The 461373-nt window shown below is 43.4% G+C and carries 427 protein-coding genes, 22 tRNA genes, 1 other RNA gene and 1 pseudogene (2 of these 451 running past the window's edge); 149 read left to right on the forward strand and 302 right to left on the reverse strand.

Annotation, left to right across the window (positions count from 1 at the left end):
* Positions 1–902: the 5' portion of a zinc-binding dehydrogenase gene (locus tag JJQ94_RS16325; protein WP_236596496.1), read on the reverse strand. Its footprint begins 79 nt before the window's first position; only the first 902 of its 981 coding nucleotides appear in the window; the start codon lies at positions 900–902; its stop codon lies off the left edge, out of view.
* A gap of 155 nt (positions 903–1057) precedes the next feature.
* Between JJQ94_RS16325 and JJQ94_RS16330 the strand changes: the two genes are divergently transcribed.
* Positions 1058–2029 carry a LysR substrate-binding domain-containing protein gene (locus tag JJQ94_RS16330; RefSeq protein ID WP_099028787.1) on the forward strand — a complete coding sequence of 324 codons (972 nt, stop codon included), beginning with the start codon at positions 1058–1060 and terminating at the stop codon, positions 2027–2029.
* Between the two features lie 61 nt (positions 2030–2090).
* On the opposite strand, the gene JJQ94_RS16335 is transcribed toward JJQ94_RS16330, so the two are convergent.
* Both JJQ94_RS16335 and JJQ94_RS16340 read right to left on the reverse strand, forming a co-directional pair.
* Positions 2091–3593, reverse strand: coding sequence for a putative bifunctional diguanylate cyclase/phosphodiesterase (locus tag JJQ94_RS16335; RefSeq protein WP_236596497.1), 1503 nt, complete (start codon positions 3591–3593; stop codon positions 2091–2093).
* 252 nt (positions 3594–3845) lie between these two features.
* Complete coding sequence (locus tag JJQ94_RS16340) at positions 3846–4088, reverse strand: YdcH family protein (protein WP_010373888.1); 243 nt, start codon at positions 4086–4088, stop codon at positions 3846–3848.
* A 386-nt stretch (positions 4089–4474) separates the two neighbouring features.
* Between JJQ94_RS16340 and purM the strand changes: the two genes are divergently transcribed.
* From purM to JJQ94_RS16355, 3 genes are read left to right on the forward strand one after another with little or no spacing between them, the layout of a single operon-like run.
* The gene (gene purM / locus JJQ94_RS16345; RefSeq protein WP_099028789.1) at positions 4475–5527 is read left to right on the forward strand and encodes a phosphoribosylformylglycinamidine cyclo-ligase; all 1053 of its coding nucleotides are present in this window, start codon (positions 4475–4477) and stop codon (positions 5525–5527) included.
* A complete protein-coding gene (purN, locus tag JJQ94_RS16350) occupies positions 5527–6177 on the forward strand; it encodes a phosphoribosylglycinamide formyltransferase (RefSeq protein WP_099028790.1) in 651 nt (216 codons plus the stop codon). The genes purM and purN overlap by 1 nt, the downstream gene beginning before the upstream one ends.
* 13 nt (positions 6178–6190) lie before the next feature.
* Positions 6191–6886, forward strand: coding sequence for a DUF3108 domain-containing protein (locus JJQ94_RS16355; RefSeq protein ID WP_099028791.1), 696 nt, complete (start codon positions 6191–6193; stop codon positions 6884–6886).
* 75 nt (positions 6887–6961) lie between these two features.
* Here the strand turns inward: JJQ94_RS16355 and JJQ94_RS16360 are convergent, their stop codons facing one another.
* From JJQ94_RS16360 to JJQ94_RS16375, 4 genes are all read right to left on the reverse strand, one after another.
* Positions 6962–7726 (reverse strand): class II glutamine amidotransferase, encoded by a 765-nt coding sequence (locus JJQ94_RS16360; protein ID WP_010605063.1) that lies wholly within the window; start codon positions 7724–7726, stop codon positions 6962–6964.
* A gap of 330 nt (positions 7727–8056) precedes the next feature.
* Positions 8057–8539, reverse strand: coding sequence for a YbaK/EbsC family protein (locus tag JJQ94_RS16365; RefSeq protein ID WP_099028792.1), 483 nt, complete (start codon positions 8537–8539; stop codon positions 8057–8059).
* 198 nt (positions 8540–8737) lie between these two features.
* Positions 8738–9022 carry a hypothetical protein gene (locus tag JJQ94_RS16370; protein WP_010373877.1) on the reverse strand — a complete coding sequence of 95 codons (285 nt, stop codon included), beginning with the start codon at positions 9020–9022 and terminating at the stop codon, positions 8738–8740.
* Between the two features lie 119 nt (positions 9023–9141).
* Positions 9142–10029, reverse strand: coding sequence for a LysR family transcriptional regulator (locus JJQ94_RS16375; RefSeq protein ID WP_099028793.1), 888 nt, complete (start codon positions 10027–10029; stop codon positions 9142–9144).
* Positions 10030–10176: 147 nt separating this feature from the next.
* Between JJQ94_RS16375 and JJQ94_RS16380 the strand changes: the two genes are divergently transcribed.
* Together JJQ94_RS16380 and JJQ94_RS16385 are read left to right on the forward strand one after the other, a co-directional pair.
* The gene (locus tag JJQ94_RS16380) at positions 10177–10893 is read left to right on the forward strand and encodes a haloacid dehalogenase type II (RefSeq protein ID WP_099028917.1); all 717 of its coding nucleotides are present in this window, start codon (positions 10177–10179) and stop codon (positions 10891–10893) included.
* Positions 10894–11040: 147 nt separating this feature from the next.
* Positions 11041–11253, forward strand: a complete 213-nt coding sequence (locus tag JJQ94_RS16385) for a hypothetical protein (protein ID WP_236596498.1) — start codon at positions 11041–11043, stop codon at positions 11251–11253.
* 62 nt (positions 11254–11315) lie between these two features.
* Here the strand turns inward: JJQ94_RS16385 and exaC are convergent, their stop codons facing one another.
* On the reverse strand, positions 11316–12836 hold the full coding sequence (exaC, locus tag JJQ94_RS16390; RefSeq protein WP_099028794.1) for an acetaldehyde dehydrogenase ExaC: 1521 nt from the start codon (positions 12834–12836) through the stop codon (positions 11316–11318).
* A gap of 158 nt (positions 12837–12994) precedes the next feature.
* Here exaC and JJQ94_RS16395 point away from each other — a divergent pair, with 158 nt between their 5' ends.
* Positions 12995–13906, forward strand: a complete 912-nt coding sequence (locus JJQ94_RS16395; RefSeq protein ID WP_099028795.1) for a helix-turn-helix transcriptional regulator — start codon at positions 12995–12997, stop codon at positions 13904–13906.
* On the opposite strand, the gene JJQ94_RS16400 is transcribed toward JJQ94_RS16395, so the two are convergent.
* From JJQ94_RS16400 to JJQ94_RS16410, 3 genes are all read right to left on the reverse strand, one after another.
* Complete coding sequence (locus JJQ94_RS16400) at positions 13842–15359, reverse strand: trehalase family glycosidase (protein WP_099028796.1); 1518 nt, start codon at positions 15357–15359, stop codon at positions 13842–13844. The two genes, JJQ94_RS16395 and JJQ94_RS16400, sit on opposite strands and share 65 nt — an antisense overlap.
* 8 nt (positions 15360–15367) lie before the next feature.
* Entirely contained in the window at positions 15368–16630 is a 1263-nt protein-coding gene (locus JJQ94_RS16405) for an MFS transporter (protein ID WP_099028797.1), read from the reverse strand.
* 129 nt (positions 16631–16759) lie between these two features.
* The gene (locus JJQ94_RS16410) at positions 16760–17761 is read right to left on the reverse strand and encodes a LacI family DNA-binding transcriptional regulator (protein ID WP_099028798.1); all 1002 of its coding nucleotides are present in this window, start codon (positions 17759–17761) and stop codon (positions 16760–16762) included.
* Between the two features lie 253 nt (positions 17762–18014).
* On the opposite strand from JJQ94_RS16410, the gene JJQ94_RS16415 reads away from it, so the two are divergent.
* Complete coding sequence (locus JJQ94_RS16415) at positions 18015–20267, forward strand: TonB-dependent receptor (protein WP_099028799.1); 2253 nt, start codon at positions 18015–18017, stop codon at positions 20265–20267.
* A 123-nt stretch (positions 20268–20390) separates the two neighbouring features.
* On the opposite strand, the gene JJQ94_RS16420 is transcribed toward JJQ94_RS16415, so the two are convergent.
* The 9 genes from JJQ94_RS16420 to rlmE form a co-directional block, all read right to left on the reverse strand.
* Entirely contained in the window at positions 20391–20795 is a 405-nt protein-coding gene (locus JJQ94_RS16420) for a PaaI family thioesterase (RefSeq protein ID WP_236596499.1), read from the reverse strand.
* Positions 20796–21445: 650 nt separating this feature from the next.
* Complete coding sequence (locus JJQ94_RS16425; RefSeq protein WP_099028801.1) at positions 21446–23689, reverse strand: TonB-dependent receptor; 2244 nt, start codon at positions 23687–23689, stop codon at positions 21446–21448.
* A gap of 550 nt (positions 23690–24239) precedes the next feature.
* Positions 24240–24324, reverse strand: a tRNA-Leu gene (locus JJQ94_RS16430).
* Positions 24325–24347: 23 nt separating this feature from the next.
* Positions 24348–24695: a preprotein translocase subunit SecG gene (secG, locus tag JJQ94_RS16435; protein WP_099028802.1), complete on the reverse strand. Its 348-nt coding sequence runs from the start codon at positions 24693–24695 to the stop codon at positions 24348–24350.
* 4 nt (positions 24696–24699) lie between these two features.
* The gene (tpiA, locus tag JJQ94_RS16440; RefSeq protein ID WP_099028803.1) at positions 24700–25440 is read right to left on the reverse strand and encodes a triose-phosphate isomerase; all 741 of its coding nucleotides are present in this window, start codon (positions 25438–25440) and stop codon (positions 24700–24702) included.
* Between the two features lie 79 nt (positions 25441–25519).
* Positions 25520–26860: a phosphoglucosamine mutase gene (gene glmM / locus JJQ94_RS16445; protein ID WP_099028804.1), complete on the reverse strand. Its 1341-nt coding sequence runs from the start codon at positions 26858–26860 to the stop codon at positions 25520–25522.
* Positions 26857–27702, reverse strand: coding sequence for a dihydropteroate synthase (gene folP, locus JJQ94_RS16450; RefSeq protein WP_099028805.1), 846 nt, complete (start codon positions 27700–27702; stop codon positions 26857–26859). The genes glmM and folP overlap by 4 nt, the downstream gene beginning before the upstream one ends.
* A 148-nt stretch (positions 27703–27850) precedes the next feature.
* Positions 27851–29803 carry an ATP-dependent zinc metalloprotease FtsH gene (gene ftsH / locus JJQ94_RS16455; protein ID WP_099028806.1) on the reverse strand — a complete coding sequence of 651 codons (1953 nt, stop codon included), beginning with the start codon at positions 29801–29803 and terminating at the stop codon, positions 27851–27853.
* Between the two features lie 67 nt (positions 29804–29870).
* On the reverse strand, positions 29871–30500 hold the full coding sequence (gene rlmE / locus JJQ94_RS16460) for a 23S rRNA (uridine(2552)-2'-O)-methyltransferase RlmE (protein WP_099028807.1): 630 nt from the start codon (positions 30498–30500) through the stop codon (positions 29871–29873).
* Positions 30501–30586: 86 nt separating this feature from the next.
* On the opposite strand from rlmE, the gene yhbY reads away from it, so the two are divergent.
* Positions 30587–30883 (forward strand): ribosome assembly RNA-binding protein YhbY, encoded by a 297-nt coding sequence (gene yhbY / locus JJQ94_RS16465; RefSeq protein WP_099028808.1) that lies wholly within the window; start codon positions 30587–30589, stop codon positions 30881–30883.
* Here yhbY and JJQ94_RS16470 read toward each other — a convergent pair.
* Complete coding sequence (locus tag JJQ94_RS16470; RefSeq protein WP_099028809.1) at positions 30880–32127, reverse strand: serine hydrolase domain-containing protein; 1248 nt, start codon at positions 32125–32127, stop codon at positions 30880–30882. The two genes, yhbY and JJQ94_RS16470, sit on opposite strands and share 4 nt — an antisense overlap.
* Before the next feature lie 98 nt (positions 32128–32225).
* Here JJQ94_RS16470 and JJQ94_RS16475 point away from each other — a divergent pair, with 98 nt between their 5' ends.
* From JJQ94_RS16475 to JJQ94_RS16490, 4 genes are all read left to right on the forward strand, one after another.
* Positions 32226–33029 (forward strand): hypothetical protein, encoded by an 804-nt coding sequence (locus JJQ94_RS16475; RefSeq protein WP_010605083.1) that lies wholly within the window; start codon positions 32226–32228, stop codon positions 33027–33029.
* A 119-nt stretch (positions 33030–33148) separates the two neighbouring features.
* Complete coding sequence (locus JJQ94_RS16480; RefSeq protein WP_039497374.1) at positions 33149–33856, forward strand: response regulator; 708 nt, start codon at positions 33149–33151, stop codon at positions 33854–33856.
* Positions 33857–33877: 21 nt separating this feature from the next.
* A complete protein-coding gene (locus JJQ94_RS16485) occupies positions 33878–35164 on the forward strand; it encodes a sensor histidine kinase (protein ID WP_099028810.1) in 1287 nt (428 codons plus the stop codon).
* A 222-nt stretch (positions 35165–35386) separates the two neighbouring features.
* On the forward strand, positions 35387–36733 hold the full coding sequence (locus JJQ94_RS16490; protein WP_099028811.1) for a sodium-dependent transporter: 1347 nt from the start codon (positions 35387–35389) through the stop codon (positions 36731–36733).
* 35 nt (positions 36734–36768) lie between these two features.
* Here JJQ94_RS16490 and JJQ94_RS16495 read toward each other — a convergent pair whose 3' ends face one another.
* Together JJQ94_RS16495 and JJQ94_RS16500 are read right to left on the reverse strand one after the other, a co-directional pair.
* A complete protein-coding gene (locus JJQ94_RS16495) occupies positions 36769–37215 on the reverse strand; it encodes a GNAT family N-acetyltransferase (protein ID WP_099028812.1) in 447 nt (148 codons plus the stop codon).
* Positions 37216–37288: 73 nt separating this feature from the next.
* Complete coding sequence (locus JJQ94_RS16500; RefSeq protein WP_010605088.1) at positions 37289–38032, reverse strand: sporulation protein; 744 nt, start codon at positions 38030–38032, stop codon at positions 37289–37291.
* A 131-nt stretch (positions 38033–38163) separates the two neighbouring features.
* On the opposite strand from JJQ94_RS16500, the gene JJQ94_RS16505 reads away from it, so the two are divergent.
* Positions 38164–39735, forward strand: a complete 1572-nt coding sequence (locus JJQ94_RS16505; RefSeq protein ID WP_099028813.1) for a cation:proton antiporter family protein — start codon at positions 38164–38166, stop codon at positions 39733–39735.
* Between the two features lie 277 nt (positions 39736–40012).
* On the forward strand, positions 40013–40300 hold the full coding sequence (locus JJQ94_RS16510) for a hypothetical protein (protein WP_010373837.1): 288 nt from the start codon (positions 40013–40015) through the stop codon (positions 40298–40300).
* 189 nt (positions 40301–40489) lie between these two features.
* Here the strand turns inward: JJQ94_RS16510 and JJQ94_RS16515 are convergent, their stop codons facing one another.
* The 6 genes from JJQ94_RS16515 to ilvY form a co-directional block, all read right to left on the reverse strand.
* Positions 40490–41476, reverse strand: coding sequence for a sterol desaturase family protein (locus JJQ94_RS16515; protein WP_099028814.1), 987 nt, complete (start codon positions 41474–41476; stop codon positions 40490–40492).
* A 115-nt stretch (positions 41477–41591) separates the two neighbouring features.
* Positions 41592–43799, reverse strand: coding sequence for a TonB-dependent receptor family protein (locus JJQ94_RS16520; RefSeq protein ID WP_099028815.1), 2208 nt, complete (start codon positions 43797–43799; stop codon positions 41592–41594).
* A complete protein-coding gene (locus tag JJQ94_RS16525) occupies positions 43792–45060 on the reverse strand; it encodes an imelysin family protein (protein WP_099028816.1) in 1269 nt (422 codons plus the stop codon). The genes JJQ94_RS16520 and JJQ94_RS16525 overlap by 8 nt, the downstream gene beginning before the upstream one ends.
* Positions 45061–45142: 82 nt before the next feature.
* Entirely contained in the window at positions 45143–46969 is a 1827-nt protein-coding gene (locus tag JJQ94_RS16530; RefSeq protein WP_099028817.1) for an Ig-like domain-containing protein, read from the reverse strand.
* 309 nt (positions 46970–47278) lie between these two features.
* Complete coding sequence (locus tag JJQ94_RS16535) at positions 47279–47974, reverse strand: response regulator transcription factor (RefSeq protein ID WP_010373828.1); 696 nt, start codon at positions 47972–47974, stop codon at positions 47279–47281.
* Between the two features lie 63 nt (positions 47975–48037).
* A complete protein-coding gene (gene ilvY / locus JJQ94_RS16540; RefSeq protein WP_010605095.1) occupies positions 48038–48931 on the reverse strand; it encodes an HTH-type transcriptional activator IlvY in 894 nt (297 codons plus the stop codon).
* 105 nt (positions 48932–49036) lie between these two features.
* Between ilvY and ilvC the strand changes: the two genes are divergently transcribed.
* From ilvC to JJQ94_RS16560, 4 genes are all read left to right on the forward strand, one after another.
* The gene (ilvC, locus tag JJQ94_RS16545; protein WP_039497351.1) at positions 49037–50509 is read left to right on the forward strand and encodes a ketol-acid reductoisomerase; all 1473 of its coding nucleotides are present in this window, start codon (positions 49037–49039) and stop codon (positions 50507–50509) included.
* Between the two features lie 270 nt (positions 50510–50779).
* Positions 50780–52681: a methyl-accepting chemotaxis protein gene (locus JJQ94_RS16550; RefSeq protein WP_099028818.1), complete on the forward strand. Its 1902-nt coding sequence runs from the start codon at positions 50780–50782 to the stop codon at positions 52679–52681.
* Positions 52682–52878: 197 nt separating this feature from the next.
* The gene (locus tag JJQ94_RS16555; RefSeq protein WP_099028819.1) at positions 52879–54078 is read left to right on the forward strand and encodes a tetratricopeptide repeat protein; all 1200 of its coding nucleotides are present in this window, start codon (positions 52879–52881) and stop codon (positions 54076–54078) included.
* An 8-nt stretch (positions 54079–54086) separates the two neighbouring features.
* A complete protein-coding gene (locus JJQ94_RS16560) occupies positions 54087–55022 on the forward strand; it encodes a M20/M25/M40 family metallo-hydrolase (protein WP_099028820.1) in 936 nt (311 codons plus the stop codon).
* On the opposite strand, the gene JJQ94_RS16565 is transcribed toward JJQ94_RS16560, so the two are convergent.
* Positions 54950–55282 (reverse strand): GIY-YIG nuclease family protein, encoded by a 333-nt coding sequence (locus tag JJQ94_RS16565; RefSeq protein ID WP_099028821.1) that lies wholly within the window; start codon positions 55280–55282, stop codon positions 54950–54952. The two genes, JJQ94_RS16560 and JJQ94_RS16565, sit on opposite strands and share 73 nt — an antisense overlap.
* 181 nt (positions 55283–55463) lie before the next feature.
* Between JJQ94_RS16565 and JJQ94_RS16570 the strand changes: the two genes are divergently transcribed.
* Positions 55464–55823 (forward strand): outer membrane protein assembly factor BamE, encoded by a 360-nt coding sequence (locus tag JJQ94_RS16570; RefSeq protein WP_010373815.1) that lies wholly within the window; start codon positions 55464–55466, stop codon positions 55821–55823.
* A gap of 58 nt (positions 55824–55881) precedes the next feature.
* On the opposite strand, the gene JJQ94_RS16575 is transcribed toward JJQ94_RS16570, so the two are convergent.
* Together JJQ94_RS16575 and JJQ94_RS16580 are read right to left on the reverse strand one after the other, a co-directional pair.
* A complete protein-coding gene (locus tag JJQ94_RS16575) occupies positions 55882–56217 on the reverse strand; it encodes an RnfH family protein (protein WP_010379113.1) in 336 nt (111 codons plus the stop codon).
* Positions 56217–56651 (reverse strand): type II toxin-antitoxin system RatA family toxin, encoded by a 435-nt coding sequence (locus JJQ94_RS16580; protein WP_099028822.1) that lies wholly within the window; start codon positions 56649–56651, stop codon positions 56217–56219. The genes JJQ94_RS16575 and JJQ94_RS16580 overlap by 1 nt, the downstream gene beginning before the upstream one ends.
* A gap of 141 nt (positions 56652–56792) precedes the next feature.
* On the opposite strand from JJQ94_RS16580, the gene smpB reads away from it, so the two are divergent.
* Positions 56793–57275 (forward strand): SsrA-binding protein SmpB, encoded by a 483-nt coding sequence (gene smpB, locus JJQ94_RS16585; RefSeq protein ID WP_010379116.1) that lies wholly within the window; start codon positions 56793–56795, stop codon positions 57273–57275.
* Positions 57276–57357: 82 nt separating this feature from the next.
* Here the strand turns inward: smpB and fabB are convergent, their stop codons facing one another.
* Positions 57358–58572 (reverse strand): beta-ketoacyl-ACP synthase I, encoded by a 1215-nt coding sequence (gene fabB, locus JJQ94_RS16590; protein WP_010379118.1) that lies wholly within the window; start codon positions 58570–58572, stop codon positions 57358–57360.
* 176 nt (positions 58573–58748) lie between these two features.
* Here fabB and mnmC point away from each other — a divergent pair, with 176 nt between their 5' ends.
* The gene (mnmC, locus tag JJQ94_RS16595) at positions 58749–60734 is read left to right on the forward strand and encodes a bifunctional tRNA (5-methylaminomethyl-2-thiouridine)(34)-methyltransferase MnmD/FAD-dependent 5-carboxymethylaminomethyl-2-thiouridine(34) oxidoreductase MnmC (protein WP_099028823.1); all 1986 of its coding nucleotides are present in this window, start codon (positions 58749–58751) and stop codon (positions 60732–60734) included.
* Between the two features lie 185 nt (positions 60735–60919).
* Here the strand turns inward: mnmC and JJQ94_RS16600 are convergent, their stop codons facing one another.
* Positions 60920–62416, reverse strand: a complete 1497-nt coding sequence (locus JJQ94_RS16600) for a DUF3612 domain-containing protein (RefSeq protein WP_099028824.1) — start codon at positions 62414–62416, stop codon at positions 60920–60922.
* Between the two features lie 145 nt (positions 62417–62561).
* Between JJQ94_RS16600 and JJQ94_RS16605 the strand changes: the two genes are divergently transcribed.
* From JJQ94_RS16605 to JJQ94_RS16615, 3 genes are all read left to right on the forward strand, one after another.
* On the forward strand, positions 62562–63050 hold the full coding sequence (locus JJQ94_RS16605) for a malate synthase (protein ID WP_010379126.1): 489 nt from the start codon (positions 62562–62564) through the stop codon (positions 63048–63050).
* A gap of 94 nt (positions 63051–63144) precedes the next feature.
* Positions 63145–65331, forward strand: coding sequence for a cation:dicarboxylate symporter family transporter (locus tag JJQ94_RS16610; RefSeq protein ID WP_099028825.1), 2187 nt, complete (start codon positions 63145–63147; stop codon positions 65329–65331).
* Between the two features lie 268 nt (positions 65332–65599).
* Positions 65600–66127, forward strand: a complete 528-nt coding sequence (locus JJQ94_RS16615; protein WP_099028826.1) for a hypothetical protein — start codon at positions 65600–65602, stop codon at positions 66125–66127.
* 88 nt (positions 66128–66215) lie between these two features.
* On the opposite strand, the gene recD is transcribed toward JJQ94_RS16615, so the two are convergent.
* From recD to JJQ94_RS16640, 5 genes are all read right to left on the reverse strand, one after another.
* Entirely contained in the window at positions 66216–68099 is a 1884-nt protein-coding gene (gene recD / locus JJQ94_RS16620; RefSeq protein WP_099028827.1) for an exodeoxyribonuclease V subunit alpha, read from the reverse strand.
* Positions 68096–71632: an exodeoxyribonuclease V subunit beta gene (gene recB, locus JJQ94_RS16625; protein ID WP_099028828.1), complete on the reverse strand. Its 3537-nt coding sequence runs from the start codon at positions 71630–71632 to the stop codon at positions 68096–68098. Before recB ends, recD begins: the two co-directional genes overlap by 4 nt.
* Positions 71619–74876 (reverse strand): exodeoxyribonuclease V subunit gamma, encoded by a 3258-nt coding sequence (gene recC, locus JJQ94_RS16630; RefSeq protein ID WP_236596500.1) that lies wholly within the window; start codon positions 74874–74876, stop codon positions 71619–71621. Before recC ends, recB begins: the two co-directional genes overlap by 14 nt.
* Positions 74877–75002: 126 nt before the next feature.
* Complete coding sequence (locus JJQ94_RS16635; protein WP_099028830.1) at positions 75003–76028, reverse strand: GGDEF domain-containing protein; 1026 nt, start codon at positions 76026–76028, stop codon at positions 75003–75005.
* A 305-nt stretch (positions 76029–76333) separates the two neighbouring features.
* The gene (locus JJQ94_RS16640; RefSeq protein ID WP_099028831.1) at positions 76334–77374 is read right to left on the reverse strand and encodes an alkene reductase; all 1041 of its coding nucleotides are present in this window, start codon (positions 77372–77374) and stop codon (positions 76334–76336) included.
* A 156-nt stretch (positions 77375–77530) separates the two neighbouring features.
* Here JJQ94_RS16640 and JJQ94_RS16645 point away from each other — a divergent pair, with 156 nt between their 5' ends.
* Positions 77531–78109: a TetR/AcrR family transcriptional regulator gene (locus tag JJQ94_RS16645; RefSeq protein WP_099028832.1), complete on the forward strand. Its 579-nt coding sequence runs from the start codon at positions 77531–77533 to the stop codon at positions 78107–78109.
* Here JJQ94_RS16645 and JJQ94_RS16650 read toward each other — a convergent pair.
* The 23 genes from JJQ94_RS16650 to JJQ94_RS16760 all read right to left on the reverse strand — a co-directional run bounded on the left by JJQ94_RS16650 (position 78106) and on the right by JJQ94_RS16760 (position 91358).
* The gene (locus tag JJQ94_RS16650) at positions 78106–78921 is read right to left on the reverse strand and encodes a hypothetical protein (RefSeq protein ID WP_099028833.1); all 816 of its coding nucleotides are present in this window, start codon (positions 78919–78921) and stop codon (positions 78106–78108) included. The genes JJQ94_RS16645 and JJQ94_RS16650 overlap by 4 nt on opposite strands.
* Before the next feature lie 135 nt (positions 78922–79056).
* Entirely contained in the window at positions 79057–79458 is a 402-nt protein-coding gene (locus JJQ94_RS16655) for a hypothetical protein (protein WP_099028834.1), read from the reverse strand.
* A gap of 82 nt (positions 79459–79540) precedes the next feature.
* Positions 79541–80014, reverse strand: coding sequence for a hypothetical protein (locus JJQ94_RS16660; RefSeq protein WP_099028835.1), 474 nt, complete (start codon positions 80012–80014; stop codon positions 79541–79543).
* A 436-nt stretch (positions 80015–80450) separates the two neighbouring features.
* A complete protein-coding gene (locus JJQ94_RS16665; RefSeq protein ID WP_172439882.1) occupies positions 80451–80606 on the reverse strand; it encodes a hypothetical protein in 156 nt (51 codons plus the stop codon).
* Positions 80600–80761 (reverse strand): hypothetical protein, encoded by a 162-nt coding sequence (locus tag JJQ94_RS16670; RefSeq protein WP_172439883.1) that lies wholly within the window; start codon positions 80759–80761, stop codon positions 80600–80602. The genes JJQ94_RS16665 and JJQ94_RS16670 overlap by 7 nt, the downstream gene beginning before the upstream one ends.
* Before the next feature lie 2 nt (positions 80762–80763).
* Positions 80764–81144, reverse strand: a complete 381-nt coding sequence (locus tag JJQ94_RS16675; protein WP_099028836.1) for a hypothetical protein — start codon at positions 81142–81144, stop codon at positions 80764–80766.
* A complete protein-coding gene (locus JJQ94_RS16680) occupies positions 81137–81601 on the reverse strand; it encodes a virion protein (protein ID WP_099028837.1) in 465 nt (154 codons plus the stop codon). The genes JJQ94_RS16675 and JJQ94_RS16680 overlap by 8 nt, the downstream gene beginning before the upstream one ends.
* Positions 81601–82644, reverse strand: a complete 1044-nt coding sequence (locus JJQ94_RS16685; RefSeq protein ID WP_099028838.1) for a hypothetical protein — start codon at positions 82642–82644, stop codon at positions 81601–81603. The genes JJQ94_RS16680 and JJQ94_RS16685 overlap by 1 nt, the downstream gene beginning before the upstream one ends.
* Entirely contained in the window at positions 82644–83468 is an 825-nt protein-coding gene (locus tag JJQ94_RS16690) for a hypothetical protein (protein ID WP_099028839.1), read from the reverse strand. The genes JJQ94_RS16685 and JJQ94_RS16690 overlap by 1 nt, the downstream gene beginning before the upstream one ends.
* On the reverse strand, positions 83461–83814 hold the full coding sequence (locus JJQ94_RS16695; RefSeq protein WP_099028840.1) for a hypothetical protein: 354 nt from the start codon (positions 83812–83814) through the stop codon (positions 83461–83463). Before JJQ94_RS16695 ends, JJQ94_RS16690 begins: the two co-directional genes overlap by 8 nt.
* A 9-nt stretch (positions 83815–83823) precedes the next feature.
* Entirely contained in the window at positions 83824–84039 is a 216-nt protein-coding gene (locus JJQ94_RS16700) for a hypothetical protein (RefSeq protein WP_099028841.1), read from the reverse strand.
* 115 nt (positions 84040–84154) lie between these two features.
* On the reverse strand, positions 84155–84481 hold the full coding sequence (locus JJQ94_RS16705) for a hypothetical protein (RefSeq protein ID WP_099028842.1): 327 nt from the start codon (positions 84479–84481) through the stop codon (positions 84155–84157).
* A 12-nt stretch (positions 84482–84493) separates the two neighbouring features.
* Positions 84494–85303, reverse strand: a complete 810-nt coding sequence (locus JJQ94_RS16710; RefSeq protein ID WP_099028843.1) for a major capsid protein P2 — start codon at positions 85301–85303, stop codon at positions 84494–84496.
* Positions 85304–85538: 235 nt separating this feature from the next.
* Positions 85539–85886, reverse strand: a complete 348-nt coding sequence (locus tag JJQ94_RS16715; RefSeq protein WP_099028844.1) for a hypothetical protein — start codon at positions 85884–85886, stop codon at positions 85539–85541.
* Positions 85886–86674, reverse strand: coding sequence for a hypothetical protein (locus JJQ94_RS16720; protein ID WP_236596501.1), 789 nt, complete (start codon positions 86672–86674; stop codon positions 85886–85888). The genes JJQ94_RS16715 and JJQ94_RS16720 overlap by 1 nt, the downstream gene beginning before the upstream one ends.
* Positions 86664–87188 (reverse strand): hypothetical protein, encoded by a 525-nt coding sequence (locus JJQ94_RS16725; RefSeq protein ID WP_141557588.1) that lies wholly within the window; start codon positions 87186–87188, stop codon positions 86664–86666. Before JJQ94_RS16725 ends, JJQ94_RS16720 begins: the two co-directional genes overlap by 11 nt.
* Positions 87189–87481: 293 nt before the next feature.
* Positions 87482–87664, reverse strand: a complete 183-nt coding sequence (locus JJQ94_RS16730) for a hypothetical protein (RefSeq protein WP_099028847.1) — start codon at positions 87662–87664, stop codon at positions 87482–87484.
* 2 nt (positions 87665–87666) lie between these two features.
* Positions 87667–87870 carry a hypothetical protein gene (locus JJQ94_RS16735; protein WP_099028848.1) on the reverse strand — a complete coding sequence of 68 codons (204 nt, stop codon included), beginning with the start codon at positions 87868–87870 and terminating at the stop codon, positions 87667–87669.
* A complete protein-coding gene (locus JJQ94_RS16740) occupies positions 87863–89797 on the reverse strand; it encodes a replication endonuclease (protein WP_201435430.1) in 1935 nt (644 codons plus the stop codon). Before JJQ94_RS16740 ends, JJQ94_RS16735 begins: the two co-directional genes overlap by 8 nt.
* Before the next feature lie 244 nt (positions 89798–90041).
* Positions 90042–90650 carry a hypothetical protein gene (locus JJQ94_RS16745; RefSeq protein WP_099028850.1) on the reverse strand — a complete coding sequence of 203 codons (609 nt, stop codon included), beginning with the start codon at positions 90648–90650 and terminating at the stop codon, positions 90042–90044.
* Positions 90647–90868 carry a hypothetical protein gene (locus tag JJQ94_RS16750; RefSeq protein ID WP_099028851.1) on the reverse strand — a complete coding sequence of 74 codons (222 nt, stop codon included), beginning with the start codon at positions 90866–90868 and terminating at the stop codon, positions 90647–90649. Before JJQ94_RS16750 ends, JJQ94_RS16745 begins: the two co-directional genes overlap by 4 nt.
* A complete protein-coding gene (locus tag JJQ94_RS16755; RefSeq protein ID WP_099028852.1) occupies positions 90865–91116 on the reverse strand; it encodes a hypothetical protein in 252 nt (83 codons plus the stop codon). The genes JJQ94_RS16750 and JJQ94_RS16755 overlap by 4 nt, the downstream gene beginning before the upstream one ends.
* Entirely contained in the window at positions 91113–91358 is a 246-nt protein-coding gene (locus JJQ94_RS16760) for a hypothetical protein (protein WP_141557589.1), read from the reverse strand. Before JJQ94_RS16760 ends, JJQ94_RS16755 begins: the two co-directional genes overlap by 4 nt.
* A gap of 142 nt (positions 91359–91500) precedes the next feature.
* Here JJQ94_RS16760 and JJQ94_RS16765 point away from each other — a divergent pair, with 142 nt between their 5' ends.
* Positions 91501–91878: a helix-turn-helix domain-containing protein gene (locus JJQ94_RS16765; RefSeq protein WP_099028854.1), complete on the forward strand. Its 378-nt coding sequence runs from the start codon at positions 91501–91503 to the stop codon at positions 91876–91878.
* 33 nt (positions 91879–91911) lie between these two features.
* Here JJQ94_RS16765 and JJQ94_RS16770 read toward each other — a convergent pair whose 3' ends face one another.
* The 3 genes from JJQ94_RS16770 to JJQ94_RS16780 all read right to left on the reverse strand — a co-directional run bounded on the left by JJQ94_RS16770 (position 91912) and on the right by JJQ94_RS16780 (position 93115).
* Positions 91912–92070: a hypothetical protein gene (locus JJQ94_RS16770; protein WP_172439884.1), complete on the reverse strand. Its 159-nt coding sequence runs from the start codon at positions 92068–92070 to the stop codon at positions 91912–91914.
* Positions 92071–92083: 13 nt separating this feature from the next.
* On the reverse strand, positions 92084–92398 hold the full coding sequence (locus JJQ94_RS16775; RefSeq protein ID WP_099028855.1) for a hypothetical protein: 315 nt from the start codon (positions 92396–92398) through the stop codon (positions 92084–92086).
* Positions 92399–92953: 555 nt separating this feature from the next.
* Positions 92954–93115 (reverse strand): hypothetical protein, encoded by a 162-nt coding sequence (locus JJQ94_RS16780; RefSeq protein ID WP_172439885.1) that lies wholly within the window; start codon positions 93113–93115, stop codon positions 92954–92956.
* Between the two features lie 162 nt (positions 93116–93277).
* Here JJQ94_RS16780 and JJQ94_RS16785 point away from each other — a divergent pair, with 162 nt between their 5' ends.
* Positions 93278–93472: an excisionase gene (locus JJQ94_RS16785; RefSeq protein ID WP_099028856.1), complete on the forward strand. Its 195-nt coding sequence runs from the start codon at positions 93278–93280 to the stop codon at positions 93470–93472.
* Positions 93472–94731 carry an Arm DNA-binding domain-containing protein gene (locus tag JJQ94_RS16790; protein WP_099028857.1) on the forward strand — a complete coding sequence of 420 codons (1260 nt, stop codon included), beginning with the start codon at positions 93472–93474 and terminating at the stop codon, positions 94729–94731. Before JJQ94_RS16785 ends, JJQ94_RS16790 begins: the two co-directional genes overlap by 1 nt.
* A 41-nt stretch (positions 94732–94772) precedes the next feature.
* Here JJQ94_RS16790 and JJQ94_RS16795 read toward each other — a convergent pair.
* From JJQ94_RS16795 to aspS, 20 genes are all read right to left on the reverse strand, one after another.
* Positions 94773–94863: transfer RNA gene (locus tag JJQ94_RS16795), tRNA-Ser, on the reverse strand.
* 89 nt (positions 94864–94952) lie between these two features.
* Entirely contained in the window at positions 94953–95996 is a 1044-nt protein-coding gene (nadA, locus tag JJQ94_RS16800) for a quinolinate synthase NadA (protein ID WP_026000839.1), read from the reverse strand.
* Between the two features lie 133 nt (positions 95997–96129).
* Positions 96130–96205: transfer RNA gene (locus tag JJQ94_RS16805), tRNA-Lys, on the reverse strand.
* Between the two features lie 154 nt (positions 96206–96359).
* A tRNA-Lys gene (locus JJQ94_RS16810) sits at positions 96360–96435 on the reverse strand.
* Between the two features lie 154 nt (positions 96436–96589).
* Positions 96590–96665, reverse strand: a tRNA-Lys gene (locus JJQ94_RS16815).
* 154 nt (positions 96666–96819) lie between these two features.
* Positions 96820–96895 (reverse strand) — tRNA-Lys (locus tag JJQ94_RS16820).
* Positions 96896–96924: 29 nt separating this feature from the next.
* Positions 96925–97000 (reverse strand) — tRNA-Lys (locus tag JJQ94_RS16825).
* Positions 97001–97154: 154 nt separating this feature from the next.
* A tRNA-Lys gene (locus JJQ94_RS16830) sits at positions 97155–97230 on the reverse strand.
* 30 nt (positions 97231–97260) lie between these two features.
* Positions 97261–97336, reverse strand: a tRNA-Lys gene (locus tag JJQ94_RS16835).
* Between the two features lie 30 nt (positions 97337–97366).
* Positions 97367–97442 (reverse strand) — tRNA-Lys (locus JJQ94_RS16840).
* A 149-nt stretch (positions 97443–97591) separates the two neighbouring features.
* Positions 97592–98347 (reverse strand): tol-pal system protein YbgF, encoded by a 756-nt coding sequence (ybgF, locus tag JJQ94_RS16845; RefSeq protein ID WP_010377599.1) that lies wholly within the window; start codon positions 98345–98347, stop codon positions 97592–97594.
* A gap of 12 nt (positions 98348–98359) precedes the next feature.
* Positions 98360–98893: a peptidoglycan-associated lipoprotein Pal gene (pal, locus tag JJQ94_RS16850; protein WP_099028858.1), complete on the reverse strand. Its 534-nt coding sequence runs from the start codon at positions 98891–98893 to the stop codon at positions 98360–98362.
* A gap of 40 nt (positions 98894–98933) precedes the next feature.
* Complete coding sequence (gene tolB / locus JJQ94_RS16855) at positions 98934–100292, reverse strand: Tol-Pal system beta propeller repeat protein TolB (protein ID WP_099028859.1); 1359 nt, start codon at positions 100290–100292, stop codon at positions 98934–98936.
* A 9-nt stretch (positions 100293–100301) separates the two neighbouring features.
* Positions 100302–101243, reverse strand: a complete 942-nt coding sequence (gene tolA, locus JJQ94_RS16860; protein WP_010605124.1) for a cell envelope integrity protein TolA — start codon at positions 101241–101243, stop codon at positions 100302–100304.
* Entirely contained in the window at positions 101243–101671 is a 429-nt protein-coding gene (gene tolR, locus JJQ94_RS16865; protein WP_010377593.1) for a protein TolR, read from the reverse strand. Before tolR ends, tolA begins: the two co-directional genes overlap by 1 nt.
* Positions 101658–102362: a protein TolQ gene (tolQ, locus tag JJQ94_RS16870; RefSeq protein ID WP_099028920.1), complete on the reverse strand. Its 705-nt coding sequence runs from the start codon at positions 102360–102362 to the stop codon at positions 101658–101660. The genes tolR and tolQ overlap by 14 nt, the downstream gene beginning before the upstream one ends.
* Positions 102363–103333: 971 nt before the next feature.
* The gene (ruvB, locus tag JJQ94_RS16875) at positions 103334–104338 is read right to left on the reverse strand and encodes a Holliday junction branch migration DNA helicase RuvB (protein WP_010377587.1); all 1005 of its coding nucleotides are present in this window, start codon (positions 104336–104338) and stop codon (positions 103334–103336) included.
* 2 nt (positions 104339–104340) lie between these two features.
* A complete protein-coding gene (gene ruvA / locus JJQ94_RS16880) occupies positions 104341–104958 on the reverse strand; it encodes a Holliday junction branch migration protein RuvA (RefSeq protein WP_099028860.1) in 618 nt (205 codons plus the stop codon).
* A 2-nt stretch (positions 104959–104960) separates the two neighbouring features.
* Positions 104961–105482: a crossover junction endodeoxyribonuclease RuvC gene (gene ruvC, locus JJQ94_RS16885; RefSeq protein ID WP_010605128.1), complete on the reverse strand. Its 522-nt coding sequence runs from the start codon at positions 105480–105482 to the stop codon at positions 104961–104963.
* Positions 105483–105605: 123 nt separating this feature from the next.
* A complete protein-coding gene (gene aspS / locus JJQ94_RS16890; protein ID WP_045989768.1) occupies positions 105606–107390 on the reverse strand; it encodes an aspartate--tRNA ligase in 1785 nt (594 codons plus the stop codon).
* Between the two features lie 275 nt (positions 107391–107665).
* Between aspS and JJQ94_RS16895 the strand changes: the two genes are divergently transcribed.
* Complete coding sequence (locus tag JJQ94_RS16895) at positions 107666–108433, forward strand: DUF72 domain-containing protein (protein ID WP_099028861.1); 768 nt, start codon at positions 107666–107668, stop codon at positions 108431–108433.
* Positions 108433–108939, forward strand: a complete 507-nt coding sequence (locus tag JJQ94_RS16900) for a M48 metallopeptidase family protein (RefSeq protein WP_045989770.1) — start codon at positions 108433–108435, stop codon at positions 108937–108939. Before JJQ94_RS16895 ends, JJQ94_RS16900 begins: the two co-directional genes overlap by 1 nt.
* A gap of 27 nt (positions 108940–108966) precedes the next feature.
* Here the strand turns inward: JJQ94_RS16900 and JJQ94_RS16905 are convergent, their stop codons facing one another.
* On the reverse strand, positions 108967–109764 hold the full coding sequence (locus JJQ94_RS16905) for a M48 family metallopeptidase (RefSeq protein ID WP_010377574.1): 798 nt from the start codon (positions 109762–109764) through the stop codon (positions 108967–108969).
* 231 nt (positions 109765–109995) lie between these two features.
* Between JJQ94_RS16905 and JJQ94_RS16910 the strand changes: the two genes are divergently transcribed.
* Positions 109996–111201, forward strand: a complete 1206-nt coding sequence (locus tag JJQ94_RS16910; protein WP_099028862.1) for a Bcr/CflA family multidrug efflux MFS transporter — start codon at positions 109996–109998, stop codon at positions 111199–111201.
* 55 nt (positions 111202–111256) lie between these two features.
* On the opposite strand, the gene JJQ94_RS16915 is transcribed toward JJQ94_RS16910, so the two are convergent.
* From JJQ94_RS16915 to JJQ94_RS16935, 5 genes are all read right to left on the reverse strand, one after another.
* Complete coding sequence (locus tag JJQ94_RS16915) at positions 111257–111820, reverse strand: YSC84-related protein (protein WP_099028863.1); 564 nt, start codon at positions 111818–111820, stop codon at positions 111257–111259.
* Positions 111821–111894: 74 nt separating this feature from the next.
* Positions 111895–113007 (reverse strand): aminotransferase class I/II-fold pyridoxal phosphate-dependent enzyme, encoded by a 1113-nt coding sequence (locus tag JJQ94_RS16920; protein WP_099028864.1) that lies wholly within the window; start codon positions 113005–113007, stop codon positions 111895–111897.
* Positions 113008–113059: 52 nt separating this feature from the next.
* Positions 113060–115165: a 5-histidylcysteine sulfoxide synthase gene (gene ovoA, locus JJQ94_RS16925; RefSeq protein ID WP_099028865.1), complete on the reverse strand. Its 2106-nt coding sequence runs from the start codon at positions 115163–115165 to the stop codon at positions 113060–113062.
* A 298-nt stretch (positions 115166–115463) separates the two neighbouring features.
* Complete coding sequence (locus JJQ94_RS16930) at positions 115464–116327, reverse strand: DUF417 family protein (RefSeq protein ID WP_099028866.1); 864 nt, start codon at positions 116325–116327, stop codon at positions 115464–115466.
* 118 nt (positions 116328–116445) lie between these two features.
* Entirely contained in the window at positions 116446–117315 is an 870-nt protein-coding gene (locus JJQ94_RS16935) for a LysR family transcriptional regulator (RefSeq protein WP_099028867.1), read from the reverse strand.
* A gap of 103 nt (positions 117316–117418) precedes the next feature.
* Here JJQ94_RS16935 and JJQ94_RS16940 point away from each other — a divergent pair, with 103 nt between their 5' ends.
* The 5 genes from JJQ94_RS16940 to JJQ94_RS16960 all read left to right on the forward strand — a co-directional run bounded on the left by JJQ94_RS16940 (position 117419) and on the right by JJQ94_RS16960 (position 121726).
* Positions 117419–118390 carry a TDT family transporter gene (locus JJQ94_RS16940; protein WP_172439887.1) on the forward strand — a complete coding sequence of 324 codons (972 nt, stop codon included), beginning with the start codon at positions 117419–117421 and terminating at the stop codon, positions 118388–118390.
* 98 nt (positions 118391–118488) lie between these two features.
* The gene (locus JJQ94_RS16945; RefSeq protein ID WP_099028869.1) at positions 118489–118974 is read left to right on the forward strand and encodes a MarR family transcriptional regulator; all 486 of its coding nucleotides are present in this window, start codon (positions 118489–118491) and stop codon (positions 118972–118974) included.
* A complete protein-coding gene (locus tag JJQ94_RS16950; RefSeq protein WP_099028870.1) occupies positions 118967–120031 on the forward strand; it encodes an HlyD family secretion protein in 1065 nt (354 codons plus the stop codon). Before JJQ94_RS16945 ends, JJQ94_RS16950 begins: the two co-directional genes overlap by 8 nt.
* Position 120032: 1 nt before the next feature.
* On the forward strand, positions 120033–121064 hold the full coding sequence (locus JJQ94_RS16955) for a DUF2955 domain-containing protein (protein WP_099028871.1): 1032 nt from the start codon (positions 120033–120035) through the stop codon (positions 121062–121064).
* Positions 121065–121078: 14 nt separating this feature from the next.
* Entirely contained in the window at positions 121079–121726 is a 648-nt protein-coding gene (locus JJQ94_RS16960) for a tRNA (adenine(22)-N(1))-methyltransferase TrmK (RefSeq protein WP_099028872.1), read from the forward strand.
* Here the strand turns inward: JJQ94_RS16960 and JJQ94_RS16965 are convergent.
* The 4 genes from JJQ94_RS16965 to JJQ94_RS16980 all read right to left on the reverse strand — a co-directional run bounded on the left by JJQ94_RS16965 (position 121716) and on the right by JJQ94_RS16980 (position 125315).
* Positions 121716–122309 carry a DUF998 domain-containing protein gene (locus tag JJQ94_RS16965; RefSeq protein ID WP_099028873.1) on the reverse strand — a complete coding sequence of 198 codons (594 nt, stop codon included), beginning with the start codon at positions 122307–122309 and terminating at the stop codon, positions 121716–121718. The two genes, JJQ94_RS16960 and JJQ94_RS16965, sit on opposite strands and share 11 nt — an antisense overlap.
* Before the next feature lie 85 nt (positions 122310–122394).
* Positions 122395–123144 (reverse strand): substrate-binding periplasmic protein, encoded by a 750-nt coding sequence (locus JJQ94_RS16970; protein WP_236596502.1) that lies wholly within the window; start codon positions 123142–123144, stop codon positions 122395–122397.
* A 155-nt stretch (positions 123145–123299) separates the two neighbouring features.
* Positions 123300–123881, reverse strand: a complete 582-nt coding sequence (locus JJQ94_RS16975; protein WP_099028874.1) for a nucleoside deaminase — start codon at positions 123879–123881, stop codon at positions 123300–123302.
* A 39-nt stretch (positions 123882–123920) separates the two neighbouring features.
* Positions 123921–125315, reverse strand: coding sequence for an aminotransferase-like domain-containing protein (locus JJQ94_RS16980; RefSeq protein ID WP_099028875.1), 1395 nt, complete (start codon positions 125313–125315; stop codon positions 123921–123923).
* A gap of 95 nt (positions 125316–125410) precedes the next feature.
* Between JJQ94_RS16980 and JJQ94_RS16985 the strand changes: the two genes are divergently transcribed.
* Positions 125411–126793, forward strand: coding sequence for a pyridoxal phosphate-dependent decarboxylase family protein (locus tag JJQ94_RS16985; protein ID WP_099028876.1), 1383 nt, complete (start codon positions 125411–125413; stop codon positions 126791–126793).
* 17 nt (positions 126794–126810) lie between these two features.
* On the opposite strand, the gene JJQ94_RS16990 is transcribed toward JJQ94_RS16985, so the two are convergent.
* The 5 genes from JJQ94_RS16990 to JJQ94_RS17010 all read right to left on the reverse strand — a co-directional run bounded on the left by JJQ94_RS16990 (position 126811) and on the right by JJQ94_RS17010 (position 129765).
* Entirely contained in the window at positions 126811–127653 is an 843-nt protein-coding gene (locus JJQ94_RS16990; protein WP_099028877.1) for a hypothetical protein, read from the reverse strand.
* Between the two features lie 15 nt (positions 127654–127668).
* On the reverse strand, positions 127669–128490 hold the full coding sequence (locus JJQ94_RS16995) for a hypothetical protein (RefSeq protein WP_099028878.1): 822 nt from the start codon (positions 128488–128490) through the stop codon (positions 127669–127671).
* 129 nt (positions 128491–128619) lie between these two features.
* A complete protein-coding gene (locus tag JJQ94_RS17000) occupies positions 128620–129072 on the reverse strand; it encodes a GNAT family N-acetyltransferase (RefSeq protein ID WP_099028879.1) in 453 nt (150 codons plus the stop codon).
* Between the two features lie 15 nt (positions 129073–129087).
* Positions 129088–129375, reverse strand: coding sequence for a hypothetical protein (locus tag JJQ94_RS17005; protein WP_099028880.1), 288 nt, complete (start codon positions 129373–129375; stop codon positions 129088–129090).
* The gene (locus JJQ94_RS17010; protein ID WP_099028881.1) at positions 129376–129765 is read right to left on the reverse strand and encodes an HIT family protein; all 390 of its coding nucleotides are present in this window, start codon (positions 129763–129765) and stop codon (positions 129376–129378) included. It abuts the gene before it with no gap.
* Positions 129766–129941: 176 nt separating this feature from the next.
* Here JJQ94_RS17010 and JJQ94_RS17015 point away from each other — a divergent pair, with 176 nt between their 5' ends.
* The 10 genes from JJQ94_RS17015 (at position 129942) to hisC (ending at position 143003) form a co-directional block, all read left to right on the forward strand.
* Complete coding sequence (locus JJQ94_RS17015; protein WP_099028882.1) at positions 129942–131015, forward strand: SGNH/GDSL hydrolase family protein; 1074 nt, start codon at positions 129942–129944, stop codon at positions 131013–131015.
* 402 nt (positions 131016–131417) lie between these two features.
* Entirely contained in the window at positions 131418–133523 is a 2106-nt protein-coding gene (locus tag JJQ94_RS17020; RefSeq protein ID WP_099028883.1) for a TonB-dependent siderophore receptor, read from the forward strand.
* 9 nt (positions 133524–133532) lie between these two features.
* Positions 133533–134252: an ABC transporter ATP-binding protein gene (locus JJQ94_RS17025; protein ID WP_099028884.1), complete on the forward strand. Its 720-nt coding sequence runs from the start codon at positions 133533–133535 to the stop codon at positions 134250–134252.
* Positions 134252–135652, forward strand: a complete 1401-nt coding sequence (locus tag JJQ94_RS17030) for a DUF3526 domain-containing protein (RefSeq protein ID WP_099028885.1) — start codon at positions 134252–134254, stop codon at positions 135650–135652. The genes JJQ94_RS17025 and JJQ94_RS17030 overlap by 1 nt, the downstream gene beginning before the upstream one ends.
* Positions 135649–137118: a DUF3526 domain-containing protein gene (locus JJQ94_RS17035; RefSeq protein ID WP_099028886.1), complete on the forward strand. Its 1470-nt coding sequence runs from the start codon at positions 135649–135651 to the stop codon at positions 137116–137118. Before JJQ94_RS17030 ends, JJQ94_RS17035 begins: the two co-directional genes overlap by 4 nt.
* Complete coding sequence (locus JJQ94_RS17040) at positions 137115–138449, forward strand: alanine racemase (protein ID WP_099028887.1); 1335 nt, start codon at positions 137115–137117, stop codon at positions 138447–138449. The genes JJQ94_RS17035 and JJQ94_RS17040 overlap by 4 nt, the downstream gene beginning before the upstream one ends.
* Positions 138450–138485: 36 nt before the next feature.
* Positions 138486–139544 (forward strand): cysteine synthase family protein, encoded by a 1059-nt coding sequence (locus tag JJQ94_RS17045; RefSeq protein ID WP_099028888.1) that lies wholly within the window; start codon positions 138486–138488, stop codon positions 139542–139544.
* Positions 139545–139546: 2 nt separating this feature from the next.
* Positions 139547–140530, forward strand: a complete 984-nt coding sequence (locus tag JJQ94_RS17050) for an ornithine cyclodeaminase (protein WP_099028889.1) — start codon at positions 139547–139549, stop codon at positions 140528–140530.
* On the forward strand, positions 140524–141900 hold the full coding sequence (locus tag JJQ94_RS17055; RefSeq protein WP_099028890.1) for an MATE family efflux transporter: 1377 nt from the start codon (positions 140524–140526) through the stop codon (positions 141898–141900). Before JJQ94_RS17050 ends, JJQ94_RS17055 begins: the two co-directional genes overlap by 7 nt.
* Positions 141897–143003, forward strand: coding sequence for a histidinol-phosphate transaminase (gene hisC / locus JJQ94_RS17060; protein WP_099028891.1), 1107 nt, complete (start codon positions 141897–141899; stop codon positions 143001–143003). Before JJQ94_RS17055 ends, hisC begins: the two co-directional genes overlap by 4 nt.
* Before the next feature lie 22 nt (positions 143004–143025).
* Here the strand turns inward: hisC and JJQ94_RS17065 are convergent, their stop codons facing one another.
* The 4 genes from JJQ94_RS17065 to JJQ94_RS17080 all read right to left on the reverse strand — a co-directional run bounded on the left by JJQ94_RS17065 (position 143026) and on the right by JJQ94_RS17080 (position 146280).
* Positions 143026–143916: a DUF1015 family protein gene (locus JJQ94_RS17065; protein ID WP_099028892.1), complete on the reverse strand. Its 891-nt coding sequence runs from the start codon at positions 143914–143916 to the stop codon at positions 143026–143028.
* 236 nt (positions 143917–144152) lie between these two features.
* Positions 144153–144950 carry a trypsin-like serine protease gene (locus JJQ94_RS17070; protein WP_099028893.1) on the reverse strand — a complete coding sequence of 266 codons (798 nt, stop codon included), beginning with the start codon at positions 144948–144950 and terminating at the stop codon, positions 144153–144155.
* Positions 144951–145093: 143 nt separating this feature from the next.
* The gene (locus JJQ94_RS17075) at positions 145094–145681 is read right to left on the reverse strand and encodes a helix-turn-helix transcriptional regulator (protein WP_099028894.1); all 588 of its coding nucleotides are present in this window, start codon (positions 145679–145681) and stop codon (positions 145094–145096) included.
* Positions 145682–145809: 128 nt separating this feature from the next.
* Positions 145810–146280: a GNAT family N-acetyltransferase gene (locus JJQ94_RS17080; protein WP_099028895.1), complete on the reverse strand. Its 471-nt coding sequence runs from the start codon at positions 146278–146280 to the stop codon at positions 145810–145812.
* A gap of 63 nt (positions 146281–146343) precedes the next feature.
* Here JJQ94_RS17080 and JJQ94_RS17085 point away from each other — a divergent pair, with 63 nt between their 5' ends.
* Positions 146344–147150 (forward strand): hypothetical protein, encoded by an 807-nt coding sequence (locus JJQ94_RS17085; protein ID WP_236596503.1) that lies wholly within the window; start codon positions 146344–146346, stop codon positions 147148–147150.
* 12 nt (positions 147151–147162) lie between these two features.
* On the opposite strand, the gene JJQ94_RS17090 is transcribed toward JJQ94_RS17085, so the two are convergent.
* The 20 genes from JJQ94_RS17090 to JJQ94_RS24240 all read right to left on the reverse strand — a co-directional run bounded on the left by JJQ94_RS17090 (position 147163) and on the right by JJQ94_RS24240 (position 163420).
* Complete coding sequence (locus JJQ94_RS17090) at positions 147163–148509, reverse strand: DUF2254 domain-containing protein (protein WP_099028897.1); 1347 nt, start codon at positions 148507–148509, stop codon at positions 147163–147165.
* Positions 148510–148642: 133 nt separating this feature from the next.
* Positions 148643–150025 carry a Na+/H+ antiporter NhaC family protein gene (locus JJQ94_RS17095; protein WP_099028898.1) on the reverse strand — a complete coding sequence of 461 codons (1383 nt, stop codon included), beginning with the start codon at positions 150023–150025 and terminating at the stop codon, positions 148643–148645.
* A 228-nt stretch (positions 150026–150253) separates the two neighbouring features.
* Complete coding sequence (locus JJQ94_RS17100; protein ID WP_010605173.1) at positions 150254–150673, reverse strand: hypothetical protein; 420 nt, start codon at positions 150671–150673, stop codon at positions 150254–150256.
* A gap of 52 nt (positions 150674–150725) precedes the next feature.
* Positions 150726–151202: a GNAT family N-acetyltransferase gene (locus JJQ94_RS17105; RefSeq protein ID WP_099028899.1), complete on the reverse strand. Its 477-nt coding sequence runs from the start codon at positions 151200–151202 to the stop codon at positions 150726–150728.
* Between the two features lie 25 nt (positions 151203–151227).
* Entirely contained in the window at positions 151228–151608 is a 381-nt protein-coding gene (locus JJQ94_RS17110; protein WP_099028900.1) for a GFA family protein, read from the reverse strand.
* Positions 151609–151748: 140 nt separating this feature from the next.
* A complete protein-coding gene (locus JJQ94_RS17115; RefSeq protein ID WP_099028901.1) occupies positions 151749–152216 on the reverse strand; it encodes a DUF4265 domain-containing protein in 468 nt (155 codons plus the stop codon).
* Positions 152217–152432: 216 nt separating this feature from the next.
* Positions 152433–154691: a hypothetical protein gene (locus JJQ94_RS17120; RefSeq protein ID WP_099028902.1), complete on the reverse strand. Its 2259-nt coding sequence runs from the start codon at positions 154689–154691 to the stop codon at positions 152433–152435.
* 64 nt (positions 154692–154755) lie between these two features.
* Entirely contained in the window at positions 154756–155076 is a 321-nt protein-coding gene (locus JJQ94_RS17125; RefSeq protein WP_017216036.1) for a DMT family transporter, read from the reverse strand.
* A 116-nt stretch (positions 155077–155192) separates the two neighbouring features.
* A complete protein-coding gene (locus JJQ94_RS17130) occupies positions 155193–155372 on the reverse strand; it encodes a hypothetical protein (protein WP_099028903.1) in 180 nt (59 codons plus the stop codon).
* 219 nt (positions 155373–155591) lie between these two features.
* Positions 155592–156107, reverse strand: coding sequence for an adenylate kinase (locus JJQ94_RS17135; RefSeq protein ID WP_099028904.1), 516 nt, complete (start codon positions 156105–156107; stop codon positions 155592–155594).
* Positions 156108–156625: 518 nt separating this feature from the next.
* Positions 156626–157240 (reverse strand): LysE family translocator, encoded by a 615-nt coding sequence (locus JJQ94_RS17140; RefSeq protein ID WP_099028906.1) that lies wholly within the window; start codon positions 157238–157240, stop codon positions 156626–156628.
* Positions 157241–157265: 25 nt separating this feature from the next.
* Positions 157266–157820 carry a GNAT family N-acetyltransferase gene (locus JJQ94_RS17145; protein ID WP_099028907.1) on the reverse strand — a complete coding sequence of 185 codons (555 nt, stop codon included), beginning with the start codon at positions 157818–157820 and terminating at the stop codon, positions 157266–157268.
* Between the two features lie 74 nt (positions 157821–157894).
* Positions 157895–158521 carry an SMI1/KNR4 family protein gene (locus JJQ94_RS17150; RefSeq protein ID WP_099028908.1) on the reverse strand — a complete coding sequence of 209 codons (627 nt, stop codon included), beginning with the start codon at positions 158519–158521 and terminating at the stop codon, positions 157895–157897.
* A 78-nt stretch (positions 158522–158599) separates the two neighbouring features.
* Positions 158600–159124 (reverse strand): DUF4303 domain-containing protein, encoded by a 525-nt coding sequence (locus tag JJQ94_RS17155; protein ID WP_099028909.1) that lies wholly within the window; start codon positions 159122–159124, stop codon positions 158600–158602.
* A 54-nt stretch (positions 159125–159178) separates the two neighbouring features.
* Positions 159179–159739 (reverse strand): hypothetical protein, encoded by a 561-nt coding sequence (locus JJQ94_RS17160; RefSeq protein WP_099028910.1) that lies wholly within the window; start codon positions 159737–159739, stop codon positions 159179–159181.
* A 436-nt stretch (positions 159740–160175) separates the two neighbouring features.
* On the reverse strand, positions 160176–161003 hold the full coding sequence (locus JJQ94_RS17165; RefSeq protein WP_099028911.1) for a PD40 domain-containing protein: 828 nt from the start codon (positions 161001–161003) through the stop codon (positions 160176–160178).
* Positions 161004–161095: 92 nt separating this feature from the next.
* Entirely contained in the window at positions 161096–161335 is a 240-nt protein-coding gene (locus JJQ94_RS17170) for a hypothetical protein (RefSeq protein ID WP_088530261.1), read from the reverse strand.
* A gap of 86 nt (positions 161336–161421) precedes the next feature.
* Positions 161422–161724 carry a hypothetical protein gene (locus tag JJQ94_RS17175; RefSeq protein ID WP_099028912.1) on the reverse strand — a complete coding sequence of 101 codons (303 nt, stop codon included), beginning with the start codon at positions 161722–161724 and terminating at the stop codon, positions 161422–161424.
* Positions 161725–161812: 88 nt separating this feature from the next.
* Positions 161813–162931, reverse strand: a complete 1119-nt coding sequence (locus tag JJQ94_RS17180) for a serine hydrolase domain-containing protein (protein WP_236596504.1) — start codon at positions 162929–162931, stop codon at positions 161813–161815.
* Positions 162932–163219: 288 nt separating this feature from the next.
* On the reverse strand, positions 163220–163420 hold the full coding sequence (locus JJQ94_RS24240; RefSeq protein WP_236596505.1) for a hypothetical protein: 201 nt from the start codon (positions 163418–163420) through the stop codon (positions 163220–163222).
* A 659-nt stretch (positions 163421–164079) separates the two neighbouring features.
* On the opposite strand from JJQ94_RS24240, the gene JJQ94_RS17190 reads away from it, so the two are divergent.
* Positions 164080–165288 carry a porin gene (locus JJQ94_RS17190; protein ID WP_099028913.1) on the forward strand — a complete coding sequence of 403 codons (1209 nt, stop codon included), beginning with the start codon at positions 164080–164082 and terminating at the stop codon, positions 165286–165288.
* 132 nt (positions 165289–165420) lie between these two features.
* Here JJQ94_RS17190 and JJQ94_RS17195 read toward each other — a convergent pair whose 3' ends face one another.
* Positions 165421–169863 carry a di-heme oxidoredictase family protein gene (locus tag JJQ94_RS17195; protein ID WP_099028914.1) on the reverse strand — a complete coding sequence of 1481 codons (4443 nt, stop codon included), beginning with the start codon at positions 169861–169863 and terminating at the stop codon, positions 165421–165423.
* 699 nt (positions 169864–170562) lie between these two features.
* Here JJQ94_RS17195 and JJQ94_RS17200 point away from each other — a divergent pair.
* Positions 170563–170841 (forward strand): hypothetical protein, encoded by a 279-nt coding sequence (locus tag JJQ94_RS17200; protein ID WP_099028915.1) that lies wholly within the window; start codon positions 170563–170565, stop codon positions 170839–170841.
* An 83-nt stretch (positions 170842–170924) separates the two neighbouring features.
* On the opposite strand, the gene JJQ94_RS24445 is transcribed toward JJQ94_RS17200, so the two are convergent.
* A complete protein-coding gene (locus JJQ94_RS24445; protein ID WP_201435431.1) occupies positions 170925–171098 on the reverse strand; it encodes an acetone carboxylase subunit gamma in 174 nt (57 codons plus the stop codon).
* Between the two features lie 107 nt (positions 171099–171205).
* On the opposite strand from JJQ94_RS24445, the gene JJQ94_RS17210 reads away from it, so the two are divergent.
* Positions 171206–172303: an ISAs1 family transposase gene (locus JJQ94_RS17210; protein WP_201435408.1), complete on the forward strand. Its 1098-nt coding sequence runs from the start codon at positions 171206–171208 to the stop codon at positions 172301–172303.
* A 6-nt stretch (positions 172304–172309) separates the two neighbouring features.
* Here JJQ94_RS17210 and JJQ94_RS17215 read toward each other — a convergent pair whose 3' ends face one another.
* The 5 genes from JJQ94_RS17215 to JJQ94_RS17235 all read right to left on the reverse strand — a co-directional run bounded on the left by JJQ94_RS17215 (position 172310) and on the right by JJQ94_RS17235 (position 180659).
* Complete coding sequence (locus JJQ94_RS17215; protein ID WP_099032030.1) at positions 172310–172657, reverse strand: acetone carboxylase subunit gamma; 348 nt, start codon at positions 172655–172657, stop codon at positions 172310–172312.
* 49 nt (positions 172658–172706) lie between these two features.
* On the reverse strand, positions 172707–175040 hold the full coding sequence (locus tag JJQ94_RS17220) for a hydantoinase B/oxoprolinase family protein (RefSeq protein WP_099032031.1): 2334 nt from the start codon (positions 175038–175040) through the stop codon (positions 172707–172709).
* 31 nt (positions 175041–175071) lie between these two features.
* Positions 175072–177210, reverse strand: a complete 2139-nt coding sequence (locus tag JJQ94_RS17225; protein WP_099032032.1) for a hydantoinase/oxoprolinase family protein — start codon at positions 177208–177210, stop codon at positions 175072–175074.
* Positions 177211–177590: 380 nt separating this feature from the next.
* Positions 177591–179576, reverse strand: a complete 1986-nt coding sequence (locus JJQ94_RS17230; RefSeq protein WP_099032033.1) for a sigma-54-dependent Fis family transcriptional regulator — start codon at positions 179574–179576, stop codon at positions 177591–177593.
* Between the two features lie 195 nt (positions 179577–179771).
* On the reverse strand, positions 179772–180659 hold the full coding sequence (locus JJQ94_RS17235; protein WP_099032034.1) for a LysR family transcriptional regulator: 888 nt from the start codon (positions 180657–180659) through the stop codon (positions 179772–179774).
* Positions 180660–180764: 105 nt separating this feature from the next.
* Between JJQ94_RS17235 and JJQ94_RS17240 the strand changes: the two genes are divergently transcribed.
* Both JJQ94_RS17240 and JJQ94_RS17245 read left to right on the forward strand, forming a co-directional pair.
* Positions 180765–181631 (forward strand): MBL fold metallo-hydrolase, encoded by an 867-nt coding sequence (locus JJQ94_RS17240; protein ID WP_099032035.1) that lies wholly within the window; start codon positions 180765–180767, stop codon positions 181629–181631.
* A complete protein-coding gene (locus JJQ94_RS17245; protein ID WP_099032036.1) occupies positions 181625–182248 on the forward strand; it encodes a DsbA family protein in 624 nt (207 codons plus the stop codon). The genes JJQ94_RS17240 and JJQ94_RS17245 overlap by 7 nt, the downstream gene beginning before the upstream one ends.
* Positions 182249–182451: 203 nt before the next feature.
* Here the strand turns inward: JJQ94_RS17245 and JJQ94_RS17250 are convergent, their stop codons facing one another.
* Positions 182452–183138: a hypothetical protein gene (locus JJQ94_RS17250; protein WP_099032037.1), complete on the reverse strand. Its 687-nt coding sequence runs from the start codon at positions 183136–183138 to the stop codon at positions 182452–182454.
* A 175-nt stretch (positions 183139–183313) separates the two neighbouring features.
* Here JJQ94_RS17250 and JJQ94_RS17255 point away from each other — a divergent pair, with 175 nt between their 5' ends.
* On the forward strand, positions 183314–184783 hold the full coding sequence (locus JJQ94_RS17255) for a hypothetical protein (RefSeq protein WP_099032038.1): 1470 nt from the start codon (positions 183314–183316) through the stop codon (positions 184781–184783).
* Positions 184784–184969: 186 nt separating this feature from the next.
* Here JJQ94_RS17255 and JJQ94_RS17260 read toward each other — a convergent pair whose 3' ends face one another.
* The 4 genes from JJQ94_RS17260 to JJQ94_RS17275 form a co-directional block, all read right to left on the reverse strand.
* The gene (locus JJQ94_RS17260; RefSeq protein ID WP_236596506.1) at positions 184970–185560 is read right to left on the reverse strand and encodes a hypothetical protein; all 591 of its coding nucleotides are present in this window, start codon (positions 185558–185560) and stop codon (positions 184970–184972) included.
* Positions 185508–186688 (reverse strand): IS3 family transposase gene (locus JJQ94_RS17265; RefSeq protein WP_201435417.1). Its coding sequence is split into 2 segments (ribosomal slippage): positions 185508–186430 and positions 186430–186688, totalling 1182 coding nucleotides; the frame shifts between segments, so codons are not numbered across the junction. The genes JJQ94_RS17260 and JJQ94_RS17265 overlap by 53 nt, the downstream gene beginning before the upstream one ends.
* 71 nt (positions 186689–186759) lie before the next feature.
* Positions 186760–188259 (reverse strand): AAA family ATPase, encoded by a 1500-nt coding sequence (locus JJQ94_RS17270; protein ID WP_099032019.1) that lies wholly within the window; start codon positions 188257–188259, stop codon positions 186760–186762.
* 18 nt (positions 188260–188277) lie between these two features.
* The gene (locus JJQ94_RS17275; protein WP_099032020.1) at positions 188278–188580 is read right to left on the reverse strand and encodes a helix-turn-helix domain-containing protein; all 303 of its coding nucleotides are present in this window, start codon (positions 188578–188580) and stop codon (positions 188278–188280) included.
* Positions 188581–188878: 298 nt separating this feature from the next.
* Between JJQ94_RS17275 and JJQ94_RS17280 the strand changes: the two genes are divergently transcribed.
* Positions 188879–191146 carry an ATP-binding protein gene (locus JJQ94_RS17280; protein WP_099032021.1) on the forward strand — a complete coding sequence of 756 codons (2268 nt, stop codon included), beginning with the start codon at positions 188879–188881 and terminating at the stop codon, positions 191144–191146.
* A gap of 18 nt (positions 191147–191164) precedes the next feature.
* Here the strand turns inward: JJQ94_RS17280 and JJQ94_RS17285 are convergent, their stop codons facing one another.
* From JJQ94_RS17285 to JJQ94_RS17310, 6 genes are all read right to left on the reverse strand, one after another.
* Complete coding sequence (locus JJQ94_RS17285; RefSeq protein ID WP_099032022.1) at positions 191165–193501, reverse strand: AAA family ATPase; 2337 nt, start codon at positions 193499–193501, stop codon at positions 191165–191167.
* Between the two features lie 171 nt (positions 193502–193672).
* The gene (locus JJQ94_RS17290) at positions 193673–194686 is read right to left on the reverse strand and encodes a TniB family NTP-binding protein (RefSeq protein ID WP_099032023.1); all 1014 of its coding nucleotides are present in this window, start codon (positions 194684–194686) and stop codon (positions 193673–193675) included.
* A gap of 2 nt (positions 194687–194688) precedes the next feature.
* Positions 194689–196530, reverse strand: a complete 1842-nt coding sequence (locus JJQ94_RS17295) for a Mu transposase C-terminal domain-containing protein (RefSeq protein ID WP_099032024.1) — start codon at positions 196528–196530, stop codon at positions 194689–194691.
* Entirely contained in the window at positions 196520–197149 is a 630-nt protein-coding gene (locus JJQ94_RS17300) for a TnsA endonuclease N-terminal domain-containing protein (protein WP_099032025.1), read from the reverse strand. The genes JJQ94_RS17295 and JJQ94_RS17300 overlap by 11 nt, the downstream gene beginning before the upstream one ends.
* A 132-nt stretch (positions 197150–197281) precedes the next feature.
* Positions 197282–197378: signal recognition particle sRNA small type (ffs, locus tag JJQ94_RS17305), an RNA gene on the reverse strand.
* A 146-nt stretch (positions 197379–197524) separates the two neighbouring features.
* Entirely contained in the window at positions 197525–198403 is an 879-nt protein-coding gene (locus JJQ94_RS17310) for a DUF3014 domain-containing protein (RefSeq protein ID WP_099032026.1), read from the reverse strand.
* Positions 198404–198943: 540 nt separating this feature from the next.
* Between JJQ94_RS17310 and JJQ94_RS17315 the strand changes: the two genes are divergently transcribed.
* Genes JJQ94_RS17315 through JJQ94_RS17325 form a run of 3 tightly spaced genes read left to right on the forward strand, consistent with a single transcriptional unit; the run spans position 198944 to position 201595 of the window.
* Positions 198944–200083: a patatin-like phospholipase family protein gene (locus JJQ94_RS17315; protein ID WP_099032027.1), complete on the forward strand. Its 1140-nt coding sequence runs from the start codon at positions 198944–198946 to the stop codon at positions 200081–200083.
* Between the two features lie 30 nt (positions 200084–200113).
* On the forward strand, positions 200114–201007 hold the full coding sequence (locus JJQ94_RS17320) for a beta-propeller fold lactonase family protein (RefSeq protein ID WP_099032028.1): 894 nt from the start codon (positions 200114–200116) through the stop codon (positions 201005–201007).
* A 6-nt stretch (positions 201008–201013) separates the two neighbouring features.
* On the forward strand, positions 201014–201595 hold the full coding sequence (locus JJQ94_RS17325; protein WP_099032029.1) for a GNAT family N-acetyltransferase: 582 nt from the start codon (positions 201014–201016) through the stop codon (positions 201593–201595).
* Between the two features lie 324 nt (positions 201596–201919).
* Here the strand turns inward: JJQ94_RS17325 and JJQ94_RS17330 are convergent, their stop codons facing one another.
* Both JJQ94_RS17330 and JJQ94_RS17335 read right to left on the reverse strand, forming a co-directional pair.
* A complete protein-coding gene (locus tag JJQ94_RS17330; protein ID WP_201435420.1) occupies positions 201920–202951 on the reverse strand; it encodes an IS110 family transposase in 1032 nt (343 codons plus the stop codon).
* Positions 202952–203103: 152 nt separating this feature from the next.
* A complete protein-coding gene (locus JJQ94_RS17335; protein WP_099029274.1) occupies positions 203104–205074 on the reverse strand; it encodes a monovalent cation:proton antiporter-2 (CPA2) family protein in 1971 nt (656 codons plus the stop codon).
* A gap of 152 nt (positions 205075–205226) precedes the next feature.
* On the opposite strand from JJQ94_RS17335, the gene JJQ94_RS17340 reads away from it, so the two are divergent.
* Positions 205227–206123 carry a GGDEF domain-containing protein gene (locus tag JJQ94_RS17340; RefSeq protein ID WP_099029275.1) on the forward strand — a complete coding sequence of 299 codons (897 nt, stop codon included), beginning with the start codon at positions 205227–205229 and terminating at the stop codon, positions 206121–206123.
* A 33-nt stretch (positions 206124–206156) separates the two neighbouring features.
* Here JJQ94_RS17340 and JJQ94_RS17345 read toward each other — a convergent pair whose 3' ends face one another.
* The 19 genes from JJQ94_RS17345 to rpsB all read right to left on the reverse strand — a co-directional run bounded on the left by JJQ94_RS17345 (position 206157) and on the right by rpsB (position 227305).
* The gene (locus JJQ94_RS17345) at positions 206157–206504 is read right to left on the reverse strand and encodes a hypothetical protein (protein ID WP_099029276.1); all 348 of its coding nucleotides are present in this window, start codon (positions 206502–206504) and stop codon (positions 206157–206159) included.
* The gene (gene tilS, locus JJQ94_RS17350) at positions 206497–207804 is read right to left on the reverse strand and encodes a tRNA lysidine(34) synthetase TilS (protein WP_099029277.1); all 1308 of its coding nucleotides are present in this window, start codon (positions 207802–207804) and stop codon (positions 206497–206499) included. Before tilS ends, JJQ94_RS17345 begins: the two co-directional genes overlap by 8 nt.
* Before the next feature lie 86 nt (positions 207805–207890).
* Entirely contained in the window at positions 207891–208847 is a 957-nt protein-coding gene (gene accA, locus JJQ94_RS17355) for an acetyl-CoA carboxylase carboxyl transferase subunit alpha (RefSeq protein ID WP_099029278.1), read from the reverse strand.
* 16 nt (positions 208848–208863) lie between these two features.
* Positions 208864–212355, reverse strand: a complete 3492-nt coding sequence (dnaE, locus tag JJQ94_RS17360; protein ID WP_099029279.1) for a DNA polymerase III subunit alpha — start codon at positions 212353–212355, stop codon at positions 208864–208866.
* A gap of 2 nt (positions 212356–212357) precedes the next feature.
* Positions 212358–212951 carry a ribonuclease HII gene (rnhB, locus tag JJQ94_RS17365; RefSeq protein WP_099029280.1) on the reverse strand — a complete coding sequence of 198 codons (594 nt, stop codon included), beginning with the start codon at positions 212949–212951 and terminating at the stop codon, positions 212358–212360.
* Positions 212941–214095 carry a lipid-A-disaccharide synthase gene (gene lpxB / locus JJQ94_RS17370; protein ID WP_099029281.1) on the reverse strand — a complete coding sequence of 385 codons (1155 nt, stop codon included), beginning with the start codon at positions 214093–214095 and terminating at the stop codon, positions 212941–212943. The genes rnhB and lpxB overlap by 11 nt, the downstream gene beginning before the upstream one ends.
* A gap of 71 nt (positions 214096–214166) precedes the next feature.
* The gene (gene lpxA, locus JJQ94_RS17375; RefSeq protein ID WP_017216085.1) at positions 214167–214940 is read right to left on the reverse strand and encodes an acyl-ACP--UDP-N-acetylglucosamine O-acyltransferase; all 774 of its coding nucleotides are present in this window, start codon (positions 214938–214940) and stop codon (positions 214167–214169) included.
* Positions 214940–215392: a 3-hydroxyacyl-ACP dehydratase FabZ gene (gene fabZ, locus JJQ94_RS17380; RefSeq protein WP_099029282.1), complete on the reverse strand. Its 453-nt coding sequence runs from the start codon at positions 215390–215392 to the stop codon at positions 214940–214942. The genes lpxA and fabZ overlap by 1 nt, the downstream gene beginning before the upstream one ends.
* A 10-nt stretch (positions 215393–215402) precedes the next feature.
* Entirely contained in the window at positions 215403–216446 is a 1044-nt protein-coding gene (gene lpxD, locus JJQ94_RS17385) for a UDP-3-O-(3-hydroxymyristoyl)glucosamine N-acyltransferase (RefSeq protein WP_039497143.1), read from the reverse strand.
* Positions 216446–216964 carry an OmpH family outer membrane protein gene (locus JJQ94_RS17390; protein ID WP_010371344.1) on the reverse strand — a complete coding sequence of 173 codons (519 nt, stop codon included), beginning with the start codon at positions 216962–216964 and terminating at the stop codon, positions 216446–216448. Before JJQ94_RS17390 ends, lpxD begins: the two co-directional genes overlap by 1 nt.
* Before the next feature lie 11 nt (positions 216965–216975).
* A complete protein-coding gene (bamA, locus tag JJQ94_RS17395) occupies positions 216976–219447 on the reverse strand; it encodes an outer membrane protein assembly factor BamA (RefSeq protein WP_099029283.1) in 2472 nt (823 codons plus the stop codon).
* Between the two features lie 166 nt (positions 219448–219613).
* The gene (rseP, locus tag JJQ94_RS17400) at positions 219614–220966 is read right to left on the reverse strand and encodes a sigma E protease regulator RseP (RefSeq protein ID WP_099029284.1); all 1353 of its coding nucleotides are present in this window, start codon (positions 220964–220966) and stop codon (positions 219614–219616) included.
* Between the two features lie 2 nt (positions 220967–220968).
* Positions 220969–222159, reverse strand: a complete 1191-nt coding sequence (ispC, locus tag JJQ94_RS17405; RefSeq protein ID WP_099029285.1) for a 1-deoxy-D-xylulose-5-phosphate reductoisomerase — start codon at positions 222157–222159, stop codon at positions 220969–220971.
* Entirely contained in the window at positions 222156–223022 is an 867-nt protein-coding gene (locus tag JJQ94_RS17410) for a phosphatidate cytidylyltransferase (protein ID WP_017216091.1), read from the reverse strand. Before JJQ94_RS17410 ends, ispC begins: the two co-directional genes overlap by 4 nt.
* 10 nt (positions 223023–223032) lie before the next feature.
* On the reverse strand, positions 223033–223806 hold the full coding sequence (locus JJQ94_RS17415; RefSeq protein WP_099029286.1) for an isoprenyl transferase: 774 nt from the start codon (positions 223804–223806) through the stop codon (positions 223033–223035).
* Positions 223807–223977: 171 nt separating this feature from the next.
* The gene (gene frr, locus JJQ94_RS17420; protein WP_010371327.1) at positions 223978–224535 is read right to left on the reverse strand and encodes a ribosome recycling factor; all 558 of its coding nucleotides are present in this window, start codon (positions 224533–224535) and stop codon (positions 223978–223980) included.
* Between the two features lie 92 nt (positions 224536–224627).
* On the reverse strand, positions 224628–225365 hold the full coding sequence (pyrH, locus tag JJQ94_RS17425; RefSeq protein ID WP_010371324.1) for a UMP kinase: 738 nt from the start codon (positions 225363–225365) through the stop codon (positions 224628–224630).
* Positions 225366–225504: 139 nt separating this feature from the next.
* Positions 225505–226356, reverse strand: a complete 852-nt coding sequence (gene tsf, locus JJQ94_RS17430; RefSeq protein WP_099029287.1) for a translation elongation factor Ts — start codon at positions 226354–226356, stop codon at positions 225505–225507.
* 220 nt (positions 226357–226576) lie between these two features.
* Positions 226577–227305: a 30S ribosomal protein S2 gene (gene rpsB, locus JJQ94_RS17435; protein WP_010371318.1), complete on the reverse strand. Its 729-nt coding sequence runs from the start codon at positions 227303–227305 to the stop codon at positions 226577–226579.
* A 279-nt stretch (positions 227306–227584) separates the two neighbouring features.
* On the opposite strand from rpsB, the gene map (JJQ94_RS17440) reads away from it, so the two are divergent.
* The 3 genes from map (JJQ94_RS17440) (at position 227585) to dapD (ending at position 232050) form a co-directional block, all read left to right on the forward strand.
* Positions 227585–228376 carry a type I methionyl aminopeptidase gene (gene map / locus JJQ94_RS17440; protein ID WP_099029288.1) on the forward strand — a complete coding sequence of 264 codons (792 nt, stop codon included), beginning with the start codon at positions 227585–227587 and terminating at the stop codon, positions 228374–228376.
* Positions 228377–228593: 217 nt separating this feature from the next.
* Positions 228594–231212, forward strand: a complete 2619-nt coding sequence (gene glnD / locus JJQ94_RS17445; protein ID WP_099029289.1) for a [protein-PII] uridylyltransferase — start codon at positions 228594–228596, stop codon at positions 231210–231212.
* A 10-nt stretch (positions 231213–231222) separates the two neighbouring features.
* Positions 231223–232050 carry a 2,3,4,5-tetrahydropyridine-2,6-dicarboxylate N-succinyltransferase gene (gene dapD / locus JJQ94_RS17450; protein WP_010606766.1) on the forward strand — a complete coding sequence of 276 codons (828 nt, stop codon included), beginning with the start codon at positions 231223–231225 and terminating at the stop codon, positions 232048–232050.
* A 47-nt stretch (positions 232051–232097) separates the two neighbouring features.
* On the opposite strand, the gene JJQ94_RS17455 is transcribed toward dapD, so the two are convergent.
* The 11 genes from JJQ94_RS17455 to rpoE all read right to left on the reverse strand — a co-directional run bounded on the left by JJQ94_RS17455 (position 232098) and on the right by rpoE (position 242718).
* Positions 232098–234152, reverse strand: coding sequence for a TonB-dependent receptor (locus JJQ94_RS17455; RefSeq protein WP_099029290.1), 2055 nt, complete (start codon positions 234150–234152; stop codon positions 232098–232100).
* 80 nt (positions 234153–234232) lie between these two features.
* Positions 234233–234967, reverse strand: coding sequence for a pyridoxine 5'-phosphate synthase (pdxJ, locus tag JJQ94_RS17460; RefSeq protein ID WP_039497125.1), 735 nt, complete (start codon positions 234965–234967; stop codon positions 234233–234235).
* A gap of 93 nt (positions 234968–235060) precedes the next feature.
* Positions 235061–235753 (reverse strand): DNA repair protein RecO, encoded by a 693-nt coding sequence (gene recO / locus JJQ94_RS17465; protein WP_099029291.1) that lies wholly within the window; start codon positions 235751–235753, stop codon positions 235061–235063.
* Positions 235754–236653 carry a GTPase Era gene (gene era / locus JJQ94_RS17470; protein WP_045989845.1) on the reverse strand — a complete coding sequence of 300 codons (900 nt, stop codon included), beginning with the start codon at positions 236651–236653 and terminating at the stop codon, positions 235754–235756.
* Positions 236643–237320, reverse strand: a complete 678-nt coding sequence (gene rnc / locus JJQ94_RS17475; RefSeq protein ID WP_010371291.1) for a ribonuclease III — start codon at positions 237318–237320, stop codon at positions 236643–236645. Before rnc ends, era begins: the two co-directional genes overlap by 11 nt.
* Before the next feature lie 2 nt (positions 237321–237322).
* Positions 237323–238258 (reverse strand): signal peptidase I, encoded by a 936-nt coding sequence (gene lepB / locus JJQ94_RS17480; RefSeq protein WP_010371286.1) that lies wholly within the window; start codon positions 238256–238258, stop codon positions 237323–237325.
* 12 nt (positions 238259–238270) lie between these two features.
* Positions 238271–240058: a translation elongation factor 4 gene (lepA, locus tag JJQ94_RS17485; protein ID WP_099029292.1), complete on the reverse strand. Its 1788-nt coding sequence runs from the start codon at positions 240056–240058 to the stop codon at positions 238271–238273.
* A gap of 59 nt (positions 240059–240117) precedes the next feature.
* Complete coding sequence (locus JJQ94_RS17490) at positions 240118–240576, reverse strand: SoxR reducing system RseC family protein (RefSeq protein ID WP_099029293.1); 459 nt, start codon at positions 240574–240576, stop codon at positions 240118–240120.
* Positions 240573–241523, reverse strand: a complete 951-nt coding sequence (locus JJQ94_RS17495) for a MucB/RseB C-terminal domain-containing protein (protein WP_010371273.1) — start codon at positions 241521–241523, stop codon at positions 240573–240575. The genes JJQ94_RS17490 and JJQ94_RS17495 overlap by 4 nt, the downstream gene beginning before the upstream one ends.
* Positions 241524–242135, reverse strand: coding sequence for a sigma-E factor negative regulatory protein (locus JJQ94_RS17500; RefSeq protein ID WP_099029294.1), 612 nt, complete (start codon positions 242133–242135; stop codon positions 241524–241526).
* Position 242136: 1 nt separating this feature from the next.
* Entirely contained in the window at positions 242137–242718 is a 582-nt protein-coding gene (rpoE, locus tag JJQ94_RS17505; RefSeq protein ID WP_010371267.1) for an RNA polymerase sigma factor RpoE, read from the reverse strand.
* A gap of 296 nt (positions 242719–243014) precedes the next feature.
* Between rpoE and nadB the strand changes: the two genes are divergently transcribed.
* Positions 243015–244616 (forward strand): L-aspartate oxidase, encoded by a 1602-nt coding sequence (gene nadB / locus JJQ94_RS17510; protein WP_099029295.1) that lies wholly within the window; start codon positions 243015–243017, stop codon positions 244614–244616.
* A gap of 57 nt (positions 244617–244673) precedes the next feature.
* Here the strand turns inward: nadB and JJQ94_RS24380 are convergent, their stop codons facing one another.
* Together JJQ94_RS24380 and JJQ94_RS17520 are read right to left on the reverse strand one after the other, a co-directional pair.
* A complete protein-coding gene (locus JJQ94_RS24380) occupies positions 244674–245027 on the reverse strand; it encodes a protein YgfX (protein WP_330873158.1) in 354 nt (117 codons plus the stop codon).
* Between the two features lie 40 nt (positions 245028–245067).
* Entirely contained in the window at positions 245068–245319 is a 252-nt protein-coding gene (locus tag JJQ94_RS17520) for an FAD assembly factor SdhE (protein WP_010371260.1), read from the reverse strand.
* A 160-nt stretch (positions 245320–245479) separates the two neighbouring features.
* On the opposite strand from JJQ94_RS17520, the gene ygfZ reads away from it, so the two are divergent.
* Both ygfZ and JJQ94_RS17530 read left to right on the forward strand, forming a co-directional pair.
* Positions 245480–246391 (forward strand): tRNA-modifying protein YgfZ, encoded by a 912-nt coding sequence (gene ygfZ / locus JJQ94_RS17525; protein WP_099029297.1) that lies wholly within the window; start codon positions 245480–245482, stop codon positions 246389–246391.
* Between the two features lie 11 nt (positions 246392–246402).
* Positions 246403–246888 carry an FKBP-type peptidyl-prolyl cis-trans isomerase gene (locus tag JJQ94_RS17530; RefSeq protein WP_010371256.1) on the forward strand — a complete coding sequence of 162 codons (486 nt, stop codon included), beginning with the start codon at positions 246403–246405 and terminating at the stop codon, positions 246886–246888.
* A gap of 31 nt (positions 246889–246919) precedes the next feature.
* On the opposite strand, the gene JJQ94_RS17535 is transcribed toward JJQ94_RS17530, so the two are convergent.
* From JJQ94_RS17535 to JJQ94_RS17545, 3 genes are read right to left on the reverse strand one after another with little or no spacing between them, the layout of a single operon-like run.
* Positions 246920–247369, reverse strand: a complete 450-nt coding sequence (locus JJQ94_RS17535; RefSeq protein WP_099029298.1) for a hypothetical protein — start codon at positions 247367–247369, stop codon at positions 246920–246922.
* A gap of 11 nt (positions 247370–247380) precedes the next feature.
* Positions 247381–248208 carry a DUF481 domain-containing protein gene (locus JJQ94_RS17540; RefSeq protein ID WP_099029299.1) on the reverse strand — a complete coding sequence of 276 codons (828 nt, stop codon included), beginning with the start codon at positions 248206–248208 and terminating at the stop codon, positions 247381–247383.
* Positions 248209–248225: 17 nt separating this feature from the next.
* Positions 248226–248543, reverse strand: coding sequence for a DUF440 family protein (locus JJQ94_RS17545; protein WP_010371248.1), 318 nt, complete (start codon positions 248541–248543; stop codon positions 248226–248228).
* 192 nt (positions 248544–248735) lie between these two features.
* Between JJQ94_RS17545 and JJQ94_RS17550 the strand changes: the two genes are divergently transcribed.
* From JJQ94_RS17550 to JJQ94_RS17565, 4 genes are all read left to right on the forward strand, one after another.
* Positions 248736–249533, forward strand: coding sequence for a crotonase/enoyl-CoA hydratase family protein (locus JJQ94_RS17550; protein ID WP_099029300.1), 798 nt, complete (start codon positions 248736–248738; stop codon positions 249531–249533).
* Between the two features lie 111 nt (positions 249534–249644).
* The gene (locus JJQ94_RS17555) at positions 249645–250013 is read left to right on the forward strand and encodes a CidA/LrgA family protein (RefSeq protein ID WP_099029301.1); all 369 of its coding nucleotides are present in this window, start codon (positions 249645–249647) and stop codon (positions 250011–250013) included.
* On the forward strand, positions 250006–250695 hold the full coding sequence (locus JJQ94_RS17560) for an LrgB family protein (RefSeq protein ID WP_099029302.1): 690 nt from the start codon (positions 250006–250008) through the stop codon (positions 250693–250695). Before JJQ94_RS17555 ends, JJQ94_RS17560 begins: the two co-directional genes overlap by 8 nt.
* 17 nt (positions 250696–250712) lie before the next feature.
* Complete coding sequence (locus JJQ94_RS17565) at positions 250713–251534, forward strand: mechanosensitive ion channel family protein (protein ID WP_099029303.1); 822 nt, start codon at positions 250713–250715, stop codon at positions 251532–251534.
* A gap of 42 nt (positions 251535–251576) precedes the next feature.
* On the opposite strand, the gene JJQ94_RS17570 is transcribed toward JJQ94_RS17565, so the two are convergent.
* Positions 251577–252473, reverse strand: coding sequence for a mechanosensitive ion channel family protein (locus tag JJQ94_RS17570; protein ID WP_099029304.1), 897 nt, complete (start codon positions 252471–252473; stop codon positions 251577–251579).
* 180 nt (positions 252474–252653) lie between these two features.
* On the opposite strand from JJQ94_RS17570, the gene JJQ94_RS17575 reads away from it, so the two are divergent.
* Positions 252654–254177 (forward strand): amidase, encoded by a 1524-nt coding sequence (locus JJQ94_RS17575; protein WP_099029305.1) that lies wholly within the window; start codon positions 252654–252656, stop codon positions 254175–254177.
* 89 nt (positions 254178–254266) lie between these two features.
* Here JJQ94_RS17575 and cysS read toward each other — a convergent pair whose 3' ends face one another.
* Positions 254267–255646 carry a cysteine--tRNA ligase gene (gene cysS, locus JJQ94_RS17580; protein ID WP_099029306.1) on the reverse strand — a complete coding sequence of 460 codons (1380 nt, stop codon included), beginning with the start codon at positions 255644–255646 and terminating at the stop codon, positions 254267–254269.
* Positions 255647–255845: 199 nt separating this feature from the next.
* Between cysS and JJQ94_RS17585 the strand changes: the two genes are divergently transcribed.
* Positions 255846–256340, forward strand: coding sequence for a peptidylprolyl isomerase (locus tag JJQ94_RS17585; RefSeq protein ID WP_095727440.1), 495 nt, complete (start codon positions 255846–255848; stop codon positions 256338–256340).
* 58 nt (positions 256341–256398) lie between these two features.
* Positions 256399–257124, forward strand: coding sequence for a UDP-2,3-diacylglucosamine diphosphatase (locus JJQ94_RS17590; protein WP_099029307.1), 726 nt, complete (start codon positions 256399–256401; stop codon positions 257122–257124).
* 9 nt (positions 257125–257133) lie between these two features.
* On the opposite strand, the gene miaE is transcribed toward JJQ94_RS17590, so the two are convergent.
* Positions 257134–257916, reverse strand: a complete 783-nt coding sequence (gene miaE / locus JJQ94_RS17595; RefSeq protein WP_099029308.1) for a tRNA isopentenyl-2-thiomethyl-A-37 hydroxylase MiaE — start codon at positions 257914–257916, stop codon at positions 257134–257136.
* 209 nt (positions 257917–258125) lie between these two features.
* On the opposite strand from miaE, the gene JJQ94_RS17600 reads away from it, so the two are divergent.
* Positions 258126–258725 (forward strand): Yip1 family protein, encoded by a 600-nt coding sequence (locus JJQ94_RS17600; RefSeq protein ID WP_099029309.1) that lies wholly within the window; start codon positions 258126–258128, stop codon positions 258723–258725.
* A 214-nt stretch (positions 258726–258939) separates the two neighbouring features.
* On the opposite strand, the gene JJQ94_RS17605 is transcribed toward JJQ94_RS17600, so the two are convergent.
* From JJQ94_RS17605 to pspA, 8 genes are all read right to left on the reverse strand, one after another.
* Positions 258940–259284 carry a 4a-hydroxytetrahydrobiopterin dehydratase gene (locus JJQ94_RS17605; RefSeq protein ID WP_099029310.1) on the reverse strand — a complete coding sequence of 115 codons (345 nt, stop codon included), beginning with the start codon at positions 259282–259284 and terminating at the stop codon, positions 258940–258942.
* 10 nt (positions 259285–259294) lie between these two features.
* Positions 259295–260092 (reverse strand): phenylalanine 4-monooxygenase, encoded by a 798-nt coding sequence (phhA, locus tag JJQ94_RS17610; protein ID WP_099029311.1) that lies wholly within the window; start codon positions 260090–260092, stop codon positions 259295–259297.
* Positions 260093–260347: 255 nt separating this feature from the next.
* Positions 260348–261526: a trans-sulfuration enzyme family protein gene (locus tag JJQ94_RS17615; protein ID WP_099029312.1), complete on the reverse strand. Its 1179-nt coding sequence runs from the start codon at positions 261524–261526 to the stop codon at positions 260348–260350.
* Positions 261527–261716: 190 nt separating this feature from the next.
* Positions 261717–262742, reverse strand: a complete 1026-nt coding sequence (locus JJQ94_RS17620; protein WP_099029313.1) for a TIGR01620 family protein — start codon at positions 262740–262742, stop codon at positions 261717–261719.
* Positions 262739–264151 (reverse strand): YcjX family protein, encoded by a 1413-nt coding sequence (locus JJQ94_RS17625; RefSeq protein WP_099029314.1) that lies wholly within the window; start codon positions 264149–264151, stop codon positions 262739–262741. The genes JJQ94_RS17620 and JJQ94_RS17625 overlap by 4 nt, the downstream gene beginning before the upstream one ends.
* A 48-nt stretch (positions 264152–264199) precedes the next feature.
* Positions 264200–264601: an envelope stress response membrane protein PspC gene (gene pspC, locus JJQ94_RS17630; RefSeq protein ID WP_010371193.1), complete on the reverse strand. Its 402-nt coding sequence runs from the start codon at positions 264599–264601 to the stop codon at positions 264200–264202.
* Positions 264598–264831, reverse strand: coding sequence for an envelope stress response membrane protein PspB (gene pspB, locus JJQ94_RS17635; RefSeq protein ID WP_010371190.1), 234 nt, complete (start codon positions 264829–264831; stop codon positions 264598–264600). The genes pspC and pspB overlap by 4 nt, the downstream gene beginning before the upstream one ends.
* A gap of 77 nt (positions 264832–264908) precedes the next feature.
* Positions 264909–265568, reverse strand: coding sequence for a phage shock protein PspA (gene pspA / locus JJQ94_RS17640; protein ID WP_099029315.1), 660 nt, complete (start codon positions 265566–265568; stop codon positions 264909–264911).
* Positions 265569–265750: 182 nt separating this feature from the next.
* Here pspA and pspF point away from each other — a divergent pair, with 182 nt between their 5' ends.
* From pspF to JJQ94_RS17680, 8 genes are all read left to right on the forward strand, one after another.
* Positions 265751–266842 (forward strand): phage shock protein operon transcriptional activator, encoded by a 1092-nt coding sequence (gene pspF, locus JJQ94_RS17645; RefSeq protein ID WP_099029316.1) that lies wholly within the window; start codon positions 265751–265753, stop codon positions 266840–266842.
* Between the two features lie 2 nt (positions 266843–266844).
* Positions 266845–268452, forward strand: coding sequence for an ABC transporter substrate-binding protein (locus tag JJQ94_RS17650; RefSeq protein WP_442960327.1), 1608 nt, complete (start codon positions 266845–266847; stop codon positions 268450–268452).
* Between the two features lies 1 nt (position 268453).
* Positions 268454–269488, forward strand: a complete 1035-nt coding sequence (locus tag JJQ94_RS17655) for an ABC transporter permease (RefSeq protein WP_099029318.1) — start codon at positions 268454–268456, stop codon at positions 269486–269488.
* Positions 269475–270368, forward strand: a complete 894-nt coding sequence (locus tag JJQ94_RS17660; RefSeq protein ID WP_039497078.1) for an ABC transporter permease subunit — start codon at positions 269475–269477, stop codon at positions 270366–270368. Before JJQ94_RS17655 ends, JJQ94_RS17660 begins: the two co-directional genes overlap by 14 nt.
* Positions 270368–271375 (forward strand): peptide ABC transporter ATP-binding protein, encoded by a 1008-nt coding sequence (locus JJQ94_RS17665; RefSeq protein WP_099029319.1) that lies wholly within the window; start codon positions 270368–270370, stop codon positions 271373–271375. The genes JJQ94_RS17660 and JJQ94_RS17665 overlap by 1 nt, the downstream gene beginning before the upstream one ends.
* Positions 271360–272121, forward strand: a complete 762-nt coding sequence (locus tag JJQ94_RS17670) for an ATP-binding cassette domain-containing protein (RefSeq protein ID WP_039497076.1) — start codon at positions 271360–271362, stop codon at positions 272119–272121. Before JJQ94_RS17665 ends, JJQ94_RS17670 begins: the two co-directional genes overlap by 16 nt.
* A gap of 18 nt (positions 272122–272139) precedes the next feature.
* Entirely contained in the window at positions 272140–273168 is a 1029-nt protein-coding gene (locus tag JJQ94_RS17675; RefSeq protein ID WP_099029320.1) for a helix-turn-helix domain-containing protein, read from the forward strand.
* Between the two features lie 69 nt (positions 273169–273237).
* Positions 273238–274362 carry a nuclear transport factor 2 family protein gene (locus JJQ94_RS17680; protein WP_099029321.1) on the forward strand — a complete coding sequence of 375 codons (1125 nt, stop codon included), beginning with the start codon at positions 273238–273240 and terminating at the stop codon, positions 274360–274362.
* A 206-nt stretch (positions 274363–274568) separates the two neighbouring features.
* Here the strand turns inward: JJQ94_RS17680 and JJQ94_RS17685 are convergent, their stop codons facing one another.
* From JJQ94_RS17685 to JJQ94_RS17740, 12 genes are all read right to left on the reverse strand, one after another.
* Positions 274569–275870, reverse strand: coding sequence for a polysaccharide deacetylase family protein (locus tag JJQ94_RS17685; RefSeq protein ID WP_099029322.1), 1302 nt, complete (start codon positions 275868–275870; stop codon positions 274569–274571).
* 245 nt (positions 275871–276115) lie between these two features.
* Positions 276116–278026 (reverse strand): SurA N-terminal domain-containing protein, encoded by a 1911-nt coding sequence (locus JJQ94_RS17690; RefSeq protein ID WP_099029323.1) that lies wholly within the window; start codon positions 278024–278026, stop codon positions 276116–276118.
* 173 nt (positions 278027–278199) lie between these two features.
* Positions 278200–278472 carry a nucleoid-associated protein HU-beta gene (hupB, locus tag JJQ94_RS17695; RefSeq protein WP_010371157.1) on the reverse strand — a complete coding sequence of 91 codons (273 nt, stop codon included), beginning with the start codon at positions 278470–278472 and terminating at the stop codon, positions 278200–278202.
* Positions 278473–278688: 216 nt separating this feature from the next.
* Positions 278689–281046 (reverse strand): endopeptidase La, encoded by a 2358-nt coding sequence (lon, locus tag JJQ94_RS17700; RefSeq protein ID WP_099029324.1) that lies wholly within the window; start codon positions 281044–281046, stop codon positions 278689–278691.
* Between the two features lie 293 nt (positions 281047–281339).
* On the reverse strand, positions 281340–282623 hold the full coding sequence (gene clpX, locus JJQ94_RS17705; RefSeq protein ID WP_010606725.1) for an ATP-dependent protease ATP-binding subunit ClpX: 1284 nt from the start codon (positions 282621–282623) through the stop codon (positions 281340–281342).
* Between the two features lie 122 nt (positions 282624–282745).
* Entirely contained in the window at positions 282746–283363 is a 618-nt protein-coding gene (gene clpP / locus JJQ94_RS17710; RefSeq protein ID WP_095727423.1) for an ATP-dependent Clp endopeptidase proteolytic subunit ClpP, read from the reverse strand.
* Positions 283364–283696: 333 nt separating this feature from the next.
* Complete coding sequence (tig, locus tag JJQ94_RS17715; RefSeq protein ID WP_017216126.1) at positions 283697–285001, reverse strand: trigger factor; 1305 nt, start codon at positions 284999–285001, stop codon at positions 283697–283699.
* Between the two features lie 277 nt (positions 285002–285278).
* Positions 285279–285355 (reverse strand) — tRNA-Pro (locus tag JJQ94_RS17720).
* Between the two features lie 21 nt (positions 285356–285376).
* Positions 285377–285453, reverse strand: a tRNA-Pro gene (locus JJQ94_RS17725).
* Positions 285454–285472: 19 nt separating this feature from the next.
* Positions 285473–285548, reverse strand: a tRNA-His gene (locus JJQ94_RS17730).
* 24 nt (positions 285549–285572) lie between these two features.
* Positions 285573–285649, reverse strand: a tRNA-Arg gene (locus JJQ94_RS17735).
* A gap of 41 nt (positions 285650–285690) precedes the next feature.
* Positions 285691–285767, reverse strand: a tRNA-Pro gene (locus JJQ94_RS17740).
* A 420-nt stretch (positions 285768–286187) separates the two neighbouring features.
* On the opposite strand from JJQ94_RS17740, the gene folD reads away from it, so the two are divergent.
* Entirely contained in the window at positions 286188–287042 is an 855-nt protein-coding gene (folD, locus tag JJQ94_RS17745; RefSeq protein ID WP_099029325.1) for a bifunctional methylenetetrahydrofolate dehydrogenase/methenyltetrahydrofolate cyclohydrolase FolD, read from the forward strand.
* 62 nt (positions 287043–287104) lie between these two features.
* Here folD and JJQ94_RS17750 read toward each other — a convergent pair whose 3' ends face one another.
* From JJQ94_RS17750 to prmB, 3 genes are all read right to left on the reverse strand, one after another.
* Positions 287105–287536, reverse strand: coding sequence for a hypothetical protein (locus tag JJQ94_RS17750; RefSeq protein ID WP_099029326.1), 432 nt, complete (start codon positions 287534–287536; stop codon positions 287105–287107).
* Positions 287537–287602: 66 nt separating this feature from the next.
* The gene (gene aroC, locus JJQ94_RS17755; RefSeq protein ID WP_099029327.1) at positions 287603–288700 is read right to left on the reverse strand and encodes a chorismate synthase; all 1098 of its coding nucleotides are present in this window, start codon (positions 288698–288700) and stop codon (positions 287603–287605) included.
* A gap of 47 nt (positions 288701–288747) precedes the next feature.
* On the reverse strand, positions 288748–289683 hold the full coding sequence (gene prmB / locus JJQ94_RS17760) for a 50S ribosomal protein L3 N(5)-glutamine methyltransferase (RefSeq protein ID WP_141557600.1): 936 nt from the start codon (positions 289681–289683) through the stop codon (positions 288748–288750).
* Positions 289684–289779: 96 nt separating this feature from the next.
* Here prmB and smrB point away from each other — a divergent pair, with 96 nt between their 5' ends.
* Both smrB and JJQ94_RS17770 read left to right on the forward strand, forming a co-directional pair.
* Positions 289780–290331, forward strand: a complete 552-nt coding sequence (gene smrB / locus JJQ94_RS17765; RefSeq protein WP_010371129.1) for an endonuclease SmrB — start codon at positions 289780–289782, stop codon at positions 290329–290331.
* A gap of 236 nt (positions 290332–290567) precedes the next feature.
* Positions 290568–290810, forward strand: a complete 243-nt coding sequence (locus tag JJQ94_RS17770; protein ID WP_099029329.1) for a hypothetical protein — start codon at positions 290568–290570, stop codon at positions 290808–290810.
* A 257-nt stretch (positions 290811–291067) separates the two neighbouring features.
* Here JJQ94_RS17770 and JJQ94_RS17775 read toward each other — a convergent pair whose 3' ends face one another.
* The 5 genes from JJQ94_RS17775 to JJQ94_RS17795 form a co-directional block, all read right to left on the reverse strand.
* Complete coding sequence (locus JJQ94_RS17775; protein ID WP_010371125.1) at positions 291068–291673, reverse strand: peroxiredoxin; 606 nt, start codon at positions 291671–291673, stop codon at positions 291068–291070.
* 319 nt (positions 291674–291992) lie between these two features.
* On the reverse strand, positions 291993–292706 hold the full coding sequence (fadR, locus tag JJQ94_RS17780) for a fatty acid metabolism transcriptional regulator FadR (protein ID WP_010371123.1): 714 nt from the start codon (positions 292704–292706) through the stop codon (positions 291993–291995).
* Positions 292707–292910: 204 nt separating this feature from the next.
* Positions 292911–293582 (reverse strand): hypothetical protein, encoded by a 672-nt coding sequence (locus JJQ94_RS17785; protein ID WP_236596508.1) that lies wholly within the window; start codon positions 293580–293582, stop codon positions 292911–292913.
* Positions 293583–293748: 166 nt separating this feature from the next.
* Positions 293749–294690 carry a restriction endonuclease gene (locus JJQ94_RS17790; RefSeq protein ID WP_236596509.1) on the reverse strand — a complete coding sequence of 314 codons (942 nt, stop codon included), beginning with the start codon at positions 294688–294690 and terminating at the stop codon, positions 293749–293751.
* A gap of 233 nt (positions 294691–294923) precedes the next feature.
* Positions 294924–296681, reverse strand: coding sequence for a winged helix-turn-helix domain-containing protein (locus JJQ94_RS17795; RefSeq protein ID WP_099029332.1), 1758 nt, complete (start codon positions 296679–296681; stop codon positions 294924–294926).
* Between the two features lie 145 nt (positions 296682–296826).
* Between JJQ94_RS17795 and JJQ94_RS17800 the strand changes: the two genes are divergently transcribed.
* The 3 genes from JJQ94_RS17800 to JJQ94_RS17810 all read left to right on the forward strand — a co-directional run bounded on the left by JJQ94_RS17800 (position 296827) and on the right by JJQ94_RS17810 (position 299353).
* A complete protein-coding gene (locus JJQ94_RS17800; protein ID WP_099029333.1) occupies positions 296827–298326 on the forward strand; it encodes an amidohydrolase family protein in 1500 nt (499 codons plus the stop codon).
* 199 nt (positions 298327–298525) lie between these two features.
* Entirely contained in the window at positions 298526–299035 is a 510-nt protein-coding gene (dsbB, locus tag JJQ94_RS17805) for a disulfide bond formation protein DsbB (RefSeq protein ID WP_099029334.1), read from the forward strand.
* Positions 299036–299047: 12 nt separating this feature from the next.
* On the forward strand, positions 299048–299353 hold the full coding sequence (locus JJQ94_RS17810; protein ID WP_017216140.1) for a hypothetical protein: 306 nt from the start codon (positions 299048–299050) through the stop codon (positions 299351–299353).
* A 51-nt stretch (positions 299354–299404) separates the two neighbouring features.
* On the opposite strand, the gene JJQ94_RS17815 is transcribed toward JJQ94_RS17810, so the two are convergent.
* The gene (locus JJQ94_RS17815) at positions 299405–299713 is read right to left on the reverse strand and encodes a ComEA family DNA-binding protein (protein ID WP_010371108.1); all 309 of its coding nucleotides are present in this window, start codon (positions 299711–299713) and stop codon (positions 299405–299407) included.
* A 271-nt stretch (positions 299714–299984) separates the two neighbouring features.
* On the opposite strand from JJQ94_RS17815, the gene JJQ94_RS17820 reads away from it, so the two are divergent.
* The gene (locus JJQ94_RS17820) at positions 299985–300299 is read left to right on the forward strand and encodes a YebG family protein (RefSeq protein WP_039497042.1); all 315 of its coding nucleotides are present in this window, start codon (positions 299985–299987) and stop codon (positions 300297–300299) included.
* A 94-nt stretch (positions 300300–300393) separates the two neighbouring features.
* Here the strand turns inward: JJQ94_RS17820 and JJQ94_RS17825 are convergent, their stop codons facing one another.
* The 4 genes from JJQ94_RS17825 to JJQ94_RS17840 all read right to left on the reverse strand — a co-directional run bounded on the left by JJQ94_RS17825 (position 300394) and on the right by JJQ94_RS17840 (position 304544).
* The gene (locus JJQ94_RS17825) at positions 300394–301584 is read right to left on the reverse strand and encodes an amino acid aminotransferase (protein WP_010371103.1); all 1191 of its coding nucleotides are present in this window, start codon (positions 301582–301584) and stop codon (positions 300394–300396) included.
* 180 nt (positions 301585–301764) lie between these two features.
* Complete coding sequence (locus tag JJQ94_RS17830) at positions 301765–302430, reverse strand: GAF domain-containing protein (protein ID WP_099029336.1); 666 nt, start codon at positions 302428–302430, stop codon at positions 301765–301767.
* Positions 302431–302558: 128 nt separating this feature from the next.
* Entirely contained in the window at positions 302559–304217 is a 1659-nt protein-coding gene (locus tag JJQ94_RS17835) for a SpoIIE family protein phosphatase (protein WP_099029337.1), read from the reverse strand.
* 21 nt (positions 304218–304238) lie between these two features.
* The gene (locus JJQ94_RS17840) at positions 304239–304544 is read right to left on the reverse strand and encodes an STAS domain-containing protein (protein WP_010371095.1); all 306 of its coding nucleotides are present in this window, start codon (positions 304542–304544) and stop codon (positions 304239–304241) included.
* Between the two features lie 143 nt (positions 304545–304687).
* On the opposite strand from JJQ94_RS17840, the gene JJQ94_RS17845 reads away from it, so the two are divergent.
* A complete protein-coding gene (locus JJQ94_RS17845) occupies positions 304688–305017 on the forward strand; it encodes a stress response translation initiation inhibitor YciH (RefSeq protein ID WP_099029338.1) in 330 nt (109 codons plus the stop codon).
* Positions 305018–305057: 40 nt separating this feature from the next.
* Here JJQ94_RS17845 and JJQ94_RS17850 read toward each other — a convergent pair whose 3' ends face one another.
* The gene (locus tag JJQ94_RS17850; protein WP_099029339.1) at positions 305058–308021 is read right to left on the reverse strand and encodes a bifunctional diguanylate cyclase/phosphodiesterase; all 2964 of its coding nucleotides are present in this window, start codon (positions 308019–308021) and stop codon (positions 305058–305060) included.
* 371 nt (positions 308022–308392) lie between these two features.
* Here JJQ94_RS17850 and pheA point away from each other — a divergent pair, with 371 nt between their 5' ends.
* Positions 308393–309547 carry a prephenate dehydratase gene (gene pheA / locus JJQ94_RS17855; protein ID WP_099029340.1) on the forward strand — a complete coding sequence of 385 codons (1155 nt, stop codon included), beginning with the start codon at positions 308393–308395 and terminating at the stop codon, positions 309545–309547.
* A 94-nt stretch (positions 309548–309641) separates the two neighbouring features.
* On the opposite strand, the gene JJQ94_RS17860 is transcribed toward pheA, so the two are convergent.
* Together JJQ94_RS17860 and JJQ94_RS17865 are read right to left on the reverse strand one after the other, a co-directional pair.
* Entirely contained in the window at positions 309642–312482 is a 2841-nt protein-coding gene (locus JJQ94_RS17860) for a discoidin domain-containing protein (protein ID WP_099029341.1), read from the reverse strand.
* Positions 312483–312626: 144 nt separating this feature from the next.
* A complete protein-coding gene (locus JJQ94_RS17865) occupies positions 312627–315611 on the reverse strand; it encodes a TonB-dependent receptor (protein WP_099029342.1) in 2985 nt (994 codons plus the stop codon).
* A gap of 384 nt (positions 315612–315995) precedes the next feature.
* On the opposite strand from JJQ94_RS17865, the gene JJQ94_RS17870 reads away from it, so the two are divergent.
* Entirely contained in the window at positions 315996–316742 is a 747-nt protein-coding gene (locus tag JJQ94_RS17870; protein ID WP_099029343.1) for a copper homeostasis protein CutC, read from the forward strand.
* On the forward strand, positions 316739–317599 hold the full coding sequence (locus JJQ94_RS17875) for a BadF/BadG/BcrA/BcrD ATPase family protein (protein WP_099029344.1): 861 nt from the start codon (positions 316739–316741) through the stop codon (positions 317597–317599). The genes JJQ94_RS17870 and JJQ94_RS17875 overlap by 4 nt, the downstream gene beginning before the upstream one ends.
* Here JJQ94_RS17875 and JJQ94_RS17880 read toward each other — a convergent pair.
* The gene (locus JJQ94_RS17880) at positions 317579–318313 is read right to left on the reverse strand and encodes an AraC family transcriptional regulator (protein WP_069018568.1); all 735 of its coding nucleotides are present in this window, start codon (positions 318311–318313) and stop codon (positions 317579–317581) included. The genes JJQ94_RS17875 and JJQ94_RS17880 overlap by 21 nt on opposite strands.
* 157 nt (positions 318314–318470) lie before the next feature.
* Here JJQ94_RS17880 and JJQ94_RS17885 point away from each other — a divergent pair, with 157 nt between their 5' ends.
* The 7 genes from JJQ94_RS17885 to JJQ94_RS17915 all read left to right on the forward strand — a co-directional run bounded on the left by JJQ94_RS17885 (position 318471) and on the right by JJQ94_RS17915 (position 326043).
* Positions 318471–319631 carry a Gfo/Idh/MocA family protein gene (locus JJQ94_RS17885; protein WP_099029345.1) on the forward strand — a complete coding sequence of 387 codons (1161 nt, stop codon included), beginning with the start codon at positions 318471–318473 and terminating at the stop codon, positions 319629–319631.
* 7 nt (positions 319632–319638) lie between these two features.
* A complete protein-coding gene (locus JJQ94_RS17890; RefSeq protein WP_010606700.1) occupies positions 319639–320694 on the forward strand; it encodes a sugar phosphate isomerase/epimerase family protein in 1056 nt (351 codons plus the stop codon).
* 14 nt (positions 320695–320708) lie between these two features.
* Entirely contained in the window at positions 320709–321926 is a 1218-nt protein-coding gene (locus tag JJQ94_RS17895) for an MFS transporter (RefSeq protein ID WP_010371078.1), read from the forward strand.
* A 57-nt stretch (positions 321927–321983) separates the two neighbouring features.
* Positions 321984–322679 (forward strand): 3-keto-disaccharide hydrolase, encoded by a 696-nt coding sequence (locus JJQ94_RS17900; RefSeq protein WP_099029346.1) that lies wholly within the window; start codon positions 321984–321986, stop codon positions 322677–322679.
* 2 nt (positions 322680–322681) lie between these two features.
* Positions 322682–324361 (forward strand): GMC family oxidoreductase, encoded by a 1680-nt coding sequence (locus JJQ94_RS17905; RefSeq protein ID WP_099029347.1) that lies wholly within the window; start codon positions 322682–322684, stop codon positions 324359–324361.
* On the forward strand, positions 324361–325110 hold the full coding sequence (locus JJQ94_RS17910) for a gluconate 2-dehydrogenase subunit 3 family protein (RefSeq protein ID WP_099029348.1): 750 nt from the start codon (positions 324361–324363) through the stop codon (positions 325108–325110). Before JJQ94_RS17905 ends, JJQ94_RS17910 begins: the two co-directional genes overlap by 1 nt.
* Before the next feature lie 75 nt (positions 325111–325185).
* The gene (locus tag JJQ94_RS17915) at positions 325186–326043 is read left to right on the forward strand and encodes a sugar phosphate isomerase/epimerase family protein (RefSeq protein ID WP_099029349.1); all 858 of its coding nucleotides are present in this window, start codon (positions 325186–325188) and stop codon (positions 326041–326043) included.
* Positions 326044–326071: 28 nt separating this feature from the next.
* Here JJQ94_RS17915 and JJQ94_RS17920 read toward each other — a convergent pair whose 3' ends face one another.
* The 9 genes from JJQ94_RS17920 to rpsP all read right to left on the reverse strand — a co-directional run bounded on the left by JJQ94_RS17920 (position 326072) and on the right by rpsP (position 331643).
* A complete protein-coding gene (locus JJQ94_RS17920) occupies positions 326072–326656 on the reverse strand; it encodes a hypothetical protein (RefSeq protein WP_099029350.1) in 585 nt (194 codons plus the stop codon).
* 107 nt (positions 326657–326763) lie between these two features.
* On the reverse strand, positions 326764–327105 hold the full coding sequence (locus JJQ94_RS17925; protein WP_099029351.1) for a hypothetical protein: 342 nt from the start codon (positions 327103–327105) through the stop codon (positions 326764–326766).
* 428 nt (positions 327106–327533) lie between these two features.
* The gene (locus tag JJQ94_RS17930; protein ID WP_172439899.1) at positions 327534–327794 is read right to left on the reverse strand and encodes a Txe/YoeB family addiction module toxin; all 261 of its coding nucleotides are present in this window, start codon (positions 327792–327794) and stop codon (positions 327534–327536) included.
* Entirely contained in the window at positions 327787–328041 is a 255-nt protein-coding gene (locus tag JJQ94_RS17935) for a type II toxin-antitoxin system Phd/YefM family antitoxin (protein WP_010371061.1), read from the reverse strand. Before JJQ94_RS17935 ends, JJQ94_RS17930 begins: the two co-directional genes overlap by 8 nt.
* 281 nt (positions 328042–328322) lie before the next feature.
* Positions 328323–329471: a bifunctional chorismate mutase/prephenate dehydrogenase gene (gene tyrA / locus JJQ94_RS17940; protein ID WP_099029353.1), complete on the reverse strand. Its 1149-nt coding sequence runs from the start codon at positions 329469–329471 to the stop codon at positions 328323–328325.
* A 212-nt stretch (positions 329472–329683) separates the two neighbouring features.
* A complete protein-coding gene (rplS, locus tag JJQ94_RS17945; protein WP_010371056.1) occupies positions 329684–330043 on the reverse strand; it encodes a 50S ribosomal protein L19 in 360 nt (119 codons plus the stop codon).
* 33 nt (positions 330044–330076) lie between these two features.
* Positions 330077–330844: a tRNA (guanosine(37)-N1)-methyltransferase TrmD gene (trmD, locus tag JJQ94_RS17950; protein WP_010371055.1), complete on the reverse strand. Its 768-nt coding sequence runs from the start codon at positions 330842–330844 to the stop codon at positions 330077–330079.
* The gene (rimM, locus tag JJQ94_RS17955; protein ID WP_010606688.1) at positions 330844–331377 is read right to left on the reverse strand and encodes a ribosome maturation factor RimM; all 534 of its coding nucleotides are present in this window, start codon (positions 331375–331377) and stop codon (positions 330844–330846) included. The genes trmD and rimM overlap by 1 nt, the downstream gene beginning before the upstream one ends.
* A gap of 17 nt (positions 331378–331394) precedes the next feature.
* The gene (gene rpsP, locus JJQ94_RS17960) at positions 331395–331643 is read right to left on the reverse strand and encodes a 30S ribosomal protein S16 (protein ID WP_010371051.1); all 249 of its coding nucleotides are present in this window, start codon (positions 331641–331643) and stop codon (positions 331395–331397) included.
* Positions 331644–331899: 256 nt separating this feature from the next.
* Between rpsP and JJQ94_RS17965 the strand changes: the two genes are divergently transcribed.
* Complete coding sequence (locus JJQ94_RS17965) at positions 331900–333558, forward strand: tannase/feruloyl esterase family alpha/beta hydrolase (RefSeq protein WP_099029354.1); 1659 nt, start codon at positions 331900–331902, stop codon at positions 333556–333558.
* A 59-nt stretch (positions 333559–333617) separates the two neighbouring features.
* Here the strand turns inward: JJQ94_RS17965 and ffh are convergent, their stop codons facing one another.
* Positions 333618–334997 (reverse strand): signal recognition particle protein, encoded by a 1380-nt coding sequence (gene ffh / locus JJQ94_RS17970; protein ID WP_010371045.1) that lies wholly within the window; start codon positions 334995–334997, stop codon positions 333618–333620.
* 207 nt (positions 334998–335204) lie between these two features.
* Here ffh and JJQ94_RS17975 point away from each other — a divergent pair, with 207 nt between their 5' ends.
* Both JJQ94_RS17975 and JJQ94_RS17980 read left to right on the forward strand, forming a co-directional pair.
* Positions 335205–336011, forward strand: a complete 807-nt coding sequence (locus JJQ94_RS17975; RefSeq protein ID WP_099029355.1) for a cytochrome C assembly family protein — start codon at positions 335205–335207, stop codon at positions 336009–336011.
* Between the two features lie 68 nt (positions 336012–336079).
* On the forward strand, positions 336080–337342 hold the full coding sequence (locus JJQ94_RS17980) for an HlyC/CorC family transporter (RefSeq protein ID WP_010606684.1): 1263 nt from the start codon (positions 336080–336082) through the stop codon (positions 337340–337342).
* A 212-nt stretch (positions 337343–337554) separates the two neighbouring features.
* Here the strand turns inward: JJQ94_RS17980 and JJQ94_RS17985 are convergent, their stop codons facing one another.
* The 6 genes from JJQ94_RS17985 to rluD all read right to left on the reverse strand — a co-directional run bounded on the left by JJQ94_RS17985 (position 337555) and on the right by rluD (position 345423).
* On the reverse strand, positions 337555–338163 hold the full coding sequence (locus JJQ94_RS17985; protein WP_010606683.1) for a transglycosylase SLT domain-containing protein: 609 nt from the start codon (positions 338161–338163) through the stop codon (positions 337555–337557).
* 130 nt (positions 338164–338293) lie between these two features.
* Positions 338294–339871: a glutamate--cysteine ligase gene (gene gshA / locus JJQ94_RS17990; protein ID WP_010371034.1), complete on the reverse strand. Its 1578-nt coding sequence runs from the start codon at positions 339869–339871 to the stop codon at positions 338294–338296.
* A 128-nt stretch (positions 339872–339999) separates the two neighbouring features.
* Entirely contained in the window at positions 340000–340935 is a 936-nt protein-coding gene (locus JJQ94_RS17995; protein WP_099029356.1) for an NADP-dependent oxidoreductase, read from the reverse strand.
* Positions 340936–341063: 128 nt separating this feature from the next.
* Positions 341064–343637, reverse strand: a complete 2574-nt coding sequence (gene clpB / locus JJQ94_RS18000) for an ATP-dependent chaperone ClpB (protein WP_010606680.1) — start codon at positions 343635–343637, stop codon at positions 341064–341066.
* 90 nt (positions 343638–343727) lie between these two features.
* Complete coding sequence (gene pgeF / locus JJQ94_RS18005; RefSeq protein WP_099029357.1) at positions 343728–344444, reverse strand: peptidoglycan editing factor PgeF; 717 nt, start codon at positions 344442–344444, stop codon at positions 343728–343730.
* 1 nt (position 344445) lies between these two features.
* Entirely contained in the window at positions 344446–345423 is a 978-nt protein-coding gene (gene rluD, locus JJQ94_RS18010; RefSeq protein ID WP_010371027.1) for a 23S rRNA pseudouridine(1911/1915/1917) synthase RluD, read from the reverse strand.
* A 123-nt stretch (positions 345424–345546) separates the two neighbouring features.
* Between rluD and JJQ94_RS18015 the strand changes: the two genes are divergently transcribed.
* Entirely contained in the window at positions 345547–346311 is a 765-nt protein-coding gene (locus JJQ94_RS18015) for an outer membrane protein assembly factor BamD (protein ID WP_010371025.1), read from the forward strand.
* 219 nt (positions 346312–346530) lie between these two features.
* Here JJQ94_RS18015 and glnB read toward each other — a convergent pair whose 3' ends face one another.
* Positions 346531–346869 (reverse strand): nitrogen regulatory protein P-II, encoded by a 339-nt coding sequence (glnB, locus tag JJQ94_RS18020; protein WP_010371023.1) that lies wholly within the window; start codon positions 346867–346869, stop codon positions 346531–346533.
* 137 nt (positions 346870–347006) lie between these two features.
* Between glnB and JJQ94_RS18025 the strand changes: the two genes are divergently transcribed.
* Positions 347007–347543, forward strand: a complete 537-nt coding sequence (locus tag JJQ94_RS18025) for a GspH/FimT family pseudopilin (RefSeq protein WP_236596510.1) — start codon at positions 347007–347009, stop codon at positions 347541–347543.
* 99 nt (positions 347544–347642) lie between these two features.
* The gene (locus JJQ94_RS18030; protein WP_236596511.1) at positions 347643–348146 is read left to right on the forward strand and encodes a GspH/FimT family pseudopilin; all 504 of its coding nucleotides are present in this window, start codon (positions 347643–347645) and stop codon (positions 348144–348146) included.
* A 55-nt stretch (positions 348147–348201) separates the two neighbouring features.
* Here the strand turns inward: JJQ94_RS18030 and JJQ94_RS18035 are convergent, their stop codons facing one another.
* The 13 genes from JJQ94_RS18035 to murJ form a co-directional block, all read right to left on the reverse strand.
* Positions 348202–348639 (reverse strand): type IV pilin protein, encoded by a 438-nt coding sequence (locus JJQ94_RS18035; protein WP_099029360.1) that lies wholly within the window; start codon positions 348637–348639, stop codon positions 348202–348204.
* The gene (locus JJQ94_RS18040) at positions 348626–351709 is read right to left on the reverse strand and encodes a pilus assembly protein (RefSeq protein WP_099029361.1); all 3084 of its coding nucleotides are present in this window, start codon (positions 351707–351709) and stop codon (positions 348626–348628) included. Before JJQ94_RS18040 ends, JJQ94_RS18035 begins: the two co-directional genes overlap by 14 nt.
* A 22-nt stretch (positions 351710–351731) precedes the next feature.
* A complete protein-coding gene (locus JJQ94_RS18045; RefSeq protein WP_099029362.1) occupies positions 351732–352193 on the reverse strand; it encodes a pilus assembly protein PilX in 462 nt (153 codons plus the stop codon).
* The gene (locus JJQ94_RS18050) at positions 352181–353188 is read right to left on the reverse strand and encodes a PilW family protein (RefSeq protein ID WP_099029363.1); all 1008 of its coding nucleotides are present in this window, start codon (positions 353186–353188) and stop codon (positions 352181–352183) included. The genes JJQ94_RS18045 and JJQ94_RS18050 overlap by 13 nt, the downstream gene beginning before the upstream one ends.
* Complete coding sequence (gene pilV / locus JJQ94_RS18055) at positions 353185–353742, reverse strand: type IV pilus modification protein PilV (RefSeq protein ID WP_099029364.1); 558 nt, start codon at positions 353740–353742, stop codon at positions 353185–353187. The genes JJQ94_RS18050 and pilV overlap by 4 nt, the downstream gene beginning before the upstream one ends.
* Before the next feature lie 117 nt (positions 353743–353859).
* A complete protein-coding gene (locus JJQ94_RS18060; RefSeq protein ID WP_099029365.1) occupies positions 353860–354546 on the reverse strand; it encodes a LytR/AlgR family response regulator transcription factor in 687 nt (228 codons plus the stop codon).
* The gene (locus tag JJQ94_RS18065; RefSeq protein WP_099029366.1) at positions 354543–355547 is read right to left on the reverse strand and encodes a sensor histidine kinase; all 1005 of its coding nucleotides are present in this window, start codon (positions 355545–355547) and stop codon (positions 354543–354545) included. Before JJQ94_RS18065 ends, JJQ94_RS18060 begins: the two co-directional genes overlap by 4 nt.
* Positions 355548–355560: 13 nt before the next feature.
* Complete coding sequence (gene ispH, locus JJQ94_RS18070) at positions 355561–356490, reverse strand: 4-hydroxy-3-methylbut-2-enyl diphosphate reductase (protein WP_099029367.1); 930 nt, start codon at positions 356488–356490, stop codon at positions 355561–355563.
* A complete protein-coding gene (fkpB, locus tag JJQ94_RS18075; RefSeq protein ID WP_010370993.1) occupies positions 356490–356930 on the reverse strand; it encodes an FKBP-type peptidyl-prolyl cis-trans isomerase in 441 nt (146 codons plus the stop codon). Before fkpB ends, ispH begins: the two co-directional genes overlap by 1 nt.
* The gene (gene lspA / locus JJQ94_RS18080; protein WP_010370991.1) at positions 356927–357430 is read right to left on the reverse strand and encodes a signal peptidase II; all 504 of its coding nucleotides are present in this window, start codon (positions 357428–357430) and stop codon (positions 356927–356929) included. Before lspA ends, fkpB begins: the two co-directional genes overlap by 4 nt.
* Positions 357431–357439: 9 nt before the next feature.
* Entirely contained in the window at positions 357440–360268 is a 2829-nt protein-coding gene (gene ileS / locus JJQ94_RS18085) for an isoleucine--tRNA ligase (RefSeq protein ID WP_099029368.1), read from the reverse strand.
* Positions 360269–360289: 21 nt separating this feature from the next.
* On the reverse strand, positions 360290–361216 hold the full coding sequence (ribF, locus tag JJQ94_RS18090; RefSeq protein WP_010370985.1) for a bifunctional riboflavin kinase/FAD synthetase: 927 nt from the start codon (positions 361214–361216) through the stop codon (positions 360290–360292).
* A 67-nt stretch (positions 361217–361283) separates the two neighbouring features.
* Positions 361284–362846, reverse strand: a complete 1563-nt coding sequence (gene murJ / locus JJQ94_RS18095; RefSeq protein ID WP_099029369.1) for a murein biosynthesis integral membrane protein MurJ — start codon at positions 362844–362846, stop codon at positions 361284–361286.
* 427 nt (positions 362847–363273) lie between these two features.
* Between murJ and rpsT the strand changes: the two genes are divergently transcribed.
* Positions 363274–363534 carry a 30S ribosomal protein S20 gene (rpsT, locus tag JJQ94_RS18100; RefSeq protein ID WP_010370978.1) on the forward strand — a complete coding sequence of 87 codons (261 nt, stop codon included), beginning with the start codon at positions 363274–363276 and terminating at the stop codon, positions 363532–363534.
* Positions 363535–363627: 93 nt separating this feature from the next.
* Here the strand turns inward: rpsT and JJQ94_RS18105 are convergent, their stop codons facing one another.
* Positions 363628–364011, reverse strand: coding sequence for a response regulator (locus tag JJQ94_RS18105; protein ID WP_010370975.1), 384 nt, complete (start codon positions 364009–364011; stop codon positions 363628–363630).
* A gap of 92 nt (positions 364012–364103) precedes the next feature.
* Between JJQ94_RS18105 and JJQ94_RS18110 the strand changes: the two genes are divergently transcribed.
* Positions 364104–364574 (forward strand): hypothetical protein, encoded by a 471-nt coding sequence (locus JJQ94_RS18110; protein WP_099029370.1) that lies wholly within the window; start codon positions 364104–364106, stop codon positions 364572–364574.
* A gap of 118 nt (positions 364575–364692) precedes the next feature.
* Here JJQ94_RS18110 and JJQ94_RS18115 read toward each other — a convergent pair whose 3' ends face one another.
* From JJQ94_RS18115 to dnaQ, 12 genes are all read right to left on the reverse strand, one after another.
* The gene (locus JJQ94_RS18115) at positions 364693–367770 is read right to left on the reverse strand and encodes an error-prone DNA polymerase (RefSeq protein ID WP_099029371.1); all 3078 of its coding nucleotides are present in this window, start codon (positions 367768–367770) and stop codon (positions 364693–364695) included.
* Positions 367770–369167: a Y-family DNA polymerase gene (locus tag JJQ94_RS18120; RefSeq protein WP_099029372.1), complete on the reverse strand. Its 1398-nt coding sequence runs from the start codon at positions 369165–369167 to the stop codon at positions 367770–367772. The genes JJQ94_RS18115 and JJQ94_RS18120 overlap by 1 nt, the downstream gene beginning before the upstream one ends.
* A 2-nt stretch (positions 369168–369169) precedes the next feature.
* Positions 369170–369856 carry a translesion DNA synthesis-associated protein ImuA gene (gene imuA / locus JJQ94_RS18125; protein WP_099029373.1) on the reverse strand — a complete coding sequence of 229 codons (687 nt, stop codon included), beginning with the start codon at positions 369854–369856 and terminating at the stop codon, positions 369170–369172.
* Between the two features lie 776 nt (positions 369857–370632).
* Positions 370633–370709: transfer RNA gene (locus JJQ94_RS18130), tRNA-Asp, on the reverse strand.
* Positions 370710–370738: 29 nt separating this feature from the next.
* Positions 370739–370815, reverse strand: a tRNA-Asp gene (locus JJQ94_RS18135).
* Positions 370816–370856: 41 nt separating this feature from the next.
* Positions 370857–370933, reverse strand: a tRNA-Asp gene (locus JJQ94_RS18140).
* A 49-nt stretch (positions 370934–370982) separates the two neighbouring features.
* Positions 370983–371059: transfer RNA gene (locus JJQ94_RS18145), tRNA-Asp, on the reverse strand.
* A gap of 32 nt (positions 371060–371091) precedes the next feature.
* A tRNA-Asp gene (locus JJQ94_RS18150) sits at positions 371092–371168 on the reverse strand.
* Between the two features lie 32 nt (positions 371169–371200).
* Positions 371201–371277, reverse strand: a tRNA-Asp gene (locus JJQ94_RS18155).
* Positions 371278–371307: 30 nt separating this feature from the next.
* Positions 371308–371384, reverse strand: a tRNA-Asp gene (locus JJQ94_RS18160).
* A 110-nt stretch (positions 371385–371494) separates the two neighbouring features.
* Positions 371495–372865 (reverse strand): TIGR03503 family protein, encoded by a 1371-nt coding sequence (locus tag JJQ94_RS18165; RefSeq protein ID WP_099029374.1) that lies wholly within the window; start codon positions 372863–372865, stop codon positions 371495–371497.
* 87 nt (positions 372866–372952) lie between these two features.
* The gene (gene dnaQ, locus JJQ94_RS18170; RefSeq protein ID WP_039496935.1) at positions 372953–373663 is read right to left on the reverse strand and encodes a DNA polymerase III subunit epsilon; all 711 of its coding nucleotides are present in this window, start codon (positions 373661–373663) and stop codon (positions 372953–372955) included.
* A 69-nt stretch (positions 373664–373732) separates the two neighbouring features.
* Between dnaQ and rnhA the strand changes: the two genes are divergently transcribed.
* Positions 373733–374203 (forward strand): ribonuclease HI, encoded by a 471-nt coding sequence (gene rnhA / locus JJQ94_RS18175; RefSeq protein WP_099029375.1) that lies wholly within the window; start codon positions 373733–373735, stop codon positions 374201–374203.
* Between the two features lie 72 nt (positions 374204–374275).
* Here the strand turns inward: rnhA and JJQ94_RS18180 are convergent, their stop codons facing one another.
* On the reverse strand, positions 374276–375025 hold the full coding sequence (locus JJQ94_RS18180; RefSeq protein ID WP_010370946.1) for a class I SAM-dependent methyltransferase: 750 nt from the start codon (positions 375023–375025) through the stop codon (positions 374276–374278).
* Positions 375026–375077: 52 nt separating this feature from the next.
* On the opposite strand from JJQ94_RS18180, the gene gloB reads away from it, so the two are divergent.
* The gene (gene gloB, locus JJQ94_RS18185) at positions 375078–375845 is read left to right on the forward strand and encodes a hydroxyacylglutathione hydrolase (RefSeq protein WP_099029376.1); all 768 of its coding nucleotides are present in this window, start codon (positions 375078–375080) and stop codon (positions 375843–375845) included.
* 227 nt (positions 375846–376072) lie between these two features.
* Complete coding sequence (locus JJQ94_RS18190; RefSeq protein WP_099029377.1) at positions 376073–377647, forward strand: lytic transglycosylase; 1575 nt, start codon at positions 376073–376075, stop codon at positions 377645–377647.
* 220 nt (positions 377648–377867) lie between these two features.
* Here JJQ94_RS18190 and JJQ94_RS18195 read toward each other — a convergent pair whose 3' ends face one another.
* The 4 genes from JJQ94_RS18195 to JJQ94_RS18210 form a co-directional block, all read right to left on the reverse strand.
* Entirely contained in the window at positions 377868–378068 is a 201-nt protein-coding gene (locus JJQ94_RS18195; protein ID WP_039496929.1) for a hypothetical protein, read from the reverse strand.
* A 204-nt stretch (positions 378069–378272) separates the two neighbouring features.
* A complete protein-coding gene (locus JJQ94_RS18200; protein WP_099029378.1) occupies positions 378273–378716 on the reverse strand; it encodes a flavodoxin in 444 nt (147 codons plus the stop codon).
* Complete coding sequence (gene truC / locus JJQ94_RS18205; RefSeq protein WP_099029379.1) at positions 378716–379450, reverse strand: tRNA pseudouridine(65) synthase TruC; 735 nt, start codon at positions 379448–379450, stop codon at positions 378716–378718. Before truC ends, JJQ94_RS18200 begins: the two co-directional genes overlap by 1 nt.
* Positions 379450–379767, reverse strand: a complete 318-nt coding sequence (locus tag JJQ94_RS18210) for a YqcC family protein (protein WP_099029380.1) — start codon at positions 379765–379767, stop codon at positions 379450–379452. Before JJQ94_RS18210 ends, truC begins: the two co-directional genes overlap by 1 nt.
* Before the next feature lie 158 nt (positions 379768–379925).
* On the opposite strand from JJQ94_RS18210, the gene JJQ94_RS18215 reads away from it, so the two are divergent.
* A complete protein-coding gene (locus JJQ94_RS18215; protein ID WP_099029381.1) occupies positions 379926–380954 on the forward strand; it encodes a DUF3549 family protein in 1029 nt (342 codons plus the stop codon).
* Positions 380955–381260 carry a DUF3301 domain-containing protein gene (locus JJQ94_RS18220; protein ID WP_039496919.1) on the forward strand — a complete coding sequence of 102 codons (306 nt, stop codon included), beginning with the start codon at positions 380955–380957 and terminating at the stop codon, positions 381258–381260.
* Positions 381261–381335: 75 nt separating this feature from the next.
* Here JJQ94_RS18220 and JJQ94_RS18225 read toward each other — a convergent pair whose 3' ends face one another.
* A complete protein-coding gene (locus JJQ94_RS18225) occupies positions 381336–381683 on the reverse strand; it encodes a DUF805 domain-containing protein (protein WP_017216202.1) in 348 nt (115 codons plus the stop codon).
* 912 nt (positions 381684–382595) lie between these two features.
* On the reverse strand, positions 382596–383228 hold the full coding sequence (locus tag JJQ94_RS18230) for a GNAT family N-acetyltransferase (RefSeq protein WP_099029382.1): 633 nt from the start codon (positions 383226–383228) through the stop codon (positions 382596–382598).
* A gap of 276 nt (positions 383229–383504) precedes the next feature.
* On the opposite strand from JJQ94_RS18230, the gene JJQ94_RS18235 reads away from it, so the two are divergent.
* From JJQ94_RS18235 to JJQ94_RS18245, 3 genes are all read left to right on the forward strand, one after another.
* Positions 383505–383732 (forward strand): DUF2789 domain-containing protein, encoded by a 228-nt coding sequence (locus JJQ94_RS18235; RefSeq protein ID WP_010370914.1) that lies wholly within the window; start codon positions 383505–383507, stop codon positions 383730–383732.
* Between the two features lie 71 nt (positions 383733–383803).
* Positions 383804–384064, forward strand: coding sequence for a hypothetical protein (locus JJQ94_RS18240; RefSeq protein ID WP_099029383.1), 261 nt, complete (start codon positions 383804–383806; stop codon positions 384062–384064).
* Positions 384064–384837: a Zn-ribbon-containing protein gene (locus JJQ94_RS18245; RefSeq protein WP_099029384.1), complete on the forward strand. Its 774-nt coding sequence runs from the start codon at positions 384064–384066 to the stop codon at positions 384835–384837. Before JJQ94_RS18240 ends, JJQ94_RS18245 begins: the two co-directional genes overlap by 1 nt.
* 28 nt (positions 384838–384865) lie before the next feature.
* Here the strand turns inward: JJQ94_RS18245 and syd are convergent, their stop codons facing one another.
* Complete coding sequence (gene syd, locus JJQ94_RS18250; protein WP_099029385.1) at positions 384866–385417, reverse strand: SecY-interacting protein; 552 nt, start codon at positions 385415–385417, stop codon at positions 384866–384868.
* A 127-nt stretch (positions 385418–385544) separates the two neighbouring features.
* Between syd and queF the strand changes: the two genes are divergently transcribed.
* Positions 385545–386390: an NADPH-dependent 7-cyano-7-deazaguanine reductase QueF gene (gene queF, locus JJQ94_RS18255; RefSeq protein ID WP_099029386.1), complete on the forward strand. Its 846-nt coding sequence runs from the start codon at positions 385545–385547 to the stop codon at positions 386388–386390.
* Between the two features lie 35 nt (positions 386391–386425).
* Here the strand turns inward: queF and JJQ94_RS18260 are convergent, their stop codons facing one another.
* The 4 genes from JJQ94_RS18260 to JJQ94_RS18275 are packed head-to-tail and all read right to left on the reverse strand — an operon-like array spanning position 386426 to position 393511.
* On the reverse strand, positions 386426–387295 hold the full coding sequence (locus tag JJQ94_RS18260; RefSeq protein WP_099029387.1) for a peptidylprolyl isomerase: 870 nt from the start codon (positions 387293–387295) through the stop codon (positions 386426–386428).
* A gap of 2 nt (positions 387296–387297) precedes the next feature.
* Positions 387298–388119 (reverse strand): transporter substrate-binding domain-containing protein, encoded by an 822-nt coding sequence (locus tag JJQ94_RS18265; protein WP_099029388.1) that lies wholly within the window; start codon positions 388117–388119, stop codon positions 387298–387300.
* Complete coding sequence (gene tamB / locus JJQ94_RS18270) at positions 388116–391775, reverse strand: autotransporter assembly complex protein TamB (RefSeq protein ID WP_099029389.1); 3660 nt, start codon at positions 391773–391775, stop codon at positions 388116–388118. Before tamB ends, JJQ94_RS18265 begins: the two co-directional genes overlap by 4 nt.
* Complete coding sequence (locus JJQ94_RS18275; RefSeq protein WP_099029390.1) at positions 391775–393511, reverse strand: autotransporter assembly complex protein TamA; 1737 nt, start codon at positions 393509–393511, stop codon at positions 391775–391777. The genes tamB and JJQ94_RS18275 overlap by 1 nt, the downstream gene beginning before the upstream one ends.
* A 239-nt stretch (positions 393512–393750) precedes the next feature.
* Here JJQ94_RS18275 and JJQ94_RS18280 point away from each other — a divergent pair, with 239 nt between their 5' ends.
* Positions 393751–394083 (forward strand): ribonuclease E inhibitor RraB, encoded by a 333-nt coding sequence (locus JJQ94_RS18280; protein ID WP_099029391.1) that lies wholly within the window; start codon positions 393751–393753, stop codon positions 394081–394083.
* Between the two features lie 34 nt (positions 394084–394117).
* Here JJQ94_RS18280 and JJQ94_RS18285 read toward each other — a convergent pair whose 3' ends face one another.
* The 3 genes from JJQ94_RS18285 to pyrC all read right to left on the reverse strand — a co-directional run bounded on the left by JJQ94_RS18285 (position 394118) and on the right by pyrC (position 397482).
* On the reverse strand, positions 394118–395860 hold the full coding sequence (locus JJQ94_RS18285; protein ID WP_099029392.1) for a DEAD/DEAH box helicase family protein: 1743 nt from the start codon (positions 395858–395860) through the stop codon (positions 394118–394120).
* A 111-nt stretch (positions 395861–395971) separates the two neighbouring features.
* Positions 395972–396277: an H-NS histone family protein gene (locus JJQ94_RS18290; RefSeq protein WP_010370885.1), complete on the reverse strand. Its 306-nt coding sequence runs from the start codon at positions 396275–396277 to the stop codon at positions 395972–395974.
* 167 nt (positions 396278–396444) lie between these two features.
* On the reverse strand, positions 396445–397482 hold the full coding sequence (gene pyrC, locus JJQ94_RS18295; RefSeq protein WP_017216213.1) for a dihydroorotase: 1038 nt from the start codon (positions 397480–397482) through the stop codon (positions 396445–396447).
* 185 nt (positions 397483–397667) lie between these two features.
* Between pyrC and JJQ94_RS18300 the strand changes: the two genes are divergently transcribed.
* Complete coding sequence (locus tag JJQ94_RS18300; protein WP_099029393.1) at positions 397668–400028, forward strand: bifunctional diguanylate cyclase/phosphodiesterase; 2361 nt, start codon at positions 397668–397670, stop codon at positions 400026–400028.
* A gap of 58 nt (positions 400029–400086) precedes the next feature.
* Here JJQ94_RS18300 and metE read toward each other — a convergent pair whose 3' ends face one another.
* Entirely contained in the window at positions 400087–402363 is a 2277-nt protein-coding gene (metE, locus tag JJQ94_RS18305; RefSeq protein WP_099029394.1) for a 5-methyltetrahydropteroyltriglutamate--homocysteine S-methyltransferase, read from the reverse strand.
* A gap of 290 nt (positions 402364–402653) precedes the next feature.
* Here metE and JJQ94_RS18310 point away from each other — a divergent pair, with 290 nt between their 5' ends.
* The 3 genes from JJQ94_RS18310 (at position 402654) to JJQ94_RS18320 (ending at position 404926) form a co-directional block, all read left to right on the forward strand.
* Positions 402654–403541, forward strand: a complete 888-nt coding sequence (locus JJQ94_RS18310) for a LysR substrate-binding domain-containing protein (protein ID WP_010370874.1) — start codon at positions 402654–402656, stop codon at positions 403539–403541.
* A gap of 103 nt (positions 403542–403644) precedes the next feature.
* A complete protein-coding gene (locus JJQ94_RS18315) occupies positions 403645–404409 on the forward strand; it encodes a YdcF family protein (RefSeq protein WP_099029395.1) in 765 nt (254 codons plus the stop codon).
* Between the two features lie 145 nt (positions 404410–404554).
* Complete coding sequence (locus JJQ94_RS18320; RefSeq protein ID WP_010370869.1) at positions 404555–404926, forward strand: hypothetical protein; 372 nt, start codon at positions 404555–404557, stop codon at positions 404924–404926.
* A 127-nt stretch (positions 404927–405053) separates the two neighbouring features.
* On the opposite strand, the gene JJQ94_RS18325 is transcribed toward JJQ94_RS18320, so the two are convergent.
* The 5 genes from JJQ94_RS18325 to JJQ94_RS18345 all read right to left on the reverse strand — a co-directional run bounded on the left by JJQ94_RS18325 (position 405054) and on the right by JJQ94_RS18345 (position 408805).
* Positions 405054–406622 carry a methyl-accepting chemotaxis protein gene (locus JJQ94_RS18325; protein ID WP_236596512.1) on the reverse strand — a complete coding sequence of 523 codons (1569 nt, stop codon included), beginning with the start codon at positions 406620–406622 and terminating at the stop codon, positions 405054–405056.
* Between the two features lie 276 nt (positions 406623–406898).
* A complete protein-coding gene (locus tag JJQ94_RS18330; protein ID WP_010378936.1) occupies positions 406899–407090 on the reverse strand; it encodes a hypothetical protein in 192 nt (63 codons plus the stop codon).
* Between the two features lie 40 nt (positions 407091–407130).
* Positions 407131–407298 carry a DUF1328 domain-containing protein gene (locus JJQ94_RS18335; protein ID WP_010378934.1) on the reverse strand — a complete coding sequence of 56 codons (168 nt, stop codon included), beginning with the start codon at positions 407296–407298 and terminating at the stop codon, positions 407131–407133.
* Positions 407299–407308: 10 nt separating this feature from the next.
* Positions 407309–407755, reverse strand: a complete 447-nt coding sequence (locus tag JJQ94_RS18340) for a PA2169 family four-helix-bundle protein (RefSeq protein WP_010378930.1) — start codon at positions 407753–407755, stop codon at positions 407309–407311.
* Between the two features lie 165 nt (positions 407756–407920).
* Entirely contained in the window at positions 407921–408805 is an 885-nt protein-coding gene (locus JJQ94_RS18345; protein ID WP_099029397.1) for a mechanosensitive ion channel family protein, read from the reverse strand.
* A 236-nt stretch (positions 408806–409041) separates the two neighbouring features.
* Between JJQ94_RS18345 and JJQ94_RS18350 the strand changes: the two genes are divergently transcribed.
* The 5 genes from JJQ94_RS18350 to JJQ94_RS18370 all read left to right on the forward strand — a co-directional run bounded on the left by JJQ94_RS18350 (position 409042) and on the right by JJQ94_RS18370 (position 411663).
* A complete protein-coding gene (locus JJQ94_RS18350) occupies positions 409042–409605 on the forward strand; it encodes a BON domain-containing protein (protein WP_010378923.1) in 564 nt (187 codons plus the stop codon).
* A gap of 60 nt (positions 409606–409665) precedes the next feature.
* Positions 409666–410241, forward strand: coding sequence for an outer membrane beta-barrel protein (locus tag JJQ94_RS18355; RefSeq protein ID WP_099029398.1), 576 nt, complete (start codon positions 409666–409668; stop codon positions 410239–410241).
* A gap of 414 nt (positions 410242–410655) precedes the next feature.
* Positions 410656–410985, forward strand: coding sequence for a hypothetical protein (locus JJQ94_RS18360; RefSeq protein WP_099029399.1), 330 nt, complete (start codon positions 410656–410658; stop codon positions 410983–410985).
* A gap of 2 nt (positions 410986–410987) precedes the next feature.
* The gene (locus JJQ94_RS18365) at positions 410988–411425 is read left to right on the forward strand and encodes a phage holin family protein (protein WP_017216223.1); all 438 of its coding nucleotides are present in this window, start codon (positions 410988–410990) and stop codon (positions 411423–411425) included.
* Entirely contained in the window at positions 411409–411663 is a 255-nt protein-coding gene (locus JJQ94_RS18370; protein ID WP_010378914.1) for a hypothetical protein, read from the forward strand. The genes JJQ94_RS18365 and JJQ94_RS18370 overlap by 17 nt, the downstream gene beginning before the upstream one ends.
* Positions 411664–411690: 27 nt before the next feature.
* Here JJQ94_RS18370 and JJQ94_RS18375 read toward each other — a convergent pair whose 3' ends face one another.
* From JJQ94_RS18375 to JJQ94_RS18400, 6 genes are all read right to left on the reverse strand, one after another.
* Positions 411691–413643, reverse strand: coding sequence for a response regulator (locus JJQ94_RS18375; protein ID WP_099029400.1), 1953 nt, complete (start codon positions 413641–413643; stop codon positions 411691–411693).
* Positions 413644–413756: 113 nt separating this feature from the next.
* Positions 413757–414206: a response regulator gene (locus tag JJQ94_RS18380; RefSeq protein ID WP_010378908.1), complete on the reverse strand. Its 450-nt coding sequence runs from the start codon at positions 414204–414206 to the stop codon at positions 413757–413759.
* A complete protein-coding gene (locus JJQ94_RS18385; protein ID WP_236596513.1) occupies positions 414196–415650 on the reverse strand; it encodes a sensor histidine kinase in 1455 nt (484 codons plus the stop codon). The genes JJQ94_RS18380 and JJQ94_RS18385 overlap by 11 nt, the downstream gene beginning before the upstream one ends.
* 26 nt (positions 415651–415676) lie before the next feature.
* The gene (locus tag JJQ94_RS18390; protein WP_099029402.1) at positions 415677–415892 is read right to left on the reverse strand and encodes a histidine kinase; all 216 of its coding nucleotides are present in this window, start codon (positions 415890–415892) and stop codon (positions 415677–415679) included.
* A 15-nt stretch (positions 415893–415907) separates the two neighbouring features.
* Entirely contained in the window at positions 415908–417311 is a 1404-nt protein-coding gene (locus JJQ94_RS18395; RefSeq protein ID WP_099029403.1) for a sigma-54-dependent transcriptional regulator, read from the reverse strand.
* An 80-nt stretch (positions 417312–417391) separates the two neighbouring features.
* Positions 417392–419002 (reverse strand): diacylglycerol kinase family protein, encoded by a 1611-nt coding sequence (locus JJQ94_RS18400; RefSeq protein ID WP_099029404.1) that lies wholly within the window; start codon positions 419000–419002, stop codon positions 417392–417394.
* A gap of 360 nt (positions 419003–419362) precedes the next feature.
* Between JJQ94_RS18400 and JJQ94_RS18405 the strand changes: the two genes are divergently transcribed.
* Positions 419363–419602 (forward strand): hypothetical protein, encoded by a 240-nt coding sequence (locus JJQ94_RS18405; RefSeq protein ID WP_010378899.1) that lies wholly within the window; start codon positions 419363–419365, stop codon positions 419600–419602.
* Positions 419603–419693: 91 nt separating this feature from the next.
* The gene (smrA, locus tag JJQ94_RS18410) at positions 419694–420275 is read left to right on the forward strand and encodes a DNA endonuclease SmrA (protein WP_010606588.1); all 582 of its coding nucleotides are present in this window, start codon (positions 419694–419696) and stop codon (positions 420273–420275) included.
* Positions 420276–420303: 28 nt separating this feature from the next.
* On the opposite strand, the gene JJQ94_RS24315 is transcribed toward smrA, so the two are convergent.
* Together JJQ94_RS24315 and JJQ94_RS18415 are read right to left on the reverse strand one after the other, a co-directional pair.
* The gene (locus JJQ94_RS24315) at positions 420304–420438 is read right to left on the reverse strand and encodes a hypothetical protein (RefSeq protein WP_010378895.1); all 135 of its coding nucleotides are present in this window, start codon (positions 420436–420438) and stop codon (positions 420304–420306) included.
* 136 nt (positions 420439–420574) lie between these two features.
* Positions 420575–421501: a 2-hydroxyacid dehydrogenase gene (locus JJQ94_RS18415; RefSeq protein WP_099029405.1), complete on the reverse strand. Its 927-nt coding sequence runs from the start codon at positions 421499–421501 to the stop codon at positions 420575–420577.
* Positions 421502–421617: 116 nt separating this feature from the next.
* Between JJQ94_RS18415 and JJQ94_RS18420 the strand changes: the two genes are divergently transcribed.
* The 6 genes from JJQ94_RS18420 (at position 421618) to JJQ94_RS18445 (ending at position 428731) form a co-directional block, all read left to right on the forward strand.
* Entirely contained in the window at positions 421618–423339 is a 1722-nt protein-coding gene (locus tag JJQ94_RS18420; RefSeq protein ID WP_099029406.1) for a GNAT family N-acyltransferase, read from the forward strand.
* Positions 423340–423422: 83 nt separating this feature from the next.
* Entirely contained in the window at positions 423423–423905 is a 483-nt protein-coding gene (locus tag JJQ94_RS18425) for a TlpA family protein disulfide reductase (RefSeq protein ID WP_099029407.1), read from the forward strand.
* Between the two features lie 109 nt (positions 423906–424014).
* On the forward strand, positions 424015–426078 hold the full coding sequence (locus JJQ94_RS18430; protein ID WP_099029408.1) for a TonB-dependent receptor plug domain-containing protein: 2064 nt from the start codon (positions 424015–424017) through the stop codon (positions 426076–426078).
* 60 nt (positions 426079–426138) lie between these two features.
* Entirely contained in the window at positions 426139–426417 is a 279-nt protein-coding gene (locus tag JJQ94_RS18435; RefSeq protein WP_099029409.1) for a peptidylprolyl isomerase, read from the forward strand.
* A 93-nt stretch (positions 426418–426510) separates the two neighbouring features.
* The gene (locus JJQ94_RS18440) at positions 426511–426774 is read left to right on the forward strand and encodes a GrxA family glutaredoxin (protein WP_099029410.1); all 264 of its coding nucleotides are present in this window, start codon (positions 426511–426513) and stop codon (positions 426772–426774) included.
* 130 nt (positions 426775–426904) lie between these two features.
* On the forward strand, positions 426905–428731 hold the full coding sequence (locus tag JJQ94_RS18445; RefSeq protein WP_099029411.1) for a DEAD/DEAH box helicase: 1827 nt from the start codon (positions 426905–426907) through the stop codon (positions 428729–428731).
* A gap of 65 nt (positions 428732–428796) precedes the next feature.
* On the opposite strand, the pseudogene JJQ94_RS18450 reads toward JJQ94_RS18445, so the two are convergent.
* Positions 428797–429000: pseudogene (locus tag JJQ94_RS18450) on the reverse strand (zinc-dependent peptidase); the annotation flags it as partial.
* 199 nt (positions 429001–429199) lie between these two features.
* Between JJQ94_RS18450 and JJQ94_RS18455 the strand changes: the two are divergent.
* Positions 429200–431536: a helicase-related protein gene (locus JJQ94_RS18455; protein WP_099029412.1), complete on the forward strand. Its 2337-nt coding sequence runs from the start codon at positions 429200–429202 to the stop codon at positions 431534–431536.
* 109 nt (positions 431537–431645) lie between these two features.
* Here the strand turns inward: JJQ94_RS18455 and JJQ94_RS18460 are convergent, their stop codons facing one another.
* From JJQ94_RS18460 to JJQ94_RS18470, 3 genes are all read right to left on the reverse strand, one after another.
* Complete coding sequence (locus JJQ94_RS18460; RefSeq protein ID WP_099029413.1) at positions 431646–434570, reverse strand: TonB-dependent receptor domain-containing protein; 2925 nt, start codon at positions 434568–434570, stop codon at positions 431646–431648.
* Positions 434571–435065: 495 nt separating this feature from the next.
* Positions 435066–437933, reverse strand: coding sequence for a TonB-dependent receptor plug domain-containing protein (locus JJQ94_RS18465; protein WP_045989197.1), 2868 nt, complete (start codon positions 437931–437933; stop codon positions 435066–435068).
* A 380-nt stretch (positions 437934–438313) separates the two neighbouring features.
* On the reverse strand, positions 438314–440650 hold the full coding sequence (locus tag JJQ94_RS18470) for a DNA polymerase II (RefSeq protein WP_099029428.1): 2337 nt from the start codon (positions 440648–440650) through the stop codon (positions 438314–438316).
* Between the two features lie 167 nt (positions 440651–440817).
* On the opposite strand from JJQ94_RS18470, the gene dinG reads away from it, so the two are divergent.
* From dinG to JJQ94_RS18505, 7 genes are all read left to right on the forward strand, one after another.
* On the forward strand, positions 440818–442887 hold the full coding sequence (gene dinG / locus JJQ94_RS18475; protein WP_099029414.1) for an ATP-dependent DNA helicase DinG: 2070 nt from the start codon (positions 440818–440820) through the stop codon (positions 442885–442887).
* 2 nt (positions 442888–442889) lie between these two features.
* Complete coding sequence (locus tag JJQ94_RS18480; RefSeq protein WP_010606576.1) at positions 442890–443669, forward strand: TSUP family transporter; 780 nt, start codon at positions 442890–442892, stop codon at positions 443667–443669.
* Positions 443666–444265 carry a primosomal replication protein gene (locus JJQ94_RS18485; RefSeq protein ID WP_039496840.1) on the forward strand — a complete coding sequence of 200 codons (600 nt, stop codon included), beginning with the start codon at positions 443666–443668 and terminating at the stop codon, positions 444263–444265. Before JJQ94_RS18480 ends, JJQ94_RS18485 begins: the two co-directional genes overlap by 4 nt.
* Positions 444265–445170 (forward strand): histone deacetylase family protein, encoded by a 906-nt coding sequence (locus JJQ94_RS18490; RefSeq protein ID WP_099029415.1) that lies wholly within the window; start codon positions 444265–444267, stop codon positions 445168–445170. The genes JJQ94_RS18485 and JJQ94_RS18490 overlap by 1 nt, the downstream gene beginning before the upstream one ends.
* Before the next feature lie 27 nt (positions 445171–445197).
* Positions 445198–445470 (forward strand): late competence development ComFB family protein, encoded by a 273-nt coding sequence (locus JJQ94_RS18495; protein WP_010375804.1) that lies wholly within the window; start codon positions 445198–445200, stop codon positions 445468–445470.
* Entirely contained in the window at positions 445467–445628 is a 162-nt protein-coding gene (locus tag JJQ94_RS18500; RefSeq protein WP_099029416.1) for a DUF2496 domain-containing protein, read from the forward strand. Before JJQ94_RS18495 ends, JJQ94_RS18500 begins: the two co-directional genes overlap by 4 nt.
* Positions 445629–445728: 100 nt before the next feature.
* Positions 445729–446373, forward strand: a complete 645-nt coding sequence (locus JJQ94_RS18505; RefSeq protein ID WP_236596514.1) for an NPP1 family protein — start codon at positions 445729–445731, stop codon at positions 446371–446373.
* Between the two features lie 213 nt (positions 446374–446586).
* Here JJQ94_RS18505 and JJQ94_RS18510 read toward each other — a convergent pair whose 3' ends face one another.
* Positions 446587–447051 (reverse strand): hypothetical protein, encoded by a 465-nt coding sequence (locus tag JJQ94_RS18510; protein ID WP_099029417.1) that lies wholly within the window; start codon positions 447049–447051, stop codon positions 446587–446589.
* 285 nt (positions 447052–447336) lie between these two features.
* Between JJQ94_RS18510 and JJQ94_RS18515 the strand changes: the two genes are divergently transcribed.
* Both JJQ94_RS18515 and JJQ94_RS18520 read left to right on the forward strand, forming a co-directional pair.
* Entirely contained in the window at positions 447337–450447 is a 3111-nt protein-coding gene (locus JJQ94_RS18515) for an efflux RND transporter permease subunit (protein ID WP_099029418.1), read from the forward strand.
* A gap of 14 nt (positions 450448–450461) precedes the next feature.
* On the forward strand, positions 450462–451535 hold the full coding sequence (locus JJQ94_RS18520) for an efflux RND transporter periplasmic adaptor subunit (RefSeq protein ID WP_099029419.1): 1074 nt from the start codon (positions 450462–450464) through the stop codon (positions 451533–451535).
* A gap of 86 nt (positions 451536–451621) precedes the next feature.
* Here JJQ94_RS18520 and JJQ94_RS18525 read toward each other — a convergent pair whose 3' ends face one another.
* Complete coding sequence (locus JJQ94_RS18525; RefSeq protein WP_099029420.1) at positions 451622–453655, reverse strand: tetratricopeptide repeat-containing sensor histidine kinase; 2034 nt, start codon at positions 453653–453655, stop codon at positions 451622–451624.
* A gap of 190 nt (positions 453656–453845) precedes the next feature.
* Between JJQ94_RS18525 and JJQ94_RS18530 the strand changes: the two genes are divergently transcribed.
* Together JJQ94_RS18530 and JJQ94_RS18535 are read left to right on the forward strand one after the other, a co-directional pair.
* Positions 453846–454601: a Nif3-like dinuclear metal center hexameric protein gene (locus tag JJQ94_RS18530; protein ID WP_099029421.1), complete on the forward strand. Its 756-nt coding sequence runs from the start codon at positions 453846–453848 to the stop codon at positions 454599–454601.
* Between the two features lie 31 nt (positions 454602–454632).
* Positions 454633–455436: a methyltransferase domain-containing protein gene (locus tag JJQ94_RS18535; RefSeq protein ID WP_099029422.1), complete on the forward strand. Its 804-nt coding sequence runs from the start codon at positions 454633–454635 to the stop codon at positions 455434–455436.
* 12 nt (positions 455437–455448) lie between these two features.
* On the opposite strand, the gene map (JJQ94_RS18540) is transcribed toward JJQ94_RS18535, so the two are convergent.
* The 4 genes from map (JJQ94_RS18540) to JJQ94_RS18555 all read right to left on the reverse strand — a co-directional run bounded on the left by map (JJQ94_RS18540) (position 455449) and on the right by JJQ94_RS18555 (position 459444).
* Entirely contained in the window at positions 455449–456219 is a 771-nt protein-coding gene (gene map, locus JJQ94_RS18540) for a type I methionyl aminopeptidase (protein WP_099029423.1), read from the reverse strand.
* 1 nt (position 456220) lies between these two features.
* Positions 456221–456421, reverse strand: a complete 201-nt coding sequence (locus tag JJQ94_RS18545) for a ParD-like family protein (protein ID WP_099029424.1) — start codon at positions 456419–456421, stop codon at positions 456221–456223.
* A gap of 177 nt (positions 456422–456598) precedes the next feature.
* Positions 456599–458872, reverse strand: a complete 2274-nt coding sequence (locus JJQ94_RS18550) for a TonB-dependent siderophore receptor (protein WP_099029425.1) — start codon at positions 458870–458872, stop codon at positions 456599–456601.
* A 197-nt stretch (positions 458873–459069) separates the two neighbouring features.
* On the reverse strand, positions 459070–459444 hold the full coding sequence (locus JJQ94_RS18555; RefSeq protein ID WP_099029426.1) for a rhodanese-like domain-containing protein: 375 nt from the start codon (positions 459442–459444) through the stop codon (positions 459070–459072).
* 269 nt (positions 459445–459713) lie between these two features.
* Between JJQ94_RS18555 and JJQ94_RS18560 the strand changes: the two genes are divergently transcribed.
* Entirely contained in the window at positions 459714–460232 is a 519-nt protein-coding gene (locus JJQ94_RS18560; protein WP_099029427.1) for a hypothetical protein, read from the forward strand.
* A gap of 465 nt (positions 460233–460697) precedes the next feature.
* Complete coding sequence (locus JJQ94_RS18565) at positions 460698–461045, forward strand: MCP four helix bundle domain-containing protein (RefSeq protein WP_236596515.1); 348 nt, start codon at positions 460698–460700, stop codon at positions 461043–461045.
* 6 nt (positions 461046–461051) lie between these two features.
* Here JJQ94_RS18565 and JJQ94_RS18570 read toward each other — a convergent pair whose 3' ends face one another.
* Positions 461052–461373 carry the end of an ISAs1 family transposase gene (locus JJQ94_RS18570; RefSeq protein ID WP_201435432.1) on the reverse strand. 776 nt of this gene lie beyond the right edge of the window, so only the last 322 of its 1098 coding nucleotides appear in the window; the start codon falls outside the window, past its right edge; it ends in the stop codon at positions 461052–461054.

Here is a 461373-nt window from a genome sequence, read left to right on the forward strand (position 1 = left end):
TGCCGTGGTGAGATAGATTCAAGTTGCTGCAAAGTAATTTCATTTTTTTCAAGCTTTTCAGCCAGGGTATTGCCAATGAATGCCATTCTCTGCTGCGCACAAACACTATTGGAAAGCCAACTGCCACACAAAGAAACGATGCCTATGTTTGGCGCTTTCTTCATTAAGATGTGTTGCTCAATAGCAGGTAATCCCGCTAAGCAGCTTACTCGACCACAAAATATCAAATGCGAAATCAATTGTTGGGTATGTGTACCTGTTAAATCTAGTGCGCCTTGCACCTCTGCTGCACCAAAATGAAGCTGCAGGGCATCGGCTAAACCGGCAAAATCAGACTGGGTATACACGAGATCCGCACCTAGCTTTTCAAGCAGCTTTTTATATTTGGACTCGGAACATACCGCCACCCCAAGCCCCACCTGTTTGGCAAATTGTATTGCCATTTGACCAACCGGATGATGGGCAGATTCGATTAAAACCGTATCACCAGCATTTAACTGAAGCTTAAATAGCGCAATCAATGCACACATAGCAGGTGCGATTGCCGCTGAGGCGAGCTTACCATCAACATTTTCTGGCAGTACAGTAAGTGCGTGACTTGGCACTAAGGCAAATTCACTCATCGTGCCTTGCTCTCGAATGTCACCATGCCAAAAAACCCGTGTACCAGGCTCGGGGAATCCCGTTTTACATGCTTTTTCCACAACACCCACAGCGTCAACACCAAACACTCTATTCGGTGTTTCTTCACAGGGACAATTGGCCACTTTGGTATCGATAAAGCTTAAACCAACGTATTCAACTTTGACCAAGACTTGATCATCGGTTGCCTCAGGTAAGTTAATTTGTCCCTGCTCGAAGGTAAGTCCATTTGTGTGATTGAATCGGACTGCTTTCATCATATGCCTTTGCGTTATGTTAAAAATAAAGTAGTGAGACTAAATTCATTAAACCATTGTTAGCATTTTGCCACAACTTTATTAGTGTAAATATGCCCCTCGCAATTCCAATTGTTTAGTGTCACAATGGCATCAGTCTTAGTGAACTTTCTCGCATTATGGATATTAGCAGCAGATTATTAATCTTTTTAGACGTTGTGGAACGTGGTTCCTTTGCCAGTGCTGCACAACTGAGAAATATCGATCGCTCTGTCATTTCTAAGCAGATGACCAAGCTGGAAGAAGAACTCGGTGTAAGATTAATGAATCGTACAACTCGTTCTTTCTCGCTCACCTCTGCAGGTTCCGAGATGGTAAAAAAAGCAGAAGAGCTAAGGCTGCTACTAAACGACACTCAGCGCATCGCACAGAATTATCACACCGAACCTAAAGGTTTACTTAAAATTGCCAGCTCTACTGTGGTGGGTCGACGTTATGTGCAACCTGTTATCAATGACTTTCAGAAACGTTTCCCCCACGTCGAGGTTGAGCTTAGGCTTGAAGACAGACTCGTGGACTTAGTGGGTGAAGGCTTTGATTTAGCTTTTCGTGTCGGCGAGCCTAAAGATTCATCGCTTATCGCCCGCAGAATTGCACGCAATCGATTGCTCATATTAGCAAGCCCAACGTTCTTAAAAACCCATGGCACGCCAAGTTCGCTTGAGGCGCTCAGCGAATTACCTGCGGCAACCTACGCAAGCGATGCATTAAGGTTTACCAGTATCACCTATCAAGACGAGCAAGGCATCGAACAACAAATGCCTGTAAAGAGTATCTTCAGAACCAACGACGGAGATACATTGATGGAAAGTGTACTGTCTGGTACTTGTTATATTGTTGCACCAGCCTTTTTAGTCGGTAAAGAAATTACTGAAGGCAAATTACAACCCATTTTAACTAATACAAAACTAGTCGATTTTGCAGCGATGTATGCGCTCTACCCTCATCGTGATTTACCGGTCAGGACAAGGCTGTTTCTTGATGCATTCAGGACGTATATCGGTGAAGAAACACCAATTTGGGAAACAGAGATCCCTGGGTTCGAAAAAATGTATGGCTTCATCCCACCTAAACCCATGTTAACCTTCTAGTCGACAACAATTTATTCGTATGTATGGGCAGCAAGTTTTTTGCGTAAGGAGGTTATTAGCCTTAACCGTCTAACCTTTTCATCGCACCTTTCACCATATTCTGGGAATTAATCCACTTTACGCATTCGCTTAGCGAGAGTGGTTCACATATCTGAAAGCCCTGAATATACGGACAATTCAAGCTATACAAATACTGCAAACAGGCATCGCTTTCAACACCCTCAGCAACAATACTGCAGTTCAATTTACGTGCTAAAAACATACTGGTTTCTACTATGGCTTGATCTTTTTCACTTTCATGACTCAGTCGTACAAACGACCCGTCTATTTTGATCTGTGAAATTGGTAACTCTTTTAGGATAGAAAATGAAGAAAAACCAGTACCAAAATCATCAATACTCACTGCAAATCCCATATCTATCAATGTTTCAATTAGGCCTCTCGCTTTTTCCACTTCTTCCATCACGGTACTTTCTGTAAGCTCAAATACTATATGAGTTGGGTCGACTCGATGAGTATCCAGTAGCATGGCAAGGGTATTAATTAGATTCTGTTCAGCAAAATCTTGGCAGGAAAGATTGATATGCACAACCAACTTGCCATCTATTTCAATCAATATTGCGAGGTCTTGGAATACACGGTTAATCACAAATGCACTCAGTTGCCTGATCAAATTATTACGTTCCGCTAACTCAATAAACTGATCTGGCATTATCATTGTGCCGTCGGACTGAGGCCACCTTAATAGCGCTTCTACTCCATGAATATCACCGCTTTGAGAACACACTATCGGTTGATAATAGAGCGTCAGTTCACCTCGAGCGAGCGCAACTTTGAGGTTAGCCAACAGTTGGAATTCAGCCTCAATTCCCTCATGGAGCTCTTCATCGAAGATGACGATGCTTTGACGGCTATGTTTGGCCGAATACATGGCAATATCGGCTTGCTTCAAAAGGTCAAACACATCAAGTTGGCGCGATTTAGTCCATAAGCTTGCTCCTGCGCTATACGTCACATCCAACTGCAACTCTTCAATTTCTATACCTGACTTTAATTCGCTCAGCAGTGCATTATTTTGAGAGTAAATACAATTTACGTCTGTCACATCCATCAGGATGATAAACTCATCGCCGCCCATGCGATATAACTTGCTACGAGGAAGCAGTGCTGCACGCATTTTGTGGGCAAGTTCCACCAGCAATTTATCACCAAAGAAGTGCCCTTTTGCATCATTGATCTGTTTAAAATTATTCAAATCAACCAAGATAACACTAAAGTCGAGCTGCTGATGTTTACGTTCATTAATGGCATCAATGCAGCGCTGACGATTCTCCAAATCCGTTAAAAAATCATGTTCGGCGTTATATTTGGCCTGCGTTGCAATTTCATTTAATTCTTGCAGGCTAGTTAGACTTAAACAATTCACCACAAAAACAAATATGGAGCCAAGAAACAGGATTAAACTTAAGCCTTGCTCAATAAAACTAGCGCTATTGTGATCGTACAGGAAGTAGGCAAAGCTCAAGTATCCGAGTTCAAACAGAGCCATAAGAATTAACAACACTCGCCACCCGACCGAAGACGTTAATCGACATATTTTAAAGGCCGGAGAAAAAGCTAATCCCATGATAAAGCTGCCAGCTAATACTAATATAAGTGCAATCAAAGGAGTCGTCGTGCATGGAATACAATGGTTAGAGTATAGATTATAAATCTGCCCTTGCTCGGGACAGGCAAAATTATTCAACAATTAGCGGGGAATATAGTAGCGGACTTGGCAGCCCGCTCACATAGACCGGTTGGCCTTGATTAACAGCTAGTCTGCACTTTTTAGAATTCGATAAAGTTGATCTTTTAACCACAGTCTCTTTTTCTTCAGTGATTCAAGATACTCATCACTTGAGTGCTCTACACCGTCTTCGATTCGAATAACTTCATTGTCTACTTCATGGTAATCTTTAAAAAGTTTTGAGAAATGTCCATCAGACAGTTTTAATTCATGAATTCTGTCTTTAAACTCTGGCAGTTCTTTAGCTAGGCTGTGGCGTTCAATATTCATCGTTTTATTCCCATAATTAGCTAGGTAATCTGAGTTTGGGTACAAACCTCAGGTTAAGGCTGAAAATGCATTTGAGTTTAGGGTAGACCCAATCAATGCGCCGTTAGTGACAGTGATTTCGAATACATTTTTTGAAGTTACTGTCTGATTGGGTCTGTTTCCATAGTACGTTGCTACCTTCCTTGAGTATTGATCTAACGCAAATCACATTCAGTTATAAACAATCAAAGTTTTTGTCGTTTCTTTATACTGTTCGAGATACAAAATCGAGGACCTTTGACCACATTCTTAGGGTTTCTCGCAAAGTCGCTAGCCGCCTAGATGCAATTGTTGTAAAATGTCGGCGTTTCTAAGCAAATCTATCTAGCAACTTTTGAGGAAAACCTGTGAGCGAACAAAAACAGTCTCTTAGTTATAAAGACGCTGGCGTTGACATCGATGCGGGCAACGCATTGGTCGAAAGAATTAAAGGCGTAGTGAAAAAAACTCGTCGCCCTGAAGTAATGGGTGGCATTGGTGGTTTTGGTGCACTATGCGAACTCCCAACCGGATATAAAGAGCCTGTTTTGGTTGCTGGCACTGACGGTGTTGGTACTAAGCTACGCTTAGCTATCGATTTGAAAAAGCACGACACAGTAGGTATTGACCTAGTTGCTATGTGTGTTAACGATCTTATTGTCCAAGGCGCTGAACCCCTATTTTTCTTGGACTACTATGCTACAGGCAAGTTAGACGTTGATGTTGCGGCGGACGTAGTATCTGGTATTGGTAAAGGCTGTGAACTATCTGGTTGTGCGCTTATCGGTGGTGAAACGGCTGAAATGCCAGGCATGTACGAAGGCGATGACTACGATATGGCTGGCTTTTGTACTGGTGTGGTAGAAAAGTCTAAAATCATTGATGGCACTAAAGTTGCAGCTGGCGATCAGCTAATTGCACTAGGTTCAAGCGGTCCGCACTCAAACGGCTACTCTCTAATCCGTAAAGTACTAGAAGTATCTGGTGCAGATACTAACGCAGAGTTCGAAGGCAAAACACTCGGCGAGCACCTGCTAGAGCCAACCCGTATCTACGTAAAGCAAATCTTAGCGCTATTAAAAGAAGTTGATGTTCACGCACTTTCTCACATCACTGGCGGTGGATTCTGGGAAAACATTCCTCGCGTGCTACCTGAGTCTGCAAAAGCGGTGATCAAAGGTGATAGCTGGCAATGGCCTGCAATCTTCAACTGGTTACAAGAAAACGGTAACATTGCAACTCACGAGATGTACCGCACATTCAACTGTGGTGTTGGCATGATCTTAGTTGTTCCTGCTGACAAGCTTGAGCAAAGCCTTGACATCCTGAAAGCACAAGGCGAGAACGCTTGGCACATTGGTGAAATTCAAGACGCTCAGGCTGGTGAAGAGCAAGTTGAGATCTTAGATGGTGCCGAGTAATGGCACCCACTCGCCTTGTTGTTCTGATTTCTGGTAGTGGTTCAAATTTGCAAGCAATCATTGATGCTTGCAAAACTGGCTATATTCTAGGTGAAATTGCTGCCGTTATTAGTAATAAAGCGGACGCATACGGCCTAACCAGAGCGCAAGAGGCTGGTATAGCAACATCTGTTTTAGACCATAAGCAATATGCTTCTCGTGAAGAGTATGACGTTGCGCTTGGTCAACTAATTGATAGCTTTACACCAGATTTGGTTGTATTAGCTGGATTTATGCGTATTCTAACTCCAAACTTGGTGCAAAAATTTAGAGGAAAAATGTTGAACATTCATCCTTCTTTGTTGCCTAAGTATCAAGGGCTGAACACCCACCAAAGAGCAATCGATGCAAACGATGCAGAACATGGTGCTAGCGTTCACTTTGTCACAGAGGAGTTAGATGGTGGTCCTGTGGTCTGTCAGGCCAAGGTCGCTGTTCTTCCAGATGATACGGCAGAGTCACTGGCGCAACGTGTGCATAAGCAAGAACACATTCTTTATCCTTTGGTGGTCAAATGGTTCAGCGAACAAAGACTAACAATGGAAGCAGACTATGCTGTTTTTGATAACAAAACCTTACCAGTTCAAGGTGCGCCGTACCCAGAAAAATAAAAAATGGAGCGCTGTGCTAATTGGTATTAGCGCTCTACTTTCCACTTCGACATTCGCAAACTCACTCACTGAATATCACGCCGAATACCAAGTTTCACGCAAAGGTAAGGTTCATGGTAGTGCCACGCGAGACCTCACAAAAATAGCGGACGCAACATATGCTGTTCGTTACAAAAGCGATATCGAATGGATGATTTTTTCAGACGTAAGAACTGAAGAATCATTGTTTAAAGTCGCTGAACATACCGTCAGCCCACTACATTACAGTATGACCCGTGAAGGAACTGGCCCAGATAAAAGCTACAAAATTAAGTTTGATCATCAAAACCAAGCAATTACGTCCAGTGAAGAAAAGTATCCACTGAAAGTGAAGTGGCTTGAGAATCAGCAAGATTTAATTAGTTATCAAGTACAGCTGCGAGAGGATTTAAAGGCGGGAAAGACCAAGTTTAGCTATCCTATCATAGACAAAAAAGGCGACCAGCGAAGCTATGATTTTGAGGTGGCCGGCGAGGAAATGATCACTCTACCTTTTGGCAACGTCAAAACCATCAAAGTTAAACGCATTTATGATGATAGTGATCGTCAGGCCATTGCTTGGTTTGCACCTAGTTATGATTATATGCTGGTGAGAATGTACAAAGGCAAAGATGGTATGGAGCAGTTTCAGATAGAGCTTAAAACCTACCAACCCAAATCAGAGAGTTGATAGCAACATCGTTGATTGATTATATTCACTAACAGGCGGCTCAACTAAGCCGCCTTTGCTTACAAAAACTAAGTACTACACCTTCTCACCTAATTTGAATAAAGCAAACTCGCCGGGCTCAAGCTTCTGCCACTGTTCATCGTTGGTCAGCGGTCGAGTTGCAATAACAGTGACAACATCATCTGGTGTGGTTTCTTTTTGGAAATCTACCACCATATCCGCATCAATTAAGGTAGCCTTACCAAATGGGGCTCTACGGGTTATCCAATGCAGGTTATTGGTACAATACGCCAACACATAAATGCCATCGGTGATCAACATGTTGAATACCCCTTTGTCTCTCAATGTGTGCGCTAGCTTTGCGATATACCTGAAAACTGAGACCATGTTTGACGGACGACTTGGGTATTTTTCTCGTACTTTGTCCAAAATCCAACAAAAGGCAAGTTCACTGTCTGTATTCCCAACAGGTCGATAGAAGTCAGTTTTTAAATCTTTATAGTCCGAAAGCTGACCATTGTGAGCGTAAGTGATCTCCCTACCCCATAATTCCCGAGTGAATGGGTGGGTATTTTCAAGACAAGTTCGCCCCCTATTTCCCTGCCGAATATGACTTATTACGGACACGCTTTTAATCGGATATGCTTTGACCAGTTTAGCAATTTCAGACTGACAACTAGGCTCAGGATCTTTAAATGTTCTACATCCTTTCCCCTCGTAAAAGGTGATACCCCAACCATCTTTATGAGGACCCGTATTGCCACCGCGCTCCAACAAACCAGAAAAGCTAAAACAAATATCCGTCGGTACGTTCGCCGACATCCCCAAAAGCTCACACATAAATCACTTAAACCCTAAATATCATAAAGTTATGATTAAAATAAAAATTACAAATATCAAAAGGTCACACGTTTGGTCACACTTATGACTAGTAGCTCGATTATCGTAGATAGTCATACTACTGAATTATTGGGGGTAAGTTTATCATGCATCTCTGTGTCTTTACTTTTTAAATTCAGCTACGTTGATAGACGTATTAATACGCTATTTTGAATGACTATCGGGCTCTTCTCATCTAGAAAGTACTTTATTGGTTGAAAACCTGAATGACCACACCAAGTTGATTAATAGATGGATCACTTAGACACAAGGTCGATTACGAACTGAGGGTTACTTCGCAATATCTAACCAAGTGCCACCCGTAAGCGTATCTAAATCATGCGCTTTTAATTCAAAAACCGAGTTGGGCGTGCCTGCAGCAGCCCAAATACGATCATATTGCTTTAAATCTTTATCAATTATCGTCAACACGGAGTCAGTGTGCGCCACAGGAGGCACACCGCCAATGGCAAACCCGGTTTTTTCCCGCACAAAGTTTGCGTTCGCTTTTTCAAGCTTTACATTAATTGCGGCTTCCACTTTTTTCACGGACACTTGGTTGCTACCAGAAGCAATTATCAAGACCGCCTTTTCAGTATTGCTATCTTTAAATATCAGAGACTTAGCGATTTGAGACTCAGTGCAACCAATCGCATTTGCAGCATCTTTCGCCGTACGAGTAGAGTCTGCAAGCTCTGTAACGGTGAAGTTATGCCCATGACTGGCTAGGAACTCTTGAACACGTATTGATGAGGATTTTAACGGCTGTGACATTCAATTGCTCTTCCATGCTGTGGTAGTTAAAACCAATCTAACAGCTAGTGAGCAAATTTAAAATATCCAATATGTTTTATATTATTTGTGTTATGAGGTTAACCCTATCGCGGGATAGCATTGAAAAATATCCGAGTATCCCATTAATAGAAACTCGGATTATGGCTGCATTTAAACACTAAAGATATTAAGTAAAGTCTATATTGTTACCACATGCCATTGGTACGCAAGGCTAGCTCCAGCCAATGAGCATGCTAATAAAAAGTTCATTACCTCTTTTGAGCTAAGTGAACGAGACTCCCGAGAAAAATGCTTAGCATGTAATCTCATACCTAGTGGTTGCAATTCCTTTTCATGTTTTGGCAATGCAATTAATCCAGCAAGTAGCATCACTAAACAAAGCATATAACTACCTTGCACGATAAAGAATAGAGTAAGTGAAAATGCGGTGATAGAAAAAATCCAAGAAATGAATTTGAACATAGCAGCTCCGTTTGCTATCAGTGTTACCAGCTTGATTTTACAATCATCACGCTGGCTAGTTTCTAATTTTAATACGGAGTTTAGAGTTATTAGTTTAAAAGCACAAGCAGACTAAAGTATTAGCCCTTATTTTCGAATAATGCCTTCATAAACTCATAGAATGCCTCTGCCTTGCGTGTCTTCAGCGAGTGCTGAGGCCTGACAAACCAAATAGGTGCGTCGTCACTTTCGAGACAACCTGGAATAATAGGCACTAACTCACCTCTTTTTAGGTTATCTCTGATGGCGATGTGAGATTTAACTGCAATACCATGCCCAGCTAAGGCGGCAGAAGTCATGTTGTCTGAGTTTGAAATCGTAAAACGAGTTTTTGCGTTAAAGTGTACAATTCCACCATTTGGTTCTTTTAATTTAAATTCTCTTTGCCAAGGTAAGCATACAAAAAAGTGGTTTTGTAATTCGCTGATATTATCAGGCATGCCATAGCGGTCAATATAGCTCGGCGCTGCACATAATATCCTGTGGTTATCGCATAGCTTTCTCGCCAACAACCCAGAATCAGCCAATTGTCCAACGCGTATCGCTACATCTTGAGCACCTTCAACTATGTTTACAAACTGGTCGTTGATCAGGAAATCGAGTGCTAATTGCGGGTGCGCTTGCTCAAATTGACTTAGGTTTGGCATCACAAATTGTGAAAACACCCAAGGCGGCATAGTGACACGAAGTAACCCGCTCACCGCTGAGCCCCTTGCACCTATTTCGTGCTCAGCATCATAAAGCGCCTCTAATATATGCTCCACCCTCTCTCTAAAAGTACTTCCGGCTGGGGACAATGTTAGCGTACGACTATCTCTAAACAGCAAAGTCGTGCCTAAATGTTGCTCTAACTTATTAAGACGATGACTAACTGTCGCAGGCGAGAGTCTCAATTGCTTCGCAGCATTAACCACTCCTTGATGTTTAATAATAGCTAAGAATGTTTCGAGTTCGGCGATTGAATACATGTCGATTTAATTTTTTCGAATCTTGCTTTCGAATATGCACGCTTTGTTTAAATTTATCAAATAAATATACTGCTTCTCATCGCAACTAAATTGGAATTATCAATGAAACGCACCTTAATTGGTCTATTCGTTATGTTAGGAGGTCTAATGCCGAATATTAGCCAAGCCAACTCAAAGGTTGAGCGCCCGGAAGTTATTTTCTTCGATGTCAATGAAACCTTACTTAATTTAGAGTCAATGAATAAACCAGTTAGCCAAGTTTTGGGTGGCGATGAGTCCCTATTACCTCTTTGGTTTTCCACTATGCTACATCACTCGTTAGTGACTACGGTAAGTGGTGATTATCAAGATTTTGGCAAGATAGGCGTTGCCGCGCTACAGATGGTTGCAAAGAACAAAGGCCTAACGATAACTGACTCACAAGCTAAACAAGCAATCGTGCCCGCCCTGCTCTCTTTGCCCCCGCATAAAGACGTCATTCCGGCGCTAAAACGGCTCAAGCAAGCTGGGTTTAAACTCGTAAGTTTAACCAATTCGTCGAATGCGGGGGTTAAAGCGCAATTTGAAAATGCCGGTCTAATTACCTATTTTGACCAACGCTTGAGTATTGAAGACATCAAAGTGTATAAGCCCGACCTTAGAGCCTATGAATGGGCGTTACAGCAACTAAATATTCGTCCAGACCAAGCGCTAATGGTGGCGGCTCACGGCTGGGATGTTGCCGGCGCTAAAGCCGCGGGCATGCACACTGCATTTATTGCAAGACCACAAAAGCAACTCTATCCACTGGCAGAAGCACCAGATTACGTGCTACCTGACTTAACAAGTTTGGCTGACGAGCTCACCACGTCTGGAAACGAGTAACATTGAAAAATATCAGCTGGCACCTTGATACCAGCTGATAAAAATGCTCGACATGTTTTCTACTCAGCAGTTGCGTTTTTTATTACGCTGATACTGTTGTTTTTTTAAAAGCACATTGAGCTTATTTATAAAGACAATGGTAAAGGCATGTCGGGACTTGAATTAAATCGGCTGTGTGAACCGTCTTACACCACCACAAGAGGAAGTGGCGGTTTGGGACTTGGTGCTTATATTATCTATAACTTGGTGACTCAAGGGCTAGATGGAGATGTACACACCGTCAGCGAGTCCGGCAAAGGACTCGAATATAGGATAGCATTTGCTAGTAAAAAAGCGATGCCATTAAAAGTCGTTTCTTAATCGGACGACTGATTGAGTACTGCCACAATGGTCAGTACTCGTTATTTCTGTAAATGATAAGATTAGAAAAACCCTAAAGGACTGGTGCTATAGCTTACCAAGAGGTTTTTGGTTTGTTGGTAATGATCCAGCGCCTTTTTGTGAGTTTCTCTGCCAATGCCTGATTTTTTATAACCGCCAAATGCCGCGTGCGCAGGATACATATGATAGCAATTGGTCCAAACACGACCCGCTTCGATTTGACGACCAAATTGATATGCGCGATTCATATCTCTAGTCCACACCCCAGCACCTAAACCGAATTCAGAACTATTCGCCAATTCCAAAGCCTCCGCTTCGTCTTTAAAAGTGCATAAAGAGATCACTGGGCCAAAAATTTCCTCTTGGAATACCCGCATTTGGTTATGCCCTTTTAACAGCGTCGGCTGAATATAAAAGCCTTTGTGATAACCCTCGCCAAGCTCTGCTACTTCGCCACCGATTAACACTTCAGCCCCTTCTTTCTTACCAATATCAATATAACTAAGAATTTTATCAAATTGGGCTTGTGAGGCTTGTGCACCAACCATGGTCTCTGTATCAAGCGGATTGCCGCGCTTTATCGCCTTGGTGCGTTCAATGACTTTGGCTATAAAGTCATCGTATATATCTTCTTGTACGAGCAATCGCGATGGACAAGTACATACTTCGCCTTGGTTAAAGTAGGCCAGTACCGCTCCTTCAATACACTTACTTAGGTAATCATCGTCAGCTTGCATAACATCGCTAAAGTAGATATTGGGCGACTTACCACCTAGTTCCACCGTTGAAGGAATGATGTTTTCAGCAGCACATTTTAGAATGTGAGAACCCACAGGGGTCGAGCCTGTAAATGCAATTTTTGCGATACGTGTACTCGTAGCAAGCGCTTCACCTGCCTCTTTCCCGAAACCATTTACAACATTAACCACGCCATTTGGTAATAAATCAGCGATAAGTTCCATCAACAACAAAATAGACGCAGGCGTTTGCTCCGCAGGCTTTAGCACTACGCAGTTTCCAGCAGCGAGAGCGGGTGCAAGTTTCCAAGCGGCCATAAGTAATGGGAAGTTCCATGGGATGATCTGTCCCACAACGCCCAGAGGTTCATGAAAATGATAAGCCACGGTTGACTCATCAATTTCACCAATGGATCCTTCTTGAGCACGAATGCAACCTGCAAAATAGCGGAAATGATCGGCAGCAAGCGGAACATCAGCAGCTAGCGTTTCACGTACTGCTTTACCATTATCCCATGTTTCGGCTACCGCTAGGTATTCAAGGTTTGCTTCTATTCGGTCTGCGATTTTGAGTAATATATTGCTTCGCTCAGTGACCGAAGTTTTACCCCACGCCGCCTTTGCTGCATGGGCGGCGTCAAGTGCCAGCTCGATGTCTGCATTATTTGAACGCGGGATCTGACAAAACACTTCGCCATTAACAGGACTAATATTTTCGAAGTACTGGCCGTCAACAGGTGGCGTCCACTTACCGCCAATAAAGTTTTGATATTGCGACTTAAAGCTGACGACTGCACCTTCAGTGTTTGGATTTGCGTATATCATTTTTACCTCTGCAACTTGTGTTATTTATTTGGGCTTCATTCGTCCCAGTTTTGTTTTTACTAATATTTGACATTAGCCAAATTCACCTTTAAAAACTTAACTTAGGGTCTCGAAATGTATACGCACAGTCCAAAAATAACCGAGAAGGAGTGCATTGTTTGCAGATCTCTAAACATCGCAGCCGTGTCGAACGCTTAGTTGAAAACAAAATAAGTTTTGCCGCCAATCACGTAGAGCTGAGCGTCTATGACACATACGAAAGTACCAATAGAGTCAAACTCGCCTCTAATGAAGTGTTGTTTTGTGCGATGATCACTGGTAAAAAAGTGATGCACGTAGACAGTTGCGACTATCACCAGCCCTTTTTACCTCATCAAAGCTTCGTATTGGCACCAGAACAAACCGTATTTATAGACTTTCCCGACGCCAGCTTATCCGCTCCCACCACCTGTTTAGCAATTGAGATCAGTCGAGAGAAAATTAATACCGTGAGCGAGAAGTTAGCGCTTTCGCTTCCCAGTGATTTTAATTATCAAAAGCAGTTGGTGCACACCGAGCATAACTGGCAAACCCAGCACTGCTTGGGGCGATTGCTCCATCTGTTCAGTGAGAATGAGGCCGAGCGGGGGTACTTTATCGATTTGGCAATGGACGAACTAATTGCAAGATTACTACAGCAACAAAGCCGAGATCTGCTGTTAGGCGCAGTAAAACAAGCACCAGATCATAACGGTTTGTATCAAGCGATGCATTATTTGGAGACTCATTTAGACGAGCCACTAGATGTAGAGAAGCTTTGTAAACTTAGCTGCATGAGTAGAAGTCGCTTTTTCAATCAATTTAAAAAGTCATTTGCGACGACGCCACAACAGTGGCTCCAAGCACGGAGACTAACTGAAGCAAAGGCAAAACTAAAAGCAGGAATTCAGATCACCGCAATTAGTTTTGCACTCGGCTTTAAGCATCCAAGTCAATTCAGCCGCGCGTTTAAACAAGCCTTTAATATCACGCCGAAGGACTATCAACTTCAGGCACTAAAAGCCGATAAAAACGACTGGTTACTCCGTTAGTCCAGCCAAAGCCCTGTTGCACCACGTATTCTCCGCCACTTGCCTGCTTATCCGGTTCAACCACATTATACTTCTCAAGCAAACAGCCTATTTGCTCAAAACCGGTTTCAACAGCATAAAGCCATGCTTGCATAATCTTCTTCGCGAGTTGATTTTGACCATATGCCCTTAAGCCTGACACCGCAAACCACTGCAGTGGTGCCCAGCCATTAGGACTGTCCCACTGCTGTGAAGTAGTGACTAAGGTACTAACCAATCCGCCTTGCTGCAAAAACTCTGCCTCGAGTTTTTTGCCAATATGCTCTGCCTGCTCAGGTGTAACCAGCTCTGCAAACATAGGCACAACGCCAGCTAGAGATTCAATGGAGGTACGCGCATAATCATTAAGGTTCACATCGAAAAACCAGCCTTTTTTATCGCACCAACAATATTTCTGTATCAGTGCACTGCGATTTGACGCTAAATTGGCATAGTACTGAGCTTGCGTTAGCTCGTTTAATTTCTCAAAACAACGTGCGATTTGCGACTCAAGCAATACTAGTAGTGCATTTAAATCCACAGGAATAATGTCTGTTGTACGAATGCTCGCTAAATCGTCAGCGTTTGCTAACCAACGGCTACTAAAGTCCCACCCCGACTCACAAGCCGCACGAATGTGCTGATAAAAGGTTTCGCTGTCTGTAACCGCTGTGGCTAATTCTATATCCTCAATAAAAGACTCTGGGCGCGGCGCTGCAAGCGGATCCCAGTAGCGATTCAGTGTGCCCCCACATGGCATGTAGACGACTCGGTAATGTGCTTTTTGATCCGTGCAACTCAAATTCTGTCCAGTCTGCCAAAACTGATGCTCTTTCAGTAATGCCTGAGTAACTCGCGACAGCCACTGCTTATCGTGGGATTTTTCATGCCACAGTAAATCAACCATTAATGCTGTTACAGGTGGTTGGGAACGGCTTTGGTAATAATCTCGATTACCGTTAGGTACATGTCCAATGCGCTCAATAAGACTCACAAAGTTATCTAACATTCCCTCAACGAGATCGCTTCTGTTCGCATCCAAAAGCCCAAGTGCCGTAAAATAGCTATCCCAGTAATAAATCTCGTTAAAACGTCCACCCGGTACAACATAAGGATGGGGTAAAGGTAACAAGGAGCCTTTTGCAACGGTGCTCGGCTTTCTAGATAAACGCGACCACAGCGCACTGATATACTGCTGCGCACTAGTAAAGTCAGGTAAGGCGTCTAACTCTTTGTTGGCAACAAAGTCAAAATGCGCGTGAACAAATCTAAGTAACGCCTCTCCTGTCGGCTTTTGCATCACATACTGGTTTTCTATCTCTGCGAGCGGAATTTTTGCGATGGCATCTGCAAAAACTTTACTGTCTGAAAACAGGCCAGCGCTTTGCACCGCCTTAAAAATCTCTGTGGAATAAAAGTTTGATTGGTACTGCATGTAAAACCTCAGCTCACCTTTTGTTGACTTGGCGTGTGAGCATGATTTGACTGGCTAGACTCACTCATTGATTTAAAGAAATATAAACACACAGCGATCACCAGCATGGGAATAAGTGCCCCATAAAACGCTTGTTGACCACCAAAATGTTGAAATACCAAACCTGTGATCATTGAGCCCGTGCTACCACCCAGCGCTGAAAATACAACGATTAGCCCTGTCATCGAAGCGTGCTGTGTAGTGGGTAAACTACTTAGCATTACCGAATTAATCACCGGATAAATAGGCGCCATAAAAAGACCGATCAGCGGCATGAGAAAAGCCACAAGGGGTGCATCAAATAACGAAGAAATAAGCGTTTTCTCAATGCCCTCAGTCATCGGTAACGTTAAAATTACTAATCCTGCCATAGCGGCAAGACAAACATTTAACACCACATACCAATGTACTTTGGTGAGCACAACGCCGGCACCTAGCCGACCGAGTGCCAAGCAGGCAGCAAAAACACTGGTAATTTGCACGCTAATGTTTACCGGTAATGACAGGATCTCATTATTAAAAGTAGGCAGCCAAGTGCCTATACTCTGCTCTATCAAGACGTATAAAAATGCGGAAATCACAAATACCAGTACAAGCGGCTTAGCTACAAGCTTTAGCATCGCCATAAATGCAGAGACACTAGATTCGGTAGCTTGCGTTGGCTCTGGCTTTGCAATTGGGGAGATCCAAACAATAAATGCGGTGAAAGCACTCAGCACAGCTAACACGAAATAGACGTTCAACCAGCCAAGAGAATTATCGCCGCCGTCAATAAACGCCGCAAAAATCCAATAACCGCCGAGGACCCCCAACATAAACACGCCCTCAATAAAATTAAGCAGGCTTGAATGTTGATTGCTACCTTCAGTGATTTGGCCAACGAGCGCATAAACCGACACTTTGACCACCGCAAATGCCGCACCCACGCAAGCAAATACTAATTTCAGAATCCAAAACTCAGCGACCATAGGAGTGATACTGCAAATCAATGCTACGCCGGCGAGCACTGCGGTCAGAGCGATTTTAAATCCGACCCTAGGGATAACCGACGCAACTAGAAATGAAACGATAGCGATGGGAAGATCTTTAAATGCCTCTAAGGTGGCGGCCTGCGCTTTTGTAATACCAAAGCTATGGATGGACTGCAAGATGACCGTCCCTACACTATTGAGCAAAATAGCAAATAGGAAGTAACTAACGGCCATGGCAAGTATGATACGTGCTCGATTCATTGTTATTCTCGTTAAAACACTGTGATTCCTTTTTAGTCTAGACAGACTTTTTTACTTTTGCAATCGTTTGCATTTCAAATCGCATCAAAACAATTTAAGCTAATGATTGTTATCGCATATTGTGCTGCTTTAACTAGACTGTCTGATCACCAGTGAGGACGGCACCTCTTGAGAAGCACATGTCTCACCACTTAGCTGAGAGAGCAGCTTTTCCACCAATAACTGTGCTGCCGCATTGGTGTCTTGTTTAATCGTAGATAGCGCAGGGAAGCTGATCTGTGCCATGGCGATATCGTCAAATCCGACTATTCGTACGTCATTCGGCACGCTAACGTAACGCTCTTTTAGCGCTTTTAGTGCCCCAAGCGCAACCATATCGCTACACGCGAAGATCCCATCAAAGGTTAATCCTTGTGCTCGCAACAAAGCGTTTATACTCGCGTAAGCAGCCTCTGAAGTAATATCGATTTTAACCATTTGCGCTTCTACCTTGGCTTCTTTCACCGCATGGCAAAATCCGCGATAGCGCTCACCAAGTTCGGCATGACCCGGATCGCCCATAAACAGAAGTTTAGACGCTCCCTTAGCAATTAAGTGTTCCGTTGCGCTAAGGCCACCAATAAAATTGTCACTACCAACGATAGGATAATTTGCAGAAGTTTTAGGGTCGCCCCATACCACGATCGGCGTGCCAGCTCTTGCAGCGCGCTCAATTCGTGCTTGCTCCTTGCCTTGCCCGACGACGATGACTCCATCGGCTCGACGGCCAGAAATAAAATAACCATGCCAGTCTTCCCCCGCCATATAAGAGTTGGAGAGCAATAACTCGTACCCTTTTCGGTTCACTGCACGATTAATATCGCTCACTACTTTAAGTAAAAATGGGTCGTCGACGGATTGTTTGGTTTCGGCTTCGAGATTGATAATAACGGCAATGACTTTGGTTTTTTGCATCCGTAAGCGACTAGCCGCCGCGTTAATACTAAAGTGATGCTCTTTTGCAAGCGCCTGAATGCGTTCTCGAGTTTCCTTTTTTATCAGTGGGTTATCATTGAGTGCACGGGAAGCTGTGGAGGTAGAGACTCCTGCTAGCCTTGCTAGATCCGATAGCTTTAATTGTGTTGTTCCCATCGCAAACCCCTTCTTAGCACACGTTATTACATCGCTATTCTTACAATTTTTTGATACTTAAACCATAACTAATTGAATCTCCTACCCTAACCAAGCAGAAAAGATAACCAATCACTGTAAATTTGTAACGCCTTCCTTCATTTTATGACAAATTTTTAAACAACATCATTGCAAACGTTTGCATTAAGATCTATTTTAAAAAATAGACAGTCGTTAAATACCAGTCTATGACAACAACAAGAGGGCTTTAGCCGTGATAAAAACTAACTCCTTAAGCTTGATCGCTGCTGCTATAACGCTTGCGTTAAGCGCATCAGCTCAGGCTGAACAACAACCGAACAATAACAAAGAAAAAGTAGAAACCATCATTGTCTCAGGTACACCTGGTGGCGCAGGGATCAGAAAAATTGATGCAAGCTTTGCTGTGACTAATATCGATGCTGTGCAAATTGATAAGCTCGCCCCCAAAAGTACCGCTGACTTGCTTAAAGCGGTGCCTGGGATCTGGGTTGAAAGTTCAGGAGGAGAATCCGGTGCCAACGTTTTTGTTCGCGGCTTTCCAGGCGGTGGTGATGCACCATTCTTAACGGTTAGTTTGCAAGGTAGTCCTATTTATCCCGCGCCAACGCTCTCATTTTTAGAAAACACCTCGATTTTCAGGCTTGATGAAACCATCAGTATGATGGAGGGCCTGCGTGGTGGACCAAACCCTGTGGTGTCTAATGGTCAGCCGGGCTTAACAACTAACTTTCAACTTAAACGTGGCCAAGCTGACACCGAAGGTACGTTTAAATACACCACCACAGACTATGGTCTAAAACGCATTGACGGCGTGTTAAGTGGTGAGTTCTCCAATGATCTTTACTACATGGTTGGCGGTTATATCAAACGCTCTTCTGGGATCCGTGATGCGGGCTTTACCTCAGAAAAAGGCCATCAATTTACCATAAACCTAACCAAAGAGTTTGCTGACGGTGAGTTTAACCTTTATACCCGTCAAACTGATGACAGAGGTGCATGGTACCTGCCAACCCCACTTAATGTGGAGGGTGTGGATGCGGGCTTTACTCAGCTGGGAACGAATAATCGCAAAGCTATTATTTATGTCGGTGATGAAAATGCACCGATGAGCGTCGATATGGGTGATGGTCGCGGCTGGAAAGGCCATGTTTCTGGAGGTAGCTTAAAAGTAGAATTCAAAAACGGCTGGCAGTTAAATGACCGCTTTAGCTTAACGCAAGGCGATGCAAATACACTAGGCCTTGTGCCTGCTGGCAGTGCGATGCGTTTAAGTGAAGTGGCGGACAATGGTGAAACCGCAACAGGTAGCGTCACGGGCGATGAATACGCGGGCGATACCATGGTACAACAATATGGTCGCTGGGTTGTATTAAAAGATATCGAAGCTTTCACCAATGACTTAGCCTTAAGCAAAACCTTTGGTGATTGGTCAAGTGCCTTTGGTATTTATACAGCAACCACTTCTGCAAAAGACTGGTGGAGCTTAGGTAATACCGCCTACCACGTGTTGGAGCAAGGTGGTGAAGCATTGAGTGGTATCGCGTGCAATAGCGATGTTGCAGGTTGTGCCTTCAACTACGACATTAACAGTTCTGGTGATGCGACAACGTGGGCTATCTACACTACACAAAGTTACCAAGCAACGGCAGCCCTTAAGTTAGATTTAGGCTTACGTAGCGAGCAACACGAGGTTGAGTATTCGGTCGACGAAGGTTTAGATGGGGCGATCACCAAAGCGGTTGACTATGATGAACGTAAGACTTCATGGACCTTAGGTGCTGACTATAGTTTGAGCTTAGATTCAGGTGTTTTTGTGCGTATGAACAAAGGCTACAAAATGCCTTATTTCGACGACTTTAGAGATAACTATAGCACCTATGAATCGGGCGAGTCGCTGATTAAAGAAGTCACACAAGCAGAGCTTGGCTATAAATATATGGGTGAAACCGGCGATCTGTTTGTTACTTTATTTACCAACGAAGTAAAAGGCGACACGTTTGTAAGACGCCCAGGTGTACCTGCGGAAATTCTAACCAACGAAGCAACTGGTGTAGAACTTGATTACAGTTACAACCATGAGTCGGGCCTATCGGTAAACTTGAATGCCACATGGCAAGACACAGAAATTACTGAAAGCCCGACAAATGAAGGGAATAAAGCACAGCGCCAACCTGACTGGATGCTGCGTATTACACCGAGCTATGACTTTGAAATGTCGGGCATGTACGCCACCTTGTATGGCACACTCTCAGCTGTAGATGACCGTTTTGGCGATAATGAAAATAGCGTCGTGTTAGAGGGCTATGAAAAGCTTGATGTTGGCCTTATTGTAGAGCCGACAGAGGGCGTAAAATTACAACTGGCGGTAGATAACCTTACTGACAAGCAAGGGATCACCGAGGGGGATCCACGTAACCCAGATTCACCTAACGGCCGCTATATCATGCCAAGGAGTGTGAAGTTTAGCGTTGCGTATACGTTCTAGTTGCTGTAACTAAGCGTTTAACATAGCGCTGCCTGCTTATATCAAATGCCTGAGGCAGGTAGCGCTAAAAAGACCTAACACGTTTATTGTGTGCAAATGCACTTCAGAATGTCGTCTTCTACCCTAAACCTTAGTTATTGTGCCAAGAGAAACCGCCACTAACTTTTCTTCATCACCGCTTGTCGCATATACCTTACATTCGCATGTCGCCTGACGTTTACCCGAATACAACACGGTTGACTTCGCGGTTAGCTTATCACCAATAGCGGGTCTAACATAGTTCATTTTATATTCTGAGGTAACACAGCTACCAAGCACGGATGCACCAGCAAAAGTAATACAATTATCAGCTAGATAGCTAACCACGCCGCCATGTGCAAAACCATAGTTTTGTTTAAGATCATCTCGAATAGCGAGGCTTAACTCAGCAGCGCCAACTTCAAACACCTCCAACTCAGCGCCTAACAACAAACTAAAAGACTGCTGTGCTAGGATCTCCTTTCCTTCTTCTAACATAGTATTGCTCAACTTCTTCTCCTAAGTAATATTTTGTTCAAATCGACTCTGCGTCGCGAATGGTCTTCACGTTTATAGGTAAAGAACATGATTCACTAAAACCACGATATGATTAGTTAAACACGACTAAAACAAAATTACAGCTTAAGACGGCAGACATTGCTACTAGGTTATACTTTCTAAATTGGATATAGGTCTTAACTTTATTGTCGGATACCGTCGAGAAAAAACCAGTTTTAAGCGACTCACTCACGGTAGCATTTAACAGTGACCATTGCGATGTGCCAAGGGTGTGCTTTGTTAGTTTATGCCATTATTCTGGATACAATCTTGCCAAGTATTTACACAAATTCTTATGCATTTTAATTTGTATGAACAGCAGTATGGTAATCAAGGTTATGGGGATAAGTTCTTCCATGTGCTAAAGACCTTTTATAAGTGCAAAAAACAGCTCCATCTAAATATACGATTCAAAACTGGAATCGAGATATTGCCTATCACTAGATTCCCATAGGTTAACCACAATGTAAACAAGCACTTATATCTATCGCTTTTCGTTATGCTGAATGAGTTTCAATATAATTTAGGACGAGAGACTTAAAACAAAAAAAGCCGCCTAGCAAGAAACTAAGCGGCTTTTCTATATTCAAACTAGAGCTGGATTAATCTAACCAGAACTCTTTTTTGAACTTTATACCAAACTCACTGCGGTCATTGCTGCGCATGACACCAACAAAGCCACTTTGCTGTAGACGACCTACATCGTACACTTCGTTTAGCACGTTTTCACCGTATAGCGTTACTTCCATATCACCTTCAGCGTTGGTGTATGAGATGTTAAAGCCTAACAATTCGCGAGAATCAATATACTCGCTTGCACGTGTGACAGACTGACCTTGCATGTCTGAGCGATACGAGTAGCTTGCGTTAACTGCAATCGTTGCACCATGCTCTAAGTCATGGAAGTAAGATGGTGCCACCATCACAGTCCATCGTGGCGTGAGTGCTGGCGCATCGCCTTTACCAATACCAATAACACCTTCATCAACATGGGTAATTTCGGAGTCTAGGTAGCCGATTGAGCTGCGTACTGAGAAATCATCAGTAATTGCGATCGTCGTTTCAAGTTCAATACCTTGTGCTTTCGACTCACCTGCATTTTCCACGATAGTGACGAAACCACCGCCAGCAGTCGGGTCGTTGAAAGGTAACGCCAGATCGGTGTAATCCGTTACAAATGCAGCAACCATCATAGATACGTTTTCATGCACTTGGCCTTTGAAGCCGATTTCGTAGTTAATCGCTTTAGTTTCATCAAACGCAGCGAATTGATCTGGGCCACCAAATGGACGTGGTGGGAAGCCGCCACTTTGGTATCCTTTTTGGACCTGCGCGTAAACATTGATGTCACGAGTTAACTGGTATGACGCATTCATGTCCCACGTCACTTCGTCAAAGTCTGCGCTTACATATTTACGAGCACCAAAGCTTGGGAATAGTGCGTTTGCCTCTTTTTTGTCTTCAGAGTAACGTAAACCACCACCAATGCTGAACAGCTCAGTCACGTCAAAGCTTGCATTGATGTAAGCCGCATAGGCATCAGTTTCTTGGTTGATATCAAAGTAACCGTAGCCACCAAAAGAAGCAGTCTGACCATCGTTTAATAAGCCATTTGGCGTGTTCCACGGGCTAAATACGAACGGAACAGAGCTGGTAAAACCATCTTCGTTAAAGTAATAAAGACCCGATACAAAATCCCAAGCGTCATAAGTACCATTTAGTTGTAGTTCAAATGAGTACTGATCTGCACCACCCTCTTCTGGGAATTCAGATAGATTAAGTGCTACCGCATCGTCATCTAGGCCGCCGGTATATTCAGAGCTACGCTTGCTTGCGATAAATTTAACAGAGTAAACATCACTTGCTTGCCAATCAGCAGTCACTGAGCCGCCCCAACCAGAGTAATCTGTGCTTTCAATGCCAGCAACCGTTGTTGCCAAATCATCAGGATTGTTTGGCAGCATGGACTCATCTAGCAATGGGAAGTCACCATTGAAAGGGTCATTTGAGTCAAGTGGATCTGTTAACTCGATAGTATATGGCGATTGACCAGACTCGTTCTCAACGCCGTCAAATGCAGCGGTGACAATAAAATCATTCGTTGCTTGCCATCTAAGTGCTAAGCGACCACTAAACTCTTGCTCTTCGCCAATTTCTTTTTCTGGATTTGCTAAGTTGATTGCTTTACCTACACCATCGCGCTCTTTATAAGAAGCACTTGCAGAAAAGCTTAGTGTGTCTGTTAACGTTTGGCTTGTATACAGATCAGTCGCTAAACGACCGCGAGAACCTATTTTAGCTTCAACGCGTGCAACTTCTTCAGCGCCAGGTTGTTTAGTGATCACATTTACCGCACCGCCTAATGTGTTACGGCCGTACAGTGTACCTTGTGGACCACGTAGTACTTCAACGCGTTCAACGTTGGGCAGTGAAAGATTAGAACCCATCTGACGGCCAAGGTATACACCATCAACGTAAACACCAACACCTGGGTCTGTCGTGATCACATGATCTTGTAGACCAATACCACGGATAAATACAGAAGCATGCGCAGCGTTACCTACACCATAGCGAGTAATATTTAAGTTTGGAACGAACTTACCAATATCGTCTAGATTGCTGATATTGGCTTTATCAATATCGCTAGCACCGATAGAAGTAATCGCAGTAGGCGTTTCGAACAAACTTTCAGTACGTTTACGAGCAGTCACTTCTATTTTTTCAAAAACTTGTTTTTCTTGCTCTACATTCGCTTGTTCAGCCAATGCTGTACTAGGAAGGGTTACTGCTGCTAACACTGCAGCTGAAATCGCAGATAAACCAAGGCGAGGTAAAACTGTAATCATATAATCTCCAAAGGAATCACCGTGTGTGCTAGTTGCGAGAGGTCGCAAACTAGAGAAGTAACAAGCTAAGTCTTATTACTTCTTGCCCGTATCCGTTAAATCTAAATAGATTTGAACACTACAAATTTTAGGCATAAAAAAAGATGCACTAGGGGCATCTCTTTCCTCTGGAGGGGCATTATAGTCACAACAGGGATAAATTGAAATAATTATTTAATAAAAATTACTTTTTGGGTTTTTGTAACCATAATAAAACCAATATCAGGAAATTAATTTTTATAAAAAAGCGTTATGGAACAAATAATTATACTAGATAGCAGGATGATATGTTACTAAAGTGAAACTTCTGCCTAGGTTTTTGCCGTGGTGCTAGGTTCGTTTGAAATTTTGAGGCGAGAAAATCTTGTCGATAACAGCGCTACCGCATTCTGCTATTGCCGAGGTACCTATATCCATTTAGGCAAGGCGAAAATTCTGCTATTTAGTTGTTCTATAGGCTTAGTGGCAAACGGTAGACGAAAAAAAACCAGCATAAGCTGGTTTTTTTATTTGGTGCGAATGGGGGGACTTGAACCCCCACGGCCGAAGCCACCACCCCCTCAAGATGGCGTGTCTACCAATTCCACCACATTCGCAAATTCGGTGTATTTCCTAACGATTAATTAGGTACGTCAGAAGCTGGATTTTCTTCTGTCGCTGGCACTTCCTTTGTTGCTGGAACTGTTGTTGCAGCAGCTGGTGCCTCTAGATTTTCCCACTCGTTAGTCTTTTTAATCTGACCTGTAGTTAGGTTACCTAGAACAATGCTTAGCACAAAGAATACAGTTGCTAAGATTGTTGTTGTCTTGGTCATAAAGTTGCCTGCGCCTGATGAGCCGAAAACTGTCGCTGATGCACCTGCACCAAACGAAGAGCCCATATCTGCGCCTTTACCTTGTTGAATCAACACCATACCAATTAGTGCTAACGCCACAATTAAGTAAACAACCATTAGAATTTCGTACATTTACTTATCCTTTTGCACTTCTACATATTGCGGCGAAACTCTCAGGTTTTAGGCTTGCGCCACCGATAAGTCCACCGTCTATATCGTCTTGTGCGAATAACAATTCACTGTTCTGTTCATTAACACTGCCACCGTAAAGAAGCTGCAGTGATTGTGCGATTTGCTTGTCATTTTCTGAAAGCAAATCACGTATAAATTTGTGTACTGCTTGCGCTTGCTCTGGAGATGCTGTTTTACCAGTACCAATAGCCCAAACAGGTTCGTATGCTATCACAGAGTTAGTTAGCGCTGCCACACCTAATTTGGCAATAACAGCGTTTATTTGCCTAGCAACTACTTGCTCTGTCTGCCCATTTTCTCTTTCTTCTTCGGTCTCACCAACACATAAAATTGGAGTCAAACCTTGTTCTTGAGCATGTGCAAATTTATTAGCAACATCTTCATCGCTTTCGCCATAAATAGCTCGACGTTCTGAATGACCAACTAAGGTATATGTTGCACCTAGCGATTTTGCTAGGGACGCCTGAATTTCTCCAGTGTATGCGCCTTCTTTATATTCCGAAACAGTTTGTGTTCCGACAGTAAGCCCTTTACTTGCTGCTTGCTCAATGAGCATGGCAGGAGGAAAAACAATTACATCTGCTTGAAATGCTTGATTGCTTACTGCTTCTGATATTTGGTCAACGAGGGCCTTTGAGCCGTTCATTTTCCAGTTACCAGCAACAATTTGCTTTCTAGTTGTCATACGATACTCCGCAGTAGAAAGCGGGTGAGATACTAACTCTACTCACCCGAAGTTACAAGAAATAAATTTAATTTTTGGTTTAATTGCTCACAGATTCAACAACTTCAGCGATTTTTTGGGCAAAATCGATAACTTGCTTCTGTTGCTGAGCTTCAACCATGACGCGAACCACTGGCTCTGTACCAGATTTACGCAATAGCACTCTGCCCTTTCCGGCAAGTTGAGTTTCAACTTCAGCGACGACTGCTTTAACAGCGTCTTGCTCGGTTGGATCATTTTTAGTGCTATAGCGCACGTTAATCATCTTCATTGGGTATTTGCTAAAACCTTCCCCCAAATCTTTTAATGTTTTATTCTGCGCAACCATAGCTGCAAGCACTTGTAAGCTAGAAACAATGCCATCACCGGTGCTGATCAGATCCAGATTTAAAACGTGACCTGAGCTTTCGCCGCCGATTTTCCAGCCTTTCTCACCAAGTAGCTCCATTACATAGCGGTCACCGACCTTACTGCGCTCAAAAGCAATTCCGCGTGATTTAAGGGCGTTTTCGAGCCCCATGTTAGACATAACCGTACCCACAACGCCGCCACCTAATGTGCCATCGGCATGAGCTTGGCATGCAATAATATAGACGATGTCATCACCATCAAATACATGACCGTCGTGATCGACCATCATGACTCGGTCACCATCACCATCATAAGCAATACCAACATCCGCTTGATGTTCAAGCACGGCTTTTTTCAATGCTTCGACATGCGTTGCACCGCATTTTTCGTTGATGTTGACACCATTAGGTTCACACGCGGTTGTGATCACGTCCGCACCAAGTTCACGCATGACACTTGGCGCAATGTGATAAGTCGCGCCATTTGCGCAGTCCAACACCACTTTCAACCCTTCAAGCGATAGCTCTTTAGGAAACTGGCCTTTACAAAATTCGATATAGCGACCATCCGCACTCTCTAGACGCTTAGCTTTACCGAGTTTTTCAGACGCTACACACGTCATCGGTTCATCCAGCTTTGCTTCTATTGCAAGTTCCACCTCGTCAGGGAGCTTTTTACCATCGCCACCAAAAAACTTGATGCCATTATCATGGTATGGATTATGAGATGCACTGATCACAATACCAGCCTCAGCTCTGAACGTTTGCGTCAAGTAAGCAACAGCAGGTGTCGGCATAGGCCCTAATAAAATCACATTGATCCCAGCGGCAATTAACCCAGCCTCTAACGCGGTTTCAAGAAGGTAGCCAGAAATGCGGGTATCTTTGCCAATAATTACCTTTTTGGTACCACGCTCAGACAGCACTTTTCCAGCCGCCCAGCCTAGTTTCATTGCAAATTCAGGCGTAATTGGGAACTCGCCCACCATGCCCCTTACACCATCCGTACCGAAGTACTTTCTTGTTGTCATTGAGTAACTCCATTGACCGACGCCAGCCATACATTAAGCGCGTCGCTTGTTTCTTTTACGTCATGAACACGAATTATGTGCGCGCCTTTCTGCGCACATATCAGTGCACCGGCTAGACTCGCAGCTACGCGCTCATGCGTTTCCCGAGTGAGTAGTTGTCCAAACATGGACTTTCTAGAGAGGCCTGTCAGAATAGGTAAATTGAAAGCGTGAAACTTGTCCAACCCACCTAATATCTGAAAGTTATGCTCTAGAGATTTACCGAAGCCAAAACCAGGATCTAAAATCAGCCGATTGGTATCAATCCCAGCTTGCTTGCACGCACTGGTCCTAGCTTCGAAAAACTGACTGATGTCTGAAAATAAGTCATCATAGTGAGGGTTATTTTGCATTGAGCGAGGTTGACCTTGCATGTGCATTAAACAAATTGGTACATCACTGTATTGAGCTGCGACTTCAAGCGCACCAGGTTCTTGTAACGCTCTAACATCATTAATGATATCAGCGCCAGCCTCTATTGCTTGTTTCATCACCTCGGCTTTACTGGTATCTACCGAAATCACACAGCTAGAGTGTGTGCGAATTGCTTTAATAATCGGTATTACGCGCTGTAATTCTTCTTCTAATTGTACGTCTGGCGCACCAGGGCGGGTGGACTCTCCACCTATGTCTAAAATGGTAGCACCTTGTGAAAGCATTAAATTTGCTTGCTCGATTGCACTATCAAGGTGAGTAAAATGTCCACCGTCAGAAAATGAGTCGGGAGTAACATTTAAAATCCCCATTACCTGAGGCTTATCTAAACTAAGGGTGCGCTCTTTGGGTAAACGTAACTCGTACATTCTATACCTATTTTCTGTCGTCTAAGTTTGGTGATAACGAAAGGCTTATAGCAGTTGATTTAAGTTCTCGCGTTGAGTGCTAATAAAACTTATATCAACTGATACAAAAAAGCCCCGATTGCTCGGGGCTGTCGTATTCTACCTAATCTTACGATTTGTCATCAAGTTCTGAATTTGATGATGTATCGTTTGACTGCTCTTCTGCTGGTTTTTCAGCTTTAGGCTCAGGTTTTATTTCTGTTACTTTCGCAGATTCTGCTTTTTTCTCTGGCTTATTGTCATGCGCATCCCTTGGTGGACGAACGTCACGACGCTCCATTAGATCATCAATCTGCAATGCATCAATCGTTTCGTATTTCATCAACGCGTCTTTCATCGTGTGAAGAATATCCATATTATCTTTTAGGATTTGCTCCGCACGTTTGTAGTTGCGATCGATGAAATCTTTAATTTCAGCATCAATAAGCTTAGCGGTTTCATCTGACATACCTGACATGCGGTGAGAACCACCCCCCATGTACATCTCGCCTTGCTCTTCTAAATACATCTGTGGACCAAGTTTCGGACTTAACCCCCATTGAGTAACCATTTTCTTAGCAATATCGGTTGCGCGCTCAATATCGTTGCTCGCGCCTGTCGTTACTTTGTCATCGCCGTAAATCAGCGCTTCAGCGATACGACCACCGTATAAACTCGAAAGCATAGATTCTAGGTGTTGCTTAGAGTGGCTTACACGGTCTTGCTCTGGTAAGTACATTGTTACACCTAATGCGCGACCACGTGGAATAATCGACACTTTATATACTGGATCATGCTCAGGCACTAAACGACCAACAATCGCGTGACCGGCTTCGTGATAAGCCGTCATTTCCTTCTCTTGCTCGCTCATCACCATGGACTTACGCTCAGCACCCATCATGATTTTATCTTTCGCGGCGTCAAATTCCGCCATACTTACCTTACGCTTATTACCACGAGCGGCAAACAGTGCAGCTTCATTCACAAGGTTAGCTAAGTCAGCACCAGAAAAGCCCGGCGTACCACGTGCAATCACAGACGCTTCAACATTATCGTCTAATGGCACTTTACGCATGTGCACGTTTAAGATTTGTTCACGGCCACGAATATCCGGAAGACCGACCACGACTTGGCGATCGAAACGACCAGGACGTAACAGTGCAGGGTCTAGTACATCAGGACGGTTAGTAGCAGCAATAACGATAATACCTTCGTTACCCTCAAAGCCATCCATTTCTACAAGCATTTGGTTAAGTGTTTGCTCACGCTCGTCGTGACCACCGCCCATACCAGCGCCACGTTTACGACCTACTGCGTCGATTTCATCGATAAAAATAATACAAGGCGCTGCTTTCTTTGCCTGTTCAAACATATCACGAACACGAGATGCACCAACACCAACAAACATTTCTACGAAGTCAGAACCAGAAATGGTAAAGAATGGTACTTTTGCTTCACCAGCAACGGCCTTGGCAAGTAGGGTTTTACCCGTACCTGGAGGACCAACCATCAACACGCCTTTCGGAATGCTACCGCCCAACTTTTGGAACTTTGACGGGTCACGCAAGAAATCTACTAGCTCAGTAACGTCTTCTTTCGCTTCGTCACAACCAGCAACGTCCGCAAATGTTGTCTTAACTTGGTCTTCGCTCATTAATCGAGCTTTACTTTTACCAAACGACATTGCGCCTTTGCCGCCACCGCCTTGCATTTGGCGCATGAAGAAAATCCACACCCCGATAAGCAGTAGCATTGGGAACCAAGAAATAAAGATGTTCGCTAGGAAAGATTGCTCTTCCGGTGCAACACCCTTGATATTCACGTCATTCTTAAGTAAATCATTAACGAGATCTAAATCAGTTAATGGGATCACTGTTTGGAAACGATCTCCGCTAGAACGAACGCCACTAATCATGCCCGTTTGACGGTCAATACTGACTTCTCTTACAGAGCCATTGCGCACATCCTTTACAAATTGTGTGTAACTCGTTTGGCGATCATATTGTTCGCCACCGTTAAAGCTCTGGAACACAGTCATTAGCACTACTGCAATCACTAACCAGAGTATTAGATTTTTAGCCATATCGCTCAAGGAGTTAACCTCTTGTATCCAAAAAAATTCAAATTCAACTTGATGCTTTCCAACTGTACTACAGTTTGTAGCCCGTCGCCACTACATATACTTCGCGTGAACGAGGACGAGACGCTTTTGGTTTACGGATCTTTACGACCTTAAAACAATTACGTACCTCTTGTACAAATTGATCAAAGCCTTCTCCTTGGAAAACTTTAACCGCAAATGCACCGTTTGGTTTTAGCACTTGATGGCACATATCTAATGCTAGCTCGACCAGATACATACTGCCAGATTGATCGGTTGACATATTTCCGCTCATATTTGGTGCCATATCAGAAAAAACCACATCAACATTCTTGCCGTTTATTCTATCCAGTAATGCATTTAATACCGCTTCTTCTCTGAAGTCCCCCTGAAGGAAATCGACACCCGCTAATGAGTCCATCGGTAAAATATCACAAGCAATAACTTGTCCGTCAATATCTACCTGCTCTGCGAGATACTGTGACCAGCTCCCCGGAGCGGCCCCTAAATCAACTACCGTCATTCCTTTACGGATCAATTTATCCTTTTGCTGGATTTCTTCGAGCTTAAAAACCGCTCGTGAACGATAGCCACGTTTTTGGGCTTCATGTACGTACGGGTCTTCTACGTGTTCTTTTAACCAACGTTTCGAACTGGCGGAATGTTTTTTATTTGCCATATTAACTACAACTCATTAGTAATATTGTCTAGATGGCGTTAGAATATCGATAATTCAAGCCTTTTAATAAATAAGATTGTATCAATATGACCTTATCAAATAAACAAAAGCAGTTCCTAAAAGGGCTAGCTCATTCTTTAAACCCAGTTGTTCTTCTAGGCGCAAACGGCCTAACCGAAGGCGTCATGGCTGAAATTGAGCAAAACCTGAACATTCACGAACTCATCAAGGTAAAAGTACCAACTAACGACCGTGATACTAAGAAGCTGATTTTTGAAGCAATTGTTCGTGAAACAAATGCACACAAAGTACAAACCATTGGCCATATCATTGTGTTGTACCGCCAAAGCGAAGACAAAAAGATCCAGTTACCTCGTAACTAATCTTTGTTGTCTGCGACGTTTTCATCTGAAGACGTCGCAATCTCTTGTAATAAACTCGCTTCTTCTGCTTTTACTTTCTTAATTTCCTGCTCACTCACCTGAGGCAGTAATTTCTTCTCAAGCGCCAATGCGTCAACAATAAAGTCGTTCGTTAACTGATTAATGATACCACTCTCTGCATTTAACAGTAGGCTAAACCCAATTCCAAGCTCTGGAATAATCACCACATCGGTACGATAACCTTGCACCCAGCCGCTATGGTAATAGAGTAGTTTACCGTCGTAGCGATAAATTCGCCATCCAAGTCCATAGTAAGCTTCTTCTACATGACCACGCCAAACGCGTCTGCGCAGCTCACGTTTCGTCAACGTATACGGCACTGATTGCTTACTCAGAGCATCTGGTGATAAAACACTTGGATACATACCTAATTGTGCTTTTAACCACTGCGCCATATCAGCAGCACTGGCGTTTACACCTGCAGCCGGAAGCACTTTATAATAATGCGGCTTTAATTTTGCGGTATGCCAACGCTTTCGTCCTCTTACATGCGGCCACGCAAAATTATCGTTTTTTGTCATTTGCTCGTAGCCAAGACCGGCGTCATGCATATTGAGTGGCGCAAATACAAATTCTTCCATCCAGGTTTTGTAACTGATGTTCGTCGCTTGCTCGATAACGTCTCCAATCAAGCTAAACATGACGTTTTGATAACCGTAACACTCGCCGGGCTGACACAGTGCTTTAACCTGCAGTAAACGCTCAACAATTTGCGGGTAGTCCATGCGCGACTCGATTAGATTATCGTAAGCATTCGGCACTAAGCCACTCGAATGGCTTAACAGATGATAGAGCTTAAGTTGACTATAATCACCTTTGGCGACTTGCGGCAAGTAGCTACCCACTCTATCGTCAATATTAAAATACCCTTCGCTCGCCAATTTAGCCGTTAGGCTTCCTGCAAACGTTTTCGAAACCGATGCCAAGCGAAAGCGAGTTTGTTCGTTGACCACACTTCCTTGTCGACTTTTTGTCCTGCCAAAACCTTCTGCGTAGCTGCCGTGCTCGGCATGCACGACGGATAAAGCAGCACCGGGCACCGATTTTTCTTTTAGTTTGCGCTCGACTTGCTTAGAATAGCTCTTTAAAAATTGTGACCATTGCTGGTTTGGGGTTTTTGCAATCGTTATTTTTGGATAACTAATGCAAAAAAAACAAACTAATGTGAGAATTAGCGACTTCATAATGACTCATTTCATTAACACTCGCCCGCCATACTAACATGATGAATTGGCGGAACTCACTAAATATAAGAAAATAACTGTTTAATTGAGGTATTTTAATGCGTTTAGTGCTAGCAGCTCTATGTACAAGTCTACTTTTTGGATGTGTCACCACAGCGCCATTAGCGCCAAAGTTAGATGTACCTAAGAAGCCACTACTAAAAAAGTCTGTTTATCAAATCAGCTATAGTACCGAACTTAATTCCGCACGAATTAAATCAGTGCAATTGCCCGCTCACCCACTTGCTCAAGGTGACACAGTCTACATCAATGCCGATAAGGTAAGCTTGACTGATACACTGAGAAAGCAGATTGTTGCTTTGCTTGAGAAAAAAGGCCTGAAAGTTGTTGCAGCTAAGAACGCAAATTACACGCTAACTATTCATCAACTTGATTTGGAATTTGCAGCTAATAAGACGTACGCACTGGATAGGCCAAGAAATCCACATCCACATATTGCTGAGCTTGCGCAAAATTCGCCAGCATTTCAATGTACTAATATTGTGGCTTCAGTCAGTATGCGTTTAGCACACCAAGCTTCCTCCGATGTTGTCTGGTTTGCTAAATCTTCAGTAGATAGCGCGGGCTTCCAAGGTATCCCTTTACAATTTACCTTTACAGAGGTGGAGAAAATAGAAAACGAACACGATGTACTGTCGTTTATCGTTGCACAAAATACCGACGAGGCACGCCGTCAACGTGGCGAGAAGCCCGTTGATATTCCTCCTTACAAGGTAACTAAAACGGTTTCACCGCTTGAGAAAACCGCAGGTGCATGTACCCAAACGGAAGTGTCAGCGTTAACAGCGGATATGCAAAAACACTTGGCCGAGAGTCTAATTGAAAAGCTAAACGTTAAGTAGCATAAGTACTCGCCAGTTTGACAGAGGTCAACTGCAAGCTGGCGCTACACTTATTTACAGACAATAACGCTTTTAGGATTATACTCGACGCAGAAAAATAAAAAGTTCGGAGTAAAGACATGGAGCAATACGGCACAATCTTATTGGTTGAAGATGATACTTCATTGGCGCAATGGGTCGCTGAATATCTTGATAACCAAGGCTATAAAACACATTGCTGCTATCGCGGTGATGAAGTTATTGAACGTGTTAAGTCACTAGACCCCGACCTTGTTTTACTTGATCTTATGCTCCCAGGTAAGGACGGTATCAGCGTATGCCGCGACTTACGTCAGTTTTATAACAAGCCTGTTATTATGCTCACTGCCAAAGATGAAGAAATGGATGAAGTCATCGGTTTGGAAGTCGGTGCTAGCGATTACGTTATCAAGCCCGTTCGTCCTCGTGCCTTACTCGCTCGGATCAAAGCAAATGTGCGCGCTGCGCAGGAAAAACCGCAAGATCATCACGCAGCCAATCACGAACTCGTAGTTGGACAGTTATGTATCGACACTCAAGCTCGCAAAGTCAGTGTTGCTGGCCAAGAAGTCATCGTTTCTAGTGCCGAATATCTACTACTGCAATTTTTAGCCAGTCACGCTGGTGAAGTTGTCTCTCGCGATGCGGTATTTAAAGCGACAAAAGGGAGAGAATATGACGGCCTCGACAGAAGCGTTGATGTGCTCATTTCTGCCTTGCGTAAAAAGTTTAATGATGATCCTCAAAACCCAGAAAAAATTAAAACGGTGTGGGGTAAAGGATATCTACTCGTACCATCAGCTTGGTAATGAAGGTCGCAAGCTAATATCGTGAAGAAACTCTACATCTACTTACTCGCTGGTGCATTGATTTCGATCTTTGCACTGGGTTGGGTGATCGACACCTATAATCAGCAAACCGCTCCCTTAGAAGATAGTTTTGAGTGGCAAAGCAAACTAATTACCGGCCTTGCCAAGCAAGTTGCAAATATTGAGCAGGAAAAGCGCGAAAGTGCAACGGCCTTAATTGCCCAACAATTCGACATCAACATTCGTTATAAAGATGGCGATACTTTAGCCATGCCGCTCGAATTAAAACAACAGATGTTACTACCTGATGGGTTAGTGATAGAAAACGAGAATGTATATCTGCTAAAAACAACCCCTGAAATGGCGCCTGATTACGTTGAACTTGAATGGGAGCCTCAAATTGAACAGGCAGATTACGACGTATTGCTGACGTTATTTTTCTACGGTGGCATTTGCGCAATATTATGGTTTATTCTCTCTCCGTTAGTTAAACGCTTGATCGTTCTCAACACTGCAGCAAAGCACTTTGCCAGCGGTAATCTAAGCGCGCGCATCGCCCCCAATCATTTCACTTACATCCGTGACTTAGAAAATACCTTTAATCGAATGGCAAGCCAAATAGAGAAGTTGATGGCTGAGAATAAGCTAATGGCCTCCAGTCTTTCTCATGACATTCGAACACCTGTTGCGTGTTTAAGATTTGGCCTAGATGCAGCTTTAGATGAAAGCGACATCAATGCCATTCACGATTATTTAGCGCGCATGGAAAAAGATCTAGATCAAATGGAAGATATGCTCTCGAGCTACCTATCTTTTGCGACGCTTGAACAAAAGTCTCATTTACTCAAACATGAAGTAACGCCCCTATCTCGCTATGGTCAAGACCTGATGCAGCAAATGCAACCAAAGCTGCAAAAGAACCAGTTGTCTGGTCGTGTAGAAATTCCTGAACACTTAATGATCCATGGTGACTTACATTGGCTTGCAAGAGCAATAAGTAATTTGATCAGCAATGCCTGTGATTTTGCCACTGCCAGTGTGTTATTAAGTGCACACCGCACTGAGCATTGGCTCATTATTACCGTTGAAGACGATGGCCCTGGGATCGCGAGACAAAATTGGGATAAAGTCTTTAGCCCTTTCTTTCAAGAGCAAACTCATCGCAACCGTGCAGGCAAAAGCTATGGCTTAGGCCTTGCAATCGTTGCAAAAGTCATGGATTGGCATCATGGTACAGCCACCGTTAGCCAGTCAGAACGATTAGGTGGCGCAAAATTTGTGCTTTCGCTACCCTGTAAAGAAAAATAATTATTGTAAATAAGTCGCTACATGGCGATTTATCTCATATATAAATAATCGTGAAAACATTAGCTTATAAGCTAAGCTTTGCTTTTTGAGTGCAACAACTTAATTACGGCTAAATATCAGGCTAAAACTTGCGCTAAATCAAGGTAATTTACTCTTTTTATTTCTTTTTAATTACAGTAGATTGTCAGCGCCGTTAGAAATTTTTAGAGAAGTATAATAATTATGAGCAATGTCCGAGGAGAGTTCAGCTCTCGCTTTGGTTTTATTATGGCTGCCGCAGGGTCGGCGGTAGGTTTGGGAAACATTTGGGGGTTTCCAACACAAACGGCATCCAATGGTGGTGCTGCGTTTGTTTTAGTTTATCTGGTTTTGGCTTTTTGTCTTGCCTATCCAGCACTAATGGCAGAACTCGTTATTGGTCGTCACGGCCAAGCAAATGCCGTATCCTCACTGCGCAAACTGACAAATACAGCATGGCAAAGTAAGCTTGCTTTTGTTGTCGGATTCGGCGGTATCATTTGTGCGGGTCTTATTTTAAGTTTCTATGCAATCGTGGCGGGTTGGATGTTTAGTGCAACACTTGAACCCATCACGGAGGTTGCATCAATGACTCAAGCGCAATCTTGGCTTGCTGATCCGTCTATGTCGCGCAACATCGTCTTTACAGCCGCCTTTATTGCACTCACCGTGCTTATAATTAGTAAAGGCGTAGAAAACGGGATTGAAAAGTGGTCAAAGCGTTTGATGCCCGCACTTATCGGTATTTTATTCTCGTTAATTGCGTATGTATTAACCCAAGAAGGTGCTGTTGAAGGTCTTAAGGTGTATCTTGTTCCTGACTTTTCTTCTGTGCTTAATCCGCAGTTACTCGTTGATGCCCTAGGACAAGCATTTTTCTCGCTTTCGCTTGGTACCAGCGTGATGATCATTTACGGCTCATACATTAGTAAAAAAGAGAATTTAGTTTCACTTGGCGCAATGGTTACCTTAATCGACGTCTTTATCGCATTCATTGCCGGCTTACTTATCATTCCCGCCATGTATGTCGCGCAAGCGCAAGGCGTAGAGATTTTTGCAGCTGACGGCTCACTGCTAAATGAAGACACCTTAGTGTTTCAAGTATTGCCAGCATTGTTTGATAGCATGGGTAGTATTGGCCTTTTGGTAAGCTTCGCTTTCTTTGCTCTGATGAGTATTGCCGCACTCACCTCATCTATTTCGATGCTAGAAGCGCCCGTCTCCTATGCTGTTGAACGTTTTGCACTGGGCAGAGTACAGGCCACCTGGATCATCGGTACCTTGGTAACAGCCGTGAGCTTCACCATTTTGGTAAACATCGAAACCCTGTTCGGCTTTACTGTTAGCCTAACAACGAAGTTTGGTCAGCCACTACTTGGCATGCTGTGCTGTGTATTTGTCGGTTGGATTTGGCACAGAGCAAAACTGCTTAAAGAAATTGAATCAGGATGCCCGGAAGTTGGCAGTAGTTTCTTCTGGAAAGTATGGCCTTGGTACATCCGCTTCGTTTGTCCAATTGCCATTGCTGCGGTATTTTTAAATTCACTATAATTTCGCTCATAAAAAGAGGCTACGCATAGCCTCTTTTACTTTTTCACAAATAGCATATCCTGATGCGGGATCCCATCTTCTAGATAATCTTCACCTTGCTTCACAAAGCCGAGCCCCGTATAAAATTTGTCTAAATAACACTGCGCAGAGATAACTAAAGCCTCATGAGTAATATCCGTATCACAACAAGCAATCGCGCGATGCATAAGGTCGTGTGCAACGCCCTGTCCTCGAAGTATTGACGAAACAATAACACGGCCAATGGATGCGGTAGTTACGGATTTTCTATAACAACGAGCATACGCTAAAATTTGTTCGCCTTTAACCAAAAACAGATGTCGAGTTTCAGGCGCTCTATCGATATCATCAATTTCTGGATAGGGACATGCTTGTTCCACAACGAATACATCTACCCTTAGCTTTAAAATCTCAAAAAGCTCATCTTTTGTAAGTGCATCATAACTTTTAATTTGCCAATTCATTTTCTTCTCTGTCATTTCTGCTTGAAATAAAAACGCCCAGACAAAGCTGGGCGTTTTGGAGTAAATTGAGTGATTATGAGAACAGTCGCTCCAACTGATCGCATAGCTGAGAGATATTTACGTGATCGTGCTCAATCGTTAGATCGACGTAACCATCCCCTCGAAACGCTCTGTCCAACTCTATCAGTACATGAGTTCGATGCGCTTCAGGTACAAACGAAAGCTCAACTTCTTGTAGTCCAAATAATGCTCGTGAGTTTGGTCGGTATTCTAGTTCTTGATAGCAACCAGAAACAGACTGAAACTCAGACGCTCGTAAATAGCCCTTTTCTACATCCGCTTTCACTAAATGGAAGCCTAATCGCTCCATCGCTGTCATACATGCTTTCACTGCTTCATTTGGATAAATGTGTAAAGCATCTTTATCTGATGGATCGATTGCTAAATCAATGTCTAAGCCAGTCTCAATCCAAACATGACAACGGTTGAAGCCCGCATTGATTTCTGTGATTGGTGTTTCTGAATGAAGTCGAGCTTCAAAAGGAATAACTTTTTCTTCGCCTGGGCCTATCGTGAAATTATTACCTACACGCCAACGGTCAATAACATGATTACTAAAATATTCTCCGTCTTCCCCTTCAACTTTAACTCTTGTCATTAGCGCAAGCTCTAAACCTGTTACTTCTTGGCTAACGTCACCGCCTTTTACTACAATTTGCGCTTGAAATTTCTGTCCCGGGTGCAAATGCTCTGTTTCCAATACAGTATCTACTTTTGCCGCACCGATACCGACAGATGCTAGGATCTTCTTAAACATTACGTCTCCTGTCCGGTATGTCCTTACCTGCATCATAACCATATTTTTTCCAACTTGTCAGCGAAAATTTATAATTTATATATCAGGAGGTTTTGGTACACTGCTCATATCTTGGATAAAAATTTAAAGTTATGGAACTGCTCTATTTTGCTGTCGCATTTGCATGCGGATTTTCTGTTTATCAATTAAAGCTTCCTCCTTTGATTGGTTTTTTGATGGCAGGCTTTGTCTTAAACCTACTTGGCCATAAAACCACAGACTTACTTACCCAACTGGCAGATCTTGGCGTAACGCTGCTGCTTTTCAGCATAGGTTTAAAATTACGAGTTGGTAACCTCATAAAGCCTCAGGTTTGGGCGCCAGCGAGTATGCACATCGTTACCAGTACTGCGTTTTTTGCTAGCCTTTTGTTGATGCTAGGGGCGATGAGCATGCCTTTATTTACCGACCTAGATTGGCAAAGCGCTCTATTGGTTGGTTTCGCATTTAGCTTTTCCAGTACCGTTTTTGCGGTAAAAGTGCTAGAAGAGCGCGGCGAAATGGCAAGTCTTCACGGTAAAATATCAATCGGTATTTTGGTTATGCAAGATATCTTTGCGGTTATCTTTCTCGCCGTCAGTACGGGCAAAGTACCCAATATGTGGGCACTTGCACTGCTGGTGATGCTACCGCTTGTACGTCCGGTTATGTTTTGGGTATTAAGCCGTTCAAAACATGGTGAGTTACTCCCTCTTTTTGGCTTCTTTTTTGCGCTAGTCTCAGGTTATCATGCCTTTGAATTTGCGGGTCTCAAAGGTGATCTCGGTGCGCTGATCATGGGTATGATTTTCGCCCCACATAAAAAAGCGGGTGAATTATCAAAATCACTACTGAATGTAAAAGACATCTTGCTTGTTGGGTTTTTCTTGAATATTGGTTTGAATGCCACGATTACACTGGACGCACTTTTGATAGCGATTCTACTGGTAATTGTTCTACCGATTAAAGTCTCACTTTATTATCTCTTCACCAATATGTTCAAATTGCGTGCTCGTACATCGCTATTGAGCGCTTTTACCCTAACAAACTATAGCGAGTTTGGTCTTATTGTGTGTGCCGTTGCATCTGCTTCTGGTGCGGTTGCTCCTGACTGGTTAGCGGTCGTGGCTATTGCTGTTTCTATCACTTTTGTGATTGCGTCTCCACTAAACAAACGCTCGAACGAGATCTACGTTAAATTAGAGCCTTGGTTATTAAAGTTTGAGAGCCAAGACCGCTTAGAAGAAGAGCTACCCGTAAACTTAACCGATACCAAAATCGTAATATTTGGCATGGGACGAATTGGAACGGGTGCTTATGAAACGATACAAGCCAGCTTCCCAAATACTGTTGCTGGTGTAGATATTAAGCCTGAGGTGGTTGAAAAACATGTTTCCAGAGGACGCAGAGTATTGACTGCCGATGCAACCGACCCTGATTTTTGGCAACGTGTAAATCATTCTGAAGTAGAAATGGTTATGCTCGCGATGCCAAAGCATATGCAGAATATTTACGCACTAGAGCAGCTAAAAGCATCAGGTTACAACGGCCAAGTTACCGCCATTGCGAACTACCCTGATCAACAGAAGGAATTAGAAGAAATGGGCGTGAATTCTACCTATAACTTCTACCTTGAAGCAGGTAGTGGTTTTGCAGAACACGTAAAAGAGAAATTATTTACTTAAATTAGATACTGGTTCTCAGTATCATAATTGGTACTGAGAACTATTTTCATATTCAGATCATTGTGTTACGTCTAGACGTCTATTTTTATTGTTTCATTCCTCTCATTATTCGATTTACAAAGCTTTACATCCAAGATGGTAATTTGCCCCCACTTCAGAGTAAACTGACCACATCGGACATGGCGTAAGTATCTATTTTATGAACATAAATTGATACCGAATGCCTTTTGAACATCGTGTCACTGGATTGTGAACAGGCTATACCTTTGGGGGTTTTATGATTAAGAATAAATCTAATGGTCAATTTTCTGCAGTAGTGGATGACGTCAAGGCTGCGCCTTTTTCAGACCTCCAAGAAAGACTAGACGCAATTCAGGACAGCGGCATGACAGCGCTGGCAATTCGCAACATCCTATTTCATAAAATGCTCGATATGCATGCGGTACCAAACGATCATTATTTAAGAGATGAAGAAACACCGAGCCGTTTAGACGATCCAAAACTAATTGAAAAGTTAAATGAGCTGGGCTTTTTCCGCAGCAAGCCATCATCGCAACTACACTAGTAAAGATTTAGGGAGCCTACTCTCCCACATAGGCTGACAATGCCCGTCGTCAGCCTATTTTCCTCTTCTAACGACAAGCCTTCTCCTTTTACACAAGCATTCTTATTCACAGTAATAAAAAACGTAAGCTATTACGGTGATCTGCAACAGCAATTTTTCCCTTACAAAGATGTGGAGCTGAATACGAAGTCAGTCACCCTGCGGAGATTTGAGTGGTGGGTTATTTTTCTTTTTCGGTAATAACGTTTTCCAAGCCAGCTTGAATGGCTTCAAGTAAATCGCGGTCAGTGAATCATGCCCTGCATCATATTGTCCAACTCCAATGGTGATTTTACCCGCGCTCGAGGCCTTAATAAGCGAGCCATATATACGATCCCAAATGGCTAGTGCTGAGCCTAAATTGGTATCAAAATGGATTGGATTGTCACTGTGATGCACTTGGTGTTGTGCCGGACTAATAAACCAATTCTCTAGCCTATCACCCCAACTCAGCCAGATATGTGAATGCCTTAAATTGGCCCCAAAGATATTAAATAAAAAGACAAACGCATTCGCACCAAGAATATCGTACATGCTCAAGCTACTACCAAATACGTAATACCCTACTCCAACCACAATTCCTTGGGTTAATGCCATACGACAGGCGTACAGGTAGCTTTCAACGGGATGTGAGCGATAAATGGTAAAGGGAGTTAGGACTTTTGCAGAATGGTGCACCTTGTGAAACTCCCAAAAGAATGGGATTTTATGTAGCATCAAGTGCAGTAAGAACCGAGTGAGGTCATCGACTATAAATAAAAACAACGTAAATAGCCCAATCACCACCCATTCTGGTGCTTCAAGATGTAACGCTGGACCAAAAAGCACTTCAAGCCCACCTGATAACCCCAACGCCACCGGTACCATAGTCAACACGATAGGTGTGAACGTCGCTGCCTTTATTAAACGATTTGTGATCAATAAACAGTAATCGAGCTTGGCGCTTTTACACCACCACACTTGCTTAGGAAACAGGAACTTTAAAAAACCTTTACCAGAGCGCGCTTTTTCTGTGGCGATATAAACAGGAACAGCCATCAAAATGGCACTAAACAAGTATGGCAAATACACTCTTTTATTGGCATCGAACAAGTAGCCAGGGAGTTCAGTAATGCTTTGCCATAATTGCTCTAACATATTCATTTCCATCAAAAAGAAATAATGAGTTCATATATCTTTGGAATAACTCCATGGGCCCACGACAGAAGCCATGAAGCTGCGGCTCTTATTTAAGAGCCGCATAGACAATCAATTAAAACTGGTATTTATAACCTAAACTAAATTGTCTTGGTTTGCCTGGGCGCGCTCCATACGGGCGACGACTGACAATTTCTGCTTCGTCGAACAAGTTGTCGATTTTAGCATAGATTTGACCATACTGACCTAGCTCGTAACTTGCGGATACATCAACGATGGTTGTGTTTGGCACCTTTTCGCCTTCAAGTACAAGCTCAAAGTCGTCAGTGCTTCTGCCAGCAGCTTCGCTCATCTCACTGATGTATTTGATGGCTACGTTAACTTTCCAGTCACTTGCTGCAAGGCCAATATTAAAAGTGGCTTGATGAGACGGTAAATAAGGAAGCTCATCACCGTTTTTAATATAACCCCATTGTGCGAACGTTGTGGCACGCTCATTTTGGAATTCACCTTTAGTATAGGTGTAAGTCAGGCTGTAAGGGATATCCAGTTGAAGATTCAAAGGATAACGTTGTGCAAACTGCATTTCGAGACCGTAAACATCCACCTCACCGCCACTGAACTGCTGGTCTTGTTGGTCATTGACACCACAGTTAGACTGACCACAGCTTTCGTTCAGATTCTCATAATCGTTGAAAAAGCTCACAATCTCAAACTGAGTCACACCATCATTAAAGCGCCCACCAAATTCGTAGTTAACACTCTTCTCAAGCTCTATATCAGGATCTTGTTGTGGTGAAGAAGGCACAAAACCTTGGTGCACACCGAATAAAAGACCGGCATCATCAGAAAGCTGATAGAAACCACTTAGGCTAGGTAGCCAAATACGGGTGGTTTTATCAATCCAAACATCGGCATCTTTATTATCTTGGTAAGACATGTCCATCAGCTCGCCACGAAGACCAAGGCCGAGTGTCAACGCATCAAGTTGTACTTTGTCTTCTAGATATACCGACCACGCTTTGGTATTTTCAGTATTCAGTGATGTAAACTGCTTTGAACCCTCTAGCAACACAGGTGAACCACCTTCCATTGCATATGCTTGCTCAAAATGTTTGCGCTCAATTTCATCTTCATGGAAACGCACGCCAACAGCAATATCATGGGTTAAGTTAAACAGACTAAAACTCGTATTGGCATCGACTTGAAGACCTTGAGAGAAATACTCACGGTCATTAGTCCCCATATTCAAAAAGATATTTGAACCTGCAACGACAGAGTCCCTTGCCCCTGTGATCACGCCGTACTCATTTGCAAAAGTCTCTGGGTTTGCCATGATTTTTGACAGTGATGGTCCACTTTTGCTCCCCACACTATTGAGCTTAAGCCAAGCTCGCTCATAGTCATTACGGTACAGTCTTGTTGTAACGTTAAAGTCTTTGCCATCAAGCACATGGGATAACATTACCTGAGTATGCTTGGTATCCATCTCTGCAGGCTGAGACGCTGCGTATCGACGATACGGGTTTTCAGCAAAATCTGCATCCGTTAAACCAAGGTAAGTTTCATCGGACAACTCGTCGGCATAGCTGAGTTTTAAGCCAAACGTATGGTTTAGTTCACCTTGAGAAAGTTTATAATTAAACTTGGCTAAGATATCGTTCTTCTCAAACCCCGTATCACCACCACCATCAAGCTCTTTAAAACCATCGGCTTGTAGATTTACCGCTTCGAATAAGAAGCCAACATTATTTACTACTGAACCATAGTAACCGTGTGCTTTGGAATAACCATCGCTGCCAGCCGCAACATCGATACCGCCTTCTGTAAATTCTGGAACTTGGCGAGTTACTAAGTTAAGCGCACCAGCAACTGTTTGCGGACCATGCTTGATAGCCGCAGGTCCTTTAAACACCTCAACCGCAGTCATACGAGTCGTAACCGGAAAATAATAAGCAGCCGGCGCAGAATAAGGTGCGGGGCCAATGAGCACACCGTCTTCCATTATGGTGATTTTTTTGCTTCGCTCAGGTGTTACACCACGAAAGCCAATGTTTGGTCGCAGGCCATAACCATCTTCTTCACGAATATTAACGCCAGGCACATTGGAAAGAATACGGTGAATATCATCATATTCGTATTCTGCCAACTGCGCTTCTGACAACAAAGTTGCAGAGCCGGCTTCTTTTCGCAATTTATCGTGGTGGCTGATAATAGAGATATGCTCAATATCTTGATTGTCATCCGCAGCTTGCGCTTGCGGTAGTGCAAAAATTACCGCTACCGCTAATAAAGATTTCTTCATGTTCATGCGCTTAGTCATTGTCACCTGCCGAAGTTTGTGGAAGTTCTAGGGCGAGCTTTTCGATAAACTCGGTCTTTAAATCATCCGTCACTTTTTTAACGTCTGTATGCGTTTGCGTCACTTGCTCTGTAGAACCTGCAAGCTCAGCTTTAAGGCTCGCATTCATCGCAAGCAGTGTAGCTTCTGCATCCGCTAGCCCTGCAAGCATGCGCTCTTTTACATCACTACCATTCTCAGCATCTAAAAAGTCGTCAAAGCCCAATGTATTCTCAGCATCTTGGCCATTACCAGTGAAGATGTTTCTAAATGCTCTGATGTTAGCAAGTAAATTCTCTTTAGAATGTTCTGCAATTGGCGACTCCACCGCTTCAGGGCAAGCCTCTAAACCACACGCATTCGGAAAACCTAGGCCTAACGGCGTCGCTATTTTGCCGTCTTTTAGCTCTTCGGTCATGTAAAATAACGCCTTTGATATTTCATTAAGCGCTAAGTGGGGCGTGTCAAACGGCGAGCCTGGTTGTCCTGCATTAACAAGTTTAGCTGCGTAGCCATTTTCTCCAGTCCATTGAGACAAGAGTATATTGCTCTGTGCTTCAATGTCTTTAGCCACTTCCGTCGCAAACTCACAACGCGCAATCACTCTTTCCTGAGTTGAACGGCTATTCCATGGTGCCAAAGCATCATTCACTGACGAGCAGTTATGGTCAAGATTGCTATTGAATAGAAGGTGCTCTAAGGCAGTTAAACCTTTGCGGTTTGCTGTACGCTCAGAGATATTATAAGGATTACTAGCATTACCATTAATAACGCCATCTTCAAAATACACTACATCCAAGTCGATATCACATAAAGAGCCTGTAGCGGGCCAAACATAAATGTTATTTTTAAGCTCTTTACTATTGGCAGTAAGTGGACCCATTTGCATCAATTCAACATACTGCCACCCAACCATAGCGCTGCGCCAGCTTTGTTGAGCACTCAGCCTTAACGCGGCGGTATTTTCTGCCAGTGCTTTTTCAGCACTACAATAACTCGTAACTTCAAGTTGTTGTGTTACAGCGAGTTCATTGAATTGCTCAATGGCAGGGGTAAGCACATTATTCACTAGGTTACTTACCAAGGCTGCTTCATCAAATTGCGTGGGTAAAGTTGGGTTATCCGTTCCCGAGTTATTATCCTTCACTCCAGGTCCTTGGCTGCTTGAAGTACTTTCACCACAACCCGACAATACCAAAGCCACAGCGACGGCAGCAGCACTTAAACGTTTAGATACTCTCATTTGTATTCTCTATTATCTATATACAACAAAAGGTTAGCGGAATTAACGGCTAACCTTTTAACGTTATAAACGAAAATTTAGATTACCAGTTGGCAACATTCTCAGCATCGAAATCATATGCAGTTGCAATGATTTCTCGCGCTTCCAATAAAGCAGTCTTGTAAGCTTCCACTTTATCTGCCGCGAATTCAGGCTTATCACCCATCAATTCATGGATTTTAACAAAATCTGCATCTGTGACAGGAGAAAACGGATTAAACTGGAAGTTTAATGCGAAGCCTTTCATTTCAGACCAGTGCTTTGCTACTGCATAGAATTGATCGGCATCAAAATCACCTGATGCGATATCGTCTAAATCACCATCATCATTTGAGATTGTATCATTGATATAATGCACAACGGTTGCAGCGATCGACTTTTCCCATGCTAACAACGCTTGATTACGCAATGCTTCTAAGCGTGCTTTGTCTTCGTCTGACCACTGCGCAACGTCATTACCAACATTCGCATTGATAAGTTTACGTGCTTCAATAAATGCCAACTGGGCTTGGGCAGTTAAGTCCGTTGGATTCGCATTAGATTTAGTACCACGGTCACGTTTTGCTGCATTAGTTGAGTTACCAAAGTTAAACTCTGACAGTAAATCAATTTTCCCGTCTTTATTTAAGTCATGATAACCACTGGCATAAGCTTCGCGGCCACCTTTTGCAGATAGTTCATCATCTGAATAATCTAAGTAGTCTATCGCGGCACCAAAATAACCATAGCCTTCGTCAAACTTGTGCTCGAGCTCTGTATAACTTTTACCTTCAGCTAGCGCAGAGTTGTCTGCCGATTTTGCTCCGATAAGTAAATCATCAAGGTAATCATCCGCAGCCTGAGACAGCGATACGGCACCATTTAGATGTTTTTGCACCAATTGAGCCAAATCTAAGCCTTCAGGTGTAACATACAATTTATTCAACGTTACTGCTGTACCATTATGCTCTGCTTTGATAGCCGAACCATTTTCAAATTGGGTAAGCTGGGCTTTTAATAAGTCTAAATAATGTAAAACTAGGCCTTCAGGTGTTTTTGACTGTGTACCAAAATCAGTCCAACCAATCATGACCCCATCCTCTTCCCATGCTTTATGCATATAAGAAGTGTCACGCCCGGCTATTTTACCACCTTCGCCAGCGACGTTTTTAAGCGAGCTTGAAATATCTCCTAACGTGGTTTGTGTAGCGTTTGCCGCAACAGCGAAATCTAGAGGTTCATCCAACACCACTGTATCTGTCGGCATCAAGAACATTTTGATCTCTGCGATTGCTGCTTCAGCTGTTTTTTGGCCAGAGGCGTTACCCACAGTTTCATTATTAAGCTTACCCATTAAGCTTTTGATATGAACCATAGCCGCGTGACGTGCGATTTGGCCAGAATAAGACACTGAAGATTCGCCTTGGGCGTTCTTAAAGTCATAGCGGTTTACACCCGCTTTGTTTTCTTCAGCAATTTGCTGAACAGCAATTTCAGCTTCAACTTCTGTTTTTTCGCCTTTGCTGTCAGTTGCAGTAATAGTTACCGATACTTTACCGCCTTCAACCTGTTCAAAGTTTAGTGCGTTTGCGGCTTTGAGCTTAACCGCACCGTCAACGATTTCAAAACGGTTGTCAGAGATGGTTAGTGTCAGTGCACTTACTTCATCGCTATCGTCAGAAAAAGAGATATTTGCAACCGCAGCACCTAGCGTATCTTCAGATACTGATGCACTGTCTACGGTAATAGTAGGTGCAGCATTGGTGGCTGGAGGTGGTGTTGTGTTGTTATCATCGTTGTCATTTGAGTTGCTGCTAGAGCCACCACATGCGGTGAGGCCTAAAGTTGCAGCGAGAATAGCAGTCGTTAACAGAGACTTTTTAAGTGCCATTGAATTGTTCCTTTGAGACTAATTATGTTTATATTTTCATAACTAGGCGTAAAGTATACACACACCTAAATAGCAATCAATATTATTTGCATTGTATAAATAACAATTTTTTTAAAAATGCTACGTAACAGCTAACTACTCTGGCGCTATCACTCGTCAAAAAGAATATGGATACTCCCTATAAAACAAAAGGATAACTCCATAAAGATGGCGTTATCCTTTTGTGTCAGAAACCTGTTTCACAAATTTCTCCGAATTGAGCATTCGAAAAATTCGAAGTATCTTTGCGTTAAATCAAATTGTTACTTTTTAGTTCCAAACGTCGGTAACAAATAAGTAACCCTGACGCCAAATCGTTTTGATCTTCTCTGGACGACTCGGATTATCGTGTAGCTTTTTACGCAAGCGAGAGATCCGGACGTCTATTGTTCGCGTATCTGGGCGATAGTATTTGCCAAGGATCTGCTCGTATACAAAGTCACGTTTCACTACTTTGCCGCCATTGCTCGCAAGTAACCATAGCAACTCAAACTCATGGGTTGTGAGGTCAATGCGCTCCTGCCCATAACTCACGCGCCTAGTGTTTTTGTCGATATGCAGTTGGCCAAAGGTTAATTGCTCTGGCTCATCGTCAAACTGCGAGTTTGCAGCTTGCCTTCTTAAAACTGCATCGAGTCGAGCTCGCCATAATCTAGGCTTTGCATCTTTAGAAATAACTTCGTCAGCACCGAGCTCTAAAAACAGGCTGTGAACATCCTCGTCATCGCTGTCAAGACTGACGATCACGGGAGCTTTGAATCTTTGTCTAAATTGGCTGATTGAATCGCAGGTTGGTACGGATGCGATAGCTTGATCAAGCACGATACCGTTAATAGATTTCCCTGAAAAACCGTTCAATTGACCTAATTCCCTCAACAACTCAACAGTATAGCCTTGCTCTTCAAGCATTTTTTGTTGTGATGTCAATATATTGTTATTGCTTTGTGCAACCAAGATAGTGGACACGGACGCACCTCATTCATTCAACATGGATGAACACAGTGTAGTCACGCAACCTGAATGGATGCTTTACAGCGTAAATAATCCTTTTGCCGTATCCCAAAGTGCTTTAACAACTGGGTCATATAACCGTTTATTCTTAGTTACAAGTCCAATTTCAATTTCATCCGATCTAAGCTGTAAAAGCTGAACTTGATTCTTAAATGGACTTTGACTAATTACTATCTCGGGGACACACGCAATACCAAACCCTAAGCTCGCGAGCGCAACCATAGCTTCATGACCCGAAACATGCGCATAAACTTTAGGAACAAAATTGTGTTTTTTGCAAAAGTTATCAATTCGATCTTTTAACACACCTTGCTCTGGCATAATAAAAGACAGCCTCTGCCACGGCATTTCACTATGACTATATTCATCAATAATAGACTTAAGCGGACAGTCCATCGTTGGGCCAATAAACACCAATCTCGAACGGCCGATTGGCAAGTACTCTATACCGTTCGGTAGATGTTTTGGCTTCACTGCTACCGCGACATCTTCCTTACCACTGGCAACTTCTGCTATTGAATGCGCGGGGTCGCCGGTAATAAGATTTAACTCTACTTGCGGGTACAAATGGCGAAACTTGGAAAAAAGATCATAAATAAAACTGTACGTCGCAGTCACTGAACAAAATAAACTCAGCTCACCGGTCAAAGGCTTATCATCGTCAACGCATTCGCTCTTAAACTGCCGCCAGCTTGCCAACGTCGCTTGCGCGTAATGAACAAACGCTTTGCCTTGCTGAGTCAGCTCAACGGTGCGATTATCTCGTAGGAATAAAGGTGCGCCGACTTCCTCTTCTAACTGTTTGATTTGACGACTTAATGTCGGAGGACTTACAAAACAGCGTTCACTCGCCCGAGAAAAATGTAGTGTATCTGCAAGTGCCAAAAAATATTTTAGTTGTTTGTGATTCATAGTATTTCACCTTTTGAAACACTATAGTTCAAATATATCATTTTACGCAATCAAAAGTTCGCCCTACTCTGACTTCAATCTATTTCTACAGAATCAGGAAATATCATGTCGAATTACTTTAATACGTTATCTTTACGTGAGCAATTAGCTCAGCTTTCTCAATGTGAATTCATGGATCCAAAAGAATTCGAACAAGGTGTCGACGTTCTGATTGGTAAAAAACTGGTCATCGTTGGTTGTGGCGCACAAGGTTTGAACCAAGGTCTAAACTTAAGAGATTCTGGCTTGAACGTCAGTTACGCACTACGTCCTTCAGCAATTGAAGAAAAACGTCAATCGTTTCTTAATGCATCTGAAAACGGCTTTATTGTTGGCACCTATGAAGAACTCATTCCTGAAGCAGATTTGGTTCTAAACTTAACGCCTGACAAACAACATACTTCTGTTGTAAACGCAGTAATGCCGTTAATGAAAAAAGGCGCGACACTTGCCTATTCTCACGGCTTCAATATCGTAGAAGAAGGTATGCAAGTGCGTGAAGATATCACCGTAATCATGGTTGCACCAAAATGTCCTGGCACAGAAGTACGTGAAGAGTACAAACGCGGCTTTGGTGTACCTACGCTGATCGCAGTTCACCCTGAAAACGACCCTGAGGGAAAAGGCCTCGCCCAAGCTAAGGCATATGCGGCAGGTACCGGTGGTCATCGTGCTGGCGTATTGCAGTCATCCTTTATTGCTGAGGTAAAATCAGATCTAATGGGTGAACAAACCATCCTATGCGGCATGTTGCAAACTGGTTCATTACTATGCTTTGACAAAATGGTAGAAGAAGGCATTGAACCTGGATATGCATCAAAGCTTGTACAATATGGCTGGGAGATCATCACCGAAGCGCTAAAACACGGTGGTATCACCAATATGATGGATAGACTGTCTAACCCCGCCAAGTTGCGTGCATTTGAACTGAGTGAGCAACTAAAAGACATCATGCGCCCGCTTTACAACAAGCATATGGACGACATCATCAGTGGTGAATTTTCAGAAGGTATGATGGCTGATTGGGCTGAAAACGATAATAAATTGCTTACATGGCGTGCAGAAACGGCACAAACCGCGTTTGAAAAGCAAGCGAATACTGATGCTGAAATTTCAGAGCAGACTTTCTTCGACCAAGGTATTTTGATGGTTGCTATGGTTAAAGCCGGTGTAGAGCTAGCGTTCGAAACCATGACAGCGGCTGGCATTATTGATGAATCAGCGTACTACGAATCACTACACGAAACGCCGCTAATCGCGAATACCATTGCGCGCAAAAAGCTGTTCGAGATGAACCGTACTATTTCTGATACCGCAGAATATGGTTGCTACCTGTATAATCACGCATGTCTACCACTATTGAAGCCATTTATGGAATCAATCACAAAACGTGAGATTGGTGAAGGCTTGTTAGACAGTGACAATTATGCTGACAACCAAAAGCTCATCGCTGTAAACCGTGCGATCCGCAACCATCCGGTAGAAAAAATCGGTGAAATCCTTCGCGGTTACATGTCAGATATGAAAAAGATTGTTTAGTAAGTAGAAATAAATTTGCGTCAATAATATAGCAAACTAGTTCGCTTGTTAGTAACCAAGGCCACTTTCCACCCTGAGATTGTGGCCTTTTATCTCTGTTTCTCAACATAACCTCCCATTTAACTCAAATACAGTTAACACTAAATACTGAGATTAACTTTATTTTATAAACCAAAATTATTTTTTTGTGACTTGGATTGTTACTTGTTCCGAGCTGGTTATTTACTATGCTAGAATAATCGGTTCCACGGGATTACACACACAAATCGAATGCAAAACACAGGTTTAACAATTACTCAAAGAATTACCCTTTTGGGTAGTCTCATTGCGATTGCTGTCGCTTGTTTAATCGGGTTTACCTCGCTTTACAGCGCCAAAACGCTCATTAATGAACGCATGATGCAATCTGAATTGCCAAGCAAGATAGAAAGTATCAATAAATCATTAAGCAAGCAGATAGACACGTTGAAAAATGCAGCCGAGCAGCTTTCAAGCAATTTATTAATCACCCAAAGTGCCAAGCAAAATACTTTGGACGAAAAACTTCTTGTCAACGAACTCAAGCGTATTGCGGCGCAGTATGACTTAGTTACGGCTTCTTGGGCTAACCGCGAAACCAATCAATATTGGAATCAAAACGGCTTTCTGCGAGTACTAAATAGAGAGCAGGATGGTTGGTTTTTCGGCTTTACCACTAGTGGCTCGGCATACTCTATTAGTATCTATCAAGAAGCGCCGGGCGATGTGAAAATGTTTGTAAACCATCAACAACTAAGCGGTGTTGGTTTAGCTGGACTTGCGAAAAGTATTGATGATATGCAGGCGATGCTTGCTAATATGAAAATCGAGAAAAGTGGCTTTGTTTTCGTCATTAATAGGCAAGGTACGGTGCAATTGCACCCAGATGCAAGCAAAGTCGCCAAGTCCTCAATTGAAGATTTTTACGGCCAGCACAGTCGTGATTTTACCTCCACACGTGGATTTATTGTTAAAGAGTTGGAAGTGGATGGCGAAACCAATTTAGTTGCAGCGAGCCCAATTCCAAACACAGATTTGCTTGTTATTGCCCAAGTGCCAACCAGTGAAATCAATAGTGGGATCACTTCCCTGCAGTGGCAAATCATTGGTTTTTCGCTAGTGATTGCGCTAGTGGCGAGCTTTTTTAGTATGCTACTGGCTAAGAACTTAAGCGCGCCACTTAAAAAGATGGCAGATTTATTCGAACAGCTTGGCAGCGGCGACGCAAAACTCAATTATCGTTTACCAGACTCAGCACAACCTGAACTTCATGCTTTGGCTGGCGGCTTCAACCAGTTTATGGCTAAGATCGAAGAAGCTATCCACATGGTTGCGGAAGAAAGCCGTTCAATTCGCGTGACGAGCGAAGCCGTGTTTAAACAGAGCCAGCAAAACTCTCAATCTCTGGATGAACAAAAGTCCCAAACTATGTCTGTTGCCGCGGCAATCAATGAGATGGGCGCGACAGTACAAGAGATAGCGAGCAGCGCGACCAACACTGCAAAATTAACAGAAGAAAGTAAAGCGTCAACTAAGCGCAGCCGTCAAGGAGTACAAGAAAGCCAAGAAACACTTCACTTACTTGCTGGTGACATCGAAAATATGGCAGGTCAAGTCGCTACGTTGGCCGAAAAAACACAGTCCATTGCCAACATCGTTGATGTGATCAGAGGCATATCTGAGCAAACCAACTTGCTTGCACTCAATGCCGCGATTGAGTCTGCGCGTGCGGGTGAGCATGGTCGTGGGTTTGCCGTCGTTGCAGATGAGGTGAGAGCACTTGCGAGCCGTACATCACAATCTACCGACGAGATCCAAGCAACGATATCTGAATTAACTCAGGTGTCTGGCGCTGTCGTAAACCAAATCCAACAATCTAGTGAACAAGCAGAGCAAAGTGTTCAAACGATGCAATCGTCAGTGGAATTAATGTTGGAAATCTCGGAAACCGCAAATCAAATAAATGACATGACTGCGCTTATCGCAACAGCGACAGAAGAGCAAAGTAATGTCGTCGCGGACGTCGGCCGCAACATCGAGCAAATTAGCGAAATAAGCGATGCCGTGATGAACGAGCAACTTGACACGGAACAAGCAATTCAGCGTCTTGCTGCATCAGCAAAAGCGCTTGATGATCTCGTCGCGAGCTTTTAACCTCTGTTCAACTCTAAAGTAAGCCTGCACGTTTCGTATCGTAGGCTTACCCTTTCACATTGTCTCTTTGTTACATGGTGTAACAATCACACCGCGCAAATTTTGCAATTATAGTCTAGATTCAATAATAGTAAGGGTCAAAGGTCAGCAATTAAGCCATAACTAAAAGTCAGCCGAATGCCCAATCTGGAGGTTGTATGAAGATAGTAATTCAGTTCTCTATTATTGTGCTTAGTGTTTTACTTAGTGCCTGTAATAGCACTCCCAAAGCGACGATAGACACGTCAATTCTCAATTCAAAGCATCAATTTAATATCCAGCCTGTAGAGTCATACTCAGAGGTATTTCAGCTAAACAATCAAATTAAAGCAAAACTCGCTCAATATTTTCATAACGACGAAATTGGCGTTAAACGCGCAAAAATGTTGATGGCGTTTTTGGTCAATAGTGGCGACGATTCAATGTCATATTTATCTGGCGCTAATCTCACTGCCAACCAAGCTTTTAGTAATATGAATGCCAATTGTCTTTCTCTCTCAATTTTAACCCATGCTATCGCGAGGCAGGTGGGTTTGAGAACACAATTTCAACGTGTACACATACCCGAATATTGGGACGAGAGCCAAGGCTACAGCTTGCTCACAGGGCACGTAAACATAAAAATCTTTGAAGTGGATAATACCCAAGATTCTGTAAAGACACTGTATGTCAAACCCGCTTCCGTTACCGTAGACTTTGACCCTAATAGCAGAGCACAACATTTTAGTACATCGGCAATAGATACAAACACTATCTTATCCATGTTTTATAACAACAAAGGTGCCATGGAAATGATTAATGGCGACCTTGACATGGCCTACAGTTACTACAAAGCAGCGGTAGAGAGCGATCCCTATCACGATGGTGCATGGGGAAATCTTGGGATCCTATATCGCCTAACTCAACAGTACGAGCTTGCTGAACGCGCATATAACCAAGCACTTGCCATCAATCATGACAATCGAAACGCACTAGGCAATCTTGCAAAACTTTACCATCTCACAGAGCGTGACCGCGAAGCAAAAGTGATCGAAGCCAATATTCACAACTTAAGAAAGAGCAATCCCTATTACATGCTAGTGTTGGGTAATGAAGCGTTTAAGCATGGAAATTTAAGTCGCGCTAAGCATTTTTATCAAAAAGCTTATCAACTCGACCATAGTATTCATGGCAGTTTCTTTGGATTAGCAAAAGTCGCATTTGAAGAAGGGAATAGAGAAAAAGCGGAGTATTACCTCAATAAAGCATACAAAGCATCTGTCTTCGAGCACGACAAAGCACGCTACGAAGGCAAATTAGCCTTATTGAGAGGTGTTGCAAGCAACCAGTTAAATTCCACAGACAACGATGAGAGATAACAATAACAATGAAGAAGCTCCCTTTCAAACTACTCGGCATAATGCTGACCGCGATAGGTACCACGAATGCAGTAGCGCAGGCGCAACATCCAAGTATTGCTAATATTGATAATATATTGGTGCAAGATTTACAAACACTTACGAGCATTAATCACCAAGGCCGTAAAAGTGGTGCTCAGTCTCCCAATATCAGTGCACAATATATTTTTGCTGCTTTTGAGCAATTAGGTGGAAATCCGAGCTATCAGCACTTTACCTTTAGAGCCGGTATTTTTAGTAAAGACGCAGGTCACAACATTACAGCGACTTTGCCTTGCACCCAACCTCGCTGTGACAAGGCCATTGTTATCAGTGCGCATTACGACCATTTAGGAACCACAGGACAGAGACATTATCCAGGCGCCAATGATAATGCATCTGGCGTAGCTGCGATGTTACACATGGCTAGGCAACTCAGTAAAACAAATCGCGCTCGCGATATATTGTTTGTCGCAACCGATGCTGAAGAGCGCGGCTTACATGGTGCAAAATATTATGCCAAACACCTTACTCAGGAAGTTGAACTCAATATCAACCTCGATATGTTAGGGATAAATAACAACAACCGTTTATTTGCGTTGTTTTCACCGGGTTTTAAGGAATATAAAACAGAGCTCCAGAACAAGGCGCAATCTCAAATCAAATTGACTATAGTATCGTCACAACGACAAATTGAACGTTATACAAATAATCCAAGAATTGATTGGCACAAAGCAAGCGATCACTACGCCTTTTATCGCCAAGGGATCCCCTATATTTATTTCGGTATGGGTGAAGATAAACATCATCACACGACAAGAGATACATTAGATAATATGGATTTAAATAAGTATCAGGCAGGGGTAAATCTCATCAATGACTTTATTTTGTCATTAACTCGTTCACCACTTGACTCTACAAGCTGAATTTTTTGTGCTTTTGTAAGCCGCTTAACATGCCACTCAAGTTTTGCAGCTTGGGACTTAGTACCGACTCGATATTGGTATTTTAACGTTAAGGGCCCTTTACCTTTTAAATTTTTTGCCCCTTTCCCAGCCTGATGCTGCTCTATGCGCCGCTCCACATTGGTTGTTATTCCTGTGTACCAATGACCAAAGCGCGTTTCTAGGATATATAAGCTCCAAGTAGCTTGGTGTTCCGTTTTATTGGACTCGCTAAGTAACATCTTTCCTAGCACTTAGTGGTTCTCCTCAAGATTTTATCAACGATTTGTGTTGCACATGATGACTATTGCAACTTATGTACGAACTTTTTACACTTAGTGCAGTCCAATTCCGCTAAGAGACTTTACCTTCTCTGTGCAATCGGTATCATGCAAACAACTGATAATAAGGATACACAATTTCATGCTGTCTAATAAAACCCTTTCTGTTTGGCTCAGTGCTGTAGTTATGACGGTGTTTATGTCTGGCTGTTCAAGCTGGATTTATCGCATCAACGTGCCACAAGGTAATTTCTTAGAGCAGTCAGATGTAGATAAGCTTCGCGTCCAAATGACCAGAGAGCAAGTGCTATATGTACTAGGTACACCACTTGCAAAAGACACTTTTAATAACAATGTCTGGCATTACCAATACGTATTTAATATTGACAGAGACTCTGAGGTCCGAAAGTCATTTAGCGTTTATTTCGAGAATGACAAACTAGTTCGCGTGAGCGGCGACTTCGAAGAGCCAGAAGAATTTAACACCCCTTTAGACTCATAGAGTCAAAGGGCACACATTATTTCGTAGTCAAAGGGGAAAGGTATTTCCCCTTTTTTAATTATTCCTTATCTCCTAAAGAGACAGGTCGCCCACCGGTAACTTTGCTTGCACGACCTTCTTCTTTTGCTTTTTCCGCACGGCGCCTGCGCGCTTCTTTCGGGTCAGCAATTAACGGACGATAGATTTCGATTCTGTCACCATCGCTGACTACTTGCTGTAATTTTACCGTTCGGTTCCAGATCCCGAGCGTCAAATCATTCGCATCTATCTCTGGGCATTTTTCTAAAATCCCTGACTGTAATACTGCTTGCTCAGCAGACGTCCCTTCAGGCACATCAACCGACAATGACGTCGCGCTGTCTGGCAATGCAAATACCACTTCAACCTTTATCATCATCTCGCTCCGTAAACAACTTTGGCTCGCTGGGTAAACGCAGACACCATATTCTTGGCCACTTCATTGAATAGCTTGCCAAACGCCATCTCAATTAATTTGCTCGCGAATTCAAACTCTAATTTTAAACTCACCTTACAAGCCTGTTCATCAAGCGCGGTAAATTCCCAATAACCATTTAAAGACTTAAATGGTCCATCTACTAGGCACATTTTTACTCGATTGCCGTCAAATTCATTTTTTGTGGTAAACCACTTTTTTAGGCCGGCTTTCGAAATTTCTAGACTCGCGGTCATCCCTTGTTCATCATTGCTGATAACTTTTGCATCTGAGCAATGCGGTAGAAATGCGGGATAAGCGTCAACATCATTGACCAATTCAAACATTTCCTTGGTGCTATACATCACCAAAGCACTTTTTTCTATCTGTGGCATAGACACTCCAAATCTTAATACGAGGATTTTACCAAGGTTTTGCAGATTTATCTTGTTTGCAGCCACTGACTAAGTAAAAATACGTCACATTAATGAAAAAGCGCTGTCTTAAAACAGGATTTATAGGTAGACTAAGCCATTATGGCAAAGAAAAATTCAAGTAAATCAAATAGCAATACCATAGCGCTAAATAAAAAAGCGCGTCATGAGTATTCACTACATGAAAAGTTCGAAGCAGGTATCGAATTACAAGGCTGGGAAGTAAAAAGTATCCGCGCCGGCAAAGTCAATATCTCAGATACTTACATCCATATCAAAAACGGCGAAGCCTATTTGTTGGCCAGTCAAATTCAGCCGTTAAATAGTGCTTCTACACATGTGATATGCGATCCGCTTCGTTATCGTAAACTGCTACTAAATAAACGTGAAATCTCACGTCTTATCGGTGCAACCGAGCGTGATGGTTATTCTCTGATTGCCACAGCAATGTACTGGAAAAAGTGCTGGGTAAAACTCGAGTTCTATCTTGCGAAGGGTAAAAAGCAACATGATAAGCGTGCTGATATTAAAGACCGTGACTGGTCACGTGATAAAGAACGTTTGATGAAACACAATGTACGTTAATTTATTTTAAGATACGAACAGAACGAAAAAAGCAGGCTTAGCCTGCTTTTTTGTGTTTGATATAAGGTTAAGCGTAAAGCGCTTAACCTTTGTACTTTTGCATCACAAGTGTGGCGTTAGTACCACCAAAGCCAAAGCTGTTGGACATAACGGTATTAAGCGGCCCATCACGGCGCTCGGTTACAATGTCTAGGCCTTGTGCTTGCTCATCTAGTTCATCAATGTTGATCGATGGTGCGATAAAGTCATTATCTAGCATCAGCAAAGAGTAAATCGCTTCATGCACGCCAGCCGCACCGAGTGCGTGGCCTGTCATCGCTTTAGTTGCACTGATAGCCGGAGAATTATCGCCAAACAACTCTTGAATAGCGCCTAACTCTTTCACGTCACCAACTGGTGTTGAAGTACCGTGCGTGTTTAGGTAGTCAATCGGTGCATCAAGACCTTGCATCGCTTGTTTCATACAGCGCACCGCGCCTTCTCCAGATGGTGCTACCATGTCGTAACCATCTGACGTTGCACCGTAACCAACGATTTCAGCATAAATGTGCGCGCCGCGAGCAAGTGCGTGTTCTAGCTCCTCAACTACCACAATACCGCCACCGCCAGAGATTACGAAACCATCACGATTTGCATCATACGTACGTGATGCGCGCTCAGGCGTTTCATTATACTTGGTTGACAACGCACCCATGGCATCGAATTCCATCGCGAGCGTCCAGTGGAGCTCTTCACCACCACCAGCAAAAATAACATCTTGTTTGCCTAGTTGAATTTGTTCAACAGCGTTGCCAATACAGTGTGCTGATGTTGCACATGCAGAGCTGATTGAGTAGTTCACACCTTTAATTTTAAAAGGTGTCGCCAAACACGCAGAAGTCGTGCTTGCCATGGTACGTGGAACCATATAAGGCCCTACACGCTTTACGCCTTTTTCGCGCAGAATATCAGCAGCTTCAACTTGGTATTTAGACGAACCACCACCAGAACCTACAATAAGGCCTGTGCGTTCGTTTGATACTTGCTCTTCTGATAGTCCTGAATCTTCAATTGCTTGTGCCATCGAGATATAAGAAAACGCTGCCGCGTCCCCCATAAAGCGATGTGCCTTACGGTCAACGAGAGATTTTACGTCGATATCTATTTTACCAGACACTTGGCTACGTAGGTTGTAGTCTGCAAATTCTTGGTTAAAAGCAATACCGCTCTTACCTGCTTTTAATGACTCTAAAACTTCTTGCTTGTTGTTGCCGATGCTCGAAACAACACCGATCCCCGTAATAACGGCTCTTCTCATGGGTTTATTCCCTTCGATATTACAAATTATGCGTAGTATACGCTGAATTTTAGCGCCAAGTGGTCAGCTTTCCAGCGTACACATGTACTCTGAACCTAAATAACTAAAAATGCAACCAGACTATTGAGTCGAAAGACAGTAAAATAGTTCCCAAATAGTCGAACATAGAGTCTTTCATGATAAAAAACGCTCAAATACACTTCAACGATGCTGGTACCCCTGTTGCCGATAGTTTTGACGATGTCTATTTTTCCAACGATGATGGGTTAGCTGAGTCACATTACGTCTTTTATACTCAGAACCATATCGACGAGCGGTTACAAAATCATGGCAAAGACCGATTTGTCATCGCAGAAACTGGTTTTGGTACTGGATTAAACTTTCTCAACGCTTGGTATCACTTCAACCAGCGTAGCAAAGACGCAAGCGTTAACCAACTCCACTTTGTCTCATTTGAGAAATACCCAATCCATATTGATGATTTAGTTAAAGCGCTACAAGCTTGGCCTACGCTTGCCCCGCTCGCCAAAAAACTCTGCCAACAATACCCGATGGCCCTTGAAGGATGCCATCGCCTAGAGTTTGACAATGGTCAAGTGACTTTAGATTTATGGTTTGGTGATATTCACGATAATTTACCACAACTAAGTTTTGAACAAACCGGATTTGTCGATGCTTGGTTTTTAGATGGTTTTGCACCGAGTAAAAACCCAGATATGTGGCAACAATGCTTATTTGATGCCATGGCCAATATGAGCCGAGACAGCGCTACTTTAGCTACATTTACCGCAGCGGGTTTTGTCCGCAGGGGACTACAAGACGCTGGCTTTGCGTGCAAAAAAGTCAAAGGGTTTGGTCGCAAACGCGAAATGGTGGTCGGAACGCTGAGCCGTGCCAATAAAAATTCCAATACTCCAGCGTATTACAGCACCACACCACGCAAACTAGAGAATATCGCTATTATTGGCGGCGGTATTGCCTCAAGTTGTTTGTTGTATCACCTTAGTAAACGTAATCTAGGCGCAACACTTTTTTGCCAAGACGACGCCTTAGCCAAAGGTGCTTCTCACAATCGTCAAGGCGCACTATATCCAAACCTGCAAGCAGATCACACGCCATCGAGCGAGCTATACGCCCACAGCTTTTTATATGCAAAGCGCCTTTATCAGCATATTGCAAATGCGGGCTACCACTTCGCACACGATTGGTGTGGCGTACTCTTGCAGTCCGTTAGTGAGGCCAAACGAGCGCAGCATCAAAACTTAGCTGAAAAAGCAACTTGGCCGCATGACTTAATTCATGCCGTTGATGCCAAGCAGGCTTCAGTTATCGCAAATACAACACTGTCCTACGGTGGACTTTATATTCCAGAGGCTGGCTGGCTAAACCCGGCAGAGGTAACGCAAGCAGTGTTTGATGCAGCTCACGCATTCAAAGCGGTTTCGACTCATTTTAATACTGATATACAAAAGCTTGAAAAAACTGAGAGTGGCTGGCTGTTACACAGTGAAGATAATACATTTGGGCCGTTTTCAGATGTTTTTGTCTGTGGCGGTGAGCACTCTGACCGATTCGAGCAAACCAAACATATTCCTATACACGGCGTTCGCGGTCAGGTCTCTCATGTTGATGCTGGAGAAGAATCACAAAAACTCAATACTGTACTTTGCCATAAAGGGTACTTCACTCCCGCAATGAATGGGCAACATTGTATGGGCGCAACATTTGAAAAAAATAGCAAAAGCCGAGAGGTAAAAGCCGAAGATGATGCAGTTAACCGCGCCCAGCTTGAACGCTTTTATAAAGACACGGATTTAGCCGCGAGTCTTGGCGAGATTACCTCTGCAAAAGCCGCTGTACGTTGCTGTTTTAACGATCATTTGCCTATGCTTGGTCAAGTCCAGCATAACGATGAGTTTTGCTCGGCCTTTGCCAATTTAAGAAAGGGAAAACACTACGGTTTTGGGAAGCCAGCACTACCCTATGAAGGAATTCATATCGTTACCGGTTTTGGCGCACGAGGACTGTGCAGTGCTCCACTTGCTACTGAGCACTTAGTTGCAACTCTACTTGGCGAAGCAAGACCTTTAAGCGAACGAGTACATCAGGCAATCCACCCAGCAAGATTGCTCGTCAGAGATTTAATTAGAAGTAAAATCTAATAATGGCTAAGGCATAACATCACCTAGATATTATGTCTTAATCGATATACACCCATTACACGGTAAAGACCTGTCTATTTACGACACCCCAATAGTCGTCTTGATATTGAGATTCGCTGTAGTCGATACCGTTTAATGTCAATGTTTTGCGCTTTAAACGGTTTAACTAACTGAGATTATGAAGACTACTCAAGGTTACTAGCTGAAGAAAGCACATAACACCCCGGCTTTCTTGGGCAGCTTTTTCCTCGAGTACAAATCACCCGAACTGAGCCCTCAAGCCCTCTTTCAATCCACTGGATATTTAAAATCTTGGCGACACGGAGTAATTGGGTTTTCATATGATAGGGCACCACGCTCGCCCCACCGTGGCTAATACAAGCTTGTTGCAATTCTCCAATCAAGGCATCGGCATCAATCCCTTGTGCATTAATAGCAGGATTGAGATCGAGACCTGCGCACAACACCCTTGGACGATTCGCAACATCAACGATTTTTACTGACTCACAGCAATACAAACGCGGTTTACCATTGACGTTCAGGATCGAAAGCTGAGCACTGGCACTATTACTATCATCATGAAATTTACGAAATACGGCCCAGTGCTGACACGGATCGGCAACGCTACGCATATTGCCCCAAGGTAAAGGAATGCCATTGCCCCGATACACCGCCTTTAGTTTACCTGCTTGATAAGCATCAAAATAATGCCAATGTGGATAAGGTGAAACCGATGTCATTCTGCGCATTGCGACGGAAGCAGAAATACCAAGTTGCTCATGGACGCGCACATCGTAACCTCGGCTTTCGAGTAACTGCCGAAATGGTGTACGGGGACACAATAAAGCCCCTGCGAAGAAGCTCGATTCAAAATCTTGCCACGCGCTCAAAATATCTTGGGCATTTGGGGTATCGTGATCTGGATTATCACTACTCTTTCGGCTTTCTCCAGTCGTGAGTACACATTCTAAACCCTCACTATTGTGAAGCACGGCATGGCCAATATGAACGGCTAAATCGTATTTCATTCTCGCGGGATGTGCGTGCAACGCGCGATTTATAAACACCATGTTTGGCTCTTTGAAATAAGAAGTGATCATCCCCTCTCCGTCAGGCGAAGATTGCTCAAACCACTCCACTTTTCGACCTTTTGCTATCAAGATTGCCATGAGGTCATCACAGCTGAGATAGAGATTTTTACCTCCCACTTCATCGGCTGCTCGCTCTAAATCAGGAAAGTGGTTTTGATGGTGTTCTTGGTGGGCGCGGATCAAAAGGTGCGCAAACTGCCTACCACTGATCCCCGCTTGGGACAGCATTTCTGGGATCGCAATTTGTAATATCTCTTTGGCAAATAGAAAGTTGGGCTCTAAAGCCATCCCCATTATCCCACCGAAATTGCCTTTATCTGGCGCTATCTCCGGTGCTTCTGGTTGACTGTCTAAAAACCACTCAATCGGCTTTTGAAATACAGTAGAGAAGTTTTCGAGCATCGCTTCGCTTGGCGTACGCTGGCCTCTTTCAATCATTGATAGGTAGGAAACGGAGGGCGCACTGGCCGGATCTTGCTTAACACATCGAGCCGATAAGTCTTCTAAAGTCAGATGGTTACGCTTTCTTAGATTTCTTATTTTAGTGCCCAAAAAGTGAGACTTTCTAATTAAGCTTGCAACTTTTGCCATGATTTCACACCCCATTTTTGTGAAATTCACACTGTGAAATTCTTTTTGTGAAATTATTTGAATATTTAACTTACACTCAAAATGTACACGAAACAACCAGAATATATTTCCCAATTTATGACAACATGAACAAGTGAGGTGGATCATGGCAGCGCAATTACAACCGCATACAGAGCAACCAATTGACGATACGAAAGCGCAACAGTCAATGCTGGCAAAACAGTATCTTGATGAACAATGTCCTTTAGAATTTGGCTCACACATGGAGGTGACAGACTATGTGGTTTACTACAATCACCTGCTTGCGTTTTTTGCCAACGGTACCCATTGTGGTTTAAAAAATTGTAGCCAATTCGTCGCGCTTTGCGGTCACCGTGAAACGCCAGAGGCTATTTTGTTAAAACAGGACGATGGCTTACATATTGAAATTACCTTCAATCGCACCGGAATGCTCGGCCAATTTGATAGCGCCCATATCGAAGATATTATCGTCGAAACACCACTGGCGTCTGTGGTTGGTAAAAAGACTAAAACCCAGCTACAAAAACTGTGGATGAGCTTTTATCACGGAGTGCAACAACCGGCAGGAAAAGCCTGTTATCGTGCCAAAAATGGGGATGATTATGAACTTTGAGTAAACACTCGATAATTTGTAATCAAATCGCTCAAACATTCAGTAAGTTTTAAGCTAAGCTAATTAAAATACCGCTCTTTTTTCGAATGAGCACATGACTAAATTGCTTAATTTTCTAAAAAACATTAACTGGATGCTTTGGGCGCTCATACTTGGCATTTTTGCTGGTTTAGTTTTCGGTGAACGGTTATCATTTTTAAAACCTATCGGTACAGGTTTTGTAAATCTGATGCAAATCACCATTCTCCCTTATATTGTCGTCAGCCTTATCGTGGGTTTGGGGAAATTTAATCCCGAACAAGTTAAAAGCATTCTTGCAAAAGCGGCGTTAGTCATGATCTCCATTTGGGTGGTAGGTCTTGCTGTGATCTGGTGCTTTATTATGACATTACCAGCGCATGATGCCGGGACCTTTTTCTCCCCAGCACTGGTCGCCGCAGCTCCCGAAGTAGACTTCGTTAAACATTATATTCCCTCTAATCCCTTTGCTTCTATGGCAGAAGGTAATGTACCTGCCTTAGTCATATTTTGTATTGCGCTAGGTATGGCGCTTATTTCTAATCAAAAGAAAAACCGTTTGCTCGATGTGTTAGAAGTTGTCGGTCAAGGTCTGTCGGTTATTTCCAAGAAGATCATTGCCATCTTCCCTATCGGCATTTTTGCGATGACAGCAAGCACCGCAGGCACCATGAGCGCAGAAGAGCTATCTGAATTGCAAGTGTACTGGGTTGTCGTGTTATGTGTCGGCGTGTATTTGATGTTAGTACTACTACCTATGCTTGTTGCTGCACTCACCCCAGTTAAGTACCGCGACCTTATAATGGTTATGCGCAATGCGTGGATCACCGCATTTAGTACCGGAAACGTTTTTATTGTATTGCCAGTGATCACCGAGGGGATCAAAGAGCATTTACGCAAAATTAAGCAAAGCGACGAAAGCTCTGATCACATCGCTGAGGTGTTAGTGCCAATCGCTTATACCTTCCCGAGTTTAGGAAAGCTTACGACCCTCATTTTTGTCTCTTTTGCAGCATGGCTTACAGGCAACCAAATCGGCATCGAACAAATTCCTAATGTGTCTTTGTCGGCGATGCTAAGTTACTTTGCTAACGTACATATCGCTATTCCCTATTTGCTCGATACCTTGCGTGTCCCGGCTGATACTTATCAGTTATATCTATCGATGTCAGTACTCACCGCAAAAGTGGTTTCACCGACCACTGTGGTGTATATCTTCGCATTTGTATTTTTATGTATTTTCATCAACCGCAGACAATTACACCTAAAACGCGTGCGCTCGGTTTATTATTTAACGCTACTATCTGCATTACTCCCAGCATTTATGTTGTTGAGTTTTACAGCAAATAATTACCTTGGTAAACAAACTAAATCGGCCGATGAGGCCATTGCTAATATGGTGATTTCAGATACCGTCCCTGCTCATGTGCTTAGCTATGTCCCTAAAGCATACCAAAGTGGTGAGTTGTCTTTGACAAATATCGATGTGATTAAAAAACGTAACTTGCTGCGTGTTGGATATCTTATCGATAATGTGCCGTTTAGTTACTTTAATCAAAAAGACCAGTTAGTTGGTTTTGATGTCAGCCTCGCACATGGGCTCGCATCCGACCTTGGGGTTAAAATCGAGTTTATTCCTTTCAAAAAGCCACAACTGGCAGAGTATCTCAACAAAGGATATTTCGACATTGCAATGTCTGGCCTTGAAATTAATATTGCCGACTTACAAAGCGTGCGCTTTAGTGACAAGGTGTTGGAACTGCAACTGGCGCTCTTGGCCAAAGATCATGATTTAAAGAAGTTTGCTGACAAGTCAGCCCTACTTACGCTTGATAAGCTGAATTTAGCTCACGTTGAGTATGCTCCGCTACTCAAACAATTGGCGCAGCAAAACCCTAAGGTAAAAGTATCCGGTATTAACAATCTGCAAAGCTATTTTAAGCACCCAGAAAAATATGACGCCTTAGTGATCAGCGCAGAGGCGGGCTTTGCATGGAGCATGTTCTACCCTAAATTTGGTGTTGTAGTGCCGGAAGGGGCGAGTTTGAAATACCCCGTTGGATTTGCTGTCGCCAAGCGCAATCAAGATTTACTGAGTTATGTAAATGCTTGGCTGACTATCCAGCATACCAATGGCCGTATTGAAAAAACCTATGATTACTGGATCTTAGGAAAAGGTAGTGTACAAAAGCAAACTCGCTGGTCGTTAATGGATGAACTTGAAATCGACCCAAACACACTTATTGATAAACTGAAGTTCTAATACCAACGGAATAAAAAAACGCCGTCAGTTAACACGTTAACTGACGGCAAGTCTACTCACTGGGCGAGCTAGCTTTCAAGCTCACTTTAACCTTAGCTAAACCACAAAATAAAACAAGTTTTTAACAAAAAATTAATTTAAATATACTTTCTTGTTTTCCTTCTAATTTACTTCCCTCCTAAGTACGCATATTGATTGTTCAGCTTTATCTAGTATGCTAGCTTTATTTTTGGACCTATTTTGGATCACTCAAATAAGGATTAAATTTATGAGGAAATCTTATCCAAATTTAATTTTAGCTTTGCTTGTGATTTCCACATCATTTGCAGCAAGTGCTTCCGCATCGATTGAAAATAAGTATAAAGAACCTATAGAACGTATTGAAGTATACGGTGAGAAGCCGAGATATATTTTAAAGTTCGAGATGGAAGATGCTAAAAAGGACTTTTATGATTTGTACAACAAATTAACTGAAGACGATTCATTTAAAACAAAATGTGAGAAGAAAGCGCGGCTTGGCAGCAAAATTAAATCTTTCGGTTGTGAAACGCGTTTCACAAAAAGTAGCTTTCATAACATCACCAAACAGCACATACAATTAAATACAGATCTTAAATATCCTGCTGCCGCCTTGCGATACCTCTCAATGCCAGACATATCCGATGTTTATTCTGTCACCAATACGAAGAGAAAGGCACATAAAGAAGACATCTTTAAGCAAATCAACGAAAACCCAGAGTTAAAAGAGGCTTTCATTCATTTTGCAAAGAAATATACAGCCTATGAAAGTAAATAACCACATTTAGAAAATGTACTAAGCTTCAAGCTCGCCTATGTTCTAGCATCATATTATTCTGAGGTTAGAACATAGGATTAGCATGTTTTTAGTTCTTAAACGCAAGCCTATCTCTAAGTCCACTACTGCGACTTACACTTCGATTCATACCCTGCACTAATACCTTATATTGCGCCACCAATTCAAACTGCTGTTTAGCTCGGGTGATCCCTGTATAAATAAGCTGGCGATTTATGCCCTGCTGCGCACGTTGAATCGGTGGTAGTATCATTGCCGTGTAAGCAAACTCAGAGCCTTGCGATTTGTGGATAGTCATTACATACACTCTATCAAAGCTCGGCAATCTGGCAGGATAAAAGCGCCTAACACTTCCCTGTTCATCAATAAATGATGCCTGTAGCTCACCCTGTTCGTCGCGTAAAATAATCCCGATATCGCCGTTAAACAATTTTAACTGGTAATCATTTTGGGTGATCATAATAGGCATACCAACGTAAAAGCGCCCTGTCGGTTGCACTAATCCCATTTGACTAAGCTTGAGCTCTACTCTGCGATTTAATTCGTTCACACCGTAAGGCCCTTCTCGCACGGCCGCAAGTAATTGATAGCTGGCAAACTCGCTATGAATTATGGCCTCACTCTCACCATGATGAATGGCAAGAAGGTATCGCTGATATTGCTCCGCCGCTCTAGCAATTAAGGCATTATAGGTTTCACTATTTAATTCATGATGCTGTATATCACTATAACCTTGCCCCAGTACACTGTCTAATCGCCGCTTGTTGTTGCTATTTACGGCAAATGCTAACTGACCAATCCCACTTCGACTATCAAAACGGTGACTTTTTTGTAAAAACGCCAGATTATCTTCCAACATAAAGTCAGCGCTGCTATCACTCGACTCAGGCAGGTTTTGTTTACTCAACTCAGCTAGCTTTGCTTTCAGTGCCTGACTGTAATGTGGTGCTTGTCCAAGCGTTAAGTTTTCACATAGATCGCTGAGTACATTACCGGTATCTACAGATGCGAGCTGATCTTTATCGCCGAGCAAAATAAGCCGTGCATGTTTTGGTAGTGCATCCACCAGCTTTGCCATAAGCGATAAGTCCACCATGGATGCTTCGTCGACAATCAGCACATCAACATGCAGCGGGTTATCTTGATTGTGACGATAGTGAACGCTATTAGGAATAACGCCTAACAAGCGATGAATAGTTTGCGCCTGCTCCGGCAGTAAATCTGCAAGTGCTGGCGGCAGATTTAACCTCGCTTTCGCACCGATAATTGACTCACTGAGCCTGGCAGCCGCTTTGCCGGTTGGCGCAACTAGCTTGATGGTCAACGGCGCACTGTTATAAAGCGATTGTAAAATCGCAAGCAGTTTTGTGACCGTCGTGGTTTTTCCCGTACCGGGACCGCCCGTGATGACACAAAATCGCTTAATGATAGCAAGCGTACAAGCCACTTTTTGCCAATCAATGTCTTCTTCACTGGCCGGAAAAAACGACGCCAACAGGGCACTCAGTTTAGCTTCGTCCAGCGTAACATCGGCTTTCGCCAACATTTCAAAGTGTCCTGCAAGCCTTGCTTCATAATTTGCTAATCTCGCCAAGTAGAGCTTATTACCGTATAGCCGAAGCGGCTTATCTTCACCGATCGCAGGATGCTGTGCGAGCGCAGCAACAGCTATGCCCGTGCTTGAAAATGGCGACAACTCTACAGATTCATCCGCAACCGCGTAGCTGAGCTCAAACGGATCCTGATAATCAATACTGTCTAACTCTAAACAACTATGCTGACGTCCATGAGCGATTAATAATAGTAAAAATACATAGAAGTGGTCGTCGTAGCCTTGCTGATTCAATAACTTGGCTAACGCGATATCGGCTTTACCAACTCGTTTGTGTTCAAGCAATAGCGCCGTGAAACCGTGATGGTCAAATGCCTCAAAGTCCATACTTAACTGGCTCATACAGACTCCTCAAATAATGCATCTAATTCTAACACCTGCTCTACGCTTAACTGATTGAAGAAAATCCCCTGATTGTCCGGTAATGCACGTAAGAACAAATAGTAGTTTCCACCTAAATGCTGCTCAGGGTTATAGTCCGCAAGGCGCTGCTTTAACAAGCGGTGAAGTGCCACGGTATAAATCATATACTGTAAATGATACTGATGAGACGACATCGCGGCATTGAGGTTATCGTAGTGATAATCTTCTGGGCTATCGCCAAGGTAGTTGGACTTGTAATCGAGCACAAAAAACTGTCCTTGCCACTTGAAAATTAAGTCGATAAACCCTTTCAGCATGCCTGTCACATCGTCAAAGTTTAAAAACGACTTTTGCCCAGTGATATCGCTGAGGATCTTGTTCAGCTTAACCGCACTGAGTGGTTTCAGTGGTAAATAAAACTCCATTTCAACAATGCAGTCGTCCGGTGGCAACACACCAAGTTGTAAATGAGGATGTGGCGCAAGCGGCGCTGCCAAACAGCTTGTTATCCAACGCTCTGCTGTTTCTTGCCATTCAGTCGCAATACCAAACTTATCCAAAGACTTAGTGACCGCTTCGGTCAGCGTAAACTTATCTTCGTTTTTGGGGGAATGCGGTGCAGTAAAATCTATAAGCTCAAAGATTTCGTGCAAACAGCTACCCGGCTTGGCACCCTTAGGAAAAGTATAAGAGGTTTTTTCCCGCTCTTGACGCTGCTCAGGTAAGTCCAGTAAATGGTTTTCGTCCACTGCCCCGGCTGGTTTATCACCATGATGCGTGTGATAGCTTAGCTGGCTAAAGCTTGTGGTACGCCAGTGGCGTTCAATCTGACCGGTAAAGGTTTTCGCAGACAAAGCTAGAGGCTTGTCTTCAAACGTTGTTTTTATCGCTTGCTGTGACGCGGTGATTCCATCTAATCTTACATATTCCATTGCCGCATGTGCTTTACATAACTGGCTTAAGGCACTTTGCCAAGCCTCGGCACTGTCGAAAGTTTCCGTGCCAAACAAGGCAAATCCTAAAGCTGTTTTGTGCAGCGCAGACTTTTTACTGCGCCCTTGTTGAATGTCGTAAAGCCCAAGCTCGCAATAATGCACCGCACGCGTCAGCGCAACGTAAAGTAAGCGAATATCCTCAGCCAGTCGTTCTTGCTCTGCTTTTTCTTTAGCGTCATCACTGGCTTCTAGGTCGACAACTAACTTATCCCCTTGGTGATAAACTAGCGTATCAGGCTCACGAAACCCAAGCGCAAATGGCATAAAAACAATCGGATACTCCAAACCTTTTGATGCGTGCATGGTCACAATTTTCACCAGATTGGCATCACTCTCTAAGCGAATTTGGCTGCTGTCACTCTGGGCGTTATTTAGCTGCGATAAAAACCAACGTAACACACGACCCGTGCCATCAAGCTCTAATTGCTTATGCTGTAAAAGCTCGGCCAAATGACGGAAGTCAGTAAGCCAACGCTCCACTTCCATTCCCTGTTGCTGCCAAATCACTGGCAGCTCACAAGTTATCAATAAGTGTTCCAGCATCGCCATTGCACCAGAGCGATACCACAGCTGTGTTAACTCACTAAATAGCTGCAAATAACCTTGCCACTGCTGCTCATTAAACTGCAAGTCGTACAGCGCTTGGTTGTTTAAATAAAATAATGGTCCCGCAAGCACGCCTCTGAGCGCTGCTTCATCATATCTCCCGTGCAGCACATCAAGCAGTTGATACAACGCGATTGCTAGTGGCTGCCTAAATACACTATCTCTGGCAAGGTACACACTGGCAATATCGAGTTGATTTAAGGCTCGCTTTATCAAGCTCGCTTCTATGCGGTCGCGGACTAAAACACAGATATCCGCTGGGACAACTGGGTTTTCGCCAATCTTCGCAATCCCCGACTGCCCTTGCTCGATAAGCGCCGCAACTCGACCGGCGAACGCCTGGCTTAGCCGCGCTTGCGCGGCGCTTTTGTTAAGCGCTTCATCCTCATTTGGTAATACACTAAAGCGTAGAGCTGATGACTTTTTAGACGCGATAGTAAATTGCGCATCCTCGGCTTTACCTTGCGCGGTCACCTCAATGAAAGGGATATCTTTGTTGTATATAAAACTATTGGGATGACGAGTAAATATCGTATTCACTGCGGCAACCACGTCACTATCGGAGCGATAATTGGTTGCAAGTGTATACTGTCTGTCTTGCGCAACTCCTTGCTTTGCGCCGATATAAGTAAAAATATCCGCTCCGCGAAAGCCGTAAATGGCTTGTTTTGGGTCGCCTATCAAGGTTAATGCCGTATTTTCCTTTGCATAAACTCGGCTGAAGATCCCATATTGAATGGGATCGGTATCCTGAAACTCATCTATCATGGCAACCGGATATTGCAGTGCAATTTTTTCGGCTAAGCGCTCGCCACTATCGCCCATCAGCGCTTGATACAGCTGCTTAAGTAAATCGTCGGGAGAGATCAAGCCATATTCTTCTTTGTGGGCGTGAAGTAAAGCTCTTACCTCAGTCACCGCTTGTTGCACTAATGCAATTTTAAGCCCACTTCCGACCAATTGGTGGAGCTCTGCCAAGGTATCAAAGTGACGAATGAGCTCATGCTCCAGCGGCGTTGTATTCTTTTTATAGTGAGCAACATCGGCGAGGCTTTCGCTGCCCCAAAGTCCAAAGGAATGATTACTGCTACCAAACTCAAACCACCACTGCTCACTGTTGACATAATCCTCCAGAGCTCGAAGATTAGCTTTTCGCCCTGGTGCCCGATTGCCTGCCAACCCCGCTTTTTTCAACACATTGATGTAGTCAGCTTTGACCATTTCAGCCTTTAGCCACAGTGCTAATGTTTGGTATTTTTCGCGAGCTGCAAATACTGCATCTAAGGAAACTGAGGGTTTAATTTCGGCATTTTCTCTTGCTAATAACGGTCTAACTTGCTTCGCCAGTGCATATGGCGTGGCAAATTGCTCTATCACAGCCTGTGTTTTTTCTGTATCTAGCGGATAGACAAAACGTCGCCAATGATCTGCCATCGCGGCGTCAATCAACTCGCTCTCGTCGAGAATAAACTCGAGATTAAATGCCACCTTAGACTCAAAAGCATGTTGCTTCAGCATTCTTTGGCAAAAGCCGTGAATGGTGAATATCGCGGCCTCATCCATTGACTTAGCGGCAGCATCAAGGAGATCAAAAGCGCGCTTTTTATCTTCAACTTGCGCCAAAATGGCATTGATCAGTTCATCTTTACAGACTTCACCTAGTAATACGTCTCGAGCTTGAATAATGCGTTTTCTCACTCGGTCTTTGATCTCTTGTGTTGCCGCTTCTGTGAAGGTTACCACTAAGATTTGTTCAACGCTTAACGGCTCATGTTGCTGATCAGAAGTACGCAAGCCAAGTAAATAGCGCAGATATAAACCAGTGATGGTGTAGGTTTTCCCCGTACCTGCACTGGCTTCAATTAGGTTTTGGCCACTTAGAGGCATAGTAATGGGATTAAGCATCTCCATGGCGTACCTCCTCAGCGGTATCAAGAATAGGTGTTAACAAAGTAAGGCTAAGTGCACAAAAACGCGCTTCATGAGCTAACAAATCGCTAAAGCATAGTTGAACGTAAGGATCTTCCCCTTCTCCTCGACCAACATATTGCGGCTTAAATTTATTTACGGCCTTTTTAATATCCTGTGTCTTGGCGTATTCCATGCTAGAACTTGGAAAAAATGCCACCGGTTCGCTCAGTGCTTGCTTATAAAAAGCCAGCCACTGCTCCAAATATTGCTGTGCTTGTGGCTGTGAAATAGCGGCAAAGTGCACGCTTTGATCTAGCCCAACAATATATGTAGTGACTTCATGCCCCATTACACAGGCCGCGCAGTGATGTAAAAACCCTTTAATAAAATCTTTGGCTTTAATACTGGCGCTACGATAGTAAACTTGCCTGTTGTCATACACACAATCAAGCCAACCAACCAGTATATGCTCTGCAACACCAAGTTTTAGCTCTAGAGGCTCCTTTGGTTCATTAAGCAATGGGGTCAGTACGTTAACCATAGGTTCAACGCGGCTGAGCAGCCCCTCTAGCTGTAGTTTGCCAATGTTTGCTTGTGGCAGCGAGCCTCGTTGTAATATCTGTTCAAGATTTAAGGGCTGTTGTTGTAGCTGAGCATCCAGCACTTCATCTAAATATTGATAGCGCTCCAAAGCATCTAATGCAAAAGGCTCTTCATCAAGTGTTAATGCTTCTATTGGCTTGAGTTTAATGCCCAGCGCTTGCTGATAAAATAACTTTTGCGGCTCGCAAACGCCTCGCAGCAGATCGCTAAACTCAATTTCTGCGTCTAAAACTGGTGCTAACGGTTTTATCTCATCAGCTTGCGCTGCTCTATGCTGCCAAAGCCAAGTACGATTGTAGCTCTGTAGTGAACCCACTTTAAAATGTTCGGGATTAAAAGGTTGTAATGGCAGCCGTGAAGTTAATCGAGTAACAAGCGACTGCTTTGACATATCTTCAAAATAAAAGCTGCGATCTAGGTATTCTGTCAATTCGCTGACTAGAACAGATGGCACTTGGGCTTCGTTGTTAAAGCAAGAGCGGCCAATATAACTGATATACAAGTTTTCTCGAGCACTGAGTAACGCTTCTAAGAACAAGTATCTGTCATCTAGTTTTCGTGAACGGTCGCCTTTACGTCTCGTGGAGTGTGCGACTAAATCAAAACCGATAGGCTGCACGGTACGAGGATAGTCCGCGTCATTTAGGCCAAGCATACACACCACTTTAAATGGAATAGCACGCATCGGCATCAGCGTACAAAAGTTTACCGCTCCGGCTAAAAAGCGCTGCCCAACCCCTTTTTCTCTGACGCCTTGCTTGACCAAATACGCTAATATTTTTGCTGAGACTGGCGCTTGAATATCGCCATTTTCATGGTGTTTTTCGATATTCTCTATAATCTGCTCAAGCTTAAGTAAATCCCAACTCTGTTCAGACTCTGACGAGTAAAATAGCGCCATGGCTTCACGTAGAATTGCTGCGAAACTCGTTAAGGTCTTTTCGCTGCTGAGTTGTCGTTTTAACCAAATCAGCGCATCAACAAAGCCGATAAGCTTGTTAAGTACCGCCACCGACATACCTTCGACTTCATCAGCAGGATAAATAGATGCGAACGGCGTCTGTTCGTCGTTTGTTGCAACCCCTAAGAGCAAACGGTTGAGTCCATGCTGCCACGTATTTAGTGGTATTTTTGGCAAGCCATATTCGCTTTTATGGCTGTCATTTAAGCCCCATTTAACACTGACCTGATCAAGCCAATAGCGAATTAAGTCAAACTCATGACTTTCAAGGTTAAACTGTTCGGCTATCGGCAAAACGCCCAACAAATCGAGAATATCCGACACGCAAAAACGGTTATTGGGTAAGTCTGCCAGTGTCACAAAAGACGTTAAAATAGGCCGCTCTTGCTCAATTGCAAGATCGGAAATCGCATAGGGGATCCGCAAGTTGTCTTCACTGCTGTCAAACACCGCTTTAATAAATGGCGAATAGGTGCCCACATCAGGCATCATGACAATAATGTCTTTAGGCGTCAGGCTTGGATTTTGTTCAAACAGATTGAGTAAATAATCATGGAGCCGCTCGACCTCACGCAGTGGCGTGTGGCAATCCTGAAAAACGATACTGGTATCATCGGCCATAATGGGTAACTTGCCCTGCTGCGAAACAAACCAATTTGGATCCGCGGTTAACGACTCTCCTTTAAATGCCAACTGATAGATCTCTTGCTGTACCTGGCCAAGCAAGCTGTCATCAAACGCGTCATCAAATCCATCAATCCAACTGGCATCAAGCTGCAATAATTGCTCAAAATAGTCACGCCCGAGCTTTCCCCATGAAGAGAGGAGTGGATTGCCAATGTAATAATACTCGCCATCTTTCGCTTCAAGCTCAGGCATTTTGGCGTATTTTGCAGCGACTTTAGCTTGAGTCTTCTCATCGACTAAATCTCCCCAGTAGTGTTCACTGGGGTTAAAAAAGAATAAAAATACATTCGTTTTTTGGCCAAGCGCTTGAAAAATATCAAGCTGACTGGTCGATATGGCTGACAGTCCAAATATACAGATCCGCTCGGGAAGCTTGCCGTCTGGTGCATTGGCCAGCCCTTGCAGCAATTTCTCGTGCATGTTTGCGCGGTGATATGGACTTTGTTCAAGCGCTTCAACATGGTGGACTAAACGACGCCAGAGATCAGGCTGCCAAGGGGCGATGGCTTCAACGTCCACATCTATGAGCGTATCTTGGCCCTGATCCCAAAGTTCAATCCACTGGGGGCGGTACATTAAATATTGATCGAAAACGTCGGCAATTTTTTCACACAGGGCAAAGAGTTTAATTCCTGACGGGTCGTCACCTAAATAGTGCTTAAGCGCAATATATTGAGGCTTATCAATGCAGTCTGGTAATAGCGTAAATAGCTTCCAAGTCATATTGTCTTTATTAAAAGCGGATTCCTTGGGAACATCATCAATGAAATTTTGGTATAGCTTCCAAATGAAGCTAGATGGTAATGGAAAGTCGACCTGTGCACTTATTCCTAAGTGTTGACTCATGCCTAGTTTGAGCCATTCAGACATACCAGGAGATTGTACTAACACTACTTCTTTTGCAAAAGGGTTAGCGAGCGGTGCTGATTTTATGAGTGTGCAGAGTTGCGCCTGCAAGATTTCCATTCGATTCGATTGGATGATGTGTAACATGTTGTCTGCCATGCAGTTTAACGCTGTGTTAAGTGTATCTGAATCTTCCTATAAGCGGTAGTTATTGAAGTTAAAGCGAGTGCGCTTGAATAGAAAAGCGACAACCGTCGCTTCTTAGATAAACTGTTAGAACAAATCTATATCAGAGCTCTCTTCCGGCGCTTCAATTTTATGCTCAGACAGCAACGCTTCGTAAAAGCAAAGCATATCGCGACCGTTATCTTTTGCGTAATAAAGCGCTTTGTCGGCGTTTTCAAGCACAGTGATGGGGAAATCATATGGGCTAATGCGAGACATTCCGACACTGACGGTGAGCTTTTTTACGAATGGGAAGTGGGTATTTCGTACCAGCTCCATAAACTCGTCCATCTTAGCTTTTATTGAATCGTAATCGGTTGGCTCAAAGACCAGTACAAATTCTTCACCACCGAAGCGAAACAATAAGTCTGTAGAGCGAAAAAACTGGCGCATACGCTGTGCTAATAACAGTAAAACCTCATCTCCGCATACATGTCCGTAGTTATCGTTTACTTTTTTAAAGTGATCGATATCCATGATCGCAAGCCATGAGGTTGAACCTTTATGCACCGAGCGCACATCACCATGCCAAACCGTTTTATGTTGTTTGATAACTTGCTTTTCAATCAGTTGTTTTAAGCGCTTCTCAAACGTTTGACGATTCAGTAGTCCGGTGAGTTTATCGCGCTCGTTTTCGTGAAGAATAGTGAGGTAATTTTCAAAAATGCGGCAAAATGCATTAAGTAGTACTTGATCTGCACTCGACAACCCAGTGCTGATAACCGCTATCGCACCAACAGGCTTTTCCTGAAGGCTAATTGGCACCCAACGATGCTCAATACCGTCCTTAGCTTGCACGGTGATAATGCAAGCTGATTGTAAACAAGAGATCAACTCTTTATCGGGCTCTTTAACTAGGCTTCGCTCTTCCCAATCAAATTCCTTATCGGACAGTTTTCTTAGCAACAAGCTTCTCTCTATCGCGATCTCTCCAGGAACGAGCAGATCCTTATAAACAGCGACTTCTTTACAGCCTATGAACTCTTGAATAGTAGACACTAAGCTGTATTCGAGAGAGTCAACGTCTCTCGTTTTTGTTATTTTGATAACGGAATTTAGTAAATCTTCTTGCATGTTCGACGCACTCACAACTGCATTGCTGGCATATTATTACACACTTAGCGAACAAATAAACTCCAAAGTACTCCTTTATTCCTATCAATGTTAAAAAATAAGCTACAATCCAGTTGATTATTAATTAGCAAATACTTGAGGGTTAAACACTTAACTGCTCTCAAGCTTAATTGATAAAGATGACAACTTTTGCATCAAAAGTTTTCGCTTTACCACTGACGCCTGCTTTAAGCTTATGCAATGTACAAAAAAATGCCAAACTTAAGTGTTTGGCATTTCTCTAAATTCATACTTATGGGTTGGTTTTAGTCTAATGTTGCGAGCATAGACTCATCATACTCTTTCACGGCTTGACCGGCTTTCACCTTCTCCACATAATCAGGATTGGCAATGAACGGTCTACCAATCGCCAATAAATCAAATTGTTGATTTTGAATCGCTTCTGCACCTGACGCTGCAGTGTAGCTCCCCACACCAACTAACGTTCCTTTATAGATGCTACGCAAATAAGCCGAGGCACTGCCGCCCAAATACTCAAACTCCATCGCGTCATCAAAGATACCCACGTGCAGATAGGCTAAGTTGCGACTGTTTAATGCCGAGATTAAGAAATCAAATACCGCTCTGTCTCTTTGGTCACCATCCATGTTGAAGTAAGCACCGGGTGACACTCTCAGACCCACTCTGTCGGCACCAATACGATCGGCGACAGCATCGGTGACTTCCAAAGCAAATCGACTCATATTTTCTGGTGTTTGACCATACTCATCGGTACGCTGATTCGCGGCGTGATGTAAAAACTGGTCAATTAAATAACCATTGGCACCGTGAATTTCCACTCCATCAAAGCCTGCTTCAATCGCGTTTGCTGCTGCTTGGGCATAATCGGCAACAAGTTGTGTGATTTCTTCCTGAGTTACCGCTTTAGGGATTTGATAGGTGAGTTCACGCATTCTTGGAACCGTACCCTCAACTCCAATAGCCGATGGTGCTAAGACTTCTCCGTCAAAGAAGTACGGGTGCGCAACACGCCCAACATGCCACAACTGTGCAAACATCTTGCCGCCTTCGGCATGTACAGCATCTGTTACTTTTTTCCACCCTGCAATTTGTGCTTGTGTAAACAAACCTGGGGTATTCGGGTAGCCTTGCCCATCAGGGCGAATAATCGTCGCTTCACTAATGATTAATCCTGCTTTGGCTCGCTTAGCGTAGTACTTCATCATGTCATCGGTAGGCACTAAATCGTCGTCTGCCATACAGCGCGTCAATGGCGCCATCAAGATGCGATTATTGAGTGATATCGTGTTATTTAGCTTAACATTTTCAAAAAGTACCTGTGGCATGCGTGTCTCTCCATATTTGAATATACATTCAAGATAGGGATTCTTGAATCATTATTCAAGTTAAACCTTTACATTTTTTTCATTGTTATCAAAAATAGGGGTGAAGTATTGGTATAATGGCTACGTTTAAACACATTTGGTGCACTTAGGAAATCGATGAGAACAGCAGAGTTTGATAGAGAAACCGTACTGAGAAATGCCATGCAAGCATTTATGACTTATGGCTACAACAAAACCAGTATGCCCAAACTGACCGAAGTAACCGGACTCCATCCAGGTTCAATTTACTGTGCATTCAAAAATAAAAAAGGATTGCTATTAGCTGCGATAGAACAATACCAGGCAGACAGACGAGTCCACTATCAACAGCTGTTTGAGAATAGCACCAGCCTTCGCTGTGCGCTTGAACGCTTTTTACAAGACCTGATCGGGGAATGTATGGGCGACGAGTCAAAAAAAGTGTGTTTGCTAACCAAGACTCTAAATGAGATTGGTGAGCAAGACATAGAAATTCAAACTACGTTGAGCGCGAATTTACAACAATTTGAATCACTGATCAGACAACAGTTTTTAATTGCTTGGCCCGATAGTGAAGCATTAAGTGAAGATGAAGCCACAAAGAGAGCGCGTTTTTTTATTATGTCTGTCTTCGGTATTCGGACCTATGCTGCGACTCAGTGCGATAACTCACACCTAGATGCACTCGCAGAGAGGTTATTGGAAGTTTCTGTTTAAAGGCGAGGGCTTTGTGCTTGGCTAAATTGCTGTTTAAACGTTTCGTGTAAACTTTTATCTATGTATTCGAGATGCCAGTCAATAAAACGCTCGTCCACCGTCAAGCCCGCCAATACAGAATTAACCGCCGCTAAAAACCTGCGTGTAACGGGTGTATCCCGACAAGCAATATGCCCAGTAATAAATGGAGCAAAACCACTAACCGCAATTGGTACGGGTTTTTCTGATGCATCTTGCGCGTGGTATGCAATAACCGAGGGATATTCAAGCAGCAACTCAAAACGCTCGCTCATCAACATAGAATACATTTGTGCTTCATTTTCGCTGCCTTCTTTCACGTAGAGCTGATCTGCTGGCGTCTGCTGTATCATGGCATCGGCAATATCACCATATGAGCGCTCTTTTTCTACGCCCAACAACCATTTGGGATGACTCGTTAACAATGCCTCTAGGTTTTGCTCGGTTTGTGTAGACAACAATTGCACGGAGGGTGCAGCAAAAACTTGTAACCCCAAAAAGTAAGTGGTCGGCTCTGAAAATAGCAATGTTTTACTGCGCGCTTTATTCACAACTAAGTTTCTAACGCACTCCCCTTCACCACCTGCAATATTTTTAAGCGCACGGTCAACACTGGCATCAGACTGTGTAATCTCAAATTGAGTTAATTGGCTTTGCAGATAGGAAAATACACGGCTTTCGGTTTGAACACCTTGAGAAGGGTTATTGTAAATTGTGATTGCTTGCGGCTGGGGCTGAGCGATTGAATAGTAGCAACAAAATAACAAACCAATTAGTATGACAAGTCTATTCATTGATACATCCTTTTATTTCCCGTTGAAACGTGCCACACGCCGTTTGATATATAATGCAGAGTATACAACGAGAACAAGCCCAAGATAAATGAATCACCGAAATTGATATCTATGGATACTTTTCACACAACACTGTTACTTTCGATATTTTTCATACAGAGAGTCAATTGAATATTCAAATAGCGCTTTTATATGATTTTTAGCCTCTGGAATTGAGACAAGCTCAAAATCGACGGAAACGGATTTACCACCAAAGAGTCCAAAAGTGGCTGGCTTAGACACAACATCCAAAGTCAGTAATCCGCTGTTATTTTCTATTGGTGTCAATTGGTAAGAGGCGCACTTACCGCCTTCATCGCCAAGTATAAAAAAGAACCCGCCACCTTCCCCAAGTGCCTCAAACAATTCCAATTCTTTGTCCCAAGGGTAATGATCAATAACATCCCAAGCCTCACGATAAGATTGTAATTCTTTTTCATAATTGATGAGCTCAGTGCCACCGTCACGATGTTGGTAATTGACTTTAACTCGCCTCATTAAACTTTCCTTATCCACTAACATCACATTTTTTGAGAATTTGCTGCCGTAGAAAAGCCTTCAGCAGCTTAGTTGACATACTCTACATTTGCGTTGCAAATACGTCATGTATTTTCTCTGGCGTTAGCTGGTTGAAATCACCGTCATGATAGCTTTCGACATATTCAATAAAGGCGCTTGGAGTGGTAGTAATAGCTGACAGAAGCCAGCTCGAACCGTCATCTTCATCATTATTAAATTCTACTGCTCCTTGAGACCAAGTCGCTTCATTATCAAGTCGCCAAATGCAAAATGTGACCTCTTCTATTTCGAAAGCCTCGTCATTCAGTACTTCCAACAGCTCTGTTGGCACTCCCTCGTACATCCCCGGCCATACATCGTACTCTTCTTGAGCATGAGGGCTAACTTCCGATTCATGATCGAACCCCTTGATAAGGATCGACTCGTCTTTGATCACGACAACAATATTGTCGCCGCCCCCCATTTTCGTAAGTCGCGATATCAATACCAGCAACCCAATTTTCGGTATAAGTAAAACAGCGCAAATACTCGTCATCAGAGATTTCAAGATCTTAAGTTTTACAATTGTTCTAAATAAGGCACATGTGGCAGGGTAAATCGCTTACCACCTACCTCAAATTCGTTTGGCTGTGCTGTCTGCAACTCTAACCGATAATCTAAGGCTAAATTGCACAAGCAAAGATATTTTAAATAAAAATGACGTAAACCAGAATGGCTTTTGAAGATGCGATGTATTTAGGAAATAAAAACGAAGTTTAGGGTTTCCATAGCCCCAGAATGTCCCCAAAAGTACAATCAGCTTTTAGTAGGTGATTGATTTGAATAAAGAAGGAATGGCGGAGAGAGAGGGAGTCGAACCCCAAAAACCAATATAAACACCCCTACATACCGCGCCATATCTACGTTTTAGATTTTAGCAGTGGATATGTTGGGGTATGTTTTTCTCTGAGATAGCCCCAAAATGTCCCCAATTATTTCAGTGCGTCATCCAGCGCCGAAACCAGCTCGTCATCCAGCTTATTTGTTGACTTGCTTGCCAAGTGCTTGGCGGTCGATAGGCACACTCGTTTGATAAATGCCTCGGTTGCCAGTTTAGTCAGCAGATACTTCCCGATTGATGTTAACACTTTCTGTCCTCCAGCTTGGTTAGTCGCTCTTTGATTGATTTCAACTCTTCCTTGAATGTGTCTTTAATCCATTTCACATCCGTTTTGATGGTGGCAATAGTGGCAATGCCCACCCCTGCCTGAATTAATATGCCTAGTAATGCGCTATCGGTCATGATTACCTCGCTTGCACGGTTGCTACGGTTTGTGGTGAGACCCCACCGTCTAACAACACCTGATACTCAGGCCGCAGCCTCATTTCAGCATCAAAAATGGTGTCCACCAATGCCTGATTTTTAGGGTTCAGCTTGATAACCGCTTCCAGCCACAGCTCATCTTTGACCTTGTAACTAAAATCCAGTTTTGATTTATCAAGGAAAAAGCCCGCCCATGCTCGTTCAATATCATGCGAGCCGTTCGCCTGAAATTGCAGTTTGGCCAGCAGATTCCCGAGCGGTTCGGTAAATGATTTTGAGCCGCTATTGATGTATTGGTAAATGTAGTAAACACCCCCAATAGTGAGCAACAGACTCAGGTTTTTGCTAATGAAGTTACCCATAGAATCCCCACTGAAAACCGCGCTGAATTTCACCCATAGAGTACGGCTGCTCACCGTTTTCCATTTGAATCATAGCCTCAATCACCCGCGGGTATTCGCTATCATCCAGTGTTTTGTTGCTGTCCACATTGGCTCTGCTCGACACGAACGCGATATATCCTGCCGTGTCATTCTCATTGGGTGGAGCCCATCTGCTAATAATGTCGCTGACATTTCGAATATCGTATTTATGCGCATAGGTTCGCAGAATGCGAGCAGCGGCACGAATACCATGCTCAGCGGTTTCAAAAATGGCAAAACGGCCATCACTGCCCACTAACCCAACCCAATTTTCACCCGCTTCAATATTCAGCGGATTGTTGTTGCGGATACCCCGCGCAGCTTGTTGCGTTGTCATATATACCCCTATTCCCAAAACGATTAATGCGGTGATGATGTGTGTAGTGTCGAGTCGCATTAAGCCCGCTCCTCAAGAATTTGCACATCACCCAACGAAAGCAGCGCATCTTGATTGGTGAACACCGATTCAAAATACATCACCGATGGTGTGAAATTGGCGTGGCCGTTTTCAATTGCGGTCGTTTTTGGTGGTGATACACAGGCCATAAATAGCCGATGCCACCCCTTAGATAACGTGACACTTAACGTTTTATCGCCATAAGGCCAGTTCGTATCCCCCTCAGGTGTTGGCGCTTTCGAGGTGTTTACACTTCGGTCATATTTGAACAGCGTCAGCGTCTCCGTGTTAATATCTCCAACCGTTGCCCAAATCCCAGCTTCGTACACCCCACTCCCAGCCTCCGTCCACGGATAGGTTTTAACCGTGTCATCTATCTTCAAGTCAAACGGTGTGTTGTCCAGCTCATCAGGAATAAACACATCGAAGTAAGGTACGCTTTCGCCCTCTAACTGTGAGCGTGTATATGGCCTGTCATTGTTATGACTTAACCATTTCGAGACATAGGGAAGTTGAATGCTTTGGGATTGAAACACGCGCTTGTTTTCGGCTGAGATAAAATAGTAAATATCACCGAAGTTTGTGAGCTCAATCTCAGAACCACCTTTGAATAGCCGCCCATTTTTTACTGAACCATAATCCCCCGTCATATCATCACCGCCAATCCAAATGTCAAAGGGCGCTTGTAGCATAGCGCGCAGCCGTGGCGGGTCAAAATCCATGAGCTTGTTTACTCCTGGTCTTGTTGGTACGGTATACGATGATATTACGGATGCACGCTCAGGCTGTGGAGTGTATCCATACTTATACTTTCCAACCCATACTGTCACCCGCATATCTCGCTCAGCATACAAATATAGCGATGCGTAATGTATGTCGGCTAGGTTAATCCCTTGTACAACATCACTATCCAAAACAGCCTCGCCGCTCTTATTGAACATTTTCACTCTTAACCCAAGCGACGAGCGAACAACAGCAAACGCACTACCCTCATTGTTGATTTCCCATACATCCCCCGCCTTTAACACGTTATTCATCAACATCAATTAGCCCTCATCATTGCTACGGCCATACCCATGCCACCTAAACCCAACATGACGTACATCATGGTTTTGTTGGTGCTGATTGCGAGTTGTTGACCATCCGAGCGCGTGGAGTGGTCTGCGAACTGCAATGCCTGTTTATGCGCCAAAATAGTTTGGTCGCTGGCGTCTTTGTATGCGTCCTGCGTTGCTGTAATTACCTGCGCCCCCAAATCCTTTGCTAAGTTTGAAGCGTTATCCATGGAATACACAGCAACGTCTGTCATGCGTGCATTTGCATTGTCGGCGGCATCAATTGATAGGCCAGCGAGTTGCGCCGAGTTATCCATTGCGTAACTGGCAACGTCAGTAATTCGTGCGTTTGCATCCCCTATCGCACCAATCGTTGTATTTAGCGTGTCACCAGCAAAACCAATAACATCGCTATTGATACCAGCAGACAGCCCCAACATCTCACGCGCTAAATCGCCATTTTCTGCGATCGCATCTCGCGTTAGTGAGTTTTGTGCGTTGATACTGTCACCCGCAATGTTTCGGGTCATTGACAGTGCATCGCCCGCGAAATCTAGTGAGTCGCGATTTACATTCCCTGCAAAATCAAACCCGTCTCGGGTCATATTGCCTGCAGCATCAAAACCCGCGATATTTGCATCAACCAACCCCGCACCTAGTGACTCAATTGCGCTAACTAAGCCGCCGTCAGTCATGTTGTACGTGTTGCCGCTGCCGTTTGTGATAAAGCCGTTATTGTCACCCTGAACACCAATACTCGTACTGGTGTTATTGGTGGTTTGGCGTGATGTACTTCTGGATTTACTACCCATTTAGCGTCATCCTATAAATTGCATAGCCGTCTTCGTCCGTCGACTCGTACACAAATTGATAGGCCGACAATAAACGTTTTAACGCCTTGCGTTTTGTGTGGTAAACAATGGAGGGGGCTGAAATGCGGCGAGCTAACGACACCACTTTTGGTGCAATCGCCAGCAGGTTTTTACCTGCTGCGCACACCACACACAACCCGTCACGGTCTACACGCAACACGCAATAGCACCCCTCAAACTCAACCAGTACCGCCGAACCATGCGCCACTTCATTTTTTACGGTTTCATAGTCTGCCGCTGCCGCTGATTTAATTTGATGAATTTCACTAATGTGCGCCACGCGCATACCGCCCCCCTATTTTTTCAACAGAAATAAAGCAGCAATCGCCACAGCGCCAATAATCAAAAACTGGTTGTTAGTGCCGCCACCGAAATTGATATTTCCACCCTGAAAACCAATTCGCTGCATTTGGTCGCCTGTGCCAGATGTTGCGCCTGAACTAATGGGACTCCCAGCCCCATTAGTCATACCGGGTATCGCACCCGTTGCACCTAGCATTGCGCCAAACATTACGACTGCCCCGCAGGTTTGCGCATCCAATCACGTACATAGTCAGCCAAAATTGCACCCGCGACCGAGATAGCCACGCCATACGCAAAATATTTCAAGTTCTTCGGATTACCTTTCATTTCATTGCCTTCATAATTAGTGCTACAGCCAACAACCCACCAAATCCGTACAACACGGTTGATTGTGGTAAACCAAACACCATTGGTTCAGTAGGTTGCGCGGTTTGGGTTTTTGGTGCGTCCACAAGTACCGCCGCGCCATTGTCTAGCTCTGCGGTGTTCATGTGTTCGTTTTGGGTGATGCCGTTTGATGACTTGATGGCCTTAACCTTCTCAATATCACCCCACATTTTCAGCGCGTTACCCAAAAATGAGTTCGCGCCATCCCACCAACCGCCGCCCGTTGTAGTTGCCGCCATTGTTGGCGCTCCCTCTGGTTGCATTGGTCAACCCCCTTAGAATGTTGATTTTGCGTAGTCGTCAAAATAGTGCACAACCACCTCGGCGCTACCCGCTTCAGACGCTTCAACACGTAAACGCATGTCATTGATGGTGTTATCCAGCGCTAGCGCACTAAACACATCCCCTGCCAAAAACAGGTCAATTGCGTGTGTATTGGTTCGTGGTGAACGGCCGCGCTGCTTTAGGTGGTGCGTGTGTAGTGGTGCAGGAATGTGGTCACGCCATTTCACGTTGTTCACCAGAAATTCGGCAGACGTAACGCCCGATTTTTTAATTTCAATTAGCGCGATTTTTGCACCTAATGGGCGCGGTAGATTTTCAATTTCGTTGATACCAACCGCAAAGTTGTAGCGGAACGAACGACGCTTGAACAACCAACCAGGAGCACTCCCAGAAGATTTTTCGGCAAACGCTTTAATCACTGGCGCAGTTGCATCCGTTGCGATATCAAATTTGATTTGTGCGATAGACAGGCCAGTTGTACCCAACGCAAAAAAGCGTTGCTCAACCAACGATGGATTTAATACACCCTCAATCTCAGGACGCACAAAGTACAGCGTTGCAATACCGTCAACCTGCTCACGTTTAAAATATGCATTTTCGTCAAGCAGGTCTTGCAGCGTGCCGTACTCTGTTAGCGTTCGGCCTTGCAGCTCAACTTTTAGATTTTTGATTTGTGCAGGTGTTACGCCTGAATATTCAAAATGAATTTTTTCGTATGTGCGGCCAACTGGCAGCGTTAACGAAACACTGCCGCCAGCAGCAACACCAGTTAGGTTATTTAGTGGAGAAACTTCTAACATTGCGCCCCCTTAACCTACGATTGTGCGTTTGATTGAACGAAGCGCACGAACGTTATTAAGAACGGCCAGCACACCCAACGTGACGCCAACGGCAGTCAGAGTAGATTTATTTAACATGCGATGATTACCTTGTTTGGTTTTAAAATCGCTAAGTAATAAATCAGGCGTTTCGCTCTTGAGGGAAACGGTTTTCGCTATAGGGGGAGCGAAAAGAGCGAAATTTTCGCTCTTTTGACTAATAAAATTTATAGATTTCCTCTATCAACTCCTCTCTACTCACTTCTTTGTAGTGGCGCTTCTCATTCTTTTTGAGAAAAACACGATTAAATTTCGGTTTGCTTTCGACGAAATAAAACAACCCCGAGTTAAACACCAGCATGATATTCATAGGTGGTTTTTGGGCATGAGGCACTTTTAAATGAAAAGTTAAACTCTCTCTCATGACACCATTTAACCATTCATGATTGGAGTTATATAAGCTATCAAATCCAATCACTACTTTTTCAGCAGACTGACGAGCCGCATCAAAAGGCTGCACCTCCTTACTCCCCAGCCCCTTTAGGGACTCAAGCAAACTTAACATTACGCCACCCTCAATTGGTCAAATGTCAGATTTTCGGCTTTACCCGTTTTTAAATGGATTACTTTTGGCTCAATGTTGCCGATTCCCCCTTTGCTTTTTACCAAATAATAAAGGCGCTCATCTTCATAGAGGGCATTCAATTTACTGATTAGGTAAATGTCTTGTAGGTCAGCATCCAATTCTACGGAAACCCGCTTTGCATCTGCTTGCGCTTCTTGCGCCCCGAGTACCTTGCGTGGCGAATTGTTCCAGATGGTTTTTGGCACTTCCTGCGAACGCTGAAAAACCGTGTGCAAAATAACACCGAATTTTCGCCCGCCCGTAGCCAGCTCACCAATGATAGAGTCATCCTTGCCAGCGGTGTCGCTGAGCTTGGCAAGTTCCTCAATCACTACGTGCAACTCTCGGTTGCCGTCTGCGGCTTCCCACATCAATTGACCAAACCAATAAAGCTCGGTTTGCTTGGCTTTTTTCAGTTGCTCACCCTTGAGGGATTTCGGAAACTCTGGACTATAGGCAACAACAAATTTCTTGCCCGAACGCCACGCTTCCACAAACGCCTGAGCAAATTGCTTGCGGTTTGTGTAGTGATACACCGCACGGCCACCCAAACCATTAAAATGACCGCGCTTACGGCCATCGTATTTATAATCGCCGTATAAATCGAAAATCGCGCACTGATCACCCACCATATCCAGCAACTTAACGGCGGTAGTTTTACCGCCGCCAGTTCCCGCCAAATAACATACATGCTTTGCTTTTAAAGCATTGTTAGAGTTAATGGCCACTAACAACCTCCGTATTTTCGCTATTTAATTCGCCCTTGGTGTTCTCTTTTTCGTATGCCTTAATTTGCTTAAAGACCGAAATCGCAGCAGTGCCGAGTACCAACCCTAGTTCGATTTCTTCTTTCCATTTCACCATCCACGAGGGCATCCCGCCCTTGCAGTATTTACGCACCACAGGCGCGGCTTTTTCTGCAATCACTTCACGCGTTTCATTATCAATGGTTACTGGCGCTTCAATGGTGGACTCGATAAAGTCAGCCAGCGAAGAAACGCCATACCCAGCCAGCGCACTAATGTCGCTTTCGGTCATTTCTTCCGATTCAGCAACTTCCCCCACTTGCTCATCCTGAACAGCCGTGAATTTATCTAGATGGCTGTATTCGTCCACCGGTGGCGATTGCTGCAACTCCGATTGCGCCGATTGCGAGCCACCCCCAAAAGTTAAATCCTCCATCGCCGTCGCTATCGCTGTTTTCTGTAGTTCCGCTGGTAAGTCGTTCGCCTGATTCTGCATGTTCGTTTGCTCCTAGTTCGCTAATTTGTTCTGTTTGTGGCACCCATTCATCAGGTGCGGGATTGTGTAAAACCACCTGCGTTTGCATTTCGCTATTTTCGCTCTGCAAAGCTTGCGGTTGCTGGGATTGTTTATTTACCGCTTTCGCCCATTTCGCTTGAACATAGTCCCCGCTTCTTTGGTCCATTCCGCAATTGGAACAGTGCAAGTAAAAAAGTTTTTTGCCGTTTTTTCGGCGCTTGATGCTGGCGAACGTGCCGCAGCCGTCACACTCAATTACGCCTAGTTCCTCGTTAGTCGATTTCGCCATCTTGCATCCCCTCTAACATTTCTATTCGGCTCGCCATTTCTGACATTAGCGACACCGTGTCATCAAGCGCGGCCTCTGCCAGTCTAATTTTTTTACCTACCTGAATGGCTGGTAGCTTTTTCGCCTCATTAATTTTCCCAGCGATTTTTACGATTTTTTGCTGCACTTTTAATTCTCCTCAGATTCCCAATGCTCATACCTTTTCACCCACTTCACGCGCTCGACTGTGCATGTGATTTTGATGCCCGATTGCTCTAAACCACCATTGATACATTCGTCCAGCATCCCCTCAAATACATATTCTTTTAACGCTCCATGGAACATGAATAACAGGCATATCACCCCCGTTGCCACTTTGTACCCTTTACGCATAACTCATTGACTCCTGCATTAGATTCCCGCCGCGAACCCAGTAATGAGTCACGGTTTGGTTGATTTCATCATCTTCTTGGTAAGTTGCTCCCCGCATGACTGCATTGCGATGCTCAGGGGGTATTAAATGAATGGGGTTTACCTTTTCCCCGTGCCCAATCTGCCAATCATTGGCTGGGGTATTACAGTTATTTCCAGTGCTCCAAGGAGAGTCGCTGTCGCTCCTCTTTAAAAGCCATTGCGTAACCCGAGTGACATAGGTAAACCCGCGCGATGCGATACCTATGGTGCGCTGTTTTGGCTCTCCGTATGCGTTAGCACCGTTTTCTTCCTTGGCTAGCTCTACTGGCCTTGATTGCTCACCCAATGCGCCGCCGAGCAACTCAATAAACTCAGCAAAACGACTGTTATCTGCGGCCTCGAATATCTCTTTTGCGATTTCAGACAATTTTTCGACTGACTCTTTAGGCACACGGCGAAACTCGCGCCAAATACCAACAGGCGCCCCACCGATAAATTGAAATTGCCGAATACGCCAACGGCTAGCCCATGCCGCTACATTCATCACAATGCCGTTTTCAGGCTCAATAGGTAGCCCCGTTTCGTCATCAAACATATCGCCCATGTGCGCGCCGTTTATGTTCTTGGAAATGTATTTGATGATGTACGACACGGCATCGCCTTTGCTTTTATCTTCCGGCGTGGCATCAAAACGGTTTTTCGCAGCCCCATCTTCGTCACCATCGTGTTGCAAGGCATAGCGGCGCAGGGTGTTGGTTACTGTGGCTTCGTCACTTGGCTTCATAAATAGCACCATGTGCCAGTGCGGGGTTGCATCAGCATGAGGTTCAACAATACGCAAACCAAATACCCCAATTTTGGCCTTGGATAACTCAGCGCGAACCTTTGCCCACTGCTTTACCAAATACTCTTGGGTTTCACGTGGCGATGCGTTGTTATATTTATCACTGTTTGCGTGGTACTTAGACGGCGCAGTAACGGTGTAGAACATGCACGCCATGCCTTTTTCCTCTGCCCATTCTTTATAGCCACGAATGCGAACTATCATTTCAATGCGCCTAATTTCGGGGTTAGAAATGGAATGGTCAAAAACGTGTTTCAGGTCGATGGTTTCGCCGTCCTTGCTTTCAAGCTGCATGGACTCAACCCATTCACGTTGTGACTTTTTGCTGTGGCGGAACTCTTGAACTGCATCTTTGCTGGCATACGGGGAGACCCCTTTTTTAACCAAACCCATAGTGATATTTAAATGCTCAAGTGTGGTGTCGCGTAAACGGTTTAGTTTGCGCAACCACCATTTATCACATTGCATGCGACGTATTCCGCGCTCTAATCGGTCTGCTAGCAAATTGGTATCGCAACGTTCCCAAGTACCGTCTACCTTTTTTGACTTGGCGGCGTTAAAAGTGGCTTGATAAGGCGGTGTCACCCCTTGCGACATCGTGAAGTCATGCATTGCAATGTAACTGGCAAAAACCAGCTGCTCTGCATCTTCAAGAGTCGTACTTTCATCAAACTCAACAATACCCATTTGCTGGCAAATCGTGGTGATCTGCTTAGCTTTATCTTTACGGGCTTTTTTGCTGTTTAATTCGCGGATGGTAAGTGGCGAACGGTCAACAATTTCAGTGACTCGCTCAATGGTTTTTCGCAGGTAAATATTGGCTGAGCGCTCTGGGTTTTTCGCTGTCTCTGAGTTAAAGCGTTTCGCATACCCATGCGCAGCAATGCGGCGTAAGCGGTTAGTGGGTATTAGCGCTAAGCGTGATTTAACTTGCTCTGCAACCTTATCAAACCCGAACTTACCCCAACAATGCGGAGCAGCCCTAGTAATGGTAATGGGCTGCATCTTTTCGCTATTGCCGACAAGCTCCCAGCAAATGGGAAGTGAACGCGAATCAATCATTTACTAACTCATACGTCATTAGCCAAAAAAACCACATTGGCGCGGTTGATTTTTTGAATTCGACAGCTAACACCTTGACCTTGCAAAACAGTTGGCCGCTATGGTGGTCGCACAAATTCACTACGTCACCAACAGCGTACAGGGCGTTATCGGTCGTCGTAATAACTGTTCTCACACATAACCCAGCCTTATCAAACTTATAACTTTTGGGGCAGGTTAGGAGCTTTTTAAGACTGTTCATTAATCACACCCCATCTACTTTACGAATAACCGAACCAGGAGCGCCGTTTTCTTCAAAGTATTGAATGCAGTCACTACATAACCACCAATCAACCACCTCACCAGTTGGGGAGTTTTGCGTTACTAAACCAACGACCTCACGACCACCGCTCTGACACATTTCACATTCCAATAACTCGTCAAAAAGCGCTTCCAAAGCATCGCCGATATCAGTGAAACCACTTTCTTTTATACTGGCAATCTCGCATTGAACTGATTCAAGATATTGGCTAGCCCCATCCAACTCACCCCGTACAGCACCAGCCACTAACTGCTTTTCTTCAAGCGTTAAATTTTGGTACTTTTCAACAAGCTTCCAGTAGTAATCAATACGCTCTTGGGTAATTTCATCTAGTGGCGCTACCCCGTACTTTTCTACGTGCTGATAAATCACATCATCTAATTTGTGCGCGAAGCGATTAGCACCTGCCAGATACAGTTCATCAACAGCATCTAGCGCTGACTCAACACCTGCGCGGGTTAAGCGATTGCCTCTCGCTGGTAGCTCTTGATTAATGTAAAGGCATTGCCTAATAGCGTTTCTGACAGCAAACATGCGCTGATTTGATTTCATTTCTCTACCCCGCACTTTTCAACCACATTGCAAACGGCTTCATCCACTTTATGTGCAATGTGGTGCATGCCGCACTCGTGAAAGCTATCTACAGTGTCCAACCACAAATCGACAGATGACTGACCAACTGGGTGCGTTGTCCCCTTTGTCAAAAATGACAACGTTAAACAAATCCGAATTCCTGCATTAAGATTGCAGTAATATGCGTTTGATTTCATAACACCACCCTTTTGCTTGCGCTCATGCGGTTGCGTGCTGCCATCGCCAAAGCGGATTTAAGTAATTGGTTGCTGCGTTCGCCGTTGCGTTGGGCTCGCGTCTCTTGCTCAATGCGTTGCTGCTCGGCTTCGCGCTGTGCTTTGTGTGATTTGATTTGAGCGCGTAATTGGCGGATTTTCATTAGCTGAATATCCCAATGTGATGGCTCGGTGATTAACTCGTCGATTTCTACGATTGAATGACTCATGCAACCCCCTTATCACCAAAAGCCATTCTCCGACTTTTTTCTGCAATAGCTAAATCACTCAAAAGCACCTTGTTTTTTGAAAGAGTGCAAATATCTAGAGCGTAACCAAAAGGAACTGGTCTAGCTCCTGTTAGGTAAGAGCGAGCTGTGTGAATACTGCTTGATGTCAAAGCAGCCAGCTCCTCTTTAACACGACCTTTTTCTTGCTTACTTAACGTGGAATACCACCTTTGCAAATTCATAAAGATAACCTCTGTATACTTAACGATACTGAGAGTATACACAAAGCAATTGATAGTCAACTTCTCCATGTTAAAAAATTTGCTGTCTTTAGATACAACCAGTATCCTACTGATTAGTTGCTTTATTTTTATGAGTTAAGTTATGGAACCGCACTGGGTATCAACAGCAAAAAGAAGAATGAAAACCCTCGGCATCACTCAAAGTGACCTCTTGGATGTTTTTGGGGTTACAACTAGGGGCGCTGTGGGTCACTACTTTTCAGGAAGACAATCAATAAATGTCGAACAACTCGAAGCACTATCAGAAAGGCTCGGTATGAGAATTGACTATTATGAGGTTGATAAAGGTGATTTCTCTATCAAAGATATTGAGCGAGTGCTCGACTCATGGCTACCGAGACTATCTCAAGTAGGGCTTGTTGAGTACAAGGCAGACCCATCAGCAATTAAGAAACTTCTCCTTTCATCATTCATAGATGAATCCAATGGCGAAACCAGAGACGCCGCCAAAGAGGCATAAAAAAAGAGCTAGAAAGCTCTTTTTTTTAATCTCTTATTTAGGGTCAAGCCCACTCCCGCTTGTTCGAGCTTGCAACTCTGGAGGCTCAACACCATTCCCACCAGTTCGAACCTGTAACTCAGGAGGCTCAACGCCATTCCCGCTTGTTCCACCACGAACGGTGTGACAATCAGATTTAATTAGCTTAATCACTTATTAACTCTCCTTAACTAGCCTTTTTAAGAGCTGCTTTTCTCACATCCAGAAAACTAACATTACCGTTAACATCAACATTGATTGTTTCCTCGTGCTCCTCAATAGCTAAAATCAAGCCCTCTTCGAACTCTTTTAGCTTTTTGAGTTTTACATCAATATCAAGCTCGGACATAGCATCCTTGTATTGATAACCAAGCCTCAAAAATCTAGCCTCATTTGGTCTTTTCTTTGAATATGAGCGCTTTGAAACCTTGAAGTAAAATGAGATTGCTACCCCAAATGAAACAACAACGGTTGCAAATGTAAAAAAAGCAAACCAATCCATTAAACAATCATCTCCCTTGGTCTTATATAGACTAACGCATAAATCGCCATTGCGATTGACACGGAAAACGTTACAACAGTAACCACCAACGAATAACAATTATCTAACAAACCTGAACTAAATACAACTTTATCTAACAATCTAAGAAGATGCCAAAAAGCCATAAAAATAGATGCGGTGCATATCACCTTTGTTAGTTTTGAATGACTAATCAAACTCCTATGGTGCAATAAGCAGATACACAGCACCAAAGAGATTTCTAAAGCTATCTTTTGAAAATACACAAATAACTCATAGGCGACTTGCGACAAACCACCCCTAAGCTCAAACAAAATGTACTCAAGAAATATGCTTAACAGAAACACAGCCACAACACACAGGTATGAAATAAAACTACTAATTTCCTCCTGAAAGTAATGATTATACCTCCTACCCAACAACTCCGTAGGTGAGCATCGTGTCCTTATAAAAATAGCAACACAGCCAATAACCGTTGAAATCAAACTCAAATAGTAACCAGCTGTATAAAAGCCATGTAACGAAAAATTGGACAATTTACCCCCCCATTTCACTCACATTATTAGCCACTAGGCCAGAGGTTGCTTCGGGTTTGGACTCCTCCTCACCTTTCTTTGGGTCAAAAGGGCTAGTACCAATACCACCAAAAACTTTAACCAAACTTTCTTTTGGCAACTCACACTGTACTTTAATTCTCATAATACAACCACCGTATTTAAAATAACAAAAAAGATAATATATGTTGACAACGAACAAATCAATCACCAAAATGATACTTACAGTATCACTTTGACACTTTCAAATATATCATAGTGGCACCTGTTTATCATCGAATTTACTAAACACTAGAGAGATTTAACAATGGAAACATATGTACAGCTAGGTTGGGTATTACCACCAGTATTTGAGCGATTAAAAGGGATTAAAAAAGATATGCTGGATTGTCGCCGCAAAGATGGAAAGATCCCTGAGGGGCATATATGGCGAAAAGCACCAGACGGGCGCGTTTATTACCATTTCGAGCGTTGGAATGAATACGTAGAGAACACGCTGTAATGAGTGATTTAAAGGACTATGCCGACCAGTTCGAAGGCATTGAGATACACGGCAAATGGATTCGTATTTTTTTTAGGTTTCGCGGTGTACGTTGCCGCGAAGCACTAAAAGGCTTAAAGGTTACTAGGTCAAACATTAAGTTTGCCGTTAATAAACGCGCGGCAATTCTCCACGAAATTGCCACCAACACATTTGACTATGCCAGGCACTTTCCTGATTCACAGCGCGCGCACATTTGGAGTGCGCCACAAAATGAAATTCCCACCGTTCGTGATGCGTTGGAAGTTTGGTTAAGCGTTAAAAAAACCCAAATTGCACACAGCACGCATCGTTCTTACGACAATAAAATCAAAAATCACATCCTGCCTAAGTGGGGAGCGCATAGGCTCAACCAAATAAAACAGAGTGATTTAAAGGTTTGGATTAGCGTTGACTTGGCTAACCTGAGCAATAAGACCATCAATGAGTTATTGATACCGTTTCGTGGTGTGTTTCATGATGCAAAGGCGGATAGGCTATTAGAGTTCAGCCCATTTGACTACATTGACAATTTAAAGGTGGTTAGGGATGAGCCAGACCCATTTACAAGGGAGGAAATAAACACGTTTGCAAACACACCTACAAGCCGCCCACAGGAAGTGAATGCGTTTGTATTTTGTTGCTGGACGGGTTTGCGCCTGTCTGAGTTATTGGCGCTAGCGTGGGAAGATGTAGACCTAGACAAAGGCACTATCAAAGTGCAGCGCGCTATTGTGCTTGGGCGCTATAAAGTACCCAAGACGCGCGGCAGTGTGCGAACGGTGCATTTGCTTGCGCCAGCACTTGAAATAATACGCAAGCAATTGGCACTTAGCGCAATGTTAGCGCCGAGGAAAATCACGGTGACGCAGCAGGATAATAAAACGGCTAAATCGGAGAGTGTACGTTTTGTGTTTGTGAACTCACTTTCTCACGACGAACTAAAAGGCGAAGCCCCCTACCGTGACCGCTTTTTTAAAACCCATCTTAAAAAGGCCAAAATTCGTTATCGTGGTCCAAGTCAAGCAAGGCACACTTTTGCCAGTCAATTGCTAACTGCGGGTGTTAACGAACGTTGGATTGCAAATCAAATGGGGCATACATCAACCAAGATGATTGAGCAGCATTATGGAAAATGGATGGAACAAGAAGTGCCAGATATGGCTAGTAGAGCAAGCAAATATTTAGGATTTGAAGACACTAAAATCACTCCGCGTATCCCCAAAATGTCCCCAAAATAACAAGCGAGCGTGATAAGTGATTGATTTTAAAGAGGAAAAAATGGCGGAGAGAGAGGGAGTCGAACCCTCGATACGCTATAAACGTATACACGAGTTCCAGTCGTGCGCCTTAAGCCACTCAGCCATCTCTCCGCACTGAATTGCGGGGCTAATACTATGAAAAGCCTCGCACTTTATCAAGCAGTTTTTTGCTTTTAGGATCTATTTGTCTATTAATCCTACTATTTCTGCAAGGATGCAGAAAAATCTAGCATGCGATTTAGCGAACGTAGTGCGCCTTCACGCAACTCCATATCAACGAAGACTTCTTTGCCTTGTGGGCTGATAAGCGCTTCTTCAATTGCCTGTAGGCCGTTCATTGCCATCCAAGGGCAATGGGCACAGCTACGACATGTAGCGCCTTCACCAGCGGTTGGTGCTTCGAAGAACTCTTTCTCAGGGCAAAGTTGCTGCATTTTGTAGAAGATACCGCGATCGGTGGCAACGATAAACTTCTGATTATCCATTTCTTGCGCAGCTTTAATTAACTGACTCGTTGAGCCTACTGCATCCGCTAAGTCTACGATTTCCGCAGGAGACTCAGGGTGAACCAGTACCGCAGCGTCAGGATGTAGCTGCTTCATGTCTTTAAGGGCTTTGGTTTTAAATTCATCATGAACGATACACGCACCGTTCCACATGATCATATCGGCGCCCGTTTTCTTTTGGATATAAGAACCCAAGTGCTTATCCGGACCCCAGATGATTTTTTCGCCTTGCTCATCAAGGTGCTCAACAATCTCAAGCGCGCAAGAAGAGGTGACGATCCAATCCGCTCTGGCCTTTACCGCAGTTGAGGTATTGGCGTATACCACCACTTTTCTGTCTGGATGTTGATCGCAAAACGCAGAAAACTCGTCTATGGGGCAGCCTACGTCCAACGAGCAAGTTGCTTCGAGTGTTGGCATCACAACGGTTTTGTGCGGTGTTAATATTTTTGCCGTTTCGCCCATAAAGCGCACGCCCGCGACGATGATCATGTCTTTGTCTTCTTGCTTAGCGCCAAACCGTGCCATTTCTAATGAATCAGCAACACAACCGCCAGTTTCTTCAGCAAGTGCTTGGATCTCAGGATCAGTATAATAATGGGCAACCAGTACCGCATTTTTTTCAACTAATAGCGCTTTGATACGCGCTTTATACTCTGCTTTTTCTTCAACGGTAAGAGGGGCAGGTTTTGGAGGGAAGATATAATCTTCCGGCATAATACGTTCAGCTAGACTCATTTCTCGACCACTAGTCCACATTGCATAATTAGGTAGAATTATACGAAAAATACAGGGGTAATCCTAGCGAATGTTTAGCTCAAAATGGCGAGTTTAAGAAAGTATTTTGAATAATATATGAAGAATAAGAGGATGGTGGGTCATGATGGACTCGAACCATCGACCAATGGATTAAAAGTCCACTGCTCTACCAACTGAGCTAATGACCCGCTCAAGCATTAAAAGTGCCATTAATTCATCCTGAAGAGGTGTTCCGGCTCGTCGTCCCGACTCGCGTTCAAAAAGCTGTGAAGCCTTGCTTCGGTCTTTTTTCACCCAACTGAGCTAATGACTTGCTCAAAATTGAATTCGTATGCTTGTAAGTGGTGGGTCATGATGGACTCGAACCATCGACCAATGGATTAAAAGTCCACTGCTCTACCAACTGAGCTAATGACCCGCTCAAACATTAAAAGTGCCATTAATTCATCCTGAAGAGGTGTTCCGGCTTGTCGTCCTGACTCGCGTTCAAAAAGCTGCGAAGCGTTGCTTCGGTCTTTTTTCACCCAACTGAGCTAATGACTTGCTCAAAATTGAATTCGTATGCTTGTAAGTGGTGGGTCATGATGGACTCGAACCATCGACCAATGGATTAAAAGTCCACTGCTCTACCAACTGAGCTAATGACCCGCTCAAACATTAAAAGTGCCATTAATTCATCCTGAAGAGGTGTTCCGGCTCGTCGTCCTGACCCGCGTTCAAAAAGCTGCGAAGCGTTGCTTCGGTCTTTTTTCACCCAACTGAGCTAATGACCTGCTCAAAATCGAATTCGCAAGCTTATAAGTGGTGGGTCATGATGGACTCGAACCATCGACCAATGGATTAAAAGTCCACTGCTCTACCAACTGAGCTAATGACCCGCTCAAAATCGAATTCATATGCTTGTAAGTGGTGGGTCATGATGGACTCGAACCATCGACCAATGGATTAAAAGTCCACTGCTCTACCAACTGAGCTAATGACCCGCTCAAGCATTAAAAGTGCCATTGATTCATCCTGAAGAGGTGTTCCGGCTCGTCGTCCCGACTCGCGTTCAAAAAGCTGTGAAGCCTTGCTTCGGTCTTTTTTCACCCAACTGAGCTAATGACTTGCTCAAAATTGAATCCGTATGCTTGTAAGTGGTGGGTCATGATGGACTCGAACCATCGACCAATGGATTAAAAGTCCACTGCTCTACCAACTGAGCTAATGACCCGCTCAAAATCGAATTCGCAAGCTTATAAAGTGGTGGGTCATGATGGACTCGAACCATCGACCAATGGATTAAAAGTCCACTGCTCTACCAACTGAGCTAATGACCCGCTCAAATATGAATTCTAAAGCTTGTAAAGTGGTGGGTCATGATGGACTCGAACCATCGACCAATGGATTAAAAGTCCACTGCTCTACCAACTGAGCTAATGACCCACTTAACGCAGCAGTTTTTTGTTACCAATCGCCTGCTGCGGGCGCTTATAATACTTATTTAAATTTTGAGTGCAACTGAAATAGCTAGTTTTTTTCACTTTTTATGACTAAGCGCCTAATTTTAAGGCACTCAGCTCAAAAAGTGATAATTACATCTTCGCTAAACGCTCTGTTGCCAATTTTGCAGGAGTCGTACTTGGATACTCTTTAATCAATTTATTAAGGAGCGTCTTCGCTTCAGCGGCTTGTCCCTGTTTATGTAAAATAGTACCCAGCTTTAACATCGCTTCTGGACGTTTATTCGATTCAGGGAAATTATCAACAACGGTTGCAAAATGAGACTTGGCTTTACCATCGTCAGATTTTATCAAGAATAGCTGACCCAACCAGTAATGCGCGTTCGGCACATATACTGAGTTTGGATACTGCTGTAAGAAACTTTGAAACTCAGGGATCGCCGCATCGTAGCGCTTATCCTTCATTATCATGTTTACTGTACGGTCGTACGCTTCATTCTCAGACAGATTACTACTGAATGCTTGCTCTGGTGTAACATCAGGCGTTACCGCGGCTGCGGTGGATTGTGACTGGTCATAAGCTTGACTGACGCGATTTTCAATCTCTTGATACAACTCACGTTGACGTTGTAGCACTTTTTCAAGCTTATAGCTCTGCTCTTCTGTCACACCGCGCACTTGGCTTACTTCTTCTTGCAAAAGATTAAGCTGTTGCTGTAACTCAGCCTGTAGCAAATTGCGGGTTCTCATCATACTCTCAAGTTGAGAGACACGTTCTTCTAGTGTTTGATTTGAATTTGCAGCTTCTGAAACAGGAGCGGGAGCAGCCCAAACTTGGGCGCTCCCGCTCATGAGTAAGAATGCTGCCAAAATAGTATTCGGCTTCATAATAACTCTTTCTTAGTACACTAATACCGCGCGGCGGTTCTTAGCGAACGCTTCTTCTGTACGTGACTTAATCATTGGTTTTTCTTCACCATAACTCACTACAGAGATTTGGCTGTCAGAAACACCAAGGCTTTGAAGGTATTTAGCCACTGATTTACCACGGCTCTCACCTAGTGCGATGTTGTACTCTGGCGTACCACGCTCATCAGCGTGACCTTCTACAAGTACTTTCACACTTGGGTTTTTCACTAGGAAATCAGCGTGCGCTTGAAGTAGTTCAGTATACTTGCTCTGAATAGTAGATTTATCGAAATCGAAGTAAACGATCTGTTCTTGACGTAGGGCTTCGTATTTCTCACGTAGTTTTTCTTCAGCAGATTTCTCGCGAGACATAGTGTTTACGTCAACAGTGTTGTCTTGTGTGGTTGCCGCTTGATTGCTTTCGCTAGCCGCGCCCTCATCAACACTTGAAGATGAGCTACATGCTGCAAGTGTCATCACTGGCAACGCGACCATTAAGGCTTTTAGAGTTTTGTTAAGTTGCATCGAGTATATTCCTATATCTTTATAAATCTAACCAGCAAAATTACTGTAAAAACGGCGACCAGGCTGGTGCCTTAACTTGACCGTCCAAGACAGGTAACCTTGCCTTGAAACGACCATCCATAGACACCAATGCCAATACCTGCTTATTATTGTGCAAGGTGCTGTATATTATCATCGAACCATTTGGTGCAATACTCGGAGACTCATCTAGTCTCGTACGAGTTAGCACTTGAAACAGCCCGGAATCTAATTCTTTTTTCGCAATGTGGTAACGGCCAAGCGTGCGGTTAACCATAATCAAACGTTTACCATCTGGAGTGATCGAACCTGCTAAGTTCATGTCGCCGTCGAACGTCACTCGCTTAGACCTACCAGTTTTTAAATTTAACTTATAAATCTGAGCATTACCACCCCTTTCAGATGTATACACAATTTCTTGACCGTTTGGATGCCAAGAAGGCTCAGTATCTATACTACGGTGACGAGTCAAGCGTGTTTCTTGACGAGTTTTCAGGTCGATTAGATATACTTCTGTCGCTCCACCTGCATCCTTAGAGAGTACTGCAAGTAATTTAGTTCCATCAGGAGAAAACTGTGGTGCGCCATTAATACCAGGGTGACTCGTGATCAGTTCTCGTTTCCCAGTGTAAATGTCTTGAATGTATATTTGCGATTGGCGATTTTCAAAAGTCACGTACGCAAGTTTGTTTGCATCCGGCGACCATGCAGGAGACATTAACGGCTCTTTTGAGCGTAATAACACCTGTTCGTTGTAACCGTCATAATCGGCAACAACCAATTGGTATGGCTTATCTTGGCCGTCACGTACGATGACGTAGGCAATCTTAGTTCTAAATGCGCCTCTTTCACCTGTTAAAGCTTCATATACTACATCACTGATTTGGTGCGCATAGTTTCTAAAGCCAGTACTGCTGACAATACTTTGGCGTCCTTCAAGTACATGATCGTCGCTTTGCATTAAGCGACCATTTGACATAATGCGGGTTTCACCACCAGTAAGCTGCGCTCTGATCACGTCAATCAGCTCATACTTTACTAAGTAGCGTCCTGCAGATTGCTGGGTCACAGTACCTACAACTACCGCTTCAACCCCCGCATCGACCCATGCAGCGTAGTCGATTTCCGAGTCAGTGGTTGGTAATTGAGGCATGTCAGCCTCAGCAACCGGCTTAAATTTACCGCTGCGCATCAAGTCTGCAGAAATAACTTCACTTAAACTCGACGGCATTTCACCAGTGCCATTATATTTAAATGGTACAATTGCGATGGGTCTAGCACTGTCTACCCCTTCTGTTATCACAATTTCAAGTGCGGCTTGCGCAAACTGTGATACACCCAGAGTAAAAACCAGCAATAAGGTTGTGAACTTCTTTAGCATGTTCGTCCTTTAAAAATTGGGTTTAATTGTTAAATTGATATTCTTAAGCTGCTCAAACACGTCTTTATCTTTAGAAACAGGTAAAGTATCTGCCATTTTCACAGCACGGATAGCAGCTTCACAAACTAGCTTGTCGCCGCCCAATGACTCTACATGCGTCACAAGGCCGTTAAAGGCTAGACGAATGTTTACTCGGCATTGTTTACCTTTCATTGTTTCATCAATAAGCAAGTTGGCTTGAATGCGTTGCATGATAAGTGCTTTAAACTTATCCACTTCGCTCAACACTTGCTGTTGACGGATCTTCGCTCTTGCTGCCTGCTCCTTAGCAAGCTGGTCACGCAGCATTTGTTCTTCAAGTGCCTTTTGACGTTGACGCTCCGCTTCTTCCGCTTTTCGTTTTTCCTCAGCTTCGCGACGTTTCCTCGCCTCTTCGGCCTTTCTTAAGCGATCTTCCTCAGCTTGACGCTGAGCTGCAGCCTTTTTAGCAGCTTCTTCCGCAGCGGCTTTTTCAGCTCTCGCTTTGTCAGCCTGCTCACGTTGCTTTTTCTCAATTTCGCGAGCGCGTTTAGCTTGCGCCTCAGCTTGGCGAGTCTCTTCCAGCTTAGCTTGACGCTCTTGCTCCAGCTTTTTAATGCGCCGCGCTTCGGCTTCACGGTCTTTTCTGGCTTGCTGCGCACGCTGTTCAAGATCGCGAATACGGCGATCTTCAGCAGCTTGCTTTTCTTCTTCACGCTTTTTTAAATCAGCAATCTTTTTCTCAACCGCTTGCTGATCAACCGACACCGCAGAAACCGCCCTTTCAGGCTTTTGATCTTTTTGCTGTGGATTTAAGGTGACTTCCATCACAGTAGGTGTTTCAACTTGAAAATTTGCCGTAGCAAATAGCAGACCGCCAATCGCGCCATGAAGCAATACTGACTTAACTACGCTGCTAGATAATGAACTCATTACTCATCCTCAAATGATTTAGTCATTAGGCCAACAGAAGGAACACCCGCTTTTTTCAAGAAATCCATTAAATAAAGTACTTCTTGATACGACACTCTGCCTGAACCTTTAATCATTACAGGGGTATCTGGATTTTGTTCTAACTTAAGTTTAATCACCGCAGCTACTTCTACGGCATCCATTGGTGCTTCAGGATCGGTGCCAACAGTCACAAAATAGCGACCTTCAGCATCAATGGTGGCAATAATCGGTGGCGAGTCTTTGGTTTCAACCAATTCAGACTCTTCCATCTGAGGTAAGTCTACTTTTACACCGTGCTGGATAAGTGGAGCCGTTGCCATAAAGATGATCAACAGCACCAACATAACATCAATATAAGGAACGACGTTGATCTCCGCGACGGGACGACGTCTCTTACGCTGATACATTTTGTTTTGCCTCTACTTGTGTTGCAGCCTGACGATAAAGGATATTAGCGAACTCTTCCATAAAGTTAATGTAATGAGTTTCTAGCTTTTCTACATTTTTAGCAAATCGGTTATACGCCATAACCGCTGGAATTGCCGCAAACAGACCCATAGCTGTTGCAATCAAAGCCTCAGCAATACCTGGTGCAACCATTTGCAGTGTCGCTTGTTTCACTTCACCGAGCGCGATGAAAGCATTCATGATCCCCCAAACGGTACCAAATAGACCGATATAAGGACTGATAGAGCCAACTGTTGCTAAAAAAGAAAGGCTTGATTCTAACTTTTCAATTTCACGAGAAAGCGCGACACGCATTGAACGGTGTGTACCTTCAACAACAATTGAAGGAGATTGGATATTGCCTTTTTTATGCTTTGCAAACTCTTTAAAGCCGGATACAAATAACGCTTCTAGTCCTGACGCACTACCAGTCCTTGCAGCTATTTCATTATAGAGTTTGCTAAGATCCATACCGGACCAAAATTTTTGCTCGAAATTCTTTGATTGGCTTTGGGCTTGAGAAATGACAGTTTTACGTTGAAAAATAATTGCCCAAGAAGCAATAGACAATCCCACCAGGGTCAACATAACAAGTTGTACCAAAAAACTGGCTTTTAAAATTAGATCGACAAAATTTAGTCCCGATTCCACGTTATTATACTCCCAAAAGTGTTTCGGCAATGGTAGCCATTTATATTCTTGCGCTCTACCGAGCAATATCTAGAGATAGACTAGATTTACTACCAAAAGGTTCAGCTAGTTTAACCACACTATAAATACCTTACAATCTCAATACTGCGAATTCATTGTATTTGACGATAAATAGAGCAAAACAGTGTAACTCCCTTTGCTTTACCCAAACTTAAGCAAATTCGACAATCTCCATCACAGCCTCTAAATATGACCCAAAACTGCATAAAATAGGAGTTTTATGCACAAATAGAGAATAAAACCTCAGAAAACAGATTGGTCTTACCAATTAACAACAGATTATCTAATATTTACATTTTGCGCATTTAACATACAAGCCTATACTTTACATAAACTTACATAAATACATCACCACATTTAAGCTCACTTTTTAACCTTAACAAAAATTTTGATATTAGTTTTTTTTATCTGAAAAAAGAATTTTTCTAGTTTGATGAAAAACCAAAACCTCTTTAATATACACCCTGTACTGAGCGAGCAGCTGAAGTTTCAGCAAAGCACAGTTACTTGCAATAGGATTCTGATTTTTCGTATTGCTTAGATGATGCATTTTGTGGATAAAACCCAAAGTAACTCATCTTGTTCCCTGGATTACTTCCTTCAACTTGTTGTTTTGCCCGCATTATTTGCGGGCTTTTTTTGCTTGAAATTTGTCGCTAGTTCCTTATTACGCTCCACGCATTCTTTAGCGCTTGGTTTTAAGGACGAGGCAATCTACAAATAGTTTAAGCAACGTATAACCCACACAGGTCGAGATAAATTACTTCAGCGGTCATGAATCTTGCTTGAATTGAGCTGATACAAAATGATGGATTTATGCACACGTAATTTGCAATACGCAAGTGTAGAAATGAAATAGCCGAGTGAATACTCGGCTATGAAGAATAAAGGTGTTCGTTACCCTGCTTGGATTATTCTGGCTTGCTTAGCTCAAAATGCATATAGGCTTTGTCAGAGACAATACGTCCTCTTGGCGTGCGTTGAATAAAGCCTTGTTGGATCAAAAATGGTTCTATCACATCTTCGATGGTTTCTTTTTCTTCTCCAATTGCCGCAGCAAGGTTATCCAGACCAACCGGGCCACCGGTAAACTTTTCTATGATTGCCAGCAGATATTTGCGGTCCATATAATCGAAGCCACATTTATCAACATCGACCATATCCAGCGCTAAGTGTGCAATCTCTTCAGTGATAGAGCCATCGCCCTTCACTTCAGCAAAGTCTCTTACCCTGCGCAGTAAACGGTTTGCTATTCGTGGTGTACCGCGCGCTCGACGCGCCACTTCGGTTGCGCCCGACTCGCTGATCTCTAGATTTAAATGATACGCTGAGCGAGTCACAATCGAAGATAAGTCCGCAACCGAGTAAAACTCCAAGCGCTGCACAATACCAAAACGATCCCTTAATGGTGAGGTTAACGAACCGGCACGTGTCGTTGCGCCAACCAAAGTAAAAGGCGGTAAATCCAGTTTAATCGAACGTGCTGCTGGGCCTTCACCAATCATGATGTCCAATTGGTAGTCTTCCATCGCGGGATAAAGAATTTCTTCCACCTGAGGACTTAAACGATGGATCTCATCAATAAATAGCACATCCCCTTCTTCAAGGTTAGTGAGCAATGCGGCTAAATCCCCTGCTTTTTCAAGCACAGGTCCCGAGGTGGTTTTTATATTCACCTCAAGCTCGTTTGCGACAATGTTCGCAAGCGTGGTTTTACCTAAACCCGGCGGACCAAATATCAGCAAGTGATCTAAGGCTTCCTGTCTTGACCGCGCTGCCGCTATAAAAATTTCCATCTGCTTTTTGACATGCGGCTGACCGGTATAATCATTTAGTAATTTAGGTCTAATCGCCCTATCAACTAAATCTTCATTACCTTGGATCTCAGGTTCAATTAATCTATCTGCTTCAATCATAGTTACATCATCGATTTAAGAGCGTCTTTAATGATACTCTCGGTCGTCATGCCTTCTCTGTTTACGGCTTTTACCGCTTTTTGTGCTTGAACTTGTTTATACCCTAATGCCATTAAGGCTGCAATCGCTTCATCTGCAGGGGTATCACTTACCGTAGGATGCTCTTGCGGCGCAAGTATAGCGGCATCGCTAAACGGTGTGAGTAAGTCATTGCCAAAGTCTTTTAGCTTATCTTTCATTTCAAGCACTAGGCGCTCAGCGGTCTTTTTACCAACTCCAGGGATCTTAACCAAAGTCGTTGCATCGCCATGATTCACGCAGCTAACAAATTGCTCTGCAGACATGCCCGATAAAATTGCAAGTCCGAGCTTTGGACCGACTCCGTTCGCTTTAATTAACGTTCTAAACAATGCACGTGCGATCTTGGTATTAAAACCAAACAATAACTGCGCATCTTCACGTACCACAAAGTGAGTAAATACTGAAACCGGCTCGCCCACGCTCGGTAATTCATAAAAACAAGTCATAGGCATTTGTACTTCATAACCTACACCTGCAACATCAATTAATATCTCTGGTGGCTGCTTTTCTAACAGTGTTCCGCTTAATTTTCCTATCATGGTTATCTCAACCTTCCTCTTACGGTTTTACGCGCTGCGCCTGCCATTTTTATTAAGTTTTGCCTTGAGTGCGCGTGACAAATCGCCACCGCCAACGCATCTGCTGCATCAGCTTGGGGTGTACCAGGCAATTTTAATATGCGCTTTACCATTTCCTGTACTTGGGCTTTGTCTGCACCACCGGTACCCGCAACGGCTTGTTTAACTTGCCTTGCCGAATATTCACTCACAACCACTGACTGCATGGTCGCGGCAACAATGGCCGCACCTCGCGCTTGACCAAGTTTTAAGGCTGAACTTGGATTATGCGCAACAAACACTTGCTCAATCGCAAAGTCGCTCGGCGAAAACTGCTCTATGAGCTGTGTGATCCCTTGATAGATCATTTTTAATCGAGTGGGAAAGTCATGTTCACCAACTTTAATGCAACCGCTCCCTAGATATTGGAACTTTGCACCTTGGTGAGCAATCACACCATAGCCTGTAAATCTTGACCCCGGATCAATTCCTAAAATGACAGCCAAACGCATCGTCTCTTGGTTTTTTGGTTATAATGCCAAAATACTGTATAGATTACCAGTTATAAGCTAGTTCATCTGATCAAAAAAGGCGACCTAAGTCGCCTCTTTTACATCAGGTTGACGAACTTACTCGCCTTCACCTTGCTCTGCTAGCTGCTTTTCTATTGAGATAGCAAGCTCTTTTAGCGCATCTGGGTTTGCTGGGCTTGGCGCATCCGTCATCAAGCACGACGCTTGCGTTGTTTTCGGGAACGCAATAACGTCACGGATGTTGTCAGTGCCACACAGTAGCATCACCAAACGGTCAAGACCGAATGCCAAACCTGCGTGCGGAGGCGTGCCATACTTCAGAGCATCGAGTAAGAAACCAAACTTCTCTTGCTGCTCAGACTCTTCAATGCCTAAGATCCTGAACGCTGCCTGTTGCATTTCGTTGTTGTGAATACGAACCGAACCGCCACCGACTTCGTAGCCGTTAAGTACCATATCGTATGCATCAGAAAGTGTACCTGCTGGATTTGCTTCAAGGTCTGCAGCACTTACGCCCTTAGGCGCAGTAAACGGGTGATGTACCGCGTGTAGGTTACCTTCGTCGTCTTCTTCGAACATCGGGAAGTCAACAACCCAAAGTGGTGCCCACTTGGTAAGATCAGTGATTTCTAAATCGAGACCAATCTTAAGACGTAGCGCGCCCATCGCTTCGTTTACTGTATTACGCTTGTCTGCGCCGAATAGAATAATGTCACCTGTGTTTGCGCCTGTGCGCTCAAGCAGTGCATTGATCACTTCTTCATTCAAGAACTTAGCGATTGGCGACTGTACGCCTTCGATACCAGCATCACGGTCGTTCACTTTCATCCAGGCAAGGCCTTTCGCACCGTAAATACCTACAAACTTAGTGTATTCATCGATTTGCTTACGTGAAAGTTGTGCGCCACCAGGTACTGACAGTACTGCAACACGACCTTTTTCGTCGTTAGCAGGGCCGCTTAGTACTTTAAATTCAACATCTTTTACGATGTCTGCAACGTCGATAAGCTCAAGCGGGTTACGTAGGTCTGGTTTATCCGAACCATATTTGCTCATCGCTTCGCTGTATGGCATCACAGGGAACTCACCCAAATCAACGTCTAGGAAAGACTGCCACATTTCACGGATCATTTTTTCTGTCACGCCACGAACTTGATCTGAGCTCATAAATGACGTTTCGATATCTATCTGAGTAAACTCAGGCTGGCGATCGGCACGTAAGTCTTCATCACGGAAACATTTTACGATTTGATAGTAGCGGTCAAAACCAGACATCATTAGTAGCTGCTTAAATAGCTGCGGCGACTGCGGTAGCGCATAGAAACTGCCTTTGTGAACACGACTTGGTACTAGATAGTCGCGTGCACCTTCAGGTGTCGCTTTAGTTAGTACTGGCGTTTCAATGTCTAAGAATGCATTTTCATCTAAGAAACGACGCACGAAGCTGCTCGCTTTAGCACGCATCTTAATGCGATCGCTCATTTCTAGACGACGTAGGTCTAAATAACGGTACTTAAGACGACGCTCTTCAGAGTTTTGCTGATTAAAGTCAAGCGGTAATGGTTCTGAACGGTTGATAATGGTTAAGCCAGTACCTAAGATCTCAACTTCACCCGTTGCCATGTCTTTGTTAACTTGGCTTTCAGGACGCGCACGGACAACACCTTTGATCTGAACACAGAACTCTTGGCGCAACGTATTCGCTTTATCCATTAAGCCTTCTACTTCAGGATCGAATACCACTTGCACAAGCCCTTCTCTATCTCTTAAATCGACAAAGATTAGGCCGCCAAGGTCACGACGTTTATTGATCCAACCACATAGTTCAACTTCCTGATCTACATGGCTCTTATTTAGTTTTCCGCAGTATATAGAGCGCATAAAATTCCTGTCAGTCCAGTTTGCTCTTACGACTAATCACTTCTCACCACACAATATGAATTCACAGTATTGGTAAGCCAGTCGCTAAGACTCATTTTCAATAACCGCCAATTATATAAAAATACGCTGCATTGTCATCCTCAATCTAAGGATCTGATACACTATTCACACATTTAATCGTTGTTTTGATCACTATGTTGTATCTGGGTTGCCCACAATGGAGTAGCGCACACTGGAAAGGTCGAGTATTTTCCAGCCATTGTAGTGCCACAAATATGCTCAAAGAGTATGGCCAAATTTTTAATAGCGTTGAAGGCAATACGACTTTTTATGCCGATCCAAATCCGCAGACCGTATTAAAATGGCTAGAACAAGTGCCCGATGACTTTCGCTTTACGTTTAAAATTCCTAAGCGTTTTAGTCATGAAATGGCACTTAGCCACTGCCAAGATGAATTATTGGCTTGGTGTAAAAACATGGCGCCGCTGTTTCCTAAATTAGGCGTGTTAATGCTGCAATTACCTGCGCAGTTTGCGCCTGAACATATAAATAAAATGCGACAATTTCTATCTTGGTTGCCCAAAGCGCTAACTGTTGGTGTTGAAGTACGGCATTGGGACTTTTATCGCAAAGGCGATGCTGAGCGCAGATACAACCAATATTTAATCGAAAATAACTACAACCGCATCGTGATGGATACTCGCGCACTCTTTAGCGAGCCTGCCAGTACCTCTGCGATAGTAGATGCACAGCAAAAAAAGCCGCGATTACCTGTGCATGCAATTGCCACTGGAGATAGGCCTATTCTGCGATTTGTTGGTTGCTCTCAGCTTGAGCCTAATAGAGACTTTTATCAACCTTGGTTAACTAAACTCAATCAATGGCTCAGCGAAGGTAAATCACCTTATGTGTTTTTCCATACCGCAGACAATTTTGATGCACCATTTTTAGCAAGACAATTTATCGCTGATTTAGAGATACATCATCAAGTAAGCAATCCATTCCCCGCTGAAAAAGAAGCAAAGCAAGAGGCACTGTTTTAATGTCCCATCCCTATTTTTTAAACTACTCAGAGCAAGTCCAGACTCAAGTCACTCAATTAATAGAGAGCAAGCGACTCAGTGCTTTTTTCAAAAGCCGCTATCCTGAACCGCATCAAATAAAAAGCGATAAGCTACTTTACGAATATGTGGAAGGATTAAGACAGCAGTACTTAAAAAATACCCCGCGGGTATCGCAGGCCAAGTTTGAGAAGCGCAACAATATGGTATTGAATGCGTTAGGAACCCATACGTTCAAAACCACACGGCACGGGCAAAAACAAAAAACGTCGCATCAAATACACATCGCAGCACAGTTAAAACACGCTCCCGAGGCGGTGCTACGAGCATTGGTTGTACACGAGCTAGCGCACTTTAAAGAAAAAGACCATAACAAGGCGTTTTACAAGCTTTGTCAGCATATGGAACCCCACTATCATCAACTTGAGCTAGAGTTACGGCTATTTATGCTGATGTGTGAAACGGAAGGCAACACCAATTACCCTTAACTTAAGGGTAATTGGTGTTTTGAGAAATTAGCGTTTACAGCTTGGTGCAAAACCACCCGTACGCGCTTTGTTAGCGGTTGCTTGGGCAGTTGTCATGTTTGCTTGTAATTGCTTAATTCGATTTTCAGGCGCAGGGTGCGTCGACATAAATTCTGGTGGACGCTGTTCGCTCATTTTCGCCATATTTTGCCAAAGCGCAACCGAGCCTTCAGGATTAAAGCCAGCCTTAGCCATTAGGTCTAAGCCGATAACATCCGCTTCGCTTTCATGAGAACGGCTAAATGGCAGTGCCACACCATACTGCGCACCAAGACCTAACCCCTGCATAATGGCATTGCGATATTCGATATTATTCATTTCAAGCACCGCCGCACCTGCTTGCAAGCCAAACTGCAGCACACTGTTTTGCGACACACGCTCATTAGCGTGTTCAGCAATAACATGCCCTACTTCATGGCCCATCACCGCCGCAAGTTGATCTTGGTTTTCTGCAACTTTGAGAATCCCCGTATGAACCCCGATTTTACCGCCGGGCAGCGCAAATGCATTGGCAGAGTCATCTTCAAATACCACAACTTCCCATTGTTGGTTTGCATAGTTTGCAGGGAGTTGTGCTATTAAGGCATTTGCAATACACTTAACATAGCGATTGGTTTTAGCATCAGTATCGACTTTTTGCTCTTGCTTCATTTGTTCAAAGCTTGCAACACCCATTTGGTCCATTTGCTGCTCTGAATAGAGTGCTAACTGAGTGCGTCCGGTAGGCGATGTTTTGCAGCCAGCAAGCGTTGCTGCTACAGCTATCGCGAGAACCAGTTTTTTCATAACTTGTTCCTTTTCTTATTTTATAACTTAAGTTTCTCTAAGTTTACCGCAATTTCGTCACTTAACGAGACTAACTTAGTACAATATAAAAAATTTTTCATGAACTTCTGCTGATCAGAACGCCGTCTTTTCGTTGCTCTACTCTAGTGCACCGAGTTCCATCTCCATATCAAGCGTCTCTGATTGGTGTATATATTCTGCTTAACATTAACAAGGTAACAATACCAACATATGAAGTCATCAACACTCCCCGCAATACTATTGCCATTATTGGCTAGTATTGTCGCGATAACGCCCTTGGCCATTGACCTCTATCTCCCCGCTATGCTTGCGATTGCAGACAGTTTGAATAGCCCGCTTGAGCAAGTACAGGTTTCTCTTAGTAGCTACTTGGCAGGCTACGCAGTCGGTATGATGGTGTTTGGCCCCCTTGCAGATAAATTTTCAAGACAGACTTTAGCTATTTTGGGCTTAGTCGGGTTTACCGCATCGTCAATTGGGCTTGCAGTGACAAATGACATCGATATGTTTTGCTTCTTACGTGTCGTTCAAGCATTTTGTGGTGCCGCAGCGACTGTCGTTGTACCTGGCGTGATCCGCTATTACTACAAAGAGCACACAGCCAAAGGAATGTCTTATGTCTCGATGATCATGATGATCGCGCCGCTTATCGCCCCTTCTCTTGGTGCATTGATCTTGTTGTACTTTGATTGGCACGCCATTTTTTGGTTTTTAGCGGTTTATGCGGTGCTAGTTATCATCGCATTACAGTTTTTCTGTATCGCAATTCCGACCAAAGCCGATGTACCGGTTAGCTTATCGTTTTTCTTAAAAAACTACCGCATTGTATTAACACAAAAGAAGGCCCGCTACGATATTCTTTCGTCGATGCTGGTATCGTTTGCATTCTTTTGCTTTTTAACCTCAGTTTCATTTATTTATCTTGAATATTATGGCGTGTCGGAGCAACTTTTTGGGGTGTTATTCGCCATGAATGTGATTGCATTGATGCTCGGTAACTTTGCCAACACGCGTTTAGTGCCAAGGCTTGGTTCTAGGAAAATGCTCAATATCGGTCTCGCGGTTGGTGTCGTCTGCTCCACGATCTTAGTCATACTCAGTAGCCAATCAGTCTCGGTTTGGGTGCTTGCATCTGCCATTGCGCCATTGATGATGAGTTTGGGGATCATTGCCAGCAACGCTGATGCGCTGATATTACTGAGCTTTGAACATCAAACCGGTACTGCTACCGCGGTAATAGGTACGCTACGATTTGGTAGCGGCGCTTTAGTCGGCCCTTTACTTGCACTCGCGGTTCCTGAGTCACCCATGCCGTTCTCAAGCTTTATGTTCGCCGCCATTGTGCTGACTATCGTCTGCCAGTTGTTAAATAGGCGTTTTGAGAAAAGTCTCAACGCCACAGAAATCAAAGAGTAATATACAAAAAGCCCCGACTTGCGGGGCTTTTTTATAAAGTCGTTATTACATCAGGTTAATTTAGTTCTTTATCTTTCCAGAACTTAGTGCCTTTTACTGTAGCTTGCAGTGCCAAACCACTCTCTGTAAAGGTGTACACAGTAACATCACCATAATAAGCCTCGCCTTCTACCGACGCTCCTTTTTTAGCGGCTTTCGCTGCAACATCTGCATTTCCGCCAAACGTCCAACCTGAAGTCACAAACTTATTCATCGCTTCAGGAGTATGGAATACCATCACAATGCGATAATCCTTTACACCTAGACCTAGACCTATACCACCTTCAGCCATATTCATATAGGTATTACTTCCTACCGCATTATCGTGTACGACACCGTAACCTGTTCCAGCTGCGACAAATAGCAGATTAATATTGGCATTAGAAAAAACAGCATAGCCTGGCGCTGCAGCAATTTGCGAACGCGTATCTGGCTTTTTGCTGTAAAGCTGAGTAAGTACATCGTTTTTCATATCTAGGATGGCACGTTGCTTTTCAACCTTGTCACCATCGCCCATTGAAGCACATGCACTAAGCATGACGGCCAAAAAGCCAGCCATTAAATGTTTAACGTTTACCATAGGTTTTTTCTTTCCTGCATTAATTGAAAATAACACTACCTATCATAGACGCTTAGTTTGAATGCTGGATTAATTTATTGTCTGAGGTGTGTTTCTAGCCTTGCCAAACCATCGGCAAAGTTACGCTTACCCGTTCCTAAACGAAAGTGGCACTCGCTTTCCAATAGAAATAACGTTGCGGGTAACAATAGAGTGTTCGAGGCCTCTGCAAATTGACGTGACCAATTGTATGAGTCCATTACTGCATTTATCTTCAGCAAAGACAACACTCCTCCACCGGGCTCAACCCAAGTTACTTTTTGCGAGTATAAACTGGCAAATTCACGCATCAATTGGACGTTGTTTGCAATGATTTTTGCATTATACGCTAAGATAGTTTCACTATGCAGTAATGCGGTCGTCGCCAATAAATCATCCACTTTACTGCCACAAATGCTTAAGTAGCTTTTACCGGCCAGCAGCGAATCTGCTAGTGCTTTCGAACCGCAAATTGCCCACCCTACTCGGATGCCAGGCAAGCCCATACTTTTGGATAATACGCCTAACGTAATCGACCGCGGATAAGCTAAAAATCGCCCACTTACGGCGCGGTCATCGCCATGGCTCTGTGCTGATACTTCATCACTTAAAATGTAAGCGCCGCACTGCTCTGCCAGTTGTTGTATTTGTCCAATTTCTTTGTCAGTCAAGCCTGTGCCCGTTGGATTATGAGGGGCATTGACGATAATGAGTTTGGTTTTTGTCGTCACTGCGTTTTTGAGTCTTTCTATATCAAACTGCCAGTTGTCCTCTTCTCGCAATGGTACCGTGTTGACGATAGCGCCAAACTGCTTGGGGAGTTTCGCTAGCGACGGATAGCTTGGTGTACAGACCACCACCTCATCTTGTGGGTCTAGTAATTGCGCCATCGTAGTGAAAATAGCTTCTTGAGCACCGCTAAACGTCACGATTTGATTAAGATCCACACATGCAGTCGTCGGCAGATGATAAGCTTTAATCGCCGCTTTTAGCCCTTCACTGCCCGCAATCGGATTGTAACCCAGTTCAATGTCTGGCATTTCGCCGCCACCAAGCTCAATAAGTTCACCAAGCGTGATGCCTTGAGCACAGGAATCACTCAAATTGATATCGATGGGAGCAGCCAAGCTTTGACTAAACTTAATGTGATCGGGTAATACTAATTCCATTCTTTAACCTAAAAAATCATGCCAGCACTTTGGCTGGCATGTGTATCAACGACTATTTAAGACGCCATAGCGTAAGTTGGCATCGCTCTAGTTCAACTTTACGTGCGTTTTTGCTTATGGCGGACATTACTTCATCTTCAGCCAACAGTTCAAAATCTCGTCCCAGTAAAATTTCTAAACCATCACGGCCCGTGACATTCTCACCACTGACCTTATAACCGCCCAACCAGTTTTGTGCTTGGGTTAGCGCTTTGTCCCACTGATAGGCTGAGCTTATCGCAAGGATCCCGCCTGCATTCAAGCGCGATTTAATTTGGTTTAAAAAGGTTTTTGGTGAATATAAGTATTCCACAACGCGATGACACAAGATTAAGTCATACTCTGCAAATTGTGGTTTAAGGTTATGACCATCTCCTTGGCAGAAATGGATACGCTCACTGAGTTCATTAAAACCTAATTGCGAAGTAGACACTTCGTGGAAGTCCACAATTTCACCTTCAATCTCGGTGGCAAAACGTACTAGCGTGCCTTCTTTTAAGGCCAACGCGTGTTGAATATTGCGCGCAGTAAAATCAATGCCATCTACTTGTGCAAAGTATTTAGCTAATTCAAAACTTGCACGACCGACCGAGCACCCCAAATCCAGCGCTTTATTTGTCTTACCTTGATAATGCATCATTAGCTGTGAAACAACACTTTGCAATGGATTGTCAAAATGCATGACAGGCTTGCCATAGTGGCTATGTAGCGCATTGGCAACGTCCGCATCCATTTCACACAGGTTGACCTTTTGCACTGGCACTTGTGGATCTTCACTTTCGATGTATCTGAATCCGGCATGTTGGAAGAAGTGGCGTCTAAAGGCATAACGAGAATCTCGCACGGCTTCGTTGCCTGTAGAAATCCAAGAACCACCTTTGATCAGATTATGTTTACCGTCAAAAGTAGGTGTCGAGAAATCATCGTATAAAGGGTGCACTTTAAAGCCGCTGTATGCGTCGATCGGACTTTCCGTCCATTGCCAAACATTGCCGATGATGTCGAATAAACCTTCAGTTTCAAAACGATTAATCGGGCAGCTTGAAGCACATACCTCAAGGTTGATGTTCCCCGGCGCTTCGCTCCATGTCGGCAGATCAACATCGAGCTTATCGCGCAGCACCTGCCACTCAGCTTCTGTTGGTAAGCGTACAAAATGCTCACTTTGCTCAGATTTCCAATTACAAAAAGCCTTGGCTTCAAGGTAATTAACCTCAACTGGCCAATTGAGTGGTAATGGGATTTCCTCGGCTAAGTTTCGCTGCCATAAGCCTGTGTCTTTTTTTACCCAAAAGCGCGGCATGGTTGATTTGGTTGAAGCCAGCCAAGCTTGACCCTCAGTCGTCCAAAACTCCGGTTGATTGTAGCCACCAGCTTCGACAAAGGTTAAAAACTCTTGGTTTGAAACCACATACTTACTGGCCTTGAACGGCGCCACATTGACGTCTTGTACACCATATTCGTTATCCCAACCGTAGGTTTGATTTGACTCAGGTTTGCCAAGCCGAACATCACAGCCGCTTACAGGAATTAGGCTATTGTCAGGTGCATCACCGTACTCATCACACGCTTCCCAACCGGATTGTAAAGTCAAGTCAGCCAGCGGCAGCATCCGCATTATCACAGAAGAGGTTTCTAGGTGGATACGCTCATGTTCAATACCCATCAAGACAACCCACGCAAGGCTATCTTGAGTGATTGGTAGGGTAATATCCATCTCATCGATTAACCCGTTAATAAGCGCATTCACTTGTCGGCGATAAGCACGCACTTCTGGCACTGTTGGCCAATCGTAATTATTGCTATCAAGGTCGTCCCAAGACATTTCGTCTACGCCAACTGCACAGGTAGATTCAATATGTGGATTAACGCGTTGAGTGATGTATTTCCCTAACATCAACTTATTAACGTAAAAACAAGCGGTATGACCGAAATAGAAAATGAGAGGATGCCGTAACCGCTCAGCCTTCACAAAATAGGCGTCGTCATTGTTGATATTGCTAAATAATGATTCGTACTGCTGCCAGCTATTGTTGAAGTATGCTTTGATCTCAGCGCGCTTTTTCTCTACGTCGCCACCTGAAAGCCAGATTGGCTTTAATGTATTTGGTCTTTCCATACAATTATCTTCTTTAAACTTGCTACTTCAATACATACACCATTTCAATGCATGCAGCTTTTAAACTTTGCTCACTTTGCCACTTAATGCCAATGGCATCTTGCTGTATACGTTTGATAATCTAGCTTAGACCACTGATATCAACTTTTTATGACCTTAACTTATTCACATTTAATTTTCACTGCCGACAGGGCGATTTTCAGAAAAAACTTCACTTGGCACATCTGGCATATGTGATAAAAAAAGAGCGCAACTCAGGTCACGCTCTTTTGGCAGCCGGGCTGCATCACAATGAAATTTACGCGACCGCTGACTCTATAGACTCAGCCGAGCTGGACTCCAATGTCAAAAATACCATCACCATGATATTGGCGATAAACCACAAGTCTTTAATCACAAATTGTCCTAAACCACCGAGCAAGCTCATGTCGCTAAACGCACCGGCTGCGGTAAACAAAAAGCTTTGTGTCATAACAAATACCGCAAGACACCCAAGGCTTGCAACACCAATCAAGACTCGCTGTTTGAACCAAATGCCAATGCCGAGCAAGCCTGCCATCAAAATGTCATAGGTGCCTATCACGTTTGAGGCTTCTTGCACGGTAAACAGCTCATACATCCAAGACATAAACGGTGAAGTTTCTACTAGCGGCACGATTGCTTTTGCTTCGAGTTCGAGAAATTTCATTCCACCAATCCAGACTAAAACCAATGCCACCGGAAAATAGTTCGCCCACACTAGCGTTCGCGTGTTGATATGATGACGGCAGTATAGAAATAGTGCGATGGGTACTAACGCAAAATACTTGATAATCTCTTGCCCAGAACCAATAACGGGAAAGCCGCCATGAGCTGCTATCCAGCGATTTTCGGCAAACAACGTCAACAAAGTAAATAAACTAATAATGGCGATTAAGGCAAGTGACCACGCCGCAGGAATAATCTTACATTGCTGTAAAATGACTAGACCAGCGGCGACCATTAACGCAAAGCCAAATACAATGCCAAGCGTGGCAACGGGCACCCACTCTGTTAACCCGTAAAAACTAAAGGTGCCTGAAATGGTACTTGGCCCAGCGCCAAACAAAAATGAAATGCCAAGCAGTAATAAGCTCACTGCTAACACACCTGAAATAGAATAATCGATAGTTCTGAACGACATATCTAACCTCTTAATATGCTATTGTCTATAAGACCCGAGGTTTTAGAAAGTTCATTCAGCGTTTGTGAAGTTTATACCCATTGCAAGCTGTGTTGAGTCGTTAGGTCGACAGCCCAGTTCAACGCCAGTGCGCCGCAAAGTCAATGAGTCGTGTTAATATTGGGCTTTGAAATTTATCTTTACGTGTCACCAGCCAAAACTGCCTCGGTGCAGCTTTTAAACCTGAAAGCGCCTTAATTCGTTGTTGTGCTATGGCATGTTCAGCCGAGTATTTTGAGATACACGCTAAACCGAGCCCAGCCGCAACACCATTTATAATCGCCTCGGTGGAATTTAACTCAAACGCAGTTCGCCACGACGTAAGCTGCGCTGCAATATTCACTAAGAAAAATTCTCGGCTGCCGGAGCCTTGCTCCCGCAACAGCCAACGAGATTGATTTTGTATCAGCGTTTGAAAGTCAGTTACCGCAAAGTCCATTGCACTCACGATACACATTTCATCTTCAAACCAAGGCATGATGTCTAAATCTTCGCCTATCACTCGGCCTTCAACAAAACCAATATCTAATTCGTAATCACGAAGCATGGCGCACACCCTCTCCGTATTGGTGATAAACAACTGCTGCTGTGTATGCCCGGTTTGCTGCTGAAAATCCGCTAACATGGGAGGCAGCAAATGATTGCCTAAGGTATCGCTAGCACCGATTTTAATTTCGCCATATAGCCTCTCGCTTTCTTTAAATAGGGACTCCAAGAAGCGACATCTATCAAGCACTTGATGCGCATGCGGTAGTAATAGCTCTCCGGCAGGATTTATCATTAATCGATTGTTTACACGATCGAATAATGGTTGTTCGAGGTGACGCTCTAACTCCGCCAGAGCCATACTAACAGCGGCCTTAGTTAAACATAGCTTATCAGCTGCGGCCGTGATCGAACGCTCTTGCACTATTACCGTAAATACATTGAGTTGCTTAAGAGTTATCATTACCGTTAAGAATTATTGAACACTAATTTAAATATATTCAGATATTCTTAATTAAAGCGCAAGCGTATTATCCCCTCACCGAACAATTGTTGTGAAATTACGCATGGCTACTCTTCTTTCTTATGGTAAAAAACTAACCGCCAATATCCCCACCCCTATGTCTGGTCTTGCTCTTGGGCTAGCTAGTTTAGGCTGGTGTATCAGTAACCTCTTTCCCGCATTTTTTGTGTTAAAACCTTTAAGTGCACTGCTGGCTGGCTTTATTTTATTGCTGTTAGTGCTTAAGTTTATTCATCAACCGGCTCAATTAAGAGCAGATCTCGCGCACCCAGTGGTTGGTAGTGTATTACCAACCACTGCCATGACAATCATGGTGATTTCTCATAGCATCTCGGCCTATTCTCATCTTATTGCAACTGTGGTTTGGCTACTCGCCATTGCACTTCATCTAGGGTTGCTAACCAGCTTCGTGTATTTTCGCAGCCGCAATTTTGAGCTTAACCAGCTAGTGCCAAGTTGGTTTATTCCTCCTGTGGGGTTTGTCGTTGCCGACGTCACCTTTAACGGCATGTCAGCGTTGCAACCTTTGGCTATGGGGCTTTGGTACTTAGGGGTGATATTTTACCTGCTACTGCTGCCAATCATGATTTACCGGTTGTGCAGAGGCAGTGCCATACCACAGCAAACCCAACCCACAATTGCAGTCATGGCAGCCCCCGCCAGTCTTTGTTTGGCAGGATATTTAAGTGTCCACCCGATGCCAGCGGCTGGCGTGGTATTTACCCTACTGAGTGTTGCTATTGTTATGACTCTAGCGATATACCTTGCTTTTATTCGGCTTCTGCGGCTGCCATTTAGTCCCGCCTTTGCGGCATATACCTTTCCATTGGTCATTGGCGTCACCGCCATTAGTAAGGTCGTCACTTGGCCCGGCAGCGAACACTTAAGCCTAGGCTGGTTAAGCCTGTTACAGTACCTAGTTTGGTTTGAACTTGTTGTTGCGATCGCTGTAATTAGCCACGTTTGTATTCACTATGTGCGATTCTTACTAAGAATAAACACTGCCAATTCATAGAGTTAAAATAATATTGCAATAACCTAAACACACGCCATTTACTTAGCATGCTAACTAATCTAGAATACTTAGCATGCTAAGTAAATATATCTTAAGTTATGTCGTCACTTCCATTTCATGAAACGCTCGATCTTAGTCTCTGTGGCAAGTTAGGCCGAGTCCATAGAATTTGCCGTCAAGCCGTGACTCAAGCTGTAGAGCCACTCGGTTTTACCCAGCCACGTTGGACCGCCATGATGCATATTCATCACTTAGGTGAAGGTTGCACACAACACCAATTGGCGTGCAGTTTAGATATCGAAATGCCGAGCCTGACCCGCACGATGAAACAGTTAGAAGAGAATAATGTGATTGAGCGCCGCGTTGATAAGCAAGACAAACGCTGTCGTAAAATCTACTTCACCGAACACGGGCAAGCCCAGTTAACGCAGCTAAAGATGCGGATCAGTGAAGTGAAGGCACTTTTATATCATGGGCTTAGCGATGACGAGCTCAATGCTATTGCACATGCTTTGGTCAAACTTGAGAACAATGCTCAGCAATGTTGTGACAATGTTTCTGAAAATGGGAGTACCAGTGAGTAAACTTAGTCCAGATCAGCAATTTTCCCGCTACGTAAAGGTTTCAATCGCCCTTTTTGCACTCTGCTTTAGCTATTTTATCTTTGCTGATCTCTACATACCAATGACGCCTCAGGCACGTGTGTATCATCAAGTAACCAAAGTGACGCCTAAAGTCAGTGGTGAAGTGCTTGCAGTGAATGTCAGCAATAACCAAAGAGTTCAGCAAGGCCAACTACTACTTACTATCGATGAAGCGCCGTATCGTTTAGCATTAGCTAAAGCTGAGCTCGCTTTAGCAGAGGTTAATCAACAAAACAAACAATTAGATGCGCAGATAGTTGCTCAGCAAGCGCAAATAGAGGCTGCTGTAGCCAAATATAATGAACAACAGCGACTGTATAAGCGCAGCCAATCTTTGCTGTCACAACACGCAATTTCAACGCAGGAATCAGATCAAATTCAAGCAAATTTTGCGACGGCTAAGTCACAGCTTAGTGCACTCAGAGCTAATCTACATGCGCTTGAAGTAAAGCGTGGTGCAACCGACGAACATAATATTGCACTACAGCAAGCACAAAATGCCGTAGAGCAGGCTAAATTGCAACTCAGCTATACCGAAATCCGCGCGCCCCATGATGGCATCATTAGTAACTTGCAGATCACCACGGGAACCTATGCTCGCACAGGTGTGAGCCTAACCAGTTTGGTTTCGGACAATGTTGACTTAGCTGCGGATTTCAGAGAAAAATCGCTCTACCACGTCAAACTTGGCGAACAAGCGTTAGTGAGCTTTGATGCGGTACCGGGTAAAGTCTATCCCGCCGTGATCCATGAATTTTCTGCCGGCGTCAGTGATGGACAGCTCAATGCCGACGGCCAATTGGCTGCCGTTGAGACCTCCAACCGCTGGGTGCGAGATGCGCAGCGTCAACGCGTTCATTTAGCATTTGAAGAGCCATTACCTTTATTAGCAAGTGGTGCTAGAGCGACAGTTCAAGTCCTGCCTGAAAGCACTTTGCTTGCAACGCTTGCACAAGCGCAAATCAAATTCGTCAGTCTACTTCACTACGTTTATTGATATGAAAGTTGCACTAAACGCCAATGACCTGAGACAGATGCTGCGTATTGCAACTGGCAGTACGCTAGGCTTTGCGCTAAGCAAATTGCTCAACTGGCCGTACGGTATCTTTTTTACCGTATATCCCATGCTGCTACTTGGGTTAGTACCAATGTTAAACGCACACATAGTGCGCCAGTTTATCTTAAGTGGATTGGTCTGTGCCTTTTCGGTATTGGTGCTACAAGGTCTATTTGGTTTCCACCCTGCGTTAATGTCCTTACTCACCTTTGCCTTATTTGCCTTTTTGTTTTTGCAAATGAGCAAAGGCGTTAACTTCTTATTTGGTGCAATGAGTGTGGTGGGACTATCAATCCAACTTCATTTTGCCAGTTACGCTTCAACCAGCGGTGGTTTGTATTCACTCATAGCCAGTAACTCCTTGGCTATTATCATTAGTATCGCAACCGCATATGTAATGCATTGGTTATTTCCGGATGTTGCAGTGCGTCAATTACCGCCACGGCCAGCGAAAGATGCGGCAAGTATTCGCCATGAAGTCCTACTGTGCGCCACCGTAGCCACACTCTCATTTATGGTATTCCAAATCCTAGATTTACAGGATTCCGTTTCCGCCCAAGCGGCATCAATATTAATCCTCTTTCCACTGAGTTGGAAGGCGGCAGGCACTGCGGGCTGGCAACGCGCAGTTGGCACACTGATAGGCTGTAACTTGGCGTTAGCAGCGCAAATCCTACTGCAAACCTATAGCCAAATTTTACTTTTTCCAATTTTGATTTTGTGGATCTTAATCTTCATTTTCAGTCGCTATCACTTGCTAAGTGGTGGTGCTCCTGGGATTGGCTTTGGTATTATTACCACTTTTGGGATCTTGTTTGGTCAGTCTCTCGCACCAAATCAAGATTTAATTTACAGCGCACTGTATCGCTTCAGTTCAGTGAGCGTTGCAATTACGGTAAGTCTCTGTGCAATTTACCTTATTCATCGCCTACTTAATCACTTTAGTACAACGCGCCACCATACCTACGCCTGATAAAAGGAATCCACTTGAAGCTTGGAAAACGCTTACAGACTTTGCATGATGTTGTTACTGAAGACTATCAACATATTTGGGACTGCTGCTGCGATCATGGCCAGCTTGGCGCACAATTTTTACATTCGAGCCAAGCGCACATACACTTTGTTGATGTAGTCCCAGCGCTTATCGCGAAAGTAAAACTGGATCTCGCACGCTTCTTTCCAGAAGCTGAAACGCGCTATAGCCTTTACACTCAAGACGTTGCGAAGCTCCCTCTTGCACAATACTCAGGCAGGCAGTTAGTGATCATCGCAGGTGTTGGCGGCGACTTAACCGCAGAACTGATGACAAGCCTTTGCTACAATTTACGTGATGAGGTCGATTTCTTGCTCTGCCCAGTTCATCATCATTATACCCTGAGGCAAACCTTACAATCTCTGCCACTTAAGCTGATCCATGAATCACTGATTGAAGAAAATCGGCGTATTTACGAAGTGCTCTATCTCACTTCAGGTAAGACAGGCACTACCATAACCCCATTGGGCGAAGCGATTTGGCAACAAGGCACGCTTTCCAAACACTATTTAGAGAAGACGCTGGATCATTATGCACGAGTTGCCAAAGGCAAACCCGAAGCGCAAGCCATTTTATCGGCTTATCAACACCTTACACTATAAAACACAGCGCACTCAGCCAGACTAGCTGAGCGCCATAACTTAATCGCTGATAGAGCCCACTATTACGCTTTTGCTTGTAAGCGTTGGCAAGCTGATAGCTAAAACCGACACAAACAAGTACACAAACGGTAGAAAACCAAGCAAATAGCGAGTTTAACGGGCTTACAAACCAAACCAATAAAGGTGCGATAAGTAAACTTAATAGCATTACCATGCCCGCGAAAGAATGAATATTACACGCTCGACTTGGCGAGGTTGTGTATGGATCGGGATCCATAGGAAAGAAACCTGCAACAGCGGTTGCTAGACCATGACAAACAATCAAACCGCCAATAACACCTAACGCCCAGTTCCCTTCAGGTACCAAGATGATATAAAAACCAAAACAACAAAATAGTAGGGCTAAGGGGTAATTATTAACTGCAGGAGACAATCGCTCTGTTGGGCTACCACTGGCCCCTAACTCACTACAAAATTGATTTTTGTGACTATAATTTGGGTAACGCTTGGCAACGCCATATACCCCCACCAGCATCCATATACTTGCTAGTATGCCAAAATAACTCACCAACTCTTGGAACATCACGCCTATCCTTAATGCGCTAAATTTATGTCTACACACTTTATACTAATTTAGGAACATACGAAACCAAGCGGTTGCATTCAATTTAGTGTATTTTCCAGCGCTCCAAAATAGCTTGTTGCTGACCGCTTTGACTTAAATCCGCCAGCGCATGCTGCAGGCGGTTCGCAAGCTCATTGGGAAATTCTGCATTCACCGCCAGAGCCAGCTCACTTGGGAAATGCTCAAGAAGTAACTTATGCTCAATTGCTTTTGGGTCCAATTTAAGGGCATTTAGTTCTTTCTCGAGTGTTAGAGTGTTGGTTAGCACAAAATCAATCCGGCCCTTAAACAATAAATTCCAAAGACTTTGGTAGTTTGACACTAATACCAATTCATAGCCTTCAGAAAAGCCAGCTTGTTTGAGAAAGGTTTCACTATAATAACCGCGTATGGTTCCGGTACGATACCGCCTTGCAGCATCAAGATCATTTATTGGCGTTTGAGATTGTTTCAGGCCAATGAGTGATGCGGACGTATGGCACATGGTCCCCAAAAAGCGGAAATAGACTTCTCGAGTTGGTGTTTTTAGCCAAGATAACAGCACCACATTAGGCTTAGTTTCTAATTCGTGTAACACACGTGCCATCGGCATTATTTCAATTTTAGCAGTAACATTTGCTTTATCTGCTACCGCTTGAGCAAGCTCAACTAGGCCACCATCCACTTCTCCTTGGCCATTAATAAAATGATAGGGAGGCAAATCTTCCGCTACAAAGTGCACCGTTTCTTGTGGCGAAGCAATTATTTTGGTTGATGCAAGTAGCGCTATAAGGAATAAAATTTTCCGGATCATTTTACCTCAATAAATTAAATAATCATTCGGTCAGTGTGCCCGTATTTGCATTGCAATTCAATCCGCAGCAATGGCTATATTGCCTCAAAAGTATTTCATTTGATAATCAACTACATCATGTAGTAATGGTTTTACCTCGCCATGGGTACAGTTAGCTACTTATGACCTGCGTTTACCGCTGCCAGACCTTGCCAATCTTCTAAATCTTGTTCTGGCTTCTGTGCTCGAAATTGTTGATACAATGCGATACCTTGCTCATCTTCTAAAATATCGACCTGTACACCCTTACTTTCAAGTAACGGCTCATTGCCTGAAGCATTAGTGATATCACCCACCACGACTCGCTGAAAACCACGCATGTAGAGTAATGTTGCGCATACGTCACAAGGACTTAGGCTGGTATACAAAGTAGTTTTACTAAAATCAATCCGTCCCGCATCTCGAATTGCCGAGGTTTCGCCGTGGTTATATGGGTGATTCTCTTGAACTAACGTATTATGTCCTTTTCCTACAATTTGATTGGTTTCGTTATCAACAATAACCGCACCAATTGGACAACCGCCCTCTTCGTAACCTTTTTTTGCCAGTAGCACAGCGATGCGCATAAAGTCTTTATCGCAAAGCTTACGCGTAAAGTCGCTATTGAGTAATACGCTAAGACTCTTGGTTGGCATATGTGCAATGGCATTGAGCGCTTCACTATTTACTTGGGTTTCAGCGTTGAGTAATACAGTCATTTTTATTTCCTTGTGGTTTTCTATGATCCGAGCTTAACGCTATAATTTGACGTAATTATGGAGCACCCAATCGCAAAGCTTATCTAACCAGGGTTTTGCCGTTTCAAGTGGCCAACCGCAATTGATCCGCAGATGATCTTGATACAACTCACGACTTGTAAATAAGCTGCCTTGGCGAATTTCAACCCCAAGTTCGGCTAGCCGTAAAGCGAGTGCATCACAGTCAATATTAGGCAGTTTCAGCCATAATGCCATTCCGCCCTGAGGGGAAGATATTTTACAGCCCTTCGGTAAACGCGATTTCAAATAGCTTTGGTAAGCGAAGCAGTGTGCCGCTAAGGTGCGATTAAGCGTCCGTAAATGGCGCTGGTAATGTCCTGTCTCAATAAAGCGTGATACCGCCATTTGTAAACATTGATTTGGCATGCCGTGAAATGCCTGCATGAGCGCGGCCACTTGGCTTTGATAACGTCCAGCTTCACACCATCCAACTTGCAAGCCCGGCGCTAACGTCTTAGACACTGAACTACACCAAATTACATATCCGGCTTTATCCCACGCCTTTATCGGTAAAGGCATTGTGTGATTATGGCTCAGCTCCCCAAAGACGTCGTCTTCGATAATCGCCACTTGATACTGCGCAGCAAAACCCGCGAGCCACGCTTTTTGTTGCACAGATAGACTGTGCCCCGTTGGGTTTTGGTGGCTTGCCGTAAGCAAACACGCTGATACCCTTTGCGTTGTCACGACCTGTTTTAAGGCTTCTAGATCGAGTCCTTCTGGCGTCGTTGGGATCTCAATCACCTTGAGCTGTAGCGTCGCAAGCAGTTGCAATAAACCTTGATAACATGGTGACGGCACCACCACACAATCCCCCGCTTTTGTGACAGCCTGCAGTCCCGCCATCACGGCTTGAATACAGCCGCCCGTCACCACGAGATTATCAGGATTCAGCGCCAACCCCTTTTGTTTAAAGTGCTTGGTTAGATTCTCTCTGAGCGACATCAGTCCCATCGCGCTTGGATAATGAAAATGGTGATACTGAGGAGAGTCGAACGCTTGCTTTATAAACTTAGTCAAGCGATTTATGGGCATCAACTCGGGCGCTACTTGCACCGTCGATAACATCGTATTGAGTCCTACGATAGAGGGACTTAACGCACTTTTAGGAGATTTCACTTCACTCGTAAACGTGGCAAAGTCAATGTCACTATTTTTTGCTTTCGGTTTACAAATATAAAAACCAGATTTCTCTTGAGAAGCTAAGAAGCCATTATCCTGTAATTCCTCGTAGGTTCTAATTGCAGTACTCATGCTCACGCCATGCTGCTTGGCAAAGATCCTAAGTGAAGTCATTTTTTCACCGCATTGACGTTCACCAGCGTTTATCTCTGCAATCACTTGCTCACTTAATGTAATAAACTTCCTCGCCATCTGTACCCTTAATAACAAAGAATTTTGTATCTGTACTGCATTTTTACCGAAGTTACACTGTAATTCCAGTATTCGTTCACAAATAGGATTGGCACATGACGATGACACACAACCAATGGCAAGCATTACCCCAATTACTCACTGAATTTTCTAAACTTACCGAGGCGTTTATACAGTCTAGCAATAGCCGCCCAGTCGCAGGTCGAGATATTGCTCCGCCCGACCTAACACTCACAGAATCAGGGATTGAATTTGAGTCTCTGATTGAGGTTTTTAGTAAACAAGTGGTGCCAAACTTAAGCACCAGTACTGGACCTAGATATTGGGGATTCGTCACCGGCGGCGCAACGCCAATCGCCACCTTTGCCGATTGGCTGGTGTCAACCTATGACCAAAATGTCTCAAAGGGCGATGGCTCCATTGCGACCAATATAGAACGGCAAGCCATTCGCTGGCTAACCGAATTATTCGACCTACCAGCAAGCTTTGATGGCCTTTTTACTACAGGGGCAACAGCGGCAAATTACTTAGGTGCAGTCATAGCACGCCAGTTTGCAGGGCATCAACAAGGGATCAATGTGGCAGAAGATGGAGCCTTCGGTTTGGAAGTTGAGGTTTTTTGCGCAACCCCCCACGCCAGTATGATTAAGGCGCTTGGTCTTGCAGGCCTTGGCCGCAACCAAATCACTAGAATCGCAACGCAAGTAGGCAATGAGGCTACGGATATTGCAGCGCTTGAGTCAGAGCTTGCAAAAAGTAACGCCAAAGGAAAAATTGTCATCGCCAGTGCCGCCACGGTTACTGGCACTAATTTTGATGATTTAATTCAGATCCGCCGTCTATGCGATAAACACCAAGCTTGGCTGCATGTTGATGCTGCATTTGGCATTTTCGACCGTCTGATCTCTGGCTCAGAAGGTCGTACTAAGGGGTTAGAGTTAGCCGATAGTATTACCTTGGATGCACACAAGTGGCTCAATGTGCCATACGATTGTGGGATCTTTCTCACTCGTCATTTGCACTACTTGGTTGAAAGCTGCGACGTTCCAGCTCCTTACTTGGTCACATCAAAAGCCGACCCCGACTTTTTTTCGATGGGTGTAGAAAACTCTCGTCGATTTAGGGCACTGCCCGTTTGGATGTCATTACTTGCCTATGGTAAAGACGGGATCCGTCAATGGGTAAGCAAAAATATTGCGCAAACCAAACAACTTGCAGACTGGTTTGCTGATTCTCCAGACTATGAATTAGTCTACTACGGAGAGCTGAACGTGGTGCTTTTCAAGCCAAGTGGCAAAGACGACGCAGCAACAGCCGCCCTCCTTCATGCCATTAATGCGGATGGCCGTATATTTGTCAGCCCAGGAAGTTGGCAAGGACAGAAGGTGATCCGTGCTGCGCTCAGTAATTGGCAAACGGAGCAAGTTGATTTAGACATAGCAAAAAGCGCATTAACCGAACTAGCTAAGGCGCTTTAATATTATAATATTTGAAGTTAGCTAACGCTGTGGTTAGGAGTAATACTTTGCGCCAATTTGCGACTGTATTCCTCAAAATCGATATTGCTTTGCTCACCAAGTCCAACCACCGCATGAGAAATAAACTGCGGTGGTACAAATAGATAAGTACGTTTTTTAAATTTCCAATGACGCACGATGTGCTTGGGCTGATGCTTGTCTTCATCTAACCCAGCCAACGAAAATAAGTCTTGCCAGTCACTTTCAGTATCGCCTGTCGACTGGGCAATGCTTTGTGGTTCGATACTAAGCAAAATTGCCGACGTTTGTGGCACGCCCATCAACAGCTCACCAATAAAAAAGATGCTACCACTGCGGCAAAGCTGCTGCTGCGCTTCCGTCATCTCAGATTGCTCTGCCATCTTCGCCCTTTGATATTGCATACCATTAAACATGGACTTGGCAAAAGGCAGCTGCTTTTCAGAAAACTCTCGATTTAAGACATGCTGAAACAGCGCTTTGCCGAGCGTATTACCTACGCCATCGTGACTAAAAGTGCCTTCTTCTACATTGGTTTCAATGAAAAGCCCTGACTCTACCAAAATATTTTTCACAGCTTGGTAGTTAAATATTGAAAACGGCTTCCCCGTCACCGGATTTGTTGTCGACGTCACCGCTTTTGTCATCGCAGCAAAAAACACACTAATATCAACGAATGCACTTTTTAAGTCAGTGTCAAAGCTCTGAATGCTATCCGCCGTGGCACACAGCATGATATTACCCGTTTCATTAAACACATAATGTTTAGTAATTGGGGTATATATTGGCTGTGATTGCGGTTTTGACGGTTTATCTTGCTTGCTAAACCAAGTTGAGAACATTGTTTACTCCCAACATTAACTGTCCTTTTTAGTCGTTTTACTGGCTGCAGTGGTTTGCGGCGGTGCGGCTATGACACTTCGCATTGATTCAATCAGATTATTAAATTCAGGGTCTGACATCGCCTCATTGAGCGATGCCGCTTGCTTGACAAATGCAGGTGGCACAAATAAGTATACTGATTTGCACAGACTTAACTGCACCTCTGTATGCCCGCCTTGTAAGCAAGGACCCGCTTGCCAAATGGCTTTTACATCATTGGCATCAGCTGAAATGACAATGGGCGCGATAGAAATTGCACCAAGTAGATATTCACAGACAAAAATGATGGTGCCGACCTTTTTGTCTTGATTGTCAGAACTCGCACTGATACTTACCGAGGCTTGCCCCATACCAGCGATCATATCCATCAATGATTTACCTATAGAGGCTAAATTACCACTGAGCCCTAGTAAAGTTTGGATCAACTGGCTTGATAAGGTGACGCCACTTTGCTTACTTTCAAATTGAATATTGCTATCCGTCACTTTGACAAAAAGACCGGAGCTTGAGACTAATTTATTGAGTGCATCGTAGTCGTACAGACTTGTCCCGGCTTCCGCCATCGCTTTTGTGAGTGCGGCAAAAAATACGCTGACTTCACCAAACGCATTTTCAGCTTCTTGCGGCAACACACTTCCACCTGCGGTACTGTTTAGCGTACTTGCGATAAATAAGTTGCCGGTGGCGTTCACTACAAATTGTTTAGTCGCTGGCACTTCATTACTGTTTGTCGTCGTTAAATTAGCGGCTCTGGTTTGTGCATTGCTCACTACAGTGCCTGGTTGAGGTGTTGGCATACTCGTTCCTTAGATCTTGATCTAGCAGATATTCTTCTTATGTCGATTTAGTGTAGTCGCATTTTTAATTACTTAAAATTTACTTTTGTGATTATTTACAACCCAACCTATGTCATAAAATATCCTTGCTTAAGTTCGGTCTAACCTCATTGGAATAAATCTAATACCGTTTTTCTGCGCTTCTTGCCCTGTCGCCTGAAAACCTAGCGCAATATAAAAAGATGCTGCATTAAGCGATGAGCACAATGAGACTTGAGCTGCGGATGTACTCGCTAGCACAGTATCTAATAATTGCCGACCAATCCCTTTACCTTGGGCTGACTTGGCAACAAATAAATGGGTGAGATAGTTACCATCTCTTAATAAAGCAAATCCAATCAGCTCACCGTTTAATAACGCCTTGGCACCGACAAAATTGGCGTTGCACATCACCTGAGTCACTTCAGGTAATATTTCGTTTAAATAAGTATCTTTTCCAAGCTGCGAAAAATGGGGTAAGACGTCAGCCTCTGAAACTTCACGCATTAAACTTTCAATGGCATTCGCATCCTCACCCTGAATAGCATTGATGGTAATCTTCACTTGTGACCTTTTGATTTATTGCGTGCTTACATTTCTGGCAAACGTTATCCCAAAAAAGAAATGCATTGCAGCTAAGCTAAATATTAACTTACTTAAACTGGCATCGAAAAACCAAATACCAATAGCAAGTACGGGATGCATAGCAACCATTACCCACCAGCACACTCGGCCAATTTTGTAGAGTGGGTAGCCATGTTTCTTTTGGAAATTTAATAATCCAAACGCCCAAGGCAACAAAGTCCAGACGAGTGACATACAAAGCAATAGCGTTACAGCAACCTTGATTAACACTTCCCCAAGCATCTATAACCCCTCAAGTGAGGTACGCAAAACCTCTAGAGGTTTAACATTGAGTTCATCACTTCCAAACGCAAAACTATCTCGCTTATAGCGGGGGAAAATATGCAAGTGGTAGTGGCTCAATTCGTTAAAGTGCCCGTTGTTTTGCACCAGCGTAATCCCATCTGGGGAAAATTTACGCTCAATTCGCACATAAAGGTCACGCGCAACGCGGTGGATTTCAGCCAGTATGGATTCTGGGACCTGAAGAAGCGTTTCATAAGGGGATTTGGGGCAAATTAAGATATGACCAAAGTTAATGGGGTCATGATCGGCAAACGCAATAACCTGCTCTGATTCATATACAATGACCGCTTCTATATTCCGAGCAACTATCTGTTCTACAATCGTCATCAGCTACCTCTCCTTTACCTGATTGCATAGAGTACTGTACCTGAGCGAGCTCCCCCCTGCCAGCGATATATTCTATTTTCTCCTTTGTTAAGTGAATAATTTTCAAGCCTAAATTCACTCACAACACATTTAAACCAGTTACATTATTCAATGAATAACCCTACAAGGAATACAACATGTTAAAAACATTAGTTACGGTGGCTTTATTAGCTTCTGGAAGTGTAGCCAGTGCAGCAAATCACGCAGCTACCCATCATGCGATTCATTATGAAGGACGCGTCAATAAAAACTACTCAGATGGCAGTGTGAGTTTTAATTGGCCGGGTAGCCAGCTGCATACAAAACTCGTCGGCCGCGCCTTTCGTATCGAGTTGATGGGCTATGGCGATCAATTCGATGTATTGATTGATGGCAAATTTACAAAAAAGCTAAAGACCAATGCAGATGGTGTTGCTGAGACCTTCACACTATTTGAAAGTACAAAGGCAGAAACCGTCACAATTGAACTCGTTAAACGCTGGGAGCACTACGAACACAATACCCAAATTCTAAGTGTTGATGTGGACGGAAAATTGGAATCAATCCAACAGCCACAACCTCATATCTTATTTATTGGCGATTCAATTAGCGCAGGCTTTGGCAGTGAGTCCACCCAAAGACAGTGTGAATGGAGCGAAATTCTCGATTTAAGTAACGCGCGTAAAGCGTTTCCATATATGAGCGCACAACAGTTGGGTGCCAGTTTTACCCAAGTTTCATACTCAGGTTTAGGCTTAATTCGAAATTGGGGCGGCAATCAACCGCATCATACGCTGCGTAGTTACTACGACAAAATGTCAGCAGTATTTACCGACAACACTGACTTTGAAGACAAGTTTCCACAGCTTATAGTCATTGAAGTAGGCACAAATGACTTTAGTACCGATCCAACCCCTACCGAGCCTTGGCAAACCATTGACGAAGTCAAAACGCAGTGGATAGAAACAATGGCCGTTTTCACCAAACAGCTGCGTGCAAGATATCCTGCGGTTCCCATTATTTATATGCCTCGTCCGGCATATCCATATAACTTTATAATTCCTGCAACACACGACGCAATTGCAAAGCTTAATCAGCAAGATATCAGTAAACTATACAGTCATACATTTGACTCACCATTAGAAGGCTGCGTGTGGCACCCAACCGCTTCGGAACATCAAGGCATTGCTGATAAACTCGTTACCTTTATCAAGCAGCAAACACTTCTCTAAGCAAATGTTCAGCGTTATTCAGTGAGATTAAGCTCGTCGTACTGAATAACACGCTCCTATTTACAAACTTTCACATTGTTTTTTATACAAAAATTCACAACAAAAAATAAACTCACCCGCTTTAAAAGCGGGTTAATGAGAACGATTTTTATTTGTAAAAATAATACTCGTTGAGATTTATACTTTTATCAATACGCAAAGCTGTTACTTTAAACGACTCACTTTAGTTTCGTTTATCACAACAAAAAGATCCAGGGATAACCTTTTGGCAATAACTCCCCTCTTTTCAAGCACGCAAAAATATGATTAAGATCGTTACGTTATAACATTTTTAAAAATAATCATTTGTATCGAATAAATGATGGTTCTTTTCACATTCGTTTTTGCAGTTGGAATAACAAAATGACAAGGTCACTCCTGACAGTTAGCGTGCTTAGTAGCTTATATTCTTCACTTAGTGTTGCCGAACAATCCATTGAAACAATTGATGTACATGGCACTCGCGCGCCTCTTTACAGCACAAGAGACGTGAACGCTTCGGCATTGGGGATGAAAGATCCGCAGCTTCTTCCTATTTCCATTCAATCATTTTCTGAAGAACTGATCAGCAATCAAAGAGTAAAAACGCTAGGCGAAGTGCTTGCCAACGATGCTTCTGTTCAAAATACCTCAATTGGTACAGTGTTCGATTTTGTTAGTCTACGTGGTTTTCAACTAGATTGGACCAACGGTCTAAGACGCGACGGTTTAGCGCTTGCCCCCTATCAAGATGTACCGCTAGAGAATATTCAACGCATTGATATCGTTAAAGGCCCGTCAAGTCTCGTATCAGGCTTTAACAACCCTGGCGGTACAATCAACTATGTGACAAAGCGCCCAACCATGGACGCCTTTTTGGATGTCACAACAGAAGTACGTAGCCGTGGAGGAAAGTATTTACACATCGATCTCGGTGGGCCAATTTCCGACGAGCAAACGCTCGGCTATCGTATTAATGCAGCAGCAGAGAAAAACGGTGACTTTACCGGTGGTGATGATCAAGAGCGCTATTTCTTTAGTGCAGCACTGGATTGGCAAGTCTCAGACCGCCTATTTATCCGATTAGACGGCGATTACCAAGACAAAAGCACCGTATCACAGCCTTTGATAGGACTTGCCAGCGACCCTAATGATCCTGACCGTAAAATATTACCTCCCTACGTCGACACCAGTGATGTATTGCTCGGACAACCTTGGGCAAAGTATCAAACCGAGTCATATAACCTTGCCGCACGTGCTGATTTTTGGTTGAACGACACGTGGCAATGGGTAAACCAAGCTGCGCTTTCTGGTAATGATAGGTTTACCGTTTTTCCTGATATCTACTCGGTTGATACACAAGGTAATGTGCTGTCTGCAGCTATCCACATTACCCCAGACGAAACGTATGACACGCTCTCCGCACATAGTTTTATCAGCGGTCAGCTTACTACCGCTGCAATTGAACATGAGCTAGTCGTCGGCGTTAGTATTCGTGATTATGAGTCTAAGGATGGGCGTTGGTTTGAGTTAACCAACCCCGTTGGCAATATTTTCAATCCAATTCATAGCAGTAAACCGCAGTTCCCTGATTATCCAGAAGCAACCAAAACTGAAGCCTCTGAAAGCGCGTTGTTTATCACAGATACCTTGCACTTTAACGATGTGTTTTATGCCACCTTGGGGCTGCGTCATATCCAATATAAAAAAGAGCAAACTCTACCTGGCCAAACTAAAACCACGCTAGACGACCGAACTTTTAATACTCCCATCATAGGTCTTAACTACAACCCAAGCGAGCAACTCGCGTTTTACGCCAGTTACTCAGAAGGCGCGGGGGAAGGCGGCGTTGCAGTCATCGGCAGCGGTGCAATAAATGAAGGAGAATCACTCGGCCCTCAAGAAAGCGAACAAATTGAAGCTGGTATAAAATACCAAACGGACACCATGAACTATTCGATAGCCGTTTTCGAAATAGAAAAAATGTTGGAGTACCACAATCACATTACTAACTATTTCGTGCAAGACGGTGTCCAGTCACATAAAGGTATTGAGCTCAATGCCAGTGGTTCATTGGCTCACGGTCTTGCCACCGTAGCATCCATCACCTTGATGGACCCCAGCTTAGATAAGCTTGACGGCGAGCCCGCGCTTAATGGCAACACCCCGGCCAATGTGCCAGAATTTCAAGCAAATCTCTATGTCGACTATCAGCTGCCATTTTGGGAGGCGTTAAGCATCAATGCAGGTATTTTCCATGTTGGTGAGCGCGAACAAAACGTCAATAACACCCTAAAATTACCAGCCTACACGCGCTTCGATTTAGGCGCGAAATACCACTTTACTGACATTAACACCACGCTGCGGCTCAAGGCCGAAAACCTGTTCGACAAAGAATATTGGCTATCTGGCGGTGCCAAAGGCATAGATTGGGGAGTCGCTCCCGGTCGTGGCCGCACCTTTATCGCCTCATTAAGCGTGAGCTTTTAAGGATAATTCATGACTACACCTGTTATTCAAATCAATAACCTGCAAAAGCGCTTTGGTGAATACCAAGCGTTACAGAGATTAAACTTGAGCGTACATCAAGGTGAAATTCTAGCGCTGCTAGGCCCAAATGGTGCAGGTAAAACCACCACGATTAATTGCTTACTGGGCTTTTTACAACCGGATGTCGGGGAAATCACCATCGCTGGAATTAATCCACAGCATGACGTAGTAACGGCAAGGCAGCAACTGGCTTATATTCCTGAACAAGTCGCGCTCTATCCGCGACTTAGCGGACTTGAGAATCTCGCGTATTTCAGCAAAATGGCCAGCATAGAAAAGACCGGCGAGGCCTTTCGCACACTGCTCAGTGAAGTAAAACTGCCAAGTCACGCTGTAGACAAACCCGTTGCAACCTATTCAAAAGGGATGCGACAAAAAGTGGGCATAGCCATTGCCCTTGCAAAGCAAGCCAAGGCATTGATCTTAGATGAGCCCACATCAGGTCTTGATCCTTCAGCCAGCCATGAATTTAGCCAGCTCATTCAGTCATTGGCAAAGCAAGGCGTCGCGATTTTAATGGCGACCCACGACTTATACCGTGCTCAAGAAGATGCCCATCGCGTGGCAATTATCAATCAAGGGCAATTAGTCGATACCTTAGTCTATGAACAACTGCAAGAAGTCCAACTTGAATCCGTTTACCTCAAACATATCAAGGTGGGTGTCTGATGTTTCAAACGACATTAAAAAAGGAATGGCTCGATACCAAGCGGCAGGGACAAGCGCTTTGGCTTGGAGGCATTGCAGTATTGCTGCTCTTGCTTGCCTGCTTGACTGGTTTTAAAAGCCACCAAAGCTATCAGCAAGCCGTTACTGAAGTGTCCCAGTCAGAGCAATTACGCTGGCTAAATCAAGGTGAAAAAGGTCCCCATTCCGCCGCCCACTACGGTATTTATGTTGTCAAACCCACTACCCCACTGGCCGCACTCGACGCGGGATTACAAGCATATCAAGGGAATGTGTTGAGGCTTGAAGCTCATATTCGTAACGATAGCATGTTTCGAAGTGCGCAAGATAACTTGCCGATGTCACGTTTTGGTAGCTTATCACCCGCCTTTGTGCTGCAAGTCTTGCTGCCGCTATTGATTATATTAATTGGCTACCCACTACTTGCCCGAGAACGTGAGCAAGGCACCTTAAAACAACTACTCGCATCGGGCGCAAGCCCAACAAAGCTGTTTATCGCCAAATGTGCGCTGCTTTTTGCTATTTCTTGCTTGTTTTTATTGCCTATCGCGCTTTTTTTACTTTATAGCCAAGTAACAAGCACGGAGCCTCATACACTCAGAAGTGGGTTATTTTTACTATTTTATTTAGTTTACCTATTACTTTGGTCGTTACTCACCACCACGCTTTCAAGTTTACTCCCAACGGCTAGGCGCGCATTGATAACGCTACTAACCATTTGGGCCTTTACAACGCTTTTACTACCAAAGCTGGCGATGAATATCGCAACTACTATTTATCCACAAGGTTCAGGTCAAGCATTTCAAGCAAAACTTGAAAGTGAGGTTTATACCGAAGCACGAGTTGAAGCAATCGCAAAGTTCAAGCAGCAAACATTGACTCAATATGGTGTTAGCAATGTGGAAGACTTGCCCTTTGACTATGCCGGAGCACAACTCCAATTTGGTGAACAATACGCTGACAAAATTTTTGACCGCTTATTTTCAGCGCGTTTAGCTCAACTAGAAGCGCAATCACAAAGCTATCAACTTGCAGGGATGTTAACGCCGTTCATCGCAATACAAACGCTGTCGATGGCCACCGCCGCCAGCGACTTTGCTCACCAACAAGCATTTGAGAATGCGGCAGAGCAGCACCGTCGCCTGATGCAAGAAGTGCTTAACTTTAATCAAAGAGATCACGGTCACAAGGCGGGCGGCCATTACACGGCAGGCGAGGAATTATGGCAACAGATCCCAAAGTTCGCATTCCAATATCCTAATTTTATTCGTTACCTGCCTCACTACGTTATCAGCCTGTTTAGCCTGAGCTTTTGGCTAATCGCTCTGGTGTTATTGAGTTTCTTCGCGATTAAAAAGCTGCGCTTGGAGGAGCAAAGATGAAACGCTTAATGTTAGCTACTGAGTTTAAAAATCTCTGGCGAGAAAAGCTCGTACTCGCGCTGTTCTTGACCACCAGCGTGCTTGCACTAGTGGCATTTTTTAACGCCCATTACTTTGCTAAAAAACAGCATGATGTGGTGCTTGCCGCGCAGCAAATGCAGCAACAGGCCATCCAAGATGCCAAAGCTGGATTACCCGAAAGGCTCGCCAGTACAGCAGACTATAAGTGGTGGGAAGACCCATACGACCTGCGCGGGCAGGCTTTTTACTTGATGCAAAATTACGCCACCAAAGCCCCGCTTGCAACGTCGCCAATCGCAACAGGGCAAGCCGACGTATTACCTTACTATTTTAAGATGCTAATCAAAGAGAAACAGCACATCGTTCATCAATATGACTATGTTCACCCGCTTTCTCTGTTGTTAGGCCAGTTCGATTTAAGTTTTGTGATTGTCTACTTACTGCCATTGCTCATTATTGGCATTTGCTTTAATGCGTTAGCGAGCGAACGCCAAGGTGGACAGCTAAGACTACTGATCCTTCAAGGAGGCAGTGCAACCCGCCTTCTGACCTATCAATTATTGCTGCGAAGTGCGTTAATTGTGCTGCCATTTTTAAGTATTAGTAGCCTGCTTTTAATAACAATACGAGAGCAGCTAGGGGTGATTGAACTGCTGAGTTATAATCTTATCGCACTATGTTATTCTGGGTTTTGGATTGCCTTAACCGCTTGGGTAAATAGCAGAGCTAAAAGTGCGGCAAATAACGCAGCTACCTTGGTCACCTGTTGGCTTGCCTTGGTAATTGTGGTTCCAGCTCTGGTCAATACCAGCATCGCTTTACTCGAGCCAACGCCTTCACGAATTCACTATATAGATAGCCTGCGTGCCGCCAGCGACGATGCCCAAAAAGCAAGTGAAAAGACCTTAGCTCAGTATTTTCAAGATCATCCAGAGCTTGCAAAAAATGGCAGTGGTGCCAGCGATTACGCCACCAAAAAAATTGCTACGATTAATTCTGTTGAACGCGCAATGGCAGCCCAAGATGTACGATTTTTAACGGCGCAACAAGCACAGCAACATAACGCGCAAAAGCTACAATATCTCTCCCCTGCACTCATCGTACAAACACTGTTGGTTGATTTAGCGGGCAATGGTCTAGCACGTCATCACGCCTTTATGGAAGAAGTTGAAGCTCATCATCAAGCACTACAAGGTTTCTTTGCCAGCGAAATTGCCAAAGCCAATCAAAGAGGCGATTTTGCACCTTGTGAGGGTTGTAGCGCAAAGCCAACGCTCACGGAGCTTGCGGATATTCCTCAATTTAGCAATGACTTTGCCACACCTGTGAACAACTACACGCCATTAATCTGGTTGCTGCTACTAGCCGTTGGCCTGCTCCTTATAGCAAAACGCCGCGTCAACAAGTTAGACAGTGCAAATAACAAAGAGGTGTTAGTCGTATGAGTGACGCCTTAACTGCAAAATTGCATCCGCAAACGCAGAGCCTGCTCGCGGAGCACCAAACCAAGTTATTTGAATGGGCAACGGCATTGGGAGCACCGCTACATTTAGTGTTTCCTCAGCGTTTTGCGGAAAATATCGAAACCCTGCAAGCCAACTTTATAACGCTCGGGCTTGAGCATGAGATTTATTTTGCCAAAAAAGCCAACAAAGCCCAATGTTTTACTCAAGTCGCTTCTAATCACGATATAGGGATAGACGTGGCTAGTGTGCAAGAGTTTGAACTTGCCCTAAACGGTGGTATTCAAGGTGTAAAAATTGGTGTATCTGGTCCGCATAAATCAGATGCACTACTTAGCTTAGCGCTTGTACATCAAGCGCTTATCGCCATTGACTCAAGTGCTGAGTTAAACTCTGTCATTACACTGGCCCGCCAGCGAAAGCACCCTGCGCGGGTGCTACTGCGTCTACAAACACAACCAACTAAAACCTCACGCTTTGGCAGTTCACTGTGCCAGCTTACGTCGCTATTAGCCCAGTGCCGAGAATACAACAAGTGGGTAAGCTTAGAAGGATTTAGCTGCCACTTAAGCGGATACTGCCCACAAGCACGTGGCGAGAGCATCCATACTTTAATCGGTGCGATAGACGAGGCTAGGCAAATAGGACTGTCGCCATCAAAAGTGAATATTGGCGGTGGCTTGCCCGTCTCCTACCTACAAAATGAGCAGTGGCAACAAGCCTTGGACTTTGAATGCTTTTTTGCAGGTAAAACCTTTGCAGGGTTTTATCCCTACCATAATGAGCAAAGCCCTGTGGACGCCTTACACGCTATTTTGGCAGTGAAGAATGCGCATGGACAAACCGCATTAGCGGCATTACGCCAAAAGAGTCTTACACTGATGCTTGAACCTGGGCGCGCACTACTCGATGAGGCTGGCATTAGCTTGTTTAAAGTGCAAGGGACAAAGCCGCACCTAGGCACATCAGACTGTCATATCGCTACACTTTCGGGCTCAAGCTTATCGCTGTCAGAACAGTGGTTTGAAAGCGAGTACTTGCCGAGCCCGATGTTACTCACGGCACATTCAAACCGCAAGCAAGGAGCGTATCGCGTGGCCTTTGGCGGCGCAACGTGCCTAGACAGCGACATGCTAAGCTGGCGGTTTATCCCCTTGTCGCAGCTACCGCAGCGCGATGACCTAATGGTGTATCTCAACACAGCAGGATATCAAATGGATTCGAATGAATCCGAATTTCACTCTATGCCATTACCACGAAAAATCGCCGTAACGTGGGAGAACAACAAACTTTCTTGGCAACTACTTAGCTAAAACACACCCAACAATACAACGTAAAGGAGCCTATTTATGAACATAAATGCGCAGCATTCGCTCGCCTCGACATTACACCTAACCCCCTATTTGAGGGTATCGCAAAGCATTGGTAATACCCCGCTAATGCAGTTTTTAAGCCTACCAAACGGTAGCAAACTGTATCTTAAGCTTGAGCAGTTTAACCCCACTGGCAGCGCTAAGATCCGAATGGCGAAGTCTATGTTAGATGAAGCAGAAGCCAGCGGCCAACTGAAGCCGGGGGGCTGGGTCGTTGAGTCAACCTCCGGCAATACCGGCGTTGGTCTTGCGCTGCTAGCGGCGGAGCGTGGCTATCGCTTTACCGCTCTTGTAGATAACCATGCGGCAAAAGAGAAAATCAGCAATATGAAAGCCTTTGGCGCGGAAGTGATCTGTGTTAGCGAAGCCGGAGACGACAGCTTATCGACTGATATTCGTGATGCGATGGCCGCAAAGCTGGCAAAAGAGCAAGGCGCATTTTGGACCGCCCAGCACAATAATTTTGCCAATAGCCGCGGTTATACAGGACTTGCGCAAGAGGTCTTTTATGAACTTGGTGAACACATTACCCACCTTGTCGGTGCGGTTGGTACAGGTGGGTCGCTATGCGGCACCACGAGAGCTCTGCGGGATTTAGGTTGTCATCAACTCACAACGATTGGGGTTGAGCCTGTGGGCTCAGTGATTTTTGGCGGACCGGGACTGAATTATCATCAATCTGGAACGGGTACACCAGAAGGGGCTGAGATAGGTCCCGTTATTGAGTATGAACTCATCGACAAAGGCGTGAAGGTATCTGACAAACAAGCTTTTAATACCGCCAGATACCTTGCCAAGCATTACGCCTTGATGGTCGGTGGTTCGGCTGGAGGGGTTATATACGAAGCACTACAGGCGTTAAAAACCGCCCCCGCAGATAGCTTATTTGTGGTACTCGTTTGTGACGGTGGCGAAAAATATCTCGATACGGTATTCAATGATAATTGGATGGCAAAACACGACCTTATCGACATTAACATTGAGCAGGAGCTCGATGACCTATTAACGCAATATAAACCTGCCGCGAGAGCCTAACTATGACCCAACAAACTGTTCTGCCGATACTAAATGAAGCCCGGCTGGCGCAACTTAATTTTCCCTATAGTAAAGTCATTGAGGTGGTGGAAAATGCCTTTCGCTCACTGCATCACCCCGACTCCGCCAACCCACTCAAAGTGATTATGACACCACAAGATGGCCGCTCCATTGCCTATAGTATGGCTGGCCGAGATGCTGCAAGTAACACCGTAGGGTTTAAGGTAGTCTACGAATACGACCCAGACAGAAGCCGTAACCAATATCAGTTCTATTCTTTTATCTTCCTTTGCGATGATACCACAGGACACCCTGTGGCCTTGATGGATGTAAAAGAGTTGGGTCCCATGCGCACGTCAGCCACCTCCGCGCTATTTGCAAAGTATGCTGTTCATTCAGATGCCAAAAATGCGCTGGTTGTAGGCACTGGTGTTCAAGGGCAAATCGCTTTACCAATGCTCGTCACGGCATTACCACAACTCACACACTTAACCGTCCATGGCAGCTATCAAGCAGGTTTAGAAGCGGTTCAGCAAAAACTAAACCATCACCATACACAGCGACAAGTTGCGGTGTCACAAGACTTAGAAGCTTCAGTGAGGCAAGCCGATGTGATCCTTGCCGTTACTGGGTTATCCGCCAAAGAGAACATTAAATATGAATGGTTAAAGCCCGGTGCTGTGGTGATTTTAGTTGGCTACGGAATCGAAAAATCGGTGCTACACCGAGCTGATAGATTGCTCACAACGGATGCAGAACAAATGAAGGTCACCGGAGACGATTTATTAGACGAGGACGGCAAGCTACCCGCCGTTGATGCGACATTAACTGAAATACTAAATGGTGAGAAGCTGGCACGAACCCACCCCGATGAAATTATCTTTGTCTATAACAGCGGCATGATCATTACTGACGTGGCGCTCGGACGAGCCGTTGCTGACTTTGCCATCACACAAGAAAACGTGGAGGAAGTAACGCTATGGTAGCTTCAGCGCGCGCCGATATTTTTAAAGTAAGCCAGCTCGCAGGGCCGCTTATTCTGACTAACCTGCTCTACGTGGCAATTGCAACGATTGATCTCATCATGCTCGGCATGTTGAGCCCGTTAGAACTGGCTGCTGGCGGCCTCGCCATTGGTATTTTTAATCAATTTAGAACCATGGGAACCGGCGTAGTCACGGCAACGGGTAATTTGGTATCTGATGCAATCGGCAAGGCTAAACTAGATCAGATCACTCCCCTTTTTAACGCCAGCATGCTTATCGGGACATTTTTAGGTCTAGCATTCGCCGCCGCGATGTTTGCCATAGAGCCATTTTTAAGATTTATCGGTACATCTGAGTCGATTGCCAATTTGACGACCCAATATTTAACCGTTGTCGCCTTGGGCTTATTACCCTGTTTCTGGTTTCAAAGCGTACGGCATTTTAGTGTTGGATTGAAAAGACCTGGGCCATTGATGTTGATAACGGGTGTATCTGTTGTCCTCACGATTGCGCTCAATTATGGTCTGATTTTTGGTAAGCTTGGTCTACCACAACTCGGCTTTGTGGGGGTTGCAGCCGCCACGTGCATCGTGCTGTATTTATCGTTTTTACTGTTTGTACTATTTGCCAAACGCGATGACGTACTCAGCCCCTACCTCACTTTGAAGTTTTGGCAAACCAACCGCGAAGCCCTTAGCAAAACATGGAAAATGGGCGTGCCAATTGGCGCAACTTACGGACTTGAAGCTGGGTTTTTCACCGTGCTTGCGTTATTTGTGGCAACGCTCGGCGTTAATGCGTTAGCCGCCCACAACGTGGTAAGCCAAATGGTGTACATCGTATTTATGGTATCTGCTGGCATTTCATCTGCTTGTTCTATTTACATCAGCGAAGCCAACGCTGCGGGAGACTTTCATCATGCAAAACGCATCGGCAATTTGGGCATTGTTTGCGGTGCAGCGGTCATGTCTGTTTTCGCCTTAATCTATTTATTCGCGCCCAAATTTGTGCTGCTGCCATTTTTAAGTGCAGAAGAATTACAAAACTCCGACGTCGTTGTTATCGCCATAGAGTTACTCGTTATTGCCGCCTTTTTGCAATTTTTTGACGCGTGGCAAAATATCGGGCTCGGTATCCTGCGTGGACTTGGCGATGTCAAAAGCACCCTAATGCTGTCTTTAATTGGTTATTGGTGTATTGGTCTTCCCGGTGCGTGGTTATTTCAAGAGTTTTTCTCTTTAGGGATTTTGGGCGTTTGGTACGCCTTAATGTTAGGGCTTGCGGCCACAGCGCTATCAGAGATTTGGCTTTTTAATCATAGGGCTAACCGTTTGCTTGAGCCCACATCACTCAAGGAGCAAAACGCATGACAATGCCAAACCCAGCCCGCGAAGAAGTCATTGCACTGCCGCCCTATGGTGCAGGACAAACCATTGAGCAAGCAACAGCGCGCAATCTCCACCCCAATATGATAAACCTCTCGGTGAATGAAAACCCTTTAGGGCCAAGTCCTGCAGCGCTTAATGCTTTTAAAGCACAACTGCATACCGCTAGCTGCTATCCAGACAGCCAATGCACAGAACTAAGCGAACGGCTGTCTGCTGAACTTAACGTTGCCAGAGAACAAATTGTGCTCGGAAATGGCTCTGAGGATGTACTCTCGATGCTCTGCAAAGCGTTTCTCAATCAAGGCGATAAAGTGTTAGTGGCCAAGCCTACCTTTGCGCTTCATGGGATTTACGCCAATATGATGGGGGCGAAGGTACTGGAGGTGCCGATGCAAAGCGATTTATCCTATCGAATTGATGATTGGCTCGATGCTATCGCATGCCATCCAGACTTAAAAATGCTTATGCTTGCCAACCCGTCCAACCCTGTAGGTTGTACGTTTGATGCCAATAGTTTGCAGCGCCTAATTGATGCCTGTCCACTTAATACGGTTATCGTCATTGATGAAGCATACTGCGAATATGCACAAGGCCATAAACAGTTTGTCGATAGCTTAACGCTACTTCAAGCACAGCCTCGTCCCTACGCGGTATTACGGACTTTTTCCAAAGCTTATGGCCTTGCAGGGCTTAGAGTGGGTTACGGCGTAATGGCAAATGCACAATTGGCGGATTATCTGCACCGCGTACGTACACCTTACAATGTCAATCGACTAGCGCAACTTGCAGCGTTCGCGGTACTACAAGATCCCTCATATTTGGCAAGCACGGTCACGCAAACGAATAGCGAAAGAGAAAAACTCAGCGCCGCAATCACTGAGCTGGGTTATTTTGTCGCGCCAAGTCTAGCCAACTTTTTATTTATTGATGTCAAGCAGCCGTCTGCGCATGTCGCATCTTTGCTGCTGCAACAAGGAATAATGATAAAACCCTGGCTAGAATCAGGTTTTGATCATTTTGTCAGGGTAAGCATAGGACTTCCAGAGCAAAACCTTAGAGTACTTGAAGCATTTAAACAGTTGTAAGTATCGCCCTCTGCGAGGGCTTTTAAGCACAAGCTGCCTGCTGATTTAAATGGTAAAGTACTTGGCTGTCGGCCTTATGAGTAAATAAGGTCGACTTTTCTGGAAAGTACTTGCCTGCTTTGGCAGCAGCAAAGATGTCTTCAATTTGAGGGGCGCGACAGATGGCAGTTACAACATGAGCGTCATCACTCAGCTCAACTTTATTTTTAGACCAGAGCTCCTCAAACGCTGGCAATGCCTGTAGTGCTCTACGCAACTGGGTCTGAATAAGATAAGAATCGCTTGTCGCGCGTTGTAGGACAAACCATAAAGCAGCTTTCCCCAACCAAATAGTATAATCGGCCTCAGTCTCCGAGGATTCACAGATATCAAAATCGCTAAGGTGCTGTTTGAATTTAGTGACATCTACAGCTTGTGTGTAAGATGCCTGCACCACGAAACTCGTTATCACCGCATTTTGCTGTGGGACTAACCATGCCATCATCCGAGATTGAGGCGCATGACGTTGGCTTGCAGCAAACATCCTGTGATGTCCATCTGCAATTAGCCATTGCTGGTGCATTGAGATCTGCTGTCTGAATTCTTGTAGCACGTGACGATTTTCAACAGCATAGAGGCGATGAGTACACTCACCGCAATCACTGTACCACTGCGCAGCTTCAACACATTCAGCTTGCCATCGCACCTTGTCCAAATTAAGTTTTCCGACCAAAAGACAAGGGGGTAACAGCAACTTCTCGCTCTGAACACGCTTTTTCAGCGCCATAGCATGGGAAACCGAAACCGACTCGTGAGGCAAAATTGCTTGCTCAGGTAACGCTGAAACGTCGAGCTCGGCCAAAATGCCTGTAACCAAAATACCACCTTGCTCCACTTGGTAAAGATGAAGTGGTCCATCCGTTATTGTGATCATAAAATAAACCTTGCACCAATTTAGATACAATATAACATACCAAAAATTGAGTGACATCAAGTTTACTCAACCCTACCTTCAATAAATTGAAGTTAGCTGAATCAAGCTCTTCGATTAAATATGGGTTTTGGCACTGCAATAAACCGTGATCATTGCAATTGAAAAGGACCAGCGCTTATCGTTGCAAACAACGATGAATTATTTGTTTCGAGGCTTATTAAACACTCTGATTGATTCTATCGGCCTCTTGCCATCACTTCCTCAATCCATTCTACATAGCGAGAAATTCTTACTTGATAGGACTTCCCACCATAAAAGCCGTGCTTAAACTGCTGTAAATCGCCTTCAACATAATCCCAACTAAATAGCCCAGCAAGTTTAGGCTTGCCGTCCACCGTCATTATTAAAGGACCGCCACTATCGCCAGAGCCATCTATTCCCTCTAGCGGTAAAGCTTTATCGCCGTTATCAAGCGTCATTGAAATCCAATTTCCCTCAACGTTATCAATCCGATTTTCCATTTTCCGCAACACTTTTTCTCGCTTGGTCTCGTACACAGAGCCATTTTTCCCATTACCTGTTGACCCTCGACCATAAGCTGTCACTGTGCTTCCAAGCTCTTCAGTTCCACGATACAGTTCGATTGGAGCAATGTGGGTGACTTTCTCAGTTAGCTTGATTAATGCGATATCGCTGGTCGATTTATTAAATTCCATTAGTGGTTTAGCGTCGCCTTTAAACAGTTTACTGTCAGGCTTTCTCGCATTTTCGTGGATTATGACTTCTTCGATGATAAAGGGCTTACCATGGATCTGAATTTCTTTTCCTCGATAGTCAGAGAAAATAAGATGTGCGACCGTCACTATCCAATTCGGATTAATCAAAACACCATGGCCTTCGCCCGGCATATTAATCAAAAACTCTGGCACCTGCTCTACAAGATATTGTGTGTTTGGAACATCGTGGCGAGTAACAATAGCCATGCTAGGTAAACTGAGACCGAGTAACGACAAAGCGCAAACTACCCTTTTCATAAATGTCCTTGTTTGGGATAACAAAAAAATAATGTAATAAGTTTGCTCTAACTTACTGAATTTTTTGTATTACCCCAACCTTGAACATGTAACAAAAATTGTTCGGTGCTACTAGGGCCTGTTGAATTATCGCTCTTTTTGTATTACAGATTTGGTGACAACGAGAGTTGATAATCATCAAAGTGTACTTCAGCCTGTTTTTGATGTTGAACCGTAACGCTAGGGGAAGCGATAAGAACTTGACCCTCAGAAGATAAGCTGTAAATCTCGGTCACTATTTTCACTTGGTTTTCTTGTTCAATTTTTGAGGTGAGGCGAATTTTTAGCTTATCTGAAAATACAATCTCGCTGAATGCGCCTTCTTCATTCAAAACCTGAACATCAGCCAGCGTTTGTCCCTGAGAGGTTAGCATAAGGTCAACCATCACGGGCTTAGCTGACGCCGTTAAGGTAAAAACACTTGCAGCCATCACAGCAGTACCTGCAAAAAATACCGCAGCTTTGCGTGTTAATTTGGTACCTTTTGACTCAGGCTTAAGTTGAATTTCCATCACCTTAACTTCATAAACCGCAGCAAGTGCTTTTATCGACTCGAGCGATGCCGTCCCTGACTTTTCGATACGTTGTATGGTTCGCAGGCTTAGCCCAGAAACCTGTGCCAATTCGGATTGACTCCACGCCCGCTCTACTCTTTTCGATTTTATAAGTTGTTTATTTATTTGCATTTCCATTTTTGATCTCCTCTATATCGTTGTGAAACTATAACTGGAGATCTTCCTTATTATTGCGTCATCTAGGCGTCATTGATATGCCAACACTATGACATGCATAGATAAATTTATTGGGTAGAACAAACTTACTAATATTTTGAGTGCTGGCTACAAACATCCACCGCCAGTGCTACTTTCTCAATGCCATGTCCGGGCAACCAGCGTTTGTATTCAACAAAACCGTATTTTTGGTAGAGTGCAATAGCGGGCGCGTTTGCCGTTGCAGTTTCAACAATCACTTTTGCAGCATCAAACTCAGTTAAAGCAAAATGTAGTAATTTACCCGCAATCCCTTTGCGAAAATAACTGGGATCAACGGTCAGGCTATCTATTTCTAGCGTTTTCTCAAAAATGACAATTTCAATGACAGCGGCAAGATTTTGATTTTCAAAATATCCATAAAAGTGACTCGTCGCACCGCATATATCTTCTATCGTTCGAGATAAAGGCGGAAAATAACTCGCCCCAATTAACTCAGCTTCTATTTTGTATGAGCGTTGAAATACATTGAAAATTTCTCTCGCCATCGACACATCGCGATTGTTTAATTTTTGGATCATATATTCCGCTTCCCAAACGTTCCCATAATTGTACCAATAGGTAAGCAAAAAAGTACCAATCTATTGGTCAAAACACAACGCAAGCAGTTGAAAAATTTCCACGTTTCATGGAAATGCGATATAAATGGAGCAGGATCATTGCTTTTATTAATACCAAGGAAGTGCCCTATGTCATTAGCCAAACACACTCTCGATTTATCACTCACGGATAAAGTGTGGTTCAAATATGTAACTCTAAAAAACAAAAATGAATTGAACGATAACTCTCAAGTATCACTCAAATCTATCGCTGCGCTGGGCATGCTTTCCGGTAGCGCTGAGTTTTTATTTGCATTACTCGTCTTCGTCTTGGCTATCACAGCGTCCTTTATTGATGGTGATTACCCACGCTATATTGCTTTTCCTGCTTGTTTAATCGCATTTTTAATTATCTTTTTTACTAAAAGAGTGATGCTGTACAAAAAATTTGGCTTTGGCTCTCAATGGGTGATGGACGTGTCGAAAAACCAATTAACCATTTCGCCCAAAGCAATAAAAACAAAGGTAACTGGTACGCAAAAAATTGCTAAAGAAGACATTACCGAAATCATCTTTCATTACTTACTATTGAAAGACCGAAAAGGCGGAAGAGTAAAAACCACAGCCAATTTATGCTTTGCTGAAATCTTATTAAAAGATGGTACAAAAGTAGAACTCAATGGCACTCGGATCGGTTTTTTTGACTTACTCTACTTGCTTATATTTTTTGACTATCCCTTAGTTTATCGAAATACGTCTGCAGGCGGCAGCTCTGATATTGCCATCATTTTACTGAGACTACTCTCTCTTTCTGCCATTGCCGCCGGTCTCGCTAAGCTTGCGCTGAATTAAAAAAGTTCGCGCTTATTCTCGTGTAAATTGTGTAATAAGCGCTTCTCCTTTGTCGCCATTAATTTTCTCAATGGCCTCGAGCATTTCAATGATCCGTTGACGGTCAAACGGATTAGTGATGGTATTGCGCACATCGTCGATGATGGCTTCTAAGTAATTAAATAAACTTTCCGTCGCTTGTTGATCCGCACTCGAGCGAAACAGTATATTTTTAAACGCTTCCAACACATTGACCATGACATAGCCATCGGTCTTCGCATAGTTTCTTATCGGAGTAAAATTATCATGCAGTAATTCATCAAAAGACGCTTCGTGAATATATAAAAGAGGCTCATTTTTAGCGTGTTTAAAGGAGTAGTTCACATCGCAAATATCCAAACGCTGGATAAGTAAAATACTCAGCATATCAATCGCCTTTACCGCAGTACCGGGGTCATTAATCCCTGGGCTCATGGCCTTCACTGCAATCTCCGAGATTTGTGTTAAGCCATAGCGATAATGGTCGCTGATGTACTCTTCAACATAAAAAATAAAACAGCTAAGTAACGCATCATGTAGCGCCTCATCTTCGCTAAGGTCCTTATTACACTTAAGAAACGGGTAACCTTTAACGGTAAAAAACCCTTGTTTAACTGCAATATATATTTTTAAGTCATGCTGCTCACACAACGCACACAGTTTGTCACTGTGTACTCCCTTAAAATACCCCTCTTCTGTGCTGGGTAGGTTATGCCAACTCGAGAAGTCAGGAAAGTTACCAAAAGGCTGCTCTTGCTGTTTGGTGATAATATTCTTCATCTCACTTTTGGTGTTGTTAAACAGGTCATTTAACACATTATCGACCTGTATGGCGCGAGAGATTGAATGGATAAAAAACACAAAAAAGCCTAAAGAGATCAATCCAAACACCAGCGAAAATAAAACCCCTAACGCCGGGATCCCAGTTTCACCATTGCCCACGCCACGAATGTTTATCAGCATAATGATGGCATAAATGATACTGCCGAGATAAAACCCCAATACCAACTGGTGCGACTTTCTGGTGATAAGGCCCGGCAGTACTCTAGGTGACAACCCAGCACTGGCATTATTCAGCACAATCATCACCATTGAAAAACTAAATACCGTCAATGAGATGATACTACCGACGAGCGTGCTTAAAATGGTTCGTGCATTCTCTTCACTGTCGACCAGTACAATAGCAATAAGCTCTTTAAAGTTGCTGATAGGAGCTGCATATTCAAGTGCCGTGGTAATGAGCGCAAAAACAAAAAAAGCAATAGCAAGTAAAGAGGGGTAAAAACCGATACTACTTATCAGTTCACGATAATTTTCGGCTAACTTGCGAGGTGTGAACATAGCTATCCTTACACTTTGAGGGTCGAGTTATATAGCCTAGCAAGGCTTGTGCAATAGATTAAGTAAAAGGGGAAGAATTTTGAGCGGTTAGCATTTTAGGGTTAGTAAGACTAACCCTTCAACTTACTGGCGATTATGCAATAATCAAGAAGCCAACAAATGCAATCGCTGCCGCAATCAACGCATAAGGTAGCTGAGTGATGGCGTGACTGACTAAGTTACAATCTGAGCCTTGGGCTGCCAATACCGTAGAATCCGAGTAGAAACACGCCTGACTACCAAATGATGATGCCGACAACAACGCTCCTATCACCAGAGGAATATTAGCATCTACAGCAACGGCCAATGGCATCACAATAGGAATAGTCACGGCGAAGATCCCCCAGCTAGAGCCTGTTGCAAAGGCCAAAATAGCCATAGATAAAAACACCATCGCAGGCAGTAAACCAGCTGTCATATAAGGACTCAGCGCATTTATCACATATTGTGGCAATAGTAGCTGATCGCACACATCCTTAAAGATAAATGCGGCGATAACCGTTCCTATCGCGGGTAGCATGCATTTAAAACCATTGATCATTTGCTCAAGCATGTCTGCAAGCGGCATCAATCTTTGCACCATATAAAATGGGATAGTCACAGCCAAAGTCGCTAACAAGCCTTTCCATACATCAATGTCAAAATACACCGTAAACGCCACCAGCAAACCAATGGGCACCAAAAAGTTAACCAGTTTGCCTTGAGTGTCGGCTTGTTCAAACTCCTGCTCAATGGCTTTTGCAGCATAGTTATCCGGCGTATGTACTTCTTCCAAATCAACCTGCTCAAGCGCTGGTTGCCCTTGCTTAGCTGCAAGCTCTGCTTTTTTCATCGGGCCAAATAATGGCACAACACCAAATATCACCAGTGGTACCATAATCACGGCCACCCAAGCATACAGCATGTAAGGGATCGCCTGAATATACGTGCTGATCCCCTGTCCTTCTCCCGCGACACCGTTATCAACCAACAAACCGCCAAAGAACACTGCCCAAGTCGAAAGTGGTACTAAAACACAGATAGGCGCAGCGGTTGAATCCACTACATAGGCAAGCATTTCCCTAGAAATCTTAAACTTATCGGTAACGCGGCGCATCGTCTCACCGACCGTCAGCGCATTGAGATAGTCATCAATAAAAATGATCACACCCAAAAAATAAGTCATAAGCAAAGACGACTTTGGCCCTTTTGCCATTTTCAGTGCATTGCGGCCAAATGCTAAGGCACCACCCGTGTGCACCAACAATGCTATCAAGGCACCAAACGTACCACATACCAGAATAAGCCAGCCGATGGTTTCATCGCCCATCACTTTTAGCGAAGCATCAGCAAAATTTGCCAATACGGTGGCAGGGTCTAACAATGCGAGTCCTACAAGCGCCCCTAAAACAAGGGACAAGATAGGACGACGTAAGATAATTGCAAGCGTCAATACGACGACTGGGGGAATGATGCTAATTGCACTCGGCTCAGTCATGCGAATTTTCCAAATCAATGGAATTTGAGTATCAGAAAAAGGACGCAACGTCAGCTATAAACAGCGGTTGATGCAGTCTTATCCGTTTCCCAAATTCAGAACAAAAGGTTAAAATCACAGGCACTTAATGCGTGTGAGGATCTGCCTAATATTGGGTTGACGAGTTGACTGTATGGCCCTCATTGAAACATCGCGGAGAAAATATACAGAATTTGACTTTGCGTCAATTTATTTTTTGTCTAATGCTAGTTTTGCCATGTGCTTATTTACTTGCTCTATCTCTTCAGCGGTCAATTCGGCGTAGCGTCTAGGATAAGACCACCCGTACCCCCAACGAAATGGCGTAGGTAAATAAGGCAACCCACCAAGTCGCACCCCCGCTAACATCAAGGTTGCCACTTCTTCTTGACCTACCGCAGCAACACATTTTTGCAAGGCAATGTCGGCATTTTCGCGCTCTATAGCGGTACCACCTTTCCAGTAGGCAAGGTCGTGCGCCGTACAACAGCTCAACCACAGTTCATTTTGCGCCAAAGTACCATCAGGAAATGCACTACAGCCATCGCTTGTGAATGGCTTTAATTCATCGGCACTGCCGTGACTAGATGCAAACAGCAGCGAGAATATAATTACTATTTTTTTAATCATCTTAAATTACCGTATGGCTACTTTCATGACTTCCAAGCTTAGCTGGCGCACCTTACACTTTCATTTCCATCAGCTGCGCATCTTCACCATAACTTTTGCATACCTTAATTGGCTTTGGGACAAAGCCTAGTTTCAACCAAAACCCCACGCTATTTTGTACAGCCACGAGCCGAATGCGACAGTACCCCATTTGGGTCGCCAACTCAACTAAGCGTTTAATCATCAAGGCACCTATTCCCTGCCCAGATACGGCTTGTGAAACAACTAGGTCATGTAGAAACAACGACGAACTAGGCGGCTGTTCAGGAAGTAATGTAAACAGACTCGGCGGCTTTTCATCGTACCAAGGGTGCGCCAGTAAATAGGCATCCACGGCTCGATGTTGTTTAAAAACAAAACAACTCTTTGGCGAGCGCATCCATTTACTTTTTAGGATATCCACAGTTTCCGGCGCAACATCATGATACGCCTGATTTTGTAGCGTTAGGATCTCAGGCCACGATGCATCTTCGATAGCGTAATAAGTCATAATTTACTCACATACAGCACAGAGACTAATTGCATCCTATACACCACCATTTTGGCCTTTTTGAAATATAAGAATGGGATTTGGGTTCTAGGGTTTTACGACTATTGGCATCAAAAACGCCGAGCACCAATGCAATGACAGGCGCGTCATCTATTGCACCTAATGTGCTACCACACTCAGGGCAAAAAGCGCGCGTTGAATAATCCGATGAACGCCACACTTTAGGAGCACCGCTAGGCCCATCCCAGCTTACCTCTTCACTTGCGAACTCTACCCAAGCGACAGTTAACGCACCACTGTGCCGTTGGCACATTTTACATGAGCAGGTATGAGGGTTACGAGGGACGCCAATCGCGGTAAAACGGATCTGCCCACATAAACATCCCCCAACAAAATTGACAGCCATCCTTGAGTTTCCTTAATATTTCGCCATTATCCTGAATTAAGTACGATAGTAAATTACCGTGCCTATTAAAGTTCCAAGTGAAACACAAAACTGAACACTAAACCACTGAATTTGTGATGCATTAGTTAGGTATCTCTTAGTTACGCACTGTTACCATCGAAGTTATCGTGGGGCTCGCCGGCAAGTTCATACTTCAATACTCCAAGCTCCTGATAATAATGCAAGATATCGATAAAAGATTCGTATTCTCTTTGCGGTGAAACCGTCAACGCAAAGCACCCATCATCCAATTGCTCGCTCTCCACGCCAGATAGAGTAAGCTCTTGAAGTAGCTCTATGTTTTTGGCATTTTCTAACTCGTTTGTAAAGCGGATCCGCAAAGAGTGATACTCACTTCGAGCCACAATCTCGATGACGTCTAAAGAACCTTCGGTATCTGGTGCAACCAAAACGTGGTCGCCGTAGTTAACACCAAAAGCAAAAAGCGGAGCGCCTTTTATTTGATAAATATTATCGCTCACTGCCGTCGCAACAATAAATTCTTCAGCACATCCTTGGGAATGGTTTTTAAAAGTAAACCGTACTTTATCAGTGACTACATCATTCATATGGATACAAACCGCCTTTACATGGACTGACCTCGTTTTATTTAACCGACCGTAAGTCCAACAAATAAAAGTTACCCACAATTACAATGTGTTACTTGTATATGGGTTTAGATTGCCAACATGATGCAGTAGCGAAACTGAAGAGAAAATTAAGCAATGATCTTAAAGAAGAGTGATGGCTGTTCAAATTCATAGCGAAGCGAGAGCAATAACCCCCTAGCGTTTGCCCCAAAGCACATCAATTTCTTTACCGCCTTTAACAAACTCTAGCTTCACCGTCACTTTGGTACCATTTTGTGCCTGAGGAAAAGTGCGCGTACATTGCAATACATAATGGGCGAAAAAGCGGTTATAGAATCCATGTTCGCCCATGTCATCAAAAAGATTAAATGCTTGTTCAAGCACAGAATAATCCCCTTCTTGGTGATAAGCGAAGTTAAGTTGTGCAAAGCCATCGCATAGGTTTTTAATATCCTGCAAAATCCGCGGATGTAACTCGACTATTCCTGCAAGGGTTTGGAATTTGCTCGCACCTAGCCTGCGCCAATCCCGCTCTTTACTTGCAAGTTTTCGACATCCCTTTGCTTTGAGATATTGATATGTCGCCAGAGCCACTTCGTTATGAGAGTTAAGTTGCGAATTTAACAATGCCTCAAAAATCGCATCATATAATTTCACTCGATTTTCTATAGTTGCCCGCTCAGGAAGTATTTTATGATTAATGGGTAATGCAGCGGCAAGCGAGATGGCCAATCTTCGACTATCAAACTGACCTAATAAAGGTAGTAGCTGAATAAATACGTCATGGTCAAGATGTAAGGACTTAACGATCCGCACATTATCGGCATCTTTGAGTATCTCGCTCAATCGGTGTTTTGTATCCTCATATTCAAACTCTGGGATCATACCCCATACCGATAAATCATCGACCAAGTGGTCCAGCTCGTTACTGGTCACACTCGCCTCTTGCTGTTCATGTACGAGCGTCAGACCCAACGTAAACTCGCGTAGCTTAGGCGGCGTTGATGTTGAAAAGGCCACCATCTGAGCATCAAAGCTGAGATAGTAATGACGTTTATCGCCATTAATATCATCTTGATAACCACGCATTCCAAGCGTAGCAAGTTGCACTCTATCTAGCTTGTCTCTCGTTTCAATGGTTTTAAATGAATAGCTGTTACGGCTCATGGCCGACCAAGCTCCAAAGCCTAAATTGAACCCATAGGCTTGCTTGATTTCAGTACTAGTTTGAAAGAAGAAGCGCTCTATCTCGATTTCATCTTGGTAACTAGACTGAGTGATAGTACCAACCCGCCCAAATAGCGCATCAAGATGCACCTGCTCTAGGCCTTTGGTAGTTAATTTCGCTTCAAGCAGCGATTGATGACTGGATAAACGCGTATATTCAAACTTAACACTTAACTCGGCTTTCAGCTTTGCAGCTGTTTCAATATTTGCTAACACCGTTTTTTTAATGGTCAGCAGCTCGCTTTGGAGTCGTTCTAAACTGTCCGTTAGTGGATCAAGCTGTAAGCGATCTTTTAATCTTAAGATCAGGTCGTTTTGCGCTTCATCGGGTGATTCTGTTGCGACGAGTGAAAGGACTTCTTCAACCTTATCCAGAGGTGCATTGAATATCCCTGTCAAAATACTCGAATAAGCTTGCTTAAATCCGGTTTGGTCGGCAAATTTGGCGTTCACTCCCCCAGTGATTGTTAAAGCGGTATTCGACAATGTTGATTTTTTAATTGCGAGGAAAGTATGGTGTGGTTTATCCAAGCGTTTAGAAAAGACAACACGAAAGCCACCACGGATCTCGATATTAAGGTCCGCATTCAAAGCCGAATCAAGGTTAATATCAAGTAATTCTCCTTGATCCAACCAACGACTAAACATATCGAGATTTTGCGCGATTATATCTGACCACCTAAAATTGGCGCTCACCGTTAACGCCCCTGTCGTTTCCATCATTAATGCATTGTTAGGTGCAAGTGACTTAATATCCTCAACATCGAAAATAACCGGCATAGTTGCAAGGTCGCGGCCTAAGGCAAGACCCACAGCTTCACGTGGTTGATGGCAAAGGTAGGCTGCTAGTTTACATTGTGCCTGCCCATCTGTATTAATACCAAGCAGCTCCGCTTTGGAGGCACCGGTGAGATCAAAGTCAATGTGTGTGCTGTATTTTATCCAGCACACCTCATCACTATAGGTAAGTGTTGTGGTAGGTTCGAGATCTGCATTAACCTCCTTTTGCTCACCAATAATACCGTCTTCATCGATGACTGTGCTCGCGTTGATAAGCTCTATCTTACTTTCACCAGTAACACTTGTGGTTATATCTTCCAATGCGAAGCTATGGCTTTCTACTATTTCGCCGCGCCAAGGTAACAAATCACCATGATAGTCTTTAAGTGGTGTGAGGATAGTCTCGACAAGCGTTTGTAAGCCCGCCATATTCAGTTCAATCGTCATCGAATTTCCTTTTCATCTGAAGTGGAATTATCTAACCTAAGCTCCGATTAACTATAGCTGTAATTTAACCCTGAGAGGATAATTTTAGACCAATAATCCCAATCACTATCAACAGTAAACTGAGTAGCTTAAGTGATGACAACGGCTCTTTAAAATAGACAAAGCCAACAATAATCGACCCTAGCATACCAATGCCAACCCAGACAGAATAAGCAACGCTAAGCGGTAAAGTTCGTAGTGCAACACTGAGAAAGTAGAAACTTGCGGCCATCGCCACTAAAGTAATAATTGAGGGAACAGGCTTCGTAAAACCGTTGGTAAATTTCAAACCAATAGCCCAAACGACTTCCAATAAACCTGCAAAAACAAGTAGCAACCAGCTCATGACAACTCCAAAATGGGGTCGTCCCCGCCAGTAAAAGAAAGCTCTGAAGGTCGTCCACCAGAGCGAAAGAAAATTAGCACGCCCGTGAAACTAATTCAAGCTTCACGGCAGACAAATTAAGACTCAATTAAGATTGTAAAAGAGCCAATATTGCCTAAAAAATCGCAGTTAGCCGTGACAGATAACACCTTCCAACCATCTTGCTCTATCTGCTCAATCTCTTGGTTGAGTAACTCAACGTCTGGTCCTGGCGAAAAAAAATGCTTTTTCTTATTAAATATTACAACTCTTCTCACGCGTCTCTCCATGCGCAATTATCAAACTGGCTAAGTATACAGCACAACAAAAAAGGTACAAAGGCAAATAATGGTTACGATTATATGATGATTTATCACCGTTTTAGTGAGGGTAAGACCGCTACAAGCTTTATTATTCATCAGTTCCAGCTCAAAAGACGTAACACCAAAGGCTGCAAATCAAATCAATACATTACTCACGTTTACCCTCAGGTGATATTACTTCGCATGTTGGCGTACAAAGCTATCAAGCGCCGCAACCGACTTAATCACATAGAGTGTTTTGGTTTGCGTGCTTTGCTCTAACTGCGATAAGAATTCTTCATTCCAAAATTGCGGGCAGCGCCTTAACGTTTTAATACTGGCAATCGTCCCTTTAAACACTGAACTGCCATCTGGCCAGCCTTCAGGCTTAGTGATCATGCTTTTTAAAAGACGTTTTATCACAAACCAATAACTCACTCGATATGGTAAGTCGATGTAGACTAAGGTATCTGCTGCATCTAAGCGCTGTTTAAACGCATCTAACGGGCCAAAGCCGTCAATGATCCACGCATCAGTATTCAATATGTTTTGATGTGCTTTATCAAAAGCGGCTCTGTCAACAAACTCGCCATTCGCTTGGTAGAGCATCGAGTCTAATTGATATAACGGGATGTGTATTGCCGCGGCCAGTCCTTTACTCGCCGTAGACTTGCCGCTTCCCGGTTTACCAAAAACTGCTATTTTCTTCATGTAACCTCCTTGCTGTGGCCCCACAAGGCAGATACAAAAAAACCCACCTTACTTTGGTGGGTTCATTAAAAAGCACACAAAACCACCACTCCTAAGGAATGGTAATAATTCGTGTACTTGTGAGAAATAGTTCTATATTCATAACGATACTTTCACGTAATGATTAGGGCCTGTTTATCTTTCAAGTTTGTTTTTGCAGCAGTTTGATTGGTATTTATACAAGGCAGAGCCAGCGTAGCATAGTCATTCTATGTGAGTCAGGCGATAACACAGTAGAAATGCCAATCAAGCGCTGCCCTTCGGGTTCACCTGAGTGCGCTTTGTTCATTGTTGCTCAACTTTTGCCTAGATTACTAGGCGGCAAGTCGAGCGTCGCGACCAAAACACACTCAGGAGAACAAAAGTCAAACAGCAAAGGTCAACAGGCCCTAATTATTGTCAAGCACACGCAAGGCCAGATGAGTGAATTGAGAAGTAGCATCACTTTGTGGGCTGGCGAGTCACTAACTTTGGCATCGCTACTGTCTACTCACCAGTAAGTTGCCGCCAGATAGCGCCAAAAATGGAGCACATGCACGATTAAAACGTTTAACCAATTTAGGTTTACTAAACCACTGCCTTAGATATAGCCCAATAACAGCGTACATAGCGATAGCCACTATTTCCAGAACGAGAAAAGTAGCTCCCAATAGTGAAAATTGCTCTGTCACATTTTTTGCAACGTCGACAAACTGAGGGAGAAAAGCGGTAAATATCAAAATTGCTTTTGGATTACCCGCTGCAAGGGCGAATTCTTGTTTCATCAGTCCGATAATGCTCAGATTGCGGACATCATCTGAAACTGGACTAACGTCTGAGCGCCATAAATTATAAGCAATCCATAATAAATAGAGCGCGCCACAAATCTTAATGGCTAGAAACAATATTTCCGACGTATACAGCACAACTGCAAGGCCTGACGAGGCAAGCGCTATCATCACACAAAATGCGGCGAGCCTTCCAAGTCCTGCAAGTAGAGCTATACGAAAACCATAACGACGTGCATTATTTAGCGCTAAAAGATTATTTGGCCCTGGAGCCATATTCAAGGCAAAGCACGCTGGGATAAATAAAAGTAGTGTCCAGATGTCCATAGTCTTTCCTTTAAAAAATATTGGTTCAGCGATTAAATTCTGACTTTAATAACCCAAAGCACGTTAGGTCGTGAAATTGTTCTTTCCAATATCCACTTTGTCGTCTAACCCCCTCAGCTTTAAAACCTAGCTTTTCTAACACAGCCTCTGACGCATGATTTCCCGGCACCGTATCTCCTTGAATTCGATTCAGTGCGCCACATGCTAGTAAACCACCAAACGCTGCGGTGATAATTTGGTGTAATGCTTCCGTGGTATAACCCTTTCCCCAAAATTTCGGCATCAAATCATAACCGATAACTGCATTTTTCATCGCTGAGTTCCATGAGTTAAAACCACATGTACCTATAAGCTGCTCAGTGTCTTTTAATCGGATAGCCCAACGGATCCCAACACCGCTATCAAATCGAGAATGAAAGAAATCTATGAGTTTTTCAGCTTGTAATCGCTCACTAAACGCCTCTAAATCGTAGTATTTCACTACCTCTCGGTTTGAAAATAGTTCAAAAATAGCATTACTGTCGCATTCGGATAGCGCCGTAAGCTTCAAGCGTGGTGTTTCAAATTCTGGAAATTGCATATTGATCTCCTAAACATTCAAAACGCAACACAGAGATAACTTCAAACCGCGATAAATAGCATGGTGAAAGTTATCTATACTGCGCGAAATAGCACTTTGACTGCATCTAAAAAATGGCCGGATTGCGGTTGTTTAGTATTAAAACTTCTACCACCATCGTCTTCGACCACAATACTGTAATTACCTGACTCAAGTTCAGCGGTATACCACTGCATAAACTCAGAGAACGACTTAGCAATCACAAACTTTTCGTCTTCATCACGACCAAAGTTTATCACTTGTCCAACAGTGCCATTTTCGGCCGGTTCAAAATCTAAACCAAGGTAGTTGCCTGCCCAATCATGGGCAAACGGTACCCACCTTTTATGGGCATAAACTTCTTTGATAAACCCAGGAACATGAGAAGTTGAAAACATGCTCAGCTCTTTCATTCCCTCTTCACCTTGTGAATCGATGATTTCAGCCCACGAACACCATTCTTCATAAACTCTGTTCAAAGGTAAAAAGTTGAGTCCGTAAAATAAACCAGTATTGATCTCATCTTTCTGGCCGTTATGTTCGAGATACATCGCTTTCAATCGCTCAGGCAGTTCAACACCGAGCTTATTCTCTAGGCTTGCTATTTCACTCGCTGTCGCCGGCTGATTAAGATCACACATAAGCTCAGGCAATGTCGCCTGTACCCATTCCATCAAGTTCATTTTAATTACTTCCTTATCACTTAAATCTAAGAGTTAATTCCATTGATATTTAATTTACGCGTGTTTGCTCATCCGCCTTCAACCAAACCGAGCATGCCAATCATTGAATCGGTTCAGCAACTCTGCGCTATTTAGCTTATAATTTGCTGCGCTTTCAAGTTCCAACATATGCTCACTTCGGTCTGTACTTAGCACTGACAGAAAAACATTTTTGGCAAAGACGCCTTCTTGCCTCAACTCTAAAAGCGCCAATACAAAAGCGTTGAAAGTGGGGTTGATAATTTCTTCAAGATAATTTTCATAGAGCTTTGCATCTTCCAGTTCAAGGCGAGCTGCGAGTAAAGTAGCAACACCTTTAAAATGCACATCCCTATCGCTTAAATCCCACTCAACGGGAAAGAACTCAAACTCAGTATTATCATCTTGTGAAAGCCATTGTTGTGTCATGGCAACGTGATAGAGCGTCATTACACTGTCATCAGTACATAAAGCATAACCGAGCAACTCATCTGGCTGGTGTATACGTTGGAGGTTTGTAAAAGTAGTTTTTACGGCATCTTTGACGAGACTTTTCAACTTATCAAAGTCAATCAAATCTGACATGGCACAACCTCCATACACTACACTCTGGATAACACACCAAACAGATCCGCAGGCTTATTTATCTGCTAATGACATCGACCCAACTATTTTGCCATTTTCGATTAAAAAGAGCCTATTTGCGATAGGTGCGTTGCCGTAACTATCATCGTTCCAAGCTTCGCTATGTAAATAAATAAACTTATCCAATAAATCGTGCGATGCGTCTCTGGATACCACCATTAATCCGGTACGTCTCGCTATTGAGACAAGTAGCTGTTCGGCATCTAGCATTTCGTGCGCTTTCAGCATTTGCGTTTGAGATAAAATCGCTTCACTACTAAAAGACTCACCGCTGGCAGTTAATACTTGGTTGTTTAGCACTGCGGACGGGACAAAGGTTACATCTAAAGCATCAATATTTTGAAAAGCCTGTGGAACTACCACATTTAAATCGACCTTTTGACCATCTTGATGTGTTAAAAAAACGAAATTATCTGGGGTATCATAACCAAAACCAATCACGACTTCTGGGTCATCTTCTGGGCCAATTAATACTGAATAAACCGCACCGTATTGAATACCAGGCCAATCTCCAGCCTTAATAATGGGATAAATTGTTCTATCCTTTAAGTCCATTGCTATTTCCTTATCTAGTTGTTTGGTAAAGTAGTTTCTATTGGCATGTCTGCAACAACATCTCCCGAAAACGCAGCTACCAATAACAGTATTAAAAAGACCTTCATAAAAATTTAAGCCTCAATCAAGTATGACGTACTGCGTAATTGTCGGTTCGAATGTGTTCGTACTTATGCTGACAGTCGTAAGGGAGATAAATAGACGCACTAGATTTTTGGATTTATTTTGCGATATCCATATCATGCTATCTAAATACGATACTATTCTCAGCAATCCCTGGCAGTATCCATGCTTTTTTATTAAATCACCTTTGTTCCTTTTTTCAAGGTAATTTTATTAGACCATTAATAAAAAATTCAGTGATGTAGAAAAAGGCATGCTTGCATGCCGTTTAGTCTAGGTTTTTAGTGGTAGTATAACCAAGAATAACTGAGCACTAGCGTGTTGGTCTCAGCGTTTCAATAACCTTCGCATCCATCCAGTATGGATTACCTTCCCAGTAACTCGTGCCGTCTTTTTTGACTTTTTTGTCACCTCGCCAAAAAAATAAATATTTTCCGTCTGGTGATACTTTAGGACGTTGCTCGTACGCAGCCGTATTAATCGCATCTCCCATATTTATTGCGTTCGTCCACGTACCATCTTGGTTACGAAAACTAATGTAGATATCAGGCGTGTTTTCACCTTCCTTTTCAGCATCCCACATAATATAAGACTCATCTGGCGCGATGTAGGGGTGAGCAATGTACTTTCCTTGATTAATTGCTTTACTCATTTTATGCGGTGTTTCATATTTGCCGTCAACAAGCCGCGAATAACTCAAATACCCACTGCCGTCTTTCAAATCTAAGACATAAAAGTAGTGTGTCCCTTTTGCTGAGGTAGTATAACCTCTGATTGGAATATCTTTAAAAGGCTCGATGTTTTGTATGTGTGAAACCGGTGGGCTAAATTGCTCCTGATATGCTTTTATGTCTGATTCGGGTATCGATTTTTCAATCCATTGATTGTTTTTATATTGCATCACAATCCATGTCGGTTTTTGGTATTTTCCACCAGAGCGAGTAAAAGAAAGCTCTGACATATCTGGCAAAAACAACACTTCAGTCTCGCGGTGCTCATCCGTAGAAACGACACCTGGAGCAAATAATTCGGGTGTTAATCCCGGTGGCTTTTGTCCTAAATCGTAATTGTTTTGGGCATAACTTTTACTACAAATTATTAAGCCGCAAAATAAAGCAATTGAAATGCTCATCTGCTTCATAAACTATCCTTTTATTAGAGCCTTTAGTTTTCAAGTAAACATAATTGCACTAGGAAACAGACAAATCCAAGCACCTTTACAAAACCTGACATTTACACCGCAAAGCCGCGCCATTGCGGCATCAAAAGGCCTGCAATAAACCAAGGAACTTGTAGTACGAGAATACACAGTGCATACAAACGCAACTGCTCAGCAGTCCATAGCGCAGCAAACCATCCTATGATAAAGAACGACTTCCACCCTTCTATTTTTTCAGCTCCACCAAAATTTAAAATCCAAAGCCAAAATGCCGCAAGTGTGACATGAGAGAGTATCCATGCAAGTAAACTCATATCTTATCCAACTACTAACCCTGATCCAAAAATCAGTAACTTAGCGCCCAACCCTCTGCGAAAGTTACCAATAGTAATTTTGGTTATTAGTTTTCTTTCTCACTCGGGATGAAAAACTCAACTTTACCACAAGCTTTACAGGCAAACATATCAAGTGCTTGTCTACTAACAAGTAATTCACCCAAGTTACCTAAAGCCCCCCATCGTGAGCCTTCATGAAACTCTTTGGAGCCCAATTTCACCATAGACGAGTCACAACGAAGACATTGTAATGGCGGACTTTTTAATTCTGGTAAGCTCTCTTTTCCTTTCTCACAACCACAGTTCCAACAAACTTCAAAGCTTGTTTCTTCAATCTCAGTGCTACAATTTTTGCATTTCCAACTCATGATACCTCCTAGTAAATTCTTAAATCTGCAAAGGCGACGCTCAACATATCCAATATGGTCTGCCATACTTTGAAACTACATTCGCTTGTTATTTTGACTGCCCAGCTTGCTCATACTTTTCAACAATCGCATTGGCAATATCATTTAATTTCCCTTGAGTGTTGTTCGATGAAACATTCGTGGCAATAAATATTCCTAACTTCTGCTTTGGATAAAGGGCAAGCCAAGTTGAAGTACCCATAGAACCTCCGCTGTGATAGAACATAGGATTAGCTGAATGATACTCGTATGTATTCCAAAAAAATGCGTGACCATGTTCACTGCTACCTTCTGTCAATAAGGTGCGCGACAGCAGTACTTCTTCTGCTCGGGTGCTGAGCAAATACTGCATATAATCGGCAATTGAAGTCGCAGTAGATGTTAGCCCACCTTCAGCGAACGAGTGTGGACTGAGTAATGGTGCGATTTTGCCGTCACTATCTACCCCTCTCGTTATTTTACTTATCTCGCTGGGGTCCAAACGAAATCTTGTGTGTTCTTCACCCGATTGTTCCGTGATCAATTGCGCAACTAGTTTAGATAATGGTTGGTTATATACTTTTTCCAGAATATATCCGGTCAGGTTTGCGCCGACATTGGAGTATTGAAATGTCTCGCCAGGCGTTGAAGTAAGTTGGTATTGAGCTAAATCTTCAAAAAACTTCGCTTTTGAATAGTTAGAGAACAGCTCAAAAGCCTTGCCAGACTTTATATCTGCACGGGTATAAGCAAAATCTTGCGGTAAACCACTTCTGTGAGTCGCGAGATGGCGCAAAGTGATAGGTTTGCCTAGATGTTGCAGGTTTTGATAATCACCTTTCTGCAAGTACATCCTAATATCTGCATCTAGTTGCACTTTTTTATCTACCACCGCCTTGGCAAGCAACAACCCGGTATAAGTTTTAGTGATGGATGCAATTTCATACACGGTGTCATGGCGTGGCTTTGTACCATCAGGAAACTCGCCAAACTGTTTTTGATAGTTAAGCTTATCATTCACAATGGCGATGGAAGCAACTTGTGCATTTTCCTCAATCAGAAAATCTGTTAGTTTTTTCTCAACAAATGCGTCAAAGTCTAGTTTGCTATCGTTGTTGCAGGCGGTTAAAACCATCAAAAAGAGCATCAGACAAATTAGGGTTAATGATTTCACTGAACGTAGCTGCATATTTGCTCTGTCGCCTCGGTTAATTAGGGCCTGTTTATCTTTCAAGTTTGTTTTTGCAGCAGCTTGATTGGTATTTATACAAGGCAGAGCCTGCGTAGCATAGTTGTTCTATGTGAGTCAGGCGATAACACAGTAGAAATGCCAATCAAGCGCTGCCCTTTGGATTCACCTGAGTGCGCTTTGTTCATTGTTGCTCAACTTTTGCCTAGATTACTAGGCGGCAAGTCGAGCGTCGCGACCAAAACACACTCAGGAGAACAAAAGTCAAACAGCAAAGGTCAACAGGCCCTAATTGATGTATACCAATAGAAAGCTTTTATTTACTTCATTATCAACCAGTCGCACGGCTATTTTGGCGTTTTGCAGCGCTTGCAAGTCATCCTCAAACGCCTTTGCTAAAGACTCACGGGCTTGCCAAGACTTAGGTTGATATTCGGTGTAACGTTTCGCAACTTCTATCGCTTCTAAGACTCGGCCTAGTCTAATCAAATTCGTACTAATGAAGCCGAGCCTATTAACACTATTCCAACGCGTTGATCTTAGCAATATAGTAAAATTATAACGCTCTCTTAATTGGTCGTAGTTGTTATTAATATTTTGTAGAACATTACCAGATTTAGTCACAATATTGCGATACTTCTTTTCCTTTTTTAGGTCGTCTCCAACAACAGCAAAGTAAATAACCTAAGCTGCGGTCAGCGCACAGGCCTACTGGCGCTCACTTGTTTTCTTTAACTTTTGTAGCGCTTCTTGGTTTTGAGATGCCAATTTTTTTAACAAGCATTACTCAATCTCCCTTTTGTAGTTGTGTATCTAATTGGAAGACTACAGAAGTCTATCTACCAAAAACATGATGTTTTATTGATTTTTCGCTGAATTACACTTTTTCGTACTATTTAGCTGTCACAAAACGCAGATATTGCTATAAACCCTTACATTTATTGCGTAAAATAAATCAATAACCTCAGAACGCATACTCCCCTAACTCATTGATATTTAGACTCAATGAACAGGAAGTGAATAAATTTACCAAAAACCACGTTATTTTCTTGATATTTTTTCACTTTTGCCTGTATTTTAGCTTTGATAATCTCCATTTTTTAGCTAATTTAACCCTATTTAGCAACAACATTGAAACAAGGTAATTCATGAAAAGAACACTTGCTGCCACTCTTATCGCTAGCGTGACTATTATTCCAACAGTGAACGCTATCGAGATATTCAAAGATGAAAAGAATAGTGTCACGATTGGCGGCTTTATCGATGCTCGAGTTATTAACACTCAAGGCGAGACTGAGTTGGTAAACGGCGCATCGCGTATTAACTTTGACTTTAAACGCCAATTGAAAAACAACTGGCAGGCTTTCGCACTACTTGAATGGGGTGTAAACCCTGTTGGTAGTAGTGATATTGTTTACAGCAACCGCTTCGAATCGATACAAGATGAGTTTTTATATAACCGATTAGGTTATGTTGGGGTTAAGCACGATGAATACGGCCAAGTTACTCTAGGAAAACAATGGGGTGCTTGGTACGATGTGGTATACAGCACCAACTACAGCCTAGTTTGGGATGGTAATGCTGCAGGTGTTTACACCTATAATAAAGACGACGGCGCGATCAATGGTACTGGTCGTGGTGATAAAGTGCTGCAATACCGTAATCAATTTGGCAAGCTCAGCTTTGCGGTACAAGCGCAGCTAAAATCTGATGATTTTTATACTTGTGATGTCGTTGATATTTCCAGCAGCTCATGTGAAACCCTCTTTAATCAAGGGGATAGCGCTGCACAAATGGTAGAGTTTAATTCAACCTACGGCGCTTCACTAACCTATGCAGCGACCGAAAACTTAACCCTCACAGCCGGTGTTAACCGCGGCGAGTTTGATATTGTGTATGCTGCTGGTCGAAATCAATCGGTTAAAGATTTAATTTATGGCGTCGGTATTACCTATGGCGATTTCTATAAGCCAGGTTGGTATGCAGCTGCAAACATCAATAAAAACGAAAACCACGATACAGATAACTTAGGGCGCTTAATCAAGGATGCCGTTGGATTAGAGTCGCTTGTTAGCTACCGTTTTGACAATGACGTGCGTACATTTATCGCTTACAACGTATTTGATGCGGGCGATGACTATGTGATCCAACCAAACTTCAATGCTGACCCCAATGATGTTTTTAAGCGTCAGTTTGCCGTGATAGGCGCACACTACTTTATGTCTGAAGACACCATTTTGTACATTGAAGCGCGTAAGGACTTTAGTGACTTCTCAAGCGCCGATGCTGCGCAAGAAGCTCAAATGTCACAAACCGAAGACGACGGTATCGCCATCGGTTTCCATTACACGCTTTAAGATTAAGCATTGTAATAACAACTTCAAGTGCATCAAAGCTCATGACTTTCGTGAGCTTTGATGCACAAATTGATTTCAACATTCTGCCTGTGGCTGTATCTAACCAGAATACATGACACTGAAAGTGCAAATTTACAATGAGTTTAAAAATGCCAACACGGCTGATTTATCATTTGCCGACAAGCTTTCGTAAGCGACCCTCGCAGCCCGCGCTTCACCATCATGCCATAAAATAGCTTCTTCAATCGTTCGCGCACGACCATCGTGCAGATAGCTTGGCTCAGCGGTACAAAACTCATTGCCTTGCCCACCTAACACATTATCAACACCACCTGTCACACAAGCAGACAAACCAATCCCCCATAATGGCGCTGTTCGCCACTCAGCACCACTCGCTACACCTTCACCTAAGTTATCCGCAAGGCCGGGGCCCATATCATGTAGTAATAAATCGGTATACGGATGGATCGTTTGCGCGCGTAGCTCTGCAAATGGATGATACTCACTGGTTTCAAATGTTGCTGTATGGCAACCTTCACAACCAATTGAGGTAAAGCGTGCCTTTCCTAATTGCACCTCAGGGTCGTCAAGCCCACGCTGCGCTCTCACACCCAATAAAGCGATATATTTGTTTAACGCAGTGAGATGTTGATCAGACACTTCTACACCGCCACCTCCGCAGCTAGATTGTGATGCCCCACAGTCAGGATTTGGAAATACCGAGTTGGTTACTCCCATATCCGTATTAAATGCACTAGCAACTTGGTGTTTAATTGATGCCGCCGCAGCTTTGTAGCCAAAGCGTCCTAACCGTGTTTGACCAGTAATAGGATCGTTCACGCGCTGCGCTTTGCCCGAAATACCGTCGCCGTTACTGTCGTTTTCATCCGCCAAGGCTAACACCGCACTCTCTGGTATCGCTTCAAGTAAGCCCAAGCCCACCAGCTGAGGCGCGATACGGGCTGAATAGCGTGCTGGAGTGGTTTTATTAAATTGGTAATTGGGTGAACGCAAACCATTATTTTCAGTCCACGAGGCAATCGTTACGTCTCCCTCGCCTTGCGTCTCGGTATCTATGCCTGTGTTTTTAGGCTGTAACACATTCCCCAATAAGGGATGGGTGTTGCCATTGATATCGGCTACTTTAAACACCCATTTTGCCAATGAGCCGCCAATAGCTGGTGGAGCCGCACGACCATTGCGGACATGGCAAGCTGCGCAACTGTCGTTGATATAGTGTGGGCCTGACTTTCCAACCACCGCACTAAACACGCCATTTTCTCCGTTACGTTCATCGTGCTCACCATTAACAAAACTACTGTGGTGAACACGTCGCCCCTGAACAAATGCCTGTCCATTTTGGCTCGATAAATTGGTCGCCATTTGCATAAAGTGATTATCAGGCTCATTAGTGTAATTGTATGGCAATGTGGTTTTGCCTCCTAACCACCCCGCTTCTGCAATCGGGTAAGAATCTTCGCGTTGTGATGATGGATCAGCAAAGTCGCCAACGGTTTTCCATGGGACAAGCCCTTCACCTACCATGTATAAATACGTTGTACCATAATAATTTTCTCGTCCTTCTGGTGGCGCATCAAGAAATTGGCTAACTTCAAACTCCATGCGCTGACCAACTTCAAGAGGCAAAAAGCCTGCCGCAGGGTCCCAATTTAGCGGTCTGTAGTCATCAATGATCACTCTGTAACGATATTGATCACCTGAATCACTTATCTTATTAAAGTTCGTATCATAACTACCGTTATCAAGCTCAACGACCGCACCGCCACCAAAGTAATTACCGTGATACTCAGCAACTGTGCCTAACCCACGATACCAAGCACGAAATTCGCGCGCACCGAGTTTCCATTCTGTAATAAAAGTCACTTCAATACGTGAGCCGCCTTTAGCTACAAAATCAGCGATTTCAAATTGCGCAGTACGATGCGTCCAGTAATGCGATAAATAGTGATCATAGATTTGAAACTGATCTTCTTTTGCATGGCGGTCTCGGCCGCGATCAGCAAAACGCGTAATTAGTGCATCTCCACGGTCATAACTCACTGCTTGCTCTAAAGGTGTTGTTGAATCATAAAGTGGAACAATAGTGCCAAAGCTGATCTCACAACCTTGGCTGTCGACTTGGCGCCCCGTTGGTGTATTGGGACATTGGTCTAGATTATCTGGCACACCATCGTTATCGCTATCATTGTTAGATGAACCAGCGATATTGAACTCAAGCCAGTTTAGATTTAACTCGCCGCCCGCCATTTCAACACGAACGGTATGTACACCCTCATTTAACGTAATCGACGCAATATTTTGACTAATAAAAGTTTGCCAGCCACCCGTAGCAGGCACAACGGTACTGGCAACTAGATCACCATTAACAAGAACGTTATACGCTCCGTTACCAACTTGAGAGGCAACGCGTGCGGTCAAGTTATAGCTTCCCGCGCCTAAATTAACCTGATATTCAAGCCACTCTCCCGCCGACGTCCAACCTACGTTGTAACCACCGCCGTTGTCGCTGGTCAGCTCAATATCAACATCATCATTGCGATATTCGCCACCTGTATTGCCTGCATCGTTATCAAAATAGTTGCTGTAGTCTTCCGCTTCGATACGAAGTTGTTCAGTGATTAAAATACTACATCCATCAGTGTTTACCACATCCCCCACCGGCGTATTTGGACATTGATCGATACCATCATTCACGCCATCACCATCGCTATCGTTACCAGCTGAGGATTCTGAAAGTATATAGGCCTGCTCTGTGGTATCTACGACTGTTCCGTCTTCCTGTAGGTAAGTAAACCAAAAACTAACCACATCCCCCACTTCTAGCCCAGATATCGTCAGCTCATTGCGACCATTAATCACTTGCATGCGAACATTTTGCTGCACACCGCCGTTGACTCGATAATGAACATCCGCCCAGCCGGTAGTGTTAACATAGAAAGTTAAAGTATCCAGAGAAACCTGTTCCAATCCATCGGGTAAATTATTCAGTGGACAGCCATTGCCATCAACTTCTTCATTTGGTTGAGTATTTGGACACTGATCGACGCTATCCGCAACACCATCTTGATCGCTATCGACAGGCGCACTACCGCCCCCTGTCCAGGTAATATCGTCAATTGCCATTTGAAAAGAATAGTTAGGTTCTTGCCCAGCGACAGAGACAATATTGAAGTGATTTTTAATTGATTGTAATGCCACTAAGCTACCCGCCAACTCAGTGACCGGTATACGTACTTCACCCCATTGACCATCACGAACAAGGCCATACTGATTGGTGTTCGCGGGGAATGTGATCCAGTTCTCATTAGTATAAGTGTCAGCGATGCCAATTCTGAAACTCACATCCGCAGGAATTTTAATCTTAAAATTTAAGTAACCATCCCTAAAGTTGCTCATATCTCGCGCTTGGCGGCTTTGAATACCGGCTCCAAACCACTGCGCAGGCGAATACTGCCATGCAATCACCTCATTGCCTTCATAGGCAGGGGTATTACCCTGAGTGAGTGAGTTTTGGTTCCACACATAAATATCCGCGTTGCTTCCCGGCACTAACTGATTATCGCTTGGCCCCTCGCTAAAAACACCAAAGGTGCCAACTTCGGGCGCGGTGACATTGCCGCTGAACACTTCACCTTGACCATCTAGCTCATAAATACGCACATAATCCACCACCATTTTCCCAGGAAGTGGCGCGCTCACCTGTTCATTGCTAAGCGCGTCCGTAAATAACCCACCCACAGCCAAATTCATTAACAGATAAAATGGCGCGTTGAATTCGTTTGACTCTTCACTAATGGCAAACGGGCTATCGAACATATCATATTCGACCCCATTATCCTCAACCGTGAAACGGATCGTTTCTTCGGTCCAATAAGTACGATAGATAACAAAGCGGTTGGTTAAGGGGGTTGAGGACAAATGTGCATTATCGGTTTTGTATGCCACACTTGCTGCACAGGTTGGATTACCTTCATTACAGGCTGCGTCAGCATAAAAAATTAAGTTTGAGCCTGTATAGTTATTGCTTGGTGCTCCGGGAAAGCCAGCATCATTACGAGCGGCTTGAGATTGGCCCATCTCCATGATGTCGATTTCGCCTTTTGCCGGCCAGCTAGCTGTACTCGTCCCTAGCATCCAAAGTGCAGGCCAAAGCCCCGTGTCGACATCAGATACCTTCATTCTGATCTCTATCATGCCATATTGCACAGCAAGCTTATTCTTACTCTGGATCTTACCTGAGGTAAATGCCTTGTCGCCTATCGCTTGATTTTTTGCTTCAAGAACAAGGCCTTTGTTTCCCGCCTCGCCTACAATGTCGCTAATATAGACATTATTTTCACTGTACCACTGTAATTCTTGATTACCCCAACCACATATTCCTTGGTCACAACCGTCACCGACATCTATGTTCCATGTGTTGGTATCTAAATTATTAAAATTATCTTCCCAAAGTAAATTCCCCACAGCCGCGTTACTTTGCGAAGACGCACAAACAATCAGACTGATAACGCTAATGTTTGCGAGCTTTGCGATTAACTTGCTACTCGTTTTCACTTTATGTCTCCAAATGTAATGTATAAAACTGCTTTAGTGATCAACCACTAAAACACGGATCCTTTTAATCACTTCATAAACCGCAGAAATGAAAGCGCTTACATTTCAATCCATAACAACCCCGAACAATTGAAAAATATAGCGCTTTTCAAACACACGAGCTTTACTACACACCTTTCAGCGCGATGTAATCGTATGTTGAATATTAAACCTAGCATGTAAGCGCTTACATTAACAAGAAAATAACAATAATTGTTATATTTTTTACTTTTATCAATTGATAGACTAACGATAAGTTGCGGGCCTTTATAGTCAGTGGTGCGGTAATAGCTGCAGTAGATTACTCGACATACAGAGAACGAAGCATTACCTGTATGGAAGCAGATAAGAGGATCCACTACCTCACCACTTATAATATATAGCTATTTGTTATATGGTGAATATCAACACCTGATCATTTTATGTTCAATCTATTTTCTAAAAGCGCTATAGTATTCAGTGTTACATGGCCTCATTTAATCAACTAGTTAAAGAGCTAAGTCAATAAAACAATATATGATGATTAACAACGCCCAGCTTGCTTACAAACAACATTTGGCACTGAGCTAGATTAGTACTCAACACCTGTCTATAAACTAGTTTTATTGATAAATCTGGCCACAGTATAAGCTTCTTTAAACCACGCAGAAGGCAATGATTATGGGAACGTATAAAACAGACAGTAGCATCAACAGAAGTCATGGTATTCTTAAGACACCACAAACAGAAGCGGAATTTATTCGCATTTTAAATCATTTTGTCGGTCGTCATATTGAACTGGCTCTTGCACACTTCGGCAATCCAAAAACCGTCGTTAAGCACACTGACAAAGAGAAAAAAGTTTACTTTTCAAAATCAGCTATCAGTTTTAATAGCAATTGCGGTTTTACTATTAATACTCTAGGCACTATTTGCGATTATTCCTTTACTCGTATCTAGTAAAGAGAAAAGAAGCTTATAAATAAGCTTCTTTAACTTTTTAAAATTATATTTTTACATTAATAACAATTAAGTAAAGAAAATTAGCAGGCCATTTTTGGAACTGGCAACCCTACCCACTCATAAAAAGCTTTTATATCGGGCTCAAAGTCATGAATTACAGGATACCACGGAGTCGGTGCTTCGACATCATGCATCACACCGCATTGTGGACAATAGTATTCTCGATATACTTGCCATTTAGGATCAGGCGCCATTAGTAAAGGGTAGACCCACGGCGGGATCACACTTTGTAAAAAGGCTTTAACACTCGGTCTTTTTCTGATCTAATAACGCCCACATTATCACTATCTACTTGTTAATTATGTCGTTATTTAGCCACCTTGAACTTGTTGAAGATAAGCGTTCTTCTATCAATCAACATCATGATCTTGCTGATGTTTTGTTTCTTATCATCTCGGCGGTTTTATCTGGTTGTGAAGGCTGGAAAGATATCGAGGTGTTCGGGCACAGTAAACTGCCTTGGCTCAGGCAGTTCAGAGCATTTAAGCACGGTATTCCAACGCGACATAGCATTGCACGTATTCTTAAAACAGTAGAAACTGACTCTCTGGTTTTGGCCTTGTTCAGTTGGGTCAACGAACAGCGCTCTCAGTCTGGTAAGCCAATTATTGCGTTTGATGGCAAAACCCTGCGCGGTGCCAGTAAAAAACGTGAGGATAACTTACATTTGGTGTCTGCTTTTGATTGCGAGTCTGGTTTAACTTTGTATCAGCGAACGGTAGAAAATAAGTCCAATGAGATACCGGCAGTTAGGGCCTTATTAGATGTGCTCGATATTTCAGATTCTATCGTCACACTAGACGCACTACATTGTCAGAAAGCGACACTTTCAGCATTGATTTCAAGAGGGGCTGACTATCTGGTTCAGGTCAAAGCAAATCAGAAAACACTCTATAAAGCAGTCACTTCATGTTTTGAAACAGCCTTTGAAGAAGAAAAGAATTTGCCTGAAGATGTACAAGTCAGCAATGGTCATGGACGTCAGGAAACACGCATCACTTATGTTCTGAAGGCCGACAATCTGCCTGAAGAGATAAGAGAAAAATGGCCTGAACTCACTTCGCTAGTCGCGGTTGAAAGACACAAAAAATCCGAGTCGATAACAAAAATAGACACGCACTTTTATGTCACTTCAGTTGAGCCTGATGCACAGATGTTACAAAAAGCTATCCGCCACCATTGGCACATCGAGAACCAGCAGCATTGGGTACTGGATGTGGTGTTTAAGGAAGATGCTTGCCAGATCAGTGAGCCGATTTCGGCGGAAAACATGGCGCTGTTCAGACGGGTCGTTCGCAACTTGGTAAAACAGCACACAGGTCGTAAAGATTCGATACGTGGTAAGTGCGTTCGGGCCAGTTTTGACGATGAATTCAGGGCAGAGCTTATCTTCGGTTAATGGTCGTTAACGAAGTATGCTCTCACCCTGAGGGTAGACCTCTTTAAACTTTTCGGGTTCATCGCGTACATAGATCAACGCATTCATTTTCCAGTTTTCTTTATAAGGCCCAAAAACATAGCCACAGCTACATTTATTGAGCAGTTTATTTTCTTTTGATTCTACAATATAAAGATGTGGGCCAAGAGGGAGAATAATTTTATCAGACCAACTGACCTTCTCTTGCAAAACACTAATATAATTTATAAACCGATCCTTATCCTTGGGCATAAATAACATTTTTCTGACTGTTTCCCAGTCTAAGTCACCATCCACTAAATCAGCGACTTGTTTACGTGTATATGTAGTAGACATAATAACCTCAGAATTAGTTTAGTGGCGGAATGTATTCCGCCCATTGCGTTTATTGCTCGACCAAAACGACAGTACTCACATCTGGCATTTGACTTAAATCCATCGCATGGGTTGCGCCAAAGCACGGCACACCAAGTTCTTTCTCAGTAACGATCCATTCCTCGGGTAATTGCCAAAACTGACGAAATTTATCTAGAAATGGTTGCGATAACTCAAAGCTAGAAGCAAACATCTGTTTTACTTGTATTGATGCTTCTTTTGCGAGAATACGTTCTCGCTCATCAGACACCCATGCTTTGACTGGGATCCCTCTAGCCAAACGCTCCAACCGCATCTGCTTTTGGCGGATTAATGTTTGCTGCTTATCTACTACAAAATCCCCTTCTTCATTGCGACTAAATATCGCGCCATAGACCTTTTGCGCAAACTCTTCAAGCAACACATTATCATTGAGATCCTTTTCAATATGCTCAATACGTCTATCAAGAGGATCGCCAAAGCCTGGTCCGCCGCGCAAGTAATTCAAATATAAATCACCATTATTGAATATTGCCTCCGTGGTTATACATTGCTTATCTCGCTTTATACTTGCGCCTGGTTCGAGGTGATTTTCAAAATCAGGGTAGTCAGGGTTATAATCATGCCCAAGAGGTAAGGATTTACCTTCCGCTATACGTTGATGCAAACCTGTTTCATGTGCCTCAAATCGGTAACCCGTTGCCGAAGGATAACCTCCCATTAAGCCCCAATCGCTGTTCATATAGCCATTACCCATAAAGAACATGGTCCAATCTGCTGAGTTATGTACCATACGGAGCGTTTCAAACCCCATACCACCACGGTATTTACCATAGCCGCCAGTATTCGATTTAATTGCTCGTCCCATATAAAGAAGTGGCTCTGCAAGTTCCCAAATTTCGCAATCTCCCATGTCTCCCTCTGGATTCCAAATAGCAGCAGCATGGTTAATACCGTCTTTCACAGCACAAGCACCCGTTCCACAAGCCGCCGTCTCAAAGCTGTTAACCGCATGTATTTCTTCTTCTTGATTAAAGCCTCCACCTTGCATCCAATTACAGGGATTAGAATTACCTGCATTCACTTCTTCCAAATAGCCACGCGCAAAATAACCACGACTAATAACCCGCCATAATGAACTCCACGATGACACCAAAAAATGCCAAGAGTCTGCATGGGCTGTGCGGCGATCATTTGGATTTGTCCAAGTCCCTTTTGGCAATCTAAATTCAGTCGCATACATAGCGCCATCATTAATACGCTCTGTCGGCACGAGAGTTTGTGTCATCATCACCCAGATACCACTAGTGAATGCGGTAGGATTTGCATTGTAGGTATGCCACCCCCAACGGCTGCATCCTTCAAAATCAAGCCGCCAAGTCGCATTTGGCTTGATGGTGATAGTGCAAGGTGCGTGCATAATGGTATCTACCTTGGCAAAAGGAGAGGGCAAATGAACATCCTCATGCATATAAGGTACATCCACAAAGCCAACGGTATGATATTTACCTGGAATAGTAATATCATGAATTCGGCTGACCAAACCTCGGCGGCCATCCTCGATAATTTCATGGGTAAATTGCATGTAGGTGTCTATGCCAACATCGGCAATAACCTCCTCAACAATATCGCGGATCATATGATCCCCCGCTATGCGGGTTTTTTCATCTAAGATCCAATATTTGGGGGTACGCACATTACGCTGGCTCTCATGCTGCCAATCCCGCATCGGCTTATCATTAACACCGGTTTTACGACAGGTAATTTGGATCCCATCGCCAAATCGCTGTACTTGCCCATTTGACATTGAGCCAGGTCCCACCGAACCGGTATCGATAACATGGGTTACCCCCCCAACCCACCCGACTAAAAAGCCTTCGTGGAAAATAGGAACGATGGTACAAATATCACAAGGATGAACATTACCTATTTGACAATCATTGTTAGTAAACATATCTCCAGGATTAATACCAGGATCTTCCTGCCAATTATTTTCTATCATGTACTTAATGGCGGCTCCCATAGTACCTACATGAATAATAATACCCGTCGAAGTACAAACACAGTCTCCCGCTGTATTATAGAGAGTAAAACAGAGCTCTCCTTCTTGCTCAACAATCGGTGAAGCTGCAATTTTTTTTGAGGTTTCCCTCGCATTTACTACCCCGGCTCGTAGTTTTGAGAATATTTTTTCATATTTTATTGGCTCACTTTTCTTTAGTTTTAATTCTGTTAGACCATCATAGGTCCCTGTATTTTTCGATCTTAAATAAATATCATCCCTATTTTGTTTCAATGTTTTACCATTTGCTAAAATAGGTGTGCTTTTTTTCTGTTGATTTAGATTCACTACTGGGATATTCATAATATAAAATCCTCTTAAAGTGGTGTTGTGCTTACACTTCTATTAAATGAAATAAACGGTGGGTATCCATAAAACTTTCGAAACCCGGAGGTACCACGAAGGTGGTAGCATCGGACTCTATGATGCAGGGACCTTTTAATCGATTACCGGCATGAATTTTTTCCATTAAATACAGTTGCGCATCATGCCAGCGGTGTTCAAAATAAAACTTTCGAGTACCCAGTTTTGCTTCTTCCGAAACTTCGGGTCCTACATCAGGCTCTTCAGGAATGGTCGGTTTTTTTACATTAACAGTGCCATGCATAATGGCGGTTGTAACACCATAGCCTAGCTCAGGAGAGCGGGCAGCCCTTGCATAAACCCGACTGAAGGTTTCTTCAAATGCAATGGTTAGTTGCTCCCAGTCTTGGCTACTTGCCACAGAATCTAGAGGGGAAACAATTTCTAAATCATTTAGTTGCCCCATGTATTGCATACTAAAGCCAGGTGCAAGCGTTACTTCGCTATCTTCAAAACCATTTACTCTGAATTCTTCTAATACTTTTTCACGCAGCTCATCCCAAGCGAATTGCAACTCTTTCACTGCGAGCACTTTCGCTTCATCAGTACTATCAGGGGGAATGGCCACATCAACACTTTTATCATAACGATATTCAAACTCGGCAGAAGCACAACCAAAAGCAGAAAAGCCAGCCGCCCAAGCGGGTACAATTGTTTCCTGAAATCCGAGTCCTTTGGTGTAGCCATATGCGTGTACAGGGCCTGCACCACCATATGAAAAGCACACAAAATCAGCCGGTGCATAACCTTTACTAGAGATCATATCCGCTAAATGTTGTCGCAACGAGGCATCAAGAAGTTCAATCACCCCAGCGGCAGCTTCCTCTACAGATAAATTAAGTTTATCGGCAATTTGTTCCTTAATGCATTGCCTTGAGCGGGCAGCATCGAGTTGTAAGGTACCACCAAGAAAGTTATCTGGATTAAGATATCCCAACACTAAGTGACAATCTGTCACTGAAACAGTTTCTATCCCTCCTTCTTGCCAACAAGTTCCAACTCTAAAACCTGCACTATCAGGACCTAATTTGATTGCTTCTGAATAGGGATCGATACGCACAAAGCTACCAGCACCCGCTCCCACAGTATCCATGCCGACTAAAGGAAGAGACAAGACCAACCTAGCCATATCTTTATCCCGACCTATGGCAAAATTGCCTTTAGTGATCAGCGCCATATCAAAGCTCGTCCCTCCTATATCAGAGCATGCTATATTTTCATAACCCAGCTCTTTTCCTAAATATGCAGCACCGATAACACCACCAATGGGGCCTGAGACTAACGTTCGGGCGAGCTCTTTTGCTTTCCAGCTAATCGTTCCACCGTGACTTGCCATTACCCGCACATCAAAACCTCCGCCTAAATACGCCATCTGATCACTGAGAGCTTTTAACGTCACGCGTGAAGGTTCTGCGGCATAAGCCTCAAGCACGGTAGTATTAGTTCGATGGCTTTCTTTTCGACTCGGGTAATAATCACAAGAGGCAAAAACTGGAATTGCCTTTCCAGATTTCTGAACTTCTTCAATACATATATCTCGTACTGCTCGTTCATGTTTTGCATTAGTGTGAGAATTTAAAAAGCTGATAACAATGGCTTTAACATCTCTTGCTATTAAGGCTTTTGCCGCCATGGCCGCTTCGGATAGGTTGACGGGAATAACTTCTGTGCCTTGGCAATCAATGCGCTCAGTCACACCTCGGGTATCTTGAATAGTCACTAATGGGTCATCATAATGATGCGCATTCAGGTGAATACGATCTTCAAAGGCATAACCTAAATAGCTTTGTAACGCCCTACCCATACGATGGTTGTCTTCGAAGCCTTTACTACAAATTAACCCTGTACGATTCCCCTTTCGCGAAACCACACGATTTAACATTGCAGTGCCCGAGTAAACACAGGTGATCATCTCACTAAAAACCTCTTCCAGTGATCTATCCCATCCTAGTAAGGCATCTATACTTGATTCGATTACAGCCGCAGTCTCGTCATCACTACTTTGCGCTTTACCTACTATAAACTGACCATCTGCAGCAACAAAAAATGTATCAGTCATAGTGCCACCAGCATCAATACCAAGCACTTCTATTGGATTATCTACATTCATTATTATCTCCTAAGTGGATTAATATTTTTCTGAACGTTAGCCGACTAACCCAAACTCAAGCTCGTAAATAGAGCTCAAATTATTACAAGATCTGTACAAGATTTCTGCGTTTAGATTTAATTACCTAGAACTTATAATGGTAAAGTTTGTAATCGTTATTTAGACGGTTAACTACCATCTATTGCAAACCTTGCGCCATATAGATGACACTCTTTAATACATTACTAAAATTAAGAAAATTCAGATATTTATGTTTTTATGTAGATTTAAGAAAAGATAAATAAGTGAAGTATTTTCGGTCACTCGACCTAAAACCGGTCACTCGTTTACAAACATATTAATTGCACAATGGCTGTGCTAAATAGAGATGAATTTTATTATTAGCCTAATTTAAATTTTTGAATTTTTTGGTATAAGGTGCTTTTAGCTATTCCTAATTGTAGAGCCGCTTTGGTTATATTGCCTTTATTTTTCTTTAGTGCAGCAGCGACTGTCATTTGCTCAACCTGCTCTAGACTCAAGTTAGTCAATAGGCTAGTTTCAGCATTGCTAGGATCGCAATGCGCCCGATTAACTGAGTCTATTTGTTGTTTTGCTTTTTTCTTATTAAAGGTGGCTAAGAATGGAAACTCCTCAAGTAGATCCGCCACGGTTAGTCTATCCCCACTGTTCATCAAGTAGGCACAATCAATCACATTCTTCAATTCACGTACGTTACCTGGCCAGTGGTATTCAGCAAGTAAAGTGTATAGCTCAGGGCTAATACTGGTGACTTGAGCTTTCGATTGTGTGCTCAGTCGCTCAATAAAAGCAGAGACTAATTGGGGGATATCACTTTTACGCTCATTTAAAGGAGGAATATAGAGTTTGACAGTGGCAATACGATAAAATAGGTCACTACGGAACAGACCTTGTTTGACCAGCTCACTTAAATCGCGATTAGTAGCTGCTAAAACCCTAAAATGAAGTTTACGTTGCTTGGTCTCTCCTAACCGACAGATCTCCCCCTCTTGCAATACCCGCAAAAAATTAGCCTGAATATCCAGTGGTATTTCACCAATTTCGTCAAGGAATAACGTTCCGCCATTAGCAGCTTCAATTTTACCAACCTTTCCACCACGAACAGCACCGGTAAAAGCGCCTTCTGCATAACCAAATAATTCACTCGCAATTAACTCTCTTGATAAGCCTCCGCAGTTTAGGGTCACCAAAGGGCCTTGATTAAAACCACTGCTAGCATGAATAGCTCGAGCAAAAAGTTCTTTTCCCACTCCTGTCTCGCCTTGAATTAATACAGGAATATCTAATCTACTCAAGCGCTGTGCTTTATTTATCACTTTTGTTAAAGCCGGTGCGTTACCAATTATATGTGTAAATGATGATCCGTTATTTGAAGCCGATAAATCAGCTCTATGTATAACCTTTTTAGCAGGGGGAACCACAAGAAGCGTACCAAGAAGCTCATCACCGGCAAATATAGGCTGCATCCATTTCTCGGGAAATAAGTTGCGCAGTTGCTTTAAAAGCCCACCTTCAGCATCAACCGAAGAGAGGTCAGTTAAGGAAAACGGGATAGCATGCTGAGCAAGGTTAGCACCAAACTGACGACTTTCTTTAATAACGCCTCCCTCTTTATCTAGCAAAAGTAAGCCGTTTTTTGTCGTATCAGAGTAATTCGCTAGCGCTGCATTAAATAAGGTATTATGCTGCTCAAGCTTGAGACTTAGCAGCTGATTTTCTATACGTGCTGCAGTATCAGCAACTAGGGCACGGGCATGATAACTAAATTCATGATTTAAACCAGATAAGTCTAAAACTCCGATCACTTCCCTAGAGATTGGCTCACGAATAACCACAGCCGTGCAGGTCCAGAGCTTGATCCCCTCACAAAAATGTTCCGTTGTATTGATTTGCACTTGGCTACCAACAGCTAAAACAGTACCTATTGCATTAGTCCCGGCGGCAGATTCACTCCAGATGGCACTGGGATGTAACTTAATTTCGCGCCCTGCTTCTAACGTTTTCTCATCTCCCTCTACATGTAAGCATACGCCTTGTTTATCGGCTAAAATCAGCATAGAACCCGACTCAGCCAATAACTTTCCAACCTTACGCATAGCTGGCTTGGCGGCTTTAATCAGTTGCTCATTATTAGTTAGTAATAATTGAAAGTCAGACTCATTAATATACTGGCTAGTTTGGTTCAAAGTGGGGTCGACACCATCGTGAAGACAACGCTGCCATGAATCTGCAACGACGGTACGAATAGAAGAATGGGGTGAGCTACCAGCACTAACAAACCGCTCCCACGCGAGATTAATTTGTTTTTCAGATGCTAGAAGCTTAAGTTTATCGTTATGTAACATGCAGTATCTCCAAGCGCATTTGCGCTATCTTTATAGTGAGATATATCGTATGGGCATCATAACCAGTGCTAAATAAAGCACCAAACTAGGTTATAAAGTAACCTATAGAAAACTAAGGGTCAATGTGTAACTGCCCCAGTTCTAATACAGCTCGTGAGTAGAATTATGCAGCCTCAAGATAAGCTAATAAAAGTTTCACCATGGCGTGTTGGCAAAATAGTGAGACAAATAGTCGATCAACGCCCGCACGGTTGGAGACATATACTTTCTCGAAGAATAGAGCACGTATATATTCATATCGTTTGGCTTCCAATCAGGTAGTACCTGCTTAAGCTCGCCAGATTGTATGTAGTGATTAACCAAATAAGTGGGTTGAATTGCCAGACCGGCGCCATTTAACGCTGCGTGCAATAAGGCGGTCGCTTCGTTCGCAGTTAAACGACAATTTACGGCTACCGATTGTTGTGAGTTACCTTTGCGCAAATGCCAGATATGCTGCTGAAAGTTTTTATACCCGAGGCACAAGTGCTCAGCTAGGTCATCTGGTTTTGTGATTTCACTTGTACTCGTAAGGTACTGCGGCGACGCCACAATAACTGAGCCACATACTGCAATTGATTTACCAATCAAAGATGGATCCGGTGCAGAGGCAATACGAATAGCCAGATCTATCTGACTCTCAGTGAGATCAGCCACAGAATCTTGCAAATCAACATCAATATTCACGTCAGGATGTGCTGACATAAACTGTTGAATAGCGGGCACAAGTTGAGAAAAGCCAAAAGACATACTGGTTGCTAGTCGAACCGTACCAGACAGTTTGCCGCTGGTATCCGCCAAGCCGGTTATGGTGTCGGCTTGCCTCAGCCACTGCCTAACTTCTTCCAAGCAGGATTCCCCTGCTGTAGTTAAAGATACCCTTCTCGTGGTGCGATGTAATAAACGAATGTTTAGCCAGCTCTCCATTGCTTCAATGTACCGAGTTACCATAGGGCGAGACATATCTAGCCTGTCAGCCGTCGCGGTAAAGCTACCCGTGATTGCAACGTCGGCAAAGACCTTAGCAGCGATGAGTCTATCCATTTATTTGTTCGATTTATGAAACAATGATGTTTAGTTTGGCATGTTTTTCTGAGCCTATCAATTTCATATCATCTGCTCCGTACTAAACCTATTGAGGCAAAAGATATGAAACACCTAACATTGATAGCAGCATCTAGCTTATTAGCAAGCAATGCGATGGCAGCAAATACTGCCCCACTTACACTGGATGTTTATAACGGTGACAAAAATAGCTTCCACGTTAACTCAACACTGGTGATTGGAGAGAGTGAAGTGATGGTCGTAGATACGGGTTTTACCAAAGCGGATGCACTACGCATAGCAGCCAAAGTACTCGACAGCGGCAAAACCTTAAAGACGATTTTTATCAGCCAAGCTGATCCAGATTATTATTTTGGCGCGGAAGTGCTACACGCTTTGTTCCCAGAAGCTAAGATCCTAACCACAGCGGACGTAAAAGCAGTGATTGAAGAAAAGCTCGCGGGTAAATTAGCATTCTGGACACCAAAAATGGGGAAAAATGCACCTGTTAAGCCATACATCCCAACGATTGTAGAGGGAAATACACTCTTTGTAGATGGGCACAAAATAGAGATCCACGGCACGCAATCTGAGCTGGCACACCGCCCCTACTTATGGATCCCGTCAAGTAAAGCAGTTCTGGGCAATGTTGCAGTCTACGGTAATGTGCACTTATGGATGGCCGATGCACAGTCCCAACGCAGTCAACAAGCGTGGAGCCGCCAATTAAAAGAGTTAAAAGCACTGAAGCCAGAGATTGTAATACCTGGCCACATGAAAGCAGGCACCAAACTTGATGCTAGTACCATAAGCTACTCGCAGCAGTATTTAAGCGACTTTAGTCAGGCAAAAAGCAGCAGCAAAAATAGCGCTGAACTGATTGATAGCATGTCTGCACGCTACCCGGATGCAGGATTACCTATGGCGTTGGGTATTGGTGCTAAGGTACATATGGGAGAGATGAAATGGTAAAAGTGCACTACTTCTTCGACCCCATGTGTGGCTGGTGTTACGGTGCGACTTCACTGTTGGATGCGATTGCAGCCAACAGTGACCTCAAGCTTGAACTGCATCCTGGAGGTATGATTGCCAATCAATCTATAGAAAAAGCGTTCCGCAGTCACATTCTCACAAGTGATGCGCGTATAGCCAGCATAACGGGCTCGCAGTTTGGTAAAGGTTACATCCAAAGGGTGAAGAGTAACGATCCGATGATCCTTGACTCATACATCACCGCTCGTGCCATCATAACCGCTGAGCAATTGGGCATAGCGCCACTTAACATGCTTAAAACTATTCAGCATGCCCACTATGTAGAGGGCAAACAGGTTAACCGAACTGAAGTTATAGAAGGACTCGCGGTAGAGCTTGGGCTAGATAAAAACCACTGGCAACGAGCTATGCTGGCAAATCAAGGTACTGAGCAAACAAACATCGCGCAAAGCCGCCTATTAATGCAAAAGCTTCAAGTTACTGGCTACCCAACCCTTATCCTTGAAAAGCATGAAACGTCCGTAAAACTTCCGCATACTGCCTATTACGGTAAGCCCGACGCTTGGCGCCAGCTAATTGATGACTATATACACTAGTTTTATGACTAGCTTTGGGGTTGATGGATAGAAAAACACCCACCCTGCCAGCGAGTAAAAACAGTCTGAACTTTATTTTCTCCGCAATTAGATACATTTAAGCAAGCAAGATAACAATTTTGATGGGGTAAGGCCTGACATTCATGCTTAACACTGAGCGTTGTGCAAAACGGTTAGACTTACCCAACCTATTCGATACTCAATTACACATTTATGTTAATTCTAGGATATATTGCCTCGTTCATTTTCATTGCAAACAGCATTGGGTGGCTATTCACTTTTTCCTCAAGTGTATGATAATCCTGACCAAAGCCCGTATCATGGAATTGGTTTTCGAAGCTTTTACTTAACTCATTCAACCTAATATTGCCATAAAGGTCCTTTGCTTCGATGCCTTGCCGATCTGCACCAGAGAATCGAACAATTTGTGCAAGTCCTTCATGTACCTGTTCATAGGCATTTTTTAGCTTATTGTTTTCGTTAATTATAGACTCAAGATCCTCACGCAATTTATCGTCTACACTTCCACCAACGAGCTTTAGTGTGCCATCTTCCTCTTGCGATAAATCTAAAGAACTCAAATCAATTCCTGGATTTAAGCTAATTTGTTCTTTTTTAAATTTTTCAAACTCGCTTAAGGTGGTTGCAAACGCCTCTTGCGTCTCTCCCATCACTTTATAATTTTGTTTACTAATCTCAAAAGTTTCTTGTTTTAATTTTTGGATTTCTTCTTCAGTTAATACTGGCGTATTTTCGGCTGACAATGCCGCAGCATTCATCTCCTTCTCTGGTGCTTGAGGTTCGATTTTATGCGCCTTAGCCTCCTTTTTAGCGGTTAAGTTACTGGCTAAATTGACCTGTGAATTAACTAGTGGTGAATTGATGTTCATCGCTTCATTCCTTGATGGTGGTAAATAATTAATAAACAAAACATTAACATAGACACTAATTTTATCAAGCTTCAGTTAAAACCTAAGCTTGATATCTAGTTGCTTTATGTACCTATATTTATTATCGTCAACATGCCTATTAACTTTAGGTACATGTAACTAGAAGGAATTTATAATGCTAAAACTGCTACAATATTCATCAGTCGCTATTGCTGTTGCAATCGCCAGCCCTGTTTATGCTACCGATATTTTAATACCCAATGAACTCAAAGACTCAGTCTCAATTTATGATTTTCCTGGTACGTATTTTGATGGTGGTAAAGTTAGGGCTGTAGATGAAAACGACATAAAAATAGAAATCCCATTTCAGATCAATGAGTTGACCAACCTCAGCGCAGACCCCCGCCCCGTTTACGAAAGTTCTTTCAGCACAAGTTCAGTACAACCCCAAAATGCCTCGGGTCAAACACTGAAAGAAAGAACTGGTTGTCCTGAACTTGGCGTAAATAACGCAATCTATGCGTCCTTTTCTCAACCTGGGGACATAGTCTGCTTCAGCACTGAAGTCACAACAGCGATAAAATTAGAAGGGATGTTGCTTAATATTCCCCAAGATGTCGACCATAACTTATATCTTTTTAAACTCGAAGAGGACGATAGTTTAACAACAATAGACACTTCAACAACCCCAAATTCTTCCTCAGAGCAGGTCGTATACAAAGTAGATCCCGGCGCTTATGTCCTAGTCGCTGAGTCAAAAAGTGGAACAAGCACAGACAAGAGTATTATGGCTTGGTTTGGTCATACGGAGTTTGATGCACAAGAAGCAAATGATAAACCAGGCCAAGCAACGGTGCTACCTATCAATGGTAAAATAACTGGCAATATAGATAATCAGAATGACCTTGATTACTTTGTATATCACTCTGGTGAACAACAGTCGAAACTATCATTCAATTTTGCAGCGAGTGAGCAGTTTAGTTTAGAGCTATGGAATGGCTCCGGCTGGACTAAATTACCCAATAATCAATTGTCTAACATAGATGTTACGCCAAATATAAGTGCAGTCTTTTTAGTAAAAGGTGTGCAAGCTAACTTACCTCCTACATCATCACAGTATTCTTTAGCACTATCAGACCCTCTGTCAGGTAAGAGTGTTACTGGAATTAGAACGTATAATAATGAAGTTCTCACCAACCTATTAGCGCCGAACTTACTAGAAGCGCACCAAGAGCTAGGGATGTCTGGGACTGTTATAGACAAAAATGGTGACCCCGTACCGTACGGAGCTGTTATTTTAAGTGCTGATAATATTAACGATACTTCACGACCCATATCTCTTGCTAGCGAGGTCGTTCAAGCTGATGAAAGTGGTAAGTTCAATAAAGTATTATCACTACCCGATTGTACCGGTGAAAACAACAATGTGCGAGAAAACAGAGTCACTCGAGGTACACCTACCCGGCCTGAACTTGAGTGGTCAATTGATTGGAATAACGCTATGTACACCTACCGAGCACCACAATCAACGCAACTTATACAAGTCGGTTTCGCACACATTTGTAAAGAAAAAATAACTAAAAGTTGTTATTGGGACAGAGATTTCTCAAGTGGAGAAGATAAATACATATGTAATCGCTTTTAAAAAGCCAAAGTGCTTGTAGACATGCTGGCATAGAGAAAATAAACTCTATGCCACTTTAATGAGGAAGTTAAGGTATAGGTCAGTTATGATATTTTCACTACACATGAGCTGTCAGATTCGTTTCAAGAACTCTCCAATACATACTAAATGCGGCGTTCGATACGTTAGTTTTCACTATCTGCGCTTCTACCAACCAGACACATGATGTAATATTAGAGCTCTCCCATCATCACGTAAATCTGGCATGATTTGGTACTTGCCTTTAATCTCAAAATCGTAATCCCAACGACCAACCTTCTCTTTGTACAACCTAGTCTCAATCAATCCAGTAGGTAAACGCTTAATTATGTTCTTTTCGACCAACTGAATGCAAAATCCTTCATTTGCCTCACCGGATTCCACTATACGCTCAACCTTGGCAAGATCAGTAAGCATATCCATACGGTCTTCCTTACTTGAGCCTTTAAAATATTTTAACTCAATAACAACTACCTTTGTGTCCGAAGCTATATGTAAATCAACTCGGCTTTTTCGGCGTGCCGTATTACTGCCCCGCATTTTGTATGATTGGTAATCTTCAGCCAAGGTGTGTTCAAAGCGAATCACAGCCTTTGGAAAGGCTTTATATAACTCACCAAAAAGAACAGACTGAAAATCAACTTCTCGATTCAAAGGATAACCGCTCTCTATTCGCTCCATAGAACGAGCTAAGGCTTTGTAGTGGTCAACTAATTTTGGCCACAGTTTTAGAATCTTGGTATCTAACCTCAGATTCATTTGGCGCTAAACCAGCATTATAATGATGAGGCCTAACGTTGTTATAATATCCGTTGATATAATCACTCACACCATATTTAGCATCTTTAAAGTTTTCGTATCCAACCTTTGGCATCCACTCCGTTTTAAAGCTTCTAAAAAATCGCTCCATTGGCGCATTATCCCAACAATTTCCGCGCCTGCTCATACTTTGTGTAATTTTATAGCGCCATAAACGTTGGCGGTACTTCAAGCTTGTATAATGGCTTCCTTGGTCTGAGTGAAACATCAATCCACTTGGTTTACCTCTGCTTTCATACGCGAGTTCAAGCGCTTTTAGCGTTAAGTTAGTATCTGGCGACAACGACATTGCCCAACCAACGACTTTACGTGCAAATAAATCAACAACGACCGCTAAATAGGCCCAGCGATTGCCTGTCCAAATATACGTCACATCACCGCACCACACCGTATTCGGCTCAACAACATCAAACTGCCTATCTAGCAAATTTGGGATTTCAAGATGCTCATTACCACCCCTTTTATATTGATGTTGTGGTACTTGGCAGCTCTCTAGTTTTAGTTTAACCATTAGCTTAGCGGCGCGATAACGGCTTAATTCAAAATCGTTATTCGTTGCGATTGCTGCGATTGTCCGTGCCCCAGCTGAACCGCCGCTCATTGCATGTATGGCTTTAACTTCAGCTTCTAGCCTTATTTGCTCTGGTGTTGGCGTTGTATCCCGTATGGCCCAATATTTATAGCTGCTGCGATGCACATTGAATACGCTACACAACACGCTAATTGGGTAACGCTCTCGTTGATTTAATTTCTCAATTAACGAGAATTGTTCAGGGAGTCTGACATCAAGAGAGCGGTAGCCTTTTTTAATATATCCTTTTCTAATTCAATACGTTGGATTTGCTTTTTAAGTTCGCGGATTTCAATTTGTTCGGGTGTCATTGGTGAAGCTAATGGGGACTGGCCATTCCGTTCTTGCTTTAATTGAGTTACCCACTTACTTACAGTTGATTTACCAACCCCCATAGCTTTGGCTGCATCTTCTTGCGTGTAGCCTTGATCAACTACAAGCTGAGCTGTTTCTAATTTGATTGCAGCAGAATACGTTGCGCGTTTTAATTTCGTCATTTTTTCACCCAAATTTGTATGCAAATAGCATAACATTTCTTTCTTAATGGGTGGCCAAATTAACTATGCCACTACATTTCTACAAATGGGTTAAACGGTATATAGTTTTCAATTTCTTTCCATTCTAATAAAAGGAAATTGTCGCCTAAGCTAGACTCAAGTGCTTTAACTCTATCACCTTTGCCATCAATATCAGCGTCAGCGATTAACAGTATATTTTGCGATAACTTTTTTGCTGGTGTTTGTGCATCACTTCCACTCTTATCTGAGCTAAAATCCCAGTGAGTAATATTGCTTCCCTGATATTCGGTAAACACATAGTGCAGGTTCTCATGCAAACTTTTTAACTTGTTAGCTCGGTCCTTATCGTCAAGCTCTTCAATATATTTTTTAAGGTATGTTCGCAAATAAAGCTTATCTGTAACGCCTTCAACCCAAATTGAGCAATTAGCTAATAGCACGGAGGAAGCTCGCACTCCCAACTCTGACAGTACATCACTTAATTCCAATGCTGGTTGAACTTTCGTTTCTCCGTTGATGCGTGAAACTCGCTGTATTGAAACATCATCACGCTCCTGAGCTAAGTCTAAAAAGTGATTTGAATGAGTAGTCATAAAAAACATATGCTCTTTGTGCTTAGCAAATGTTTCTATCAATGTGCGCTGCAATCCGGCATGAAGATAATGTTCAGGTTCCTCTATAAAGAACATAGTCGGTTCTTCGGCCATAAACACTTTAAACGTCAAGATGATTATCGACTGTATACCATCGCCTAAATCGTAGATTGGTCTATCTTCATCATCACCCTCTTTAACATAAACAACATCCTTATCGACCATAGGTACGAGCGATATGTCGTTACCGAAAAAGAAGTTTTCAGAAAGGTATCTTTCGAAATCACGTACTTTTTGTCGTTTGTCATGAGAACCTAGCAAATGCTCCTTCAAATCCTCATACAAACTATGCCCCGTAAATATCTCTCCACCTTTAGATGATGTTGAAAAATAATCTTTAGCGGTTCGAGCCTCAAAGATGTCCTCCTCTGCTACTTGCCTCAAGCTTCGTAATGTCGGTATATAAACTTTAGGCCAGTTTCTGGTTTGATATTCAACTGTGAATTTTTCCACTGACAAAGCAAAACGTGTGTCAACCCACTTGATGAAATTTGATCGAAATTCCTCTTCATCAACTCTTCGTGTATAGGCTGAATTATGCCTTGATTCTGAATACACAGTAGCAATCAAAGTCTCAAAATTATTTGGCTGGCTTTTAATCTTTTGAAGGCAATGTTTTAACTTGCCTAAATGAATATACTTGAGAGTAAATGGCGTATGAGCTGTAGAAGATTTTTCTAAGTAGTCTAAAAGCTCATCGGCTACATACCTTATGTTTAGTTCTGAGATATCGTAAGTCCAACTTTCTCGAGCTCCTGTAAAAAGCTCTCTCAGTTTTCGGCTTTTACCTGAGTTGTTAGGACCAATAAAGAAGTTAATTTGACGGGTATTTTCCAGTTGCCAAAGCTCTTCATCAACTTTTCCGATTCTCTCTATTAAATTTGTATTGATTTCCATATTCAATTTGATTCACTATTATTTTTTAGAACCTAAAGCTTTGAGTAACTCTTTTTGTTCTTCTTCTGTAAGTTTACCGAGTGCATGTATTAACTCAGCTAAAGTATTATCTTCACAATAAAAATAAGCAACCGGCACGCCTAACTCATCAGCGATTCGCTTCATGGTTGTAAAGTCTGGTGCATGCTTACCTTTTTCGTACTGGTTCATTCTTGCGCTGGCCGTGTTGGGCTCCATACCTAAAGCAATACCTAGCTGCTGTTGCGTGTACCCAGCGGCTTTTCGGGCTTCTTTTAGGCGTAAGGGCGTTGGTGATTCCATGAGTACCTTAGCTACTAACTTCAATAGCTAAGATTCTCTTAGTATAGCGGCCACTTTGGTACTAAGGAATACTTAGTTTAGTTGCAATGTCTCCACGTAAGATTTAGAACAAATCGCTACCAGTAATAAAGTTAGGTTGATTAATGCCAGAAAGAAACCGTGCATATTTGAAAATACAAATTACATCACAGCGTGATTTACTTCCTTCTTTTAACTAGTTTTATTTGTAAAATCATAAGGTCGATGTCATAAAGTTAGTCTGCGGCCGTTTTCTCGAAGACTAAGGAAGTATTACCAGATGACAAACCTTGCTAATTTATCACATATTGATTTTGAGGAATTATGCATCGACATCATCCAAAAAGAGACTCAAGAAAGGTTTTCTTCTTTTGGACCAGGAGCTGATGGTGGCATTGATGGCCGACATTCAAAAGGCGATAACTTAACTATTATACAGTGTAAGCATTACATACGCTCAAACTCGTCCGACCTAATAAGAGCCGCAGCAAAAGAGTTACCAAAAATCCATAAATTGGGAGCTAATAAATATATTTTCTTAACCTCATATTCATTGACTCCCGCCCTAAGTGATAGGCTTCAGGGCTTATTTTCTCCATACATTGAGAATGTCGAAATCTGGGGTGCTGAAGATATTCAGAGTGCTCTTAGAAAGAATCCAGATATCCTTAAATCACATATAAAATTATGGCTCACTGACTCAGCAATATTGGACAAGATCCTTCATTCGGGTTTAGAGAGTTTTACCGCTATCACTAAAGAAGAAATTATCGAAGAGTCAAAAGTCTATGTGGTGAACCCAAGCTACGATGATGCATCTACTATTTTAAACGACAAAAATACCCTCGTGATTTCGGGTCCTCCTGGTGTTGGAAAAACGACCTTGGCAAAAATGGTATGTTACCAATACCTTAAAGACGGCTGGTCCTTTCAAGCAATAAACTCTCTAGAACAAGGATATGCGAGAGTTCATGAAACAGAGCCGACAATTTTCTTCTTTGATGACTTTCTTGGCAAAATTGAACTCAATAGGAAAGCCCTAGTTACCCACGAATCAGCTTTAGCAACTTTTGTCAGAAAAATCCAAAGGTCTAACAACTCAAAATTTGTTCTGACCACAAGGTCACATATTTACGAGGAAGCAAGAACTTTATCTGACAACATAGACAGCCAGAGGTTTGAACTATCAAAGTTTGTTCTCAATGTAGGGCTTTATACAAGAAAGATAAAAGCACATATATTATTCAATCATTTATCTATTTCTGAAGTTAGCTCGGAGCATATTTCTAAGCTGTTAGAGGATGATTGGCTACGCCAAATTATCGATCACGAAAACTATAACCCACGTGTTATTTCTCACATGTCTAGTGAGAACATTGCACTACCTTCACCTCAAAACTATCCACAATCAATCTTGTCAGCACTTGAAAATCCGAGCTTAATTTGGGAAAAGGCTTTCAAACAGCTACCTGTTAACTGTCGACATTTATTGATTACGTTATTTTTTTGTGATGAGTACCTCGGAACTGAAATAGAAGATTTAAAAGGTTGTTACATACCACTGCACAGATTGTTATCTGAGCATTATTCCACTCAACAAAAACCAGGTGACTTTGAAGAAGCAATTAAGGTTCTGGAGTCGGGGTTTATTTCAATCTCAAATACTAAAGTAAGTTTTGTAAATCCGTCAGTTCAAGATTTTTTAAAAGCCCACCTAAAAAACGATGAGCTAATATTTCTCGTTTTAAGCAGCGCTACTCGCGTGAGGTTTGTGCAAAAGGTATGGCACCACATTAATTTCCTCTCTACGCAGAACCTACTAAATCTAAAAGCTAGTACGTTTAAGTATGAAAGCTTGTTCCCACTGTTTCTTTCATCACCTGTTTCCTTAGTAGAACAAGAAAATGAGTACACTACCTATAAAAACTATGATCTCTATCTTTCAGATAGAATTAGCCTACTTCTTAATATATTTTTTGACACCTCAGAGATAAAGATCATCGACGCGATCACATCATTATTACTTTCAGACAATCTAGCTCTAGATGTTTCCCGTGACTCTAGAAACCTTCCAGAAATACATGCTGACATATTGGAAATGGAAGATATCAGTAGCCAACAGAAAATAGCGTTACTTAACTTAATTGAGAACAAAATATGCCATTTGTTGAGTTTGAACATGGACATAGAAGATCTCGTATCTACTATCGAGTATTTATATGAATTCATGCCCGAGTCTTTCACCAGTAAAGTCCAAGTAACCATTAATAGTTTAATTTCTGATGAAATACTAAACGTAAAAAACGGCCATGCATACTTGGAAGATCTGTACGATGTAGATCTATACCTTGAAAGTTTCAAAAAAATAACTGATATAACAAAATACAATACAGATGATATCATCACGTTTTTAGAATCTATGGCCGTTGAAATGGAAGAAGCTGAGAATACAACGAAGAAATCATCAAACGTCCAACGCTCGGATCATATGCTCAAGAGCTTTTCTGACACTGAAATGAAGAGCTTGTTTAATAGTCTTATAAAGTGAAACTTAATAGCCCCCTGATTACATGCGGTTATAAATTAAATCCATCATATCATTTGCCGTATTGCGCACGTCTTCAATGCTCATTTCCATCAATTCATGCATTGGCGGGTTGAAAGTTGTTCTAAATGAATGGATTTCATTAGCTACTGACTCAGAAATAACACCATTATCTCGAAGAGTGTCAATGCAAAATGAAAAATCGCTTTTCATTGTTGCTCCACTAGCTCTCAGTTGATCTTTATATCGATGGCGTAGTTCAGTTTCCAAGAATGGTCGAAGTATTAAGATTTTGTTCTCTTGGGTTTCATTATTGATAAACGCTGTAATTTCGTTATATGCATCATCATGTTCTGTTGCTGTCATCTCCGCTTCTGTAGTAGAGACAAATTCCGATCCATTCGCTGTTTTAACTATCTTTAAGGCACTTGTATTTGCAAACTTTTTTATAGCTTTTGCAGCCATACCTCTGTAATGAGTGGTTATGAACAACTGCTTTATAGATGGCGAAATTTCATAAAGTTTATTCAAAATGCTAGAAATTCGCTCATTATCAAAGCTAGTCACGGGGTCGTCCATAACTAATATCGCTTTAGCTTTATCCTCGGCTGAAAGCTTGTTGATTTTAGCTAAGTAGATGCATAATGCTAAAGCGCGTCTATCAGACTCGCTGAACAAACAGTTCATCTTGTCTCTAGGAATTGCTGTTTCGTTGAAACTAACCTCTAGGTCATAAACTATTTTCTTACCACCGTTGTTTTGCTTTTTGCTAATGTTGAAGTTTCGAGACCCCAGGCTCCGAAACAGTATGTTAATCTCATCAAAGTAGCTATTCAAAAATGCTTCTTGGGAATCTTCCAACATTGTTTTGTTATTATTATATGCTTCTTGCTCTTGTTTAACTTGAGAGTCGAGAGTTCTATAAATTGCACACGTTGCTTCTAATGTATGTCTCAACTTTTTATTTTCTAACACTTTTTGGTATGTATATTCATTTTCTTTCGCCCTTGATAAAACGACTGAATCAAGGCCATCTTTAAATTCAGTTAGCTTCTCGTTAATCGAATCAATTACAACTTTGTATGATTCTTTAGCTTCATTAAATGATTCAATAGCCAACTGAAGAGGTGAAAAGTCAATTACATCGACAGAGTTATATGCTGCTTCGAGTTTAATGTTTAGCAGTTTTAATATGTGAGGCTTAAGCTCATCATGCCTCTCGATAAGTTGCTCAATAGTCGACTTAATTACTTCGAACATATCATCAATAAGTGAGGTCAACATCTCTATTTCCTCTGTAACGGATTTTTCAGGGTATAATTCGATTATTCTTTTGTTTTCATCATGAAGCTGATAAATGGCTTGCTCATCGATAGAAATCAATTGCATAGTCAGTAGTTTAGTAACGTGTTCTTTGGTGTCTTTTACGAAATTGATAAACACTTCATTGAAAGCAACTTTATAGCTATTGATCAGCTCTAATGAACTCCCTTCAAGCTCTTGGCCACAAAACGGGCAGTTTTCATTTAAATGAGTTAAACCACTTGAAGCCCATCCTTTAAAGCCGCTTTGCACCTTTAGATGTTCCATGTGCTCTTTCACTAAGGCTTTCGCATCTGTATGAACTTCTTCCATACTCGTTGCTAAACATTCATTGATGTCATTGCTTATCGCTTTTATATCAAAACCAATGGAAATCTCTTTTAGATTCTTTCTAGCTTTAGATTGGGTGACACTGCCAATTTGTATTGTTAATGATTCTTGCTCAGCAATAGATGCAGCAATTGCTGCATCCAGCTCTTCGATAGTTTCTGATGGAAGTGTGGATACAACAAATGCTACTACATCTGTGATTCCGCTAGTTTCAAGCTCCGTTTTAGCGTTTTTTAAATTTGTTCTTGTAGTGGCTAGAGCTTCTTTTTGTGTTTTGAGACTTTCAAAAAGTTCGGTACTATCTTCACCTAAAATAAAATTTGAAATATTTTCTGAATTTTCTCGGTTATTGACGGTTCCGCTTATTACATTTCGATGAATGAAGTTATGGTCAAAGATGTAGAGGTCACAATCCGCAGGTAAAGCAGGTCCCCAAGCTTCGTTTGAAAATACAGAGATTGGTGCGTCATCGAATTGAAATTCGACGTTCATAGCATTTGCTACTATGCCAGGACTTGGTATTGCCTTCCGATCTTTGATTAATTCAGGGTTATTTGAAGCTAAGGAATAGAAAATATCGCATAGTGTACTCTTACCATTACGATTTTCACCATATATTATATTGACGTCAGAAAATTGTATACCGCCAGCTCGCGCACTATGATAACTACCAATTCCTTCAATTTTTCGTATTCTTCTTAACATTATAATTTCCGTATAGTAAATAGTGGTAGGTGTCACACTACATATTCATATGGAAAAAGAGTCGTATATTCCATACTTTCAGTTATGACGGGTACGCGTGTAGAGTCATTTATTGCTGAAGTTCTTTAAAATGTAGATCGAAGATTGAAAAAAGCAATTTTCATAAGCGTTTCACTTCTTCAACAACTGCACCAACGGCACTTTCTCACAAAACTGGGGATCTATAAATGGGTCTTCATCTTGAGGCCCGTCGGGTTTAAAAGTGGAATACTGTTCCACCTCACAGCCTTGAATTTCATTAACATTCATCTCAAATACATTGTCGAGTTCTGGCCGCCATGCCTTAAACGCGGAACTTAAACATTGCTTGTTTAGTGTTACAGCATCGCTTATTAGCGCTTCAGTAAGTGCTGAGTCTAAGAAGTTTTTCAGCTTTCGAAGGCAACCATTTGAAATGGCAAAAAGTGATAATGCGATATCCAAATCCTCAAAACGAGGTTTGTCTGAAAATGGCAGTCGATTTGCAAACCCTTTAAGAACACGAATAAATAGTTGAAGCTCTTTTTTCTCTGAAATTTTAAAGTAAGGAATAAAACGGCGAATAAAAATACGTGATGACCACTGAGGCTCATCGGCTATTTGATCTATCCAAGGCATACCGACTAATACAATGGAGATCCCCGCTTTTTCATTGATGTATTTAAACTGGTTCGCAATGTCTCGACGCTTTTTACCGAGGTTGTTTTCAACAAGCTCTTGAAACTCATCAATAATAATTAACTCTGTACCCGAGCGCTTTAATTGCTCAACTAAACTTTCAGCCAGCGCTATTTCATTGCCATGTTTAAGTCGTTTGCTAGATTTAGCACCAAACTGTCCAAGGTCGTGCAGCAACTGCTTTAAGGTGGATTCAATTGATGGGTTACTCGGTATGCGGCTCAGCAGTACGGGGACTTTGCGCCGGCCATCAGCAAAGTGCGGTGGGTTGTTATCGTAATAGTGTTTAATCAATGCCGATTTACCACAGCCAGTATCACCACTTAGCATCATACATGGTTTTTCACCTGCAAGGTCGTGATGTAACCGCAGTTTGTCGAAATCGTTTATGATGGTTTTTGGAATTGTGTATTCAATAAACACCGCTTTGAATTGATTAAGTTTTGCCTTTTTAGCTTCGGTCAGCATAACTAAAACGCCTCGAGATCTGAGACAAAGTCATCCCAGTTATCGTCGTCTTTTTTAGGCTTAGTGTCAGCAGGAGTTGATTCGGTTTGCTTTGTTTCAGACGTTTTAGCAATTGATTTGACTTGAGTATTATCTACGCCCTGCGCCCTAGCAATTGCTTTAGTGCCAGTGACTTTGCTTTTTGATCCTACATTTTTAAGCTGTCGCGCTTCTTCTTTCACTCGCTCATCAATAAATTGCCGCGCCTTGGCAAGCCCCAGTAGATCTACTTTGCCTTGAATATAGTCTCTGTGAAACTTAAGGTGTATTTTATGCCTGATCAGCGACAAACCCATTGTGTAGCCCTCTGAGTCAATGCTTGGCACTTTGATATAGTGCTCTAGCGCGTCTAAGTAGACGTATACATATGATAGGTCATCTGGGTTTATTTTTACCTTAACCTTTATGCTCTTTTTGGGGCTGTATCGCTTGCGGTATAAAGAGAGTTCGTCACTGTCGTAGTTAATATGTAGATTCTTAATGCCCCCTTTGCGCAATGTTTTCTCTTTCGCCATGCACATAACAACATCAAGCTTGTCTGTATCTTGCTCCGCTAACCGTGCAGGAGGCAGTGCAGCAAACCCTTTGTTCCAGTCTTCATTGGGAATGTATCTAAACCTCGCATCAGCAGATTGATGATATACATCAACAATCCATTTATGAAATAGCATGTTAAAGGTTTTGAAACGCAATATGGCATCTTTTTTTGAGTCATAATCATGCCTAGCAAGCATATTTGAGAATGTTTTACCTGGAAATGGAGAAAGCAACATATCGTTGATTGTTTTAAAGAATTGCTCTACGAAAGGCTTCAACCAAGGCTTACCAACTGAATTATAACTAGTATTGATACCAACTTCTTCACATGCAAGCTCTAATGACTGACTCCAAAATTCGGCACCATTATCAACCACTAAAGTTTCTATCTTCCCACAACATGGCCATTCATTTACGACTTTTGGATAGGTACTTTTAAGATAGCTTTTAGGCTTCATCGCATGACTAATCGCTCTGCGCACAGCATCATAGCCAGGACTCTGAAAACCAAGGTAAAAGCCAACAACGCAGTGGCTATAAACATCAATGAGCAAGGTTAAGGTAGGTCTTCCCAATGGCACATCAAGTTCATCGTCCAATAGAATGAGATCCAGTGGTGTATGGTCTATCTCGACTCGTTCAAGCACTCTAGTAGGCCTTTTATGGCTCATCACTTTGTCGTATTCAATATCCGCTAAACGTTTGCCATAGCGCGCAACCATCACTTCATATTGTGGCAAGTTATCAATGCGGTTTTTAAACGCTTTATAAGTGAGTGGCTTTAGTGGCCCACCTAACACTTGGTCATTCTCTAAAACGATTTGATCGCAATAGTATCGATACGCTGACGCAACAGACGGCATTTCTCTGGTTAAATAACGAGTTAGAGCTAGCTCAAAGAATTTATCTGTGTCGGTGCGGGCTTGGCGGTTGCCCTTGCGATGATGCTTTGGGATCAAAGCATGAATGTTTTCTTCGGCTTTAATATAGTCCGCGTGCCACCCAGCAACCGTGCGCCACTTTGGTTTTTCTTGCCCTTGAAATTCAGGCATTTCAGCCAGTAGTGGTGCTAAGTTTTTCTGCGTCCAACCACCTACTAAGCGTTGTTTTAGCCACTTGATATATTTAAGTCGTGCAAGCGTAGCTGCCTGTACTTCCTTGGGCAGTGACTCTAAATCGCGAGGTTGAGGGTTAGGCTCTTCCGCTTTAGCGGTTTCAGCTAACTTTTGTGGTGCTTCCTCAAAGTTAAACTCGTCTTCAAACTCCATCAGCCCAAATCACCGACTCTAAAGTAAGTTCTGTGTTTAAGTCTGAAATAACACTGCCTAAAGACAATAAACGATATACCGAGGCAAGTACCTCACCGATGGAGGCTTTTAGGGTTACTACCAAATCTTGAATAGTAAGTTTTCGCCACTGATTAAGTAGCTGAATGATGGAAAGCTGAAGATCAGTTAAAGATTGGAAACCAGAGTAACGATGAAGCAGTTTTAGATTATCTAAGGTTGGATAAACACGAATTTGTTTGTCGGTCACTAATATCAGCTCAATACCAGTTTGCGCTTTGGCAGCGAGCTGTTTTTGCGCAAAACGCGCTCTAAATTCAGGATTCGCGATTTTGCTATAAGGTTTAATTTCGATAAATTTTTGTGGCTTGTCGTGATGTGAGATCAAGAAGTCTGGCGTGTAACGGCAAACTCGGCCGTCAAACTCATATTCAAACCCTAACGGTTGTGCTTCAAAGGTTTTTATTTCACGAGAGTATTCAAAGTGAAAGCACGCATCGAATTCTAAGGATGATTCAACTAAGCAAGTGCCTTTGTTCTTTTGACTTGCGAACTTGTAGAGGTTTTTGACTCTGGAGCGACTTATTTTGTGCCTGATCATAACCATCACCGAATATGTGAGATGATTTAAAAGTAGGCTATGCAGGATTATATTTCAATTTTTATGCGGGGTTTTACTACAAATTTGCAGACTTACACTTCAAACATCAAAGTATTGAGGTTTGGGTGGTAGTCTTACCAGCCACATCCCGGCACACAAGTCATACGCTGTGGCTGCTTCGTTCCCGACCTGACCAGATTCACGTACTATTGTTGCGAGAGGACCAATAAGACTACCATTGAGGGCCTTGTTTGGCGCGGGATGAATTATCTCGAAGATTGCAGGGGGATGCAAGGGAAAAGTCAAAAAGCTTGGCTAACTGGGTGATGTTTAAACAGTTTGCCAAGCTTTTGTGGATTTTATGAGGCTGTACGCTTATTTGTTCAACGCAATTTTGATTTCTTCTAGACGCTTTTTCACTTTCTTCATGTTTTCAGGGCCCATTCTTAAAAACTGTTTTTGCGCCGGAGAAAGTTGCTCCCATTCTGCATAAGCATATTTATAGGTAACTGAGTCTTTTACCAAAGGTAATGCGGTATCTGGAATGGGTGTTGCCAACAACTCGTCGATTGCATCAGTTAACGTGCCGTTGAATGCATCTCCTTCGTAGCCTATTTCTTCGTATGCTTCTTCAAATAATGGTTTGTATTGGTCATATAATCTAACCACTTGTGCGGTACTCATGGTGTCGAACATAGCGACATAAGGTGTGTAACGCTCGTAGCTGTTAGGATCGGTAATAATAATGTCGTCATCAATTACGCTAAAGCCATCTTGCGGCTTCACCACTGGTGCGTGATTTTCTGCCACTTTACCCTTTGCTAGGTTATCTACATAAACCACCGTGCGGCGGATCACGTCATCGTCTGCCAGCAATTTTACCGCTTGATTAGAGAGATAATTCGATACTGCTTCTTTAATTTCTGTATCACTTTGTGAAAGCGGCGGTAGTGTTACTTCAGGTTCAACCGGTTCTACTTGCTCTGGCTCGATTTGCTCTCGTTGCGGTGGCAGGGTTACTTCAGGCTCTACCACTTGTTCTGGTGGTGTTTCTCTGGCGGTATTGACCAGTGGCGTTTCGGTTTGTTCAGGCACAACAATATCTTGCTTTACCTTTTGGCTTTCCGTCGATGGAGTGTCTTTTTTTGCTAGCACAAACACAGCCACAATAATCAACGCTAGTACAACTACTGCGGCAAATAACAACTGGCTGTTAGAAGGTCTTTTATTACCTTCTTGATGATTTTCTGACATGGGGACTCCCTCTTCGTCATTGTTGATACGCGTTAATGTAAAGCTATCACCAAATACTTGACTAATAACTTAATGCGCGCTGAAACCCTAAAAAAATGCGTTGTGGTGCAAACTCTGGCTACACCTTGTTCAAACATTTGATCTTAATAAAAATACTTGAGCACCGAACTTAAGTTCAGTACATTGAAGTTAAGTTAAATTGCCACTTTATTAAATACAAAATCGCGCCAATTAGCGACTAAATTAAACCGCTAGTTTGTTAAAATTTGTTTGTGCCACCATAGCGCTTTAGTGCTTAAATTTCAAAATAATAGCCTAATATGTCGCGCGGGTATGTGCACTCAGACAACTTGGGTTTTAGCTAGGTTCAACTAGAATAAATGATACAACCTACAAACGGCTTAAGTTACTACTAAAAATAACGCATTTACTGGAGTTATCAACTCTTTGCACCTAAAGCATTGCAACACCAATAAAGATAAATAACGCATAAAAAGACCAAATTTAAATTAAGCAAATTTAACAGCAGGATGGCCTCTTTTGAGAAAGCATAGAACGAGTGATAAAAAAATTGCCTTACTACTGACTGGAGGTGGTGCAAGGGCCGCTTATCAAGTTGGGGTATTAAAGGCGCTTGCGCAGAGTATGCCTCGTACTTCTCCCCTCCCTTTTGAAATCATTACTGGTACCTCTGCCGGGGCAATTAACTCGGCGGGGATTGCCTGTTACGCATCTTGCTTTCACCTAGCGGTGAAAAAAGTGGAATATATTTGGAAGAACTTTAGCACCGACATGGTGTACAAAAGCTCGTTTACTGGTGCATACGGCCATTTATTTGCCAATATGATGCGTAGCTTTCAAGCGCAGTACCTTAATCAGCCACCAGCCAGCTTGTTAAATAACTCGCCGCTTAGAAAGCTGCTAGCCAATGTGCTTGATTTAAATCGCATCGATCACAATCTGCACCATCATTATCTTGATGCCATCGCAATTACGGTTTCGAGCTATTCTACAGGTAAGTCTGTGGCGTTTTATCAGGCGAACAATGCCACTCCTTGGCAGCGCTCAAAGCGCGAAGGCGTTCCGGGCACGATTTCGCTCGACTTACTTATGGCAAGTTCGGCTATACCAATGGTGTTTCCAAGCGTGCGCGTTAAGCATCACTATTATGGTGATGGCTCCATCCACCAGCTCTCCCCGCTTAGCCCTGCCATTCATTTAGGTGCGGATAAAATCTTTGTGATTGGTGTTGAGCAGCCTAAACTACCACAGCCGCTCGGTTATGAGCCGCATTTTCCGGGAATGTCTGTGGTCGCCGGTCACCTGCTAGACAGTGTGTTTAGCGATACCTTAAATTCAGACATCGAACGGCTCGATCGCGTCAACCGTACGGTAAGTTTGTTACCGGCCAGAGAAAAACACAAAGAGCTCAGACGAATAGACCATATGATCATCAACCCAACGGTTAACTTTAATGAAATTGCAGATCATTATTACGAAGATATGCCATTGGCAATAAAGCTATTGCTCAGAACCATGGGGGTTAAAAAACACTCACCGTCGAGTTTAACGAGCTATTTGTTGTTTGAACGTACTTATACACAAAAACTCATTGAGCTTGGATTTGAAGACGGCATGAACCGCTTGGACGAAATCAGAGCGTTTTTGGAACTCAAGTAAGATTTACAATAATAAAAATAGGTAGTAAAGATGTATAAACCTACTATAAGTGCACTTATGCTTATCGCACTTGGGTCAATTTCATTTAGCGCACAAAGCCAAACGTTCGACGTTGTTCAAACCATCCAAAATAACACCGCTGAGTTTAGCGGCTTAGATAATCCAAGGCAGCTGCGTTTTAATCACCAAGGTACGCAGGCCGTTGCAGTAAGTGGCGACGATAACGCAGTGGTTACATTTACGCTTAATGCAAATAAGCACCTAGTCCAAGATCAACTCTTTCAATCGAGCGACGCGCATCCACTTTTACTTACTGGCGCATCCGATGCGGTATTCGTCAATAACAATCTCATTCTTAACACTAGCTTTTACGATGGTGCATTGGATGTGTTAGTAAATAAAGAGGCTAACGCGCTTATCGTCGCAGGTTATGAAGGCGATGTCATTACGCTGTGGCAACAGGCACAAGGTACTTATACTGTTAAGCAGCGCATCGTTAAAGATGACACTAACCTGCTCGCACTCAGTAAACCACAAGCCTTGGTTGCAAGCTCAGATTTCACTGTTTTTTATGTTGCAGCGGCGGGCAGTAACAGCATTTTAGCCTTTGAACGTCAACAAAACGGCCAATATCATTTGCTCCAGACCATTGATGCAAACCAAGTTGGCAAGCCACTTAACGGTGTCTCCACCTTATTACTTGCTCCTGATGGCAAAAGGTTGTTCGCAGCCTCAGAGAGTAGCTCTGGTATTGCAGAGTTTAGCGTTACCGCAACAGGCAAGCTCACACATATCGCAACTTTTGATGATTTGACCAATCCCTTAGCCAATATATCGGCCTTGGCTTTTGTAACTGACCCAAATCATTTAGCCGTATCTCTTGCAAAACAAGATTCCATCAAAATACTCAAAATAAGGAAGTAGTAACGCATGTGGCCAACTGATAAACCACTGATCGGACACCATGTCACCCTTGAACCATTATCAACAACACATATTAATGCGCTGCAACAGGCAGTAAAAGATGGTGAAGCTTGGAAGCTTTGGTATGCCAATGTACCCACTCCAGACGATATGGAGTGCTATGTTAACACTGCGATAAGCCAAGCATCTGAAGGCAACATTGCCTATGCGGTAAGGCTAAATAGCAGCAACGAAATCGTGGGAACTACCCGCTATTACAATGCAGATATAGCCAATCGCCGTGCCATGCTAGGCTATACTTGGTACAGCGATAAAGTGCGTCGAACAGCGGTTAACACGGAGTGTAAGTTTTTGCTGTTGCAGCAACTTTTTGAAGATTTTGACGCCATTGCCGTAGAGTTTAGAACCCATTTTTTTAATCATGCCTCTCGCAATGCCATTGAGCGACTTGGCGCCAAGCTCGATGGTATCTTGCGCAGCCACCAGATCGGTAGAAACGGCGAACTAAGAGACACCGTTGTGTATTCGATTATCGCCTCAGAATGGTCCACCGTTAAGCAGCATTTATTGAGCAAGCTCGACAGGTAGGTAGTAAAAGCATAAAAGATCGCAGGGTAAACCTGCTTATATGGACTCCTCCAATTGTACAAGCCATTTTTAGCATTATTAGTGTGATTGCGTGCTTATATCCGGGCTCTTGATGAGGTGCTACCTCGGCCTCTTTGATGTATTCGCGCCCTTGTGCCTTATCTCCTACGCGGTATTTGTATACACCTGCGGTTTAACAGGCTCTCAAGGGTGGGTCTCACCGCTTAATGCTCTATCTTGGCTTGTTCAATACTGGGGGTAATCTCAGTATACTTTTTGCTTTCTTTTTCTGTTTATCTTGATTTTTTCTTCTGTTACTCAGTGCTATGCCGCTAAGATTTTTGGCTCGTATGTTGAACCGTTTTTAAGTAAGGCATAGGCAGTTCTAACCGTTTTGTTGGCCAATGCAATGGCAACACATTTCACGCTTTTCTTGGCGAGTAGGTTTTTTATCCAGCGTTCTTTCTCTGTGGTCGCTTCTTTATGTTTTAGCCTGCTGACTACCGTTCTTGCACCGAGAAACAGGTTTTTCCTTAATGTATTGCCTCGTCTTTTGGGGATATGCCCTATCTTGGCTTTTCCGCCTGATGAGTGCTGGGTCGGTGTAACACCTGCACATGCTGCAGCCCCTCTGGCATCACTAAATTGTGAAGTATTGCCTAAAAAGGATAGCAGCTCTATCGCGGTAATTGGGCCAACGCCTTCTAATGCCATTAAACGCTGGCAACTGTCATTTTGCTTGGTTATCGCTTCAACTTGTTTATGTAGCTGTGCTTTAGCGTTGCTTTGTGTTTTATATAGGTCATAACTCACCGCGAGTGCTTGTTTTAATGCGATAGGGAGCGCATTTTCAGCATCTTCTAAAATATCTGGAACCGCTTGTGTTAACGCTGCATCGCCTTGATTAATGACAACACCAAACTCTAATAGCAATCCACGTATTTGATTTGAAAGCTGGGTCTTTTGTTTATCTACTAAGGTTCTCGCTTGGCTCAGTGACTGCAACGTTTGCTCTTCAACTGTCATGATTTTACAGGGCTTCACGTTGTATGCTTGGCTTGCACTGGCAATGGCGAGGACATCGTTTGCATCGGTTTTTTGGCCTTGCCTAAACGCTTTTACGAACTTAGGGGGAAGCAACATGACGTCGTGCCCCAGTGACAGTGCTTTGCGAGCAATATGCTGGGCGCTACCACAAGCTTCCATCACGACCTTTGAACCCTCGGTTTTTGCTAGCAACTCAAGCATAGGTTCGCGTTTCATTGGCTTATTAAACTTGAGTTTATTGCCTTTCAGCTGTGCCACCTGGAAAATGTTTTTTGCCAAGTCGATAGCAATTAAATTAGACTGTGTCATGTATGGACTCCTTATTTGGTAAAAGTGTTTTGCAATATCTTTATACCGTACTCTCCCGATAAGGGGGAGGAGTCCATACATCTCCTACTCAGTGTCGTAGGAGGCGCTTTACGCGGCGATCTGTTAAAAAAGCATAAATTTAAGAAACGTTATTACGGTAGGCCATCGAGTAAAAACTGCTCCGCACGTTCAACGCGACGGGGTTTCCCCTTTAACAGCAAAACATCATTAACGCGTAAAACGGTTTGCTCATCTGGTTGAGCAATCTCTTCGCCGTCGCGTCTTAGCGCAGTAATATCAACGCGCTTAACGTTGAGCTCAAGCTCTGCAATTGACTTGTTTACGGCAAATGCATGGTCAGGCAAAGCGATGGCATGCAAATATTCTAACCGCTCACCTTTCACTTCATGCAGATCACTGCTATCTCCAGCAAAAAAACCATGTAAATACGGATAACGATTTTCTCGCTCTTTACTGACGCGACGAAAAATCCTGCGCATTGGCACGCCAGACATGTACAGCACATGAGAAACCAGCATCAAACTTGCTTCTAAAGTTTCTGGCACAACTTCTGCGACGCCCATGGCTTTTAATTGCTCCATGTAGCTGTCATCTTTCATTCGTACCAAGATCTTCACTTCGTGGGTGCGCCGACGAATGGCGTCTACAACCACTTGCGTCTGTTCAAAGTCATCAAAGGTAATAATAACCAAGCGCGCTTTATCAATATTTGCTGACTTTAATAGCGTTTTTTGTGCCGCATGTCCAAATAACACGGGCTCACCCGCAATTTGTGCGTCTTGTACAATTTGCGGGTTACGCTCTACCGCAATATAAGGAATAGCCTCTGGACGTAAAAATCGTGCGATAGTTTGACCAACACGCGCGTAGCCAAAAATTACAACATGATTTTTTAAATCAGCCGCGTTATAACCACTTGGTGCTTCGGGTTGCCAGTCTTTTTCTATCCCTAATATATTAAGAATATGCGCGGTTTTACTTATAAGATAAGGCGTTAACGCCATAGAAAACACGCCAAGCGTAATCAAGAAAGACACTTCATTCTTGTCTAGTAACTGATGTTTACTGGCAAGAGCAACTAATACAAAGCCGAACTCCCCCATTTGCCAGATCAAAATACCAGCACCCCATGCGTCTTTTTTACGCTCTCCCATTAACTGCGCAACGCCAACGATGATCAACACTTTGATCACAAGTACAGCAGCAAGTGCTGCGACAATATAAATAAACTGGTCGAGTACATAAGGAATATCTAGTTGCATACCCACTGTGACAAAAAAGAGTCCCATCAGAATATCTCTAAATGGTCTAATTTCTGCCTCAAGCTGATGCCGATATTGGCTTTCCCCTAACATCATGCCCGCTAAAAATGCGCCAAGTGCCATTGAAAGCCCGAATGCATAAGTGAGCGAACCCGCGCACAGGGCAACAACCAAGGTAGATAAAACAAAGAGCTCGTCTGTTCTTACTAACGCGATTTCGTTAAATATTCTAGGTAGTAACCACTTACCTATTGCCCATAAAACCAGACACACAACCGCACCCTTGGCAAACGCAAAAAGTAACGCTGATGCCAGCTCTGAATTACTCGCAGAGGAAATAAGCGGAAATGCGATTAGCAGCGGCACAACAGCAATATCTTGAAATAACAACATGCCGATACCGAGTTGACCATGACGTGTGTTGAGCATTCCCAGCTCTTTTAACAGCTTAACCACAACCGCCGTAGAAGAAAGTGCGATGAGACTCGCAATCACAAATGCGCCCACCCACTCATATTGCATAAAACGCAACACTAACATACCAATGATCGTGGTCACAATGACCTGCAAACTCCCTAAGCCGAATACTACGTTTCGCATTGCCATTAATTTTGGCACGGAAAATTCAAGCCCTAAACTGAACAGTAAGAACACGATCCCAAGCTCGGCCATAAAGTGAATTTCTTGGCTGTCACTCATCCATCCAATGCCGTGACTGCCCGCAATGACCCCAGTGAGCAAATAAGCCAGAATAGGCGGCAAGCCAATCCGCTTAAAGGACCAGACTAAAATCACAGCACATAACAGCAAGGCAAAAACCTGCGCGAAGATACTTTGCAATCTGCCTCCTGAGCGAAAAGTTGACGGGGAATATAGGTGGATTTCTTTTTCTTTCTCTTAAATATAGCAAGCGTTTGTTTTTAAGCCAGTTTAAATTTTTGGCATAAAGTTCGCATATTAATCACGTATTGTTGTATTTAAGGGGAAGAAATATGGAAAATGTCCATATTTTGACACAGAGGTTGCCGACCAGAGGCGATTACTTGCCGTTCAATTCTGAACAGTATAGTACGCAAGGCGGTGAACACTACGCGCGATTAGTCGACAAACTTCAGACAACGCTCAACATTGATGAGCTGTTGACTATTTATGCGGAGCATGTGGCAAGAATTTCAAAAATTTCGGGACTCCAGTTCCACTGTAGCCTTGGCGTCTTTCAGATGAAGGACAGCAATAGCCAATTTCCGGCTAGTACGTTTGATCTTGAGCTCGAAAAAGAGCACTTAGGACAGCTGGTGTATTTCAGTGAGTTTCCATTTAGTGAAGCGATCAAGGCAAAATTGTCAAAATTACACGCCTGTTTAATTTACCCAATGCGTAATGCCTTGATGTACAACCGTGTATTGCAATTAGCAACCAAGGACTCTCTAACGGGACTTTATAATCGCAGTCAATTTACTGACAATCTAGAAGAGAAACTCGAGCGTTGCCGTCGTCAACATCGTAATTTTAGCCTAATGCTTTTAGATTTAGACAATTTTAAGCAAGTGAATGATGTTCATGGTCATAAAGCCGGTGATGAAGTGTTGGTTGAGTTTTCACGTATTTTGCAAACCTCAACGCGCGCGACTGATTCGGTATTTAGATTCGGTGGTGATGAGTTCGCCATTTTAATTGACGACCCTGCGTTTACTACCAACAAAGTGATCGCTGAAAGAATTATGGAAGCCGTAAGAAAGTCGAGCATGTTGGCTAAATATACGGTGACCACGAGCATCGGTTTTACGCTGGCATCGAGCCATGATACTGCCGACAATATATTTGCTCGTTCGGATAGCGGCTTATACCGCGCCAAAGCAGCCGGACGAAACTGCGCTCGCGCAGTATAAAAAGCCACTTCCCCTTTTGCTCAGTGTTATGCGTTAACGCTGAGCACCCTTTCCTATGTATAGGTATGCCATCAGGGCAAGTGCCGCGCCGTTAAAAAATCCATTTATTACCCATGCAAGCGCAAGGAAATCGGGTAACTCTGAAAACATCACCGCAAGCATTGGCGCAAGTAGGCCAAGAATAAAATACATGCCACCTTTACCATGCCAATACAGAAGTAAAAACACGATGCTGATAATGCCTGATGCGGAAGCAAATATTTGATTCAGCCACACCACTTCACTCGACATAAAGAGTACGATAAACACCACCACGGTGAACACCACCGCATAAGGCGCTTTTTGCGCTAACTGTTGGCCAATCTTTTTACTTTCAGTCATCTTTTACTATCCAAATAATGCCATTGTCTTCTGCGTGCTCAGCACTCACAAACAGTCCGTTCACCGCAACAGGTGTATCATTGTAATAAACAACCGCAATATAATCACGCTCCCAGCTTGGAATGTACAAATCTTTTAGCCAATGTTTCAAGGTATTAGAGCCAGGTTTGCCCTGTGGTTTGATTTTATCTTTAAGTCTGCCGTAGCGAATGCTAACGATTTCGTTCGAGAAAGGTTTGCGGATCCCCTTGCCCGTTTGTATAGCAACAGGTGTACTTTGCCCGCTGAGTTCATTGAGATTAACGGTCTCAATATCAAGTTTTTGGCTATTTTCCGTTACCCAATAAAGTGCGTCACGATAACGCCTCACCGCGCCTTGCTTAAAACGTATTTCAAGTTGACTGTCTTGGCGTGATGAAAACGCCTGTTGTACGATTTCATCTAGCTGTTTGTGACTCGGCATCTCAATGCCTTGCTTTGATATCCACAGTCTGATGACATTATCTCTCCTTGCATAAGAAAGCTGTTGTAAAACCGTGATATTTAGCGCCATCCGACAACGACACTTTTGCAAGTCTTCTTCACTCACCTCATCAATTATGGTTTGTTGGCGCTGTAAAATATCAATACTGCGCAGTGTGTTACCTACAAAACCATTGAATCGAGAGGTGAGTAACGGGATCACCTGATTGCGCAAAAAGTTACGGTCAAACGCATCATCTGCGTTGGACTCATCCGTAATATGCTCAAGGCCAAACTGCTGTGCAAATGCTTCAATCTCGCTGCGACTAACAGCAAGTAATGGACGAATACAATAGCGCCCTGATGGCAGCTGAGTAGTCGCTCTCATCGCTCCAAGCCCCAGTAACCCTGAGCCGCGCTTTAATCTCAGTAAGAAAGTTTCAACTTGGTCATCGGCATGTTGCCCAAGCACGATTGCGTAACCGGCTTTGGCCGCATCATCTAATGCTTGATAGCGAGCTTCGCGTGCTTGCGCTTCAAGGCTAGTACGGGTTTTCCGAGTAATAGCAACCTGTTTTGCAACAAAGGGAACATTGAGTGTTTCGCAAAGCGATTGGCAAAATCGCTGCCAGTGCGTGGCGTGCTGAGATAAGCCATGATTAACATAAACCGCTTGGAGTGTAACATTATGCTTATTTGCATATTCTCGACAAAGATGGAGCAACACTACCGAATCCACACCGCCAGATAAGGCAATACACAACCCTTTGGCGTCAAGGCCGGAGCTCAATACCTTTAAACTTGACTCTACTTGTTGGTAAACCCGACTATTAATCATGTTTTCTACAATCAATAAAAAAAGCCGCTCAATAGCGGCTTTTTAACTTAAATTAGCATTGATATCAATACGAGCAGAAACTCGTATTAACAATAACCAAATGACATCAGGCGCTTATAACGCTGATCTAACATCTCTTCGGTGCTTAGCGCTTCAAGATCAGCCAAGTCACGTTTAAGCTGCGCCTTCAGGTTTTTCGCCATCGCATCGTAGTTGCGGTGCGCACCACCTAGCGGCTCTTCAATGATGTTATTGATAAGATCCAGCTCTTTTACGCGAGAGGCTGATACACCCATTGCTTCTGCTGCAAGTGAAGCTTTGTCTGCACTCTTCCAAAGAATAGAAGCACAACCTTCAGGTGAGATCACAGAATAAGTGCTATATTGTAGCATGTTTACTCTGTCACCTACCCCGATAGCCAATGCGCCACCAGAGCCGCCTTCACCGATCACGGTACAAATGGTTGGTACTTTGAGCGCTGCCATCACCTTAAGGTTACGTGCAATCGCTTCACTTTGACCGCGCTCTTCAGCGCCTACACCCGGATAGGCTCCCGGTGTGTCGATAAAGGTGATGATTGGCATCTTAAAGCGTTCAGCCATTTCCATTAAGCGTAATGCTTTACGGTAACCTTCTGGCTTTGGCATACCAAAGTTACGTTTGATTTTTTCAGCCGTATCGCGACCTTTTTGCTGACCGATAATCATTACTGGCTTGTCGTCAAGACGTGCAACACCACCAAGAATAGCCGGATCGTTAGCAAAAGTACGGTCGCCCGCGAACTCGTCAAACTCGGTAAAAATGCGTTCAATATAATCGCGAGTATATGGACGAAGTGGATGACGCGCTAATTGAGACACTTGCCAAGCGCCTAAACCGTCGAAGATTTTCTTTGTTTGCTCAACATTTTTGTCTTTTAAGCGGCTGATCTCTTCTTCAAGGCTAAGATCTAAATCGCCAGAGCGACTAACGTTTTGTAATTCTTTGATTTTTGCTTCCAATTCAGCGATTGGAAGTTCAAATTCAAGATAATTGAGGCTCATGCTCTAAACTACCTGTTTAGTTAAATTCTAATTCTAATTCCTGCGCCGCCAACAGTGATAAACGAGTTAAAAGCTCATCACTTGGCGTCACACACCATTGTGTTCCTAATGTTAACTCTGCTAATGCATCAGGACGCTGATATTTAATTTTTACCGGACACGTTCCAAATTTATATGGTTCTAGCACTTTTTTGAAATTATCAAAGAAGTTCGCGTCAATTTGAGCCATATTTAGCGTCATTTTTATTGCACTAATACGCTTTTCTCGCGCCTGAGCAATGGTAGAGATTTCTCTTGCGGTCATTGTAATGCCACCAGAGAAGTTATCAAAGCTGACCTGTCCAGATATTACCAAGATTTGGTTAATTTGCAGCATTTCTTGGTACATTTCAAACTGTTCAGGAAATAAGCGTACATCAATTCGGGCACTTTTGTCATCTAGAGTAATAAGCCCCCAACGCGCTCCTTTTTTGTTTATCAAGGTACGAGCATTGATAACTAGTCCCGCCGCGGTTGCTACCGTATCACGATTACCGGGTTGTAAGTCAACTAACTTGCCAGAGGTATAATATTTTAATTCTTTGCGATATTGATTAATTGGGTGACCAGTTAGGTAAAGACCTAAGGTTTCTTTTTCCCCATTTAACCATTCTTTATCGCTGAGCGGCGTGGCTTTGATAAAGGCTTGTTCAACCTCCTCGGGCTCAACCGCAAGCAAACCAAATAAGTCGCTCTGTCCAAGTGATTCGGCTTTGTGATGCTGCTCTGCTGACTTCATGGCATCCTTTAAACTTGCCAGTAAAGTCGCGCGCCCTGGCTGATCTCCGTCTGGGCCTAGCTTATCAAGCGCTCCTGCGTATATTAGCTTTTCAATCACGCGTTTATTTAGGCGCTTTAAGTCAACTCGCGCACAGAAGTCGAATAAATCTTTAAATTCTCCCCCTTGGGCTCGCGCTTCAAGGATCGCTTCAACAGGGCCTTCACCCACGCCTTTTATCGCCCCTATACCATAGACGATTTCACCTTGAAGATTTACAGCAAATTTGTAGACACCGGCATTCACGTCTGGTGGTAGCAGCGTCAACTTCATGTTTTCGCATTCATCTACCAAGGTTACGATTTTGTCGGTGTTATCCATATCCGCTGACATTACCGCCGCCATAAACTCGGCAGGGAAATGGGTCTTCATCCATAGCGTTTGGTACGACACTAACGCGTAGGCTGCGGAGTGAGATTTGTTAAAGCCGTAACCCGCAAACTTTTCTACCAAGTCGAAGATTTTCATCGCAAGTTCGCCTTCGACGCCATTGTTTTTGGCACCATCTTCGAACGTTGCACGTTGCTTCGCCATTTCTTCGGGCTTTTTCTTACCCATCGCACGACGAAGCAAGTCAGCGCCACCTAGGCTATAACCTGCAAGCACCTGCGCTATCTGCATTACCTGTTCTTGGTAAAGGATGATCCCGTAGGTCGGCTCCAGTATAGGTTGTAGACTTTCGTGCTGGTATTGTGCGTCTGGATACGATACTTCTTCACGACCGTGCTTACGGTCGATAAAGTTATCTACCATGCCCGATTGCAAAGGACCCGGGCGGAATAGCGCAACCAGTGCGATCATGTCTTCGAAACAGTCTGGCTTCAAGCGACGGATCAAGTCTTTCATACCACGAGATTCCAGCTGGAATACCGCAGTTGTTTGTGCGTCTAATAACACTTTAAAACTTGCAGGGTCATCCAGTGGGATGGCTGCGATATCAATCGGCTCACGACTTTCTCTGCCAAGGCGTTCGTTCGCCATGTCGAGCGCCCATTGCAAAATGGTTAGCGTTCTTAGACCGAGGAAGTCAAACTTAACCAGACCTGCGGTTTCTACGTCATTCTTATCAAACTGGGTAACTGGGAATTTACCTTCTTCGTCACAATACAGCGCTGCAAAGTCGGTAATGGTGGTAGGCGAGATAACAACACCACCGGCGTGTTTACCCGCGTTACGCGTACAGCCTTCAAGAATACGACATTTATCAATCAGTTCACGAACTTCTTCATCGCTATCGTAAGCTTCAGGCAAGCGAGGCTCAACATCAAACGCTTTGGCAAGTGTCATACCAGGGTCGCCAGGTACAAGCTTGGAGATCCTATCTACGAAGCCATAAGGGTGACCAAGCACACGACCAACGTCTCGAATTACCGCTTTTGCCGCCATCGTACCAAAGGTAATGATCTGAGATACTGCGTCTCGACCATACAGTTTAGCAACGTGGTCAATTACCTCGTCTCGTCTATCCATACAAAAGTCGACGTCAAAGTCTGGCATCGAAACCCGTTCTGGGTTAAGGAATCGTTCGAATAGGAGATCGAATTCAAGTGGGTCAAGATCTGTGATCTTAAGCGCATATGCCACCAAAGAGCCGGCACCGGAACCACGACCAGGACCTACAGGGATGCCGTTATCCTTACTCCACTGAATGAACTCCATTACGATTAAGAAGTAACCCGGGAATCCCATTTGGTTGATAACGTCGAGTTCAACCTGCAGACGGTCGTCATACTCACCACGCTTTTCTTTGCGCTCATTTTCATCAGGAAATAAGAACTGTAAACGTTCTTCTAGACCATCTCGCGACACTTTTACCAAGAAATCTTCAATCGCCAGATCGCCCGTTGGATAATCTGGTAGGAAGTAGGTGCCAAGTTGTACCGTCACGTTACAGCGTTTGGCGATTTCTACGGTGTTTTCTAAAGCTTCTGGAATGTCACTAAAGAGTGCTTGCATCTGCTCAGAAGTCTTCAAATATTGCTCTTTAGAAAAGCGCTTTGGTCGATTTTTGTCTTCTAATGTATAACCGTCGTGAATAGCAACACGAATTTCGTGGGCATCAAAGTCTTTTTCATGTAAAAACACCACTTCATTCGTCGCCACAACGGGTATATTACGCGCAGCCGCGACCTCCACAGCACCATGGAGATATTCTTCTTCTTGTGCACGTGCGGTGCGTTGCAGCTCAATATAAAAATGGTCGCTAAAATGCTGCTCGTAAAACGCGAGCGTTTCTTCAATTAGCTTAGGATTGCCTTTTAAGATGGCTTTACCTAAATCGCCATCTTTCGCGCCGGAGATAAGGATCAGCCCTTCTTTGTATTTTGCGAGCCATTCTTTATCGATTACGGGACGATGGAATACATGGCCGCGAAGATAGGCATCGGAGATCAACAACGTTAGGTTTTTATACCCTTGATTGTTCTTAGCGAGAACGAGAATTCTACTCGGCTCGTCGGGAAATTGATCTGACTTCAGCCAAAAATCCGCACCAATTATTGGCTTGATCCCTGCCCCGTGTGCGCCACCATAAAAACGCACCAAACCACATAAGTTCATTTGATCGGTGATGGCAAGCGCAGGCATTGCAAGCTCTTCGGCCCTTGCCACAATTGGTTTGGTCTTCGCTAGACCATCCACCATAGAGAAGTCACTGTGTACACGCAAATGGACAAACTGCGGGGCTGGCATGCTTACTCCTTCTCGGCCAAAATTCGTTGCACAGGCTTAAAGCTTGTACGGTGATGTGGAGTGACACCATGTGTTTCGAGTGCGGCAAAGTGGGCTTTGGTTGGATAACCTTTGTGACCTGCAAAACCAAACTCTGGATATTCCGCGTCGAGTGCTAACATCTCATTGTCTCGGGTGACTTTCGCCAATATGGATGCCGCACTTATCTCGGCAACTAGGCTATCCCCTTTTACGACTGCGGTCGCCGAAACACTCAGCTTAGGTAAACGGTTTCCATCAACAAATACATGATTTGGTTGAATTTCCAATCCTTCAACTGCGCGTGTCATCGCCAACATCGTTGCGTGGAGAATATTCAGATCGTCAATTTCTGCAACTGACGCTCTCGCAATACAGTAACATAATGCCTTTTCTTTTATTTCTTCTGCCAATGCAATGCGCTTTTTCTCCGACAGTTTTTTGGAGTCGGTTAAACCTACAATCGGTTTGCTTGGATCTAAAATGACGGCAGCGGTCACAACGTCACCCACCAACGGGCCACGTCCTACCTCGTCAACGCCTGCAATATACTGCACATCAGGACGTTCAATTTGCATCTATTAACTCCATCACAGCCTGAGCCGCTTGTTTGCTGGCATTTAGGCGAATGTTCTCATGTATCTCGTAGAACTTTCTAATCAGCTTGCTATTATTGCCTTTTAACATCGGGAAAAGTGCATCGGCGAGTGCATCAGGATTACACTCTGCCTGTAAAAACTCAGGCACAAGTGGTGCGTCGGCCAATAAATTCGGCAATGCAAAGTATTTGATGTTAAAGGTAAAAAAGGTATTAAAAATCCAATAACTCTTAGGGTTCAGCTTATACCCTACTACCATTGGCTTTTTGTATAGCATTGCCTCAAGTGTGGCAGTACCCGAAGCCAGTAAAACGGTATCCGCTGCTTGCATTGCCAGTGCTGACTGGCCGTCAAGCATAATTGGGTTCAATTCCGGTGCGACTTCTTTCAAGGCTTCCAAAAACTGCGCTCTGCGCTTTTCGTTTACCAAAGGCACGACTATTTTTAAGTTAGGAATTTTATCGACTAATTTTTTTGCAGTCGCAAGATAAGTGCGACTCAATAAGCCAACTTCAGAGCCCCGGCTGCCTGGAAGCAGTGCTAAAACCGTATCATCTTGGCTTAAGTTCAGCTGTGCACGCGCACCTGCGGTATCCGGCTCAAGTGGAATTTCATCCGCTAGCGTATGACCCACAAATGTACAAGGCACTTCATGTTTATCATAAAAGGCTTTTTCGAATGGCAGCAAAGACAGCACTAGGTTAGTCGCTTCGGCAATCTTATGGATGCGTTTTTGACGCCATGCCCACACACTCGGGCTTACATACTGAATGGTTTTAATTCCAGCCGCTTTCAACGGTTTTTCAACACGCAAATTAAAATCCGGCGCATCGATACCGATGAATACATCAGGTGGATTATCAATAAAGTAGTTCACCAACTGCTTTTTAATTTTTAGCAAGCGAGGTAAGCGACCAAGCACTTCGACTAATCCCATGACAGCCAATTCATCCATGTCAAACAGGCTTTTACAACCAGCTTGTTGCATTTTAGGACCACCGATCCCGACAAAATTGGCATTGGGGTAATGAAGTTTTAGCGCGTTTATGAGGCCTGCACCGAGTATATCGCCCGATAACTCTCCTGCGACCACGCCAATGGTGATATTTTTTTCGTTAGCCATTGTTATTTTTCAGTATAAAAAACGCCATACAAAATGTATGGCGTAAGTATAACCTGTATTGCGGTTCAAGTTTAGCGGATCAAACCACGATTAGAAGTCGCAATAAAATCAATCATTTGTTGAACTGCTGCGAACTCAGAAGCATCTTCTTTTAGCGCTTCTAACGCATCTTCTAAACGCAGTCCCTTACGGAACAACGTTTTGTATGCGCGTCTTGTTGCCATGATTTCATCAGACTCAAAGCCGCGACGCTTTAAGCCTTCAGTATTAATTGCAACGGGTCTTGCTGGCGTGCCAGTCGTTGTAACAAATGGCGGCACGTCTTGGTTCACACCCGAGTACATACCAATAAAGGCATGTGAACCCACTTTACAAAATTGGTGTACACCTGAATTACCCGCAAGGATAACCCAGTCACCGATATGTACATGTCCGGCTACACTCGCATTGTTAGCGAAAATCACATTGCTGCCAATGACTGCGTCGTGTGCCACATGGGTGTAAGCCATAAATAAGTTGTTGCTACCAATTCGAGTGATCCCTTCGTCTTGAATTGTGCCACGATGGATAGTCGCACACTCACGAATAACGTTGTTATCACCAATAATTAGCTTGGTTGGTTCATCCTTGTACTTTTTATCTTGGCAGGCTTCCCCTACTGACGCGAATTGGAAAATGTGATTGCCTGAACCAATCTCAGATGGGCCTTTGATCACTACATGTGATTCAATCTTACAGTTATCACCAATGACAACGTCATTACCAATATAACTATAAGGGCCTACAGAAACATTCTCGCCTAAACGCGCGCCTGATTCGATAATTGCGGTAGGATGAATAGCCATTAAAACTCTCTTCTAGCACACATAATTTCAGCTGAACACACAGTTTTGCCTTCTACTTTAGCTTCAGCACTGAATTTCCAGATATTACGGCGTTCTTTTTCGAACTTAACATGCAAATGCATCGTGTCACCCGGTAGAACAGGTTGTTTGAAACGTGCATTATCAATCGCCGCAAATAAGTATAGTTCATTCTCGCTGCGATTCTCGACCGTTTTAAAACCAAGTAAACCTGTTGCCTGAGCCATCGCTTCTAGGATCAACACACCTGGGAAAATTGGTTGCTCTGGGAAGTGACCCGTGAAAATAGGCTCATTAATCGTCACGTTTTTAATCGCGTGAAGATGTTCACCTGGCTTAAAGTCTACCACTTTGTCAACAAGCAACATTGGGTAGCGGTGCGGAAGAAGTTTTAAAATCTCTTGGATATCAAAGCTGTTTAATTCGTTAGCCAAAATAGCTTCCTTATTCTACATCAGTATCTTTAAGCTGTGCTGTCAGCAGCTCAAGTGCCTTCAGGCGCGACTTAAAGTCAGATAAATTGCGTAAGTGTGCAATAGACTTACGCCACTCTTTATTCGTTTGGTGAGGTAAACCAGAAGAATAGATCCCTGGCTCAGTAATTCCTTTAGTAACCATGCTCATACCAGTAATGACAACCCCATCACAAATTTCGTTGTGACCATTGATTGCTGTCATGCCACCAATTTGGCAGTACTTACCGATTTTCACACTGCCCGCCAGTACCGTGCAGCCTGCGATGGCTGTACCGTAACCAACTTCAACGTTATGGGCAATTTGGATCTGGTTATCTAAAATGACGTTGCTATGAATAATGGTGTCTTCTAGCGCGCCTCTATCAATAGAAGTACTCGCGCCAACTTCGACACGGTCGCCAATAATTACGGTGCCAACTTGAGGGATTTTAACCCACTCGCCTTTCTCGTTGGCGTAGCCAAAACCATCACTTCCTATTACGGCACCTGACTGGAATAGACATTGTTCGCCTATCTGCACTTCATGATAGACGGTTACGTTTGCCCAGAGTTTAGTCTTTGCGCCTATTTTGGCATGTTTTCCAATGAAACAGCCTGGCCCTATCTCAACATCATCACCAATCACAGCGCCATCCTCAATTACAGCGTTCGCACCCACACTGACGTTTGCACCAAGTGTTGCGGTATCAGAGATAACTGCTGTACGATGAACCCCTGATGCTGCGCTAGGGGTTGAGTCTAGCTTCTGTGCAAGTTTTGCATAGGCTACATAAGGATCTGCGATAATGAGTTTATTACCCGCAAAATAATCCGCGTCTTTTTCACTCAAGATCACGGCCCCCGCAGTCGTGCTTTCAAGCTGACCACGGTATTTGCTGTTGGCTAAAAACGCGATTTGGTCGTCTTTTGCCTGCGCGAGAGTGGCGATATTTCGAATTGATTTATCGCCATCACCTTGCAGCTGAGCACCTAGATACTCAGCAAGTTGAGATAAGGTGTGAAGTTTTGTCATTACTTATTGCTAACCGCTTTTACCACTTCTTCAGAAAGGTCGGCTACTTTATCAGGATTGAAGTAAATTGTCGTATCTTTTACTTTAACTTCGTCAAACTTACCTTTTTTAGCAACAGACTCAATCGCATCTACGATTAGCTTTTGTACTTTAGCAAGCTCTTGGTTTTGACGAACTTTAATTTCTTGCTCTAGTGGACGACCTTTTTCAGCAAGTGTCTTTTGCATGCCTTGGATCTTCTCACGAAGCGCTTCTTTTTGCTCTTCACTCATTGTCGTCGCTTCGCGCTTAAATTTTTCAGCTTCGAAACGAATGTCACCTTGAATTTTTTCAAGCTCTTGACGACGCTCAGCGAACTCAGCTTGTAGTGTCTGTTCAATTTTCGCCATTTGTGGAATTTGCTTATACACTTCCTGCATGTCTACGATGCCTACTTTGTGTGCAAATGCGCTACCTGAAGCACCCATCATTAGTGCTGCAGTCATGGCTAGTGTTGATGATTTAATAAATTTTTTCACAATAAAACTCCTTAGAATGTATTACTGATATTGAAGCTGATCGTCTTCGTATCGTCTTCTTCTTCTTTTTTAAGTGGGTAAGCGAAACTGATCAGCATAGGCCCCATAGGCGAGATCCACTGAATCGATAAACCCGTTGATACTCTGAACCTTGATGGATCAGAGAAATCAGAAAGTAGATTGTATTGATCTTCTGGCAAGTTGTTATAACGGTCTACATCAAACTCCGTATCCCAAACGTTTGCCGCATCGACGAAGAAACTCGTTCTTACTGAACTCGTATTTTCTTCGTCTAGGAATGGCGTTGGTACGATAAGCTCAAGACCTGCTAGTGCTTTTGCGTTACCACCGATACGACCACCTAGATTTAGCGTATCAAATTGCTGATCGCCGCCAATACAGCTACCTGATGTACCATCTGGTTTAGGTGTGCCCGGAATACACTTAGGCGCACGCTGTACCGCTCGAGGTAGAATCGTGTTTCGGTCAAAACCACGCAGTTCTTGCTCTGAAATACGGAAGAACTCTTGGAATGGCAATACTTGCTCAAAGCCATTCGTCTCGCCATAGCCGTTACCATAGCCTAAACCCGCTCTCGCTGAGAATACCCAACGATGGTCATTACTGATTGGCCAGTAAAAACGTGAATCGTAATTAATCTTGAAGAAATTAAGATCTGAGTTTGGCGTGGTAACACTTAAGTTCAAGCTTTGACGAGAACCTGCTGTTGGGAACATACCACGGTTAACCGTTACACGTGACCAACCTGCACTTAACTCATATTTAGTAAAATCATAATCTGCATTTGGATCGCTTTCGTTTAAGAAGCTCTCACGAAGTACTCGTGTTTGTTCAAAGTCTGAAATTTGCGAAAGACTTTCTTCAATCCAACGAATACCGAAGTTAACACGATTGATAGCATTGATTGGGAAACCAAAGTTAGTGCCGATACCGTAGCTCGTCGATTTATAATCTACAATCCCAAACTCACTTGCATCGAACTTACTATAGAATATACTGCTGCCTTGCGACACGCCATCAGGCGTAAAGTAAGGATCGGTATAAGATACACTATAACGCTCTGAACCACGCGAAGTGTTAATATTGAAAGCAACTTGGTTACCAGATCCTAGGAAGTTTGACTCACTAACACCAATGTTAAACTGAAGACCGGCATAAGAACCATAAGCAACACCTGCTTGGAAACTACCTGCAGGCTGTTCTTTTACTTTAAAGTCAACATCAACCTGATCTTCAACGCCTGGAATTGGCTTCACTTCAAACTCTACCGATTCCATATATGGCAAACGTTGAATTTGAAGCTTTGAACGCTCTAGGTTTTGGTTAGACAACCACGCACCTTCAAGCTGCGTCATTTCACGACGTAATACCTCGTCTGCTGTATTTTGGTTACCGTTCACCACGATACGACGTACATATACGCGCTTTCCAGGATCAACAGATAGTGTTAATTGTACTTCTTTGTTTTCGTCATCGATTTCTGGAACGGTTCGTACTTCTGCATTGGCATATCCAAAACGAGCCAAATAGCTCTTAATGAAGTCTTCAGTTGCCGTTACAACTGAGCCGTTGTAAAGCTCACCAGCGCGAAGTGGCACTATGCCCTTAATTAAATCTTCACGACCTAATAAGTCACCAATGAAATCAAACCCTTTAACGGTATATTTTTCACCTTCGGTGATGTTTGCCGTAACATAAACTGATTCACGTTCTGGGCTTACTGAAACCTGCGTTGAATCGATGTTAAAACGTAAATAACCACGGTCTAGGTAAAAACTGCGGATCTTTTCTAAATCGCCTTCAATGGTTTGCTTTTGATAACGGTCATTAGATAGGAAGCGCCACCAAGGCAAGTCCTGCTGAGATTCAATTAGGTTAAGAAGTTCTTCGTCCGAGAACAGCTCATTACCAACAAGGTTAATTTGACGTACAGAAGCAGCATCACCCTCTTCAAACTTCAGCATCAGCTTCACACGGTTACGTGGCAATTCAACAATGCTCACCTCAACCTTAGCGTTGTATTTACCAATACTGTGGAAGAATTCCGTTAAGCCTTTTTCGATACTATCGAGTACAGTTCTGTCTAACGGTTCACCTTGGCGAATATTTTGCTGCTCTAAACTCTCGTTTAGCTGTTCGTCTTTGATGTCTTTGTTGCCATCAAATTCGATTGAGCTGATAGTTGGACGTTCTTTAACCTTAAAAATAATCTGATTACCATCACGGAATACCGCAATGTTGTCAAAGTGGCCAGACTTGTACAACGCCTTGATTGTGCGTGAAATAGTAAACTGATCGACATTGTCACCAACGTTGATCGGAATATGTGTCAATGCAGCACCTAGTGCAACGCGCTGCAGCCCTTCTACTTTTAAATCTTCTACGATAAAGGAGTTTTGCCCTAAGGCAGCAAAACTAGCGCCCAGTAAACTGGTTACTGCAATGTGTTTTTTTATAGGCATTTTATTATCTTTATCCTTTACAACAATTTTGGCGCGATACGCTAAGGCCCATTACATCACAACATTCAAACGTTACAGCTTTTGTATTATGTTATCCGTTGTATGCTTGAACAAAAATGCAAACATTTAAACTGCATATAATGTGCGCTTTTTAGCACCGCACGGCTTAAAGCCGAGAAACATCATTAAATAGTGCAAAAAACGTTAAGGCAAGAAGAAGCGCTGCTCCAATCTTAAACCCAAACTCTTGTGTCTTTTCAGAGACTGGTTTTCTGCGAATTAGTTCAATTAAGTAATACATTAAATGCCCACCATCTAGGACAGGGAGCGGTAATAAGTTAAAAACTCCTAAATTCACGCTGATAAGCGCTAAGAAGCCTAAAAATGCAACTAACCCGTAACTAACACTATTTCCGGCACTAACCGCGATCCCCACAGGCCCGCTTAAGTTTTTTACCGAGACTTGGCCCGTGATTAAGTTGCCGATCATGTCGAAACTTAAGGCAATCAAGTCGTAAGTTTTACGAATGCCAAGCACCATACTATCTAGGATGCCGTATTGTCTAGTTTCAATATAACCATTTGGCCACTTTTCCATCACAGGCACAACGCCCAAGTAGCCTTGTACGACACCTTCTGGTGAAGTTTTCGCCTGAGGGGTTATTGTTAGGGTTTGTGGCTGACCATCGCGCAGAATATCAATGCTTATGGCTTGATTTGCCGATTTTTGAACTCGGCTCACCAGCTGTTGCCAAGATGTCAATTTGTCACCATTTATCGCAACTAGCGTATCTTCCACTTGTAAGCCACCTTTGTCAGCGGCGGCTCCTTCTTCGATATAACCGAGCTGCAGTGTCAGCGGCGGTCTATATGGCGTAATGCCGACTGAGGTCAGCGGCGCTTCGTCCTGCTTTTCCAGCTTCCAATCGCTCAAATGTAGCGTACGGATCGCCAAACTACCTTTTTCATCTTGTACTTTGGCAACCAAGGATGGTTCACCCAAATGCGCCATTAATTCGAATGTGACGTCCTGCCATGAGTGCACTAACTCATCATTCAGTGCAATGATATGGTCGCCTGATTGAAATCCAGCATCCGCTGCGATACTGGTTGGTGTCACACTACCAACGACGGGTTTTACTGATTGAACCCCTACCATATACATTGCCGCTAACGCGACAATAGCAAACAAAAAGTTCGCAATGGGGCCTGCAGCTACCACAGCGATACGAGAAAGTACTGGCTTATTATTGAAGGCGAGGTGACGCTCCTGCTCTGGCACATCGTCAACGCGTTCATCGAGCATTTTGACATAGCCGCCAAGTGGAATTGCGGCGATAACGTATTCAGTTTGATGTTTGTCATACCACTTAACTAAAGGCTTACCAAAACCGATAGAAAAACGTAAGACCTTAACGCCGGCTTTTCTGGCAACCCAAAAATGGCCATATTCATGAACGGTAACTAAAATCCCTAAAGCAAGAATAAATGAGCCTAAGTGCCAGAAAAATTCAAACATGGTTACCTCAATGTGGCGATAATTTGCTGCGCTCGGTGGCGGGCAGTTTGGTCTGTTTCCATAATAGACTCAACAGATTCTAATACGCTTAGCGCACTTTGCTCAAGCGTTAAGGCATTGACTCGATAGATATCACAAAACCCAATCTTACCCTCTAAAAATGCCGCAACGGCAATTTCATTTGCAGCATTCACTGTTGTTGTTGCGGCCTGACCACTACGACAGGCGTCAATCGCTAATTTGAGGTTGGGATAACGGTTAAAATCTGGTTTGGTAAAAGTGAAATCGACAATCTGAGAAAAATCTAATGGCTCGACGCCCGCGTCAATTCTTTCAGGATAGGCAAGCCCATATGCAATCGGCGTTCGCATGTCTGGCTGCCCCATTTGTGCCAGCACCGAGCCATCGCGATACTGCACCATAGAGTGGATCATACTTTGTGGGTGGATCACCACTTCAATATCGTCAGCTGAGCAGTTAAATAACCACTTAGCCTCAATAAACTCTAGCCCTTTATTCATCATGGTCGCAGAGTCGACAGAGATTTTTCTGCCCATAGACCAATTAGGATGCGCAACCGCTTCTTCTACCGTTACTGAAGCTAAGGTAGCCAATGAACGCTGCAAGAAAGGTCCACCTGAACCGGTTAATAAAATCTTACTAACACCGCTGTGACTTAGATTTGAAGATTGTCCAGTTTGTATGGTCGTTGGTAGACACTGATAAATGGCATTATGCTCACTGTCGATAGGGAGTAAAGTCGCACCATGCGCTTTTACTTTATCCATAAACAGCTGGCCACTCATTACTAACGACTCTTTATTCGCCAGCAACACTTTTTTACCCGCCTCGACTGCCGCTAAAGTCGGTAACAACCCTGCTGCACCAACGATTGCGGACATCACGATATCCACATCTACGTGGCGAGCCATCTCGGCCATTGCTTCAACGCCATGGAGTACTTCGGTGGTAGTGCCCGTCAAACGTTGAGAAAGTTGCTGAGCTGCGTGCTCAGTGCTCATAACCGCGTATTTGGGCCGATGACGTAAACAAAGCTCAGCCATCTTTTCCGCATTTTGCCCTGCGACTAAGGCAAATATACGATATTGTTCTTTATTGCGGCTGACGACGTCTAAGGTTGATAGTCCAATAGAGCCTGTCGCTCCCAGCACTACCAAGTTTTGCTCGCTCATAGCACAACCGTCCAAGCGTAGCAAAAAGCAAAAATGGGGGCTGCAGCCGTTAAACTATCAATGCGATCAAGGATACCGCCGTGACCTGGCAAACAACGGCCAGAATCTTTAAGACCTACTTCGCGCTTAAACATACTTTCAAGCAAATCACCAACAGCAGAAAATAGCGCGATAATAATGGTCATTGCAGCATAAATAGGCCACATATTGAGATCAATCGCAGCAAAGTGACAAAACACTAACACAAAAACAACCGCGGTGATCACACCACCAACTAGACCTTCAATCGTTTTATTAGGGCTCACTTTAGGCATGAGCTTATGCTTGCCTAAATTCTTTCCAGCGAAGTAAGCGCCAATATCCGCACTCCACACTATGCCCAATACCACCATGATAAGGACTGAACCTATGTGCTCGCCATCTTCGTATCCGGCACTACGCATCACGTTTAACGCAAGCCACAGAGGGACTAGCGTCAGTACACCGGCGATGGAGCGCATCATGATCCCTTCATTCCAAGCACGAGCTGCTCGTGGGTATTTAACCACTAAGAAAGTGGCAACCAACCACCACGCAAAAGCTAACGTAAATACATAATTAGCATCAGCGACTAAGCGCCCTTGCTGCCATAAATCTTGTATTGGCCAATGGGTGTTAAGCAATAGAATTAACACCGCCATGACGCCAACGAAAGTAAAACGCTGACGCTTTTGACATAGGCCTGCAAGCGCCGACCACTCCCATGCACCAAGCAAAACGATTAGTGCGGCAATCGTACTAAACATTGCCAGCGGTGTATAAAACACCAAAAGTAGAGCCAGAGGTGCAAGCACCGCTGACGTTAGAATACGTTGTTTTAACAAATTTGAACCCTTAACTTGTTGCGTCTTTCTCTGCGAGGAGCTGCTTTATCTGCTCTCCTGTGCATCCGAAGCGTCGCTCTCTAGACACGTAACAAGCTATGGCTTCAGAGAATGCTTGCTCGTCAAAATCAGGCCAAAGCGTGTCGGTAAAATAGAGTTCGGCATACGCAGCTTGCCATAGCAAGAAGTTACTAATGCGGAAGTCGCCTCCCGTTCTGATCAGCAAGTCGAGATTCGCTTGATCGGCCATCGTCATCTGCTCTGTCAAGGCATCTTCGGTTATATCACTTGGTTGCAATTCACCCGCTGCAACTTGTTTTGCGAGGTGTTGTGCTGCTTGTGTGATATCCCAACGTCCACCGTAATTTGCTGCAATGTTTAAGTTAAGCCCTGTATTGTCCTGGGTCAATATTTGAGCTTCATGAACACGCTGTTGGAGGCTGTCAGGAAAACGAGAAAGATCGCCAATAATGGTTAGCTTTACGTTGTTCTTATGTAATTTTTTAACTTCTTTAGACAACACATAAATAAATAATTCCATCAACGTGCTGACTTCATCTTCTGGCCTACGCCAGTTTTCACTACTAAAGGCAAATAGCGTCAAAGACTCTATACCTAACTTGGAACAGAATTGTACAGCACTGCGAACCGAATCTACGCCCTTCTTGTGTCCGAAGGCGCGCGGACGCCTGCGAGCTTGAGCCCAACGACCGTTGCCATCCATTATTATCGCAACATGTTTTGGCAATGATTGCTGCGAAATAACCTCTGCTTTTAAAACCATAATTCCAATTTAAGTGAAAAAAAACGCCGCCTAGTATACCCTAGGCGGCGCTTCAAACCTAATAAATTTGTCATTGTACCTAGCCAAAAAAACGCTAACTGCTCAGAAACAAAGCAGAATTTTCTGCAATACGTAAACAGTGCGTAAACATAAACGCTAGGATATAGACATTTAGATTTCCATCAACTCAGCTTCTTTCGCGCTTAGTTGCGTATCCATTTCTTTGATGAACTTGTCAGTCAATTTTTGGATATCATCTTCAGCTTGACGCGCTTCGTCTTCAGAAATTTCTTTGTCTTTTAGCAATGATTTAATATCACCGTTTGCATCACGGCGAATATTACGTACTGCAACACGACCACCTTCAACCTCACCACGTACGATCTTGATGAGATCTTTACGACGTTCTTCTGTTAGTGGAGGAAGTGGAACACGGATCACAGTACCTGCTGACATTGGGTTTAAACCTAAGTCAGAAGACATGATTGCTTTTTCTACCGCTTGTGCAAGCGATTTGTCGAATACGCTGATAGCCAGTGTACGAGAGTCTTCCGTCGTTACGTTTGCTACTTGGTTTAGCGGTGTATCTGCACCGTAGTAAGAAACAGAAATACCATCTAGTAGCGCAGGGTGTGCACGACCTGTGCGGATTTTAGAAAGCTGGCTTCCAAGTGCAGCCACACTTTTTTTCATGCGCTCTTGAGCGTCTTTTTTAATATCTTCGATCACAATACTTTCCTAGTCTGTTCTTGTTATGCCAGATTATACTCGCAATTTAGAGATTCGCTACTTAACTACGAGTTGCTGAAATAGTCGTCAGATTATTCTGCTGCTTGAGAAGAGATAAGGGTACCTTCCTCTTCACCCATGATGACATTTTTCAATGCACCTGGTTTATTCATGTTGAATACGCTGATTGGCATATTGTGGTCACGTGCCAATGTAAATGCAGCTAAATCCATCACTTTCAATTCTTTGTCGATCACTTCGTTGTAAGTCAACGTACGGTATAGCGTAGCATCTGGGTTTTTCACCGGATCGTCACTAAATACTCCTTCAACCTTAGTGGCTTTAATCACGGTATCCGCTTCAATCTCGATACCGCGCAAACATGCTGCTGAATCCGTGGTAAAGAATGGGTTGCCCGTACCTGCTGAGAAAATAACAACACGGCCAGATTTTAATAGGCTAATTGCTTCTGCCCAATTGTACGCATCACACACACCATTTAGCGGGATAGCAGACATCAAACGTGCGTTTACAAAAGCACGGTGCAGCGCATCACGCATCGCAAGGCCATTCATGACGGTCGCTAGCATGCCCATGTGGTCGCCCACAACTCGGTTCATGCCCGCTTCTGCAAGTGAACCACCACGTAAGAAGTTACCGCCACCGATAACCAAACCTACTTCTACGTCGAGCTCTACTAACTCTTTGATTTCTTGTGCCATACGATCCAATACTTTTGGATCGATACCAAAGCCTTCATCTCCCATTAAAGCTTCACCACTAAGCTTTAAAAGAACGCGTCTAAAAACAGGTTTTTTATTGATAGTCATAATATCCGGGCCAATTAAAAGTGAGGTAAAAAATAACCGCGCTTATGCTAGACATAAATGCGCGGTTATTTTAGAGAATTTTCAGCAATGACGCAAAGCTAATGTCAGCTTTTACGTCATTAGGCATCACAATAAGTGATTACTGGCCTTTTGCTGCAGCGATTTGTGCTGCAACTTCTGCTGCGAAGTCTTCTTCTTTCTTCTCGATACCTTCACCTACTTCTAGGCGAACGAATGAAGAAACAGATGCATTCTTCTCTTTAAGGTAGTCACCCACTGATTTCTTAGGTTCCATGATGAAAGCTTGACCAGTAAGAGAGATCTCACCAGTGAACTTCTTCATACGACCAACAACCATCTTCTCAGCGATTTCAGCTGGCTTACCTTCGTTCATTGCGATTTCAACTTGAACCGCTTTTTCTTTTTCAACTACTTCAGCAGGTACGTCTTCTGGGTTTAGGTAGTCTGGCTTAGAAGCAGCAACGTGCATTGCAACGTGCTTAAGTGTTTCTTCGTCAGCATCACCAGCTACAACCACACCGATACGCTCGCCGTGACGGTAAGCAACTAGCTTGTCACCTTGGATGTAAGAAACACGACGGATGTTCATGTTCTCACCGATTTTAGCTACTAGTGCAACACGAGTCTCTTCAAACTTAGCTTGTAAGTCTTCGATAGTTAGTTGCTCAGCTACAGCTGTGTCAGCAATTTCGTTAGCAAATGCAAGGAAGCTTGCGTCTTTTGCTACGAAGTCAGTTTGACAGTTAACTTCTACTAGTGCAGCAAAACCTTCGCCTTGCTTGATGATGATTGTACCTTCAGCAGCGATGTTGCCTGCTTTTTTAGCAGCTTTAGCAGCACCACTTTTACGCATGTTTTCGATTGCTTGATCGATATCACCGCCAGTTTCTGTCAGTGCTTTTTTACAATCCATCATGCCAGCGCCAGTGCGCTCACGAAGTTCTTTTACTAGGGCAGCAGTTACAGCCATTAGAATATCCTCAAATCTGAATTCAGTTCTTGATAAAACCAACCTTAGGTTGGCTGAATATCAAATCAAGTACAGCTCGCCTCAATTTGATAAAAATCCGTTATCTTTCAAGGTCTGCTTGGCAAACAACGGGATAAGCAGTTAATCGCTTATAAAGAATATCAAGTCTTCACCAATAATTTGATGAAGACTTGATGACAGCTAATACCTAATCAGGTAATTACTCAGCTTCAACGAAGTCGTCGTTTTCTGCTTGAGCAACGATGTTGCTTTCACGACCTTCAGTGATAGCAGTCGCTACTGCACCAGTGTATAGCTGGATTGCACGGATAGCGTCGTCGTTACCTGGGATGATGAAATCAACACCATCTGGGTTAGAGTTAGTATCAACAACAGATACTACTGGGATACCTAGGTTGTTAGCTTCACGGATAGCGATGTGCTCGTGGTCAGCGTCGATAACGAAGATAGCGTCTGGAAGACCACCCATATCTTTGATACCGCCAAGGCCTTTTTCAAGCTTTTGCATTTCACGAGTAAGCATTAGCGCTTCTTTCTTAGTAAGCTTCTCGAAAGTACCGTCTTGGCTTTGAGTCTCAAGCTCTTTAAGACGCTTGATTGATTGACGAACTGTTTTCCAGTTAGTCAACATACCACCTAACCAACGGTGATTTACGTAGAACTGCTCACTTTGGATAGCCGCTTCTTTAACTGCTTCGCTTGCAGCGCGCTTAGTACCTACGAAAAGGATTTTGCCTTTGTTAGATGCTACGTTCTGTAAGAACTTAAGTGCATCGTTGAACATAGGAACAGTTTTTTCTAGGTTGATGATATGAACGCGGTTACGTGCACCGAAGATGAACGGCTTCATCTTAGGGTTCCAGTAACGTGCTTGGTGACCGAAGTGAACACCAGCTTGAAGCATATCGCGCATTGAAACGTTTGCCATTGTATATTTCCTCTAAAAGTTAGGGTTAGGCCTCCACATATCCCATAGCACCAACACGAAGTTTTTATAACCGCATGCACCCAAGTGTATGTGTCGATATGTGTGTGTGTTAATATTAATAAGTGTGTTGTCTTAACTACAAACATTCATTCTCATCGTGTGAGGAAGAATTATTTGTAAAAAGACGGCGCGCTTTATACCATATATAAAGAATTAACTCAATCTTATGCGTAAAATTTGTGCATAATAAATGTTCATCTAAATTGACTTGGAGTCTAAATGAGTGCTGTGATCAAAACCCCTGAAGAAATCGAAAAAATGCGTGTTGCCGGGCGTTTAGCCGCGGAAGTACTGGAAATGATCGAGCCGTATGTTAAGCCAGGGGTGACCACCGACGAATTAAACACCATTTGTCACAACTACATTGTTGATGAGCAAGGTGCTGTTCCTGCACCGCTAAATTATCACGGCTTTCCGAAGTCTATTTGTACCTCAGTTAACCACGTTATCTGTCACGGTATCCCAAACGATAAACCGCTAAAAGAAGGCGATATTATCAATATCGACATCACTGTGATCAAAGATGGGTATCATGGTGATACGTCTAAGATGTTTTACGTCGGTACACCAACTATCCAAGGTAAGCGCTTAAGCGAAGTCACGCAAGAGAGCCTATACCTTGCGATAAAAATGGTAAAACCGGGCGTGCGTTTGGGTGATATTGGCGCTGCAATTCAAAAGTATGCAGAAGGCTTTAACTACTCTATTGTGCGTGAATATTGTGGTCACGGCATTGGTAAAGAATTCCATGAAGAGCCGCAAGTAATGCACTACGGCAAACCGGGCACTGGCGAAGTACTTAAAGCCGGTATGTGTTTGACTATCGAGCCTATGGTTAACGCAGGTAAGCGCCAATGTAAGCTACTAAAAGATGATTGGACTGTAGTTACCAAAGACCGTAGCCTTTCAGCACAGTGGGAACACACGTTGCTTGTCACAGATAATGGCGTTGAGATTTTAACGCTACGCAATGACGAGACGATAGAACGCGTTATTGCGCATTCAGCATAATTGCAAAAGCATTTATCAGAGCCAGCCAGATTGCTGGCTCTTTTATTGCAGAACTCACGTAACAGCTGTTACAGCACCCCTTGTGTTTAGATATCAGTTACGCGTAGTGATTAGTTGCCCAATCCTTGACCCTTCACCTCCCCGTCACTCGCAATTCTTATTTATTTAGTGTAAAACAGGACTCTACTGTTTTTGCGCGCATGACACAGGATCCTAAGTGGCATTACCGAACAAAGTGAAGACGCTTCTTGACGAAGCACAAGAACTTACCGATTACCGTGATTGTCTTGCTTTTTTCTACAAATGGTTAAGCAATCAATTTGCCAAGCAACCCGTTAGAAATCTAATTAACTCTCGAGCCGAATTTATCGATCGATTGTTGATTAAACTGTTTAATGAAACCGGGCTGGCGCACCAACCAGACTTGTCGTTAATCGCCATTGGTGGTTATGGTCGTGGTGAGTTACACCCTTTCTCTGATATCGATTTTTTGGTGCTGACCAAATCAGTTCCCTGTGAAGAAGTGACCAGCTGTTTAGAGCGCTTTGTCACTTATTTATGGGACTTAGGTCTAGATATTGGTCATAGCGTGAGAACCCATGAACAAGTCCTAGAACAAAAACAAAATGACGTTCACTTTGCCACTAGCCTGCTAGAAAGCCGCCTAATTTGTGGTAACCATGTTGAGTATGAACGACTCAAACGACATATCGTTGAAACCCCTATTTGGCAATCCAGTGACTTTTTTATCGCCAAGGTCAACGAGCAGAATATTCGCCATAAAAAATGCCATGGTACCGCCTATAACCTTGAGCCCAACATTAAAGAAAATCCTGGTGGCCTGCGCGACCTTCAAACCATTTTTTGGGTGGCTAAAAAGCACTTCCGTGCTGAGACTTTGGAAGAATTAATCAATCACGGTTATTTGACCCATGAAGAATATCAAGAGCTGTTAGAGTGTATCGAAAACCTTTGGAACATTCGCTTTGCACTGCATCTGGCCGCTGGTCGCAGTGAGAACCGCTTACTGTTTGACCATCAACCTCATGCCGCAGAACTCCTCGGTTTTGGCTCTGAAGGTAAAGCTTCAGTTGAACGCATGATGAAACGCTTATTTAGGATCATGAGCCGAGTGCGCGAAATGAACCAGATGCTGCTTTCCTATTTCGAACAAAGCATTCTTCCTGAGCAGTTGGAACAAGAAGCGACTCCACTCGACAGAAACTTTGAACGTATTGGCAACAAAATTCGCGTGAAAAACCCTTCGGTCTTTTTCCGTCGAGAGAATTTGTTTGTCCTTTTCGAACATATTGCAGACAATCCTAAAATTAATCAGATTGACCCAAGTACCATCCGTACCATGCGCCAAGTCAGACGCCGTTTATTAGGCGATCTGCAAGATTATGCAGGCTGTCGTGATGCTTTTTTAAGGTTATTGAAACACCCTAATGGCATGGGCCGAGCGTTTACTCTGATGCATAAACACGGGATCATCGCGGCCTATTTACCGCAGTGGCGTAATATTTTTGGTCAAATGCAGTTCGATCTGTTTCACGCCTACACAGTGGATGAGCATACCCATAAGCTCATCAATAACATCTACCGCTATTTCGATAAAGAGCATATTAGTGAATTCCCGATTTGTTCTGAGATTGTTGCCCGCATGGACAAGCCAGAGCTACTTTACTTAGCTGGGATCTTTCACGATATTGCCAAAGGTCGAGGTGGCGACCATTCCGAGCTTGGCGCCGTTGACGCCATGGCATTTACCAAAATGCACGGCTTTACCGCTTCCGACGCTAAATTGGTAGCTTGGCTGGTGCAAAATCACCTATTGATGTCTGTCACAGCCCAGCGTAAAGATATTAATGATCCCGATGTTATTGCTGAATTTGCACAAAAAGTGAAAAACGAACGTCAGCTAGATTATCTCTATTGCTTAACGGTCGCCGACATTCGTGCCACCAACGACAACCTCTGGAACGACTGGAAAAACACGCTCTTACGCGAGCTGTATCTACATACTCAGCGGGCATTGCGCTTGGGCCTTGAAAACCCAATGGATATGCGCGATCAGATCCGTGATAAGAAACGCCAAGCCAAGCAACGGCTAATTAATTTGGGCTACTTTGAAGAGTACATTGACCTTATTTGGTCACGCTTTAAGGCCAATTATTTTACCGCCTTTAGTGAACAGCAGATCTCTTGGCATACTGAGCACTTATTACAGTCTGATGATTTAAGTCAGCCAAGCGTGATCGTCTCTGACAAGCCTATGCATGGCGGGACACAAGTATTCGTATACAGTCCTTATGAATCTGCGTTATTCGCCAAACTGGTCAGTGTAATTGGTTCTAAAAAAGCGCAGATCCAGCATGCTCAGGTCATGACCACAAAAGATGGCTATGTTGTCTTTAGTTTTGTTATCTTAGAAGTGAATGGCGACCCACTCAGTACTGGCCGTGCAGCGGGGATCAGAAAAGGCTTGGAAACTTTACTGAAAGATCCGAAAAGAAAGATCCGGGTTAAGAAAAACCGCTCACAGAAGTTTAAAGACTTTAATATCAAACCTAAAATTATACTGCGCCCGCACGCACGCGACGATCGCAGCCTAATTGAAATTCAGGCTATTGATATTCCGGGGTTACTGACTAAAATTGCTGAGGTATTTCAGGCCTATTCACTACATATTCATGCCGCGCGCATTACAACCGTCGGCGAACGCGCAGAAGACTTTTTCGTCGTCTCAAACAAAGATTACAAGGCACTGGATGAAGTACAAAAAGCTGAGCTTCATCGTGCCCTACTCAAAAAATTAAATGCTGAAACAGATTAACGAGGAATTTATGTCTGATTTAAAAACGACTATTGAAACCGCGTGGGAAAACCGCGATACCATTACTCCAACCACGGTATCAGACGAAGTAAAACAAGCGATTGTCAACGCACTGGAAATGCTAGATTCAGGTGCAGCGCGCGTTGCTGAAAAAATTAGTGGTGAGTGGGTTGTACATCAATGGTTGAAAAAGGCGGTGCTGCTGTCTTTTAGAATTCGTGACAACCAACCAATGAGCGATGGCGTTAACCAGTTTTACGATAAAGTACCATTAAAATTCTCAGACTATACGCCAGAGCAGTTCCAACAAGGTGGTATGCGCGTGGTACCAAACGCGGTAGCGCGTCAAGGCAGCTTTGTGGGTAAGAACGTGGTACTTATGCCGTCCTACGTCAATATTGGCGCATATGTTGATGAAGGCACTATGGTTGATACTTGGGCAACCGTAGGCTCGTGTGCACAAATCGGTAAAAACGTACACCTATCTGGTGGTGTGGGCATTGGTGGCGTATTGGAGCCGCTACAAGCCAATCCAACGATTATTGAAGATAACTGTTTCATCGGTGCACGTTCTGAAATTGTCGAAGGTGTGATTGTTGAAGAAGGTGCAGTTATCTCCATGGGTGTTTATATTTCACAAAGTACTCGTATTTACGACCGTGAAACTGGTGAAATCCATTATGGTCGCGTGCCAGCTGGTGCGGTGGTAGTACCAGGATCACTACCAAGTAAAGATGGATCTCATAGCCTGTATGCAGCAATTATTGTGAAAAAAGTAGATCAGCAAACTCGCGAGAAAGTTGGCATTAATGCTCTACTTCGCTCATTAGACGACTAATCGAGCGACTTTTCGATAAGGGAGCCTTATGCTCCCTTATTCATGCATTACCAGCGGTAGTCTAGTGAAACCAGAATGTTTCTTGGTCTTCCCGGAAAGTACCTTTCGCCACTAAATGAAGTGTAATCGGCACGCTCAGCATAACGTTCGTCGGTTAGATTTTTCACTCTCATCGTCAACGCCAAATGCGGATTTACCTGCCACTTTCCTCTTAAGCTCAGCAAATCGTGACCAGAATAACGATGAAGATTTTCGGGGTCAGTAAAATACTCTCCTACATGATGCCAAGCTAAAGACCAACTGAGGTTATCCAGTGCTTGCCAGTGCAATTGGGCGTTAATGACGTTCCTTGGTGCTGAATCTAGATCGTTGCCGTTTATATTGATGCCACCAAGAATATTATCTTGTTCATAGGTATGCCTAGCACGCGTTGCGGCGAGATTTACCTGCCAATGTGCTGAGAATGAATAACTCAACTCCAACTCCACACCTCGGTGTCTTGAGCGACCATCGTTGATATAGAAAAAGTCGCTATCTCGGAAGATCAAATTTTCTTTTTCCATGTCATAAATTGCGACTTGATAGCCAAGACTATCTGCACTCCCCTTTAGGCCAAGCTCGATATTGTCCGCCTTTTCTTCCTCTAGCGATGCTTTTACCTGCTCTCGCTGCAATTGATATAGCTCAGCAGTTTGTGGTGCGCGATAGCCTTGAGACACGTTAGCATAGGCAATATGCCGCTCAGTGAATGCATAGCTTAAACCAAATTTTGGTGAAAAATAAGCAAAGCTATCTTTGCCACTGGCTGGGCGACTATAACGACATCCTCCCATTGAACACACCGAGCCATCTTCTTTGGTGCGCCCAATAGGCAAAAAGTTGCGATAATCGTATTTCATTGACTCAAAACGACCGCCCAGTTCAACTAACCAGTTACCCTGTCGCCAACTGAGACTTGCAAAAGGCGCGAGTTGCCTTGCATCTACTTCATAGTCGTAATGCTTTCCTGTAGGAATAGTTGCCTGCAAAAATGCAGAGCCTTCAGTAGGCGTAGGCTGATACTGCAACATCTCGCCTCGGGTATATTCCGCATCCATTCCCCAATCTAGTTGTATTGAGTCACTTAATTCAGTGTGTATAAGCGTTTGCAACCCCACACCAGTTTGACCATTTTCTTCAAACGGCTTACCCGGCAAGAAATGCTTAACAAACTCCATCTCTTGCCAGCGTACATAAGGTTTTATCAGCACGGTGTTGTTATCATCAAAGTGCCCGGTTATTTCTGTCCAAGCTCTAAATGACTTAGCCTTTCTAAATGCTTCAGGGTTTTCGTTTTGCTTTGCCAATTGCTTATTTTTATAGCTGTCCACTCCTGTTACATAACCCGCCGTTTGCTGATCTAAGTGGGTATATGTCATTCCAGATACGACACCAATCTTCTCGCCTTCATATTGATGTTTGACGCTCAACTTTTGTTGCTCGACGCTTTCGTCGTCACGATAACCCGTGTCTTTTGTAAGGGTTAACGCAGCGCCCAAGCCAAGGGCTTTATCGCCAGCTTGTATCCGAGTTCGGCTATAACCATAGGAGCCGATATCTAATGCGATCCTAGGTGTCTTTTGAATGCGGTTTGAAGTAATCACATTAACCACTCCATGCACCGCATTAGAGCCATACAGCACGCTATTTGGTCCTTTTAACACCTCTATACGCTCAGCGGCTTCAAAGTGTGATTCAAAGAGTTCATTGATATTACAAAAGCCTGCGGCTCTAAGTGCAATACCATCTTCAGCCATTAAAATGCCGCCACATGCGCCTGCACCAGAGAGCACTTGTGAGCGCAATGCAGGTAGATACTCTTGACCATTACCATGTTGTACATTTGCGCCAGCAACGAGCCTCAACGCCTTTTCGATATGCGTGACGCCTGTGTCATCTAATTGAGCTTCTGTGAGCAAAGAGAGGCTTACAGGGCGCTCTCCTGCCGTCTCAGCCAACCTGGATGCCGTAGTAGTGATGATTTCAAATTCGTTGTTCTCTGTCGCTTCGCTAAATTGTGATGCAAGGGCACAACTTGCAAAGACCAACACCATTTTTTTCATTTTGATACCAATTGTATTAACTCGATTACAAGGCAAAAAGAAAGGGCTACACAGCCCTTCGTTTTCTTTACCACTAAGCGTTATGCTTGTCTCGCCTCTAACATCAAACGCTTCATATCTCGTACTGCCTTTTCCAGTCCATCAATTGCCGCTCGAGCAACAATAGCATGACCAATGTTAAGTTCGTAGATTTCTGGCATTTGTGCAATCGGTTTAACGTTATGGTAATGCAAACCATGGCCAGCGTTGACGATAAGACCTAGTCCATGAGCATACTTAACGCCTTCACGAATGCGTTCAAGCTCAGCGGTCATTTCGGTATCGTTCTCAGCATCAGCATAAGCACCGGTGTGGATCTCAATGTAAGGCGCACCGGTTTGCTTTGCAGCATCTAGCTGCTTTTTATCAGCGTCGATGAATAAGCTTACTTTGATACCTGCATCAGCTAGACGCTGAGTTGCCGCTGTGATCCTATCTAGATTACCCGCAACGTCTAAGCCACCTTCCGTCGTTAACTCTTCGCGTTTTTCTGGCACTAGGCAAACATATTCAGGTTTTACTTCGCAAGCGATGTCGAGCATTTCGTCAGTTACTGCGATTTCTAGATTCATACGTGTTTGGATGGTTTTTGCCATCACGTAAACATCGCGATCTTGGATGTGGCGACGGTCTTCACGTAAGTGAATAGTAATGCCGTCGGCTCCTGCGTGCTCAGCTACTGCAGCTGCATGTGCTGGATCAGGATAGCTAGTGCCACGCGCCTGACGAAGCGTTGCAATGTGGTCTACGTTGACGCCGAGTAAAATATCTTTCATCGTTTATCCCTTGATAATATGACGTAGCAAGTGGATTACCCACTTATTACCGCAATACCAATTTACCGATTTATACTTTTGATTAAATTGGTATTATTTCTTTGAAATAAATAGTTCTCTACTTTTCAGCCCTTGCTTGCCAACCAGCGGTGCCATTAACCTGCGTGTTAATAGCTTAGCAGCCTTTCTTACGGCAAGGTCTTGGAAATCTTGATTGGCAATGGCCAATAACATACTGCCCGGTATCGTATCAGGTTCACGACCGACTGCAATAAAACCGTACTCAGATACGTACTTATACGCGGCTTTTGGCCGCACTGGATTACCTTCTGCGTCAAACTCCAGTTCCACCCCGAAACCCAGCTCACCTAACAATTGCAACTCAAAGCTGCGTAAGATAGGTTCCACATCTTCGTCTTGGGCCAAACGCATTAAATGTAGCTGATAGAGCGCAAAGATCTGCTCTAGCGGTTCGTTGGTGGGTACCACGCGTTGTGTTAGCTCATTGAGATACAAGCCACAATATAACTGCCGCCCAACGAGTTGGATTTGATTGTCTGTGGGTTCAAAACGGTTTACGTATTTAAAATCGTATCTGCCTGCATATTGCAGTAAAAGTAATGAAAATGGCCGCAACTGGGCATTATGTTTGAGGGATTGCTTGCCCTTTACTCGGGCAAGCATTTTAAGTTGTCCAACGCCTTCGACCAGCACGTCAAGCAGTACCTGAGAATCGCTGTAAGGTCTGCGATGTAACAGATAGGCCTGTCGAAAGTCGCTATCCAATCAGTCTTCTCCGTACCCTAAGCTACGAAGAGCACGTTCGTCGTCTGCCCAGCCAGATTTCACTTTAACCCAGCATTCGAGATAGACTTTGTTGTCTAGCATGTTTTCAAGATCTTTACGCGCTTCGCGACCGATCACTTTGAGCTTTTCGCCTTTGTTGCCGATCACCATGCGTTTTTGCGATTCGCGCTCAACAAGGATCAACGCGTTGATCTGCCAAACGCCGTTGTCTTGCCACTTAAACTGTTCGATCTCTACCGTCACCGAATACGGTAATTCATCGCCCATAAAGCGCATCAGCTTTTCACGCACGATCTCTGCCGCCATAAAACGCATTGAACGATCGGTAACATAATCTTCAGGGAAATAGAATTCACACGCAGGTAAACGCTTGTGCACTTCTTCTCTGATCATATCAACGTTCTTACCTTGCTTCGCAGAGATAGGTACGATCCCGATAAAATCTCCCTGTTCGCTCAACCACTGAATATGTGGCATCAACAAGTCTTTATCTTTTACCTGATCGGTTTTATTCATCACCACCAAGATAGGACGACCACTGTCTTTAACTTTGGTCAGTACCATTTCGTCATCAGGCGTCCAATGCGTCCCTTCTACGACAAAAATAACCAATTCAACATCGCCGATTGAGCTTGATGCTGCTCGGTTCATTAAGCGGTTAATTGCACGCTTTTCTTCAATATGAAGCCCTGGGGTATCAACGTACACCGCTTGATAGTTACCCTCTGTATGGATCCCCATGATGCGGTGACGAGTAGTTTGTGGTTTACGCGAGGTAATACTTACCTTTTGCTCAACCAATTTATTTAATAGTGTCGATTTACCTACGTTAGGCCTACCGACAATGGCAATCATGCCGCAATGTGTATCAAGCGTCATTCTTTAATATCTTAAGCGCTTTTTCGGCAGCTTTTTGCTCAGCTTTACGTCGCGAGCTGCCTACTGAAATTATACTTTCCATCCCTTCCACTATACATTCGACCGTGAATGTTTGGTTGTGAGCTTGCCCTTTGGTATCTATTACAGTGTAGCCCGGTAAAGGTAATTTTCGAGCTTGTAGATACTCCTGCAGCAGCGTCTTCGGGTCTTTTTGATTATGACCAGGTGAAATCGCAGTTAAGCGTGATTCGTACCAACTTAGTACCAAATCTCTACACACGTCGATGTCAGAGTCTAAGAAAACGGCACCAATAATGGCTTCTACTGCATCTGCGAGCGTTGACTCACGGCGAAAACCGCCGCTCTTCAACTCACCTGGACCTAGGCGCAGATAATCACCCAGCGCGAATTCCACACCGAATTCCGCCAGCGTTTGACCACGCACTAACGTTGAACGCATGCGGCTTAAATCACCTTCACGCGCTTTTGGAAACTTGTGATACAAAGCATTTGCAATCACAAAGCTTAAAATAGAGTCGCCCAAAAATTCGAGACGCTCGTTGTGCTGGCCTTTGTGACTGCGATGCGTCAAAGCCTGCTCAAGCAGCGCCTTATCAGAGAAGTTGTACCCTATTTTATTATAAAGTTCTTCTACGTTTCTTTTCATTTTTACTGAATACTACCTAGGCGTTCAAAACGAACACCAGTTGGAACCCACCCTGGCAAAATGCTGTCTGGGCCATTATCAAAATCAAAACTTAACCAAATAAATACCGCTCTTCCAACCAAGTTTTCATCAGGTACAAAACCCCACATACGACTATCTTGGCTGTTATTACGGTTATCACCCATCGCAAAATAACTTCCCTCTGGTACTACCCACTCATCGCGGCGAGTACCTGGTTGTTGATAGTAGCGATCTGTTAACTCTAACACTTCAGGATTAATTAAGATATCATGCTCTACGTTTGGCAAATGCTCTGTTAGACGTACTAACTGCATCGGGCCTTGCGTAAACTCGTCACGATTTACAATGTCTACATCAATCTTGTTATATTCGCCACACGTCAAGCCATTCGCTTCGCTCTGCCCGTCTTCACACTTAGGTTTAATGTAAAGCTGACGATTGCGATAAACAATATGGTCGCCCGGTAAACCAACAATACGTTTGATGAAATCAATACGCTCGTCTAGCGGAAACTTGAACACCGCAATATCACCGCGCTCTGGCGTGCCCGTTTCAACAATTTTGCTACGCCACACTGGGTCTTTAATCCCGTAAGCATATTTTTCCACTAGGATAAAATCGCCATCCAATAAGGTTGGCATCATTGAGCCTGATGGAATTTGAAACGGTTCAAAAATAAACGAACGGAAAATCGTGATTGCGGCAATCATTGGAAAAATAGATTTCGCGTTTTCAACAATGGCAGGTTCAGGTGCGATTTCCGCAATGATATCGGCATCCAACTGAGTGTCAGACGCACCTTGCGCAATAGCAAGCCTAGCTTGTCTTTTTGGTGCATAAACCAAATGATCGATCAACCAAATAAGGCCTGAACCGACCGTGAGTAGCACCAATAAAATTGAAAAATAACCTGCCATTTGTATTTCCTGTTACTTACCTACTTTCAATATTGCTAAGAATGCGTCTTGTGGCACTTCAACGTTACCAAGTTGCTTCATACGCTTCTTACCTTCTTTTTGCTTTTGCAGTAGCTTTTTCTTACGGCTCACGTCACCACCATAACATTTTGCGATTACGTTTTTACGTAACTGCTTAACTGTACTACGCGCAATGACGTGATTACCAATTGCAGCTTGAATAGCAATATCAAACATTTGGCGAGGGATCAATTCTCTCAGCGCTTCAGCTAGCTGACGGCCACGCGTTTGTGAACCATCGCGGTGAACAATTATTGCAAGTGCATCAACACGGTCACCATTGATCAGAATATCCACACGCACCATGTCTGATGCTTCAAAACGCTTGAAGTTGTAATCAAGTGATGCAAAACCACGGCTGGTAGACTTCAACTTATCGAAGAAGTCCATCACCACTTCTGACATCGGCAATTCATAGGTTAACGCAACTTGCTTACCGTGATAGGTCATCTTGGTTTGCATACCACGCTTTTCAACACACAGTGTGATCACGTTTCCTAAATATTCTTGAGGAACCAGAATATTTGCTTCAACAATTGGTTCGCGAATTTCAATAATGTCGTTTACCGGTGGTAAATCCGATGGATTATCGATTTTCACCACACCATGCTTAGTCTCTACTTCGTAGATTACAGTTGGAGCCGTGGTGATCAGATCCATGTCGTATTCACGTTCAAGGCGCTCTTGAATAATCTCCATGTGGAGCATACCTAAGAAGCCACAACGGAAACCAAAGCCAAGTGCTGTTGAGTTTTCAGGCTCGAAGAATAGTGATGCATCGTTGAGGCTCAATTTATTAAGCGCATCGCGGAAGTTTTCGTAATCATCAGATGAAATTGGGAACATTCCCGCGTATACCTGAGGTTTTACCTTCTGGAAACCAGGTAAACGTTCAGCCGCAGAATCACGAGCCATGGTAATTGTATCACCAACTGGTGCACCATGGATGTCTTTGATACCTGCAATAACAAAGCCTACTTCACCCGTTTTCAACACACCGGTATTGGTTTGTTTCGGTGTGAAAATACCAACCTTATCTACTTGGTGAGCTTGCTCTGTAGACATGATCTTAATCTTTTCGCCCGCTCTTAATTCACCGTTTTTAATACGTACCAATGAAACTACGCCTTGGTACGGGTCAAACCATGAATCGATAATCAGTGCCTGTAATGGCGCATTTACCTCACCTTCTGGCGGCGGAATATCACGTACGATCACTTCGAGCACTTCATCAATGCCGATCCCCGTTTTCGCACTACAACGCACCGCTTCTAAAGCTTCAATACCAACGATATCTTCAATTTCTTCGGCAACGCGAAGTGGATCTGCCTGTGGTAAGTCAATTTTGTTCAGAACTGGAATAACTTCCAAGTCCATCTCAAGCGCAGTGTAACAGTTCGCTAATGTTTGTGCTTCAACACCTTGACCCGCATCGACAACCAATAGCGCACCTTCACAAGCGGCTAGAGAGCGTGAAACTTCATAAGTAAAGTCAACGTGTCCCGGCGTGTCGATAAAGTTTAGCTGGTAGGTTTCGCCATCTTTTGCTTGATAGTTAAGCGTTACACTCTGTGCTTTGATGGTAATGCCGCGCTCACGTTCGATGTCCATCGAATCCAGTACCTGCTGCTGCATCTCGCGGTCTGTTAAACCTCCACAAACTTGGATTAAGCGGTCTGATAGCGTCGATTTTCCATGGTCAATGTGGGCAATAATAGAAAAGTTACGGATATGCTTCATATACTGGATTCAATACTTCTGTTAGTCACAAATAGAGATTAAGGGCTCGATTTTACATTTTATTTAGTACAATCACCATCTATTTGCGTTATTGGTAGGCTAATTGGGTAAATTTTTATCACTTTTACCTGATGTTTGAGTTTATCCCCTTGGACTCTGGCGAAAAATAAACCGAGTGTAGCACTCGTAAATGCAATAAGTATCTGCAAAGGTTCATTAAGGCCAAGTACAAGGGCTGCGATAAACATGCCGGCAAAAGCAAAAAGCAATGGCATCATGTAAACATAAAACGCATGTTTCACCACATTAGTGTCGTCTAATGCCAACTTAATTTTTTGGCCAATTTCGACAGATTCCGTCAAATCTACAGGGAATTGTTTTTTGTGGGTGCCAAAGAGTTTGGCGAATACTTGGGAGCCGCACTTGCCGTTACAGCCTTCACAAGCGGGTTTTGGCTGTGCTTCTAAATAGACAGTTGCGCCTTTTATGGCGGCAACTGTCAGAGTTTGTTCTATCATAAAGGTCTTTTCACAGACTCAGCGATTGCTTTTGCGGTCATTGCTGGAATATTTCCAACTACAGATACATCAAACGCACCTGTGTTGTGCACGTACACCGTTGTCGCACCTGACGAAAGCGCTCCACTTGGGCGCTGGCCCGGTAAAGGACGTTGTACAAATACCGAAATATCGACAAGGCCGTCGGAAAACAAGTAGTAGTCTGCCAGCTCATTGTTTAAATCTAACTTATGTCTGTCAGATTTTAGCAGCTCAAAGCCCTGAGGTAACCAACCAATTTGCCAATTGTTTTTTGTGCCATTCTCAAGTGTCTTCAACAACCCAGATACAGCTTCAGGAAACTGCTTTTGTGAAAGTTCTAACAATTGCTCAGCAGGGGTCTCAGTCACGCTGATATGGGTAAGCTGAAGCTGCTCTAACAACTCGCCTTGTTGGTTTACGTAAGCGGATTTTAGCAACAGAGATGACTCAGTATCGATCCACAACCAGTAGTTGTACTTAGCGTCGTCCTTTGCTTCTAACCTGACAAGCTGAGCAGGTCTGTCAACTATCCGACCTTTTCCACCTAAGACAAAATCATAGCTTTCTTTGAGGCTGTCGATATTTTTGAATAAAACTTCGGGAATAGGACCTGCTATCGAATCTGTTTGGATGGTGTAAGGCTCAGACTTTGGTTCAAAATAAGTCACTTTGTCACCAATGCGGATCATTTCAAGTCCAGCACCATTGAGCAAACTTAAAAGCTCAAATTCAGTCCCATCTTGGTTACCATGAAGCCAACGGTAAGGCTCCATAGATTTTCCTTTCACCACGACAAACGAAGCATCAAAGTTTCTATGATGCACCGCTTCGGCCATGTCTTTTAGCAGTTGTTTGGCTGATACGCTTTCATTTGCCCACAGCCAACTAGAGAAAAATACACTAACTACAACTAACAGTGCTCTCATTTATTGCTCTTTTTCCTCTTGCTTTTCAGTGGTGTTGTTTTCACCAGATTGCTGCAGCGCATACGCCATGCGAGATTGTCTTTGATGCTCTAGCACCAATGCACCAATACGCTGCTGCTGTAACTCTCTAATGCCTTTAGCCGCTGATTCAAGCGCAGGCTCAGTTGATAAGCTAACAGGAGAAACGCCTCCGGCAAAAGGAGTAGATTGCAACTGTAACGTATCGCCCGCAGGTAAAGTTGCATCAGTGCTTAGCGTATTAACTCCAAGCACAGCAAACAAGGACACACTTGCCGCGATAGCCACTTGTGCAAATGGCTTACGCCATGCACTTAGCTCAATCACATTGCTCTTCGGCGTCGTTTCTTTCACTTGCTCAACGGCCGGCTCACTATACGTTTGCTCTTGTTCCAGTGCCGCTGCAAAGCTGCTGGTGATATCGATGCAAGGTGTGTCTTGCTTTTGACTACGCATTACATCACCAATCAAGGCATACCTAGCAAACTTTTGTTCGTCTAAACGAACATCAGTTTCAGCGTTGAGTGACAGATCACCGTCAAAAATTTGCGATGTCGTTAAATCTTCTGTCACTTGTTTTTCAGCTTGTGCCATATTAAGACTCACCTATTAATGGGTTCAAATTGTTATCTATCGCTTCCCTTGCGCGAAAAATTCTCGAACGAACTGTACCTACCGGACAATCCATAATGACAGCTATTTCCTCGTAGCTCATGCCCTCGATTTCACGCAAAGTGATTGCGGTTTTTAAGTCGTCAGGCAAGCGCTCAATAGTTTTGAAAATCACTGCTTTCACTTCGTCGCTTAACAATAGATTTTCCGGTGAAGCGTTCGATCTTAATTGGTCTGCACCATCATAAAACTCGGCTTCTTCCGCATCTACATCGTTTGCTGGCGGCTTTCGACCAAGCGCCACCAAATAATTTTTTGAACAGTTAACCGCGATTCTATACAACCAAGTATAAAATGCGCTCTCGCCCCTAAAGTTAGGCAACGCTCGATAAGCTTTAATGAACGTTTCCTGTGCCACATCTGCCACATCGCCTTGATTCGCTACATAACGAGAAATAAGCGCTGCGACTTTATTTTGATACTTGGCAACTAACAGGTTGAATGCGTTTTTATCTCCCTGTTGAACGCGTTTAACTATATCTAGATCTAAATCCTGCTCGCTCATTCGAGCCGGTACTCCTCTTTTTGCTTTTCTAAATCGTATCTAGTTGCCATCATTCACAGCTACTCTGACTTAGTACTGAATAAAAAGTTCTGTTTTTTTGTATTTTTTTTTAAAATAAACGAATTCATCCATCTTTGCGTACTAGTTCTTGGCTGCTTTTTAGCATTATTCCATTAGCAGTCACACAAAATGTTCTAAATGATTCTCATTAAACGGAACAAAGTCTCTGCCTTCTATGATAGCAGATGTGGTATAAATAGCAGAATTAAACGCAAAAACAGTAAAGATCTTCGAATATGAAAAATACGACTCACCACAATACTGATGTAGTCATTATTGGTAGTGGCGCTGCTGGACTCTCTCTTGCGCTCTCTTTGGCAAACCACTGTAATGTTACCGTGATAAGCAAAGGGGCGTTAAAAGAAGGCTCCACACTTTATGCTCAAGGTGGCATTGCCGCAGTATTCGATAAGAAAAACGACAGTATTGAATCTCATGTCGAAGACACACTTGCGGCAGGCGCTGGCTTATGTGACCGCGATGCGGTGCACTATACCGCCTCAAATGCAAAAAATTGCTTGAAATGGCTGATTGAGCAAGGCGTACCATTTGATATGGAAGTGGATAGCAAAGGGAAAGAGCGCTTTCATTTAACCCGGGAAGGTGGGCATTCACATCGCCGTATATTGCACGCAGCTGATGCAACGGGTAAAGCCGTTCAAACCACATTAATTAGCCAAGTGCAGTTACACCCAAAAATTAATATACTTGAGCAATACAACGCCATCGACCTCATCAAAGATAAACATGGTGACTCAAGCGATATCAAAGGTGTTTACGTCTACAATCGCAAAGCGGACAGAGTTGAGAGCATCTCGGCTAAGTTTGTCGCTTTAGCGACTGGTGGCGCAAGTAAAGTTTACTTGTATACCTCAAATCCAGATGTTTCTTCGGGTGACGGCATCGCAATGGCGTGGCGCGCGGGTTGTCGCGTAGCAAACATGGAGTTTAACCAATTTCACCCGACCAGCTTATACCACCCTGAGCTACAAAACTTTTTAATAACCGAAGCCATGCGCGGTGAAGGCGCTCTGCTTAAACGTCCTGATGGCACACGCTTTATGCCTGACTTCGATGAGCGCGAAGAACTCGCCCCTCGCGATGTAGTCGCCCGTGCCATTGACTATGAGATGAAGCGATTGGGTGCAAATTGCGTCTATCTGGATATCTCTCATAAAGACAAAGAGTTCATCATTGAGCACTTCCCTACGATTTATGCTAAGTGCTTAAGTGTTGGTTTAGATATCACCAAAGAGCCTATCCCTGTAGTGCCAGCGGCGCATTATACCTGCGGTGGTGTTATGACTGACTTTAATGGTCGTACTGACATCGACAATTTATATGCAATCGGCGAGGTGGCATACACAGGTCTACACGGCGCGAACCGCATGGCGAGTAACTCATTATTAGAATGCATTGTGTTTGCCCACGCTGCCGCAAAAGATATTTTAGCTAAAATCGATAAGAGTCCTGAGCCATCTAAGTTACCAGATTGGGACGAAAGCCGTGTCAGCGACTCGGACGAAGAAGTAGTTATCACCCACAACTGGCACGAACTTAGATTATTTATGTGGGATTATGTTGGCATCGTTCGCTCAACTAAACGGTTAGAACGTGCGCTACGCCGCGTTGAGCTATTGCAGCAAGAGATCCACGATTATTACGCCAACTTTAGAGTGAGTAACAACCTACTTGAATTACGTAACTTAGTACAAGTAGCTGAACTTATCATTCGCAGCGCGTTAGAACGTAAAGAAAGTCGCGGACTTCACTACACCATTGACTTCCCTGACATGGCTGAAAACCCCTCACCTACCATTTTGTCACCGACAAAATAATAATATTTGAATGTAGAGCATGTGCTGATTTTTATCGCCATGCTCTCTTCGCTGTTTCTAATTGGCTTGCAGCGCAGTGCGACAAAGTAAACGCCAGTCCGCTTCTGGTATTGCCCGTCGAGTTAAAAATATCTGCTGCTTAGCTTGGTTCGCATCCATGATTTTTAGCGCTATTTGACTATCAAACCATATGGTCGCACCAATAAGCTGCCCTTTGCAATTTATCGTTTGCGACTGTATTTCAACAAAGTTTTCCTTCGGGAGCATGAGTACAGTACCCGCCTTTGGCGTACGAGATAAAACAGTTTGCCAACTGCAATAACCCATCACGGCGAATACGATTGCGACTAACCACCACAGCGCAGGAAACAGCAGAAAAAGGATAAAAGCGAGGCAAGAAAAAAGAACCACAAAGAAGGTGTGGTTCTGAAGATTGTGTTGAAAGTCGACTCTATACGCGGATCCGATCAAGGATTAACTTAACCATGCGTTTTAGCTCTGGATCTGGACATTCTTCATGACCCATAAACCAAGCGAATAAATCTGGATCCTCACAGGTAACTAGACGCTGAAACACGTACTTACCTTCGTCGGATAGCGCGTCATAAGCCTGCTCAACAAACGGCTCTAAAATAACGTCCAGCTCTAACATGCCACGACGGCAAGCCCATTTAACTCGAGCTTTAGGCAGTAACTCAACCATAAACTGATTAACCCCTCATAAACTATTGAGAAAATTATACCCACTGTGCAGAACATATGCCATAAAACTTATAGAAATGGCACATTGAAATCGTCCGTCCCTATCTCCACTTATGATTTTACGGTAACATTACGAAAACACTTTAATAGGGATCAACATTATGTCAATTGCTCGTGCTTATGCGCTTCCGTTCAAGGTTATTCGCATTTCAGGACAAGATAAACTTAGCTATTTGCACGGTCAGGTTACTCAAGACATTAACCTTATCAAAGAAGATAATTTTATGTGGTCTGGGCATTGTAGTCCTAAAGGCAAACTTTGGTCTGTGGCGCGCTTAACTCGCTATCAAGACGACTACTTGATGCTTGCAGGTGTAGCCGAAGCTGAAGCATCACTTCGTGAGCTAAAAAAGTACGGCGTTTTTGCCAAAGTTGACATTGATTTTGCTGACTGCGAAGTCTTTGGCTTAATGACTCAGGACAGTAAAGCGCTTGCTACTGCCTTTGGCGTTGAGCTTTCGTCTGACGCAAGCGCTGTTGATGTTGCCAACGGCAAGCTGTTAAAACTCGCAGACGAGCGCTTTGTCTTTCTCGCGTTCGAAGGCGCAAGTTTACCAGCGGAAGTGGAACAACAAAGCAATCCAGCACCGTTTATTGCGGCCAGCATTTTAGCAGGTGAGCCAAGTCTTGATGCAGATCATGTGGACGAATTTGTACCACAAATGGTTAACCTTCAGGCCCTTAACGGGATCAGCTTTAAGAAAGGTTGCTATACTGGTCAAGAAACCGTAGCTCGTATGCGCTATCTTGGTAAAAACAAGCGTGCCATGTACATAGTGACAGGCAATGCTGCAGAGCGCATCGAAGAGGCAGACATTGAACTGCAGATTGAAGACAACTGGCGTCGTGGTGGCAAGGTTATTCAACAAACCTTTGATGCTAACAGCGGCCGTTATTATGCGCTGGCTGTGATGCCAAATGACACACCACAAGACGCAGTGCTAAGAGCAAAAAATTCACCAGAGGTGAGTCTTACTATTCAACCTCTACCTTATTCTTTAGAAGACAACTAACGGGATCTTATATGATTATTGGCCCTAACTCGGTAGTGACAATCCACTACTCAGTTCAAGACAAAGACAACAACACGATTGATAGCACATTTGATGATGAGCCTGTGATAGCGATGCTTGGCTCAGGCTATCTGATCCCAGGTCTTGATGATGCCCTACAAGGCAAACAAGCTGGTGACACTTTCAGTGTGACCATAGAGCCACAAGAAGGCTATGGTGAACGCTTTGACGAACTGACTCAGGCGGTTCCTAAATCAATGTTTGAAGACATGGAAATCGAAGTGGGTATGCAATTTAGAGCTACCACCGACGAGGGCGACCAAATCGTTGTGATCATTGGTATCGAAGACGAAGAAGTCATTGTTGACGCGAACCACCCGCTTTCTGGGATCACGCTGAACTTTGACGTTGAAGTGCTTGAAGTACGTGAAGCTACAGCTGAAGAAGTTGCCCACGGCCATGTTCATGGCGAAGGCGGTTGTGGTCACGACCACTAAGATTAGTCGAGTTACTAATAGAAAGCGCTGATCATTCGGCGCTTTTTTCTTGTTTAAGTTTACTTTCCATTGCCTTAACCAAGTTGGCTTGGTCATTAGTTCCTAAGCGATATTTAGTGCCGTCCTTCATCACCACTTCGAGCGCCTTGAATCCAGCAACTGTGTATACCCAACCGTCTGTACTGATCCGCATGCCAATGCCATGACGTAGAGAGTTAGTCACGGGCTGAACATAGTCAATATCGTCAAACTTTAAGGTCATTTTGGCGACCGACGGTCCAAACCACCAGCTTAACGTTTGTTGCTCTTGGTTCACTTGAATGGTTAAGCCGTAAAAAATAAACGCAACAAGCGCGAGGATCACCAAAAAGCTGACAAAGGCGAGATTGCTACCAGTTAGGAAAATTGCCAATATGGTAAAACTGGCGATAAAGGCTAGAAACAGCCATATAACCCATGCAAACTGTGTATTTTTATACATCGATAATCTTCTTAATCAAAGCTGTAAACTAATGTAGCACCAAGTTCTGTGTCTACCTTTTCTTTTTCATTTTCTGGCTGCGAATTATAACGGTAAATAAAAGCAAACTTCAGCGCAATACCACCAATCACTTGTGTGACTAGCGCAGACTCAGCAAACAATCGGGAGTTTAAACCTGACAGCGATTGCTCAAAACTGACGTCTTGATTAAAGCGGGTGCGCTTTGAAACGTTTCTTTCCCACTGCAATGCCATACGCAAAAGCTGGCCTTGCTCCGTTCTATCTTCTTCCGGCTCAAGCTCGATTTCGTTATCCACACGAGAGATGGACATACCGGGACCGATGTCGATATCTACAGTGTTCTTTCGTCCCTCGTACACACGATTGCCATAACCAAGCGCAAATGTCGTGGTGTATTCCTTGCCATTAAACCTGTCACGCTCATAGTCGCCGTACATAAAGAACGAAGCGTTATCGTCCCCTAGTTTGTAGTTACCTTGCGCTGAACCAAAGTAGCGCGACGCTGAGACATCTTCGACGTCCGTTTCTGTATTTTGCTCGCGGCGATAAAGGCCATTAAATTTAAATTGGTTACGCCACTTGGGGAAATCTTGGTAGAGATTACTCTTTAACTTAAATGACGTGTTTTGCGTATTACCTTTGTTAACGATAAAGCCAAACTCAACGTCACCGTATAGCATCTCGCCCTTGTGTTTTTGATGAATTTCGTCATCGGGCATTTTGCCATATTCGTGAAAATCTTCGAATGGATCCGTAGCTAAGCTTGGTAACGAAACTAAGCCAACTGCAAATAAAGTGAAAGTTCTAAAAAACGGCACTGATAACTACTTTCCGGTTATTGCTTCCAAATAATATGACAAAACGGCGCATCTAAATCTCTGCTAATTAGGATTTTTGCGTACACCTGATCCGAGTCATCAAACTCGATACCAACCAAAACCTGAACGAAGTGCTCTGGCTCCGCTTCTTGTTCATAAGCAGTTATGCTCGACCAACTCTCGTCCGGCTCACTTTCTTCAATGAAACCACGATCTTCGCGATGTTCGTTGAACATATTGATATCGTGTTCTTCAAGATTATCAGGGGCCAACTCAAGGAAGATATCATATGCTTGGTGAGTGGCTTCTTCTATGCTACAAAGTCTCGCTGTCATGGACGCTAGCCTGTTGTTTTAAAGTTGGCGCAATGATAGCAAAATGAGGTAAAACATAAATACATAGTCGCGATAATCAAACAGAAAATAACGCTAAATGACGAACAAATTATCTGTAAAAGTTGAATGTTACACCGCTTTTGAGTTATTACTCTAAAACTATCGCATAAAACCCGCAGGGAGCATCTCATCATGATTTCATTTTCCGAAGCGAACAACATCGCATTTGTGACCTTATCTCGACCAGAAAAACAAAACGCGCTGTCTGTTGAAATGTTTGTTGGTTTAGATAATGCAATAAAGAAAATTAGAAAAAGCAAATCAATTAGAGCTGTCGTTATCCAAGGTGAAGGCGCACATTTTTGTGCAGGTCTAGATGTAAAAAGCGTGCTGAATAAACCTTCTGGGATCATCAAGCTACTTAAAAAATGGTTACCTGGTAATGCTAACTTAGCACAAAGAGTCGTACTCGGCTGGCAAGCTTTACCTGTTCCTGTCATCGCCAAGATCACAGGCAATTGTTTAGGTGGTGGCTGTCATATTGCATTAGGCGCGGACATTCGTTTAGCCGATAACAGTGCGCAGCTTGCCATTATGGAAGCCAAATGGGGACTCTGCCCTGACATGGGCGGCAGCTTACTTTTTCCTGCCACAATTAACAAAGATAAGGCATTGCTGATGACAGTCCATGCACAGAGAATAGACGCCCAGCAAGCACTAAAGGACGGTCTCATTACTGAGCTCTGTGATGATGTTGACGCTAGACTCTCAGAATTACTCACTCAATTTACCGCACGCTCGCCAGATGCCATTGCTGCAATTAAGAAAGTGTATAATCGTGCCTACAACCAGCCCGCCCGTAAACTGTTATGGTTAGAAACATGGTCACAAATCAAATTGCTCGCAGCTAAAAATACCAAAATTGCGATGAAGAACGCTTCTATAACAGATGACAATAAAAAGCCATTTTTGCCTCGCATGAAGTGGTAACGCTAGATTGAATGCCTGTTTGCCCAAAGTATAATGGTCATCGCAAAACGAATGTGTACAATTAAGCGACATACATGTTAGAGCTATTTCGGGGCAGAGGATTTATATTTAATGGTACACAGAGCGAAGTTGATATTACGATTTGCACTAGGCTTTGCCATCATTTTGGCGTGCCTCTTCGGCGCTAAATGGATAATTCAGCTTAGTGCTTTACAGATCCCAGCCGCCCTACTTGGCATGGTGTTTCTCGTCATACTCCTTGCCACAAATATCATTAAAGTAGAGTGGTTAGCACCTGCAGCAGAGCCAATCTTAAAATATATGGCGCTGTTTTTCATTCCAGCGGGAGTGGGCTTGGTAGAGCATCTCAGTTTATTTCAATCCCACTGGCTTATGCTACTGTTATTGCTAGTTGGTGTACCAACAATAAGTCTTGTGTTGTTAAGCCCTATCGTTAAGAGTATCAAGTTTCGTGATTAATTTGTTTATGGTATCAGCGCTCACTGTCCTGTTATTTTTTAGTGCACGTAAACTATATCAGCGCATCTCCTTACCGATATTGAACCCTGTGCTGATCTGCATTTTGGCTATTTCGGCATTTCTACTACTCACGAAGTTCGACTACAAGGTATATCAACAAGCAACGCTACCAATTCATTACTTGTTAGAGCCAGCGGTCGTTGCACTCGCCTACCCTTTGTATAAACAATTTCACCAAATTAAACCGGTATTTTTTGCATTGTGTTTAACCAGTTGGTTGGGTGTCTCACTGTCTACGTTAAGCGCTTTTCTTATTTGCCAGTTTTTTGCTGCCGATCCGCAGCTCTCAGCTTCAATGGCGGCCCTGTCGGTTACAACACCAATCACCCTACTCATTAGTGATTATCTCGGGGGGATCCCCGCTATTGCAGCGATTATGGTGATACTAATTGGTGTATTTGGTGGCGTGTTTGGACTACATATTTTGCACTGGTGTAAAGTTGACCATATGCAAGCGAAAGGCACCGCGCTTGGTGTTGCATGCCATGCGATAGGCACAGCCGCAGCGATAGAGCATCATCCCATGGCTGGCGCTTTTGCTTCAGCGGCAATGACAATTACCGCCATGATAACTGCACTTTGGGTGCCTTTGTTTTATCATTGGTTGGCTACTCTAATTTAATAACTCGGGATACGACTGTGATCAATCAAGAAATCGAGCAAATCGAACACTATTACAACATTATTCGAGAGTATCTGGTGACGTACAGTTTCCAATTGCTCGCTGCGATATTCATCTTCCTTCTCGGTTTGTGGTTATCAAGAAAGCTGTCTAAAGCGACTGAAAACTTGATGCTAAAACACAATATCGATCCTGCTTTAACCAACTTTATTGGCAATGTGATCAAGGTGCTTATCATTGCCATGTTTGTGATTATTTCTCTTGGCAAGGTTGGCATCAGTATCACACCGTTCGTCGCCGCCATCGGTGCCGCGTCTTTGGGTGCAGGTCTTGCACTGCAAGGTATGCTGGCAAACTATGGCGCAGGGCTTGCTATCATTGCTACCCGCCCATTTGTGATTGGCGATACCATCAGCATCAAAGGCGTTAACGGCCAAGTTAAAATGATTGAGCTTGGACATACCACGCTCATCAACGAAGACAAAGTAGAGATCACTATCCCGAATAAACATGTGGTGGGAGAAATTCTCCATAACTCGTTTGCAAACTCTCTGGTTAAAGGTGAAATAGGGATAGCTTATGATGCTGATTATCAAGGCGCATTAACACTTATCAATCAGGTACTCGCTGATAATGCTAAGGTCAGTCAAGACCCTAAGCCTCAAGTGGGGATTGAGGAATTTGCCGACAGTGCAGTGATATTGAGCTACCGCTACTGGGTGCCTACAACTTCACTTATCGAAACTAAATTAGAAGTGAATCAAGCGGTGTTTGCCGCAATTAAAAATGCGGAAATCGAAATTCCATTCCCGCAACGAGTGGTTAAAATCATTCAGTGAGTAAACTCACTAACGGCTAGCACCCTAGCCGTTATTCTACACTCAGTTTTCATCAGACTTTTCCATAGAAAAGCCACTGCGCAAATGAAGATCGCGCTGTGGAAACGGGATCTCAATTTGATATTTGCGAAAGGCATCATCGATAGCCCAGAGGTAATCAGAAACCAGTGCTGTTGGCCGCTTTACCTGCTCAGGTTGCACCCAAACTCCTAGCGTGAAATTCAAGCTACTATCACCAAACCCTGTCATCCATACCGTTGCTTCTCGCCCCGGCGTATTCAAGGTATATTGGACATTTTTGGCCGCTTCCAATGCGGCACGCTTCACCTTCTCTTTATCGCTGCCGTAGGCCACTGAAAAAGGAATACGGAAACGACGATATTTGTCCGACATTGTCCAATTGGTAATTGTATTTGACACCATTTCCGAGTTTGGAATAAGCAGGTCGACGTTGTCATTTGTACGGATCCAAGTTGAGCGCATGTGAATTGCTATCACCTCCCCCACCACCCCATTGGTCAGCTCAACAAAGTCCCCAACTTTGACGGTTTTCTCTAGCAGTAACACCAGACCAGAGACAAAGTTATTCACGAGACCTTGTAGGCCCAAGCCAATCCCAACGCCGAGTGCACTGGCAACAAGCGCCAACTCAGTGATCTCTATTCCTAAGGCCGTCAGCGCAATAATAAGACCAATAAATAATACGATGTAGTGAATGATCCTGCCTATCACATAGGCTGAGGTATGCTGGATCACCCCTTGTCTCGAAGCAAGACGATTAAATGCTAGTCGCAGGATCTTGGAGATCACCAAAGTTGCAACGATTACAGCGATAAATGAGAGTGCCTCTCCCACCTCTAATGAAAATTTACCTAATGAGAATAGCTTTTGATCAAGCCACGGAATATCTACGTCTATATCTATTGGTGCTTTTATCATGGTTATATTTTTTGTTATCTCGTAAAGTTAAGTGTGTGTGGCTAGCAGCAAAAATACAAGTTTTAAAGGCGCCTAAATCATGCTTTGTTCAGGCTACTCGCTTGACCTTTTACAAGGCTCGTGACTAAATAAAGGACAAATAAATAACAATAATACTACTGCGGATTGGTAAAATACGTCATGAAAAAATCCCTACTCGCTTTAACCACTTGTCTCGCGCTTGCGTTGCCAGCTTACAGTCAATCGCTTGCGGACCTTACCACGCTCGAAGCACAAACCAAAATACAAAATCGAACTTTATCGGCAACGCAACTCACTGAGTTTTATTTAAAAAGGATTGCACAACTTGATGACAGTGGTCCTATGCTCAATGCCGTGATCACGCTCAATCCCAACGCATTACAAGACGCTAAAAAGCTTGATGCCGAACTACGCGCGGGAAAATATCGAGGGCCACTTCATGGCCTGCCAGTTATTGTTAAAGATAATATCGACACTAGAGCGCCAATGGCAACAACCGCAGGCGCGCTCGCCCTGCAACACAACGTCAAAACCCAAGCTGCGCCGCTTATCATCCAGTTAGAACAAGCCGGCGCTATCATCCTTGGCAAAGCCAATTTAAGTGAATGGGCAAACTTTAAATCAAGTTTCAGCTCGAGCGGCTACAGCACGCTCGGTGGTCAAACCAAAAACCCGTATGTGTTAGATAGAACACCATGTGGCTCAAGTTCAGGCTCTGCCGTTGCCGTCTCCGCAGGTCTTGCACTGCTCGCCATAGGCACAGAAACTGACGGCTCTATTGTTTGTCCTTCAGCACATAATGGTGTTGTAGGTATTAAGCCGACTGTCGGTTTAGTTTCTGGTGAAGGCATTGTTCCTATTAGTCATAGCCAAGATAGCGCTGGCCCTATGGCAAAATCGGTGATGGGCGCCGCCTTATTGCTCAATGCTATCGTTACCGATGCAAAACAGCCGATTGATTTTACCCAAGGCTTAAATACCGCCAGTTTCAAAGGCAAACGAATTGCTATCACCAGTCATCTTGGTCAGTTTCCACCTGCAGTTCAAGCGGTATTTGCAAAAGCCGTTGCAACCATGAAAGCAAATGGCGCAGAAATAATTGAAGGGTTAGACTTACCTGAGCTGGAAGCTTTAGGCTCTGCCGAATTGGATATTTTGCTCTATGACTTCAAGCATGATCTCAATGCTTACCTTGCCACGACACCAGAGCAGGTAAAAGTAAAAAACCTAAACCAGCTTATCCAATTTAACCAGCAGCACCCCTCCACCACTGAGTACTTTGACCAATATTTGATAGAGGAAGCTGCAAAGAAAGGCGATATCACTGAACACCGATATCAAGAAGCCCAAGCTTTAGTTAAAAAATTTGCCCGCCAACAAGGCATTGATAAAATAATACAAGAACATCGCCTTGACGCATTTATCGCACCAACGAATACCCCGGCTTGGAGTATCGATATCATTAACGGTGATAATTTCTCAGCCTCGTCGTCATCTCCTGCCGCGATTGCAGGATATCCAAGCATTACCGTACCGATGGGTTTCCATCACGAGCTACCGCTGGGTATTTCTTTCTTCGCTGAGGCTTATAGCGAAGCGAAATTAATCAAGCTTGCCTATGCTTTCGAACAGTTGACTAAAGCACGCAAATCGCCTGAGTTTAAGGCGACATTAACGCCATAAAAATAATAGTGACGTTATAAATAAAAATGCCTTCACACCGATTGATGTGAAGGCATTTTTATTTGCGTATCTTGTTGGTACCAAGAAGGTTAAGCTTTACGCCAAGTTGTTTTTCCCGCGCTATCTTCTAACACAACGCCTAAGGCAGTTAGCGCATCACGCGCTTCATCCGCTGCGGCCCAATCTTTATTTTCGCGAGCGGTGCGACGCTTTTCAATCAATGCTTCGATTTGCGCTACTTCGTCGTCGTCTTGTTCGCCCTGTAAGAAAGATTCAGGGCCTTGCTGTGCAATACCTAAGACTTCCGCAAGTTTCACAAGAATAAATGCGTGCTCACCAGCAGCTTTTGCGTCACTATCTTTTAAGCGATTCACTTCTTTTGATAATTCAAAAATCACTGGCAGTGCTTCTGGCGTGTTGAAGTCGTCGTTCATTGCTGTCTCAAAACGTTCAACGTAAGCATTACCTTTAAGCTCGACTTCCACCAGCTCAACGCCACGTAGCGCAGTGTAAATACGCTCAAGCGACGAACGTGCTTGTTCAAGGTTTTCTTGTGAGTAGTTTAGCTGGCTACGATAATGACCATTGATCAAGAAATAGCGTACTGTTTCTCTATCAAAGGCTTTAAGCACTTCACGTACGGTAAAGAAATTACCAAGAGACTTAGACATTTTCTCTTTGTTAACTTGTACCATACCGGTGTGGATCCAAGTATTCACATAACGGCCGTTATTTGCGCAGCAAGATTGAGCAATCTCGTTTTCATGATGCGGGAATTGCAGATCTGAACCCCCACCGTGAATATCAAAAAATTCACCCAAATGCTTTGAACTCATTGCGCTACATTCAATGTGCCAACCCGGACGACCTTCGCCCCACGGAGATTGCCACGCAGGCTCACCCGCTTTGGCTTTTTTCCACAATACAAAGTCGAGCGGATCATCTTTGTCTTGCGCTACTTCAACGCGCGCACCCGCTTGTAGCATTTCTAAATCTTGCTGAGATAACTGACCATATTGCTCAAACGTTGAAACATCAAACAATACATCCCCGTCCTTCGCAACGTAAGCATGGCCTTTTTCAATCAAGCGCGCGATCATCTCGATGATTTCGTCCATATGCCCTGTTACCGTCGGCTCAATATCCGCAGGTAGCATATTCAACGCAGTAAAGTCTTCATGCATGGCTTTAGTCATGCGAACGGTTAGATCATTAATCGACTCTTTGTTTTCCGCGGCGCGTTTAATGATTTTGTCATCCACGTCAGTAATATTACGCACATATGTGACGTCATAACCTAAATAACGTAAATAACGGTTCATTACGTCAAATGAAACGTAAGTGCGTGCGTGTCCTACATGACAGAAATCATAGATAGTGATACCACACACGTACATATCAACCTTGCCTTCTTTGAGCGGTTTAAAAGGGGCTTTTTGGCGAGTGAGTGTGTTGAAAATCTGCAACATGTAGTTTTCTTCCTAAGTACGGTTCATTTTTTAACAAAAGTGCTTTTAATCATACCACCTGCATAGCAGCGCCTCTAGATTTTAATAACGAATTGCAGCAGATTTTTGATTTTTTACGCTGATTTTTAAGGAATGCTTTTTCACAAAAGCCCAGTTGATATAAAATAGGGTTTTATCATTCAACACGATGGACACTAACATGGTTGTTTTAGAAACAAATCACGGCGAAATCCGTATTAATCTTTTCGCTGACAAAGCGCCTGAAACGGTAGCTAACTTCCTAAACTACGTAAACAGCGAGTTTTATAACGGTACTATTTTCCACCGTGTAATCGACGGTTTTATGGTTCAAGGTGGCGGATTCGCATCGGGTATGGAACAAAAAGCAGTTGAAGCACCGATCAAAAACGAAGCTAACAACGGTGTTGCAAACAAAGTGGGTACCCTAGCAATGGCACGTACGCCAGATCCACACTCTGCAACTGCACAATTTTTTATCAATGTTAACGACAATGACTTCCTTAACTTCTCTAGCGAAACATCGCAAGGTTGGGGTTACTGTGTATTCGGTGAAGTTGTTGAAGGCATGGACGTAGTAAATAAGATTAAAGGTGTTGCTACTGGTTCTTCTGGTTTCCACCAAGACGTACCGCTTGAAGATGTGATCATCGAAAAAGCATACGTTGCTGAGTAATATCCTACTTTTTATTCAAGGCCAGTATTTATGCTGGCCTTATTAGTTTTGAGGTCCCATGGGTAAAACCTATTTTATCGCCGACTTGCATTTAACCGAGCACCGCACTGATATCACCGACGCATTTTTCGCTTTTCTCGACCATCATATGACCGCCGATGTCGACGCTTTATATATTCTGGGTGATTTTTTTGAAGTGTGGATTGGAGACGATGAAAAAGACCCCTACGCCCTGAGTATTGCACAAAAACTGCGAAGCTTGAGTCACCTTGGCATTCAAGTCTTTTTTATTCACGGTAACCGTGATTTTTTAATCAAACAGGCCTTTGCTGACGAATGCCAAATGACTTTGCTACCTGAACAAGCGGTGATAGATCTATACGGCACACCGACGGTGATTTTGCACGGCGACGAGATGTGTACACAAGACGAAGCCTATCAAAAGTTTCGTAAGAAAAGCCGCGGTTGGTGGTGGCCAAGACTGATGCTTGCTATGCCACTTTGGTATCGTCGCAGAGTCGCTGCAAATGCAAGACGTAAGAGCATTGAAAACCAAAAAGGCAAGCCCCTCGAGATTTTAGATGTCACCGAAGAAGCAGTGGCAGACATGTTCGCAAAACATGGCGTAGACAATATGATCCACGGTCACACCCACAGACCAAAAGTGCACACCTACCACGATGGTAAAGTACGCACTGTGCTTGGCGATTGGTATTCACAAAGCTCATATATCGTCGCTGACGAAAGTGGTAAACAGCAGCTCCTTTGCCACCCTTTTGAATAAATTTAGTGCTTAAATAGGCGCACCTGAGTGAAACTTGAAGTCGGGGTCCGGCGAGCTGATAAGCTCGTTTTCCACTTGCTGAAATAGTTGAATGCGCCCAGCTACGTCACAGCGCTTAGGATCGGTTGCGTTGGCAACTTGATGCGCTAAATCAATATAGTCTTGGTAATGTCTGGCTTCTGAGCGCAATAGCGACACATAAAACTTAGCAATTTCTTGATCTAAGTGTGGCGCAAGTTTGGCGAAACGTTCACATGAACGAGCCTCAATGTAGGCACCAATGATCAGTTTATCAACCAGTGCAGCGGGTTCATAAGTGCGAATTTGCTTAATCATTCTAGACGCATAGCGAGATGCTTGTACGTACTCGACGGGAATATCACGTGCCCTTATGATTTCTAGTACCTGTTCAAAGTGATGTAGCTCTTCTTTGATAAGCCTCACCATCTTACTCAAAATGTCTTGATTGTAGGCATATTCAGGTCGTGCAGTCAGTTCACCGATTAATTCATTTTTACTGCCTGAAAACTCGCCATCGCCAACACTACGATAAATAAAATCTTCGTAGGGTTGTAACCAGCTTAACAGTGTTTTTGCTGACGCATCATCTATTGCATATTTGCGAATTAAGAAGGCCGCGCTTTGCGCCGCTTTTAACTCACAATGCATATGATCGATAAGCAACAATGGTAAGTGCTCGCTTTGCTTTGCTTTTTCAATCCAAGCTTGCGGGGTTTCACAACCCAAAAACTGGTTAATAGGCGTAAATAAATCTGTGTACTTTTCTAACATAACAACAAAAGACTAATGTGTTTGCGCCATTTTATCATAACTTCTCGCTGCAAGGTGCACCACAAGGCTATTCCCCAAGAAGTTTTAGATCATTCTGAAAATAGTAATATTGCTATTCAACTACATTTTCTTGACAAAAATTAACTCATCTCTCATAACTTAATTGAATTGTACAAAAATAGTACAAACCTATATCTGAGGGGCTAACTATGATCTTTAATCATCTATGGGGCTTATATGCTCACCCGCACGAAGAGTGGCAAACAATTGATAACCGCCACGAAAGCATGTTTTACAGTTTGTCACATATTGCACTTGTTGCGCTGATCCCAAGCATTATGGGGTACTATTCTTCGGTTTACTTAGGCTGGAGTGTTGGTACTGGGGATGCTGTCTATTTAACTCATGAGTCGGCACTATTAATTGGTGTTGCAATGTACTGCGCATTGATTGCAGGCGTCTTTATTCTGGCATATCTCGCCCACTGGATGGCCATCACTTTTGGCTCAACGCCGACCTATACACAGACTCTAGAGTTATCGGCTTACACGGCAACGCCAATGTTTATGTCGGCATTTGCGGCATTTTATCCTGAGCTTTGGTTTGTCGTATCAGTTGGGATGGTTGCACTCGCGTACTCCGTTTACCTGCTTTATACGGGCGTACCTATTCTTATGCATATTCCTGAAGAGCGAGGGTTTATTTATGCCAGTTCGGTTGTGACTTGTGGCCTAGTGCTGTTAGTCATCATTCTTGCTGCAACCGCAATCTTGTGGACTAATGGCATAATTAGCCCTACGTTTACGTAACCTGAGGGCGGGATAACAAATAGATTAATCTATTTCTGCTAACGCTAGTTGTATTTGGTTGGAAAATGAAAAGACGAACGTTTTCTTGGCTTTTATCCTAAATGATGAATAAAAACGGCGCTTGTTTAGCGCCGTTTTTATTTTGTAGGTCGAAATCTACCATGGGTTCGTCGACATAAATGTCGACCTACCAAACTAATGTCGACCTACCAAATTATAGTGCTGCGAATACTTCGTCAGTTTTAGCGGCACAGATAAAATCGTTTTTATGAAGACCTTTAATAGAATGGCTCCACCACGTTACCGTCACTTTACCCCATTCAGTAAGTAAACCTGGGTGATGGCCTTCTTCTTCAGCCATATCGCCCACCTTGTTTGTGAACGCAATTGCTTGTTTAAAGTTTTTAAACTTGTAAACACGCTCAAGCTGCATAATACCATCACGCACTTCAGGTACCCAATCAGGGATCTGTTTGATTAGAACCGCTAGTTCTTCATCTGATACTTTAGGCGCATCCGCTCGACACGCTTCACATTTTTGTGCACTTAAATCAGACATTGATAATTCCTTAACTTGCTAGTTTTTCTTTTGGCGGAAACTTAGGTTCAAATAACCCTAGCTCTTTTGCTTGTTCAACCTGCGACATGATATCCATTTTAGAGATCTCAAATAAGTCGTTGATTGAGTTAATTGTATAGTAAACAGGTTGCATAATGTCGATGCGATAAGGCGTACGTAACACATCTAACACTTTAAGCGGATTAATTTCTGGTTTGTCAGAGTAAACATATTGAGTCTCACCAGGGCTTGACAGCACACCGCCACCGTAGATACGCAGACCTTGCTCGGTTTGCATCAAACCGAATTCGACGGTAAACCAGTACAAGCGTGCAAGGTATACGCGGTCTTTCTTCTCAGCCGCATAGCCTAGTTGACCATACTTGTGTGTAAACTCGGCGAATGCTGGATTCGTTAGCATTGCACAATGGCCAAAAATCTCATGGAAGATATCTGGTTCTTGCAGGTAATCAAACTCTTCTCTTGAGCGAATAAAGGTCGCTACAGGAAACTGTTTGTTGGCAAGCAATCGAAAGAACTCATCGAAATCAATCAGTGCCGGCACTGGCGCCACCTGCCAACCCGTTTCTTTCGCTAGTACTTCGTTTAACTCACTTAGTTGTGGAATGCGGTCTTTTGGTAAGTTAATTTTCTCAAGGCCTGCCAAATATTCATCACAGGCTTTGCCTTCGATACACGTTAGCTGACGTGCAACTAACTCTGACCAAATTTGATTCTCTTCATCTGTCCAAGCAATAACGCCATTTTCATCTGGCTGCTTGGATACATATTTACTTGCTTTAGCCATTTTACATTCTCACTTACTTCACCCCGAGTTTATGATCTTGCAATTTCAATTGCCGTCCTGTTGATGGTTCGGAGCGCTTCAACTTGTGACTTTGATACTAAGTAAAAGTGAAGGAAAGTTTAATAGTGAGCACGTTTATCACATTTCGCACAACAAGTATTTTCGTAAACTATAAAATACACATGTGTAAAACTAAAATTACACACATAATAAAAAGGGGCTACACCTAGCCCCTTTGTAAAAATTAAATTACAGCTATATTTTATCAAACGCCTGCTTAAGATCGTCAATAATGTCTTCTACGTCTTCAAGCCCCACTGAAATCCGAATTAATCCATCAGATATTCCCGCAGCTAACCTTTCCTCTTGTGTATAAGGAGAGTGGGTCATTGATGCCGGATGTTGAATTAGCGTTTCTGGGTCACCTAGGCTTACTGCTAACGTACACAGCTCTGTCGCATTGATGAATTGTTCACCCTGCTCTAGTGAGCCGTTGATTTCAAAAGCAATAACCCCACCTGCTCCTTTCATTTGTTCGCCAAGAAATTGGTAACCAGGATGCGAAGGTAAACCAGGGTAGTAGACTTTATTCACTTTAGGGTGCGCTTCTAGGAACTCTGCTACAGTTTGTGCGCTTTGACAGTGGCGTTGTACACGCAAAGCTAAAGTTTTCAATCCTCGATTGATTAACCAAGCATCATGAGGACTAATTGTAGCGCCAATGTCTTTTAACACGGTTAATTTGATAAGTTCTATGTGTTCTTTTGAACCGCACACGAGCCCTGCGACCACATCCCCATGACCATTTAGGTACTTGGTTGCACTATGCACAATAAGATCAGCACCATAATTCACAGGCTTTTGTAAAAGCGGTGTCATAAAGGTATTGTCAACGACAAACAAGAGCTCGTGCTGTTTAGCGATCTCCCCTAACATTTTCAGATCTAATACCGTCATGTTGGGATTGATCGGCGTTTCGGCAAACAATAGTTTTGTATTTTCCTGTACCGCATCACGTAACGCTTGCTCATCGGTTAAGTCAACAAATGACACCTCAATACCGAATTTAGGCAACATATGCGCAAATAGTGCGAAGCTACAGCCATACAATGCGCTTGATGCAATCATATGGTCGCCTTGCTGTAAAAAGCTCAGCACCGAAGCAGAAACGGCACCCATACCAGTGGCGGTCGCCGCAGCATCTTCCATTCCCTCAAGTCGAGCTACTTTTTCTTCAAGCTCTCGCGTCGTAGGGTTGCCTAAGCGAGTATAGATATAGCCGGGCTCTTCACCGGCGAACCGTGCCGCTCCTTGCGCCGCGTCTTTAAAGTGGAATGTTGAGGTTTGATACAAAGGAGCGGTTAACGCCCCATGTGGGTCGTTAAAATGATTGGGTCCGTGAATACACTGACTGTCATCTCTTAATTTTTTCATACTTGCCTGCTGATTTTATTATTGCCAACCAAATAAACATGGTAGTGAATTGATTAGCGTCGTTTTTGTGTAATAACCAATATGTAGGGCAGTTTAGAAAAATAGACAAGCATGCCAGATGGGGAGACGGCTAGTTCACTTGTTGTGACTAGCCTGTTTTACTTGAAAAGGTGTATAAAATTGTTGCCGTTTAATCTTTTTTGCTACGCCTTAGTAACACATCAACAACAGAGCTAATCGCACTTTTTAAAAGATTTTGTTTGTGCTCCAAACGTGGTAATGGTCGACAAAGTTCCATCGCCTTATAACCCAAGCGGGCTGTGAATATCCCAGCACTTAGGCCCTGTGCCGAACGGGTAGAAAGCTTACCTAGTAATTCAGCCCCCACACTGGTCGCAGCAAGGTCGCTTACCAGTTCACTTGCGCCAACAAACACCATTTGCTTCAACAACATTTTGTACAAGGTGATGCGGCTGCGATACGCTAATCGAATACCATAATGTTTGCTGATCTTTTCCACCAGCACGACTCCGCGCCAAAGCACCGCCAGCATATCCACAAGTGCAAGTGGACTTAAAGCAACTAAGAGCGCCGATGTTGTCGCATGCTCTTGAATTAGCTTTTTAGCTTCGGCATCTTGGCCACGGAGCAAGGTTTTTTCATATAAAGTGATGACTTCTTTGTCTGTGTGGTGAGGCTGTAATGCCTCTTCAAATGCGGCAACCTTTTGCTCTGGATGCGCTTTTAATAATGGCGCAAGCCAAGCTCGCGCCTCGCCGATTTGGTCACTTTGTAATAAGCGCTGGGCATCATGCTTAATTTGCTGATGTTGTTTAAGCTTGCTAAGTGCGATGACTTCCGAAAATAAGAATTTAAATAGCGCAAGTAAACCAAGAGACAACACGGTGGTGTATAGACTAAATAGCAGAATATTTTGCTCATAGCTCTCTATCAAGGTCAGTGCTGCTTCCACAATAATAAGTACTAATAGCGCGAGCAAAAAGCACTGTTTAAACCCAAATCGCCAAGGCGATTCGTAAATACGTTCAATTTTCGGTAACTCGGGTTCAGGCACAGTATCAAGGCTCTCACTCACAACCAGCTCATTGCTGAGAACTTTGCCTTCACCACCCAAATGGCGAGACTCATCTTGGCTTTCAGTGTCGATGTTTAAGCGCCTACCCGAACCTTGGTAAGATTTTGTCTGATCTGTCATCTTAATTTATCTCCAATTAAGAACTGCAAAGCATGATCAAGCCTGATATGCGATAAGTTTCCTTGCCTCGCAGGTAGCGGTTCAAACGCTAAAAACTCAAACCCATTTTGGGGCCAAGCCTGCGCTTTTGGAACGTGATCAGGCGGGGTTGGTGGTACATAATTGATAAACTGCTGCTCGCCGACCGGCTTGCCGTAGATACATTGCACATGTTGCGTCCCCTCTTTCACCACTTTCGACTCAACACTTCTCACCGAAGAAAGAGACATCGTATCCACAGTTACCCCGTTGAAGCGAAGCTCATTAGCACTGTCCACCAACATTTCATTTAACAACCTTGTCAAATTGGTCTGCTGCTCGTTCAAGACGCCATCACATTTGTTGGCGGCAAATAGCACCTTATCTATTTTTGGGTTAAATAAACGAGACAAAAAGCCACTTTTACCGTGAGAAAACATGGCGAGGATCTGCTTTAACGCAACTTCTTGCTCTTTCAATGTGTCATAGCCATCACTTAAGCTACCCAATAGATCAACTAACACGACTTGGCGGTCAAACTGGCAAAAGTAATCTTTATAAAATGGCGCGATTACTTGCTTTTTATAGGCTTCAAAACGCTCCACAAGCTGTTGATATTGTGAATGCTCGGTAATGTCGTTTGGGTGAACTTGTACCGGGAAAAACAGCAATATTGGCGCTCCCTCAAGGTCACCCGGGATCAACGCTCGGCCAGGCTGCAAATTAGATAAACGTGTGTCCCGCTGCAACTGCGCTAAAAGCGCATGATAACTTTGTGCAAGTATTTTCAGCTTACTTTCATCCACTGCTTCCGTCCCATCAAACTGCTCGAGTCGCTGTAAAAACGTTTGTGCAAATGGCTGATATTTAGGCTTATTTAATAATGCAAATTGCTGCTCACACCACTCGGGAAAAGTCATTTTAAGCAGCGGCAAGTCCATTAACCATTCACCTGGGTAATCATATAGTTCAAGATATAATGTATGGGTTTGCGCTAAGTGCTGTTTGAGTCCGCGTTCACTATGATACCTAAACGCCAGTGTTAAGGTGTTGATACGTTTGGTTGACGCAGGCCATTTGGGCGGCTCTTCTAACAAACAAGTTATTGCTTGCTGATAGTCAAAAGTTGGCACCGCCAGCGCCTTCTGTGGCTCAGGGCGACACGCAACAAGACGGCCTTCACTCACGACATCTAAAAACGGTAAGTTGTCGGTGCTCGTTTGGGTAGTCAGATGCTTGATAAGGGCCGTGATAAATGCGGTTTTTCCGCTGCCACTAAATCCGGTTACGGCAAGCTTTATATGCTTATCAAAAGAGCGGTGGAGCGTTTTTTTGGCTTGTTGTTTTAACTTATCTAAGGAAGATGGGGTTCGAAAACGTGACGTAGTCATAAGTAGAAAAGTGCCCCTCAAGAAAATGCCAAGGCGGCCAATACCGCCTTATAGCTTGTCTATTTCTCTGCTAACCGTAAATTCAGGGGAAGTTACGTAGCGTTCCATGTTCTGAATGCGACCATCAAGTCGTGATAATCTGTCCTTTAGGTCGTAAAGTGCCTGTCTTGGCGGCTCGCCTTTTTGCCACACCTTAAACTTCACCGATACTTTATCTTCATCTTTCGCATCAGGCGAACGGTTTGGTGTCACTTCACGTTTATCTAAAATAAACCAGCATGCCACATACACGACGATAAATAATGGACCACCAGATAATAGCACGGCTGTGATGAATAAAATCCTAACAAGCCATAACTCCATGTTGAAGTAATCGCTAAGACCTGCGCATACTCCGGCTACCTTGCCGCGACTTGGGTCACGATATAGCTCTCGCTTTAGTCTACTCATAACTTGCGTCTCCATTGTGGTGACTCTTGATCAAGTAAAGCTTCTAATGTTTCAACACGGTCTGCCATTTTTTCTGCCTTGCTGGCTAATTCGATAAGCTGACGATGCTCGTGTTCACTTAACCCTTGGCTTACCTGCTTTTTGCTACGGTAGTGCAAAATTAACCAAAGTGGTGCCACGATGACCATAAAAATAATCAACGGAGCCATCAAAACTTCTGCGTCAAACATAATCTTCTCCTGCCTTCAACCTGGCTGTTATTATTGTAGTTGGTTAGCACCTACCCTGACAGTAGGTGCGATTATTTTCACTTTTCAGCCATTTTCTTTTTCAGCTGTTCAAGCTCGTCATCAATCTTTTCGTTCTTTTGCAGATCAGCAATCTCATCCGCTAAAGATTTCTTACCTAAATCGTAAGACTCGATTTGTGACTCTAGGCCGTCGATTTTGCTCTCATAACGTTCAAAGCGATTTAGGGCATCATCTACTTTACTGCTGTCCAGTGCCTTTTTCACCTCTAAACGAGATTCTGCTGAGCGCTGACGTAGTACAATCGCTTTTTGGCGCGCTTTTGCGTCGGCCAGTTTATCTTGTAATGTACTGACTTCTTGCTGCAGCTTTTCAATGTGCGTGTCTACATGCTCTAGCTCTTTTTCAAGGGCTGCAACATCTTCCGCAGACTTTTGCTTTTCAAGTAAAGCAGCACGCGCTAAATCTTCACGTTCTTTACTTAGTGCAAGCTCTGCTTTAGTTTGCCAATCATCTGCCTGTGCTTTTAGCTGATCTAAACGGCGCGTTAACTCCTTTTTCTCAGCGAGTGTTTTTGCTGAGGTCGATCTTACTTCGACTAGTGTATCTTCCATTTCTTGGATAATTAGGCGAACCATTTTTTCTGGATCTTCGGCTTTATCCAAAATAGCATTGATATTAGAATTCACTATGTCTGCAAAACGAGAAAAAATTCCCATAGTGGTTACCTCTTTGGTTAATAGCTAAATTGCTTACTTCTATGTATCAAATAGCTTGCCAACTTTAACAAATTTAAAAAAACAATAAAATCATAAGGTTATTTTATTTTTAAAAGTCCTTTAGTTATCACTTTTTTTGAAATACACTAGTTATTAGTAAAAACCACTAAGAGTTAGGCAATATGAGTCGTTTTCGCCAACAGGATAATTTATTAGGCCAATCTGACAGCTTTTTAGCTGTGCTAGACAAGGTTTCACAGCTCGCTCCTTTAGAAAAGCCAGTGCTTATTATTGGCGAGCGCGGCACAGGTAAAGAGTTAATTGCGGCGCGTTTGCATTATCTCTCAGAGCGGTGGGATCAGGAATACGTCAAACTGAACTGCGCAGCCCTAAACGAAAACCTCTTAGAGAGTGAATTATTTGGTCACGAGAGCGGTGCCTTTACTGGTGCAAGCAAGCGCCATGAAGGTCGATTTGAACGCGCTAACAGTGGCACACTGTTTTTGGATGAGTTAGCTAATACCTCTGCAATGGTGCAAGAAAAGCTCTTGCGTGTAATTGAATACGGTGAGTTCGAGCGAGTTGGCGGTAAGCAAACCGTAAAAGTAGATACTCGACTGGTATGCGCTACCAATGAAGATCTCCCCTCTCTTGCCGATGCTGGAGAGTTCAGACACGACTTATTAGACCGCCTCGCATTTGACGTCATCACCTTACCGCCACTAAGAGCAAGAAAAGAAGACATCTTATTATTGGCCGAACATTTTGCGATAAATATGGCTCGGGATTTAGGATGGGAGTTATTTAGCGGCTTTACCCGTAAAGCCATCGAAAAGCTGCTTGATTACCCGTGGCCCGGTAATATCCGTGAGCTCAAAAATGTGGTTGAACGTAGTTTATATCGTCATGGCAATGACCAAATTCCGGTTCATGATATTGTGTTTGACCCCTTTGCTAGCCCATTTAGGCCGAGCCAACGGATCAAAGCGTCAAGCGTCCAGCCAACAACTTCAGCCACTCATAAAGTTGAGCCTTTGCCTACGGCGCAACCGAGTAATGAACAGCAGGCAGATCCAGCCCTCGAATTCGACTTCCCTTGTGATTTGAAATCGCTTTCCAACGACTACGAAATCACAATGCTGCAAAAAGCGCTTGAATTTAGTCAATTTAATCAAAAGAAAACTGCACAAAACCTGGGTTTGACGTATCATCAACTGAGAGGTTATTTGAAAAAATACAACCTACTGGACCAAAACCAAAAACAAGAGGCATAGTGGTGCGTAAATTGTTTTTTGGTGTGCTGTGTACCGCTTTATTTGGCTGTACGGATCAGGCACCAAACAAAGTGAATGATAAGTCACAAGGCTTAGTATACTGTGCAGAGGCGAACCCTGTGTCATTTAATCCACAAGTGACCACAACAGGGTCTACGATTGATATTATTGCCAATCAGCTTTATGACACCTTGATCAGTATTGATCCTGAAAGCGGCGAATTCTTACCAGAGTTGGCAACGTCTTGGCAGGTCAGCGAAGACGGTAAATCTTTCACTTTTACCCTGAGGGATGATGTCCAATTTCACGATACCCTCTACTTCACCCCAACAAGAAAAATGAATGCCGATGATGTGGTATTCTCATTTAACCGTTTATTTGATGTTTACAATCCGTACCACTTTGTTGGTGATGCAAATTATCCTTATTTTCAAAGTATTGGACTCGACCAACTGATCCGCCAAGTAAAAAAAGTGGATGAACATACCGTTCGCTTTGATCTGTTCAACGCGGAAAGTAGCTTTTTATCCAATATCGGAACAGACTTCGCCGTCATTCTTTCTAAAGAATATGCCGATCAGCTTATAGAGCTTGAACATAAGCAAGATTTTGATCAAAAGCCCGTCGGCACAGGTCCGTATAAGTACCGTGAATTTTTACGTGATAACCTGATCCGATATTATCGCCATGAGCATTACTGGAAACACCCGGTATACATGGAACAATTGGTCTACGATATCACCACCAATGGTACTAGCCGCATCGCGAAAATGCTAACTAAAGAATGTGATATTACGGCGCACCCCAGTGCGACTCAGCTCACTGTCCTTGAGCAAAGAAAAGACATCGAAGTTGAAAAGGCCGCAAATCTGAATATAGGTTACTGGGCATTCAACACCGAAAAGCCACCATTTGATAATACGCTGGTCCGCAAAGCGCTGGCGCACAGCATAGATTTTGAAAAAATCATGCAAGCGGTATTTTACAACAATGGGATTTTAGCCCGCTCGATGCTTCCTCCTTCTTCATGGGCATTTGAAGCACAGCAAAAAATGCCAACATATGACCCTGAAAAAGCCAAAGAATATTTGAAACAAGCAGGTCTTGAGGGCGGTTTCTCCATGACCTTATGGGCCATGCCGGTGTCGCGAATTTACAATCCCAACGCGCGGAAAATGGCAGAGCTTATTCAACGTGATTTACGAGATATTGGCGTCAATGCCAGAATCGTCGAGTACGAATGGAATACCTTTATTGAACGCGTTGGCCGCCATGAGCACGATAGCGTGTTATTAGGCTGGGCAGCAGATACACCTGATCCAGATAATTTCTTCAGCCCATTATTAAGCTGTACTGCAACATTTAGCGGCAAAAACCCTTCCAACTGGTGTAATCCGGAGTTTGATTTATTGCTCACTCAAGCATTAGACACCAACGATATGGAAGAAAGAAAATACTATTATCAGCAAGCACAAAAAATGGTCATTGAGCAACTGCCTCTCGTTCCAATTGCTCACGGGCTACGGTTCCAAGCAACTAGCTCTGATATCAAGGGCGTCTCACTACGTCCATTCGGTGGTATTTCGCTCGCTGAGGCAAGGAGAGACTAACATGTTTGCAAAATATGCTTATCGACGACTGAGCTTGCTTTGCTTTATGTTGTTTACCTTAACGATTTTTACGTTCGCCCTCAATTACCTGTTTCCTGGTGAGTTGATCACTAACTTCAGTGGTGAAGTCAACTCAAGTTATGCCCAAACGCAGGCACTAGTTGAAAAATACCGTATTGAAGAAAATATCTTTGTGCAATATGGTGCGTTTATGGCTCGTATGTTTGAAGGTGACTGGGGTTTATCTTTGTCGTCGGGCCAACCTGTCCTTTCTCACGTAAAACACCTATTTCCAGCAACACTAGAGCTATGTTTATATGCTTTGACGGTTGCGGTCATTATTGGTGTACCAAGTGGAGTGATAGCCAGCGCTTATCATAAAAAGTGGCCAGATAAGCTCATTAACTCATTAAGCTTAATGGGATTTTCCATTCCGGTTTTTTGGTTAGCGCTGCTGCTCATTATGGCATTTTGTCTGGGCCTTGGGCTTTTCCCCATGTCCGGTAGAATTGGCTTACTTTATGAAATACAGCCCGTTACTCACTTTATTCTGATTGATATTTATCTTGAAGGTTTTCCCTATGGTGGTGCCGCATTTTGGGATGCACTTCACCATTTAGCGCTGCCAACCGTTGTGCTGGCTATGTATCCAACGACAGTTTTGATCCGCTTTACTCGCGATTCTATGCTCGAAGTCCTCGACCAGAACTATATTAAAACAGCTAGAGCAAAAGGCCTTAATCGCAGCCAGCTGATCATCCATCACGCGCTGAGAAATGCGCTGCTACCAGTGATAAAGCAAATTGGTCTCCAATTTAGCACACTCATCACACTTGCGATGATCACTGAGGTGATATTCTCTTGGCCTGGGATCGGTCGATGGTTAATTGAAAGCATCTATCAACGTGATTACCCAGCTATCCAAGGGGGACTGCTCGCGGTGTCTTTCTTTGTTATCATTGCCAACATGTTGTCTGATTTTATTCACTCGATACTCGACCCGCTCGCAAGGAATCAGGCTCATGGCAAAGTTTAATCTATTTACCGAAGAGTCTAATCGCTCACCTTTATTTAGGTTATGGCGTAAATTCCGCTCAAATCACGTTGCGCTAGTGGGTTTGTGGCTGTTTGTTGCCCTAACGGTATTGGCTTTAACAGCTCCGCTGATCGCGCCCTATGGTGTTAACCAGCAGCATGCTGATGCCCTGTTGCTGCCACCTTCGTGGCATGATGATGGCGATGTGCGCTTTATACTCGGTACAGATGATTTGGGGCGAGACATCTTATCGCGCTTAATGAACGGAGCAACCTTCACCTTTGGTTTATCTATCATTGCGGCTTTGGTTACCACGGCACTCGGCGTCGTACTTGGTACGCTTGCTGGCGCCAGTCGAGGCTTAAAATCCAGCTTCCTTAATCACTTATTGGATATTACGCTCGCCATTCCCTCGTTACTGCTGGCCATTATCATCATTGCTATATTAGGGCCAGGTTTGATGAATACGGTGTGGGCGATTATCTTCGCGTTACTGCCACAATACATCCACTCGATTAGAAACTTAGTGGTCACTGAGCTGAGTAAAGACTATATCATCGCCTTTAAGCTTGATGGTGCAACACGCTGGAAACTGCTCGTCCGTGGCATACTGCCTAACATTTACGAACATATCGTGGTTATCTTCACCATGGCGCTGTCGACCGCTATTTTGGATATTGCGGCACTTGGCTTCTTAAAGCTCGGTGCGCAGCCTCCATCTACCGAATGGGGTGCTATCCTCCAAGAAAACTTAAGTTTAATTTATCTCGCGCCTTGGACTGTAGGCCTCCCAGGTGTATTGCTCTTTTTGGCAGTACTGTCTACCAACTTGGTTGGTGATGGACTGCGTGAAGCGCTGAAACAACGTAAGGCAGATTAATGCAATTACTAGACATTAAGAACCTCACCATTGAACTACGTACCGAAGACGGTGTTATTCGCGCGGTTGATAAGGTCAACCTTAGCCTTAAAGAAGGCGAAGTACATGCGCTTGTCGGTGAGTCTGGCTCTGGTAAAAGTCTAATCGCCAAAGCCATTGTGGGGGTACTCAATCAGCGCTGGACAATAACCGCAGACCGCATGCATTGGCGTGGTGTCGACCTTATGCGCTTGTCTTCAGAAAAGCGCAGAAAGCTCGTCAGCCAAGACATTGCGATGATTTACCAAGAGCCAAGTCGAAGCCTTGACCCAACCGCCACTATTTTCGACCAAGTCGCGGAATCTATTCCCGATAGCGTCTTAAAAGGTGGCTTTTTTGGTCGTAGAAAAGCACGAAAAGAAAAGGTTCGAGCGCTATTGCACAAAGCAGGGATCCGAGACGATAAAAAGATCTGTAGCAGTTACCCACATGAACTTTCAGAGGGAATGTGTCAAAAGATCATGATTGCGATGGCCATCGCCAGAAGTCCTAAACTACTTATTGCCGATGAGCCAACCACCGCACTTGAGAGTACCGCCCGCGCGCAAGTATTTCGATTGCTCAAGGCATTAAACCAGCTTAAAAACATGTCGATATTAATGATTTCGCATGAGCTAGAAGAGATCTCCGACTGGTCTCATGCAATGCATGTGCTCTATTGCGGACAGATGGTTGAAGCAGGCCCTACTCAGGCTATTTTTAAACAGCCATTACATCCCTACACCCAAGCGCTGGTTAAGAGTTTGCCTGACTTTGGGCAAGGACTCGGCCATAAAGAAGCATTTTATGCCTTGAAAGGCACTATTCCCCCATTACAGCATTTACCCATAGGATGCCGCTTGGGGCCAAGATGCCCTCAAGCGCAAAAAGAATGTGTCGTCACGCCAAGGCAAAGTCGCTCGCATGGTCATAGTTACGCTTGCCACTTTCCGTTAATTAAGGTGAAGCAAAAATGCAACCCGTCTTAAAAGTACAGTCTTTAAACAAGTCCTACACTTCTCGTCAAGGACTGTTCAGACGCCGTTCGTTGCAGGTACTCAGAGATGTGTCGTTTGCGCTTGCTCCCGGACAAACCCTCGCAATCATAGGCGAGACCGGCTCTGGTAAAAGTACGCTCGCCAAAGTACTTGCCGGTGCCGACATGGCAGACTCTGGACAAATATTACTAAATGGCCAAATTGTAGAAGACGCTGGTATTCGCAATCATGACTGCCGTACTATTCGCCTTATCTTTCAAGACCCAACTCGCTCGCTCAACCCGGGTCTCACCATTGGAGATATGCTTGATGATTGTCTGCAATACAATACTGAACTTACCGAAGAGCAGCGTTATAAGAAAATCCGCATCACACTCAGTCGCGTCGGGCTACTTGGCGAGCACATAGACTATTATCCTCATATGTTTAGTGGCGGGCAGTTACAGCGGGTTGCCTTAGCGAGAGCCCTTATTTTGGACCCTAAAGTACTGGTATTGGATGAAGCGCTGTCATCATTAGACCCATCCGTACGCGCACAAACCGTGAATCTGCTGCTAGAGCTACAAGCAGCAACAGGACTTGCGTACGTGCTTATCACACATCATTTGAGTTTGGTTCGCCATATGAGTGATGAGATTTTGGTATTAAATCGCGGCAAAGTCGTCGAATATGGAGAAACGGAGTGTGTGTTCAATACTCCAAAATCTAAAACCATGCAGAAGCTGCTGTCAGCTTAATTTCGTGGGGAATGAGTAATGGATTTTAGCGCCCATCTGTTATTTTTCTTCTCACTTATCGGGGTGTTTAATGGCTTTATTCTCAGCGCCCTACTGCTAATAAAATTTCAGGAGGCAAAGGCACTGCGCTGGGTATCGGTGCTCCTCATTTTACTCTGTATTCGAATTGGTAAATCAGTCCTTTTTTACTTTAACCCAGAGCTGGATAAAACGATTCTGCAAATAGGTCTGAGTGCGTACTTTTTGCTTGGTCCCTGCCTGCTCAATTTTGTACTTGCAAGCTACAGTAAAACCAGAAATCGTTATCTAACAATGCATTTTTTGGCATTAAGCGGTTTTATTATTGGATTTGGTATACTTATGCCCTATCAGCTTAACCCTGAAATTTGGCAAACGTGGGGTTACAAAGGCACATCCTATTTTTGGCTAGGTTACTTACTGATAAGTTCTTATACTTTTTATCGTCTAGCTACAGCCAAAAGCGCCAATAACAACGCTGAGTTTCATCTATCTATAGTTGTGATCTGCGGTTGCTGGCTTATTTGGACTGCTTATTTCTTTTCGTCATTCACTTCTTACATCACAGGAGCACTCACGTTCAGCTTTGTGCTCTATTTAAGTATCCTTTTCGTACCCAAATTACTACGAAAACCAACTGCTAATGAAAAGAAATATGCCAATACGCATATAAGCGACGATGAATACAATCAGCTCATCGCCAAACTTGAGTCGCTAATGTCAGAGAACAAACTTTTTACTGAGCCGGATTTAACGCTACCCCGATTAGCCAAACGATTAGGCACAAGCCACAACAAACTATCGCAAATAGTGAATCGTCACTATCATTGTAACTTTAAACAATATCTCAATGGCTTGAGAGTTGAATATGCGAAACATTTGCTTTCGAGCACCAACATGCCACTGGAACACCTTGCACTGGAGTGTGGTTTTAATTCTGCATCCACATTTTTTGCCGCATTTAAGAAGCTCACAGGGTACTCTCCAAATAACTTTAAGCACTCCGAGAACATACTCTCAGACTCCTAAAATATACTCTAGGTGACTGCTTTAATTAAATAAGTTTATGTTTCTTCTGAGTCATTACAGGAGAAGCTTATGACCCTATCAAAATTAGTACCATTGTTATTTTTACTATTTATTCAAATCGGCAACGCTGTCGCTTTTGAGGATGAAACCGCAAATATTACCGCTACATTAAACCACTACATTAGTGGCACTGCGAATAACCAGCCTGAAGTGATAAGAAAAGCGTTTCATCCCGATGCGGTGCTTATTTTAGAAAAGTCAGACCAAGCGATGTGGCAAGTCCCGCTGAAAGAGTATTTGAGTTGGTATAAAGGCTCGAAAAAAGACACTGGCAGGCGCGCCAAAATTCTAAATATCAGCGTGAATGACCACCTTGCACAGGCCAAAATCCGTATTGATATATTGAAGTCAAACGTGCAGTACATCGATCACCTACTCCTAAAGAAAATAGCTGGCACGTGGAAAATCATCAGTAAATCTGCGCAGCAAACCACTCTAACTTCCGAGCAAGTAACGAACTTAGGTCGCCGAGTGCTCATTGTCGCATCAAGCAAAGCCTTTCATGGCGATAGTCAGCTGCCAGCTGGCACGAGCTTCGAAGAGCTACTCAGTGCCTATGACGTATTTACTCAAGCAGGACTAATTGTTGATTTCGTCAGCACACAAGGTGGCGCGTTAAACCTGAGCTATATAAATACTTCAAACGGCGAACATAAAAAGTACCTTTACCAACCTGACTATATGTATGCGCTCAGCAACACAATGCACCCAGCTGGAGTCGACCCTAGCCAATATGCTGCAATCTATTATGTTGGCGGCAGCAATGCCATGTATGAAGTAGCAGAAAACCCTACTCTACAACGTATAGCTATGCATATATATGAACAAAACCAAGGTGTTGTTGCCGCCGTATGTCACGGTACAGCTGGTATCGTCAATTTACGCTTGAAAAATGGCGAGTATCTCATCAAAGGAAAACAAATCACCGGTTACCCTACTGCATTTGAAAATCCAGATAGAGCGTATTTCAAACATTTTCCTTTTCAAATTCAGCCTAAAGTGGAAGAACTTGGAGGGAATTTTGAGTATGGAGAGCGGGATGCGTCTTTTATCAAGGTAGATAGCCGCATAGTGACCGGGCAGAATTATCAGTCTTCGCAGGCCGTAGCAAGGGCCGTATTGACCCTATTTTGAATATCAGGGCGGCTATAATATTGACCGCCCTATTCAATCACCCTTTTAGTTAACCTTAGGTTTGGATAAGGAATGAGCTAACTTATTGTTTTTAAAGTTCACCTTAATTTGCCCCCTTGTCTAGCAAGAGAGTTTTAGAGGTAACACCGCTTCCGCGTCCTGCTAAAGCTGGCTGCTAGCAAGACATTAATTATTCGCAGTTCAGATTAATTAGTCGTGTTACCCTTAAAATTCATACACTCACTGGTATGACAAAACTTTAAACCTTTCGCACTTGCATAAGCCAATACATTTTCAAGATTTTCTGGAGTGATATACCACTCATTCCCAGTTTTGCCAATGACATGCGTTGCTAAATATAGCGTCTCACCACCTTTTAAGGTATCAATCGCATTCTGGATCTTGTCCAAATCAAAGCGATGTGAGTCCATAGATAATCCCGTTGTGATCGGTCTATCACTGCGTTCACCTCTATAAATAACAGAAGACCAAGAAGCAAACTTACGTACATGAGTAAAATATTTCTTGATTTCACGATCAGTTTCTTTCGTATAAGCCCCGAATGGGTACGCATAAGATGTTACCGTCAAACCATCTCTTCTCATCGCGTCAAGCTGTGGTGTGATATCGTCTGCTATCCACTTCTGAACACCATTTTCTTCGGAGTAAACCTTCGCATGACGATGTATTACTCCATGATGACCGATTTCGTGACCTCGGTTTTCTATATCAGCCACTTTTGAATGATCAATAGTGGAGTAATGGCTAACATAATAGGTAAATGTTGCGTTATATTTATCAAATAGATCAAGGTGATCATGGATAGAGTTTAATGCGCCACCATCGTCAAAAGAAATATTAATCTGTTTAGGCCAAACAGAGCTTTGATTATGATGGAAGTCCTCAATTGCCCCCTGGAGCGCGGCATACTCAAAGTGGCTCTCTGGTATCGTTAAAATCAGCTCGTCATATGCCCATTGATCCAGTTTACCATCTTCAAAAAATAAGCCCCGAAGCCCAACTTCCTTCAGTCTGTTCGGTGTGAGTAAAGATTTACTATCTAATTCAAAAAGCTCAACAACTTTGCATAATCGATGTTTGAGAGCCGTCAACTGTAATTCATCTTGTGTCGTATTAAAATATCCCTGAATTACAGATAGATTTGCCGCGGTTACACATCCAAATTCAGCAATTTCAAAGTCTTTTAAAGCAAGAGAGGTAGTGTTTTCTGCTCCTTGTGCGCTCAGAATACGCTTAATTACCTCTTCTTTTGTTTCTTTTACAGGATTATTAGAATTAGCATTATCTGAATCGTCGGTATTGGTATTATCTTTATCTGAATTATCAGTATCCGAGGAGTTATCAGTATTAGTTCCATTATTATCAGTTGAAGTGTTATCTCCTTGACCTCCCTCTACAGGTAACTCTATAACAGTCTTACTGTCACTGTTACATCCCGATACTGATAGCAATAAGGCTACAATCCATGCGCTATATCTATATTTCATAAAGTTCCTATTTAATACACTTCGTTCCGAAAATCGAACATACTAAATAGGGGAACAATATTTGTCAATATAGGAACAATAAAGAATAGGAACAATAAAGAATTTATTATTTTAAATTAACCACTTAGAAAGCTAACAATCCATACTCCTTTTAATAAATTGTATTTAACAAACGAGTACCGTAATGAGAGGCCAAAAACACAAAAAAGGCGCCATATTGGCGCCTTTCTTTTAGCTAAGAGCAATTATTGCTGCTCTGTGACCTGAAGCTGTGGTCTTTTTACTTCAGACTTAGCTTCAAGTGCTGCTAGTAGCTCAAGATAGTTTTTGTTTGCGTAAGAAGCGGTGATTGACTGCTTCTGCTGCGCATCAACCTTGCCATCAACTTCAGGCGTGGTGACTGACTTCAGCACCACAAATGCCGAGTCGCCATTACCAAGCTCTACAAGTGCAGATTCTGTTTCTGCCACACCCGGCTGAGGCAATTTAAATGCTTCAGCTGCAATAGCTGGTGGTACGTCGTAGCTACGACGCTTAAGCTCAGACACACTCTTCACTTCGATACTCTGTGCTTTGGCAATCTCAGCTAAAGTAGAACCACCTTGTAGTTGCTCAAATAGTGACTGTGCTTTCTCTGCAATTAATGTCGACGCTTTTTCATTGCTCAACTGCGTTTTGATCTGCGCGCTGACTTCCTCAAGTGGCTTAGTCGCTGCCGCTTTATGCTCAGCAACACGAACCACCACGATATGCTCTGGTGCAACTTCTAACACTTCTGAGTTTACGCGGTCTTCTAGCAGCTCTGGCGTGAAGATAGTATTACTTATCGCAGGTGAATTCAGTGGCTCAGGAAGCGCGTTACGACTTACCAGCTCAGTTGATTTTATCTCAACGCCAGCGGCTTCAGCAGCGTCTTGTAGCGAGTCAGCCATTTCAAAAGCAAGTTCAGCTACACGGGTTTGCTTTTGATAGAACGCATCGATCTTAGCTGCTTTTTCAAGCTCTGCACGAAGGTCGTCTTTTACGTCTTCAAAAGATTGTGCCTGTTGGCGCTGAATGTCTGTTAGCTTGATAATATGGAAACCAAACTCAGATTCAACCACTTCAGATACATCACCTACCGCGGCAAGAGCAAATGCTGCATCTTCAAACGCCGGATCCATCATGTCTCTTTCAATCCAATCTAGATCACCGCCAAGCTCAGCGCTCACCACGTCGTCAGATTTTTCTTCTGCAACAACGGCAAAATCAGCACCGTTATTCAATTCAGCCAGAATTTCATCTGCTTTTTGTTTAGCGGCTTCAGCATCTTCACTTGCATCGACAAGAATGTGTGACACGCGGCGTCTTTCAGGTTCAAGATATTGGTTTTTTTGCTCTTCGTAATACGTTTTTAACGCTTCCTCAGTCACTGGTTCTGCAGGCTCCAAATCTTCAGCTTTTAGCTCGATATAGTTAACCGCCACCAATTCTGGAGCTTGGAACTGAGTTTGATTCAAGTCGTAATAGTTCTGAACTTCTTCATCTGACACTGACACTTCATCTTTCACCAACTCTTTGTTTAATACCGCATAGTCGATAGCACGAGTTTGTTGCTGTAGCGCAATAGATTGCTGAAGTTCGTTTTTCAGTACAAAATCAGTGCCAGCAACTGCAGAGATTAACTGCGCACGAGTCATCTCGTCACGAAGATATTCACGGAAGCTATCTGGCTGGAAGTTCATTTGACGGATAACTTGTAAGTAACGGTCGTTACTGAATTCTCCACCAATTTGAAAATATGGCATTTCAACAATCGCTTTTTTAACCTGCTCATCGCTCACACGAAGACCAAGCTCTTTAGCTAGTTGGGTTTGTAATTCTTGTTGTACTAATTGGTCAACAACACCTTGGCGAATTTGCGCCATATAATTAGGATCGGCTGCAATCTGTGCAAAGTATTCGCCAAACTGTTGCTCTAGTCGTGCACGTTCATTTGAGTAAGCACGAGAAAACTTAGTTTGTGAAATCTTTACTCCGTTCACTTCTGCGACAGGCTGCTCTGTGGTTTGACCTAGGTAACCACCGATCCCTGCTAACGCAAAAGATAAGATGACTAAACCTAATACGATTTTAGCCGCCGGGCCTTGCGAGCCTTCTCTGATCTTTTCAAGCATTTATTGTTTCTCTTATCTAAGTCAAAGCACCTAAGCACTTTGTGTTTGCTAGATTTGGGTTAAGCATTACACCAATCAGATTAGTGATGGTATAAAAAAAGCGTATCTTAGCAGATACGCCTTTTATCTTGAAGCAGTTCGCGATGACTCTGCACCGCCTAATTCAAATTGAATTAGTTTACTGCGTCTTTAAGCGCTTTACCCGCTTTGAAAGATGGGATGTTAGCTGCTGCGATTTGAATAGTCTCACCAGTTTGTGGGTTGCGACCAGAGCGTGCAGCACGCTCGCGCACTGAGAAAGTACCAAAACCTACAAGTGCAACAGAGTCACCGTCTTTTAGTGCACCCGTTACAGACTCAATGAATGAATCTAGCGCACGACCAGCAGCCGCTTTAGAAATGTCAGCATCAGCTGCGATTTGATCGATTAATTGAGATTTATTCACAATATCATCCTCTTCCATAGTTATTGTCAAAAGTTACTTCTTACTGGTAACTTTTGCTATTCATTTAGAGACATCACAGCGACTCTCTAATTCTCGAAATCTTTCTCAAGCCTAGTGATTACGGGGCTTCCGAACCAGTAGGCTTGAATACAGTGCCTAACTTAACACACCTTTTAGATTTGAAAAGCCTTTTCACTCAATTTTTTGGCTTTTTTCTTAGTTTTTTTGCGATTCCACACTAAAACTGTCTATTGGGTGCGCTAATGCCAGTGATAATACCTCATCAATCCATGACACGGCATGAATATCAAGCCCTTCAAGAACATTCTCAGGAATTTCTTTTAAGTCACGCTCGTTCTTTTTCGGTATTAAAACTCGCTTAATTCCACCACGGTGTGCTGCTAATAATTTCTCTTTCAGACCACCGATGGGCAGAACTTCACCACGCAAGGTAATTTCACCTGTCATCGCGACATCTGCACGCACTGGATTGCCAGTGAGGCTTGACACTAAGCCCGTTACCATCGCAATACCGGCACTAGGACCGTCTTTCGGTGTTGCACCTTCTGGAACGTGAACATGAATATCACGTTTCTCGTAGAAATCGTCATTAATGCGTAGTTTGTCAGCACGGTTGCGCACAACCGTCATTGCTGCTTGAATTGACTCTTGCATCACATCGCCCAGCGACCCGGTGTAAGCAAGTTTGCCTTTACCTGGTACTGCCGCACATTCAATAGTGAGTAAGTCACCCCCTACTTCCGTCCATGCAAGACCGGTAACTTGACCAACTCTATCGCCGTCTTCCGCCTTGCCGTAATCGTGACGTTGTACACCTAAGAAGTCTTCAAGATTTTCTTGGTTAATCACAACTTGCTTAACATTTTTATCTAGCAAGATGTTCTTAACTGCTTTTCGGCACAACTTAGATACTTCGCGCTCTAGATTACGTACACCCGCTTCACGCGTGTAGTAGCGGATAATGCCAATGATCGCGCTATCTTCAATATTGATTTCAGACTCTTTTAATCCATTGCGTTTCACTTGCTTTGGAATTAAATGCTGCTTGGCAATATTCAGCTTTTCGTCCTCGGTGTAACCAGAAAGACGAATCACTTCCATACGGTCTAATAATGGACCTGGAATGTTAAAGCTATTAGAAGTCGCAACAAACATAACATCAGACAGATCGTAGTCCACTTCTAAATAGTGGTCTGCAAAGTTGCTATTTTGCTCTGGGTCTAACACTTCTAGTAGAGCCGATGCAGGGTCGCCGCGCATATCCGATGACATCTTATCGATTTCATCCAACAAGAAAAGTGGGTTCTTTACGCCAACCTTCGACATGCTTTGGATCAGTTTACCCGGCATTGAGCCAATATAAGTTCGTCTGTGCCCGCGAATTTCAGCTTCGTCGCGCACGCCACCGAGCGCCATACGTACGTACTTACGGCCAGTCGAACGCGCGATAGATTGACCTAAACTGGTTTTACCAACGCCTGGAGGGCCGACTAAGCATAAGATAGGACCTTTAAGCTTATTGGTGCGCTGCTGTACCGCTAGATATTCGATGATGCGGTCTTTCACTTTCTCAAGACCATAATGATCCGCATCAAGTATCTTTTGTGCACCAGCTAGGTCTTTTTTCACCTTTGAGCGCTTTTTCCAAGGTACATTGATCATCGTCTCAATGTACGAGCGTACAACCGTCGCTTCCGCAGACATAGGTGACATCATTTTAAGTTTGTTAAGCTCTGAAAGCGCTTTTTCTTCCGCTTCTTGCGGCATATTCACTTCGCTAATACGCTTTTTCAGGGCTTCAAATTCATCAGGTACATCATCCAGCTCACCTAGCTCTTTCTGAATGGCTTTCATTTGCTCATTCAGATAGTACTCACGTTGGGATTTCTCCATTTGTTTTTTAACGCGTGAGCGGATCTTTTTCTCTACTTGAAGTAAATCGATCTCGCCTTCCATCAACGCCATCAAATACTCGAGGCGCTTGGTCACATCGTTAATTTCTAGCACCTTTTGTTTTTCAGGTACTTTAATTGGCATATGAGCAGCCATTGTATCCGCTAAGCGTGCAGCTTCATCAATACCCGATACTGAAGTTAGTACCTCTGGTGGGATCTTTTTATTTAGCTTCACATAGCCTTCGAACTGGCTAATTGCACTGCGAACTAATATGTCTTGCTCTTGCTCATCCACATCCTGAGATGGAATGTACTGAGCTTGCGCAAAGAAATATTCGTCTGTAATTAGAAACTCATCTATTTTTGCGCGTTGAGTACCTTCAACCAGCACTTTCACTGTGCCATCAGGTAGCTTGAGTAACTGTAGTACCGTTGCAATGGTACCAGTCTGATAGACATCATCAGTGCTTGGGTCATCAACTGAGGCGTCTTTTTGCGCAACTAAAAAGATTTGCTTGTCATTGTCCATCGCGGCTTCTAGGCATTTTATTGATTTTTCTCGGCCTACAAACAGCGGGATCACCATATGCGGATACACCACTACATCGCGTAGCGCTAGCACAGGAATTTCTACTCGATCCGTTCTTTCAAGCGTCATTATGTTCTCTTCGCACTTCAATTAATTTTGGGAATACTGAGCTATATGGGGATAACGCAGATAAAGTTCAATAGTTTATAGTAATCCGCATCAAGTAGAGATCAATTTAACGGATAAAAAGCCTAGTTTTGACACTCAATTTATCGTGGTGGAATGTATAAAAAATTCCCCCTAAAAACTTGTCTCACTATTGCCCTTTATTGTTATAGCAATTTGACTATATTGGTTTCTATCTGATGTGGACTAAGAAATAAAAAGGAGCACTAGGCTCCTTTTTTCAACCTCATACTGAGCTATTCAGACGCCGCTTTTTCTTTACCGTTATTTTCGTAAATCATAATAGGGTCTGATTCGCCTTTGATCACCGTTTCATCAATGACGACTTTACTCACTTCTTCTAGTGAAGGAAGTTCATACATAGTATCAAGCAGCACACCTTCGACAATCGAACGCAAACCACGGGCACCCGTTTTACGCTCCATCGCTTTATGAGCAATCGCTCGTAGCGCATCTTCACGGAATTCAAGGTCAACACCTTCCATCTTAAATAGCGCCGCGTATTGCTTAGTGAGTGCATTCTTCGGCTCATTTAGGATTTCAATTAGTGCTTCTTCGTCCAGTTCGGTCAAAGTCGCAACTACAGGCAAACGACCAATAAATTCAGGTATTAAGCCGTACTTAACTAAATCTTCAGGCTCTACGTCTTTAAACGTTTCGCTTAATGAGCGCTCAGAGTCTTTAGATTTAACTTCAGCACCAAACCCAATTCCAGTATTTTTTGTACTGCGCTGCTCAATGACTTTATCTAGGCCTGCAAACGCACCACCACAGATAAACAAGATCTTAGAAGTATCTACTTGTAAAAATTCTTGTTGCGGGTGCTTTCTACCACCTTGTGGCGGAACAGATGCAACCGTGCCTTCAATCAGTTTTAGTAGTGCTTGTTGTACACCTTCACCTGACACATCACGGGTGATTGATGGATTGTCAGACTTTCTTGAAATTTTGTCGATTTCATCGATGTAAACGATACCACGCTGTGCTTTCTCAACGTCGTAATCACATTTTTGCAGAAGCTTTTGAATGATGTTTTCAACATCTTCACCCACATAACCAGCTTCGGTTAATGTCGTTGCATCTGCCATTGTGAATGGAACGTCAAGTAAACGTGCAAGCGTTTCTGCAAGAAGGGTTTTACCACTACCCGTTGGACCAATTAGTAGAATATTACTCTTGCCAAGTTCTACATCACCTTTGCCGCCTTGGTTACGCAGGCGCTTATAATGATTGTAAACCGCAACAGACAAGACTTTTTTAGCGTGGTCTTGACCTATCACATAATCATCTAAGTGATTTCTGATCTCTTTTGGCACAGGTAATTTATCAGACGCGTCATGCTTAGGCGCAATATCTTTGATTTCTTCCCTAATGATGTCGTTACAAAGTTCAACGCACTCGTCACATATATAGACAGATGGACCGGCAATTAACTTACGAACTTCATGCTGGCTCTTACCGCAAAATGAGCAGTAGAGTAGCTTGCTATTCTTATCGCCGTCTGTTGGAGTGTCTGACATTCAGCTACCTCATTCAATTGCTGTTATCTCTAGATAACATCGTATTTCTTTTAACTATACCAAAGAAATTTGGCTTTGGCACAGTAGAAGCCGATGAATTCAACTCATCGACTAATTCATAATCACTTAAGCTCTCGACGAGAGTGAACTGCATCAATCAAGCCATATTCTAACGCTTGATCTGCAGTCATAAAGTTATCACGGTCAGTATCACGCGCTACCACTTCATAAGGCTGACCGGTGTGATCTGCCATTAAGCGATTCAACTTCTCTTTAATCGCCAAGATTTCGCGGGCATGAATTTCAAAATCAGAAGCCTGACCTTGGAAACCACCTAAAGGTTGGTGGATCATCACACGAGAATTAGGTAAGCAATAACGTTTACCTTTAGCACCGCCAGATAGCAAAAATGCCCCCATACTCGCAGCTTGACCAACACAAACTGTACTAACGTCAGGCTTGATAAAATTCATCGTGTCGTAGATTGACATTCCAGCAGTCACAGAACCACCTGGCGAGTTGATATACAAGAATATATCTTTGTCAGGGCTTTCTGATTCCAAGAACAGCATCTGCGCCACAATTAGATTGGCCATATGGTCTTCGACTTGACCAGTTAAGAAAATAATACGGTCTTTTAAAAGTCGTGAGTAAATATCATAAGAACGCTCGCCTTTAGCCGTTTGCTCCACGACCATAGGTACTAACGCATTGATTGGATCGATCATACCATCATTCATGTTTTTTTATTCCTTATTAGCACAGAATCTATTGCCTATTCGCAGCAACTTTATTGGACTTAGCGCGGTCCATAAAAACATTCTGTGATCGGTGTTTAGGCTAATACTTTTTTGAGCGAATTGAAACGAGTAGATATAACTGTATCAGTAATACTCAACGAAACCTGACTCGTAAAATAAGTATAGCTAATAAAATAAGCCATGCCTCAAGATATAAGTACTTAATGCTTCAATATCAAGGCTTAAAAACAAAAATGGCCCGAATTCTCTATTAGAGTAACTCGAGCCATTTAAACTTCAGCTTAGCTGTAAGTCAATGATTTCTTCAAAGACTTATTGAGCAGCCTGTGGATTCATGATGTCGTCGAATGACTTTTCAACATCAGAAACAGATGCAGCAGCAAGTACAGCTTCAACTGCTAGCTCTTCCATCGCAACGTTGCGCATTTGCTGCATTAGTTGATCGTTTGCTTTGTAGTATGCCACTACTTCACTTGGATCTTCGTATGCAGAAGCAACTGTGTCGATTAATTCAGCAACTTTGCCTTCATCAACTTTGATGTCATTTGCTTTGATCACTTCACCTAGTAGTAGGCCAGTTTTCACACGAGTTACTGCTTGCTCGTGGAATAGCTCAGCAGGAAGCTCAGGCATGTTTTGTGCGTTGCCGCCAAAACGTTGTGCCGCTTGTTGACGAAGTGCATCAATTTCTTGATCGATTAGTGCTTTTGGCACTTCAACTTCGTTAGTTTCTAGAAGACCTTTGATCGCTTGATCTTTCACGTTCGCTTTAACCGCTTGGTTTAGCTCACGCTCCATGTTCTTCTTAACTTCTTCTTTAAGTGCGTCAACGCCGCCTTCAGCAACACCAAACTTAGTTGCGAACTCGTCAGTTAGTTCAGGAAGCTCTTGAACTTCAACTTTCTTCACGGTGATTGTGAATTGAGCCGCTTTACCTTTTAGGTTTTCAGCGTGGTATTCTTCAGGGAAAGTTACGTCAGAAACAACTTCTTCACCTGCTTTTTTACCAACGATACCATCTTCGAAACCTGGGATCATACGACCTTGACCAAGCTCTAGAGGGAAGTCTTCAGCTTTACCGCCTTCGAACTCTTCACCGTCGATTGTACCAACGAAATCAACCGTTACACGGTCTTTTTCGCCAGCTGCAGCATCACTCTCAGTCCAAGAAGCGTGTTGCTTACGAAGCGTTTCAAGCATGTTCGCTAGGTCTTCATCAGTGACAGAAACTGCAGGCTTCTCAACCGCGATTTTGTCTAGATCTTTAAGTTCAACTTCTGGGTATACTTCAAAAGTTGCATCGAATTCTAGATCTTTACCAGCTTCTAGTGACTTAGGAGCAAAAGATGGTGCGCCTGCAGGGTTGATTTTCTCAGCAATGATTGCTTCGATATAGTTACGCTGCATCAGATCGCCAGCAACTTCTTGACGTACAGCTGCGCCGTAACGCTTAGTGATGATTGACACTGGAACCTTACCAGGGCGGAAGCCATCGATACGCTGTGTTCTTGACAGTTGTTGTAGGCGTTTTTTAACTTCAGTCTCAACGTTCTCTGCAGGAACGGTGATGGTCAGACGGCGCTCAAGGCCTTGAGTCGTCTCAACAGAAACTTGCATGATTTACCTCAATCTTCATTTTTGGGCGACAAAGCGCCTTCCTTACTAACAAGACAACCATCATGCTTTTTATGGGCCTTCGGCTAAATTGCCAAACTCTCCGTTGCATGTGACGCTTGTTGCCTGCCCTACGGGCACTACGTTAATTAATAGACGCGGCATTATAACCTATTCAACGACGGAGTCGAGCAATCAGGTTAAATAATTAGGCATATTGGTGCTAATTGATTAAAAGTTAGTAAATTTGAAATAAATGACTGAGATACTAGAGAGAAAGTGGTCGGCGATGCAGGATTTGAACCTGCGACCCCTTGGACCCAAACCAAGTGCGCTACCAAGCTGCGCTAATCGCCGAACATATATATTTTGTAGAAGTGGTCGGCGATGCAGGATTTGAACCTGCGACCCCTTGGACCCAAACCAAGTGCGCTACCAAGCTGCGCTAATCGCCGACTAATTTTGGCATGTAGATGGGGCGACTGATGGGACTTGAACCCACGACAACCGGAATCACAATCCAGGGCTCTACCAACTGAGCTACAGCCGCCACTACATGTGGATTAAAATAAGATGGCGCACCCTGAAGGATTCGAACCTTCGACCGACGCCTTAGAAGGGCGTTGCTCTATCCAGCTGAGCTAAGGGCGCAAACTCGTAAACATCTTCATGCTACTTTCTTATTTTAAAAGTGGTCGGCGATGCAGGATTTGAACCTGCGACCCCTTGGACCCAAACCAAGTGCGCTACCAAGCTGCGCTAATCGCCGACTGTGACCTTGGAGAACTAAGAACCTTTTTATCGGTGAGTCCTCGTTGGCAACGGGGTGCATAATAGTGATTTGCCCGAAGTAGGTCAAATATTTTTTTTAGTTTTTGTTTCAACTGCCTAATTTTACCACAAATTGTTGATAAAACAGCTGACTTAAACAATTTTTGAACGGTTCTTGTAAAACAGATCATGAAAACCTTTGCTTTTACGCAATGCAAACTTGGCGGACTGACTGTTTTTTGAGAAAATAGCGGGCAAATGTCCTCCTTTGTAGTAACTAAAGGGACATATAAATAGAGCGACCCCATTTATCATCTTTATTAAGTAATCATTTCATCAATACATGAAAGTGCTTGTATAGAAGAATTTAAAGGCTCTATCATCGTTCAAGTTTTTTAACCCTTAATATAGGTCAATCATGACGGCAAACATCATTGATGGCAAAGCTATCGCGAAACAAGTTCGTTCTACTGTTGCACAACGAGTTCAAGACAGACTAGCGCAAGGTCTAAGAGCGCCTGGCTTGGCAGTGGTATTAGTAGGCCAGGATCCTGCGAGCCAAGTTTATGTTGGTTCAAAGCGTAAAGCCTGTGAAGAAGTCGGATTTGTTTCTAAATCTTTCGACTTACCAGGTGACACAAGCGAAGAACAATTACTTGCGCTTGTTGATGAGCTCAATGCAGATCCTGAAGTTGATGGGATCTTAGTGCAATTGCCGCTACCTGAAGGCCTAGACGCAGAAAAAGTGTTAGAGCGTATTGATCCTCACAAAGACGTCGACGGCTTTCATCCATATAACGTAGGCCGTCTTGCCCAAAGAATGCCTGCACTGAGACCTTGTACGCCAAAAGGGATCATCACCCTACTCGACTCTACCGGTGTTCGTTATAAAGGCATGCATGCTGTTGTGGTTGGTGCTTCAAACATCGTTGGTCGCCCTATGTCACTAGAGCTGCTACTTGCTGGTTGTACTACAACCGTTTGCCATAAATTTACGCAAGACCTCGAAACCCATGTGCGTCGTGCCGATCTACTGGTTGTGGCGGTCGGTAAACCTGAGTTTATTCCAGGCGACTGGGTTAAAGAAGGCGCGATTGTTATTGATGTAGGTATTAATCGCTTAGAATCTGGCAAACTGGTAGGTGACGTGCAATACGATCTCGCAGAACAAAACGCGAGCTTTATTACCCCAGTGCCAGGTGGTGTGGGCCCAATGACCGTCGCAAGCTTAATCGAAAATACGCTAGAAGCGTGTGAAAAATATCACAGCTAAACGCTGTTAGTTTATAGCTATAATAAAAGCCTCAGTTGAGGCTTTTATTATTTTAAGCCTCACTAACTCATTAACGTGTCCTTGTTCGCTTTGTTTTCTTCCTGAGTTACCGCTTCTCTCATCGCTTCTTGTAAGGCAGCCATCCGATCTTCTAATTCTTCAGGTGAAATTTTTCCCTCAGCCGCAAGCTTTTCAAGTTCTGCCATTTTCTCTTTTAATTCGTCAATTTTCTCTTTATTTGCCCCTAAGCGGCTAAACATTACCGCTTCTCTCATTTTTTCTAGAAATGACTGATTACGCTCCACCACTTCATATTTATATGGCTCGTCGACTTTATTATCGAGTACAGGGGATGATTGGGCTGCGATGTTAGCAGCCGCGACATAGTCTTGCTCCTGCGCAGCGGTATTAGCTCGTTTAGTTTGGGCAAGGCTTTGCAGCTCTGAAACGGACTCAGTAGTACGAATTGCGGAGTGGGTTTGGTAAGTGATCATGATTGCTCTCCTTGATTTGTCCAAGAAAAGCAATCATTGTGCCAAAATTAGCTTACTCGCTACTGGCTAGATATGACCAGGAATTGGCTTGTGCGGCAAATTTACGTCTTGGTTTTGACCTCGGTGACGTAATAAGTGATCCATGAGCGTAATAGCCAACATGGCTTCTGCGATTGGAATGGCACGAATACCAACACAAGGGTCATGGCGTCCCTTCGTCACAACTTCTTGCGGTTGGTTGTGAGTATCAATACTCTGCCCCGGTACCGAGATACTTGATGTCGGTTTTAGCGCAATTGATGCGATAATATCTTGCCCTGTAGAAATACCCGCTAAAACGCCGCCTGCATGGTTAGAGGTAAAACCCTGTGGCGTTAGCTCATCTCTATGCTCAGAGCCCTTTTGCTCAACCACATCAAAGCCATCACCAATCTCTACGCCTTTTACGGCATTAATACTCATCAAGGAGTGTGCTATTTCGGCGTCCAAACGATCAAACACTGGTTCACCTAAGCCAACAGGCACATTTTTCGCCACGACTTTCACTTTCGCGCCGACTGAATCACCTTCTTTTTTCAGCGTACGCATATAGTCATCTAGCGCTTCTAGCTTAGATTCATCGGGAAAGAAAAATGGATTGTTTTCAACCGCTGACCAATCATAGCACTGGGCTTTAATCGGGCCTAATTGAGAAAGACAAGCATTGATTTCGATGCCATGGACTTGCTTGAGATATTTTTTCGCGATCGCACCTGCTGCAACGCGAATGGCTGTCTCACGTGCCGAAGACCTGCCACCACCACGATAATCTCTATGTCCGTATTTGTGCCAATAGGTATAGTCGCCGTGACCCGGACGGAACAAGTCTTTGATGTTTGAGTAATCTTTTGAACGTTGATCGGTATTTTCGATCAACAATCCAATGCTCGTACCTGTGGTCTTGCCTTCAAACACACCCGAGAGAATTTTTATCTCATCGCCTTCTCGGCGCTGTGTTGTGTAGCGGCTTTGACCTGGTTTACGTCTATCTAAATCGATTTGTAAATCAGCTTCAGTGATCTCAAGCCCTGGTGGTACACCATCCACCACGCCACCAAGCGCGGCGCCATGGCTTTCACCAAAGGTCGACACCTTAAATAATTGGCCAATGCTATTGCCTGCCATCGTTTTTCCTCATTCCTAAATAGACGATAGAGAGCATTGGCTCCCTATCAGTTTTTAAAGTATTCCAATAATTGTTGTTTGGATACGACAAAGACCCCTAAACCACCATGCTCAAAGTCTAACCAAGTAAATGGCGCTTCAGGAAATTGCTGCTCCATATGTACCATAGAATTGCCAACTTCGACAAATAACAAACCATCATCATTTAGATGAGCGGCCGCTTCCGCCAGTAATGTGCGGGTCACATCAAGACCATCTTCTCCTGACGCCAAACCAAGCTCAGGCTCATGATGGAACTCCTCTGGCAGATCTGACATATCTTCTGCATCAACATAAGGAGGATTTGCTACGATTAAATCGTACTTTTGACCCGGTACACCACTAAATACATCAGATTGGATAGCAAAGACTCTGTCTTGCATCATATGCTGATTGATATTGTGATCAGCCACTTCTAAGGCTTCAAAAGAAATATCTACTGCGTCTACTTGTGCGCGCTCAAATGCTTTGGCCAATGCAATCGCAATACAACCAGAACCCGTACACATATCTAAAATACGCGTTACCTTATTCGGTGCAGCTACCCACGGGGCAAAATGTTTTGCGATTAACTCAGCAAATGGCGAGCGTGGTACTAATACGCGCTCATCAACATAAAACGGCATACCAGCAAACCAAGCTTGATTGGTTAAGTAGGCTACGGGAATGCGCTGCTCGATACGTGCTTTGATAAACTCCATCAGATGCGCTTTTTCACTTTGCGTCACGCGCGCATGCATGATTTCTTTGGGGGCATCAATTGGCATATGCAGCACCGGAAGCACTAAACTGACCGCTTCGTCCCAAGGATTATCCGTACCATGACCAAAAAATACCTCGTTACTCACAAACTGGCTCGCTGTCCAGCGTACCCAGTCCTGAATGGTATGTAAGTCTTGAAAGGCTTCAACGGCCATTTCTTCGGTAATAAGTGGTTGCGACATTTCCGTCATGATGACTCTCTAAAGATCAAACTATATGGCGTTATTGTAGCGGTTTTTAAGCTAGGTTTTTATGCTTTTTTTATTTAAAATGCCACCATGAACAGAGAATCTAACACTAATGCTGACCTAAATGACGATTTCGCGATGTTTCGTGAGTCTTTGAATGGTGTAAAACCCCTCAAACAAGATCAGGTGCAGCTCAAACAAAAGAAAAAAATTCAGAGCATAGAGCTGAAGCAACAAGTCAAGCAGCAGCAATCTGAGTTTTACTTTTCTGACGAGTATATTCCTGATATTGATACTTCGGGAACCATCAATTTCGTAAAGCCCGGTGCTGATCGCTATTTAGCAAAACAGCTAAGGCGTGGTGACTACGCGCCCGAACTCATCTTAGATTTACACGGGCTAAATAAAGAAACGGTAAAACAAGAACTGGCAGCATTAATTCATGCTTGTAAGAAGCAGCATATTGCCTGTGCGTGCGTGGTTCATGGAATTGGTGAGCGTGTGCTTAAGCATAAAGTACCGCAGTATCTTGTCCAGCATCCAGATATACTGGCGATGCACCAAGCACCTTTAGAATATGGCGGTAAAGGGGCTGTATTAATCTTGGTTGACCTACCTGATGACCCTAACTTTGGCCGTTAATTCGGCCCAAACATTGTTTTTTATCCTTTCTTACTTCGCTTAATCCAACCTTAATAAATTTAACTAAATCTTAGCCATTTCACTCATCCCGCACTGGTCAAATTCACCACTCCATTAATTCCCCTGTGCAAAATAAAAATTAAAATATATAAAAATCAATAAGATAAAAATTAAATTCATTTTGGCACAACCTTTGTAATAGTTATTGCGACTAACAAATTACAAGGAAACTTATTATGACTACTTTAGCGAAAATCACCATGACAACTTTACTGTTTACAGCAAGCATGACAACAACAGCTGCAGAAATTGATGCTTCATTACTTCAAGAAGTAAAAACTAAAGTAACGCAAGCTATCACTGAGTCAATCAAAGCGAATCTAGAAGAAATAAAAATTGAGACCAAACAGTCTTTAGAGAAAGCGTTTCAAACAGCCAATAACAACGAGCAAGAAAAAAAGGAAGAGACTAATGATTAATGAACTCGAATTTCTGAGTCTGCTCGCAACCCCCGTGATCAGTTTATTTGCCGCTTACCTAAGCATTCAACTGATAAAATCACTGGGTCAGTTTATCAACTTTAACTAGCATGGCACTTGCTAAAGTAGGCAAGGTAGCCGAGTAGTCAAAGTATTACCCTGAGAAAGCTATTGAGGTATCAGTAGCCATTAAAAAACCCGCCAATTGGCGGGTTTCTTTTTTGATATCAGCGAGATATCACAAAGTCGACACTAAATTATAGTGCGCCTTCGTTTTCAGATAGGAACTTAGCAACACCTTCAGGGCTTGCATCCATACCTGCTTTACCTTCAGTCCAACCTGCTGGACATACTTCACCGTGCTCTTCGTGGAATGCTAGTGCATCAACCATGCGAAGCATTTCGTCGATGTTACGGCCTAGTGGTAGGTCGTTAACTACTTGGTGACGTACATTACCTTCAGCATCGATTAGGAAAGAACCACGGAAAGCAACACCAGCTTCTGGGTGCTCAACGTCGTATGCTTGACAGATTTCGTGCTTAACATCAGCGATTAGATCGTATTTAACTTGACCGATACCGCCTTCGTTTACTGGAGTGTTACGCCATGCGTTGTGCGAGAATTGAGAATCGATAGAAACACCGATCACTTCAACACCACGCTTTTGGAACTCTTCGTAACGCTTGTCGAACGCGATTAGCTCTGAAGGACAAACAAAAGTGAAGTCTAGTGGGTAAAAGAAAACAACCGCTTTTTTACCTTTAATACGCTCGTGCAGGTTGTAGCTATCTACGATCTCACCGTTACCTAGTACTGCTGCTGCTGTAAAGTCTGGTGCCTTGCGGCCTACTAATACACCCATTTTTATCTCCAATAGTTAGGTTTATTTCCAATCTTATTTGGTATCTCGTGTCGAGACCAAAATATCTTGTTCATAATATTGTGGCGTGCTTATAAAAAAACAACCCTAGCTAAATTCATAACCAAAGTATCTTTGCCATTCTCACCGCCAAAAACTGCGCATAGTGTATTTGGCAAGTGCCATAATTAACAATCGAATTTACCGATAGTACCAATCTATAAATTCGATGAGACAAAAATGCCTCCGCTCAAGATGCCATTCGGTGATCAAAAAAGGCTTCACGAAGAAGCCTTTTAAGATGCCTATCACTCAGTGGACATTAGTCCATGATATTTTCGGGCATATCACCGCGGATCTGCTGCCAAATTTCACCCGATTGGTGACCATACTTACGCATCAATGAAATAGCACCATCGTGTTCTTGATTTTCTGCCAGTTTGGTTAAATCTGCATAGAACTGTCTCGCCAGTCCTCGCGTTCTTGAATCAGAGAAGTAATGGCACCCAATTTTTGAGTATAAACCTCTGAAGCCATTTAAAATAAGCACATAAATTTTGTTTTGCCCAGCACCTGCCAGCTCATGGTGAACTTGGTAGTCATAATCGGCAAACGCTTCTGCGGTGTCTTCTAGTTCTTCATGCTTAGATAAAATATCGATAACACGCTGCGGATTGAATTTTATCGCCGCACGCGTATAGATAGCACTAATATTGGTACGCGCTGACAGCAGCTGATCGGTCAACTCAGGCATCTTATCTTCATCGAGACGCGCTAAGGTTTCTAAAATATTAAGCCCTGACGTTTCCCAAAAGTTATTTACTCGGGTTGGCTTACCATGTTGGATAGTCAACCAGCCATCACGAGCTAGCCTTTGTAATACTTCGCGCAGTGTTGTTCTTGTTACACCAATGAGTTCAGAAAGCTCACGCTCAGCAGGTAGAATGGATCCCGGAGGGAATTCGCCGTTCCAAATTGACTCAACAATATATTCTTCAGCAAATCCAGCTGGGCTCTTGGCTTTGAAAATTCTCATCTCACACCACTTTATTATTACATCAATGCCTTGATTGGCAGGTTGTGCTTGTTAATCCACTGATTGTACCAGATGAAGCTCAACTAACAAGCTACAAATCACGCTAGCTGAAAATAGCCATGTCCAATGCAGGTGAGATTGTGATACGGTGTGAGACTTAGAACTCACTTAAGGCGATATAGACTTGGCCATAACGGGCTCACCTTAGGTAAACACTGAACTGTTAATGTAAATAAATTGCTCCTCATCAGACCATCCAGCCTCTGCTTTCATTTTATATAACTCAAATGCTTCGTAGTACGGATCGGTATCGTATTCGTTTTCTACCATTGCCCATGCTATCCAATGCGAAACGGTATAATCGCAACCAGCCAATTGGTATAGCGGCTCACTTAAAAAGAAAAGTGCTTCGTAACCTTCTCCACCACAGTGTTTCTTGATAATTTCAGACAGTGCATCATCTAAATGTATGGTGGGTGGATCCGCATTTTTAAACACTTCACACCTTAGCGTTTCACTGCCTCGATAAACACGACATTTCTTAGTGGAAGACTTTTCTCTATTTAACTCAATAAGTGCTTGATCGCCGAATGCTTGAAGCACAATCTCTATATTTTCATTGAGTTGATTTAGCTTGTTTAAGAGTGTTTCATCATCAGTATCTGTAGATTGCGGACACACTTTTCTGACTTCATTCACTCTTTTAAGTATTCGCTTGCCATTTGGAAATATTGAAAAGCAGGCTTCGAGCTTTTCATCATCCAGTTTCCATATGTCGAAATGAAGAGCATAATCCTCCCTGATATCAGGCATTGAGTCAGTCGACTCTCCTAATACTTCTCTCCACTTCCTTTGCCAATGTTGTTGATTACTCATATTGTTTTATGTTTATATCTCAAAGTTTTACTTTTCCAAAAAAGCAGTTTCAACTTCGGAGTGCACCGAATAATTCTGAATGTCATTGCTAGCCATTGGGTTAAAAAAGCAACGAAGGAGAAAAACCACCCTATTTTATCCTTGTGCAACAGTTTATTCGGCGAATTTATATAGTTTGTTCAAACAAAACTTCTGATAAACCGCTGGTAGGAGACCAAAGGCCTGATTTAGACTTAACGTACTGTGTACATAAAGTAACGATTTTTTTCTGATCACCAAACTTTAAATGTTTTCTGTCAATCTCAGTCAACATTTCAAACGCATTCTCACAATAACCGTACGAAGAAAGAAATAACCCTCCATTTACTTCTTCATTAATAATCACTTTCAGGAAGTCTCTAGCTGCTTGTCCACCTACTTTTTGTTGGGATCTCCAGTGCTTAAGCTCTATGTAATAGGTGTGGTCTTGACCAGAAACCCTACAGGTAAGCACTAAATCTTTACCGCCATCTTTACTTCCTGGGGTAAGTTCAGCGCTGAACCCTAACTCTTCAAACACCGTTTGAATAACATACTCAAGCTCTCTCCATTCAATATCCATCAGGTATCGAGGATTTTTAGCTATTAGCATCGCTAACCGCTCGCTAATATTGGAACGAATAATATTTACTAGCTCGAAGTTATAGTCTTCAGTTTTTTCGGCTCTCTGAACCCATGCTCTCAGCGCATCTAAGTCAATTAGTTCAAGCTTGACTGGTAAAACTGAATTAGCAAGCTCAAGGGCTGATTTGGTAAAACGAGATTTGGTGACCAAAATCAAACGATCAAAGTTATGAGTAAATGTCGTTCCCAGTAACCGACGAACAACATCGACACCTACAGCAGATTTATAGTGCTTATATTCGATTCCTACTTGCTCTTGGTTATTGAAAAGTTGTTTCTCAGCAATAAAATCCACACCAACATCACCGCGAAAAGGAGCTAAGGCTATGTTATACCCATCTTTATTTAGCAATGGGACTAAAATTTCGTTGAATTGCTTCTCAGCATCTTGAGGAGATAAATTTCCATTTTCTAACAAGTTAATCCTACTATCTAATTCCATCATTTTCTCTATACATTACTCATTCGCATAACAACTTTATCGTAGCCGTTCGGGTTATTTTTATACCCGTAATCACCTCATTCTTTGACTTTCATCTTAATACCAAATTAATCAATCTCCTACCAGCTTTGATCGTTAATCAAGCGAACGGGCGTGGCCGTAGGTGACAAGTGCCTCTGCGGAAATTGAAGAAAGCAAAGAACGTCGCGAATTTTATGCATGAGTAACCTAACGTTTTAGAGCTCGTTCTGTCTGCTTTCAAGCTTATTCAGCCATGCTTGTTTAAATTCGTGGTCTGATGTCAAAGCGAGATAAAGATCTGTGGCAAAAAAACTATCATTGTAGTCGGGTAACCAGCCAGTGTTGAGCAGCTGCGTTAGCGCTTGTTGTGTTTCTACTGCGTCATTGTTAAGTGCGGACCAATATGGAGATAAAGCTGCATCTAGCTGATTTCCTTGATTAAGGTATTGTGCCAACAACTGTGTTACTCGCTTAAGCTGGCTATCTTGACCAGTACGTTTCAGCATCAGGGCATAAGTAAGGTATTGCCCTACATTGCCTGCCTCTGGCAATTTAAGCGCCGCGAAATCAGCAAAATGCTGTTCAAAAAGCGTTAGCGCGGGCTGTACTTTCTGCTGTGCAAGCAAAGCCAAAACATAAGGCATCACATAATGATTACCCTTTGAGTCTAGCTCGTATCGCTTTTTTAAGAGTTCTTCGGCCTTTTCGACATCACCTTGTCGCCATGCGATCCCGGCTTCAACATAGAGTCTAAATGCTGTAGAAATTGAACCTAAATTTGCGGCTTGCTGATATTTCTTCTCAGCTTCTTCTGCGCGCCCTAAACTCAATAACACCAATATGTGGCTCAACTGCTGCGCGGGGTACAATTTACTATGACTGATGTGATTGTTTTGGTACCACAGCAAATATTGGCTTGCTCTATTCTGGTTAAGCGAATAAAAGTCTAGCGCATAGAGCGGATTGTTTTTGGTGTGGGGGGCAACGGCAACGCTACGATCAAAATATTTTCGCGCGAGCACTAACTCTCTAAAATTCAAATAGGCATAGGCTAATCCTCGGATAATAACCGCATCGTTTGGTGCTAACTGATACGCTTGTTTATGCGCAGCAATTGCATCGGGTATTTTGTGTTGGTCCCGAAGAAATCGACCATACCAATGCCATAGGCGAGCATGCTTGGTTGAGAGCTCAAATCCGCGCTTAAAATAATCCTGTGCTTGCTCAATTTCACTCTCCATCACCGCAAAGCGTGCAAGAGAGGTTATAACTTCAATATTTGTATCATCTAAGATCCGTGCCTTCTCTAACAACGGCCGACACAAAGCAAGCGATTCATACTCTGACACCGCGCCATATACGCTGAGCCCCATAAAGGCATTGCATAAGCCACTGAGTGCCTCGACATTATCACTTTGTTTAGATAACACTTGTTGATAAATCGTTTTCGCTCGCGCTAACTCCTCCACCGCTGTACTTTGGGATAGGTGTGTGGCAAGAGTGATCTCATCAAAATACGGGTTGTTTTGTGTCTTGTGCTTTTGATCAGTTTGAATATAAAAAGCAAAAAAAGCGATGAGAACGAGCAACGTAATGGTGACACCAAGCAGCCAAATTCGCTTTTTACTCACAGGCATCACAGCCGCTTTATGCTCTCTAAGCGCAATGTTTGGATGAATACGGTAGCCTTGAGCTGATATTCTTTCTATGTATTCTTGGTATTGCGGATCTGTGTTCAAAATCTTTCTTAACTGCGCCACAGCTTGATAGACCGAGTTGTCAGACACCACCTTCGGGTGCCAAACTAACTCGACGAGGTTATCAATACTCAGAGGCTCAGCCTTCGCATCGACCAACACCAACAGTAATTTCATTACTTTTGGGGTGACGGTATATTCACGGCCAGTCGGATACTCCACAATTTGGTTCAATTTAGGCACAACAAGCCAATTTCCCAAAAGCAAATTTTTCAACCCAAGAACACCTTATATTATTGATTATTATAGTTTTAATTAAATTAAGAAAAATTTCAGAGTTAATTTATATGAAAATTAAAACACAAAGTACCTCACCAGTTATGCTCGAAGACATCTAATACGACACTAACTGGTTTTCACTATGAAAAAACAAACATTAATATTTACGGCCTGTTGCGCCCTGTCTTCTCATGCATTATTTGCAGCAGTAGACCTTCGTATCGACAATGCTACCATTTTAAATCCTATTGATAAGCACCAAGTCAATATCATTTCCAATCATTGGCTCGCCATCCAAGATGGCAAAATTATACAAGTCTCTGACTCAAGTCAAAAACCGGATGCAGCACAGGTCATTGATGCTCATGGTCAATATCTCATACCGGGGTTAACCGATAGCCATGTCCACCTAAAAACAATGCCGGGATTGCTTAACACCTCCCCTAAAGCTCGCCAAATGCAGGCAGCATTTTTACAAAGGCAAGGTGCTAATTATCTTTACTATGGCGTCACGCAAGTTATTGACCCGTCAAACACTGCGACCGGCATGACCGAATTTACAGCTAATGGTCCCGCACCCGACGCCTACTTTTGTGGCGCAATGCCGGTTTACCAAGGTTACAATGCAGAAGGCCTTAGTTACTCTAAGCTACATCAACATAAACCCTACTTTGCTGCACAACACGGCGATCCTGCTCATGAGCTAACACCATCTCAAGCACACGCTCACCAAGGAGCTCAACCCTTAACGCGAATGAAATCTGACGGTGCAACTTGTGCCAAATTGTACTTTGAAGATGGCTTTGGAGAAAACAGTGCTATACCGCTTATTAACCAAGAAACTGCCAAACAATTAATCGAGTCCGCAAACTCACTTAAGTTACCCGTAATGGCACATGCGAATGCCATTGATATGCAACAACTTGCTGTAGATGCCAATATCAACGTTATGGCGCATGGACTTTGGAACTGGTTAGCGCCAAATACAGCCCCTAGCGAAAGCGAACTACCAACCAATGTAAAAGCTGTGCTGGATACCATCATCGAAAAAGACATAGCATATCAAGCCACATTAAATGTGATGAATGCTCTGGCGAAAGTGACTGATCACACTTTCACCTTCACGTCTGAATATCGTACCGTATTACCTCCGTCTCAAATTGCTTGGTATCAAAGTGAACCTGGTCGCTGGTTTTCTCGAGAAATGGGTCAAGGCTGGGGTAAAATAAGTAATCAACAAAAGGTGGCTAAACTCGAGCAAGTTTTCTCTCAAGGGCAACGTGCACTAAATTATCTATATAAAAATGGCGCAACCCTGCTGCTTGGCTCAGATACGCCACCCGCACCAACTTATGTCTCGCAACCTGGCTTATCGACTTATCAAGAATTAACGATGATGGATCAAGCCGGAGTAGGCCTCGTTAGCTTGCTATCTGCTGCAACCATTAACAATGCCAAAGCATTTGCGATAGACAATCAGTACGGAAATATCGCTGCTGGGAAAGTGGCTAATCTATTGCTTTTAAATAGTAACCCCTTGCAGTCAGTCGCGGCTTACAACGATATTGAATACGTTATCTTACATGGCTCCGCCATTGAACGCGCTACTTTTCATATTTATGCCCTAGAGAAAAATGAGTGAGTAAATACGTCAGAATAGAAATGCTGATAATGCCAGTCTCACCTCAATTGACTTAATCAAGTGGTCTATTTTGATATTTTCGAACTTCTGCTGGTAACAAGAGTCGAAAAATCGTCGCAAAGATAGCGCACACCGCCGAAGTAAGGTTGCTCTAACGCGGCCAGATAAAGCATAATAAAACAAAAAGGGTTTCTCTATAATGAAGATTTCATCTTTTCATCTCTCTAGGCAATCTTGGGGATTGCTAGCACTATCCGCTGCTATTTTTGAAGCCGTTGCACTGTATTTCCAATACGGTATGGGTTTAGAGCCCTGTATTATGTGCATCTATCAGCGTTTTGCTATGTTGGGGTTATTAGCAGCAGGTTTAATCGGTATGATTTCTCCTCGCTCTTTCGCACTGCGTAGTCTCGCATTTGTTTCGTGGGGCGTAGGCAGCATTTGGGGTTATTTTATCGCCCGTGAACATATCAGTATGCAAACCACAACGGATCCATTTGCTTTTACCTGTGACTTTGTACCAAACTTTCCTGCGTTTATGCCACTTCATGAATGGCTACCAAGCTTTTTTGCTGCAACAGGTGACTGCGGCAAAAAAGCTTGGTCTTTTGCAGGATTATCTATGCCTGGATGGATGGAAATTATTTTTGCATTTTATAGTGTTGCATTTTTTCTTTTCTTATTTTTCCACGTTACCAAAAGAAGTTGAGATATCACATTCATGCATTTTAGGTTAAGCCAAATTGAGCAACTGAGAGCGTTTAAATTACGTGACAAGCAGATGATCTTACGTCTTGCACTTAGCCACCTTGATGCAAAAACAAAGGTCGTGTTAAGAATAGCCAAGTTGCTACTGCTCACACCGTTTTTTGCCTCATTGGTCGTATTTGAAGGCTGGTTGTTATTACCTGTCTTATTGGTAGCAGGATTAATTTATCCGCTACTGACCACACCACTGGAAATACAGTTTGGCAAACCCAAGTTAGCTCAGGCAATCGCTGAGTTTAACGCCTCGAATAAGCCCTGATCTTCAATCTACCTGTGTGCGAGCAGCTAAGCTCGCACACAATAACTACGACTAGACTCTAATTTTCCCCTCCAATTTTGCCAATATTCCTTTCCCAATTCCTTTTACTTCCAGCAACTCCGTTGTTGTTTTAAAGCGCCCCATTTTCTTACGGTACTCTACGATGGCTTCAGCTTTACGAATACCAATCCCTGGTAAACTTGAAAGCGCCGAAGCGTCAGCGGAATTAATATCGAGTACAGCACTTTGCTGCTGTGTTTGAGAGACTGATTTTGCTTGCTCCGCAGGTTTTGCGAGCACACTTGAACAGCTTAAACCTAGCGCCAATAAAATAGAAAGTATGGTGGGTTTATTGAACATATATACACTCCTTGTGCGTGAAAAGTATCCAAAGCTTTTTGCATTCCTCTCGATGGGTGATTGCAGCAAGCTTTTTAAATAAAGATTGGAACATTGACTTTGTCAAAAAACATTCATTCTTTCAAAAATCTGAATAAATATTAAGCTTTTGTTTTTAATGAATTTAATTAATTTTCCTTCACTCAACAGCACTTGAAAAATTTTCAAAATAACTTGCTTAATCACTCGATTCGATTTACTGTATAAAAAAACAGTGACTAGGGGAATAACCATGGCCGTTATCATCAAATATGTTGTTGAAAGAAATGGAGTCGAGCGTATGACTTTCACGTCTAAAAAAGAAGCTGATGCTTATGATAAAATGCTAGATGTAGCTGAAGCATTGGAAGACATGCTAACGAAAGTTGACGTGCCGCTGAGTGAACAACAAGTTGAATCCCTAGCGCTTGAGATTGCAAAACAAAAAGATGACTTTGTGTCTGTGTTAAAAGGTGGCAAAGTAGCACCAAAGGCCAATGCCAAAAACAAATCTGAAAACGAAAAAGCGTCAGATCCAGATAAAGTGACCAAAATTAAGCAAGCCTAAATGATAATAACCACTTACTTCAGTGGGTGGTTTAGGCTGAAAATAAAAAACCGCATGTTCTGCGGTTTTTTATTTTGTTCTGTGTAGCGTGGTATTATTTAATCACGCTTGCCACTGCGTCAGCAAAGTAGTCAATATTGTCTTTGCTTACGCCAGCTACGTTAACGCGGCTAGAGCCTACCATATAGATAGCATATTCAGTGCGTAGTCTGTCAATTTGCTCTTTATTAATACCCAAGAAAGAGAACATACCGTGCTGACGGTCGATGAACGAGAAATCTTGCTCAACACCTTTTGCAGCTAGGCTTTCTTTGATCAGCGTACGTAGACCATTGATGCGGCCGCGCATTTCATCAAGTTCGTCGTACCACATTTGCGTAAGTTCAGTACTGCTTAGAATGGTATTTACAATATCAGCACCGTGTGCTGGTGGCATTGAATAGATACTACGAACAACGCTAAGTAATACTGAGTTTGAAACATCAGCAGTTGCACTGTCTTTTGCAATGATTGAACACGCACCGATACGCTCGCGGTATAAACCAAAATTCTTAGAGCAAGATGAACAGATGATCATTTCATCAACTGTATCCGCAACCGTTCTAAGGCCTTGTGCATCTTCTTCAAGACTGGTACCAAAACCTTGGTATGCAATATCAATTAATGGCGTAAAGCCTTGCTCTTTCGCAAGTTCAGCAACCACTTTCCATTGCGCTTGATTTAAGTCCATACCACTTGGGTTATGACAACATGCATGAAGTAGTACTACATCACCTTTAGGTACTTGCTTCAGCGCATTGATCATCTCATCAAACAACAACCCTTTGTTTTCGTAGTCGTAGTAAGGATACTCTTTAACTGTTAGACCAGCTGCTTCAAATAGGCTGATGTGGTTTGCCCAAGTTGGAGTCGTAACCCATACAGTTGCATTGGTGTTGCAACGTTTAATAAATTCGGCAGCAACACGCAATGCGCCAGTACCACCTGGTGCTTGCGCCGTACGTACACGGTTTGCCAATAATGTACTATGCTCTCCAAGTAACAGTGTTTCCATCTTTTGACAGAAGTCTAAGTTACCAGCCAAACCAATATAAGATTTTGTCGTTTCGTTTTCTAAACGAAACGCTTCCGCTTTTTTAACCGCTCTAAGTACCGGCGTGTTTCCCTGCTCGTCCTTATAAACACCTACACCAAGGTCAATTTTGTTTGGGTTAGTGTCCTGTTTATAAGCGGCCATCAGGCCTAAAATAGGATCTGTTGGAAGTGGTTTTAGCTCTGAGAACATGGCTTATCTCTTTTATTTTAATTAATGCAAACTCGAGCGGCTGACGCCCGATTCCAGTAGACTTGATGGTAACATAGAGACTTGCATCTCAGTTACCATATTTATCTAGAATTTTATTCATTTTTGTAAACTTGGCAGCACCACAAAGGCGTCAAGTTTACAGCCGGACTATTCCTATAATTATTCGGGTAAATAGTCAGGAATTCTCGTACATGCAGCTGCAAGCAATGCTAAAATTTCTTCGTTGAAAAATGACTCAGAAAACGCTTCTGCATCAATAATTCCAATACAATTTTGAGCATCATCGAATAATGGCATACAGGTTTCTGCTTTCACCTTTGGATCGCAAGTGTAGTACTCTCCTCCACTGACGACATATTGAGGGATGTCATTAATCACTCGAGCTTTAGCACTCAATACCGTTTGGATATTATTTGAAGTAGCGGCAAAGGCCTCCGTTATTGGGAATAGCGGTCTACTCGGCGCGCCAGAATACGCTAATTTGAGAAGTTGTTTCCCTTCATTTGTCGCTCTTGCTTGGTATATGCCAAACCAATCAACAGCTGTAAATTCAACGACCGCTGACACTATCGTTTGCAGCTTGGCAAGAGATTGTTCATTCACCGTGTTCTTTTCAACGTAGTCACTCAATAAAAAAGGTGCTTCCTGAAGGTGCCCAAACAAGCTACAAGCGCCTCCTTCCCCGAGCTCAGGGATCTGATATGACCACACAGCAGGGCTTGAGTTTTGCTCAATGTAAGCATCTAATTTTTCTAATTGCAGCAAAAACAATTCGCGGGAGATAGATAATCCACTCAATGAAATATAATCTGACATTTTAGCCATCTAAACATCTAAAGTTAACGCAACTTTACCACGCTCTTTATACCTTGCCAACACTAAAAAACAGGTACATAGAGCAATACGAGTAAATAGTAAATCTAAAGCAGAAGTGAAATACGCTTGAGTGGAATTTATACCGATTTAGAGGTGAGTGAATAAACCATTTCAACTTCATTTCCAGCGCCGTTGTAGCTAACGCTTTGGGCAATTTCATTAAGTAAGCTTACACCTCGGCCGTGACTATGCTCTTGTTGCGCTTTGGCACGCTCACTTGATTCAAAACCATTACCTGAATCACAAATATTGAAGTATAGCTTTAGCTCTTCAGGGCTATAGCGCACTGAAATAATAATGAGCGCTTCTTTTAGCTCCTTCAAAACACTCTCTCGCAAGCTGTAGAATTCAAAAAAGCCATCTTCTTTATTTTTAATTTCTGAGTCTAGCCCCAGCACACCGTGGTCTAAAGAATTATTGTAGGCCTCAGAAAGTAGTAAAAATATATTAGAGCGATGCGCCGAAATACCGTCAACCTCACTAAGCAAATCCACCAGCTCAAGTACCGGATCTGTGGTTTTCATCTGCTTGGCATCTAAAGATAACGAAATATTAAACGGCAAACTTGAATAGTGGTTTGGCGCAGAAACGATTGACTCGCTGGCAACGCAATTAATAATCGCGATACTTAAGTCATCTTGTTGCTCCGTATTACCAGAAAACTCGCGAACTTCAGAGATAATTTGATCCGTGGAAATATGCTTTCTACTCGCCAGCAAGCGCTTTAACCGTCGTTCGCCATACATTTCACCCCGCTCAGACTCAGATTCGATGATACCGTCTGTCGCCATTACGAGGCGTTGGTCGGGGCTGACTTCAAAATGCAGCAGATTACGTTCAAACTCATCGACTTCTAAAATGCCAAGCGCCATATGTTGGCTCTCGATGGTTTTAATAAGACTGCCATTTTGGTCAATCAGATATAGATCTGGCAAACCGCCAAGCCAAGCAGAAACACTTTTCCCTGAGCTGCTCAACTCGATAATTGCTGCAGCGCAAAACATGTGCCCTGGCAATAACTCATTAAGGGCAGTATTAAGCTCAACGGCTATATCACTAACCGCCATCCCCTTTTGAACCATAGTATAGAAAATGCGCGATGCGGGAAGCGCGCCGACTGCAGCTGCTAAACCATGACCGGTAAAATCACCCAGTAAACAATAAAAGCCACCCATTGGACTCTTGGCCATTAAAAACATATCGCCATTAAACATTGACGCGGGTGACAAGTGGTATTCACAAATCTCTGGATATTCGGATTGTTGTGCAAGCGCATTACTAAAGATGTGCTCAACAATCTCGTGCTCTCGCTCTATCTGGTTATAGTGATATTCCAGTTGTCGGCGTTGCTCGTTGCTTTGCTGACTGAGCCTACGTGTCCTTGCATGCGCTTTGATTTTGGCCGATAAAATGACTTTATCAAACGGCTTATGAATAAAGTCATCGCCCCCTACAGCGAGACATTTTTCAAAGCTACTTTGATCTTCAAGTGCGGTGATAAAGATGATAGGGAGATATACGTCGCCCGCATATTGCTTTATTTTGGGGGCAGTCTCAAAGCCATCCATTACGGGCATGACAACGTCTAGCAGCACGATGTCGATGTCCTGACTTTCGAGAATTTTTAATGCATCACGACCATTATGCGCACAAAAAACGGTATAAAATTGTTGCTCAAGCATTGCCTTGAGCAGCTTGCAGTTTAATACCTGATCGTCGACTACCAAGATATTCATGAGGGGCTAATCTATCGGCGATCAGTCAATATCAAACTTCTTATCAAAACGAGAGATCTGGAGGATTTTCTTAAGTTGTGGGCGACAATTACTAATTTGAATGCTAGAAACTGAGCTTCCCAGCGTTTTTTTCATATTTAACAGCATACCCAAAGCGGAGCTGTCCATATAGTCGGTTTCACGCAGGTCAACAACAACCTTTTCGGTTTGATCATTCACCTCAGCATACGCCTGACGAAACGACTGCACCAAATTAAAGTCAAACTTGCCCCTAATTTGAATAGTCAGTGTCTTACCGTCAGCAGAAGCATTTTTACTCAAGCTCATCATTAAGCTCCTAAATTATTTTGATTTGTTTCCCCTCACCAATTTAAATATAACGCTTAAAAATCATTTAGCAAAAAATAAAAAACATCTAATCTGCTTTTTGCTATGATCTCTGCAAAGAACCCGCAAGAGGACCAGAATTAATGTCAGAATCAAGACTTGTGTACTCCACAGATGTAGGCCGTATTGACACCAAAGAACCAAAACAAGAAGTTCAGGGAAAAGTTTTTAAAGACAGCGCCGTTCGTATTGAAAGACAAACTAAAGGGCGCAAAGGCAAAGGCGTTATGCTTGTCGTCGGCATCGATAGTGAACAGCATGATCTAAAAAAATTGGCAAAAACGCTTAAATCTAAAATGGGTCAAGGTGGAGCAGTTAAAGAAGGCGTTATTGAAATTCAAGGCGATGACAGAGAAAAGCTTAAGCAATTATTAGAAGGCCAAGGCTTCAAAGTAAAAATAGCAGGCGGCTAGGATCTTATTATTTTCAGCCCCAAGCTTTGGGGCTGAGCCGCTATACTGCTGGGGCAAACCTCAAAATCTCGGCTTCACTTAGCGGCGGGCTGTAGTAATAACCTTGTACAATATAGCAGTTATTTTTCGCCAAGAACGTCATCTGAGCCTCAGTTTCCACCCCTTCAGCAATAACCTGCAAATTTAATTTTTGTGCCATCGCTATGATCGCAGCGGTGATTTCCATATCATTCGGATCTTCAGGAATATCTTTTACAAAGGAGCGGTCGATTTTAAGTATATCAACAGGGAAACGTTTAATATAACTTAAAGACGAATAGCCTGTACCAAAGTCATCAATAGACAGTGAAACGCCAAGCGCTTTGATATCTCTAAGTTGTATAATTGCCGCTTCCACATCTCCCATCAGCATGCTCTCGGTAAGCTCAAGGTGCAGTAGAGTTGGCTCCATCTCAGTTCTTTCAATAATATCTGACAGCGTACTGATCAATTGTGCGTCTTTAAACTGTCTCGCAGAAAGGTTGATGGATATGTTGGCAATCTTGCCCGCAGCTTTTAAACGACGAGAAAAATGACACGCTTCTTCTAACACCCATGCGCCAAGCTCTACGATTAAGCCTGTCGCTTCAGCAATTGGAATAAACTTACTTGGTGGAATGGTTCCTTCGCTTGGGTGGAACCAACGAATAAGCGCTTCGTAGCCTACAACCTCACCACTTTCACTGTTCACTTGTGGTTGATAATGCAAGGTAAATTGTTGCGCTTTAATTGCTATACGCAGCTCGCTTTCTATATATAGGCGCTCGTTGGCGGCTTCGTCTAAATCTTGGCTATAGAAATGGTAAGTGTTCCGCCCTTTTGCTTTAGCCTGATACATTGCTAAATCTGCATGTTTAAGCAGCTGCTCTTCTTCTTTACTGTCAAACGGAGCCATCGTAATACCAATACTTGCACTGACGATCACTTCGTTATTACCCAATTTTATTGGTTCTGCCAGTGTCTTTTGAATGATATTGGCAACTTCCATGGCATTTTCTCGCTCATTGATGCCACTCAGTAACACCGCAAACTCATCCCCACCCAATCTGGCAATGGTATCTTCTGCACGGAGCCGCTTTTTCAATCTCGTCGCGACTTCAAGCAATAAGCGGTCACCCGCGTCATGTCCCAAGGTATCATTGATGCGTTTAAACTCATCTAAGTCAAAGTAAAATAGAGCAAAGGCGTAATGACCACGCTCGGCAAGCGCCATGGATTTACGTAACTGCATCCTGAAAAACGTTCGGTTGGCAAGGCCAGTTAAGGTATCAAAGTAAGCCAATTCTTCCATTTTACGCTGGCTTTCTTTTACAAACGAAATATCTTGGGCTGAGGCGACATAACTTGAAATTGCGCCGCCTTCTTCACGGATCGGCGACACACTCAAACTGACCCAAATAGGTGCCTCTCTGTTACCCGCCAACATGGTATCCCCGCGCCAGTGATTGCGGCTGCGCAAGTCAATATCGATATCATCAATGAGAATTGCCATGTCTTTTGAAATAATACTCAAAAGCGGAGAACCAATAAAATGCTGTTCATCATAGCCCGTCATTTCCTGCATTTTTGGATTGACGTACTCAATTTGAAAATGCTCATTGGTCAATACAACGCCGGTACCAGAGAAAGCCACGGCTTTTGACAAACGGTTTGCCGCCTTTTCAGCGATTTCTTTTTCTGTAATGCGTTGATTTAGGCCATTTACAAGCTGTTTTATCTCAACACTCATGTCGTTAAATGAGGCGTTCAATTGACCTATCTCGTCATCTGTATGCGGCAAGGTTGGCGTATCCCACTGCCCTCGACCAAATCCCTTCACTGCTTTAACGAGCGCATTGATGCGTTTGAGTACTAATTGATATAAAACCTGATGCAGTAATATCGCGACAAAAATGGCATACAGAATAAACAAACCAAAGAACTTAACTTTAAGCTCTTCAATGGCCGAGATAGCCGACGCCCGTTTCTTATAGATCCCAATGTACCAATCTAAATTGGCAATATGGGTCACGTGCATAATATGCCAGTTGTCTTTATATCTAAATTCATCTTGGATATTTGGCAGCTTAGTAATAAGTGCTGTTTGTACTATTTTACTCAAGTCTTCAGGTAGCTTGTTGTGGTCCAATAGCTGCCCAGTCGCAGCGGTGGTTTTAAACAGGCCGGGAGCTGCCAATAATCGACCCTGTTTATCAAAAACGATGAAGCCTTGCTGATGGTCAGATTTAGGTAATTTTTCGAGTAAGGTGGTCAGTTCTATGTCGCTACCCGTTAACCCAAGGTATTTGTCATGTAAGTATAAAGGCACCAAAATACTGACCACCCACTTGTTCCAAACCCTATCAAAATACACGCCCGACCATACTGCTTCCCTCGTTGGGTTTTGTTCAGCATGTAAAACAGGCAAGTTATGAAGCTGATTATTGACCAGCCTCGGGTCTTTCGCTAATAGGGCATTAGGAGGCGCAACACGGACAAAGCCATCTGTTGTAGATAGGTAAAAATTAAAGAAATCCTGTAACAGTGGGGGCGCAAGAATATTCCAAAGCAATTCAGATTCAGAAAATAACTTTTGCACTGACTGCAATTTTAAATCGCCAGTATATATAGCTGCAGAAAGACCATTTTTGGCTGTACTCGCTAAGTTTTCGCCACGCTTGTCGACACTCGCTTGCGCGCCAGATAAATCTTGAACACCATAAAGTAAGTGTTTGGAAACCACTGAATTGGCTTGTTCGGCCAAGTTAGCTTTAAGATCGAGGTAATTTGAGAACTGATTGTTCACCTGCGCACTAAAACGCTTGAGCTCATCATACTCTTCATAGATCAACTGCTTTTCTTCAGATTTTAGCATCAATGCCGCAGCAAAAACGCCCGCGATCAAACAGACGGCCGAAATCAACATCGACAGCTTTACACTTAAAGAGCTTGCACCATATCTTGATGGGGGACGACGATTGCCCACAAGTTAACCTATTCTTTTATTTACAGTGGTGGTGTTGCCTGAATATACCAGAATATTTTTCGACTCGCCAATAAGTTACGTTTGATTAACGTACTTAACTCACTGAGATTGGGCACATATCTGCCAAATAACTTAGGTTTTTGCCCATACGTCCAAAGTAGTACTTGTTTTCTCGTTTAGTTCTATGCTAATAATGTATTCAGTTTCAAAGTAAGGTTTGAATAAATGAATTTCATCGCACGCAACAGCAACACATATTTCTTTTTTAGCTTCTTTAGGTGAAGAGGCTTGACTGTTCGCGAGTGAAAAAGAATAGCTAAGCCTCCCAACTTCGGGAGGCTTTTTTTTTGGCTAAATGGGAGTGAGGACCTATGACACAAAATACATTAGATGCCCTTAGGCATGACATCAATGAGATAGATTCAGAATTACTGATTTTACTGGCAAAGCGACGTCGCATTAGTCATGGCGTGCTGGAATATAAGATTGCCAACAACAAACCTATCCGTGATGAAGCTCGTGAGGAGGCACTGCTAGAGAAACTGATCCGTTATGGTAAATCTCTGGGTCTTGATGCCTTTTATATAAACAGCGTTTTCCAAACTATCTTAGAAGACTCAGTGTTAAACCAGCAAGCCATGCTGCAAAAGAACTTAAACCCCGATGCCGTAGGTGATACACACCGCGTTGCCTACTTGGGTGGACAAGGCTCTTATAGCCAGCTTGCTTGTCATAAATACTTCAGTCGTCGTCCCGGTAAGCTTGTAGAAATGGGTTGCCAAAGCTTTGAGCAAATCACCGAGCAGGTAGAGAAAGGCCAAGCGGACTTTGGTATCTTACCTATTGAAAATACCAGTTCAGGCAGTATCAACGAAGTATTCGATTTATTGCAACATACGCAAGTATCTATTGTGGGCGAAGTAACGCATACCGTAGAGCATTGCCTCCTGGCTTTGCCAGACACAGAATTACAAGCCATAGACAAAATTTATGCGCACCCTCAACCTTTTGCCCAGTGCAGCCGTTTTATTCAAGGTCTTGGGGATATTCAGCATGAAACCTGTGACTCGACCTCTAGTGCATTAAAGCAAGCAGCAGAGCACCGAAACAGTGCCGCGATTGGCTCTGCACAAGCTGGTAAGAATATGGGTCTAGAAGTGGTCAAGTCTGGCCTTGCGAATCAGACCGAAAACCATAGCCGCTTTATTGTAGTAGCAAGAAAAGCACTTCAAGTGTCTACTCAAATCCCAACGAAAACCAGCTTAATTATGGCCACCAAACAGCAAGTAGGCTCACTTGCTGACGCGCTGATGGTATTTAAACAGCACAATATAAATATGGTTAAGTTAGAGTCACGCCCAGTACCTGGTAACCCTTGGGAAGAAGTCTTTTATGTAGATTTGCTTGCCAATATTGCAGACTCACAAGTCCAAGTAGCACTTGAAGAATTAAAAGATCATACCCAGTTTGTACGCTTACTGGGCTGCTACCAAAGCGAGTCTTTGCAAGCAGTAGATGTGTTGTAATAAATCATACTAAGTCACTCTCATCGAGAAAAATAAAAAGCCAGAGCGCAAATTGCATTCTGGCTTTTTTGGTTGAGATTTGTTTAACCTTAGGCTATTCGCCGCTAAGACCAAGGAGCTCAATTTCTGAGATCTGTACTAGGCCATCGTTATTCGCATTTTTGCTAATATTTAGACGATAACTGCTATAGGCAAAAGCATTGGAAAAAGTAAACGCTCTTCGTTGTAAGCGCTCATCCCAGCTTTCCCCCACCCAAACCGCGACTTCTGTCCACGTCTCACCGCCATCATTAGAACCCAGTAACTGGAAGTTTTCGGGATCGCGCTCTGGTGCATCATTCGCACTCGTGATTGCCAAACCACTCACAATTTGTGGCGTAGTAAAATCAGCTTGGATCCAAGATGGTGACTCCTCTGTTGGCGGGCCTTGCCACTCATTGTGATCTAGCCATTTTGTCTCGATATCATTATCAAACGCCTTTTGTTCACTTTCCGCATCTCCAATACGATTACGCGCGGTAAAGCTTGTTCCAGCCAAATCAGATAAATCTTCAAGTGCATACTGAGGTCCAGCGAGTTCAATTTCAGCTATTTGCACTAGCCCATCATTATTCGCATTTTTACTGATAGACAAGCGATAATGTGTGTAAGCCAAGCCATTAGCAAATGCAAAGGCACGACGTTCAAAACGCGATTCAAACGACTCCCCTACCCAAGTATTTAATACTTGCCACACTTCCCCATCGTGAGATGCTAAAAGTTGGAAGTTTTCAGGGTCACGCTCCGGCGCATCATTGGCGCTGGTAATGTACAAAGTATTTACCGCTTGCGCTTGCGGCAAGCTAACTTGGACCCAAGCTGGATTTTCAACAGTGGGAGGCCCCTGCCAATCATTGTGATCGAGCCATTTAGTCTCAACATTTTTATCAAATGCTTGCGCTGCGCCCTCTGAATCACTAATACTAAAACGCGCCGAGTAACTCGCACCTTGTACTTGTGCATGATCTAATCCAGAGATTTCTGGGCCGATTAATTCAATCTCAGCAAGCTGCATCAGGCCATCATTATTTTTATTCTTGGTTATCTCAAGACGATAGCTTTGGTATGGCAATTGATTTGCTACCGCAAAGCTTTGGCGCTCCCCTCGCGCTTCAAAAGATTCACCAACCCAATTACTCAACCGCTGCCATGTAACCCCGTTATCGTTAGAGCCAAACAAAGCAAAGTTCTCAGGATCTCGCTCTGGTGCATCATTGGCGCTCGTTATCGCAAGCTGATTAACTGCCACCGCCTCATTAAAGTCTACTTGGATCCATGAAGGCGCTTCGACAGTTGGCGGGCCTTGCCAATCATTATGATCTAGCCACTTAGTGGTTGGGTTGTTATCAAAAGCCTTATCTTGGTTTTCCTCCTCACCGATACTGTTGCTTGCCGTGACCGCAAACGTCTCAGTATCAGTATGGTCAACGCTCGGATAAACCGGCCCAACAAATTGAATTTCTCCAATTTGCAGTAAGCCATCGTTATTTTTGTTCTTTGTCACTGCAATTCGGTAGCTTGTATACTTTTGCGCATTACCAAATACAAAGCCTTGACGTTCAAAGCGCGCTTCAAACGACGCCCCAACCACATTACCCAAATTAACCCAACTCGCTCCCTCATCGTTAGAAGCTAATAAAGAGAAGTTTTCAGGGTCTCGCTCTGGGGCATCATTAGCACTGGTAATGTAAACACCGCTAATTGCTTGTTGAGTGGGAAAATCCACCTGGATCCAAGACGGCGCTTCCTCAGTAGGTGGTCCCTGCCAATCATTGTGGTCAAGCCATTTAGTTTGCGGATCGCCATCAAATGCTTTGTCTGCACTCTCGGTATCACCAATTGCATTTCTTGCTGTGATAGTAGCACCTGATGTCACGACTTGCTGCATCGGTCCCGTGGAGACCGGCTCATCAAATAATGGTAGCGCTAAGTCCATAATACTATCGGCATTAAGGCCTAGCTGCGCAGTTAATGGGTGAGCTTGAAGCGCGTTGTAAATTGGCAATCGAAGCGCTTCAAGTGCAACTTCATCACCGCCAAGTGCGGCGCTAAGATTGCTAGCAGAGTCGCTTAAGACGCCCTGCAAAGAGCCTTGCTCGTCAAACTGTGCAAATGCAGCATTGAATAGGGAAAGCTTTTGCACACTCTCGGAAACATACGTCATCTCGCAATTTTGCTCACCAGAGTCAGAGGTTGTGCAAGTTTCCCCTAATTCAAAATTCGTTAATTGATCAGCGCTAACCACAGGTAACTCAAAAACATTGGTGTTCCCGGTTTGCCAGCCAAGGGCCCGAAGCAATAACGCAGACATCTCCACTTTTGCCAATGCCATTAATTCGGGAGTAGAGACATTACGCCCCTCAGCAATTTGCTGCTCCACCAGCATGGTTGCTAGTGTCGTCAAGGCGTTGATTTGTAGGGTAGCATCAGCACTGCCATCGGCATTTGAACCAAACGGCACGGCGACATGACTTAAGGTAGCCAAAGTCACACCAGCAATATACTCGCCACTTACCTGCTCCCCAATTCCTGCAGAACCACAGCGACTTGCGTCGCAGCGCATCTGCGAGCCTTCACTCGTTGTGGCGGTCACTTTAATGGTGGAATTAATACCAAAACCGGCTTTACCCGTCAGTTCTATAAACAACTCCCCCGTTTGACTGGTTGCCGAGTTCTCATCCATCATCATGCTAGAGCCATTGAGCGCCGTCACCGAAATGCGGGCTTGGCTCAACGCGCCTTTTATCACTGAACCTGATACTTCTGCCGTCGTCACAGCGGGAGTTACTGGCACTTCTTCAACTTTTGGGTCATCGCTCCCGCCGCCACATGCAGCCAATAAACTGCTAACAGCAATGAGCGGGATCGCATTTCTTATTTTATTTAACGTTTTCATATTTATCCCTTCTTACATATCAACCAACTCGTGTGACTAGGCTGATATAAACGCACCACAAGCAGGTGATAAGCCGTGATATTGTTTCTCGTTGTGCTGATACGACTTCACCCTGTTTGCATTACTTTATGTTTATCGCCAAAGTTAAAATCGATAGGTGATCCCAGCATAGTAGCGCTGCCCGGTGTAACTGCTGCTGCGCAATCTCGCTTTAGAATCTTCACCATAAAAGGTTCTCGGTTCTTCTTTGGTTAAATTGATCACAGACGCGGTTAGGATCAGGTTTTCCATCAAGTTATAAGAAGCGTTTACATCAACTTGTTGGTATGGTTCCTGATATACAGTGAGCCCGTCCGCAAGCCCCAGAGCGGTTTCTCCTCGGCGGTTATATGACGCTCTGACACTAAAGGTGTCATTCTCGTAATAAGCGGAGAAGTTAAATTGATTATCGGCACTGCCGACAAGTGCAGACTCACCGACCTTTTCACCGTCTACGCTAATGTCTGCCTGATTGGTATCGTTTAGGGTGTAGTTAACGTTGAGACCAAAGCCATTATCGAATGCATGTTGTGCAAACAGCTCTATCCCCCGAGAGGTTGCGTTTGTACCATTGGCGGTGGTGGTAAACGGCGTGACGGTAATATCACCCGGCGGCACAATTTCAACACCGGTAAAAGGGTTATTAAAGCCCTCAAACGGCCTTACTGAGGTAATAATCAAGGGCACGATAAAGTTATCTACGTCTTTATTGAATACCGCAATCCCAACCGCAGATCCTTCGCCATAATAATACTCCGCAGATAAATCCATCTGTACTGATTCAAATGGTTTTAGCGCCTTGTTACCACCTGAGCCACGCCATCCTGGCTCCACAGGGTTGCCTCTAAACTCGAGCCTGTCGTCTGCCCATTCTTGAGAGATAAAGGTCAGCTGTTCTGGCGCCCCCATGTCGTTGAACGGAGCTCGAGACATCGTTTTGGCGATAGCACCACGTATGACAAGATTGTCGCTGGCATCCCAAACAATATTGAAGCTAGGCAAAAATTGCGAATCGGTTACGGTACGCACGGTGGTGGTTTCAACGTCAATAAGACGTTCATCACCTAAAATATCCTCTTCGGTGACATCATCAATGTCATCTAAAAAGTAGTTGATTTTATCCGACGACATAATCTGCGTTTCAGTCTCGACATAGCGTACCCCAATGTTTCCTCTAAAATCTCCAAAAGAAAAATCGGCTTGTAGATAGGCGGCCATGATCTCTTCTTCTATGTCGAACACAAAATCAGGCTCACGGCGCGTGTGCTTAACATATTCACTGGTCACAATTTCGCGGTATCTATCCCAATTGATCGTTGGCATCGCATTCACTTCAAAACCGCCTGGGATATTTTGTTCAGACGTTGCATTCAAAATATCCTCCAGTTTTGGCATACCACCAATCCACTGATAAGACACCTCATCAATGGCACCTTGACTGAATGGATCAAGCTCGCCACTGGCAATTCTGTCAGCCCCATCTTGAGTGATGAAGAAGGTGTTGTTGGTTTCGCGGTGCAGTGTCGCTTTACGATATTTAGCACCGACACGCAGCGTATCAACGATGCCGTACCCGACGCGATAATCAAGGTCTAACTGAGCATAGTCTTCTTCTAAGTCACTGACGACAAAGCTAGAACCTGTCGAACCCGGATCGGGATCGCCGGCAATACCAGCCTGAAGGTTAGACAGCAAAGCGGGGTCGGCGTACAACGACACTCTGTCACCTAATCGCCATCCAGCAAATGAGGCGGCGTTTTCAACCTGCCCGGAATCGCTGCGACTCGCAGGTTGGCCGCTTTTATACGCCGCACTCCAAGATTCCGAAGGGCCACCGCTGGCCTCAGTGCGACCAAATTTACCGCGCAAATCATATAAATCACCAGCATATTCAAAAGCGAAGTCGTAGGTATCCGAGGTATCTTTTTCTACGGTATAGCTACCAATGATCCAGGGAAATTCTAGATTTCCTTCAGTGCCACCAGCGCCACTGGTAAAGTCCATGCCAGTCACAATCGTACCGGTTTCGTCTAGAGTAATACCGGTAAGATAATCTGGGTTGTACTTCCATTCTGGGATCCACATTTGTGACGTGGTGCGATTTTGCCCAAGCTCAAAATGGAAATGATTGAATGTTAAAGATAAATCATCTATTGGACGCCATTGAATGGTAGCTTGTAACCCCTGACGTTCGCGTTTTTCTTTGGTTACCCCAACACCTGCAACTTGCGGTGCCCAAACACCATCATAAACGTTACCATAAGCATCTTCTAACGCTGCAAATCGACGTGTACTATCGGCAATTACATTGCCCGCCGTGTCCGCCGCTGGCAAGTCTGAACTCGTTGCCCAACGCCAGCCGCCACCGCCCGACATATCACCGCCTAAAGAGCGGTTGGTACGGTCTTGTTTGGTATAACCAACTAGCAAGCCAAAGGTTTCTTCTTCGTTCTTCCAAGAATAAACGCCGCTAAAATTAGGCTCGTACTCTTCAGTCACATCAGCGTAGGTATATTCAATATTCAACGCCCCAGAATTTGCCTCCATATCCAGCGGTTTGCGGCTATGAAGAATAACCGTGCCGCCCACCCCACCTTCATCTAAACGCGCCTCAGAAGACTTAAACACCTCAACCGATTGCACCATGGTAGAAGGCAACAAAGAATAACTAAAAGAGCGCGACGGCGAGCCCGGAGAAGAAGCGATAAAATTGCCGTTTAACTGCGTAAAAGTAAGATCAGATGAAAGACCACGAATACTGACGTTTTCCCCTTCCCCGCCACTACGAGAAATCACCACACCGGGTACGCGTTGCAGTGAATCAGCCACGTTTTTATCGGGAAATTTACCGATATCTTCTGCTGTAATGGCATCCACAATCGCGTTTGATAAACGCTTAATCGCCAAGTTTTCGGCCATGGATGCGCGGATCCCACGCACCTCAATTGTTTCGATTTCCTGCGCTTCCTCTTTTTCGGTTTCTTCAGCCATTGCCCAGTTAGTAGCTGATAACATAGCGAGGACCAGTGCAGACTTGCTAAATTGCCGTGACCCTCCTGTCACATGGCGTCTGTTATTATTATTGGCCATTCCTATCTCCAAGTTTTTTATAATTTGTAAAGCCACGACGTCCCTTGCTGCTCCATGACGCATGACTTTGTGACGACCCTTTTTTGTTTCCCTATAGGGGTTAATGGTTTGTGAAACACTCGTTCAGAATAGGAGCGCTCTACAAAAAGTGATAATAGAATTTCGGTTTGCACTAAGACAAAATCGGCGTTTAGGTCAAAAAAAGATCCAATTTCAATTTCCTTGGTTTATAGTCTGATTAACATAAAAACTCATTATTAGTTTCTATATTAGGCAATTTAAAAACGTTCCAAACATGTGTAACCAAATGTTTTTATTGAACTAATTAAATATTCAAAACCAGGCATTTTAAACTTTAAAATTATTCAACTTCAAGAGTGAAATATGAATTCGGCAAACTATTCAGGTAAAAACTTGGAAATATGCCTCAGCAGCGATAATCCTCATTTGTTGCAGCGAAATGCACAAATTGCTTTTGCATCAGGTGCAACAAGGATAGAACTCTGTGGTGTACTGAGTTGCGGTGGCTTGACCCCAAACCCGACGGCGATAGCGGCAGTTGCCCAGTATTTACCAAGCTTTGGCGAATGTATTGTGATGCTACGCCAAGCACCGCATTTTTTTATTGATGACACCATGCTATATCAGTTACAAAAAGGGATAGATGGCATTGCTTGCGCTGGCGCAACCGGTATTGCGCTTGGTTTTATCGACGACAATCAAGAGATAGCGGCTGACCATTGTAGAGCACTTATTGCCACGGCTAAATCCTTAGGCCTTTCTGTCACCTTTCATCGCGCCTTTGACGCCGCTGCAAACTGGCAGCAGGCAACCGAGACGCTGTTAGAGTTAGGCGTTGATCGGGTCTTAAGCGCCGGCAATACATGGCAAAGTGGCAAAGGCGCAGCGTTTGGTACTGGTAAGCTCATTGCCTTACTGAAAAGACTTAATGCTGAAATCGAAGTTGTGATCGGTGGAGGGGTCAACACGAAAAACGCAGCGGATCTTTGGCTTTTAAGTGAATTTGGTCCACTCTCTCTACATACTCACTCTGGCGTGCACCATGGCGATGAAGTTTGCCCAAGGCTAGTTAATACAATACTCACTGGATCAGAAAAGGCAATACAATGACAGCATCGAAGCTATTTTTAGGGATTGATGGTGGCGGTACGAAATGTAAAGTTCGCCTCGAGGATCAACATGGACAGCTCCTTGCCGAGGCCACCAGTGGCCCTGCAAACATCGCAACATCAACACATCAAGCCCAAGAGTCGATTTTGAGCGCAACAATGACAGCGTTGACAAACGCAAAAATCCCCCACCACGACATTGCTAACATCAGTGCTTTTGCAGGACTTGCCGGCGCGAATGTCACGACGGCTTGTGAGGCAATGCAACAATGGCGCTCTCCTTTTGCACGATTTCAATTTTCAACCGATGCACACATTGCTTGCCTTGGTGTGCATCAACACGAAGATGGTGGTGTAATCATTCTCGGCACCGGATTTTGCGCGGGTCTGGTCACTCATGGACAATTTAGGGAGTTCGGTGGCCACGGATTATTACTCAGTGATGGTGCAAGTGGCAGTTGGATAGGTTTGAGTTTAGTGAAGCATGCCATCGAGGTGCTTGATACACTTTCCCCTAGCAGTCTGATGATTGAGTCGTTTTTGGCTGCCATGAGTTGCCACAGTACCGAACAGCTAGTCAAACTCACGCTAAACGCCACCCCCCAGTATTTTGCCCAGTTTGCTCAACATGTTTTTGCCACGCCAAACGATCCCTATGCCGAGCAGATCTTAAGTAGCGCGGCACAGTTTATTGAGCGTTATGTCCGTCATTTGCAGAGCTTGGGGGCAAAGAAGGTCGCGTTAGTTGGGGGCATTGCCACGCCCATTCGTCCATGGTTAGCTGCCGAGTACGCAGATACGCTGGTGACACCAGCACTACCACCAGAGGTCGCAGCGTTAACGCTCGCTCGACGTTAACTCCTTACGTAATTGCGACGGGATTTCACCAAATAAACGACGAAACTGCTTGCTAAAATAACTTGGCTCTGAAAAACCGCACTGATAAGCGACTTGTGATACTGGTAAGCGTGTCTCGACTAATAATTTACGGGCATTTTCCAATCTTACTTCGTTGATAAATTGATTGGGAGTTTTGGCTAAATGCTTTTTAAATCTACGCTCCAGTGCGCTTACCGACAGGTGAGCAAGTTCCGCCAATTCTTCGATACAAATATGACGATGGTAATGTGCCCGAATAAATTCAACGGGCGCTTCAATGGCTCTTACGTGAGACAACGCCTTTGACGTTTTCGCTAGATGTCGCGTAACACCATAAGTGCCCATAATCGCATTTTCGCCGTCAAGTAACACTTTTTTTGACGTGGAAAACCATGCCAATTCCCCATTTTCGGTTTGGTTAAGTTCTAATCTATCCGTTACGATAAAGCCTTCCATCACCCGTTTATCATCGTTAACGTATTGGAATGCCAAGTGTTGCGGTGAAAAGTCAAAATCGGTTTTCAGTAAGATTTGATCTAGGGTTTTATAGCCCTGATGTTCAACAAAGTGTTGGTTCGCATGCACTATTCTACTTTTTGTGTCTTTGACCCAAAAGAGGATGTCTGGGATCAGATCAAATGCTGCAATCAATTGATTTACGCCAGCTTTATTCAATATTGTTTGCTCTTCCATTGCCCTATTTACCGCCTTTTTATAATTATAATAATTTATTTTAAACGCCGATTTTGTTGCATTGTCAACCGAATTTTTATTATCACTTTGGCGCCTCTGTTACCTATTATCAATAACATCAGATTAACTTACCTCGATAACTCGACGGAGCTAAACGATGGATAATAACAAAATCCGCATGGCCATGATCGGTGGTGGAGAAGGCGCTTTCATAGGTGCAGTGCACCGCATAGCTGCGCGTTTAGATGGTCAAATTGAACTTGTTGCAGGCGCATTTAGCGCCCAATCAAACAAAAGCCTAGCAATGGGCCAGCAACTCGGGCTTAACCCAGCACGTTGCTATGCCAGCTACCAAGCACTCTTACAACAAGAAGCGGAACTACCAGAGTCGGAGCGCATCCACTTTGTTGCCATCGTGACCCCAAACCATTTGCATTTTCCGATTGCCACAGCCGCTATCGAACACGGCTTTCACGTCTTGAGTGATAAGCCAGCTACGCTCAATTTATCTGAGGCGCTACGCCTACAAACACAGCTTCAAGATAGCAATTGCTTGTACGGATTAACACACACCTATACCGGCTACCCGATGGTGAAAGAGGCGCGCCACCGCATTGCAAACGGCGAACTTGGCAAAATACGCAAAGTCGTCGTTGAGTACAGTCAAGGATGGCTTGCAAGTGCTGATGATGAAAACAGCAAGCAAGCTAGCTGGCGACTAGATGCAAGCAAGTCTGGCGTGAGTTGTTGTATGGGCGATATCGGTGTACACGCAGCGAACCTTGCCGAATATGTGAGTGGCTTGGAGATAGAGGCGCTTTGTGCGGATTTAAATACAGTTGTGTCCGGCCGACAACTCGACGATGACGGCACTGTGTTACTGCGCTTTGGCAACGGTGCAAAGGGCGTGTTGATGGCAAGCCAAATAGCACTAGGCGAAGAAAATAATCTCACCTTAAAAATCTATGGTGACAAAGCCAGTATCGAATGGTCGCAAATGGAGCCTAATAGTTTGTGGTTACGTGCGGCAAACACCCCAGCTCAGTTGATCCGCACAGGAGTGGGCTCACTTAGCCAGGCAGCCATTAGCGCAACCCGTGTGCCAGCAGGTCACCCTGAGGGGTATCTGGAAGCATTTGCAAATATCTACCTTAACTTCGCCAACCTTATTCGTGCACATCAGCTGCAACCCAATGTGCAACACGAAGAATTTGACGTGCCAAGTATTAACGCTGCAGTCCGTGGCATGGCATTTATTGAAAACGCGGTAGCAGCTAGTGCAAAAGACACTAAGTGGCACCCCTTTACCATTGGATAAAATAAGAATGAAGCAAATTAAAGGACCCGCTATTTTTCTCGCGCAGTTTGTCTCGGACGAGGCGCCATTTAACAATTTTAATAGTATTTGCCAGTGGGCAAGTAGCCTAGGTTATAAAGGTATTCAGCTACCAAGTTGGGAACAGCGACTGTTTGATCTGCAAAAAGCCGCTGAAAGCCAAGATTATTGCGACGAGATCACTGGTATTGCCGCAGAGCATGGCCTTACTATTTCAGAGCTATCAACCCATTTGCAGGGTCAATTAGTGGCGGTGCACCCAGCTTATGACCAAATGTTTGACGGCTTTGCACCAGCAAAAGTGCATGGCTCTCCTCAGGCTCGTATGGAGTGGGCAACAGAGCAACTAATGCTAGCTGCCAGTGCCAGTGCTAAGCTCGGGCTAACCAGTCACGCAAGCTTTTCTGGCGCCTTGCTCTGGCATACCTTTTACCCGTGGCCACAACGTCCAAATGGCTTGGTGGAACAAGGATTTGAGGAGCTCGCAAAACGCTGGTTGCCTATTTTAAACCGCTTTGACGAGGTTGGCGTGGATGTCTGCTACGAGCTTCATCCAGGTGAAGATCTACACGATGGCGTGACTTTTGAGCGCTTTTTAGCGGCGACGAATAATCACCCGCGAGCCAATATTCTTTACGATCCAAGTCACTTTGTCTTACAGCAATTGGACTACTTGGCATTTATCGACATCTATCATGAACGTATCAAAGCGTTCCATGTAAAAGATGCCGAATTTATCCCCAATGGCCGCTGCGGTGTTTACGGCGGATACCAAGGATGGCAACAACGGCCAGGACGGTTTCGTTCATTAGGAGACGGACAAGTCGACTTTAAGAAAATATTTAGTAAGTTAACACAGTATGGTTTTGATGGTTGGGCTGTATTGGAATGGGAATGCTGTATTAAGCACCCTGAAGATGGGGCCAAAGAAGGCGCTGAATTTATCAAACAGCACTTGATCAGACCAACCGAAAAAGCCTTCGATGATTTTGCAGGAAGTAGCACCGATACCGAACGCAATAATCAAATCCTCGGCATAAAATAAACAGGACTACGACCATGAATAATAATAATCATAATCGGACCGTGTTTCAGCTCTGTTGCCTTGCACTGGTCGTCACATCAATGACGTTCGCTATTCGCGCAGGTATTTTGGGGCAATTAGGTGAGCAGTTTGGACTCTCAGATACAGAACTTGGTTGGGTTAACGCCATGGCATTTCTGGGCTTTCCCGTCGCAACCATGTTAGGTGGTGCAATCTACAACGCCATTGGCGCCAAAAAGTTAGTTGCCCTCGCCTTTATTTGCCACTTTGCCGGGTTGGTTTTAACCATTACCGCTGATGGTTTTTGGTTACTGCTGATCTCGACGTTTTTAATCGGCTTTGCGAATGGTTCAGTGGAAGCTGGCTGTAATCCACTGATTGCCGAAATGTATCCGAAAAACACCACGACCATGCTCAACCGATTCCATGTCTGGTTTCCTGGCGGCATTGTGATTGGTGCACTGGCATCGAATGCCATGACTGCATCGGGCTTTAATTGGCAATGGCAAGTTGCTTTGATACTAATTCCAACGCTGATTTACGGTGCGATGATGATCAAGTCACAGTTTCCTGAATTTGACCGCACAGATCATTCTACCACCAGCAATCTCAAGCACCTGTTTTCTCCGCTCTACCTATTTTTAATTTGCTGTATGACCTTAACAGCAACAACTGAACTTGGTACACAACAGTGGATTGAACGCATACTGGGAGCGTCAGGCGCCTCTCCTATGATGATCCTCGCACTGATCACAGGCTTGATGGCATTAGGTCGCTTCTTTGCCGGCCCAATAGTCCACCGCTTTAACCCAACAGGCGTGTTACTCGGCTCTGCAGTATTGGCAACCGCGGGTATTTTCATGATGAGCCAAGCACAAGGGTCGGCAATCTACTTGGCTGCAATATTATTTGCCTTGGGTGTCACTTATTTTTGGCCAACCATGCTGGGCTGCGTTGCTGAATACACCCCAAAAACAGGCGCACTTGGTATGTCTTTAATGGGCGGCGCGGGTATGTTCGCTGTCAGCATGTGGAATCCAGTAATTGGTAGTTGGATTGATTCGGCGCGACTCGAAGCCCAAGCAGCAAACTTAACCGCGCAGCAATCAGAACTAGTTGCAGGTCAAGCGGTGCTTGAAAATATCCTGTTATTCCCAGCTATTCTCATTGCCGCTTTTATCGGCCTTTACCTTTATATCAATAAAAATAAACGCGTTGAGAAATACGCGTAATACCAATTCGCTTAATTAAGTAGCAACAAATAAAAAGTGAACAGACGAGGTTCCAATATGCTCAACTCTATAAAAATGCTAACGCTGGCATTGGCCGTTAGTTGTACGGCTTGCGCTAGTACGACTGACAACCAATTGAGCCCGCAAGAACAACAAGCTGGATGGCAACTGCTATTCGATGGCAAAGATATGTCGCAATGGCGCAACTTTAAAAGTGACGGCCTAAATAGCCAGTGGCAAGTTGAGGACGGCGCGATGACGCTTACCCAAGGTGGTGGCGGCGATATTCTGACCAAAAAACAGTATCAGAATTTTGAGCTCCAGCTCGATTGGAAGATTTCTAAAAAAGGTAACAGTGGGATCTTTGTATTGGCGGATGAAAAAGGCGGTGCAATTTACTCCCACGCCCCAGAAATCCAAATTCTAGATAACAAAGAACACCCAGACAATAAAATAGACTCTCACCTTGCAGGTTCTATTTATGACCTGTTCGCAGCACCAAGTACGGCACATAAACCTGCCGAAGCTTGGAACCAAGTTCGCATTAAGCTACAAGATAGCCACCTACAAGTTTGGCAAAATGGTGTAAGCACGACGAGTATCGTGATTGGCAGCACTACTTGGAATGCTTTGGTCAAGAATAGTAAATTTGCAACATGGCAAGGGTTTGCTGAAGGTAAAAAAGGCCACATCGGCCTGCAAGATCACGGCGACAAAGTCTGGTTTAAAAACATTAAGATCAAGGAGCTGTAACCATGGCAACATTTGATCATAAAGTATTGGTCGTTGGCTCAGGTGCTGGTGGCGCAATGGCCGCTTATACACTCACCAAGCTAGGCCACAAAGTTTTATTGTTAGAAGCTGGTAGAAATTACGACCCAAAAACAGAAAGCCCGATGTTCCGCCGTAATAGTGAAGCCCCACTCATGGGCGCTGGCAATAAGGATAAGAACTTTGGTTTTTACGACGCAACAATTGATGGCGGTTGGCAAGTGCCAGATGAACCATACACACGCGCTGAAAACACCGATTTTTATTGGTGGCGTGCACGTATGCTCGGTGGCCGCACCAATCACTGGGGTCGCTACTCGCTGCGTTTTAGTGAGCACGACTTTAAGGGCAAAAGCCGCGATGGACATGGCGCTGATTGGCCGTTTGAATATCAAGACATTGCGCCTTGGTATGATAAAACAGAAGAAATAGTCGGGATCTGTGGTACCAATACCGGCTTGGATGACATGCCCCCTTCTGCGCCTGGCGTGTTACAGCCACCACCGACACCAAGAGTGCCTGAATTATTGGTTGCTGCGGCTGCGAAAAAAATGGGGATCCCAGCGGTTCCTATGCACAGAGCTGTGCTGACTCGTAATAAGGATGACCGCTTAGCGTGTTTTTACGCCACGCCTTGTGGCCACGGTTGTTCAATAGGCGCGGCATTCCAAACCACAACCTCGCTTATTCCGATGGCCAAAGCGACAGGAAACCTTGAAGTGATCACCGATGCCATGGTGAAATCGGTCGCGGTGAATGAAGATGGTAAAGTAACTGGTGTGACTTACGTCGATAAAAAGTCTGCGCAAGAACATGCAGTCAATGCAGATGTGGTGATTTTGGCGGCCAGCGCCTGTGAATCTGCACGTATTCTGCTTAACTCCAAACACGCAAAGCATCCCAAGGGACTTGCAAACTCAAGTGGTCAGGTAGGTCGCAATCTAATGGACTCTACCGGCGCTTGGCTTGGTGCACAAATCCCTGCGTTAAAAGGTCGCCCGCGTTATAACGAAGACGGCCATACCGGTAACCACCTTTTTATTCCTTGGTGGGGACACAAAGCCCATGAGAAAGGTGAGCTTAATTTCCCGCGCGGCTATCACTTTGAAATTAGCAGCGGCTTTAATCAACCGGGCTCTGGCGTGTCTGGCAATAAACAAGGTTATGGCCCTGAGTTAAAACAACAAATACGCGATGCTTACGGCTCCTATGTGGGCTTTGCACTGCGTGGAGAAATGCTACCGAACAAAGATTCTTACATGGAAATTGACGAAAACGTCAAAGATAAATGGGGGATCCCGGTTGCTAAGTTCCATTTCAAATGGTCCGACAGAGAGCTCAAGCAAATCGAGCATGGTCTCAAAACCGCTAAGCAGATCCTTGAGAACATGGGTGCCAAAGTCGGCGAGCTACCGCCTGCGGACAAAGCGATTTCAAAAGGCGGTGAGATCATTCATGAGGTCGGCACGACAAGAATGGGCAGCTCACCAAAAGAGTCGGTAACGAATCAGTGGGGGCAAACATGGGACTGTGACAATCTATTTGTGATGGATGCTGGTGTCTTTGCGTCTAACCCCCATAAAAATTGCACCTTAACCATTATGACCTTAGCGATGCGAAACTCCACCTGGTTGGCGGCACAAATTGATAAAGGAGCGCTGTGATGAATACACCTGTCCGCGTTGATTCTTATAAATATATTTCAGGTATGACACGTCGCGAGTCATTAAAATGGTTAGGCCTGCTTGCTGCAGGGTCTGCGGTGACACTCACCGCTGGATGCAGCAAGGCCATTGAAGGTGAAACGGCTGCTGCTGGGCACTGGCCAGATGTTGAAATAAAGCCAGTTAGCGCTCAAGGGTATGGAACTGATCCAAACATGATCATGCCACCAGAGTCACCTTGGCCGCTCACGCTTACTGAAGCGCAGCTCACGTTAGTTGCAGTACTAGCTGATTTTATTGTGCCAAAGGAAGGAAATCACCCTTCAGCTTCCGAAGTACAAGTACCGAGTGTGATCGATGAGTGGGTAAGCGCACCGTATCACGGACAACAAAAAGACAGAGTGACAATACTCCATGCACTTGCTTGGATTGACGATGAGTCGACTTTGCGCTTTAAAAAGCCATTTTTACAACTTAGCGCAACGCAGCAAAGAAAAATTATGGATGATATTGCTTATTTTAATGCGCAAACACCAGAGCAATTTCAGCGTATAGGTAAAGCATTCTTGCGCTTTAAAGATCTCGTTCTCGGCGCTTACTTTTGCACACCTGAGGGCTGTCAAGACATAGGCTATCTGGGCAATGTACCAATTGCAGGTGATTACCCTGGGCCTACTGCTGAAGCCAAGGCGCATCTAGATGGCGTACTCGCAGAGCTTGGGCTAAGCCAGTATGCGTACCGCGACTAACCCTTGAGTCATTTTGTTATGACTAATCCCAAGCAAAGCAGAGTTAGACTCTGCTTTTTTTAGTTTTAGGAAGAAATGATGTTTAGAAAAATCGTATTGTTTAAACAAGTAGTACTGTTCATTGCTTTTATTATCGCGCTGCCGCTATACGCGCAGGCATCTTATCAGTCGTTACCTATTAGCGTTCAACTGTGGTCGGTAAAAGATGAATTGACAAGAGACTTTGATGGCACCTTGCAAGCACTCGCCAACATGGGATTTGATGGCGTTGAGTTTGCTGGAAACTTTGGCAACTATGCCGATAACCCAAGCAAATTAAAACAAAGACTAGCAGAGCTCGGCTTAGTTGCGAGCAGTGCCCACATCGGCTTTGACGCATTAGCTGAAGAAAAACTAGCAAGCACCCTACTCTTTTACAAGACCTTAGGCATATCCACGCTCTTTATTCCTTGGGATGAAAGAGCATGGGATAAAAACCAAGTGCAAGCATTTGTAAAACAGCTTAACCAAGTGCACCAAATTGCCAAACGCTACGATATGAAGATCGGATTTCATAATCATGAAAAGGAATTTAACCCATACGCTAATAGCACGTTTTGGGATTATATCGCCACCAACACCCCTAGCGATTTTCCACTGCAGCTCGATGTCGGCTGGGTGATTTACGCAGGTAAATCACCCAGCGATTATGTTAAGCGATATGCAGGAAGAACCGTATCGACACATATCAAAATACGTACTCACCAAGGAGATGACAAAAGCCCAATCATTGGCGAAAACCACTACCCTTGGAAAGCGCTCATCCAAACCATGCAGCAACACGGCGGCACACAGTGGCTGGTAATCGAACAAGAAGAATACCCAAGCGGCCTAACACCACTAGAAAGCGTCGCCCGCTCAAAAGTGAATTTAGATAAGATATTGAGTGAGTAACAAGCGGGAATATGTTTATCTGAAATAGCTAATAGTCACTGTCAGGTTTGATCGCGGGGCTCGATCGAACTTGACAGTTTATTAGTTGCGTGTTCACCTCGTCCACCAAACCCTTTATTTGAGATTGTGTATGCCAATTTATAGCTAGACGCTCACTTTCATTGATTAAGAACCCAACTAGATCAACAGAAATACTGATTAACTCTACTAATTCATTAAATGTAAAGACATAAAGTGATGGGTGTTGATGGATAAATGTATTCCTAACTGTCTGCAAACGGCTAATTTTTTCTTTTTCAAATCGCTGACTATCAATTACTTTGCTACCCATATAAGGAAGAAAGTCTTCTTTCCGCAGCTTTTCGTAAAGCCATTCAATATTATCTAAATCACCATACTCTGAGTGATTACTTCCTTTTTTCCGAACTAGGCGTGAGTCCGATGTAATGAGAGCTAAACACATTGCCGATTGAACAGAGTTATGTCCGTAGATCACTGCCCATTTAAAATACGTGTTTTGCCCTCTTTCAATTTGGGACAATGCGTCAAGTAAGCACCGCAATGAAATGACTAGATCTGTTTCGAGATCAAATGATACCAACTTCTCTTTCATGTACTTATCTATTATTTATGAACGCCGCATTAAACGGCAATTTATAGTTGGCTATACTTAGCGAAGCGAACAGCAGCTAACTGTAAATTGTCCGATTCAATACTTTGTTATACGATTTCTTCTTCATACCCGTTTGACGGTGCAAGCTGCGCTGCTTTTTTTAACGCCCACCACCCGATTACAATGCTCATTAAAATCCGAACAGGAAAATAAGCGAGAGCCGGCAAACTAAATAGCCAAGCAGCAAAGTCTTTCGGCATTACATAATAAGCAACTTGCTTAACCCAATATATAAATGCCACATATTGTTTTAGGAATGTATCAAGAGAAATTGATAATTCAGCCCAATTAGAAGCAGCTGCAACCCACAACGCATAAAGACCTAACGCACCGTCCCCAAAACTCCCTATGACTGACGACCAACCGATAAATAGCAGGAATATTCTCACTGAACTCTCCATCTAGACAATCGCATAACAGCTCATTGGCGTGAATTCTTGAATATCTTACTTATCCACAGGTAAAAAACTAACAATTATCAAAATAACTTTATCTAATAATTTTAGTAACTTACCAATCAAAGATTATAATTTCAACACACAAATCACCTGCTTCACGCAAGGAGTGACTTATCCGAGCCATCGATTGGCTCGCTAAGAACAAATTACATCTAGATAACGTGTTAAAAATGCTCAATTTTATATGTCGCTGGTTATTTGTCGCCATAAATGGCGACCTACGTAAGAAAGTGTGAGCAACGCTAGCACTTTATCTAACCCATTGTGCCGTAAACACTAAAGCTGCATCAAATCGAAAATGCCAAGCGTTTGTTAGTCCATCTTTAGCGTCTTGTAGATGCCAAATCGCTGAAACCGATTTAGTAGTGGTAACGACACGAAATTATCGTTATCGCTTGATCATCAACTGCGTAAACAAGTCTGTTAGTATCATCAATACGACGAGACCAAAAACCAGATAGATTCTCTTTCAACGCCTCAGGTTTCCCGATGCCCTCAAATGGAGAGCGCTTAACATCATTGAGTAGTTTATTGATGCGCTTAAGTGTTTTCTTTTCTTGAGTTTGCCAATACAGGTAATCATCCCAAGCGTCATCAGTCCACGCCAATAAACTACTCATCAATTAACTCTCGCGTTGTTGTTTTACCAGCGCGGTACTGTGCTATTGAACGGTTTAGGTGTTCAGCGTTTTGAGGAGAACGTAGTAAATGCACTGTTTCCATAAGGCTATTGTAGTAGTCTAAAGACATAACCACTGCATCCTCAGAGTCACGCCGTGTTATAACTGTTGTATCAGCATCATTAACTACACCGTCTAAAACAGCTTTGAGACTATTTCTAGCTTCAGTAAAAGATACGATTTTCATAAGAATCCCCACATGTACATTTAATGGAACAAGTATAGTCTTCACTACCCTACTTGTACAGTAAGCTGAACATATGATATTGATAAACCAACGCCCGATTAACGGGTAAAAATTGTGGGCCAAAATTGAGTGAAGCGAAAAGCTCATTAGCGTGAATTCTTGAATATCTCACTTATACACAAGTTATTTGTCGCCATAAATGGCGACCTACGTAAAATCGTGGCGTAAAGCCACCTCCCACAATACTATTTACGCTGTGATCTAGGAGGTATATCTAGACGCTAAATACTTTCCTCATAATCCAACACTTTAGCGTCATTGGCTTTGTTAAGCAGGCCTCGGCTTTGTGATAGGAAGTGTTTCGCACTTTCTGAGAAATAATGTTTGGCTTGTGAAAAAGACTGCATTAGGCCTTCTTTATCACCTTGTTGTAGCTTGGTTAATGTCTGCTCAAAGGTATCTTGATAGCTTGCCAATAACCCTTCTACATCATTAAATTGCGCGAGCATAATATCTGAATAAAGTTCAGGGGATTGCGCAAACAACCGTCCCACCATCATCAGCTCTAATTGGTAGATAGGCGATGAGCAGCTTCTTAGCTCTTTTAATGAATGGCACTGCTTAGATAAAAACTGCCCATACACAAACGTGGTTAAGTGGCGCATTACCTGAATGATCTGCATGGATTGGTCGTGTTTTTTAGCGTCCATGGGTACCAGCTGGCTGCCCCAGATCTTTAGTTGCTTGATTAATCCTTCACATTGCTTTGGCATACGCCCTTCGCACACCACAACCGTTTGCTTGACCCAATGAGATATATCTGGACCAAACATAGGATGTAGACCGACCACAGGGCCGTTGTGCTTGTTCATCAGTACTTTGAGCGGGGCTTGCTTCACCGAGGTAATATCAGCAAGAATACAGTCATCAGGCAGCGTTGGTAACGCATTAACAACCTGCTCAAAGGCATTGATAGGAACGCTCACCAATACTAACTTAGCATCACTTAGTAGCTCAGTAGCCTGTGATTGATTGTCTTTGTCTAAAATGCGTACTTCGTAGCCTGAGCGTCTAAACTGTTTCGCAAACAGTTTACCCATGGCGCCTTGACCACCGACAATAACGACCGGCGACATTTTTGGTGCCGCACAGGCGAGTTCACTTTGTTGGTTTTCGTAGGCTTCTCGCATCATACGACGCAGAATATCTTCGACTAAATCAGGGTTTACCCCTTTGGCATCAGCTTCTGCGCGCCGGGCTTTGATCAACTCAGCTTCGCGCTTCGGCACATGTAGCGGTGCGCCCTTTTGCTGTTTTATTTTTCCAACCTGTTCTGTCAATACTTTGCGCTTTGCAAGTAGCGCGACAAGCTCGCTATCGCAATCATCTATTGCAACGCGTATTGCTTCTAAATCGTTAGCCCCATTCATGATGTAAACTTATATATACAGTAGTAAATTAAATAATACACCGAGTCTAACAAGAAGTGCGCCGCTTTAAAAGTAAGCAACCATGAAAATATCGTGACAAGACGCCAGATATGTCAGTGAGTATTCACAGAATGGAAATAATGAGGGGAAATAAAACCAAAACAGGCCGCATAAAGCGGCCTGTTTTATCTGCATTTGATAAATGCGACGTATTAGTTAAGTTTCTCTTTAATACGTGCTGATTTACCAGAGCGCTCACGTAGGTAGTAAAGCTTAGCACGACGAACCGCACCACGACGCTTAACTGTTACGCTGCTGATAAGAGGGCTGTGCGTTTGGAATACACGCTCAACACCTTCACCGCTTGAAATCTTACGAACAGTGAAAGATGAGTGTAGACCACGGTTACGCTTAGCGATTACAACACCTTCAAAGGCCTGCAGACGCTCTTTTTCACCTTCTTTTACACGAACCTGAACTAGTACTGTATCACCAGCGCCAAATGCAGGTATGTCTTGCTTAAGCTGTTCAGCTTCAAGCTCTTTAATAATATTTTGGTTTACTTTTGCCATTTTATTTCTCACATTCCTAGGTGTAACTGTCTTCTAGCCACAAGCTTGGCCATTCTCTTGCTGAAATTCAGCAAGTAATGCCGCCTGCTCCTCAGTCAGAGCTAGGTTACGCAACAAGTCAGGACGACGTTGCCAAGTTCTACCCAAAGACTGCTTTAAGCGCCATTTGGCTATTTCTTGGTGGTTTCCGCTGAGTAATACAGCAGGCACCTGTTTATCATCCAATGTTTCCGGCCGGGTATAATGAGGACAATCTAACAAGCCATCCGAAAATGAATCTTGTTCTGCTGATTGGTTATGACCTAACACACCTGGCACTAATCGCGCTACCGCATCGATTAATGTCATGGCAGGTAACTCACCACCACTCAGTATAAAATCGCCGATGGACCACTCTTCGTCTATATAAGACTCGATGATCCGCTCATCAATACCTTCATAACGACCCGCTACTAAAATCAACTTTTCAGAGTGCGCCAATTCAGTCGCACCTTGTTGATCTAGCTTTCGCCCTTGAGGGGACATATAAATTACTTTAGCGCCTTCTCCTGCTGCCGCTTTGGCATCAAGAATAGCTTTTTTAAGAGGCTCAACCATCATCAACATTCCCGGGCCACCACCATAAGGTCGGTCATCCACGGTTCTATGTTTATCAGTGGCGTAGTCTCTTGGGTTCCAACAATTAAACTCAATCAAGCCGTTTTTCACAGCTCGACCCGTTACGCCTTGCTGAGTTATCGCATCAAACATGTCAGGAAAAAGTGAAACCACTCCAACCCATAGCTTTTGCTGATCACTCATTAAAACGCTGGATCCCAATCTACCGTAATTTTTCTCTCGTCATGATTAATATCCAAAATAACAGAGTCTGTTAAGAATGGAATTAATCTTTCCGATTGGCCAAATGCATCTTTTTTGTTTGCTTTCACAACCAAAACGTCATTTGAACCTGTCTCCATCAAGTCATCAACTATGCCTAAGTCGTAGCCTTTATCGGTTACTACTGACATGCCGATGAGATCTCGCCAATAAAACTCCCCTTCAGGTAATTCAGGAAGCTGCTCAGCATAAACAGCGATTTCAGCATTGGTATAAGCCACTGCTTCGTCTCTGTCGTTTACCTGTGCAAATTTAGCGATATATCCCTTGTTGTGACGACGCCAGTCGCTCACTTCAAGGTTTTGCCATTTACCTTGTTGCCCTATCAACCATGGGCTGAAATCGAAGATCCCTTGGGGATCGTCAGTAAATGAATGCACCTTAAGCCAACCCTTGATGCCATAAGGAGCACCAAGCTTACCAACAACGATTGTCGAGGTTTTACTTTGACTCATGGTTACACTTACGCCTATTAAGCCGCTTTACGAGCGTCTTTAACCAGCTTCGCAACACGATCTGAAAGAGCTGCACCTTGACCTACCCAGTGATCAACACGAGATAAATCTAAACGTACTTTTTCTTCCTGACCTGCAGCGATAGGGTTAAAGAAACCTACCTTCTCGATGAAACGACCGTCACGCGAGAAACGGCTATCCGCAACCACGATTTGATAGAATGGACGCTTTTTAGCGCCGCCACGTTGCAAACGAATAGTTACCATACCGTCCTCTACATAGATTGACTGTTTTCATTAATAAGTTTGTACTTCCCATTACGGGAAGCTCGGGCATTTTACGCATTTTCACGCGCAATGCAAGTTAATTCCAAAGTTGATGCTTTATTAGGCCCTGCTACAAAATTACCGCTGAAGTTTCGCACGCCACATTCGTCCCAATAGTGGTACAAAAAATTGACTTTTTCAGCACTGCTGGAAAGTCGAAAATCCCTGTTGTTTCATTTATAAGGAAAGCACACATATGAACCAAATGCGGAGAGCAAAACGTTCAATTAAACATCTACTTCTAGATATACCACTCTTTTCTTTTGCGCTCATTGCTACTTCAACACTTGCAGCAAGCAATGAAGAAATAACGGCTTGTAAACTGTTACGTTTTGGTGACTTCTCGCAGTTAGAGCAAGGTAATGCTGCAATGAGTATCACCAATGCCGAATATGTACCAAGCCAAACTCTAGATGCCGACACCGAACTCTGGACATATAAGTATAGTCGCTTATTGGGGGCACCTATACCAAAAGGAACAAACTCTTTACCTGAGCACTGTTTGGTTGAAGGCTATGTGGCACCGACGATACGTTTTCAGCTTCGGTTGCCAATGGACCAAGTTTGGAACCAACGTTTCTTGCTCAATGCCTGTATGGGCTTTTGTGGCGAAGTATCCAACTATCCAACGATGGCTGGCGTTATGCGTAATTACGCGACCATGTCTCATGATGGCGGCCATACCGCTGCTGGATTCGATGGTTTGTGGGCTAAAAACAATGTGCCGTTAAGAGAAGACTTTGCCTACCGAGCGAACCACGTGGTTGCTGTTGCAGCAAAAGCGGTTATTGAACGCTTTTATAGTAAACAACTTACGTACTCTTTTATATCGGGTTGTTCGAAGGGAGGTCATGCTGGGATAATGGCCGCGAGGCGTTACCCTAATGACTTTGATGGCGTGATTGCCAGAGGACCAACGATTAATTACACCAAAGTCAACCTAATCAACTGCATGGATAATGCAAAAGCTATTTTGGATGAAAACAATAACGCATTGCTCGATGCAAGCTACACTGACTTTATTTCGCAGGCCGTCATGCAAGCTTGTGACCATAAAGATGGCTTAGTTGATGGATTAATAAGTGACCCAAGACGCTGCGATTTTGACCCGCAAACGCTCCTATGCAGCGACAACATAACGGGTAAATGCCTGACACCTCGCCAAGTCAACGCAATTAAGGAAATATACGCACCATCCTACGACCAACAAGGCAACATCATTTATGGCGGCCTACCCTATGGCTCTGAACCTGAATGGACAGGTTGGTTGTTCCCTGAAGCACCGTTTATCAAGCCTTATCACTATTATGCTGCAACCGAGTATTTAAAGTATTTGGCTTTTCCTCGAGAAAGATACAATCAAGGCAACTGGAGAGACTTTTCTTATAACAATGAGATTGGAGAGCTTTCACCTGTCTCAAGCTTTATGGACGCCGATCACCCTGATCTAACTGGATTTAAAAATAGCGGTGGTAAAATGATTGTATTACATGGATGGTCAGACGCTGCGATACCCGCATATGCAACTATTGATTGGTATGAGTCGGTTATCAACTATATGGGTAAAGAAAACACCTACGACTTTGCTCGGCTATTCTTGCCACCAGGATTGGTGCATTGTGGTATCGAGGGACCTGGCGCTGAAACCTTTGATGCTATCGCAGCGTTAGTGCATTGGCTTGATACAGGCATAGCACCGGATGCGCTTATGACGCAAAAAGAAGATCCGCAGGGCAATATTCTCTTCACTCGCCCCGTTTATCCCTATCCACAAGAAGCCAAGTACATTGGTACAGGCGACCCTAAAAAAGCAGAAAACTTTAGGCCAATAGTGCCCAATTTTAAGAATAACTAAGTAAACAAAAAGGCAAGCCCATAGCTTGCCTTTCACATTATACATACTATAAAACGGTGTTAGAACTTAGGCCCACCGCCACCGAACATGCCCGGTGGCATCATACCTTTCATATTCTTCATCATTTTCATCATGCCGCCTTTGCCTTTCATCTTCTTCATCATCTTCTGCATTTGGGTAAATTGCTTCAGCAACTTATTAATGTCTTGTACTTGCGTACCAGAACCCGCAGCGATACGCTTTTTACGCGAGCCTTTGATGATTTCAGGACGTGCACGCTCTTTAGGCGTCATTGAGCTTATGATGGCTTCCATTTGGTTAAAGGTCTTATCGTTTACTTGACCTTTTACTGCATCCGGCAAGTTCGACATACCAGGCAGCTTTTCCATCATCGACATCATACCGCCCATGTTTTTCATCTGGCGCAGCTGCTCAGCAAAATCTTCCAGTGTAAAACCGTCGCCTTTAAAGACTTTCTCAGCCACTTTTTGGGCTTTGTCTTTATCGACTTTCATTTCGACTTCTTCAATAAGCGACAGTACGTCGCCCATACCTAGAATTCGAGATGCAACACGGTCAGGGTGGAATGGCTCTAAGGCATCCGTTCTTTCACCCACACCGATAAACTTAATGGGTTTACCAGTAATATGACGAATAGACAACGCCGCACCACCGCGCGCATCACCGTCCGTCTTAGTTAAGATAACACCGCTGAGTGGCAGTGCTTCATCGAACGCTTTTGCTGTATTTGCAGCATCCTGACCTGTCATTGAGTCAACGACAAATAAGGTTTCAATTGGATTAATCGCCGCGTGTAAATCTTTGATTTCGTCCATCATGTCTGCATCTACGTGCAAACGACCTGCAGTATCCACAAGTACCACATCAATGAACTTCTTCTTCGCGTGAGAAATAGCACCCGTTGCGATATCTACCGGCTTTTGTGAAATATCACTGGGGAAGAACTCGACGTCAACTTCTGCGGCTAACGTTTCGAGCTGTTTGATAGCCGCAGGACGATAAACGTCAGCACTCACCACCAACACAGATTTCTTTTTGCGCTCTTTAAGGAATTTAGCCAGCTTACCAACACTGGTGGTTTTACCCGCACCTTGAAGACCTGCCATCATGACGACAGCTGGCGGCTGCGCGTTTAGGTTCAGCTCTTCGTTGGCCTCACCCATCGACTTTTCAAGTTCTTCACGAACAATCTTGATGAAAACCTGGCCTGGGCTCAGACTCTTTGTGACTTCTACACCAACCGCGCGTTCTTTTACTTGTTTTACAAAGTCGCGCACAACTGGCAAGGCAACGTCAGCCTCAAGCAATGCCATGCGTACTTCACGGAGTGTTTCTTTAATATTGTCTTCAGTTAGTCGGCCACGGCCACTGATGTTTTTAAGCGTTTTTCCTAAACGCTCTTGGAGGTTTTCAAACATGTATCGGTTCCAAAATCTCGAAATTGTCGGGCATTATACTGATATGCGAGCCACTAATACAGTATTCAAGCCGATTGTTCTGCTTTTTACGCTTTCATTGAACGAAAATAAGAATAAGTTAACGGATTGAAATAAAACCCTATGCAAGCGGATAGGCTTTAAATACAATAGCTAAAAAAGGAAAGCAAAAATTAGGCACTTATTTTTATGTTGATTGTTAGCTTGTCATTAATCGCCTGTCTCTTTTACATCATGACCACTAGCCATGTTTTATCGCGCTTATTTGACAAACAAGGTCCAAATCAAAAGAAAACCTTAATATTAAGCACCGTCGCCATTTTGACTCATATGCTAGTGTTGGTGAATTCAGTGTTTACGCATGAAGGGCAAGATCTCAGTACCGTCAACGTTGCCTTGTTAACCTGTTGGGTTATCGTTGTTTCTGTAACGACCGTATCTTTACGCTTCCCTGCAACATTATTGCTGCCCGTGGTGTATGGCTTCGCCGCTATTTTGTTATTAGCAAGCCTGTTTATTCCTCACCATATTATTATGCATACAATAAACATAGATGTTGGTCTCGTTTTGCATATTTCACTTTCTTTGTTGGCTTACTGCGTACTTATCATCGCCACACTCTACGCCATTCAATTTATGTTTATTGATAAACGCTTAAAACAACGGGATTTAGCGATTATGACCAGTCATCTACCGCCGCTTATGCAAGTGGAAAGGCAGCTTTATCAGCTGTTATTTGTAGGCACAGGTTTATTAACGCTGGCATTGGCATCCGGTTTTTACTTTTTAGACGGTATGTTCGCCAAAGAGACTATTCACAAAACCATTTTATCTATCGTTGCATGGCTTATTTATGTCGTCGTCGCATTTGGGCATCAGCAATTCGGCTGGCGCGGTAAGTCTGTGGTGATTTCAATCATAGCAGCTTCTGGCATCGTGACTTTAGGTTACTTTGGCAGTCGCTTTATACAAGAAGTGATTTTAGGCAGGTTTTAAACTTTAACTTGACTATCGTAACTCACTAACGCTTAATACTCTTTCGTAAGTAAAAAAGGGATCCACTGTTGGAAGACATATCGACCAGCGCCTTGTTTATCATACTCGGCGTGCTCATTTTGATGTCGGCTTATTTTTCTAGTTCAGAAACCGGTATCATGTCAATCAACCGTATTCGTCTACGCCATCTTGAAAAAGAGAATCACCGTGGTGCGAAGCGTGTAAGTAACCTCCTTAACCGTCCTGACAGACTGATTGGTCTGATCCTGATCGGAAATAACCTCGTCAATATTGCCGCTGCACAAGTTGCTACCATCATTGGATTACGCCTGTATGGCGATATGGGTATCGCAGTAGCTACTTTTGGCCTCACACTTGTGGTCCTTATCTTCGCTGAAGTCACACCTAAGACTCTCGCAGCTTTATACCCTGAGAAAGTCGCGTTCCCAAGCTCTGTTATCCTAAAAGTATTGTTGAAGGTCTTGTTTCCTTTGGTTGTTGCGACCAACTGGATCACCAATGGTATGTTACGTTTGGTCGGGATCACACCACAAGAGATTGAAGAGCACAGCCTAAGTAAAGAAGAATTAAAAACCGTGGTCAACGAGTCAAGCGCTATGCTGCCCTCAAACCACCAAAACATGCTTACTTCTATCTTAGACTTAGATCACGTGACCGTAGAAGACATTATGATCCCACGCAGTGAAATCAATGCGATAGATATCAATGACGAGTGGAAAGATATTGCTCGTCAGCTCACGAATGCGCAGCACACCCGAGTGCTACTTTACCGTGACCAAATTGATGACGCGGTTGGTTTTATTCATGCTCGTGATGCGCTACGCCTACTGACAAAAGAGCAGTTTGATAAGCCGTCACTACTGCGTGCGGTAAGAGAGATTTACTATGTACCAGAGAATACCTCGCTCAATACACAGCTGATCAAATTCCAAGAAGCCAAAGAGCGTATTGGTCTTGTTGTTGACGAGTATGGTGACATTCAAGGTCTTGTTACGCTTGAAGATATTCTTGAAGAAGTCGTTGGTGACTTTACCACTACGCAGACGCGTGCACCGAGCGAAGACGTAAACATGCAGCGTGATGGCTCAGTTATGGTTGACGGCAGTGTAAACGTGCGTGACTTAAATAAAGAGATGAGTTGGGACTTACCTACCGAAGGTCCTAAAACCCTCAGCGGTCTGATTGTAGAGCACCTTGAAGATATTCCAGATGCACCTCTTGGCTTAACGATTTCTGGTTATAAGATGGAAGTCATTGAGATTAAAGAAAACATGATCAAGATGGTGAAAATTTCTTCTAATACCAATTAGCTTAATTAAGTGGTCTATTTTGAGGCAAGAAAATCTTGTCGATAACAAGGCAAAAATTTTACTATTTAGTTGTTCTAAATGAGAAATTTTTAACGCAGTTAGCGTCAGATTTTATCCTTCAAATTGAGCAAGTATTATGACTAATTGGTATAACTCTTAAGCAAGTAAAAGCTAAACTCAGTTGCGGTGTTGAAAGTAACACCGCAATTTCCTCAAGAAAAAATTCTCTCGAACCAGTTCTTATCTAAATCATCTTCACAGCGCTTAAGTTGAACGGCATAGCGCGCAGCACGATGCTTTACCTTATTTGCGACTTGCATTAACCATTTCTTATTTTTATAAGTACCACGACGATAACCGCCCCAGCCTTCATGATAATTGAGGTATTGTGCGTAAGCATCCCATTTAGACACGCCGTTTACCTTGTGAGTTTTGTAAACGAACCAAGCCATAAAATCGATGGCGTCTTCAAAGTCATCGCGATCTGCACCTGAGTTTCCTGTTTCACGAATATAATCAGACCAGGTCGGGGTTTTGGCTTGAGAGTAGCCATAAGCAGAGCTCACTCTACCAACAGGAATAAACCACAGGAAATATTCCATAGGAGGAGCCGCATCATGCCGAAAAGAACTTTCTTGATACATCATGCTCATCAGTACATGCTTTGGTGAACCCCATTTTTCTTGAGCATCACGAGCGTCATAATACCAATCTTCTTTTTCCTCAAAAATCTTACAAATATCATGAGGTTGTTTAGGTGGTGCAGTAGCACATCCGGATAAAACAGCGACGAGGCTAATTAAAATTAATTTTTTTTGCATTTTTTTCGAAACCTAATGAACTTTTACAATTTGCATTGGTCTGAACTTATGAATGCAGCAGTTTAGCATTGTTTCATCCCTGAAATTTATTTGCGCAGCCTTATGGCTGCGCTTTTTTATGCCTTGTGCATTATGCCCTTGAAAAATAATCGTCAAGGAAAGCCGTGAAATCCACCGTATCAGCAGCTCTAACCGCAGCCTCATCTTCAAAAGACTGACGTGCAAATGACTTCAGCGTATCTTCATCGTAATAGCCGTATTTGATATCTTGATGAAGTTGCTTATATTTTTTCGCAAGTTCAATGCCCATTGAGCCTTGTTCTAAGGTACGACTCTTCAGTTGAGATAGCAACTGCCCAGAAAAAGTAAGTGCAGGTGTTTCAATTGACAACATTAATTTTTCCACGGTTGCCACATAAACTGATTTTTCGGTACTCGCATCTAACATTTTTGCGACTTTGAGTAAGTCTGTAAAAATCTCTGTGCCCCACTGTTTCACACTCACAGGCTCACCCGCTTTACTCAGTTCAAGTGCTGTGCAGCGACCTTGATTAACCACCTGATGTAAATTCTTACCAGCTAGCTTTTGCGCTTCAAATGAAAGCTCAGGGCTTGGTTTTAGCAAACAATAGGTTAAGAACACATCTAGAAAGTGGATTTGCTCAAGACTCACACCAGTATGCTCGAATGGGTTAACATCCAGCGCACGAATTTCGATATACTCGATACCACCACGTTCAAGTGCCTGAGTCGGCGTTTCACCAGACTTGGCATTGCGTTTTGGTCTAATTGGCGAGTAGAACTCATTTTCAATCTGTAAAATGTTGCGATTCAGCTGTTTTGGCTCTGCCGCTCTATAGTCTGGAATTTCATGATACAAGTCGGAGCGGCAACGAATGGCTTGTCGCAAGCCTGCAATATACTCATCCAGATCGTTATACATCACCTTAAGCGAGCTTTGTGCACTATTGGTATAACCTAAATCACCCAGTCTAAGTGCGGTGCCATATTCAAGGTATATGGAGCCATTTTCTAGCTTACTAAATGGCAAGTCGCTCTTTTTGCCTTGCAAAAATGACGGACAAAGCGCAGGAGATGCGCCAAACAGGTAGCTTATCAGCCACATTTCACGCTTGAAGTTACGAATTAGGCCTAAATACTGCTGGGAGATAAATGATTGTTGAGGGTTATCATCTTCAGACATCACTTGCAGGCTTTGCCATACGGTCTCTGGAAACGAAATATTGAAGTGCACACCAGCAATGGCCTGCATCATACTGCCATAGCGATTTTTCAGCCCTTCACGATATAGCGTTTTCATTTTGCCGATATTAGAAGTGCCAAACTGTGCTAGGACAATATCTTCTTCATCCTCAATAAAGCACGGCATCGACAAAGGCCACAGTAACTCATCACCCATATTAGCCAAAGTAAACTTCTGTAGATCAGAAAGTTGTGCCAATGTCTCTTGTGGGTCTTCACTCACTGGAGTGATAAATTCGAGTAGCGACTCAGAAAAATCAGTGGTGATATGACCATTGGTCAGTGCGTGGCCCGTCTTTTCTGGATGCGGTGTTTTCGCTATTTTTCCCGACCCTTGGATCCGCAATGCCTCACGTTCGATACCTCTTTTGATACCTTTGAAAACGCCGCGATGCGCGCCGTCAGACAATAAGTCCAGCTTAGTGTTTAAGTCTAATTGTTTCAAAAATTCTTCCTCGAACCTACAGGCCAATTTCAAGTTTATGGGGTCGAAACCAAATTATACCAAGTGTATTCATTAAATGAGTGATTTAAACCGAGTAATCAATTTAAATATGGCTACTTTTAGTACATTTAGGCCTTAATAATAACTTTGCCAACATGCTTACCACTTTCCATACAGTGATGAGCCAGCGCAATATCCGCCATAGCAAAGTAATGACTTACGTTTATGCTGATTTTGCCAGCTTGGTACGCCTGATACAAATATTTAAGATCGTCTAAATTACTCGCAACCAGCATACCTTCAGCCTTTACACCCCTTGTCGTGGCTCGCTCACAGACCATTTCTTTGGTGACGCTGGGAATAGTCACTAGGTGCGAATCCGGCTTCATCGAGTCGACACACTGTAATGCAATATCGCCACCAATTAAGTCCAGTAAATCGCATTCAACTTGGTGCTGATAAAATTCGTCATAACTTATTGCCGTTACCTTGAGCTTCGACAACAATTCGTGCTCAGGGCGGGTCGAGACCGCAATGACTTTTCGCCCTTGGAGCTGTGCTAGTTGAATTGCAAAATGCCCCACGCCACCAGTTGGTGCCAATACATATAGTGGACGATTACGATTCGAAAATTTATCTAACGCTTGTTTTGCCGTAAGACCCGCAAGACAAAGACCTGCAATATCTGGATTTTCTTGCAAAGAAACCTTGATGAGCTCTGACTCAAGCGCCACCACATAATCACTATAGGTTCCGGGGTTACTTGCAAACCCAATCATACCGATGACAAAGTCGCCTACTTTAAATTGGCTATCTGGGCCAAACACCTCGATCACCTCACCATACAGATCGTATCCGAGTGGCAAAAAGGCATCTGCGCTTTTTTGCGCTGCAACATAACCAAGGCCTTGTCTGGTTTTCACTTCAATAGGATTAATACTGGTACTGCTTACTTTTATGAGCACTTGGCCTGAAGTAAGCGCTGGCAAAGAAATGGTGGTACTACACAGTTGATTGCTATCACCAAATTCGTAAATACCGTAAGTGGTTGACTTAGTTATCATAAGCGGCTTTCTTAGAAGACAGTTTGTTATCTTTGTAGAATACGCGAAAGGGTAAGGAGTTTGAAGAAATTTACAGTATGGGAAGGAAAAACGCTCTTACAGTATGGCTGTAAGAGCGTTTAGCTATATTAGTGATTGAACACTATCTGGTCGTCGACAACCTCGACTTTAATGGTATCGCCAGTCACAAACTTACCTTGTAACAAGTCCTGTGCCAACGGGTTTTCAATATATTGTTGCACGGCTCGTTTTAGAGGACGGGCACCATATACAGGATCAAACCCGCTTGCAGCGATTTTATCAAGCGCGGCGTCACTGAGCTCAAGCGCAAAGCCTTTTTCAGTTAAGCGTTTACTCAATCTGTCTAACTGGATACTCGCTATTTCTTTAATATGTTCATTGATCAGCGGGTGGAACACCACGGTTTCATCAATACGGTTAATAAACTCAGGTCTAAACTGACTAGCGAGCACGGCCATAACTCGCTCTTTGAGTGTCGCGTAGTCGTTGTTTCCTGCCTGCTCTTGAATGACATCCGACCCTAAGTTCGAGGTCATGATGATCACCGCGTTTTTAAAATCAACCGTACGACCTTGACCATCGGTCAAGCGACCATCGTCCAAGACCTGCAATAAGATGTTAAATACATCTGGATGCGCTTTTTCCACTTCATCAAGCAAAATCACAGAATAAGGACGACGCCTTACCGCTTCTGTCAAATAGCCACCTTCTTCGTAACCTACATAACCAGGAGGTGCACCAACCAAGCGCGCAACCGAGTGTTTTTCCATAAACTCGGACATATCAATGCGCACCATGGCATCTTCCGTATCAAACATAAAGTTGGCTAACGCTTTGGTCAGCTCCGTTTTACCAACCCCTGTTGGACCTAAGAACAAGAACGAACCAATTGGGCGATTTGGGTCTGCAAGTCCGGCTCGTGAGCGACGGATAGCGTTGGCAACCGCATTAACGGCTTCGTCTTGACCAATCACTTTTTTATGAAGTTCGTCTTCCATTTGCAGTAACTTTTCACGCTCACCTTGAAGCATTTTTGCTACCGGGATCCCAGTCCAGCGAGATAAAATTTCTGCAATTTCATCTTCACCGACCTGATTTTTTAAAAGGCTCATTTCCTGCATTTCAGCCTGAGAAGCAAGGTCTAGTTTTCGCTCAAGCTCAGGGATCCGACCGTATTGCAGTTCAGACATACGTTGCAAATCACTTGCTCGACGCGCGACTTCTAGATCTAAACGCGCTTGCTCAAGCTCAGCTTTAATCACTTGCGTGCCTTGTAGTGAGGCTTTTTCGGCATTCCACACTTCATCAAGCTCTCGGTACTCGGCTTCTAATTCATTGATGAGCGTTTGCATCTCAGTGCGACGCTTTTGACTCGCTTCATCTTTCTCTTTTGCCAGCGCGTTATCTTCCAATTTTAGTTGGATAATACGGCGCTCTAGCCTGTCTAATTGCTCCGGCTTTGAGTCAATTTGCAGTCGAATTGACGACCCTGCTTCGTCTATCAAGTCGATAGCTTTATCTGGAAGCTGTCGGTCTGAGATATAACGATGTGATAAATTAGCCGCAGCAACAATCGCAGGATCGGTAATATCCACTGAGTGGTGCAACTCATAACGCTCTTTTAAGCCACGTAGAATCGCGATGGTGTCCTCTACGGTTGGCTCTGCAACAAATACTTTTTGGAAACGACGCTCGAGTGCTGCGTCCTTTTCGATATACTGACGATACTCATCGAGCGTGGTCGCCCCCACACAGTGAAGCTCACCACGAGCAAGTGCGGGTTTTAGCATGTTGCCAGCATCCATTGCACCATCGGTTTTGCCCGCCCCTACCATAGTATGGATTTCATCAATAAAGAGAATAACTTGGCCTTCTTCTTTAGCCAGCTCGTTTAATACCGACTTTAGGCGCTCTTCAAATTCACCACGGTATTTGGCTCCAGCCACCAATGCGCCCATATCTAGCGATAGTACGCGCTTACTTTTCAATCCTTCAGGAACTTCACCGTTGATAATACGCTGCGCGAGCCCCTCAACGATGGCGGTTTTACCAACGCCCGGTTCACCGATAAGTACAGGGTTGTTTTTAGTACGGCGCTGTAGCACTTGAATAGTGCGGCGGATTTCGTCGTCACGGCCAATAACCGGATCAAGCTTGCCTTGCTCGGCACGCTCAGTGAGATCGATAGTAAATTTCTCAAGTGCTTGGCGAGTGTCTTCGGCATTAGGGTCATCCACTTTTTGACCCCCTCGAATAGCCTTAATGGCTTGCTCAATCTTTGGCTGGGTGATATTTAGCGCTTTGAAAATCTCGCCTAATGGGCCTTTATCTTCGCACGCAGCAAAAACAAATAACTCGCTGGAGATATATTTATCTTTACGCTTTTGTGCATATTTATCACACAGATTGATCAATGAAATAAGGTTATTTGAGAGCTGTACATCACCACCTACACCTTCTACTTTAAATAGCTTTTCAATGGCTTGTGACAACTTAGTATTAAGCTCGTCGGCGCTCACACCTGCTTGTGCTAATAATGCACGCACACTCGAGCCGCTCTGTTGGAGCAAAGCATACATTAAATGGACAGGTTCAATAAATTGGTGATCGCGCCCAAGCGCTAATGACTGCGCATCGGAAAGCGCAGCTTGGAATTTGCTTGTAAATCTATCTAAACGCATGATTTATTTACCCATATAAAATATCGAATTACCTTATTTATGGGTATTAACTGAACGAAGATCAAGCGTAAAAGTAATAATTTACCCTGATTATTTGCGCCAAATCAAAGTTGCCATACGGCCCGTTGTTTTGTCTCTACGATAGGAAAAGTAGTGCTCGGGCATAGTTACTGTACAGTGTTTATCGCCGTAAAAATCCTTTACACCTTGCTCGCGCAATAACGACTTTGCAAGCTCGAAAATATCCGCCAGATATTTACCGTCTTTTTTGGCAACAAATGCCGTATTTCGTTGCGCCTCAAAAGCCTCTACTACGTCTTCGCCCACCTCGAATGCACTAGGCCCAATCGCAGGGCCAAACCATACACAGATCTCTTCAGGAGCACAGTTAAATTTAGCCAGTGTTTGCGAGATAATTCCAGCCGCAAGAGGCTTCCAACCACCATGGATAGCGGCCACCTCTTCACCATCTTTTGATGCAAGCAGAATGGGTAAGCAGTCTGCCGTCATGATAGCCAGTGGTGTTTGACGCAAGCGAGTGTATAAGGCATCGGCTTGATGAACCTGCGCGATTTCAAACTGCTCGTCAACCACCACCACTTCTGCGCCATGCACTTGCTCAAGCCATACAATCGGGTTGGCCACATAGCCATGCAAAATTCGGCGATTTTCGGCTACATGTTCAGCATTATCGCCAACATGAAAGGCTAAATTAAAGCTATCATACGGTGGTGCTGAAACACCGCCCTTGCGCGTTGTTGATAATGCCCCAACGAATTGGGTTAATGGCCACTGAGCAAGCTGCATCTTATAACGTTAAGTCCGGGTTTTCTTTGGTGTCTTCTCTGAGCGCGGCCACCAGCTTAATCATATCTTCAGGCACAGGCGCTTCCCATGTCATCTTCTCGCCAGTAATAGGATGAGCGATACTCAGTTTTATAGCATGCAATGCCTGACGTTTAAACTCTCTTAATTGCTCGGTTAATCCTTGAGTCGCATTTCTTGGTGGACGAGGACGGCCGCCATAGAGCTGATCGCCAATTAGTGGGTGATTCAAATACGCCATATGAACACGAATTTGGTGCGTTCTACCGGTTTCTAGGCGCAGGCGCAAGCGCGTGTGTGCTCGAAACTTTTCAGCAACACGGTAATGAGTGATAGCTGGCTTGCCCATCTCATGCACCGCCATATGTGTACGCTTGGTTGCGTGACGACCGATTGGCTTTTCAATCATGCCACCTGCCGTCATCGTGCCATTACAAACCGCTTCGTATTCACGTGTGAAGTTTTCACGCGCTTGTAGATTCTTCACCAAGTGCGTTTGTGCTTGAATGGTTTTCGCCACGACCATTAGACCGGTCGTGTCTTTATCTAGACGGTGTACGATACCAGCACGAGGCACGTTAATGATTTCTGGGTGATGGTGCAGCAGAGCATTTAGCACAGTGCCATCTGGGTTACCGGCACCGGGGTGAACCACCAGCCCCATCGGCTTGTTTATCACAAGAATGTCATCATCTTCGTAAACAATGTCTAACTCTATATCTTGCGCTTCGTATTCACGTTGTGCTTCGATAACCGTCTCGATAGCGACACTTTCACCACCAAGTAACTTTTCACGAGGAGTGTTGAATACTTCACCATCTACGGTGACTTTATCTTCAAGGATCCAAGTTTTTATTCTTGAACGAGAAAAATCCGGGAACAATTGCGCCAATATTTGGTCTAGACGTTTACCACCGAGTTCGACTGGAACCTCCGCTTGGAGGGAAATTTGCTCTGACATCTGAAACTTTACCTAATTTACCAGTGCAAGCCGTGCTCGACTGGGTTAGAATCGTATTAATGCATAGTTTACTCGGTTTTGCCGAGTTGGCCTAGCCGAAGAAAACAAAGGTAGTAAAATAAAATGATTAAAAACTTAAGGACACACGCCTTTAGGCTGGCGTTAGCCGCGTCTGTTTTGGGTTTGGCAGCCTGTTCATCCGCACCAGAACAAGAAGATATTGAACGCGTACCAAACAAATCCGCCCAAGCGCTTTATGAAGATGCTAAACAAACATTAGATTCCGGTTTATATGCCCGCGCCATTGAATTATTGGGTGCGATTAATGCTCGTTACCCGTTTGGCCCCTATGCAAGACAAGTTCAAATGGACTTAGTCTATGCATATTATCAAACAGGTAACACTGACCAAGCACTTGCAACTATTGATCGTTTTATTCGCTTAAATCCAAATCATAAAGACCTAGACTACATGTACTACATGCGAGGTTTGGTGAGTATTAAAGCTGACGAAAACGCATTCCAAGAATATTTCGGTGTAGACAGAGCCGACCGCGATGCTAATCGTACCCGTGTTGCTTTTCAGGATTTAACCACGTTAGTTAAAAACTATCCAAACAGTCCGTATGCACCAGAGGCGAAAAAACGCTTAGTCTGGCTACTAAACAAAATGGCTCGTTACGAACTGAGAGTCGCTGAATATTACTTCGAGCGTGAAGCATATCTTGCCGCAGCAAACCGTGGCAAATATGTAGTAGAACACTACTCTCAAAGTAGTTATCTGACCCAAGCTTTTGACATTATGGAAAAAAGCTACCGTAAACTCGGTCTTCCTGACCTTGCGGATAACGTGAAAAAAGCCAAATCGGTTAACGCACGTAACAAATAAATAGAGTGCTAAGTCACGATATCACCAATGTCGTGACTTCTCTCCCACCAGTACTCGCCTTCAAGCATTCTACAGCAGTAAAAAATACTTGTTTCCTGTACATAGACATCAGCCGTCAGAGTGTTTTATTTGATTGTAGTTGTAATAAGGAAGGAATTAGGCTGCCCATAATAGAAGGTAAGCAGCCTTAAAAGGTAAGCATTTGACTTAACAGCGTCATTAAATTGCTTCTTCGTCCTCTTCACCTGTACGGATCCGAACCACACGCTCAACATCGGTCACAAAAATTTTACCGTCACCAATTTTGCCTGTTTGTGCGGTTTTTAGGATAACTTCAATCGCTCTGTCAACGTCTTCATCTGCCGTAACAATATCAAGCTTTACTTTAGGCAAGAAATCTACCATATATTCAGCACCGCGATATAACTCAGTATGACCTTTCTGACGACCAAAACCTTTTACTTCACATACCGTCATACCCGTGATCCCCACATCCGAAAGCGCTTCTCGGACATCATCAAGTTTAAACGGTTTAATTATTGCTTCTATTTTCTTCATGACTATCTCGATTCCTTTGGTATAGCGTCGATTTTAGACAATCCGCTTGCCCAAGGCAAACAAAGACATTGAAAGTTGAAGTGATTTCACGCAATAATATTAATCATAAATTATTACTTTTTGGTTGTGAGGCGGTAATGAAACAATCAGCGGGATTCAATCTACTAGAACTGATGATAACCATCGCTATATTGGCTATCGTGTTGGCCATTTCATTTAGCTTTGATGGCAACCTGCTGCAACGCAACCGAGCAGAGTCCTTCTTACAAGAATTACAGCGCAACATCGCTTTTGCTCGCGTAAAAGCAACCGCCGCTGACGAAATAGTCATTCTCTGCCCAGCTCCCCCAGCCAACATTCAAGCAAGAACGCCATTTGCCTGCCAAGATAATTGGGCAACGAACAGAATTAGCGTGTTTGTTGATAGTGATAAAAATGGCACATTTAGTAATGGTGATACTATCCATAGAACGATGGAGGTCGTAGACGATAACGACACTATGGTATTTTCTGGTGACAATCGTCTAAGGTTTGATTCAAGTGGACTCTTAAGTGGTTCAAACGCCGGCAATTTTACCTATTGTCCTGGTAGTGACGACAACAATCAGCAGTTGAGCGTTTCAACTGCAGGTACAGCATTATATCGAGGAAATACAACAGATACCTGTGGATAGCCACAAAAGTACTGATGCGCAAAATATCTCGAAGTTCCAACCTTGCCTTTAATATATAAACGACTAGGCTTAAATAAAATATAAAACGAGGCAAAGGATATGCATCGTCATATGGGTTTTTCCCTATTGGAATCTTTAGTGTGTTTGGCGATTATCACTATCGTCAGTTTATTTTCTCTTCCCAGTCTTACGGCTTTATTTCAGTTTGATAAACCAAAAATAAAACTCGAAGCATTGCGGCGAGCTATTAATTTTGCTCGCATTCAGGCCGTTGCAAGCGGTGCAACCGTTACTTTATGCCCACTGAAAAACAATCGCTGCGACGACAAAGAATGGCACACTCTGCTAACGGTTTTTATCGACTACCACCCCCAAGGTGAATTCTCAGGCGATGATTATAAATTAGCTGTTGTGGACTCAGTAGACTCAGGTGACAAGCTCACCTACCCAAGAAACGCCATTATATTTCGCCGCTTTGGTCATCTCGCGGGACTCTATAACGGTACTTTTGTCTACTGTAACGCAAGTTCTACCGTGGGATTGTCGTTGTCAGTTAGCTACACAGGGAGAAGCACTCTAAAAGATACTGATGAGTGTCAATAGAACTAGGGATAAGTAGTATTAATACAAAGGGGAGTCAACTACTCCCCCGAGAAAATTAACGTTCCCAACACCTATCTATAGCGTCTTGATCCATTGTCCCAGTAACACCACGAACCCCAAGCTCATCAATTGTTAAAGCTGGGCACTGTTCATCGCCTCGAACCGGCCCTGCAGCGGCTGTTGCAACGATTCTATAGGTATCTGCAGTGACGTTTTCAAGTGTTACATTAAAATAACCATTTTCCGTTGCCGTCGCTACACCGATTGCCGCTAGATTATCGCTGTAAGCTCTGTTATCAACAAAGAACTGCTCTTGCTTATTCGCGGCGTCAAGTAACAAAGTCATGGCATCAGCCCTTGCCCCCCTTCTCACATACTCAGTGTAATTAGGGTACGCAATCGCAGAGAGAATACCGATGATCACCACCACTATCATTACTTCAATCAGGGTAAAACCTGATATTGCTTTGCCTAGGGTACTATTTCTTCTCATCACTATCTTCCCTCTTATAAATGTAAAGTTGTTTTGTTCTGATACCCGAAGTTTTATTTTTAAAGATAATAACTTTGTCGTCATCTCCCACAACTGGCACTGGTTCCCCTGGTATTCCCGGCGGTACAAATGGATTGCTGCCATCAGCTATAATCCCAGGGCCTGCGATATAAGGAACTCTTTTGCCATTTTCATCTTTGCGTACAACTAGAGTCGGCGTATCCGGTAAATCCTGTGAAGTAACATAAGTTTTTCCTGTACCATAATGTAAATGGAACATGTAAAGCTGCCCTTTACCACCTGTTAATGTGCATTGTTGGGTAGTCTGATCTGCTGGTGTAAATGAAGTAAAGTATGCGACTCCTCCAATAACAGTAGCACCAGAGAGCGACTTTTCCCCCCCTGATAATTGATACTTCCAGCCATTAAACTTAGCCAGCTCTACTTCTAATTCAATAAAGTCGTCAATATTATCTACAGCATTCCCAAACGGATCGCTCTTCATTTCCATTAAATCAGAAATTAATATCGGTTCTGGAATATCATTTACAAATGACTGAGTTTTCGTATGTATATCCCTAATCATGAAAAGATAGTCAGTCACACTTGAATCTGTCGGCTTAGAGCGATTACCACTACCGATAACAATGGCATCAAACGGTGTATCTCTGCGCTCTTTAATCAAATTCCCGTTATATCTAGTCTCTGTTACTTTACTATAGAAGGTACGAGCAATGTTTGGACGATAAAAAAAGCGTCTATCCTCATCGGCAAAGCTACTCCCCAAACGTGCCAACTCAAAATGAGTCCAAGGATCAGTACTATCAGATGGGTTTGGGCCAGGCATATCAATTCTCCAGATACTCCCTGCGGTATCCGCTAAATAAACTCTGTCAATATAGCCATCGTAATCTGAGTCCGTTAACGTTGGCTCCGCAACAATACTGTGTTTACCTTTAAACGCGTCTCCAGTAAGCGACCAAACGATATCAGCATTGTTTGACATGATATCAACCATGTAAATCCCTACGCCTTTATCATTATCATCGCTACGTGAAACATTGTCTTTATTGGTATTATATCCTGCTGCAAAAACCAATACCGGTCTATCTTTTTGCTTTTCAATGAAAGTCACCACGGGTTTGGACCACGTTTGTCCCAAGTTCTTAAACTTATTTGAATCACCGGAAATAGGCCCACCCCACAATAGTTTGGGCGAATCTGGATTAGTAATATCAAAGCCATAGTATTTATTGCCGCCGCGGCGCATTCCCACAAAAGCCCAAACCTTATCACCCGCTTCCACCTTGCGATTTTTATTCACATCGTGAAAATACACAGTAATAGGTCCATCTAAGCCATACAGTTTCGTTTCTGCTTTACGTGTTTTGACTGGATTCAAAATAGGTAATAAAGAGCCTGGAATAAATGCCCAGCTTTCAGTTACGCTATTTCCTTGGTCTTTAAACATGTGAAGCACACCCGCGTTGGTGCCAATAAGCACGCGAATATCGCCATTGCCATAGTCGACCGTTGCAGGCTTTGAATGTAGGGGGTCGGCGAATATGTCTGGTCTTCTTTCAGATCTCAAACCATCACCATCATCATCGTCGACGTCTTGACCTATCGCCCAATTAAAAATACTTTGTATCTCACTTTTACTTGCCCCACTCAAGTCCATTGCGGTGGCAAGTTTGGTTAAATTACCATAGGCACTTTCGGCGTTATTATAGGTAAAATCAACTAAATCTCCGCCACCAAAATCAGACAGTACTTTTCTAGTAACCTGATTTTCAAGCGCATAGTTAACTCCACCTTTTTCGATATTGTTGCCATCTTTTGATTGCGCTTGCGACCAATATGTTGTGATATTGCTATCAATAGCGCCTTTATTATCTATCGCTTTGGTTAGTTCCTGACCTACTATCTCTGTGCCCACAAATTTAAGCTTTTTCAGGTTGCCCCGCCAACGAGTATGTGTCTCTGGTTTAAACTGAGTGTAGTAAAGTGCATCTCCTGTTTGGGTTTGATCTTCTGCATTGGCGGACACGGTTGGTGAACTAAAACTTGCACTCACATTTCTGATATTGGTAATCGTGGTTTTGAGTACCTCTGACAACTCACTTGCGGTGTTCGCATGACGATATTGGCCTCTACCTTGTTCAGCGGTGTCAGCAAGTAACGCTTTACCTTCATCAGACATACCTGTGCCAAAGCCGATTGTGAATACACGCGCAAAGTCATTTTCCTTTAATGTCGCTAAATACAGATCATAATCATCAACTCCCTTACCGCTCATAACTCTAGCTAAAGCGTTGAGATAGCTGCCTGACAAGGGGCTTGGGTAACGGCCAAATATACTGAGATACTCATCTTTAATTCTCTGATTTCTTTCTGTATCACTCGTGGGTTCGCCATCACTTACAAGGATAAGGTTTATTGAATTATCGCACCGTACTTCCTCTCCGACTATGTGTCGAAATGGAGATAAATAGTATCTTCCTCGCTCAATTGATGTATCCCTATCACTCTTGTTTTCTCCATATTCTATTTTTCCTCCTCTTAAGTACTGGTAAGCTTCCCATAGTGCTTCAGAGATAGGTGTTGAGCCGTCAGCCGGAAGTTGTTGAATTTTGGTTAATATACTATTTATCGAAGAGCCAATTCCATTTAGTACGTAGCCACCTGAACTTCCAAATAGTCTCATTAATCCGAAATCAATATCGTCGTTTTCTGACACCAAATAATACATAGCACGCTTGCCGACGGTGAGGCGACTGTCACCACATGTGTGAGGTCTATATGCTCCGTTCCACCATCGGTAGCAAGGAGTTTGCCCGGGACTAGACTTAAAGCATTCTGATGAATACAAGTAGCCACCTCGTTCGACATAGCATTGTACGCCATCTCTAACATCCCACGCCATACTGCCTGATGTATCGAACAGCATCAGTACCCGAGGTTGCTCACGAGTAGAAACATTATGTTTAACATAAAGCTCAATGTCTTCCGCTTGAGCGGTTTGTAATAGCGCCATTAATGCAACTATCGTGTATATTAACTTATTCATATCAGTTACTCGAAAAAGGCTGTTAATTTGAAACGCTCACAATTTCCTGACCAATTCCCATCACGATGGTGACGTTGTGACGTCCCCTATCACCGTATTCCACAGTGGCTTCGACTTCCGTCATGTTGCACACAAACCCTTCGGTATAGTCATATTGACGTGGACAAAACAGCTCTAGCTCACCATTATTTAGGTTAGTCACCTTGGCTTGTAAGCCATTGGGCGTTTGTACCGTTGCGCCCTCGTCTACTAACTGCTGCCTTGAACGCAAAAAAATACTGTCAGGACGCGGCTGCTCTTGTTGAATTAATCTTTGCATTTCACCAAATAGTAAGTTTTCCGCTTCTTCTCGTTCCATGACGGCATGGGTCATTTTAATATCCAATGTACTGGTGCTCATTAACGTTACTGCAACCGCCATTATTGCGACTACCATGACCATCGCCATGATCAATACCACACCCTGTTGCTTTACATTTCCCATGCTGAGCCTCCCATGTTGTACATTGATATTGTGGTTGAAAATACGGTACGTCTAATGGCATCGTTATAAGTCAACGTCCTTTTATCAGGATCATTACCTAATACGTAAGACCGCGACTGTACCCCAAAGTCAACATCCGGTTCTAACACCCTTACCAATACAAACAGCTGTAGGGATAAGATGCCTCTTGTAGCGCCCCAGTCAGCATCGGACATATTTGTTGTATTTCTATATCTATCCACTCGACCATCAAAATTGGTATCTAAACCAAAAACAAAACGAATTTGTTCAACGCCTTCGATCACTAATTCATCCTTCATACCACCGTTCACATGCAGCCTTTGCCTTCTTAGAACGGGGATAGTAATAGTACGATTATTAATTACCTGCTGCTCTTCACTCACATAATATACATGGTGACTATATGGCCAAAGTGTCGCATTCACGCTTGGCATGTTGCCAACATTGCCACCTGCAATAAATTCGGCTTGCTCTTGCTGTGCAATAAAATAATACCTAGTTGATTGGATAGCACCTGCATCTGGCACAAGACCTGTTACCTCTACAGGGCTCCCTTCCAAAAACTTCACTTGTAAAACTTCTGACTGTGGTCGAGCTTTGGTTATACACCCCATTGCCGTTGCGTTTGTCGTGAATGTTGCCCAAATAGGCCTGAAATTAGCGGGCTCATTATTCGGAAAACTGCCATTGTTTATCCCGCCAGAGCAGTCACTTCCAGGGTTAGCTGGAGCGGCTTGATTATCATCCGTGAAACCTTGATCGTAAAATGTCCCCCAAAAACCAACTTGCTCGATATCCCGCCTCATAATGGAAAGCGCTAAACGTCCTTTTTCTTGTAACTCTCCAATACTCATGGTGTCGTTGGTCGTCGCTTTCATACCGACATAAGTAGCAATGACGCCGCCTAACAACAATACGCCGATAAACATGGCGATCATGAGTTCTAACAATGTAAAACCTCGGATTTTGTTCACGGCTGACTCCTTAACAACACAAAAGTTTCCATTACAACTGCACGCCGTCTATCGTCTTCAACACCACACCCGGCTGCTGGATTATTTTCCAAAGCGGTCATTGCCTGACGCCCTCGCCAAGTGACAATAACCTGCACATTTACTCCAGACGTATCACCGGCGACTGAGGTTGGATTAATACACACAATCGCGTTATCCAACGAACCCGTATTTTCCCTTGCTCTTATCGCTTGACGCCAATTAGCAATATCTGTTTTCGCAAGCGTTTCTGCATTACAGCGCTGTGTATAACACGTGGTGTTTGCCTGTACGTCTTCGGTGCTATTAAAGTCAACATCGTAAAGTGTGGTTATATTTGCCGCATCATTTGTTCTTATTCTGTGTATGATATCACTGGCAAGCTCTACCGCAGCGGCTCGCTGCATAGAATCAAAACTTGCTTGTTTAGCTTTTGCTTGTAATGCCACAGCGCCAAGCAGTCCAAAGCTTAAAATCATAAACGCAATAAGCACTTCTAACAGTGTGAAGCCATGTTGCTTTAGCGAAATATGCATATCTCAACCAGAATTCAATTGTCCTAGCTTCAGTGTAAGCGGTCGTCTTTGAAACTCAATACCGGATAGTATGAAAGGCCTATTAAGGCGATAAACGGTTTATTCACCGCTTAACACTCAAAACAATGTTTTTATTTGGGTATAAGCTCTACGGCTAACTTCATAGCGATTGGGCAGCGACTTGAGGTAAACATAGTGCTTCTGTTCATGTAATTCTAAAGCAGAGATTTCCGTTCGCTTTACTAATGTACTGCGATGGATTTGAATAAAATGTGTTGGAAACTTATCTAACAGTGACTTAAGCGAACTATCGATTAGCGCTTGTTGTCCTGTGGCCAATGTTACACGTGTATATTTTTCATCTGCCTCAGCTGCAATAACGTCAGCAACTTGAACGTGACGCAACTCACTACCAACGTAGTAACTAAGCGTCTCCATACTCGGAAAGATGGTGGTCAATAACGCATCTAGTTTATCGCCATCTAGCGGCTTCACTAGATAGCCATTGGCGTGCAGTTCAAATGCTTCTAACGCATATTCTGGATGCGCCGTTAGAAACACGATTTTCATCCTCGGAAATTGCAAGCGTAATTGGCTCGCAAGCTCAACACCTGACTGACCAGGCATCGAAATATCGAGAAAAATTAGCTGCACAGGCTCCTGATTTAGTAGCGCTTCCACACCGTCAGCGCAATCAACTTCACCGATACAACGAAAGCCTACGTGCTTTTGCATTAATCGTTTAACGCGAGCTCTTGCCAACGGCTCATCGTCTACAATAAGGTAGGATATTAATGTTTTCATAGCGGTAGCGAAAAACTGACGGTATAGCTATCTTGGCTGGCCTCAGTTTTAAAATCAAGAGACTGATTGTAGTGTAAAGCCAAGCGACGCCTGATGTTACTTATTCCAATGCCATGTCCTTGATGTGTCGGCTTTAGTTTTGCGTCATAACTGTTAAAAATTACCACCGATAAGGTGCGTTTACTACAGTGAATATGAATACGAATATCCGCTCCGTTTGGGTTTGGCTCTACCCCATGGCTAACTGCATTCTCCACCAATGGCTGTAATATCAACGCAGGGATCAAAACATCTCCCAAGACATTGTCTAACTCCCACTCCACCCTCAAACGCTCTGCAAAGCGCCACTGCTCAAGTGCTAAATACGCTTTGCATAAAGATATTTCACTTTCCAGCGGAACAATATTTTGTGTGGACATCGCAGCGCGAGATAAATCGGCAAGGGCTAATGCTGACTTTTCTGCTGCATTTGGATCGATATGAGTCAATTCGGCCACGGTATTGAGTGAGTTATATAAAAAGTGCGGCCGAATTCTCGCATGTAACGCTTCAAGTTCCGCTTGAGATAGCGCTTTCACCTTACGAATATTATCGGTAAAGATAGCTAAGAAATGCGCGAAAAGCGTGATAATGCAAAGACATATTGCGATGTTACGCCATAAGCTCAATTCAATTTTTGCCTCATCAATCCAACCGAGCAACGTAAAACCATAGGGAAAAGCCGTACTAGTAACAACAGTACAAAGCACAAAGACAGAAATGAGAATACCAGCTTCAACTAGATCTGAGCGCTTCTCAACAGCGTGACGCACAACCGCTATCACGGCAAGTGATAAAAAAGCAGTGAAATGAATAAATAAGCTAGTTAGTCCAAGGGATTGCCAAAACGCTGTCGCGGAAATCAGCGTATATAAAAAGGCTAGGATTTGCGAGGCAACTAGCAATGCTAGCACACCTCGCTCACTCAATAGTGCAGACAACAACCTGATACGCGGTGTCATCGTGCTAACTCTTTTATCTGAGTTCTACAGGTACGGCAAACACGACATTTTCTTCTTGTCCAGGGTTTTCAACTACCGTTTCCCCACCAAGTTCTTTGAGTCGCGAGATAACCTGCTGAACCAGCACTTCAGGTGCAGATGCGCCTGCAGTTACACCAACCTTTGCAACCCCATCGAACCAAGTTTCTTCGATGGAAGAGGCATCATCGATGAGAAATGCCTTAGTCCCCATTTTATCCGCAAGTTCTCTTAAGCGGTTAGAGTTAGAACTATTTTTCGCACCCACCACAAGCAATAACTCAACTTTGTCCGCTAAGTCGCGAACCGCATCTTGGCGGTTTTGCGTGGCATAACAGATATCATCTTTTCGTGGACCACTGATATTCGGAAATTTGCTACGCAGTGCATCAATTACATCCGCAGTGTCATCTACCGATAACGTTGTTTGACTACAGTAGAACACGTTGTCAGCATTTTTAACTTCGAGTGTTTCTACATCCTCTGGTTTTTCAACAAGATAAATACCACCGTTCGGATTGTCATACTGGCCCATAGTACCCTCGACTTCAGGGTGGCCATGGTGCCCAATCAAAATACACTCAGTACCTCTACGGCTAGCACGCGTCACTTCCATATGCACCTTTGTCACTAACGGACAAGTCGCATCAAAAACTTTTAACTCTCGGCGCTTCGCTTCATTACGTACTTGCTGAGAAACACCATGAGCGCTGAAAATAACAATACTGTCGTCTGGCACTTCATTTAGCTCTTCAACGAATACCGCACCACGAGACTTCAGACCATCAACAACATATTTGTTATGAACGACTTCATGGCGAACGTAAATAGGCGCTTCGAAAATATCGAGTGCACGCTCAACAATGCTGATCGCTCTATCTACACCTGCACAGAATCCTCTCGGGTTTGCCAGCAAGATATCCATTAGTTATTTACCTCAAGAATTTCAACTTCAAACGTTACTTTTTGGCCTGCAAGCGGGTGATTGAAATCGACAGTTACTGAGTCGCCAGCTACTTCCCGGATCAATCCAGGTAAGTCAGTACCATCTGGTTGCGTAAATGCAATGATGCTACCTACTTGAGCGGGGGTTTCTGCGCCAAATTTGCTTCTATCAACATAATAGATGTTATCAGGATTTGGTTGTCCAAACGCGTCTTCTGGCTCTAGCTCAAAAGATTTCTCATCGCCCGCTTTTAATCCAAGCAAACACTTTTCAAAATTTTCAGTCAGGCTGCCATCACCCATAAACAACTTCGCGGGTTTATTATGAACTTTGGTAGAATCTGCTGCTGAACCGTCTGATAACTTGATTGAAAAATGGAACAAGACTTCAGACTTTGCTCCAATTAGTTGCTCACTCACGCATTTTTCTCCTGTGGTTTATCGCCACTGGTAAAGGCATCGAAAATTAATAGTGCAGCACCGCCGACAATCGCCATGTCTGCAACATTAAAAGCAGGATAGTGCCAGTCTTGATAATAGAAATGAAGGAAGTCAATCACATAACCATGAATGATACGGTCGTATAAATTTCCTACAGCACCACCTAATACCAGCGCATAGGCCAATCCCAACTTCCAATTTGATGCGGGCAATTTACGTAGCCAAAAAATCAGTAAAGTGCTAATCGCAACGGCGATGCCACTTAAAAAGTAACGCTGCCAGCCACCTGCTTCACTTAGGAAGCTAAAAGCCGCACCATAGTTATGCATATAGGTGAGATTGAAAATAGGCAAAATATCAATGGACTCATAGAGTTCCATTTCAGCCATAACCAGTGCTTTGGTGAAGTAGTCTACTGCAAAAAGCAGTAGACTAAGCCACAACCACACCAGACCACTTTTCTGTGTAGTTTGTGTCACGTTTTACTCCTAGGCGAATTGACGCTGCTCGCCGTCACCTTCAACGTTACTAATACAACGGCCACAGATGTCTGCATGTTGCTCATCCATACCTACGTCGTCGGTATAGTGCCAACAACGATCACACTTTTTAGCAGATGTTGCCGCTACACTAATGTATAAACCATCAATTTCTGATGAAATTGCATTTTCTGGCTTGCTGTTGACTACTTCTACAGTTGCTTTCGAAGTCAGTAATACGAAACGTAATTCGTCACCAATGGCATTGAGCTGCTCAGCTAAGTCACCGCCTGTGTATAGCGTTACTTCAGCCTGTAGCGTTGCACCGATCACTTCTTCTTTACGTGCATTCTCAAGTACACGGTTTACTTCATCACGTACCGCGAGTAAGTTCTGCCAGTACTCGTTATTCAACGAGCCTTCTGTCACCCCTTCAATTGCATCATACCAAGTATCCGTGAATACAAACTGGCCGCGTTCACCTGGTAATACTTCCCAGATTTCTTGCGCGGTAAAACTCATGATTGGTGCCATCCAGCGTGTCATCGCTTCGGCGATATGATAAAGCGCTGATTGACAAGAACGACGCGCATGGCTATCACTTTTCGCGGTGTACTGACGGTCTTTGATGACGTCTAGATAGAACGAGCCCAATTCACCAGTACAGAAGTTCATCAGCTTTTGTGTTACTTGAAGCATTTGATACTTGTCGTACGCTGTTTTGATCTCAGTTTGTAGCTGCGCAGCACGCGCAACAATCCAGCGATCTAGCTCAACCATATCTTCAATTGCTACTAAATCCGTTTTTGGATCAAAGCCGCTTAGGTTCGCAAGTAGGTAACGACTTGTGTTACGAATACGACGATAACGGTCAGCTGAGCGCTTAAAGATTTCATCAGACACGGTCATTTCCGCCGTATAATCAGTAGAAGCTACCCATAAGCGTAAAATATCTGCACCTAGCTTGTTCATGATGTCTTGCGGCGAGATCACGTTGCCTAATGACTTAGACATCTTGTGGCCTTTTTCATCGACCGTGAAGCCGTGCGTTAACACTTGCTTATAAGGTGCATGACCATTGATAGCAACTGAAGTCATCATTGATGACATAAACCAACCACGGTGCTGATCCGAGCCTTCAAGGTAAAGATCTGCAGGACCTGTTAATTCTTCACGCGCATCAACAACACACGCATGTGTTACACCTGAGTCAAACCATACGTCTAGTGTATCTTGTACTTTTACGTACTGTTGAGCATCAGCTTCACTTAATAGCACGCTAGGCTCTAAGTCGTACCACGCCTGAATACCCTTTTCTTCCACTAATTTAGCAACGGCTTCAATTAAGGCTTCCGTTTCAGGATGTAGGCTACCGGTGTCTTTATCGACAAATAATGCAATTGGTACACCCCAAGTACGCTGACGTGAAATACACCAGTCAGGGCGACCTTCAACCATGTTTGCGATGCGGCTTTCACCCCACTCTGGTAACCATTCTGTCTTTTTGATTTCACTCAGTGAATCAGCACGTAGGTTAGCCTGATCCATGCTGATGAACCATTGTGGCGTCGCACGGAAAATAATAGGAGTTTTGTGACGCCAGCAATGAGGATAACTATGCGTTAATGCCTTATGGCGGAACAACACACCTTTCTCAGTTAATAACTCAATGATGCTGTCATTTGCTTTAAATACGTGCTGACCTGCAAAAATCGGCGTATCTGGTAGATAAACACCATTTGCACCAACCGGGTTTGCAACTTCTAAACCGTAAGCCTGACCCGCTGCAAAGTCTTCTTGACCGTGACCAGGCGCCGTGTGAACGATACCAGTACCTGAGTCTGTTGTTACGTGCTCACCTAAAATAACAGGCACATCGAAATCTAAGAATGGGTGTGCAACGCGCAGATTCTCAAGCGCAGCGCCTTTCGCGTAACCTAGTACGTGGAAGTGCTTGAATCCAAAACGATCAACAGCGTCTTTGACTAATTCAGAACCAAGCACAATACGCTGCTCTTGACCTTCATCTTCAATTTGTACCAGTGCATACTCTAGCGCGCCGTGTACTGCCACAGCGCGGTTTGCTGGTAATGTCCAAGGCGTTGTAGTCCAAATTGCGGTACTTACTTCGCCTTTGCCTTCGTGACCTTCGGCCAAGCCAAACGCACTAATGATTGCCGCTTGATCAGCAAACACAAATTTTACGTCGATTGCTGGCGATTGTTTGTCTTGGTATTCAACTTCCGCTTCAGCAAGCGCTGAACCACAATCCGTACACCAGTGAACTGGCTTTGCACCTTTGTGCAGGTGACCATTTTTGATAATACGACCAAGCACACGAATAGCATTGGCTTCAAAATCAAAGTTCATGGTTAAGTATGGCTTATCCCAGTCACCTAACACACCAAGGCGTTTGAAATCTGTTTTTTGGCCATCAACTTGCTTTTTAGCATAGTCGCGGCACTTTTCACGGAATTCAGCAGCCGATACTTTCTTACCTGGTTTGCCTACTTTCTTTTCCACCTGTAGCTCAATTGGAAGACCATGACAGTCCCAACCAGGTACGTAAGGTGCATCAAAATCAGAAAGCGTTTTTGACTTAATAATAATATCTTTTAGGATTTTGTTTACTGAGTGACCTAGGTGAATATCACCATTTGCATACGGAGGACCGTCATGCAAAATAAATGGCTTTTTACCTTTTTTCGCAATGCGAATTTGACCGTATAGGTCTTCTTCATACCATTTTTTCAGCATCTTTGGTTCGCGTTGCGCCAAATTACCACGCATCGGAAACTCAGTTTCCGGTAGATTTAAAGTATGTTTGTAGTCGCTCATTTATCCTACTTTCCGTATCGGCTACGTTAAAGAAAAACACTGTTTTGCATTGCTAACATCACGACTGATTTGTTCTGTTAACTGCGACAATGTTTCGAATTTTTGCTCATCGCGAAGCTTTTCAATTAGCTCCACTTTCATAAACTGACCGTAAATGGTCTCATTAAAATTAAACAGATGCACCTCTAAAAGGGCTTTCGTTCCGTTTAGCGTTGGCTTAGTGCCAACATTCGCTACGCCATAATGTGTTTTGTGATTTACTGTCGCTTTGACCGCATACACACCGCGCACAGGGCTCACTTGGCGTTTTAACGCAATATTTGCAGTATGGAAACCAAGCTCTCTGCCTTTCTTCCAGCCGTGAATAACACGGCCTGAAATGGCATAGGTATGGCCCAACATATCATGTGCTTGACGCAAATCCCCAGCCGCAAGCGCCGTGCGGATCAACGTGCTACTTACACGACAATCTTGCTTGCGAAAACTTGCCGTGTCTTTTACTTGCATACCTAGCGGTTCGCCCACTCGTTTTAGCATTGCAAAATCACCAGCACGTTCGCGGCCAAAACGAAAGTCATCGCCGACCGTGAGCGCCTTGGTTCCAAGCTTTGTCACTAGGACTTCTTTGATAAATTGCTCTGCATCTTGCGAGGCAAATTTGCGATTAAAGTTGACGCAAATTACTCGCTCTATGCCAAGCTCTTGCAACAAGACTAGTTTATCACGTAATCGCGTCAGCCTAGCCGGTGCTTTATCTTTGGCAAAAAACTCCAAGGGCTGCGGCTCAAATAACATCACTGTGCTTGGAAGTTGATAGTGTTTTGCGTCGCTAATCAGCCCCTTCAAAACCTCTACATGTCCAAGATGAACCCCGTCAAAGTTTCCAATCGTCAACACACAACCAAAATGATGTGGTCGAATATTATGGATCCCTCGGATTAGTTGCATAGTGCCGTGCCTTTGTGCAGCAAATATCAAAGAGCCCGATTATACCCAAGTTGCTTAAAAATGCGAATCAAGCATCTCGGATTGTGCTCAATCTTACCCCTAGTATAAATAGTAAACTAAAATAGCTCACCATCGCAGTTACTAATAATCCGCAAAGTAATAGCACCTGCTCCATTAGCCCCCACTCTAGCCATTCAAAGCGGGCGCCGAGAAAGTATACGCATACAGCCATCACGACCGCTGAAACAAAGCATTTGGCAGTAAAACCAAGAGAAAATACGCTTAGCTGATACACACCTTGATGTGACAGCTGACGATAAAGTAAAAACGCATTGCAAGACGCTGACAATGAAGTTGCCAATGCAAGGCCTAGATAACCAATAAAAGGCGCTAAGATAAGATTGAAAACCATATTGAGTGCCATAGTAATAATACCAATTCGAACAGGCGTTTTAGTATCCTGTCTAGCGTAAAAGCCCGGTGCCAGTACTTTAATCAACATAAAGCTTAATAAACCAACGGAATATGCGGCTACCCCTAAGCTTACCTTGTTTATATTGTCTGCATTTTGAGAAACAAACTCACCGTGTCCAAATAATACTGAAATGATAAGTGGGCTTGTCACCATCAGTCCTAGCATCGCAGGTAATCCCAAGAAGATGACAAAACGTACACCCCAATCTAGTGTTTTCTGAAAGTCTTCACTTTTCTCTCCTGCGTGTAATTTAGAAAGTGCAGGCAGTATCACGGTCGCAATACCGATACCAAATAGGCCGAGTGGAAATTCAATTAATCTGTCTGAATAATAAAGCCAAGCAATCGATCCCGTCACGAGAAAAGAGGCAATGACGGTGTCCAGTAGTAAGTTAATTTGGCTAACAGAAACACCAAATAATGCAGGGATCATTAATGTTCTGACTTTGGTTATTTCAGGGCTCCGCCATGCAAATTGAGGGCGACTCAAGACTTTTAAGCGCAACAAGAATGGGATCTGGAATAATAGTTGAACAATACCACCAATAAATACACCGAGTGCTAGAGCGTACGCACCTTGTGCAAATTTATCATGGAGAAAAATAGCGCAGCCAATAATCGACACGTTGAGTAAAACTGGCGTAAAGGCCGCTGCGGCAAAGCGATTATAAACATTCAGGACCGCCCCGCTAAGTGCAACTAATGAAACAAAAAATAAGTAAGGAAAGGTAAGCTTTAATAATGCACTTGCAAGCACAAATTTTTCGGCATCTGCACCACCTTGCCACCAGTCGAGAAACCAGCTTGTGCCAAATAATGCAGCGATCACGGGCGAGCCAATCACCCCTAAAATAGTAACAATAAGCAACACAGTCCCGAGTGTCCCAGCGGCTTGTGCAACGAAGAACCTTACTCTATCATCGCCATGCTTTTCTTTAATTTCTGAAAGTACAGGAACAAACGCTTGAGCAAACGCGCCTTCAGCAAATAATCTACGTAAAAAATTAGGGATCCGGTTGGCGAATAAAAAGACATCAGCGGCCAATCCTGCGCCTAATAAATTTGCCACGACAGCATCTCGAACGAGGCCCAGAACCCGAGAAATCATAGTCATGGCACTAACAATCATACCCGATTTAAATAACCCTTTTGCCACCTTAACTCCTAAATTCAGTGAATCGCGGCAGATTATGCCACAGTCGTTGTGCATTTAGCACTAGGCGTGCCCTGTCAGCTTTGATACAATACGCGCCATTAACCTTGGTAGGCCTGTTTCACCTTGTGAAATTTGACTGTTTACTTTGGTTCAGACCTGAGATTTTCAAGGCACTTTGTGAAGCTACGCTTTGCAAATTATCAGTGCAACTTGGGATATTACGGGTTTACTTGCCTGCTATAAAAGTAAAAATGTCGCATAGCAACGTTTTGATTTGTACAGGTTAAGAATTGAGAATAGCCCAAGTCGAGTCTTGGGTATTGAACATTAGGCCGCGCTTGTTAATTTATATTGACTTTTGCGATTAAAACAGGCATATTCCTCGGCCTTTAAATTAAGCTTATTTTAAGATTGTTAGGAGCAAACCTTGGCTAACATCAAGTCTGCAAAAAAACGCGCTATCACTAGCGAAAAGCGTCGTAAGCACAACGCAAGTCGTCGTTCAATGATGCGTACATACTTCAAAAAAGTAATCGCTGCAATTGAAGCTGGTGATAAAGAAGCTGCAACTCAAGCATTCGCTGTTGCTGCACCTATCCTAGACCGTTACGCAACTAAAGGTCTAATCCACAAAAACAAAGCTGCTCGTCATAAGAGCCGTTTAGTTGCTAAGATCAAAGCACTTTAATTTGTTGCTGGATTGAAAAAACCGACGTTAAGTCGGTTTTTTTATGTCCGTAATTTATATACTTTGGTATCAGAAGATAAAATCAGTGCAGTTTCATACCAATTCTAGATCTGGGTAAAACTTCTTCAGCATAGCCGCGATTTTCTTTGGCGAAAATGGCTTAACAACAAAACCTTTAGCTCCGCGCTCAATAGCATCTTTAACATTGTCTACCGTTGAGTGGGCAGACACCATAACGACATTAATATTCGGGTTTATTTCATTTAGGGTTGCAATTAACTCTTTACCATCACCATCGGGCAGCTCAATATCTAAAAAGACAATATCAAAATGTTGCTCTTCACATGACTTTACGCATTGCGTTGCAGTGGAGGCTTCTCTTACATGATCAATGCCTAAGTGCATTAAGGTTTGATGTAAAAAGCTGCGAACTGTCCCTACATCATCGACGATTAAAATAGAGATATTTTGATCCATAGTCCTTTCCCGTAGGCTGTAGTGTAAAAATAAGCTATTATACTTAGCATAGAAGCATTATAGAGACCTGCAACTAAAAGGCTACTTAAAGCATGGCAAAACCATCAAAAAAACAATCGCTTTTAGGTCAAGTACAGTCCAACCAAAAGAAACGCACTAGTACAACAAAAAGCCGTCGACCATCGCCACAACAAATTGCAGCGATGAAGGCTCAGCAAACCGCACAAGCACAGCAAGCACAAACTGCTACAGATAATGATAGACCTAAGGGAAAAAATAAGTGGATAGCACTTGCAGTCATTGGAATACTATTTGTTGTCTTGCCAAAACCACAACTAATTACTTATGAGAAATTAGGCCTTGTGGCTAATAGTGTGTATTGGCCTGGTCTTCCAGGTATTGATCCTGTGCTATTTGACTCAAACTTACACCCAAAGCCAGCACTTGAGCGTAATACACTATACTTATGCCATGACTTGAAGGATCCCAACACGTGTCAAAAGTACCAAATCATTAAGCAAGAAGGTTTTATAGCGGCCATGATGAAACTGATCCAAGGCTAAAGTGAAGAGATGACAAAAATGCCTCTTTGTTGGGGCTTTAATTTTATAAAAATATAGAGCGCATTTACGAAAACAACATACCTCTGCTCTAAGTCACAAAAAAATCACTAAGAAGCAATTAATGAAATGCGCGAGCCTTAATCGTCATCGCTTCTAGTAATTCACTTCTATCGATTAACCTACCAGCAATAACATGTACCACTTCACCCTCTTTCTCTACTATACCTTTTACTTCTAATAGCTGTGCGCCCATATAGGCTTGCTTTTGTGCTCGAGCAGTACCAGACCACACAATCACATTGATGTTGCCTGTTTCGTCTTCCAAAGTAAAAAAGGTCACGCCTTTTGCGGTACCCGGGGCTTGCTTTCCTGTCACCAGCCCTATCACTGTTACTAACGATTTATGTGGTCGATAAAGCAGTTCATTGGCCTTAACCGTTCGGCATATAAGCTTTGCTTGCTCAAGTTGCTTGATTGGGTGAGTGCGTAAGGAAACCTTAGTGCTATTATAATCTTCCTGTAAGTTTTCAAACTCTGTGGCGCTAAAGTGACTATATTGCGACTCTTTCTCTTCAATATCGCTGAATAGTGGCAAGGTTTTACTTTGATCTGCAAGCGACCACCTAGCAGCATAACGGCTATCCACAAAGTGATGTAAAGCATCCGCGGAAATCAGCTTTTCAATAGTGCTGTTGGTAATACCTGCTTGCTGTAGCTGCACTATTTTACCAAACCCCTCTTGAGGTCTGCATTGTAATAATTGCAGTGCTTCAGCTTCACTTAACCCTTTTATAAGCCGAAGTCCTAAGCGGATCGCAAACCTAGCTTGTCTTGGCTCTTGTACGACTTGATGTTCGTAATCGGACTGGTTAACACAGATAGGTAAAATGCTAACCTCATGCCTTGATGCATCTTGCAACAGCTGTGAAGCCGAATAAAACCCCATTGGTAAACTATTAAGTAGAGCAGTATAAAACATTGCTGGATAGTAGTATTTCAACCACGCAGAGGCATAAGCCAGCACAGCAAAAGAAGCTGAATGGCTTTCAGGAAAACCATATTCACCAAAGCCACAGATCTGCTCAAAAATCCGCTCAGCAAATTGTGCTTCATAGCCCCGCTCCAGCATGCCTCGAATAAGCTTTTCTCTAAACTGCATCAGCTCTCCAGTTTTCTTCCATGATGCCATGGCTCGGCGTAGGCTATCTGCTTCTCCTCCAGTGAATCCAGCTGCAACCATAGCCAGTTTTATCACTTGTTCTTGGAAAATGGGAACCCCCATGGTCCTCTCTAATACCGATTTAACCGCTTCTGATGGATAGGTCACTTGCTCTTCACCATCCCGTCGCTTTAAAAATGGATGCACCATATCCCCTTGAATAGGGCCGGGACGTACAATTGCTATTTGGATCACTAAATCATAATAATTCGCGGGTTTCAGCCTTGGCAACATACTCATTTGCGCACGAGACTCTACTTGAAACACACCCACACTATCCCCTTTTTGCAACATCTTATAGACCAAAGGGTCATCTTGCATACGAGTCAATTGGGCAAGATCCAAGTTTCGCTTCGTGTGCGCTGCAATATAGCCAAAACACTTACGGATAGCGCTTAGCATACCCAAGGCCAAGATATCGACTTTAAGTAACTTAAGGGTTTCAAGGTCATCTTTATCCCATTGAATAATGGTGCGTTCTGGCATAGCTGCATTTTCTACGGGCACTAATTCATGTAATGGACTTTCTGAGATAACAAAACCACCAACATGCTGCGATAAATGCCTTGGAAACCCCATAATGTCATTAACCAACTGAATAAAGTGCTGACCTTTTAATGAGTTTGGTTCTAGTCCTAATTCTACTAATTGGGCCTGCCAGTTAAGTCCTTTATCACGGCGGTTGAGATGCTTAATAAAGTACTCTATTTGCGCCATTTCAATGCCCAAGGCTTTGCCAACATCACGCATGGCACTTTTTAAACGATACGTGATCACCGTTGCTGCTAATGCTGCGCGTTTACGACCATATTTTTTGTAGATATATTGGATCACCTCTTCTCGACGTTGGTGTTCAAAATCCACATCTATATCGGGTGGCTCATTACGCTCTTTACTAATAAAACGCTCGAACAATACGCCCACTTGTCGAGGGTCAACCGCGGTTATCTCTAAGCAGTAGCAGACCACGGAGTTAGCGGCTGAGCCTCGCCCTTGATATAAGATTTGACGTTGTTTTGCATACATCACAATGTCATGAATAGTGATAAAAAAAAACGGATAATCAAGCGCTTCGATAAGCGCTAGCTCTTTATCAATAATGGCTTCTATATCTAGCGGCACACCATCAGGAAAACGAACTTGTTTACCCTTTTCGACCAACGCGCGTAAATAAGCCATTGGAGTAAAACCTTTAGGCACTAACTCCTGAGGATATTGATAATGCAATGAGTCTAAATTAAATACACACCGCTTCGCGATATTGTCACTTTCTTCAAGAAAGTTAGGTGAAAACAACTTATTAAGCTTAGAGATAGCTCTAAGTGCCGACTCGCTATTGCTAATCATTTTCTCAGGGATCTCGCTTATCACACGATTCTGTCGAATGGCTGTCAACGTATGCTGTAGCGCAAGTCTAGACGAACAGTGCATAAGCACTCCACCAACAGCGCAGACAGGTATTTGGTAAGCTTTTGACAGCTTTACACAATGGGTAAAGTAATGTACATCTTCTGCACTCAAGTTACGTCGGTAGCCAATCCATATTCTATTTTGGTGATATTTACACAGCCATTGCAATGATTGAACATCTTGACTGTTACCCTTTGGCAACCACAACAATAAGACATGCTTAAGCGACATAATATCCCATTCACTAAGCTGATATTGTCCCTTCTCCGCTCGCTGGCGAGCATTACTGATCACTCGACATAACTCTGTATAAGCGAGCTGGCAAGGACAAAGAGCAACCAATTCAATATTGTTGTACTTCAGCAAACTCCCAACTATCAGTTTTATCTTGAGTTTATGATCACGAATATAAGCATGAGCACGTACAATTCCAGCCAAAGAGCATTCGTCAGTAATGGCTATTGCGCTATAACCTAAAAAATCTGCTTGTTTGACCAACTCTTCTGGTCGCGATGCGCCAGTCAAAAATGAAAAGTTGCTCTGGCAAAAAAGCTCGGCATAAGACATTAGCTAAATACTCCATGAATATACCAATGGTTATTTTGCTCTCGAAATACCCATAACCGCTGCGCTTGTTCATTTTGTACAATAAAATAATCTCGCTGGACTGGCTCACCGTCCCACCACCCTGAAGCGATACGCTCTGGACCAGAAATAATATTGACTCTTTCACATAAAGGCTGTGGCTTCGGAAATAGGATGGTAGGTCTTAATTTACTCTTGAGTGTCGTGAAATGTGGCTCGTGGCTATAAGTGCTGGCCTTTTCAGGACGAGGATCGCCTGTAAGTTGTAAACCTTGCACTGCCTGCTCACCGAGCTTAGCACATAGAATAGCGCGCAGCCCTTGCGCTGACATCGCACTTTGCTGCGTTGAGAAGAGATCTTTTATTGTGGCATGCTGCGTTTCAAAAGCCTCAGCTTTGAGTGAAACACTTTGTACGGGTGCATCTAAGGTTATGGATTCTAGCTTGAGATTTAACAAGCGCTGCCAATTTGCCGCCTTATATTCAGGCTCCGCGCTGTTTAATGTGATCTCTAAAGCCTCTTTATCTCGAAGCGCTAAGGTAAAATAAAGCGTTCGAGTTACTAAGTTACGTTGCTGTAAGAATAATGCTAAACGCGATAGCAAATGCTCGATTGGCTTTTCTAACCAAGCCATTACTTCGACTTCGTAAAGTAAAGGTGCAGTAAGCTCAAAGGTTTCCGCAGGTTGGTAATAGTTAAGGGTTTCCTTTAGTTTTCCAAACAAGCAGCCTACATAATGTACGAGTTCAGTATCAAAACGTTTAGCCAGCTCACTGAGTGCAAACTGCTCTAACTGCGCCACATTTTTAACTCCGGTGCGAGCAAGCAGCTCAATCACCCGACTATCTAGACTTGTACGTGTTAGTCCAATTTTTCCCAAGTAATAACGCTTTTGGCACGGCGTTAACATAAGCACATTGCAATGCTCTCGCGCTAAGAGCTTAGCCATTATTGTGGACTCACCCATGCCGTAAGAATAACTCTTGCCAAGCTGCGCTAATTGTCCAGATATTACTTGCCAGTAACTTAGCAAATCATGATAGAGCGACAGCATAGAATCGACTTTAAGCACAAGGCCATTAGGTTCATCGATTACAATATCTGCACTTACTTGATAAAGCATATTGGCAATTTCTAATAGCTGTTGTCTTTCTAGAAGGTCGTCGTAGGGCAAAACATGAAGCTGTGTACACAATGCACAAGCAGTCCCAAGGCCCATTCCTATTTTTATACCTCGCTGCTGCGCTGCATCATTTAGCTGCACTATCTGGTTTTTGCGGCCATCAATAATAACAACGGGTGTAACAAAATCACCGGAAACCGTTTGCTTTGTCATTCCCTCTAGTTGCAGCATAGGAAAATAGAGATATAACCACATAACTAGCTCGTTAAACGCCGCTCATAGCCCGAAAATGCAACTATATTATCGCTAACATGAGGTAGATTTGGCTTTTCAAGCTCTGGCCAATAGTCGGGATTCTCTAGTTTAAGACTGCGATGTGCAAAGTGTCCCTTGTGCTTCTTTACTATCATATCCAAGCCGCTGCGCTGTGCTTGTAATGCCACTGAAAGTGTAAATGGTAAAGTCTGGGCGTACTGCGCTTGATACAAAGCAAATAACCTACAACCTCCCGCCTGTGCACCTAACTGCAAACGCTTTACAGCAGCAATAGAAAGCGCTTCGTGCCAAAGTACAAGCGCACTACACGCACCACTTTTTACACATTGTTCCGCAGCCCACAGTGCTTCTTTTTCACTTGGTGGCTGCAATATCATAAATTCACTCAGGTCTAACGATAAATAATGCAATGCCGCGGCATGTATTTGTCCTGGTGGATTAATTAATACCTTCAAACGGTTATCATCCACAAAATGGGGCAATATCAACCTTAACTCCCCTATTCCCATTGCAGTTTTTACACCAATCACACCTTGTTGCGGCCAACCGCCACACAGCACATCATCAAGTGCAGCAAAGCGAGTACTGACGACATTATGCTGCACGGCCTGTCCACGCCCACGCCAAAGCAAGTTTTTACGCTCAAGAAGATCTATATAATTCGCCATACATCACCAAATACTGTTTATATATACAGTATATTTAAATAAAGGCAGATCGCAAGTAGATCGCTAGAAAAGAGGCGAGTTAAAAATAACCATAGTTTGCGCTTTAAGTTAATCGTGTTTTGCTTAGGAGAAATGAGATCTACAAAGTGTATTTGTATAAAAGGCGACGAGAACTGAGACGTAAAACAATGAGTGTGGCGCGTAGATAATCGTCTTTTGACCTAGCTGAATGCTACCCACTTAGGCAACAGCTAACCAACTGAACTACCACTTTCTTTACACTAAGCTGAGAAACGACAAGCGATGCTTATTTTACTTGTAGTAGGGCTATATTTTTAATTTTGAATAGTACAGGAAACTTGCTTAGAAGAAAATGCAAACTGGCGGAGTGGACGGGACTCGAACCCGCGACCCCCGGCGTGACAGGCCGCTTTCTCTAAGGCAACAGCTAACCAACTGAACTACCACTTTCTTTACACTAAGCTGAGAAACGACAAGCGATGCTTATTTTACTTGTAGTAGGGCTATATTTTTAATTTTGAACAGTACAGGAAACTTGCTTAGAAGAAAATGCAAACTGGCGGAGTGGACGGGACTCGAACCCGCGCCCCCCGGTGTGACAGGCCGCTTTCTCTAAGGCAACAGCTAACCAACTGAACTACCACTTTCTTTACACTAAGCTGAAAAACGACAAAGCGATGCTTATTTTACTTGTAATAGGGCTATATTTTTAATTTTGAACAGTACAGGAAACTTGCTTAGAAGAAAATGCAAACTGGCGGAGTGGACGGGACTCGAACCCGCGACCCCCGGCGTGACAGGCCGGTATTCTAACCAACTGAACTACCACTCCGCAGTGATAGATTTGCAAGATATCTTAAATGGCGGAGTGGACGGGACTCGAACCCGCGACCCCCGGCGTGACAGGCCGGTATTCTAACCAACTGAACTACCACTCCGCAGAGATATCTTAATGACATTATTTTACTCGTTTTAGTGTTGGCGGAGTGGACGGGACTCGAACCCGCGACCCCCGGCGTGACAGGCCGGTATTCTAACCAACTGAACTACCACTCCAGCGAGTAAACAAGCTGTCATAAAGCTTGAATATAGTTATGCGATACATTGGCGGAGTGGACGGGACTCGAACCCGCGACCCCCGGCGTGACAGGCCGGTATTCTAACCAACTGAACTACCACTCCACTGAGTATTCGCATTTTTTGCTTCGAAGTGTTGGCGGAGTGGACGGGACTCGAACCCGCGACCCCCGGCGTGACAGGCCGGTATTCTAACCAACTGAACTACCACTCCATAAGAAGCAAATGCACGTTTGTAATAAGTATTGGCGGAGTGGACGGGACTCGAACCCGCGACCCCCGGCGTGACAGGCCGGTATTCTAACCAACTGAACTACCACTCCAGCGCGACTTATTGATACTACGAAGAAATTTGGCGGAGTGGACGGGACTCGAACCCGCGACCCCCGGCGTGACAGGCCGGTATTCTAACCAACTGAACTACCACTCCGCGTCATATTCTTGCAGCATTTGCTGTAAGGTGTGCTCCCTGACAGCGGCGTGAATAATACGAATGACCCCCTCATGAGTCAACCGTTTTTTGAAAAAAAACCGTGTTTTTTAGTTATCTTTCATGGAAAGGTTCAAAATATCACCTGATTTGTCATTTTTTGAACCATTACCAGCTGCGCTATTTTCAGATGGCCCTAAATCATCAAGATCAATCACTTCTTCGGTTTTCTTAAATGGATTCTTTGGCATTGGTACTTTTAGTCTAATTGGCTTTTTTTGCACCAAAATACGAATGGCTAACCAACCGAGCAATAATACAACTAAGTTACCAGCAACAATAATACTGACTAATAGGGCTGTGCTTATAGTCGGCTCTGGTTCTGGCTCAGGTTGTTTCACTGCAGGTAACGCAGCGGCTTCCAATTCAGGCACTTTTTCAATGGGTCTTTCAATTTCAAAATTGTAGTTTGGCAGCGTTGCCATAAACTCACGGCCATTGATATTTTCACCAAATGCGGAGATTTCTACACTATAACGCCCCCAATCATAATTCTTGATTGGCAGCTGACGATAAAGCCGCTCTTCTGCATCTAAGGTAAACATCTGCTCTTCACCATTGGGGTAAAAGATTTTACCCTGTAGCAATATGGTCTCAGGTTTCACAACCGTGTCGTCTATCGTAATAGTAAGGCCATGTTCAAGCTCGTTTTCACCCGCTAGCATCAATTCAAAGTTGAATGGCGGCTCAGCGATAACAATAGGTGATTTGATCACTCTTCTTTTTAGAATGGGCGTTTCAATGAAGAATTCAGGCTGCCACTCTCCCGCTGGAAAGTTTAATTTAAACTCACCAGTAAAAATTCCATCCAAGGGTCTTTCATCAAACTCTCGGCCATCATCTTTAAAGTCGGTCACGCTTTGCGTACCTGCACCAAAGTTGGCATATTCATCGTTATTGGTACTAGAGAACTCCACATACAAAGTCACGACATCCCGGAAGTAACCCACGTCAATCGGCCTGCCATCATTAGTCACACGCCCAGTTACCTTCAGCACTTCACCACGGAACAATAGCGGGGGCAAAGCTTCAACTTCGAGCTCAATGTCACCAAGCACCATTATGCGGCTATTTTTTTGGATCTGTCCGATGACTTGCCAAGGGCCTGGCGTTGGGTTCTTTAGAATGATCAAGTCATAACTGACTTCGTCGTACCATTGCAGTGCATCATTATCCAGCGAACTGGTCGCATAATATTTACTACCATCAGGCTTCACAAGTACCACGGCGGGAGCGCCAGGAGCGCGAAAAAACAGTAAAGTGATCTCTTCAATATTATAATCAATGCGAAAACGGTTATCTAAAAGAGGGATTTCATTTACCTTACCGTCCCGCTGCAACATCGTTATCTGGGGTGTTTGAGCGCCAACAACCGTACTTACTAGCAGTACAAACCCCAAGATAAGCTGTTTTAGATTCATGCATTAACCCTACATTGCGTTGATGGCCTGAGTGATCTTTTTTGGAGTTAAGCGTCTACTCCACCCCAACGATACCGATTATATTCATTATTGTTGCCACAGACTTTGTCCACAAGCTTTGTTTACAAGCTCTAAACGTTCTGTATGTGCTTGTTCTTCATCGGCAGAAGCACGTAAAACTTTAAGTGCAGGGCGATTACTGTCTAAACGAATAATGCCACCGGCTGAGTTAGCCTTGTCACCTTTATTTTGATTCGCCAAATTCAGCTTTTTTTGGCCTCCCGTCATCGACAGGTAAACATCAGCAAGGATCTCGGAATCCAGCAAAGCGCCGTGCAGCGTACGCTTTGAGTTATCGATATCGTAGCGACGGCAAAGCGCATCTAGGCTGTTCTTCTGGCCCGGATGAAGATCCCTTGCCATCACCAAAGTATCTAGCACTTGGCAATAGTCATGTGTAGCAGGAAAGCCTTGGTTTAACTTAGCAAACTCATGGTCCATAAAGCCGACGTCGAACGGCGCGTTATGAATGACAAGCTCAGCCCCTTTAATATAGTCAAAAAACTCTTGCGCAATTTGATGGAAAAAAGGCTTATCGCGTAAAAATTCATTGGTGATACCGTGAACATCAATGGCTTCTTCTTCAATGTCGCGCTGAGGGTTAATATATACGTGGAAGTTATTCCCCGTTAGTCTGCGATTGACCAGCTCAACACAACCAATTTCAATGATCCTGTGCCCTGCTTTAGGATCAATACCTGTGGTTTCTGTATCCAGTACTATTTGCCGTGTGTGCATATCGTTGCCCGCTTAACTTTGCTATTATTTTGCCCTATTCGCACATTTTACATAAAAATAGGCAATTCAGTGCAAAAAACCGTAGAGATTTATACCGATGGCTCGTGTTTAGGCAATCCAGGTCCAGGTGGTTATGGTGTTTACCTTTCCTATCAAGGACATGAAAAAGAAATGAGTGCAGGGTATAAACTCACAACCAATAACAGAATGGAAATGCTTGCAGCCATTGTTGCACTCGAAACATTAAAGCGTCCCTGCGATATCATTCTCTATACCGACAGCCAATATGTTAAGCAAGGCATTGAGTCTTGGCTTGAAAATTGGAAAAAGCGCAATTGGAAAACCGCAGCCAAACAACCGGTAAAAAATGTCGATTTATGGCAAAGACTGGACGCCGCCACCAGCCGGCACACGATCCAATGGCGCTGGGTAAAAGGCCATGCTGGAAATAAATACAATGAACTTGTTGATGACTTAGCACGTGAAGCGGCTTCGGGTTCAAACCTACTTGTAGATGAAGGCTACGAAGCCAGCGTCTAACCAACCTTCAAGGGAGTTATTCGATAACAAAATAACAGCTCCCTTAAAATTTATCTTAAGTGATAACACTCGTTATTCTTTGTCTTGGCAGGTTTGCCTGAGTCCAGCTCCTTTCACAGCGGGAGTCCACTTAGGCTTTACATGCCACTTGGGTTTGATCGGAGTGAGCGGCATCACCCGCTTTCTTGCCACCAGCATATACACACTCCCCATCGGTTTTAAGTAATGACGACAAAAGCGGCGCCATGGCGCAAAACGTGAAAGCCTTGAGCCTCGCGCTAAAGACGCATAGATAAAGCGCTCGTCACCAACAATTTCAAACCCCAGTAAATCTAGCCAATCCTTCACCCGCGATGGAGTAAAGAAACGCCCTGACCAAGGCAGTTTTTCTTTACTAAAGGGAAGCATTTGTGCCACGCCACATAAACTAAATGGATTAAAACCTGAGATCACAATATAACCACCAGGAATAAGCGTGCGATGGGCTTCACGTAGAATATGATGCGGATCGGAATGATATTCTAAACACTGACTTAAAATACAAGCATCGACTGAGTTTTCGTAAAAAGGTAACTCGTCAATTTCAGCAAATACCCCGACATGTTTACCTTGTGGAGCAACACAAACTTGATGCTTAATCGGGCTGGCAGAGGTATTCATTTGACCGCTCAAACAGCCGAGTTTTAGCATGTGGTAACCAAACATTCTTGGTAGCCATTCATCCAGTCGTTTTTGGATCCCCACTTTTAAATACTCACCGTGAGGAAAGTCTTGCCACTCATCGGGTTTGGGTCCTTGTAAAAAACTTAACGCTGGTTTCATTTACTAAGCTCGTTATACTGGTGTTATTAATCACTTTATAGAGCATTGCGTTATGGTGCAAGTCGATGCAATCAAAGCATTTAATGACAATTATATCTGGGTGATAAAAGACCCTCTAAGTTCAAACTGTTGGGTGGTTGACCCAGGTGACGAACAACCTGTTTTAGATTACCTCACCAAATTTGATTTAACACTCCAAGGCATATTAGTCACCCATCACCATTGGGATCATACCGATGGCATTGCCCCGCTTTTATCACATTTTCCCAGCTTAACAGTCTATGGACCTAAAGATGGTAAATATAAAGGCATTACTCATGGCCTTAGTGAACACGATAAGATCACGCTTTTCGATATCACGCTGAACATTATTGCCACCCCAGGTCACACGTTAGACCATATCTGTTATGTAAATGATGAGCTGGCTTTTACCGGTGATACGTTATTCAATGCTGGTTGCGGCAGACTTTTTGAGGGAACACCTAGCCAAATGTGGCACTCCTTTGAAAAACTACTCACTCTACCCGGTACATGCAAAGTATATTGCACACACGAATACACACTCGCGAATCTTGCTTTTGCTGAGGCTGTCGAGCCCACTAACCAAGCACTAACCCAGTATCACCAACAAGCAAAGTCATTACGTGCCAATAACGAGCGCACAGTACCTACAACAATTGAACAGCAAAAAGCAATCAATCCTTTTGTACGTGCCACGAATGAAGCCATTCTCACCCATGTACCAACGCAATTTATCGTGTCAGAAAATACACCTGAAGCTCGCTTTAGAGCGCTGAGAAAATGGAAAGATAACTTCTAAAATATTCAATAGTGACCTAATGTAACGCCAAAATGACGCTTTTTTGGCGTACTTACACGGGAAGTATTGAATAAATTATCTATTTTCTTTGCAATACCGCCATAGATAAGCATATCTAACGATTTTTACGAAGTCGAAATAAAATAATAAAGAAGCTTTAAATGCTGAAACAAACTCGGTAATATTGCCGAGTTTTTGTCCGAACCCCCAAGCAAAAGAACGCATTTATGAAAAAGCTCGCCTTTATTATTGCATCCTTAGCAATATTAAGTGGTTGTGAAATCACACAAGAAACACCATTGGAAACTGCAACTGAGCAAGTGAAGCAGGCCAACTTAGATCACGCGAGCCCTTATGATATCTCTCAAACACTCAGTACCTCATGGCAAGACGAAGATGAAGATGCTGTGCCTGTATTTGACGATGTATGGGAGCGGATCCGTTATCAGTTATCTATCGAAGTACCACAAAATAGACCGGTTGTCGCCGAACGTAATTACTATCAACGTCACCAAGCCTATTTAGACCGTATCGCAAAACGTGCAGAGCCTTACCTCTACTACATTGTTGAAGAAGTAGAAAAGCGCAACATGCCTGTTGAAATCGCGTTGTTACCCATTGTGGAAAGCGCATTCGATCCATTTGGCTACTCACACCGCACCGCTTCCGGTATTTGGCAATTTATGCCACAAACTGGTGAACGCTTTAACCTTAAACAAAATTGGTGGTATGACGGTCGTCGCGATATTATCGCATCAACGCAAGCGGCACTTGATTATCTCACCTATCTCCATAAAACGCTGGAGGGCGATTGGTTAAACGCAATTGCAGCTTACAACTCAGGCGAAGGCCGATTGCTCAATGCAATCCGAAAAAATCGTAAAAAGCATTTGCCTACCGATTTTTGGTCTCTCGATTTACCTCGCGAAACCACCGCGTATGTTCCTAAATTACTTGCCTTATCCGACCTCTTAAAACGCTCAGATGAATTTAAGGTCGCGTGGCAGCCTATAATCAATGCCCAAGTTGTTGATACCGTTGAGGTTGGGTCACAAATTGATTTAGCGCTTGCCGCTGAAATGGCTGATATTTCTTTAACTGAACTCTATCGCTTAAATCCCGGTTTTAATCGTTGGGCCACCGATCCAGATGGTCCACACCAGCTATTATTACCCATGGAAAAGGTTGACGCTTTTCGAGAAAAATTAGCTAAAACAGAAGTAAAAGATCGACTGCGTTGGCAATACTATACGGTGCAAAAAGGAGACAGCCTGTCGGTCGTTGCGACTAAATTTAATACTAGTATCGGCGCCATTCGCTCACTTAATAGCATCGATGGCAATATGATCCGTGTTGGCCAGAAGCTATTGGTACCACTCAGTGATGGCGAATTGCAAAGTGAGCATTTACCGCCAGAAGTGCGCCTTGCCGCCAACAAGGTAACCAAGAAAAAGCTCAGCCACACGGTAAAGTCAGGCGATACATTGTGGGATATCAGCCGCGAATACGATGTGACGGTTAAGCAATTAGCTAGCTGGAATAAGTTAAAAACCAATGCGGTTTTACGCCTTGGACAAAAGCTTACCGTCTTTAAAGATGAAAAGGCAGCGACTCAAACCGTCCTCGTCAACACCGAGCGCACAATCACTTATAAAGTGCGTAAAGGCGACTCACTGGCACGTATCGCCACTAAGTTTAACGTTAGCGTGAATGAAATCGTCAAATGGAACAACCTGACAGGACAGAAGTATCTGCAGCCAGGTCAAAAGTTAAAACTGAAAGTTCAGACTAAACGTGTTTAGCGCTAAGAAATAGAGTTTAAAAATAAAAATCCAATATCAGTGATGATATTGGATTTTTACATATTAAAGCAGCACTTTTGACTCACTTTTCCTTAAAAATTACGACAGTACTATCGTTTAAATACACAGTTTTTCAACGTCGCTTACAGCTGATTTAAACCCAAAAATTTGGTTAGACTTCAATGCTGATTAAAGAAAATTTCATAAAGAACTGATATCGTTAATACATTATTGGCGTACCACCAATCCTCCTGCAAATTCTCGATGCGTTATCCGCGTCTCGATAATCAGTAAAAGAGTCAGCCCATAACAACTCACCATTTTTGTAACATTCAAGGTAAATTTCTTCGAATGCGGTAGCATTAGACGACATAGCGGTGGCGAAAATAGCAGATACAGCAAATAGAATCGGTTTAATCATTATCTTTTCCTTTTCATTATTTTGAACGTTATAATATCGATCATTTTTCATACAACCAAGACCAATGTCACACAACGTAATAAAAATGTAAATATTTATGTTTTCCGTTACTATGACTATACTGATGAGTTTGCTATTTAAGCAGGCAACGCGACTTATTAAGCCGCGTAAATTGAAAGGTAATGCTTGAACAGAAGATAAAACCTAAAGGTTTTTTGCCAATGCTCGAAGCCAAGGCTCAGCAGGCTCCCAAGGCTCAAAATATTCACACGCATCGATGTCTAAGCGTGGTTGAACTCGAGTGGCGTTCAACTCTTCAATCAGGGCATCAATTTGCTTTCCAGCACCACAATAAGTATCGCCATAACTAGAATCCCCCAATGCGATGACCGCTACTTTCTTTCCCGTTAGCATCGGAAATTCGCTTTGCATTTGCAAAAACAAAGGCAACAAGTTATCGGGAATATCACCAGAGCCGGTAGTGGAAGAAATAAATAAAATGTTTTCAGCTTGCGTTACATCAGCGATGGAAGCTGGTTCAATAACACTTGCCTCATGACCCGATTTATTCAAAAACTCAGCACTGTCGTTTGCCAAGTTTTCAGCATTGCCGTACATACTTCCCACAAAAATGGAAATTTTTGCCATTATTTATAATCCTTCTCGTTGTCTGACCAGCCGAGCTGAGCGAAGACAGCCAGTGCTTCTTCCCCCAAATCCGCGGTAATTGGAATCGTCGTGTTGGTATAAGGATGTACAAATTCCAATTTAGTTGCAAATAACATCAATCGACGTAAGCCAAAATGATCGACAAAAAAGTGGTTGTGTTTGTTATCACCGTGATTGACATCACCAATAATCGGATGTGCTAAATAGTTGAGATGGCGCCTGATTTGGTGTTTTCTACCCGTTTTAGGAAAGCACTCCACCAACGAGTAGCGGATACTTGGATACTTACCAAAAGGAATTGGCAAGCTACCCTGCAATAAACAATTTATCTGTGTTTGCGCTTCCTGCGGAGCTTTATCCTGACAGGCAAACTTATCAGCAATTTTATCGAGCTCTTCCTTGAGAGGTCTGTCGACGAATCTAGATTCAGGAGCAAATCCGCGAACAAGCGCTAAATAGCGTTTTTGAATATTACCGCTGATAAAGACTTCATTCATGTCTCGCGCGGCCTCAGAGCTTAGCGCAAACAGCAGCACGCCTGACGTTGGTCTATCTAAACGGTGAACGGGGAAAACATGTTGACCAAGTTGATCACGCAGCATTTGCATCGCAAATTGTGTTTCTCTCTTATCCAAAAATGAGCGATGAACCAATAACCCTGACGGCTTATTTATCGCAACATAATGCGCATCTTGATATAAGATCTCAAGCATTACGCGCTCTTTGCAATTGTATTATCAAGGTTTTTTAAGCACTGATGCACCGCATTAAAATAAAGGTGTTCACTCAGTACCATTTCAGCCATTGGCGCAATCGCCATATTTTCCGGTAATGCTTCACCGCTCTCTACCATCGTTCGCATTTTGCCCAAGAATACAAATTGCAACCACTGCGCGAAGGTCATCGTATCGCAACAAAATGGCTCTGTTGAGGTAAGTGCCTTAGCCGAAATTGGCTCGTCTTGCCAAAGACCCGTTGCTTTTAAACAAGCCTCTAGTTCGTCTAACTGAATCAATAATTCCGAGTTCATCGGTTCTGTCTCTTTCTCAATTTTTTACATTATAGCAATTTGCATTATTTAGGAGCTAGCCAATTCTCTCAAGTGCACCTTTTTCATAGGCTTATCAGCGCACCCAAAAGTAGCTATAATTGCCGCTATTGAAAATATAAGTAACATATAGAGCATTCATGACAGCGCAAATTTCAACTTTAGGTGAATTACTAACAAACGCCGGTACGCAGTGGCGAGTCTATGATCTGGGTCGACGTATCACAAAAATAGATAAGAAGCAGTTTGCGCAAATCGAGAATACTCAAGTCCCTTATCCTTATCCGCTTGGTGGTCATGCCATCATGGCAATTCAATTTTGGGATAATGAAGCAACCGTTGATCCTTATGTTTGGTTTTTAAAATTTCCACTGGATGAGCAAAGCAAGCTCATTATCGCCAGCCGTGATCACTTTGCCTCCATGGTACTCGAAGCATTAGGTACACAACTCACGGGTGAAGCCGCTCAAGGGAAACTTGATAACAACCCTTATGTCTTCACGCCAAATGCGAACAAACTCGCTGCGTTCAATGCGCTATTAAAGCGTGAGCTTAATCGCCCAGCTTCTCAATATTACGAGCACGCCGAACTCTACTTTTCTGGCAAGCTTGGGTTCGAGCGCTGGCAAGAAATAGCGCTACAAGGTATTGCTGACTTTGCCCTACGTCTAGACCACGGTCATAACGCGAGCAACCTGCAACAGGCGTGGTCTGTTTTGCCAGCAGAAGTTAAGACACCATTAGCCGCAATGCTTGAACACGTTACCATCTCAACATCTCAAACCGAAGACTTTTTAGCCGCTTTAACCCATGCATGCCAACAGCAAGATAAGGACGCTATAGTCACTAATTTACGTGCAATGTCGGGAAGTCACGCGCTTGGTCTCATCGCACATGCCGTAGACGCCATTTTAGCATCCGAGTTGGCGTCAGATGCAGATTGCTTACTCACGATTGCAGGGCGAGCTTGGGAGACACTAACCGACCAGCAAAGGCTCTTTACCTATATGGAAAAAGCCGCTGAGAATAATCAAATCGATGGACTTTTCAGCAGTATTTTCGCAGACTTAGTTGCAATACCTATGTTACGCCCACATGTTTTAGGGATTATTAGAGCAGAAAATCGCAGTGAAACTCTGTCTCGTGCAATTGGAAGGTTATTTGCTTAAATGACAACGCTTTGGCTTTTTATCATCGTTTCATCTGTTATCGCGCTATTTTGGTATAGCCGCCAGATCGCAGAAGCGGCAAATAGGCATGCACAGCATCAAGCCGAAAGTTTGCAAGTGCAACTGTTAAGTGTTGCCTGTATTAAGCGCCGTTTTGGGGTATTAAAAGACGGTAAACTTGGAATAAAAAGCCAATTTATGTTTGAGTTTAGTTCAGATGGCGAGTCAGCCTATCAAGGTAAGCTTTACTTAGAAAATGAACGATTAGTCAAAAAAGAATTACCCGCTTATAAAATCGCAAGTTAATCCGGTGAGTGCGAAAGTAGGCACTTAAATTCATATGAATACAAGTACCTACTCTGAATTTATAGTATGACTATTTTAAACATATCCTTTGACGCTTGGTCCGTAGTCGTTTTCACCAACCTCGCTATCCATGGTGGTGAAATATATCATCACTAATAAACCGACAATAGGCACAAAGCTCACAAGCAGCCACCAACCCGAGCGTCCAGTATCGTGAAGACGACGAATAGATACGGCAACCGTCGGTACTAGAACTGTCAAATAATAGATACCTGTCAAAATCAGGGTTCCGAAAAGCCCGTCGACAATCCCAATTGCAAAGCCTATCAACGCATTTATCAAGATAAACATCCAGTATTCTTTGCGTCTTGAACGTCCACTAAAATCGGAATATCTTTTTAATACTGTTAGATACCATTCCATTTCTTTTTCCTTAGCTATTGCGCCAACATCGTGCACTAAAAAATAAGACTAAAATGAGAGTGGAATAATCTAGCAATGAGATCGAAAGGTAATAATGAAACTGCAAGCGGAAAGTTTTGAAAACTTCAACTAAGTTAATAGGAAAATAAATATCAAATTTACAAACGCCACAAAAAACTAAGGCGCTAGCCTATCTGCTGCGCCTCAATCCTGACGATTATCCCAAGAGGTATCCAATCCCTCTGCTTTACAACCCAAAAGCAATCCGCCAATTCTTCTTCCCCTGAACGGGTATGTACTCCGACCTACCCGAATCCCATCCTTGTGTCATCCATTAGCACTTCCAGTGCATCTCCATTTTAGCCCCCTTGGCCTCCACTTCGCTTCCCGCGCTCCTACGCCATCTTGGCTCCGCTTCACATATTCCCTATGTGCTCCCTATACATTGTTACGTCCAGTGTAACCCATCCACTTCGCAATCATCCAGATTGCGCTCCTTCATCCTAGAGCCTTGCTCATCCCTATTTACTCTTCCTTGCTCCACTACGCTTCCCGCGCTCCTTAGCACTCCATGTGTCTCCTTATCCCTAGTGAAGCTCCGCTTCACACTCGCTTCCTCGAGTTCCTGATCTTCCTTGCCTTATGCAATACATCCTTCTCTTGTTGTCAAATTCCTTATCCTTTGACGCTGAGCTCCTGCTCTTGTGTTTCCTTACATTGTTAAGTTTACGGGGATTGAGCATTTTTGTTAGATAGCTAGGAACAATCTTTTTGCTGTCATTTAAAAGAAAAGTAAAACAATTCATTTAAAAACAAAAAGATAAGCAAAAATAACACTACAAATTCGGTACTACAAAGCGCCTTAACCCACATTCTCGTAGGAGATATCTCACAGGGTAATTTCCATTGTTGCTATTTGCTCTTAAATAACAATGTGCCTTCTACTGAGCTAAACGCCATCTTTTGTAAAACTTGATAACCGTGACCCGCAAAAAACTGCGCGTGTTCTGGCTTAGTAATAAATACTGCCATCCCTTTCGTTTCTTCACTTTGTGCAATTAAATCATCCATCGCGGTGAGTAAATAGTGACCATAGCCAAGCCCTTGAACATGTGGGTCAACGGCAATTAGGGATAAAAAGTGACACGGCTCCTGCGTTTGCAACGCTTGTCTAATCGACTTTTCTTTATCGATAAGCTGCTGCGTTTGCAAATATCCCGCACTCATCATAAGTCGTAATCGCCAATGCCACTGCCGATTTGCGTCCAGTTCATCGCCATTTGCAATAACGCATGCTACCGCGACCAATCTATCTTGATGATATAACCCCACCATAGGCTGACCCGTTTGGCCAAATGCCGACAGCTCTTCTCGTATTAAGGCTCTGAGTTTTTTTTCAAAAATTGCTTCTTGTTTTGCCTCCAATACCTGCTTGAGTAACGGATCATCGTGGTAAGCCTGATACAACACACTCGCGGCTACATTGATATCTTCTGGATTTAAATATCTAACGATTAATTCATGTTGAGAAGTTTCTACTGACATCACGGTTCCTTATTGTTATTGCCCCAAGATTCTGATAATCATGCCGAAATACTACTTAATATCAAAACCTCAGAATTTTTTCTGTGTACTTTAATAATGTACGGCTACTCGCTAGTGATAGATATTGATACAAGTCACAATTTATTCAGTCGTGGACAGGTATATTTATCCTCGCATTAGTCATTATGGTTTTTATCGATGACGACTTGCTAAAGGTTTTACAACCACCTTTACTATAGTTAGTGAGTAAAATTCAAGCAAACGAGGGAGAACGAAATGGATACTAGTCGCCACACTATGAGTACTTTATTTGCCCAGCTTGGGCTCGACAACAATCCCAAGGCGATTGAAGGGTTTGTCAAACAACACCGCCTTCCTGACGATATGCTGTTAAGCCAAGCACCATTTTGGAATGAAGGACAGCGTCACTTTATTGAAGAATCACTGAAAGAGGACGCCGATTGGAGTGAAATCATTGACGAACTAGATGCGATGTTAAGATAGCTAAAGCAATCGCTCCTTGCGTAACTTGGTGCTATGATCCACTCCTATGATTAAGGCGTTTAGGAACCTCTATGCACCCTGCTGTTGCCAGAGCTATCAAAAAATTAGTCGATAGTGGAAAGACTCCAACCGTCGCGCTAACAAAAAGCAAATTAACTCAAAGCGTCGCAATGCCAGACGTTATCTCAGGCATTGCTGCGTACAAACAAGACCCTACCTGTATTGAACACTATCAAGAGCTTGAAGAGGTCGTCAAAGCAAGTTCACAAAGCCAATTAGATAGAATTGAAGCTAAGCTTGATAAGCTCATTGCCTTATTGGAGAAGTCGTAGTGTTTGTTGTCGACTTAACTTTTGATTGCTATGAGGAAACCACCTTAGATGCTGCCGAGCAGGCCATTAACCGTGTGGTCAACGCGCTTCGCTTTAATGGTCAAATCATTGGTGACGAATTTCCAACTGTACTTAAAGATGGCTATTTCGTCACTCGTGTGATGTGTCCAGAAGAAGACGCTTTGCATCCATTAAACCATAGTCCTTTTGTGAAGTTTGCGATTGACCAGCTACAGCAATCAGGTTTGCTTGCACCTAAGGTCAAAGTTTTTGGGCAAGATATACATGCCAACAGCGCTGATGCCTGTCATGAACCGTCAAGCTACATTCTCTACACCACATACGTACACACTTGTAGTCCACTGTACTGTGGCGACGACTTTTTACCAGTGCCTTTATATAAAATCCCAGCTATTGCTAATGGTGATTACAAAGCACTGATCAAATGGAAAGAAGATTGGCAAGCTTGCGATCAAATACAGATCAATGGCGCGACTCGCTGCGAATTTGCTGCACTGGAGGAAATTTCTAGTACGAGTAGCGATTTGTTTAGACGTGGCATGGATTTGAGCAAACGTATTCGCTATCTCACAAAAAAGCCGGTTTACTATTATCTGTATCGTGTTGGCGGTGAAAACCTCGCCGCAGAAAAAGCAAGAAAATGCCCAGGCTGTCAAGGAGACTGGTTACTCGAGGAGCCTTGGTTCGGCCTTTTCGACTTTCGCTGCGAAACTTGCCAATTGGTCTCGAATATTTCGTGGGACTTTCAATAAGGAGCGCAAGCTCCTTGATACCAACTAGCTATATTGGATAGTTGACTGTCAGTTTTTCCACAAACTCCGCGATAGAATCGGCCAGAATATGATGCTGTTTCTTTCCTACAAACTCTAACCCAACTTGACCCGTAGCGATATCGACCGACACCAATAAGTCGTCTGCTTCTGTTAAGCCAATAAACACGGTTTCAGGTTGTTTGAGCCTACGCTTCATTAAAATATGGCCGGTGATATTTTGCTGCAAGCGCTCAAAGTCATCTTCATTCCATGCTTGCAGTAGCTCAATTTGCTTACCCTCAATGAATGCCACGATATTGCCAGCAAAGAAATCACCATACAGTCCGTTCAATCCCTCAGGAAATTGCGTTTCCAACGCTCTGGCTAAATCATTTAAATGTCCCGCTGGCGAGCGCTCTACCGCTAGCCATTTTATCTCGTTAAGCTTGTTCGGTTCACCCTGCTCACATGGGCTTGGCCAACTTTCATCATGTTCGGTACTCGGTAAATCTTTAAAGGCCTGTTGATGATAATCTACATAGGCTTGATGCAAGCGTGCCATATTTACGGGCTGAGTCATATATAAAGCTCTCTTTATTTTTCTCACCTCGGGCTGAATACTTGTTTCGTGTAATTAAGCAAATTGCTATTAATCCCGAGGTGAACATTCGTTATAATGACCGCATTGTAACGAGATTTGAATTAACATGACAGACTACAGTAACTCGCCAGAGCTGCAATCTTCTGTGCTTGGTAAAACCACAGAATATGCCAGTGTTTATACTCCAAGCCTACTGCACCCCATTGCACGTAAACTCAATCGTGACCAAATCAATGTTGATGAGTCCGCTTTACCATTCAAAGGTGAAGACACCTGGACAGGCTACGAATTGTCTTGGCTCAATAACAAGGGTAAGCCTCAAGTTGCGGTTGCCACTTTTGTGTTTCCTTGCCAAAGCTCGCATATCATTGAGTCGAAATCGTTCAAACTTTACTTGAATAGCTTTAACCAAAGTCGCTTTGATACGATGGAAACCGTGCGCCAAACGCTAGCTTCGGATCTTTCCACGGCATCAAATAGCCAAGTTAGCGTCACATTATTCAGCGCAGACGAATTCGACTGTATTCCTTTCTCGCGCCTCCCAGGTGAGTGTATCGACGAGCTGGATATTGAAGTTGATACCTACACACCAAATAGTGACTTACTACAACTTGCCTCTGAGGATGTGGTTGACGAGACGCTTCACAGCCACTTACTCAAGTCAAATTGCCTCATCACCTCCCAGCCAGACTGGGCAAGCGTGGTGATAAGTTACCGTGGTAAGCAAATCGACCGAGAAGCGCTGCTTAAGTACCTAATCTCATTCCGTGACCACAACGAGTTCCATGAGCAATGTGTGGAGCGCATTTACTGTGAGCTTTGGCGCACCTTTAACCCTGAAAAATTATCGGTTTATGCGCGCTATACTCGCCGTGGCGGGTTAGATATCAATCCATATCGTTCGAGTGAACAAGATCAAACTCCGTATACGGTAAGAACTAACCGACAGTAAAACGCAAAAAAGCCATGTTCTCACATGGCTTTTTATCACGATCCCCCTGTCTTTTCTTCCATTTCAACAGGGACGGGGACCGAACATATATCTGTGTGGTTTGGCGTATCAACAAACCAATCTCCCGCTCTATTTTTACGCGCGGCAATTAGCGACTCAAAAATCGGCGTATTTGTCTTTAGCCTTTTAAAAGAAGGCGCACCTTTTACATCAGCAAGTACCGTAACGCCTTTGATAACATTGTACGCTTGTCCAGTAACCGGCTTACGATCTAAGTGCTGAACATGCTCCATTCCCGATAACAACTGTCCAAACACGGTAGTGTTTTTGTCTAGGTATCGCTGCGGCGTCAACGTGATATAAAACTCAGTACCACCACTATTAATATCATTGGTTCTGGCCATGGCAAACGAACCAACGCAGTGCGTCATCCAGGTTTTGGTTCCAGCTTCATTTTGTCCTACGGCAAAACCATTTAAAAACCCGGTACGCGGCGCGTAGCCGTCCACAGCATCTAGCGATGTGATCTTCAAGGTTGAATCCGTGTGATGATAAAACTCGGCGGCAATCGCTTTTTTTCCTTTTTGCGGCACTTTCTTGTCCGACATATCGCCGCCTTGGGCCACAAAGTTTTCCACAAACCGATACATACTCAAATTAGTGTAAAACCCCTCTCGCGCTAACGCTTTAATATTTGCCACATGATTGGGCGCAAGTTCAGGGTTAAGCGCGATATAGACCGATCCTGTTTGTAGTTCTATTTTAAGAATATTTTCAGGGTCCAGCTGCCGCCAGTCGCTGCTTTTGGCCTCAGCAACGACTTCCGATGGTGACTTTGTATAAGGTTTTGCTAAGACAGAAGATGAACTTATGGCAAGCGCAATAAGTAGTAAGGTTTTTTTCATTATTATTTTCCTTGTTTATACCAATAAAATGGCACCTCCAACGGCGCACTGGGTGGCAGGTTTGGGTTGTCTAATTCTATGACTGTTTTGTTTTTAAGATCTAGCTTTTCAAGACGAGCGGAAAAGTGTTTTAAGAATAACGCCTCAAATCGGCCATCTTGTAGTGCGCTTTTGAGGCCTTTCTCAATTTGGCTATGGAGCAACGGATTGTCGTGAGAAACAAAAAAATATACCGCCGAGGGGTAGTAAAACACCACATGCTGATCTGCGACCAAGTCCGTGTCACTCAGGGCAGCTTCAATACTCACTAAATCGCTTGGCAACACATCAAAACGTTTTTTCAACAACATGTCGTAGCCACTGTCTTCTTGTGAGAAAGAAGTCACACTGAGGCCATTACGCTCAAAAATCTGATGGTCTGGCCAATCTCTGCGTAAACCAAAAGTAACTCGGCGCAAGTCGCCAATATAGCGAACGCCACTCAGTAAGGCTTGATTATGTTTGTGTACTAGAGGAATGCGATAGCCTAAAATCCCTTTCACTAAAGGAATGCGAATTGCGCTCGCGGCCTTTTCTCGCTGTGAGTTAGTCACTAACCAACTGACATCCAGCCCCCCTTTTTCTCCAAGCAGGCGCACCGCTCTGTCTTGAGAAGGAATACTTCTCACTGATACGAGCTTTGATGACTCTATCTGGTATGACAAAGTCAAAGTGAGCAACTCTATAATGTACGGATCGGCACCAGCGCTAATTCTAATTTCCGTTGTTTCTTGTGCTTTGATAGGAAATATCACAAAACCTAGAGCGAGCCAGAGCAGTTTCATTTGTCATCCCAATCAAACTTGTATAAGAAGTCTATACTGTTGTACAAACCGCTCGTGGCTTCAACATAAAACTTCGAAAAAACACGATAACGCAGCGCAATTTCATTGATAGACTCAAATACCCCAACACGATAACTGACCTGAACATTGGGGGTGATGTAACCTGACACCTCGACTTGTGTATCGTCACCACTGCCTTTAGCTGATAGGTTAACATCCGAAAGTCCAAGTGATTCACCCGCCTTACTAAAGAATCCTTCACTGCGGTCAATTCCCTGTGAGAGTAAAAACTGCGTGAGTAGCGCATTATTAGAGGTTTCAGACTCCCCTAAAGGCTGACCGTTAAGTAGGTATGACAGTGCCTTGGCTTGGTCCATTGCAGGCTCTGAAAACACAGTCAAACGCGGCTTAGCAATATTGCCTGTGAGCTCAACACCGGCTATCACATCATTGGCGGTTGTCGCTGGATTTCGAATAGCTCGAATGTTCAAATATGGTTTATCTAATGCACCATTGAAGCCAATTTGCCCTGTACGGATCAACAAGTCTTGGCCAAATGCACGATATTTCCCCTCTCGCAATTGCAACTCTCCCGTTGCTAACATTGGCGACTCAACTTGCTTATCAATTTCGATTGCACCGGTAACAAAGCTATCTAGCCCAAGCGCCTTCACCCTAAAGTTATCTTTAACGGTCAGTTTTAAATCTATTTCATGTTGCACTGGCACCGACATCTGCTTTTGCACCTTAGCATCAACAATGACTTCATCGTCGCTCGGAGATGTGACTCCCTCAGGCAGAGATTCAATGTTTACTCGGCCAAACGGCACCACAATTTCTCCGAGTACACGCGCAATCTTATCTTTATAGGCAAGTGTTAAATCCGGGCTTGCGGTTAGTTCAATCTGCGAGTCTGGTTGCACATAAATATTTTCGCCCTTTATTTTGACTTCAGCAGAGAGCTCGGGCGACCAATAGGCTTCGCCAGTTAGTGCCACCTTGCCGCCTTTTGCTGCAGTTAACTCAGCCTCTAGTTGAGCGGAAGTGGTATTAAAATCAAGATTGATGTGACCTTTATCGATTTCCACAGGCAAAGAGTCAGAAGACATAAATAAGCGCTGAGCGGTTAGTTTACCGTTAACTTCAGGGGCTGCGAGGCTACCTGAGATATTTATATCCCCTAACACTTCCCCTTGCAGGTCAAAACTTTGTTCCGTTACTCGGTTTAGTAGCGCTGACAACTTAGCCAGCTCAATGGACTCTATTTTTACGTTACCAGCTAATTGTGGGGATTGTTTATCTAGCGGCACACGTGTATCACCACTGAACTTACCTAAGGTATCGGAGGTCATGCGCCAATCAGCGTGAATTTGCTTGTTATTGGTTTTCAATAATGCTTTAAATTCAGAAATTGAAAATGTCTGCCCATGAGTCGTAATGCCGGCATCAACAATGTTCAGCTCGCCATCGGCTCGCGTTACTTGGCCGTTTTGCCACGCAAGTTTAGCCACGGCCTGAGTTTCACCTGTTATTTTGAGCTCTGCTGGCAACCAAGTTTGTAGTTTAGCCAGTGCCAACTTCTCCAATTTAACATCGGCCTGCCCTTGTGTGCCTTGTTGCTCTGCTGCAAAACACAAACCAGTATCATCCATCTGCCAACACTGCTTTGCAATGCGCTGGCTGACATCACTGATCACGATTGCGGCAGGACTTTGCAATGCTATCGTTTGCCCTTGAGAAGTTACCTCACCAGACGACAATTCTCCCTGCCAAGTTGACTGCTGCATCTTGCCATTGACTTCAAAGCTTGCAACCACTCGCTTATCACGAATATCCAATGTCGCGTTATGTTGCTGCTGATTGCCTTTCACAGCTAAACGAATGTCTTCAACCATTTCAGAGTCAACAATCAAACGGTCTAATGCTAGTTTAATTTGCCCAGTCACTTCGTTGGCAATATCAACCGTGCCTTTCGTCGTTAAACCATGTAGTGCTACATTCTGGTAGCGTACAGAGTCAAACTTAATATCGGTCTGAATACTCGGCTTAAGGTGGTCGCCCTGAATAAAGATTTCACCACTGCCCTTTAAGTCAGCTGGAATAAGCGTATTTGCCGCCTGCTCAAACTGAAAGTCAATATCGAGATCTAACTGCTGACCAAGCTCACCGCTTACCGTCAGGCTATTTTTGCCATAATTCAGGCGTGCATGACTAAACTCACCTAGCAGGCTCTCATCCACAACGACCTTAACATCCGCATTAAGCGGAGTACCCGCTACTTTACCATCGAGCTTAAAACGCTCGACATTAACCTGCCACTGCTCACCTTGACTCACAAAATCAAGCGCGAACTGCCCTGCCAACATATCGTTTTCCGTCAGGCCTGCATCGTATTGTACTAGCCCTAGCAATCTATCGATTGGTAGCTGAGAAAAGTCCCCGTTAACTTTACCCTTCACCCCTTGCGACCAATTCACTTGTGCTGCTATTTGCGCTTGTGCTTTTTCAAGCTGAAGCTCTGCTCTAGCTAGTGTAAACGCTTGTAGTCCACCTTGCCCTTCAAGTGTCGCGGTAACATCACCAAACTGCACAGTATTAACAGCGATTGAGCCTGACAAATTGTATTTTGAGGCATCCCCGCTCAAGCCGAGTGTCGCACCTTTTAAAGTCGTGGGCTCTGAAGGAATAACTAATTTATCTATTTGACCCTGTAACTCAAATGGCCAGTTTGTCGTTGTCAAATCCGCATGGGCTTGCAGTTTTGCAAATGCCATCCCCTCGGTATTCAAAGTAAGCGTGAGATCGTGAGGGCGACCCGCCAGTGTTAAACTGGCTAAACCCTGTGGCGCACTCAAGGTTGACCTCAGATCAATAGTCCAGTCATTAAGCAAGACTTCTGCCGCTGCTGATATAAACCATTCTTGATAGCTAAGCTGAACCTGCTCCACGTCCACATTTTCATCCACTACAACTTGAGAAAGCTTGATATTCTCAAGTGTCTGCTCATTTACAGCGAGGTTGTTAATCTTTAACTCGCCAAGCACAGCGGTTAGCGGCAGATCTATCCTAGGTAGTTGGAGTGGCGCTAACGCATTAAGTGGTGCTGGCGATTTTGCAGGCACTGGCTGTTCAGTTGCCTTTATGGTCAACTTTACGCTGTCTAACAGCAAAAATGGGATATTAAAATGTGAGCCAGAACCTGAAAGCTGCGTGTCTAAGCCTTGCAATTGCACTGTAATATCCGGCGTTTCCAACGAAAACTGCTGAACTTGCGCACGTTTTATTGCAATTGGCAGTGGTAACTCAACTTGGCCACTTTCCGTAGTTTCCTCTTCGCTGACACTTTTCTGCTTTTGTACAATCGCTATTGCTTTTGCATCTAGCGCAATGCAAACGCTGGCACAGGTCAACCACTCAACAGTGACTTTGGTGTCTCTAAGGCGAATATCGATATCGTCATTGTGATAACGCAACGTAAGGTTGGCGCCAGATAATAAGCGCTTGTCTAAGCCATCGATTTCTAACCCTGAAACCGATTTATTCGCTACCCAAACCAGTAACTTTTGCCCAGGCAAGGTAAAGCATAAACAAACCAAAAGTAAAAATAGGCTAATAATGGCAGTAATGATTTTGATTCTTAAGCTTCTGAACTGCATTAGATTTCAGGTCCTATAACAATACTGAGACGCGTGCTTTTACTTTCTTTGGTCAACCCCCAAGCATGATCGAGCCGGATTGGACCAACGGGGGTTAAATAACGAAAACCAAACCCAGCTCCAACTTCCCAAGCGTCCGAGAAATCGTTCGTTGCAGTACCCGCATCAACAAACAAAGCTGCTCGCCAACTTGGGTGGAATTGATAGTTATATTCCACTGTGCCAGTGGCTAAATATCTGCCGCCAAGTATGCGCCCTTCGTCATCGCGAGGACCGACGGATTCATAGGCAAAACCACGGATACTTTGATCTCCCCCTGCAAGGAAACGGTGGGTAAACGGAATTTGGTCAATATCCTTTGTCACGATCGCCCCTAAGTCTAAGCGACCAAAAAATAAATGCTTGGTTTCAAAGCTTCTTAGCCATTCATTGTTCCATCTCACTTTCAACATATTTGCAGACGATAGTACAGAATCTGCTGCAGCTTCAATGGAGATCAGGCGCTCATTCCCCCAATATGGGAGCGCGCCACCTTTACTTTCTTTCTTTAAGTAGCTAATGCCAGGGATCAACATTTCCGTGCGTTGTTTTTCGCCTAACTGTTCCGTGGTTTCGTGCTCACGTTTCAAAAACGCCGTTCTCACCCACTCGTCATCCGTTAGCCATTGTCGCTGTACCTGTACGTTCCAAATCCGACTGTTGATCCCTTCCGTTACTTCATCCTGCACCTTATAACCGCCTAACACACGCCACAAATCGTCGTTAGGATTGTCTACTGGAATGGTATAACTTGCAGTGATATCTTGTTGCTTTTGCGACAACCTCAGATTGGACTCAAAGGAATGACCATCCTCGGTGATCCAGGGTTTAGTCCACTTAAAACGGGTTTTTGCACCCACATCATCACTGTAGCCAGCACCCACTTCAAAGCTATTTGCGGGTTTGTCTTCAACACTCACCCGAACTGGGATCTGATCGCTCGTCCGGTCCTTTAACAGCGGATAAACCTTTATCGCACTAAAATAAGGGGTGGCATTTAAAGACAAATTAAAATCAGACAAGAGGCTCGCTTCAAACGGCTGCCCTTTCGAAAATGGGCTTAGCGAACGTATATAGTTAGCTGCTTTGGTGTTTCCCTCAATAGCAAGGTCGCCAAATTGATAACGTTTACCAGTGTTGAGCAGCAGTCGCACGCCTGCAAAGCGATTCGCTTTGTGAACAAGCAATTTGGACTCTTGCCATTGATAATCAAAATATCCAAGTTCTAGTAGCTCGCTTTCAAAGCGGCTTTTCGTTGCCTGATAATCACTATGATTGACTTGCTTGCCAACTTGGATCGGTACATCTTTGATAAGCGAAACTAAATCCGCACTGTCCTTTCCCGCATCCACAAGCTCAATATTAATATCTTTCCATTTCAGTGGTGCTTCAAGTTTGACTTCGGCTATGACGTTTTGCCCTTCTCCACTGAGTTGAATATCAAAATGATAATAACCTAAAGCATGCAAAGCGCGACGTATGTCTGCACGCACCTCTTTTATCACCCGAGGGACTTTTGGCTTACCTTTGTAAGATTTTAAAAAACCAGTGATGTTGTCTTCTACGTCGCCGTTTTCGACTTTGACTTCAATGTTGGAGATTTTTACTGATGCAGGACGAGACTCAGCACCTGCGTTAAACGAGGAAAAGCAGCACAAAAAAAGCGCTAGTTTTAAACAAGAGAAATACGGCTTCATTAAAATAAAACGACCTAAATATCGCGACTTATGGGCATCGATAATGCCATTGTGCTTGTGAAAATGGATACTGTAAAACGACTTTTCAGAGAAACTGCAATTTTACTGAGCTTAAGCTGAACATAGGGTGTATTTTGTTGTAACGCTGTGGGTTTTATCGCACATTTATTTACATTCATCCTTTTTATTTTCTTGCAGATGACGGACAATAGCAGCAATTGAACCTGCAGAGTGAAATTATGCAATTCCCAAATGATGATAACGGTGAGCTTCTAGCTGAGATTGCCGCTGCTGGCGTTGATCTGACGCAAATGCAGAATATCGATTTTTATATTCTTTTCGAGCAAGCTGATGATGCTAAGCGTTTCATTGGCGCGATTGAGAAAGACGAATTAGCACCGAAAACCCAGTTACAACAATGTCCTGACACTGGTATTTGGGAAGTGATCACCACGGTGACTATGGTCCCGATGCACGAGCTACTGAGTCAGACGGAGCAATACCTAGAAAGCATAGCCAATGGTTATGAAGGATATGGTGATGGCTGGGGCTTAATGGCCTCGGAAGAATAAACCGCCACAGAAAATCCGATTTTTATACAGAAGGCTAACTTTTGTCAGCCTTTCTGTAGCTTCCTTGATAATCAAACAGCTTTTCAGAAACCTGCCAACCAAACTTCTTGTGTAATTTAGCAATCACGAAATCCGGTGCAATCAAGTCAGTGTCTATTACTTCTTCAGCTGACTGCCATTTTGCAGGTGCCGACGTAGATTTTCGCCGCTTTGCAAATTGCTGGTGGAATATAAATAGACTCTTTTGATTAGAAAAGTCATAGACTTCACTACAACTTGCCCCATCCTCATCAAAGTAAGTAATTTTTAATTTATTGCCACTGAGCACTTCGCCACATAATCCGCTGCAGCGTAGCACCATTGCATATTTTAAATTCAGTGCTGCACGCAACTTATCATCTGGGTCTGCCATTATTCCGCCGCACTGATGGCATTGCCTTGCAGCAATATCATTTTCTGCACCGCATTGCTCACATTCTTTAAACTTAAAACGATAATCACATTGCTGTGAGTGACCTTCATCGTCTTCAAGCAATCCCTGACAGCGCCTACCAAAATGCTCAATAAGCTTGCCTTGCTCGTCTACCTTGCCCCAGAAAATATTGGCAAAGCCACAACCTGGACACTGCACCTGTACGGGCTCATTGTCTGAGTTTGGCTTTTTACTTCCCACTTCAGGTGCAAATAAGTCAAAGTCGTTGCCTGCATAATCAATAACAACACACTCTTCTTTGTTTTCGTCTAACCTAAGTCCTCTGCCTACAATCTGCTGATAGAGGCTCACGGACTCCGTGGGTCTCAAGATAGCGATAACATCAACATGAGGCGCGTCAAACCCAGTAGTCAGCACAGAAACATTAACTAAATACTTAATTTCTCTATTTTTGAACTGGACGATAAGTGCATCTCTCACGGCAGATTTGGTTTCACCCGTGATCAGCGCACTATGTTGCTTAGGTAAATAGCCGAGAATTTCTTTTGCATGCATAACCGTCGCGGCAAAAATCATTACTCCAGCCCTATTTTCACTGAGCGCCAGTAAATGAGTGATAATGCTCTTTGTTGCACGAGTTTGTGCTTGTAATAATGTATTCATATCAGATTCTGAATAACGCCCAAATGAATCTGTACTTAAACTAGAAAAATCATAATTCTCAACGGCAGGATCAATTTTATTAGGCGGCGTCAGATACGAATTTTTTATCATATATCTAAGTGGTAATTCGTAAATACACTGCTTAAATGGTGATTCAGCTTTTCCTCTAACAAAACCGTGATAATGCTTATGATATATCCACCCCACCCCCAAACGATAAGGTGTTGCTGTTAAACCCAGTAACTTTAGTTCAGGATTAAACTGAGCCAGCTGGTTTAAAATTTGCTGATACTGACTATTATCTTCCCCACTCACTCGGTGACATTCGTCAATGATAACTAATGAATAAAATTGATTGAGTTGTGATAAGTTTCGAGACAATGATTGCACACTGGCAAAATTCACCTGGTGCTGTAACGACTTTTCTTTTAATCCAGCAGAAAAAATACTCGCTTGTAATCCATAGCTTTTATATTTTTGTGCATTTTGCTCTACGAGCTCTTTAACATGAGTCAATACTAATATTTTGTGCTTCGCAAGCCGTGCAAGCTCCGCAATCACTAGACTCTTTCCGGCGCCTGTAGGTAACACAATGACAGCTGACTCGCTTGATTTGCGAAAGTGATTCAGCGTATTTTGTACCGCTTCTTGTTGGTAAGGTCTTAAAACGTAAATAAGCACCTCAGGATATAAATAATTAAGTCAAAAAAGGCGTATCCATAAGATACGCCTTTTATTTAGGCTATTTAAAAAAGCTGTTCAATACCGAACAACCTTCATAATAAAGTATTGTTAGATTAGATAATCATCTAGGTTAACACCTTGGAATACTTTAGGTGTTTTACCACGGCCAGTCCACTCAATTACTTCACCGTCTTTTTCAATACGGTATTTTGCTTTTACTTTAGAACGACGGTCAGCTGGCGTAGTGCCTACTAAATCATCAAGCGTAAGTCCTTTTTCTTTCAGCATAGCCAATACTTCTTCTTTAGCCTGCTGTTGTTCCTTTTGCTCGTCCAGTGCTTTTTGAATTAGCTCTAACGCTTTTTCCAAATCACCGTAGCTTGCATTTTTAATAAAAGACTTGATCTCACGCATTGATACTCTCTCAATTAAGCTTAGTTTTAATATTTATATTGAATACTATATTAAAATTAATAAAAAACAAATCGTATTCTATGAATTTTAATTTTGTTACTAAAAAAGCGCCATAATGGCGCTTTTTAGTTAGAATTAAGAAGATTTAATTACATTTTGTTTAAATCTTATTCAACTTTCCAATCAATTGTCGACCCAGCTTTAATTGGCACGACCGTCCCTTCACCTAATTTATATGTATCAGGCACTTGCCAAGGAGACTTAGTCAGCGTAATGGTATCCGTATTGCGCGGTAAGTCATAAAAGTCCGGACCGAAATGACTCGCAAAACCTTCTAACTTATCAAGCGCATTTGCATCTTCAAATGCCTCTGTGTATAGCTCAATTGCGGCATGTGCAGTGTATGCACCGGCACAGCCACATGCAGCTTCTTTTTTATCTTTCGCATGAGGGGCTGAGTCTGTGCCCAAGAAGAATTTTTTACTTCCGCTTGTCGCCGCTTCAATTAACGCTTGTTGATGCGTATTACGCTTTAAGATAGGTAAGCAATAATAATGAGGGCGAATGCCACCAGCCAACATATGATTACGGTTATAAAGCAAATGATGAGCTGTGATAGTTGCAGCAACGTTGTCAGGCGCTTGATTAACAAAATCAACTGCGTCTTTTGTTGTGATATGTTCGAGTACAATTTTTAACGTTGGGAAGTTATCAACGACTTTGGATAGTTTCGTCTCAAGGAATACTTTTTCTCTATCAAAGATATCAATAGAAGAGTCCGTCACTTCACCGTGCACGAGTAGCAACATGCCAACTTCTTGCATCGCTTCGAGCGCTGGATATACATTTTCAATATCCGTTACACCCGATGCTGAGTTTGTCGTTGCACCGGCTGGATACAACTTAGCAGCAACAATATGGCCGGTTGCTTTCGCTTTTTTGATTTCTTCAGGAGTAGTGTTATCCGTAAGATATAACACCATTAGAGGCTGAAAGTTACCTTGAGGATTAGCGGCCATAATGCGGTCACGATAAGCCAAAGCAGTCTCTGTGCAAGTTGCTGGTGGTACAAGGTTTGGCATGATAATCGCGCGGCCCATATAGCGACTAATATCTCTTACCGTGTCGACCAAGACATCACCATCACGTAGGTGCACATGCCAATCATCTGGTCGTGTAATCGTTAGCGTTTGTTTGCTCGTCATTGCTCTCTTCCACTGCTGAATTTGCCCGATCATAGGCTGCACATGGGTGTTAGTAAAGTTTTTCAGGCCAACCGCAGATTATTTCATTTTGTCAGTTTACTTTTAGCTCGTTTTCATTTTTCACAATATTGGTAAATATGTACAATTTAAGTTAACTTAGTAGCATCTTTTCATGAGAAATATGTATGCTATCTGAGAACCAAAAATTAGAATCAAAAACTGAGCAGCTTAGCATCATTAACCAGTTTTCTTCGTCGCTGCTGCATCTAACCAAACTTGACGAATTATTTGAATACGTTACAACACAGGTCGTTAATCGACTGGGGTTTGTCGATTGTGTTATCTATCTCGCTGATCCTTATCAAGAGTATCTAGAAGTCGCTGCAAGTATGGGCGTTTCCCATGCTAATGGGGATTATCGTGTTGAACAAACCAAGATAAAGATTGGTTCAGGTATTACCGGGCAAGTCGCAACGACGAGAGAGCCCTTTATTTCTGGAAACGTCGCCGCTCACCCTATGTACATTGCAGATTTACGTCCAGCCATGTCAGAGCTTTGTGTACCACTTGAGTATGACGACCACTTAATCGGTGTGATTGACTGTGAGCATCCAGAGGCTGATTATTTTACCTCCGCGCATTTACAAATATTATCGACGGTCGCACATCTACTCAGTGCCAAAATCCATCAGTTACGTACCTTAGAAAACCTCCAAACCACGATTGCCCAGTTACACCTAGCGCAGAATTTAGAAAAGTCCCTACTTAAAATTGCGAACATCACTTACCGCTTTGAGAACCTTGAAGCTTTCTATGATGACTTATATAAAATTATCGCCTCTCAGCTTTGCGCCGAGAACTTCTTTATTGGCCTTTATGATACTCAACAGGATATTTTAGAAATCGATTATTTGATTGAGGGGGGCGAAAAATGTAATGCTCACCAAAAGGTATCAAAAGATCAGATTAAGCATACTGCATCCTACTATATTCTGAAGAACCAACGGCCACTGCTATGCGATAACGATCAATTTAGAATGCACATTACACGGGGTGATTTTAAAATGGTGGGTCGCTCGCCACGCTCTTGGTTAGGTGTACCTTTTTTGGTTAATGATCAATATCAGGGCGTGATTGTGCTGCAAAGCTACAATAATGATCAAGCTTTCGTGAATCATGATTTATCTATTTTGACTTATATAAGTCGTCAAGTCAGCATGGCCATAGACCGGCAGCTTTCACGACAAGCGCTAGAACATAGAGCCTTGCACGACGATTTAACGGGTCTTGCCAATCGTTATTTATTATTAGAGCGGATCAAACATGCCATTTTGAGACTAGCGCGAGTGGAGTCCTCTAATTTGCATTGCCTGATCTATCTCGATTTAGACAGATTTAAAAGCATTAATGACTCACTTGGCCACGATGTTGGCGACCATTTCTTGATTGCTATTGTCGAGATGATAAATGGCTGTATTCGCAAAACCGACACCTTTGCGCGGCTCGGGGGTGATGAGTTTGCGATTTTTATGGAAAATGTCCAAGACAGGCAACAAGTCACTCTGCTACTTGATAGGATCACCTCTGCTATAACCAAGCCCCTTCATATAGATGGTCATGTTCTGCAAGCTTCTGGCAGTATTGGCGTTGCGTTTACTGATAACGAGTCCGATAGCGCAATTAATTTACTGCAGCAAGCAGATGCCGCTATGTACGAAGCGAAATCTTCTGGTCGGGGTCAGATCTGTTATTTTAATAATGCCATGCGTAAGCGCTTAAAACAGCAAGCCGATATTGAAAATGATCTGCAACATGGCATCAAAAATAATGAATTTGCACTGTATTATCAGCCGATATTTTCTCTCACGACTGGTGCTATTGTCAGCTTTGAAGCCCTCGTCCGCTGGTTTCACCCCAAGAATGGTCTCGTTTCTCCAGATGCTTTTATTCCGATTGCAGAGCAAACCGGACAGATCATTGAGCTTGACTTACATTTGTTGGAATTAGCAGCCAAACAACTCAAACGTTGGAAAGCGCAAAAGCTACCAAAGACTCGTGTTACGGTGAATGTTTCATCGCGACATTTCGCAAGCCTAGAGTTCGTCGATACGATCCAGCAACTCTATCATCATTATGAACTCACACCAGGCTCTTTATGTTTGGAAATCACAGAATCTGGATTGATAGCAAACTTAGCGCTCGCAACCAAAATTATTCAAGGATTAGAATCCCTGGGAGTGAAGCTCTACCTTGACGACTTTGGCACGGGTTACTCTGCTTTAGGCTATTTGCACCAACTACCCATTCATGTGCTTAAAATTGATAAGAGCTTTATTGACCAACTAACAGAAAGAGAAAATCCCCTAGTTGATGCTATTTTGAAGCTTGCACAATCACTTAACCTGACCGTTGTCGCTGAAGGTATCGAGCTCGAAACCCAGTGGCAGCTATTAAAGCAAAAAGGCTGTCAATTTGGTCAAGGTTATATTGTTGCTAAGCCATTAGCCGCAGATCAAGCGATGGCATTTTTACTGAGTAGAAATTAGAGACACTCGACAAATACCTCATTGTATATAAACAATGAGGTATTTGGACTGGTTTAGATTAACTTCCCCCTAATTCGCTTCTAAGCTCCTTCGTTGCTGTCACCATATTCTCAAGTGCAGCTCGGGTTTCTGTCCATCCTCGGGTTTTTAGCCCACAATCTGGATTCACCCATAATCTTTCTACTGGGATCTTTTTCGCTGCTTTGTGAATTAGGTCTTTTATCCATGCCACCTCAGGTACGTTTGGCGTGTGAATATCATAAACGCCAGGCCCAATGTCATTGGGGTAGTCAAAATTCTCAAAGGCGTCGAGTAACGCCATATTTGAACGTGACGTTTCAATCGTGATCACGTCCGCATCCATATCCGCAATGGCAGCGATAATATCGTTAAACTCCGAATAACACATATGAGTATGGATCTGTGTTTCATCATTAACACCACTTGCCGACACCCTAAACGCATACGCAGCCCACGCTAAGTAGGTTTGCCACTGACTGGCTTTGAGTGGCATCCCCTCTCTAAATGCAGGTTCATCGATTTGGATCACCTTAATCCCTGCATTTTGCAAATCCACCACTTCATCTCTCAGTGCTAATGCGATTTGATTCGCGATGCTCGGCTTGTCTAAATCATCTCTGACAAACGACCAAAATAAAATAGTCACAGGCCCTGTTAGCATGCCCTTCATTGGTTTTTTGGTTAAACTTTGCGCATAGCTTGTCCATTCAACTGTCATTGGCGCTGCGCGCGAAACATCTCCCCAGATCACTGGGGGTTTAACACAGCGCGAACCATAACTTTGCACCCAACCAAACTGAGTAAAGGCAAAACCCTCGAGTAATTCACCAAAGTACTCAACCATATCATTGCGCTCTGCTTCACCATGTACAAGCACATCTAAGTTAAGCGCTTCTTGTTCTTCAACGGCATAACGGATCTCTGCTTCCATCTGGCTTTGATAAGCACCAGCACTCAAGATACCCGCTTTATAATCACGCCGCGCCTTGCGAATAGCTTGGGTTTGTGGGAAGGAGCCAATCGTTGTGGTTGGCAATAAGGGTAAATGTAGCGACTGTGCTTGTTTTTTAATTCTGGTTGCAAATTCACTATTGCGTTGTCCATCTTTTGCTGTGAGTGCTGAAACACGCTGCTGTACCTCGCTATTGTTCACGCGAGAAGAGGTCAAACGCGCTTTTACAGGCTTAGAATATTCGACCAACTGGGTAATATCACGCTGCTCCAATGCATTTTTCAATAATGTCAACTCCTGCCCTTTTTGTTTGGCAAATGCGAGCCAAGACTTTAACTCACTGTCAAGCCTTTGCTCTTGCTCTAAGTCGACTGGCGTATGTAATAATGAGCATGAAGGAGCAAGCCAGAGATTATCACCACGACGTTCATGAACCAGAGCAAGTTGTTGATATACACCTTCGAGATCCGAGCGCCAAATGTTACGACCATTCACAATCCCGAGGGACAGTACGCTATCTTGCCCAACTACTTCCTCTAACGCAGCCAAGTCGTAGTTTGCCGTTACGCAGTCAAAATGCACGCCTTCTACGGGGTAAGATTGAATATCTTCAACATGCGCTTGTACGGAGTCAAAATAACTGGCCAACAACACTTTTACTCCTTGCCCGCTCAATGCATCAAAACTCCGGCGCAGCGCGTTGCGATAAGCATCGTCGATTTCCAATGCTAAAATAGGTTCATCAATTTGTACCCACTCAACGCCTTGCTCCGCAAGCTTGCCCAGTACCTGCTGATATACAATCAATAACTTATCTAATAAAGCCAATTTATCAAACTCTTGACCAACGCATTTAGCTAAGTAGAGATAGGTTACCGGGCCGACCAATACGGGCTTTGCTTGGTAGCCAAGTAATTGTGCTTCTTCTACTTGTGTAAATAACTCAGTCCAAGTCAGGGAAAATTCCTGCGTTTGAGTTAACTCAGGGACGATGTAATGATAATTGGTGTTGAACCATTTCGTCATTTCACTGGCCGCACACGCACAGCCACTAGGTGCTCGACCTCTGCCTATCCGAAACAAAGTATCGAGATTTACCGACTCATCATTTTTGTGACGACTAGGAATCGCGCCGACAAGTAATGAAATATTCAACACGTGATCATACCAAGCAAAATCGCCTACAGGGAGAAGGTCAACACCAGCGTCAGCTTGCAATGCCCAATTTTCTGCACGAATGCGCTTTCCTTCCGCGATTAAGTCGTCTTGCGTTAAGTCGCCTGACCAATAGCGTTCTACTGCAAATTTAAGTTCACGCTTTTTGCCTACGCGTGGAAAACCCAAGTTATGTGTTAATGCCATGATTTTAATTCCGTCTAGATGTATGGATGTCTAAAATATAATTCTCATAATCAAAAACAACAATTGATGCTTTCTCAGAAAGCATATGAATAAAATTAAATTGTAATTTTTTAAAAAATTTTTACATAAGTAGTGACAACGCTGTCATTTTTAGTGTTATAGTGGATTTGTGAATTTTTGAACAAATCACCGTAGGTATTTAGACGTCTAGACATTGATAATAACTAAATAGAATCGTAATATTGAGTAATGCTGAGATTTGCTCACTTCAAATATGAGAATTGTTGATAATGATTGATATAAAGCACCTAAAGACTATCTCCACCTTGAAAGAAACTGGTTCTCTTGTGAATACAGCACGAGAGCTATTCCTGACTCAATCTGCTTTATCACATCAGATCAAAGATCTTGAGAGCAAACTCGACTGCCAACTCTTTGAGCGCAAAACACAGCCCGTACGTTTTACCCCTCAAGGGATGTTATTATTGGAACTTGCCAACGATGTTTTACCTAAAGTTGAAGCAACAAAATGTCGTTTGAAGGAAAGCCTTAATCAGCCTATCTCGCAACTCAGATTAAGCGTGGAATGTCATGCATGTTTTCACTGGTTGCTGCCAACAATTAAAGAATTCAATACCTTTTGGCCTGACATTAAAGTCGATTACGAACGTGGCTTTAGCTACGACGCTATTCCTGACCTTATTGAAGATGAGCTGGACTTAGTGCTTACCTCAGACATTCGCGAACCAGAGCAACTGGAATACGCGCACCTTTTTGACTTTAAGTTAAAGTTGATCGTTGCACCAGATCACGAATTGGCTAAGAAGGCCTATGTCACAGCACTCGACCTAAAAGATGAAACCATCATCTCTTACCCTATTCCTCGTGAGCGTCAGGACATATTTAAGCACTTTATTCAAAATGCACGTTTTGACGGCACATTAAAAACCGTCGATCAAGGTTTATTAATCTTCCAACTGGTGAGTGCAGGTATGGGGGTTGCAGCATTACCGGACTGGTTAGTGACACCCTATGAAAGCCAAGGGCTGATTAAATCGATTCCTCTAGGCGCACTTGGGCTAAATCGTCCAATGTATTTAGCAATGAAGAAAAGCATGAAAGATAACCCTGTCTATCGTCATTTCCTCAATACTTGCCGTAAAACCACTGCAAGATAGTTTACTGGGCTCTTTTTTGAGCCCTAACTCTTACGCACATTTCTACAATTCCCATCTCATGCTAGCATTGCGTTAGGCTTATCTAAATCTAAGGCATGTTTTAATGTTTGAAGTCAAAAAGGTTATCGGTCAACTTCTGATGCCATTACCATTATCTTTAGTGGTGCTTATGGGGCTTATGCTTTTTATCGCCAAAACACGTAAAGGGCCTTACATCGCAAGCTGGTTAGTCTTACTCACCACATGGGCGTTATCGACTCCTTATTTCGCACAACACATTATTGAGTGGGATAAGGGCACGCTCACCGCATTCAATCCAAGCAAGCACAACAACATAGATAAAATCGTGGTACTTGGCTGTGATTTATACCCAGATAAATCTCTCCCCAGCAACGTCCAACTTGGCAGCTGCGGTCTAGCCAGATTAGTTGAAGGCGTAAGACTTGCTAATATTTACCCAAAGGCCCAGCTGTATGTCTCTGGTTACGGCTATGGCCATGCAACAAGCGCGGGACTCATGGCAAGAACCGCACAGAGCCTAGGTATTTCCGCTACACGTATTAAACAAAACCCCAATGCCAAAGACACCGCGGACGAAGCAAAAATGCTAGCACCTTTACTAGTCGATTATGAGGTAGCATTGGTCACATCAGCTTCGCACATACAACGAGCAAAAAACCTATTTGAAGCACAAGGCATAGAAGTGATCGCTGCGCCGACGGAGTTTTATAACTTCAAGCAATACCCACTGAGCAGACAATTTATTCCGAACCATAAGGCCTTAGAAGTAGTCACTCGGATTTGGCATGAACAAGTTGGTAGTATGTGGATCACGATCCGTCGTGTTATTGACCCTGAGGCACTTTAAGCGCCGAAAAAGACACCAAAATCAGGCTAAAGTTCGATAAATTAGCGCTGAAAAACGTAAAAAATTGAAAATTTGCGCAAATATGGGTATAAATAGAGTTTAATCTTAACCCGCGTATCCGCGTACAACACGACTAGGATCTACGATGAGTAAACTAGATAAAACTGAAGTACTAAGCGCTTTCGAAGCTGCGTACGAAGCTGCACATGGCAAAAAGCCTGAGATCACTGCAAAGCCAGGTTGGTATAGCATCGATGGTGGCAAAAACATGCGTCTTGCTGAGGTAGCTGAATTAACAGAAGAGCTAACTTCAGGGTCAGCTGTAGCAAGTGAGAAAACGCAGGCGCCTGCCAAAAAAGCGAAAACGACTAAGAAAGCGCCTAAGGCTGCAGCTGTAAAATCAGCAAGCTTTACTATCGTTACAGAAAACGAAGAAGGCTTCAAAGCGGAAGAACAGTGGATTGCTGAACTAGCAGCAAAAGATCACGACTGCCGCTTACCTCGTGGTGTTGTGTAATATCCGATGGTGTAACAACAGCTCCATAAGTAAAAAAACCTCGCAATGACGAGGTTTTTTTATTTCTTTAATTCTAGGGCCTGTTGATCTTTGCTGTTTGATTTAAATAGGCCCGGCCCTGATATTACTAAACTTTAAACACTAGCACTTGGCTATTTAGCTGCTCGGCTAGCGCTTCTAAGTCATTACTTACATCGGCATTACTCTGCGCATTTCGGGTAATTTCAGAAATACTGCTACTGAAATCATTAATATTTTCGCTGATTTCCGCAACTACCGTTGTTTGTTCTTCTGTCGCCGTTGAAACCTGAATATTCATACCAACGATTTCATCCACCGCCTTATCAATATCGGTCATTATTTGAGCTGACTCATTGGCCCTATCTACCCCCGCAGCTGCACTTGATTGCGCGTTCTCCATCGACGATACCGCATTTTGTGCCATGCCCTGTAACTTACTGATCATATCTCGGATCGATTCCGTGGCTTTTTGCGTGTTATGTGCCAATTGCCTGACTTCGTCGGCAACAACCGCAAAACCTCGGCCTGATTCCCCAGCTCTCGCAGCTTCTATTGCAGCGTTTAATGCTAAAAGATTAGTTTGTTCAGCCACACCTTGGATCATTAACACCACTTGGTTGATCTCATTAGACTGGTCATTCAACGCTTTAATTAACTGCGCGTTATCTCCTACTTCACTAGCAAGGCGCTCAATGGCTTGAATATTTTGCGAAATAACATCCATTCCTTGTTTCGCAAGCTTACCTGACATCTCGGCTTTGTTCGCGGTATTCATCGCGTTGTGCGCTACTTCTTGTATCGCGCTGCTCATTTCTGTTGCCGCCGTTGCAATCATCACTGTTTGCTGCTCTTGCTCTTGTGAAGTGCCCGCAATCGACTGACTAATACCATTCAACTCATTAGACGTAGTAGAAAGGCTATTCACGATTGTGACAAGATTGGTAACTAGCTGATGTAAGCTCGACACCATAGTGTTAAAGTCATTTCCAATCTGACTCAACTCATCTTGTCCCTCAACGACTACACGCTGGGTCAAATCAGCATCTCTTGCAATATTGCCAATACGCATACGCAAACGACTGAGCGGCTCATTGATTGACCTAAAGATCAACATCCCAATCAGCACCATAACAATCACAATGACGACGGATGAGGCAATCATCACGGTTTTTGTTGTACTGGCTTCCAAGCGACCTCTATCTCGTAGCCTGCTAGCTTCAGTAAGTTGCAATTCAATCAACTTACTGTAGCTCTCACTTAAGGGGTCAAAGGCAGCATAGAGCTCGCGTACAAATTTATCATATGGAATTTCATTAAAGGTGTTTGCGTTGACTCTGCTAGTATAGTTAGATAGTAGCTCCTTTACGACAAGCTCTGCGCTTTCAGCCTGCTTAATTAAATTGCGCTCTTCACTCGTTAGATCAGTAGATAAATAGTCACTCCACTCCTTTTCAGCAATATTTTTAGCTTCTGCAATTTGGTTAAGCGCGGCCCTATTTGATAACTGGTTCCCTCGTAACTTATGAAATGTATCTACGATCACTACCGCATAATTATCCGACACCACTTTTATCTTCCTAAGAGGTACGACTCTGTCATCGTAGATATGATCAATATAACTGGTAAGATTCGATAATGTTCCGATTGTGAAGATGGTTGCAAGAATAAAAAACACAGCAGGTATGCCTGAAAGCGACAACAATCTGCTTTTAACTGAAACCCTATTTAGCATAGTCTGATTTTTATTGAGTAAACATAGAAATAAAGTATTACTCAAAGTTCGTAGATTACAATATTAATTGCAAATTAAGCAGCGTGCTCTTGATGTGTATCATATTTCTTTACTGTGTCTACTCCATTTTTAGAGTATTGATTTTTAACCCTATTACAAAAAAGAGGAGAAGCTTTTATCGGCTTCTCCTCTTACATTCCACGTCGAAATTGTTTTCGCTTAACACTCTTCGTTTTCAGCGTTCAGGTTCTCTTTTACATCTTCACAGGCATCTTCTACACTGTTTTCCACTTCCTGAACCGTTTCATCGAAACGCTCACCCGCATCTTCCGCTGGACCTTCACTACAACCAAAAAGTGCTAAAATTGAAACAAAACCAAATGCTTTTGCTAATGTGATTGCTGATTTCATAATCTATCTCCTAAAACCGTTTTTGTACGTTAAATCCCTTTTACCTGGGAGCTCGTGCTTTACCAAAAATAAACGAAATAATCATAAAGGCGATAAACACAAAGAATAGAATTTTCGCCATACCTGCCGCAGCGCCCGCGATTCCAGTGAAACCTAACACGGCTGCGACAAGTGCTAGGAATAAAAACATTACAGCCCAACTCAACATAACATTCTCCTTAGGCAGTTAGTTCTTGCAACTGCTTCATTTGATCGTGACAAGCTTGCATTCTGGTTTGAATTTGCAGTAATACACTCTTACATTTAGGTGGAAGATCTTTACTTAGCGCTTTATCAAGCTTGCTTAACACTTTGTCTTCCACTTCTTCTAGCTGCGAAATATAGGTGTGCTCTTTGTCAGTGCTCACCATACCAACCAACTTGGTGTACGATTCACGAATGTCGATGCTAAGTGCTGAATCAGTCTCGATTTCACCTTCGTCGATAAGAACAAATGGTTGTAGATCCGAGATTGCTTGCGCTTTATCTACAATCATTTGGTCAAATACGCGGTTTAGTTCAATATTATCTAGCTTCTTTTTAGCTTCGGTGTAAAAATCAACACCACCATTTAATACTTTAATGAGCTCTTTTACCGGCTCCATGTCGTAATTTGAATCTGCCATAAATAACTCCTTTCGTTGCAATATTTAATAAGTGCATTTTGCAAATATTATTTTCTGTCCCTTTCGTTAATGCAGATTAAATGCCAAATTATAAACCTTTATTTTACAAGGATTTTTAATATAATAACTTTCAAAGCGATGAAAATTTTACAAACCAGATGTAATTTATTCCTGTGATAATTGCGCACTTAAGGTCGTGCTACCTTTAGCATTGAAGTCCATAGTCCTAATTGGGAAAGGAATTAAGATATCGTTATCAGCTAAAACACGGCTAATTGTACAAATTGCTTGGTGCCTGACCACCATAAAGCCGGGATCCGCTGGGTAGTCTATCCAAAACCACACTAATAGATTGATAGAGCTATCACCAAAAGACTCAGCATAGACATCCGTTTCTTTTTGGTTTACTACGAAATCAAGCTTATTAATTGCCTCAACAATCACCTCGCGGGCTTGTTCTGGGTCATCCGCATATGAGATACCAACTGGTACTTCTATTCTTCGCTTACCAAGCTTAGTGTAGTTTTGTAACTCATTCTTAAAGAGAATTTTGTTGGGAATATAAGACAGCTGGCCGTAAAAATTTTCTACTAAGGTATTTCTCAAATTGATTTTGCTTACCGTGCCAAAGCAATCCTTGGTTCTGATAATGTCACCGACCATAAAGGGCTTTCTGACTCCCATCACAAATCCAGCGATGAGGTTCTCGGTCATGTCTTGGAATGCAAAGCCAATAGCAAGGCCAATGATCCCCGCCCCAGCCAACAATGACATTACGGCACCTGATAGTTTTACTATATCTAAAGCGAAGAAAATCCCAATGGCAATAATAGAGACTTTAAATATGGAACTAATAAGAGAAGCAACTTGTTCTGTCTTTATTGCTTTTTTAATCGCTTTAGAAAACCAAGTCGATGATATTTTAGCCAGTACTGTAAAGAATATTAGTATCATTAAGGCTAGGATCATATTCGGTAGTAACTGCACACCGGATTCAAGCCAAGAGATTAACTTATCATTAATTAACGTCCAAAATTTTTCTAAATTCATAATTACTCATTCCTATATAAGTACGCGACAAAGATAGAATGCAGTAATCATTCCTACTGATATTAATTAGCCGTTCATGAAAAAGGTAATTATTACAAAGTAATGTACACATTTTCTCGGTAAATTCTTCCTTAAAACTTACCAAAAAAATAAAAAATATATACAATTCAGAAACTTACAATATGGCACAACAGCTGCAATAGGTAATTCGACTACGAAATTAAAGGAGTTTAATTATGAAAAAGACATTAATTGCAACTGTACTTGTATCTTCACTTACTACTGCTTCAGCTTTTGCTGCTGATAATTCTTGGGAAAAAGAAGCAAGCGATGCTTGGATAGACGGTAAAGCAGAAGCGACGCTACTTTTCAACGGTGAGCTGAACAACTTTGACATTAACACAGATGTAAAAAATGGCGTTGTAGTGCTAACTGGTAAAGTTGAACACTCAGTAGACAAAAAGCTAGCTGAAGAACTGGTACTAGGTATCGATGGCGTAAAAGAAGTGAAAAACGACCTGACTATCGTAGATATGTCAGATGAACGCAAAAAAGAGCGTAACTACGAAAGCGATAGCGGCTTTACTGACGCAAAAATCGCAACGGTAATTAAGTCTCGCTACCTGTTTGACACAGATGTAGATGGTACTGACATCGATGTTGATGTGGAAGGTTTAGTCGTAACACTAAATGGCCATGTTGGTAGCGAAGCTGAGCGCAAACTTGCTGTGCAAATCGCGAAAAACGCCAATGACGTTAAAGATGTAAAAGATAACCTTCGCGTTACTAAAAAATCATAAGCAATTTTTATTTGAGGGGGCACTCCCCCTCCCATATTTATATTGATTTAAGGAGTAAAGATGAAACAATTAACTATTGCCGCTGCGCTACTAGCTTCTCTAGGTCTTGCATCTACCGCTGCTCACGCGGAGTCCGATTTTGGACTAGATGATTATAAAATTTACACAGGTGTCGGTTACGGCCAATACTCTTTCCAGTGGGAAGATCGTGAGAATGACACTTCGTTCGACGATGATTCGTCGATGTTAAAGGCTTACGTGGGTACAAAAATCAATCCATATTGGAGCTTTGAACTTGCCTATGAAAACTTCGACGAAGCGAGCGACATTGACAACTCAGCTGAAATCGATGGTATTTCGTTATCAACGCGTATTTCAGCCCCACTAAATGAACATTTCTCAGTGTATGCCAAAGGTGGTTGGCTTGAATGGGATGCGGATATCTATGCTGATATTCCAGCTGTAGGTCGTGTTTCATCTAACCTTGAAGGTGGCGACTGGCTTTATGGTGCCGGTGTAGAGTTTCACCTTAACGAAAACATTAACATGCGTTTAGAATATACGCGCTACGAACTTGAAGACGATATTGACCCTGATATGGACGTAGCTGCCGTCTCTATCGAGTACCAGTTTTAAGCAGTAATTTTGGCTCTATAGCCTCCCAATTATTTCCCCTTTGACTCAGTCCTGGCTCTTCCACAAGAGTCTGGTTTTGGCGCTACCACTTGGTAGCGCCTTTTTTGTTTTCAATGTACGGCGCCCATATTGATTAATGTAAGTGCTTTCTCGCTATTCCTTTATTTTCAGAAAACAGAATTTAAAGATAGACAACCTCTAGATGTAATATTTGCCATTCAATGCTAGAAATGAAATTTGTCAATTTTGCAAACACGACACCCTGTAGGTTCTGCTATGTAACATTTACACCCTTCGTATCGCATCTACCGACACAAAACATAATAAATAGGTAACAAGCTGATATTTATAAAGTTTTAAGTTGGCAAAGGGTTTGCAACGAATACAGTGAACTAAACGAATAAGGAGTAGTTTATGAGTAACCAAGCAAACCAAACACAGACAAGTAACACAGCAAAATCACAGTCAAATGGCCATGATTCTAGTCACCCAGTTACGGATCAAATTGCTGATACATTACATGCGTCAGTAGATTCACTGCACGCTTCAGCGTCGCGCACCGAAACCTCGCTGCGCGAAAAAGGCCATAACTCAAGTGAAGCCATTGGTGCCAAGCGTAAAGAGTGGGAACGTGCGTGGAATACATCTGGTGTGAAAAAGTATGCAACGGAAAACCCCGTAAAAACGGCTGGTATCGCATTTTCACTCGGTATGTTGGCAACTATGCTGTTAAGGAATAAGTAATCATGCAAGACCAAGCTCAAGTAAGAGACCGTCAAGCAGCAGCTCACGAGCGCACGCCAGCGCTCGCTGAGCTTAAAGATTCTGTGTCTCTATTATTCGACAGTTATCAGCAAATCGCTGAAGCACAAATTAACCTATTAGGTGCGAAGTTCAGAGCTAATTTAAAAACTTTATGTATCGCGCTCGGGTTAATTCTGTTTTCTTTAATTTTAACGGCGATGGTATGGGGCAGCTTGCACGTGTTATTTGCTTACGCCTTAACCTACGCAGGCCTAAGCTGGTTTATTTCGGCGGGTATCGTACTTACTATCAATATCGCAATGATTTATTACCTGATCATCACAGGGCTAAAGCTCTTTAATAACAGCATAAACGACCTGACGTCTGGGTTTTATACTCCAGTTGCGAAGCAGGAGGCCAGTAATGACGAAGCTCGCTGAATTCATCACTGATAAGTTGCACCAAGAAGTGGTGATAGAGAAGAAAAAGCTCATTACCGCTAGACATTTTAATCACCTTACCCAAGTGAAAGCCAAAAAAGTATTTACCGGCGCGATTAGCTCTCCTCAAGGGTTAGGCTTCATGTTTATGTTTGGCGCACTCAGCGCTAAATATGGCAAGTTTGGTGCACTAAGAAAAATCGTACTTCTACAAAGAATAGCGCAAGGTATCATTTAATTCCTTGCGCTATTCTTTGGTTCTTAGCTAAACCAGCTTTTCTTTAATTTCTTTCAGATCCACCAGTGTGATAGGCTTTAACAACACGTCATCTACTTGTGACTCGGCCAATTTTTCCGGCTCTGGATCAAAACCACTAGCAATCACGATATGCTGATTAGGATCTTGTGCTTTAATCTCTCGCGCAAGCGTAAGCCCGGACTTATCGGGCAGACCTATATCGAGTAAAATCGTATCAAAGCGCTCAGGACCAACAAAATGCTGCCAACAAGTTTGCGCGCACTCTGCCGTAACCACATTTACTTGCAGTGAATTAAGTAACAGCTTAAGCAGGTTGCGTGTATCTGCGTCGTCTTCTACCACTAAAAACCGCAAAGTACCGGTAGTTTGCGCCACATCATCGCTAGATGTTGCCAACTCGTCACTCAAGTAGTGAGCTAAATATTCTCCTAACTCAGAGACATTAACAGGCTTACTCATCATATCGCTAAAGCCAAGCGCCATTAACTCTTCTTTTGTGCCTCTTTGAGCGGCCGCCGTTAGTGCGACAACAGGTAAGTCGATACCACGCTCTCTGAGTGCAACTATAGTGTCTCGGCCATCCATTCTTGGCATGTGCAAGTCCATAAAGACTAAGTCATACTTATCAGGATTATCCTTAAGCATCGCAAGCGCTTCGATGCCATCGCCCGCAATTTCAGCGGTTGCACCGGTTTGGCCAATCAAAGTACGCATTAACATCTGGATCTCACTAATATCTTCAACGATAAGGATATGCCCTTGTAAATCAGATGGAAGCGAGTTATCGGTTGCATTTTGGGTTTTATCTAGCATCAATGGCGCCAGAGTCATTTCATCGATAGCATCAAGATCAATACTAAAACCAAACTCACTCCCCTCTCCCAAGGTCGACTCAACCGCAAGCTCGCCTCCCATCAATTTAATGAGTGCAGAACTAATAGCTAAACCAAGACCAGCGCCTTCATCCGTGCGCGTTGTGACGTTTTGTACTTGTTCAAAAGGTTTAAATATACGTTTAAGCTTCTCGCAAGGAATACCAATACCTGTATCAATCACCTTGAACTCAAGTTTTGCTTCAGCTTGTAACGTGATCTCAACCTTCACAAAACCGGAGCTTGTGAACTTAATCGCATTATAAATAATGTTGATAAGCACCTGTTTTAGTCGTGTTTTATCGACCTTTACATCTTGAGGAAGTGGCGTTTTAGCTTCAATACTAAAACTCAAGCCTTTCTTGGCTGTGGCCATTTTAAACAGACTATATAAATCACTTAGAAAGCTATTCAAACACGTGCTTTGCTTATTTAGCTGTAACCGGTTTTCATTTAGCTTGGATAGGTCGAGTACATCATTTAGCAAGTTAAGTAAGTGCTCGCTATTGTTATTGATTATAGAAAGCTCAGGCTTAACATTCTGCAACTCTTCCCGAGATAAGAGGAGATTGGTGTAACCTAAAATAGACGTTAACGGCGTTCTCAACTCATGACTTAAATGTGCCAAAAAGCGGTCTTTTGCTCGACTGTCAGACTCGACTCGCAGTCGCTCTAGGCGTTCACGTTCAAGTTCTTTGCGTGCCAAAGCATAGCGAATGGAACGAATAAATCGAGCGCTGCTTATTTCTGACTTAAGCACGAAGTCTTCAGCCCCCGCTTTTAGGGCTTCGTTATCTAACACTTCATCTGATTGCCCCGTCAGCATGATTATCGGCGTATGAACCTGTCTTGCTCTGGCTTCTTTTAACACGCTCAAACCGGTTTGTGGGCCTAATTGATAATCCAATAAGCAGAGATCGAAGCCATTACTCTCCAGTGCTTCTAGCGCTTGATGGTATTGGCTTTGCCAAACGAGATTAAATTTAAAGTTAGGAATAGACTGTAAATAATCTAAGGTTAAAATATAATCGTCTTCGTCATCTTCAATGAGCAGCACATTGACTTCACTGACCGACTCCTTTGTCATACTAGCCTCCACAAATGAAGTGATATTAATTCGTTTGGGTCGTCACGTTAGGTTGAAACAAGTATAGGACGACTTGCGGTGAGGTAGCGCTTGTTTGCACAAGCGCGATGGGATTAATTTGGCAGCTCTACTATTTCAATCCAGTACTTGCCTAAATGTTTCATCAAATCGACTAAACCATCAAAATCCACGGGCTTAGTAATGTAAGATGCAGCGCCAGAGTCATACCCTCTCAGTTTGTCTTCTTCCTCTTTGGAAGTAGTTAAGATAACCACAGGTATAGAGCGTAGTATTGGGTCTTTTTTGATTTCTTGTAACGCTTCTCTACCATCCATTCTTGGCATATTCAGGTCAAGTAAAATGAGGTTTGGTCTTGGGTATCGTTGTTTATCAGTAAACTCCCCCTCATTTCTCAAATATTCCAAAAGCTCAACCCCGTCCTTAACAAACTGAAATGCATTGAGTACTCGGCTTTCTTCTAAAGCGTCTTGAGCCAACAAGCGATCATCTTCGTCGTCATCCGCCATCAAAATATGGATCGGCTGAGTTTTTTTATAGTTCATTCTTCAGTTCCTGAATAATTGGTGTTGGTTCAGCGAGTAGTGTGATCGTGAATTTAGCACCCTTACCGTCTTCACTGGTCGCTGAAATCGTTCCGCCGTGTCGCTCAACAATGCGTCTACACACGGTTAAACCAATGCCAGTACCAGCATATTTTTTTCTGTCATGTAGTCGTTGAAAAGGCGAGAATATTTTCTCAGCATATTCAGCATCAAAGCCAACGCCATTATCTTCTACCACAAAAGTATAAGCATCTTGACTCATCAATTGAGTGTTTTCAACCGCGATTGTAATAATCGGATCGCGCCCTTCTACTCTGAATTTAATAGCATTGGAAAGTAGATTTAAAAACAGCTGATGTATTTGACTAGCATCACATTTTATTGTTGGTAACACGTCCGAGTTTACGCTCGCACTACTGTCATTAACTGCAATTTCTAAATCGTCCAACACAAACTGTAAAACTTGGTTGAGATCCTGTTCTTCAAAAGGCTTTGCTCTAGTGGTAACTCGGGATAACTCAAGCAAGTCAGTGATAAGTGTTGACATCCGCTGTGCGGCACTCGTCATTCGAGCCAAATAATCCTTGCCCTTGTCATCAAGGTGCTCACCATAATTCTTTTCGATGCGATCGCCAAAAGCGCGGATCTTTCTCAGCGGCTCTTGCAGGTCGTGAGAGGCAACAAACGCAAAGTCTTCTAGCTCACGGTTACTACGATTGAGCTCTTCTGCGTAGTGTTCTAACGCTTCGGTACGTGCTTGTACCTTTTCCTCTAGGTGATCGTTTACTTTTTCTAACTCGCGCTTTGCTTTCTTTGCACTGCGAAGATTGACTACTAAAAGCAACAAAATGGCAAAAATCATCACGGCGCTCAGCAAAGTAAATACCACTATATTGATATGCGCTTCTTTGCGGACACGTTTTAACTGATTCAGCTGAATGGTTCGGATGTCCACTTCTGCGGCCATGATCTGAGTAAACTCTTCTCGTAAGTCGCCACCAGAATCGGCAGCTCGGTCAAGTAATAAGGTCTCATTACCTATATCGGTATTACGTGCCACAACTAGCGTACTTTGCAAGGCTTTGAATCGCTCCTTTACACCTTCGACATAACGATTGATTTTTTGCTGCTGTACATCACTTTCAGAGTGATTCTGACCAACTCTAGCTATGCTCTCATCAAGATTTTGTAATGCCTTTTTATAAGGTGCTAAATCGCTCTCTTTATTTGAGATTAAAAATGCTCGTTGTCCAGCCTCCGCATTTAGCATCGCAATATGTAGCTGGTCCAATGACATCATCACTTCACTGGTGTTACGGATACTCTCTTGAACTTGGTTTAATTCTTTAACGTTGTTAAAACCGATCAGGGCATTGGACGCAACAAGGCCAACACTCACAATAACCGCAAACCAGATAAAATTCAGTCTATTACTTATATTCATAAAATAACTAAATTTAGACTCATTGTTCACTCATCATTTCCTTGCTCCACTAGCGTCTGTAACAACTCGCTGCACTCTTTGGTTGCCTTAATAATCGTGTTTGCTATCTCTATTATCTGCTGTTGAGAACCTGGCTGTTCAGCAATAAGCTTAATCAACTCCGAGTTCATTGAAATTTGATTCAAAGGCTTGCGTGCGTCATGTACTAACTTAGCAAGTTCGCCTTGGTCACCTCGTGTCATTTTTTCTCTCCGAAATTATGATTGTGTTTCTCCTTCGTAGGCGTTTAAGCGGTTATAGAGCGTTTTCGTGCTAATCCCAAGCATCCTAGCCGCTAGCGTCTTATTACCTTCTACTGATTCTAATGTTTGATAGATCAATTCTCGTTCTACTTCTTCTATCGTTTTACCTGGCTTCATTTCCGGCGTTGGTACTTGAATCGCATTTGCTCTGCTTGAAGTGCCCACCTGTGGTGGAATTGAAGCGCGATTTAACTGCGTATGCTCCACCATGCGTTTCGCCTGCGCGAATGGTGAGGCAAAGTTCGCATCAAATACTAAGCTATGATCGTCATGATCCGCCATAATATAGGCACGATGTATAGTGTGCTTGAGTTCACGAACATTACCAGGCCAGTCATATTCAACCAAACGGCTCATATCCGCCGCCTTAATCACATATTGACTATTACCTTTTTTATTCAAACCTTGAAGAAAATGCTCGGCGAGCAATGGAATGTCTTCCTTTCTCTCTCTGAGCGGTGGAATATGGATTGGAAATACCGCCAAACGGAAATAAATGTCTTCTCGCAGTACATCATTGGTAGCAATATCTTCAACGCTTCGATTAGTCGCCGATATTACTCGGCAATTTACTTTTATTGGTTTTGTGCCACCGACTCGTGTCACCGTATGCGTTTCAAGTACACGTAGCAAGTTTGGCTGTTGCTCGATTGGCATTTCGGTTAATTCATCCAGAAATAAAGTGCCATTCTCTGCTTGTTCAAATACTCCGACTTTTTGAGCATTTGCTCCCGTAAACGCGCCTTTTTCGTGACCAAATAGTTCGCTACCGATCAAGTCTTTCGGGATTGCACCACAGTTTACGTTAACCAAGTCCCCCGTCACTGTGCTAGCATTGTGAATTGCGCGGGCAAACATCTCTTTACCTACACCACTTTCCCCCATCAACATCACGTTTGCGTCGGTGCCAGCCACGCGCTCTATCATCTTATATAGATGCTTCATTTTAGCAGACTCGCCCAGCAACACACCAAAATGCGCTTGACTCTCGGTTCGCTTGGGTTTGTTCTTCGAAGGGCTTAACGCATTTCTAAAATCATCCGCGTCAACGGGCTTAGTGAGATAATTTAACCCATCATGACAAAGCTGCGACAACGCTGACTTTACTGATGGATGTCCCGTAACCATGGTTATTGGTGTACGGATCCCTGCGGCTCTAATTTCATCAACTAGATGTAAACCACTGCCATCTGGCAGCATAAAATCAAGAAAGATATGATCAAAACTTTGCGTTTCTAGCCATTGTCTGGCCGACGCCAAGTCATTCGCTAAACACGCGTCATGGCCCAGATATTCAACTATACGGCAAGCCAGCTCTGCAAAATCATGATCATCATCTACTAATAAAACGGTTTTCAATTGAGTCCCTCTCTCAATACTCCAATAGTGTTTCCACTTTTGATTTTTATCTCATACACTAATGAATGGCCGCAAAATACCTAATTCGGAACCATTACGTTCAGCGCGTGTTTCTGGATCACTATTTCAATACTTTTTGCACTAAGCACTTCACCATCTAGTGCAAAGTGTTGTTCTTGTTCAAATTCTATGTTTATCTTTTCGCACTGCTCGGTGCGAATATTAGAAGGTTTGCCGTCTAATTTAGGTAAAATAAGTTCAGCTACCGTAAGATTCTGCGCACCATCCGGCTCAACCGGTAAAATCGTAATATCTAGTTTGCCATCGTCATAGATTGGCTCTCCATGACCTTGAGCAAGAATTGTGGTTTTTGGTGCTGCATTCGCTACAACCAGACTAACACATTCTATTTGAGATTGCTCAGCGCCATTAAAGCTGACTTTAAAATGAAGGGGCTTATTCTCACTTACCGCCTGCCAAAGACCTCTAATATAGGCTAATTGCCCCGAGTTATTCTTTTCTTCACGCCCAGCCTTTTCGATCATTTCGTGACCAAAACCAACGGCTGCTGCTAAAAGCGCGGTGCGGCCATTACAGTTCATTATATCAATAGGCTTAGTTTTACCCGCTAAAATTGCTTCACAGGCACGGTTAATGGGATCTATTTTTGACAGTGAACCGAGTAACACAGTCGCTAAGGAATTTGCAGTACCTAAAGGCAATATACCAAACAGTACATCGTTTTGATGAACACCATGAGCAACACTTGCTAATGTGCCATCACCGCCTCCTGCGATGATGATATTTGGCTGTGTATCAGACATGATTTGTTTAGCCAAAGCCGCGACATCAGTCTCTTTCTCTGTAAAGTGAATGGATAAGTTATATTTTTCCGTCAGCATACCCACAATGTCGTTTTCATAGGTAAACCATTTACCCGATCCAGATACAGGATTAATGACTAACGCGGCCTGTTCGCTGTGGGTAAAGTTTTGGCTGTGATGTAGCTTTGTCAGTCCTTTCAGCTGATGCTTGTTTAACCTAGCCGTTTCACGGCGGTTTTGAATTTTTTCGAGTGCTTCACGGACGGTATAATCGGGGTTGGTTGCAAGTAAATAAGCGGTACAAAAGAACACTGAACGACCTCGACCTAATGCACAATGCACCACAACCTTTCGCTTTAGTTCGTGCTGCGCCGCTATCCATGCCATGCCATGCGCCAATTGCTCTGAGGTGGGCGCTTGATGATCTAACACTGGAATATTGAGGTAGTGTAAGCCTTGCTGCTCTGCTGACCAATTTAACCCATCAAACTCTGCAGTTACGTCTAAAATGGCTTCAATCCCTTCCGCCTTAAGCATATCCACATCGCTTGGAAATAACCGACAAGCAACGAACAAATTATCTGTAAGCGGCTGAAATGCATCAACAACATCTCTTCCTCGTTCAATTGCATTGTATAAATGCACACAGCCTAAGTAAGGCCAAAATAGCCAGGTTATATACCAAGGAATTTTGCCTGTACCGTGTTTTCTAAATATGTGCGGATAGTTGGTTGCATAAGCAAAAGTAACTAAAGAAATAGAGACGGTAAACCACGCAAGCGGCAACATTAGCCAAGATCCAATACTGTGGATCGTGAGGGCGGCTAAACAGAGACTTGCAAACAGGTAGTACTTGAGCATTTTCATTGCCTTTCCTTAATTATTTTTGTCGCCTACGGCTTTTTATTATCGCCTTATGCGGAACTCTCTTAGGTTTGTACATATGTAACTAAGTATAGGTATGCATTTCTTAATCTGCGCTGATTCATCAACTTGTTTATGATAATCATGAAGATACTTAACTATAGCTGAGACTATTCTCAAAGAAATAAAAAGTGCGTCTGGGTGTTTGTAACGACTTATGCAAGCGCTGCTACATAAGTATTCAGCCACCATTAATCTATTAAAATTTCTAATGTGAAAATCATAAAATTTATCAGTTGAATGAAGCATAAATGATCACCATAATGGCGATCCTTTAAACGCATTTGGAGAACCAAACAGACAATGGCAAACGAGCTCGACTGGCTACTTAACTTAATATTACTTACTTTAGGTTTTGGTGCCTTTTTTATTAACCATAAAACGCTACTAAGAGTAGCTGCTGTGTGCGCATGTGGCGTACTTTTTATCTCGTTTAGCCTTGATCTGATGAACACCAGTGTAATTTCTAACCTTAGCCTGATTTTGATAAATACTTTTTATCTATTCAAAGTCTATACCTTTGGTCAACTGGAAGTTCACTAGTTTCTAGCGACTAGTTCCTAGCGACTAGTTCCCTATTTCACTTCGGTGCGCTAAAATCATGGCCATCATTGCTTGTTAATGGAGAAGCAGTATGGCCATGACTGATGAAGAACTATTTTTAGCTTCAATGGGCGACGTCACTCCTCTCGCTCAAGACAAAAAAGCAGAATTACGCCGTCACAAAAACGAACCAACTATTTCGCAACTCGCAAAACGCGAGGCCGCCGAGCAAGAGCTTGAGTTTGATCCTAATTACTTATCCACAGAGTACGTTGATCTATTAGATCCGCACGATCTACTCGCCTATAAAAAAAGCGGCGTCCAAGATGGTGTATACAAAAATCTCAGATTAGGTAAATACCAAGTTGATGCTACCTTAGACTTACATGGCAAACCATTTCATGATGCACGTAAAGCTTTGTTTGACTTTGTTACAGATTGCCATGCGAAAAGCATCCGAGTGTTGTTGTTGAGGCATGGTATCGGTTTAAACAGTAAACCCTTTCCCGCTGTACTGAAAAGCTATACAAATAAATGGCTGCAAGAAATGCCACAAGTGTTAGCATTTCACTCTGCATTAAAATGCCATGGTGGTAGCGGCTCTACTTACGTACTACTAAGAAAGAGTGAAGAGAAAAAACAAGAAAATAGAGAGCGTCACGCTAAACGCTAAAAAAACAAAAAGCCGAGTAATACTCGGCTTATTTGCTATTTGCGGTGGGTGTCGTCCCCTGAAGTTCACTTGCACTAGCTTGATTAAACCAAGCCGATACACCTAACAAAATAACCGAAACCACAACAAGTGATAATTTCGCGCCACCTTGACTTTGCTTCATGGGTTAGACCTTTTTATTATTGTTTTTTTGTTAAATTAATGCATCATTCACAAACACTCAAGATGTTTTTTTATACAGTAGTTTCTACTATTCCCTTTACACCCTGCTCTGTGGCTAATTACAACCATTTAATCAATTAGTAACCCTGCTTTTTCTGAACTAAATGAACGAGTGCTCTGCCCTCCTGCATCGCTAAATAGTTGTTAGCAATTTGCTGAGCAGCCGTATTCAAACTGGTTAATGCGGCAACATGTGGAGTAATGCTAATGTTTGGCTGCTGCCAAAAGACATGTAATGCCGGGAGCGGTTCAGTGTCAAATACGTCTAAAATAGCCCCGCCAAACGTCTCATCCGCTAATGCATTGAGTAAATCCGTCTCGTTAAGATGACCACCTCTTGCGACATTAATGAGTACGCAATGATCTGGCGCGAGTGCAAACAACTGGGCGTTCAGTATCCCTTTTGTATGTTCAGTCAGTGGTAGAAGGCACACAAGATAATCAATATCTGAAAGAAAAGCTGCTAGCTCACCTTGCCCACTGAAGTGCTCAATATTGTCGAGTTGTTTTGCAGAGCCGGACCAACCTTTGATGTTAAATCCATTTACGTGTAGCTTATGCGCGACCGCAAGGCCAAGTTGCCCCATCCCCATAATACCAACCGTGCGACCTGCTCTTGCGCGCCTTGGCTTCCATATTTGCTGAAATTGGTTATCCCCGTACTCTCTAACTCTAAGCTTATGGCTTAATAGTTGGCCTAATACATATTCAGCCATATCATCCGCTAAATTTGGGTCAACGATACGCGCAACCTCTACATGTGGTGGTAACAGCTGCATCGGAATGCTATCAACACCGGCACCGTAAGAATGCACTACTTTTAAATTAGGAAGCTGTGACCATAGCGTCTCTGGCGCATTCCATGCCAGCACAAACTCGACCTCCTTTAATAAGCTAACATCATCAACGGGCCATTCAAGCAAGGTTTGCTGCGGCAACAGTGCTGCTAACTTAGCAACTAACTTGTCATTATTACGACCAGTAACACAAATAAGTAAAGCCATATTGTTCCTTTATTCTCGCGACACGCTATCACTGCAAAATAAATGACATACCAATGCAACATGCTTGTCATTAATAGTTTTTACTCTTGCAAAAAAGCGCCAACAGGTGATGAAAAATGATCAGTGTAGATAAAGTCATTGAAGCAAATCTTCCACAACTTGAAAACTCCCCAAAGGTAAAAGGTTTAGTAAAAAAAGGGCTTGGTTATCTCTTGCATGAGCAAGAGTTTGTCGCGTTTGCTGACACCTACCCTCATTTGCAAGGACTCGAGTTTGTTGAACAAGTGCTCGATGAGTTAGATTTTGACGCTCGCTTTAAACCAAAGCAAATAGAGCATATCCCAAGCGAAGGTCCGGTGGTGATCGTCGCAAACCACCCTATTGGCTCTTTAGATGCACTGGCACTAATCAAAGTGCTGGCGCAAGTACGGCCTGACTTAAAGGTTGTTGCTAACCGGATGTTGATGTCGGTTACACCAATGCATCCACTATTGCTGCCTGTTGATAACCTTTCAGGTGCAAGTAAAAAGCAAGAGCTGGCAAACATTCACAAGCATTTAAAATCTGAGGGGGCACTACTTATCTTCCCAGCAGGTGAAGTTTCTCGCTTAAGCCCGACGGGTATTAAAGACTGCAAATGGAATTCTGGCTTTCTAAGAATGGCTAAAAAAGCCAATTGCCCTATTCTACCCATTTTTATCAAAGCGAAAAACAGTCCGCTCTTTTACGGCACTAGTATGATTTATAAGCCTTTAGCCAGTTTATTATTGGTCAAAGAGATGTTTAAACAAAGGCAAAAATCGCTAGAGTTTGAAATAGGCGCCAGCATTCCTCCAGAGTCTTACCTTATTGACAACCTTAAAGACAAAGAGATAGTCGCGCTTATTCGCAAGCAACTTTATCGCCTTGCCAGTAAAAAGCCACTGCCACTCAAAACGCAAACCCCTATTGCAGTTCCAGAAAATCGCAAAGAACTTAAAAAGGCAGTGGAAGCGTGCGAGTGTATCGGTGAAACTCCTGACGGCATGCAAATATACGTTTACCAATACACCGGCAGCTCGGTGATATTTAGAGAGCTTGGACGCCTTCGAGAAATTGCCTTTAGGGCCGTAGGAGAAGGGAGTGGTAATCGTCGTGATATCGATAAGTACGATATGCACTACCACCATTTGTTGTTATGGGACACGAAACAACTTGAGTTGGTGGGTGCCTACCGCCTTGCAAGTGCTAAGCAAGTGATAGAAGAACATGGACAAGCTGGGCTTTATACCGACAGCTTGTTTTCGTACAGTGAAGCAATGAGCCCATACTTTGAAAAAGGCCTCGAACTTGGTCGCAGCTTTGTGCAGCCCAAGTACTGGGGTCGCAAGAGCCTAGATTACCTGTGGTATGGGATCGGTGCATTCGTAAAGCGCTACCCAGAACACCGTTATATGTTTGGTGCAGTCAGCCTCTCAAACGCGTTACCGGATGAAGCAAAAGCCATGTTGGTATATCACTACCAACATTATTTCTCAAACCTTGAAGGTATCGCCACACCGAACAACGAAATGAAGCTGAGTAATGATCAGCTTAACCGTTATCAACAAATGTTCAGTGGCGATGACATCAAGGAAGATTTCGCAGAACTTAAACATATTCTTGCTAATATGGGTGCTCAAGTACCAACCCTATTTAAACAGTATACTGAGCTTTGCGAAGAGCAAGGCGTGAATTTTCTGAGCTTTAGTATAGATCCTGACTTTAATAACTGTATCGATGGTCTGGTACTCGTTGACTTAGCGAAATTAAAAGAGCAAAAAGCAAAACGCTACCTGGGTGACAACCCCTACGGTTAAGCTCAAATACATTGATCCGCTGCAATAAAGATCGCTACACTGAGGTCTTTATTGTTGCTTATACCAATCACGGGATCATTTGTATGCTCAAGCTACTTGGCCAAGCTTTCATCATTTTGCTGGTGTTTTTCGCCGTCTCAGCCTATCAAGAAAGGAACATGCTTGCCGACTCGGGAGAGCAAACGGCACCGCCATTTCACCTACCCATTTTACAATCCAAGCAAACTTATTCGTCTATTCAACTTAAAGGCCAACAAAGTGTCGTGTATTTTTTTGCACCTTGGTGCGGTGTATGTCGAGTGAGCATGCCGAATATTGATAAATTACATCAGCAAGGCAAAGTAAAAGCGGTGGCGATTGCGTTGGATTATCGTTCCACCGAAGAAGTAACAAAGTTTGTCAACGACCTACAATTAGACATGCCCGTATTACTCGGTAATCAAACCACGGCAAAAGCATATAAAGTACAGGCTTACCCTACATATTATGTACTCAATGAAGACTTCAAAATAACCGAGCGCTCTGTTGGTTACTCATCTGAGATAGGGATCCGAACTAGATTGTAAGAAAGCTCAGCAAACCGCTTACAGTTAATTACGACTCTCTGAAATTAATCAACAATTATTTCGTTTAGGCTAACGCACATCTTAACAAAGGATGAATAGGAAACCGACCATGCGCCACGCCCCAAACTTTACACTCAACAAAATTTCATTCCTCGTGCTCTGCACTACCCTTGCCAATCATGCATTAGCCGATGAGGAGAAAATTGAACACATTGAAGTTATCTACAAACGCAGCTCCGTTATTTCAGAAATTACCGAAGATGCACAAAAACTTGTAGATATGCCAGGAGCCATGGGCGACCCGCTCAGGGCAGCTTTTGCTCTACCTGGCGTTGTTGCTGCGGGTGGGTCTATGGGTGCACCTGCCGTGCGTGGTTCTTCTCCTGATGACAATATCTTCGAAGTGGACTTTATGCCCGCAGGATATATCTTTCACGATTTCGGCAGCTCTATTTTCAACCGCAATACAATTCAAGATTTTCAGCTGAATTCTGCTGGATTTGGTACCAGTTACAGCAATGCCACTGGTGCCGTGTTTGACGTCACGCTGCGTAATCCAAAATACCAAGATATTGCCACCACGCTAGATTTAACGATGTTTAACGCAGGTATTTTCGTTGAAGGTAAAGCAACTGAAAATTCTGCATTCTATATGTCAGCAAGAAAAAGTACCCTACCGCTGTTTTTCAGTGATGGCGAGGAGCTTGAGGACGATGATGGCAAGCCAACAGGGATCACCATTAACGATCCACCGGATGATCACGACTATCAAGCCAAGTGGTTGTGGGATATCAATGCAAATAATACCTTAACAGTAAATATCAATGGTGCGGAGGATTCGGTTGCGGCTGGGTTTTCAGGCGCGTCAGATCTTGCCCTTAAAACCCCAGAATATCAGGGCGACGCTCGCTATATTCGTAAATTTAATAGTCAGAACGTATTGTGGGACCACTACGCTAAAGACTTACATATTCGCGCAGGCTTCGGTTATCTCAATCACCAAGCCACTATGCGCTATGGTCAACGTGCGACTTTATCTGATGGCTATTTTGAAAACTTTGAAGAAGAACAACTCAGCTATAAAGTACGAGCCAGTTATAAACTAAACAAAGACCAACGTGTCATTGCAGATGCCGGCTACTACGACAAAAAATCCACCTACCGCTACGACGCTTTTAATTATGTTTGCACCGAGTTTGACCCCGACTGTGACCTAAATAAAGGCCAGAGGATTAAGGGCACATCGAGTGCAGGAACAGATTCTGCCTTTATTGGGGTTAATCACGTTTGGCAATTTTCACCAAAATGGCAAAGTGAATTAGGAATGGTTGGTGAATATTATGACTATAGCGACGAAACAATTGTTCATCCGCGTCTTGCGCTCAATTACTTCTATAACGATGACACGGTGTTCTCAGCCAAGGCTGGTACTTACAGCCGTATTCAAGACCTTGAATACATTTTACCTGTTGTTGGTAACCCTGAACTTGAAGCTCAGCGTTCAACTCACTATACCTTAGGTTTTAAACAGGAGTTGGAAAATGAGTGGTCATATTCCGTCGAGACCTATTATAAAACCATGGATGATCTGCCAAAAAGCGCCCCTTTATCTCAAGTAAACTACATCAATGGTACTTCCGGTACAGCCTACGGTGTTGATTTTATTGTTAACAAAAACAAAACCGATGACTGGTATGGTTGGATTGCTGTAAGCCTTGCAAAAAGTGAGCGTGAGGATGAGCTAACCGGCATTAAGCGTGACTATTATGCCGATACCCCTTTTATTCTTAATGCCGTGTTTCACTATGACTTTGGTGAAAAGTGGTCTGGAGGCTTTAACTTTACTGCTCGCAGCGGTCAAGCCTATACCCCAATTGTGGGTGTAAAAGAGAACCCTGAATTTGCGAACCGCTACTTGCCTGTGTATGGCGACCCATTCTCAGAGCGTTTTGACACTTATCACCGCCTAGATATTCGTTTTGAACGCAAAACAGAATTATTTGGTCTCGATGGCAAGCTAATTTTGGAGCTAATGAATGCATATGGCCAAGACAATACAGCCTATGTTGACCTTGACTACGACAGAGTCAAATCAATCAATGATTTATATATAGAAGAGGAAAGCGATGACTTTGAAATGCGTCCTTCTATTGGCTTCAGCGTAACATTTTAACTTGCCATAGGCGCACAAGCTCTGCATGATCACATTTATTTTTGTAATAAGAGTCCCTTCATGCCAAAAGCGTGCGCCTATCATATTTTAGTAAAAACCGAAAAAGAGTGTTTAAACATCAAAGCCAAACTAGCCAAAGGTGCTGACTTTGGCAAATTGGCTAAACAACATTCCCTTTGCCCTTCAAAAAAGCGCGGTGGCGACCTTGGTGAGTTCAATAAAGGGGATATGGTGAAGACCTTTGACGATGTGGTATTCAAAAAGCCGTTATTTGAAGTGCACGGCCCAGTGAAAACCAAGTTCGGCTTCCACTTGATCAAAACCGTCTATCGAAGTTAATCGCTTTTTTGGATTAATCTCATCATTTTAATTCAATTTACCTTCATGATTAATACTCTATACTGAAGTTCAGGTTCATTTAGGAGAAAGAATATGTTTACTGTTATTTTTGGTCGTGAAGGTTGCCCATTTTGTGTCCGTGCAAAAGAAGTGGCTGAGCGTTTAACGCAACAGCGCGACGACTTCAATTTTCGCTATGTTGACATTATTAAGGAAGGTGTAAGCAAAGCCGACCTTGAAAAGTCAGCAGGCAAACCTTGTCCAACCGTACCACAGATTTTTATCGACCAAGATCACATTGGTGGTTTTACTGAGTTCGAAGCCTATGCAAAAGCGAATTTAGGCCTTTATCAGTAACTTTTGCAAATTAAGATGGATTAAATTTTAACCAATATCAGACACATATAAAATAGTGTGAATTTATGCAAGCTTTTGTTTTATCTTTCCTGTACAATTCGCGCCTCTTTAAAATAGTTGAGGCGCATTAATGTCAGAACCAGTTACGTTTGAATCTTTAGACCTTTCACCTGCAATCTTAAAAGCAGTCGAAGAGCAAGGATATAAAACACCTTCTGAGATCCAAGCTCAATGTATACCGTTATTGCTAGAAAGAAAAGACGTACTGGGACTAGCGCAGACGGGTACAGGTAAAACGGCAGCATTTGCACTGCCATTGTTAAACCAAGTAGACGCATCCGTTAAACAACCACAAATCCTTGTGCTTACGCCAACGCGTGAGCTAGCTATTCAAGTTGCTGAAGCGTTTCAGCAATATGCTAAATATACTAAAGGCGTTGAAGTATTAGCGCTTTATGGTGGTCAAAGCTATGGCATTCAGCTGAGTGCTCTACGCCGTGGCGCCCAAATTATTGTGGCAACACCAGGTCGTTTGATTGACCACATCAACCGCAAGACGATTGACCTTTCTGGTCTAAACGCACTTGTACTTGATGAAGCAGATGAAATGCTACGCATGGGCTTTATCGATGATGTTGAAAGCATCATGGAGAAAACACCGGAAGAGAAGCAAACTTGTTTGTTCTCTGCGACTATGCCTAAGCAGATCCAATCAATCTGTAATAAGTATTTAGACAACGCTGAACAAGTTAAGATCACTCCGCGTAACTCTACAGTATCAACGATCGAGCAAGTTTACTGGCGTGCAACTGCACACAAAAACAAAGCTATCGTACGTTTCTTAGAAGCGGAAGATTATGACGGTGCTATCGTGTTCGTACGTACACGTAACGACACTGTTCAGCTTGCAGAGCTACTAGAGCGTGAAGGCTTCTCAGCTGCACCGCTCAACGGCGACATGAACCAGCAGGCGCGTGAGCGCACAGTAGACCGTCTAAAGAGCGGCTTACTAGATATCGTTATCGCAACTGACGTTGCGGCACGTGGTCTTGACGTAGAGCGTCTAAGCCTTGTTGTTAACTACGATATCCCACAAGACTGTGAAGCTTATGTTCACCGTATCGGTCGTACCGGCCGTGCTGGTCGTCAAGGTAAAGCAATCTTGTTCGTTAAGAACAACGAGCGTTATTTACTTAAGAACATCATGCGCCATACGCGCTCTGATATTGCACAGGTTGAATTACCAAGTGCGAAAGTCGTTGAAGAAAAGCGTATTGGCGCGTTAGAGACTAAGATCTCTACAGCCCTTGAGCACAAAGACATTGAGTTCTTCTCAAAAGTGGCATCAGGCCTTGCACAAAAGCTAGAGCTAAGCCAAGAAGACCTAGCAGCAGCGCTGTTGTGTCTTGCACAGCAACAAACGCCGCTGAAAGTTGAAGATATTCAAATTCAACAGCGTGAGCGTAGAGAACGTGACGACCGTCGTGATGACCGTCGTGGCGAGCGCCGCGACAGAGATGGTAGCCGTGGAGAGCGCGGTGAACGCAAATCTCGTAGCCGTGACCGTGCATCAGGTCCAATGGATACTTACCGTATCGAAGTGGGTCGTGACCATGGTGTTCAGGTTAAGAACATCGTTGGTGCTATCGCAAACGAAGCAGATATCTCAAGCAAGTTCATCGGCGAAATCCGTCTGTTCAATGAACACAGCACGGTTCAATTGCCGCAGAATATGCCAAGCGATGTACTTAGCCACTTCAAGAGCGTTCACATCTGTCAACGCCCTATGAATATGACTAAGAGCACTCACCCTGCTGACCAAGGTCAGGGCAGAGGTGAAGAGCAAAGAGACCGTAAGCGTAGCTTTAAAGACCCACGCAGTGGCGCTGGCGATAAGCGCCGTCCTGAAGGTCAAAGAAGAGAAAAACGCGAAAGAAAAGAAATTAGCTTTTCTTAATCGACGCTCTTAAGAAAAAACCGCTCAACTGAGCGGTTTTTTTATTTTAGCTAGCGTCAGTTGCTTTAATGTCGTTGCCAATCTCTTGGTTCAAACTGATAGTAGTCTTTCAACAAATTGTATAGTTCTGGGTTTTCCTGTTTGAGTTCATGGGGCTTTTCAATAAATGTCTCTGTCACCACAGCAAAAAACTCCGCTTCGTTTGTTGCGCCGTATGAATGAATAGCATGGGGCATATTGTAAGACAGCTGCATTTGTAAGTGCTGGTATTTCCTTTGCCAACGCAGTCTTTGAATTTTTTCCCAGTTCCAATACAGAGAAACAAATAGAATAAGGCCGACAATAAGCGCTATTTCTATCATGGCTTTTGGCCTTTGTTGAATAAGTCTTCAAAATATTAATTGGTACTGACTCCCACTTTTTCAAGCAAACTTTGTTACTATGGCGAAAAAATGCAAATGAACTGCTATGTCTTTACCCATTGAATCTTTACAGCCTCAGTTTACTCAAACACTAAGCGAACAAAATGCGATTGTTGTATGTGCCACAACAGGTTCTGGCAAATCAACCCAACTTCCGCTTTGGGCCTCACAACATGGCAGAGTATTAGTCATAGAGCCTCGGCGTATTGCTTGTACCTCTTTAGCTGAATATGTCGCGGCTCAAAGTGCCTCACCGCTTGGTGATAAGGTGGGCTTTGCTATTCGGTTTGAGGGGAAGTTTTCACCAGACACACAAGTGGTTTATGCAACGCCTGGTGTAGCATTAAGGTGGTTTTTTGAGAGCAAACTTGCAGAATTCAGCGTCGTAATGTTGGATGAGTTTCATGAAAGACGCTGGGACATGGACTTATTATTAGCGCTCTTAAAACAGGCTCAATCACACAAACTAATTGTTACCTCAGCAACGTTAAACAGCCAAAAATTAGCCTCTTATTTAGACGCCCCTATCTTAGAGTCAGAAGGATTCATTTACCCCGTTGAAGAGTGTTTTCACGCCCCTGATCCAAGAACCATGCCCCAAAAAGAGCAACTCGATACTCGAGTTTTTGCAGCTTGCCAATACGCATTAGAACATTGCCAGGGCGATATTTTAGTCTTTTTACCTGGCAAGGCCGAGATCCAAGCAAGCATAGCTAAAGTAAAAGTGCTACCAGCGACTACCGTTGGCTTATATAGTGGCTGCAGCCCAGAGGCTCAGCGCATCGCATTAACCGCACAAAGTACACGTCGAATTATTCTCGCAACCAATGTCGCCGAAACCTCGCTCACTATTCCTAATGTCACTTGCGTGATTGACTCAGGGCTTGAGCGTCGTACTCATTTACGCCTTGGAAAAACCGTATTAGGCTTAGACGCGATTGCAAGAGATTCGGCAAAGCAACGTCTAGGACGAGCAGGACGCACGCAACCGGGACTATGTATTCGATTATATGGCCAATATGCGCCATTGATAGACAGCACCCCGCCTGAGATCCAAAGAGAATCATTGGCAGAGCTCGTGCTTGCGGCGGGCTGTGCAACAACAGGCGTCTCGTCTATTGATTTTATCGACCCACTCCCAGAAAGCTCACTAAATAAAGCTAAACAACAGCTAATTACATTAGAAGCCATTGATGAACAAAATATAGCAACTCCGTTTGGCAAGCTGCTGTACCCGCTGCCCGTCGATTTTGAGTTTGGTTATGTGATCCATAAACTGACCTCAAATACGCTACGCCAAGCCGCTATTGACCTAATTTCGCTACTGTCTGTACCAGCACGAGTCTACCAGCTACCTAATGATGTAGAGCGCTTAACAAGATTAAACAACCGCTTTACTCGAAGCTCAGATATAGAAATCGCTATCGCGGTGGTGAGAGGACAAACTGAAGAATTAATTGATATTACGCCTGAGGCGCTCACAGAAGCACAGCAATTTAGCACGCAATTGCGTGAAGCATTTGCACTACCTCCCTTGGATAAAGCAGCCAGTTTTGACCATGACAAACTAGTCATTGAGTTAGCTAAGCTAATGCCACATTGGGTTTATATCAATAAGCAAAACCGTCGTAATGGCTTTAATAATGGCTATGCTGAAGTCATGCCTTCAAATCATACTCGCGTCTCGGAACAAGCAGAAGCATTACTGGTATTAGATACTTTCTCACTCGCAGGGAAAGGTACCAAGCAAGCCAAGACGCTCGCGATGTGTAATGCGGTACTGACGAAAAAGCAATTACTTGAAATGGGCCTCGGCAGCCAAACATTGCACTCAGCCTATATTGATAATGGTGAGCTTTGGGGTGAGTTTATTACACATTACAGTGACGAGGTTTTAGGCCAACAAACTAAGCGCCTTGATAAGCCTAACGATGTTGTCTATGCCTTAGTATTTCTTATCCAAAATAATACGCTTTTTTCAGGTTTGGCCAAGCAAATAGAAGCCTGTATTGAGCAGACTGCATTGTTCTACCAATTTCATGAGCGCGATGAACTTGTGCCCACACTCGACTCGTTTTTAAGTGAGAAGCTAACGGCTCTTGGTATTGAAAGCTATGACGATGTAGAGCTAATCAGCAAACAAGACTTGCTATTCAATGAAGTTGAAACGTGGGAGTTAACACCATTTGTTGAAAAGTTTCCGCTAACCTGGTCAATTCCTGAGCTGACAATGGCAGTAAGTTATAATTTTAAAGGAAAAAGAGTCGAACTTACTTATATCAACGGGACAAGGAAAGACGCACCAAAGAGGTGGGAACTGCCAGCCTGGAGTGGCTTCAAAATACGCTATCGTAAAGCTAGTAAAGTGGTCGATGTAAGTTAGAAAAGCCGTGTATTGATCTTAATGAAAATGAAAAGCGCCTAGAGTTACACTAGGCGCTTTGTTTTGTTCTCAGTACTAACCTGATGCTCTAGTTCTAGAGCATCTCAAGTTAGAACGTGTAAGAAGCACTCAAAGATAAAGTACGTCCGTAGATATCGAAGAATTCACCATCATCAAATGTATCAGGAGTTCTTGGAGGCTTAACGTCAAACAAGTTCTTAACACGAGCCGTTACTGTAAAGTCTTCAGTAATATCAACACCAGCACGCACTTCAACTCGAGTATAAGAAGAAACATCGTTATAGTTGTTCGTCTCTGGCGTCCAGTCGTTACGATCATTCACAGTAGCTGAGCGGTAGTTGAGAGTTGCACCTACGAAATAAGTATCAGCCTGATATTTAATGTTTAGTCGGCCTTTCACGCGAGGTGTACCAACTTCACCTGTGTAAATACGATAGTCTTCTAAACGACCAGTTGTATTTTCATCAGATAAAATATTATAAGTCGCAGTAAGTCCAGTAACAATCTCACCACCTAGTGCATCAAAGCGATATTGAGATTCAAAATCAATACCTTTTCTGTTGATTACTGCAGCATTCAGTGTTCTTTGATAGAACTCTGTGATTTCGTGAGTATTAGGATCACGAATAACGTTAGGGCAGAACGGATTATCAAGTGATTCTGATTCATAGCAAAGTTCAATTACTTCTTCGTCGAAAGTCGCTAACGCACCAGAGATCTCAAATTCCCAATAATCTAGTGTAATATCAAAGCCTTCAATCTGGCTTGGTGAATAAGCAAAACCAACCGTTAAATCTTGAGACACTTCGTTCTCTAAATCTGGGTTACCATCAATATAACCTTTCAGTGAACCACCAGTTCTCCACTCTTGCGAAGGCTGGAAGTCGACTGGTACGCCATCAGCCGCACAGTTTTTCTTAATGTTATCGATATAACGAGATGTTGAGCTGCTAATAGATTCTGCAGTACATACGTCAAATCTTGTACCATAAGTTGTTGACTTATTTGTAAACAACTGACCTAAGTCTGGAGCACGTACAGATTTAGAGCGTGTAGCACGGAATGATAATTCATCACTCACAGTGTAGTTTACACCTAATTTCCAAGCATTATCACTACCTGTTACAGAGTAATCCATGTAACGATACGCTGTTTCGAGAGTCAGGTCTTGAATGTAGTCCATATCTGTAATTAGTGGGATAGAGAATTCTACCGATGCTTCAGTTACAGAAATGTCTGCTTTAAAAGGCTGACTAGAATTGTTAAAGATCGTACCCGCTTGCATATTTTCACTAGGAGTCGCTTCAGATTCGTTCTTTCTACGCTCTAAAGAGATTGCAGTTGAAAGTGGACCTGCTGGTAACTCGTATACAACACCATCAACAGTCACACCTGCAGAGTACATTTCAGCGCTACGTACGTTAGACGCTTCAGTAAGAATGTAGCTTGCTTGTTCTGCAGTCAGATCCTGAATGTTCATTACATTCAATGGAGTACAACCAGCTAAAGCACCAACAACATTGCCATCTGCATCTCTGTCCGCACAAACAACATTGCCGTCAAGAAGCACAGCGTCAACAGCGTTAGCTAGGTTTTGAGTATAAACTTCACCTTTCCAAACTGATTCGTTTTCGTTTTTACCATATTGAACATAGGCATTGTAAGCCCAATCATCAGTAATTAAACCGTCAACACCAATACTGAAGTTCAATGACTCACGGTCTTGCGTAAACTCACGGTTACCTAGCTTATCTGACATTTGGTAAAGTGTTACACTTGAAACAGGGCTAACTTCACCATCTGCATTCTCATAGTTATCAAGCAAGTCTTTCATATCTTGCTTCATATAAGCATTGTCACGACGAATAGTATGTCTGTGGAATGATGGTGATGCCTCAGTTGCTGATTCTGACTTACCGTAGAAAACACCAGCAGTTAGTCTATGCTCATCTGCAAAGCGGTACTCGAAGTTTGTACCAAAAGTGATTCGCTCTAACGGCGTATTAAAGAAGTCACGAGAGCCATGACGAATACCATCACCTGGGTTTTCATCTGTCTCGACGTAGTTTAACACTGGGTTTGCTGGATCAAAGTCAGGTAAACGTCCTTCGCCATAGTCAAAGCTTCTAATGTTGCCATTTGAATCGAATGTATAGTTACGGTTATCAATCGTATCAGCATTGAATGGGCCTAGTAAGAAGTTACCTTGACTTGCATATAGTGCATAACCTTCGCGACGTTCGTGAGAAAGCATACGTGGAATGAAGTCTGTATCTGTCTTATTTGCTGGATTTCTAAATGTTTCTACCGGCGTTCTGAAGAAATCACGATCCATTTTGGCTAGCGATTTTGCGTCGTTGTATTCTAGTGTAGAGATAAAGCTGAAATCGCTTCCCTCGTATCCACCAGTAATTGAGATACTATCACGCTCACCACCAGATTGTTGTGGACGACGCGTATCTAATTGAACTTTAACACCGTCGAAAGAATTCTTAGTAACGATGTTAACAACACCTGCAACAGCATCTGCACCATATACAGCAGATGCACCACCAGTTGTTACTTCAATTCTGTCGATCATTGACGCTGGAATGTTATTTAAATCAACGGCATTATTTGTCGGACCTGAGCCAACAAAACGACGGCCATCAACCAAAACTAGTGTACGGCTAGACCCTAGGTTACGAAGGTTATAAGTGTTCAAACCACTCGCGTAAATAGTATTTGTTGTTGTTTCTGGAGAGTTACCAACTTCACCAGCAGGTAAGTCACGTAAAAGGTCATTTACGTTTGTAATACCTTGAGCAACTAATTGCTCGCCTGTAATTACTGTCACAGGTGTTGGAGATGTTAAGCCTTGACGCTTAATTTTTGAACCTGTTACTTGAATGCGCTCTACACCTGCTTCTGAATTTTCTTCAGCTAGCGCAGATGAACTTGCTACTGCAGCGGTAGCAGCTGCACCGAAAGCGATTGCTAAACGAACAGCTTTGCTTACTTTATTATTCAACATGATTGATCCCTGATTTTATTTTTATGTATAAAGAAACCGATTTAAAAACAATATCTTAAACACACTTAGATATCACTTTCAAAGTTGGTTAAGTTACCTTATCAGGGGTTATACTACTTTTAGTACCAACATAGGGTCAACAATCATTTCATAAAATAAACCCAAAAAGGCATAATTTTAACATAAAATCCTACTTTTCCCTTTTGTTTTCATGATGTTATAAACATAAAAATAAGTTCACTTTTTTTATCACTTTTGTAATTCATCGCAAAAAAGCACACTTCACGCAACAATAAAAGCACAAACACTACATTTACACATGGCAAAATAACATTCGATAAACATAGAAAATTCATATCCACAATAAAATAAACACGCATCGAAGAATTTGTTATAAATTGGGTGGGTTTACTACAAGAAGAAGCAAGCTAAAATGGGAAATAAAAAAATCGACCTCAACAGAGGCCGATTTGGGTCAAAATTGCTAAATTTCGGTTAGAACTTCTGAGTTACACCTAAGAAGAACTGACGTCCGAATAGCTTGAAGTTACTTTCGTCAGTGTTCGCGTTGAACGCTGTTTCGATATAAGGAGGTAGTTCGTCTGTTAGGTTGCGAATACCTGCTTGCACCGTTGTGTTTGTATCAAATGAGTATTGTGCTGTTAAATCGTGGTACACATATGAATCAACTTTAGCAACTAAACCTGCTAATGAATCATAGTTATCACGCTTAATGTAAGTTAGATCACCGTACTCAAGACCAGACTGATAGTTTGCAGCCCACACAACACGTAGGTTGTCTAGGTCATAACGTAGATTGAATAAGATTTTGTCTTCGAAGTAAGACGTATCATCTTCAAATCTGCCAACTAGATCTTCAACGATAAATGTACCTGTTTCACCATCAAAGTTTTCTTCGCCACGCTCTAAGAAGTGAGTCCATGATACGCTAGCTACAAATGCACCGAAGTCTGTGTCAAATGAATAGTTCACATCAAGGTCGATACCACGAGCAGTCATGCTTTGTAAGTTTGTTGTACGACTGTCTACACGATCAACCGAGCCATCAAAGCCACGTGAGATTTTTGCACACATATCTTCGATAAGACCGGCATAACAACCCTGCAGAATATCATCAGTTGCTAGAGAACCAATTTTACCGTCAATGTTGATATCCCAGTAATCAATAGTAATACCTAAGTTTTCAACAAAGTCAGGGGCCCACACAAAACCAATAGTGAATGTTTCACCTTCTTCAGATTGAACACCTGTGTTGCCGCCTAAACGTGTACGAACTTGCGCATCAGCACTGTTGTGGCCGCCAGCTGGAGCACCCATTTCAAGACATTTAGCCTGACCTGCGGCAGATAAGCCACCAATGTTTGCCGCAGAACACGGATCTGAAGCGCTTTCAAATGAATCAAGCTCTGGCGAATACAAATCACTTAGTGTTGGTTCACGATATACTTCTGAATAGTTTGCACGGAACTTTAAGCCATCGAAAATGTTTGACTCAATTTTAGCCATCCAAGAGAAGTTTGAACCTGTTGTGCTAAAGTCGTCATAGCGTGCACCTAGCGTCAAATCTGCAGATTCAACACCTAAGTCACGTACTAATGGAATTAAGAACTCTGCTGATGCAGCCGTGTAGTTCTTAGATAGACCGGTTAGTGGCTTGCTGGTGTTACCAGTCACTGAATCAAAAAACTTACCAGAATCATTTACTTGTTCAAACTCAGTGGTGTAATACTCAAGGCCAAATGCACTTGAAACATAACCTGCTGGAACTTCAAATAGCTCACCAAACACGTCTACACGAACTTGGTGGAATGAATCATTGTAGTGATCGCCTAGTGGTGCAGTAATGTAATCAAGCATCTCTTGAGTCACAGTACCTGGGCCACCAAATACATTTAACGATACACAGTCAGAAATAGGTGCGTCAGGCGTACCACATACCACATTGCCAGCGTCATCTTTGAATGATGGACCTAAAGCTTTTGCTAGGTGTGGGCCGTAAAGCTGACCAAAGTCAGTATCTTGAAGGCTATTTGCACCATAGTTGTAGTAAGCATCGAACTGCCAGTTATCGTTAATTGCGCCCTTTAGACCCGCAACTTGTTGGAAACGAACATAATCTTGTTCGAAATAACGACCACCTTCAAGCATACGACGACGAGAGCGATACACATCTTCACCGAATGGGTTGTAGTAGTTATCAGCTGATACACCATTAGCCGTCGAACCATTCGAAAGCGTAACTACATAGCCTGGATCATAGGCTGTGTCGAAAGGTACAGCCGCAAGTTCCTGTTTTGAAGTACGCTTATTGATACGAGTTTCTGTATATACAACAAGGTCATCGTTTAACTCAAATGAAGTGTCAACAAAGAAGTTAATCACTTCAAAAGGTGTTTGCATTAAGTTTACTGGGTTGTAGTTGTAAGTATCGTTTACTTCACCACCACCAACAAATGGACGCATGTCACTTAGAGAAGGCTTACCGTCGCCACCACTTGGGCATTTATCGTTAGTAAAGTTACCTTTACCTTCAACGTAGAAATTACCACAAGGAGTAGAACCCGAACCTAAAATGAATACGTTCGCATTGTCACCATCTGGGATTAAACCGTTCTCGTAAAAGCTCTTAGCACCTTCTTCTGAAAGCACCTGCCAAGGATACTGGAAGAAGTTAACGTCTTTCACATCACCCTGATAGATTGGATCCTGCTTGGTGTAATCGAAACCTACTGTGATATGGCCTGCATCGAACTCTTTACCACCAACTAGTTGGAAGCTTTGCTCTTTACCACCACTAAACATGTCATACCAAGACGTTGTTGCTTTAACTTCAACACCAGTAAGTTCTTTTTTGGTGATGATGTTTACAACACCAGCCATTGCTGACGAACCATACGCAACCGAAGCACCATCTTTTAGAATTTCGATACGGTCGATCATTGCAGCAGGAATATTCTGGAAGTCTGAACTTACAGGCTTACGACCGTTGATAAGTACTAGCGTACGCTCTGAACCTAGACCACGTAGTTCTACAAATACGCCACCACTACCGCCGTTGTTACGCGTTGTTGTTGCTGGCGATCCAGACATAACTGGGTTTGATTGAACGAATTCACCAACGTTGCTGATACCCATATCGCCAAGCGCTTCGCCGCCGATAACCGTGATTGGAGCAGTAGATTCAAGATCAGTGCGCTTTAAGCGAGAACCTGTAACTTCAATGCGCTCAACGCTTTTCGCGCCTTCTTCTTCAGCAACTGCATTGGTTGCAAACACGGCAGCGCTAGCGCCACCAAACGCGATCGCTAAGCGAACCGCCTTAGTTAACTTATTGTTTAGCATGTGAATCACCCTGGATTGTTTTATTGTAAACAGCTTGTATTAATTATTATTTTGTTGCCTTGTTAATTTCTAAAATAGCAACATTAGAGGCAAGATATTAAACAAACACCAGACCAATGATCAAGATTAATTGTGCTGTTTTTTGCAATTACCAATTTAAGGCACAGCAAAGTGGAATCACAAACAACTGAATTAAAAGAATAAAAATAGGTTTTGATTAAAAATAAAACTTGAAAATCCCTTAAAACAAAACAATAGTGTAATAAATGAGCAAATAAGGGGTTTCCTGTTAACAAAAAAGGAACTTTATTTTAGTGTATTTAACTGACTAATTAATTTTAAGACTGGAAGACGCTGGCAGTTTGATAGCACGATCTCGATTAAAGCAAATCGAAACTTTGCTGCCCATCTGAGCGAATTGATAGCTTAGAAGCATTGGGAAGCATCTGATATATAGGCAGAATTTGCTTTTCAACGTATTGATAATAATCAATATCTACGAGCTTGCCTTGCTGTGCGAACTTGGGTCCATCAGTACTTAAATAATACGGTATTTGTGCCCCCTTTTTGGCGGTTTGCAACAATCCATCTTCGATAGCCTGTTTCGCCGCTTTTACTTGGGGAGGGATATTTTTTGTATATAGTTCAACAGACTTACCAAGCTTCTTTTTATAAACGAGTTTTTCGTCTACTTTTCCAGCGAAAATCTCATTTATGTATTGGTGGGTGATCTCAACGGTGTCGAGCCCGTCAAACAGCGCGCGAATAATTGCTTGTTGATATTCTTTGGCGATTTCCGTCCAATCACTACGCACGGTCTCCATTCCTTTAAAAACCAGCTTTTGCTTGCCAAGCTCTGTGATCTGCCCAACATACCGCTTTTTAGAGCCGACTTCTTGACCACGAATGGTGGGCATAAAGAATGGACTATAATGTGTTTCAAACTCTATTTCTAAATGACTGTGAAGGCCAAAGCTTTCCATCAGCAATGCGCGCCAGCGCTCGTTAATTTCTACCATCAGCTGCTTGCCTATTGCTTGGCATGCTTCGCTACGCAAAGACTCAGGTAAACAGACGAAAGTTGAGTCAGTGTCACCATAGATCACTTCATATCCGAGCTGCTCAATCCAAGTTCGAGTTTGTTGCATTATTTGATGACCGCGCATCGTTATTGAGCTTGCAAGACGTGGGTCGTAAAAGCGACAACCTTTTGAACCAAGTACGCCGTACAAGCTATTCATAATGATTTTAATCGCCTGTGAGAGCATCATGTCTTTGTCTAATTTAGCTTGCTCACGTGCACTGGAGAGCGCAGCGACTAAACCCGGTAGATGATGTTTCGTGCGACTAAATTTGCCTTTATTAAAGCCCTCTATGGCATGTTCAGGATGTTGTAATCCTTCTATTAACCCCATAGGGTCAATGCAAAAAGTGCGGATAATTGAGGGGTAAAGGCTTTTGAAATCGAGTACCAAAATATTTTGATATAGGCCTGGCTTTGAGTCCATGACATAACCGCCGGGACTGTCAAAGTTAATGCCATGCTCAGATAAATTTGGTGCAATGTAACCGCTACGGTGCAGTAACGGTAAATACAAGTTGGTAAACGCAGCGACTGAGCCGCCCATTTTCTCAAGTTCCAGTCCCGTCAACTGAGTTCGAGCGAGAGCAAAGTCAAGCAAGTTAAGTTTACTAAAAATGTCTAACACCAACTGACAATCTTGTAAGTTATACGCTGCGAGCGCCGGTTTATCATGATGAAACTGCCTGATGATTTCCTCAAGCCTGTCATCCTGTGCGATAAGCTTGGTAGTACCCAAAATCTGCTCTGCCACAAAGCTCAATTTAAATGTTTCAAAGTGATAGGTCGCATTTTTCATCATATCGATGCCATCTAGCATCACTCTCCCCGGAATAAACACCCGGGTATAGTTACCTTTGAAAGTCGACATCACTCCGCCATCTCGCCCTATCGCAAGTACGACGCCGTTAGCCTGTGCGCGTTCTACAAGTATTGCGGCATCGAACTCAATCACGTTCCATCCGATTAACACATCTGGGTCTAAACGATTCACTTGCGTTACTAGCTCTTCTAATAACGCAATTTCATCTTCAACCCAAACGACATTGACGGCAGCATGCTGCGCCTCACCTATCATGATCACCAGCTTTTCCGTATCGGTCACTAAACCCACCGAAAATAAGACCCCCTCGCCGTTACATTCTATATCGATAGAAAGCATTTCAAGGTGTGGTCTATAATCATCACAAGCCTTAAATTGCGCCTGAGTAATTTCGATATAACCCGGTTTTTGCGTGGCTTTACCTTTAACCCAAGCGGCTCCGCGAATAAAGCGCTCCATTAAATAGCGGTCGGAATGTCGAATATCCTCTTCATATACTGCGACTTTATTTTCAAGTAGTTGTTTTGCCTCATAGAAGTGATTCAAGGTGCGAAATTTCACAACACAAACAGGGGCTTGATCGAAGTGCTTTAATTGACTTGGCGAGATACTAAACTGCAACTGAGCGCGACTTAGCAGCAGCTCTACTTCCGCTTTTTTATCTTGTTTAATGAAAAAGAGGGGCTGCTCATCCTCTACCCACACCTTGAGTAACTGATGTTGCGATTTGAGCCAATAACACAAGCGCAGTTGGCCATTTACCTGCATCTGCTGTCTCGATAAAACAAAGCCCTGATATATCGCTTGTGCCAACTCCAATACCACCCTAAAATAGACGAATCACTGTAATTATATCCACCTGTTTATTGAACATAAAGTCACAAACAGAATAAAACCTATCCGTTAACGCAGTGATTAACTAAAAATCGAGACTCAAGTGGTAGGCTTGCTTCATATCAGAACTCTAGGCTAAATAGATTATGCTCTCAGACAAACTAAAAAAAACCATCCGCCAAGCACATCAAAATGTCGCCTCCGCTTTAGATGGCTTTCGTCCTCGTCCGAGTCAAAATTATCTGGTCGCCGAAATCGCAAAAACACTCTCTGGTGATTATCACCGTACTCAACGTATTTGCGTAATTGAAGCAGGAACAGGTACTGGAAAATCTTTAGCCTATCTACTCGGCGCGCTTCCTGTTGCACTCTCAAGTAAAAAGAAACTCGTCATTTCAACTGCAACCGTCGCATTACAAGAACAATTGATCAACAAAGAGTTGCCATTTTTAAAAGAACATTCAGGCATAGACTTTAAGTTTGACCTCGTAAAAGGCCGTCAACGCTACATCTGCGTACAAAAACTGATGGCTGCCGTCAGCGATGATGAAATGCAAATGTCGATGATGCCGACAACCAGCAGTCCGCTTTCTCAAATGGAGCAAAAGTGCTTAAGAGAGTTAGCACTTGCTTACCAAGAAAAGCGCTGGCAAGGTGATAGAGATAGCTGGGAAGACACAATTCCAGATAAAGTTTGGAATGTTATCGCTTGTGATAAACACGCCTGCCAACGGCAATTAAAATCTCATCACTTATGCCCTTTTCATTTAGCTCGACAAAAGATTGCACAAATGGACGTGCTGGTGATTAATCATGCCTTGTTACTGGCCGACTTAGAACTAGGCGGCGGGACGATATTACCAGAACCTGAAGAAACATTTTACGTAATCGATGAAGCGCACCACCTGCCCCATATTACCAGAGATTTTTCTTCTGCTGCGGCAACGATTAAAGGCACTATCGAGTGGCTTGAAAAGCTACTTAAGTTTAGCGGAAAAATGGCAAATACCGTGGTTTCGCAAAAAGCCATTGGGCAGAATTTCAAACTGAACGATGCAGCCAATGACGCTGCGAAATACCTCAGAGCGGTAAGGGATATACTCGATCAGAGCGACTTTACCTATAACGATGACGATACCTACCGCTTTAGTCATGGCGAAGTACCTGAAGCGCTCACCGTAAAAGCAAAAGATATCGCAGATGCCACTCAAGATGCATTGCGTTGTCTTACCAAGATGCATGATGCTCTGTCGGGTGATGTTTCAGACGGAGATGTGCAAGCTTTTTTAGCCGACCCGTTATTGGTTGAAAGCGGTCAATATATCAACCGGCTTGAACAACTCAACAAACTCTGGTTTAGCTATGCTCGAAAAGGCGACAGCGTGCCACATGCAAGGTGGATAAAACGCTTAGAATACAAACACCATCACGACCATTTACTCTGTGATTGTCCGATTGAAGTCGGCTATTATTTGAAGGATAACCTCTGGCGAGAGTGTGCAGGCGCGGTGCTCTGCTCCGCAACCCTCAGTGCTTTAGGCACATTTGATCATTTCGCCCACGAAAGTGGGTTGGCAAAAGAGCCTGGTGTTAAATATATCAAGGCTGATTCTCCGTTTGATTATCCCAATCAAGCAACATTGCATTTGCCAAAAACCCAAACAGATCCAACGGATAAAGCCTTTAGCGATTATTTAGCGGATGCCCTGCCAACTTATTTAGACACCAGTAAGGCCAACCTTGTACTGTTTGCTTCTTATTGGCAAATGAACCATGTGGTAGAAAAATTAAGAGGTAAAAATCTCAATATTTTGGTGCAGGGTGAACTTTCCCGTGACGCCCTACTCACTCGTCACAAAGCAAATATCGACTTAGGTCGCGGCAGTATCTTATTTGGTACACAAAGCTTATCCGAGGGGCTAGATTTACCCGGAAAATACCTAGAGAACCTCGTGGTGACTAAGATCCCTTTTGCCGTGCCAACGTCCCCTATTGAGGAAGCCCAAGCGGAATTCGTGCAAAGTAAAGGTGGGAATCCATTTTTATCTATCACTGTACCCGATGCTGCAAAGAAATTAGTACAAAGCTGTGGTAGACTGCTGCGTAAAGAATCAGACTCCGGCCGTATCACCATCTTAGATAGACGTTTAGTTACAAAACGTTATGGCAAAGCCATGCTTGATACTCTGCCACCATACAAAAGGCAAATTGATTAATAATGTTTGAACTCGCTTTAGATCCCACAACTTGGGGGTTACTTTGCTTAGTCGCACTGGCTGCTGGATTTATTGATGCAATTGCAGGTGGTGGTGGGCTGCTAACCGTACCAGCTTTGCTTACTGCAGGCCTTCCTCCGCATTTAACCTTAGGTACCAACAAACTTGCCGCGAGTTTTGGTTCTTTAACCGCGAGCTTTACTTACTACAAAAAGCAGTTATTCAAACCTAGCTTTTGGATTGGCTCTATTATTGCCACTGCGATAGGGGCCGTATTGGGCACACTACTTGTCGACTTTCTAAGTATCGAGTTTTTAAATAAACTTATTCCCGTTATCATCATCGCTGTCGCAATTTATAGCTTGGTCGGTAGGCTAAGCCCAACAGATTCCCATACTTTGCCAGAAGCTAATCGAGCACTCAAAATCAAGCAATGGGCGCAAGGTTTATCGTTGGGATTTTTTGATGGTATGGCAGGGCCTGGTACTGGCACGTTTTGGACTGCGTCTAACAGTATGCTCTATAAAATGAGCTTACTTTTAAACTGTGGTCTTGCTCGTTCAATGAACTTTGTTTCCAATTTTATTTCGCTTATCACCTTTGTAGCCTTGGGTCATGTTAACTTTATGCTTGGTATCACCATGGGCGCCTTTTTAATGTTTGGTGCTTGGCTTGGTGCGCATTCTGCAATTAAGTTTGGCAACAAACTGATCAAACCACTCTTTAACACTGTGGTTATTGTACTTGCGGGCAAGCTCATTTTTGAGGCTTACTTCTCGTGAGTACAGGACTTATCAAGCTTGAGCAACAAGTCAGCCGCTTAAAGCAACAAGCAGCGCAATTTGACTCCGCGAAATGGTTTGATAAGAATCGTTATATGCAGGCACAGCCCAGCTTATTTGATGCCCGTGTCTTTCGTACTAAAAGCCTAAAGCTCAGCGACTATGTTGAAGAAATAGCAGAAGCAATGTCCCACCTGCCGCCAAGTGAGCAACGTCACGCCTTTACATTTGCCATCGAGCGGATAGGCTCGCAAATGGAAGCCGTGTTGAAGGTGTTAAAATCAACCCCGGTCTGGGCGAAAGAAAACAAACTGAATACACCAAAAAAAGCCAAAGTGTATAAGAAGGCTGTGCAGAAGATTATGCAGTCGTCCCATGAGTTATATCAGGAGCTGTCGCAAAATCATGAATTTGAGCGTCGATTACAAGAAATGATTGATCTCAGAAGACTACAGATGGATAAAGCAGATCCCACTCAGGCTGCCAAACTCAATGCCGAAATATTAGCCCTTCATGCCCGCCTTGGCCGCTGTAGAAAAGCCATTTCCGCCACCGAGCAAAAAATTCAAGAAGTTGAGAAAAGTCAGAGCCGTTAATGCTTTACTACCACCCCATTTATAGCGAGCTAAATCTGCCTGAAAAGCATCGCTTCCCTATCAGCAAGTATAAAAAATTATACCAACGAATAAACGCCAGTAAATTTGCCCAATTTATTAAAGAACCCGAGCAAAAAATCACAGCTGATGCGCTGCAACTTTGCCACGGCAGTAATTACGTTGATGCCTTTCTAAACGGTACGTTGAGCGAAAAAGCAATTAAGAAAATGGGCTTTCCTTGGAGTGAGCAACTCGTGCAGCGCACTTTGATTTCTTTAGGTGGCGGTTTAGCGGCAGCAAAGTATGCGCTCAAATATGGATTTGGAGCAAACTTAAGCGGCGGCTATCATCACGCACATCGCGATTTTGGCAGCGGCTTTTGCATATTTAATGATTGGGCGGTGGTCGCAGCAACGCTCATTGCCCATCAACGTGTTGAGCGAGTGCTGATCTTTGATTGTGATGTGCATCAAGGTGACGGCACTGCTACGATCGCTGAGGGTAGGGACGATATCATCACCTGCTCCATCCACTGTGAAAGTAACTTTCCTCGCGTTAAACCGCAATCCGATTTAGACTTTGCCTTGCCTGTAAATACGCAGGACGCACAATATGTGGCAACCGTACGCGAAGCCTTACAACTAGCAGTTCGATTATACCAGCCAGACATCATCCTCTATAACGCCGGCGCAGATGTGTATCAAGGCGATGAACTAGGACACTTTAGTATTACAAAGCAAGGTGTTAGGGCTCGAGATTCTATTGTTTTTGAGTATGCTCATCACCTCAATATTCCATTAGCTTTTGCTCTGGGTGGGGGCTATCAGCGCGACGTTGATCATCTTGTAGATATACATCAACAAACCTTTTTGGCTTTGTTCGATAACCCCGCTATTATGATATAAACTTAAAAGGAATGTGCAGGAGGCTGTATGAAGTTACATGATGATATTCATAATTATTATGAAAAGCTGGTAGTCGAACATATCGTCCGTCGTAAGTTAGATAAAATCTATGATGAAGACGTAATGGCCGACTTTTGTTGTACTGTTTTGAACCAACTTCCATCGCGTTATATTCGCTACGATGTCGACATGGAGTTTTACCTGCCTCAGCCCGAGCGTGTAAAAATGGAACAAGCGGTAGAAAGTGCGATTGACTTTGCCATTTCACAAATCGCTAAAAAGGAACAATTTCAAGTATGAGTACCCCTCTAGAACAAGCGCCAACTCATGTAAAACTTGCCGTAGACCTTATTATGTTGTTAGAAGAGCATGATCTTCCTGCAGAAGAAGTCATGGCTGCACTTGAAATTGTCACAGCAGACTTTCAAAACAAGCTAAATAACCAACAAAAAACTTAACATTAAATATACATTTAAGTCATACTTCTTTTTTAACCTTAGATTCTAATCAATAGCGGTTGTGCAAAACGGCACAACTGCATTTATTAAGGAAAGCAGTATGACAACAACACAACTCCCTTTATTGTCTCTCGCGATTATTGCTGCGTCTACACAATACGCTTACGCCAATGACTTTGCGGCATTAGACGAAGCCTTACCAGCCCCCTACATTATCAATGGTACTGAACCTGTGTTCGATTTTGACGGTGATGGTTGCCTGCCTAGTGCAGGGATCAGCAGAACTGGCGTACAAAATTCAGGGCTAAAAACATCGGGCCGCATCACTGGTGATTGCCGAGATAATCAATTTTTAAATACTTCTAATACTGTGCATCGCTACGCCTGTAAAACAACGACTAGCGGCGAGTATTGTGGACACTTCTATGCACTTTACTTCAAAAAAGATCAAGTGTTTGATTACTTTGGTGGTGGTCACCGCCATGATTGGGAGTATGCAGCGGTATGGACTCGAGATGGGATAGTTACACACGGTAGTTATAGCGCACATGGCGACTTATTCACTAAACCTGCTAATGAGCTACCATTCGAGAATGGCCATTTAAAAATTGTCTATCATAAAGACGGCATTTTGACCCATGCACTGCGCTTCGCCAAATCAAACGAAATCGCTGAAAACAACTATCACCGCTTTGTCACACCCGCTATCATCAGTTGGTACAAAATGGCTGGGGATGGAATTTAGAACACGGAATTACGAGAAAAGCTCAATCAATATGATTATGGCTCCGCCACCTTGCCCGTTAAAGACAGTCGCTTCCTCAATAACCTCAATCGCTTTAAACCCAGTGACTACCCAATGTACTCACAAAGTGATGTAGACAACGCGCAGTAATTGCTAAGACAAACTCACTTCACCAGTCGGTGAGGTGAGTCGATATGCTTATACCAATAGGTATTAACCTGCGTCTTGCTTTTGCCTAAGCAGCCTTGCTCGCTCTAGTTTATATTGCGCAAAGAAAATACTATCCATTTCACTTGTTTGCGGATCGATAAAATAGGCAATATCGCTTCTATATGGCTCAGGTGAGAAGTGTTTGCCATCTTCCCAATAGAGCACAGCGTGTTTTACTAATTCACTCAGATAGGTGTGATCCCACGCATAGTGACAAAAGCCATGGTGCTCACCCAAGTTGGGTGAGTATTTTTTTTCAATATGCGCCATTTGCTCGGTATTTTTGTAATCCGCAAATTGTTTAGCATCTTGCTCTGCAGATTGGGGATCGGTGAAATAGGCAATATCACGCCGAGGTGGTAAGGCTTGCGGTAATCCAAATTTATCCGTTACGCCACTGCATTTTACGACGATCCACTGGACAAAATGTGCTCCGATAACATGGTCCCATTTTAACGCAACGTACATATAACCTCCTTTTGAACATCATTTATCAATTATTGCAAAGAACTGATCATGCTCGGCTAAGTTTAGCCACTTCTATTGATCTTACTAGTACAAGTTCATTTGCCTTTAATTCAGATCAAAAAGTTTTTCAAACTATAAAAAAGCGTTACAAGGTATTACAGAAATACGCTTTATCGCTTATTTTCGCCGATTTAGCGCTAACTTTAGCAAACGTGAATTTCACCTTACTGGCACTTTTTTTACATCCCACTACAATGCAAAAAAAGCAAGATTGGAATATACCAAATGAACGTGACACGCAGTTCGCTAAAAAATCCAGCGAGTGTAATTGTCATCTTGGTGTTGATTATTTTATTTGGGCTGTTAAGTATATTTAAACTGCCCATTCAGTTGACGCCAGATATCGAGCAACCACAGATCACGATTTTCTCAGGGTGGCGGCAGGCCGCCCCGGAAGAAATAGAATCAGTGATCATTGAACCGCTAGAAAATGCGGTAAAGAACACACCCGGCGCACTTGAAGTTAATACCAACATCAATCGCGGTAATGGTTCTATTACGCTGACATTTGCGGTGGGTGCGAATATGCAACAAGCGATGCTAGATGTGCTAACAAGCTTAAATCAAGCCCCACCGTTGCCACTTGATGCCTTAGACCCTGTGGTGTTCGCCGGCGGTAATAATGGTGAAGCGGCAGCCACTTTGCTGGTCACGCCCAAAGATTATCAGTCAAATAGCCTCGACTTTGATATGGCGCAGTTTCAAAAGCAAATCGACGAGTTTATTGAACCAAGACTTGCACGTATTCCCGGCGTGGCACGCGTCGATCTAGCAAGTGAGCGGCCAAAAGAGCTGCGTATTACTTTCGATCCGCACAAAGCCGCAGCGCTTGGTATTAGTTTAGATCAAATCAGTAATGTACTTGCGAGCTCTCGCGATACCTCTGGAGGTCTTGCCAACGTTGGACGTCGTCAATATACCGTGCGATTCACTGGCCAATACGACCTTTCCAGTATGGCTCAAATGCGTGTCGGCTATTCAGGAGACAGGCCAATCTACTTAGGTGATATCGCAAGTGTGGAACGCACCTTCTCAGACCGTTTGGGCATGAGTGGCCGTAATGGTAAACCAGCCTACTATATTCGGATCTCACGGGCCAACGAGGCAAATACCGTTGCCTTGCTTGATGAAATCAACCTTGCAATTGATGAATTAAACCAAGGGCCGCTGGCTGAGAATGGCTTATCGATTGAGCTCAGCTTTGATGCCTCCGTCCACATTCGTAATGCACTTTCTTTAGTAAAAAGTAATTTAGGCCTTGGGGTACTTTTATCTTGTTTAATTCTGTGGCTATTTTTTAGAGGCTTGAAAGCAACTTTGGTGATTGCAGCTACAATCCCCATTTCATTGATGGTCGCCTTTCTAGCACTTAATATCTTTGACCGCAGTCTTAATGTGATCTCGTTGGCGGGGTTGGCATTTGCAGTGGGCCTTGTACTAGACGCCGCAATCATAGTCCAAGAGAATATCTCACGCTTAAGAGCAGAAGGATTCGATAACAAAAAAGCCGCCTTAAAAGGCGCTGCACAAGTGACCGGAGCATTATTTGCTTCGACAACCACCAGCGTCGCCATCTTTTTACCTATTCTCTTTATGGCGGGTATTGAGGGACAACTATTCTCCGATTTAGCACTGACACTCTCGATTGCCGTTATTGCGTCAATGTTGTGTGCAATTACCCTTATTCCACTGGCAAACCATTTGTGGCCAGACTCTGAACTAAAACCAGATCCTTATCATCAATACTGGCAAAAACTCACCACCTTCATCATGAAATTGACCAATAATAGAGTAAAGCAACTTACTTGGATTGGCGTATTACTGGGTGGCTCGGTGATTGCAACCATGACCATGCTGCCAAAAACTGACTTTATGCCAAGAGCTCCCACCGATGGCTTTTTCTTTAACCTAGTGACACCACCTGGTGGCAACGTACAGTTTATGGAAGAAGAACTACTGCTGCGCGTGAAAAAACGCTTAATGCCCTATTACCAAGGCGAAAAAGAGCCAGGTATTAAAGACTTTAATTTCTATGCGTTTGGCTCTAATGCTGGCGGCTTTATCTATTCAGCCGACCCTCAACGTGTTGAAGAACTGATGAAAGTTGCCAGAGAAGAAATCTTCGTTGACCTTCCCGATACTCAAGTGTTTTTCTTTCGCGGCTCGATGATCCAAGTCGCCAATGGCGGCGATGGTCGCGATATCAATATTGACCTTACAGGTCCCAATATGGACGACTTAATCTCAGGTGCTCAAGTAGCTCTACAAGCAGTGCAAACCGCACTACCAGAGGCAACAGCTAGGCCTCAGCCGCGATTGGATATGGCAGAGCCAGAGCTTAGATTAACGCCTAACGATCGCAGGATCACCCAAGCGGGATTAACGCGTCGAGATGTATCTCAAGCGGTACAAGCTTATACCGGTGGATTATTCGTCAATGAGTATTTTGATGGTAATGAGCGCATGAACGTTATCCTTCGTGGTACCCCTTGGCAAAGCCCTGAGGAACTAAAAGCCTTACCTATCGTAACACCTCAGTCAGGAATTCAAACTCTCGGCGAGTTGGCAAATATAGAACGTACAGTTGGCCCGACGCAACTGCGGCGTGTCAACGGCCGTCGTACGGTCAGCATTGTTGTCACGCCTCCGGCTGATATGAGCCTGCAGCAGGTGCAAACCATCTTGAGTGAACAGGTAATGCCAAAAGTGCGAGCAAGCCTACCGGCCAATGCCGGTGCTATTTTGGCGGGGAATGCGCAAAAGATGAATTCCGCAATGGAAGAAATGGCGCTGAATTTTGTCCTCGCGCTGTTCATTTTGTTTTTGTTGATGACCGCGTTGTTTAAGTCCGCCAAAGACAGTGCCTTGGTATTATTAGTGATGCCACTGGCTATCGCAGGTGGCGTGCTGGCTCTGTATATCTTAAACCTCTTTACCTTCCAATCCTTAGATTTACTGACCATGATAGGCTTTATCATCTTGCTTGGGCTGGTCGTTAATAATGCCATTTTGCTGGTGGATCAGACTCGCGTTGCGATGGCATCAGGCATGAGCCGTGAGGCGTCGGTCAGACAAGCGGTGTTACTAAGAGCAAGACCCGTTTACTTAAGCACCTTGACCAGTCTGTTTGGCATGCTGCCACTAATGCTCATGCCAGGCGTAGGCTCAGAAATCTACCGCGGCCTTGCGACCGTCATCGTCGGTGGCATGGCTATCAGTGCTTTATTTACCCTAGTGTTGATGCCGAGTTTATTGCAACTTGGGCGGCAAACTCCGCCATCCGAAACAAACAAATCAACGGCCAAAGCCCCGCTCAGCCTAGTTGCCAATCAGTGAGTAGTGAGAACAGAATGAAAAACCCAATAAAACAGACACTTCAGGCCCTAGCACTGTGTGCTGGGATCGTTGCGCCACAAGCCGTCGCCGTCGTACCAGTCACAGTCGCTGAAGTGACAAAAGCCCCTCTCACGAGCGAAATTGAAGTTAGTGGCACACTTTATGGAAAAGACGACGTGACGCTGACCGCTGGGGTTAGTGGCCGTTTGTTGTACGTAGCAGAACCCGGTACCAGCGTAGCGAAAGACGAAATTTTAGTACGTATGGACACACTCCCACTGGAACTCGATAAGGTCCGTCAAGCCGAATTATTAAATCGAGCCAAGATCAATTTACGCTTATATCAACAAGAATTGACTCGATTAAAGAAGCTCGCAAAAACCAGCAGTGCGGCAGAGAGTCAAGTCGATGAAATGCAAAATAAACATGACCTAGCGCTGTCAGATATCGCCTTAGCGGAAGTCGAACTTAAGGTTATTGACGATAAGTTATCTCGCGCAACGGTCCGTGCACCATTTGATGGCGTTATCAGTGAACGTTTTAAGCGCGCGGGTCGAGAAATAAACCGCGCCGATGAACTGCTCACCATATTAGATATCCATCATCTTAAAGTTCGCTTATATGTGCCCGTTAAGTACTTAAAGTTCTTGCAAAAAGGCATCGAGCTGCCAATCCGCTCTGGTGACTTATCGCAGCCAGATAATACGTCAGCGAAAGTCACAGCGGTGATCCCCTCAACCGATCCGCGCTCACAAACCGTTGAAGTGCGTGCAACTCTCGCGGCAGATCAAGCCCATACGTGGGCGATTGGTCAATTAGTTGATGTGGCTGTGCCGCTCACCAGCAAACAACCCGTATTGCAGGTTGACCGGGATGCTTTGATACTACGCAAGCAAGGCACCCATATCGTCAAAATAGATAAGCAAAATAAAGCCGAACAAATTCCTGTCACCGTAGGCTATGGCAAAGGCCAATGGGTTGAAATTACTCCCCGCACCAGCGATATCTTACATGCCGGTGATAGAGTCGCCGTTCGCGGTGCTGAGCGCCTGCAAACAGGACAAGACGTCGAGGTGACAAACCCTTAATAGCAACCAGTTACTAGCCCAATGAGCTCACTCATGGACGAGCGGCTCATTTTTTAAAGGGAGCATTGTTTTCGCGAGTAGTTGAATTATCTCTTCACAGCTTTCCGCCTACCACTTTTAAGCTGCTTGGGTAAGGTCAACAAAAACTCCACGCCTTTGTCATCGGAATACGCCTTAATGCTTCCTTGAAGTACATGACTCACGCTATTAAATACAATGGTTAAGCCAAGGCCCAATTGTGAAGCGAGATTGGTACTAAAAAAAGGATTAAACACTTGCTCGGTATTATGATCTGGTAAGCCTCTGCCATTATCTTTATAACTCAGCTGCCATGTATCATCATATTCATTCACACGGATGGTGATAAGAGGTTGGTCTTCTACATGATTGTTGATAAAACCGTGTTGTACTGAGTTGTGCATAAATTCCTTCAATACCTCAAGCAAGATATTGGGGTAGGTTTGGACCTCTAGGCTATCGTTATTCAACATTAACTTAGCGTTTGGTGCTGTACGGATCAGCATTTCACGAATGTGCAAATTTAAAAAGTCTGATACCTCAATTGTTTTAAGCTCCGCACTACCAATTGAGGTATTAATTGCTTTAAATCTCTCGACTGCCGCATTTAGGCGATTGGCACTACGGTCAACAATATCTGATGCTACTAAAGCATCTCCGATAAAGTGATTAAGCTGACTAGGCAACAGGGTCTTTTGCTCAAATTTGTCTTGAACGTCACGTAGCGAACCATTTAGGGAAGAGTTTGCGGTGATCACTAGGCCTATTGGTGTATTGAGATGATGCGCCATCCCCGAAACCAACCCGGCTAGTGACGACATTTTCTCCGCTTCAACGAGCATTTCTTGCGTATTTGTTAGCTCTTCTAATGTAGCTCGTAACTTACCATTACGACGTCGAATTATTTGGATCACTAAGATAGTTGATATGGCATAAATCAGCATAAACACAATGATGCTCAGCAGCCATTTTTGTTGTGCGCTTGCCTCCGCTGCTTGAACCGCCTGCACTCTTTTAAGCGACTCTATTTCCAGCTCTTTTTCAACCATCTCAAGTTCGTAAGAAGCGCGAGATAACGTAATGTTACGCTGCTGAGCATAGATTTCTCGCTCGACTCGACTTAATTCCTGCGTTAAGACCAATGCTTGCTTACTATTCCCTTGTAACTCTGCAATTTTCGCAAGCACAGATAAGGCGCTTGCCTGTTTATTTTTGGTATTCGTTTGCTTAGTGGAATCAAGGACTTCTTCTGCGAGTAATTTAGCTTTAGCGATATCCCCCTGTTTGATATCCAACGCGATCAAATCTAGCTTAACGTCGTTGACGTCGCGGGTACTGCCAAGCCGTTGCAACGTCGTGATGGCTTTCTTGAAGTACGCAGAAGCAGCACTTAACTGGCCTCTGGCAAGCGCTATTTTTCCTCGGTAATGTGATGAATATGCTAGATGATAATCGGACTTGCTACTCTTTTGAATTTGCTGGGCTTTATCTATAAATTGTAACGCTTTATCGTATTCGTTTTTAGCAATATAGACCTTGGCAATATTGTTATAAAGTAATGATTGTGACAACTTATCATTATTTGAATTCAGAAATTGCAGATACTCTGTATAGTAATCCAGTGCAACATCGTACTGGCCAAGCAAAAAATAAACATCAGCAATATTACTTTTTGTTTGGTACACCATGGCCTCGCCTCTTTGCTCTGCGATCACCAGTGCATCCTTGTACTGCACCAAAGCGAGCTCATATAATCCCAGTTCAGAATAAATCCCCCCTGATAAATTGTAGTAAGCATAAATCAGCGACTTGTCCTGCGCGCCACTTATCAAGCGTTTGATTTCATTTGTCGTACGCATAGCCTCAGAAAGTTGATTCAGCTCCATTTGAAACCAGCCTTTGTAATTTAGGATTTTGATTTCCTGATCTGCGCTCAAGCGACTGGTATTTAGGGCTTGTTCTGTGAGTTGAATGGCGATTTTAGGATCGACTGTATATTGGTCCCTAATTTGCAGTCGAAGAGATTCAAAATCCTCTTTACTCAGCTCTGCTTGAACGTCAAACGTACACAAAAGCAGCAGAAACACTGCAAATTTAAACATAAATTCACCTTTACTAGTAATAAGGTAGCAATAATCACGGTAGTTTATTTTTATTTCAAATAAAAGAACAATCAGATCCGATCTGTTTATCTTTATTTCTTCATATGGAGCATATTTATCTTTGTAATCTTTCTTTTTGATCCGTCGCTAAACCAGTTAAACTAGCGCTATCTGAGAGTTAGGGGGTGTTATGAAACGAACCAAATTAGTGAATCAATTAACGGAATTACTGAAGCCATTTCAAATTAACGATTACTGTCCAAATGGTCTGCAAGTGGAAGGAACAGACGAAATCCAAAAAATCGTCACGGGTGTTACCGCAAGCCAAGCTCTAATTGATGCCGCTATTGAACGTGGTGCGGATGCTATTTTGGTTCACCACGGCTATTTTTGGAAAGGGGAAGATCAATGTGTCACCGGCATGAAAAAGCGCCGCTTACAAGCTCTACTTGCCAATGACATCAACTTAATCGCTTACCACCTTCCACTGGATGTTCATCCTGAACTCGGGAATAACGCACAGCTCGGTAAATTACTTGGGCTTGAATATGAAAGACCGCTTGAACCTTGGAATAAAAATAGCGTAGCGGTAAAAGGCAAATTAACGACGCCAATGACTGCTGTTGATTTTGCCGCTTTAGTTGAAGAGAAACTCGGTAGAAAGCCGCTCTTAAATGTTGCTGGCGATCATCCAATCAGCACCATCGCTTGGTGTACAGGTGGTGGGCAAAGCTTTATTGATCTCGCGGCAAGCCAAGGCATTGATGCCTACTTAACGGGTGAAGCATCAGAGCAAACCATTCATTCATCAAACGAACAAAAGATCCACTTTATCGCGGCGGGACATCATGCCACAGAGCGTTACGGCGCGAAGGCACTTGGTGAATATTTGGCTGCGCAATATGGTTTGGATGTTGAATTTATTGATATCGACAACCCGGTTTAATACCACTTTGCTTAATTAAGTGATCTCGCATATGGCTAGAAAAAAGCAGCAACAAAAACCGGCACCGACAGATAAAAACTTTGCTGAACTAACGCACAAGTTTAAAAACAATATCTATGGCACCAATAAAGGCAAAATCAGAGAAGCTGTGCTCAAGCGTGACTTAAGCGCACAAGTTGACTGGTTAACGCAATCAAATGGCAAACGCATATTAGATGTCGGCGGCGGACAAGGTCAATTGGCGCTCTATTTAGCATCGCTTGGCCACCATGTCACCGTGATTGATATTTCAGAAGAGATGCTTGAACTTGCCAAAACGCGCGCGGATGAAGCCGGACTGAGTGACCTACTTCATTTTATCCACGCCCCCCTGCAAGCGCTCGATACGCTGAACTTAGGACAATTCGACTTAGTATTGTGCCATGCGGTGCTTGAATGGCTGGTTGAGCAACAAAGTGCGCTTATGCGGCTAAAGTCGCAACTAAGCGAAACTGGCTTGCTTTCGCTAATGTATTTCAACCATGAGTCGCATCTGATGGCCAATATGGTGTACGGTAACTTCGACTATGTGCAAAAAGGCCTTAAGGTAAAACAAAAAGTAGGTCTCAGTCCCAATAAACCAATTAGCCAAACTGATATGGCAACTTGGCTTGATGAGGCAAAACTCAGCGTTATGCAAAAAACCGGTGTTCGCTGTTTTCATGACTACTTAAGGGAGTTGAGTAAGGCGGATGAAGATTTTGATGCCTTGCTCGCCTTAGAGCTTAAATACAATCGCCAAGAGCCCTATGCATCCTTAGGTCGTTATACCCACTTAATGTTAAAACAAGCGTAAGTACAGCACTGCTTACGCTTCTTCCCCTCTTAGGGTTAACACTTCAACGCCATCATCTGTTACCAACACCGTATGCTCCCACTGCGCCGATAGCTTTTTATCTCGGGTTACTACAGTCCACCCATCTTTTTTGGTTTTAATTTTTGCGCTTCCCTGATTGATCATCGGCTCAATGGTAAAGGCCATCCCCGGCTTTAACGTCATTCCGGTATTTGCTTTGCCATAGTGCAATACATTTGGCGCTTCATGCATTTCTCTACCTATCCCATGACCACAATACTCACGTACCACACTGTAACCGGCTTTTTCAGCCACTTGCTGTACAGCCGCACCGATATCCCCAAGTTTTGCTCCAGGTTTAACCATTTTTATCCCAGCCCACATCGCTTGATAAGTTGTTGCGACTAACTTTTTAGCCGGGAGTAATGCCTCTGGCATGACGTACATTTTGCTGGAGTCGCTGATAAAGCCACTTTTCTCAAGCGTAATATCGATATTCACAATATCCGAAGACTTTAAGATTTGCGATTTACTCGGCACACCATGGCACACCACCTCGTTTACAGAGCTATTGAGGACGAACTGATAACCATATTGACCAAGACTGGCAGGACGCGCTTTAAGCTCATCAACAATAAAGTTGTGCACTTTATCATTAATCTCTAGCGTAGAAAATCCGGGTTCAATCCAACTATCAATGTAGTCAAACACCTGCGTAAGCAATCGTCCACTTTCGCGCATCAATTGGATCTCATCAGCGGTTTTGAAGGTAATCTCTTGCATCTCAATTTCCTTTTGGCTGTTGTGACTTCACTCGCGTCATCTCTGCTGTAATGATCTCTGTAAACGTAAGCGTTGGATTACGCTCGGCAAGTCGACCAATTTTAATCCAAAATTCAGCCTGTGAATTGATTGAACGCGACATCACGGCGCTCGCTTCACGGATCTCATCGTGTAGTTCATCTGAAATTTTTACGATACCCACTTATATAAACCATATATATATCATATATACTTTATATAATAACGAAGTTGCGGAACAATGCAAAATCTAATGCTAGGGCCTGTTGACCTTTGCTTATTATTTTGAGGCAAAAAATGCACCACATCGGCGGTGCATTCCGTATTTGAAGCTTAAGTCACTCAAGCTTAGGTTGACTGACTAAAAGCTATAACGCATCCCTAATTGCCAATTGAACGGTTCGCCGTGCATTACATAGCCGTCCCAAGATGAAATACTGTTGTAGTAACTTTCATCTAGTAGATTGTTGAAGTTAAGCGACACACTAAGTTGTTCACTCACTTCATATCTTGCCATTAAATTAAGTAATGCACCGGAAGATTGTGCGATCTTGTACGCCTCGCTACCGCCGCCCGGCAATGGCCTTTGTGGTATTGCATAAAAGCTACCTTGCCAATTAATTCCAAGCCCCGCAGTAAAGCCGTCAACAAACTCGCTAAAGTCATAGGTGGTATACAGGTTGATCAGCTCTTTGGGCTGATCCGTTAACAGCTCTTTGCCATCTTTTGATTCAGTTTTGTGTTTTGACAGCCCTAAGCTGATATTCCACTGCTCATTGATAGAGCCCGTAAATTCAACTTCAAAGCCTTCTGTCGTATCGCCTTCACCGCGCTGAATATATGGCCTATTGCCCTGCGGAGTTAGATAGCTGTCTGGGTAGTTTGGATCAGCAATCGCAAGTCCATTTTCAACATTGCGATACACCGCCGCCGTAAAGTTCAGCGTGTCATCAAGTAACTCACCTTTTACCCCTAGCTCATAGCTTTCGCCTGTGCTTGGGTCGAGCATTTTATCATTAATATCAAAATAGGCTTGCGGCTGAAATGCTTCTGTGTAGCTTGCGTAAACACTATATTGTTCATTGATATCAACCACGACCCCGGCATAAGGGGTGACTTCTGTATCCACCTTTTCATGATAGCGGTTACGAAGAAACTTACCGTTGTTAGGATCATGAAGGTCAATATCGTACTCCCAATTGGTGATCCTAGCGCCAACAATAAGTTTAACATCATCATGCGGGTTAACACGCACGGCCACAAATCCACCATTAGAGTCTGTTACCGTCAAACTATCACGACCTAAATCTTTAAACGGATAGCGCGGCACGTCACCAGTCCAATCGTGAAAATTTAATCCTTCTAATGAAATCGTGGTTTGGTCTGCTTCATTACCAAATGACGTACGCTCTCGCTTGAATTGGTTGTAGCTAAAAATGACATCGTGCGTACGACCAAATAGCTCTACTGGGCCTTGGAGTGACAAGTCTATTGTCTTTTGTTCATCTTCGGAGCTACTTATTACAGCACTGTAACCGAATCCATTATCGCTGCTGCCATCTGGGTTGATAGGCCCATCAGGATAGACGAAAAACAGCTGCCCGCCTTGCATCTCAATGGTATTGTAAGTCGCGATGGCATGGAGTTGCCAATCGTTTTCAAACGCGTGATCAAGCCCAATAAAATAGGTGTATTCTTCGATTGGCCAGCTACTCCATTTTGCCGTCATCCCGGTGTCACCACGACGTCCCTGATAGCGACTACCATCAGCGTAAAAGTAAGGTTGAGAGTGGCTATTTATCGCCCCTTTTGAAGCAGTGTCAGCATATTCCACACCGAGTCGCAATAAGGTGTAATCGGTCAGATCAGTCTCAACGGTAGAATATATGGACGTCTTTTCCTGGCTATAACGCTCAATGTAAGAATCTCTTTCATAATGTGCAGCAACAAAGCGGCCACGAATACTACCTTCTTGGTTTAACCCGCTCGCCACATCCACCTCTGCGCGGTAATTATCCCAACTACCGGCCGAAACCGCCACACTGCCCTTAAATTCATCGCTTGTTGCACGTTTTCTTACTAAGTTTACGGTCGCAGTTGGGTCACCAACGCCAGTTAATAAACCATTTGCACCACGTACAATCTCCACGCGCTCATAAGCAACCGCATCCCCGTTTACATTCGGTCTTCGACCACCAGGGAACTGTTGCACACCGTCGATTTGGATTAAATTGACATCACCACCACGTACAGAAAAACGTGTCCTATCGAGACTGGCTCCACGCTTTGCATAAAAGCCCGTTGCATGTTCCAAGATCTCATCAATGTTAACCGTCTGCCAATCTTGCATCATTTGATTTGTGATAACGGTCACCGCTTGAGGCGTTTCACGCTGTGATAAAATCATTTTTAATGCCGCTTTGTTCGCAGATTCTGTGTAATTTTTTACACTCGTGCCAGTCACATAAATATGCTCAAGCTCTTGAGCCCTGCCATCACCCGCAGCATCGGCTGCTAGCGTATCATCGGCAACTTCCGCAGCATGTGCATTGCCATGTAGTGAAAACAGCACAAAAGTGGCGCAAAGAGAGAGTTTTAAAGAATGGTTTAGTGTACGTGGAGATGAAGAGCGCATCGTTTTTCCCTAAATTAACTTCATTTTGAAAACGATAGTGATTATCATTTATATTAACACTCCTTTCAAGTCCCTTTTTTAGTTATGTGAAGTTCTTATTAAATGTCATTCAAATGTGGCAGCAAATAAAACCTATTTAACTTTGCCGTTTACCTTTTGTTATTTACGCACGCTACCCAAAAAAAGTAGGGAACCCCCTACTTTTTCACCACAGGTAAAGACTCTGCCAGCCACTTATTCATATCACCTTCTAAGTGTTTCAAGGTGTAGCCTTTTGGCGCTAGTGCTTCAATAAATATGCCAGCCCTACGCCCTGAGCGGCAGTACACAACGAGTGGCGTGTCAGTCAGTTTAGTCAGCTCTTTCTGATGCGTTTCAACCTCGTTAAAAGGAATGTTTATTGCCCCTTTGATATGTCCTGCGGCAAACTCTTCAGGGCTTCGTACGTCCACTATGGTATAAGCGTCTGCAGACATTTGATTTACCATCAGCGCTTGCTGTGTGATCGTTTCCGACTGTGCGTAGCAAATACTGCTAACAAACCACATAAAACTAATAATCAGTTTTCTCATCTTCTTACCTCTTTTTAAACAATCTACCAAACAGAGTTTGCCATTTTTTGGCACCACTAACACTTATGTGTAACACCGCCATATTTTGATAGTCAATGTTATCCTACCTACGACGACGATGCCCGCAGCATTTCCAAACCCTCTTACAAAACCATTTTCATATCACAAGTTTTTTGCCCTGACTTTTAGCTTTAGGTGTTGGCTGAATGACTAAAGAATTGAGGCGATATTCCGATATAGTAAAAAACGGGGCTAACAAGGATAATGTTATGGAAATTCAAATGAAGCCACATCACTTTGCCGACACACTAAACGCAAACAACAAAACATCTACCGCCACAAGTCACTCGACTGAAGAAAAGGAAGAAAAATCAGCAAATGAAGCCATATTGACTGAGTTTATGGACAAAAAGGCAAAAAAATACAAAGACAACAACCCAAATTTTAAACAGCAATATGAAGCGCTAGAAGAATCAGAAGCCCTATTAAAGGATCAGGTAGAGCATTTACAGCAGCTTATTTCCGAATTGATGAAAGCGCCTTTACAACGAGCAATGAAAATCTCCGACGAGAGTGATATCGATACTCCTTCACAACACGACAACACGCTCAGATACGAGCATATTGGAGCCAAACAATATCGCGATAAAGAGACTGAAAAACAAATCGAGGTCTTAACCCATCAACTTGATGAGCTTAAAGCACAATATGCAGATGTAAAACAACAGATGATCCAGATGGTGCGAGACGAAATGACCAGACAACGCGATAAAAGATACGAAACCTAATATCAGTTGTTCATCACTATTTAACTTTTGTTCATTTAAGTATGGCTTTAGTCGCAGCTGGTGATTTTTTTTACTGAATTGCTCCCCTGTGTGAGTACTATACCAATTTTCACAATTAAAATTGAAGCTGAATTTTTATTCACTTAAATTCAGCAACTATTTCATCCACTAAAAAATAAGTTATAACAAAATCATTTAGTTAAACGAAATAACACAAGTGTCTCAGTGTACAATACGCGAACTTAAGTACGTTTTAACAAAATAAAACCATTAAAAAAGAATAAAAAACCACGTTGATTTTTCACTCAAAAATACGAAAAGCTAAAACACAAAATTTAATCAACAAATAATACAAACTGAAAACATTGGCAAAAAATATTTAATTACAAAAACAACTCACTTTTCAAATACAATACCGCCCCTTTAAATATTAATCATCACTAATGGTTTCATTGAGCGCCAACAATGCAGTTAAAAAAACTATCTATTTCTAACCAAATAACGTTAAGTTTCACCTTACTCTTTGTCATTTTCATTAGCGTAGGTCTGATGAGCTACCAAGGGATGAAAGAAGTAAACGCCAATCTGAACTACATTGTCAGAACCAGCATTCCATCGATGGAAACCATCAAAGACATTAAAATTGACTTAGCAACGATACGTAAAGATGAGTTTAGTACTGCGTTAAACCCTGAAGACTCAGAGGTGCATAACTGGCTCGCTATTTTAAGAGATCTAAAGAAGTCATTAAATGACAAGATAGCAGCCTATCAGGCACTACCGGTTAGTCAGGGTGAGAGCATACTTCGTTAACGACCATTAACCGAAGATAAGCTCTGCTCTGAATTCATCGTCAAAGCTGGCCCGAACACACTTACCACGTATCGAATCTTTACGGCCTGTGTGCTGTTTTACCAGATTGCGAACGACCCGTCTGAACAGCGCCATGTTTTCCGCGGAAATCGGCTCACTGATCTGGCAAGCATCTTCCTTAAACACCACATCCAGTACCCAATGCTGCTGGTTCTCGATGTGCCAATGGTGGCGGATAGCTTTTTGTAACATCTGTGCATCAGGCTCAACTGAAGTGACATAAAAGTGCGTGTCTATTTTTGTTATAGACTCGGATTTTTTGTGCCTT

The sequence above is a fragment of the Pseudoalteromonas sp. GCY genome, assembly GCF_016695175.1.
Classification (GTDB): Bacteria; Pseudomonadota; Gammaproteobacteria; order Enterobacterales; family Alteromonadaceae; genus Pseudoalteromonas.

Excerpts from the sequence above, each read along its gene's own strand:
- JJQ94_RS18555 (WP_099029426.1), bottom strand. The coding sequence starts at position 459,444 with ATGAGAAAACTGATTATTAGTTTTATGTGGTTTGTTAGCAGTATTTGC.
- JJQ94_RS17070 (WP_099028893.1), bottom strand. The coding sequence starts at position 144,950 with ATGAAAAGGGTAGTTTGCGCTTTGTCGTTACTCGGTCTCAGTTTACCT.
- ispC (WP_099029285.1), bottom strand. The coding sequence starts at position 222,159 with ATGAGCGAGCAAAACTTGGTAGTGCTGGGAGCGACAGGCTCTATTGGA.
- JJQ94_RS16380 (WP_099028917.1), top strand. The coding sequence starts at position 10,177 with ATGCCGAATATTAGCCAAGCCAACTCAAAGGTTGAGCGCCCGGAAGTT.
- JJQ94_RS17675 (WP_099029320.1), top strand. The coding sequence starts at position 272,140 with ATGGATTTTAGCGCCCATCTGTTATTTTTCTTCTCACTTATCGGGGTG.
- JJQ94_RS16920 (WP_099028864.1), bottom strand. The coding sequence starts at position 113,007 with ATGGAATTAGTATTACCCGATCACATTAAGTTTAGTCAAAGCTTGGCT.
- JJQ94_RS16750 (WP_099028851.1), bottom strand. The coding sequence starts at position 90,868 with ATGAAATCAAACGCATATTACTGCAATCTTAATGCAGGAATTCGGATT.
- pyrH (WP_010371324.1), bottom strand. The coding sequence starts at position 225,365 with ATGACTATCAATAAAAAACCTGTTTTTAGACGCGTTCTTTTAAAGCTT.
- JJQ94_RS18530 (WP_099029421.1), top strand. The coding sequence starts at position 453,846 with ATGAAACGAACCAAATTAGTGAATCAATTAACGGAATTACTGAAGCCA.
- JJQ94_RS16645 (WP_099028832.1), top strand. The coding sequence starts at position 77,531 with ATGAGAACAGCAGAGTTTGATAGAGAAACCGTACTGAGAAATGCCATG.
- pilV (WP_099029364.1), bottom strand. The coding sequence starts at position 353,742 with ATGCATATTTCGCTAAAGCAACATGGCTTCACACTGTTAGAAGTGCTT.
- prmB (WP_141557600.1), bottom strand. The coding sequence starts at position 289,683 with ATGTCGCAACCACTTATTACCGAAGAAATGGCCGTTGAAGCCTTTCAA.
- JJQ94_RS18550 (WP_099029425.1), bottom strand. The coding sequence starts at position 458,872 with ATGCGCTCTTCATCTCCACGTACACTAAACCATTCTTTAAAACTCTCT.
- lpxB (WP_099029281.1), bottom strand. The coding sequence starts at position 214,095 with ATGGCTAACGAAAAAAATATCACCATTGGCGTGGTCGCAGGAGAGTTA.
- JJQ94_RS16385 (WP_236596498.1), top strand. The coding sequence starts at position 11,041 with ATGTCGGGACTTGAATTAAATCGGCTGTGTGAACCGTCTTACACCACC.
- pyrC (WP_017216213.1), bottom strand. The coding sequence starts at position 397,482 with ATGACGAGCAAACAAACGCTAACGATTACACGACCAGATGATTGGCAT.
- JJQ94_RS16650 (WP_099028833.1), bottom strand. The coding sequence starts at position 78,921 with ATGAATAGACTTGTCATACTAATTGGTTTGTTATTTTGTTGCTACTAT.
- JJQ94_RS17615 (WP_099029312.1), bottom strand. The coding sequence starts at position 261,526 with ATGAAAAAATTAAGAGATGACAGTCAGTGTATTCACGGACCCAATCAT.
- exaC (WP_099028794.1), bottom strand. The coding sequence starts at position 12,836 with ATGATATACGCAAATCCAAACACTGAAGGTGCAGTCGTCAGCTTTAAG.
- metE (WP_099029394.1), bottom strand. The coding sequence starts at position 402,363 with ATGGCATTAACACATAACTTGGGTTTTCCACGCGTAGGCAAAAAGCGT.
- JJQ94_RS17115 (WP_099028901.1), bottom strand. The coding sequence starts at position 152,216 with ATGAATGATGTAGTCACTGATAAAGTACGGTTTACTTTTAAAAACCAT.
- JJQ94_RS16970 (WP_236596502.1), bottom strand. The coding sequence starts at position 123,144 with ATGATCCGGAAAATTTTATTCCTTATAGCGCTACTTGCATCAACCAAA.
- JJQ94_RS17995 (WP_099029356.1), bottom strand. The coding sequence starts at position 340,935 with ATGATAACTAAGTCAACCACTTACGGTATTTACGAATTTGGTGATAGC.
- nadA (WP_026000839.1), bottom strand. The coding sequence starts at position 95,996 with ATGAGTCTAGCTGAACGTATTATGCCGGAAGATTATATCTTCCCTCCA.
- JJQ94_RS16655 (WP_099028834.1), bottom strand. The coding sequence starts at position 79,458 with ATGAGGCGAGTTAAAGTCAATTACCAACATCGTGACGGTGGCACTGAG.
- JJQ94_RS16735 (WP_099028848.1), bottom strand. The coding sequence starts at position 87,870 with ATGCGTAAAGGGTACAAAGTGGCAACGGGGGTGATATGCCTGTTATTC.
- JJQ94_RS18220 (WP_039496919.1), top strand. The coding sequence starts at position 380,955 with ATGACAACGCTTTGGCTTTTTATCATCGTTTCATCTGTTATCGCGCTA.
- tilS (WP_099029277.1), bottom strand. The coding sequence starts at position 207,804 with ATGATTAATAGTCGGGTTTACCAACAAGTAGAGTCAAGTTTAAAGGTA.
- JJQ94_RS16780 (WP_172439885.1), bottom strand. The coding sequence starts at position 93,115 with ATGAGAATTAAAGTACAGTGTGAGTTGCCAAAAGAAAGTTTGGTTAAA.
- pspB (WP_010371190.1), bottom strand. The coding sequence starts at position 264,831 with ATGTTTGACGCAGAAGTTTTGATGGCTCCGTTGATTATTTTTATGGTC.
- pdxJ (WP_039497125.1), bottom strand. The coding sequence starts at position 234,967 with ATGAAAGATATTTTACTCGGCGTCAACGTAGACCACATTGCAACGCTT.
- JJQ94_RS24445 (WP_201435431.1), bottom strand. The coding sequence starts at position 171,098 with ATGGCGCCTGATCCTAAATGGCAAGTATATCGAGAATACTATTGTCCA.
- JJQ94_RS18240 (WP_099029383.1), top strand. The coding sequence starts at position 383,804 with ATGCACCCTGCTGTTGCCAGAGCTATCAAAAAATTAGTCGATAGTGGA.
- era (WP_045989845.1), bottom strand. The coding sequence starts at position 236,653 with ATGACGCTTGATACACATTGCGGCATGATTGCCATTGTCGGTAGGCCT.
- JJQ94_RS18440 (WP_099029410.1), top strand. The coding sequence starts at position 426,511 with ATGTTTACTGTTATTTTTGGTCGTGAAGGTTGCCCATTTTGTGTCCGT.
- JJQ94_RS17550 (WP_099029300.1), top strand. The coding sequence starts at position 248,736 with ATGATTTCATTTTCCGAAGCGAACAACATCGCATTTGTGACCTTATCT.
- ilvY (WP_010605095.1), bottom strand. The coding sequence starts at position 48,931 with ATGAATCACAAACAACTAAAATATTTTTTGGCACTTGCAGATACACTA.
- JJQ94_RS16895 (WP_099028861.1), top strand. The coding sequence starts at position 107,666 with ATGCTCAAAGAGTATGGCCAAATTTTTAATAGCGTTGAAGGCAATACG.
- JJQ94_RS18415 (WP_099029405.1), bottom strand. The coding sequence starts at position 421,501 with ATGGCTTTACTTATTTGTGTTACTGGTCGTAATAATGACAAGTTAGTT.
- JJQ94_RS18180 (WP_010370946.1), bottom strand. The coding sequence starts at position 375,025 with ATGAAACCAGCGTTAAGTTTTTTACAAGGACCCAAACCCGATGAGTGG.
- yhbY (WP_099028808.1), top strand. The coding sequence starts at position 30,587 with ATGACCTTATCAAATAAACAAAAGCAGTTCCTAAAAGGGCTAGCTCAT.
- JJQ94_RS16980 (WP_099028875.1), bottom strand. The coding sequence starts at position 125,315 with ATGGCGAGGAAGTTTATTACATTAAGTGAGCAAGTGATTGCAGAGATA.
- JJQ94_RS18165 (WP_099029374.1), bottom strand. The coding sequence starts at position 372,865 with ATGAATCTAAAACAGCTTATCTTGGGGTTTGTACTGCTAGTAAGTACG.
- JJQ94_RS16340 (WP_010373888.1), bottom strand. The coding sequence starts at position 4,088 with ATGAATATTGAACGCCACAGCCTAGCTAAAGAACTGCCAGAGTTTAAA.
- JJQ94_RS16690 (WP_099028839.1), bottom strand. The coding sequence starts at position 83,468 with ATGGGTAGTAAATCCAGAAGTACATCACGCCAAACCACCAATAACACC.
- JJQ94_RS17975 (WP_099029355.1), top strand. The coding sequence starts at position 335,205 with ATGTTGATTGTTAGCTTGTCATTAATCGCCTGTCTCTTTTACATCATG.
- JJQ94_RS17660 (WP_039497078.1), top strand. The coding sequence starts at position 269,475 with ATGGCAAAGTTTAATCTATTTACCGAAGAGTCTAATCGCTCACCTTTA.
- JJQ94_RS17285 (WP_099032022.1), bottom strand. The coding sequence starts at position 193,501 with ATGTTAAGAAGAATACGAAAAATTGAAGGAATTGGTAGTTATCATAGT.
- JJQ94_RS18335 (WP_010378934.1), bottom strand. The coding sequence starts at position 407,298 with ATGTTGAGTTGGGCTGTAATGTTTTTATTCCTAGCACTTGTCGCAGCC.
- tamB (WP_099029389.1), bottom strand. The coding sequence starts at position 391,775 with ATGCAGTTCAGAAGCTTAAGAATCAAAATCATTACTGCCATTATTAGC.
- JJQ94_RS17105 (WP_099028899.1), bottom strand. The coding sequence starts at position 151,202 with ATGACTTATTACGCTATCGAAGATGCATCGTGGCCTGAGATCCTAACG.
- JJQ94_RS18230 (WP_099029382.1), bottom strand. The coding sequence starts at position 383,228 with ATGTCAGTAGAAACTTCTCAACATGAATTAATCGTTAGATATTTAAAT.
- JJQ94_RS17520 (WP_010371260.1), bottom strand. The coding sequence starts at position 245,319 with ATGGTTGAGTTACTGCCTAAAGCTCGAGTTAAATGGGCTTGCCGTCGT.
- JJQ94_RS18385 (WP_236596513.1), bottom strand. The coding sequence starts at position 415,650 with ATGAATATAAGTAATAGACTGAATTTTATCTGGTTTGCGGTTATTGTG.
- imuA (WP_099029373.1), bottom strand. The coding sequence starts at position 369,856 with ATGGCGAATTATATAGATCTTCTTGAGCGTAAAAACTTGCTTTGGCGT.
- JJQ94_RS18195 (WP_039496929.1), bottom strand. The coding sequence starts at position 378,068 with ATGATTAAACCGATTCTATTTGCTGTATCTGCTATTTTCGCCACCGCT.
- JJQ94_RS18425 (WP_099029407.1), top strand. The coding sequence starts at position 423,423 with ATGCTCAAGCTACTTGGCCAAGCTTTCATCATTTTGCTGGTGTTTTTC.
- JJQ94_RS17455 (WP_099029290.1), bottom strand. The coding sequence starts at position 234,152 with ATGAAAAAAATGGTGTTGGTCTTTGCAAGTTGTGCCCTTGCATCACAA.
- JJQ94_RS18345 (WP_099029397.1), bottom strand. The coding sequence starts at position 408,805 with ATGAATTTAGAAAAATTTTGGACGTTAATTAATGATAAGTTAATCTCT.
- JJQ94_RS18405 (WP_010378899.1), top strand. The coding sequence starts at position 419,363 with ATGGCAAACGAGCTCGACTGGCTACTTAACTTAATATTACTTACTTTA.
- JJQ94_RS16745 (WP_099028850.1), bottom strand. The coding sequence starts at position 90,650 with ATGAAATCAAATCAGCGCATGTTTGCTGTCAGAAACGCTATTAGGCAA.
- lepB (WP_010371286.1), bottom strand. The coding sequence starts at position 238,258 with ATGGCAGGTTATTTTTCAATTTTATTGGTGCTACTCACGGTCGGTTCA.
- JJQ94_RS16600 (WP_099028824.1), bottom strand. The coding sequence starts at position 62,416 with ATGGCAAAAGTTGCAAGCTTAATTAGAAAGTCTCACTTTTTGGGCACT.
- JJQ94_RS17255 (WP_099032038.1), top strand. The coding sequence starts at position 183,314 with ATGCTAAAACTGCTACAATATTCATCAGTCGCTATTGCTGTTGCAATC.
- JJQ94_RS17530 (WP_010371256.1), top strand. The coding sequence starts at position 246,403 with ATGATTATTGGCCCTAACTCGGTAGTGACAATCCACTACTCAGTTCAA.
- JJQ94_RS17015 (WP_099028882.1), top strand. The coding sequence starts at position 129,942 with ATGTTAAAAACATTAGTTACGGTGGCTTTATTAGCTTCTGGAAGTGTA.
- JJQ94_RS16680 (WP_099028837.1), bottom strand. The coding sequence starts at position 81,601 with ATGCGACTCGACACTACACACATCATCACCGCATTAATCGTTTTGGGA.
- JJQ94_RS17800 (WP_099029333.1), top strand. The coding sequence starts at position 296,827 with ATGAAAAAACAAACATTAATATTTACGGCCTGTTGCGCCCTGTCTTCT.
- rseP (WP_099029284.1), bottom strand. The coding sequence starts at position 220,966 with ATGTTTGAATTTTTCTGGCACTTAGGCTCATTTATTCTTGCTTTAGGG.
- clpP (WP_095727423.1), bottom strand. The coding sequence starts at position 283,363 with ATGAATGATGGTATGATCGATCCAATCAATGCGTTAGTACCTATGGTC.
- glnB (WP_010371023.1), bottom strand. The coding sequence starts at position 346,869 with ATGAAGAAAATAGAAGCAATAATTAAACCGTTTAAACTTGATGATGTC.
- JJQ94_RS17920 (WP_099029350.1), bottom strand. The coding sequence starts at position 326,656 with ATGAAAGAGAAGTTGGTATCATTTGATCTCGAAACAGATCTAGTCATT.
- JJQ94_RS16705 (WP_099028842.1), bottom strand. The coding sequence starts at position 84,481 with ATGCAACCAGAGGGAGCGCCAACAATGGCGGCAACTACAACGGGCGGC.
- JJQ94_RS17090 (WP_099028897.1), bottom strand. The coding sequence starts at position 148,509 with ATGTTCACACCTCGCAAGTTAGCCGAAAATTATCGTGAACTGATAAGT.
- JJQ94_RS18300 (WP_099029393.1), top strand. The coding sequence starts at position 397,668 with ATGCTATCTGAGAACCAAAAATTAGAATCAAAAACTGAGCAGCTTAGC.
- tolA (WP_010605124.1), bottom strand. The coding sequence starts at position 101,243 with ATGAGTTCATTATCTAGCAGCGTAGTTAAGTCAGTATTGCTTCATGGC.
- JJQ94_RS16775 (WP_099028855.1), bottom strand. The coding sequence starts at position 92,398 with ATGGATTGGTTTGCTTTTTTTACATTTGCAACCGTTGTTGTTTCATTT.
- JJQ94_RS17770 (WP_099029329.1), top strand. The coding sequence starts at position 290,568 with ATGACTACTTTAGCGAAAATCACCATGACAACTTTACTGTTTACAGCA.
- JJQ94_RS18315 (WP_099029395.1), top strand. The coding sequence starts at position 403,645 with ATGTTTGAAGTCAAAAAGGTTATCGGTCAACTTCTGATGCCATTACCA.
- tolR (WP_010377593.1), bottom strand. The coding sequence starts at position 101,671 with ATGTATCAGCGTAAGAGACGTCGTCCCGTCGCGGAGATCAACGTCGTT.
- JJQ94_RS18455 (WP_099029412.1), top strand. The coding sequence starts at position 429,200 with ATGTCTTTACCCATTGAATCTTTACAGCCTCAGTTTACTCAAACACTA.
- JJQ94_RS16940 (WP_172439887.1), top strand. The coding sequence starts at position 117,419 with ATGGCTACTCTTCTTTCTTATGGTAAAAAACTAACCGCCAATATCCCC.
- fabB (WP_010379118.1), bottom strand. The coding sequence starts at position 58,572 with ATGAGAAGAGCCGTTATTACGGGGATCGGTGTTGTTTCGAGCATCGGC.
- pheA (WP_099029340.1), top strand. The coding sequence starts at position 308,393 with ATGACACAAAATACATTAGATGCCCTTAGGCATGACATCAATGAGATA.
- JJQ94_RS18490 (WP_099029415.1), top strand. The coding sequence starts at position 444,265 with ATGCTTTACTACCACCCCATTTATAGCGAGCTAAATCTGCCTGAAAAG.
- JJQ94_RS18420 (WP_099029406.1), top strand. The coding sequence starts at position 421,618 with ATGATCAGTGTAGATAAAGTCATTGAAGCAAATCTTCCACAACTTGAA.
- JJQ94_RS16760 (WP_141557589.1), bottom strand. The coding sequence starts at position 91,358 with ATGAATTTGCAAAGGTGGTATTCCACGTTAAGTAAGCAAGAAAAAGGT.
- JJQ94_RS18040 (WP_099029361.1), bottom strand. The coding sequence starts at position 351,709 with ATGAATAAGTTAATATACACGATAGTTGCATTAATGGCGCTATTACAA.
- JJQ94_RS16965 (WP_099028873.1), bottom strand. The coding sequence starts at position 122,309 with ATGTTCCAAGAGTTGGTGAGTTATTTTGGCATACTAGCAAGTATATGG.
- JJQ94_RS17325 (WP_099032029.1), top strand. The coding sequence starts at position 201,014 with ATGTGGCCAACTGATAAACCACTGATCGGACACCATGTCACCCTTGAA.
- JJQ94_RS17500 (WP_099029294.1), bottom strand. The coding sequence starts at position 242,135 with ATGGCACAAGCTGAAAAACAAGTGACAGAAGATTTAACGACATCGCAA.
- JJQ94_RS17065 (WP_099028892.1), bottom strand. The coding sequence starts at position 143,916 with ATGATCACAATAACGGATGGACCACTTCATCTTTACCAAGTGGAGCAA.
- pspC (WP_010371193.1), bottom strand. The coding sequence starts at position 264,601 with ATGAGTAGACTAAAGCGAGAGCTATATCGTGACCCAAGTCGCGGCAAG.
- JJQ94_RS18310 (WP_010370874.1), top strand. The coding sequence starts at position 402,654 with ATGATTGATATAAAGCACCTAAAGACTATCTCCACCTTGAAAGAAACT.
- ribF (WP_010370985.1), bottom strand. The coding sequence starts at position 361,216 with ATGCAACTAATCCGAGGGATCCATAATATTCGACCACATCATTTTGGT.
- JJQ94_RS17535 (WP_099029298.1), bottom strand. The coding sequence starts at position 247,369 with ATGTATAAAAATACACAGTTTGCATGGGTTATATGGCTGTTTCTAGCC.
- JJQ94_RS17915 (WP_099029349.1), top strand. The coding sequence starts at position 325,186 with ATGATGTTTAGAAAAATCGTATTGTTTAAACAAGTAGTACTGTTCATT.
- JJQ94_RS17045 (WP_099028888.1), top strand. The coding sequence starts at position 138,486 with ATGAACATAAATGCGCAGCATTCGCTCGCCTCGACATTACACCTAACC.
- JJQ94_RS17240 (WP_099032035.1), top strand. The coding sequence starts at position 180,765 with ATGAAACACCTAACATTGATAGCAGCATCTAGCTTATTAGCAAGCAAT.
- JJQ94_RS17230 (WP_099032033.1), bottom strand. The coding sequence starts at position 179,576 with ATGTTACATAACGATAAACTTAAGCTTCTAGCATCTGAAAAACAAATT.
- JJQ94_RS17670 (WP_039497076.1), top strand. The coding sequence starts at position 271,360 with ATGCAACCCGTCTTAAAAGTACAGTCTTTAAACAAGTCCTACACTTCT.
- JJQ94_RS17810 (WP_017216140.1), top strand. The coding sequence starts at position 299,048 with ATGCATTTTAGGTTAAGCCAAATTGAGCAACTGAGAGCGTTTAAATTA.
- JJQ94_RS17985 (WP_010606683.1), bottom strand. The coding sequence starts at position 338,163 with ATGCAAAAAAAATTAATTTTAATTAGCCTCGTCGCTGTTTTATCCGGA.
- rimM (WP_010606688.1), bottom strand. The coding sequence starts at position 331,377 with ATGAGTCAAAGTAAAACCTCGACAATCGTTGTTGGTAAGCTTGGTGCT.
- lon (WP_099029324.1), bottom strand. The coding sequence starts at position 281,046 with ATGACGCTTGAAAGAACGGATCGAGTAGAAATTCCTGTGCTAGCGCTA.
- JJQ94_RS18105 (WP_010370975.1), bottom strand. The coding sequence starts at position 364,011 with ATGGATCAAAATATCTCTATTTTAATCGTCGATGATGTAGGGACAGTT.
- JJQ94_RS17020 (WP_099028883.1), top strand. The coding sequence starts at position 131,418 with ATGACAAGGTCACTCCTGACAGTTAGCGTGCTTAGTAGCTTATATTCT.
- JJQ94_RS17150 (WP_099028908.1), bottom strand. The coding sequence starts at position 158,521 with ATGAACTTGATGGAATGGGTACAGGCGACATTGCCTGAGCTTATGTGT.
- JJQ94_RS17840 (WP_010371095.1), bottom strand. The coding sequence starts at position 304,544 with ATGAGCTTGAGTAAAAATGCTTCTGCTGACGGTAAGACACTGACTATT.
- JJQ94_RS16560 (WP_099028820.1), top strand. The coding sequence starts at position 54,087 with ATGAAGAAGCTCCCTTTCAAACTACTCGGCATAATGCTGACCGCGATA.
- JJQ94_RS17235 (WP_099032034.1), bottom strand. The coding sequence starts at position 180,659 with ATGGATAGACTCATCGCTGCTAAGGTCTTTGCCGACGTTGCAATCACG.
- JJQ94_RS16740 (WP_201435430.1), bottom strand. The coding sequence starts at position 89,797 with ATGATTGATTCGCGTTCACTTCCCATTTGCTGGGAGCTTGTCGGCAAT.
- JJQ94_RS17245 (WP_099032036.1), top strand. The coding sequence starts at position 181,625 with ATGGTAAAAGTGCACTACTTCTTCGACCCCATGTGTGGCTGGTGTTAC.
- JJQ94_RS18065 (WP_099029366.1), bottom strand. The coding sequence starts at position 355,547 with ATGACACCGCGTATCAGGTTGTTGTCTGCACTATTGAGTGAGCGAGGT.
- recB (WP_099028828.1), bottom strand. The coding sequence starts at position 71,632 with ATGGAGATGCTTAATCCCATTACTATGCCTCTAAGTGGCCAAAACCTA.
- aspS (WP_045989768.1), bottom strand. The coding sequence starts at position 107,390 with ATGCGCTCTATATACTGCGGAAAACTAAATAAGAGCCATGTAGATCAG.
- JJQ94_RS17300 (WP_099032025.1), bottom strand. The coding sequence starts at position 197,149 with ATGATCAGGCACAAAATAAGTCGCTCCAGAGTCAAAAACCTCTACAAG.
- JJQ94_RS17050 (WP_099028889.1), top strand. The coding sequence starts at position 139,547 with ATGACCCAACAAACTGTTCTGCCGATACTAAATGAAGCCCGGCTGGCG.
- JJQ94_RS16495 (WP_099028812.1), bottom strand. The coding sequence starts at position 37,215 with ATGAATTGGCAAATTAAAAGTTATGATGCACTTACAAAAGATGAGCTT.
- JJQ94_RS17490 (WP_099029293.1), bottom strand. The coding sequence starts at position 240,576 with ATGATAGAACAAACTCTGACAGTTGCCGCCATAAAAGGCGCAACTGTC.
- tyrA (WP_099029353.1), bottom strand. The coding sequence starts at position 329,471 with ATGAATGGGGCTAACGATTTAGAAGCAATACGCGTTGCAATAGATGAT.
- tpiA (WP_099028803.1), bottom strand. The coding sequence starts at position 25,440 with ATGACAACTAGAAAGCAAATTGTTGCTGGTAACTGGAAAATGAACGGC.
- JJQ94_RS17835 (WP_099029337.1), bottom strand. The coding sequence starts at position 304,217 with ATGAATATCTTGGTAGTCGACGATCAGGTATTAAACTGCAAGCTGCTC.
- JJQ94_RS17905 (WP_099029347.1), top strand. The coding sequence starts at position 322,682 with ATGGCAACATTTGATCATAAAGTATTGGTCGTTGGCTCAGGTGCTGGT.
- JJQ94_RS17875 (WP_099029344.1), top strand. The coding sequence starts at position 316,739 with ATGACAGCATCGAAGCTATTTTTAGGGATTGATGGTGGCGGTACGAAA.
- JJQ94_RS16930 (WP_099028866.1), bottom strand. The coding sequence starts at position 116,327 with ATGTCGTTCAGAACTATCGATTATTCTATTTCAGGTGTGTTAGCAGTG.
- JJQ94_RS17890 (WP_010606700.1), top strand. The coding sequence starts at position 319,639 with ATGAAGCAAATTAAAGGACCCGCTATTTTTCTCGCGCAGTTTGTCTCG.
- JJQ94_RS16520 (WP_099028815.1), bottom strand. The coding sequence starts at position 43,799 with ATGACTAAGCGCATGAACATGAAGAAATCTTTATTAGCGGTAGCGGTA.
- JJQ94_RS17220 (WP_099032031.1), bottom strand. The coding sequence starts at position 175,040 with ATGAATATCCCAGTAGTGAATCTAAATCAACAGAAAAAAAGCACACCT.
- JJQ94_RS17170 (WP_088530261.1), bottom strand. The coding sequence starts at position 161,335 with ATGAGTTTACTTGCATGGATACTCTCTCATGTCACACTTGCGGCATTT.
- JJQ94_RS16490 (WP_099028811.1), top strand. The coding sequence starts at position 35,387 with ATGAGCAATGTCCGAGGAGAGTTCAGCTCTCGCTTTGGTTTTATTATG.
- JJQ94_RS17040 (WP_099028887.1), top strand. The coding sequence starts at position 137,115 with ATGAGTGACGCCTTAACTGCAAAATTGCATCCGCAAACGCAGAGCCTG.
- cysS (WP_099029306.1), bottom strand. The coding sequence starts at position 255,646 with ATGTTGCAGATTTTCAACACACTCACTCGCCAAAAAGCCCCTTTTAAA.
- JJQ94_RS17865 (WP_099029342.1), bottom strand. The coding sequence starts at position 315,611 with ATGGCCAATAATAATAACAGACGCCATGTGACAGGAGGGTCACGGCAA.
- JJQ94_RS16575 (WP_010379113.1), bottom strand. The coding sequence starts at position 56,217 with ATGATAAAGGTTGAAGTGGTATTTGCATTGCCAGACAGCGCGACGTCA.
- ispH (WP_099029367.1), bottom strand. The coding sequence starts at position 356,490 with ATGGATATCTTGCTGGCAAACCCGAGAGGATTCTGTGCAGGTGTAGAT.
- pal (WP_099028858.1), bottom strand. The coding sequence starts at position 98,893 with ATGCAACTTAACAAAACTCTAAAAGCCTTAATGGTCGCGTTGCCAGTG.
- JJQ94_RS16670 (WP_172439883.1), bottom strand. The coding sequence starts at position 80,761 with ATGACCGATAGCGCATTACTAGGCATATTAATTCAGGCAGGGGTGGGC.
- JJQ94_RS17110 (WP_099028900.1), bottom strand. The coding sequence starts at position 151,608 with ATGGCTGTCAATTTTGTTGGGGGATGTTTATGTGGGCAGATCCGTTTT.
- JJQ94_RS18265 (WP_099029388.1), bottom strand. The coding sequence starts at position 388,119 with ATGAAACTGCTCTGGCTCGCTCTAGGTTTTGTGATATTTCCTATCAAA.
- fadR (WP_010371123.1), bottom strand. The coding sequence starts at position 292,706 with ATGAGAATTTTCAAAGCCAAGAGCCCAGCTGGATTTGCTGAAGAATAT.
- JJQ94_RS18515 (WP_099029418.1), top strand. The coding sequence starts at position 447,337 with ATGAACGTGACACGCAGTTCGCTAAAAAATCCAGCGAGTGTAATTGTC.
- folD (WP_099029325.1), top strand. The coding sequence starts at position 286,188 with ATGACGGCAAACATCATTGATGGCAAAGCTATCGCGAAACAAGTTCGT.
- JJQ94_RS16755 (WP_099028852.1), bottom strand. The coding sequence starts at position 91,116 with ATGAGTCATTCAATCGTAGAAATCGACGAGTTAATCACCGAGCCATCA.
- dapD (WP_010606766.1), top strand. The coding sequence starts at position 231,223 with ATGTCTGATTTAAAAACGACTATTGAAACCGCGTGGGAAAACCGCGAT.
- JJQ94_RS16660 (WP_099028835.1), bottom strand. The coding sequence starts at position 80,014 with ATGACGAGTATTTGCGCTGTTTTACTTATACCGAAAATTGGGTTGCTG.
- JJQ94_RS16510 (WP_010373837.1), top strand. The coding sequence starts at position 40,013 with ATGATTAAGAATAAATCTAATGGTCAATTTTCTGCAGTAGTGGATGAC.
- bamA (WP_099029283.1), bottom strand. The coding sequence starts at position 219,447 with ATGCCTATAAAAAAACACATTGCAGTAACCAGTTTACTGGGCGCTAGT.
- miaE (WP_099029308.1), bottom strand. The coding sequence starts at position 257,916 with ATGTTAGAAAAGTACACAGATTTATTTACGCCTATTAACCAGTTTTTG.
- JJQ94_RS17685 (WP_099029322.1), bottom strand. The coding sequence starts at position 275,870 with ATGAAATATAGATATAGCGCATGGATTGTAGCCTTATTGCTATCAGTA.
- JJQ94_RS17860 (WP_099029341.1), bottom strand. The coding sequence starts at position 312,482 with ATGAAAACGTTAAATAAAATAAGAAATGCGATCCCGCTCATTGCTGTT.
- ilvC (WP_039497351.1), top strand. The coding sequence starts at position 49,037 with ATGTCGAATTACTTTAATACGTTATCTTTACGTGAGCAATTAGCTCAG.
- JJQ94_RS18525 (WP_099029420.1), bottom strand. The coding sequence starts at position 453,655 with ATGTTTAAATTTGCAGTGTTTCTGCTGCTTTTGTGTACGTTTGACGTT.
- JJQ94_RS17965 (WP_099029354.1), top strand. The coding sequence starts at position 331,900 with ATGAACCAAATGCGGAGAGCAAAACGTTCAATTAAACATCTACTTCTA.
- JJQ94_RS16615 (WP_099028826.1), top strand. The coding sequence starts at position 65,600 with ATGAGGAAATCTTATCCAAATTTAATTTTAGCTTTGCTTGTGATTTCC.
- dnaQ (WP_039496935.1), bottom strand. The coding sequence starts at position 373,663 with ATGCACACACGGCAAATAGTACTGGATACAGAAACCACAGGTATTGAT.
- JJQ94_RS16695 (WP_099028840.1), bottom strand. The coding sequence starts at position 83,814 with ATGCGCGTGGCGCACATTAGTGAAATTCATCAAATTAAATCAGCGGCA.
- JJQ94_RS17555 (WP_099029301.1), top strand. The coding sequence starts at position 249,645 with ATGGTACACAGAGCGAAGTTGATATTACGATTTGCACTAGGCTTTGCC.
- map (WP_099029423.1), bottom strand. The coding sequence starts at position 456,219 with ATGCAAGAGATTACCTTCAAAACCGCTGATGAGATCCAATTGATGCGC.
- JJQ94_RS16915 (WP_099028863.1), bottom strand. The coding sequence starts at position 111,820 with ATGGTAAACGTTAAACATTTAATGGCTGGCTTTTTGGCCGTCATGCTT.
- phhA (WP_099029311.1), bottom strand. The coding sequence starts at position 260,092 with ATGGCTAAAGCAAGTAAATATGTATCCAAGCAGCCAGATGAAAATGGC.
- JJQ94_RS16945 (WP_099028869.1), top strand. The coding sequence starts at position 118,489 with ATGTCGTCACTTCCATTTCATGAAACGCTCGATCTTAGTCTCTGTGGC.
- JJQ94_RS17145 (WP_099028907.1), bottom strand. The coding sequence starts at position 157,820 with ATGCAATTTCCAGAATTTGAAACACCACGCTTGAAGCTTACGGCGCTA.
- dnaE (WP_099029279.1), bottom strand. The coding sequence starts at position 212,355 with ATGCCAGCCCCGCAGTTTGTCCATTTGCGTGTACACAGTGACTTCTCT.
- JJQ94_RS16580 (WP_099028822.1), bottom strand. The coding sequence starts at position 56,651 with ATGCCACAGATAGAAAAAAGTGCTTTGGTGATGTATAGCACCAAGGAA.
- JJQ94_RS18560 (WP_099029427.1), top strand. The coding sequence starts at position 459,714 with ATGGAAATTCAAATGAAGCCACATCACTTTGCCGACACACTAAACGCA.
- pgeF (WP_099029357.1), bottom strand. The coding sequence starts at position 344,444 with ATGCAGCTTGCTCAGTGGCCATTAACCCAATTCGTTGGGGCATTATCA.
- JJQ94_RS17275 (WP_099032020.1), bottom strand. The coding sequence starts at position 188,580 with ATGGAATCACCAACGCCCTTACGCCTAAAAGAAGCCCGAAAAGCCGCT.
- JJQ94_RS16635 (WP_099028830.1), bottom strand. The coding sequence starts at position 76,028 with ATGCAAGAAGATTTACTAAATTCCGTTATCAAAATAACAAAAACGAGA.
- JJQ94_RS16405 (WP_099028797.1), bottom strand. The coding sequence starts at position 16,630 with ATGAATCGAGCACGTATCATACTTGCCATGGCCGTTAGTTACTTCCTA.
- JJQ94_RS17260 (WP_236596506.1), bottom strand. The coding sequence starts at position 185,560 with ATGAATCTGAGGTTAGATACCAAGATTCTAAAACTGTGGCCAAAATTA.
- mnmC (WP_099028823.1), top strand. The coding sequence starts at position 58,749 with ATGATAAAAAACGCTCAAATACACTTCAACGATGCTGGTACCCCTGTT.
- JJQ94_RS17250 (WP_099032037.1), bottom strand. The coding sequence starts at position 183,138 with ATGAACATCAATTCACCACTAGTTAATTCACAGGTCAATTTAGCCAGT.
- JJQ94_RS17680 (WP_099029321.1), top strand. The coding sequence starts at position 273,238 with ATGACCCTATCAAAATTAGTACCATTGTTATTTTTACTATTTATTCAA.
- rlmE (WP_099028807.1), bottom strand. The coding sequence starts at position 30,500 with ATGGCAAATAAAAAACATTCCGCCAGTTCGAAACGTTGGTTAAAAGAA.
- JJQ94_RS18120 (WP_099029372.1), bottom strand. The coding sequence starts at position 369,167 with ATGTGGTTATATCTCTATTTTCCTATGCTGCAACTAGAGGGAATGACA.
- nadB (WP_099029295.1), top strand. The coding sequence starts at position 243,015 with ATGAAAAATACGACTCACCACAATACTGATGTAGTCATTATTGGTAGT.
- JJQ94_RS16360 (WP_010605063.1), bottom strand. The coding sequence starts at position 7,726 with ATGTGTGAGCTTTTGGGGATGTCGGCGAACGTACCGACGGATATTTGT.
- JJQ94_RS17310 (WP_099032026.1), bottom strand. The coding sequence starts at position 198,403 with ATGTCAGAAAATCATCAAGAAGGTAATAAAAGACCTTCTAACAGCCAG.
- JJQ94_RS17025 (WP_099028884.1), top strand. The coding sequence starts at position 133,533 with ATGACTACACCTGTTATTCAAATCAATAACCTGCAAAAGCGCTTTGGT.
- JJQ94_RS18495 (WP_010375804.1), top strand. The coding sequence starts at position 445,198 with ATGAAGTTACATGATGATATTCATAATTATTATGAAAAGCTGGTAGTC.
- JJQ94_RS17750 (WP_099029326.1), bottom strand. The coding sequence starts at position 287,536 with ATGATCACTTACCAAACCCACTCCGCAATTCGTACTACTGAGTCCGTT.
- JJQ94_RS16605 (WP_010379126.1), top strand. The coding sequence starts at position 62,562 with ATGGCAGCGCAATTACAACCGCATACAGAGCAACCAATTGACGATACG.
- JJQ94_RS16675 (WP_099028836.1), bottom strand. The coding sequence starts at position 81,144 with ATGGGTAACTTCATTAGCAAAAACCTGAGTCTGTTGCTCACTATTGGG.
- JJQ94_RS17655 (WP_099029318.1), top strand. The coding sequence starts at position 268,454 with ATGTTTGCAAAATATGCTTATCGACGACTGAGCTTGCTTTGCTTTATG.
- JJQ94_RS16725 (WP_141557588.1), bottom strand. The coding sequence starts at position 87,188 with ATGCAGAATCAGGCGAACGACTTACCAGCGGAACTACAGAAAACAGCG.
- JJQ94_RS16955 (WP_099028871.1), top strand. The coding sequence starts at position 120,033 with ATGAAAGTTGCACTAAACGCCAATGACCTGAGACAGATGCTGCGTATT.
- JJQ94_RS18190 (WP_099029377.1), top strand. The coding sequence starts at position 376,073 with ATGAAAAAGCTCGCCTTTATTATTGCATCCTTAGCAATATTAAGTGGT.
- JJQ94_RS18025 (WP_236596510.1), top strand. The coding sequence starts at position 347,007 with ATGAAACAATCAGCGGGATTCAATCTACTAGAACTGATGATAACCATC.
- clpB (WP_010606680.1), bottom strand. The coding sequence starts at position 343,637 with ATGCGTTTAGATAGATTTACAAGCAAATTCCAAGCTGCGCTTTCCGAT.
- JJQ94_RS16530 (WP_099028817.1), bottom strand. The coding sequence starts at position 46,969 with ATGGCACTTAAAAAGTCTCTGTTAACGACTGCTATTCTCGCTGCAACT.
- JJQ94_RS18500 (WP_099029416.1), top strand. The coding sequence starts at position 445,467 with ATGAGTACCCCTCTAGAACAAGCGCCAACTCATGTAAAACTTGCCGTA.
- JJQ94_RS18275 (WP_099029390.1), bottom strand. The coding sequence starts at position 393,511 with ATGAAGCCGTATTTCTCTTGTTTAAAACTAGCGCTTTTTTTGTGCTGC.
- JJQ94_RS17880 (WP_069018568.1), bottom strand. The coding sequence starts at position 318,313 with ATGGAAGAGCAAACAATATTGAATAAAGCTGGCGTAAATCAATTGATT.
- JJQ94_RS17030 (WP_099028885.1), top strand. The coding sequence starts at position 134,252 with ATGTTTCAAACGACATTAAAAAAGGAATGGCTCGATACCAAGCGGCAG.
- JJQ94_RS17910 (WP_099029348.1), top strand. The coding sequence starts at position 324,361 with ATGAATACACCTGTCCGCGTTGATTCTTATAAATATATTTCAGGTATG.
- JJQ94_RS17035 (WP_099028886.1), top strand. The coding sequence starts at position 135,649 with ATGAAACGCTTAATGTTAGCTACTGAGTTTAAAAATCTCTGGCGAGAA.
- JJQ94_RS18505 (WP_236596514.1), top strand. The coding sequence starts at position 445,729 with ATGACAACAACACAACTCCCTTTATTGTCTCTCGCGATTATTGCTGCG.
- JJQ94_RS18460 (WP_099029413.1), bottom strand. The coding sequence starts at position 434,570 with ATGTTGAATAATAAAGTAAGCAAAGCTGTTCGTTTAGCAATCGCTTTC.
- rnc (WP_010371291.1), bottom strand. The coding sequence starts at position 237,320 with ATGAAAAGAAACGTAGAAGAACTTTATAATAAAATAGGGTACAACTTC.
- clpX (WP_010606725.1), bottom strand. The coding sequence starts at position 282,623 with ATGTCAGACACTCCAACAGACGGCGATAAGAATAGCAAGCTACTCTAC.
- JJQ94_RS16470 (WP_099028809.1), bottom strand. The coding sequence starts at position 32,127 with ATGAAGTCGCTAATTCTCACATTAGTTTGTTTTTTTTGCATTAGTTAT.
- JJQ94_RS17930 (WP_172439899.1), bottom strand. The coding sequence starts at position 327,794 with ATGAGTAGTTTATTGGCGTGGACTGATGACGCTTGGGATGATTACCTG.
- rpsP (WP_010371051.1), bottom strand. The coding sequence starts at position 331,643 with ATGGTAACTATTCGTTTGCAACGTGGCGGCGCTAAAAAGCGTCCATTC.
- JJQ94_RS16910 (WP_099028862.1), top strand. The coding sequence starts at position 109,996 with ATGAAGTCATCAACACTCCCCGCAATACTATTGCCATTATTGGCTAGT.
- JJQ94_RS17815 (WP_010371108.1), bottom strand. The coding sequence starts at position 299,713 with ATGTTCAATAAACCCACCATACTTTCTATTTTATTGGCGCTAGGTTTA.
- tsf (WP_099029287.1), bottom strand. The coding sequence starts at position 226,356 with ATGGCTGTAACTGCTGCCCTAGTAAAAGAACTTCGTGAGCGCACTGGC.
- JJQ94_RS18045 (WP_099029362.1), bottom strand. The coding sequence starts at position 352,193 with ATGGGAAATGTAAAGCAACAGGGTGTGGTATTGATCATGGCGATGGTC.
- JJQ94_RS16525 (WP_099028816.1), bottom strand. The coding sequence starts at position 45,060 with ATGAGAGTATCTAAACGTTTAAGTGCTGCTGCCGTCGCTGTGGCTTTG.
- JJQ94_RS16610 (WP_099028825.1), top strand. The coding sequence starts at position 63,145 with ATGACTAAATTGCTTAATTTTCTAAAAAACATTAACTGGATGCTTTGG.
- JJQ94_RS17605 (WP_099029310.1), bottom strand. The coding sequence starts at position 259,284 with ATGTCTGATTTAAGTGCACAAAAATGTGAAGCGTGTCGAGCGGATGCG.
- hisC (WP_099028891.1), top strand. The coding sequence starts at position 141,897 with ATGACAATGCCAAACCCAGCCCGCGAAGAAGTCATTGCACTGCCGCCC.
- JJQ94_RS16500 (WP_010605088.1), bottom strand. The coding sequence starts at position 38,032 with ATGTTTAAGAAGATCCTAGCATCTGTCGGTATCGGTGCGGCAAAAGTA.
- JJQ94_RS18035 (WP_099029360.1), bottom strand. The coding sequence starts at position 348,639 with ATGAGAAGAAATAGTACCCTAGGCAAAGCAATATCAGGTTTTACCCTG.
- JJQ94_RS18290 (WP_010370885.1), bottom strand. The coding sequence starts at position 396,277 with ATGCGTGAGATCAAGTCTTTTATTAAAAATGCAAGCTACGGTGATTTG.
- secG (WP_099028802.1), bottom strand. The coding sequence starts at position 24,695 with ATGTACGAAATTCTAATGGTTGTTTACTTAATTGTGGCGTTAGCACTA.
- JJQ94_RS18390 (WP_099029402.1), bottom strand. The coding sequence starts at position 415,892 with ATGACACGAGGTGACCAAGGCGAACTTGCTAAGTTAGTACATGACGCA.
- JJQ94_RS16995 (WP_099028878.1), bottom strand. The coding sequence starts at position 128,490 with ATGCCAACACCTCAACCAGGCACTGTAGTGAGCAATGCACAAACCAGA.
- JJQ94_RS17160 (WP_099028910.1), bottom strand. The coding sequence starts at position 159,739 with ATGGACTTAAAGGATAGAACAATTTATCCCATTATTAAGGCTGGAGAT.
- JJQ94_RS18565 (WP_236596515.1), top strand. The coding sequence starts at position 460,698 with ATGCAGTTAAAAAAACTATCTATTTCTAACCAAATAACGTTAAGTTTC.
- recD (WP_099028827.1), bottom strand. The coding sequence starts at position 68,099 with ATGAGCCAGTTAAGTATGGACTTTGAGGCATTTGACCATCACGGTTTC.
- purN (WP_099028790.1), top strand. The coding sequence starts at position 5,527 with ATGGCACCCACTCGCCTTGTTGTTCTGATTTCTGGTAGTGGTTCAAAT.
- JJQ94_RS17135 (WP_099028904.1), bottom strand. The coding sequence starts at position 156,107 with ATGAAGAAAATAGCAGTTTTTGGTAAACCGGGAAGCGGCAAGTCTACG.
- JJQ94_RS17775 (WP_010371125.1), bottom strand. The coding sequence starts at position 291,673 with ATGGGTGTATTAGTAGGCCGCAAGGCACCAGACTTTACAGCAGCAGCA.
- JJQ94_RS16975 (WP_099028874.1), bottom strand. The coding sequence starts at position 123,881 with ATGACTGTATTACTCAACGCTGAAACCCAAGTAAATAGTGAAGCGCTC.
- JJQ94_RS18510 (WP_099029417.1), bottom strand. The coding sequence starts at position 447,051 with ATGTACGTTGCGTTAAAATGGGACCATGTTATCGGAGCACATTTTGTC.
- accA (WP_099029278.1), bottom strand. The coding sequence starts at position 208,847 with ATGAGCCTCAATTATCTTGAATTTGAACTTCCAATCGCTGAATTGGAA.
- dinG (WP_099029414.1), top strand. The coding sequence starts at position 440,818 with ATGCTCTCAGACAAACTAAAAAAAACCATCCGCCAAGCACATCAAAAT.
- JJQ94_RS17545 (WP_010371248.1), bottom strand. The coding sequence starts at position 248,543 with ATGACAGCGAGACTTTGTAGCATAGAAGAAGCCACTCACCAAGCATAT.
- rnhB (WP_099029280.1), bottom strand. The coding sequence starts at position 212,951 with ATGCAAATTGAACGTCCTGATGTGCAGTATATTGCAGGCGTTGACGAG.
- rpoE (WP_010371267.1), bottom strand. The coding sequence starts at position 242,718 with ATGAGCGAGCAGGATTTAGATCTAGATATAGTTAAACGCGTTCAACAG.
- JJQ94_RS17005 (WP_099028880.1), bottom strand. The coding sequence starts at position 129,375 with ATGCTTGGGGAAGTGTTAATCAAGGTTGCTGTAACGCTATTGCTTTGT.
- JJQ94_RS16700 (WP_099028841.1), bottom strand. The coding sequence starts at position 84,039 with ATGTTTGGCGCAATGCTAGGTGCAACGGGTGCGATACCCGGTATGACT.
- JJQ94_RS18480 (WP_010606576.1), top strand. The coding sequence starts at position 442,890 with ATGTTTGAACTCGCTTTAGATCCCACAACTTGGGGGTTACTTTGCTTA.
- JJQ94_RS16765 (WP_099028854.1), top strand. The coding sequence starts at position 91,501 with ATGGAACCGCACTGGGTATCAACAGCAAAAAGAAGAATGAAAACCCTC.
- ileS (WP_099029368.1), bottom strand. The coding sequence starts at position 360,268 with ATGAGCGACTACAAACATACTTTAAATCTACCGGAAACTGAGTTTCCG.
- JJQ94_RS17010 (WP_099028881.1), bottom strand. The coding sequence starts at position 129,765 with ATGACGATTGTAGAACAGATAGTTGCTCGGAATATAGAAGCGGTCATT.
- JJQ94_RS16515 (WP_099028814.1), bottom strand. The coding sequence starts at position 41,476 with ATGTTAGAGCAATTATGGCAAAGCATTACTGAACTCCCTGGCTACTTG.
- JJQ94_RS18465 (WP_045989197.1), bottom strand. The coding sequence starts at position 437,933 with ATGCTAAACAATAAGTTAACTAAGGCGGTTCGCTTAGCGATCGCGTTT.
- JJQ94_RS16905 (WP_010377574.1), bottom strand. The coding sequence starts at position 109,764 with ATGAAAAAACTGGTTCTCGCGATAGCTGTAGCAGCAACGCTTGCTGGC.
- JJQ94_RS18400 (WP_099029404.1), bottom strand. The coding sequence starts at position 419,002 with ATGAAAATGCTCAAGTACTACCTGTTTGCAAGTCTCTGTTTAGCCGCC.
- JJQ94_RS18225 (WP_017216202.1), bottom strand. The coding sequence starts at position 381,683 with ATGGAATGGTATCTAACAGTATTAAAAAGATATTCCGATTTTAGTGGA.
- JJQ94_RS16715 (WP_099028844.1), bottom strand. The coding sequence starts at position 85,886 with ATGTTAAGTTTGCTTGAGTCCCTAAAGGGGCTGGGGAGTAAGGAGGTG.
- rpsB (WP_010371318.1), bottom strand. The coding sequence starts at position 227,305 with ATGGCAAACGTTTCAATGCGCGATATGCTTCAAGCTGGTGTTCACTTC.
- ygfZ (WP_099029297.1), top strand. The coding sequence starts at position 245,480 with ATGTCAATTGCTCGTGCTTATGCGCTTCCGTTCAAGGTTATTCGCATT.
- JJQ94_RS18350 (WP_010378923.1), top strand. The coding sequence starts at position 409,042 with ATGAAAAAGACATTAATTGCAACTGTACTTGTATCTTCACTTACTACT.
- JJQ94_RS17345 (WP_099029276.1), bottom strand. The coding sequence starts at position 206,504 with ATGACTGAAAGTAAAAAGATTGGCCAACAGTTAGCGCAAAAAGCGCCT.
- JJQ94_RS17320 (WP_099032028.1), top strand. The coding sequence starts at position 200,114 with ATGTATAAACCTACTATAAGTGCACTTATGCTTATCGCACTTGGGTCA.
- JJQ94_RS18330 (WP_010378936.1), bottom strand. The coding sequence starts at position 407,090 with ATGAAATCAGCAATCACATTAGCAAAAGCATTTGGTTTTGTTTCAATT.
- JJQ94_RS17180 (WP_236596504.1), bottom strand. The coding sequence starts at position 162,931 with ATGCAGCTACGTTCAGTGAAATCATTAACCCTAATTTGTCTGATGCTC.
- JJQ94_RS16900 (WP_045989770.1), top strand. The coding sequence starts at position 108,433 with ATGTCCCATCCCTATTTTTTAAACTACTCAGAGCAAGTCCAGACTCAA.
- JJQ94_RS17900 (WP_099029346.1), top strand. The coding sequence starts at position 321,984 with ATGCTCAACTCTATAAAAATGCTAACGCTGGCATTGGCCGTTAGTTGT.
- JJQ94_RS17570 (WP_099029304.1), bottom strand. The coding sequence starts at position 252,473 with ATGATAAAAGCACCAATAGATATAGACGTAGATATTCCGTGGCTTGAT.
- JJQ94_RS17175 (WP_099028912.1), bottom strand. The coding sequence starts at position 161,724 with ATGAGTTGGAAATGCAAAAATTGTAGCACTGAGATTGAAGAAACAAGC.
- pspF (WP_099029316.1), top strand. The coding sequence starts at position 265,751 with ATGAGTCGTTTTCGCCAACAGGATAATTTATTAGGCCAATCTGACAGC.
- JJQ94_RS18060 (WP_099029365.1), bottom strand. The coding sequence starts at position 354,546 with ATGAAAACATTAATATCCTACCTTATTGTAGACGATGAGCCGTTGGCA.
- JJQ94_RS18235 (WP_010370914.1), top strand. The coding sequence starts at position 383,505 with ATGGATACTAGTCGCCACACTATGAGTACTTTATTTGCCCAGCTTGGG.
- JJQ94_RS16375 (WP_099028793.1), bottom strand. The coding sequence starts at position 10,029 with ATGTATTCAATCGCCGAACTCGAAACATTCTTAGCTATTATTAAACAT.
- dsbB (WP_099029334.1), top strand. The coding sequence starts at position 298,526 with ATGAAGATTTCATCTTTTCATCTCTCTAGGCAATCTTGGGGATTGCTA.
- JJQ94_RS17210 (WP_201435408.1), top strand. The coding sequence starts at position 171,206 with ATGTCGTTATTTAGCCACCTTGAACTTGTTGAAGATAAGCGTTCTTCT.
- truC (WP_099029379.1), bottom strand. The coding sequence starts at position 379,450 with ATGCTTGAGATCTTATATCAAGATGCGCATTATGTTGCGATAAATAAG.
- JJQ94_RS17600 (WP_099029309.1), top strand. The coding sequence starts at position 258,126 with ATGATCTTTAATCATCTATGGGGCTTATATGCTCACCCGCACGAAGAG.
- JJQ94_RS17790 (WP_236596509.1), bottom strand. The coding sequence starts at position 294,690 with ATGATGGAATTAGATAGTAGGATTAACTTGTTAGAAAATGGAAATTTA.
- JJQ94_RS17200 (WP_099028915.1), top strand. The coding sequence starts at position 170,563 with ATGGGAACGTATAAAACAGACAGTAGCATCAACAGAAGTCATGGTATT.
- lpxA (WP_017216085.1), bottom strand. The coding sequence starts at position 214,940 with ATGGCTATTCATCCTACCGCAATTATCGAATCAGGCGCGCGTTTAGGC.
- JJQ94_RS18520 (WP_099029419.1), top strand. The coding sequence starts at position 450,462 with ATGAAAAACCCAATAAAACAGACACTTCAGGCCCTAGCACTGTGTGCT.
- ffh (WP_010371045.1), bottom strand. The coding sequence starts at position 334,997 with ATGTTTGAAAACCTCCAAGAGCGTTTAGGAAAAACGCTTAAAAACATC.
- tig (WP_017216126.1), bottom strand. The coding sequence starts at position 285,001 with ATGCAAGTTTCTGTTGAGACGACTCAAGGCCTTGAGCGCCGTCTGACC.
- JJQ94_RS17830 (WP_099029336.1), bottom strand. The coding sequence starts at position 302,430 with ATGGCTAAAATGTCAGATTATATTTCATTGAGTGGATTATCTATCTCC.
- JJQ94_RS18365 (WP_017216223.1), top strand. The coding sequence starts at position 410,988 with ATGCAAGACCAAGCTCAAGTAAGAGACCGTCAAGCAGCAGCTCACGAG.
- JJQ94_RS17330 (WP_201435420.1), bottom strand. The coding sequence starts at position 202,951 with ATGACACAGTCTAATTTAATTGCTATCGACTTGGCAAAAAACATTTTC.
- JJQ94_RS18380 (WP_010378908.1), bottom strand. The coding sequence starts at position 414,206 with ATGAACTATAAAAAAACTCAGCCGATCCATATTTTGATGGCGGATGAC.
- JJQ94_RS17055 (WP_099028890.1), top strand. The coding sequence starts at position 140,524 with ATGGTAGCTTCAGCGCGCGCCGATATTTTTAAAGTAAGCCAGCTCGCA.
- JJQ94_RS17870 (WP_099029343.1), top strand. The coding sequence starts at position 315,996 with ATGAATTCGGCAAACTATTCAGGTAAAAACTTGGAAATATGCCTCAGC.
- ovoA (WP_099028865.1), bottom strand. The coding sequence starts at position 115,165 with ATGGAAAGACCAAATACATTAAAGCCAATCTGGCTTTCAGGTGGCGAC.
- lpxD (WP_039497143.1), bottom strand. The coding sequence starts at position 216,446 with ATGACAAAACTTCACACCTTATCTCAACTTGCTGAGTATCTAGGTGCT.
- JJQ94_RS17620 (WP_099029313.1), bottom strand. The coding sequence starts at position 262,742 with ATGACAGATCAGACAAAATCTTACCAAGGTTCGGGTAGGCGCTTAAAC.
- JJQ94_RS17100 (WP_010605173.1), bottom strand. The coding sequence starts at position 150,673 with ATGATTAAAAAAATAGTAATTATATTCTCGCTGCTGTTTGCATCTAGT.
- JJQ94_RS16685 (WP_099028838.1), bottom strand. The coding sequence starts at position 82,644 with ATGTTGATGAATAACGTGTTAAAGGCGGGGGATGTATGGGAAATCAAC.
- JJQ94_RS16480 (WP_039497374.1), top strand. The coding sequence starts at position 33,149 with ATGGAGCAATACGGCACAATCTTATTGGTTGAAGATGATACTTCATTG.
- gloB (WP_099029376.1), top strand. The coding sequence starts at position 375,078 with ATGGTGCAAGTCGATGCAATCAAAGCATTTAATGACAATTATATCTGG.
- JJQ94_RS16785 (WP_099028856.1), top strand. The coding sequence starts at position 93,278 with ATGGAAACATATGTACAGCTAGGTTGGGTATTACCACCAGTATTTGAG.
- JJQ94_RS17280 (WP_099032021.1), top strand. The coding sequence starts at position 188,879 with ATGACAAACCTTGCTAATTTATCACATATTGATTTTGAGGAATTATGC.
- queF (WP_099029386.1), top strand. The coding sequence starts at position 385,545 with ATGACAGACTACAGTAACTCGCCAGAGCTGCAATCTTCTGTGCTTGGT.
- JJQ94_RS16425 (WP_099028801.1), bottom strand. The coding sequence starts at position 23,689 with ATGATTACAGTTTTACCTCGCCTTGGTTTATCTGCGATTTCAGCTGCA.
- JJQ94_RS17270 (WP_099032019.1), bottom strand. The coding sequence starts at position 188,259 with ATGGAAATCAATACAAATTTAATAGAGAGAATCGGAAAAGTTGATGAA.
- JJQ94_RS17820 (WP_039497042.1), top strand. The coding sequence starts at position 299,985 with ATGGCCGTTATCATCAAATATGTTGTTGAAAGAAATGGAGTCGAGCGT.
- JJQ94_RS17165 (WP_099028911.1), bottom strand. The coding sequence starts at position 161,003 with ATGAAGCAGATGAGCATTTCAATTGCTTTATTTTGCGGCTTAATAATT.
- JJQ94_RS16505 (WP_099028813.1), top strand. The coding sequence starts at position 38,164 with ATGGAACTGCTCTATTTTGCTGTCGCATTTGCATGCGGATTTTCTGTT.
- JJQ94_RS16410 (WP_099028798.1), bottom strand. The coding sequence starts at position 17,761 with ATGGGAACAACACAATTAAAGCTATCGGATCTAGCAAGGCTAGCAGGA.
- JJQ94_RS17415 (WP_099029286.1), bottom strand. The coding sequence starts at position 223,806 with ATGGTTTTAAAAGCAGAGGTTATTTCGCAGCAATCATTGCCAAAACAT.
- JJQ94_RS16555 (WP_099028819.1), top strand. The coding sequence starts at position 52,879 with ATGAAGATAGTAATTCAGTTCTCTATTATTGTGCTTAGTGTTTTACTT.
- JJQ94_RS18370 (WP_010378914.1), top strand. The coding sequence starts at position 411,409 with ATGACGAAGCTCGCTGAATTCATCACTGATAAGTTGCACCAAGAAGTG.
- JJQ94_RS17080 (WP_099028895.1), bottom strand. The coding sequence starts at position 146,280 with ATGATCCAAAAATTAAACAATCGCGATGTGTCGATGGCGAGAGAAATT.
- map (WP_099029288.1), top strand. The coding sequence starts at position 227,585 with ATGAGTGCTGTGATCAAAACCCCTGAAGAAATCGAAAAAATGCGTGTT.
- JJQ94_RS17885 (WP_099029345.1), top strand. The coding sequence starts at position 318,471 with ATGGATAATAACAAAATCCGCATGGCCATGATCGGTGGTGGAGAAGGC.
- JJQ94_RS16550 (WP_099028818.1), top strand. The coding sequence starts at position 50,780 with ATGCAAAACACAGGTTTAACAATTACTCAAAGAATTACCCTTTTGGGT.
- smrB (WP_010371129.1), top strand. The coding sequence starts at position 289,780 with ATGAACAGAGAATCTAACACTAATGCTGACCTAAATGACGATTTCGCG.
- JJQ94_RS17095 (WP_099028898.1), bottom strand. The coding sequence starts at position 150,025 with ATGACTGAGCCGAGTGCAATTAGCATCATTCCCCCAGTCGTCGTATTG.
- JJQ94_RS18445 (WP_099029411.1), top strand. The coding sequence starts at position 426,905 with ATGTCAGAACCAGTTACGTTTGAATCTTTAGACCTTTCACCTGCAATC.
- ftsH (WP_099028806.1), bottom strand. The coding sequence starts at position 29,803 with ATGGCTAAAAATCTAATACTCTGGTTAGTGATTGCAGTAGTGCTAATG.
- JJQ94_RS18210 (WP_099029380.1), bottom strand. The coding sequence starts at position 379,767 with ATGAACTCGGAATTATTGATTCAGTTAGACGAACTAGAGGCTTGTTTA.
- JJQ94_RS24315 (WP_010378895.1), bottom strand. The coding sequence starts at position 420,438 with ATGAAGCAAAGTCAAGGTGGCGCGAAATTATCACTTGTTGTGGTTTCG.
- JJQ94_RS17140 (WP_099028906.1), bottom strand. The coding sequence starts at position 157,240 with ATGGACATCTGGACACTACTTTTATTTATCCCAGCGTGCTTTGCCTTG.
- JJQ94_RS17575 (WP_099029305.1), top strand. The coding sequence starts at position 252,654 with ATGAAAAAATCCCTACTCGCTTTAACCACTTGTCTCGCGCTTGCGTTG.
- JJQ94_RS16570 (WP_010373815.1), top strand. The coding sequence starts at position 55,464 with ATGCTGTCTAATAAAACCCTTTCTGTTTGGCTCAGTGCTGTAGTTATG.
- JJQ94_RS17120 (WP_099028902.1), bottom strand. The coding sequence starts at position 154,691 with ATGACGATTGAACTGAATATGGCGGGCTTACAAACGCTTGTCGAGACT.
- JJQ94_RS16330 (WP_099028787.1), top strand. The coding sequence starts at position 1,058 with ATGGATATTAGCAGCAGATTATTAATCTTTTTAGACGTTGTGGAACGT.
- lepA (WP_099029292.1), bottom strand. The coding sequence starts at position 240,058 with ATGAAGCATATCCGTAACTTTTCTATTATTGCCCACATTGACCATGGA.
- JJQ94_RS17075 (WP_099028894.1), bottom strand. The coding sequence starts at position 145,681 with ATGGAAATGCAAATAAATAAACAACTTATAAAATCGAAAAGAGTAGAG.
- JJQ94_RS16935 (WP_099028867.1), bottom strand. The coding sequence starts at position 117,315 with ATGATAACTCTTAAGCAACTCAATGTATTTACGGTAATAGTGCAAGAG.
- JJQ94_RS17295 (WP_099032024.1), bottom strand. The coding sequence starts at position 196,530 with ATGGAGTTTGAAGACGAGTTTAACTTTGAGGAAGCACCACAAAAGTTA.
- JJQ94_RS18260 (WP_099029387.1), bottom strand. The coding sequence starts at position 387,295 with ATGAAAAAAACCTTACTACTTATTGCGCTTGCCATAAGTTCATCTTCT.
- JJQ94_RS18355 (WP_099029398.1), top strand. The coding sequence starts at position 409,666 with ATGAAACAATTAACTATTGCCGCTGCGCTACTAGCTTCTCTAGGTCTT.
- JJQ94_RS18535 (WP_099029422.1), top strand. The coding sequence starts at position 454,633 with ATGGCTAGAAAAAAGCAGCAACAAAAACCGGCACCGACAGATAAAAAC.
- trmD (WP_010371055.1), bottom strand. The coding sequence starts at position 330,844 with ATGAGTGATCAGCAAAAGCTATGGGTTGGAGTGGTTTCACTTTTTCCT.
- JJQ94_RS18320 (WP_010370869.1), top strand. The coding sequence starts at position 404,555 with ATGAGTAAACTAGATAAAACTGAAGTACTAAGCGCTTTCGAAGCTGCG.
- JJQ94_RS17585 (WP_095727440.1), top strand. The coding sequence starts at position 255,846 with ATGGTTGTTTTAGAAACAAATCACGGCGAAATCCGTATTAATCTTTTC.
- JJQ94_RS16370 (WP_010373877.1), bottom strand. The coding sequence starts at position 9,022 with ATGTTCAAATTCATTTCTTGGATTTTTTCTATCACCGCATTTTCACTT.
- smpB (WP_010379116.1), top strand. The coding sequence starts at position 56,793 with ATGGCAAAGAAAAATTCAAGTAAATCAAATAGCAATACCATAGCGCTA.
- recC (WP_236596500.1), bottom strand. The coding sequence starts at position 74,876 with ATGTTACACATCATCCAATCGAATCGAATGGAAATCTTGCAGGCGCAA.
- JJQ94_RS17125 (WP_017216036.1), bottom strand. The coding sequence starts at position 155,076 with ATGAGCTGGTTGCTACTTGTTTTTGCAGGTTTATTGGAAGTCGTTTGG.
- JJQ94_RS18015 (WP_010371025.1), top strand. The coding sequence starts at position 345,547 with ATGATTAAAAACTTAAGGACACACGCCTTTAGGCTGGCGTTAGCCGCG.
- JJQ94_RS17495 (WP_010371273.1), bottom strand. The coding sequence starts at position 241,523 with ATGAGAGCACTGTTAGTTGTAGTTAGTGTATTTTTCTCTAGTTGGCTG.
- JJQ94_RS18340 (WP_010378930.1), bottom strand. The coding sequence starts at position 407,755 with ATGGCAGATTCAAATTACGACATGGAGCCGGTAAAAGAGCTCATTAAA.
- glmM (WP_099028804.1), bottom strand. The coding sequence starts at position 26,860 with ATGACAACAAGAAAGTACTTCGGTACGGATGGTGTAAGGGGCATGGTG.
- JJQ94_RS17625 (WP_099029314.1), bottom strand. The coding sequence starts at position 264,151 with ATGACTACGTCACGTTTTCGAACCCCATCTTCCTTAGATAAGTTAAAA.
- JJQ94_RS17825 (WP_010371103.1), bottom strand. The coding sequence starts at position 301,584 with ATGTTCTCAGAGCTAAAACCACTTCCAACAGATCCTATTTTAGGCCTG.
- JJQ94_RS17785 (WP_236596508.1), bottom strand. The coding sequence starts at position 293,582 with ATGAGTAATCAACAACATTGGCAAAGGAAGTGGAGAGAAGTATTAGGA.
- JJQ94_RS17340 (WP_099029275.1), top strand. The coding sequence starts at position 205,227 with ATGGAAAATGTCCATATTTTGACACAGAGGTTGCCGACCAGAGGCGAT.
- JJQ94_RS18200 (WP_099029378.1), bottom strand. The coding sequence starts at position 378,716 with ATGGCAAAAATTTCCATTTTTGTGGGAAGTATGTACGGCAATGCTGAA.
- JJQ94_RS18375 (WP_099029400.1), bottom strand. The coding sequence starts at position 413,643 with ATGACAAAGGAGTCGGTCAGTGAAGTCAATGTGCTGCTCATTGAAGAT.
- folP (WP_099028805.1), bottom strand. The coding sequence starts at position 27,702 with ATGTACGAGTTACGTTTACCCAAAGAGCGCACCCTTAGTTTAGATAAG.
- pspA (WP_099029315.1), bottom strand. The coding sequence starts at position 265,568 with ATGGGAATTTTTTCTCGTTTTGCAGACATAGTGAATTCTAATATCAAT.
- JJQ94_RS17225 (WP_099032032.1), bottom strand. The coding sequence starts at position 177,210 with ATGAATGTAGATAATCCAATAGAAGTGCTTGGTATTGATGCTGGTGGC.
- JJQ94_RS16475 (WP_010605083.1), top strand. The coding sequence starts at position 32,226 with ATGCGTTTAGTGCTAGCAGCTCTATGTACAAGTCTACTTTTTGGATGT.
- tolB (WP_099028859.1), bottom strand. The coding sequence starts at position 100,292 with ATGCTAAAGAAGTTCACAACCTTATTGCTGGTTTTTACTCTGGGTGTA.
- JJQ94_RS18030 (WP_236596511.1), top strand. The coding sequence starts at position 347,643 with ATGCATCGTCATATGGGTTTTTCCCTATTGGAATCTTTAGTGTGTTTG.
- ruvB (WP_010377587.1), bottom strand. The coding sequence starts at position 104,338 with ATGATTGAAGCAGATAGATTAATTGAACCTGAGATCCAAGGTAATGAA.
- JJQ94_RS17155 (WP_099028909.1), bottom strand. The coding sequence starts at position 159,124 with ATGTCAGATTTGATTGACTTTGATAAGTTGAAAAGTCTCGTCAAAGAT.
- aroC (WP_099029327.1), bottom strand. The coding sequence starts at position 288,700 with ATGGCAGGCAATAGCATTGGCCAATTATTTAAGGTGTCGACCTTTGGT.
- JJQ94_RS16640 (WP_099028831.1), bottom strand. The coding sequence starts at position 77,374 with ATGCCACAGGTACTTTTTGAAAATGTTAAGCTAAATAACACGATATCA.
- JJQ94_RS17690 (WP_099029323.1), bottom strand. The coding sequence starts at position 278,026 with ATGCTTGAAAAGATCAGAGAAGGCTCGCAAGGCCCGGCGGCTAAAATC.
- JJQ94_RS17190 (WP_099028913.1), top strand. The coding sequence starts at position 164,080 with ATGAAAAGAACACTTGCTGCCACTCTTATCGCTAGCGTGACTATTATT.
- JJQ94_RS18115 (WP_099029371.1), bottom strand. The coding sequence starts at position 367,770 with ATGTCTTATGCCGAGCTTTTTTGCCAGAGCAACTTTTCATTTTTGACT.
- rplS (WP_010371056.1), bottom strand. The coding sequence starts at position 330,043 with ATGGCAAAAGTAAACCAAAATATTATTAAAGAGCTTGAAGCTGAACAG.
- JJQ94_RS17895 (WP_010371078.1), top strand. The coding sequence starts at position 320,709 with ATGAATAATAATAATCATAATCGGACCGTGTTTCAGCTCTGTTGCCTT.
- JJQ94_RS16790 (WP_099028857.1), top strand. The coding sequence starts at position 93,472 with ATGAGTGATTTAAAGGACTATGCCGACCAGTTCGAAGGCATTGAGATA.
- JJQ94_RS17665 (WP_099029319.1), top strand. The coding sequence starts at position 270,368 with ATGCAATTACTAGACATTAAGAACCTCACCATTGAACTACGTACCGAA.
- JJQ94_RS18280 (WP_099029391.1), top strand. The coding sequence starts at position 393,751 with ATGCAATTCCCAAATGATGATAACGGTGAGCTTCTAGCTGAGATTGCC.
- JJQ94_RS16400 (WP_099028796.1), bottom strand. The coding sequence starts at position 15,359 with ATGCAGTACCAATCAAACTTTTATTCCACAGAGATTTTTAAGGCGGTG.
- JJQ94_RS18430 (WP_099029408.1), top strand. The coding sequence starts at position 424,015 with ATGCGCCACGCCCCAAACTTTACACTCAACAAAATTTCATTCCTCGTG.
- JJQ94_RS18360 (WP_099029399.1), top strand. The coding sequence starts at position 410,656 with ATGAGTAACCAAGCAAACCAAACACAGACAAGTAACACAGCAAAATCA.
- JJQ94_RS18215 (WP_099029381.1), top strand. The coding sequence starts at position 379,926 with ATGACAGCGCAAATTTCAACTTTAGGTGAATTACTAACAAACGCCGGT.
- syd (WP_099029385.1), bottom strand. The coding sequence starts at position 385,417 with ATGACTCAGCCCGTAAATATGGCACGCTTGCATCAAGCCTATGTAGAT.
- JJQ94_RS18110 (WP_099029370.1), top strand. The coding sequence starts at position 364,104 with ATGGCAAAACCATCAAAAAAACAATCGCTTTTAGGTCAAGTACAGTCC.
- JJQ94_RS16565 (WP_099028821.1), bottom strand. The coding sequence starts at position 55,282 with ATGTTACTTAGCGAGTCCAATAAAACGGAACACCAAGCTACTTGGAGC.
- JJQ94_RS17845 (WP_099029338.1), top strand. The coding sequence starts at position 304,688 with ATGTCAGAATCAAGACTTGTGTACTCCACAGATGTAGGCCGTATTGAC.
- rluD (WP_010371027.1), bottom strand. The coding sequence starts at position 345,423 with ATGTCAGAGCAAATTTCCCTCCAAGCGGAGGTTCCAGTCGAACTCGGT.
- ruvA (WP_099028860.1), bottom strand. The coding sequence starts at position 104,958 with ATGATAGGAAAATTAAGCGGAACACTGTTAGAAAAGCAGCCACCAGAG.
- smrA (WP_010606588.1), top strand. The coding sequence starts at position 419,694 with ATGGCCATGACTGATGAAGAACTATTTTTAGCTTCAATGGGCGACGTC.
- JJQ94_RS17215 (WP_099032030.1), bottom strand. The coding sequence starts at position 172,657 with ATGTCTACTACATATACACGTAAACAAGTCGCTGATTTAGTGGATGGT.
- JJQ94_RS16985 (WP_099028876.1), top strand. The coding sequence starts at position 125,411 with ATGACGATGACACACAACCAATGGCAAGCATTACCCCAATTACTCACT.
- JJQ94_RS17935 (WP_010371061.1), bottom strand. The coding sequence starts at position 328,041 with ATGAAAATCGTATCTTTTACTGAAGCTAGAAATAGTCTCAAAGCTGTT.
- JJQ94_RS16710 (WP_099028843.1), bottom strand. The coding sequence starts at position 85,303 with ATGTTAGAAGTTTCTCCACTAAATAACCTAACTGGTGTTGCTGCTGGC.
- JJQ94_RS18435 (WP_099029409.1), top strand. The coding sequence starts at position 426,139 with ATGCCAAAAGCGTGCGCCTATCATATTTTAGTAAAAACCGAAAAAGAG.
- JJQ94_RS16365 (WP_099028792.1), bottom strand. The coding sequence starts at position 8,539 with ATGTCACAGCCGTTAAAATCCTCATCAATACGTGTTCAAGAGTTCCTA.
- JJQ94_RS17290 (WP_099032023.1), bottom strand. The coding sequence starts at position 194,686 with ATGCTGACCGAAGCTAAAAAGGCAAAACTTAATCAATTCAAAGCGGTG.
- JJQ94_RS16990 (WP_099028877.1), bottom strand. The coding sequence starts at position 127,653 with ATGTTCTCAACTTGGTTTAGCAAGCAAGATAAACCGTCAAAACCGCAA.
- ybgF (WP_010377599.1), bottom strand. The coding sequence starts at position 98,347 with ATGAAGCCGAATACTATTTTGGCAGCATTCTTACTCATGAGCGGGAGC.
- JJQ94_RS17590 (WP_099029307.1), top strand. The coding sequence starts at position 256,399 with ATGGGTAAAACCTATTTTATCGCCGACTTGCATTTAACCGAGCACCGC.